Below are 456794 nucleotides of genomic sequence, written 5' to 3'. Positions count from 1 at the left end.
AGGCAAGAACCGCGAGGTCCGCCGCGTTCTCGAGCATCTGGGGCTTCAGGTCAGCCGCCTTATCCGCACCCGCTATGGCCCTTTCCTGCTCGGCGACCTGCCGATCAAGGGTATTGGCGAGGTCTTGCAGCATGATCTGGTCGCCTTCCGCAAGACCCTGAAGGGCGGCGTTCCCGAGGACGAGGAAGCGCGCGCGCCCGCGCCCGGCCGCCGCGAGGATGCGCGCCCCGCCCGGACCCGCGAAACGCCGCGACAGGATCGCCCCTCCCGTCCCACCGCCCGCCCCGCGCCTCGTGACGACGCACGTCCCCCGCGCCGCCCGGAGGCTGCACGCACCGAGCGTTCCGCACGCCCCGAACGCGGGCAGGACACCCGTCCCCCACGCCGCTCGGAAAGCCCGCGAACCGAATATGGCGCGCGTGACGGTGCCCGCCCCTCCTACCGTCCGGAGGGTCCGCGAACCGAGCGATCGGCTTGCCCCGATCGGCGTGACGAAGCTCGCCCGTCGCGCCGGCCGGAAGGTCAGCGGTCGGACCGATCTGCGCGTCCCGAACGCCGCGAGGACGCACGCCCCTTCCGCCAGCCCGGTGGAAGCCGACAGGATCGCCCGCAACGCGCACTCCGCGACGATGCGCGTTCGCCCCGTCGGGACGATGCCCGCCCGCCCCGGCGCGACGATGCCGCGGCGCGCCCCGATCGCTCCCCCCGGCGTGACGATGCGCGCGGACCCCGGGCCGGCGGATCCCGGTCCGAAGGCCCCGCACGCACCGGACGCCATCCCTCGGCCGGCGGCCGCAGCGATCGTCCGCAGCATGGGCCCGGTCGCCCGACGCGTCCCGGCGCACCGCGGGGGCGCCGCTGATGCGCGTCATCGCCGGACAATGGCGCGGCCGCCCGCTCGTCGCGCCCAAGGGCGATGCCACCCGCCCGACCGCCGACCGTACGCGTGAAGCGCTATTCTCGATGCTCACCGCACGGCTGGGTAGCTTCGAAGGACTGGCGGTCGCCGATCTGTTCGCGGGCTCGGGCGCGCTGGGGATCGAGGCGCTGTCGCGCGGCGCGGCATCCTGCCTGTTCGTTGAACAGGATCGCGCCGCGCTCGATGCACTGCGCGGCAATCTGGCGAAGCTGGAGGTCCGTGCCGATGTGCGCGCCACCTCCGTGCTGGCGCTCGGCCAGGCGCCCGCGCCGCTCGATCTGGTGCTGATGGACCCGCCTTACGGCACCGGTGCGGGCCACGTCGCGCTGGACAAGCTGGCGCGGCTCGGCTGGATCGGTCCCGCCACCTGGGTCAGCCTGGAAACCGCCAAGCAGGAGGAGGTCACCGCCGCGGGCTACACCGTCGACGCCACCCGCGTCCACGGCAAGGCCCGGCTGACGCTGTTACGCCTGAACGGGTGAGCGGCGCAGCAGCGCCAGCCCGGTCAGGCTCAGCACACCTGCCGCGACCAGATACAGCCCGACCATGTTCAGTCCGCCGCGCTCGCTCAACGCCTGCGCGGCGACGGGCGCGAGTGCGCCGCCGATGATCCCGCCCAGGTTGAACGTCATCGACACGCCGGTATAGCGCACGCCCGCCGGAAACAGCGCCGGCAACCACCCACCCAGCGGGCCATAGGCGAAGCCCATCACGAACAGCGCCGCCGCCAGCCAGACGAAGACGACCGCCAGCGACGCCGCCCCGAGCATCGGCCCCATCGCCAGCCCGACCACGATACATCCGCAAAAACCCAGCGCCAGCATCATCGGCGGCCCGCGCCGGTCCGCCATCACGCTGGACACGATCACGCCTGCCGCCAGGAACAGGATCGCGACCAGTTGCACATCCAGGAACGCTTCGCGTCCATGTCCCAGTACCGTCGTGCCGTAGCCAAGCGCAAAGGCCGTCGCGAGGTAGAAGATCGCAAAGCACGCCACCACCGCCGCGGTGCCGGCAAGGACCGGACGCAGGTGATGCGCGAACAAGGTCGCGGCCGGCACCTTGGGCAGCGCTTCCGCCGCCTTGGCCTCGGCAAAGGCCGGCGTCTCGGTCAGCCGCAAGCGCACCCACAGGCCCAGCGCCACCAGCACCGAACTTGCCAGAAACGGCAGGCGCCATCCCCAGGCGCGGAACTGCTCATCGGTCAGCAGCAGCCCAAGGATCAAAAAGAACCCGTTGGCCGCGATAAAGCCCACCGGCGCGCCGAGCGGCGGAAACATGCCCCAAGTGTTGCGCCGATGCGGCGGCGCATTCTCCACCGCCAGCAGTGCCGCCCCGCCCCACTCCCCGCCAAGCCCCAGCCCCTGCCCAAGCCGCAACAGGCAGAGCAGCAACGGCGCGACCCACCCGGCTTGCGCATAGGTCGGCAGGAACGCGATCGCGACCGTCGACCCGCCCATCAGCATCAGACTCGCCACCAGCGTCGACTTACGCCCGACCCGATCCCCGAAATGCCCGAAAGCCACCGCCCCCACCGGCCGCGCCACAAACGCCAAACCGAAGCTGGCATAGGACAGCATCAACTGCGCCGCAGGGGAAGATGCCGGGAAGAACAGCGGCCCGAACACCAGCGCCGCCGCCGTTGCATAGATATAGAAGTCGTAGAATTCGACAGCGGTCCCAGTCAGACTGGCAAGCAGGATGCGGCGGTGGGAGGCAGGACTATCCATGCCCCCGGCCTAGCCCAGTCCCGTGCCGATGCAAACGTTCACGCGGCGCCGACAACCCTCACGAAACCCAGCAACAGCCAGTAGAGCAAGCCGGAAAGCAGCATGGCCGCGGGCAGCGTCATCAACCAAGCCAACGCCATGTTGCGGATCGTCCGCCGCTGCAGCCCGGCGCCGTTCGCCACCGATGCACCCGCCACGCCGGACGACAGGATATGGGTCGTCGATACCGGGGCGCCGAAGCGTTCCGCGAGCAGGATGGTGGAAGCCGCCATCAGTTCGGCCGCCGCGCCCATGCCATAGGTTAGGTGCGTCTTCCCGATCTTCTCGCCGACCGTCACCACGATCCGCCGCCAACCAACCATCGTGCCCAGCCCCAGGGCAAGCGCGACCGTCACCTTTACCCAGAATGGAATGTAGCGCGTGCCACGCTCCAGACCCTCGTCATAGGATTTCAGCGTCGCAACTTCGGCTGCGGTGAACCGTGCCTGCGCGGCGGGATCGGCCACCACCAGCTTGGTCGCGTCGAACACCAGATACATGTCGTTGCGCAGGTTCGGGACTGCCGCCGCCGGCACCTTGCTCAATGCGCCGTAATCATCGATCCGGGCGGCGACATCGCGGGACAGCGTTGCCAGCCCGGCATAGACCGCCGGTTTCGCCACGTGTTTCAGGCGCAGGGCCTCGGTGATCGTCCCTCGTGCCGCGTCGACGGTCGGCAGCGTCGTGCCCGCCTTGTCGGCATAGGCGCGCGCTGCGGCCTCGGCCGTCGCCACAAAGGCAGAGGTGGCGCTTTCCGGCATTGTTCGGTTGAGCGCATAGGCGGTTGGCGCACAGCCGATCAGGATCAGCATGATGAGCCCCATGCCCTTCTGCCCGTCATTGCCGCCATGCGCGAAGCTGACCGCGCTGCAGGTAAAGATCAGCAGCGCACGAATGCCCTTTGGCGGCGGCGTCTGCCCCACGGGTTCACGGTACAGCACCGGGTTCTTCAGGAAGCGCTTCATCACCAGCAGCAACAACATCGCGCCGACGAAACCGACCACCGGGCTGAACAACAAGGCAGACAGCACCTTGCGCACCTGCGCGCCGTCCACGCCCGATCCGGGCGCAGCAGTCAGCCACTGATGGGCCAGCCCCACACCCAGGATCGACCCGATCAGGGCATGACTGGAGGAGTTGGGCAATCCCACGAACCATGTCGCCAGGTTCCACAGCACGGCCGCGAGTAGCAGCGCGAAGATCATGGCAAAGCCGCCGAGAGAGCCGACGTGCAGGATCAGGTCGATGGGAAGCAGGGTGATGATGGAATAGGCAACCGCCCCGCTCGAGGCCATGACGCCCAGGAAGTTGAACACCCCCGACCACACCACCGCCACGGGGGCGGGCAATGCATGCGTGTAGATCACGGTCGCCACCGCGTTGGCGGTGTCGTGGAAGCCGTTCACGAATTCGAAGCCGAGCGCGATCAGCAGCGCCAATCCGAGGAACAGGAACACGCCGCCCGCCAGGGGCGCGCCCACCTCGGCCGTGTCGGCGGCCACGCTCACCCCGGCATAGGCCAGCCCGCCGATCAGCAATGCCAGAAAAGCCCAGCGTCCCCCCGGATGCCATCCGCCATCCAGCCGGGGCCCCCTGTGAGTGGACGCAGGCGCGTCCCCACGATCCAGCGCAATGCTTGTCATGGAATGCGGCCTGCGCCCCTTGGGTGACAGAATGATGACATGGATTAGCGGTACGTCCCGATTCGATACGGGATGTCAGCGACCGGCCAGCGCAACGGGCGCCCGTGCCACCAGAGCAGCGATCTGAACCGACCCATCGCGCCGCATCTCCGCTTCGCACCGACGAATGTCCGCGATCACCTTCAACTCACGTCCCTGCTGACCGCATGCGGCGTGCGCGGCACGGCGCACACGCGCGGCCAGCATGGCATGGTGATCGGCACGGGAAAGATCAAGATCGCCGTGACGCACCTGGACGCGCACGGGCTGACGATCCTGCGCGACGGCGGCGGACGGCAGGCACGCGAACAACGCCGCCGCAAGGGCGGTCGGAATAAGGCTATTCATGATGGTGGCTCCTGTGGATGGTGCCTGTTCTGCCGGCCTTCACGCCCGGTCATCGGCACACCGCGACGCCATTAGATGCGATTCGTTGCGCGCCCGCTACGATCATGCGTCAGCGCCGTGACGTGTCGGTCGCGCTTGCTCCTTGGCGCGTCGTTCCCTACCTGTTCGCCGATGAGTCTCCCGCAGCCGACACCCGCCGATCCGCCCTATCTGCGCAACCTGAACGATCAGCAGCGCGAGGCGGTGTTGACCACCGATGGTCCGGTGCTGATGTTGGCCGGCGCGGGCACCGGCAAGACCGCGGCGCTGACCGCGCGGCTGGCGCACCTGCTCTACACGCGCAAGGCGTGGCCGTCGGAAATCCTGGCCGTTACCTTCACCAACCGTGCGGCGCGAGAGATGCGCGAGCGTGTCGGCCGTCTTGTCGGTGAAGCCGTGGAGGGAATGCCGTGGCTGGGCACCTTTCATGCCATCGGCGCGAAGATGCTGCGTCGCCACGCCGAGCTAGTCGGGCTCCAATCGAACTTCACCATCCTCGACACCGACGATCAATTGCGCTTGCTGAAACAGCTCATCATCGCGGCCGATATCGACGAGAAGCGGTTCCCCGCGCGCAGTCTCGCCGGCCTGATCGACGAATGGAAAAACAAGGGGCTTACGCCCGGCGACGTCGATGCCGGGGAGAGCGAGCGCTACGCCAATGGCCGCGGCGGCGAACTGTACGAGCAATATCAGACGCGGCTTCGCGCGGTGAATGCCTGCGACTTCGGCGATCTGCTGCTCCACATGCTGACCGTCCTGCGCACCAACCGAGAGGTGCTGGAAGCCTATCAGCAGCGCTTCCGCTATATCATGGTGGACGAATATCAGGACACCAACAGTGTCCAGTATCTGTGGCTGCGCCTGCTGGCCCAGGCCCGGCGCAACATCGCCTGCGTCGGGGACGATGACCAATCCATCTATTCGTGGCGGGGTGCCCAGGTCGAGAACATCCTGAAGTTCGAAAAGGACTTCCCGGGCGCAAAGGTCATCCGCCTCGAACAGAATTACCGCTCGACCCCCCACATACTGGGCGCCGCGTCCGGCGTGATCGCCAACAACGGTGGGCGCCTCGGCAAGACGCTGTGGACCGAACTCGATGTCGGTGAGAAGGTTCGGGTGCTGGGTGTCTGGGACGGGCCGGAGGAGGCGCGCCGGGTCGGGGAGGAGATCGAGGCGGCACGCCGGGACGGCACCTCGCTCGACAATATCGCCATCCTTGTCCGCGCGCAGCACCAGACCCGCGAGTTCGAGGACCGGTTCATCGCGATCGGCCTGCCCTATCGCATCGTGGGGGGCCTGCGATTTTACGAGCGTGCCGAAATCCGCGATGCGCTCGCTTATCTGCGCGTCGTCAACCAGCCGGCCGACGACCTGGCTTTCGAGCGCATCGTCAACGTCCCCAAGCGAGGGCTGGGCGACAAGGCGCTGGCCAAGATCCATCAGCTTGCCCGCGCCGAACGCGTGCCGCTTACCATCGCCTCTGCGCGGATCCTCGATACCGACGAACTGACGCCGCAGGCGCGTCGCTCGCTCGGCAATCTGGTCGGCGACATCGCCCGCTGGCGCGACATGGCACGCGACCTGCCCCATGCGGAACTGGCGCGCCAGCTGCTCGATGAAAGCGGCTACACCGCGATGTGGCAGGCCGAGAAGTCCGCCGAGGCCGCCGGCCGGCTGGAGAACCTGTCCGAACTCGTCCGTGCGATGGAGGATTATGAATCGCTCGGCGCGTTCCTCGACCATGTCAGTCTGGTCATGGATAACGAGGGCGCCGCGCGCGAGCCGCAGATCACGATCATGACGATGCACGCGGCCAAGGGCCTCGAATTCGACACCGTGTTCCTGGCGGGCTGGGAGGAAGGCCTGTTCCCGTCACAGCGCGCGCTGGACGAGGGTGGCACGCGCAGCCTGGAGGAGGAACGCCGTCTCGCCTATGTCGGGATCACCCGCGCGCGGCGCCGGGCGACGATCCTCCATGCGGCCAATCGCCGCATCTATGGGCAATGGACATCCAGCCTGCCCAGCCGCTTCGTCGCCGAACTGCCGCCCGAGCATATCGATGCGGAAACGACGATGTCGGGTGGCGAGAGCCTGTGGCGTGCCAACTGGACCGAACATGCCGATCCCTTTGCCGACGTTTCGCGCGGCACCGGTCGCGGACCCGGTTGGCAGCGCGCCGCCGCCACCAACTCGACCTTCTCCACCAAGCCGCAGCGAATCGTGGAGGCCCGCGCGAGCGCGGTCAGCCTGGGCAACAAGGGGCGTAGCGATGTTTCGCTCGGCCAGCGCGTCTTCCACCAGAAATTCGGCTATGGCGTGATCGCCGCGATCGAGGGCAACAAGCTGGAGATCGACTTCGAGCAGGCCGGTCGCAAGCGGGTGATGGACAGCTTCGTCACGCCTGGCTGAGCGTCGTTCAGGAACCGTATCGATGGCCGTCCGTATCGTTCTGGTCGCCCGGCCGTCGGGCGCCAGAGGACCGCACCCATGAAGACCTCGCTCCTGCTCGCCATCACCCTGGTCGCTGCCGTGACGCCAGCCGCCGCCCAAAGCCCGTCGGATGAAGCCCACTTCCGCGCCGCGCAGGAGCGTTTCGACCGCGAATATCAGCGCTACCGGCAGGAGGTGGATCTGTATCAGTCGCGCCGCACGAGTGACGATTACCGGGAGTTCCCCGGCGCGCGGGACGATGGGCGATACCAGTCGCAGGCCGGGCCCGGCGGCTACCGCGCGGCGCCGGCCATTCCGGCCGATGGCTATGACGGGGACGAACCCTTTTACGATCCGGCGCCAGACTATCGCAGCGGCGATTACCGGGAGCGCACCCTATCATCCGACGAGCGTGTCTATGCCGGCACCGACGGGCGCTATTACTGCCGCCGTTCGGACGGCACCACCGGACTGATCGTCGGTGGTGCGGCCGGCGGTATCCTGGGCAATGTGATCGATGGCGGGCGCAGTCGGGTGGTGGGGACGTTGCTGGGCGGCGCCGCGGGTGCGTTGGCGGGGCGGTCTATCGATCAGAACCGGCAGATCCGCTGCCGCTGAGCGCCGTCAGCGCGGCGACGATCACCCGGTCCGCACAGGGCCGGATGATCGTCGGTGCCGCCACCTCTCCCGGCATCTGATCGACGCGATCGGTGAGAACAAGAACGCGGACCGCCGGCCATTGCCGGGTGATCATCGCGGCCAGTTCGGCGCCACGCGCTCTGCCCGGCTGGTCCAGATCGACAAGCACGATCGCGATATCGCTCCGCTCGCCCAGCATTGCGGCGGCATCCTGCGCATCGCCAGCCGTCACCACCATGAACCCCGCCTGTTCCGCCAGATCCACCGCAGCAAGGCTCAGCAAGGGCTGATCTGCCACGACGAGGATCACAGGAGGGATGGCGGACATGGTCATGGCGGTTGGGTAGCGGTGTAGGGTCCGCCCGCTACCCGCCTCAAGCTTTACGTCTGCTGTACCTGTGCCAAAGGGGCACGGAAATGTGCCGCAAAACCCGTGGGATGGAAGTGGCGCTCGACATGCCCGGTGCCCACCAGCCCCATGCCGATCAGGCGGGAGCCGAAGCCGCCGCGCGCCGGCGCGACCACCGCCGGTCCGTCGCGCTCGATCCAGTCCAGGCACAGATCCTCGCCATCGACCCGCCAACTCAGGTCGACATGGCCGCCCGCCACGGACAATGCGCCATGCTTCACCGCATTTGTCGCCAGTTCGTGGAGCAGCAGCGACAGCGACAATACCGCGCGCGATCCCAGTTGCACCGGCGCGCCCGTAACGGCGAAGCGCTCGCTGTCGTCATGCAGCCGCAACGCCGTGTCGACCACCGTCTCGATCGGTGCCGCCGCCCAATTCTCCTGCAACAGCACGTCATGGGCATGGCCCAACGCGACGATGCGCGCCTGAAAGATTTCCACGGCTTCGCGCTCGACCACGCCCTTCAGCGATTGCGACGCGATCGCCCCGACCATCGCCATCGTGTTCTTCAGCCGGTGCCCCAGCTCGCGATTGAGCATGACCATTTCGGCCCGTGCCCGCATGGCTTCGGATGTTTCGATCAGGATGTCGATGAAGCCGGCCAGCTGCCCCTTCGCATCGCGAACCGGGCTACACGCATAGGAACAGGAGGCCACCTCGCCCGCATCGTCCCGGTGCAAATCGTCCCGTTGCAATGCGATCGGGCGATCATCGCCCTTTACCGTCTCGCCGCGCCGCACCTGTTCCACCACGGCGGTACAACCAGGCCAGTGCCCGGCCCATATGGCGTCGAAAGCCTGCCCGTTCGCATCGAGGCCGATCAGTTGCGCGAAGGCGGCATTGTGGATCGTGACCAACCCGGCGCCCCACACCAGCGCCGCCGGCACACCCAGGGTCAGCACCATGCCCGCCGCGCTCTGCAATTCGGGCGGCCAAGCAGAAAATGGCCCCAGAACGGTTTCGACGGGCCGGATATGGGCGATCGTGGCCATGTCCGGCCATGCGGTTACAGCTTGGCGTGTGTCACCACTCAACGGCCCTTGCCCCCGTGCTCCCCCGCACCGACAAGAGGCATAGGACCGAAAGCGCCTTGCGGCAATGGTTTACGTCCGAATTGAAACTATTGCCGCCGTGTGATCAGCCCGCTTCGACCGCCATCAGCAGCACGCCGGCATATTTGGGATCATGCGCCAGAAACAGCGAACTGGTCGTGAAGCGGCGCGGCGTCAGGCGCAACGCCCCCAGCCCGGCCAGCTTGAACGTACCCAGCTTCTCCTCCTTGGGCGGCCGCCCGTCGCGCTCCAGCGTGGTCGCGTCGACGTAAAGCTCGCCGTGCCGCGTGTAGATGGCGTGCGGCGCCAGCGTCACGTCCCCGCGATTATAGGTCGCAGCCACCGCGCGCAGCTTCACGATCGCCTCGAAGATGATCGCAGGAGCGCCCGCCGCCGGCTCTGCCGGACTGCGCTCGATCGTCGTCATGTCGGTCATGCCCTCGCTTCTGCCCGCATCGCTGCAATGCAGCAAGACCAATGCGTAACATTTGCCGCATCAAGGCGGCGGAACGCACGAGCGTCGTGCGGGTTCAATCCGCCATGACCGACACTGCCGAGCGCACCGATCCGGATCTGTGGGAAACCGTCAAGGCGGAGATCACCGCCGGCGCCAAGGGCGGCCGGAAAGGCGAATGGTCCGCCCGTAAGGCGCAGATGGCGGTTGCCGCGTACAAGAAGCGCGGCGGCACCTACAAGGGCAAGCCCGACGCGGACAACAGCCTGCACCAATGGACGAAGGAAGACTGGGGAACGAAGTCGGGCAAGAAGAGCGGCGACACGGGTGAGCGCTATCTGCCCAAGTCTGCACGCGACTCGCTATCGGAGGAGGAATATCGCCGCACCACCGCGCGCAAAAAGGCCGATCGCGCCAAGGGCAAGCAATTCTCCGCCCAACCCGAGGACATCGCCACAAAGACGGCGCCGTTCCGCGATCATCGCAGCAAGGCGGAACTATATCAGGAGGCCCGGCGCCGGAACGTGCCCGGCCGATCGAGGATGACCAAGGCGCAACTGGCGGCGGCACTCCACGCCTGATGCCACGGAAACGGTGGGCGAGGTCGCTCCGTCTGTCTGGCATCCACCGACATGCGCCCCGCCCCTTTATCAGGAGAACTGCACCTTGCGGCGCAGTCTCCCGATCGTCATATCCCGGCCGCACCTAGGGTCAGGACTCGTTGATCACAGCCAGAAGATGACGGTGGCTGCGAGGGTGATGGCCGAGAAGAAGGCGGTTGGGCAGCGATCGTAGCGGGTGGCGATGCGCCGCCAGTCCTTGAGACGGCCAAACATGATTTCGATGCGGCTGCGGCGCCGATAGCGGCGCTTGTCGTATTTGACCGGCTCGTTGCGCGATTTGCGGCCCGGGATGCAGGGCTGGATGCCCTTGGCCTGCAGGGCGTCCCTGAACCAGTCGGCGTCGTAGCCGCGGTCGCCAAGCAGCCACTGTGCCTTGGGCAGGTCATCCAGCAGTGCTGCCGCGCCGGTGTAGTCGCTGACCTGACCTGCGGTCATGAAGAAGCTCAGCGGGCGTCCGTTCGCATCGGCGAGGGCATGGAGCTTGGTATTCATGCCGCCTTTGGTGCGCCCGATCAGGCGGCCGAGATCCCCTTTTTTACCCGCAGGCTCGATGCCGTGCGGTGCGCCTTCAAGTAGGTCGCGTCGATCATGACCGTTCCTGGCTCGGCGCCTGCGGTTGCCAACCCCTCCATCATGCGCGTGAACACGCCTGCCGCCCCCCAGCGCTTCCACCGATTGTAGAGCGTCTTGGTTGGGCCGTAGGCGCTCGGCGCATCACGCCAGCGCAGACCGTTCTTGTTGACGAACACGATGCCGCTCAGCACCCGCCGGTCATCTACCCGAGGCTTGCCGTGGCTCTTGGGAAAGAACGGCCGCAGCCGATCCATCTGCTCGTCCGTCAGCCAAAACAGGTCGCTCATCCCGGTCTCCTTGCGGAGCCTGAATCAGATTGCGGCACTCACATCAATAGGTCCTGACCCTAAGGTGCTGAAGGCTTTCGCAAACAGGCTACCGGGCTGCGGTGGCCGCTCCGGCAGTTGACGGCCCCATCAGCTTTTGTGCGAAATAGGTGGTCTGCAGCGCCTGCAACCGGGCGCCCTGCGCAATGTCGGCATCGCCCGAATGTCCACCCGCCGTGTCCTCGTAGAACAGATAGGGAAGACCATATTCTCCCAGCCGCGCCGCAAACTTGCGGGCATGCTGCGGGCCGACGCGGTCGTCCTTGGTCGTGGTCCAGATATAGGGCTCCGGATAAGCGACCCCTTTGCGGATATTCGCATAGGGCGAGATCTTCTCCAGGAACGCCTTCTCCGCCGGATTGGCTACCGACCCATATTCATCGACCCATGATGAGCCAGCAGCAATCTGTTCGTAGCGCACCATATCGAGCAGCGGCACCTGGATCGTCACCGCCTTCCACAGATCGGGCCGCTGGGTGAACTCGACCCCCATCAGCAGGCCGCCATTGGAGCCACCATAGATGCCCAGCTTTTGCGGGCTGGTAATTTTGCGCGCGGTCAGGTCGTTCGCCACCGCGACGAAATCGTCATAGATGATCTGGCGGTTGGTCTTGCGGCCCGCGTCATGCCATTTCGGCCCGAACTCGCCGCCGCCGCGGATATTGGCGAGCACGAACGCACCGCCCCGCTCCGTCCACATCTTGCCGGTCGACCCCAGATAGGTCGGCAGACGCGCGATCTCGAAACCGCCATAGGCGGTCATCAGCGTCGGCGTCGTGCCGTCGAGCTTCACACCCTTGGGCAGAACGACGAAGTAGGGCACCTTGGTGCCGTCGCTCGACGTCGCCTGATATTGGTGAACGGCAACCCCCTGCGCGTCGAAGCGCGGCGGCAGGCTCTTGATCGTGCGCGGCGCGGCGTTGCCCGCAGCGTCGAAGGCGGACAGCGTGGTGGGCGTGGTAAAGCCGTTCACCGCCAGGAAGACATCGTCGCTGCGATCGGTCGTGGACGCCACGCCGATGCTGACATTCTCGGGCACCGCCACCGCGCGCGACGTCCAGCCGGTACCGCTGGGCGCAAAGACGCTCGCGCGGCCCTGTACGTTGTCGATATAGGTCACGATGACGCGGTTCTGCGTCGTGCTGACACCCTGCACCGCCTGCGTCGCGCTTGGCGCGAACAACACCTGCGGACGCACGGTTCCGCGCTGGACCTCGGCCAGCGGCGCCCAGGCGACGGTACCGGGCGCGATCGATCCCCAGGGGTCGCTCGTCTCGAAGATCACGCGGCCATCGATCATGCCGACGGCATGGGTCCGGGCCGGAATGTCCAGCTTCTTCGTGCCCCCTTCCGGGGTCCATACCGAGGTGTCGCCGCCGAAAAACGCCTGGCGCCGCTGCATCAGCACCAGCTTGTTGCCCTTGGCATCGGTCATCACCCCGGCATAGGTGCCCAACTGGTCACCCGGCGCGCCGCGGTACAGTTCCGTTGCCGCGGATAGCGGCTGGCCGCGCTTCACCATCTTGACGACGAACGGGTAGCTGGACTGGGTCATGCTGCCGGCGCCCCAGTCGCGGCTGACCAGCAGCGTGTCCTTGTCCAGCCATGCCGCACCTTGTTTGGAGGTCGGCAAGGCAAAGCCGTTCTCCACGAACCGTCCCGCCTCAAGATCGAACTCGCGGTAGCTGATCGCGTCCTCGCCACCCTCGGAGAGGGCGATCAGGCACAGCCGCTCCTCCGGCTGAAGGCAGCTTGCCCCCTTCCAGACCCACTTCTTGCCTTCCGCCTGGCTCAGCTTGTCCAGGTCGATCAACGTCGTCCAGCGCGGTGTGGCCGAGGCATAGTCCGCCTCGCTCGTCCAGCGCCACAGCCCCTGCGGATGATCCGCATCGCGCCAGAAGTTCAGGATCTTGCCCGCCAGTTGCTCGGGCATGGGGATACGGTCCTTGGCCGACGCGATCGCCAGCGCCTCGGCGTAGAAGGTCTGGTAACGCGGATCGTTCTGCAACCGGGGCAGCGTCTTGGCATTCTCTGCTTCCACCCAGGCCAGGGCCTTGCCGCCATCCTTGTCTTCCAGCCAGATGTACGGATCGTTTGCCGCTGCCGTCTGGGTCGCATCGGCGTTGCCCGCCACCATGCCCGTCATCAGGCTCGCCGCTGCCAGAAATCGCCCACCACGCATCAAAGTCTCCCTACCGGCACAATGGTTCAGTTGTGGCGTGGTATTTCCGTCGATGCAATGCACCCGGTTGCCCGGCAATGGGTTAAGGGCGTCATGATGCACGATGGCCTGCCCACTCCCCGCCGCTTCGTTGCGATCGCCGCGATCTCTGCCGGTACGGCACTGGTCGTGATCGACGGCGCGATCGCCACCGTGGCGCTACCCACCATCGCCCGCGACCTGGGCGTCGGCTCCAGCGCGGCGGTGTCGGTCGTCACCGTCTATCAATTGACTCTGGTCATGCTGCTCCTGCCCTTTTCGGGCCTGGGCAACCGGATCGGGCTGAAGCGGATGTACCAGACCGGGCAACTCGTCTTCACCGTCGCCACCGTGCTGTGCTTCTTTGCCAAAAGCCTGCCATTCCTGCTGGTGGTGCGCGTCGCGCAGGCGGCGGGGGCGGCGGCTGCGCTCAGCGTGTCCTCCGCGCTTGTCCGGTCTATCTATCCGGCCCGCCAGCTTGGCCGCGGGCTTGGCGTCAATTCGGTCGTGGTGTCCAGTTCCGCGGCACTGGCGCCGACGCTCGGCGGCCTGATCCTCGGCGTCGCGCCGTGGCCTTGGGTGTTCGCCAGCGCGGTGCCCTTCGCCATCCTGTCGCTGGTGCTGGGCCGCGCCTTGCCTGAGCCGCCCCGCGGGGAGGAACCGTTCGACGTTCTGGGCGGCGTGCTGTGTGCCGCGATGTTCGGGCTCATCATCGGCGGCCTGGAAACGGCCGTGCACGGCGACAGCCCGATCGTGTCCGCCGCGATCGTCGCACTCGGCATCTTCACCGGCGTCATCTTCATCCGCCGCGAGCGGGGCGAGATCGCGCCGATCCTGCCGGTCGATCTGCTCGGCCGACCGGTACTGGCGCTGTCCACGCTCGGCGCCTTCACCGCGTTCGTCGCATCGATGACGCTGCTCCTGTCACTACCCTTCCGCCTCCAGCATGCCTATGGCCTGTCGCCGTCGGAGGTGGGGACGATGATTGCGCCGTGGCCGCTGACCACCATGATCGTGGCACCGCTGGCCGGGTGGCTGTCGGACCGCTATCCCGCCGGGCTGCTCGGCGGCATCGGCATGACCATCGCCATCGGCGCGCTCTGCCTGCTCGCCTTCCTGCCCGCCCAGCCGGACTATGGTGATGTCGCATGGCGGATGGCCCTATGCGGCGCGGGGTTCGGCATGTTTCTGTCCCCCAACGCCCGGCTCATCATCGGCTCTACCCCGCGGGAGCGGGCAGCGGCAGCCGGCGGGCTCATCTCCACCACGCGCATGGTGGGGCAGACGACGGGCGCCACGCTGGTCGCGGCCCTTCTGGCGATGGGCATCGGGGGCGGCGGCGGCCCCGCGCTGATCGCCGCCGGACTGGCGCTGGTCGCCGGGCTGTGCAGCCTCGCCCGCCTGCGCCCCTCGATCCGCAACCCGCAAGGGCTGGAGGCCGACGACGTCCAGCCGGGCGCACAGGTCCGCTAAAGGACCAAGCCCGACCCGACCGGAACGGGGCATCGCTCGATCCGTTGGCGCTGCGAACTTTTGGAGCCAGGAGACGATCATGCCCTATGTCAAAACCCGCGACGGGACAGACATCTACGTCAAGGACTGGGGATCGGGCCGCCCGGTCGTCCTGCTGCATGGCTGGCCGCTGTCGTCCGATATGTGGGACCCGCAGATGATGGCGCTGGCCGATGCCGGTTTCCGCGCCATCGCCTATGACCGGCGCGGCTTCGGGCGGTCCGGCCAGCCCTGGTCCGGCTACGACTACGACACGCTGGCCGACGATCTGGCCGACGTGCTGGAAGCGACGGGCGCGACACAGGACGTGACGCTGGTCGGCTTCTCGATGGGGGGCGGCGAGGTCGCCCGCTACATGAGCCGCCATCAGGGCAAGGGTGTCGTGGCCGCCGCCCTGGTCGCCTCGGTCGTGCCCTACATGCTCAAGACGGACGACAATCCCGACGGCGTGCCAGAATCGACGCTGCAGCAGATCGCGCAGGGCATCCAGGACGACCGCCCGCACTTCTTCCGCGACACCTTCTTCAAGCAGTTCTTCGGCGTCGGATACCTGACCAGCCCGGTCAGCGACGATGCGCTGGACTGGGCCACCACGGTGGCGATGCAGGGCGGGTTGAAGCCGACCCTGGCCTGTGCCGAAGCGTTCGGTCACACCGATTTCCGCCCCGATCTGGCGTCGTTCCGCGTGCCGACCCTCATCATCCACGGCACCAGCGACCAGACGGTGCCGATCGATCCGTCGGGCCGTGCCGCGGCGGCCGGCATTCCGGGCGCGCAGCTGGTGGAATATGACGGCGCCCCGCACGGCCTGAACGTCACGCATGGCAAGCGGCTGACGCAGGACCTGCTGACCTTCCTCGGTCGCTGACGAAAAAAGGGCCGGCATCGCTGCCGGCCCTTTGTCATTTCAGCGGAACGATCACCTCGTCTGGGTGCGTGACGTTCAGCTCCTTGCGAACCATCTCATCCACCATGTCCGGATTGGCGTGATCGGGGTCGAGCAGCGCCACCCGGTTCTTCAGCACGGTGCGCTTCTGGTCCAGCGTCGCATAATAGCGTTCGCGCTTCGCCAGTTGCTGCTGATAGTCGCCATAGGCGAGCAGACCGTTGCGCCCCAGCACCGCATAGGCGCCGAAAAACGCGATCAACGTCAGCCCGAGCGCCGGCCACGCGGCCCGGCGCATCGTCTTGCGGAAAGGGGACGGCTTCTTCACGCCTGCCATTTTCGTGCGCCCGCCGCCCCGGATCAAGTGGCTTATCGCGTGAACAGGACGTCACGGCCCGCATAGCGCGCCGAGTCGCCCAGTTCCTCCTCGATACGGATCAGCTGGTTGTACTTGGCAAGCCGGTCCGAGCGCGCCAGACTGCCCGTCTTGATCTGTCCGCAATTGGTGGCGACGGCCAGATCGGCGATCGTCGCGTCCTCGGTCTCGCCCGAACGGTGCGACATGACCGCGGTGTAGCGCGCGCGGTGCGCCATCGACACCGCTTCCATCGTCTCGGTCAGCGTACCGATCTGGTTGACCTTGACGAGCAGCGAGTTGGCCAGGCCGTCCTCGATGCCCTGCTTCAGGCGCTTCGGGTTGGTGACGAAGAGATCGTCGCCGACCAGCTGCACCTTGTCGCCGATCAGGTCGGTCAGCGCCTTCCAGCCCTCGAAATCATCCTCGGCCATGCCGTCCTCGATCGACAGGATCGGATAGCGCCGGGTCAGGTCGGCCAGATATTCGGCCATCTCATGGCTCGACAGGATCTTGTTCTCGCCGGAAATGTCGTACTTGCCGTTCTTGAAGAACTCGGTTGCGGCACAGTCCAGCGCCAGCATCACGTCGTCGCCCGGCTTGTATCCGGCCTTCTCGACCGCCGACATGATGAAGTCGAGCGCGTCGGTCGTCGATGCGATATTGGGGGCGAAACCGCCCTCGTCGCCCACGCCCGTCGCCAGACCCTTGTCGTGCAGCGCCTTCTTCAGCGTGTGAAAGATTTCCGACCCGCAGCGCACCGCTTCCAGGATGTTGGAAGCGCCGACCGGCATGATCATGAATTCCTGGAAATCGATCGGATTGTCGGCATGTTCGCCGCCGTTGATGATGTTCATCATCGGCACCGGCAACAGATGGGCGGAAACGCCGCCGACATATTTGTAGAGCGGCAGGCCACGGGCCTCGGCCGCGGCCTTGGCCACCGCCAGGCTGACGCCCAGGATCGCGTTCGCGCCCAGCCGGCCCTTGTTCTCGGTGCCGTCCAGCTCGATCATCATGCGGTCCAGATCGGCCTGGTCCTCGGCGTCCAGACCGATTACCGCCTGCGCGATCTCGTCGTTCACCGCATCGATCGCCTGATCGACACCCTTGCCCATCCACCGGCTCTTGTCCCCATCCCGCTTTTCAACGGCTTCGTGCGCACCGGTCGAGGCGCCCGAGGGTACGGCGGCGCGTCCGAAGCTGCCATCTTCCAGCAACACGTCGACCTCGACGGTGGGGTTGCCGCGGCTGTCCAGGATCTGGCGCCCGTGGATGTCGATGATTGCGGTCACGTAACGAAGCTCCTAAAATGCCCGTGTGGTCGCGGGCGGCTGTATCTCGCACACGCGTTCAGGGCAATTGCGACCACGATGGAACCTCGTTTCCACTGACGGGGTTAAGCTGCGAACCGCAAAAGAAAGGGTTCCGTCATGGCCGACAACGACACCACACCGCCGGCAGCGACCGGGTTCGAACCGGCAGCGCCGCTGAAGACCGCCGGCGTGAATTTCAACCCGGAATCAAATGCTTCCGCCGAAAGCGGGACGAGCAGCGATGCCACGGATAACGCAACCTCGACCAGCCCGAAGCAGGCGATCAAGGACGGTGCCGCCAAGGTGCAGCAGCAGGCGACCGACAAGATCTATGCACTCGCCGACGACGGCAAGGCCCGCGCCGGCAATGCGCTCGATCAGTTCGCGCAGTTGCTGACCGATGCCGCCGCACAGGTCGATGAGAAGCTGGGTGAGCAATATGGCCAATATGCCCGTTCGGCCGCCGATACCGTCACCGGCTTCTCCGGCCAGATCAAGGACAAGCAGATCGATGATCTTCTGGACGATGCCCGCGCCTTCGTGCGGAACAGTCCGGCGGTCGCCATCGGTGTGGCTGCGGCGCTCGGCTTCGTCGCCGCCCGCGTCGTTCAGTCGGGTCTGGACCCGCGCGACGCGTGATGCAGGCGTCGTCGCCTATCCGGCCCCCCGCCCCCGCGGATGAGGGCGAGACGCTGACCACACTGGTCGGGCGGCTCGTCGACGACAGTCGCAACCTGGTCGGCGCGGAGATCGCGCTGTACAAGGCACGCGGCCTGGAACGGGTATCGCGGTACAAGTCTGCCGCCATATTCTTCGTCGCGGCGGGCGTTCTCGCCCTCGCGGGGCTGATCGCGCTGCTCGTCGGGTTGATATTGTCGCTCGCGACGCTGATCGGGCCTCTCGGTGCCACCGTCGTTGTGGTCGTCGTGGTGCTGGTCGTTGCCGGCATCCTGGCCATGATCGGCAAGTCGCGCATGAAGCAACCCATCCTGCCGGAGCATGGCGCATGAGCGACGAGCCCGTACGTCACCTCGCCGATGCAGAGGCGCAGGCCGCTGCCGCACGCGAACGGCTGTCGAACACCGTCGGCCAGTTGCAGGCCCGGCTCGACCCCAAGCTGCTCGCGCGCGAGGCTAAGGAGGCCGGCCTGCAGGCGGTACACACCGGGGTCGACAACGCCCGGCGCAATCCGGGCGTGGTCGCCGGGGCCACCGGCCTGCTCGGCCTGTTCCTTATCCGCAAGCCGCTTTGCCGCATGATCCGCCGCCGCCCCAAGAACAATGACATTCCAGCGAAACACCCCGCCTTGCGGGGCCGGTCCGCTGCCGAGAAGGAGTGATCCATGACCGACACCTCTAACGCCGATACGTCGCACACCGACCGCACGCAGGCGGCCAAGGACAAGGCGGCCGATGTCGCCCATCAGGCGGCGACGCGTATCGAAACCAACCCGCTCGGCATCCTGGTGGGTGGTCTTGCCGTGGGCGCGCTGGTCGGGGCGTTGATCCCGCGCTCCACCCGCGAAAAGGCGCTGCTCGCCCCGCTGGGCCGCAAGCTCACGGAAACGGTGAAGACCGCCACTCAGGCTGCCCGTGAAGCCGGCATGCAGGAACTGGATCAGCGCGGTTTGACCAAGGACGCGGCCAAGGACCGCGCAAAGTCGATCCTGTCGGACGTCGCGAAGGCGGCCGGTTCGGCCGGCACCGCCGCCGCACAATCGGCACGCCAGCACTGAGGGCGCGCACCGGGAACGTGTTCCACCACGTTCCCGGTCCAGCCTTGGCGTCCGAACGAACGATTCGCAGGATTTGCGCCGATCCACTCGCCGCCGTCACATCCGCCAGCGCGGACCCGACCTTGCGGAAAACCGATCCGCTCCACTAGGCTGTCTCCTCTTCCAGGAGACATCATCCCTTGCTTCCCAGATCCTGTTTCGCGCTTCTGCTCGCCGGCGCTGCCGCGCCCGTATTGGCGCAGGCCGTGCCGCCCCCCGCTCCGGTCGCCGGCGACAGTCGCGCCGATGTGAAGCTCAAGCGCCTCTTCCACGACAGTGACGAGGCCTCGCTGCGCCGCAACCCCTTGTCGGGCGTCTATCGCGGGGATCTGCGCCATGTCTCCGGCCTCGCCGATATCTTCTCCGACGCGTACATGGCCGCCGAGCGCAAGGCGGCGGCGGACGATCTTACCGCCCTCGGCCGGATCGATCGTTCGCGCCTCAGCCGTGTCGACCAGCTGGCCTATGACGTATTTCGCCATCAGGCGGACCTGACGCTGCGGGGCTGGGCACCCGATCTCGTCGCGATATCCAGGCTGCTGCCACTCGATCATTTTGGCGGCATCCAGGCCTATTACCCCGATGTCGCATCGGCCGAGGGTGCCTCGCCCTTCCGCACCGTGGTCGATTACGAAAACAATCTGCGCCGCAATGCGGACTATGCCCGGCTGCTCGACGCCGCGATCGTCCGCTTCCGGCAAGGCATGGCCGCAGGTATCGTCCAGCCGAAGCTGGTGGTGCAGAACATGATCGGCCAGTTCGACAATCTGATCGGACAGGGCGTCGAGGGATCGTCCTTCTATGGCCCGGTGAAGACTTTCCCGGCCGCAATTCCCGCGGCCGAACAGGCGCGCCTGCGAACCGCCTATGCCGCACAGGTCCGCGATGTGATCCTGCCGGCCGAACGACGGATGCGTGCGTTTCTGGCCGATACCTATCTGCCCGCGGCCCGGCCGACCATCGGCCTGTCGGCGCTGCCCGGTGGCGACCGGCTCTATGCCTATCTGATCGAGTCGAACACCACCCTGCCCCTCAAGGCCGAGGAGGTACACCAGCTCGGTCTTTCCGAGGTCGCGCGCATTCTGAAGGAGATGGAGGCACAGCGGCAGGCCGCGGGCTTCAAGGGCACGCTCCCGGCCTTCTTCACCTATCTTCGCAGCGACCCGCGCTTTGCGCCAAAGACACCGGACGAACTCCGCCGGGCCTATGAGGCGATTGCCGCACGGGTGAACGCCCGTATCGGCACGCAATTTTCGCTGGTGCCGAAAACCCGGTTGGAAATCCGCCCGGTGCCGGCGTTCCGCGAGAAGACCGACGCCGGTGGCTCCTACCAGGGCGGCACGCCCGATGGATCGCGGCCGGGTGTCTTCTACTACAACACCTATGATCTGCCTTCGCGTTACACCTGGGGCACCGAGACGCTGTACCTGCACGAAGCAGTGCCGGGACACCACTTCCAGATCAGCCTCGCCCAGGAAAATACCGCCCTGCCCGCCTTTATGCGGTTCGGGGGCAATACCGCCTATGTCGAGGGCTGGGCGCTATATGCCGAAACGCTGTGGCCGGAGCTTGGCCTCGAAACCGATCCCTATCAGCGCATGGGCGGGTTGAGCGACGAGATGCTGCGCGCGATGCGCCTCGTCGTCGATACCGGCATCCATGCCAAGGGTTGGACCCGGCAACAGGCGATCGACTATATGCTGGCCAACTCGCCGATGTCGCCGACCGATGCCACGGCGGAGGTCGAACGCTACATCGCCATTCCGGGTCAGGCGCTGGCCTACAAGGTGGGTCAGTTGACGATCCTGCGGACCAAGGCGAAGGCCAGGGCTGCGCTGGGTGACCGCTTCGATCCGCGTGGCTTCCATGCCGCGGTGCTCGACAGCGGATCGCTGCCGATGCCGGTTCTGGAACGCAAGATCGACGAATGGGTGGCAGGGCAGCGCCCGACAGGCTGACGTCATGCCCGCAGGCCCGGGCCTTTCCCCTCGCGGAAGCGCCCGGCGCCTTACGGCACGTGCCGCTTCTCCAGCTTGCGTGCCAGGGTACGGCGATGCATGCCCAGGCGGCGTGCGGTTTCGGATATGTTGAAGCCGGTGTCGGCGAGCGTTTCGTTGATCCGCTCCCATTCCAGCGTCTTGATCGAACTGGGCCGGTCGGTGATCGCGGTGGTGGCGTCGCCGCTCGCCTTGTGGAATGCGGCCTCGATATCGTCGGTGTTCGACGGCTTGGCGAGATAATGGCACGCCCCCAGCTTGATCGCCTCCACCGCCGTGGCGATGCTGGCAAAGCCGGTCAGCACGACGATCAGCATTTCGGGGTCGTGCGCATGGAGCGTCTTGACGCAGGTCAGCCCGGAGGCCTGCCCCAGTTTCAGGTCCACCACCGCATAGCCCGGCGTCTCGCGCGTCAGCACATCCGCCAGTTGATCCGGCGACCCGGCGACGGTGACTTGGTAACCGCGTCGCTCGAACGATCGCTGCAGCGTGCGTGCGAAGGTTTCGTCATCCTCGACGATGATCAGCGACCGGTCGTCCGCCATGTCTGTCCTCTCGCCTCGTGTTCCTGGTCTCGCTCGTTGATGCCTATGGTAGATAAGGGAAGCGTCAACGTCACCTCCGCACCGCCATCGGGGCCGTTTCTGTTGCGCGCCTCGGCCGAACCGCCAAGCTTGCGCATCACCATGGCGGCCAGAAACAAGCCGACGCCATGCCCTTCGCCCTTGGTCGACTGCGTCGGTTTTCCGAACTGTTCCAAGGTCTTCGGCGTAAAACCCGGTCCACGGTCGCTCACCACCAGCCGTACGGCATCGTCCTCCCCCCGAACCCGCAACCCAACCCACGCCGGAGACGCCTCCCCCGCATTATCCAAAACATTAACCACCGCCTGTTTTATCGCGGGGTCGGACACGATGCTGGCATCCTGCGCATCGCATTCATATTCTAGGGTTATCGCGGCATGGCTCGCGCGCCACCCTTCGACGATCGCGCCGATGAAGTCGCCGACATTCGACGCCATGGCCGCCTCTCCCCTCGGCTCCCCCGCCGACTGCAGGATGCGCGTCACGATCGCCTTGCAACGCTGCACCTCCCCCTGCATCTCTGCGATCTCCCCCATCAAAACCGGGTCGTCCCGCAACCCCGGCATCCTCCGCCAATCGCCAAGGATGACGGACAGGCTGGCCAAGGGGGTGCCAAGCTCGTGCGCGGCGCCTGATGCGAGCAGGCCCATACGAACGATATGCTCCTCCTCGGACGCCTGCTGGCGCAGATCGGCCAGCCGCCCGGCGCTGTTGCGTTGATTACGGCTGATCCGGGTAACGAACAGGATCAGCAGCGTCGCGACCAACGCGAACCCGAGCCAGTTTCCCCAGGTATGAAGCCCGGCAATATCGCCGAACAGCCAGGGCGGGTATGCCAGCGGACGGTTATGAAGCGACAACAGTCCGAAGCACAGGATGGTGAGCGCCGCCAGAGCCCATGCCGACCAGCGCTCCAGCAGAACCGCGCCCAGAACCACCTGCACGAGATAGAGGGAGATAAACGGGTTGGTGGCGCCGCCGGAGAGGAAGAGTTGCAGGGTGAGCGTTCCGACGTCGAACATCAGGGCGAAGAGGAGTTCGGTGTTCGTGACCCTGTCGAAGCGCAGTCTGATGTGATTGGCGAGGTTGACGATCGCTGCCATGGCGACGACGCCGAGCATCGGCGCGATCGGCAGGGGGACGGCCATGACCTGGCTGACGACGATGATGGTCAGCAATTGCCCCGCGACCGCAAGCCAGCGCAGATGGATAAGTTGGCGCATGTTGGCGGTGCCGGCGGCGACATCGGGGTCGCGGGGCCGTATCGTGAAGGGTAGGATGGGGCGGTCGCTCATCGACGGCCGCGGCGGATCGCGATAACCGTCCCCAAGACCGACATCAGCGCCAGCGTGTACCAGGTCAGCGCATAGCTGAGATGCGAATTGGGAAAGGTCGTCTGCGTCAGGCCGGGAATAGGACCGCCGGGCGCCGCAGGTCCCGAGGCGTCAATGAAGTAGGGCGCCACCGCCCCCAGTCCCTTTGCCGCAGCGATTGCGTCGACATCGCGCGAGTACCACCGATCGGCGACGGGATCGTTGTTGCGCAGGAAGCCCCCCTTGGGTTCGGACATGCGGATCAGACCGGTGATGCGGACGATCCCCGCGGGGCGCGAAAAGCCGGTACGGCTGGGCACGAAGCCGCGATTGACCAGCAGGATGAAGTTGGAGGTTTGCAGCGGCGTCACGACCCAGAAACCGGGTCCGTGGACGGTTACCGCCTGAGTCAGCACGGTGCGCTCGTGCAGAAAACGCCCGGTGGCGAAGACGCGGGTGTAGATGTCGTCGGCACCAGCACTTCGCGGTGCAGGAATGGGAGCTGCGCGCTGCCTGGCCTCTACCTTTGCGATCAGGTCCAGCTTCCATGCGCGGCGCTGCACCTGCCAGGTGCCGAGCGCGAGGAACAGCGCAACGAGCGCCACCCCGAGCACGGCCAGGACGAACCGGCCGGAACCCCGCGCCGGTTCGCCCTTGTCGGTCACATGGCGCCCATGGCTTCGGCAGCCATCTGCGGCATCATGTTGATGTTCATGTGATACATGACCCAAATCGATCCGCTGAGTGTGATGACGACCAGTACGACGGTGAAGGCCAGCGCCATGATCGTCCAGCCCCCTTCCGAACTGGTGTTCATGTGGAGGAAGTAGATCATGTGGACGATGATCTGCACAAAGGCGAAGGCCATGATCGTCAGGGCGGTCGCCTGTGTGTCGCCCAGGGCGCCGGTCATGACGAGCCAGAAGGGGATCGCCGTCAGGATGACCGACAGGACGAAGCCGATCATATAGCCCTTCATCGAGCCATGGCCGTGCGTGTCGCCGTGCGAGTGCAGGTCGGCGTCGTGATTGGCGTGGTTGTCGAGGCTCACCGGAGGACTCCGAGCAGATAGACGAAGGTGAAGACGCCGATCCAGACGACGTCGAGGAAGTGCCAGAACATCGACAGGCACATCAAGCGGCGCTTGTTGTCCGCGGTCAGACCGAGGCGGCCGACCTGCACCATCAGCGTCACCAGCCAGATGATGCCGAAGGTGACGTGCAGGCCGTGCGTGCCGACCAGCGTGAAGAAGGACGACAGGAAGGCCGAGCGCTGCGGCGTCGCGCCCTCATGGATGAGGTTCGCGAACTCGTAGAGCTCGATCGAAAGGAACGCCGCGCCGAACAGCCCGGTGATCGCCAGCCAGGTCTGAACCTGCCCCTTCAGCCCCTTTTCCATCGCGATCATGGCAAAGCCATAGGTGATCGACGACAGCAGCAGCATCGAGGTGTTGAGCGCGACCAGCGGAAGCTCGAAGATCTCCCGCGGGGTCGGCCCGCCCGCATAGCTCGTCCCCAGCACGCCGTACGTGGCGAACAGGATGGCGAAAATGAGGCAGTCGCTCATCAGGTACATCCAGAAACCGATGGCGGTGCTGCCGCCGGTTTCGTGATGATGGTCATCATCCTCGACCACGTAGAAGGTCGGGTTCTTGGTGGGGTCCTGGCTCAGGACGTCGGTGGACATGCTCAGGCTCCCTGGGCGAGCAGCTTGGTGCGCTCGTCCTCTTCATGGGCGACTTCGTCGACGGGGATGTAATAGTCGCGGTCGTAGTTGAAGGTATGGCCGATCGCGACGCCGAGGATGGCGACAAGGCTGAGTGCGGCGAGCCACCACATGTACCAGATCATCGCAAAGCCGAAGGCCACGCTGAGCCCGGCAATGATGACGCCGGTGCCCGTGTTCCGGGGCATGTGGATCGGGCGATAGCCCTTCACCGGACGCTCATACTTCTTGTCCTTCATGTCGTGCCAGGCATCCAGGTCGTGGATGATCGGCGTGAACGCGAAGTTGTAGTGCGGCGGCGGCGACGAGGTCGACCATTCCAGCGTGCGGCCACCCCAGGGATCGCCCGTCAGGTCGCGCAGCTTGTCACGGTTCAGGATCGACACGCCGATCTGGATCAGGAAGGCAGCAATGCCGACCGCGATGATCGCAGCGCCGACAGCGGCAATGATGAACCAGATCTGGAGCGAGGGATCCTCGAAGTGGCGCAGACGACGGGTGACGCCCATCAGGCCCAGCACATAGAGCGGTGCGAACGCGACCCAGAAGCCGATGACCCAGCACCAGAAGGACAGCTTGCCCCACTTCTCGTCCAGCTTGAAGCCGAACGCCTTGGGCCACCAGTAGTTGATGCCCGCAAACATGCCGAACAGCACGCCGCCGATGATCACGTTATGGAAGTGCGCGATCAGGAACAGCGAATTGTGCAGCACGAAGTCCGCCGGGGGTACCGCCAGCAGCACGCCCGTCATGCCGCCGATCACGAACGTCAGCATGAACGCGACGGTCCACATCATCGGCAGCTCGAACCGGATGCGCCCCTTGTACATGGTGAACAGCCAGTTGAAGATCTTGGCGCCCGTCGGGATCGAGATCACCATGGTGGTGATGCCGAAGAACGAATTGACGCTGGCGCCGGAGCCCATGGTGAAGAAGTGGTGCAGCCAGACGAGGTACGACAGGATCGTGATGACGATCGTGGCGTAGACCATCGAGGTGTAGCCGAACAGGCGCTTGCCCGAGAAGGTCGAGGTGACTTCCGAGAAGATGCCGAACGCCGGCAGGATGAGGATGTAGACCTCCGGATGGCCCCAGATCCAGATGAGGTTGAAATACATCATCGGATTGCCGCCGGCATCGTTGGTGAAGAAGTTCGTACCGACATAGCGGTCGAGCGTCAGCAGGGTCAGCGTGGCGGTGAGGACGGGGAAGCTGGCGACGATCAGCACGTTGGTGCACAGAGCAGTCCAGGTGAAGACCGGCAGCTTCATCATGGTCATGCCGGGCGCGCGCATCTTGATGATGGTCGCGACCAGGTTGATGCCGGACAGCGTCGTGCCGACACCGGCCACCTGCAAGGCCCATAGATAGTAATCGACGCCGACATCCGGGCTGTAATCGAGCCCCGACAGCGGCGGGAAGGCCAGCCAGCCAGTCCGCGCGAATTCGCCAATGAACAGCGACATCATGATGAGGACAGCGCCGCCGACCGTCATCCAGAAGCTAAGATTGTTCAGGTACGGGAACGACACGTCCCGCGCGCCGATCTGGAGCGGCAGGACGTAGTTCATCAGACCGGTCACCATCGGCATGGCGACGAAAAAGATCATGATGACGCCGTGGGCGGTGAACACCTGATCATAGTGATGAGCGTTCAGGTAGCCCTCGTTCGCGCCGAACGAGATGGCTTGCTGGCCGCGCATCATCAGTGCGTCGGCAAAGCCGCGCAGCAGCATGATGACGCCCAGCACCATGTACATGATGCCGATCTTCTTGTGGTCGACGCTGGTGAACCACTCCTTCCAGAGATAGCCCCACAGCTTGTACTTGGTCAGCAGGCCGAGCACGGCAAGGCCGCCCACCAGCACGCCGGCAAAGGTCGCCACGAGGATCGGCTCATGGATGGGGAAGGATTCGAACGATAGCCGCCCGAAGATGGTCTTGATGAGTGTTTGATCCATGATCGAATACCTCAGCCGCGATCCACACCGGCAGTGCCGGGGATGCGCGGGGTGGTGGTGAAGCTCATGCGGCGGTTCTTTGCGTTACCGGGATCGGTGTTGCCCGGCGCCGGCAGGGGTTCCTTGCTCTGGTGCGGCGCCGTCTCGATCTCGTCGGGCGACTTCTGGAGCGCGCCCTTGGTGGCGTCGCCATGCATCGGGCCGGTGTTGTTGACGGGCGGATTGCCCTCCCCGGCCTCGATCTTGTGCGGGTCGCCGCCGGCCTTGCGATCGTGCATCATGACGTCGCTCATGCACGGCTTGCCGGGCTCGACGCAGCGATTGACGACCAGATCGAACAGTCCGGGTGCCACCGCCGAGAAGCGCATCGGCGGCACCTTCTCGCTGGGCTTTTCAAGCTGCACGAAGGTCGCGCGGCTGAGGCTGCCCTGCTCGCCCTTCACACCCGCGACCCACTGGTCGAAGGCGCCGTCCTGCATGGCATAGACCTTGAAGTTCATGTCGGAGAAGCCGGCGCCGCTATAGTGCGACGAGAAGCCGTCAAACGTGCCCGGCTTGTTGATCACCGCATGCAGCGCGGTTTCCATGCCCGGCATGGTGTAGATCATGCCGGCCATGGTGGGCACGTAGAAGGCGTTCATCACGCTGGTGCCGGTCAGGCGGAAACGGACCGGGCGATCAACGGGCAGCGCAAGCTGGTTGACGGTCGCGATGCCCTGTTCCGGGTAGATGAACAGCCACTTCCAGTCCATCGAGACGACCTGCACCTCCAGCGGGCGGACGTCCTGCGCTACCTTCTTGCCCGGCGCGGTGCGCTCGATCGGGCGATAGGGATCGAGCAGATGGGTGCTGGTCCAGGTGACCGCGCCCAGGCAGATGATGATCAGCAGCGGGGCGGCCCAGATGACGAGTTCGAGCGGGGTCGAATGGTCGAAATGCGGATCATAATCCGCCTCCTTGTTCGCGGCCCGGTACTTCCACGCGAACAGGCAGGTCAGGATCATGACGGGGATGATGATGAGCAGCATCAGCCCGGTCGAGATCAGCACGAGATCGCGCTGCTGCACGGCAACATCGCCGGCCGGGTTCATCACAACCGCGTCGCATCCACCCAGCACGGCCAGGATCGGCAAGGCAAGGAGGGGCGGGGCGGCCCGGCGAAGGGAGCGCACGCGCGCAAGGCTCGAGGAATGAAGCATATCGACCGCGCCGCTACGCCTTTGCTGCACCTGCGCACATTGGACAGTTTGTCCAATCCCCCCAGGTAGCGGAAAGGCGCATAGGGCCATGCAATCAGAGGGTTTGCGCGCGTTGCACCGCGGGAACCCGGAACGTGATATGCAGTCAGGACCGGCAGCCATGAGCGCAGAACTAACCGCGTCGAGCTCGACGCCCCTCGAGCGGGACGCCCGCCTCGTCAACGCGCGCGAGCATCGCATCGCACCGGGCGAGATCGCAATCGGCGTCATCATCGGCCGTACCTCCGAATTCTTCGACTTCTTCGTTTATGCGATCGCATCGGTGCTGGTCTTCCCGTCGCTGATCTTTCCGTATGTCGATGCGCTGACGGGTACGATGTATTCCTTTGCGCTGTTCGCGCTGGCGTTCATCGCCCGGCCGATCGGCACCTTCGGCTTCATGGCGATCGATCGCCGGCATGGGCGCGGCGTGAAGCTGACCATCGCTTTGTTCCTGCTCGGCGGGTCGACGATGGCGATCGCCTTCCTGCCCGGTTACGCCCAGATCGGCACGGCCGCTGCCGTGTTGCTGGCGATCTTCCGCGCGGCGCAGGGCATCGCGCTTGGCGGCGCATGGGACGGCCTGCCCTCGCTCCTGTCGCTGAACGCGCCGGAGAACAAGCGCGGCTGGTATGCGATGGTCCCGCAGCTGGGGGCGCCGCTGGGCCTGCTGGTCGCCAGCGGCCTGTTCGCCTTCTTCATGGCGACGCTGAGCCGCGCCGACTTCCTCGACTGGGGATGGCGCTACCCCTTCTTCGTCGCCTTCGCGATCAACGTGGTGGCGCTGTTCGCACGGCTGCGCATCGTGGCGACGCCGGAATTCCAGCGGCTGTTCGAAACCCGCGACCTGCAGCCGGCACCGGTGGGCGAGACGCTGCGCGAAGAGGGCCGCACCGTGGTGCTGGGCGCGTTCGCACCGCTTGCCAGCTTTGCGCTGTTCCACCTCGTCACCGTATTTCCGCTGTCCTGGGTGGTGCTGTTCAACCGGGAGCAGCCGACCGACTTCCTGTTGATCGAGATGCTGGGTGCCGTGTTCGGCGTGCTCGCCATCCTCGCCTCGGGCATGATCGCCGATCGGGTCGGGCGGCGCACGCTGCTCGGCACTTCGGCCGCGCTGATCGCGGCCTATAGCGGCTTTGCGCCGCAGCTGCTCGACAATGGTGGCTGGGGCGAGCTGGCCTACATGATCCTGGGCTTCGTGCTGCTGGGCCTGGCGTTCGGCCAGTCGTCGGGCGCGGTGAATTCGGGCTTCTCGGCCATGCGCCGTTATACCGGTGCGGCGATCACGTCGGATCTGGCGTGGCTGATCGGCGCGGGCTTCGCGCCGCTGGCCGCGCTGTTGCTGGCGGCGCATTTCGGGTTGCTGTCGGTTGGTTTCTACCTGCTGTCGGGTGCGATCTGCACGCTGGCGGCGCTGGGCATCAACAAGGAGCTGGCCAAGCGGATCGAATGATCGATCCGGTTTTTCGCCGGCCTCTCGGAAAGCCGGGCAGTTCATGCTGCCCGGCTTTTTTCGTGCGCGTTCAGCGGGGCAGCATGGAACCCTTTGCGGCGATGTTGCGTCCCCTCCCCCACATGCCACTGGAAGGGACGAGAGTGACAATGGCCGATGACGCGCTGACCATCGTGAAGGGCACGCTGGAGGACAATGCCGGGGACCGGCAGGTCGAGTTCGTGGGCGAGATCGACGGCGAGGAATATCAGTTCGCCGTCCAATATGACCTGCTGGAAGCGCTTGGCGGCGACGCGCCGGATGGCGACGCCATCGAGATTTTCGAACGCTACAGCGACGACATCCTGGAGGCGTCCCTGACCGCGCTGGGCCGTGACATGGAGCAGCCGGTGGTGATCGTCAGCGAGAATGATCTGGAGTGATAAAGGCCGCCAACCCCTTGTATCCATTGCGCTGAGGGAGAATATGACGCTTTTGTAACAACTCGCCTGAAAATGGCCTTATTCCACGAACATGGCTGAAGATGTTCATGCCGTGTGCGGCCAGCGAAGGATGAAGTGGTCGATGCCGATCAGGATGCCGATCGACGGAAGTGATGGGTTGATCGGCCGGATCGACGGCGGGCTGGCGCGGCTCACCTCGGCGGAGTTCCGCGTCCGGCGCCCGGCCCAGACCGTGCGTCTGGATGGGCGGCGACTGGGCGGCGTGCAGCGGATCGGCGTGATCTGCAACGCCCGCGCGCACCGCAACCTGTCCCGTGAGCTCTCGCCGTTCACCAGTGCGTCGGGCATCGACTTTGCCGCACCGCGCACGCAGGAGGAATTGCACGCGGTTCTCGCCCGCTTCGCCTCGCGGGGGATCGACGCGCTGCTGATCGACGGCGGCGACGGCACGATCCGCGATGTCATTACCGCGGCGACACAGCATTTCGGCGATGCGATGCCGGATATCGCGGTCGTGCCGGCGGGCAAGACCAATGCTCTGGCCATCGACCTGGGCATACCCACCAACTGGACGATCAAGGCGGCGATCGAGGCGATCCATGGTCCGTCCCGCACGCAGCGTTCGCCCGTGGAAATCCGCCGGGTGGACGGTCGTGAGCCGATGCGGGTCGGCTTTCTGTTCGGCGCCGGCGCGTTCGTGCGTGCCACGGCGCTGGCCCAGGAAACCCACCGGATCGGCGCCTTCAACGGTCTGGCGGTCGGCCTGTCTCTGGCAGGCGGGATCGCGCAGACGCTGTTCGGCGGGCGAGACAATGTCTGGCGGCGCGGCGATCCGATCCGGGTTGAACTGGATGACGGGCGCAGCGTGGAACGGCCCTTCTACCTGCTTCTGGCATCGACGCTGGAGCGCCTGCCGCTCGGATTGAAGCCGTTCGGTCGGCCGCGGCCCGGCATGAAGCTGCTGGGGGTTGATGCGCCTCCCAAGGCGCTGTTCGTCTCCGCACCGATCCTGGTGGCGGGGTCGGAGGCGGGATGGCTGGCGCGCGCCGGCTATCATCGGCTGGATGCGAACCGCGTCGGCCTGACGCTGGACACCGGCTTCGTGCTGGATGGCGAGACCTATGCCGGTGGCGAGTTGATCGTTGCCCAGGGCCGCGCGCTCAACTTCGTGGTGCCCTGAGCCGTACGATGACGCTGGACGACTTCGTCGCGGCGGAGCTGGCGACGCCCCTGCCCCCGCCCATCGCGATGGTGGCGGAACGCCTGGCGGGCGATGTGGATGTCGCCGCCGTCCTGTTCTATGGATCGGTACTGCGGACCGGCGATCTGGACGGCGTGCTGGATTTCTACGTCCTGACCGATGCGCGTCGTGGCGGCGTGCTGCACCGGACGGCAACGCGGTGGCTGTGGCCCGATGTGAGCTTTCACGAAATGGCGATCGGTGATGCCGTGCTGCGGGCGAAGGTGGCGACGATGCCGCTGCAGACCTTTCAGGATGCCGCATCGGGGCGGATGCTGGATACGACGATCTGGACGCGCTTCGTGCAGCCGGCGGCGCTGGCCTGGGTTCGGGATGCGGACGCCGCAGCCCGGGTTCGCGCGAGTGTGGCGGCAGCGACGGTGACGGCGGCGGGATATGCCGCGGCGCTGGGCCCTGAGAACGGCACCGCCGACAGCTATTGGCGGGCACTGTTCCGTCAGACCTACCGGGCCGAACTGCGCGTGGAGAAGCCCGGTCGCGAGGACCAGATCCTGCGCTACGATCCGGCGCGGTGGCAGCGTCTGTTGCCGCTGGCCTGGAACGCAGGCGGCATCGGGTACGACACGCACGGTGAGTTGCTGACACCCTCGGGCGACCGCGCGCGCCCACTGCGGCGGTGGCAGGCTCGGCGGCGTGCGGGCAGGCCGTTGAACGTGGCGCGGCTGGTGAAGGCGGCCTTCACCTTCGACGGGGCGGCCCGATACGGGCTATGGAAGATCGAGCGGCATACCGGCATCCACATTCCCCTGACCCCGTGGCGCGAACGGCACCCGGTGCTGGCGGCACCGGCAGTGTTGTGGCGGGTGATGCGCGCGCGGTCGGCGGAGGCGCCACGATGAGCTTCCACGCGCTGATCCTGGCCGGCTCCCGCGGCGGCCCAGACCCGGTCGCGCTACACGCCGGGGTGAGCGACAAGGCGCTGGCCGTGGTCGGTGGTCGCACGATGCTGGCCAGGGTTGTGGAGGCGGTGCGCGCGGCCGGGGCGGATCGCATCATGGTGGCGGCATCCTCCCCCGCTGTGGCCCAGGCGGCGACGGCATTGGGCGCCGAAGTGCTGCAGGCAGCGGCGGGCCCGAGCGCGAGTACGGCCGCAGGATTGGAACAGCTTGGCGCGCCGTTGCTCGTGACTACTGCGGACCATGCCCTGCTGGAGGCCGGATGGATCACCCGGTTCATCGCCGACGTGCCGACGGACGCCGATGTTGCGGTGCTGCTGGCACGGCGTGACGTGATCGAGCGCGACGTGCCCGGTACGCAGCGTACCTATCTGCGCTTTGCCGATGGCGCCTGGTCGGGTTGCAACCTGTTCCTGTTGCAGACTGCCGCGGCGGCCGACGCGGTGGCGCTCTGGCAGCGGATGGAGCGGGATCGCAAGCGGCCCTGGCGGATCGTGCGTCGGCTGGGGCCGGGACTGCTGCTGCGCTACCTGGCCGGGCGGCTGACGCTGGACATGGCATTGCAACGGATCGGAGAAACTGCGCGGGTGCGCGCCGCGATGGTCGCCAGCCGGTTCGGACGCGCGGCGGTTGATGTCGACAAGCCGGAAGATCTGGCACTGGCGCGGACACTGGACGCCGGTTGATGCAGCGCATCGCAATCTACGATCTGGACCGCACGATCACACGCGCGCCGACCTGGACCCCCTTTCTGCTTCATGCCGCGCGCGGCAGTTGGCGCATCGCGATGGCGCCGGTGGCCGCGGGTGCCGCATTGCTGCACGCGCTGAAGCTGTACGACCGTGACCGGTTGAAGCCGATCATGCACCGGTTGATGCTGGGTGCGGCGCTGGATGAAGCCAGGTCGACCGCGCTGGCGGAGGCATTCGCCGCCATGACGGACGACGGCAACATCCGGCCGGGCGCAAGAGAACGGATGGCGGCGGACCGGGCGGTGGGCTATCGCATCGTGATCGCGACGGCTGCACATCGCTTCTATGCACAGGCGATTGCCAGTCGGCTGGGCGTGGAGGACCTGATCGCGACGGAGGCGATGCGGGATACCACCGGGCGGATCGTGCCGTCGCTGTCGGGCGCCAACTGTTACGGCCCGGCCAAGCTGGCGATGATCCGGGATTGGCTGGCCGCTCAGGGTGTTAAACGCGAGGAGGCGCATGTGCGCTTTTATTCGGATCATGCGTCCGATGCCCCGACCTTCGCCTGGGCTGACGAGCCGGTGGTAGTCAGCCCGGGTAAAAGGATGACCGTACTGGCGGTCGAGCGCGGGTGGCCGATCGAGCGGTGGTGAAAAGGATATGCGCGATATCGGGGCGATGCCGCAGCTTAGAACATTTCATCCAGCATGAGGTGAAATTGCAGTTTGCGATTGTCCACGTCCGCAACTCCGTAGCGCCTCAGGAAGTGTGAACGAAGCGCATCGTCGAACTCGCCCAGACAGTTCCACAGGATCGCAATGTCCTGGTAGCGGTCGGCAATACCGATCCGTCCGGCATCGATCAGCCCGACGACCTGGCCATCTTCCAGCAAGATGTTGTCGAGCGAGAAGTCGCCATGGGTCACGACGCGGTCGGGGGTGAACGGCATCAGGTCCTGCATGGCTTGCCATACCTCCTCGGCCAGCCAGCCCTCACGTTCCTCATCAAATTCATCTTCCGCGACGAGGCCCTGGTCGATGCGCGCTCTGGCTTGCATCAGGCGGTGATGATGGTCGCTGATGAAGGGGCATGTGTCGACCGGAATGGCGTGAAGCTGCCGGAGGAATGTGGCCAATGCATCTACCACGGCGAGGCGATCATGCGGGCGAGCTGTCAGATGCTGATATGCCGTCTGGCCGGGTATGGCCGTCATCAACAACCAAGCCTCGTCCCCCGTATGGACGAAACGCCGAATGGTCGGCACGGCTATATGATCGCTCAGCCAGCGCAGGCGGACCATTTCGTCGGCTATGTCATCGGCCACCATGCCCCGACCATGTTTCAGGAAGAGGTCGGGTGCATCCTGTCTGCCGTGCAAGCGATACACGCCGCCACCGGATTCGCCGATCATGTTGTGCATCCACCGGTAGCCCATCGTTACGGTTGCGAGCCCCGGCGGCATTGCTATCGCCGCACACGCTTCTTCGCGACCGTAGGTCATGGTTTTCCCCTCCCCTTGGCGTCTTTGCCGAACCGCTCCACGATCGCATGCGCGGCGCGCAGGGCGGCGGGTTCGGCGCCTTGATCGAAGGTGTGGCGGAAGGCCGCTTCCTGGGCCGCACGGTAGCCGGCGAACTCCGCCTGCGCACTTTCGATGGCGGGGCCGAGGGCGGAGATATCATCCACCACGCGCCCCAGATGCCAGTGGCCAAAATTGGGGTCGGATGTCCATTCGACCCTGGCCGGGTTGAGGAAGACGGCGGGGCGTGGGCGGGCGATCCATTCGTAGATCTGGCTGCTGACGTCGCCGAGGTAGATGTCGGCGGCGCGGGTATAGGTCATGTCGACAGAGGCGGTGCTGCCGGGGTCGAAGCGGATGTTCGGGCAAGCGCGGTAGCGATGGGCAAGGTCGCGGCGCCAGCGCAGCCGGGCGTGTTCGACGGAGGCATGGATGCGCCTGCGGAACAGCATGACGTGGGGCGCGACCATCAGGTTGAAGCGATCCTGTCCGGCGAACCAGTCCATCACCCCCTCCCCCATCCCGTACCAGGACGACAGACGGGGTTCGAAATGCGGATTGTAGAGGACGGTCGGGCGGCCATTGTCGAACAACGGCTTGGGCGGCGTAGTGAAATCGATCGTGTCGAACTTGGGATAGCCGATGATCCGTGCTTGGCCCGGCGCGATCAGGCCCATCGCCTGCATCCGGTCATGCACCTTCTGCCCGGACAGCAATACGAGGTCGAAGCCACGCATGACGCTCCGGTACCCCACCGATCGATCGCCGGCGCCGTGGGGAAGCCAGACATAGCGGAGATCCCGCAGGCCGAAACGGTCGCGCAGCAGCAGCGATGTCGTCTCGGGCACCACCAGAACATCGAGCGCTGCAAAGGCCGGCAGGTTGTCGCGTAAAACCGCAACCCGGCGGAAGGGTGCGATCCAGCGCAGCCCGGCATCGAATGCACGGGCAAGCGCGCCGATATCGAGCGAAACAAAGGTGACGCGGGCGGCCACCTCCGTGCCGATTACGGCGCGAACCCGCGCCTGCTGCTCGGGCGAGCTGGTCAGGACGTGGACTTGAACATCCGGGAAAGTCGCGATCTGCGCGATGATCGGCGCGGTATGGCCGATCTGATGAAGCGCATCGTGGTTGAAGAGGAAGCCGACCTTCACCGCGCCAGCACCGCCGCGACGGCCTGTGCCGCCCGGGCAGCGGCACCGGGCGACCGATCGCCGAGCGAGGCATCGGCCATCGCCTCCTGCCGGGCGCGGTAAAAGGCGTGACGCGCGGGCGCAGCATGGATCGCTGCCATCAGGTCGGCGGGGTCGTCGACGACGTCGCCGAGGTGCCAGTGGGCGAAGCTGGGGTCGTCGCGCCAGTCGATGCGGTGGGCGTTCAGGAAGACGCAAGGGCGCGGGCGCATCAGGAATTCGTACACCTGGCTGCTGACGTCGCCGACATAGATGTCGGAGGCGACGGCGTAGGTCATGTCGACGGAGCGGTCGGAGCCGGGGTCGATGAGGACGTTGTGGGTACTGCGCGCGCGCCAGTGTGTGCGGTGGCGTTCGGGGTGTCGGCGGAAGAGTTTGACGTGGGGGGCGACGATCAGGTTGAGGGAGGGATCGGCCGCGAAGCCGGCGAGCATCGGTTCGATGAAGCGATGCCAGGAGGTCAGGCGCGGTTCCTTGTGGGCGTTGTAGAAGACGGTGGGCGCGGCTTGCGAGAAAAGCGGCGCTGCGACCTCCCCGACGCGGAAGCCGGTTTCCAGCTTCACCGATCCGGTGAGCGTATAGGCGTCGGGGCGGATCAGCCCCTCGCGCAGCATGCGCTCGGCGGTCTTGGGCCCGGCGAGCAAGACATGGTCGAAGACCGCGATGTCGCGCACGAAGCCGCGCGCCCGGTCGCCGACGCCGTGGGGATGGTAGATCAGCCGGGGGCGCCGGACGCCGAGGCGGCGCAGCGCCGCCGCCGTATCCTCCACCGCAAAGATCGCGTCATAGCCGTCCAGTTCGGCGGCATTGTCACGCATCACCAGATCCTTGAACATGCCCAGCCGCTTCAGCCGCTGAAGCGCGACGGTGAGCGGCGACCGGTGCAGGCGGCGGGTTTCGATCGGCGGCACGCCGTAAGCGGCACGTATCCGCTCCAGGTGATGCGGCGTTTCGGGATCGTTATGGTAGTTGACCACCGTCCAGCCGGGGCGGCGCGCCAATTCGAACGCGATGGCCGCGCCATGGTAGCACTGATAGGCTTCGGCGATATAGAGGAAGGCGATGCGCATGATCCGTCACCCCCTTAGCCTCTGATCGCCCTCGGAAGAAAGCCGTTGAACGTGTCCAAGTCCGCGCCGACCCCATTCGGCCGTGCGCTGCGCAATGTCGGCTGGCTGCTGACCGGCAAAGGCGTCGGCGCGGTACTCAGCCTCGTCTATCTGGCGCTCGCCACGCGCTCGCTGGGCGTCGTGCGGTTCGGCGAGTTCACGCTGATCCTGTCGACCGGCCAGGCGGTCGCCGCGCTGGTCGGTTTCCAGACATGGCAGGTGGTGGTGCGCTACGGCATGGCGCCGCTGAAGGCGGGTGACGGGGCGATGCTGGGGCGGCTGGTGCGCTGGTGCACCGCGCTCGACCTGGGCGCGGCGCTGTTCGGGTGCCTGGTGGCGAGCGTCGCGGTCGCCGTGTTGCGCGTGCGGCTGGGATGGGATGCGACCTTCGCGACCGAGGCCCTGCTGTTCTGCTTCGTGCTGCTGCTGACCTTTCGATCGACCGCGGTCGGCATCCTGAGGCTGCACGACCGGTTCGCGGTGGGCGCGATGGCGGATGCGGTGACCCCCTTCGCGCGCTGTGCCGGCGCGGTCACCGCGGTGCTGATGCATGCGACGGTGCAGGGGTTCCTGCTCGCCTGGGCGGGGGCCGAGGTGCTGACCGCCATCGTCTACTGGACGGCGGCCCACCGGGCGGCGCCGGGCCTGCTGGGATGGTGGCGCGGGGCACAGGCCGCGCCGCGCGAAAATGCGGGGCTGTGGCATTTCGCAGTGGTGACCAACATGAACGCCTCGCTGAACGCCGCGAGCAAGCAGGTGGTGGTGGTGCTGGTCGGCTTTGCGACGGGCCCGGCGGCGGCGGGCGCGTACCGGCTGGCCTATCAGTTGAGCCAGGCTTTGACGCGCGTGTCCGACATGTTTTCGCGCGGGGTGCTACCCGAGTTCACGCGGGCGGGGGCGGAAGGGGACAAGCGGGACATGACGACCCTGTTCCGGCAATCGACGCGGCTGGCGCTGGTGGCGGGTGGGTCGATCTGTCTGCTGGTGCCCCTGCTGGGAGAGCCGGCGCTGCGGCTGATCGCGGGCAAGACCTATCTGGGGGCGTATCCGGTGCTGGTGCTGCTGGGGCTTGCGGCGGGGCTGGAGGTCATGGGCGTGGCGTTCGAGCCGGTGCTGCTGGCGATCGGGCGGGCGGCGACCGCGCTGCGCATCCGCGTCGCATCGGTCGTCGCGCTGTTCGCGGCGATGGCGGTGCTGATGCCCGCCTACGGCGCGACGGGCGCGGCGGGGGCCACGCTGGTCGGGTCGGCCGTCGCACTGATCCTGTTCGGGCGGGTGGGATACCGGCTGGCGCGGGCGGGATAGCGTATCAGAGTTCGGCCCCGCACAAGGTCGCGGCGGCCTGGATCAGGGCGAGATGGGTCAGCCCCTGCGGCATGTTGCCGAGATAGGCGCCCGTGTCGGGGTCGATCATCTCGGCATAGACGCCGACGCCACTGTCCAGCTTTTCGATGGCGGCCTCAAAGGCGGCCTCCGCTTCGGCCTTCTGGCCGAGCATCGCGCGCGCCTCGATCATCCAGAAGGTGCAGGCGAGGAAACACCCCTCCTCCCGGTCGACATCGGTGTAGCGATAATGGAACGCGCCCTTGCCGAGTTCGCGGTCGATCGCGTCCAGGGTACGACGCAGCCGGTCCTGTCCGTCGAAGCGGAAGCGGACGGCGAGCGCCAGGCTGGCATCGAGCATGTCGCTGCCCGGATAGAAGAGATAGGCGCCGCGTTCCTCCGACCAGCAATGCTCGTCGATCCAGGCGGCGATCCGGTCGCGCTCGCGCAGCCATCGGTCGCGGCAGGTGGTCGGGATCTGCCCGTCGTCGGCCAGCTCGACCGCGCGGGCCAGCGCCTGCCAGCAACTGATCTTGGACATGGTGTAATGCCGGCTTTCGGGCAGTTCCCATAGCCCGGCGTCGGGCAGGCGCCAGCGGTCCGCGCAGTCGTCGGCGAGATGCGACAGGGTTTCCGCGCTGGCGGCATCGAGGATGTTGCCACAGGCGACGAAGCGGCTCGCCGTCTCGAAGATGTCGCCGTAAATACCATGCTGATGCTGCGACCCGGCGAGGTTGCCGGTGCGGACCGGCCCCGAGCCGCGATAGCCGGGCACGTCGATGATCTTTTCCGCCGGCACCATGTCGCCCTGCAGCGTGTAGCAGACCTGCGGCTCACTCTCGCCCAACCGCTTGAGCAGCCAGGTAAAGGCCGCCTTGGCCTCGGCAAGCGCGCCGATGCGCAGGAACGCCTTGATCGTGTAGCCCGCGTCCCGGATCCAGGCGTAGCGATAATCGTAATTCTTCTCGCCACCGATCCCCTCGGGCAGCGAGGTCGTCGCGGCGGCGGCGATCGCGCCGGTGGGCGAGTAGAGGAGCAGCTTCAGCGCCAGGGCACTGCGCATGGTCAGCGCGCGAAACCGATCGTGGCAGCGCAGCCGCTCCGTCCATTGCCGCCATTCAGCGTCGGACAGGTCGATACGGGCATCGATTTCCTCGATTTCGGGGCAGACGAGCGGTTCGTCCTCCCCCGCGACGATCGCCACCACCGCACGCTCGCCCGGCCCGACCGAGACGGTGCCGGTGATCTGCCCGTCGACCAGCGGATCGAGCAGCACATTGTCGGAGTGGCGGAAGACGCCGAGGACGTGGCCGGCATGGAACACGTCATGCCCGCCGGCCTTGGAGAAATAGGGGCTGACCGTGTCGGCGCGGCGGCCGAAGCGCAGCGACACGGCAAAGCGGACATGGCCGTCCAGCCCGTCGAGCCGGCGTGCGAACTCCGCCCAGGGCAGGCGACCGGCGGTGCCGCTGTTCATCGACTCGGTCAGCTTGGCCCGGCCGGTGTCGGTGGTGAAGATCGTCTCCAGCACGTTGCTGTCGGCGCGGTAGCGCCGCTCGACGGTAAAGGGCGCATCCGGGCTGAGCGCGAAATAGCCCCCCTGCTCCGCATCGAGCAGACGGTCGAACAGGGGCGGCGAGTCCATGTTCGGGACGCACCACCAGTCGACCGCCCCGTCCGCGCCGCTGAACACCACGCTGCGCCCGTCACCGAGCGTGCCATAGCGTTCGAGCGGCAGATAGCCGTCGGCATGGCGAAGGCCCTGTTGCGACAGGGCGGTGGCGGGTTCGGCGCCGTCGCCCAGCGTCGGGCCATCCCCCTCGCCCCGCCGGAACGGGTTCAACATGCGCGCGTGCGATTAACGTATGTCATACCGCGTTAACTCGCCAACGGGGGTTACGCTCCGCGCTCGGGAGTGGGCGCAATCGAAGTGCACGCATCCGCACCGAGATGATCGGGCATTTCGGCGATCAGCGCGGCGAGCAGCTTCTGGAGCAGCGTATCGAGTTGCGCGCGGTCATCGTCGTCGAAGGCGACAAACAGCCTTTTGGTCAAGGCGACGCGCATCGGCTCGCTGGCATCGATGGCGCGCTGGCCGGCAGGCGTGATGTGCAGGCGCTTGACCCGGCGATCCTGCGGGTCGGGTTCGCGCCGGACGAGGCCGTCGCGCTCCAGCGCGTCGACCGCGTCGGTGACGCTGCGCGGCGCCATGGTGAATACCTCCGCAATGTCGGCGGCGCGCGCACGCCCGTTCCCGGCCTGGATGAGCAGGAGCAGACGCGTGCGGGCAAAGGACGCGCCTTGGGCGGTCATTGCCCGGTCGGTCAGGCGATGGGCCATCAGATAGACGCGGGCCAGGTCGCGGAGCAGAACCTCACTGGACTTCATGAGGAACCTCACTAAATGGCCTTGCCTAGTTCGGCAAGCCGGCGCAGAAGGCATGCTGCAGATGCGAGGAAGATGATGGCCGACCTGTCCGATCAGCAAAATGGTGGCACGGATACGTCCGGGGACGAGCATGACGAGACGCCCGCCAAGGCGGCGTCCCCGGCCAAGAAGCGCCGTATCCGCGCGATCCTGCTGGTGGTCGTGGTCGTGCTGCTGGTGGTCGGTGCGATCTGGTTCACGCGGTATCAGAGCTTCGGCAAGTTCCAGCAATCGACCAATGATGCCTATGTCCAGGCGGACAGCGTGATCGTGTCGCCCAAGGTCGGCGGCTATGTCGACAAGGTGTTCGTGCGCGACAACCAGTATGTCCGCGCCGGCACACCCCTCGCCCAGATCGATTCGCGCGATTATACCGCGCGCGCCGCCCAGTCGCAGGCACAGATCGGCGTCGCCGCCGCCACCGCCCAGGGTGTAGAGGCACAGATTCGCGAGCAGCAGGCGGCGATCACGCGTGCCGCCGCCGACCTTGCCTCCGCGCGGGCGGATGCGGCGTTCGCCCGGTCCGAGGTGGCACGCTATGTGCCGCTGGCGGCATCGGGGGCCGAGCCGCGCGAGCGCCTGTCGCAGTTGCGCAACCAGGCGACGCAGGCCGATGCCCGCGTCACCGCGGCACAGGCGGCGTTGACCAGTGCCCAGCGCCGCGTCGGCACGCTGCGCGCCCAGATCCGGCAGGCCGAGGCGCAGGCCGAGGGCGCACAGGCGCAGCTTGCCGCGGCGCAAAGCGATGTGGGCGCGACCCTGCTGCGCGCGGCGATCGACGGCCGGATCGGCGACAAGACGGTGCGCGTCGGCCAATATGTGCAGGCCGCGACCCGGCTGATGACCGTGGTGCCGGTCGACCAGCTTTATATCGAGGCGAATTTCAAGGAAACGCAGCTCGGCCTGATGCGCATCGGCCAGCCGGTTACGATCGAGGTCGATGCGCTGCCGGGCGTCGATATTCCCGGCCGGATCGAGAGCATCTCGCCGGGTACCGGGGCGCAATTCTCGGTGCTGCCGCCGCAGAATGCGACGGGCAACTTCACCAAGATCGTGCAGCGCGTGCCGGTGCGCATCGCGATCCATGCCGATCCGGAAACGCGCAAGCTGATGGTGCCGGGCATGTCGGTCGAGGTCAGCGTCGACACCCGGTCGGCCAAGGGCGCCAGGGACCGCATCGCCCGCGAACAGGAAAAGCATAACGAGAGCATCCGCCGGTGAGCGCGGCCACCGCGGACGGTGTTCGCGCATCCTCCGGCAAGGCATCCGCCGGTACGCCCGAGCGCGCTGATGCCGCCGCCTGGCTGGCGGTGGCGGCGGGCAGCCTAGGTGCGCTGATGGCGACGCTGGACATCTCCATCGTCAATTCGTCGCTGCCCACCATCCAGGGCGAGATCGGTGCGAGCGGCACCGAGGGGACATGGATCGCCACCGCCTATCTGGTGGCGGAGATCATCATCATCCCGCTGGCGGCGTGGCTGGAGCGGTTGTTCGGCCTGCGCACCTTTCTGCTGATCGCGACGACGCTGTTCACGCTCTTCTCGATGCTGTGCGGCATATCGACCAACCTGACGATGATGATCATCGGGCGCGTCGGCCAGGGCTTTACCGGCGGCGCGCTGATCCCCACCGCGATGACGATCATCGCGACGCGGTTGCCGCGCTCGCAACAGCCGATCGGCAATGCGCTGTTCGGCGTCACCGCGATCCTGGGGCCGCTGGTCGGGCCGCTGATCGGCGGCTGGCTGACCGAGAATATCTCCTGGCATTATGCCTTCTTCATCAACCTGCCGATCGGCATCCTGCTGATCGTGCTGCTGCTGGTCGGCCTGCCGCACCGCAAGGCGCACCCGGAGGAGCTGTTCCGCGCCGACTGGCTGGGCATTGCCGGGTTGATCCTGGGGCTGGGCGGGCTGACCGTGGTGCTGGAGGAGGGCCAGCGCGAGCAGTGGTTCGAGAGCGAGACGATCATCATCCTGTCGCTCATCGCGGCGCTCGGCTTCGTGCTGCTGCTGGCCGGGCAGTTCCTGGCGAAGCGGCCGGTGATCAAGCTGTCGCTGGTACTGGACCGGCAGTTCGGGTCGGTGGTGGTGATGGGCATATTGGTGGGTGCGGTGCTGTACGGCACCTCCTACGTCATTCCCCAGTTCCTGGCGACGATCGCCGATTACAACGCGCTGCAATCGGGCAAGGTGGTGCTGCTGTCGGGTATTCCCAGCATCATCCTGATGGGGTTCACCCCGCTGATGATCCGGCACCTCGACATCCGGTTCGCGGTCGGCGCGGGCCTGCTGATCATGGCGTCGAGCTGCTGGATCGATACCACGCTGACCGCGCAGTCGGCGGGCGGCGACTTCGTCGACTCGCAATTGCTGCGCGGCGTCGGCACGATCCTGAGCTTCCTGTTCCTGAACCAGGCGGCGATCTCGTCCGTCCCGCCGTCCGACGCGGGCGACGCGGCCGGACTGTTCAACGCGGCCCGCAACCTGGGCGGGTCGTTCGCGCTGGCGGGGATCTCGACGGTGCAGGACCAGCGCATGTGGTTCCACAGCCGCCGGATCGAGGAAACGCTGAACGCCAATTCGGTGCGCGTGCAGGATTATCTGGGCGGGCTGACCGCCCAGTTCGGGCAGGAGGGCGCGTTCCGCACGCTGGCCGGCCAGATCCAGCGCGATGCGCTGGTCATGACCTTCAACGACATTTTCTGGCTGCTGGCGATCGGGATCACGCTCGTCACGCCGCTCGTGCTGTTCCTCCGGCCGTTGCCGCAGGGGCAGGCGATCGCCATGCATTGAGGAACGCAGTTCGATGCGCACGCTGATCCTTCCCTCCCTCGTCCTCGTCTCCGCCTGCACGGTGGGGCCGAACTATCAGGGGCCCGAAAGCGCCGGCGCGGTGGCGCCGACCGCCAAATTCGTCCGTGCGCAGCCCGAAACGGTGGCGGCGCAGCCGGTGGTGGCGTCATGGTGGACCGGCTTGGGCGATCCGATGCTCGACCATCTGGAGGCGCGCGCGCTGGCGGGTAACCCCAACATCGCGGTGGCCGAGGCGCGGCTGCGTCAGGCGCGGGCCGGGCTGCGGCTGGAGCGGGCGAACCAGTTGCCGAGCGCGAACGCGCAGGCGATGGGCGTCTTTGCGCGCCTGCCCGGCATCGACCTGGGCGGTGCGGAAGCGGGGGCGCAGGGTGGCGGCGGCGACAGCGAGTCGCTGCAATTCTACAATCTCGGCTTCGATGCGAGTTGGGAGGTCGACTTGTTCGGCCTGCGTCGCCGCGGGGTGGAGGCGGCGCGCGCCTCGCTGGGCCGGGCCGAGGCCGGCGTGGCGGACGTGCAGGTGTCGCTGACCGCGGAGGTGGCGCAGGCCTATGTCGCATTGCGCGACCGGCAGCAGCGGCTGGCACTGGGACAGGCGACGGCGGAGCGCCAGCGGCGGATGCTGGCCCTGACGCAGGAACGCTACGGCGCGGGCACCACCTCTGCGCTGGAGGTGGAGCGGCTGCGCACGCAGCTGGAGCAGACCGATGCCACGCTGGTGCCGCTGACCGCGGAGCGCGATGCCTATCTGAACGCGCTGGCGATCCTGGTCGGCGAGGCGCCGGGCGCGCTGGACACGATGCTGGCGACACCGGGTCGCGTCCCCCTGCCCCCGGCCCAGGTCGCGGTGGGCGATCCCGCCGCCCTGCTCCAGCGCCGGCCCGACATCCGCGCGGCCGAGCGGCAACTGGCGCAGAGCAATGCGCGGATCGGCGTGGCGGAGGCGCAGCGCTTTCCGCAGATCAGCCTGATGGGCATGCTGGGGCTTGGCGGCACCGATCCCGGCGACGTGTTCGATACCGGCAACCTGTTCACGCTGGGCATGCCACGGTTAAGCTGGAACTTCCTGGACTTCGGTCGCAACGCGGCGCGCGTGGAACAGGCCAAAGGCGTGCGCGACGAGGCGGCGGCGCAGTACCGCGCGTCCGTGCTGACCGCGCTGCGCGATGCCGAGGATGCCTTGTCGCGCTACGGCGCGCGCAGGCGGACCGTGGCCAGTGCGGCGCGAACCAAGGCGTCGGCGGACCGCGCCGCCGCGCTCCAGCAGCAGCGCTATGCCGCAGGGACCGCGACGCTGATCGACACGCTGGATGCCGAGCGGCAGCGGCTGTCGGCGGAACAGTCGCTGGCGCAGGCGACGGCGGCGATGACCAGCGACTTCATCGCGCTGCAAAAGGCGCTGGGTCTCGGCTGGGGGCCGGCACCGGCGTCCTGAGGTTCAGGCCTCCGCCCAGCGGCGGAGCAGATTGTGGTAGACGCCGGTCAGGCGGATGGTGGTGGGATCGTCCTGCCCGTCGCGGCCGGCGATATCCTGCACGCTTTGGTCGAGTTCGAACAGGATGCGGCGGGCGCCGTCGTCGCGCACCATCGACTGGATCCAGAAAAAGGATGCGACACGCGTGCCCCGCGTCACCGGCGTCACCCGGTGCAGGCTGGAGGCGGGATAGACGACCATGTGCCCGGCAGGCAGCTTGACCCGCTGTTCGCCGAACTGTTCCTCGATAACGAGTTCGCCGCCGTCATAGCTGTCCGGATCGGACAGGAAGAGCGTGGCGGACAGGTCGGAGCGGATGCGAAAATCGCTGCCGCGCTGGATGCGGATGGCGTTGTCGACATGCAGGCCGAAGGCGTCGCCCCCTGCATAGCGGTTGAACAGCGGCGGGAAGACCTTGAGCGGCAATGCGGCGGCGATGAACAGCGGCGACCGGGCCAGCGCGTCGAGCACCATGCCCCCCGCCTCGCGCGCGGCGGGCGAGCCTTCGGGCAATTGCGCATTGCGCTTGGCCAGCGCGGATTGCGGGCCGGAGGTAGCGTTGCCGTCCACCCATTCGGCGCCATCGATCAAGCCGCGCAGCCGGGCGACGCCCTCGCCGTCCAGCACATCGGGTATCGCGATCAACATGCCCTGCCCTTCCTCAACGTTGCGGCATAGCGGCGGAAGGCGGGGATGTCGCTGGCGGTGCACCAACGGATGACGCGTGCGGCAAAGGCGGGCGTGCCCCCGGCCACCGCGCGTGCCAGCCATTCCAGTGCGCCCTCGACCTGCCCCCCGGCACCGAGCATCCGGGCGTGATTGAAGGCGGCGCGGAAATCGCCGCCCTCGGCCGCCCGGGCGTAGCAGCGCGCAGCCTTTGCCATGTCGCGCGGCCCCGCCCAGCCATCCTCGGCAAAGCTGCCGATGAAGTTCACCGCCTTCGCATAGCCAAGGTCGCCGGCCCGCTCCAGCCAGCGAAGCGCCTCCGCCCGGTCGGTCGCGACGCCGTGGCCGAGCGCCAGTTGCGTGGCATAGTTATACATCGCCTCCGCCAGCCCCTGCCCGGCGGCGATGCGGTAGCAGGCGACCGCGCGGCCGGCGTCGACCGCGCAGCCCCAGCCCAGTTCGTAGCAGCGCCCGACCATGTTGAGCGCCATCGGGTGATGCTGCGCGGCGGCGCGGGTGAACCAGTCGAGCGCCGCCCGCGGGTCACCCGGCGTTTCGGTGCCATCGAGGAGCATCTGGCCATAGACCAGTTGCGCCTCCGCCTCCCCCGCCTGCGCCGCGGCATGGACCAGTGCGGCCCGGGCCGCGCCGGGGGTCGCCAGCCGCGCGGCGAGTTCCTCGGGTGGCAATGCGGCGGGGTCGGAAATGGTCATCAGAAGCGGACGTTGACCGTGCCGAACACCGTGCGTCCGGCAGCGACATTGGCGTTGTGGGTCGTGAAGGCCTGGCTGAAATACGCCTTGTCCGTCAGGTTCTGGGCGTTGACGCTCAGTTCGATCATGTCGGTCAGCTTCAGCGCGGCGCGGGCATCGAAGCGCCAATAGCCGGGGATCTCACGCAGCAGCACCTTGGTGGCGGGATTGACGGTCACCACGCCGGCCGCCGTCTGCACCGCGCTGCGATTGTCCTGATAGCCGCCATACATGCGATCCATGTAGATGGCGGTGCCGCCGATGCTGAAGCGGCCAAACAGTTCGACATTGGTGCTGGCCGAGACACTGTTCCGCACCGTCTGCGGCATCTGTCGGCCGGTGTTGACGGAGGGCACGGAGACGATCTGCGCGGGCCGTCCGCCGATGGCCGGTGCGGTCAGCGCGGTGAAACCGCCGTCGAGGATCTTCGGGTCGAGATGGCTGTAGCCACCGAATATCGTCCAGCCGGGCAGGATCATGCCCGACACCGAAAGCTCGATGCCACGCACCCGGCTGCGTCCGATGAAATCGACCGTATTCGCATCGGTCAGCACGCGCGCGTTGCTGATGTCGGTCTGGAACGCGGCGATGCCCAGTTGCAACCGCTCGCCCATCAGGCTGGCCTTCGCGCCGACCTCGTACGACTTGGTCTTTTGCGGCTCCAGCGCGTCAAAGATCGCGCGGTTGGCCTCGGTGGTCAGGTTGGTGGGCAGCGCATTGTCCTCACGCCCCTCCCCGATCAGGCTGTTGGGCGGCGTGGCGGACGTGGCATAGCTGGCATAAACGCTCGTTTCCGGCGTCGGCTTGAAGACGAGGCCCGCCTGCCAGTTGAACAGTTCGTCGGTGCGACGGATACGGGTCTGGAGTGCGCCCGGCGGGGTCAGCACCGATTTGAACCGGTCGAACCGGGCGCCCAGGTTCAGGATCAGTTGCGGCACAAGGGTGATCGAGTCGAAGGCATATATCGCCTGCGTCGTCGCATCCTGCTGCGTTTCGGTCGTGGGCGCGCCCTTCACGATCGGGGTGGCGACCGCCGAGATGTCGCTGGCATAGTTCACCCACGGATCGCCGGGCGTCGGGGCGAACAGATCGGTACAATTGTAGCGCGCGATGGAAGTGGTGTTGCACCGCGGGCTGACCGTGCTGCCATTGGCGAGGACGAAGGTGCCCCGGCGGGCCTTCTCCCAGGCGAATTCCGCGCCCATCGCAAAGCTGTGCTCGATGCCGCCGGTATCCAGCGTGCCGTACAGATCGGTCTGGTTGACGATGCTGTCCACCACGCTGTGGCGCGTGTTGCTGCGCCGCCAGACATAGCCGCCGTTCAGCCGGTCGCCTCGCGCACCCGCCACGCCGGTGGTCGGATTGGTCGCGGCGGTGCCGAAGACATTGCCCTGGCTGTCGTCGGGCTGGGTGAAGATGAACGCCTGCGTCGTATGGGCATAGCGTGCGGTGTTGCGCAGCGTGACCGTGCCGGTCAGGTCGTGTTCGATGCGGACCATCGCCTGATCCGTGGTGGTGTCGCGAAAATCGCGGTCGACAAGGCCATAGAAATTCGCCCGGTCGACTATGCCGGTGCGCCCGCCGATCGTGGTGAAACGGCCAAGTGCGGGCGTGCTGACGATGGTGCCGGTGCCCGGCGCATTGGCCAGCGTGTAGCGATAGGGCAGCCCGCCATCGGGCAGTTCGTGGGTTTCCAGACGGTAGTAGCTGGCGGTCAGCCGCGTCGGCGTCCCCAGCCCGACTGTCAGCGAAGGCGCAAAGCCCCAGCGGCGATTGTAGATTGCGTCGCGCCCGGCAAAGTCCTGATCGTGCCACAGGCCCTGGATGCGGAAGGCGACCGTGTCGGCCAGCTTGACGTTCATGTCGCCGGTGATGCGCTTGAAATCGGCATTGCCGTAGCTGCCGGAAATGGACCCGAAGGTGCCGAGTTGCGGCAGCTTCGACACGATGTTGATCGTGCCGCCCGCGCCGCCGCGTCCGCCCAACGTCGAATCCGATCCGCGCACCAGTTGCACCCGGTCCACGGCGAAGACCTCGCGGCTCTGCGACCCGATGTCGCGCACGCCGTCGAGATAGATCGACCCTTGCGCATCGAAACCGCGGATGAACGGGCGGTCGCCCATCGGATTGCCGCCCTCGGCCGCGCCGAACGTGATGCCGGGAATGGTCCGCAGCGCCTCCTGCAGGGTCGTCGATCCGGTCTGCTGGATCACGTCCGATGTCAGCACCATGACCGACCGCGGCGTATCGACCAACGGGGCGACCTGCTTGGGATCGGCGTCCGGCTTGGCGCGGTGACCGTTGACGACGATCTCCGGCCGATCCTGGTCCGGCGCGCCGGCGGGCGGGGTCTTCGCCTCGTCCGCACCGGCCGGCGCGGTCGCGAACGCACCGATGCAGGACAAGGCCAGAAATGCGCCGGATGAACGCGTGGCAACAGCAGTCATAGGGTCCCCCTCAGATTTTGAGGGCCTGCTATTGCGAATCTATCGCAGCGTCAATGCAAGTGCGAGGCGTTCGCAGAAATAATTCAGCAATCATTCCTCGTCGGGATAGGGACCCTTGCCGCCCTCCGCGATCAGGCGGTCGACCCGCGCATCGATGACGCTGAGCGGCACCGAGCCGAGCTGCAAAATGGCATCGTGAAAGGCGCGAATGCTGAAGCGTTGACCCAGCGCCTTTTCGGCACGGGCGCGGGCCGCCTGGATCGCCAACTGCCCCATATAATAGCTGAGCGCCTGACCCGGCCACGCGATGTAGCGGTCGACCTCGGTCGTTATTTCGTGATCGGACAGCGCCGTATTGTCCCGCAGATAGGTTTGCGCCTGTTCGCGCGTCCAGCCCTTGGCATGGATGCCGGTATCGACCACCAGCCGCGCCGCGCGCCACGCCTGGTAGGACAGCATGCCGAACAGGTCGTAGGGCGTTTCGTACATGCCCATTTCCTCGCCCAGCGCCTCGGCATAGAGCGCCCAGCCCTCGCCATAGGCGGACAGGTAGGAGTCGCGGCGGAACTTGGGCAGGCCGTCATTCTCCATCGCCAGCGGCATCTGGAAGGCATGGCCGGGTGCGCTTTCGTGAAGCGTCAGCGCCACCTGCGCATAAAAGGGCCGTGCGGGCAGATTGTAGGTGTTGACCAGATAGATGCCCGGCCCGCCGCGCCCGCCGGTGTAGAAGGGGGCGAGGTCGGCCGGCACCGGCTTGATCGCGAAGCGGCTGCGCGGCAGGCGGCCGAACCACTCAGACGCCTTGCCGTCAAAGGTCTTGGCGATCCACGCCGCGCGGTAGAGCAGTTCCTCGGGCGTCTTGGGGTAGAATTTGGGATCGGTACGCAGATAGGTGAGGAAGGCGGGCAGATCCCCCTCGAACTTCACCTGTTGCATCACCTGCTGCATCCGCGCGCGAATCTTGGCCATCTCGGCAAGGCCGGTGGCGTGGACCGCGTCGGCGGTCATGTCGCGCGTCACATATTCGCGGATCTTGGAGCGGTAGTAGGCGGTGCCGTCGGGCAGGTCGGCCGCGGCGGTGGTCGGTCGCGCACCAGGGATATAGTCATTGCGCAGGAAGGTCAGCAGCCGGACATGCGCCGGCACCACGGCGGTGGTGATCGCCGCGCGTGCCTCGTCGCGCAGCGTCTTCTGGGTGGCGGCGGGGATCGAGGCGGGCATCGTCCGCATCGGCTCCCAGAAGGGTGAGTCCTCGACCGACTTAGCCTCGGCCACCTGCGCGACACCGATGTCGCGGCCGGTCAGCGTCACCCGCGGAATGGTGAAGCCGCGCTGCAACCCGGCGCGCATATTGGCAATCTGCTGGTCGAAATAGCGCGGCACGTCGCGCAGCGTCGCGATGTAGCGACGATAGTCACGCTCGGTCACGAAGCGGCCGCGCGCCGCGCTGGCGATGTCGCTCCAGAAGCTGGTGTCCGCGGTCAGCGGCATCTCGTAATCGCGGAAGCGTTGCGCGGCGAGCAGCCCGTCGATCTGCCCCTTGTAGACCGCATAATCCACCTGCGCGGCCGGCGACAGGGTGGCGGGGCGGATCGCCTGCAGCGCCTTTGCGGTCGCCTCCCAGCGGGCGAGCCGTGCCGCCTGTGCTGCCGGGCCGACATCGGGCAGGCCGCTCGCGGTGGCGTCGGGGTTGTCCTCGCCGGGGCCCTGCTGCCGCTCGCGCCAGGCATATTCCTCGGTGTAGAGCGTCTTCAGCCGGGCATCGGCGCTCCCCTGTGCCGTAGCGATGGCCGGCGCCGCGCTGGCCAACAGCAGCGCGGCCAGCGCGCCTGCCATGCGACCCGTCCGCGTGCTGATCCTGCGGGCATGATAGGGCATGGCTTCCTCCGGTGGCGATGGTGACGGCCTCAGGAAGAGGCAGGCAAGCTCCTTATATACAGTATAATATTATCGCCAAGCGGTTTAGGCGGAATCGCGCTCGATCAACAGCGGCGGCATGACGACGCCCGGTGCGTCCTCGCCCCCGATGCGCGCGAACAGCGCCTGCACCATCGCGCGCGCGCCCGCCGCAATTTCCTGGCGGACGGTGGTGATGCGCGGCACCGTCTGCATCGCCAGTGGCAGGTCGTCATAGCCGACGACGGGGATCTGGTCCGGCACCCGGATATTGCGGTCGGCAAGGACGCGCATCGCCGTCATCGCGATCACGTCGGATGCGGCGGCGATGCCGTCGATCCGGTCGCCCACCGCGGACAGATGCTGCGCGATCTCCTGCTCCATGATGTCGGAGGCGAGATGCGTGGTCAGTTGCAGCGGACCGCCCGCCAGCCCGGCCGCCGCCATCGCTGCCGCCACGCCCTCGTAACGCTGGCGGATTTCGGGGGCACGCACATCGCCCAGGAACGCGATCCGCTTCGCCCCGCGCGCGATCAGGCGTTCGCCGGCCAGTCGCCCCCCCGCGATATTGTCGCTGCCCACCGCGCAGTGAACCTGATCCGGCATGGTGCTGCCCCATGCGACGAGCGGGCGATAGCGGCGCGCGACCCGCTCGATCACCTCGAACTGGTCGGACTGGCCGATCAGCAGGACCCCGTCCATCATGCCGGAATTGACGATCTGTTCCAGCCAGTCGTCCGCGTCCGGAATGATCCGCGACAGCATGACGTCATAGCCGTTTTCGGTCAGCGCATCGGCAAGATGGCCGAGCATCGTCATGAAGAAGGGGTCCGACAGGTGCTGGCGCCGTTCATGGCCGAGCGGCACCACCACGCCGATCACGCCGGTGCGCTTGGTACGCAGGCGGCTGGCCATCTGGTTGGGGCGGAAGTCGTGCGCAGTGGCCAGCGCCTGGATGCGCAGGCGGGTTTCCTCGTTCACGAGCGACTTGCCCGCCAGCGCGCGCGATACCGTTCCCGCAGAAACGCCGGCCAGGCGCGCGAGATCGGCAATGGTACGAACGCGCGACTGCGCAGGATCGATCAGATTGTCACTCATCCCATTGTGTTTAGACGAAGATTTGCACGCGTAACAATCGGTTATGATAGCGTTCACGGCGATTTCCCCCGCCGCGTCACGGGACAGCGGCGGGGGGTGGTCTTTACAGCTTTTCGGTGAGTTCGGGGACCAGCTTGAAGAGGTCGCCGACCAGGCCGATGTCGGCGACCTGGAAGATGGGGGCATCCTCGTCCTTGTTGATCGCCACGATCACCTTGGAGTCCTTCATGCCGGCCAGATGCTGGATGGCGCCCGAGATGCCGACCGCGACATAGACCTGGGGGGCGACGATCTTGCCGGTCTGGCCGACCTGATAGTCGTTGGGGGCGTAGCCGGCATCGACCGCGGCGCGGGATGCGCCGACGGCGGCGCCCAGCTTGTCGGCGAGCGGATCGATCAGCGCGTGGAACTGCTCCTCGGAGCCCAGCGCCCGGCCGCCCGACACGATGATCTTGGCCGAGGTCAGCTCGGGACGCGCATTCTCCGCGATCTCCGCACCCGTGAAGCTGGACAGGCCCTTGTCACCGGTGGCGGCGACCGCCTCGATCGTGCCCGTGCCGCCCTGCGCCTCCGCCTTGTCGAAGGCGGTGCCGCGCACGGTGACGACCAGCTTCTTGTCGCTGGTCCTGACGGTGGCGATGGCGTTGCCGGCGTAGATCGGCCGGGTGAAGCTGTCCGGCCCCTCGACCGAGAGGATGTCGGAGACCTGCATCACGTCGAGAAGGGCCGCGACCCGCGGCGCGATGTTCTTGCCCGTCGTGGTGGCCGGCGCGACAAAGGCGTCGTGGTGCCCCATCAGTTCCACCACCAGCGGCGCGACATTCTCGGCCAGCGCATGCGCATAGGCCGCGTCATCGGCGACATGCACCTTGCCGACCCCGGCGATCGCCGCCGCCGCCCGGGCGACCGCATCCACGCCCTGCCCTGCGACCAGCAGGTGGACCTCGCCCAGCTTTGCCGCCGCGGTCACCGCGGACAGCGTGGCATCCTTGACGGTTCCGCCGTCATGTTCGACCCAGACCAGCGTCTTCACTTGGCAATCCCCATCGCTTGCAGCTTCATCACCAGTTCGTCGACATCGGCGACCTTGACGCCGGCCTGACGCTTGCCCGGTTCGGCGACATGGGTGATCGTGTGGCGGGCTGCGATGTCGACGCCGAAATCGGCCGCGGCACGCGTCGCCATCGGCTTGGACTTGGCCTTCATGATGTTGGGCAGCGAGGCATAGCGCGGCTCGTTCAGGCGCAGGTCGGTGGTGACGATCGCCGGCAGCACCAGCGTGTCGGTCTCCAGCCCGCCATCGACCTCGCGGGTGACCACCGCCTGCCCCTCGGCCAGCACGACCTTCGACGCGAACGTCCCTTGCGCCCAGCCGAGCAGCCCGGCCAGCATCTGGCCGGTCTGGTTGTTGTCGTCGTCGATCGCCTGCTTGCCCAGGATCACGAGATCGGGGCTTTCCTCCTCGACGATCCTGGCAAGCAGCTTGGCGACGCCCAGCGGCTCCACCCGGCCCTCGGCGGTGACCAGGATCGCCCGGTCGGCACCCATCGCCAGCGCGGTGCGCAGCGTGTCCGCCGCCTTGGGCTCGCCGATCGAGACCACCACCACCTCGGTGACGCCGGCCTTCTCCTTCAGCCGGATCGCCTCCTCGACCGCGATCTCATCGAACGGGTTCATGCTCATCTTGACGTTCGCCAGGTCAACGCCCGACCCGTCCGCCTTCACCCGCGGCTTCACATTGTAGTCAAGCACGCGCTTGACCGGCACCAGCACCTTCATCGCCTGTCCCCTCCTCAGAAGCTCAACCGGCCACCGAGCGTTAGCACGATCGCACGCGCGTTGCGCAATTCGCCATTGGTCTGGATGGTCGTGGCGGCGGCCGTTCCCGGATAGAAGCTGCCCGGACGATCGATCGTCGTATCCTCGAAGTCGACATAGTTGGCGCCGGCATCGATCGCGAAGCCCGGCGTCACCTGGAAAGTGCCGCCTGCGCCGTAGTTCCAGCGGTTGGCATCGGGCACACGGGCGTCACGCTGCGTATCCTGCGTCGGGGTCGTCGCATGCTGTACACCGGCGCGCAGCGTGACGCGGGGCGACAGGGCGTAATCGAAACCACCCGCCAGGCTCCAGCTGTTGCGATAATTTTCCGGGATCGCGGTGTTCAGCGGCGGCCCCAGCCGGATCGCATCGAACTGGCCCCAGGTATAGCGGATCGCCTGCGCGTTCAGCGTCAGCGCATCCGTCGCCCGGAAGCGACCGCCGACGATGATCTGCGCGGGCGTGTAGAAGCTGGCGGTGGCCCCGTCGACCACGCGGTTCTGCGCGGCGAGCGGCCCGAGCAGGCCGCTGATCTCCAGCGATCCCTTCAACTTGTGCTGGATCGCCGACTTGTAGCTGATGCCGACCGTCGCCCAGTCGTTGTGCAACTGCACGCCGGCCGTCCAGCCCAGATCCCAGCCGTCGCCGGACAGGCGCTGCAACCCGTCGGGCAGCGCCGCGGACAGGTTCGGCAACGCGTTGGACAGGGTGGCGTCGGAATATTCCACGTTCACCGCGCCGCCGACGCGCAGCCAGGGCAGCAGCGACACCGCGATCGACGGCTGGATGTCGATGGTGCGCAGGCGGGTGCGATCCGCGCTGTACCGAGCCCAGCTGTCGGCGTCATAATTGGTGGTGAAGCTGTACGGCGAGGTGACGGCGACGCCCACCGCGATCCGGTCGCTCAGCGGATAGGCCACGGCGCCCGACGGCACCACGCCCTTGCGGATCGGGTCGGACGAGGTGCTCTGCCCGCTGATGGCGGTCGGCACGCCTGCCACGGTGCGCCGGATGCGCGACCCCGTGTCGACCACATCGCCCTTGGGCAGGATGGCGGACGCGCTGATCGCGGCCTCGCCGCTGCGGATATCGGCGATCGCCGCCGGGTTCCACCACAGCGACGCGGCGCCGGTATCGGCGACCTCGCCCGAAAAGGCACGGCCCGCGGCACGCGCCGATTGTTCCTGAAGGTAGAAGGCCTGCGCGTGCGCGGCCCCGGCAAAGGCGAAGGAGGAGGCGACGACCGAAGCGAGCAGCACGCCCTTGATACGCAGAGACATAACGGAAAATTCCTGAAGCAGAAAAAGGCTCGGGGTGCGCGCGATCAGCGCACGCGCGTCCAGGTCTGGGTCTTGCACAGCGGCACGAACACGCAGCCGCGCACCTTGAGCTGGTTGGCGCCCACCGGCGTCACCTTCGCGCTATAGGTCTTGCCATCCTCGGCATTGTAGATCTTGCCGCCGGTCCAGGCATCGCCGTCCGCGGTAAAGCCGCTCAGCATCAGCATGCCCTTGATCGGGCGACCGCGCAGCGCGGCATTGCTGTTGTTCGCATCCTTCAGGTCGGGCTGCGTACGCAGATTGTCGGAGGTGACGATACGGCCGCAGATCGACGCGCCGCAACGCTGGATCTCGACGACGCCACCACGCGTCTCGGTCTTCCACCGCCCGATGGCGGCGTCGGCGGACGGCGACGCTGCGGCCAGGGCCATTCCGATCATGCTGAAGAACATGGTCATTCCTCTCCTATCGCCCCATGCGGGGCACGGGTCCGCCTGCCCTTTTACCGGCGCGGCGCCGCATGCGTACGGTCGCCGCCACCTCGTCGTCCAGACACCGGACCTAAAGGGCCGGCAACTGACGCATAGGGAAACGTCACCCCGATCGACTACGTCTTTGGGCGAAGCTGTCAACCGGTTTGTGGTACCCGCCCGCCGTCATCGATCCCGTTCGTGCGGCATCAGGCTGGTTTGGCGAGCATCTTTTCCGCACTGGTTTTGACGAACTCTGTGATCGGGCCGCCCATCATCGCCAGCATCATCGGCACCTGGACCGTACCCGCCACGCGGGCATCCTCGACCGTCATGTCGACGGCGACCTTCTGCCCCATCGCGGTGATCGCCAGCGTCAGCCGGTCACCGTCGATCCAGTCCGCATCGACCGTGCCGCCGCCCGGAATATGCTGCGCCAGCTTGGGCAGGCCCGCCTCGATCCGGCGCCGTGCCTCCGCGCGGCCAAGGCTGTGGGAAATGTCGAACGGAATGGTCGCCATGGGGGTCGGGCCCTTTGAAAATGGGGAGGTGGGGATAGGCTGGCTTGCCGCGATCGCAAGGGTAGGGAGCCCCCTCACCCACGCTGCTGCGTCACCGCCGCGATGAAATTGGCGAGTTCGCGCCGTCGTCCGTCTTCCTCAGCAAACTCGCCATCGACGCCCAGCTCCCAGCGCGCGGCCCTGTCCGCCGGATCATGCTGCAACCGGTCGAGCAGCGCGGCGCGCCGTTCCACCGCCTCGGCATCGGTCGCCAGCCCGGATTCGACCAGCGAGTCCGCCTGATGACGAATGGCGACCGCGATCTCACCGGGCGCCAATTCGGGGTGATATTGCACACCCCAGAAGACGCCGCGATCATGCCGGATCTCCGCGGCCTGCACGCGGGTCACGCCGTTGCCGGCGAGCAGCACGGCGCCGTCGGGCAGTTGCTCCACCTCGTCGGTATGGATCGCCGCCGCATCCCAGGCGCCCGGCCGGCCGGCGAGCAGTGGATGCCCGCGCCCCGCCTCGGTCGCGGTGATGCCGCGCGCCACCGCCGCCTCGATCCGACCGGTCATCGCGCGCACCTTGCCCCCGGCGCGAACACCGCCAGCTGCAATCCGGCGCATGAGCCAAAGGAGCGCACACCGCTGGCGAACACCGCGCGCATGAAGGCGACCTGCCGGCGCACCTCCTGCTTGTCGTCATAGACGTGCAGCGGCGATCCCGTGACGAACACCGCATCGAAGGCGGCGATGTCCTCCAGACCCATGTGCGGCGCGTCGGCATCGGCGGGCGCGATGCGCGTCACCTCCGCCCCCGGCACCATGCCGGTCAGCGTCGCGGCATAGGTTTCGCCCGAACTTTTGCCCGCCCGCTGCCGACGCGCCTCGCGCTCCTCCGCGGTTTCACTCTCAAGTACCAGAAACTTCACGCCTTGCTCCCGTCATCCTCTCGACAGGGGCCAAACGCATGGTGGTGCGTTCGGCCCCGTATGCGAGCGGGTGCGGCGATCAGAAGGCGTCGGCGGGCAGCGCCATGGTCGATCGCTTGCCCGACTTGATGACCAGGAAACCGGTCGTCGCCTGCGGCAGGATGCGGTCGAAGAAGAAGCCCGCAGTCGCCAGCTTCGCGCGGTAGAAGGCGGCATCGTCATGCCCCTCGTCCAGCCGCGCCTGCGCGATCACCGCCGCCTTCAGGAAGGTGTAGCCGATGCCGACCAGACCCAGCATGCGCAGGTAATCGGTTGCCGCCGCGCCCGCTTCCTCCGGGTCCTTCATGCCCTTTTGCGCGATCATGCCCGTGGTGAGCTGAAGCGCGCCGAAGCTCTGGTGCAGTGCCGCGGTCCATCCCGCGATCGCCTTGTCGCCGTGCCCCGCCGTTTCCTCGCACAAGGCCGAGACGGCGTGGAAGAAAGGCCGCAGCGCCCGGCCCATATGCGCGGGCATCTTGCGGCCGACCAGATCGAGCGCCTGGACGCCGTTGGTGCCCTCGTAGATCTGGGCGATCCGCGCATCGCGAACGAACTGCTCGACGCCGTGTTCGCGGATATAGCCGTGGCCGCCATGCACCTGCACGCCCAGGTTTGCGGCATCGAAGGCAAGGTCGGTGAACAGCGCCTTCACCACCGGCGTCATCAGCGCGACGAAATCGCCGGCACGCTGCTTCACCGCCGGATCGGTGCTGTGCTTCTCGGCATCGAGCGCGCGCGAAGTCCACTGGCCGAGCGCCCGGCACCCTTGCGCATAGACGCGCATGGTCATCAGCATGCGGCGGACGTCGGGGTGGACGATGATCGGGTCGGCGGGCAGATCCGGCCGCTGCGCCCCCGTCAGCGAGCGCCCCTGCAGGCGTTCGCGGGCATAGGCGACCGCGGACTGATACGCGATCTCGTTGATGCCGAGGCCCTGGATGCCCACCGAGACGCGCTCGGTGTTCATCATCGTGAACATCGCGGCCAGCCCCTTGTTCGCCTCGCCGACCAGCCAACCGGTGGAGCCGTCGAACGCGATCTGGCAGGTGGCGGATGCCTTCAGGCCCATCTTGTGCTCGATGCCGGCCACCGACACGCCGTTCGCCGCGCCGACCGCACCATCGGCACCCGGCAGATATTTGGGCACCAGGAACAGGCTGATCCCCTTCACCCCCGCCGGCGCATCGGGCAGGCGGGCGAGGACCAGATGGATGATGTTGTCGGTCAGGCCGTGGTCGCCCGACGAGATGAAGATCTTGCCACCGGTGATCGCAAAGCTGCCATCCTCGCGCGGTTCGGCCCTGGTACGGAGCAGGCCGAGATCGGTGCCGCAATGCGCCTCGGTCAGGCACATGGTGCCCGCCCATTCGCCACTGACCATCTTGGGCAGATAGGCCGCCTTCAGCGCCTCCGAACCATGCCCCTCGATCGCGGTGGTCGCACCGTGGGTCAGGCCGGGATACAGGCTGAACGACAGATTGGCCGCACAGATCATTTCCTCGACCAGCTTGTTCACCGTCTCCGGCAGGCCCTGTCCCCCATATTCGGGCGGCGAGGCAAGTGCTGCCCAGCCGCCGTCACGGAAGGTGGCATAGGCGCGCGCAAAGCCCTCTGGCGTGCGGACGACGCCGTTTTCCAGCCGGCATCCTTCGATGTCGCCGCTGGCGTTGAGCGGCAACAGCACCTCCTGCGCCATCCGCGCCGCCTCTTCGAGAACGGCATCGTACAGGTCGGGGGAGAACTCCTCGAAACCGGGCAGATCGCCGAAACCGTCATCGGCGAACAGTTCGTGAAGGACGAAGCGCATGTCGCGCAACGGAGCCTGATAGACTTGCATGGGTTTTCGTATCCCGATCAGTTGCGGAGCGGCTTGCCGGTTTCGAGCATGTGCTCGATCCTTGCCTGCGTCCGCGCATCCTTGACGCTTGCCATGAATTGCCGGCGCTCCAGCTTCAGGAGCTGATCCTCGGTCACGATGTCGACCAGATCGGCCTCCCCGCCCGTCAGCACCTGCGCCAGCCGACCCGCCACGACCTGGTCGTACGGCGTCGCCACGCCCTTCTTCACGAAGTCGCGCACCACACCCGCGATACCCACCCGGCCGCTTTCGCCGGCCAGGCGGAAGATCGGCTTTTCGGGCGGCGCATAGCCCTCGACAAGGGCGAGCGCCTTGTTCTTGGCATCGGCGAGCAGGCGGTCGCGGTTCATGGTGATGCCGTCGCTGCGGCGCAGGATCATCATCTCGCGCGCCTCCGCCGCCGACTTGGCGACCTTGGCGGTTGAGATCATCTCGAACGCCTTGGCGGTGGCGGGCATCGGCCCCCTGGGGAAGCCCGGCGTCTTCTGGAACCGGTCCAGCATCTCGCCATGCCCGCCCCAGCCGGGGACGAGGCCGACGCCCGCCTCGACCAGTCCCGTATAGGTTTCGGCATGTGCCTGGATCGCATCGGCATGGAGCAGGATCTCGCACCCGCCGCCCAGCGCCAGTCCGGCAGGCGCGGCCACGACCGGGAAGGGCGCGTATTTCAGCGCCTTGAACGCCGCCTGCCCGCCCGTGATCAGCTTGTCCACCTCGCTCCACGCCGCGATGTTCACCGCGAACATGGCAAGGCCGAGATTGGCACCGGCCGAGAAATTCGATCCCTCGTTATAGATCACCAGCGCCTTGTATCCGCCCTTCACCAGCGGAATCGCCTTCTGGATGAGCTGGATAACCTGCTCGTCGAACGCGTTCATCTTGGCGGTGAATTCCAGGCAGACGACGCCGTCGCCGATATCCCAGAGCGCCGCCGATCCGTTCCTGGCGAGCGGCTCGGCGCGCAGCTTTATATCCTCCAGCAGCAGCACGCCCTCGCCGCGCACGACATCGGCATAATCGCCGCCCAGCGTCAGATATCGCCGCTTGCCGCCCTCGACCCGGTAGAAGGGCCGGTCGCCTGCGGTCTCCAGGATCTGCGGCACCGCCCGCCCCTCGGCGCGCAGCCGCTCGGCCAGCTTGCCCGGCCCCAACCGGTCGATCAGCTCGAACGGCCCGAATTTCCAGTTATAGCCGAGCTTCATCGCGTCATCGATCGCGACGATGTCGTCGGCAACCTCGCCCGCCAGCCCCGCGGCATAGGCGAGAACCGGCCCCAGCACGGCCCAGGCATAGGCCCCCGCCTTGCCGGGCGCGGCGACCAGCGCGGCCAGATCCTTTTCCGCCTTGCCGGGCAGGCGTTCCGGCTTCTTCTCGGGCCGGTATTCGCCCGTCGCAAGATCGATCGCCAGCTTCTGCCGGCTGCCGTCGGAGCGCTTGTCGAGGCGGTAGAAGCCGCCCTTGCCCTTGCGGCCGGTGAAGCCGTCCGCGATCATCCGCTCGATCAGCGGCATCGGGCGCACCGTATCGAAATAGGCGTCGCCCTGCGGCAGCGTCGCGGACAGGCTTTTCGACAGCAGCGGCATCAGGTCGATGCCGACCAGGTCGACCAGCCCGAAGATGCCCGTCTTGGGCACGCCCATCGGACGGCCGCCGATCTGATCCGCCTCCTCGACGGTCAGCCCCTGATCCATCGCCGCGTTGATCGCCACCGACAGCCAATAGGTGCCGATGCGGTTCGCGATAAAGCCGGGCGTGTCCTTTGCCCGCACGATGCGCTTGCCCATCATCCGGTCGACGAAGTCGGAGACGCGCGCCGCCACGCCCGTATCGGTCGCCGGGCTCGTCACGATCTCGATCAACCGCATGTAACGCGGCGGATTGAAGAAATGGGTGATCAGGAAATCGCGCCGGAACTGGTCGGAGCGTCCCTCGGTCAGGTTCGCCAGCGGGATGGTGGAGGTGTTGGACGACACAGCGGTGCCCGGCCGCTTGGCTTGCTCCAGCCGGGCATAAAGCGCCTGCTTGATGCCCAGCCGCTCGACCACCGCCTCGACGATCCAGTCGCATTCGGCGACCCGGTCGAGATGATCCTCGATATTGCCCGTCTCGACCAGCTTGGCCGCCGCCTTCGACATGAAGGGCGCCGGATCGGTCTTCAGCATCCGCGCGACCGCCCCCTTGGCGACTGCGTCACGATCCGCCCCATCCTTGGGCACGATATCGAGCAGCAGTACGGGCACGCCGGCATTGGCGACCTGTGCGGCGATGCCGGCGCCCATCACGCCGGCCCCGATCACGCAGACTTTCTTGATCGCATCCGTCATTTATGCACGCTCCAGCACGGTTGCGATGCCCTGCCCGCCGCCGATGCACTGGGTGGCCAGCGCATAGGTGCCGCCTTCACGCTCCAGCAGGGCGGCCGCCTTGCCGACGATGCGCGCGCCGGTCGCGCCCAGCGGGTGGCCGATCGCGATGGCGCCGCCGTCCAGGTTGATCGTCTCGTCCTTCAACCCCAGGTCGCGGATGCAGGCGATCGCCTGGCTCGCGAACGCCTCGTTGATCTCGACGATGTCGAGGTCGCCGGGCGTGATGCCCGCCCGCTCCAGCGCCTTCTCCGACGCACCGATCGGCCCCAGTCCCATCGTCTCGGGCGCACACCCCGAAATCCCCACCGACTTGATCCGTGCCAGGATCTTCAGGCCATGCCGCTTGGCAAAGTCCTCGGAGGTGACCAGCACGGCCGATGCGCCATCGGTGAGCGGCGAGGCGGTGCCCGCGGTCACCGTGCCGTCCTGGCTGAAGGCGGGCTTCAGGCCGGCGAGGACCTGCTCGGTGGTGTCGGGACGGATGATGCCGTCCTCGCTCACCATGCCGCCCTTGGTCTGGATCGGCACGATCTCGTCCGCCAGACGACCGGCGTCGCGCGCGGCGGCGGCCTTCTTCTGGCTCCGTACCGCAAAGCCCTCCTGCTCGGCGCGGGTGATCTGATATTTGGTCGCGACGTTCTCGGCCGTCTCTCCCATGCCCATATAGGCGCCCGCGCTCTTGGCGGCGAGTTGCGGGTTGGGCAGCGGGTTGTAGCCGCCCATCGGCACGCGGCTCATCGATTCGATGCCGGCGCAGATGAACGCCTCGCCCGCGCCGATCTGGATCTGGCCCATCGCGATATGGATCGAACTCATCGACGACCCGCAGAAGCGGTTCACCGTCATGCCGCCGACCGACAGCGGCAGGTCCGCCAGCAGGCCGATCATGCGTGCGACGTTCAGGCCCTGCTCGCCCTCCGGAAAGGCGCAGCCCAGGATGATATCCTCGATCGCCGACGCATCGACCCCGGTCCGCTCGATCAGCCCGCGGATCGTCTGCGCGGCGAGGTCGTCCGGCCGTACCCGCGCCAGCGCGCCCTTGCCGGCCAGATGGAAGGGGGAGCGGGCGTAACCGGCGATCACGACGTTGGTCATGAGATCCTCTCGTTGAAAGGCCCTTGCGGGCTCACGTTAAGGTGCGATAGCTAACCTATACGTCAATGCTATACGAGATGGTGCAACCGGCTACAACCGGGGCCGCCGGAAAAAACGAAAAGGAGAGGCGCCAGATGGAAGTGAACGACACGCGCGAACCGGCCGCAAAAGGGGCTGCGCTGGTCTTCGAGCCGCGGTTGCTGACCGACATGTTCGATGCCACGGTGGCCGCGCATGGCGGCCGGCCGGCGATCGACTTCATGGGCGGCATCACCCGCTATGGCGAGCTGGGCGAACAGGTGGCGCGCGCCGCCGCCGGGTTGCAGGCGCTGGGCGTCACAACCGGCACCCGCGTCGCTTTGTGCCTGCCCAACATGCCGGCCTACCCCATCCTGTTCTTTGCGGTGCTGAAGGCAGGCGGCGTGGTGGTGAACGTCAACCCGCTCTATGTCGAACGTGAGATATGCCATCTGCTGCAGGACTCGGGCGCGGAGATCATCGCGACCTGCGACCTGCCGGACATTCATGCCCGCGTGACGAAGGTCGCCGCGCAACTCGGCCTGCGCCGCGTCATCACCTGTTCGATCGCTGACGGCCTGCCCGCGGTGAAGCGCATCGCCTATCGCCTGATCAAGCGCGCCGACATCGCGGCCGTGCCGGCGGGGCCCCTGCACGTCACCTTGCGCGCGCTGATGCGCGGTGGCGCGACGCCGGCCCCGGTTTCGGTCGCACCCGATGACGTGGCGGTGCTGCAATATACCGGCGGCACCACCGGCCTGCCCAAGGCGGCGATGCTCAGCCACGCCAATCTGGTGTCGAACGCCGATGCGATGGTGATGCATGTCGGCGACCAGGGTCCCGAGCAGCAGCGCGTACTGGGCGTGTTGCCGATGTTCCACGTCTTCGCGCTGACAACGGTGCTCAGCTATTCGGTGCGGGTGGGCGCGGAGATGATCCTGCTGCCGCGCTTCGATCTCGAACAGCTGCTCAAGACCATCGCGCGGACGCGCCCCACCTCCTTTCCCGCGGTGCCGACCATTTACAACGCCATCGCCAAGGTGGCGGAAAGCCGCACCGTCGACCTGTCGCAGATCAACGCCTGCATCTCGGGCGGTGCGCCGCTGCCTGCGGAGGTGCGCGTCGCCTTCGAGCGGACGACCGGCGCCACGCTGGTTGAGGGATATGGGCTGTCCGAGGCATCGCCGATCATCACCTGCAACCCGATCGGCGGGCTGAACAAGGCGGGCTCCGCCGGCCCCCCCTTCCCCGGCACGGTGATCGAGATCCGCGACCGGAGCGGCACCGACCGTGTGCTGCCCCCCGGCGAGGTCGGCGAGATCTGCGCGCGCGGGCCACAGATCATGCAGGGTTACTGGCACAAGCCCGAGGACAGCGCGGCGGTGTTCGTGGACGGCGCGCTGCGCACCGGCGATGTCGGCTATCTGGACGAGGATGGCTATCTGTTCATCGTCGACCGGATCAAGGACGTCATCATCTGCGGCGGCTACAATGTCTATCCGCGGATGATCGAGGAAGCGCTGTACGAGCATCCCGCGGTCGCCGAGGCGGTGGTGATCGGCGTGCCCGACGAGTATCGCGGCCAGGCGCCCAAGGCGTTCGTCACGCTGCGCCCCGACCAGCCGGCTACCCCGGCCGAATTGCGCGCGTTCCTGGTCGACAAGATCAGCAAGATCGAGCTTCCCCGCGAAGTGGAAATCCGCGAAACATTGCCCAAGACGCTGATCGGCAAGCTTTCCAAGAAGGAACTGGTCGAGGAGGAAATGGCCCGGCTGGCAGCGACGGCGCCGGCGGTGACGGAGCAGAGACGGTGACGGCAGACGACCCGCAGGAATTGCGCGGAATACAGGAGGTGGCCGCCAGCCTGGGGGTCACCGCCCGCACGCTGCGCTTCTACGAGGATCGCGGCCTGATCGAGCCGCGCCGGGTGGGCACCGCGCGCGTCTATACCCGGCGCGAGACCGGGCGGATGCAGCTGATCCTGCGCGGCAAGCGGCTGGGCTTCTCGCTGCGCGAGATCGAGGAGTTTCTCGACCTGTACGATGCCGATCCCCAGCATGTCGAACAGATGCGCGCGCTTGCCGAGCGCTGCCGCGAGCGGATCGAGGAGCTGAACCAGCAGAAGATCGCCATCGTCCAAACACTGGCAGAGCTGGAGACGATCGAGCGCGAGGCGATGGAACGCGTCACCGCCGCCCTGACCGAAATACCGGCAGTTCCGTAACTTCTTTATCTACATCAATAGCTTATAACGTTCTGCCGCGTTCCCGCCACGGCGTGACGACCGTTGCGCCGACGCAACAAACCTTGGTGGTCCTGTGACGTTCAGCCGGCGCCATTCACGCTGGGAGGACCATCCATGTATTATCACGACAAGCGGCTTCAGTATCCGGTCACCGTCGACAAGCCCGATCCCGCCTTTGCGCGCATGCTGCAACAGGCGATCGGCGGCGTGGAGGGCGAGATCCGCGTGTGCATGCAGTATTTCTTCCAGGCCTGGGGCAACCGGGCGCCGACGCCGAAATACCGCGACATGCTGCTCCACACCGCGACCGAGGAGATCGGCCATATCGAGATGCTGGCGACCGCGGTCGCGCTCAACCTCGACAAGGCGCCTGCCTCGCTGCAGGAAGAGGGTGCCGCCGACGGCATCGTGGGCGCGGTGATGGGCGGCGGCAACGGCCGCCACGCGATCGAGGGCATGATCCACAAGAACCTGCTGTCGACCGGTCTTGCCGCGATGCCGGTGGACTCCGACGGCGTGCCCTTCAACATGAGCCACATCTATGCCAGCGGCAACATCGCTGCCGACATGTATTGCAACGTGGCGGCGGAAAGCACCGGGCGCGTGCTGGCAGTGCGCCTGTTCAACGCCGCGCATGACGAGGGCATGAAGAAGATGCTCCACTACATGATCGCGCGCGACACCATGCACCAGCAGCAGTGGCTGGCGGTGCTGGAGGAATTGGGCGGCCCTTCGGCCAACCTGCCGGTCCCCAACTCCTTCCCGCAAGGTATGGAGGATCAGGCGAACAACTACAACTTCTACGCCACCGCCGCCGACGGGTCGGTGCCGGAGGGACGCTGGACCGACGGGCCGACCATCGATGGTCGCGGCGACTTCACCGTCTTCCAGAACAAGCCGCTGGGTGAAGAGCCCATCCTCGGCCCCGCCCGCCCCGACAGCGCGGCGCAAAGCCAGCAGATCGGGTGAAGCGCACGCCCGCCCCACCCCCTTACGCTTCGAAGGTTTCGAACATGACCAGATACATGCCCATCTCGATCGCGCTGCTGCTCGCCGGCACCTCCCTGTCCGCCGCCGCGCAGACGCCGCCCCCGCCGCCCCCGGCCGAGGCCAAGACGCAGGCCGAACCCTATGTGACCGCGGCCGGGCGCAGCGACCTGTACGAGATCAACTCCAGCCAGGTCGTGCTGGAAAAGTCGCAAAATCCCGCAATCCGGCGTTACGCCGACATGATGATCAAGCATCATCAGAAGACCACCGCGGCGACGCTGGCTGCGGCTACCAAGGCCGGCCTGACCCCGCCGCCCCCCGCGCTCGACCCGGGGGCGACCGCCTCGATCAACGAACTGCAACTGGCATCGGCCGGCGACGTCGACCGGCTGTATCTGGCACAGCAGGTGCCCGCCCACCGCGCCGCGCTGGACCTGCACCAGAGTTACGGTTCAGGCGGCGATCAGGCGCCGCTGCGCGCAACCGCCAAAAAGGCGGTGCCGATCGTCCGCCAGCATCTCGCCGAGGCCGAGCGGATGCAGCAGGGCGCCGGCGGCGGCATGTAACGGACCGGGGCCGGCCGCCACTCCCGGCGGCCGGCCCCGCCCTCAACCGATCCTGCGCACCGCAAAGGCCCGGTCACCGCACACCGCCTCCGCGGTGAAACGGAGCAACCCACCGGACGCGACATGCTCGGCGCTGGCGATCACCCGCCCCGGCTCGGTATCCCAATCCGTCACCCGGTAGCGTCCGTCCGGCATTGCGAGATCCACCCTGGCCGGCTTTCCCGGCGCCCGGTCGACCCGCCCGTCCGGCAACAAGGCCCGCCGCCGCACGATCCAGGCGACCGCCTGCGCATCATCGCCGCATGCAAAGCCGTGATGGCCCCGCACCGTGATCGCCACCGACGCCCGCCGCATGTGTCGCCAGTCGATCAGCGGCAGGAACGCCGCCATTGCCCGCTGCGCCCGGCGCATCCCCGGCGTCAGCACATGGGGATGCCGGTTGGGCCAGCGCATCCCGCCGCCCACCCCGCCGGCCGCCAGATGCGCCCAGCTCATATGCCGGAAATACTCGTCGTCGAACGCTTCGGGCAGCGTCTGGTGCTTGTCCTTGAAGCGGTGGATGGGACCGTGTTCTGTGTCCAGGAAGGGGCGGCCGTCGGCGATCTCCGCCAGGCATCGCTGCACCACCTCGCCCATCGCCAGCGCCGGCGCGACGGTGTCGCGCGGATCGTCGATCGCACCGTGGCGATAGATGTGGATCGATGCGAAATCGAGATCGGGGTGGCGAAAGATCGGCTCGGCGATCGGCAGGTCGGGCCGGGTCCACCATTCCGGCCCGAACAGCGAGACGGTTTGCGGATGCGACCGGCCATAAAGCCGCTGCTCCAGGCGGCGGACATGCTGCGACAGGTCGGCGATGAAATCCCCGAAGCCGTCCGCCCTGCCCTGCGCCTGTGCGGGATGGATCTCGTTCCACAGGTCCCAGGCGAACAGCGCGCCCGATCCGCCCCAGCGCTCGATGATGAACGACAGCCGTGCCTTGATCGCGCCGCGGGTTTCTGGGCACAGCAACAGGCGCGACGGGTGATCCAGCGGCCCGCCATGCGCCGCGTTCCACGGGTGGTGCCGCCAGTGCAGCCACATCCAGAACGTATCCACCGGGGTCAGCAGGATGCGCATCCCCACCCGCTCGCACATCGCGAACAGGTCATCCCACAGCCGCACCATCGCGGGCACCGCGGTGCCGGCCGGCCGTTCGAAATAACGATGCCGCACCTGCGCATATTCGATCATCAGCCGCAGGCAGGTGACGCCGTGTTCGACCAGCCAGCGCAGATGGGCCTCCACCGCGGGCAGGTCGCGGCGCCGGAACAGCCCTGCGAGTTCGGGCCAGCTGATCGCGTCGTTTTGCCCGATCGGGGTCCAGTCGGCCCCGTCCCCGTCGATGAAATAGGGCGCGTCCGGGGCGACGGCGATCCACGACAGGCTGTTTTTCGACATAGCCGTGCTGTGCCAGCGCCGGACCGAGGGGCCAACGGCCAAGTTGTTGATATCGGTTAGCGTCTGGCGCCGCGGGACGCGCTACGCCCGGTACGGGCGGGGGCCCGGGAGATACAGATTTGCGCGTTCCGCCTGTCGCTGACGACATGCCCATGGGTGGCCTTCCTGCCGGCGGCGTCGCGCCGCTGCTGCTGTGCTTCTGCCACTTGCGCTGGGATTTCGTGTTCCAGCGTCCTCAACATCTGATGACGCGGTTTGCCGCCACCCACCGGCTGGTGGTGTGGGAAGAGCCGATCGTCGGCGGCGACGACGCGCCGCGTCTCGCCCTGCGCGCCGCCGGGCCGCTCCATGTCGTCACGCCGCATCTGCCCCACGGCCTGTCCGGCGAGGATGCGAACACCGCACTGCGCCGCCTGCTCGACGACTTTCTGGCGCTGGAAGGTACCGTGGCGATCCGCTGGTACTACACGCCGATGATGCTCGGCTTCTCGCGCCATGTCGGCTCGGCATGCACCGTCTATGACTGCATGGACGAACTGTCCGCCTTCCGCTTTGCGCCGCCCGAATTGCTGGCGTTGGAAACCGAGCTGCTCGCCGCGGCCGATCTGGTCTTCACCGGCGGCTACAGCCTGTACGAGGCCAAGCGGGAGCGTCATCCGGACGTGCGTCCCTTCCCGTCCAGCGTCGATGTCGCCCATTTCGCCACCGCGCGCGATGTCGAACCGGGCCGGGCGCCGGCCGCGCGCTTCGGCTTCTACGGCGTGCTGGACGAGCGGATGGACCTCGACCTGCTCGCCGAGCTGGCCGATGCCCGTCCCGAGTGGACGATCGAGATGGTCGGCCCGGTGGTGAAGATCGACCCCGCCGACCTGCCGCAGCGGGCCAACATCGTCTATCCGGGCCAGCGCAGCTATGACGAGCTGCCCGCCACCATCGCCCGCTGGGACGTGGCGCTGATGCCGTTCGCGCTGAACGAGGCGACCCGCTTCATCAGCCCGACGAAAACGCCCGAATATCTCGCCGCCGGCCGCCCGGTCGTGTCCACCCCCATCGTCGATGTCGCGCGACATTATGGCACGCTTGATGCGGTCAAGATCGCCGGCCGGGGCGCGCGCTTCATCCAGGCGTGCGAAGAGGCGCTGGCACTGGTTCGCGGCAACACCCGCGACTGGCGCGATGCCGCCGATACCGTCCTCGCCGCCACCTCCTGGGACGCCACCGCCGCCGAGATGATGGCAGCGATCGACGAGGCGACCGCCGCCAGCGCGCATCTGGCTGCGCAGGGGCAGCGCCCGCATTATGACTATCTGGTGGTCGGCGCGGGTTTTGCCGGCGCGGTGATGGCCGAGCGGCTGGCGGCGGACGGCGGCAAGCGCGTGCTGGTCGTCGATCGGCGCCCGCACATCGCCGGCAATGCCTATGACGTGGCGGACGCCGCCGGCATCCTGATCCACCAATATGGCCCGCACATCTTTCACACCAATTCGGACGAGGTGTTCGCCTATCTGTCGAACTTCACCCGGTGGCGCGCCTATGAGCACCGGGTGTTGGCCGATGTCGACGGCCGGCGCGTCCCCGTGCCGATCAACCGCACGACGCTGAACGCGCTCTACGATGCCGGGCTGGAAACCGACGCGGACGCCGCCGCCTTTCTTGCCGCCCGCGCCGAGCCGGTGGCACAGGTGCGCACGTCGGAGGATGTGGTCGTCTCGGCGGTCGGGCATGAACTCTACCGCACCTTCTTTCGCGGCTATACCCGCAAGCAATGGGGGCTGGACCCGAGCGCGCTCGACAAATCGGTCACCGCGCGCGTGCCGACCCGCACCTCGACCGATGACCGCTATTTCACCGACCGGCATCAGGCGATGCCCGCCGCCGGCTTCACCGCGATGTTCGCCGCGATGCTGGATCATCCCAACATCACCGTGCTGACGGGCACCGACTTCGCCGAGGCGGCGGCGGCGGTGTCCTATGACCGGCTGGTCTATACCGGGCCGATCGACGAATATTTCGGCTATTGCCACGGCCGGCTGCCGTATCGCTCGCTTTGCTTCGAACACCGGACGCTGCCCGTCGAGCGGCATCAGGAGGTCGCCGTCGTCAACTATCCGGACGAGGCGGTGCCGCACACGCGCATCACCGAATACAAGCACCTGACCGGGCAGCGGTCACCGGTCACCAGCATCACGATCGAATATCCGGCGGCCGAGGGCGATCCCTATTATCCAATCCCCCGCCCCGAAAACCATCAGCTTTACAAGCGGTACGAGGCGCTTGCCCTGGCCGAGCCCGACGTGATCTTCGTCGGCCGCCTCGCCACCTACCGTTACTACAACATGGACCAGGTGGTCGGACAGGCGCTCGCCACCTACCGCCGCCTGAAGGCCGGGCACGCCGACATCGCCCCCGCCTCCGCCGCCCCCGCCTGACGCTTCAACCCGCCGCCACGCGTGCCAGAAACCGGTCATGCCGCTCCCCATGCGCCAGCACCCGCGCGATCGACGCGCGGATGCTGGCCAGGTGCCCCGACAGGGCCGGCATCGGATACGCGTCGGCCAGCATGCTATGGTGCGCCGGCAACTGGTTCAGCCCGGCATAGAGGCTGAGCCAGCTCGGATCCTGGAAGCTTTCCCATTCATAGCGCACGAACTCGCCGCAGGCGCGCCAGCTGTCCAGCTTCATCCGCAGGTGGTCGGGCGGTTCGATCGCGCGCATCCGGTCCCAGAAGGGTTCGCCGATACGGCGGTTGAACATGTAGTGGATCAACAGGAAATCGCGGATCCGCTCGAACTCCAGCACCGACTGCCGGTTGTAGACGGCCGCCAGACGGGGATCGATATCCCGCTGCGGCCAGAGCTGGACGAGGCGTTGCAGGCCGGACTGGACGAGCGAGATGCTGGTCGATTCCAGCGGTTCGAGGAACCCCGACGCCAGACCGACGCCGACGACATTGCGATGCCACACCTCGGCGCGGTGGCCCGGGGTGAAGCGCAGCCGATTGGCATTGCCGAGCGGCGCGCCCTCCAGCCGGTCGCGCAGCGTCTGCTCTGCCTCGTCATCCGACACATGGTCCGAACAATAGACATACCCGTTGCCGATCCGGTGCCGCAACGGGATATGCCACTGCCACCCCGCCGGCAGGGCCGTCGCGGTCGTGCGCGGATGCATCGTCGCACCCGCCGGCGCGCACGGCATCGCCACCGCGCGATCACAGGGCAACCATTCCCGCCAATCGCGATACGGAACGCCCATCGCCTCGCCCAGCAACAGGCTGCGAAATCCCGAACAGTCGATCCACAGATCGCCGTGGACGACGGCTCCCGACTCCAGCCGTACGCCGCTTACGTCACCGCTTTGCGGATCGCGTATCACCGCATCGATACGGGCGGGGACATGGCGCACGCCATTGGCGATGGCCAGGCGGCTGAGCAGATGGGCAAAGCGCACCGCATCGAAGTGCAGCGCAAAGTTGAAATGGCCCAGGTCGTTCTCGGGCCGGTCTGGCGGCGCAAGGAACAGGCCGTGGTCGGCGAGCTGCGTCGCCAGGCAATAGGCGTCGAGCGGCGTCGCATCGCCCACTGCCCGTGCACGCAACCAGTGATGATGGAAGGGCACGCCCCCGGCCGGCACCCCGTACAGGCCAAAGGGATGGAAGAAGGCATGCCCCTTCGTCTGCCAGTCGACGAAGCGGATGCCGTATTTGATCGTGCCCTCGGTTTCGCGCAGCACCTCCGGCTCGCCGAGTTCGACCGCGGCCAGAAAGTCGCGGATCGCCGGCACCGTCGCCTCGCCGACGCCGACCGTGCCGATCGCCGGGCTTTCGATCACCGTGATGTCGGGGCGCAGATGCGACAGGCGCCGCGCCAGATAGGTGGCGGCCATCCATCCCGCGGTGCCCCCGCCGACGATGACGATGGAGCGTAACGGATCGCTCATGCACTTGGCTCCTGACGCCGGCTGTGCTGCCCGTCATAGACGAACAGCGCAGCCGGCCAAGGGGCGTTTCAGAAGCGCGCGCGCACGCCCGCGATGAAGCGACGCTCGTAGATGTTCTCGTTGAACACCTGGTCCTTCCACGTCAGGTAATAGCGCTCCGTCTCGCCGGTCAGGTTCGACGCCTGGCCATAGATCGTCAGATACGGCAGGATGTCGTAGCTGACCGAGGCATCGAGATAGTTGGTCGGCTGCTGATACTGGGCCAGCCCCGAGATGCCGCCGTAATCGGAAGAAACGAGGCGCTTCGAGCGATAGTTATAGGCGACGCGCGCCTGGAAGCCATATTGCTCGTACCAGAGCGCGGCGTTCACCTGATGCTTGGAGTTGTCCTGGAAGGGCTGCTTGTTGCCCGCCAGATCGACCCGGCCCGTCTCGCCCAGCGACAGGGTATAGTTGGCATCCACGCCGAAGCCGCCGAACAGGCCGTTCACGCCGTAATCGGCCAGCGACTGCCGCGCCGAGACCTCGATGCCCTTCAGCGTACCGCCATCGCCCTGCACCGAGGTGCTGACCGGCACCTCGCGGCGGATCACGCCGTCATTGTCGGGAATGTCGTTGCGGAACACGGTGGCGTTGGCGATGAAGCTGTCCACCGCGATGTGGAACGCGCCGATCGCGACCAGGCTGGACCGGCCGGTATAATATTCCAGGCTCGCCTCGACATTGTCCGCACGCCACGGATTGAGTTGCGGATTGCCGCCGAGCGAGGCCGACTGCGCCTCGAACCGCGACGGCGTGATCGAGGTGTTGATCGCATAGTTGACGTTCAGCGCACCGCCCCACTGGTCGAAGTTCAGCAGCGTCATCGTCTTGGCATAGGAACCGCGCAGGCGCAGCTTCTCGGTCAGGTCGAATGCGATGTTGAACGCCGGCAGGAAGTCGGTGAACTCACGCCGCGTCAGGATGTCTCCGGCGTCCTGACCCGACACGCCGTAGGGCTGCGGCAGGCCGACGATGTTCTGGCGCACGGTGAAGCGCGTGTTGACGATGCGCAGGCCGCCATTGGCGCGGTAGGGCAGGCCCAGCAACTCGCCCTCGCCGCTCACCTCGGCATAGCCCGAGGCCTGGCGCAGATCGATGTCGAACGAGTTGGCCGGGTTCACATTCTCGCGCAGGCCCGGATAGAAGTTGCCGATGAACGCCGCCGGATTGTCCAGCGCCTTGGGATCGATCGTATAGACCTGCGGCGCGCCGGACGCGGGCAGGCTGACGCGCTTCAGGATTTCGGCGAAACGCGGGTCGTTGGCCTGCGCGGCGAAGCCTGCGGTGTAGGGCAGGCCGGCGGAATCGGCGACGCGGCATGCACCATCGGCCAGGTTCACGTCGATCGCCAGCCACTTGACCAGGCAGCCGCCGGCCGGGTTCGCGGGATTGTCGGTGTTGCCGGCATAAAGCGGCGCGACGCGCTCGAAATTATACTGCGACACGCTGCGCTCGCTGTAGCGGCCGCCGAACTTCACCTTGATCTGGTCGGTCGGGCTCCACTGCGCATCGGCGCGCAGCGCCCAGATGTCGCCCTGGCGCCGGAAGTTGTTTTCCGACGACATGGTCTTGAAGCCATAGCGCGACGGGTCCTCGACCTGCGACAGGAACGAGGCCGGATAGGTGAAGACCGGCTGGCCGCTGCTATAGTCGATCGTCGCCTGCTGGCTGTAGGCCTGATAGCCGCCGGGGTTGAACGCGACGTCGCCGGTCGGATAGTTGCCGATGCCGTTATAGCCCCATTGCGACCCGTTGCCGAGGACGAAGGTGGCATAGCCATTGTCGATGCGCTGCGTCGCCTTGCCATAGATGCCGCGAACGGTGGCGGAGAAGGAGTCGCTCGGCTTCCAGTCGAGTTGCAGATTGTAGTTCTGCGACTCGCCCACCGTCTTGCGGTTCTCCGAATAGGCTTCGACATTGGCGAGATCGTACAGATAGGTCTGCACGGTGTTGATGTTGTAGCCGTTGCGATCGACCGCGCCGGTGTCGCGCGACTGCGTCGGCAGATAGGGCGACGACATCCAGTCGATCGCGTTGAACGCCAGGCCGGACAGCCGGTCATACTGCGTCTGCTTGGTGTAGAAGCCGTCGGCGGTCAGGCGCAGCGCGTCGTTGACCTCGAACTGCAGCGACGCGTTGGCGCCGAAGCGCTTGCGGCTGGTGATCCGGTTCCACGCATTGTGGTTCTGCGGCGTGATGAAGGAGTCGTTGGCATCGCCATCGCCGTTCACGTCGAAACCGGTGATCGCGCCTGCCGCATTGCGCACCGGCGTACCACGGCTGACACCGTTGCGGCCGACTGCGAAGTCGCCCGGATTGGTCGCGCTGCCGCCTTCGTTGCGCAGCATCACGCCGAAATCCTGGATGCCGCGGAACGAGTTCGCCAGCGTCAGGTCACTATAGGCGGCCGAGGCGAGCAGGCCGAAGCGACCCGAATTGTACGAGATCAGGCCATTGACCGACGGATTGAACTTCTCCGTCCGGTCACCATACTGCGCCTCGGCCGCCGCCGCGACCGTCAGCCCCGGCTTCATGTCGAACGGCCGCCTGGTCAGCAGGTCGACCGTGCCCGACAACCCCGCCTGTTGCAGCGACGCCGTCGGCGTCTTGAACACGGTCGCGCCCGAGAAGAGCTGCGAGGGAATGTCGTTGAAGTTCGGTTGAACCGTGGTGACCGAATTGGCGCCGAGGAATTCCTCGCCGTTGAACAGCGTCGTCACCTGCGGCAGGCCGCGGATGTTGATCGCGCCGCCTTCACCCGCCTCGCGGCGGATCTGCACGCCGGGGATGCGCTGCAACGAGTCCGAGATGGTGACGTCGGGCAGCTTGCCGATATCCTGCGCGCTGATCGCCTCGACCACGCTGTCGGCGTTGCGCTTCACCTCGATCGAGCGTGCCTGCGACGCACGAATGCCGGTGACGACGATGTCCGGTGCACTGTCGTCGGACTGGGTCGGCGCGGCGACCGGGTCCTGCGACGTGGTCGTCGCCTCGATCGCACCACCGGCGGTCTGTGCGGATGCCGATCCCAGCAATGCCGTCATCGCAATCGGCGAGGCCGCAGCCAGCATGACGAAGCGAAGTGGTGCCACCTTACTGGACATGAAGTCATCCTCCCTTTGGAACGTGATCGGTTCGACCATTCTTATCGCGATTTGCTTTAATTAGTGGCGATCAGAACTGTCAAGCGGCAGCGATCCCGCAAAAGGATGATAGCTGCATTGTTTTCCACGCACGCGGAAACCTTCAGACCTTCCCGCATTAGGGTGCCGCCCGAACCGCCTTCACCATATAGGCAAACAGGCGCTCGGACCGAACGGGAGAACCGTTGCGGACCTTTCCCGTTACCATTCGGTTTTATGGCCTCCAGACACTGCAATCAACGCCAACCCGGCCATTGCAAGGGCCATGCGCGACACCGGCAGACTTGCGCACGTCACGCTACGGGACGGTGAGAAAGGTTGATGAACATTCCCGACCGGCCGCCCCCACCATCCGATCGCCAGCAGATGGTTGCCGATTTTGCGTTGCGGACCGTTGTGGCGATCGCCCTTGCGGCGTTGGCGTTGCTTCTGTGGTGGCTACACGACATCGTGCTGCTGGTCTTCGCGGCCATTCTGGTCGCGGTCATCCTGCACGCCGCGGCGGCCGCCCTCTGCCGCATCGTCCGTTTGCCGCGCAGTATCGCCCTGATCCTCGCAGGGCTGGTGATCATCGCGGTGCTTGCCGGGGGCACCATGCTGTTCGGTCGGGAGATCGGCAGCCAGCTCGGCAAGCTGGGTGACAGCCTGCCGGCCGCATGGCAGCGGTTCGCGCAGTGGATCGGCGAGGACCGGGTCAGGTCGGTGATGAACACCGCCATGCCCGACGGGTCCACCCTCGCCTCGATGGTGCAATCCGCGTTGGCCGTGGCATCGAGCGCGGTTTCCGGCCTGATCCTCGCCATCCTTGGCGGCATCTATCTGGCGGCCGACCCGGACAGTTACCGGCGCGGCATGCTGGCGATGCTTCCGCACAGCGCCCAAGGCCCCGTGGGTGAGGCATCCGACGCGACTGCCAGGGCGCTGCGCAACTGGTTGCTGGGTCAACTGGTGTCGATGGCGGCAACCTTCACGGCCGTCCTGATCGGCCTCAGCGTTATCGGGGTGCCGTCCGCGCTGGCACTGGCGATCGTCGCCGGGCTGCTGGAATTCATCCCGCTGGTCGGTCCCTTTCTGGGCGCCATTCCGGCCTGCCTGCTTGCCCTGACCCTCGGGGTCGAGAGCTTTGCCTGGACGGTCGGCTTCTTCGTTGTCTGGCAACAGATCGAGGGCAACGCGATGGCGCCGCTGGTCATGCGATACGCGGTGTCGATCCCGCCGGCGGTAACGCTGTTCGCCTTGTTCATCGCCGGCGGCCTGTTCGGCGTGGTCGGCATCCTGATCGGCGGTCCATTGACGGTCGCGGCCTGGGTGATGGTCAAGCATCTATGGGTGGATACGCGAAAGGCGAGCGCATGAACGATCCGACCGGCGCGAATATCGCGCAAGCCGCGCCCGACGCCCTTGCCGACAAGGCGGAACTACCATGGGCTCGGATGATGGTGCTGGCGATGCTGGCGGGAATGTTCATCGGCTTCGGCTCGATCGCCTTTCTGATTGTGCAGGCCAATGCGTATCCGATGACCGGCGGGGCCCAGCTTCTGTCCGGAGCTGCCTTTTCCGTCGGCCTGATCCTGGTGATGCTGACCGGTGCGGAATTGTTCACCGGCAACACCATGTTCACCCTGCCCGCCGCCATGCACCGGCTCACCGGCCGGCGATTGTTCACCGCCTGGGTCGTCGCCTGGACAGGCAATCTGGTCGGCAGTGTCGTGCTGGCGGCGCTCTTCACCGCAGCAGGCGGGCTGGAGGGACTGGAGGGCCATGTCGGCGAGGCGGCGGTCCGGGTGGCTCAGGACAAGCTCGATAAGGCGCCGGTCACGATCTTCGCCTCGGGCGTGCTGGCCAACATCCTCGTCTGTCTGGCGGTCTGGATGGCGATGTCCGCTGGCAGCATTCCGGCAAAGATATTGGCGATCATCGGGCCGGTGACAATCTTCGTGGCCGCCGGGTTCGAGCATTCGGTTGCCAACATGTCGCTGATCCCCATCGGCCTGATGGCCGGCATGAGCGGAGGCACTGTGGCGATTGCATCGAACCTCGTTGTCAGCACGATCGGCAACATCGCTGGCGGCAGTCTGGTGTCACTCTCACTTGGCGTCGGACATGGACAATCCTTGTCGGGTAATGATCACGAATAAAAGGATTTAATGCCATTTCTGCATCCCACATTGTTTTTTTAATGATTTGCAGGAACACTGTACGCGCTCGTCAGTTTACCGGGCGGGCGCGCACTGCGCAAAAAAGGGAGTTCCAGTATGAAGAAGCTTATCGGTTCGGCCATGGCTCTGTCGATGATCGCAACGCCGGTTGTCGCAGCGGCTGCCCCGGCAAATCCCGCTGCCAAGCTGTCGGTCGGCAAGGCACGTGCAGGCACTCCTTCGGCCAAGAGCAACAAGCTCGGCGGCGGCGGCATCCTCGCCGCGGTTCTGCTGGCTGGCATCGTTGCCATTCCGGTGATCGATATCGTCCGCAGCGACGACGATTCGGACAGCAACTAAGACCAATACGCCGGGCCGGGAGACTTCCGGCCCGGTTGCTCTAGCCCGCCCCTGTCCGATCCGCCCCCGCCGGGCGTCGATCCGGCGACGTGAGAACGTCCGCCAGACTGGCCGCCACGACCCGTCTTTCTGCCAGATGGTCCAGGATCATCTCCCACCATTCCCAAAACGCCGACAGGTCACGCGCATCACGCACATAGGGCGTGTGTCCGGGAACAAGCGACGGCGAATGGAATGAAAAGACCAGCAACTGCTCGCCCCCGGCAAGCAGGGCGTCGATCGCGGCGATAACCGCAGCCACCGGCATCCCCTCCGGGGTCAGGGCGATACGCGACATCATGCCGCTCCGTGCCATGCCCCCCAGGACGAGCGGCAGACGTGCGAGCTTCGGATAGATCCACGGACCCTGACTGCGCGCCGCGCCGATGAATGCGGTGCTCAGCGGCAGTTCCAGCATGCCGTCGCGGACAAAGGCGGCGGGGCCGATCGCAGCGAAGTCCGGCCCATGGCGGTCACTGTAATCGTGATAGGCGCGTACCGAACTGTCGATCCGGTATCCCCGCGCCGCCAGCATCCCCAGGGTGGATGGCCCCAGGCCATATCGACCCGAGCGAAAGGCAATCGGCGGCTTCCCGAACGCCTCGGCCAGCGCGTGGGTCAGATGATCGATCTTCGCTGCCTCCAGCGCGGGCGGCAGATTGCCGGCATAGCTGTTCCGCACACCGACGGCTTCCTCGAACGGCGGCGTCACCCATCCATGAAGCTGCGCCCCGATCGTCGAGCGGCCGTCACCCGCCACGTTGCGCAAAATCGCGACGGCTTGGGGATCGGCCGCCATCGGCGCATCGACCATCAAGGTCAGGGCCACGCCAGCATCGGCAAATCGCCGATGTGCCGCCGGAAGGGCGCGGATGGCGGTCGTCGTATAGTCTGACCGGGTGAACGGCGCCGCCCAGTCGAACTCCTCCTCGACATCGACGAAGACCATGAAACGCCGGCCGAAATCGGCTAACCAGCGCACCCGTTCGCCCCGCTCCACGGCCGGCATGCGAAAGGGGCCGCGCACCTGGGCCGCCTACAGCGTCGAGGCCTGCTCCATCGGGCGCTCCGCCACCGCCGCCGGCAGACGCAGCGTCAACCGGTGCGTCCCGATCATCAGCCCGCCCCCCATCTCCGCCGCCAGCTTCTGCGCCAGACGCAGCGCGAAACCGGTGCCCAGCAACGGCCCGCCCTCGCCCTCGCTCTCCTCCGGAGCCGCATCAAGCGACAGCAGCGACGCATCACCGTCGACCGGCAGCGCGATCGGCCGGTCGATCGTGATCGCCACCGCCCCGTCGCCCGCATCCGCCGCCACGATCCCGATCCGCTCCCCGATCACGCACGCCGACACCAGCGCCGCCATCAGACGCGCCACCAACCGCTCCACCGCCCGATCATCCGCCGCGACCGCTAGTCGGGCATCCGCCCCGTCCAGCACCACCTCACAATGCCGCAACCCCGCCAACGGCGCCAGATCAGCCATGATCCGGTTCAGCAAGGGATACACCGGAACGACGCTGGGCCGCAGGTCCAGCGCATGTCCCTCGATACGTGCGGCCGTGTCCAGATCCTCAACCGCCGCCAGCAGATCGCCGGCCAGTTGCCGGATCTCGGCTGCACGCGCACGGTAGACGGCCGACACCGGGCCCAGCAATTCGCTTTCGATCAACTCGGCGAAGCCGGCGACGGCGTTGGTGGGGGTGCGGAGTTCGTGGACGAGTTGGCGCAGGGAGTCTGAGGCAGTGGCCGGGGATGTGGGCGCGGTGCATTCGTCGGGGCGGGGGCGGCGGGCGGTGCCCTGGAGGCCGAGGAAGCGTCCGGTGAGGGGGTCGAAGGAGGGGACGCCCGAGACGCGCCAGGAGCCGGCGGCGTCGGAGCGGCCGCCAACCTGTAACCGCGCGTCGCGAAAGGCGGAACGCCGCCGGAACGCACCCGTGGCGACGCCGTCGAACTGCACATGGCCCTGCGCACTGGCGAGTGCGAAGCTGGCACCGACCAGTGCTGCGCGCGCGACGCCGTCGACCCAGCGGATGACGCCCTGCGCATCGGTTTCGAACCGGAAGCGATCCTGCTCGGGTTCTTCGGGAAGCGGCGGCGGCGCCACGCGCGGCTCCGCTTCGCGCTGACGGTTGAAAGCGTCGATGCGGGCAACAAGATCGGCAATTTCGAAGCGTTGCGGCGGCCCCGCCGGCTCGGGCAACGGATCGGCACCGAGCGGCGCCTGCGTATCGGCGTGGAGCCGGGCGCGGGCGATGAGCGGCAGATCGCGGGCAACATCGCCGAGCGCCACGAACGAACTGTCCGAACGGGGGGTGGCGGGATCCGGGAACGGAGCGGATATAGCCGCCGGAGCAGGAGCCGTGGCCGCAGCGGCCGCGGGCGCCTCCACCGGCTGATAGGGCAGGACGAAATCGGTCGGCCCGAAGCTTTCCAGCCCGCGGCGCACCGCCTGCGACAGGTCGCGGCGATGGCGCAGGACCGAGCGGCCCGCCGGCGTCAGCCGGGGCAGCAGGGCAAGCCAGTCCCCGTCATCCAGCGTCACGGTGCGCAACACTGGGCCGGTGATGGCGGGCAGGTCCTGTGCGAAGAAGGCGACCAGGGCAATCGGGGGCGTCGTCAGGGCCAGCGCGCGCGCGCTGGCGGCCCGCACCGCGTCGGGCACATGCGGGCGCAGCGTGCGCAGACGCTCGATCGCGGCATCGTCGGCGGGAACGCGGCCACGGCCGATCAGGTCGACCAACTGGCGCCATGACGATTGCGCGCCGAATCCGGTCGCCGTTTCGGCGGAAAGAACCGTCTTCAGGCTGTCATCGAACCGCACGTGCTAACCCCTTGGCCGGACTGCCGAGCGCAGCACCGATACTTCCGTCCTTACGCACGTCCGGTGCCGGGTGCAAAGGCTCAAAATAAGCACGTCGCAATGTGGGACAATTGCGTTTGCCCGCAATTTTCTTATGTATCGGCGTTCCTATGGATTGGGAATGACGAGTATATGTGGAGTTTCGCGTAATGGCCTTTGATCGCATCGACCGGCAAATCCTGGCTTTGCTGCAAGATGATGGGCGGATGACCAATGTCGACCTGGCCGAACGCGTCGGACTGACCGCCCCGCCCTGCCTGCGCCGGGTTCGCGCGCTGGAGGAAGCCGGGGCGATCCGCGGCTATCATGCCGATCTGGATGCGGCGCGACTGGGCTTCCCGATCACCGTCTTCGCGATGGTGTCGCTGCGCAGCCAGGCCGAGCATGATCTGGCCGCGTTCGAGAATCACGTCGCAGGCATACCCGAGGTTCGCGAATGTCACATGCTGAACGGTGAGATCGACTTCATTCTGAAGATCGTCGCGTCAGACCTGAAGAGCTTTCAGGAAATTTTGACGACGCACCTGACGCCGGCCCCCAATGTGGCGAGCGTCAAGACGTCGCTGACGATCCGTACCGCCAAGCAGGTTTCGGGGATCCCGGTCACGGTGGATTGAGGCGCGGGGGGCCTGTCTCTCGATACGATGAACAGGTCGGATCGCCCCCCGGACGATCCTGAACATGCTGGGAGCATGTTTACCTGTTCATCTCGATACGCAGCTTTGCTGCTACTCGACAGTACTCGAGACGAACGGACTTAAGGGCGCTTGTCACGCGATTGATCGACCCCTGGGTGAGCCGCGGGGGATGTGCTTCGACTTCGCTCAGCACGAACGGATCAGAGTGGATTTCGATCGCCTTTGGTCACCCTCACCCTTCCGCGGCTGCGCCGCGCCCTCCAGCATCGGGAGAGGGAAAAGACGCTGAAGGCGGCGAAGGGTGAGCGCAACCACGTCTGATCGAATTCGACCCTAGATGTGTGAGGCTTCGCCTCACCACACCCCAGAAACAAAAAGGGGCGGCCCGCGAGGACCGCCCCTTCTTCGTTGCCGGCTGCCTGATCAGGCGGCCTGCGAGTCCAGCCAGGTCGTCCAGAAGCCGGCCAGGTCGGCGCGGGGTGCGCCCTTGACGTTGGCAAAGGCGGCCTTGGCTTCGGCCTTGTTGCCCTGTGCTGCCAGCGCGATGCCGAGGCGGGTGTTGACCTCGTCGGCGTTCACGCCGCCCTTTTGCAGCGCGGCGCGGTACAGCTCGACCGCCTTGGCATAGTTGCCCTGCCCGTAATAGGCCTCACCGGTGACCGCGGCGAGCTTGCCGTCGGCCGCGGCCAGTGCCTTCTTCTCGGTCGGGGCCAGCGATCCTTCCGCCTTGGCCTTGGCCGCAGAGTCCGCCAGCATCGCCTTGGCCGCGCTGTTGCCGGCCGGGATCTTGCCCGATGCGGTGCCTTCGCGCAGCACCGCCTCCGCCTCTGCCGGCAGGCCCTTTTCCGACACGTTCTGGGCATATTCCAGATAGTCGTTCTGGTCGGCGAGCGACTTGGAGGTGCGCATCAGGCGGAACAGGTCGATCTTCTGGTTCTTGTCCAGCGTGGCGAGCGAGCCGGGCTGGAGGCCATAGATCACCAGCGCGTCACGCCAGTTCTTCGACGTCGGATAGGCAGCGATCCACTTGCGCATCCAGCCAAGCGTTTCCGGTACCATCTTGCGCTGGTTCGAACGCGCGATGGCGTAGCGGTAATAATCCTCCGGCGCCTTCTGGCCCGACGCGTTGATCTGCTGGATCGCGGCATCCAGATCGGCATTGGCGCCCGCCACGTCGCCGGTCTCCATCTTGGCCTTGACCATCAGGAGCGGCATTTGCGGATCGTTGTAGCCGAGCTGCTTGGCCTGCTGGAACATCTGCAAGGCGACCGGATACTGCTTGCCGTTATAGGCGAGCGCACCGCGACGGAACGCATAGCGCGCCTTGTCGGCCGGCGGGGTCGAGGCGTTGGCGATCAGCGTGTCGAGCGGCTTGGCCAGCACCGTTTCGTCGAGCGGCGCGTTGGGATTGGCGGCCTGCGCGCCGTAAAGCTTGCCCGATTCCAGATCGTAGCGGAGCGCGGCGGCGATATACTTGTCGTCCTCGGTCTTGGCCGCGGCCTCGACGGCGGCGACCGCCGGCTCTGCCGCGGCATAGTCCTTGGCCTGGAGCAGCGGCTGCGCGGTCTGCGCGGCCTTCAGGGCATCCGGGCTGAGCTTCAGGCCGCCGGCTTCTTCCTTCTTGTTCTTCTGGGCAGCGGCCACCGGTGCGGTGACGGCAATCGTGCTGACGCCCGTGGCAAGCACCGCCATCAGTGCCAGCTTCGAGAACATCTTCATGCGGAATCTCTCCTGTTGAGCATCTTGCGCGTGGAAAAGGGTTAGGGCGCTTCTAGGGGCAGCCGCCCACCCATTCAAGCGAACCACCCCCTTTTGCCAATCGAACGCTGAACGCGGATTGAATAGCGAAGCTCCCGCCTGTAGCGCCGCTTTCACCATGATTGCCGTTATTTCGCCCGCCAAGACGCTCGATTACGACACCCCGCTGCCCGTCGATACCCGCACCCATCCGCGCCTTGCCGGGGAAGCACAGACACTGGCCGCTGCTGCCGCAAAGCTGGGGGCCGAGGCGCTGGGCACCCTGATGCGCATCTCCCCGGCACTGGCGACGCTGAACGCGCAGCGTTTCGCCGGGTTTGCGGACGCGCCGGAGCGCCCGGCAATGTTCGCCTTTGCCGGCGACGTCTATGCGGGGCTGGACGCCTATACGCTGGACGAGGCGCAGGTGGCGTTCGCCCAGGATCATCTGCGGATGCTGTCGGGCCTGTATGGCCTGCTGCGCCCACTGGATGCGATGCGGCCGTACCGGCTGGAAATGGGAACGCGCTGGGCACCGGAGGGCACGAAGCTGACCGAATGGTGGGGGGACCGGATCGCGACCCTGCTGGACGAGGATGTGGCGGCGGAAGGATCGGGAACGGTGCTGAATCTGGCAAGCCAGGAATATTGGCATGCGGTCAAGGGCCGCCTGCCCGCCGACATCCGCGTGATCGCGGTGGATTTCCGCGAAGGCGACCGTTTCGTCAGCTTCCACGCCAAGAAGGCGCGCGGGCTGATGGCACGCTGGCTGGTCGAGCACCGGGTGACCGACACCGACGCGATGCGCGGCTTCGATGCCGATGGCTATGCCTATGACGCGGCCGCGAGCAGCGCCGACCAGTGGACCTTCCGGCGATGAGCGCGAAACAGGCCGTGGTGATCGGCGCATCCGGCGGGATCGGTGCCGCGCTGGTCGAGGCGCTTCGCGACGAGAATATCGCAACCCGCGGCTTTGCGCGGTCCTTTGCCGGTGCGGATCATATCGACCTGGAGGACGAGGCCAGCATCGCGGCAGCGGCGGCTTCGCTCTCCACCGCGCCCGATCTGGTGATCGTCGCGACCGGCCTGCTGCACGCGAGCGAACGGAGTCCCGAGAAGAGCATCGCGCACCTCGATCCCGCCTGGCTGCACCGGCAATTCGCGGTCAACGCGATCGGCCCCGCGCTGGTCGCCAAGCATTTCCTGCCGCTGATGCCGCGGACCGGGCGCACCGTGTTTGCCGCCCTCTCCGCCCGTGTCGGCTCGATCTCCGACAACCGGCTGGGCGGATGGTATGGGTACCGCGCCTCCAAGGCGGCGCTGAACCAGCTGGTGCGCACCGCCTCCGTCGAGGAGAAGCGACGCAACGACCGCTCCATCGTGGTCGCGCTGCACCCCGGCACCGTGGATACCGCATTGTCCAGGCCCTTTCAGGCCAATGTCCAGGCGGGGCGGCTGTTCGACACCGGGCGCGCGGCGGTGCAGTTGCTGGACGTGATCGACGGGTTGCGGGTGATCGACAGTGGCAAGCTGTTCGACTGGGAGGGAAAAGAGGTTTCACCCTGACGGTGGCGGGGGCCTTGCGACAGCATTTGCAACGACTTGGCCCCTGCCCCGCCCCCTCGCGCAGGCGCGCGTGCGCGGGGGTGGTCAGGCGCCTTCGGAGCGGCTAGGGATGTCGTTTCCCAACTGACACAAGCCTGAAAGTAGCTGCTTTGGCCGACGAGACGATGCTCGCGGAACCCTCCGACATTTCGACGATCTCGATCGTCGACGAAATGAAGTCGAGCTATCTCGACTATGCGATGAGCGTCATCGTGGCGCGTGCGCTGCCCGACGTGCGCGACGGCCTGAAGCCGGTGCATCGTCGCATCCTCTATTCGGCCGCGGAAAGCGGCTTCGTCGCCGGGCGCCCCTACCGCAAGTCCGCCCGCATCGTCGGCGACGTGATGGGTAAATACCATCCGCACGGCGACAGCGCGATCTATGACGCTTTGGCGCGCATGGCGCAGGACTGGTCGATGCGGGTGCCGTTGATCGACGGCCAGGGCAATTTCGGCTCGATGGACCCCGATCCGCCCGCCGCGATGCGCTACACCGAGGCGCGCCTCGCCAAGGTCGCCAACACGCTGCTGGACGATCTGGACAAGGACACGGTCGACTTCCAGCCCAATTATGACGGGTCGGAGCGCGAGCCGCAGGTGTTGCCGGCGCAGTTCCCCAACCTGCTGGTCAACGGCGCGGGCGGCATTGCGGTCGGCATGGCGACCAACATCCCGCCGCACAATCTGGGCGAGGTGGTGAACGCCTGCCTCGCCTATATCGACAATGGCGCGATCACGATCGAGGAACTGATCGACATCGTCCCCGGCCCCGACTTCCCGACGGGCGCGGTGATCCTGGGGCGGGCCGGCGCACGGTCGGCCTACAATACCGGGCGCGGCTCGGTCATCGTGCGCTCGCGCTACGAGATCGAGGAAGGGCGCGGCGACCGCCGCTCGATCGTGCTGACCGAGATTCCCTATCAGCAGGGCAAGAACGCGCTGGTCGAGAAGATCGCCGAGGCCGCCAAGGAAAAGCGGATCGAGGGCATCAGCGACATTCGCGACGAGTCGAACCGCGAAGGCGTGCGCATCGTCATCGACCTGAAGCGTGACGCGACGCCGGAGGTGGTGCTGAACCAGCTCTGGCGGCATACGCCTGCGCAATCGAGCTTCGCCGCCAACATGCTGGCGATCCGCGGGGGCCGCCCCGAGCTGCTGAACCTGCGCGACATCATCCAGGCGTTCGTGCAGTTCCGCGAGCAGGTGATCACCCGCCGCTCCAAATACGAGCTGAACAAGGCGCGCGAGCGGGCGCATATCTTGCTGGGCCTGGTCATCGCGGTGACCAATCTGGACGAGATGGTGCGGATCATCCGCGGATCGTCCTCGCCCGCCGCCGCGCGCGAGGCGCTGCTGGCGCGCGAATGGCCGATCGCCGAGATCGCACCCTATATCCGGCTGGTCGAGGCGGTCGATGTCGAGGTGACGGGTGACAGCTACCGCCTGTCGGACACGCAGGTGCGTGCGATCCTGGACCTGCGCCTCCACCGCCTGACCGCGCTGGGCCGTGACGAGATTGGCGAGGAGTTGCAGGCACTGGCCGCCTCGATCGCCGAGCTGCTGGAAATCCTGGCGAACCGCGCCAAGCTGTACGAGGTGATGCGCGGCGAGCTGGTGGCGGTGCGCGACCAGTTCGCGACGCCGCGCCGGTCCGAGATCGCGGCGGCCGCCGACGGCATCGATGACGAGGACCTGATCGAGCGCGAGGACATGGTCGTGACCGTGACCATGCAGGGCTATATCAAGCGCACCTCGCTCGACAGCTTCCGCGCGCAGAACCGCGGCGGCAAGGGCCGCTCGGGCATGGCGACCAAGGACGAGGATGTCGTCACGCAGTTGTTCGTGACCTCGACGCATACGCCGGTGCTGTTCTTCTCCACCCACGGCAAGGTCTATCGCTACAAGGTCTGGCGCCTGCCCGAGGGCGGCCCCGCGACGCGCGGGCGGCCGATGGTCAACCTCCTGCCGCTGGCCCCGGGCGAGACGATCTCGACGGTGCTCCCGCTGCCCGAGGACGAGGCGGAATGGGGTGCGCTGCACGTCATGTTCGCCACCGCCCGGGGCGCGGTGCGGCGCAATTCGATGGACGCGTTCACCAACGTGCCCTCGAACGGCAAGATCGCGATGCGTTTCGAGGAGGAAAGCGAGGACCGGCTGATCGGCGTCGCGCTGCTGGGTGCGGGCGACGACGTGCTGCTCGCCACCCGCTGCGGCAAGGCGATCCGCTTCGCCGCGGACGATGTGCGCGAATTCCAGAGCCGTACCGCGACGGGCGTGCGCGGCATCGCGCTGAAGGGCGAGGACGAGGTGATCTCGCTGTCCGTCCTCCACCGGGTCGGCACCACCTCCGAGGAGCGCGAGGCGTATCTGCGCTTCGCCCCCTGGAAGGGCGAGAAGGAAGGCGAGCCGGAACTGCCGCCCGAGCGGTACGAGGAACTGCGCGCCGCCGAGCAGTTCATCCTGACGGTGTGCACCAACGGCTATGGCAAGCTCAGCTCGGCCTATGAATATCGCCGCACCGGCCGCGGCGGCCAGGGGATCACCAACATCGACAACATCGCCCGCAACGGCGATGTCGTCGCCAGCTTCCCGGCGACCAAGGGGCACCAGCTGATGCTGGTGACCGACCAGGCCAAGCTGATCCGCATGTCGCTGGCGTCGCTGCGCGTCATCGGTCGCGGTTCGGCGGGCCTGCGCCTGTTCAACGTGGCGGCGGACGAGCATGTCGTGTCGGCGGCGCGGATCGAGGAAACCGAGGACGAGGCGGAGGCCAATCTGGCCGACGAGACCCCGGTGATCGATGCACAGGACGATGCAACGGTCGGCGACGACCTGAGCCAGGGCCCGGAGGATGGCGAATGACGCACCCGACCACCGCATACAAGGTGCTGACCGCCGAGCAGATGGCGACGCTGGAGACTGACGGCGTGTTCACCGGCGCGCCCGTCGATCGGCAGGACGGCTACATCCACCTGTCCACCGCCGCGCAACTGACGGAGACGGTCAACAAGCATTTCGCCGGGCAGAACGACCTGCACGTCGCGGCCGTCGATCTGGAGGCGATGGGCGACGCGGTGCGGTGGGAGGAAAGCCGCGGCGGACAGCTGTTCCCGCATCTTTATGCCGATCTGCCGCTGAATGCGGTCGTCGCCTACAGCCCGCTGAAGCGTGACGACGACGGCACGGTGCGCCTGCCGGTTACCGGATAAGCCGTCCCGGCAGCAGGAAACACGCGAAGCGCGCGACACCCGGCCGGTGTGGCGCGCTTCGTCGTTTCGACGATTACCAGTTCAGGCCCAGCCGTGCGTAAAGATACCGCCCGTTGAAGCCGAAGGGCGAATAATAGGGGAAGCCGAGCACGCCGCTGGGATTGTTGGCGAGCGGCGTTTCACGCGGATAGACGTCGAACAGGTTGCTGACGCCCAGGCCGATCTGCGCGCCCTTGGTCGCGGCATAGCGCAGTTCCAGGTCGGTGATCGCGCGGTTGCCGGTGAACACGTCCGCCGCCGGGGTGGTGCCCGCCTGATTGACGTTGCCGTAATAGGTGACGCGGGCGAGCGCCCCCAGCCGGTCCAGCGACCAGTCGACCGTGCCCGTCACCTTCTGCTGCGGGGTGCCGTCCTCCAGCGTCAGGATGCGACTGCGCGCGAACAGCGTCGGCGCGGGGTTCAGCGTCGCAGTGCTGGTCGGCACGCGCGTGACCTTCACGTCGTTGATGTTGCCGGCCAGCGTGAAGTCGAACGCGCCCGCCCCTGCGGTCCGCCACCGATAATGCGCGACCACGTCGATGCCCTTGGTCGTCGTCGCCAGACCGTTGATGAAGAAGCGTGCCGCCGAGACGTCAGCCGGCAGCAATGCGGCAACCTGCGGATTATAGGTAGCGGTGCCGGGCGTACCTGCGGAGATATTCTCCGACAGGCCGATCTGGTTGCGGATATGGATGCGATAGGCATCCACCGTCAGGTCGAACCCGCCGGAGCGGATCACGGTGCCGACCGACAGGTTGGTCGACTTTTCCGGCTCCAGCGGCAGGCCGCCGAGCGCGGTGCCGACCGCGCTGACCGAGGGATAGGTGCCGGTCTGGACCGGCACGCCGTTCTGCACCACCTGCGCGATCTGGGTGAAATATTGCTGCTGGAGCGACGGCGCACGGAAGCCGGTGGAGGCGGTGCCGCGCAGCGCGAACCAGTCGGCCACGTCGTAGCGCAGCGACAGCTTGCCGTTTACCGTGCTGCCGAAGTCGGAATAGTCCTCGACGCGGCCCGCAAGCCCGGCCAGGAACTTGTCGGTCACCTGTGCCTCGATATCGACATAGGCGCTGACGTTGCGGCGGCTGCGCTCGGTCTCGTTGAGCGGCGAGAAGCCGCCAAACCCTTGCGCACCGGGCGCCGCGTTGGCCGCGGCCCCCGTCACCGTCCCCGCCGGCGGATAGCCATAGGAGGCCTGCTCGCCCGCCTGGATCTTGTATCCCTCGCGGCGGCCTTCCAGGCCGAAGGCGACGTTGAGCGACTGGAACACGTCGAAGCGGCGCGTCGCGTCCAGCCCGACGATATACTGGTCGTAGATCAGCGCCCCGTCGCTGAAGTCGCGCGGCGTCGCGCTGCCATAGGCGTAGTTGGCCGAATTGAGCGTGCGGAAGCCGATCTTGTTCCGGCCATAGCTGAACGACAGGTCGACATCGAACCCACCGAGATTGCCGCGCAGACCCGCGGCCGAGTTCAGGTCCTGCACCTTGGTGTTGATGATCGGCAGGAAGCCGTTGGGATACCCCGCCAGAGCGGTCGTGGCACTGGCCAGCCGCGGGAAGGCCGCGCTGCGCGTGTCGCGGTCCTGGTAACCGCCGAACGCGTACAGGCTCCAGTCGTCGGTCAGCGAGGTGCCCGCGTTGACGAAGCCGGTATACTGCTCGACTTCCGGGTCGCCGTAACGACCGGTGATGCGGTTGGGCGTCACGCGCCGGTCGAAGTCCGCACGGTTGGTCGGGCTGCGCTTCAGATATTCGCCGGAAACGGTCAGGAAACCGTCTTCGCCGAACCCGATCCCCTGCCATAGCGAGGCGGTGACCGCGTTCTCGCCCGTCACCGAGCGCCGGCCATTCGCGGTGTCCACGTCGGTGTTGTAGAATCCGTAATTGACCTGCGCGCCGCCGCCCGACCGTGCTTCGCGCAGGCGCAGGTTGACGACCCCGGCGATCGCGTCCGAGCCATATTGCGCGGAGGCGCCGTCGCGCAGCACCTCGATCCGGTCGAGCGCCACGGTCGGGATGGTGTTGAGGTCGACCGCCGCCGATCCCCGACCCACGGTGCCGTTGGTGTTGAGCAGGGCCGAGGTATGGCCGCGAATGCCGTTGATCAGCACCAGGGTCTGGTCCGGCGACAGGCCGCGCAGCGTCGCCGGGCGGATCGCGTCGGTGCCGTCATTGGCGGCAGGCCGCGGGAAATCGATCGACGGGGCGACCGCCGACAGCGCGGTGGCCAGCTCGGTCGTGCCCTGGCGCTGCAGGCTGGCGCCGCTCAGCACATCGACCGGCGAGGCGCTGTCCAGCCGCGTGCGCCCCTCGGCACGCGTACCGGTGACGACGATGACGTCGCCCTCCTCTTCCGGCGTCGCGGCATCGGCGACGGGTGCGGCCTGCGCTTCCTGCGCAGGCGGCGCCGCCTGTGCGGCAAGGGCGAGCGCGGAACTGGTGGCGAGCAGCGATGTGCAGAAAAGCAGCACTATCAACCCCTTGTTTTTCTTGTTTGGTGGGACGGTCCCTGACCGGTGCCATAATCCATCAAAGCGGGGGATGATCCGTAGAAATTCTTGGGGGTGCCCTTTGGATAAAAATTGCCTCCGACATCAGTGACAAGGGGTTCGGCCCGGATGGAAGGGCGATGATTTGGCCATGCGCTTTTCTTCGATGGTCGGCCCGATCTGGTCCGTTGGGAATTTCAGAGGCACCGATCACCACCACGCGCGACGCCGATCGACATGCGGGTGCACGGAGCCAACGGCCACTCTCTGTCCGGAACGACCATCCCCGTCCTCGCGATGGGCGCGGGAGTTGGGAGGCGTGCGTCTCAGGATGCGGTGGGACATCGCCTTCGCGCCCCGGACGATGAACGTGCAAGTCTGCGCGGTTCACCGATCAGCACCCTGTACGCGCCTGCGCACATTCCTTTTGTCTCAGCAGGCGCGAAGGCCGGTCGATGCCGATCCCGCTTCCCCCGCTGAGTCAGGCCGTCCCGCCGGGCGAGGCGGCGACGTGTCGTTCGATACGTCGCCGCGATACGAACGAGGGTGGATCAACCCGGGGTCATCCGGATCGAGCCCCCCCTCGCCCCGATCACCGCCGCGCGCGCCGCGGCGGCGGTGCATCTGCGGCAGCCGCCGCCGGCACCACGCCCTTGGGCGCCGCGCTCAGCCGCCGGATCAGGTCCGTCTCCGCCGCCCGGTACGGCGTGCCATCGCCGCGGAAAACCTCGTGGAACCAGATGGTCGGCTCGTCCTGCGTATAGGGCTTCTTCCAACTGTCCCAGGGCAGGCGCGTCTGCGTCTTGCCGTCGACAAAGCCCCAGTTCATCATCGCGACATTGTAGCGCTTGCCGATCGGCAGGCTGTTGTCGAAGGTCGATCCGTTCCCCCGCGCCATATATTCGGTGCACAGCAGCGGCCGATTATAGGGCAGCAACTGCCGCACCCGCCGCTCGAACGTTTCCGGCCAGCTGTAATCGTGGAACGAGATGACGTCGGACTGTCCCAGTTGCAGCTTCTCCATCGGCGAGCCGCGCCCGCCCGGCGTCCAGTCGTCGCCGATCCACACGCCCGACGTCAGCGGCTGCGACGGATCGGCGGCGCGCGCCCAGTCGAACACCTGCGCCAATAGCGCGCGGACCAGCGGCTCCTTGCCCTCCTGTCCCTTATACTGGTCGGCGCCGTTGTCGGGCTCGTTCCACAGGTCCCAGCCCAGCACGCGAGGATCGTTGGCAAAGGCGCCGATCACCCCTTGCACATAGGCCTTGTAGCGCGGCCAGCCGGCGCGGTCGCGCAGGCCCGCCATGCCGGGCGACTGGACCCAGCCGGAATTGTGCACGCCCGGTATCGGCGGATGCTGCGGCCCCGCCACCGGGTTCGGGTCCCAGCAACTGTCGAACAGCACGAACAGCGGCTTGATATTGTGCCGCTGCGCGATGGTCAGGAACGCGTCGATGCGCTGGCGGAACCCCTCCGGGTCCTTGGTCCATAGCTGATCGTGCAGGAACACGCGCATCGTGTTCATGCCGATGCCCTGTGCCAGCCCCAGTTCGTAATCGATCCGCTTGGGGTCCCAGGTTTCGGCCTGCCACATCTCGAACTGGTTGATCGCATTGGCGGGTGCGAAATTGGCACCGACCAGCCAGGGCTGTTTCGCGTACCAGGCGTTCGCCTGCGCCTCCGTCCACCGGCCCCGCGCCTCGGCGGGCACGGCGACCAGCAACGCGCTGGTGGCAAGCCCCGTCATCATCGTGACGATCAGCTTCATCGATCCTCTCCTGCTTTTGCTCTCTGCCGCGGGTCTAGCCCCATCCCGAATTGTCTTACAAGCCGACGCGCTATTTTTATCATGTGGTTCGTTTGGCTTACCGTTCAAATCTCACTTGTCACCTCCAACAAATGCGGTAATTGCCTGTGATCAAAGGCGCAAAGATGCCGGACACGAAACAGGGGTTGGATATCATGAAGGACAAGGCGCTGCTCCGCGCATCGACCGCGATGCTTGTCGGACTTTTCGCTGCCATGCCGGCACAGGCTCAGGTGGCGCAGGAAACCCCCAAGCCCGACACGCCCAGCGACCTGTCCGCCAATCCCAGCGTCCCGGCCCCCTCCAGCCAGCAGGGCCCGGCCGACGATGGCGAGATCGTCGTCACCGGCCTGCGTCGCAGCCTGGAGTCGGCGCAGGCGCTCAAGCGCAATTCGGACGGCATCGTCGATGCCATCGTCGCGGAGGATATCGGCAAGCTGCCCGACACCTTCGCCTCGGCCGCCCTCGCCCGCGTCTCGGGCGTGCAGGTGACGCGCGGCGCCGGCGAGGCGGCGGGCGTGCAGATCCGCGGCCTGCCCGACATCAGCACCACCTATAACGGCCGCGAGATCTTCACCGCCGAGGGCCGCTTCGTCGCGATCCAGGACTTTCCCGCCGGCACCGTCGCCGCGCTGGAGGTGTACAAGAACGGCACCGCCAATCTGATCGAAGGCGGCATCGGCGGGCAGGTCAACGTCCGCGGTCGTCGCCCGTTCGACTTCAACGGGTTCGAGGTTTCGGGTTCGCTCAACGGCGTTCACTGGGAGCAATCGGGCAAGCCGACATGGAACGGCAATCTGCTCGTCAGCGACCGGTGGGATACCGGCATTGGTGAGATGGGCCTGCTGGTCAACGCCTCCTATGTCGGCCTCAACTATCTTGATGCGACCCGTGAACAATCGGTCGTGATCGGCACCACCACGGCCGAAAGCGCGCCCGGTGTCGGCGCCGGCATCCGCTACCCGGATGCGCAGGGACGCTTCACCAGCAACGGCAACCGCTTCCGCCCCTCGGCCAATGCCGCATTCCAGTGGCGTCCCAGCCCCGAACTGGAGGTCTATGTCGACGGGCTTTACCAGGGGTATCGCAGCCACGACGAAAACCAGTGGATGTTCGTCCCGATCTTTGGCGGCCCCGACTTCCAGTTGCAGAATCTGACGGCCCGGCCCGGCGCGGCCAATGTGGCGCAGGGCGCCACCGTTGTCGGCGGCAGCATACCCGATGGTTATTACACGTCGGCATCCGGCCGTACCAATACCTACCAGATCGGTGGCGGCATGGTATGGCAAAGGGATCGGCTGCAATGGTCGGTCGACGGCGCCTACACGCGCTCGACCTATGATTTCAAACTCTACAATATCGACTATCTCTTCGCTCGTTCGCCGACGCGCACGGTGTTGTTCGACGGGCCGGATGGCGGACCGACGTTCAACTTCGTCGATTTCGATCCCAGCGACCCGAACAATTTCAATGTCCGCGGTTTCTTCCAGGAACATCTGAAGGTCGGCGGCAAGGACATCCAGCTGCGCGGCGACACGCAATATGATTTCGACGAGGGCAGCTTCATCAAGCGGATCCAGGCGGGTCTGCGCTACAATGATCGCGATGCCAATCGGGATCGCGGTGCCCCCTATATCGATCGTTTGAACAACGATCCCGCCAACGCGCTGTATCGCGATCTGAACATCCCGATCTCCGCGCTGCCGGCGACCGTCCGGCAAACGCGGCCCGCCTTCAGCTTCAACAACAATTTCCCGGTCTATTCGTTCGCCGGGCTTTCCGAGGAAAGCATCCGCAACAATATCGATCAGCTGCGCGCCTATTTCGGCGCCCCGGAAGGATTGCCTGCATTCAATCCGACCGAAAACTTCCAGGCGAACGAGCGTGCGCTCGCCGCCTATGCGCAGGTGAAGTACGGCGCCGATCTGAACGACAGCATTTCGGTCGATGGCTTGCTCGGCATCCGGGCGATCCGGACCAAGGTCAGCATCAGCGGGTTCGTGCGGGACGAGACCTCCGGCGCGGCAACGCCGACATTCGACCCGATCACGGCCAGGAACGAATATACCGACTATCTGCCCAATGCGAGCGCCCGCTTCCGCTTTGGCGATGAGCTGCAACTGCGGCTGAACTACAACCAGACCCGCACCCGGCCCAACTTCTTTGACCTGAACCCGACGCTGACGGTAGGCCCGCCGCCCACCATCTCGCCCGAATGCCAGGCCGACCCGTCGCTGCCGCAGTGCATCAACAGCAATCTGCGTAACATCAGCGGCGGCAATCCGAACCTCAATCCGCTGACGTCGAACAACTACGACATCAGCCTGGAATGGTATTTTTCGCGTGCGGGGTCGATGACCGCGGCCTTGTTCCGGCGCGATGCACAGGGCTTTATCTCGCGCGTCAATCGCGAGGGTGTCGATGTCGGCTTCGGCCCGTCGCGGCTGAACCTGCCCGAAAATACCGGCCAGACGCGTTTCCAGGGCGCCGAGGTGCAGTTCACCAGCTTCCTCGACATAGACGGGCTACCCGACTGGGCGAAGGGCTTCGGCGTCCAGGCCAACGCGACCTATGTCGATTCGGAGGGCGACCTGGCCAGCGATCTGGGCAGCAACCCGAACGTCGCCGGGCGTGGGCTGCGCTTCACCGGCGTTTCGAAATGGTCGGGCAACCTTGTCGGGTTGTACGAACGTCCCTTCTTCTCGGCACGACTGGCGTATAACTACCGCTCGAACTTCGTGTTCGAATATGGCCAGGTCAATCTGGACGTCGATGCCAACGGCGCGCCGCGCACCGGGGCGATCGTGGAAAAGGGCCGCGGCCAGCTCGATTTCTCGACCACGGTCACGCCGATGCCCAACATCACCGTGGCGTTCGATATCGTGAACCTGCTCGGCAACCCGCTGCGCCGTTACCGCGAGTTCAACGATGCGGGCGACCAGTATGCGCGGCAGATCGTCTATCTGGAACGGACCTATTCGCTGGGCATCCGGTTCCGCTTCTGAACGGGCATTGGGGATATGCTGATGAAGAAAAGGCACTGGTTCGCCGCCGCCGCCATGGCCCTCACCCTGGCGGGCGGCGCACTGGCGGACAATCCGCAGTTCCAGGGCGCCGATCCGCACGCGATGATGATCGACGGCGAATTGTGGGTCTTCCCGACCGGCGGCCCCGGCGGAAGCTGGGCTGCGGACCGCTTCGGCGCCTTCTCGTCCAGGGACCTGAAGACCTGGCGCAACCGCGGCGAGTTGATCCGCCGCGACCAGATCCGCTGGATCGGCGATGACGGCGCGCCCGAGCATTTCCTCTGGGCCCCCGGCGTCGCCACCCGCGACGGCAAGTGGTTCCTTTATTACTCGGTCGGCCCGCAGAACCCGACCCCCAGCCGCATCGGCGTCGCGGTCGCCGACCGGCCGGAGGGTCCGTACCGCGACAGCGGCGCCCCCCTCGTCACCGGCGGACAGGGGTTCGAGGCGATCGACCCGATGGTGTTCGTCGACCCGAAGGACAACAAGGCCTATCTCTATGCCGGCGGCAGCGCGGGATCGCGGCTGCGCGTCTGGGAGATGACGCCCGACATGATCCATGTCGCGCGCGAGGTGCCGGTCGACAACCCGCCCGAGTTTACCGAAGGCGCGTTCATGCACGAGCGTGGCGGCATCTATTACCTGTCGTACAGCCATGGCCGCTTCAACGGCCCGGACTATTCGGTGCATTACGCCACCGCATCGTCGCCGACCGGCCCGTGGAAGTATCGCGGTGCGATCCTGACCAGCGACAAGCACCGCAAGGGTCCGGGCCACCACAGCATCGTGCAGGCGCCCGACGGCCGCTGGCTGATCGTCTATCACCGCTGGGAGCGGCCGGGCAGCCCACCCCCGTTCCGCGGCGAACGACAGGTCGCGGTCGACCGCTTGGACTATGCCCCGGACGGCACGATCCGCCGCGTGACGATGACCGACGCCCGCGCCCCACTGTTGCAACCCGCGCACTGACCGGGGGCACCGCGCCCTCCCCCTAAAGAAATTCGGATCGTCGCGGAGCCGAAACGGCCGATCACCGTTTCGTCTTCCGTGGCGCACCATTTCGTGTGCCCGGCAAGAGGGAGACGTCAGGGTGGCCGAACGCGAGAACAAGGTCCGCGACCGCGCATATGCTTTGTGGCAGGCCGAGGGTGAGCCGCATGGCCGCGACCGGGACCACTGGACCCAGGCCGAACTCGAACTGGGCGACGACGATGCCGCCGCCGCCGAACCCGCCGATTCCCCGGCCGCCGACACACCCCTGACCGATACGCAGGACACGGCCCCCGCGGCCGAGCCCGCCGACTCGCCCGCCGCGCCCAAGCCGCGCGCCACCCCCGCTCGCAAGCCGCGCAAGCCCCGCGCCAAGCAGGCCTGATCCAGCACGACACCGAATCCCCGCGACGCTAAACGCCGGAGACCCATTCTTTGCACGCACTCCCCGACCGGCTCGAGGCCGGATCGCCCTACCCGCTCGGCGCGACGTTCGACGGGGAGGGCGTGAACTTTGCCGTCTTCTCCGCAAACGCTGACGCGATCGAACTCTGCATCTTCGACCCCCAGGGCAAGCGTGAGCTGAAGCGTTTCGCGCTGCCCGAGTGCACGGACGAGGTGTGGCACGGCTATCTGCCGGACGTTGGCCCCGGCCTTCTCTACGGCTACCGCGCGCATGGCCGTTACGAGCCGGAGGCGGGACATCGCTTCAACCCGCACAAGCTGCTGCTCGACCCCTATGCGCGCAAGCTGCACGGCACGATCAAATGGACCGATGCGCTGCACGGTTATCAGATCCGCTCGAAAAAGGAGGATCTGAGCTTCGACAAGCGCGACAGCGCGCCCGCCATGCCGAAATGCGTCGTGGTCGACGATCATTTCGACTGGTCGCGCGACAAGCGGCCGAACACCCCCTGGTCCGAGACGGTGATCTACGAGGCGCACGTCAAGGGTCTGACCAAGCTGATGGAACTGGTTCCGCCGCGCGAACGCGGCACCTATGCCGGGCTGGGCCACCCCGCCGTCATCAAGCATCTGAAGCGCATCGGCGTGACCGCGATCGAACTGCTGCCGATCCACAGCTTCACCCAGGACCGGTTCCTTCAGGAAAAGGGCCTGCGCAACTATTGGGGCTACAACACGCTCGGCTTCTTCGCGCCGGAACAGGCCTATTTTTCCAGCGACAGCCAAGATGAACTGCGCCGCGCCGTCCACCGCCTGCACAAGGCGGGGATCGAGGTGATCCTGGACGTGGTCTACAACCACACCTGCGAGGGATCGGAAAAGGGCCCGACGCTGTCGTGGCGCGGGCTGGACAATGCCAGCTACTACCGGCTGGTGCAGGATAATCCGCGCTACACGATCAACGACACCGGCACCGGCAACACGCTGAACATGTCGAAGGCGCGGGTCATCCAGATGGTGGCGGACAGCCTGCGCTACTGGGCGACCAGCTTCGGCGTCGACGGCTTCCGCTTCGATCTCGGCCTGACGCTGGGGCGCGAGGCGGATGGTTTCGACCCCGGCTCCGCCTTTTTCGACGTGCTGCGCCAGGATCCGGTGCTGGGCCGGCTGAAGCTCATCACCGAGCCCTGGGATGTCGGCCCCGGCGGCTATCAACTGGGCAACTTTCCGCCCGGTTTCGCCGAATGGAACGACAAGTACCGCGACACGGTGCGCGAATATTGGAAGGGCGAGCCTGGCAAACGCGGCGATCTGGCCGCGCGCCTGTCCGGCTCGGGCGACCTGTTCGATCGCCGGGCGCGCCGCCCCTGGGCCAGCGTCAACCTGCTCGCCGCGCATGACGGCTTCACGCTCGCCGATACCGTAATGTACGAGGAACGGCATAACGAGGCCAATGGCGAGGATAATCGCGACGGCCATTCGCACAACGCATCGTGCAACTGGGGTGTCGAGGGGCCGACCGATGATCCATCGGTCAACGACGCGCGCGGCCGCGTCATGCGGTCGATGCTGACCACGCTGATGTCCTCGCTCGGCACGCCGATGCTGGTCGCGGGCGACGAGTTCGGGCGGACGCAGGGCGGCAACAACAACGCCTATTGCCAGGATAACGAGATAAGCTGGCTCGACTGGAAGGCGGCCGACACACCCGAGGGTCAGGCGCTGATCGACTTCACCGGCCGGCTGGCGGCGTTGCGCCGCCGCTATCCCGTGCTGCGCTCGAATACCTTCCTCTACGGACAGGATACGCCCGGCCACGGCATCAACGACATCGAATGGTGGGACGAACAGGGCAAGCAGTTGAGTTCGGAGGATTGGGACAATCCCGAGGGCCGCGCGCTGATGATGCGCCGCGCCAGCCGGACGGAGGACGGTCAGGTCGAGGCGGTGTCGCTGCTGCTCAATGCCTCGGGCGATCCGATTACCTTCCAGCTTCCGCCGCCCCATGCCCAGCGGATGGTGCTGGTCGACAGCGCGAAGCCGGATCAGGGCGAGATCGAGATCGGCGACAGCTACGAGGTCGCACCGCAGGGTGCGGTTCTGCTGACCTGGCTCAGCACTTTCGAGCAGTCGGAGCCGGACGAGCAATGAGCGCCTGGGGACCGACGCCGACGGAGGGCGGTCGCGCCGCCTTCCGCCTCTGGGCACCCGACCGGGACAGCGTGACGCTGGAAATCGATGGCGGCGATGCCACGCCGATGCAGCGGCACGACGATGGCTGGTTCACCGCCGAGGCTCAGGCCCCGGCGGGCACCCGCTACCGGTTCCGGCTGGACCCGGACCTTGCGGTCCCCGATCCCGCCTCCCGTCTTCAGGATGGCGGCGTGCACGGCTGGAGCGTGGTCGTCGACCGCGCCCATGACTGGCAGCATCCTGACTGGCGCGGCCGGCCATGGGCCGAAACCGTCGTCATGGAACTGCATGCCGGCGTCCTTGGTGGCTTTGCCGGCGTGATGGAACGCCTGCCCGAATTCGCCGCGCTTGGCATCAGCGCGATCCAGTTGATGCCGGTGAACGCGTTCGGCGGCACCCGCAACTGGGGCTATGACGGCGTGCTGCCCTATGCACCGGCGGAGGCCTATGGCACGCCCGCCGAGTTGAAGGCGCTGGTCGATGCCGCGCATGGCCACGGCCTGTCCGTGTTCCTCGACGTGGTGTATAATCACTTCGGCCCCGACGGGAATCACCTGGGCGCCTATGCCGGCGCCTTCTTCCATCAGGACGTCGATACGCCGTGGGGCGGCGCGGTCGCGGTCGATGCCGACCCCGTTCACCGCTTCTTTGTCGACAATGCGCTGATGTGGCTGGACGAATACCGGTTCGACGGTTTGCGCTTCGATGCCGTGCACGCCATCGCCAACGATGCGTTCCTCGACCGCATGGCGCGGGAAATCCGTGCCGCCCTGCCCGACCGCCATGTTCATCTGGTCTTGGAAAACGAGAATAACGATACCAACCGATTGGCGGACGGCGTGTATGACGCGCAGTGGAATGACGACTTCCACAACGTCCTCCACGTCCTGCTGACCGGCGAGACCAGCGCCTATTACAGCGACTTCGCCGACAAGCCGGCACAGCGTCTCGCCCGCTGCCTGCACCAGGGCTTCATCTATCAGGGCGAGGGGTCGCCCAATCATGACGGCAAGCCGCGCGGCAAGCCCTCCGGCCATCTGCCAGCCACCCGGTTCGTGTCCTTCCTCCAGAACCACGACCAAATCGGTAACCGCGCGATGGGCGAGCGGCTGACCCTGCTCACCAGCCCCGACAAGCTGCGCGCCGCCACCGCGCTGTTGCTGCTCTGCCCGCAAATCCCGCTGCTGTTCATGGGCGACGAGACGGGCAGCGAGGCACCCTTCCTGTTCTTCACCGATTTCCACGACGAACTGGCCGATGCGGTGCGCGAAGGCCGGCGCAAGGAATTTGCCAAGTTCGACGCCTTTGCCGATCCCGAGGCACGCAAGCGTATCCCCGATCCCAATGCGCAGGATACCTTCCGCCGCTCCGCCCCCACGCCCGGCCCGGACGCAGGCACCTGGCGCGATCTCTACACGCGGCTGCTCGCCCTGCGCCGCGACCGCATCGTCCCGCGCCTGTCCGGTGCGAAGGGCATCGCCGCGCAGGCGCTGGGCGATGCACGGGTGGAGGCAGAGTGGCGCCTCGCCGACGGTGCGACGCTCACCATCGTCATCGACCTTGCCGATACGCCCGAGCCGCTGCCCGATCATCCCGGCGAGCGCTTGCATGCCGAGGGCAACCGTTTCGGCGCGTGGCTCAACGCATGACCGACCTCACCGCCCGCGCCGAGGCCGCGGGATTGTGCGTCGAATGGGAAGACGCGGACGGCCGCCAGCAGCGTGTTTCGGACGCGATGCTGGAAGCGATCCTCGCCTGCCTTCGCACGAATGGCGATGCCGCGCCCTTCGTCACGGCGGATGTCGGTCGCCCCATCGCATTGCCCGCGCATCTGGCGGGGCTGGCGGGCGAACTCGATTTTGAAGACGGCATCCGTCGCAGCGTGGCGATCGGCGGGGACGGCGCCCTGCCCCCGATCGCCGAGCCCGGCTATCACCGGTTGCTCGCCGGGGGAGAGACCTGGACGATCGCCGTCGCCCCGCTGCGCTGCCCCGCTGTTCCGGGGGAGGCGCTATGGGCCACCGCGGTGCAACTGCCCTCGCTCCGCGGCGAGACCCCCGGCGCTTTCGGCGACTTCGGCACGCTGGCGCAGGCGATGCGCGCGGTCGGCGAGGCTGGCGCCGCTGCCGTGGCGATCAGCCCGACGCACGCGCTCTTTCCCGCCGATGCCACGCGCTACAGCCCCTATGCACCGTCCAGCCGGCTGTATCGCAACGTGCTGTTCGCCCCTGCCGGCACCGCTGCACCATCGGATGGCGACGACCTGATCGACTGGTCGGCGGCGATCCCCGATCGGTTGCGGGACCTGCGCATCGACTATGACCGGCGCTCGGAGGAGGACCGCGCGGCCGTTGCCGCCTTCCGCACGCCCGAACGCCACGCGCACGCCACCTTTGATGCGCTCCACACCTATTTCCACCAGCGCGACCGTGCCACCGGCTGGCGCGACTGGCCGGAGGCGTTTCACGATGCGGGCGGCCCCGCCGTCGCGCGCTTCGTCGCCGACCATACCGATGCGATCGACTTCTACCTCTACCTGCAATGGCGTGCCGAAACGGCGTTCGCCGCCGCGGGGGAGGCCGGTCGCGCGGCCGGCATGCCGATCGGCCTCATCGCCGATCTCGCCATCGGCGTGTCCGGCGACGGCAGCGACGGCTGGAGCCGCCGCGACGAGCTGCTGACCGGGCTCAGCATCGGCGCACCGCCCGATCCGCTGGGGCCGGACGGGCAGAATTGGGGCATCACCGCGCTTTGCCCCTTTGCGCTGCGCCGCACCGGCTTTGCTCCCTTCATCGCCACCCTGCGCAGCGCCTTCGCCCATGCCGGTGGCCTGCGCATCGACCACGCCCTGGGCCTCAAGCGCCTGTGGGTGATCCCGGAGGGCGAAAGCGCGGACAAGGGCGCCTATCTTCAGATGCCGTTTGAGGATCTGTTGCGCATCCTGAAGATCGAGGCGCACCGCGCCGGCGCGATCGTCATCGGCGAGGATCTGGGCACCGTCCCGCCCGGTTTCCGCGATACCATGGCAGAGGCCGGCCTGCTCGGCATGCGGGTGCTGCCGTTCGAGCGCGACGAGGATGGCGGCTTCGTTACTCCGGCGGAATGGGACCGCGAGGCCGTGGCGATGACCGGCACGCATGATATCGCCACCGTCGCCGGCTGGTGGCTGGGCCGAGACATTGCGTGGCGGGCAAGGATCGCCGACCGCTCGGCCGAACCCGATATGGCGCAGCGCGTGGACGATCGTACCGCTTTGTGGCGCGCCTGTGCCGGCGACGCGCCGGAGCCCACCGATCCGCAACTGGTGGTCGACGCCGCGATCGCGCGCGTCGCCGCCACCCCCTGCCCGGTCGCGCTGATCCCGGTCGAGGATCTGCTGGGGCTTGAGGAACAACCCAATCTGCCCGGCACCATCGATGAACACCCCAACTGGCGCCGCCGCCTGCCCGACACCACCCCCGCCCTGCTAGCCAGACCGGCTGTGGCCGCCCGTATCCACACCCTAAATCACCGGACCCCCGCATGACCCCCCGCGCCACCTATCGCCTCCAGTTCCACGACGGGTTCGGCTTCCAGGATGCGGAGGCGCTGGTTCCGTATCTCGACCGGCTCAGCATCAGCCATGTCTACGCCTCGCCGATAACCGTCGCGGCCAAGGGTTCGACCCACGGCTATGACGTGATCGACCCCACCCGGATCAACCCCGAACTGGGCGGCGAGGAGGCGTTCCGGTCGCTCGTCGCGGCACTGCGCGCGCGCGGCATGGGCGTCATCATCGACATCGTCCCCAACCATATGGGCGTCGCGGGCGGCGGCAATGCCTGGTGGAACGACGTGCTGGCGAAGGGACAGGGCAGCCGCTACGCCCGGTTCTTCGACATCGACTGGTCGCACCGCCTCGTCCTGCCGATCCTGGGCGCCCCGCTTGCCGAGGTATTGGCGGACGATCAGATCGCGGTGGAAAGCCATGACGGCCGCGCCTGCCTGGTCGCCTATGGCGAACACCGCCTGCCCATCCGCGACGACGACCAGGCCGCCGCACGGACGCTCCCCCTCCCCGAGCTCCTCGCCCGCCAACATTACCGCCTCGCCTCCTGGCGCACCGCAAACGACGAACTGAACTGGCGCCGCTTCTTCACGATCAGCGAGCTCGCCGGCCTGCGCATCGAAGACCCGGCCGTGTTCGAGGAAACACATGCGCTCTACTTCCGCCTGTACGAAGAGGGCATGATCGACGGCGTCCGCATCGACCATGTCGACGGCCTGACCGACCCTGCCGGCTATTGCCGTATGCTGCGCGAACGGCTCGACGCGCTGCCGCGCGCAGCGGACGCTCCGGCCGGCCCCGCCTATATCGTGGTAGAAAAGATACTCGCCGCCGACGAGCCGATGCCCACCGACTGGGGCGTCGACGGCACCAGCGGATATGACTTCATGGAGGAGGTCGCCGCGCTGCTCCATGACCCGGACGGCGCGGAGCCCCTCGGTACGCTATGGTCCGAGATCAGCGGCGGCAGCGCGGATTTCGCGCCGGAGGAACTGCGCGCGCGACAGGACATGCTCGCCTGGCAATTCTCCGGGCAACTCGACGGATGCGTCGCTGCGTTCGTAAAGCTCGCCGGCACCGCGGCCGAAACCTCCGCGCACACGCCCGCCATGTGGCGCCGCGCCATCGAACGGCTGCTCTGGGTCTTTCCGGTGTACCGCACCTATGGCCCCGATGCGCCGGCAACCGACAAAGCCATCCGGGCCGAGGCCCGTCGGCGCGTCCAGCGCTTCATCCCGCCCGGCGAAACCGCCATTCTCGAACAGGTGCTGGAGTGGCTGTCCGGCGAGGGCCCCGGCGATCCCGCATTGAAGGCGGAGGCTGTGCGTCGCTTCCAGCAACTCTCCGCCCCGATCGCTGCCAAGTCGGTCGAGGACACCGCCTTCTACCGCTATGGGCGGCTGCTCTCGCGCAACGATGTCGGCTTCGATGCCGCGCGTATGGCGCTCGATATCGCTACGTTCCACGACCGGATGCAGGGCCGCGCCGAACATTTCCCCGGCGCGATGCTGACCACTGCCACGCATGATCATAAACGCGGCGAGGATGTCCGCGCCCGCCTGTCGGTGGTGAGCGCGGTGCCGCACCTGTGGCGCGATCAGGTACAGCAATGGCGCGACCTCACCCGGCAGGATGCCGAGGGTGTCGACCCGGCCGACTGGTACATGCTCATCCAGACGCTGTTCGGTGCATGGCCCGATGACGACGACCTCGCCACCTTTGCGGAACGCGTACAGGGTTGGCAGGAGAAAGCGTTGCGCGAGGCCAAGCTGCGTTCGTCCTGGGAGGCACCGGACGAAGCCTATGAAGCACGCGCGCAAAAGCTGGTGGAGGCGCTGCTCACCGAACCGGCCGGTGCCGAGTTCCGCCGATCGATGGCCGATTTCGTCCAGCGGCTCGCCCCCGCCGCCGATGCAACGGCTCTGGCACAGGCGGCGCTGCGTTGCACGGTGCCCGGTGTCCCGGACTGCTATCAGGGCAGCGAGGACCGCGACCTGAGCCTTGTCGATCCCGACAACCGCCGCCCCGTCGATTATGTCCGGCTGCAGCGTCTGCTGGATACCCGCGGCAGCGCCAAGCAGGCGCTGATCGCCGATCTGCTCGATCTGCGTCGCCAACAGGCGTTCAAGGGGTATCAGCCGCTTTCCGTCACCGGCACCCGGCAGGACCGGGTGATCGCCTTCACCCGGACGCTCGGCGCCCGCCGCTTCGTGTGCGCCATCGCGGTTCGCCATGCCGAGGCGCTGATCGATGGCGGGCGACCCGACTGGTGGGGCGATACCGCGGTCATGCTGGACGGCGAGGCCTTGTCGGCCACGACCCTGTTCTCCGACGGCCCCGTCTGGCACCGGGTCGAAGGGTAAGGCGCCGATATGACCCGAAACCGTCCCCTGATCACCGGCGGCTTCGCCGCAGCGCTCGGCATGGCGGGACTGGCGGCCTATTCGCGCCATGTCGGTCGTGTCGCCGAAGCGCTCGTGCCACCGGATGGCGATTTCGTCGAGGTCGAGGGCGCGCGTCTCCATTATGTCGACAAGGGGCCCCGGAGCGCCCAGGCCCCTGTTATCGTGCTGATCCACGGCCTTGCCGGCCAGATGCGCAACTTCAACTACGAGGTTGCCGACCGGCTGGCCGACACCCACCGCGTCATCCTTGTCGATCGCCCCGGCTCGGGGCATTCGCTGGCCGCCCCCGGCACGCATCCCGGGCTCCGCGCGCAGGGGGCCCTGATTGCGGCGTTTCTAGGTCGGCTCACGATCGAACGCCCGTTGCTGGTCGGTCATTCGATGGGCGGTGCCGTGTCGCTGGCGGCCGCGCTGGCCGCGCCCGGCCGGATTGGCGGCCTGGCGCTGCTTGCTCCGCTCACCCAGCCACAGCCCTTCGGTTCGGCTGTGGTGCAGGAGTTCTTTCGCGGTGGTGCTCCGCTTCGCCGCCTTGTCGCGCACACCATCGCGGTTCCGATCCTCCAGTTGCGCAGCCGCCGTGCCGTGCGCCGGGCATTCATGCCCGAACACGCGCCGGACGACTTCGCCATCCGTGGCGGCGGCATATTGTCGCTGCGACCGGAGACGATCGACATCGCGGCCACCGAACTGGTCCATGCCAATCCGGACCTGAGCGAGATGGCTGCGCTCTACCCGACCCTTGATCTGTCGAGTGCGATCCTGTTCGGTGCGCAGGACGCGGTGCTGGACCCGGAAAGGGACGGCGCACCCACCGCCGCCGCGATCCCCGGCTGTCGGTACGAGGTGATCGAGGGTGGGCACATGATCCCGGCAACCCAGCCGGATCGCATTGTGCAATTCATTCTGGACACGGCCGCCCGCATCCGCTGACAAGAATTTCATGGCGTTCACCGATATCGCGACCCGCGTCTGGGACCATGGCTGGCGGCTGGACCCCATCGTCCGCAGCCTGCTCGACACCGATTTCTACAAGCTCTTGATGCTGCAGATGATCCGGCAGCGTCATCCGGACGTACGCGCCACCTTCTCGCTCATCAACCGCACCACGCGCATCCGGCTGGCCGATGATATCGACATCGCCGAACTGCGCGCGCAACTCGATCATGCGCGCACGCTGCGCTTCTCGCACAAGGAACTGATCTGGCTGGCCGGTAACAGCTTCTATGGTCAGAACCGCATGTTCGCGCCCGACTTTCTTGCATGGCTCGCCCGCTTCCGCCTGCCCGAATATGATCTGCGCGTCGTCGATGGCCAGTTCGAGCTGCATTTCGAGGGGCTGTGGTGCGAAACCACGATGTGGGAGATCCCCGCACTCGCCATCGTCAACGAACTGCGTTCCCGCGCAGCGATGGCGGACAAGGGACGTTTCGCGCTCGACGTGCTTTATGCGCGCGCCAAGGCCAAGCTGTGGGACAAGGTGGAACGGTTGCGCGCACTACCCGACCTCGCCATCTCCGATTTCGGTACGCGGCGGCGGCATGGGTTTTTGTGGCAGCGTTGGTGCGTGGAGGCGTTGAAGGAGGGGCTGGGGGACCGTCTGATCGGAACGTCGAACGTCCTGCTCGCCATGGACAATGATCTGGAGGCGATCGGCACCAACGCGCATGAATTGCCGATGGTCGCCGCGGCCCTGGCGGACAGCGACGAGGAATTGGCGCAGACCCCCTATCGCGTCCTGCGCGAATGGCAGGAGCTGTATCAGGGCAATCTGCTGATCGTCCTGCCCGACGCGTTCGGCACCGCCGCCTTTCTGCGCGATGCGCCGCCCTGGGTGGCGGACTGGACGGGATTTCGCCCCGACAGCGCGCCGCCGATCGAGGGGGGCGAGGCGATACTCGACTGGTGGCGCGCACAAGGCCGCGACGCCCGCCAGAAGCTGCTGATCTTCTCCGACGGCATGGACGTCGACAGCATCGAGCAGGTCTATCGCCATTTCCACGGCCGGGTGCGGATGAGCTTCGGCTGGGGCACCAACCTGACCAACGACTTTCGCGGCTGCGATCCGGACGGCGACGACGGCCTTTCCCCCATCTCGCTGGTCGCCAAGGTCATCAGCGCCAATGGCCGCCCGGCGGTCAAGCTGTCCGACAATCCGGCCAAGGCAACCGGCGCGCCCGAGGAAATCGCGCGCTATCTGCGCGTTTTCGGCGATGACGGGCGGCAGGCGCGCACCCCCGAGATATGACGCTGCCGGCCGATTTCTTCGCACGCGACGTGGTCACCGTCGCGCGCGCATTGATCGGCGTCACGCTGCTGGTGGACGGGGTCGGCGGCTCCATTGTCGAGACCGAGGCCTATGCCGCGCACGAACCCGCCTCGCACAGCTTCCGCGGCCCCTCCCCCCGCAATGCCGCCATGTTCGGCCCTGTGGGCCACGCCTATGTGTACCGCATCTACGGGCTGCACTGGTGCCTGAACACGGTATGCGGCACCCCCGGCAGCGCCGTGCTGATCCGCTCGATCGAACCGGTGCACGGCATCGAGCGGATGACCGACCGACGCGGCGACATGCCGCTGCGCCAGCTTTGCGCCGGGCCGGGCCGGCTGTGCCAAGCCCTGGGTATCGGCGGTGCGCTGGACGGCCACAGGCTCGACGCCGCGCCCTTCGATCTGGTCGATGCGCCATTGACGCCGGACCTGCGCATCGGCCCGCGCATCGGCATCACCAAGGCCGCCGAACTGCCCTGGCGCTTCGGCCTTGCCGGCTCCCCCTTTCTCAGCCGTCCATTCCCCCGCGAACAAGCGTCTTGATCTTTTCGAAGCGACGCGGGAAGCTGTTCGAATAATAATAAGGAAGCGAACATGGAGTGGATCAAGATTCTGGCGCTCGCCGCCATGGTCTATGGCGTGTGGGCGACGTACAAGGCGCTGGGGACGCCGGTCCGGTATCAGGGCCATCGCTACTTCCCTCAGTCTGACGGCACCTTCAAGCGCTGGTATGGCGGGCGGCGTTTCGCCCCCAGCGAAATCGGGATGGCCGATCCGGGCTGATCGCGCCCGATCCACGAACGATTTCGGCCATCGACGGTCCGTACGCTCTGCCAAGGGCTGGCATTTGCGGGGCGCATCGCCATCTGTTGATGGACGCTGCAGCCGCCGCCTTGCCGTAGGATAGCCGATCCCGTGTTCGTGATGCCCGATCTGGGTCCCTATGGCCCCTTGTACCTGCTGCTCGCGGCCGTCCTGCTGGCCGGGGTGATCGTGCGGCGGGTGCCGATCCTGCGCACGATCGTCAACCTCGCCAGTTGGGGACTGGTCGCGCTCGTGCTCTTTATCGCGATCGACCAGCGCGGCCGTTTCGACCCCTATTTCCAGCGTATCACCGAGCGGATCTTCCCCGACCAGCAACAGGTGGTCGGGGACGAGGTCCGCATCCGCATGTCGCCGGACGGGCATTTCTGGGCGCGGGCCACCGTCGACGGGGTGGAGCGCCGTATGTTGATCGACAGCGGCGCGACGCTGACCGCCCTGTCGGAGGATACCGCCGCGGCCGCCGGGCTGGAGCCGCGCGACGAACTCGTCCCCGTGCTGCTCAACACCGCCAACGGCACGATCCGCGCCAAGACGGCGACGGTCGCCCGGCTTCAGCTTGGCGCCATCCGCGCAGGGGGGCTACCCGTCGTCGTCTCCCCCGCATTCGGGCGGACCGATATCCTCGGCATGAATTTCCTGTCCCGGTTGAAATCCTGGCGCGTGGAGGATCGCACGCTGATCCTGGTGCCGCATCATCCCCGGCCCGTCGCATCATCGACCCCGGCCTGACCGGTTACATTGACACGTTTTCTCGGGTTTAGCATGCGATCCTCCATGACAGTCCGCCCTTCGCACACCATCACCCTTTCACCCGATACGGCCCGGCTGCTCGATGCCGCGGTCGCGGGCGGCCAGTATGACGGGGCGGATGCGGCCATCGCCGCGGCGCTGGCCGGGCTCGGCCGGGCCACGCCCGCGCCGCAGGACTGGCTGCCGGGCGGCGGCGAATGCGGCGACCTGATCCGCGCGCGCGACTGGAGCGCGACGTCGCTCGGCCCGCGCGAGCACTGGCACCCGGCGCTGCGCTCCACCGTGTCCAACATCATCAACTCGCCGATCGCGAAGGTGCTGATGTGGGGGCCCGACCACATCATGCTGTATAACGACAGCTACCGCGAGATCGCCGGGGCCCGTCACCCCCAGGCGCTGGGCGGCACGGTGCCCGGCATCTGGCCCGAGATCTGGGACTGGAACCGTCAGGTCCTCGCCGCCGGCTTCCAGGGCGAGGTCCTGTCCTATCGCGACCAGCGCATGGTCCTGACCCGCAACGGCATGGCGGAGGAGGTCGTGTTCGACCTGTTCTATACGCCCATCTATCAGGACGGCGCGGTCGCCGGCGTCATGTGCACCGTGCTGGACAATACGCCGCGCATCGTGGCCGAACGACGGCTGGCGGACAGCGAGGCCGAGTTGCGGATCATCACCGACTCGCTGCCGGTGCTGGTCGCCTTTGTCGACCGCGACGGCGTGTACCGCTTCGCCAACAGCTTCTATCAGGACTTTCTCGGCATCGCGCCGGAGCAGGTGGTGGGGCGCACCATCGCACAGGTGCTGGGCGAGGAAAGTCATGCCGTCCGCCAGCCGCTGATCGCCCGCGCCCTGGCCGGAGAGACGGTGGTCGCCGACGTGTCGATCCGCCACCGCGACGGCGGCATCCGCCGGGCCGAGACCCGTTACCTGCCCCGTCGCGGCGACGATGGCGAGGTTCTCGGCTTCCACGTCCTGGTCTTCGACGTCGACGAGCGCATTCGCCATGCCGCGGCGCTGGAACAGAGCAACGGCCGCTTCCGCGCGGCGATGGATGCGGTGCACGGCGTGCTGTGGACCAACAGCGCCGATGGCCAGATGCTGGGCGAGCAGCCCGGATGGGCGGCACTGACCGGACAGGCCTTTGAGGAATATCAGGGCTTCGGCTGGGCGCAGGCGGTCCATCCCGACGACATGGCCGCCACCGTCGCCGCCTGGCGGACCGCGGTCGCCGAGCGGTCGATGTTCGTCCACGAACACCGCGTCTGCCGGCATGACAAGATCTGGCGCACCTATGCCATCCGCGCGCTGCCCATCTTCGGGGCGGACGGCGCCTTGGTCGAGTGGGTCGGCGTCCACACCGATATCACCGAGCAGCGCGAGGCGGAGCAGGCGCTGCGCGATCAGGCGTCTATCCTGGCGCGGCAGGTTCGCCACCGCGAACGCGCCGAGGCCCAGTTGCGTCAGTTGAACGAGACGCTGGAGGCGCGCGTCATCGCCGAGATCGCCGAGCGCCGGCAGGCGGAGGTGGCGCTCGCCCAGGCGCAGAAGATGGAGACGATCGGCAAGCTGACCGGCGGCGTCGCCCATGACTTCAACAATCTGTTGCAGGTCGTGTCGGGCAATCTCCAGCTTCTCGCCACCGACGTGCATGGCAACGAGCGTGCCGAGCGCCGCATCACCAATGCCATGGCCGGCGTCACGCGCGGATCGAAGCTGGCGGCGCAACTGCTCGCCTTCGGTCGGCGTCAGGCGCTCGAACCCAAGGTCGTCAACGTCACCCGCTTCGTGCAGGGGATGGACGACATGCTGCGCCGCGCGATCGGCGAGGGGATCGAGATCGAGACGGTCGTCGGCGGCGGGTTGTGGAACACGTTCATCGACCCCGCCCAGGTCGAAAATGCGTTGCTCAACCTGGCGATCAACGCGCGCGATGCGATGGAGGGTACCGGCAAGCTGACCATCGAACTCGCCAACGCGCATCTCGATGACGACTATGCCCGCACGCATGACGAGGTGATCCCCGGCCAATATGTCATGCTCGCCGTGTCCGATACGGGCAGCGGGATGAGCGCCGAGGTGATGGCCAAGGTGTTCGAGCCATTCTTCTCGACCAAGAGCGAGGGCAAGGGCTCCGGGCTTGGCCTGTCGATGGTCTATGGCTTCGTCAAACAGTCCGGCGGCCATGTGAAGATCTATTCCGAGATCGGGCACGGCACCACGATCAAGCTGTACCTGCCGCGTGCGATGGAAGCCGAGGATATCGAGGTTGCGGTCGATACCGGCCCGATCGCCGGCGGCACCGAAACGGTGCTGGTGGTCGAGGACGACGATGCGGTGCGCGCCACCGTGGTCGAATTGTTGTCCGAACTCGGCTACCGCGTGCTGAAGGCGGTGGATGCGCAAAGTGCGCTGAGCGTGATCGAAAGCGGCATTCCGATCGACATGCTGTTCACCGACGTGGTGATGCCCGGCACGCTGAAAAGCCCCGAGCTGGCGCGCAAGGCGCGGGAGCGGCTGCCCGACATCGCGGTGCTGTTCACCTCCGGCTATACCGAGAATTCGATCGTCCATGGCGGCCGGCTCGACAAGGGGGTCGAGCTGTTGTCCAAGCCCTACACGCGCGAGGCGCTGGCGCGGAAGTTCCGCCACGTTCTCGCCAATCAGAGCCAGCGCCGCCTGGCCGAGCGCCCGCGCATGCCCGCCAACGCGACACCGCTGGCCGACGGCCTCACCATCCTGCTGGTCGAGGATGACGGATTGATCCGGACCAGCACCGCCGAGGCACTGCAGGCAGGCGGCTTCGTCGTGGTCGAGGCGGGCAGCGCGGAGGAAGCGCTGACCGCGCTACAGACCGCACCGATCGACGTGCTGGTCACCGACATCAACCTGCCCACCATGTCCGGGATCGAGCTGGCGCAGCGGGCGCGCGCGGTGCGGCCGCTGGCGGGGATCGTCTTTGCCACCGGCGATGCCGCCGCCGTTCGCGACGCCATGCCGCCCGAGGCGATACTGCTGACCAAACCCTATGGCGCGGACCGGATGATCGAGGCGATCCGCAGCGTCGCGGCGCGGCGCGAGCGGACCGGTGCGACCGTCTGAACATCTTCCACATCATCTTAGATCAATGACCTACGTTACTGATAAATAACGCAGCCGCGCTGCGACTTCGCTTGGCGTGGACGGTTTATCCTTCGCACGGACGTGTGAAACGTTGCGGAGGACCATTCATGTATTATCACGACAAGCGGCTTCAGTATCCGGTCACCGTCGACAAGCCCGATCCCGCCTTTGCGCGCATGCTGCAACAGGCGATCGGTGGCGTGGAGGGCGAGATCCGCGTGTGCATGCAGTATTTCTTCCAGGCCTGGGGCAACCGGGCACCGACGCCGAAATATCGCGACATGCTGCTCCACACCGCGACCGAGGAGATCGGCCATATCGAGATGCTGGCGACCGCGGTCGCGCTCAACCTCGACAAGGCGCCCGCCTCGCTGCAGGAAGAGGGTGCCGCCGACGGCATCGTGGGCGCGGTGATGGGCGGCGGCAACGGCCGCCACGCGATCGAGGGCATGATCCACAAGAACCTGCTGTCGACCGGTCTTGCCGCGATGCCGGTGGACTCCGACGGCGTGCCCTTCAACATGAGCCACATCTATGCCAGCGGCAACATCGCCGCCGACATGTATTGCAACGTGGCGGCGGAAAGCACCGGGCGCGTGCTGGCAGTGCGCCTGTTCAACGCCGCGCATGACGAGGGCATGAAGAAGATGCTCCACTACATGATCGCGCGCGACACCATGCACCAGCAGCAGTGGCTGGCGGTGCTGGAGGAACTGGGCGGCCCGTCGGCCAACCTGCCGGTCCCCAACTCCTTCCCGCAGGAGATGGAGGATCAGGCGAACAACTACAACTTCTACGCCACCGCCGCCGACGGATCGGTGCCGGAGGGACGCTGGACCAGTGGCCCGACCATCGATGGTCGCGGCGACTTCACCGTGTTCCAGAACAAGCCGCTGGGCGAGGAGCCCATCCTCGGCCCCGCCCGCCCCGACAGCGCGGCGCAAAGCCAGCAGATCGGGTGAGGTTGTGCGCGGCCCCCATCATCGGGGCCGCGCATTTCAGTTCATTCCCAAGCCATTAACCTATGTACGAGCGGCAGTTTCTGTGCCCTTCATGATCGATCGTGAAGGGACCCACCATGAATAACCCACTGATCCGGAAGCTGGAACAGTTCACGCGACTGTCCGGCTCGGACCGCACGATACTCGACGAATTGGCCAGCACCGGCATCCGCCGGCTCTCGGCCCGTCGCGACCTGGTTCGCGAAGGCGAAAAACCACGCGCGATCAACCTGATGCTCGATGGCTGGGCGTTCCGCTACAAGATGCTGGAGGATGGCCGGCGGCAGATCATCTCGTTCTTCCTGCCCGGCGACCTGTGCGACCTGAACATCTATCTGCTGCGCGAGATGGACCATTCCATCGCCGCGCTCACCCCGCTGACCTTCTGCGAAATCCCGCGCGATACCTTCGAACAGGTGACCGAGCGCCCGCGCATCGTGCAGGCGCTGTGGTGGGATTCGCTCGTCGCCGCCGCGATCCAGCGCGAATGGACGGTCAATCTCGGCCAGCGCAACGCGCTGGAGCGGATCTCGCACCTGATCTGCGAACTCTTTTTCCGCATCCGCGGCGTCGGCCTGAACGACGACACCAGCTTCTTCTGCCCGATTACCCAGAACGACCTGGCAGAAGCGACCGGCATGACCTCCGTCCACGTCAACCGCACCTTGCAGGAACTGCGCGGGCGCGGCCTCGTCCACTGGAAGGGCAAGCAGGTGGAGATACCGGACCTCGGGGCCTTGTGCCAACTGGCTCTCTTCAACCAGAACTACCTCCATCTCGACCGCGAAGGAGCGCATCTGGACGCCAATGACTGAAACGCTGCGCCTCCAGCCCGGTCCATCCCCCGAAGCCAGGACATGGCGCGTGCTGGCGCGTGCCGAGGCGGAGGGCGCGGATCTCTGGCAGGTGCTGGTCGATCAGATCGCCCGGTCGGGACTGGCGGAGTCGGTTGCGGTGGCGGCGGACAGACCTGAGCCGGGGTGGATCGCCCATGCCGGCCCATGGCGCCCGGCGGACGGCGTCACCCCGCCGCGCCTGCCCGACCGATGCGGACTACTGGCCGCCGAAGCGGCGGAACCGGCAGCTTTCCGGCCCGAGGGTTCGATCGACCGCGCCTTATTGGTGGTTTCGCCTGGGGCCACGTCGCAAACGGTCTGGCTGTTCGCGGACAGCTTCACGCCGGCCGCTACCGCGCTCATCGTCCGGCTGGTCGAGGGGGTCGCGGATGGCGACGATCCCCGCTGCGTGGTCGGTTACGGCGTCGACGGCATCCCGGTGGTGCGCGAGGTCAATGCCGCCTTCTGCCGCCGCACCGGTCTGGCCGTCTGGCCGGGAACGCCGCTGTCCGGCGTATCGCCCCGCTTCCTCCAGATGGGCATGCGCAATCCGCTGACCGTGATGGTGGAAGGCTGGCCACAACCCTTCCGCCTGTTCGCCTGTCCGGTTGCCGGCGATCCTGAGCCTTTGGTCGCACTGGTCCCCGCACCATGCTGGGGAACATCGCCGACGCACGCGACCACCATCGCGACGCCGCAACCCCGCGTCGATCATCAGCATCACGTCCGCAACATGCTGGCCGTCGTCCGCTCGATCGCGCGGCGGACGCGCAGCAGCGACGGCGAGGCCTGGGATCATCTGGACGGGCGCCTGAACGCCTTTACCCGTATCCAGGCGCTGATGACCTATGGCACCGACGACGCCATCGACCTGCACGCGATCGTCGACGACGAACTGCGCGTGCAACCCGGCGACCGGGTCAGCGTCAGCGGTCCCAGGGTCTGCCTGCCGCCGCGGATCGCGGAACGCCTCGGCCTCGCCATCCATGAACTGACCACCAATGCAGTAAAGTTCGGCGCGATGGGACAGGACGGCGGGCGGTTGTCGGTGCGCTGGACCGCCGGCGAGATGCTGACGCTGCACTGGCAGGAAAGCGTGATCGACCCCCTGCCCCCGCCCGGACCGCCGGGGTTCGGCACCGAACTGATCGAGGAGCTGCTACCCTATGAGTTGCAGGCCGAATGCACGCTGGACCTGCATGCGCGCGGCCTTTCCTGCACGATCACCATTCCCCTGCCGCAGGGCGCTCAGGCGGGAAGTTCGCGATAAAGCCGCAAGGCGGCGGGCACCTGTTCCGGCGTCTCACCCCGTGCGATGGCGTAGGCGGCCTGCACGGCCGCGCCCAGGCTGCCGGTATGGAACGGCTTGGCGACGCAGCCGATGATCAGCGGATGGCCCCCATCCGCCGGACAATTGCCGCTGAGGAATATGCACGGCACGCCCCGATCGGCCAGCGCCGTGGCCGCCGTAATCCCGCTGTCGCCATCGGCCAGCTTCACGTCGCACACCACCAGATCGGGCCGGTCCTGCTCCGCCAGGTCGAGCGCGCTGGCAACGGTATCGGCGATGCCGACCACCCGGTGCCCGTGCAGCGTCAACGCATCCTCGACCAGCATCGCGACCAGCGCCTCGTCTTCGATCACCAACAGGTCGAGCGTCCGCGTGTCGGTCATCAGATCAGCCGCGATCGGCATAGGGCATCACGACGACCAGCCGGTCGTCACCTTCGGCATGAACGTCGGCGCGCACCTGATGCCGCAAGCCGGCGAACATCCGGTCGTCCGCACCGGACAAGGTATCTAGCCCCCACATAGCGCCGTCAAACGACAGGCGCATGGCTTCGTTCCCGCTGGGGCCGACGCTTATCCGTGGTTTGTCGCCATGCCGCTTCAACAGCGCGTGGAAAAGCAGCGCCGCCGCCGCGGCCTGTTCCACCGGCGCCTCGAACCGCCCGGCCACCGAAATGCCCGCCTCCGCGCCATGCACCTGCTGGAAAACCCCGGTAAACAGCGCCGCCAGATCGACCTCGCCCAGCCCGACCGTGTCGTAGAGCGGGCGATGGGCGCTTGCCAGCACCTGCAACCGCTCGGTCGCCCGGTCGAGCGCCGCCCGCGCCGGCTGGTCGGCCTGGGCGCGTGCATCGACCGCCACCAGCCCGATCGCCACCTGAAGCGCATTGCGCACCCGGTGGTTCAACTCCTCCAGCAACCGCGCCTGCGTCTCGATACCGGCCCGCAACGCTTCCTCGATGCGCAGGCGATGCTTGGCCAAGGCGACATAGTGGCAGATCGTGTGGAGGAACCGCAGTTCGTCCTCGGTGAACCGATCCGCCCAGCGCCGGCCGAAGCCCAGCGTGCCCAGCAGGTCGCTGCCATGGATGAGCGGCGCACAGGCATAAGCGTCCAGTCCCAGGTCGCGCACGAAGTCATAGAGCGAGTCGCTCGACCGCTGCACGCCGACCGCGTGAATGGCCTTCCGCGTGCTGGCCGCACAGCCGCACACCGCCTGCCCCAAGGCCAGTTCGCGGCCGTGATCGGCCTCCTGCGCCGTCAGCCCGCCATGCGCCTCCAGGACCAGGCGATCGCCCTCCAACCGATAGTTGAAGAAGACGTCCAGTCGCAATTCGGTACGGATCAGCTCGAAAAGTTCGTCGATCATCCGGGCGGGATCGTCCGCGCCCATCAATCGGTCGGTCACCTCTGCGATCAGCGTCAGATATCGCCGCGGAAGCGAAGGGTCGATCGCTGCATCGTCAATCGGCGTAGCGGTGGTGTCGTTCCACACAGGTCCAGCCATGGATGTGCGGATAATCCCATCGGGTCATGCTGCGCAACCATTTCGACGAGAATAATTGTCGGGGTATTGCAGCAACTTGCACGCATTGCGGCGCGACAGCCGCCGTGCGGCATCACCGCCATGGGTCGTCGCGTGCCGGATCGGGTCAGGATTGGAATGGTGGAGCCGAGGGGGATCGAACCCCTGACCTTCGCAATGCCATTGCGACGCTCTCCCAGCTGAGCTACGGCCCCGGTTTCGCGCGGAACCACGCGAAGATATGGTCGGACGGTCGGGATGGTGGAGCCGAGGGGGATCGAACCCCTGACCTTCGCAATGCCATTGCGACGCTCTCCCAGCTGAGCTACGGCCCCTTATCCGTCCGGGAGGCAGCCCAGTAGCGGGGCCGCCCGATCTTGGCAAGCGCCCTTTCGGGGCGCCTGCCAAGTTATCCACAATTATCGCGGATCAACCGCGATATCGGTCGATCAATGCTCGTCGTCTTCCTTGGACGCCTCGACGCCCAGATCGTCGTCACCGCCCAGATCGACCTCGTCGTCGGCCGAGGGCTCTTCGTCCTCACCGGTGATGTCCAGATCCTCGTCGTCCCCGCCCAGATCGGAATCGGGCTTGGCATCGGGCTTGGCCTGCTCGAAGGGCAGCGGCTGCTTGGACTTCAGGATCGGTTCCGGCTCCCACTGCGTACCGCAGTTGATGCAGGTGACGGGATCGTCCTTTTCGAGGTCGTAGAAACGCGTCGCGCATTTCGGGCACGTACGCTTCGTGCCCCATTCCGGCTTGATCATGCCGTTCAACACCTTTCGGATTGGGATTTCGCGGGAGGTTCCCCCACGAACTGGTGCGCGCCTTGCCATAGCGCAAGGCGGCTGTCAAAAGCCCGCGCCCATGGCGCATTCTTCTTCGCAACCCCGCACGATCGCATCCCGCGGCCCCTTGAACGGCACCGTCGCGGTGCCCGGCGACAAGTCGATCAGCCATCGCTCGCTCATGCTCTCCGCGCTGGCGATCGGTGAAAGCCGCGTCGACGGCCTGCTGGAGGGCGAGGATGTGCTCGCCACCGCCGCCGCGATGCGGGCGATGGGGGCGGACATCGTGCGCGAGGACAGCGGCACCTGGCGTATCCACGGCGTCGGCGTCGGCGGGCTGCTCCAGCCGGCGGGCGCGCTCGACATGGGCAATTCCGGCACCTCGACCCGGCTGCTGATGGGACTGGTCGCCTCCCATCCGATCACCGCCACCTTTGTTGGCGACGCTTCGCTCTCCGCACGCCCGATGGGCCGGGTGATCGAGCCGCTGGCCGCGATGGGCGCCAGCTTCTCGGACACGCCCGGCGGGCGCCTGCCGCTGATGGTGCGCGGGATCGCACCGGCGGTGCCGATCCGCTACACGCTGCCCGTCGCCTCCGCCCAGGTGAAGTCGGCGATCCTGCTCGCCGGGCTCAACACGCCCGGCGTGACCGAAGTGATCGAGCCGATCGCGACGCGCGATCATAGCGAGCGCATGCTGCGCGGCTTCGGCGCGGACCTGACCGTGGAGGATATGCCGGAGGGCAAGCGCATCGCGATCCGCGGGCAGGCGGAACTGCGTCCGCAGGCGATCACCGTCCCGGGCGATCCCTCGTCCGCCGCATTCTGGCTCGTCGCTGGCTCGGTCGTGCCGGGATCGGACATCACCATCACCAATGTCGGCATGAACCCGACGCGCACCGGTATCATCACCGCGCTGAGGATGATGGGCGCCGACATCACCGAGATCGCGCCGCGCACCGTCGGCGGCGAGCCGGTGGCCGATCTGCGCGTCCGCCATGCGAGCCTGACCGCGATCGAGGTGCCGCCCGAACTGACGCCGAGCATGATCGACGAATATCCCGTGCTGTTCGTCGCCGCCGCCTTTGCGACCGGCACCACCGTGGCGCGCGGCGCACACGAACTGCGCGTCAAGGAGTCGGACCGCATCGCCACCATGGCCGCCGCCCTGAACGCCTGCGGGGTCACCACGCGCGAGTTCGAGGATGGCCTTGCTGTCGACGGATCGGGCGGCGATCCCCTGCCCGGCGGCGCGACCATCGCCACCAGGCTCGACCACCGCATCGCGATGAGCATGACGGTCGCGGCGCTTCATGCGCGAGCGGCAATCACGCTGGACGATGCCGCCCCGGTCGGCACCAGCTACCCGATCTTCTTCGCCACCCTCGATCGCCTGATGGGAACGGACGCATGATCATTGCCGTCGATGGACCCGCCGCCAGCGGCAAGGGAACGATCGCCAAGGCGCTCGCCCGCCATTTCGGCTTGCCACATCTGGATACCGGGCTGCTCTACCGGGCGGTCGCCGCCACCGTTCGCCGGCTCGATCTCGACCCCTCGCGCGAGGCGGATGCGGTCGCCGCCTGCGACTTCGACGAACTGACGCTGGCCGATCCGTCCCTGCGCGATGACGAAACCGGGCAACTCGCCTCGATCGTGTCGGCGCATCCGCTGGTCCGCGCGGCCCTTCTCCAGCGGCAGAAGCGGTTCGCGCATCAGCCCGGTGGCGCGATCCTCGACGGGCGCGACATCGGCACCGTCATCGCGCCCGACGCCGATGCCAAGCTGTTCGTGAAGGCCAGTCCCCAGGTGCGCGCCCGCCGCCGCCACGCCGAACTTACCGGCCGCGGCAGCGAGGCGAGCTTCGACCAGGTGCTTGCCGACATCCGGGCCCGCGACGCCCGCGACAGCGCCCGCGCCACCGCCCCCCTCACCCAGGCCGCCGACGCCGCCGCGCTCGACACCAGCAACCTGACGATCGACGCCTCCGTCGCCCGCGCCATCGCCCTGGTCGAGGCCCGCCTCGCCGCCCGCGCCGCCGACGCCTGAGCCACGCCGGGGCCGACCTTGCCCCGGGTTCCGATTTGACGTATATCAATGGCATCCTGCGGGCTCGGACTCGCGGAGGCAGGCGCGTCGGGCATGGCCCCACGCGCCATTTTCGCATTGATGACCGAATGATCGTCGGTGCGGGCCTTTGCGGGAAAACGGTCCGTATGGATGCCGCATCGGCATGGGGCCGGCGCGGCAGTTTGTGGCCAAGACCAGCGGAACCAACCGCTTGGCCGGAAACGACCAACCAGGAACGTTAAACCCTTATGGCAACCCAGGTACAGCCCACCCGCGACGATTTCGCGGCGATGCTCGATGACATGTTCGGCGGCGCCGACAGCTTCGAGGGTCGCGTCGTGCACGGCACCGTGACCGCGATCGAAAACGACCTCGCCGTCATCGACGTCGGCTTGAAGTCCGAAGGCCGCGTGCCGCTCCGCGAGTTCGCCGCCCCCGGCCAGAAGGCCGATCTGAAGGTCGGTGACGAAGTCGAAGTCTATGTCGACCGCGTCGAGAACATGCATGGCGAAGCGATGCTCAGCCGCGATCGCGCCCGCCGCGAAGCCGCATGGGACAAGCTGGAACTCGAATTCTCGAAGTCGGCCCGTGTCGAGGGCGTGATCTTCGGCCGCGTGAAGGGCGGCTTCACCGTCGACCTGAACGGCGCGGTGGCCTTCCTCCCCGGCAGCCAGGTCGACATCCGCCCCGTGCGCGACGTCACCCCGCTGATGGACATTCCGCAGCCCTTCCAGATCCTGAAGATGGACCGCAAGCGCGGCAACATCGTCGTGTCGCGTCGCGCCGTTCTCGAAGAAACCCGCGCCGAGCAGCGTTCGGGCCTCATCCAGAGCCTCGCCGAGGGTCAGATCATCGAGGGCGTCGTCAAGAACATCACCGATTACGGTGCGTTCGTTGATCTCGGCGGCATCGACGGCCTGCTGCACGTCACCGACCTCAGCTACAAGCGCGTCAATCACCCGTCCGAGATGATCAACATCGGCGACACGGTGAAGGTGCAGATCATCCGCATCAACAAGGACACGCAGCGCATCTCGTTGGGCATGAAGCAGCTCGAGAGCGATCCGTGGGACGGCGCGAGCGCGAAGTACCCGGTCGGCGCCAAGCTGTCGGGCCGCGTCACGAACATCACCGAATATGGTGCGTTCGTCGAGCTGGAGCCGGGCATCGAGGGCCTGGTCCACGTGTCGGAAATGTCCTGGACCAAGAAGAACGTCCATCCGGGCAAGATCGTGTCGACTTCGCAGGAAGTGGACGTGGTGGTGCTTGAGGTCGATCAGGACAAGCGCCGCATCTCGCTGGGCCTGAAGCAGGCACAGGCCAATCCGTGGGAGGCGTTCGCCGCCGCGCACCCGATCGGCTCGACCGTCGAGGGCGAAGTCAAGAACGCGACCGAGTTCGGCCTGTTCATCGGCCTGGACAACGATGTCGACGGCATGGTCCACATGTCCGACATCGCCTGGGGCGTCTCTGGTGAGGACGCGCTGGCGCTGCACCGCAAGGGTGAGAGCGTTCAGGCGATCGTGCTCGACATCGATCCGGAGAAGGAGCGCATCTCGCTCGGCATGAAGCAGCTCGAGCGTGGCGGCCCCGTCGTCGGCAGCCCGGCAGCCGCCGGCGACCGCCTTGGCAAGAACCAGGTCATCACCGTCACCGTTCTCGAAGTCCGCGACGCGGGCCTCGAAGTGCAGGCGGGCGACGATGGTTCGACCGGCTTCATCAAGCGTACCGATCTGGGTCGCGACCGTGACGAGCAGCGCCCCGAGCGCTTCCAGGTCGGCCAGAAGTTCGACGCGATGGTGACCGGCTTCGACCGCTCCAAGAAGCCGACCTTCTCGGTCAAGGCGATGCAGATCGCCGAAGAGAAGCAGGCTGTGGCGCAGTACGGCTCGTCCGACTCGGGCGCGTCGCTGGGCGACATTCTGGGTGAAGCACTGAAGGCCCGCGGCCAGAAGTAATTTACCTCAGGGCAGGCGCCTTGTGCTTTTATGGCACAGGGCGCCTGCTTTTTTTTGCATGCGAAGACATTTTCACAGAGCAAATTATTCATTATAACGTTTGCATAAGGGGATGATAATCGGAGGGGATGTTGTCGATGATCCGGTCGGAATTGGTGCAAAAGATCGCGGGCGAAAATCCGGAACTCACGCCGCGCGAAGTTGAGTTGATCGTGACGACGTTTTTCGACTCGATCACTCGGCGTTTGAGCGAGAATGGTCGCGTGGAACTGCGCGGCTTCGGCGCCTTCTCCACCCGCCCCCGCGATGCTCGCACCGGCCGGAACCCGCGCACCGGCGAACAGGTCGCCGTCGATGCCAAGCGCGTACCCTATTTCAAACCCGGCAAGGAAATGCGCGCACGCCTGAACGTGTGACGGATGGATGTCGATCACGGCTTGACGCGCGCGTCGCGCTCGTCTTGGTCAGACATCGTGTGCGGGCGTGGCGGAATCGGTAGACGCTGCCGACTTAAAATCGGCTTCCCATGGAGTGCGGGTTCGAGTCCCGCCGTCCGCACCAACAAGCAAGCCCCTGCAATTGCTGTACTTTAAGCTATCGTCGCCGCCAAAGCCGCCCCCCTCGGCGAAAGCGCGTGTAATTCCGGTGTAATCAGATCAGGGAAGGCGTTGTCGATCGCCGATATGGCTGTGTCGATATGCTGCCCGTGTATGTGGACGTAGCGAAGCACCATTGCCAGCGTCTTGTGCCCACTGATCCTTTGTACGGTCGGCAGGTCCACTCCCGCCTTAACGAGACGGGTTATGGCAGTATGTCGCATGACGTGCGGCGTAACCTTGTCGGGTAGCAACCCCGCCCGGATGACTGCCCGCTGGAAGGGCTTTGCCATACTGATCCTATGGGGTTGTTTCGCGAGAGAGCGTCCGCTTGGAAATAGCCAAACAGCCCCGTCACCATCGGCCTGCTGCTGTCGTTTTAGGAACGCTACTAGGGCAGGCGTAATAGGCTGCTCCCGCTCGCCAGCCTTAGCCTCCGGTATGAAAATGCGACGAGTTTCATAGTCGATATTTTCGTAGCGGACCCTGAGGATCTCACTATGCCGCATGGCTGTATTTAGGCCGAACGCTACAAACAACCATAGGTGGGGATCGTGGTCTGCTATAGCAGCCTTCATCAAGGCCTGAATGTTGGCATCGGATAGGATGACAATCGGTTTACGCGGTTCTTGGCCTTTTTCTATGTCGGGCAGGCTTTCGGGCTTGATCCATTGCCACTTCGCCATACGGCGCATCAGGTGCGATAGAGTTGCCAACTCGCGGTTCACCGTCGCTTGCTTAAAGCCGAGTGCTAGCCGCATAGACGTGTAATCTTGGACAAGCGCTGTAGTTATGCGGTCAGCCCGATATGATCCGAAAAAGGGTACTAGCAGTTGATCGACATGCTGACGTTTGGCCTTCATGTTTTTTCCGCCGGTCTCATCCAGTCTCTGGATATAGGCCGGGGCCAATTCGGCGAATGTTGGATGACTCTTCCGCCCCATAGGTAGGTCCAAGCGCCCTTCCCTCGCCTTGGTTCTAAAGGCCTCGATTGCCTGCTCCACCTGTAGCCGAGTGACGCCCTCACTCTCCTTACCAATGACCCGGTGGATACGCTGTCCATCCACCATGACGTTCACGCTATAGCGTACGTCGCCAGTCGGCGTGCGGGTAACCGTGATCCCATGCTCGCGGATAGTACCTCCCGGAAGCAAAGCTTTGATGCCGGACTTTGTCACTAGCTTAAACTTTAGAGACAATGCTCGATCCTACAAAAGGCGTACAGTAGTGACGAGAAGTCTTTAGATAAGACCTAAGCTAAGGACTTTCCCGCCGCGCCGAAATCTCGCAAAGGCGAGTCGCGGACGCAATCCAGCGTCTCGCACTATACAGGCAGAGCATCAAGATGGATTCACATGCAGTTCGTACAACACCGGACGGTCGTCTTTCGCGCCGCGACGCCGCGTTGTTTCTCGGCATATCTACAAAGACTCTCGGTAACTGAGCCTATCGTGGCCTCGGCCCTCGATACACTAAAGTATCTAACAGATGCTTCTATTATGTGCCTGACCTTGAAGTACTTATACAGAGCCATTTTACTTCTGGTAAGCCGTCATAGGTGGTGAGCTTTCGTTATACCGCAACGTTAAACGTCAAACGTTCGGCACGGCGTCGTCGAAATTGCCATTTTATGAACAGGTAAGCGCTGTCAAAGCTCTTCCTTCTTTAATGATGTTGACCATTGTTAACATAATTTCGAACACGTCTTGTATTTTCAATAATATCATAAACATTTATAAGGATAAATAAACATTGTACTGCACAATCACCAATATTGATTGCGAAAGGTCGATTATTTTAGGACATGGCAATGATCCGCATCAAATTGTTCCTACATTAAGCCAGCCTTCTATATACATGACTTTACTGTCGCGTACCGACACCGCTGCAAGCGCCATTTCTGTCAAAAGACTAGCATATATGATACATGACAACTCAAAATCACCATCTAAAGCTTACATTCTTGCCCTTGGAGCAACGATTTTTGACCTTTTGCGTGCAGCAGCTTACCAGCCGCTACGATCATGCTTTAGGCCTATGGCGTCGGGTAGTTTCTCGCACTGTCCAATAGGATACAAGATCTTTAAGCGGGTTTTAGATGACCTAATGGCCAAAGGCTTTATCGATGTTACGAAGGGATGGAAGGGGCTACGACGGGATCAGGGAGCTGTAACTCGCATTCGCATAACAACGCTAATGCTTGAACAACTTCTAAAGGATGGACTTACACCTAAGAATGTGATCCATCATTTCACATGCCCCTCTCTAATTCCCCCCGCCGCGACAGAATGTCCAATCAAGCTGAAAGGCTCCTCGTATAGAATTAAAGGGAAGAAGTTTCCGGCCGCTAATATGTACATTAACCGGGACGATCCTACCTTTCAGGCTTTGTCCTCTACTATGATCGCTATCAATAGTTTTCTTTCCGAACATCATTTATCATTGGGTAATGACGATCCCTTATCCTATTTTAACGGATTACAACGCATCTTCCATCTTGGCGACAAATCCTACTTTAAGTGGAATAAGAGTGGACGCCTCTACGGCTATGGCCATTGCTATCAATCTCTTTCGAAGGAAGACCGCAAAGGCCTATCCATCAACAAAGAAAGGGTTGCAGAAATCGACATCTCCGCCTGCTTTGCAACAATATTACATAGCATAAAGAAGCTTCCTATCCCTAACCGCAGTGATCTTTACGGCGGGGTAGATGTTCCTCGGGCTATCATGAAAGACTATGTTAATGCCGCACTGGGGGCAGGTCGGTTTCCAAGCCGTTGGACGAAGGAACACAAGGAAAAGCACGGCTTCGATCTACAAAAGCGTTTTCCTATAAATATAATAAAGGAAAAGGCGGTAAATATTCTTCCCATTTTAGATTGCTGGGGAGAAGGTGAAATTAGTTGGGCAGATTTACATTATTTAGAAAGCAGCATTATTGTTGATGCCATTTCTAGCTTGATGAAAGATCATGGCATTCCATGCTACCCGGTTCATGATTCGATCATAATCCCGGAATCTAAAACAGAACTAGCAAAACAATGCCTTTATAACTCATTTGTAAAATTTACGGGAGTAGAACCGACACTAAAGATAAAATAGCATTATTATTATTTCCTCCCCCCCACTCCACTCCATACGAGTAACCTTTTTACGATTTTGACGCCAACAAGCAGGAAGGCACAATCCGGCTAAAGTGTCTTCATATCGAAAAATCGATTTTAAGCCTTATACAGCGCCTTTCCGGATTGCAGGGGTCTGCCCAGCCTCATGCCGGCTATACGTTGCCTACGAGGCTTATAATCGAAAACAGGGGCATGTGAGCTTAGGATCGCTCGGCGGCTTGGCTGAGAAGGGTTCGGAGTTTCGGTGTCGAACTTCCTCTAAGACATACCCTGTCCTACGATCGAAGTTGTGGTTCAGATCCGAGCGGCAAGGTCATCGACGCCTATCATCCACGCCCGCGACAAAGCATTTAGCTCGGCGCGGCATATCCGGTCGCCATAGGCTATCCCCATCAACCTAGCAGCAGGTATGCCGGTTAGAGGCGACAGCGATGCAATTGGTGTAGCCTTCTGTCCCATCCATGCATCAAACCAGTAGCTGCCTGACTGGATAGCGTAGGCAACCGGATGTGATGGTGCCCACGTATCTTACCGCTTGATTACCGGCTGTTCGCCCTTCCTACGGCTCATAGAAGGTCGGGAAGGGACAGTTGGGTATATGGAGCGGCAATGACAGCTCTTGCCCTTCGAGCGGCCCCTACAGCCTGCCTATAGTGAATTGTCCCGTACCGCTCGGCTTCATCGAACGGCAGTGCTGTCCACTCGTCGCTTGGATAGCATTCGTCGTAAATGACCCTTGCGGCATCTCGAAGCTGGCAATCGTGATGCATATCCCTTCCCTTCACCGGCGGCGGCACTACACCGCCGCCGACAATGGTAGAACATAGCAAGAACATGCTGCAACTGGGTTATGCGCCAGGCAAACGATGCCCCCTCGATACGGCTTGCCCGATAGAGGAGCATCGCTTTTACAGCTCCATCGGCGGCAAATCGGATACGTTAAGGTCGTCTATCGTCAGGTTATCTAGCCGCATTCCCCCGCCGTCCGTATCTCCCGAGGGCATGTCTTCGACAGCGCCCGGAAAGCCACGTATATGGTGATCCAGTGCCCGCGCCTCGATCTGCGCACAGGTCAACGGATGGCTTAGTGCATAGCGACGGGCCATTGCGAACGTGTCGCCCAAATTTGGATTATCGTAGAGGTTTCCCGACTCAACTGTAACATTGAAGCCGCCGCCGATCGCCTGCGCTAGGAACAGGCGCTTACCGGTCATGCCTCCCATGCTGTTCCGGGCATTTACCAGACCCGCTACATAACGAAGCTTACCGTCCTCGTCGCAGCGTTCGACATCGGAGAAAATGGCGGAAGAAGGATCAACAAGGCGTTCCCTTACATCCCGCTTAGCTCGCTCCACGTCGCTGAAATGCCAAGCCGCATAGCTACCAGTACCTACAATCGAAGCGACTGCCACGGCGGCGGCGGCAAATTTGATCCCCTTTTTCACAGGCAGCCCCGGATAGCCCGGTCAACCCGATCATCGTAGGCCGCCGATGCCGTGTAGCTAACCTTCCGCGCACTACCTACCTCTTCGATGCGGATGGCGAACGGTCGTCCTACCCATAGGTCAGTAACACCCTCTCCATGAAGCAGATGCGGGCTGCCAAGCTCGCTTGTTACCGATCCGATGCAATATTCGAGGGCTAGAGAGGTCTTAGCGCTAGTGAATGTCCCCTTCACCGGGCGCTTCCACAATTCGGGCAAGCTTTCGGCGTGCGCTACACCCGTCAGCAGCCACCCTGATGATGCAGCCGCGACCGCGAGCTTCATCCAAATCGATTTATGCATATAGCGCCCCCAATTCGAACGGACACACGGCCCGACCACTAAAGGCTTATGTCCCCATCATGGGGACAGTGGCAACATCGAAATAGCTACCCGCCTTAATGGAAGGCGGTCACGACGATGCAGCGCGGTTGGGTGATTTCGCCGGATTATCGGGCGCTGGTAGATGCTCTGGCAGCACAACGTCGCCATCTAGGGGTTAGTCAACGCGAACTGGCTCGTCGCCTTGGCAAACCCCCTTCGTTCGTTAACAAAATTGAGCTTTTCGAACGCCGATTAGACGTAATTGAGTTTATCGCTGTATCGGAAGCCCTAGGGCACCGCCCTGGTACGCTGCTTGATAATCTGCGGGACAACCTACCCAGTAATGTAACGATCTAATTCCGATACCTTAACAGCTCAGTGCTCGGTAAACACTAGCCCGTCCAATCGCCAGCCGCTTTGCTATTTCGGTAGCGCCGACACCCGATGCATGTAAGCTTTTTACCTGTTGCACGTCCACGGACGGTGTGCGTCCCTTATATACCCCAGCGGCCTTCGCCTTGTTGATACCTTCCATTTGGCGTTCGCGACGGATCGCGGTTTCGAACTGCGCGAAAACGCCAAGCATCTGTAAGAAGGCCACCCCGGCAGGCGTCGACGTATCGATGGGCTGCTCTGTCGCCCGCAGGTAAGCGCCGCGATCCTTTAGCGTGGCTACGATCTTCTCCAAATCAGCTACCGACCGGGCAAGGCGATCGACGCGCGTTACCAGAAGCGTATCGCCCGAACGAATGAACGAAAGGATGGTATCGAGTTCGATGCGCCCCTCGACCGTTGTGCCGGATCGACGCTCGGAACGAATGATCCCACAACCGGCGGCCCGCAACGCATCCTCTTGGATGGCACAATCTTGGTCATCCGTGGAAACCCGAGCGTAACCGATGATGGTAGACAAGGCGAAACGTCCCAATAGCCTCTAGACCATCTCCTTAGAACGTCTCGCAGCCGCAGAGTCAACCCTAATGAGACACATACAACGTCTTACGCGGCTGTCTCGCTAGCGTATACGTTGCGAGGCAATTTACTTTCGGCCGTTAATCGCCGCGATTTGATGAATATCAAATTCACCCCGATCGCAAACAACATGAAAGCCTGCTTTATACCGGGCAGCCGCCTTTTGCTTGGCTTTGGCAACAAACGTGTCAAATCGCGGGAAACGTTTGCAGATCACCAGAAATCCGAGGTTTTTATGGCATATATTCTTAACTTCCAATCTTTCTACGGAAGCGAATAGCTGTTCGACAGCATGATCCACATTCTTGCCCTTCAATTCGACAAATACCGAACAGCTGTCTTCCTTGGTTATTAAATAGTCTGCACGCATACCGTCATTTATTAGGCAGCCATCTACCTCAGTTACCGTATATTCGTCGCGTGATTCATTCAGAAAAATGGCTTTTCTACCGTTTTCTTCGATCTTTATCTTGGAGTCATTTTTTCTTACGGAGCAAACTTTCGCTTTTTTTGCCATTATAGTTCCGCCTCAATGGCAAGCAGGTCAGAGAACTGGTCGGAAATATCCTCCGATATACAATCAAGATATCGTGCATCAATAAGACCATCTTCATCAATCAAGTTAACTATTTGGTTATCTTGAATTGAAAGAGCAGAAAGGTTCTTCTCTATTAACCAGCATTCTCTAGGAACGATGGAGTTTATGTCCTGATTACGCTTTTTTCTTTTCGATAGCTGCCCAGCTTTGAGGAAAACGTTCAGCTTACTCATTATATATGGGCTATGCGTAGTTATAACCAAGCTGCGCTGATTGCGTTCTGAAGCGACAGAACCTATAAGGAATTCCATCAACTGACTTTGTGCGGTTGGAAAAAGATGCGCTTCTGGCTCCTCGATATAGATAAGCTCCCGGACTTTACGCGGTTTTATATTTCTCGCGCTCCTTAAAGCATCCAATTCGCCAAAATAGTCTATCAACGACCACATAGGCAGTAGTTCTTGCTGGCCACTAGACAGGGCGGTAAATGGTATCTTACGCCCGTCACTTGTCTCTACAAATTCGTTTTCGTCCTGAAATACAACCTGACCCCCAAATAGCTTTTCCATAAAGCTACTTCTTCTCTCTAAAAAGTCGGTTCCCAGACGATGCGCGATGCCGCTACCATACCTCCGAGATGAGCGATCTCTCATGCCCGCAAAAAGTTTTGCGAATTTAATAGTTACCGGATCTAAGCTTCCCGCCTGTTCAAATCCTGCTACTAAACGGCCAATACTTGTAAAGAATGCACGACCAGCAGGTATAAATGTTTGCTGCGAAAGATACTCATCTCCTAAAGCTTTGTGCATCCTGTCCATTGCATACTGCCGCGCCCGCATATCCTGATCTATTACTGCCGATACAGATATATTGTCCTCATACGACAGCAGAACCTTTTCGCGGACATCCTTGAATGATTTAGAAGCAGCACTGTAATACTGAACAAACCAGTCAGAGAATGTTATAGATACTTCATCTGACAGGCGCTTATTTAGGCGTCGACGTAGCACGCGCACAGCAAAAGAACCTGCGGTATAGCTGATGTTGAATCGCCCATTTCCCCAAGCAGAAGGTGGGAACCATATAGCAAATTGCTTTGTCAGAAGGCGTTTAACGTCTTCGATACTGTCACCTCTCTCCGCATACTGCAGCGAGTTGTTAAGTATATCGGAAAAGAAGTAAAATAGTTTTGTCGTAACGCTTTTTCCGCTTCCCTGCGGACCAATAATGACATTTACCGGAGCTAAGGTGAAGTTAGCTTCGCGCAAACATGAAAACTCACTCACCGTCAGAGTAGGCATCTACCGTGTCTCCGTCAAAACTTAAGGGTGTGCCAAAATAGCGAAACAAACAAAACTACAAAGCCCGACACGAAACTTGCGCATAGTGCCAGAACCCTTTTCCTTCCTACTTCCAAAGATCTAGATGATGGAATGCCCGCGTAGCGATCAGGTGAACCTATACTGCTGGTTATTGAGTTTGTGGTTGCATGAAAGCGAGGAACGTCCGCGGTATCAAACACTAGCTTTATAGAAAGCCTTCTTCCCGGAGCAATCCTAACTACATCAACAACTAGGCAGCCGTGGGCCAGTACGGCGCTATCTACGAGCATACCGCCATCATTCTCGGTAATAATTTTGAATGAACTGATTCTATTTCGCTTCTGCTTAGGATATATATCTACTTTGAACGGTCGCATCGTAGACGATCTGTTGCGAAGTTCGATTTGCCACTCGTGCGACCCTTTGGATAGGGACGCAGTAGCGGGGTAGCAGATCGCGGTAAATCGGTGGCGCAGCCTGGTCCACAAGGCTTGGAGTCCTGCCGGCGCAAACAAGAACGCAGCCACGGCTGTGATGGTCCGAATCCAGTCGGACCAGTCCTTTAGCTCAACCCCACCCAATGAGCGCCCTCCCGATCGCGTTGTGCCTGATCCTAATCCATTGTCAAAGATGACATTTGGTAAAAACTGGCAAACGCCGTTGCCGGACATGTATGGTTAGGGAGGTGCACGGCTTCTTTGCGTCCGGCGGAATGAGGGGCATCACAGCAACGGCACCACCACTAACCGCCTATGCGGCACAAAACCGAGACACGTTGTAGGATAGTATGTTTGTTGATCCGCAGCCATGATAGCTTACTTGCAAAACCCGCTATTGGCACAGGCAATTGACGGAACGCGAGTTAGCCATACGGTTGATCGTAGGCGCCGCACGCGATTATGCGACATGTGCGAACGCCGCTGCCTTGCTCTCCGTTTGTGGAAGACGGACAGAAGGACGCGGGTCACTGCGTCATGGGGTTCGGAGAAGCGAACTCCGTGTAAATCCTGTGTAATCATTCCGGGAACAAGAGGGTAAAAGCGGGTTATCGCTACCACCCTCATCCGCCAAAAAGGGCAGCCAAGTGTATGTTTTTCAGTCGAAAAGGGAAAGATCGGGCACTTCCCAAACATCGACTTAAAATCGGCTTCCCATGGAGTGCGGGTTCGAGTCCCGCCGTCCGCACCATTGCGGTCGCGCTGGCTCTTTTGTCCTCCGGCTGCGAACGCCGCCGTGACAGCGGCCCGGTGATCGTCAGTGCCATCGGGCAGCCGCCGGCTGCCGGTCACCGCGATTGGCCGCAGCGACTGCTGGTCGACGCCACCGCCCAGGGGCTGGTGCGCTTCGATGCCGCCGGCCAGATCGAGCCGGGGCTGGCCGAGCGATGGATCGTCACCGACAATGGTGGCTCCTACATCTTCCGCCTGCGCGAGGCGAGCTGGGCGGATGGTCGCCCGGTGACCGCCGAACAGGTGGTGGATATCCTGCAGGGTCGTCTGCGCGCCGCGGCCGATCATGCGCTGCTGCCGTTCCTGACCGCGATCGACGAGGTCGTGGTGATGACGCCGCAGGTGATCGAGGTCCGCCTCGCGCGTCCCCGCCCCGATCTGCTCAAGCTGTTCGCGCAGCCCGAACTCGCCATCATCCGTTCGCGCGCCGGTGGCGGCACCGGGCCGATGCGCGTCTCCGCGCTACGCTCCGCCGCCCCCCTCCTCCGCCCCATCCCCGACCCCACCCGCGCCGAACCCGAAGACAGCCCCACACCCACGCCGGAGGAAGAGGTCAGGCTGATCGGCGAGCGGGCGTCGCTGGCGTTGGTGCGGTTCGGGCGGCGGGAGTCGGATCTGGTGAGCGGGGGCACGATCGCCGACTGGCCGCTCGTCGCGTTGAGCGGAGCGCCGCCGGCAACGGTGCGGCTCGATCCGGCGGCCGGTCTGTTCGGGCTGGCGGTGGTGCGGCGCGAAGGCTTTCTGGCCGATGCGGCGAACCGTCAGGCGCTGTCGCAGGCGTTCGACAGGGCGACGCTGGTGGCGAGCCTGGCGCGCGGGTGGGAGCCGATGGACAGGCTGCTGCCCGAGGCGCTGGACTCGGGCGCGCCGCCGCAAGTGCCTGGCTGGTCGCTGCAAACGCTGGACCAGCGCCGCGCCGATGCACGCACGCGGGTCGCCGGCTGGGGTAGTCCGGTGCGGCTGGCAATCGCCCTTCCCGACGCGCCGGGCACCCGGCTGCTTTATGCGCAGATCGCCGCGACCTTGCAGGCGATCGGCATCGTCAGCGTCCGGGTCAAACCGGCCGAGCCGGCCGATCTGCGACTGGTGGATGCGGTGGCGCCGTATGACAGCGCACGCTGGTATCTCGCCACCGCCTGCCGCCCGTGCAGCGAGGCGGCGCAAGCGGCGCTGGAACAGGCGCGGCTGGCCCCGACGCTTGGCGACAGGGCACAGGCGCTTGCCGCTGCCGATATCGCGATGAACCAGGACGCGGCCTTTATCCCGCTGGCACGCCCACTGCGCTGGTCGCTGGTGGCATCGCGACTGCGGCAATGGCAACCCAATGCGCGCGCCTGGCATCCATTGAACCGGCTGCGTGCCGACACCAATTGATCGTCATGACCGCACGCATCGATCCCCGCATCTTCGACAGCCTTCCCATGGGTCGCGACGTGGCTTCGGTCCGGCGCCGGATCGAGGCGCTGGAGGCGGTGCTAGAGCGGATGTTCGTCATTCCCGGCATCAACCGTCCGGTCGGGCTCGACGCGATCGTCGGCCTGATCCCGGTGGTCGGTGACGTCATCGCGGCGGCCATGGGTAGCTGGCTGGTTTGGGAAGCGCGCAACCTGGGGTTGTCCAGGTTCCAGATGGCGCGGATGATGGGCAATGTCGGCTTCGACGCCGTGTTGGGCCTGGTGCCGTTCGTCGGCGACGCGGCCGACATCTATTTCCGGTCGAACACCCGCAACCTGCGCATCATCAGGCGCCATCTGGACAAGCATCACCCCGCCGGCGTCGTGCTGGAGGGGTGAGCCGGTCGGTCAGCGTCCGCCGCGCCAGATTCTGAGCGACGATGAGGGGCTGACCCCGCCCTGATGCGCCGGGCAGCGCGTGTAGCGGAATGCGGTGTCGAGGCAGATCCACAATTCGTCCAGCCAGCCGTCGCGCGTGGCGGTGACCCGCATCATGTCCGCCCTCAGGCCCGGGTTGGCCCGCGCCATCGCCTGCGCAAAGCCCCCCGCGGTCAGCTCGCGCCGCGACAGCGCCTCCATGTCCGGATAGCGCAGCCGCCCGTAGAGCGCATTGGACTGGCGGAAGTAGCGCGCCGGGCTGTACCCGCTCATGCAGGTGCCATGCTTGGCCCATTCATGCTGCATCAACTGCGCCGACGGGGTCGCACAGATATGCCGGCGAACCACCGCAGCCGGGATCAGCCCGGTCGGGCGGCAATATTGCGGCCACGTCGCCCCCTTGCCGTCGGGCCAAAGCCCATGCAGCGTGAAGCCGAAGCGGTTGGCCGAGCCGCATTGAAACGACCCGCCATCGCCATGATCCCGGCAATATTGCGGGCTCCAGGTGATCGCCAGCGTATAGCTGCCGATGGGAACCACGCGGCGTGGCTGCTTGTCGGTGGGCAGGTCGGGCCGGATACGCTGCGGCGCCTGCGGCGCGGAGCAGCTATAGGCCTGCGCCTGCGCCGCGACCGGCAACAGCAGCGCGGTGGCGGCCAGCCCGCGCAGGATCACGTGCTTCATCGTCATGCCACAGCCTCCGCCCGGGCCCGGAACCAGGCGCGCGCATTGGGCCGGAACAGCAGCACCAGCCCGGCAAAGGTCAACAGCCCCTGCACCGTGTTGAGCACGCCGAGCAGGCCGATCGCCAGCACGCCGGTGGCGACCTGATACAGCAGCGACACCAGCCCCAGCACGGTGAGCGCCGCAAGCAGCCCCAGCGCCACCCGGCTGCCGCCCCGCGTCGTGCACAGGATCAGCAGGATATACAGACCGACCAGAAAGGCGGTGATGCCCGCGGTCAGCCCCGCACCGTACAGCGCCACCATCTCGCTCCACGCCATCGCCGATGTTATGATCAGCAGCAGCGTCGCGGCGAGGTACAGCCACTCCGCCGATATGATTGCCTTGGGACGCACCCGGATAGTCTCCCTTGATTGATGGCGGACGATAGCGCCGCCGGACCGGAGCGCGCAATCGTCAGAGCGCGGCGAAATCCAGTCCGATGTCGGCGGCCGGCGCGGACTGGGTCAGGCGACCGACGCTGACATAGGTGACACCCGTCGCCCCGATCGCGCCGATCGTCTCCAGCCGGACACCGCCCGAGGCCTCGGTCGGCACGCGGCCATCCACCAGTGCCACCGCCTCGCGCAGCGTCGCGGGGTCCATATTGTCGAGCAGCAGGTGGGTGGCGCCGGCGGCGATCGCCGGCTCGACCTGGTCGATCCGGTCGACCTCCACGATGATGCGGGCAATGCCCGCGGCGCGCGCGCGCTCCACCGCCGGCGCGACGCCGCCCGCGACCGCGACATGGTTGTCCTTGATCATCGCCGCATCCCACAATCCCATGCGGTGGTTCTGCGCACCGCCGGTCCGGGTGGCGTATTTTTCCAGCAGACGCAGGCCGGGGATCGTCTTGCGGGTGTCGAGCAGGATCGCACCCGTGCCAACCAGCGCATCCACATAGGTCGCGGTCATGCTGGCGATGCCCGACAGATGCTGCACCGTGTTGAGCGCGGAGCGCTCCGCGGTCAGCATCGCGCGCGCGCGCCCTTCCAGCCGGAGCAGCGGCGTGCCGGGCTCGACGCGGGCGCCGTCCTCCGCCAGCCGCGTGATGGCGACCTCCGGATCGAGATGGCGAAAGAACGCCTCGGCCAGCCAGAGCCCGGCGACCACGATCGCATCGCGGCTCGCCATCGTGCCGACGAACCGCGCACCGGCAGGAATGACCGCGGTGGAGGTGATATCCCCCGCCGGCCCCATATCCTCGGCCAGCGTGGCGGCGACGAATGCGTCCCGGTCGAATCCGGGCAGGTCGGGGGTCATGGCAGCGGGCACCTATTGCAACTCTCGGGCCGTGCCGATGCCACGCGCGGACGGCCTGCGCCAGTCAGATCATAGCGCCAGCCCGACCCGGTAGATGCGATTGGCATTGCGGCCGAACAGGTCGCGCCGTTCGCCGTCGCCGAAATCCGACAGGATGGCGTGAAGCGCGTCCATGTAGCGATCGATGGGCGCGAACAGCATGTCGGTGGGCGCGTCGCTGGCGACCATGCAACGCTGTGTCCCGAACAGGTCGATGGCATGGCGGACGAACGGGCGGACCTGTTCCTGCGTCCAGTCGCGCGCGATGAAGCCGAGGCCCGACAGCTTGATTGACACCTGCGGCAAGGTCGCAAGGGCGGCAAGGCCCGCGCGCCATGTCGCGATACCGTCCGGGTCGAACAGCACCGGCATGCCCAGATGATTGACGATGACGGGCACCCGGGGGTTGTCGGCGAACAGCGGCACCAGCCCCGCCATCTGGTCGGGATAGCATTGCAGGTCGAACGACAGGCCATGATCCGCCAGCTTGCGGAAGCCCGCGCGCCAGCCATCGTCCCGCGTCAGGTCGCGCGGCGTGTAGCTGCGCCCGGCATCGGGGTGCCAGTTGACGATGTGCCGGATGCCGCGCACGCGAGGGTGCCGCGCCTGAGCCGCCAGATGCCCGTCGATCGCGGGATCGTCCAGCGCGGCAAAGGCGACGATCGCGTCGGGCAGTCCCGACGCCCCCGCCACCTCCTCCAGCCACGCCGTCTCCGCCAGCGCATCGCCGGGGTCGGCCCCCGCATCGACATGCACCGCGCCGACGACCTGCCACCGCGCCAGCGCCGCCCGGTAGTCGGCGGCACCGAAATCCTGCGCGATCGCGGCCACGCTGCCGTTCGGGCCGTCCTCGGCAAAGGGCGGGGTCAGCCATGGGTAGCGCAGGCGTGACAGGTCCCACAGATGAATATGCGCATCGAGAAAGGGAACCGTCATGCCCCGCGCCCTCAGAAGGTGGTTCGCCCGCCCGACGTGTCAAAAGTCGACGCCGTGGTGAAGCTGCATTCCTCCGACGCCATGAAACACACCATCGCGGCGGATTCATGCACTTCGCCCAACCGGCCCATCGGGATCTTGCCGCGCATGTAATCGACCTGGCTTTGCGGCAGTTGCGCCAGGATCGGGCTTTCAAAGGTGGCCGGGGTCAGCGCATTGGCGATCACCCCCTTGCCCGCCAATTCCTTACCCAGCGACTTGGTCAGGCCGATCACCGCGGCCTTGCTGGCGGAATAGGCGGACGCGTTCGGGTTGCCCTCCTTGCCGGCCACCGAGGCGACGTTGACGATCCGGCCATAGCCATGGTCCAGCATCAGCGGCACCACCGCACGACAGCAATAGAACAGGCCGTTGACGTTGATGTCGATCACCCGTCGCCAGCTCTCCAGCGGATATTCGTGGACCGGTCCGGTCGCCCCGGTAATCGCTGCCGAGCAGACCAGGATGTCGACCCGGCCCAGCGCCTCCGCGCTCGATGCCGCTGCGGCCGCGACCGCATCCGCATCGGTCACGTCGAGGGCCACGACATGGGCGGCGCCCGTCTCGGCCTGCGCCTCCGCTAGCCTGTCGGCGTCGACATCCCACAAGGCCGCCGTTCCACCCTCTGCGATGATGCGGCGGGCGACTTCCTTGCCCAGTCCCGACGCACCGCCGGTGACGATCGCGGCGCGCCCTGTGAAGCGCCCGGAAAACAGGCTCATGCCGGCACCCCCTCGCCCAGGTCGCGCCAGGCGATCACGTCCTGCCGCTGCGTGCCGAGGCCCGCTATCCCCAGTTCCATGACGTCGCCCGCCTTCAGATACACGGCCTGCGGCTTCTTGCCCTCGCCGACGCCGGGCGGGGTGCCGGTGATCAGCAGGTCGCCGGGATACAGCGTGATGTAGCGGCTGACATAGGCGATCAGCTGGCGGATGGTGAAGATCATCGTCCGGGTGTTGCCGGTCTGCATCCGCTGGCCGTTCACGTCCAGGTGCATGTCCAGATCCTGCGGATCGCCCACCTCGTCGGGCGTCACCAGCCAGGGGCCGACGGGGCAGAAGGTGTCATGCCCCTTGCCCTTCGACCACTGCGTGCCCCGCTGCTTCTGGTTGAAGCGTTCGGAGACGTCGTTGGCGAGCACATAGCCGGCAACGCGGTCCAGCGCCTCGTCCTCGGAGACATATCGGCAGGTGCGACCGATGATGACGCCCAGTTCCACCTCCCAGTCGCCATGGGAGGCGTCCTGCGGCAGCATCACGGGATCGTTGGGCCCGTTCAGGCTCGACACCGCCTTCATGAACATCATCGGCTCGGTCGGGATCGGCAGATTGGATTCGATTGCATGATCCTCGTAGTTCAGCCCGATCGCGACGATCTTGCCGATGCCGTTCACCGGCACGCCGTAGCGCGGGGTGCCCTCCACCACGGGCAGCGTCGCCGGATCGGCGGCGCGCGCGCGGGCCAGCGTTTCCACGGTGATGTCGTCGACCACGCCGGACAGGTCGCGGATCGTGCCGTCCTCGCTGACGAGGCCGGGCTTTTCCTGGCCGGGCTGGCCAAAGCGGCAAAGCTTCATGGCAATGTCTTTCGCAATCAGTGGGTGTAGGGGCGATGCATGGCGATGTCGCGGTTCAGCTCGACGCCGAAGCCGGGCGCATCCAGTGCGGAGGCGCGCAGGCGCCCGTTCTCCGGCACCGGCTCGCCCAGCAGTTGCGGCGCGAACATCGGCACCACCTCGGTCGGGCCGGGGTGCATCATCAGGAACTCGGCAAAGGGCGAGTTGTGGCGCGTCACCACGAAATGATAGCTGTAGACCGACGATCCGTGCGGCACGACCATCTTGCCATGGGCATCGGCCAGCGCGCTGATCTTCAGCAGCTCGGTGACGCCGCCGCACCAGCCGACATCGGGCTGGATGATGTCGCACGCGTCCATCTCCAAGAGCATGCGAAAGCCCCAGCGCGTCGCCTCATGCTCGCCGGTGGTGACCAGCATGCCCTTGGGCACGTTGCGCTTGAGCTGTTGATAGCCCCAATAATCGTCGGGGCTGATCGCCTCCTCGATCCATTTCAGGCCATGTTCGTGCGCGGCGATGGCAAGCCGGGTGGCATAGTCCACGTCCAGCGCCATCCAGCAGTCCCACATCAGCCAGAAGTCGGGGCCGACACGCGCGCGCATCTCGGCCAGCTCGGCGATGTTCTTCTTCAACCCCTCGATCCCCTCGGCGGGGCCGTGGTGGAGCGGCATCTTGCCGCCGATGAAGCCCAGGTCCTTGGCGATGTCCGGCCGCGCGCCGGTGGCGTAGAATTGCAGCTCGTCGCGCACCGCACCGCCCAGCAGATGGTAGACCGGCTCCTGCCGGAGCTTGCCGAGCAGGTCCCAAAGTGCCAGATCGACGCCGGAAATGGCGTTCACCACCAAACCCTTGCGGCCATAATATTGGGTCGAGAAATACATCTGGTCCCAGATCTTCTCGTAATCGGTGGGCGCCCGCCCCTCCAGGAACCGCGCAAGATGCTTCTCGACGATATAGGCCGCCGGCTCGCCCCCCGTCGTCACCGCAAAGCCGATCGTGCCGTCCTCCGCCTCGATCTCCACCACCAGCGTGCCCAGTACGTTGATGCCGAAGCTCTGCCGGGACTGGCGGTATTCCGGATAGCGGCTCATCGGGGTGGCGATATGATCGTCGATCCAGTGTCCGGCGCCCTGGTCATGGTAATCGGCGCCGCCACCGCGCACGGTGAACGCACGAACATGCTTGATCTTGGGCAATTGCGCGATCGGCACGCTATGAACCTCCCCGTTTACGGATCGGGCCGCGAATGCGACCTCGTGGTTGGAACTGGCTATTTCTCATTTTGTGGAATAGAGATCTAATTGATGGAAACTGCTACGTCAAACCCCGACATGAGCTCGCGCGTCGAAAAACCGACGGTGGCGCTGTTCGTCACCTGCCTGGTCGATGCGATGCGCCCGCAAATCGGCTTTGCCGCGCTGCGTACGCTGGCGGCGGCGGGCTGCGAGGTGGTGGTGCCGCGCGCACAGACCTGTTGCGGGCAGCCGGCACTCAATTCCGGCGACCGCGCAACCGCGATCGACCTGGCGCGGCGGACGATCGCCGCGCTGGAGGGCTATGACCATGTCGTCATCCCGTCGGGTTCCTGCGCCGCGACGATCCGGGTGCATTACCCCGAAATCCTGCACGACGATCCCTTATGGTCGCCGCGTGCCGAGGCACTGGCCGCGCGAACCTGGGAGATCCTCGCCTATCTGGACGAGGTACGCGGCTGGCGGCCCGACGCGGTATCCCTGCCCGCCACCGCCACCTATCACGACAGCTGCTCGGGGCTTCGCGAACTGGGCGTCAAGCGCCAGCCGCGCCGCCTGCTCGGCGCGGTCGCCGGGCTTTCGCTCAAGCCGCTCGCCGGTGAGGAAAGCTGTTGCGGCTTCGGCGGCACCTTCTGCGTCAAATATCCCGCCATCTCGAACGCGATCGTCGGCGAGAAGGCGGCGGCGATCGATGCGACCGGCGCGGACCTGCTGCTGGCGGGCGACCTTGGCTGCCTGATGAACATGGCCGGCAAGCTCCACCGCGAGGGCTCGCCCGTGCGTGCCTTCCACACCGTCGAGATACTGGCGGGCATGGGCGGCGGCCCGGCCATCGGGGAAGAGGCATGACCAGCTTCAAGACGCGCACCGCCGCCGCGCTGGCCGATCCGCTGCTGAAGGTCGCGGTGGAGCGCACCGCCGGCACCGCCGAGGCCAAACGCGCGCTGGCCGTCGATGCCTTTGCCGGGTTCGAGGATGCCCGCACCCGCGCCGCGGCGATCAAGGATCATGTGATCGCCAACCTCGACACTTATCTTGAACGGTTCGAGGCGAACGCGACCGCCGCCGGCGCCACCGTCCACTGGGCGCGCACCGCGGACGAAGCCTGCGCGATCGTGGTCGACCTGTGCCGCCGCGCCGGGGCAAGAACCGTCGCCCGCTCCAAATCGATGCTGGGCGAGGAGATCGGCCTGCCCCATGCGCTGGCCGAGGCGGGTATCCGCCGGATCGAGACCGATCTGGCCGAACACATCATCCAACTGGCCGACGAGCGTCCCTCGCACATCATCTGGCCGGCGATGCACAAGACGCGCGAGCAGGTCTCCGCCCTGTTCACGCAGCACCACCGCGACCCCCATGTCGAGGAAACCGTGGCCGCGATGGCGGAAAGCGCCCGGCGCGAACTGCGCAGCGGCATGCTGGGCGCCGATGTCGGCATATCGGGCGCCAACTTCCTTGTCGCCGACACCGGCGCGATCTGCACCGTCACCAACGAGGGCAATGCCGAACTGTCGCTGGTGCCCCCGCGCATGCATATCGTGACGGCGGGGATCGAGAAGATCGTCCCCTCCATGGCGCATGCCACCCATATGCTGCGCCTGTTGTCGCGCTCCGCCACCGGTGCAGCGATGAGCCAATATACCACCTTCTATGCCGGGCCGCGGCGCGCAGGGGACCGCGACGGGCCGGAGGAAATGCACATCGTGCTGGTCGATAACGGCCGCAGCCGGATGCGGGACGAAGGGCTGGCGGAAATGCTGCGCTGCATCCGCTGCGGCGCGTGCATGAACCACTGCGTGGTCTTTCGCCAGATCGGCGGCCATGCCTATGGCAGCACCTATCCCGGCCCGATGGGCGCGGTGCTGACCCCGGCGCTGGACGGGCTGAAGGGCAATCAGGACCTCGCTAGCGCCTGCACGCTCAACGGCAAGTGTCAGGAGGTCTGCCCGGTCAAGATCCCGCTACCGACGCTGCTGCGCGGCTGGCGCGAGCGAAGCTGGCGCGAGGGGCTGGAGCCGGTGAGCGTGCGGCGGGGCATCGCCGCCTGGGCCTGGGTCGCGCGGCGCCCCGCCTTGTACCGACTGGCGGTGGGCGGCGCGCTGCGGGCGATGCGGCTGGCAGCGGGCGCAGGCGGCTGGGCCAGGCGCCTGCCGCTTGCCGGCGGCTGGACCGACCACCGCGACTTCCCCAAGCCGGCGGCAAAAAGCTTCATGGATCGCTACGGTGCGGGAGAACGCTGATGACCGCGCGTGAGGCCATTCTCGGCGCCCTGCGCGGCGCCCCCGTCGATCCCGCACGATTGGATGCGGAGGCCGCGGCGCTCGTCGCCCGGGTAGAGCGGCCCGCGGTCGATCCGGGCGCGCTGTTACCCGCCTTTCTCGATCGGCTGGCGCAGCCGGGCCTCGGCGCGACGGTGGCGCCGATCACCGGTTTCGACGCGCTTCCCGCCGCGGTTGCCGCCTATATGGCGGAACACGGCCTGCCGCGTGCGCTCTACCTGCCGCCCAATCCGCGGCTCACGGCCGCGGACTGGCGCGACTTCGACCTGCGCCCGTCCTCCGCGCCCGACGAGGCGGTGGTGGTCGCCGTCGCGCGCTGCGGCGTGGCCGAAACCGGCTCGCTGGTCATGGAAACCGCGCCCGCCGCGCCGATGCTGCCCAACTTCCTTGGCCTGCATCATCTGGTCGTCGTGCCGCGCATCGTCGCCTATCTGGAGGATGCGCTACGCTCCGACCCGCCACCGCGCGCGCATTACTGGATCACCGGCGTATCCGGCACGACCGATATCGAGGGCAGCTATGTCCGCGGCGCGCATGGCCCGCGCTTCCTCCATGTCCTGCCGCTGGATGGTGCCTGACCGATGGAAAGCGGCCACGTCACGCGGTAAGGCGCGGCGATGATCCGCGTTACCGAACTGAAACTGCCGCTCCACCACCCCGACGAGGCGCTGGCCGCCGCGATCCGCCAGCGGCTGCGCATCACCCCGCGCGACATGATCCGCTTTGCGGTCGCGCGCCGCGCCCATGACGCGCGGGACAAGACCAACATCCTGCTCGTCTACTCGGTCGACGTCACGCTGAAGAACGAGGCGGCGGTGCTGGCCCGCTTCCGCAAGGACCGCAACGTGCAGGTGACGCCGGACACGCGCTACCGCCCGGTCGGCACCGCCGCACCCGACGCACAGCGCCCGGTGGTGATCGGCGCCGGCCCCTGCGGCCTCTTCGCCGGACTGATCCTGGCACAGATGGGATACCGCCCGATCATCCTCGATCGCGGCAAGGTGGTGCGCGAACGCACGCAGGACACCTGGGGCCTTTGGCGGCGCAGCAAGCTGAACCCGGAATCGAACGTGCAGTTCGGCGAGGGCGGCGCCGGCACCTTTTCGGACGGCAAGCTCTACAGCCGGATCAAGGACAACCGCCATCTCGACCGCAAGGTGCTGACCGAGTTCGTGAAGGCCGGCGCACCGCCCGAGATTTTGACGGAGGCGCATCCGCATATCGGCACCTTCCGCCTGGTGAAGATGGTCGAGAACCTGCGCCAGACGATCGAGGATCTGGGCGGCGAATATCGCTTCTCGACGCGTGTCGACGGGCTGGACTTGGAAACCGACGGTGCCGGCCAGCGCCATGTCCGCGGGCTGCACCTGCATGACGGCGGCTATCTGGCGGCATCCCGCGTCGTTCTCGCCATCGGCCACAGCGCGCGCGACACCTTCGCCATGCTCCACGAAGCGGGTGTCTTCGTCGAGCCCAAGCCCTTCTCGATCGGCGTGCGCATCGAACATCCGCAAAGCTGGATCGACCGCTCGCGCTTCGGCGCCGACGCGGGCCACCCGATACTCGGGGCGGCGGAATATCACATCTCGCATCACTGCTCGAACGGGCGCACCGTCTACAGCTTCTGCATGTGCCCGGGCGGCACGGTGGTCGCCGCCACCTCCGAGGAGGGCCGCGTCGCCACCAACGGGATGAGCCAATATTCGCGCAACGAGCGCAACGCCAATTCCGGCTTCGTCGTCGCGATCGACCCCGCGCGCGACTATCCCGGCGATCCGCTCGCCGGCATCGCGCTGCAACGCCATTGGGAGGAGCGCGCCTTCGTCGCCGGCGGAGCGAACTACAAGGCACCGGCGCAGCGTCTCGGCGACTTTCTCGCCGGGCGTCCCTCGACCACGCTTGGCTCGGTCGTGCCCTCCTACCGCCCCGGCGTGACGCCGACCGACCTTGCCGAATGCCTGCCCGACTTCGCGGTGGCCGCGATGCGCGAGGCGCTGCCCGTGTTCGGCCGCCAGATCGAGGGGTATGACCATCCCGACGTGGTGATGACGGGCGTGGAGACGCGCACCTCCTCCCCCGTCCGCTTCACCCGCGACGAAGGCTTGCAGAGCCTCAACACCGCCGGCCTGTTCCCCGCCGGCGAGGGCGCGGGCTATGCCGGCGGCATCCTTTCCGCCGCGGTGGACGGCATCAAGGTCGCCGAGGCGGTCGCGCGCAGCATGGCGGCGGCATGAGCAGGGTCATCCTGTTCAACAAGCCCTATGACGTGCTGAGCCAGTTCACCGACCGGAACAGCCCCAGCCCGCGCGCCACGCTGTCGGACTATGTGCAGGTGCCGCACGTCTACCCCGCCGGCCGGTTGGACCGTGACAGCGAAGGGCTGTTGCTGCTCACCGACGACGGCCGCCTTCAGGCCCGCATCGCCGATCCGAAGTTCAAGGCACCCAAGACCTATCTCGTCCAGGTGGAGGGTATCCCGGATGACAATGCGTTGGCGGCTCTTCGCGGCGGCGTGTCGCTGAAGGACGGCCCGACCCGCCCCGCGGAGGTTGAGCGGATCGACGACCCCGCGCTGTGGCCGCGCGATCCGCCGATCCGCGTCCGCCTCAGCATTCCCGACAGCTGGCTGCGCCTGACGATCCGCGAGGGCCGCAACCGACAGGTCCGCCGGATGACCGCCGCGGTCGGCCACCCGACGCTGCGCCTGATCCGCTGGCGCATCGCCGACTGGACGCTGGCCGACATCGCACCGGGCCGCTGGCGGGACGCATGAAGCTGTTCTTCGACGGCGGCCTGCGCCCGCATGGCATGGAGCTGGCCGTGGTCGTCGGCGCGCACAGCATCGTCCAGCAGGGTCTCGGCCCCGGCACCAGCATGGACGCCGAATGGCTGGCCCTGATCCATGCGGTGCGCACTGCCCATCGGATGAAGCTGACCGGTGCGGTCCTGCTCGGCGACGCCGCCGCCGTGATCGCGCAGGCGAACGGGACGCAGCGTATTCCCGCATCCTGCGTCGCCCACCACCATCTGTTCCAGACGATGGAAAAGCCCGACGGCCGCCTGCGCATCCGCTACATCAAGCGTACGCAGAACCTCGCCGGCATCGCGCTTGCCCGGTTGCACGAACGCTGAATTTGCCGATTGCCGCATCTGCCGCCATGAAGCGGCCATGCATCTCGTCACCGACCGCCGCCGCCTGATCGCCACCGGGCTCCTGCTGTCCTCCTCCTCCGCCTGGGCCGGCGCGGCATCGGCGCCGTCGCTCGCCGGCCCCGGCATTTCGCTGGCGCTCGCCCGCGCCCGCGCCGCGGCGATCTCCGACATCCGCTACGACCTCGCGCTCGACGTCACCGCCGCCGACCGCGCGACGGGCACCGTCATCACCCGTTTCCAGCGCCGCGCGAACAGCGGCGACCTGGTGCTCGATTTCCGCGGGCCGCTGCTCAGCGACGTCATGGTCAACGGCCGCCCCCTTGCTGCCGACACCCGCCGCGACGGCCATCTGGTCCTGCCGCAGCGCCTGCTCCGCACCGGCCGCAACACGCTGTCCGCCCGGTTCGAAACGCCGATCGCCGCCGCGGGCGCGGCCATCATCCGCTTCCACGACGATACCGACGACCGGACCTATCTCTACACGCTGCTCGTGCCGTCCGACGCCAACCTGCTCTTTCCCTGTTTCGACCAGCCGGACCTGAAGGCCCGTTTCCGCTGGCACCTGACCACCCCGGCCGACTGGACCGCGATCGCCAACGGCGCGCTGGAGACGAAGACCACCACCGGCTCCGCAACCCGCTGGCAGTTCGCGCAAACCCAGCCCATCTCCACCTATCTCGCCGCCTTCTCCGCCGGCCCCTGGACGCACTGGACATCCGCCCCCCCGAACGAACAGCCGATCACCCTCTACGCCCGCGCCTCCCGCCGCGCCGAGGTCGATGCCGAGGCCCAGATCGCCACCAACCGCGCCGCCGTAGACTGGCTCGCCACCTGGTTCGCCGTCCCCTTCCCCTTCGCCAAGCTCGACCTCCTGCTCGCTCCCGCCTTCCCCTTCGGCGGCATGGAACATGTCGGCGCCGTCTTCTACAACGAGGACCGCTTCGTCTTTCGCGAGCCGCCGACGCTGCCCCAGCGCCTCGGCCGCGACCAGACCATCTATCACGAGATCTGCCACCAATGGTTCGGCGATCTCGTCACCATGCGCTGGTTCGACGATCTGTGGCTGAAGGAGGGCTTCTCCACCTTCATGGCCGCACGTCTTCAGGCCGAGTTGCAGCCGGACAGCGATGCCTGGACCACCTTCTTCCTGTCGGTAAAAACGCAGGCCTATCGCGCGGACCAGACCAGCGGCACCTCTCCCCTGTGGCAATCGCTGGACAATCTGGACGCTGCCAAGAGCAATTACGGCCCGATCGTCTATTTCAAGGCGCCCGGCATCATCAAGCAACTGGCGTTCCTGGTCGGCGAGGACGGCTTTCGCCGCGGCCTCCACCTCTTTCTCCAGCGTCACGCCTATGCCAACGCGACGTGGCAGGATCTGCTCAGCGCGGTGGGCGAGGCATCGGGCATGTCGCTGGAGGCGTTCGGCCGCCAATATGTGCTGCGCGCCGGCATGCCGCGCATCGACACGCACCTTGCGCTCGACGGTGCGCGCATCGCCTCGCTGCGGCTGGTGCAGCGCCCGGTCAGGGCTTTGCCGGGCGATCCCGGCGGAACATGGCCGATGAAGGTTCGCGTCCGCCTCGGCTATCACGACCGCGACGACGTGATCCTCGATGCGCAGTTCAGCGGCACCACCGCCGATGTTGCGGCCGCCGCCGGCCTGCCTGCCCCCGATTATGTCTGGGCCAATGACGGCGACCATGGCTACGGCCTGTTCCTGCCCGATGCGCGCACCACCGAGTGGATTGCGGCGCATGTCGGCACCGTCACCGACACCCTGCTGCGCGCGATGCTGTGGGCCGCGCTCTGGGACGTGGTGCGCGAGGCGGCGCTGCCCCCGGCGCGCTACCTGACGATCCTGCTAGGTGTGCTGCCGGCCGAGCATGACGAGCAATTGTCGCGCACCATCCTGCTGCGCGGGGCCGCCGCGCTCGACATCTACCTGCCCGAGGCAAAGGCCGCGCCGCTCCGCCCCCGCTGGGAGGCAGCGCTGATCGCGCGCATGGACGATCCCGCGCTCGGCTATGGCCTGCGCAAGGATGCGATGGACCGGCTGATCGCCACCGCCCGCACGCCGCTCGCCACGGACCGCCTGCGTGCGCTGCTTGCCGGCCGTGCCACCCTGATGGACAAGCCGGTCCGCCAGCCGACCCGCTGGGCGATCGTCCGCCGCCTGATCGCGATCGGCGCGACAGGTGCCGATGCGCTGTTCGCCGAGGAGCAGCGCCACGACCAGTCGTCGGAGGCGATGAAGGACGCCTTTGTCACCCGCGCCGCCACGCCGGCCCCGGCGGTGAAGGCCGAGTATTTCCGCCGCTATTTCGACGATCCCGCCCTCAACGAAGCCTGGGTCAGCGAAAGCCTGGGCGCGTTCAACATGGTCGAACAGGCGGCATCGACGCTGCCCTTCCTCCGCCCGGCGCTCGAGCGGCTGGAATGGATACGCCGGAACCGCCGCATCTTCTTCCTGCCCGGCTGGATCGACGCGTTCATCGGCGGACAGGTCAGCCGCGAGGCGCTGGCCACGGTCGACGCCTTCCTGTCCGCGCAGAAGGCGCTGCCCATCGATGTCCGCCGCAAGATCCTGCTCGCCCGCGACGAGCTGGAACGGACGGTGCGGATCCGGGAAGCGGCAGCGTAGTAAGTCGGCGCGCCGCCACCCCTACAGGGGCAGGGCCGTCGTATATTTCGTCATCGACAGCGCAAAGTGCGACGACGCGCCCGCGACCGAGGGGTGCCCCAGCAAGGTCTGCATCAGAAAGCCGTTATAATCCGCTACATCAGCCACGACGATGCGGAGCAGATAATCCCATTCGCCCGACATGGAGAAGCATTCCACCACCTCCGGCCGTGCATCGACGAAGCGTTCGAATTCCTGCCGCGCGTCCATCGAATGGCTGCGGATGCGGACGTTGCACAGCACGTTGACGCCGCGCCCCACCGCCGCCGGATCGACCAGCCGCACCGTCGCACCCAGCAGCCCGCTCGTCTCCAGCGCCCGCACCCGTCGCCAGCACGAGGCCGCGGAGGCACCGACCCGCTCCGCCAGATCGGCATTGGTCAGCGTCGCATCGGCCTGCAACAGCGCGACGATGCGCCGGTCGATCGCATCCAGCGTGCGAGCCTCGTTCACGAACGGCACCCCATCCGAAATATCCTCTCACGAAACCGGCGTAAACTTGCCAGAATGATAGGCATTCATCGCAGATTTCTGCAACGTTCTCGTCATGGCCGACGCAGAACTCATCCGCCCGGAGGGCACCGCCGCCGACTGGACCATCCCGCAAGGCTGGGACCGGTACACGCCCGAGGAACATGCCACCTGGGACACGCTGTTCGAGCGACAGGCCAGGATGCTGCCCGGACGCGTCACGCCCGAATTCATCGCCGGCCTCGACGTGCTGCGCCTGTCCCGCCCCGGCATTCCCGACTTCGAGGAACTGTCCGAACGGCTGACCAGGGCGACCGGGTGGAGCGTCGTCGCCGTGCCCGGACTGGTCCCCGACGACGTGTTCTTCGACCATCTCGCCAATCGCCGCTTCGTCGCGGGCAACTTCATCCGCCGCCCGGACCAGCTCGATTATCTTCAGGAACCGGACGTCTTTCATGACGTATTCGGCCATGTCCCCCTGCTCGCCAATCCGGTCTTTGCCGATTACATGCAGGCTTATGGCCAGGGTGGGCAGCGCGCGGGTGCGATGGGCGCGATCCAGCGCCTGTCGCGGCTCTACTGGTACACGGTCGAGTTCGGGCTGGTCCGCTCCGGCGGCGACTTGAAGCTGTACGGCGCCGGAATCGTCTCGTCGTTCACCGAATCGGTCTTCGCGCTGGAAGACCCTTCGCCCAACCGGCTGGGCTTCGATCTGAAGCGGGTGATGCGCACCAAATACCGGATCGACGATTTCCAGCAGAATTATTTCGTGATCGACAGCTTCGAGGATCTGCTCGACCAGACGCTGAACACCGACTTCGCTCCGCTTTACGCGGAGATGGCGAACGAACCGGATATCGAAATCGAGACGATCCTGCCGGAAGACACCGTCATCACCCGCGGCACGCAGGCCTATGCACGGGGGCAAGGATAAGGCGTGGCCCTCTCCCCGACAGGGAGAGGGAACACCACAAAAAAAGGGCCGCCTCGCGGCGGCCCCAATAGGCGGGGGCTGTTATTCGGGCCGGTACGGGGAGGAATCCGCCCGGCCTCCTCTCCTATCTGGCTTTCCACCCTTCCAGTGCGGCAAACGCGATGATCACGGCCAGCACCAGCAGGGCACCTTGCAATTCAAGCGATGTCAAATCGAACTCCATCGATCGCATAAGTATCTCCTGATCGTTCGAGGGTTATTCCGCGGCGTCCTGATACAGGAAGTCCGCCGCGAGACGGGGGGTAGCGGCAAGCGCGACGGGCAGCGGGCGATCCTCCCGCAGCGTCACGAAGCGACCGGTTTCGCCGTCCAGGCCCAGCACGCTGCCGGCATGGATGTCGATGAACCAACCGTGGAGCGCGATGTCGCCGCGTGCGATCCCCGCCGCCACAGAAGGGTGGGTGCGCAGATGCTGCAACTGCAACGCCACATTTTCCAGGCTGGCCGCGCGGACCGCATCCCCTTCCGACATTTCAGGATAGGATGCGTGCACCACGCTGTGCGCCGCATGGCTGTGACGCAGCCACGAGGCGACGTTGGGCACACCGGCCAGCGTTTCGGGCTTCATCAGCGCCTTCATCGCGCCGCAGTCCGAATGGCCGCACACGATGATGTCGCGCACGCCCAGCACCGCCACGGCATATTCGACCGTCGCCGTCACGCCGCCATTGGCCTGTGCGAAGGGGGGCACGATGTTGCCCGCGTTGCGGCAGACGAACAGGTCGCCCGGATCCGCCTGCATCACATGCTCGGGCACCACGCGGCTGTCCGCGCAGGAGATCATCAGCGCCTTGGGGCTCTGCCCCTGGGTCGTCAGCTTGTTGTACAGCGCGCTCTGGTTAGGAAACACCTGCTTTTCGAAGCTGAAAACCCGACCGATCACCTCGTTCATACCATACGCTCCTGTGCTCGTCGCATCAGGATATACGCACCGGACTTTGCTGCCGTGCAGCGGCTGCGTTACAAATTGTTGCTGCGCTGCGCCCTGATGACGGGCAGGCAGATTTCGGCGCACAGCCCCCCTTCCGGCCGGTTCGCCAGGGTGAGCCGCCCTCCCTCGGCCTGCACCGTTCGCGTCACGATCGACAGGCCGAGGCCGAAGCCCACTGTGTCCCGCCGCCGTGCCGTGTCCAGCCGGACGAACGGCTCCAGCACCAGCGCCAGCGATTCCTCGGGGATGCCGGGGCCGTCGTCCTCCACCCGGATAAAGGTCGCCTTGGCCGTCGGCTCCAGCGTGATCGTCACCCGTTCGCCGTAATGCAGCGCATTCTCGACCAGATTCGTCAGCGCGCGCTTCATGCCGAACCGGCGCAGCCGCATGTCGAAATGATCCGGCCCCGCATAGGATACGTCGCGCCCGCGATCGGCGGCATCGTCGGCCAGGTTGGCGCACAGGATGGCCAGATCGGCCAGCACCGGCTCCTCGGCCTCTTCCTCGCCGCCCAGGAACGCCAGCATCGACCCGACCATCGCCTCCATCTCGACGATGTCGTCGCGGATCGCGTCGCGCACCTCGGGCTCGGCCACGCCGTCGGCGCGCAGCCGCAGTCGGGCGAGCGGCGTGCGCAGGTCGTGGCCGACCGCGGCCAGCGAGCGGGTACGCTCGTCCATCAGCCGGGTGATGCGCGCCTGCATCCGGTTGAAGGCCGCGGTCACCCGCCGCACCTCGCCCGGGCCGCGTTCGGGCACCGGTTGCGGCGCGCCGGGCCCAATCTCGTCGGCGGCGCGCGCCAACAGGCGCAGCGGTTGCAGGATGCGCCCGATCAGCGCACCGCTGACCAGCATCAGCGCGATTGCCGGCACCAGCGCCAGCAGCACGCGGCCCAGTGCCAGGTCCCAGGTCTGGAGCGGCTCGCGCATCCGGAACAGCAGCCGGGTGTCGTCATCCAGGCGCAGGTCGCCCCCGATCATCGACCGCCGCCCCAGCGACCCCAGCCGCAGGTGCAGGTCGGTCGCCGCCAGGGTCGGCTCCCATTCCACGATCTGCTCGCGCATGCCGTCCAGCTCGGGCGAGATCGGGGCGCGCTCGGGGATCTCGACCGACCAGCGTACCGTGTAGCGATCGGTCGTCAGCTCGTCCGCCACCTCGTCCCGCTCGGCCGCCGGCCGCTCGTTCAGCACGCGCCTCGCCACCACCAGATGCTCCGCCAACCGCCGCGCCTCGTCATCGCGCACCGAGACCTGGCTCGCCTGCTCGTACAGGAAGGTGGACACCGCAAACTCGATCGTCACCGCCAGCAGCAGGATCGCCACGATCCGGCCCAGCACCCCCACCGACGGGCGCAGGAAGCGTGTCACTGCCGCTCGACCGGCACGTTCAGCATGTAGCCCACACCGCGCACCGTCACGATCGGCGCCGCGCCGCCCGCACCGGACAGCTTGCGCCGCAAACGGCTGACCAGCACGTCGATGCTGCGGTCCGAACTGTCGCCGATCCGTGCCCGCGACAGCTCGATCAACCGCTCGCGCGCGACGATGCGCTGCGCATTGTCGAGGAACGCGATCAGCAGGTCGAACTCGGCACCGGTCAGCTCGACCAGCGCGCCGGTGGGCGAGATCAGCTCGCGCCGAGCGATATTGGCGGTCCACCCGTCGAAGCGCAGGATACCCGCCTCGCGCGCCGTCGCCTCCTGATCCAGCGTGCCCCGGCGCAGCACCGCGCGGATGCGTGCGACCAGTTCGCGCGTGCCGAACGGCTTGGGCAGGTAATCGTCCGCGCCCAGCTCCAGCCCAACCACCCGGTCCATCTCGCTGCCCTTGGCGCTGATGAAGATGATCGGCACGTAATTGCGCTGGCGTATCTGGCGGCACAGGTCGATGCCGCTGGTGCCGGGCAGCATGATGTCGAGCAGGACCAGGTCGACCGTACCGGTATCCAGTGCCTGCCACATTTCGGGCGCGGCATTGGCCAGCCGGACGGCAAAGCCGTTCTCCTGCAAGGCGCGCGCGGTCAGGGTCCGGAGGGCGGGGTCGTCCTCGACGATCAGGATGGTGGGTGCGGTCACGCATCCACCGCTATTCACGCGGTTAACACAGGTCAACGGGCGGCGCGGCGGGATCGCCCATCCGGCCGATCGACGGCATCCTTTCGCGTCGATGGCGAGGAGGGCGGGGTACTCCATCTGCCGATCTCGTCCCCCGGCATGCGACGGACGATAACCGGTGCCGGGCCGACGGGGGTGGGCCGCGACCGGATGCGATCCGGTGAAAAGGTGCAGGGATGATGCAGACGATCGGCACGGGCACGGGGTCGCTCCGGACCTTCGGCGACTGGGCGTTGCGACAGATGGGGATCAGGGATTCGGTCGGTGCCGCGCATGTGGCGCTGCGCCGCTGGGGGCTGGCACCCTGGCGTCCGCTGGTGCCCGAGGAGAGCTTCGCCACCTGCATCGATGCCGCGCTCGACCGGCTTTTCGCTGCCGATCGGGATCATCAATTCGGCGATTACCTCGAATTCGGGGTCAGCCGGGGTACGTCGATGGCGGCCGTGTTCCACGTCCTGCGTCGCCGCGGCATCGATCAGAACCGCCTGATCGGCTTCGATTCCTTTGCCGGCATGCCGACGGGGTCGGAGGAGGAAGGCTGGGACGCCGGTGCCTTTGCCTCGCCCCTGCCCCTCACCCGCCGCCACCTGCGCGCCAAGGGGGTCGACCTGTCCGCGATCACGCTGGTCAAGGGCTGGTACTCGGACACTCTGACCGCCGCCACCCGCGCGAACCTGACCATGTCCAAGGCATCGCTGGTGATGGTCGATTGCGACACCTATTCGGCCTCTGTTCTGGCGCTCCGCTTTGCCGCGCCGCTCATTCGCGACCGCGCGGTGGTCGTGCTGGACGATTGGGGCTGGCGCGCCGCCGATGGCCAGCCGGGCCAGCGCGAGGCGTTCGTCGAGTTCCTGACCGACAACCCTACGCTGCGCGCCGCCCCCCTGCCCGCCTATTTCGAACATGCGCGCGTCTTTCTGGTCGAGCGGTACGAGCCGCACTGACGCAGTCGGTCAGCGCGTCACCTCTTCCAGTTCGGCGGCATAATGCGCGCCCCGCGCCGCATAATGCTCCGCCGACATTCGCAGGCGGGCGATCGCGCCATCGTCCAGCCTGCGGACCGCGCGGGCCGGGCTGCCGACGATCAGGCTGCCCTCGGCAAAAGCCTTGCCCTCCGTCACCAGCGCGCCGGCCCCGATCAGGCAGTTCGCGCCGATCACCGCGCCGTTCAGCACCGTTGCCCCCATGCCCACCAGCACGCCGTCGCCGATCGTGCAACCATGCAGGATGGCATGATGCCCGACGGTGCAGCCTGCCCCGATGGTCAGCGGACTGCCCGGATCGGAATGCAGCATCGCGCCTTCCTGGATGTTGGTGTTCGCGCCGATCCGGATCGGCGTGTTGTCGGCGCGGATCACCGCGCGGAACCACACGCTGGCCCCCTCCGCCAGATGCGCGTCGCCGATGATGTCGGCGCCCGGCGCGATCCACACGCTCGGGTGCAGCGTCGGGCGGCGTCCGGCAATGGCGTAAAGCGGCATATCGCGGCGATCCTCGTCCCTGGCCCCGGCCCCTTGGCCGGTACGCCGGTATAGCCCCTTGCGCACCCCGCGCCACCGTTCCCGCATTTCGCGTGCAAGCCGCGTGTTTTGGCGATAGCGCAGCGGCTCCAACTATCAGGGGATGTTGAATGGCAGGGGGTCTGGTCGCGCTGCTCGACGATGTGGCGATGATTGCAAAGCTGGCAGCGGCATCGCTGGACGATGTCGCGGGTGCCGCCGGCCGCGCGGGGGCCAAGGCGGCGGGCGTGGTGATCGACGATACCGCTGTCACGCCCACTTATGTCGTCGGCCTGTCGCCCGAACGCGAATTGCCGATCATCCGAAAGATCGCGATCGGATCGCTGCGCAACAAACTGATTTTCCTGCTGCCCGGCGCCCTGCTGCTCAGCGCGTTCGCACCCTGGGCGATCACGCCGCTCCTGATGCTGGGCGGCGCCTATCTGTGTTTCGAGGCGGCCGAGAAGATCTACGAGGCGCTGTCCGGCCAGGCCCATGCCGAGGAAGTCAGCGAGATCACCGATCCCAAGGAGCTGGAGGACCGGCAGGTTTCCGGTGCGATCCGCACCGACCTGATCCTGTCCGCCGAAATCATGGCGATTGCGCTGGGCGAACTGCCCGATCTGTCGATCCCGCTTCAGGCGATCGCGCTGGCACTGGTCGGCATCGCGATCACGGTGGGCGTGTACGGCGCGGTCGCGATCATCGTGAAGATGGACGATATCGGCCTCCATCTGGTCAAGACCGGCGGCAGCGCCGCGCAGGGCATCGGTCGTGGCCTGGTAAAGGCCATGCCCGTGCTGTTGCGCGCGCTGTCGGTGATCGGCACCGCCGCGATGGTGTGGGTCGGCGGCGGCATCATCGTTCACGGTCTGGAGACGTTCGGGCTCGGCGCGATCGCCCACACGCTGCATGACGCGGCCGAGGCGGCGGGCCATGCCCTGCCTTTCGTCCATGGCATCCTCGCCTGGGTGGTCAACGCGCTCGGCTCGGCGGTGGTCGGCCTCGTCGTCGGTGGCATCATCGTGTTCGGCCTGCACCTCATCCCGCGCAAGCATTGAGGGGCGGGATGGCGCCGGTCGGTGCCATCCTCGTAAAAGATTGCCGGAAATGGCCGCCGCCCGGATCATCCATTCGCCGGCGGCCCCGTGCTTGTGCGTCGTCCGCTTGCGGTTCGATACCTTTCCCGGCCGCGCAAGCTGCACCGCCGCACGATTGATGGTGCACCGCAACGGGCCACCATTCATTTGTTAGGGGTTTCCGGTTAAAGATCGAACCGGAACGGGTAGACGGATATCCGCAAAGGTAAAGCGTGCGACTGGCGATCTTGATGTTGATGGTTCTGCTCCTCGCACTGGGGGCAACACCGGTCGTCGCCCGTGCGCCGGTGGTGGACCTGCATCGCGGCCTTTGCACCGCGACCCTGCCCGATGGCGCATCGAACGCGGCGGTGGTGTCCGCGCCTTATGCCTGCGGGGCCGACGCGCCGCAGGACAGTCCGCAATGGCTATGGCTGCGGCTGGACGCCTCGCGCCTGCGTGACCTGCCCCCCGGTTGGCACCTGCTGGTCGATCAGACCCGCTTCGACCGTATCGCCGTGGTTGCAGGCGGCCCGAAGGGCATGGGCCGCATCGAGCATTCGGCCCGTCAGCTGGCCGGCCACGGTGCCCCCGGCGGCGTGCTGCGCTTCACCATCCCCCCGGCCGGGCGCGACATCGACCGTCTGTATCTCGGCTATCGCCGCATCGATCACCTGTCGCTGATGCGCAAGCTCAAGGGGATCCCGGCGGCGGAACAGCCGCGGGAGGATGCGCCGTGGCTGGCCCTGATGGGCCTGTTCGCCGGGGCGCTGTTGTCCGCCATCGCCTATAATTCAGTCATCAACGCCGGGCAGCGCCAGAGCTTCCAGCGCTGGTACGTGCTGTGGGTCGCCAGTTCCTTTGCCTATGGCATGGTCTGGACGAACATGGCGGCCTATGTCTTTCCCGGTCTGGTCGGGCCGATCGCGGTGCGCATCGATTACGCGCTGGTCGGCTTCATGATCGGCGCGGGCAACATGTTCTTCTTCACCGTGGTGGAGGATGGCTGCATCCCTCGCCGGTTCATCAGGGCCGGTCACGCGCTGGCCGTGGCCGGTGCCGTGTCCGGCTGCATCGCCGCGGCCGATACGATGTTTCCCGTCATGCCCACCGACCGGGCGCTGAACTATGTCATCGCCGCCACCGCCGTCGTTCTGGCGATATCCTGTGGCTTTGCAATCCGGCGCGGCAGCCGCGTCGTCTGGTTCTATCTGGTCGGGTGGGGGCCGGTGATCGGCATGTTCCTGGCCCGGCTGGCGCGCAATCTCGGCATGGTGCCGCAAAACGATCTGGTCGACTTCTCCTCCTTCGGCGCGCTCGCCTTCGAGGCGCTGGTGCTGTCGCTCGCCATCGCCGATCGCTTCCGCCATCTGCGCCAGGCCCTGGCGATGGAAACGCAGCAGCGCGAGATCCAGCTGGTCGAGACCAAGGCGCTGCGCCAGGCCGCGCAGACCGACTTCCTGACCGGCCTCGGCAACCGCGCCGCCTTCCAGGACGCCACCCGCGCGCTGATCCACGACGGCGCGCCCTTCGCGCTGTACCTGATCGATGTCGATTATCTGAAGGATGCCAACGACCGGCTGGGCCATGCCGGCGGCGATGCCATGCTGCAACGCATCGCCACCGCGCTGGTCGAGATCGCCGCCACCGTGTCCGGTGCGCATGTGTCGCGCATCGGCGGCGACGAGTTCGCGCTGCTCTTCCCCGGCTCGGCGGAGGTGGACGCAGCGATGGCGGAACGCCTGACCGATCTTCAGGGTCGGCCATGGACCTATCTCGGCCAGACCCGCCCCATCTCGCTCAGCATCGGCTCGGCCCGCGCGCCCGACGACGCCACCGCCCCCGACCTGCTCTACCAGAATGCCGATCTGGCGCTCTACCATGCCAAGCGGCGCGGGCGCGGGCATCAGTATCGCTACGATCCGCTGCTCCGCATCCTGCGCGACCTGCAGGTCGAGTTCACCCGCGATGCCGAGGCGGCGCTCACCCGCGGCGAGTTCCGCCTCGACCTGCAACCGATCGTCCTGCTCCCCTCGGGCGCATGCTGCGGTTACGAGGCGCTGCTCCGCTGGGACCATCCCGATCACGGGCTGATGCTGCCCGATCGCTTCGCCGATGTGCTGGTCGCCGAGAAGATCGGCGCGCGCATCCAGGATCATGTGCTGGACCTCGCCATGGGCTGGCTGCGCGACCGGCCGGACGAGGTCCGCATGCTCAGCGTCAACTTTACCTCCGCCCAGCTTGCCGGCCCCCGCGCCGCGCGGCAGGTGCTCGACCGGCTGGCGGCCTACGGCGTACCCCCGTCGTCCCTGTGCATCGAGGTGACCGAGCGGGTGATGCTCGACCGCGCCGCCGACACGATCCTGGAAACGCTGCGCACGCTGCACCGCGCCGGCATCCAGATCGCGCTCGACGATTTCGGCACCGGTTTTGCCAGCCTCGTCCATCTGCGCGACATGCCGGTCGACCGGATCAAGATCGACCGCTCCTTCGTCGCCGGGCTGGACGAGGCCGGCGGCGGCACGCTGGCGATCGTCCGCGCGATCATCGGTCTCGGCCGGGGCCTCGGCAAGATCGTGGTGGCCGAGGGGATCGAGACCCCGGCCCAGGCCGAGCGGCTTGTCGCACTCGGCTGCCATCTGGGTCAGGGCTTCCTCTACGGCCGCGCCGAGCCGTACCCGCTGCCCGCAAACGCGCCCACCTACCGGACGGTGCAGGCCTAACGACTCACCCGGTCAGCATCCCGCCTGCGACCCCCACTACCGCTGCGACCAGGATCAGCGACACCGCGCTCGACGCCCCGATCAGGATCGCCGCCTCGCGCTTGTTCTTGTCGATCAGCGTGGCGAAGACGGTGATGTTCGCCGCGATCGGGAACAGCGCGACCAGACCGACGATGATCCGGTCCTGCCGGTCCAGGGTCCCCACCGCCAGCGCCTCGATACCCAGCGCCAGCGCCAGCAGCACCGCCGCGCTCACCTGTCGCAGCGCCAGGATCTTGGCCAGCAATCGCGGCTCGGTCCGGCCTTCCCCCGCCTGCCCCAGTCCTAGCCCGACGACGCCCATGCCCAGCACCGACACCGCCAGCGACACGCCCGGCTGCACCGTCTCCATCACGGCGGGCAAGGGCACCTCCCACACCCGCAGCACGATGGCCGCGACCATCGCATAGACGAGCGGCACGCGCAGCGCCTGCGTCGCGGCACGCTTGCCGCCCACCTTGCTGCGCGCGATCAGATAATAGCCGATCGTGTCGCCATAAAGCGCGCTGCCCATATAGGCGCACACCACCGTCGATATCTCCGCCTCGCCGAACAGCGCCTTGACCACGGGGATGCCGAAAAACGCGACGTTGAAGAAGGAAAAGGACGCCGACAGCAGCCGAGGATCGAAATCCTCGCCGATCCGCTTCGACAGCCACCATGCCGGCAGGCTCATCGCGGCGGCGACCGCGAACATCAGCGGCGTGATGATCGCGATCTGCGCCACCTCCGCCTGTTGCACATTGCCCAGCACCAACACCGGGATCAGCGCATAGACGAGCAGCCCGGATATCCAGCGCGCCAGCCCGCCGGTATGCTTGCCGATCGCCCATCCGAACAGCAACACACCATATAGCGGCAGCACATGGCTCGCGATCGCGCCCAGGGGGTTCATCGATCGGCCCTCATCAGCGCAGGTGCAGGATGTCGTCCACCGCCCGCGCGGCGGTCTCGACGTTGAACCACACCGAATTGGTGTCGCGCAGTTCGCCGTTCAGCAACTGCCCGACGCCGTAGAGCCGGGGCGATGCCGGATCGCGCGTCATGATGCGCCCCGATCCCCGATGCGCGCGCGCCCCGCCGACCGGGTGCGGCATCAGCCATTCGCGGCGCAGCAGGTCCGGGATCAGCGGCTCGCGCATTTCCTCCAGCACCATCGCGGTGCCCGTCGCGTTGACCACCACCGGCGCGTCATGATCCTCGCCATTTTCAAAGGTGGTGCGAAACCCGCCCCCGTCGCGCGCGCTGGTATCCACCACGCCCCCGCGCACCTGCAACTGGCCGCGATCGAACGCCGCACGGATACGCTCGGCATTCACCATCGGCATCACGAAGCGCATCGTCGCGAAATGCGGCCCCACCCATTTGCCGAACCGCTTGCGATCCAGCGGGCGCAACAGGTTCCAGATCGCGGTGGCGTCGTGGCGGGCGGCGGTCAGGATGCGCTGGAACGGCTCGTCCCCGCTCAGCGCCGCGTCGATATCCTCGCGCAGCCCCGCCGCCGCATCGCCGCCGCGCCGATCCACCGCGCGCCAGTCGACCGCATGGCCGACCAGATCCTCCACCTCGCGCCGGAACAGCCGCACCAGATCGACCACTGAGAAGCAGCGCCCCCGCGTCCGCAACCGCCGGTGGATCGCCTCCAGCGTCAGGTGGCGACGCTCATACCCGTTCTCCGGCGACGGTATCTCGACGCGCGGCAGCATGCCGTCGCGCGACGCCATCAGGACGGGGCCCTCATGCCCCTCGTCCAGCAGCGTCATCAGCGTGTCGATCGCGCTCAGCGAACTGCCCAGGATCGTGACCGACGCATCCCGCGCTATGCCCTTGGCCAGTCGCTCGGACGGCCAGGGAAAGTCGAAATAGCCGGGCTTGCCGTCCAGGTCGCCGAAGCGTTCCGCCTGCGGCGTGCCGATCGCCAGCAGCACGACGTTGGTCGCCACCTGCCCACCACCCGCCAGCGCGACAGTCGCCCGCGCCGGATTGCCGTCGATCCGCACCGCCTCGTCCCGGTGCTGCGTTACCGCGATCCCGGCCTCGCGCGCATCGGCCAGCGCACGGTCCAGCACATGGTTCAGATACCGGCGGTACTCGCTGCGCCGCGCATAGACGACGCTGTCCGGCTCCAGTGGCTCGCGCGCCTCCAGCCAGCGGCGATAATCCCCGGCTTCATGGTCATATAATCCCATCAGCCGGGATTCGGTGTTCAACCGGTGCCCCGGCTGGTCGGTGCCGAACGCCAGCCCGCGCGCCGGATCGTCCCGCTCGATCAACTGGAACGACACCCGCGTGTCCCGCTCATAGCGCAGCCGGGCGACCGCTTCGGCGAATGCCGCCACGCCGCACGCGCCCATGCCGATGATCGTCACGTCCAGAGTCCGCAAATCCGCCACTCCTTCGCCGATCGCCCGAACACGAACACGGCCGCTCCCGGTGATCGAGGGCGAAGGGGTTCCGCCCACCTCGGCCCTAACTCACATTAGCGGCCAAACGATCCGGCCTGATCGACATGGCCGACTTGCCGCGGCTGCAATAAATAGATAGATGGCTATCTATATGGTTTCTTCCGCCTTCATGGAGCGCCAGTTCACGGCGCTGCTCATGCCGCTCGCGCGCACCTATCGCCGTCATGTCGATCGCGGGCTGGCCGCGATGTCGCTGTCCCACTCCACCGCGCTTGCGGTGATGCTGCTCGGCCGGCTCGGCGACGGGGTGCGTCAGGGGACACTCGCCGAGGAACTGGGCGTGGAGGCGCCTTCGGTGGTCCCCATGCTCGATGCCATGCAGCGCGACGGCCTTGTCGAGCGCCGTGTCGATCCGCAGGACAAGCGCGCCCGCACGCTGCACCTCTCCCCCGCCGGCAAGGCGCTGGCCGCCAAGGCGGAGGTGGAATCCGCCGCGATCCGGGCGCGCCTGTTCGCCGGCATTGCGGCGGAGGATGTCGCGACGGCCGTGTGTGTGCTGGAACGGCTTTCGCGTGCCATCGCGGCGACGGACCAGGGCTGATCCATGCAGCTCGGCCGTCGTGAACTGATTTTTTCGGTGAACTGCTTCGCTGCCGCGATGCTGGCCCTGTTCGCCTCCTTCGCGCTCGGGCTGGAACGCCCGTTCTGGGCGATGATGACGGTCTACATCACCAGCCAGCCGCTCAGCGGCGCCGTCCGGTCCAAGGCGGTGTTCCGGCTCGCCGGCACCATCGTCGGCGCCGCCGCCACCGTGATCCTGATGCCGCCGCTGGCGAACAGCCCGGTGCTGCTCTCGCTCGCCCTCGCCGCCTGGGTCGGCCTGTGCCAGTTCGTCTCGCTGCTCGACCGGACGCCGCGTTCCTATCTCTTCCTGCTCGCCGGCTACACCGCCGCGCTGATCGGTTTTCCCAGCGTATCGCACCCCGAAACCGTGTTCGACACCGCGGTCCTGCGCGCCGAGGAGATCGGCATCGGCGTCATCTGCGCCGCCCTGGTCCACGCCGTCGTCTTTCCGCGCAGCGTGACGCCGCTGCTCGCCGCCCGCGCAGCCACGCTGCTCACCGAGGCAGAAAGCTGGATCGCCGACGCGCTTTCGCTCCATCCCCCCGCCCGCACCGCGCGCGAACGCCGCCGCATGGCCGCCGACGTCACCGAACTGCACGTCATGGCGACGCACATCCCCTTCGACACCGCCGCGCGCCGCCCGACCCGCGCGCTCCTCGCCGCGCTGCGCCAGCGCTTCGCGCTCATGCTCCCCCTCGTCTCCGCGATCGAGGACCGAATGCGCAGCCTGGGCACCACCGACGGCATCGCCGACGAACTCGCCGCCGTCCGCACCCTCGCTGCGGGCGAGGGTGACGCTGCCGACATCCGCGCCCGCTGCCTCGCCCGCGCAGAGGCGCTCCCGCTTGCCGGCTGGGACGATCTCGTCCGCCTCAACCTGCTCCACCGCCTCGCCGAACTGGTTGACGCGCTTCAGGACGCGCGCGCGCTCACCCGTTCGCTCGACAATCCCTCCGCATACAAGATCACCGCCGCCCCCGTTACCGCCGCGCTCCACCGCGATTTCGGCCTCGCCGGCCTTTCCGCGCTCGCCACGCTCGTCGCGACGCTCGGCTGCTGCGCGCTCTGGATCGCCACCGCCTGGCCCGAGGGTGCCGTGGCCGCCATGATCGCCGCGGTCGTCTGCTGCCTCTTCTCGACGATGGACGACCCCATCCCGGCGCAGCGCAGCTTCCTGATCTGGACGATCGTGTCGCTGCCCGTCGCCGCCCTCTACCTGTTCGCCATCCTGCCGCGCGTCACCGATCCCATGCTGCTCGTCCTGGTTCTTGCCCCCGTCATGCTGCCGATCGGCGCGTTCATGGCGCTGCCCCGCTGGTACGGCCGCGCATTGCCGCTGGCGATCGGGCTGGTCGGCGGGCTGGCGCTCACCAACCGCTTCGCCGCCGACTTTGCCGGCTTCGTCAACGGCAGCATCGCGCAGCTCGTTGGGGTCGCCGCCGCCATGGCCGCGACGCGGCTGTTCCGCAGCCTGGGCGCCGGGGCGATGGTCCGCCGCCTGCGCGCCGCCGGCCGCCGCGATCTCGCCGCCTTGCGCGACCAGCATTCGGCGGCCGCACTCGCCCGCTGGATCGCCCGCATGCTCGACCGGGTGGGCCTGATCGCCGCGCGCCTCGGCGACGTCACCGACGACGGCCGTGACGAGGCGGCCGCCACCTTGCGCGAACTGCGCCTCGGCGTCACCCTCGCGCAACTGGAGGATGGCGCCACCGGCAGCTTGCGTGCCGACATCGCCGCCCATGTCGCGGGGCGCCGCGACGCCGCCCCGCTGCTCGCCCGCCTCGACGATGCGATCGACAGCGCCTGGCGCGACCATGCCCGCCCGCTGCTCGCCGCGCTAACCGGCCTGCGCCGCAACGCCTTCCCCGACGCCGCCGCCTGGGTACCGGGCCACGCCGCATGACCGGGGAAATCGCCATCGCCGGGGTGCTCGTCCACCCGCTGCTTATCGCCGCCGTTCTCGCCTTCGCTGCTGCCGAGCTTGCCGGCTGGGCGCTCGGCCGCCTCGGCCTCTACCGCTTCGTCTGGCACCGCGGCCTCTTCGACGTCGCCCTTACCGTCATCCTGTGGGCCGGCCTCGCTGCCATCCTCACCCACACCCCCCTCCCCACCGCCTTCGGCCTGTCATCATGAAAATGCTTCCCATTGTCCGTATCCTCGTCACGCTCGCCGTGGTCGCGCTCGCCGCGATCGGCGGCCAGCGGCTGTGGCGCCATTACGAGGAAGATCCCTGGACCCGTGACGGCCGCATCCGCGGCGACGTGGTGCAGGTCGCGCCCGACGTGTCCGGCCTCGTCACCGAGGTGCTGGTGCGCGACAACCAGCCGGTCGCGGCCGGCGCCCCGCTCTTCATCGTCGATCGCCCGCGCTACCGCCTGGCCGTGGCGCAGGCGCAGGCGGCGTTGACCGCGCAGCAGGTCCAGCTTGCCCAGGCCCGGCGCGAAGCGCAGCGCAACCGCATGCTCGGCGACCTCGTCGCGGGCGAGGTGCGCGAACAGGGCGACGCCCGCGTCGCGCAACTCGCCGCCGCCCTGGCGCAGGCGCGCGTCGCGCTCGACACCGCCCGGCTCAACCTCGCGCGCACCACCGTCCGCGCCAGCGTCGCGGGCACCGTGTCGAACCTCGGCATGCGTCCCGGCGACTACGCCACGGCCGGGCGGCCGATGTTTGCGATCATCGACCGCGGCTCGCTCCACATCGTCGGCTATTTCGAGGAAACGAAGCTGCCCCGCATCCATGTCGGCGATCCCGTCTCGGTTCGCCTGATGGGCGACGACCGGCCGATCCGCGGGCATGTGCAAAGCCTCGCTGCGGGGATCGAGGATCGCGACCGCAGCGCTGGCGGCACCCTGCTCCCCAACGTCAACCCGACCTTCAGCTGGGTCCGCCTCGCGCAGCGCGTGCCGGTGCGCATCGCCATCGATGCGGTGCCAGAGGGCACCTCCCTCGTCGTCGGCCGCACCGCCACCGTCGAGGTACAGCCGCAGGGTAACCGCGCATGACCGTCCGCGCCGTCCTCCCCGCACTCGCCGCCGCGCTGCTCGCCGCCTGCACCACCGCCGGCCCCGATTATCATCGCCCGGCCGACGCCATCGCCGACAGGCCCCAGGCCCGTCAGGACTTCGTCAGCGGCGACGCCGCCGCCTTCCGCCCCGCCCCCGTCCCCGACCGCTGGTGGCAACTCTACCGCGACCCCGCGCTCGACCGCCTGATCGCCGACGCCCTCGCCCACAACACCGACCTGCGCGTCGCCGCCGCCAACGTCGCCCGCGCTCAGGCCGCCCGCGATCTAGCCCGTTCCGATCGCCAGCCGCAGACCGCGCTGCAGGGTGCCGGCGCCTATGGACAGCGCTCCGCCGAGGAAGAACTGCTGCCCGGCGCCGCCCTGCCGGCCAATTTCGTCTATTCGGGCGGCGCCGCCGTCTCCTACCAGATCGACCTCGTCGGCCAGATCGCCCGCGCGGTGGAGGCCGCCGACGCCGACCTCGCCACGACCCAGGCCGCCCGCGACGGGGTTCGCGTGGTCGTCGCCGCGGATACGACGCGCGCCTATCTCGCCGCCTGCTCCGCCGCGCGCGAGATCGCGGTGGCGGAGCGCGCGCTCGCCCTGCAACGCCGCACCACCGACCTTACCCGCCGCCTCGTGCGCGCCGGCCGCGGCATCTCGCTCGACACCACCCGCTCCGCTGCGCAGGAGGCACAGGTCCGCGCCACTCTCCCCGGCCTGCTCGCCGCCCGTCAGCTCGCCCTGTTCCGCCTCGCCACCCTCACCGGCCACCCGCCCGCACAGATCGACGCCGCGGCCGCCGCCTGCACCGCCGAGCCGACGCTCGACCGCCCGATCCCCATCGGCGACGGCGCCGCCCTCATCGCCCGCCGCCCCGATATCCGTCAGGCGGAATGGCGCCTCCACGCGTCCACCGCCCGGCTGGGCGTCGCCACCGCCAACCTCTACCCGCGCGTCTCGCTCGGCGCCTCGCTCGGCTCGGTCGGCCTCGCCCGGAACCTCTTCGCCGGCGACACCTTCAAATTCTCCCTCGGCCCCCTCATCAACTGGGAGTTTCCCAACCGCACCCGCGTGCGCGCCCGCATCGCCGCGACACAGGCGGAGATCGACGCGGATTATGCCCGCTTCGACGGCACGGTGCTGGAGGCGCTCCGCGAAACCGAAAGCGCGCTCACCATCTACGCCCGCGACCTCGACCGTGCCGCGGCCCTGCGCGACGCCCGCGCGCAGGCGGACCGCGCCGCGCGCGACGCCGAAACACTGTTTCGTGCCGGGCGTAGCGGCTTCCTCTCCGTGCTCGATGCGCAGCGCACCGCGATCACCGCCGAACAGACGCTGGCCGCCGCCGAAAGCCGCCTCGCCGCCGATCAGGTCCAGCTCTTCCTGGCACTGGGCGGCGGCTGGCAGCAGGGTTAGCGCGCGTTCCGGTTCGGCGTCTGCTCGCCCAGCAGCGTACGGCGGAAGAAGTCATATTGCCGCCGCTGCGCATAGCGGACCGGCCCGGTCGTCCGCCCCGCCGCATGCTCGCCATTGGGCACCACCAGCAGCTCGAAATCCTTGTCCGCCCGGATCAGCGCATCGACCACCTGCATCGTCGAGGCGGGGTCGACGTTCGAATCCTGCTCCCCCACCACCATCAGCAAGCGTCCCTGCAGCTTTGCCGCATGCACCACCCCCGAGGCGTCCAGATAGCTCTGGTCCACCGGCCAGCCCAGCCACTGTTCGTTCCACTCGATCTTGTCCATCCGGTTGTCGAAACACCCGGCATAGGCGACACCCGCCGTGTAGAAGTCGGGATGAAACAGCAGCGCGTTCAGCGTGCTCTGCCCACCCGCCGATCCGCCATAGATGCCGACGCGCGTGATATCGACCGCCCGGTCCTTCGCCGCCAGTGCCTTGATCCACGCGATCCGGTCGGGAAAACCGGAATCGTCCAGGTTCTTCCACGCCACGTCGTGAAACGCCTTGGAGCGGTTCGCCGTCCCCATGCCGTCGATCATCACCACGACGAAACCCAGATCGGCGATCTGCTGCATCCCCATCGCCTTGTCGCCGCCGGAAAAGCCACCGAACGGCCAGAAGCCCTTGGGCACAAAGCTGTCATGCGGGCCGGCATAGATGTTCTCGATCACCGGATAGCGCTTGGCGGGATCGTAATCGCGCGGGCGCACCACCAGTCCCCAGATATCGGTGCGGCCGTCGCGCCCCTTGGCGACGAACGTCTCGGGCGGACGAAAACCCGCCGCGGTCAGCGCGCTGGCATCGCCGCGCTCCAGCACCGCAATCACCCGGCCGGTATCCCCGTCGCGAAGCTCGGCCACCTCCGGCCGGTCGGTACGCGAGTGCACATCCACGAAGCGCGTTGCGTCGGGTGAGAAGCTGGCTTCGTGCATCTCGTTGCCGTCCGTCAGGCGGACCAGGTTGCGCCCGTCGAAATCCACCCGGAACCAGTGCTTGTGATACGGGTCTTCGCCCGGCGTCACCCCACTTGCCGAAAACCAGATGCGGCGCTTCGCATCATCGACATGCGCGATATCGCGCACCACCCAGTCGCCTTTGGTGATCTGCCGCTTCACCCGCCCGGTCGTGCCGTCGATCAGGTACAGGTGCCGCCACCCGTCGCGCTCGGACGCCCAGATCAGCTCGCGCCCGGCATCGTTCACATCATGCAGGAAGCGCCGCTCGGCATGGATGAAGGTCTTCGTATCCTCGGTCACCGCGGCATGCGCCACGCCGCTATCCGCATCGACCGCGATTACCTTGGCCTGATCGAAGCCGCGCCGGAGATAGTCGAAGGCCACGCTGCGCCCGTCCTTGCGCCAGCGCAGATTGGAGAGGGTATAGGCATTGGGGAACAGGGTATCGGCCACCACCGTCCGCCGCCCGCTCGCCGTGTCGAAGATCACCGGCCGCTCCCGGTCCACCGCATCGCCGGGTTTGGGATAAAGCTGCTCGGCCAGCACCGGCTGCACCCGGCCCGGCGGCGCGGCGACGACGCGCGTCACGATCCGGCGATAGCCCGGCTGTACCCGGTACGCCGCGACATGGCGGCCATCCGGCGCCCAAGCGATGCTTTCGGGGTCGTAGAAGTCGCCCGCGCTGCCATCGGCGCTGCGCCAATGCTCACGCCCGCCGCCCGCGTCGCGCACCACCAGATTATCGTCGATGACCAGCGCCTCCAGCCGTCCGTCGGGCGAGGCTTGCGGGTCGTTCAGCGCCGGCACGCTCAGGTCGCGCACCACGCCGAAGCCGCGCGGCCGGTGTCGATCCACCAGCTTTTCGCACTGCGGCGCCACCAGCGTACAGCGATAGGGTTGGTAGTCGATCATCGCAACGATCGCGCCCCGCCCGTCCTGATACGCGAAATGCTCGAATGGCAGGCGTAGCGGATCGACCGGCCGCTCCAGCACGCGGGCGAGCGCCGGCGCCAGTGCGGCGGCGTCGAATGCCGGCCGCTTGGCTTGCGTCGCTGCATCGACATCGACGAAGGCGAAGCCGCCCGCCACCGTCTTGCGATAATGGAAATGTCGCCCGTCGCTGTCCCATTCCGCCGGAAAGGCGATGTCGCGGGTCAGCCACTGCCACCTGTCGCGCAGGCCGATCGAACGCTCGGTCGCGTCCTGTGCCCCATCCGACACCGGCGCCGCCGCCTGTATCAGCGACAGCGCGATCAGCATCGCCTTCATCGTGCCGCCCCCAGCGTGAACGACCAGTGCATCGGCTTCAGCGGCACCCGGTATTGCATGTGCGCCCGCCCATCCAGGCTCCACCCGGTATCGCCGCCGACACCCGCTTGCGCGGCATCGACCAGCAGCGTGCCGTCGCCATGCGGGCGGATGTCCGAGCTATGCGCCTTGCCGGCCGGCTGCATGGCCAGGTCGGCATAGGGAAACGCCAGCGCATTCACCGCCAGCGGCTGCCCGCCGGTCAGCTTCAGCCCCCGGCCGCCCTCGTCCTCCAGCACGATCCAGCGCACATCCTGCTTCGTCCCGCTCTCCTGCGGCCGGGCATAGCCGTGATATTGCTCGGCCAGCGTGCCGCCCCACCGGGCGATCAGCCCGCTCGTCCGGCGGTCGACATAGGTTTCATGCGGCCCCCGGCCATACCAGCGCACCCGGACGAGCGCGGGTGGTGTCCGGAACTGCAACCCCACGCGCAGCGGATCGGGCAGGTCGTCGCGGATCGGCGTGAACGTCACGTCCCCGCGCGCGGTGCCGTCCGCCGCCATCGTCCACCGCGTCTCCATCTTCACCGATCCCACGCCCATGTCGTGCATCACAACGATGGCATCGCCCTCGGTCCGCGCCGCATCGACCCGCCGGTGCTCGCTGAACTGCTTCCACATCGCATGGCTGGTCGGCACGTTCGCGCCGATGTCGTTGTCGGTCGGCGCCCGCCAGAAATCGGGCGCGCCACCGGTCAGCAGCATCCGCCCGCCGCGCGCATAGCCGCGCAGCAGCCCGCTGGCCTTGTCCACCTCCAGCACCGCGCCGCCCGCCGCCAGTCGCAGCACCCCGCCCTCGTCGACCGGCGCCACGCCCTGCGCGACCGCCGGCAGTTCCCGCGGCCCGGTCAGCGCGAACTGTTCCCAGCCGACCACATGTCCCGCATCGACCAGCGGGATCGCCCCCGCCTTCGCCCGCGCGCGCAGCACCAGTCGCCGTTCCGCAGACGGATCGCGCGCCGGGGGCGGGGTCAGTTGCAGCGGGGCACGTCCCCCCGGTGCCACCACGGGCACCGGGATATTCCCCCGCGCCACCTCGACCCCGTCCTCCAGCATCGCCCAATCGAGCGTGTAGCCGGACAGGTCGACATGATCGTGCCGGTTCACCACGACATAGCCCGGCGCCATCCGCTCGAACCCGATCGGCGCATAGACCTTGGCCATTTCATGATATTCCGGGTCGGGCGTGCGGTCGGACCGGATCACCCCGTCGCCCACCGGACTGTCGTCGCCGCCCTTGTTTTCGAAGTCCGGCCCTTGCGCCCAATAGTCGCGGCCCGCCGCGTCCTTGCGGATCAGCGTCTGGTCCACCCAGTCCCAGATGAAGCCGCCCTGAAGCTTGCGGTGGGCGCGGATCGTGTCCCAATAATCCTGGAAATTGCCCAGGCTGTTGCCCATCGCATGGGCATATTCGCACAGGATCAGCGGCTGGATGAATTCCGGCCGGATCGCATAATCAGCAATCTTTTCGATATCGTCGTACATGGGCGCGAAGATGTCGACATAGTCGTTCACCGGATGCCGCCAGCCGCTCATGCTGTGCCCCAGAAAGCTGACGAGCCGCGACGGGTCGCGCGCCTTCACCCACTTTGCCGCCGCCTCGAAATTCGGGCCCGTCCCCGTCTCGTTGCCCAGCGACCAGAAGATGATCGAGGGGTGGTTCTTGTCCCGCTCCACCATGCGCTGCACCCGGTCGAGATGCGCGGCCTTCCATTCCGGCCTGTGGCCCAGCAGCACGCTTTCGTCCCCCGTCTGCTGGAACAGGCTGAGATAGCCGTGGCTCTCGATATCGGCCTCGTCCATCAGGTACAGGCCGACCTCGTCCGCCAGCGCATAGATGCGCTCGTCATTGGGATAATGCGACAATCGCAAGGCGTTGACGTTGCCCGCCTTCATCAGTTCCAGATCGCGGCGCAGCGTGGCATCGGACACGATCCGGATCGTGTGGGGGTCATGTTCGTGCCGGTTGACCCCGCGGATCATGATCCGCCGGCCGTTCACCCGCACCTCGCCGCCCGCGATCTCGACCGTGCGGAACCCGATGCGCCGGCTCGTCGCCTCGATCACCCGCCCCCGCGCATCGAGCAGCTCGACCAGCAGCGTGTAGAGCGACGGCGCCTCCGCGCTCCATGCCCGCACCCCTGCGATGTCGCCCGCCAGCGTCACCATGCGCTGCGCATCCGGCGCCCCTTCGCGCACCAGCACCGCCCGCTTGCCGTCCAGCACCGTGGCGCGCACCCGCACGCCCCCCGCCGCTCCGCCGACCGCGACCCCCAGTTTCAGCCGCCCGTCGCGATAGCCGGCGTCCAGCCCCGCCGACACGTCCAGGTCCCGGATATGCGTGGCCGGCGCCGCATAGAGCGACACGCTCCGCTCGATCCCGTTCACCCGCCAGAAATCCTGATCCTCCAGATAGCTGCCATCGGCATAGCGATAGAGTTCGATCGCCACCGTATTGCGCCCGGCATGCATCTGGCGGGTGACGTCGAACTCCGCCGGCAGCTTGGAGTCCTCCGAATAGCCGACCCGCTGCCCGTTCACCCACAGATAATAGGCCGCACCTGCCGCCCCGATGGTCAACAGCATGCGGCGCCCGGCGAAATGCGCCGGCACCACAACGTCGCGCCGATAGGACGCGACCTCGTTCACGGAATGATCGATCAGCGGCTGGTTGCGCGGGAAAGGATAGCCGCTGCCGACGAACACCGGTCCGCCATGGCCCTCGGCCTGCAAGATCCCTGGCACGCGCATCGTGCCCCAGCCGGACACGTCATATCCCGGCTGCTCGAACCCCTTGGGGCGCGCCTCCGGATTGGGGGCCAGCTTCATCCGCCAATCGCCGTCCAGCGACAGGTGATAGCGCGAGCGGCGGACATCGCCCCGGAGCGCGGCCTGCTTCGTCTCGAACCCGGCAAAGGTCGCGTGCATCGGCTCCGCGCCTTCGCGGATCACCTCGGGCCGCTCCCATTCGGCCTGCTGCGCGGCCACCGGCGTCGCGATCAAGCCGACCAGCAAAGATAAGCGTACCGACATCATCACCCCCCATTCGGACGCATGCCCCCGTCGGCCGCCCGGTATTTCGTATACCGTACCAACGATCCGCTATCGATCAATCCCTGATCCGCTGGCAAGGGCGTTACGCACACCATTGCAATGGCGGTTCGCGCATTGCACGATCGCGCCGAAAACGGCGTTGGGGAGGTGGAATGCGGATGAACAGGAATGGAACGTCGCGGCGCACGCTGATCGCCGCCGGCATGACCGGCCTTCTTCCGCTGACCGCCGCCGCCGCCGCCGCACCTGCGCTGCGGGTCGAGCGCCTGCCGCTGTGGCCGGGCCGCCCGCCCGGTGGCGAGGGTATTTCCGTGACCGACCAGAGCGTGTTCCGCTCACCCGAAAACAAGCCCGACGACATTGCCTGGCCGCATGTCGCCACGCCCATGCTCACCGTCGTCCATCCCGAACGGCCCAATGGTGCGGCGGTGCTGATCTGCCCCGGCGGCGGCTATGCCCGCGTGGCGACCGGCCGTACCGGTGGCGACGTCGCGCGCCGGCTGGCCGCCATCGGCATCACCGCCTTTGAGCTGCTCTACCGCCTGCCGCATGACGGCTGGGCCGCGGGTCCGGACACGCCGCTCCAGGATGCGCAGCGCGCGATGCGGCTCATCCGCGGCCAGGCCGGTAAGCGCTGGACGGTGGACCCCGCCCGCGTCGCCGTCACCGGCTTTTCCGCCGGCGGCCACCTCGCCGCCCGCCTCGCCACCCAGGCCGGCACGCAGACCTATGCGCCGGTCGACGCCAACGACGCGCTGTCCGCCAGACCCCTGGTCGCCGGCCTGTTCTACCCGGTCGTCACCATGGGCGACGACGGCGTCCACGCCGCGTCCCGCGAACGCCTGCTCGGCTCCCACGCCGCCGATCCCGCGTGGCAGCAACGCTACTCCACCGAACGCAACCTCTCCGCCGACACGCCCCCGACCTTCATCACCGGCAACGCCGACGATCCCGTTGTCCCGATCCGCAACAGCCTCCTGCTATGGGAAGCGCTACGCTCCGCACGCATCCCCGCCGAACTGCTGATCTTCGAACATGGCGGCCATGGTCCGCCGGCCAATCGGCGGAACGGCGCGGCCGTGCCCTGGCTGGACCTGTTCCTTGGCTGGGCCAGCGATCACGGCTGGCCCGCCTGACGTCATTCCGTCCTGCCCGCCGGCCTCGGGAAATAGCCGAGATGCGGTGGCTGGTTGTACGCGACGTTCTGCCACGCCACCCCCATCCGGTATACCGGGTCATGCATCAGCGTGACCAGCCGGTGGTCCGTCGGATAGGGCGTGACATAGATGCGCAGCGACCGGTTGTCCGCCGCGCGCCAGATCACCTCTTCGCGCCAGTCGCCCAATATGTCGGCCTGCAGCGTGGGATTGGCCTTGGTCCCGTTATTCGACGCGACATCGGCGGGATGCAGCAGCGGGGTCTCGGTCGCCGTGGTCCAGTTCCACTTGCTGATCGTCGTTCCATCCAGCAACTCGCGCAGCAGGTCGCCGTCCCACCAGATCGCGAAATTGGCGACCCTCGGCGCCGGACCGATCCGGCGTCCCGCGACATCGAACAGGTCGCGGCTGTTCGATCCCCAGAATTCGGCGCCCGGATGGCGCGGATCGATATCGGCGGCCAGCCCACGCCCGGTATCCTCCTGCGCCGGCTTGCTCCACAGGATCTCGCCGGTACGCGCATCGAGCAGCGCCGATCCGATGCCGCCATTGCTCTTCACCTGTTCATGCACCCCCCATTTCTCCAGTCCGGGGCGGGCGGGGTCGAGATCGCCGACATGCATGGCATCGCCGTGATAGAGCGGCACCGTCCACAATCCGCGGCCGGTATCGTCGATCGCCATTGATCCATAGATCACCTCGTCGCGGCCATCGGCATCGACATCGGCGATGCTCAACTGGTGGTTGCCGCGGTCGGCATAATCCTGCTGCCTTGGCGCCGCACTGTCGAATAGCCAGCGTTTGGCAAGCTTGCCGTCGCGAAAGTCCCATGCCGCCATCGCGGTGCGCGCATAATAGCCGCGGCCGAAGATCATGCTGGGCCGCTTGCCGTCCAGATAGGCGACGCCCGCCAGGAAACGGTCGGCACGATTGGCATAGCCGTCGCCCCAGGTCGCGGTCATCGTCGCCACGTCGGAGGGTCCGCGCGGTGGATCATAGGGGGCGGTGTCCAGCGCCCGCCCGGTCCGCCCGTCGAACACGGTCAGATATTCCGGCCCGTTCAGGATACGCCCGGCCAGCACCGCCACCTTGCGCCCGTCGGGCAGGGTTTTCGCGCCGGTGCGGTCCGCCTGCGGCACCTCGCCGGCATGGGACCGCCAGTCCGCCGCCGTATCGCCGATCACCACGCCGGTGCCATCAACGGTGCCGTCCGCCGTCTTGCACGCCAGTTCGGCGCGGCCGTCCCCGTCGAAATCATAGACCAGGAACTGCGTATAATGCGCCCCGGCGCGAATGTTGCGCCCCAGGTCGATCCGCCACAGGCGCCGTCCCTCCAGCGTATAGGCGTCCAGGATGACATTGCCGGTATAGCCCGCCTGGCTGTTGTCGTGGCTGTTCGTCGGGTCCCATTTCAGCACGATCTCGTAGCGCCCGTCACCGTCTAGATCGCCGACGCTGGCGTCGTTGGCGGTATAGTCATAGCGTTGCCCGTCGGGCGTCGTTCCCCCCGGCGGCGGCGACAGAGCGATGGACAGATAGCCCTGGGGCAGCATCAGCGCCGGCTCGCTCATCGCACCCGACACTGGCTTGACCGTATAGCGCGCCTGCGGCGAACCCGCCGGATCGACGAACGCGGTCGCCTTGGCGAGCGGCTGTTTCGTGATCCGCCGTCCGTCACGAAAGACATGAAAGCGTATGTCCGCCGGGTCGCTGCCGAGCAGCCGCCAGCTGACCAGCCATCCGCCGCCCGCTATGCCCGCCACCACCGGCGTCGCGACCACGCCGCGATCCAGCCGCTCCGCCACGCGCGAGGGCTGTGCCCAAGCCGCCGTCGCCATGCTGCCGATCATCAGCACCAGTCCGTACCACCGCGTCATCGTCGATCAGCCTCGTCGTCTGCCATCCCGAAAGGGATGATGACCGCATTTTTCGGAACTGTCATTCACTATATGAGATTGACCGCATGCCATGAACGTTGCCAGTATTCAGGAACCCGTTCTATAGAGTGGGCGAGAGGACGACATGGCGACAATGGACAAGACGGACGGCGGATCGATCGGTGCGGGCAGCCAGACGCTGATGCGCGGCCTCGACCTGATCGAGGCGGTCAGCCACGAGGTGCTGACGCTCAGCGAGCTGGCGCAGCGGCTGGACCTGACCAAGAGCACGACGCACCGGCTGCTGTCCGCGCTGGTCGATCGCGGCTACCTCGCCTTCACCCCCCGCTCCGGCTACCGCCTCGGCCCAAAGCTCCTCCTGCTCGGCACCCTCGCCCAAACCCAGGCCGATCTCGTCCAGGTCGCCCGCCCCTATCTGGAAACGCTCGCCGCCTCGACCGAGGATACCGTGCATCTCGGCATCCTCGACGGCGATTCCGCGCTGTATCTGGACAAGGTGCCCGGACGCCGCCGCATCAACATTTCCAGCCGGGTCGGCGATCGCCATCCGCTGAGTTCGACCGGTCTCGGCAAGGCGCTGATGCTCGATCATTCGCCCACCTACTGGATGGAGCGTTTCGCAGCCGAGCAGGCGGCGGGTGCCCCCCGGGCGGAGCCGGAGCAGTGGCGCTCGCGGATGCAGGGCTATGCGCAGTGCGGCAACGCGTTCGACCTCGAGGAGAACGAAGACCAGATACGCTGCGTCTCCGCCCCCATCCGCAACGCGTCGCGCCAGATCATCGGCGCGATCAGCGTGTCGAGCGCGGCGCAATATATGAGCGACGAGCGCATGGCCGAACTGGCGGAGGAAGTGCGCGGCACCGCAGGCGCGATCAGCGCCGAACTGGGTTACGAAGCCGCCGCGGACTGAGCGGACGGCGACAAGGGAGACGGATAATGCTGCTCGAAGGCAAGGTCGTGCTGGTCACCGGCGCGTCCGCAGGGATCGGCCGTGCGGTCGCGATCGGGTGCGCCGAACACGGTGCCGACGTCGCGCTTAACTTTTCGCGTGATCAGGCGGGCGCCGATGGCGCGGTGGCGGCGATCGAGGCACTGGGCCGCCGCGCGGTCGCCATCCAGGGCGATGTCGCCGATCCGCAGACCGCACGAGACTTCATCGACCGCGCGGTCGACGCGCTCGGCCGGATCGACGCCTTCGTCAACAATGCGGGCATCTGCCCGTTCCACGCCTTTCTCGACATGCCGGTCGAGACGTTCGAGCGCACCATGCGCGTAAATCTGCACGGCGCCTATTTCATGGTGCAGGCGGCCGCAAACCGCATGGTCGAACAAGGGGATGGCGGATCGATCATCGCCATGTCGTCCATCTCCGCGCTTGTCGGCGGCGAATATCAGACGCATTACACCCCCACCAAGGCGGGGCTTCATTCGCTGATGCAGTCGGCTGCCATTGCACTTGGCCGGCACAATATCCGCTGCAACTCGCTGTTCCCCGGCACCATCCTGACCGACATCAACAAGGACGACCTCGCCGACGAGAACAAGCGCCGGTCGATGGAGGGGCGCGTGCCGCTCGGCCGCCTCGGCCAGCCCGAGGATCTGATCGGCCCTACCGTGTTCCTTGCCTCCGACCTCGCCCGCTACGTCACCGGCGCCTCGCTGCTGGTCGATGGCGGCCTGTACGTGAACCTCCAATAGCACCGCTGCCCTTCCCTGCGCACGCCGTGCGAATCGCCGACGTTCGCGCGCACGGCGCCCGCGGCGACGGGGTGGCGATCGACAGTCCCGCCATTGCCGCGGCCATCGCCGCGATGGCGGGCGGGGGCACCGTGCTGATCCCGCCGGGTCGGTATCTGTGCTTTTCGATGCGGCTGCACGGCGGGGTGACGATCCTTTTGCAGGCGGGCGCGGTGATCGTCGCCGCCGACCCGGCGCGCCATCCGGGCCGCTATGACGATCCGGAGGATCGCGGGGCGCAGCTCTATCAGGATTTCGGCCACAGCCATTGGCGCAACAGCCTGTTCTGGGGCGAGGATGTCCGACACGTCGCGATCACCGGCCCCGGCCTGATCGATGGCGAGGGGCTGACCCGCGACGGCCCCGGCGCGCGCTGGTCCGCGCAGGTCGGCGAACGGCCGGTGTCGATGGACGGCATGACCGCCGCGCAGATCGCCGCCCTGGAGCCGGAAGCCGCCGCGATGCGCGGGCAGGGCAACAAGGCGATCGCGCTGCGCGGCGGGCGCGACATTCGCCTGTCGGGTTTTTCCATGGCCCGCTGCGGCCATTTCGCGATCCTCGCCACCGGCACGCACGGTCTGCACATCGATCATCTGACGATCGACACGGACCGCGACGGCATCGATCTGGACGGGGTGTCCGACACGCTGGTCGAACATTGCCGCGTCAACACGCCCAATGACGACGCGATCGTGGTGAAGACCAGCCTCGCGCTGGGCAGCGTCCGCCCCGCGCAGGACATCACCATCCGCCATTGCACCGTCTCGGGCTACGACCCCGGCACCCTGCTCGACGGCACCTGCTACACCACCCTGCAACTGGCGCCCGACCGGGACCGGCCGACCGGCCGCATCAAGCTGGGCACCGAGAGCAACGGCGCGTTTCGCCGCATCCGCATCCAGCATTGCCGCTTCCATCACTGCCGCGGCCTCGCGCTGGAGGTGGTGGACGGCGGCAGCATCGAGGATGTGGTGGCCGAAGACCTGTGGATGGACGACGTGACCACCGCCCCCCTCTTCCTCCGCCTCGGCGACCGGCGCCGCGGCCCGCCCGGCACCGGCATCGGCACCTTGCGCGGCGTCACCATCCGCCGCGTCGTCGCCACCGGCATCGACCCACGCTTCGCCGCCACCATCGCCGGGCTGGCCGGCCACCCCGTCGACGACATCCGCCTCCACGACATCAGCCTGACCTACGCCGGTGGCGGCACCCCTGCCGATGCCGCGCGCCGGCCACCGGAGATGGCGCGCGCCTATCCGGAGCCCAGCATGTTCGGCATCCTGCCGGCCTGGGGCCTGTGGGTGCGCCATGCGCGCGGCCTGAGCATCGACGGCCTGCACCTGGCGGTCGCCACCCCCGATGCCCGATGCCCGATCGTCACCGAGCATGTCCGCGACGTCGCCATCCGGCGAACGCCCCTCTGGCACGGTTAGGGTTTGACGGCACCGCCAAAGCTATATACCATTTGGTGCATAATAGTTCCAGATAATGGTTCATCGGGAGGTGGCATGACGATCCACGCGTTCAGGATGCGGCTGAAGCCGGGCGTGGTCGACGAGTATCGCCGCCGTCATGACGCCATCTGGCCCGAGCTTTCCGCGCTGCTGACCGAAAGCGGCATCCACGATTATTCGATCTTTCTGAACGAAGAGACGCTGTCGCTGTTCGCCGTGCTGAAGCTGACCGACGACAACAGGCGGGACACGCTGCCCGATCATCCGGTGATGCAGCGCTGGTGGGCGTACATGGCGCCGTTGATGGAGGTGGAGCCCGACAACCGGCCAAAGGAATGGCCCCTGCCGCTGATCTTCCACCATGCATAAGGCGGCCATCGCCGCGCTGCTCGCCGCGCCGATGGCGACGGGAGCGATGCCCGCCCCGGCACAGGTCGCGCAAGCCACCGCCAACCCGCAGGCGCCGGTGCAACGCTTCGGCCGGGTATCGTTCGACGCCCGCTCGCTGATGATCGACAACACGCGCCGGATCATCTGGTCCAGCGAGTTCCACCCGTTCCGCCTGCCCAGCCCCGATCTCTGGCGCGACGTGCTGCAAAAGATGAAGGCCAGCGGCTTCAACACCGTCGCCCTGTATTTCGACTGGGGTTATCACAGCCCCAAACAGGGCGTGTACGACTTCACCGGCATCCGCGATGTCGAACGCGTGCTGACCATGGCTGAGGAGGAGGGCCTGTGGGTCATCACCCGCGCCGGCCCCTATGTGAATGCCGAACTGTCGCGCGGCGGCTTCCCCGGCTGGCTGGTCAACCAGCGCGGCCGCGCCCGCACCGACGATCCCGCCTATCTCGCCGCCGCCGACGAATGGCTGACGCAGGTCAACGCGATCATCGCCCGGCATCAGGTGAACCCGGACGCGCAGGGACGGCGCGGCAGCGTCATCCTGCACCAGATCGAAAACGAACTGGCGCTGACCACCCCGGCGCAGGCGCGCTACATGGACCATCTGTTCGCCAAGGCGCGGGCCGACGGCATTACCGTACCGATCTTTCACAACGATCAGGGCCGCAACGGCTACTGGACGCCCGCGACCTCACCGGTTGACAAGGTGGTGAAGGGCCCGGTCGATCTCTACGCCTTCGACGGCTATCCGGGCGGCACCTGTACCGTGCAGGGCCGGCCGACGCGCAGCGTCGCGGCACCAGACTGGGGCTATTACGGCCCCGGCGGCGCGAAGGGCGGCGCCTCTGCCTCGCCGAACACGCCCGGCTTCCTCGCCGAATTCGGTGGTGGCTGGTTCGACTATTGGGGTTCCAACGGCGGCTATGAGTGCAACGCCGTCCAGCGCGGCAAGCGGTTCCAGCGCGTCTTCTACGGCACCAATCTCGCCAACGGCATCGGCATCCAGAGCTTCTACATGGGCTATGGCGGCACCAGTTGGGGCTGGCTGCCCGCACCCGTCGTCTTCACCAGCTATGATTACGGCGCGGCCATTTCCGAAGCGCGCGAGCTTCGCCCGAAGGCGGAGGAGCTTAAGCAGCTCGGCGGTCTGATCGCCACCGTGCCCGATCTGGCCGGCATGGTGCCCGCGGGTGCCGTGACCGTGTCGTCGCCGAACGTGCAGGCCTATCACAACCGCAATCCCGAAACCGACGCACGCTTCCTGATGGTCACGCACAAGCCGTCGAACGGCCAGACCGACGACCGTTTCACGATCACCGCCGACTTGCCCGATGGTCGCTACACCTTTCCCGCCGGCGCCCCGATGCGGCTGAACGGCTTCGACGCCAAATGGCTGGTAGCGGGGGTGAATGTCGGCAGGCAGCGGCTGGTCTATTCCACCTCCGAGCTACAGGCCGCACTGACCATGGACGGCGCCGACCTGATGCTGCTCTACGGCCGCGCGGGCGAACAGGGCGAGACGGTGCTGCGCTACTCCACCGCGCCGCAGGTCCGCGTGCTGGAGGGCACCGTGTCGAGCCGCTTCGACGCGACCAGGGGCGACCTGCTGCTCAACTATCCGCATGACGGCCGGGCGATCGTCCGCATCGACGGGGGCGGCCGCCCGCCCCTGACGTTGATCCTCACCGATGAGGCGGAGGCGGTACGCTATTGGCGGCAGGGCCCCGCCCTTGTCCGTGGCCCCGCGCTCGTGCGCAGCGCGGAGGTCAGGGGCAACCGGCTGGTCCTCACCGGTGATACCCGCGAGGCGACCCCGCTGGAAATCTGGGCGCCCGCCGCAATCCGCTCGGCCAGCTGGAACGGCAGCGGCGTGGCGCTGCGCGCGACGCCGAACGGCAGCCGCGTTGCCACCCGCCCGCTGCCCGCCCCCGCGCCCGTCTCGCTGCCGACGCTCGCATGGCGCAGCGCGGATGGCACGCCGGAGGCGCAACCCGGCTTCGACGACGGGGCATGGCAGGTCGCCGGCGACAAGCCCTATGCCAGCATCACCGCACGACCCGATGGCCAGCCGAACCTGTTGATGGACGCCTACGGCTTTCACGACGGCGATGTCTGGTATCGCGGCCGCTTCACCGGCACGCCAGATGCGCGTCAACTGGCGCTGTTCTACGGCGCGGGCGGATCGGGCATGGTACAGGTCTGGATGGACGGCCGGTTCGTTGGCCAGCACGAATTGCCCGCCGGCCTTCCCCGCCCGATCACCACCGGGGTCGCGCAATTCGGCCTGCCCGCCGCCGCACAGGAGGCACGCGAGCATGTCATCAGCATCATGGTCCGCAACAACGGCCACAACTGGGATCTGGACAGCGACGACTTCCACAAGGAAGCGCGCGGCCTGATCTCCGCCTCGCTTCAGGCACCCGGCGGGCGCAGCTTCGGCGTGCCGATCGCATGGAAGATCCAGGGCAAGGCCGGTGGCGAGGATCTGCCCGACCCCGCGCGCGGCTCCGCCAACAATGGCGGCCAATATGGCGAGCGACGCGGCTGGCACCTGCCGGGCTTCGACGATGCGGGCTGGCGCGCGGATGCGGCGCAGGCCCCCGGCACCACCTGGCATCGTGCGCGGTTCGACCTCACCGTACCCAAAGGGCAGGACGCCACCATCGGCATCGCGTTCGGCGACACCGCCAGCCCCCGTTCCGTCGCGCGCTACCGTGCCCTGATCTTCGTCAACGGCTGGAACATGGGCCAGTTCATCGCGCATGTCGGGCCGCAGCGCGTTTTTCCGATCCCGGAAGGCATCCTCAACCACCATGGCGCGAACACCATCGCGCTTGCCGTTACCAGCGACGGCGCCCCCGGCAACGCGCTGGAGCCGGTGAAGCTCGTCACCATGCGCAACGTGCGCGGCGGCATCGCCGTGCGCCCCGTCGCCGCCCCCATGCGCCCCGCCGACATCCTGCAGGAGAAATAGATTGGCCGCCCTTACCCACGACATTCCCCGGCAGACGATCACCGAGGCGATCGGCAAGCTGATGAACAATCTCGTCAACATCAAGGACGAGACCGGTGCCTTCCTGCTCCATCTGGAGGATGGCCGCATCATCGACACCAAGGGCTGGGCCGGCTGGGAATGGACCCACGGCGTCGGCCTGTTCGGCATGTGGCGCTATTACGAGCAGACCGGCGACAAGGCCGCGCTCGCCATCATCAAGCAGTGGTTCGAGGATCGCTTCGCCGAGGGCACGCCCACCAAGAACATCAACACGGTGGCCCCGTTCATCACGCTCGCCTACCTCTACGAACACGAACCCGATCCGCGCTACGTCCCCTATCTGGATACCTGGGCGGAATGGCTGATGGCCGCCGACGGCCTGCCCAAGACCGAGGATGGCGGGTTTCAGCACATCGTCTACAACGACGAAAATCCCGGCGAGTTGTGGGACGACACGCTGATGATGTCGGTGCTCCCGCTCGCCAAGATCGGGCTGTTGCTCAACCGGCCGCACTATATCGAGGAAGCCAAGCGACAGTTCCTCGTTCACATCAAATACCTGTTCGACAAGAAGACCGGCCTGTGGTTCCACGGCTGGGATTTCGGCGGCCGGCATAACTTTGCCGAGGCCTTGTGGGCGCGCGGCAATTGCTGGGTGACGATCGCCATTCCGGAAATCATCGAGATCCTCGATCTGCCGCAGGGCGATGCGCTGCGCCTGTTCCTGATCGACACGCTGGCCGCACAGGTTAAGACGCTGGCCGAGACGCAGGACGACAGTGGTCTGTGGCACACGCTGGTGATGGACCCGACCAGCTATCTGGAGGCATCGGCCACCGCCGGCTTCGCCTATGGTATCCTGAAGTCGGTGCGAAAGGGCTATCTGCCGCGCCATCACGAGGCGGTGGGCATCCGGGCGATCCACGGCGTGCTGGCCAACATCGATGATGCCGGCGAGCTGAAACAGGTCAGCTTCGGCACCGCGATGGGCGACACGCAGCAATTCTACAAGGACATCGCCCTCACCTCGATGCCCTATGGCCAGAGCCTCGCGATGGTCGCCCTCGCCGAGTTCCTGCGCACCTATATCTGACGACCCCGCCCTCATCCTGCCCGACCGGCCACGCCACTCGGCTCCCCTCCGCATCACCAGGCAGGGAGGCGCCAAGGCGCCGCAAGGGTGAGGGCGACGGCAAAAGCGAGTAATCGAGATGGCCACCGATCCCATCGCCGCCCGGCCGATCCTGCCCACCGCCCCCACCCGCCCGGTACGCTGGTACACGCTGCTCACCTACGGCGCGAACGACGTCATGGGCGCCGGCTCGATGGCGGTCATCTCCACCTGGATCCTGATCTTCTATACCAGCTTCTGCGGCCTGTCCGCGGCGCAGGCGACGATCATCTTCGGCGTCGCGCGCGTGCTGGATGCGTTCACCAGCCCGCTGATCGGCCATGTCTCGGACAATATCGGTCGCACCTGGCTCGGCCGGCGCTTCGGCCGCCGTCGCTTCTTCATTCTGGCCGCCATCCCGCTCCTGCCATCCTTCGCGATCATGTGGGTCGCGGGGCAAAGCTTCTGGTATTATCTCGTCACCTACGTCCTGTTCGAGATGGTCTATGCGATGGAGATCATCCCCTACGAGACGCTCGCCAGCGAGATGGCGACCGATTACCGAACCAAGGCGAAGTTCGCCGGCGCGCGTATCCTGTGCGGGCAATGCTCCGCCATCGCCGCCGCCTTCCTGCCGGCCTGGCTGATCGGCTGGCTGGGGCCGGATTCGCCCGACACCTATCTCTACATGGGCATCATCTTTTCGGTGCTGTTCATGCTCGCCGCCGGCCTTCTCTACACCTTCAGCTGGGAACGGCAGCGCCCGCCCGAACTCGCCGCCGCCGAGGAGCGCGACCGGCCGACGCTCGGTGCGGCCTTTGCCGCGCTCTACCGCAACCTGTTCTCCACGCTGCGCATCCGCGCCTTCCGGCTGCATCTCGGCATGTATCTGGGCGGCTATATCAGCCAAGATATCTACAACGCGGCCTTCACCTATTTCGTGATCTTCGCGCTTGCGGGCTCGACCGCGATCGTCGGGCAACTGGTCGGTGTCACCTATATCGTCCAGCTCGTCGCCGTCGTCATCGCGATCAATTTCGCGCTGCGCCTGTCGCCCGCCGCCGCCTACCGCTTCGCCACGCTCAGCTTTGCGATCGGCGTGCTGATCTTCCTCGGCATGTATATGGCAGGCTATACCGCGACCTCGGCGCTGTTCTGGCTGCCGGTCGTCTTCGCCGGTCTCGGCCGCGGCGCCCTCAACTACATCCCGTGGGCGACGTACAACTACATGGCCGATGTCGACGAGATCGTCACCGGCCGCCGGCGCGAGGGCGCCTTTGCCGGCGTCATGACCTTTGTGCGCAAGATGAGCCAGGCCGCCGCCGTCATTCTCGTCGGCCAGGTCATGCAGGCATCCGGCTTCGTGTCGAAGGCCAGTGTGCAGAGCCCCACCGCGATCGCCGCCATCGTCGGCGTCTTGGGCCTCGGCACCATCGCAATGCTCGTCTTCGGTGCGCTCGTCTCCACCCGGTTCCGCCTGACGCCAGCCACCCATGCCGTTCTGCTTGACGAGATCGAACGCCTGCGCGCCGGCGGCACGCGCCCCGCGACCCCCGATACCGGCCGCATCGTCGAGGATCTGTCCGGCTGGCGCTATGACCAGCTTTGGGGCCGCAACCCGGTCGCCGCCAGATGATCGCACTCGCCCTCGCCCTTCTCGGCAGTGCGCCCGTCGCCCCCAGGCCCCTCTACCGCGATCCCGTCCACGACGGCGCCGCCGACGCCTCCACGACATACGACCCCAGGACCAAAGAATGGGTGATGTTCTACACCAACCGCCGCGCGACCCTGCCGCTGGCGGACGAGCAGGATGTGCGCTGGGTCCACGGCACCGCGATCGGCATCGCGCGGTCGAGGGATGGCGCGCATTGGCGCTACGCCGGCACCACGGCGATCCCCCGCGCGTGCACGGGCGAGACGCTGTGGGCTCCCGAAGTGCAGCGGATCGACGGACACTGGCACATGTGGGTCACGGTCGTCCCCGGCATCTTTCGCGACTGGAACCATCCCCGCTTCATCCAGCATCTGACCAGCGACGATCTGGCACGCTGGACCTGTGCCGACCGGCTCGACCTCGGCTCGGACCGGGTGATCGATGCCAGCGTCCTGCCGCTTCCCACCGGCGGATATCGCCTGTGGTTCAACGACGAGCGCCGCAACAAGGCGATCCGCTACGCCGACAGTGCGGACCTGACCCACTGGACGGTCCGCGACACGGTCGTCGACACGCCCGGCGAGGGCCCCAAGGCGTTCCGCTGGAAGAATCGCTGGTGGCTGATCTCGGACGCGTGGCAGGGCCTGCTCGTCCTGCGCTCCGACGACGGCGTGCACTGGACCCGGCAGCCCGGCCATATTCTCGGCGATCCCGGCACCGCCCCCACCGACCGCGCCAAGGGGCAGCATCCGGACGTCATCGTGTCCGGCGACCGCGCCTATCTGATCTACTTCGTCCACCAGTCCGGCGAGGCGGAGGCGCGGGGCAACCCCGACTGGGGCCGCCGCACCGTGTTGCAGATCGCCGAGATCAACGAACGGGACGGGCAGCTGTCGGTGAATCGCGACGCGCCCACCCACGTGCGGCTCGCCCGCCCCTGACGCGTCAGTCGCCGGTCACCTTGGCCGGGCCCAGATCGCCCAGCCCCACCGTCCCGCTCGCCAAGCTCAGCATCGCGTCCAGGCTCTTCTTGGCGTTCAGCCGCAGCCCTTCCTCGATCTCGATCCGCGGCTCCAGGTCGCGCAGCGCGATGTAGAGCTTCTCCATCGTGTTCAGCGCCATATACGGGCAGATGTTGCAGTTGCAGTTGCCGTCCGCCCCCGGCGCGCCGATGAAGCGCTTGCCGGGCATCGCCTTTTCCATCTGATGGATGATGTGCGGCTCGGTCGCGACGATCAGCGTGTCGCCAGTCACGGTGGCGGCATATTCCAGGATGCCGCGCGTCGACCCGACATAATCGGCATGGTCGAGGATCACCGCCGGGCATTCGGGATGCGCGGCGATCGGCGCGGTCGGGTACTGCGCCTTCAGCTTCAGCAACTCGGTTTCGCTGAACGCCTCGTGCACGATGCACACCCCCGGCCACAGCAGCAGATCGCGCCCCGTCTTGCGCGCCAGATAGCCGCCCAGATTGCGGTCCGGCCCGAAGATGATCTTCTGCGCCGGATCGATCTTCGCCAGGATCGTCTCCGCCGACGACGACGTGACGATCACGTCGGACAGGGCCTTCACCGCCGCGGAACAGTTGATGTAGGTCAGCGCGATATGGTCGGGATGCCGGGCCCGGAACTCGGCGAACTGCTCGGGCGGGCAGCTATCCTCCAGGCTGCATCCGGCATCCATGTCGGGCAGGATCACCACCTTGTCGGGGCTGAGGATCTTGGCCGTCTCCGCCATGAAGCGCACCCCGCAGAATGCGATCACGTCCGCATCCGTCGCCTGCGCCTTGCGGCTGAGATCGAGGCTGTCGCCGACGAAATCGGCAATGTCCTGGATTTCGGGCTTTTGATAATAATGCGCCAGGATCACGGCGTTACGCTCGCGACGGAGGCGGTCGATCTCGGCGCGGAGGTCCAGGCCGGTCAGATTCGTCTGAATGGTCATGATGCGTTCCCTAGCACCTCTTCCACGGAACGCGAGGTGTCCCAGCGTTCGGTCGACGGCGTCGGCTCGTCGGCGAAGCGTACCTTCACCTGCGCATCGACGCCCGCCGCGCGCAGCGGCATCGCAAAGCTGCGCTCCACCGCCCGCCGCGTCGAGTCCCGCGCCAGCCGCATCGGCGTCGCGTCGCGTGCCTGCCGCACCAGTTCGGCCAGCCCCGCCTTGCGGTTCGCCGCATCCAGCCGCTTCTCGGCGTCGGTAAAGGTGGTGAGCAGGCCCCCCGATCCATATTCCTTGATCGCGCCCAGCTCGACCTGCGGCCCGTCGATCTCGACCGGCGGCAGCGTCACCGACAGGGTGCGCGTATTCGCGTCCCACGCCACATCGCGCTGCTGCAACTTGCCCAGATCGACCTCATAGCGGACGGTGCCCGGCATGATCAGCGTCTTTTCCGTCGAAAAGCCGTATTGCGCCTGCTGCGACGTCACCACCGCGACATAGCGCGCGGCAAAGGCGGATAGCCGGTTCTGCTCGCGCATTCCCTCCAGGCTGGCCCGCGCGATCGTCACCGGGTCGGGGGTCAGGCGCTCGGTCACGTAACGCTGAATGCCCCACATCGCGATCAGCACCGCCAGCACCAAAATGACGACCACGCCCGCCGCCTTGGCCAGAAACGCGGCAATGCCCCCGCCCCGCGCCGGGGTCGCACTCACGCTGCGATCGTCCACGTCTCGCCTTCCTCCCTTACCAGTCCGCGGCCTCGCAGATCATACAGATGCGCCAGCACCGAACGCGCCGCCGCCGGCCACAGCTTGCGGTCCAGCCCTGCATACATCCGCGCGACCATCGCGGGCACCTCGTGCCCCCCGGCGCGCAGCAGCCGCAATATCTGCCCCTCGCGCGCCCGGCGATGGCCCAGCATGCCGCGGACCAGCCGCCGCGGATTTTCCACCGCTTCGCCGTGCCCCGGATAATAGATGCGGTCGCCCCGCTCCATCAGCTTTTCCAGGCTGGCCATATAGGCGGTCATGTCGCCATCGGGCGGCGAGACGATGGTGGTCGACCATCCCATGACGTGATCGCCCGAAAACAAGGCGCCCGTCTCGATCAGGGCGAATGCCAGATGGTTGGAGGTGTGCCCCGGCGTCGCCACCGCCTCCAGCGTCCATCCGGTGCCCCCGACCCGCTCGCCCTCGCCCAACACCCGGTCGGGCACATAGTCCGCATCGAACGCCGCATCCGATCGTGCGCCGGCATCGCTCGGCCCGAAGGGGGCCGCCCCGACGATCGGGGCGCCGGTGATCGCCGCCAGCGGCCGGCTCGCCGGACTATGGTCGCGGTGGTGATGGGTGATGACGATCGCCACCACCCGCCGCCCGCCGATCGCCGCCACCAGCGCGTCCAGATGTTCGGGATCGTCCGGTCCGGGATCGATCACCGCCAGATCCTCGCTGCCGACGAGATGCACCTGCGTGCCCGTATGCGTGAAGGCGGACGGATTGGGCGCCAATATGCGCGTGACCAGCGGCTCGAGCTGGATCGGGAGGCCGGTCGGATGCTCTGCCATGCCCGGCGATGTGGCAAGCGGAGGCGCCGGACGCAAGTCCGCCGCCTCCGGTGCCGCGCTCACTCGTCGTTGGACGCCATCTCGCTGCGCATCTCGACCATCGCCTCGTCGATCCCGGCGAGTGCCGCGCGCCGCTGCTCGCTGCTCATGTCGCGCTGGGCACGGATGCTGGCGCGCGCGGTGTCCAGGCTGGCGAGCGCACTGGCCATCGCCTGGGCACGGATCGCCTTGCTCTTGGCGGCAACCCGCGCCCCCTCGGCGGCGGCCGCCTCGATGCGGTTGGTGCAGACCACCATCGTGCGCTTGCCGCCCTTGGACGACTGGATCACCATCTCGCGGCGCGATCCGCCCATGCCTGGGCCGCAGTTCCGCTCGACCACCTGGGGAACGTTCGGCATCGGCGGCATCGCGGGCATTGGCGGCATCGGCGGGTTCGCCAGATGGGCCATGGATGGCGTGGTCGGCACGGCCGGCACCGCTGGCATGACGGCAATGGCCGGCGGCACGGGCGGGACCGGGGCCGGATGCTTTGCCAGATAGTCTTCGGCCGCCTTGCCCTCATATTCCGTGCGCTTGCCGTTCTTGACGATCACGACATGCGTCCGGCCCTGCCTGACCGAGGGAACCGGCGGCGGGGTCGGCACCGTTGCCGGCGCCGCGATCGCGGGTGCACGGTCGATCGTCGTCAGCGTGACGCCGGTCGCCGCCTCGATCCGGCGGGTCACGGCGGCGGCGGCCTGCGTTCCCGATGCGGTCACCAACAACCCGGTGGTGACGACGCCCACCACCGCCGCGGCCCCCGTCATCAACCGCGTGCGCGACAGGCGCGTGTTCGACAGCATCTTCAGCCGCCCCTTCAGGTCGCTGATCGTATGCAGGTGGCATGCCGCCGAGATCGCACCGCCATGCGCCGCCTTCACAATGGCACAGGCATAGATGTGACGATCCGCGCGGCTGCGCCCGGCCAGCACGAGTGCGTCGTTGGCCAGTTCCTGATCGCAGCGAAAGGCGCGAAACGCCCGCCACGCCAGCGGATTGAACCAGTGCATCGCCAGCACGCCCAGCGCGACCCAGTTCGCCGCCAGATCGCCGCGCTGATGATGGCCCAGTTCGTGCGCCAGCGCCAGTTCGCGCTCATCGGCGTCGTACCGCTCGGCAAAATCGCGCGGGAACGCCACAAAGCGGCGTCCGACCCCGAACGCCAGCGGCCCGGAGGCCCCCGCGCTCTCGATCACGCGCACGCCGTCCACCTCGTCCACCATCCGCGCATCGCCCAGCAGGCGGCGGCAGAAGCGGCGATGCCGCATCAGGTGCACCAGGAAGAATGCCGCCGCGCCCAGCGCCCAGCCACCCCACAGGATCAGCGTCCACGGCACGGCCGCCGCCTCGGGCGCACTGATCGCCGCCGTCGCGACCGGCGTCGCCTCGCTGACCGGCAGCACCAGTCCGCTCACCGCCTCGCTCGCGCGGCTGATCGGCATGGCGACATGACTGCGCCATTCGGCGGGCAATGGCGGGAGCATCAGCCGCAGCGCGGGCAGCGCCCACAGCGCATAGGCGATCTGCGGCCCGAATACGCGGCGCACCGGCCGACGCACCATCAACACCATCGCCATCAACAGGGTGGAGGCGATCAGGGCTTCGACGATCCAGGCGATCATGACTTCAGCTCCTTCAACAGGGCTTCGATCTCGGCGATGTCGTCCGCGCTGAGTGCATCGCGCTCGGCCAGATGCGCGACCAGTGGGGTTAGGCGGCCGCCGAACAGCCGGTCGATCAGCCGCCGCGACTCGCCCTCGACATAGTCGCCACGCGCCACCGCTGGCCGATACAGGTAACGGCGACCATCCTCCTCATGGACGATCGCCTTCTTGGCGAGCAGCCGGCCGAGCAGCGTCTTGACGGTGTTGGCGCTCCAGCCACGGTCGGGGTCCACCCGTTCGGCCACGTCCTGCGCGGTGAGCGGCGCGTCGTCCCACAGCACCTCCATCACCGCATGTTCGGCATCGCTGATGCGCTCGACCACGACTCGCTCCTCTCATCGACTACGCATGTAATCACACCGATTACGAGCGTAGTCAATGCCGGGCGGCGGCCACAGCCCGGATGCTCCGGTCGCTATCCTATCGTAGGATACGGCACTCCTTGCCGCGGTTCCGCCAGGCGTCCAGCGCCTTGCGATCGTCACGCACCGCGCGCAGTGCCGCCAGCAGCGCTTCGCGTGCGCGGCGGTCGTCCTCGCAGGCCGGCCGGGGTGGAAGCTCGGTCATCCTTTGCCCCCGAAAGCAAAGGGCGGATGCCATCGGCACCCGCCCCGTTCATCGTCAGTTCGCGGCGTCGGAGCCTTCGAACAACTGCGCCAGCTCGCCGCTCTCGTACATCTCCATCATGATGTCCGATCCGCCGACGAACTCGCCGTTGACGTAAAGCTGCGGGATGGTCGGCCAGTCCGAATAGGTCTTGATCCCCTGCCGGATGCCCTGGTCCTGCAACACGTCGACGCTTTCGAATTCGACGTTCAGGTGGTTGAGGATCGCGATTGCGCGGCTGGAAAATCCGCACTGCGGAAACAGCGGGCTGCCCTTCATGAACAGCACCACGGGGTTCTGCTTGACCAGCGCGTCGATGCGGGCCTGGGTGTCGTCGGTCATGTCGATCATCCTTGGGGGAGTGCAGTGGTAAGTTGGAGCGCGTGGAGTTCGCCGCCCATGCGGTCGCCCAGCGCGGCATAGACCGCGCGGGTACGCTGGACGCGGTTCATGCCTGCAAAGCTGGCCGCGGTCACTCGCGCAGCATAATGATCGCCGTCACCGGCCAGGTCGGTGATCTCCACCTCGGCATCGGGAATGCCGGCGCGGATCAGCGTGGCGATATCGTCTGCGGCCATCGGCATGGTTCAGCGGCTTTCCATCAATTGGCGGCGGGCTTCCACCGCCTGTTCCTCAAGGGCCCGGCGCACGGTGGGCTCGTCGGCTTCCACCCCCGCCGCGGTCAGGTCGCCGACCAGCTTGCGGATCACGTCCTCGTCGCCGGCTTCCTCGAAATCGGCCTGCACGACCGCCTTGGCATAGGCGTCGGTTTCCGCCGGGGTCAGTTGCATCTGCTTCGCCGCCCATTGCGCGACCAAGCGATTGCGGCGGGCGGTAATGCGGAACAGCATTTCCTGATCCCGCGCGAACTTCGCCTCCTCGGCGCGCTCACGGTCGTCGAACATGGTCATGCGGCGGTCCCCTTTTCACTCTACCGGCGAGATAGGGGGCACAGGGGCCGGACGCAACGCCTGCCATGCGCGGGCGCGGGCGATGCGACGAAGGGTGGAACCAAGGTCCATTTCACCGGTATGTTAGATACGGGATGTCCATAACGACACCAAAGGAGAGAGACCATGACCCGCCATTTCGGCCCCGCGCCCGCGCTCAACCACTCGCCGCCGGTCATGGTGGGCTTTGCCTTCGGGGCGCTGATCTCGCTGGCATTATGGGCCGCGATCGTCGCCCTGGTGCTTGCCGTCGCCTGAGCCACTTGCGGCCGCGTCAGGCCAGTTCGACGACCAGCTTTCCCGTCGCGCCACGCGCCGCCAACCGGGCGATCGCCCGCCCGCCATCCTCCAGCGCGAACCGCTCGGTCACCCGCGGCGCGATTCTACCTTCCGCCCATAAAGCCATCAACGTCGCCACATGCGACCGGTTGGCCTCCGGATCGCGCGCCGCGAACGCGCCCCAGAACACGCCGCACACGTCACAGCTTTTCAGCAGCGTCAGGTTCAGCGGCAGGCGCGGAATACCCGCCGGGAAGCCGACCACCAGATAGCGCCCTTCCCAGGCGATGGCACGCAACGCCGGCTCGGCATAATCGCCGCCGACCGGGTCCAGGATCACATCCGCGCCGTGTCCGCCCGTCGCCGCCTTGAACGCATCGGCGAGTGCGCGTGACTGGTCCTTGTCAAACGGCGCCCGGCCATAGACCAGCGTGTCGTCCGCGCCCGCCGACCGGGCCACCCGGGCCTTTTCCTCCGAAGATACCGCGGCGATCACCCGCGCCCCAAGTGCCTTGCCCAGTTCGATCGCCGCCAGCCCGACGCCACCGGCCGCACCCAGCACCAGCAGCGTCTGCCCCTCGCGCAGTCGTCCGCGATCGACCAGCGCATGGATGACGGTGGCATAGGTCAGCAGCAACGCCGCGCCCTCGGCGAAATCGCGCTCCGCCGGCAGCGCGAACAGCCGCGGCGCATCCACCACCACCCGCTCCGCCAGGCCGCCGAACCCGGTCACCGCCAGCACCCGGTCGCCGACCGTCCAGCCCTCGACGCCCTCGCCGACCGACTCGATCACACCGGAAATCTCGCCGCCCGGCGCGAAGGGGCGCGGCGGCTTGATCTGGTACCTGTCCTCGATGATCAGGACATCCGGATAGTTGATCGCGCAGGCATGGATACGCACCACCACCTGGCCGCGCCCGGCCACCGGGTCGGGCAGGTCCGCCAGCTCCAGCGTGTCAGGTCCGCCGATACTCCGCGACAGCAACGCCAGCATAGCCACTCCTCCCGGCGATCCATGGGCGATGGTCGTCCATCGTCCCTTCGAACCGGCCAATGGCTTCATCCTGTGCCAGCGTCAGCCCGATCTCGTCCAGTCCTTCCATCAGGCACCGGCGCCGGAACGCATCCAGTTCGAAGGGAAAGCGATCCTGGAACGGCGTGGTCACCGTCATCGATTCCAGGTCGACGGTGATCGGCTGCTCGCGTGCCACCTCGACCAGCCGGTCGATCGCCGCCTGCGGCAGGACGACGGGCACGATGCCGTTCTTGAACGCGTTGCCCGAGAAGATGTCCGAGAAGGACGGTGCGATCACCGCCCGCACGCCCATGTCCGCCAATGCCCAGGCGGCATGTTCGCGGCTCGACCCGCACCCGAAATTGTCGCCGGCGATCAGGATCGGCGCACCGGCATAGCGCGGATCGTCGAAGATGTTGCCCGGCTGCGCGCGCACCGTCTCGAACGCGCCGCGGCCCAGGCCCGCGCGGGTGATCGTCTTCAGCCAGTGTGCCGGGATGATGACGTCGGTGTCGATGTTCTTGGCACCCCAGGGATAGGCGGTGCCCGACACGGCAGTGACCGGTTCCATGGCTCAGCGCTTCGCGGCGACGCTCGCCGAGGGTCGTGCCACGCCGGCGGTATAGGCGGCCACGCCGCTGGCCACGGCACCGGCGACCAGCAGAACAAGAACGCGCTTCATCACACTTCTCCCATCAATTCACGGACGTCGGCAAGGCGTCCGGTGACGGCCGCGGCGGCGGCCATCGCGGGCGATACCAGATGCGTGCGCGCACCGGGACCCTGCCGACCGACAAAATTGCGGTTGGAGGTGGAGGCACAGCGCTCGCCCGGCGGCACCTTGTCCGGATTCATCGCCAGGCACATCGAACAGCCCGGCTCGCGCCATTCGAACCCGGCCTGCACGAAGATGCGGTCCAGCCCCTCGGCCTCCGCCTGTCGCTTGACCAGCCCCGAGCCGGGCACCACCAGCGCCCGCACCCCGTCCGCCACGTGCCGCCCGTTCGCCACCGAGGCGGCGGCGCGCAGATCCTCGATCCGGCTGTTGGTGCAACTGCCGATAAAGACATGCTGCACGCCGATATCCTGCATCGCCGTGCCGGGTGTCAGCCCCATATATTCCAGCGACTTGCGCGCCGCCGCCTGTTTGGACGGATCGGCAAAGCTGTCGGGATCGGGCACGACCCCGGTGATCGGCACCACATCCTCCGGGCTCGTCCCCCAGGTCAGCGCCGGGGCGATATCGGTCGCGTCCAGCACCACGCTGCGGTCATAGCGCGCGCCCGCATCGCTCGGCAGCGTGCGCCACCAGTCGACCGCACGGTCCCAGTCCGCGCCCTTGGGCGCCATCGGCCGCCCCTTGAGATAGGCAAAGGTCGTCTCGTCCGGCGCGATCAGGCCGGCGCGCGCGCCCCCCTCGATCGACATGTTGGCGATCGTCAGCCGCCCCTCGACCGACAGGCTGCGGATCACGCTGCCGGTGAATTCGATGACATGGCCGGTGCCGCCCGCCGCCCCGATCCGCCCGATGATCGCCAGGATCACGTCCTTGGCCGACACGCCGAAGCCCAGCGTGCCCTCGACGCGCACTTCCATGGTCTTCGACGGGGACAGCAGCAGCGTCTGCGTGGCGAGCACATGCTCCACCTCCGACGTGCCGATCCCGAAGGCGAGCGCGCCCAGCGCCCCATGCGCGGAGGTATGGCTGTCCCCGCACACCAGTGTCGTACCCGGCAGGGTGAAGCCCAGTTCGGGCCCGACGACATGGACGATGCCCTGCTCGGCGGCGGTCGCATCGATATAGTCGATGCCGAATTCGGCGGTGTTCCGGCGCAGCGCATCCAGTTGCTGCGCACTTTCCGGGTCCGCGATCGGCAGCAGGCGCCCGGCGGCATCGGTGCGCGGCGTCGTCGGCAGGTTGTGGTCCGGCACCGCCAGCGTCAGTTCGGGCCGCCGCACCCGGCGCCCGGCGGCACGCAGCCCCTCGAACGCCTGCGGGCTCGTCACCTCATGGACGAGGTGACGGTCGATATAGAGCAGGCAGGTGCCGTCGTCGCGCCGTTCCACGACATGCGACGCCCAGATCTTTTCGTACAGGGTCTGCGGATAGGTGGCCATGATGGCCGCCCGTTAACGCAAATCGCGCGCCGAACCAAGGGGCGGCGCAAGTATGTTGCGGAAATCACCGCCCATGTTGCGCGTCCCCTGATTCCGCTCAGGCCGCGATCGCCACCTCATAGGCCGCGGTGGTCTTCGCCGCGACTTCCTCCTGCGTCACGCCCGGCGCCAGCTCGATCAGGCGGAACGCGCTGTCGTGATCGGGGCGCTGGAATACCGCCAGATCGGTGACGATCATGTCCACCACGTTGCGCCCGGTCAGCGGCAGGGTGCAGGCGGGGATGAACTTCGCGCTGCCGTCCTTGGCGTTATGCTCCATCACCACGATGATCTTCTTGACGCCCGCCACCAGGTCCATGGCGCCGCCCATCCCCTTGATCATCTTGCCCGGGATCATCCAGTTGGCGATGTCGCCATTTTCCGCGACCTCCATCGCGCCCAGCACGGTCAGGTCGATATGCCCGCCGCGGATCATCGCAAAGCTCTGCTCGGACCCGAAATAGGCGCTTTGCGGCAGCTCGCTGATCGTCTGCTTGCCGGCGTTGATCAGGTCGGGGTCGACCGCGTCGTCATAGGGAAACGGGCCGATGCCCAGCATGCCGTTTTCGGACTGCAACGTCACCTCGACCCCGTCGGGGATATGGTTGGCGACCAGGGTCGGAATGCCGATGCCCAGATTGACGTAGAAGCCGTCGCGGAGTTCCCTGGCCGCGCGCGCGGCCATCTGGTTGCGATCCCATGCCATGTCATTGCTCCCCTGCGGGTGTCCAGCGAACCGCTGGCGGAAAGATGTCGTCGACGCCGCCCTTCAGCGCCGATCCGTAGACGGGGTTGGGCAGCACGAACCACCCCGCGCCCCAGCGACCGGCGATCGGCGCGGCCATCACGGCGGCCCGGCGCTGCCCCGGGGTCAGCCCGGCGTTGAACAGGTCGGAAAAGTCGGTCAACTGGTCGCCACCCATGGCGATTACGCAGTAGCGCCGGGCAATGGTTGCGCGCCGTCCGTCCTTCTTCGACCCGCCGGCATCGTCGCCCGCCAGGAACAGCGTTTCGCCGTGTCGCGCCGGGCCCAGCCCCACGCCCTCGATCGCCGCTTTGGTCTGTGCGGCATTGCCCACCGCGCGGTTGGTGTTGAACACCACCGTCACGCCCATTGCGCGCAGTGCGTCCAGCCCCATCTTCGCGCCCGGCACCGCCGCCACCTGGGTCACCCCCGTCCGCTCCCACGCATCCCAGCGCTTCTGGTCGAAGGCACGCCCGCCGACCGCGTCATATTCGAAGCCCAGGTTCAGCAGCACCGTCTCGTCCACGTCGAACACGGCGGCATAGGGCTTGGCCCCGCAGGCCACATAGCGCGGATCGGATAGCGTCGCGCCCGGCGCCAGCACCACGCTGTCCGCCGGCCGTGCCTTCACCGTATCGCGCGCATAGCGGACCAGATCGTTCCACGCCTGCACGCTGATCGCGGCACCCTCGCCGGACCCGTAGAGATACTGGAACTGTGCCGGCGCGCCCGCCGGCGCCACCGGAGCCGCCACTGCAGCACCGCCCGGCGAGGGCAGCGCGGTCATCCCGGTGATCGTCAGCGTCTGCCCGTCGACCTGATAGGTCTGTCCCGGCTTGGGCAGCGCCACCACCGGCTCGGCGCGCCGCGACGCACAGCCGGCGAGCAGCACTGCCGCAGCGGCGCCGATCGCGATCCGCGCCTTGCCTGTCACGCCGCCGGCCGCTCGCGCACGGTGCGGAACTCGATCTTCTTGTCGTACGGGCTGCCGACGATCATCCGCTTTACATAGATGCCCGGCAGGTGCACCTGATCGGGGTCCAGCGTGCCCACCGGCACCACTTCCTCCACCTCGGCGACGCAGACCTTGCCCGCGGTCGCCATCGGCTGGTTGAAGTTGCGCGCGGTCTTGCGAAAGATCAGGTTGCCCGCCTCGTCCGCCTTCCATCCCTTGATGATCGACAGGTCGGCGCGGATGCCGCGCTCCAGGATGTAATCCTCCCCGTCGAAGCTCTTCACCTCCTTGCCCTCGGCCACCAGCGTGCCGACGCCCGTCTTGGTGTAGAAGCCCGGAATGCCCGCGCCCCCCGCCCGGCACCGCTCGGCAAGCGTGCCTTGCGGACAGAATTCCACCTCCAGCTCGCCGCTCAGATATTGCCGCTCGAACTCCTTGTTCTCACCGACATAGCTGGAGATCATCTTCTTGACCTGACGGGTACGGAGCAGCTTGCCCAGCCCCTCGCCATCGATGCCGGCATTGTTGCTGGCGATGGTCAACCCGGTGGTGCCCGCCGCCTGGATCGCGTCGATCAGCCGTTCCGGAATACCGCACAGGCCGAACCCGCCCGCGCAGATCGTCATGCCGTCGAACAGCAATCCGTCTAGCGCTGCGGCCGCATCGGGATAGAGTTTGCGCATGCTGGTCCCTCTCGTTTGTGCCCGCGTTAGGCGGCGGGCCTGATCCCGGTCAACCCATCGCTTGGCAGCGGCCCGGCTGCCGCGCTAGGCTATCGGTCATGACCAAGCGTACCGGTGGCCGCATCCTCGTCGACTCGCTTCTGGCGCAAGGATGCGACCGCATCTTTACGGTGCCGGGCGAAAGCTTCCTCGCGGTGCTGGACGCGCTGCACGATACGCCCGCAATCGATCTCGTCACCTGCCGGCAGGAGGGTGGCGTGACCTTCATGGCCTGTGCGGACGGCACGCTCACCGGCCGCCCCGGCATCGCCTTCGTCACGCGTGGTCCCGGCGCCACCAACGCGTCGATCGGCGTCCATGTCGCGCGGCAGGATTCGCAGCCGATGATCCTGTTCATCGGCGATGTCGATCGCGGCACCCGCGACCGCGAGGCGTTTCAGGAAATCGACTTCCAGGCGATGTTCGCGCCCATCGCCAAATGGGCGGCACGGATCGACGATGCCCGCCGCATTCCCGAATATGTCGCCAGAGCCTATGCCACCGCGATGAACGGGCGCCCCGGCCCGGTGGTTCTCGCCCTGCCCGAGGATATGCTGTGCGATATGGTCGACGCGACGGATCGGCCCCGCGTCGAACGCTGCGACCAGTTTCCCCCATCCGTCGCACCGGTGCTGGAGCAGCTGCGCGCCGCCCGCAACCCGCTCGCGATCGTCGGCGGCGCCGGTTGGAACAGTGCGGCCAGTGCCGCCTTTGCCGGGTTCGCCCGCAACTGGGGCCTGCCCGTCGCTGCCGCCTTTCGCCGTCAGGACGCGATCGACAACGCGGCACCGGTCTGGGCCGGCAATCTCGGCTACGGGCCCAATCCCCGGCTGGTGGAGCGTGTCCGCGCCGCCGATCTGCTACTGGTCGTCGGCCCCCGGCTGGGGGAGGCGACCACCGATGGCTATACCCTCGTCAACCCCGACCATCCCGGCCAGACGCTGATCCACGTCCATCCCGATCCCGCCGAACTGAACAGCGCCTACCGCGCCGACATCGCGGTCTGTGCGGGCATGTGGGAGTTTGCCGACGCACTCGCCGCGGCCGAACCCCCGATCGAACCCTCCCCTGCCGCCGCACAGGCTCATGCCGAATGGCAACGCTGGTCCACCCCGGCCCCGCGTGAGGGCGTCGCCATGGACCTCGGCCCCTGCGTTGCCGCGATGCGCGAGGCGCTTCCCGCCGACACGATCATCTGCAACGGCGCCGGCAATTATTCGGGCTGGTGGCATCGCTACTGGCCCTATGCCGGCCCCGGATCGCAGCTTGCGCCGACCGCCGGCGCGATGGGCTATGGCGTCCCCGCCGCGGTCGCCGCCGCGCTGCGCCGCCCGAATCGCATGGTGGTCGCACTCGCCGGCGATGGCTGCTTCCTGATGAACGGACAGGAACTCGCCACCGCGGTCCAGCATGATGCGCAGATGCTGGTCATCATCGTCGACAACGGCGCCTATGGCACGATCCGCATGCATCAGGAGCGGGAATATCCCGGCCGCGTCGCCGCCACCCGCCTCGCCAATCCCGATTTCGCCGCCCTCGCGCGCGCCTATGGCTGCTGGGCGGAAACCGTGGAGCGGACGGAGGATTTCGCCCCCGCGCTGGCGCGTGCACAGGGGCAACGCGGCGTCCGCCTCCTCCATTTCCGGACGGATGTGGAGGCGATCACCCCCGCCGCCACGCTGGCCGCGATCAGGCGGCGACCGGCAGGGTGACGCCCGGCAGCGCCTCGAACGCGGGCCTTGCCAGCAGATAACCCTGCACCAGGTCGATCCCCAGCGAGCGGACCGCATCCAGTTCGCCGCGCGTCTCGATCCCCTCGGCGATCATCGTCACGCCCAGTCTCGTGCACAGCCCCACCATCGCCTCCACGATCATCCGGCGCGGCGCGCTGCTGTCGATGCCGCGCAGCAACTCCATGTCCAGCTTGATGAAATCGGGCCGAAAGCGAGCGAGCAGGCCGAGTCCGGCATGGCCGGCACCGAAATCGTCGAGCGCGGTCACGAAGCCCATCGCCTGATAGGTGTCGATGATGTTTTGCACATGCGCGGCATCGGCCATGCGCTCGGTTTCGGTGAATTCGAACATCAACCGGTCGATCGGCAGGTGGTTCGCCGCGGCCGTCTTCAGGGTCAGCTGGATGCACGCCTTGGGCGAATAGACCGCATTGGGCAGGAAGTTGATCGACAGCTTTGCGCCATCCGCCAGCAGGCCCGCCGCCACGGCGCATTCGATCGCGGCCACCCGGCATTGCTGGTCGAAAGCATAGCGGTTCGCGTCGGTAACGCGCCCCAGCACCTCGGCCGCCCCCGCGCCGTCACGCCCCCGAACCAGCGCCTCATAGGCCCAGGTCCGCTCCGTGCGCATGTCCACGATTGGTTGAAAGGCCATCGACAGCGCGAAATCGGGCGCGTCGCCGGATCGACAGGCGACACAGGCGCCGACCCGGTCGAAGGTGTGCGACATTTCCATCGCGCCACCGTTAGCGGCGAAATGCTTAACATCATCCTGACCAACCGATCGCATCGTCGCCGCCCCCCGCCATCCCCGCACGTAAGAACCCCGCGCACGACAAAACGGCCGCCCCGGCATATCCGGGACGGCCGCTCCGTCAACTGTTCCACAGTCGGGGCTTAGATGTCGTCGCCCAGCGCACCCTTAACCTTGCCCTTGAACTGCTCGCCCTTGCCTTCGACCTGCTGGCCCTGGCCCTCGGCCTTCAGTTCCGGGTTGTTCTGGTGGTCGCCGATCGCTTCCTTCACCTTGCCGACGGCTTCGTTGATGTTGCCCTTGATCTTGTCGGTCAGCTCGCCCATTCCTGCCTCCATTATGCGGCGACACCGACATGGTGCCGCAAAATTCGTGACAGGAAAACGGATCGACCCCGATACGGTTCCGTGGTGGCCTGATTCAGATCAGGCCGGCCAGCGGGCTCGACGGGTCGGCATAGCGGCGCTGGCCCATCCGTCCCGCGCGGTACGACAGGCGCCCCGCCTCCACCGCCGCCCGCATCGCGGATGCCATCATGATCGGGTCCTTCGCCTCGGCGATCGCCGTGTTCATCAGCACGCCGTCACACCCCAGCTCCATCGCCACCGCCGCATCCGACGCGGTCCCCACGCCCGCATCGACCAGCACCGGAACGTTCGCCCCTTCCACGATCAGCCGGATCGTCACCCGGTTCTGTATCCCCAGCCCCGACCCGATCGGCGCCCCCAGCGGCATGATCGCCACCGCCCCCGCATCCTCCAGCCGCTTCGCCGCGATCGGATCGTCGACGCAGTAGACCATCGGCTGGAATCCCTCCTTGGCCAGGATCTCGGTCGCGCGGATCGTCTCCACCATATCCGGATACAGCGTCTTGGCCTCGCCCAGCACCTCCAGCTTGACGAGGTCCCAGCCCCCCGCCTCGCGTGCCAGCCGCAGCGTGCGGATCGCGTCCTCGGCGGTGAAGCAGCCCGCGGTGTTGGGCAGATAGGTGATCCGCCTGGGATCGATATAGTCGGTCAGCATCGGCGCATTGCGGTCGGACACGTTCACCCGGCGCACCGCCACCGTCACGATCTCCGCCCCGCTCGCCTCGACGGCCGCGGCGTTCTGCGCGAAATCCTTGTACTTGCCGGTGCCGACGATCAGCCGCGAGCGGAAGGTGCGTCCCGCCACGCTCCAGCTGTCCTCGGTCACGGGTGCCACGTGATCGCCACCGCCGACGAAATGCACGATCTCGATATCGTCGCCATCCTCGACGCAGACGTCCTTCAGCGTCGAGCGCGGCACCACCTCCATGTTCCGCTCCACCGCCACCTTTTCCGGCACCAGCCCCAGCTCGCTCGCCAGATCGGCGAGGCTGAGCCCCGCCGCCACACGCTTGTGCTCGCCATTCACGCTGATGGTCACGGTTCCGTCGGTATGGGGCATCATGGTTCCAATCTTGGGGCCGGCCTTGGCGGCGCGTTCATCCCCATATAGGTAGCGGATCAGCAATCAGGCAACGTGAAGGACCCGCCCTTGGCCGACATCGTCTATGTCCTCAACGGCCCCAACCTCAACCTGCTCGGCCTGCGCGAGCCCGAAATCTATGGCCGCGACACGCTGGACGACATTGCCGGCATGCTGGAGGACCGCGCCCGCGAACTGGGGCTGGAGATCGACCTGCGCCAGTCGAACCATGAGGGGCATCTGGTCGACTGGCTGCACGAGGCGCAGGCACACCAGGCGCGCGCCGTGCTTTTGAACGCCGGCGGCTTCACTCACACCTCGGTCGCGATCCACGATGCGATCAAGTCGGTCACGACTCCGGTGATCGAGGTCCACCTCTCCAACCCGCATGCGCGGGAGGAATTTCGTCACCACAGCTTTGTCGGGCGTGCCGCAAAAGGCACAATCGCCGGTTTCGGCGCGCTTTCCTACCTGCTGGCGCTTGAAGCCGCCGCCCGCTTCTGACAGGAGCCGCCGCCATGACCGAACAGACTGAACAGGCCATGAAGGTCGATGTCGACCTTGTCCGCCAGCTCGCCGAACTTCTCGATGCCACCGCCCTGACCGAGATCGAGGTCGAGCATGGCGATCGCAAGATCCGCGTCGCGCGCAAGGCCGCTCCCATCGCCGCCGCCCATGCGCATTACGCGCCGGCGCCCGCGCCGCTCGCGGTGCAACCGGCACCGGCCGCGCCCGTCGCCGCCGAGATCGGCGCCTCGGCGCCTGCGACCAGCGCGAACGCGGTCCGCTCGCCGATGGTCGGCACCTGCTACCTTTCGGCCGAACCGGGCGCCAAGCCGTTCGCCAGCATCGGGCAGAAGGTCGCCGCCGGCGACACGCTGCTGATCGTGGAAGCGATGAAGGTGATGAACCCGATCACCGCGCCCCAGGCCGGCACCGTCACCGCCGTGCTGGTCGAGAACGGCCAGCCGGTCGAATTCGACCAGCCGCTGATCGTCGTCGAGTAAGCCTCGTGCGCTCGATCAAGAAGCTCCTGATCGCCAATCGCGGCGAGATCGCGCTGCGCATCCACCGCGCCTGCCATGAAATGGGCATCAAGACGGTGGCGGTGCATTCCACCGCGGATGCCGATGCGATGCACGTGCGCCTGGCGGACGAGGCGATCTGCATCGGCCCGCCGGCCGCCGGCGACAGCTACCTCAACATCCCCAACATCATCTCCGCGGCTGAAATCTCCGGCGCGGACGCAATCCACCCCGGCTATGGCTTCCTGTCGGAAAACGCCAAGTTCGCCGAAATCGTGGAGGCGCATAACCTCATCTTCGTCGGCCCCAAGCCCGAACATATCCGCATCATGGGCGACAAGGTGGAGGCCAAGCGCACCGCCGGCGCGCTCGGCCTTCCGCTCGTCCCCGGTTCCGACGGCGCGATCACCGATGTCGAGGAGGCCAAGGCGCTCGCTGCCGAGATCGGCTATCCCGTGCTCATCAAGGCGGCATCGGGCGGCGGCGGTCGCGGCATGAAGGTCGTGCCGTCCGAGGACCAGCTCGAAACGCTGATGCAGCAGGCCGGCTCGGAGGCGAAGGCCGCGTTCGGCGACGCCACCGTCTACATGGAAAAATATCTGGGCAACCCCCGGCATATCGAATTCCAGGTCTTCGGCGACGGCAACGGCAAGGCGATCCACCTGGGCGAGCGCGACTGCTCGCTCCAGCGCCGGCACCAGAAGGTGCTGGAGGAAGCGCCCTCGCCGATCATCACCGCCGAGGAGCGCGAGCGGATGGGCGGCGTCGTCGCCAGGGCGATGGCAGATATGGGCTATCGCGGCGCCGGCACGATCGAATTCCTGTGGGAAGACGGCGAGTTCTATTTCATCGAGATGAACACCCGGCTTCAGGTCGAACATCCCGTTACCGAGATGATCACCGGCCTCGATCTGGTGCGCGAGCAGATCCAGATCGCCGAGGGCCGCCCGCTGACCTTCGAGCAGCAGGACGTGGAATTCCGCGGTCACGCGATCGAATGCCGCATCAATGCCGAGGATCCGCGCACCTTCGCGCCGTCGCCCGGCACGGTGAAGGTCTATCACGCACCGGGCGGCATGCACGTCCGCGTCGATAGCGGCCTCTACCAGGGCTACAGGGTGCCGCCTTATTACGACAGCATGGTCGCCAAGCTGATCGTCTACGGCGCCACCCGCAACGGCGCGCTCCGCCGCCTGCGCCGCGCGCTGGAAGAGTTCGTGATCGAGGGGATGAAGACCACCATCCCGCTCCACCAGGCGCTGCTCGACGATCCCGAGTTCCAGGACGGCCAGTACACGATCAAGTGGCTGGAGGAATGGCTGGCAAAACAAGACGCCTGACCCAAATTCCCTCTCCCCTCCGGGGAGAGGGAAGGGTGAGGGGTAGACCAACAGTGCTGCGCTGCTTGGCTACCCCTCACCCGCCCACCCACCAAAACAAATCCCTCCACAAAGCGCCCCGATCCTGCCAAAAGGCCGATCGATGAAGGCAACGATCTACCACAATCCGCGCTGCTCCAAATCGCGCGAGGCGCTTGCCCTGCTGCGCGAAGCCGGCGCCGAGGTGGAGATCGTCGAATATCTGAAATCGCCGCCCACCGTGGAGACGCTGCACCGCCTCTACGCGCGCGCCGGTCTTTCCCCGCGCGAAGGTCTGCGCCGTGCCGAGCTGGAGGCCAAGGCACTCGCCGAGGCGGACGAGTTCGCGATCCTGGAAGCGATGGCGATCAATCCGATCCTGATCGAGCGGCCGCTGGTCGAAACCGCGCGCGGCGTCGTGCTCGCCCGCCCGCCCGAGCGCGTGCGGGACATTCTCTGAGCATTGCCGCTCTTTCGGGCACATGCTGCCTGCCTGCCCGTTTAATGGGCAGCGATCGGCGGCATTCGATTGCCTCGCCCAAGGGGCGAGCATCTGGCACATCCTGTGCAAGGCGCCCTGACGGGCGAGGGTTCAAACGCGTTTGGGGGCATCCGGTCTCGTGAAAAAGATTGAGGCGATCATCAAGCCGTTCAAGCTGGATGAGGTAAAGGAAGCGCTGCACGAAATCGGCGTGTCGGGCATCACGGTGACCGAGGCGAAGGGTTTCGGCCGACAAAAGGGGCATACCGAACTTTATCGGGGTGCCGAATATGTCGTCGACTTCCTGCCCAAGGTGAAGCTGGAGGTTGTCGTCGAGGACGCACTGGCCGAACGCGTGGTGGAGGCGATCGCCGCCGCTGCGCAGACCGGTCGGATCGGCGACGGCAAGATCTTCGTGATCCCGGTCGAAACCGCTTTGCGCATCCGTACCGGAGAGCGCGACGACGCGGCGATCTGATCCCGCTTTTCCCCTTCCCGACCCATCCCGGACACCTCCGGCCTCACCGGCCGGGGTATAACGACGACAAGAGGAACGACGTATCATGGCGATGACGGCCACCGACATCCTGAACAAGATCAAGGAAGAAGAGATCGAGTGGGTCGATCTGCGCTTCACCGACCCCAAGGGTAAGTGGCAGCACCTGACCATGGTCGCCTCGATCATGGGCGAGGACGAGTTCACCGACGGCCTGATGTTCGACGGCTCCTCGATCGAGGGCTGGAAGGTCATCAACGAGTCGGACATGGTGCTGAAGCCCGATCTCGACGCCGTTTATACCGATCCCTTCTCGGCGACGCCGATGCTGATCGTGTTCTGCGACGTGGTCGAGCCCTCGACCGGCGAGCTTTATGCGCGTGACCCGCGCTCGACCGCCAAGCGCGCCGAGGCATATCTGACCACCACCGGCATCGGCGACACCGTCTATGTCGGCCCGGAAGCCGAATTCTTCATGTTCGACGACGTGAAGTTCGACACCAACTATGCCGGTTCCTACTTCAAGATCGACGATATCGAGCTGCCGACCAACACCGGCCGCGATTACGAGACCGGCAATCTCGGTCACCGTCCGCGCGCCAAGGGCGGCTATTTCCCCGTGGCCCCGGTCGACTCCGCGGTCGACATCCGCGGCGAGATGGTCACCACCATGCTTGAAATGGGCCTGCCCTGCGACAAGCACCATCACGAGGTCGCGGCCGCGCAGCACGAGCTGGGCATGACCTTCGGCACGCTGACCCAGACCGCCGATCGCATGCAGATCTACAAGTATGTCGTGCATCAGGTCGCCCATGCCTATGGCAAGACCGCGACCTTCATGCCCAAGCCGATCAAGGAAGATAACGGCTCGGGCATGCACACCCACTTCTCGATCTGGAACGGCAAGGATCCGCTGTTCGCGGGCAACGGCTATGCCGGCCTGTCCGACATGTGCCTTTATTTCATCGGCGGCATCATCAAGCATGCCAAGGCGGTGAACGCCTTCACCAACCCGACGACCAACTCGTACAAGCGTCTGGTTCCGGGCTATGAGGCGCCCGTGCTGCTCGCCTATTCGGCGCGCAACCGCTCGGCATCGTGCCGCATCCCCTACGGCACCGGCCCCAAGGCGAAGCGCGTCGAAGTGCGCTTCCCCGACGCGCTCGCCAACCCCTATCTCGCCTATGCGGCGCTGATGATGGCGGGCCTGGACGGCATCCAGAACAAGATCCATCCGGGCGAGGCGATGGACAAGAACCTGTACGACCTGCCGCCGGCAGAGCTCGCCCAGGTCCCGACCGTCTGCGCCTCGTTGCGCGAGGCGCTGGAAAGCCTGGCGGCGGACCACGACTTCCTGCTCAAGGGCGACGTCTTCTCCAAGGAGCAGATCGAGTCCTATATCGAGCTGAAGTATCACGAGGTCGCGCGCTGGGAGATGACCCCGTCGCCGGTCGAATACGACATGTATTATTCGGGCTGATCCCCACCGATCGCCATGGGAAGGGGAGCCGGCAACGGCTCCCCTTTTTCATGTCAGGGCACCAGCACCGTGCTCCCGAACGTCTCCCCCGCCTCGATCGCCCGGTGCGCCTGCGCCGCATCCTCCAGCGCGTACCGCTGTCCGATCTCCGGCACGATCGCCCCCCGCGCCAGCATCGCAAACACCCGCGCCATCAACGCCCGCTTCTCCGCCGCGGTCACCGCATAGTCGAACAGCGTCGGCCGCGTCACGAACAGCGACCCCTTCGACGCCAGCACGCCCAGGTTGACGCCCTCCACCGCCCCCGACGCATTGCCGAAGCTGGCGATCAGCCCGCGCCTCGCCGCACTGTCGAGCGAGGCATTCCACGTCGCCTTGCCCACTCCGTCCAGCACCACCGGCACACCGGCCCCGTCCGTGATCGCGCGCACCCGCGCCGCCACGTCCTCCTGCCGGTTCAGGATCACATGATCCGCCCCCGCCGCCCGCGCCCGCGCGGCCTTCTCCTCGCTTCCCACCGTCCCGATCACCACCGCGCCGATCGCCTTGAGCCATGCGACCAGCAGATGCCCGACGCCGCCCGCCGCGGCATGGACCAGCACCGTCTGCCCCGCCTGCACGCGCGCGCAGTCTTCAACAAGGAACGCCGCCGTCCCGCCCTTCAGCATGATCGCCGCCGCGGTGTCGTCGTCGACCGCGTCCGGCAACGGGACCAGCAGGTCGGCGGCAACGTTGCGCGCGGTGGCATAGGCGCCGCGCACCGGCCCGAACACGCCCACCCGGTCGCCGACCGCGAAGTCCGTCACGCCCTCGCCCACCGCCTCCACGACGCCCGCCGCTTCCGATCCCAGCCCGCCCGGCAGGTCGATCGGGTACAGCCCGCTGCGATGATAGGTGTCGATATAGTTGAGCCCGACCGCGCGGTGGCGCATCCGCACCTCGCCCGCCGCGGGCGCGGCCAGCGCGACATCGTGCCAGCCGATCACCTCGGGTCCGCCCGTCCGCTCGATCCGCGCGATCCGTTCCATCATTTCGGCCCTTCGCTGTTCAAAAATCCCGGGAAACCCGCACGTTCGCGCTCTGCCGCCCCAGTGTCGAGATGCTGGACAGCAGCGACAGCCAGCGTGTCACCTGAAACTCCACCCGCGTCGCGGAATATCCCTGACCATCGGTCACGATCTCCGCATAGAAGCGGCGGGTGATGAACTTGCCCGCGGCCACCGAGGTGCCCTGCCCCGTCTGCGGATCGGCGGGCAGGACGCGCAACCGGTCCAGCCCGGCTGCGCGGCGCACGGCGTTGATCGGGTTCAGCCCGTTGCCGCCATCCTGCAACGCCGCCACCGCCGCTGCCAGTTGCAACGCCTCGGGCGCGGACAGTTGGGTGATCGACGTCCCGAACAACAGCCGCGACAGCAACTCGTCCTCGGGCAAAGCCGGCGTGCTGGAAAAGCCGATTTCCGGCTTCAACCCCGTTCCCGTCACGCGGATCGATGCGGTCAGCCCGGTGACATTGGCGTTGGCGACGATATCCAGCGCCGGATTGGCGGGCACCTCGCCGTTGAAGCGGATCACGCCGCGATCCAGATTGAACTCGCGCCCTGCAAATTCATAATCGCCGCGGATCAGCGTCGCCTGTCCCGTGATCGCCGGATTGGTCGGCTCGCCGCCGATCTGCAAATCCGCCGACCATTCGCTGCTGAGGCCCAGCCCGGAGACCATGAGCTGGCCCGGCGCCCGCGCCTTCACCGCCAGCGTCCACGGTTTGGCCGGCACCTCGTCCTCCGCGCCGCCGCCCGGCACGTTGATCTCGCGCACCGCCAGCTTGGGCACCGCCGTCGCGGCACTTGCCTGTCCCAGCCGGTATCGGCTGCGGTTCAGCACCACGTCGCCGGTAATCTGCCCGCCCGACCCGTTCGACACGAAGGAAAGCGGCCCGCTCACCGTCGCGCCGATATCGTCGCGCGCGATCATCACCGCACGGTCCGCCTGCAGCGACAGGTTCATGCCGATGCCGCCGCGCGCCGCGAAATCGAACGCGCCGCTGCCCGTCACCCGGCCGCCGCGCCCGGCATCGGCGCCGAAGCGGTCGATCACCAGCCGCGATCCGTCGAAGCGGCCGTTCGCCTGGACGTTGGTCAGCACCGTGCCGGTCGTGCCGCTCTCGATCCGCGCGCCATTGGCCTGCAGCGCGCCGCGAATCACCGGCACCGCCAGTTGCCCGCTCACATCCGCACCGATCGCGACCGGGCCCGACAGGTCGAACATCTCGATCCCGGTCAGCCGCCACAGCGTGTCCGCCGGCCCGGCATAGCGCAACTGCCCGAACAGCTTCGCGCGCAGCAACCGTTCGCTCAAGGATCCGCTGCCCAGCGGTTGCAGCAGGGCCTGCCCCCGCCCGATCGTCCGCCCGCCCGACGCCATGACCGCGCGCAGCCCCAGCCGGTCGGCCGAAAGAACACCCGCCAGCCCCATGTCGATCGGCCGCGACGACAGCACCAGCCCCGATCGCGTCAGGCCGCGTACCGTCAGGTCCACGCGTCCCGTCGGCGCCGCGCCCGCATGCGTCGCCACCCGTATCGTGCCGGACGCGTTGCCGCCCAGGCCCAGCCCCGGATAGCCGATGTCCAGCACCGTCAGCGGCATGCGAGTCAGGCTCGCCTCCAGCGCGCCCTCGCTGCCGCCGAACCGGCCGGACATCTCCACCGTGCCGCCCGAAAAGCTCAATTGCGTCTGCGCCAGCCGCCAGCTCTCGCCATCGCGCGTGATCGTCGCCGGGGTCAGCAGGCGCAGCGGCCGCCGGTCGAGCGTCCCTTGCGCCGACACGACATAGCGGTCGGGCGATACGCCGATCACCGTCTGGATATCGAAGGCGCGGCCCCGCGATCCCGCGATCGATGCGCGAACTTCGCCCGCCCCGTCCGTCAGCTTCGCCGTCGCGGCGAACCGCCCCAGGCTCAACCGTCCCCGGCGCAGCCCCTGTCCGCTGGCGCTTCCCTCGATCGTCACGCCCGCCGGATCGAGCATCATCGCAAAGTCCGCGCGCCCCTGGCGAAGCACGGCACCGCCACCCAGTTGCACGCCGCTCGCACGCAACTGCCCCTCGATCCGCTGGATATCGCCCACCGGCCGGAAGGTCAGCGCACCGCTCCAGCCGCCGCCGGTCACGTCCAGACGGCCGTCAAAGCCGCCATCGACGATGTTCAGCCGTCCCGTCCCGCGCGCCCCGCTGACGTCCAGGGCATCGACCATGATCGCGGCCTGCCCCCCGCGCGGCAACAGGATCGCGCCCGATGCCCGGAACGGCCCGCCGCGCGACCCGCCCTCGGCGGTATAGCCAAAGCCCTGCGGCGTCGGCTCCAGATGCGCGCGCACATCGCGCAGGCCCAGCGCCGCATTGGGGCTCGCCAGCAACAGGTCCACGCGCGGCCGGGCGATGTCGCCGTCCAGCACCAGTTGCACCGGGCCATAGGTCGATTGCTGTCCCCCGCCCTCGAAATGGAAGCTGCCGTCGCGCCGGCGATAGCCTTGCCCGCGCAGGCGCAGCGACGGCGCGATCAGCACCAGGTCGGCAAAGTGCAGCACCCCGTCCGGCGTCCGCTCCAGCCGCGCGGTCAGCCGCGGCAGGCCACCGGCAAGGCTGCGGAAAAAGGCGTTGTCCAGCCGCAGCACGCGTGCCGCGCCCTGCCCCACCACCCGCGTGCCGTGCCCGCCCGGCCCCGGCACCACGTTCAGTCGGGACGTCACCTCCACCAGCCCCAGACCGGGGATCAGATACCGCCCCAGCCGCCCGTTCAACCCCACCTCGTACCGGCCGGTCGCCAGATCCACCGACAGCGCCATCGTTCCCGACAGCTTGTCGGACCGCAGCCGCAGCGCGTCGGCGCTCAGCGTACCGGGCGTCAGGCGCAGCGCCCCGTCGATCGACAGGTTGCGCAATATGCCCCCCGCGACATTGCCGACCCCGCCCACCGCCGCGGCGGTGAACCGCACCGGCACCATCACCGGCCAGTGCGACCACCGCCCCCGCCCCGCCGCCCGTGGCCGCACGATCACCGTCCGGTCGAACGCCAGCGCCTTGGCGAACAGGCGATATTCATAGGCGGCACTGGCGAACGGTCCGTCGAGCAACAGGCGCAGTTCCACGTCCTCGCCCCGCATCGTGCGCAGCACGGCGGAGGGACGAAGCAGACGCACCCTGGTCTTCAGGTTACGGAACGCATTCTGGCTCAGATCGACCATGCCCTGCGTCTCGATCGCCAGCGCGCCGCTGCGCAGCGCCAGCGTCCCGTCCAGCCGCCGCTCGGCAAAGCGACCGCGGCCGCGCACCCGCACCCCCGGCAGGGTCAGTTGCTGCAACCGCCCTTTCAGCAGCGGCGCCGGCGCCACGCTCCCGTCCAGCGCATAGCGGCCCGCATCCGCCGACAGGCGCAACGCCATCGCCTGCGCCGACCCGATCTGTCCCGTCGCGCGGCCGCGCCACCGCGCCCAGCGCCCGTCGCCCGTCACGTCCAGCGCCACGCTCTGCCGCGCGCCCACCATCCGCGCCAGCACGCCGCGCGCCGCACCGCGCGCGACCACGTCGATATCGAACCGGTCGCGATCGGGCTCGGCATCGATGTTGAGCCGCAACCGGTCGCTGCCCTCCACCACCGCATCCAGCGCGACCAGCGCACGGCCCCGCCGGATGTCGGCACGCCCCTGCAACCGCCCGGTACGGCGCTGGCCCAGCACGGCGGGCGCCAGCACCAGCCGGTCGACCGACAGCGCGCCGATCGCGATATCGAATTCGGGGAGGATCGGTCCGCGCCGACCGGTCGGGCGGGTACGCGGCACGTGCAGCAACTGCGCCTCCGGCACCGCCAGCCGCCTTATGTCCAGCCGGTTGCCGATCCACCGCCATGGCCGCCAGTCCAGCGTGACGCGCGGCGCGTGGAACACCAGCCCGTCCAGATCATAGACGCGCACATCCGCCAGCCGCGCCTCTCGATAGATCGACCCGTCGATCCGCCCGACCGCGAAGCGCAGGCCGTTTGCCGTGCGCACTTTTCCGATCTGGTCCGCGACCCAGCGATGCCCGGCCTGCGTATCGACCGCGGCCAGCGCCGCGAGCAGGATGGCGACGATCCCCAACACGATGCCCGCCAGCCACCGCCACCAGTGCCGCCGCTGCCGCGGCGACGCGGGCGCGGTTTCAGGGCTGTCGTCCGTCTCGCTCAAAACGCCTGCCCCAGCGAGACATAGACCGCGATCCGGCTGTCGCCCGGCTGCGGATTGATCGGCGTGCCGACATCGACGCGGATCGGGCCGAAGTTCGAATAATAGCGCACGCCGAGGCCAGTGCCGAACCGCATGCCGGTCAGGCGCGGCAGCGGCGAGGTGTAGATGTTGCCCGCATCCAGGAACGGCACGACGCCGAAATTGCCGAACGCCTTCACGCGCGCCTCGATCGAGAATTCGGCAAGACTGCGCCCGCCGATCGGGTCGTTGTTCGCATCGCGCGGCCCGATCGACTGAAAGCCATAACCGCGGACCGAGGCACCGCCGCCCGCATAGAAGCGCCGCGACGGCGCGATCTGGTCGCGCGGCGCCCCCAGGATCGTTCCCAGCCGAGTACGCGCGGCCAGCACCACGCCGTCCCGTACCGGGCGGTAGATGCTGGCATCCACCTGCGTACGGGTATAGCCGAACACGGCGCCCTGCAGCGACAGTTCGGGGCTCGCCCGCCCGCCCAGCCGGAAGCCGCGCGTCGGATTCAACAGGTCGTCCGACCCGTCATAATTCAGGCTGGTCGGCAGCGCGCCGATAAAGAAGGTACGCCGCCGGTCGACCCCGGTCGATGCGATCACGTCGCGCTCGTCCGACGCCAGCAATTCGGCCCCCAGCGACCATGTCCAGGTCTTCTGAAAAAAGATGTTGGTCTGCCGCTCCAGGCTGCCCGACAGGGACAATGTCTGTGCCTCGAATGCGTCGCGGTTGATGTGCGTGGCGGCGAACTGCGCGGTCAGTACCCGGTCGCGCCCGTTGAAGTTGTTGCGACGATAGACGACCGCGCCCAATTGCTCGCGCGTGCCCAGCACCGACCGCAGCGTCAGCGCCCCTTCGGGCGGGAACAGGTTGCGGTGCGTCCAGCTCAGTTCGGCGCGTGCGCCCTCGCCAGTGCCATAGCCCAGCTCGCCCGCCACCGTCCGCGGCGGCGCCGGTGCGGTCGCCACGCGGATGTCGACGGTGTCCGGGGTCGCGCCCGGCACCGGCTCCACCTTCACCGACGACACCAGGCTGGTCTGCACCAGCGCCCGGCGCAGGTCGTCGAGCGATCCGGAGTCATACGGCTCGCCGGGCCGGAAGCGGGCAATGTCGGCGATATGGTCCGCCTCGAACACCGATTTGCGTGCACCCTGTTCCGCAACCGCCACGATCCGTCCGAACCGCCGGGCGGTGCCGGGCTCCACCGACAGGTCGAGCGTCGCGGTGCGGGCGGCGCGGTCGACCACGATCTGCGGCTCGCCCACCTTGGCAAAGGGAAAGCCCTCGCGCCCGATCGCGGTTTCGAGCCGCGCCTGCCCGGCGACGATCGCGTCGGCATCCACCGGGTCCTGCGTCTTCACGCCGAACGCGGTGCGCAGGTCGCCCGCCTTGTCGCCCGCCAGCGCCAGTCCGTCGATCGTCACGCCGGCAAAGCGGTACAGGGCACCCGGCACCGCCTCCAGCACGACGTTCGGCGTCGCGCCCGGTTCGATCCGGGTGGCGACGCTGGCGTCATAATATCCCTCACCGCGCAGCAGCGTGGTCAACAGATCGGCATCCTCGCGCGCGCGCCGGTCCAGCTGCGCGGCATTGGCGGGCTCGTTATCATGCGCATTCAGCGTCGATACCTGGTCGAACCGCTCGCGCAGCAGCGCGCCTGCCCCATCCACGCCCTCGACCGCCCAGCGATACCGCCGCTCGGCCGCAGCATCAGTCGTCGTCAACGCCTCCACCAGATCCCCCCCCGGCGCCGCCGCCAGATCCGGCCAGTCGACCCCTATCCCAGGCAATGCCGCCAACGGCGCATTGGGATCCAGCGGCACGGGTTCGGCGGCGGGTGGCACCGCCTGTGCCCCCGCACTCGCGCTGACCAGCAGGATGGACGCCGCGGCCGCGCATCGGCCGGACCGTCGAACGCGGAACACCATGACCGCTCCCTAACCGCACCGCCGCGCATTCCATAGCCCCACCCACAGGAAAAACGACGGCGCGACGCCGGATCGCTGGCGTAGCGCGGCCGGTCATGGCAGGCAGCGGCGATGACGACGTCTTCCTCACGCCCGCCCGCCGCCGGCGGCGTGCTGATCGCGCTGGGTGCCATCATCGGCACCGCGATCGGCCTGCCTTTTGGCGAAACCACGCTGGGCTTTCTCGCCGGCCTTGCCCTGGGCATCGCGGCGGCGCTCGTCATCTGGCGGCGCGACCGCCGCCGTTAGGACGGCGCACGCATCTGCCACACCACCCGGCCGATCACCGTCGGTCGGCCGCCGGGCACCGGCGGCGCAGCGGGATTGTCGCTGGTCACGACCAGCGCCTCCGCCTCGGCGCGCACCCGCTTCACCAGCACGGCGTCGCCGATCCGCAAGACATAGATGCCGCCGCGCGAGCCGGGCACCCGGTCATCCTCGTTAACCAGCAGATAGTCGCCATCGGCAAGTCCCGGCGCCATCGAGTCGCCCCGCACCCGCACCATCGACGACGCCCCCTCCCGCAGGCCTAGCTGCCGCGCCAGCCGCGCGTCGATCGTCGCGATCCCCAACGCCGGATCATCCTCCACCACCGCGCCCGGTCCCGCGGACACCGCAACGTCACGCCGCACCACCGTTACCCGCGACGTCCCCACGGACGCCGCCCCGCCCAGCCGCTCCTCCCCCACCCCAAAAAACTCGGCCAATCGTCGCCGATCCTCCTCATGCAACCGACGGGGGCTGCCACGACCAACAAATTGCTGAAGATAGGCGGCGTTACGGCCCAGCATCCGCGACAGCGCCGCCAGACTGACACCTGCCGCCTCCGCCAGCTCGTTCAGTGCCTGTCTGGGATCATCCTGCATGCCCCAATCTAGTCACAGGAAATTTCCTAGACAAGTTGGAAATAGAACAGAACAAGAACGAAGAAGGAGATTCGCGATGGGAGATGTTCATGGGGCTGATGATCAGGATCGACCGGTTCTTGCGGAGTACGGCCATGCCGGAGACGCGGTTCGGGAGACTGGCGGTCAACGATCCGCGGCTGATCGGCGACCTTCGCCGTGGGCGGCAATTGCGGCGGCGGACGATCCAGCGGATCGAAGCGTTCCTGGCCGCACGCGATGGCTGAACCGCCAGCGTGCCGGCCGTTCGGAGGGGCCGGGCGCAGCGCTGTGCCGGGCGCTCGTCACCGACGCCGCGCGACTTGGCCTGACCCTGTCGGCCCATGTCCGGCACGAGCAGGACTGGTGTTCGGCCACCTTCACCGGAACCCGCCTTACGGTTGAGGTCGACGCGCAACCGCATCCTGCCTGGACCGGCATCCTCGCCACCTGGCTTGCCGCCCTGCCCGACCGCGACCTGACCATGGCCCGGCACCTGGTGGCAGACCTGGTCGCAGCGCCGCCCACCGTCATCGACGCCGACATCACGATCCAGCTTGAGGCGCTGCTGCTCGATCGCCCACCGATCGGAACATGACGAGCATTTAACTTGATATGCTGTATCATCACGATACGAGAGCGGCGTTTCGCCTTTTCTGTTGGAGCCCGTCTTGGCAAAAGCCTTGTTCCTGTCCGGTCTGTCCGCCCTCGCCCTGGCCACCCCCGTTCTGGCGCAAACGGCTCCCCCGACCGATCCCGCGCCGGCACGCGATCGCGGCCGGGACATCGTCATCACCGCACCAATCCGCCAGTCGGAGGCGGACGTGCTGTCGGGCACCTCGATCCTCGCCGGCGAGGAACTCAGCCGCGCGATCCGGCCGACGATCGGCGAGACGCTTGCCCGCCTGCCCGGCGTCTCGGCCACCTCGTTCGGCCCCAATGCATCGCGCCCGGTGCTGCGCGGCTTCCAGGGCGAGCGCATCCGCGTCCTGTCCGACGGCATCGGTTCGATCGATGCATCCAACACCAGCGTTGACCATGCGGTCGCGATCAACCCGCTGCTCGCCGACCGGGTCGAGGTGCTGCGCGGCCCCTCTGCGCTGCTGTTCGGATCGTCGGCGGTGGGCGGCGTCGTCAACGTCGTCGACACGCGTATCCCGCGCACCGTCCCGGAAAACGGCTACCGGTTGTCCGGTATCGCCACCTACGGCTCGGCAGCCAACGAACGCTCCATCTCGTCTGCGGCCGACGTCGCGGTCGGCGGCGGCCTGGTGCTGCATGCCGACGGGTCCTATCTGCGCACCGGTAACCTGCGCATTCCGGGTTACGCCCTGTCCCCGGTCCAGCGTGCGCGCGCTCTTGCCTCTGCCGGCCTGCCGGTCGAGGACGATCATGACCACGGCGATGACGATCATGGCCATGATCACGGCGACGAGGTCGATTTTGCCGCCAATGCCGGCATCCGCAAGCGGCTGCCCAACACGGCGTCGGAAACGTGGAACGCCGGCGTCGGCGCTTCGCTGATCCGCGATGGTGGCAGCCTGGGCATCTCGTACAGCCATTATGACAGCCTTTACGGCCTGCCCGTCCGCTATGCGGTCGCCCCCGGCCAGGAGCAGGAAAGCCCGCGTATCTCGCTGAAGCAGGACCGTTTCGACCTGCGCGGCGAGATCGAGGCGGGGGGATCGTTCATTGATCGCATCCGCATCCGCGCCGCGACGGCCGATTACACTCATGCCGAACTCGGGCCCGATGGCGACATCCACACTCGCTTCGACACGCAAGGGATCGAGGGCCGGGCCGAACTGGTGCAGGCGAACCGCGGTGGCTGGCTGGGCGCATCGGGCGTGCAATATTTCCACCGCCGCTTCGACGTCGCGGGCGAGGAAGCCTTTCTGCCGCGCAACGACACGTCGCAGGTCGGCTTGTTCACCCTGCAACAGTTCAACATGGGCCCCTTCCGCGCCGAGGCCGGCGCACGGTACGAGAATACGTCGGTGGAGGCACGGCCCGGCCTTGCCAACACGCGCTTCTTCAACGGCCAGCGGACGTTCGATGCGGTGTCCGGCTCGCTCGGCGCCTCCTATGAGGTTGCGCCCGACATCCGCATCGGCCTGAACGGCTCGCGTACCGAGCGCGCACCGGCCGCCGAGGAGCTTTATGCCAATGGCCCGCATGCCGGCACCCAGGCCTATGAGCTCGGCAACCCCAACTTCCGGCTGGAGAAAAGCTGGGGGCTGGAGGCGACGCTGCACGCCCACCGCGACGCCTGGAGCTTTGACGCGTCCGCCTATTACAACTGGTTCTCCAACTATATCTACGAGAACCAGGTTGCGCCCGCCGCCTGCGCTGCCGCCGCACCGGGCGAGGATATCGACCTGCCCTGCTTCCAGTTCGCACAGGCCGATGCGCGCTATTATGGGCTGGAGGCGCAAGGATCGCTGCGCCTGGCGACGATCGGTGGCTACCGGATCAATGCAGACCTGCTCGGCGACTGGGTGCATGCCCGCGTCGTGAACCAGGGCCCGGTGCCGCGCATTCCGCCGCTGCGCCTGCTCGGCGGGCTTGAGGCGCAGGGCGACACGGCCAGCGCGCGCGTCGAGGTGGAGCACAGCTTCGAACAGGACCGGGTGACCACCTTCGAAACGCCGACCGACGGCTTCACGCTGGTCAACGCTTCGGTCTCGCTTCACCCGTTCGGTGCCGCCAATCCGACGACGCTGATCCTGAGCGGCAACAATCTGTTCGACGTGACAGCCCGACGCCACGCCAGCGTCCTGAAGGATTTCGCGCCGCTGGCCGGACGTGATCTTCGCGCGACGCTCAGCTTCCGGCTGTGATAGCCCGGCATCTGGTGCGTGGGGACGGCTTTTGTCCCTACGCACTGGACAAGCCATACTGTTTCTTCGAAACCGGCCCCGTGAAAAGGAGAGACGCGATGGCCGGCATGGGCAGTTTCGACTGGGCGGACCCGTTCCTGCTCGACGAGCAGTTGAGCGATGACGAACGGATGATCCGCGACACCGCGCACGCCTATGCGCAGGATCGCCTTGCCCCGCGTATCATCGAGGCTTTCGCCAACGAGCATACCGATCCCGACATCTTTCGCGAGATGGGCGAACTGGGCCTGCTCGGTCCCACCATCCCGGAGGAATATGGCGGCGTCGGTGCCAGCTATGTCGCCTATGGGCTGGTCGCGCGCGAGGTGGAGCGCATCGACTCCGGCTATCGCTCGATGATGAGCGTGCAGTCCAGCCTCGTCATGTATCCCATCCACGCCTATGGGTCGGAGGATCAGAAGCGCCAGTATCTGCCCAAACTGGCGCGCGGCGAGTGGATCGGCTGTTTCGGCCTGACCGAACCCGATGCCGGCTCCGACCCCGGCGGCATGCGCACCACCGCGCGCAAGGTGGACGGCGGCTATCTGCTGTCGGGTGCCAAGACTTGGATCTCCAACAGCCCGATTGCCGACGTCTTCGTCATCTGGGCCAAGTCGGACGCACATGGCGGCGCCATCCGCGGCTTCGTGCTGGAAAAGGGCATGAAGGGGCTCAGCGCGCCCAAGATCGACAACAAGCTGTCGCTCCGCGCGTCGATCACCGGCATGGTGATGATGGACGATGTCGAGGTCGGCGAGGATGCACTCCTGCCCGATGTGCAGGGGCTGAAGGGCCCGTTCGGCTGCCTCAACCGTGCCCGCTACGGCATCAGCTGGGGGGCGCTGGGCGCCGCCGAGTTCTGCCTCCACGCCGCGCGCCAATATGGCCTGGATCGCCAGCAATTCGGCACCCCGCTTGCCGGGCGGCAGCTTTACCAGAAGAAGCTGGCCGATATGCAGACCGAGATCGCACTGGGTCTGCAGGCTTCGCTGCGCGTCGGCCGCCTGATGGACGAAGGCCGGTTCGCGCCCGAGATGGTCTCGATCGTCAAGCGCAACAATGTCGGCAAGGCGCTGGATATCGCCCGCATGGCGCGCGACATGCACGGCGGCAACGGCATTTCCGGCGAGTATCAGGTGATGCGCCACATGATGAACCTGGAAACGGTGAATACCTATGAAGGCGCGCACGACGTCCATGCGCTGATCCTGGGGCGGGCGATCACCGGCATTGCCGCCTTCTGAACACCGCCGCGATGACCGCAACTCCGCTCGCCGGCCTGAAGGTGGTCGAGCTTGCCCGCATCCTCGCCGGCCCCTGGGCGGGGCAGGTCCTCGCCGATCTGGGCGCGGAGGTGGTCAAGGTCGAAAGCCCGGCGGGCGACGACACCCGCCGCTGGGGCCCACCCTTCGTCGCCAATCCGGACGGCACCGAGGATGCCGCCTATTTCCATGCCGCCAACCGCAACAAGCGTTCGGTCGTCGCCGATTTCACCACGCCGCAGGGCCAGGCGATCGTCCGCGATCTGGTCGCCGATGCCGACATCCTGATCGAGAATTTCAAGGTCGGCGGCCTGACGCGCTACGGCCTCGATTATGCCAGCCTGTCCGCGCTCAACCCGCGGCTGGTCTATTGCTCGATCACCGGCTTCGGTCAGGACGGCCCCTATGCCCACCGCGCCGGCTACGACTTCATCGTGCAGGGGATGAGCGGCATCATGGACCTGACCGGCGAGCCGGACGGGGCGCCGCAAAAGATCGGCGTGGCCTTTGCCGACATCATGACCGGCTTGTACGCGGTGATCGCGATCCAGGCGGCACTGCACATGCGCGCGCGCACCGGGCACGGCCAGCATATCGACATGGCGCTATTCGACACGATGACCGGCGTTCTCGCCAATCAGGCGATGAACTGGTTCGCCGGCGGCGTCTCCCCGACCCGGCTCGGCAATGCCCATCCCAATATCGTGCCCTATGCGGTGTTTCCGGTGCGCGACGGCTGGTTCATCCTGGCCGTTGGCAACGACGCGCAATATCGCCGCTTCTGCACGATCGTCGGTCTCGATCCCGATGACCCGCGCCACGCCACCAACGCGCTGCGCCTTGCCCGCCGCGACACGCTGATCCCGCTGATCGAGGCGGCGACCCGCCGCTTCGACCGCGACGACCTTCTGGCGCGTCTGGAGGCGGCGGGCGTCCCGGCCGGCCCGATCAACAGCGTCGCACAGGCGTTCGCCGATCCCCAGATCCTCGCCCGCGGCCTTGCGATCGATGCGGCGCGGGCAGATGGCGGCACCGTGCCCGGCATACGCACCCCGATCCGTTTCTCGGATGCGTCCCTTGCCGATCCGCTGGCCGCACCGATGCTGGGCAAGGGCGACTGACCCGATTGCATCCGCCCGCATCCGTGGCATACCCTTCTTCTGAAAAGAAAACGGAGGAGAGGTTGTCATGGCCCCCAGCGCTGCCGAATGGGAGGCGCGCCAGCAGCTCGCCGCCTGCTACCGCGTGTTCGACATGCTCGGCTGGTCCGAGATGATCTACAACCACATCACCCTGAAGGTGCCGGACGAGGACGGCGCGTTCCTCATCAACCCCTTCGGCCTGCATTTTTCCGAGGTCACCGCCTCCAGCCTCGTGAAGATCGATATCGACGGCAACACGCTGGCGGACAGCCCCTATCCCGTGAACCTTGCCGGTTTTACCCAGCACGCCGTCTTCCACCGCCACCTGCCCGACGCGCATTGCATCATGCACACCCACACCACCGCCGGCGCCGCGGTCAGTTCGGTCGAGGGCGGGCTGCGCCCCACCAACTTCTACGCTTGCGGCTTTGCCGGCCAGATCGCCTATCATGAGTTCGAAGGCGTCACCGTCCGCTCCGAGGAAGGCGAGCGCCTGATCGCCAATCTCGGCGACAGGCGCGTGATGTTCCTGCGCAACCACGGCATCCTCGTCATGGGCCGCACCCTGCCCGAGGCGTTTCTGAAACACTGGTCGCTCCAGCGCGCCTGCGAGATCCAGATCGCCACCGCCACCATGGGCCGCGCGCTGGAGGTGCCGCCGGAGGTCATTGCCGTCCACCAGCGCGACCTGTCCAAGGTCCAGATCCCCGGCGGCCCCGGCAGGGCGGATTTCGCCGCCATGGTCCGCCTCGTCGATCGCATCGACCGGACATGGCGGGATTAGGTGCGATCCGCTAGGACGGCGCCGCCATGAGCCGCCTGACCGTCAACAACCAGCCCGTCCAGTATCGCCTCGACCCTGAAACGCCGCTGCTCTGGGCGCTGCGCGACGCGTCGAACCTGACAGGCACCAAATATGGTTGCGGCACCGGGCATTGCGGCGCCTGCACCGTGGATGTCGACGGCCGGGCGGTGCGCAGTTGCCAGACGACGATCGGCGCGCTCGAAGGCAGCTTCGTCACCACGATCGAGGGTCTGTCGCGCGATCGCTCGCATCCGCTGCAACTGGCGCTTCTGACCGACAATGTCGTGCAATGCGGCTTCTGCATCCCCGGCATCGTCATGGCGGCATCGGTCCTGCTGAAAAAGGACGCCGACCCGTCCGAGGCGACGATCCGCGCCGCGATCGACAATCTGTGCCGCTGCGGCATCTATCCCCGTCTGGTGGAAAGCATCCAGCGCGCCGCCCGCAATGCGCGGGGCGAGGAGGTCGTCGCCGCCGCCCCGCGCCCCGGTACCGACCCCGCCGATGCCGCGCGCACTGTGCCCGCCCTTGTCGCGCCATCCGCGAAGCTGTCGGATCGCTGACCAGGCGATTAAGCTTGCCCTCACCCGGCCTGCCTTATCACCATCCCATGATCGGGCCGGCGCACCCTTGCGCCGGCGATGAAGGATGGCTTGCATGACCAACAGGTGGATCGCCGCGCTGCTCGCCGCCGGAGCGCTGATACCCGGCGCAGCGCAGGCGCAGCAGGAGATGCAGAACCGCGGCACGGATCGCGGCTGGCAACGTCGCGGCGATGGCGGCGAGCGGGTGGGTGTCGTCCCCCGCCCGGAAAACCGCCCGCTCTACAATCGGCGCGAGGACTTCCCCGAGAACCGCCCCCAGGTCACCCGCCCCGACCGTCCGGAGGCCCGCCACACCCTCGACTGGGAAAATCGCGACCGCCCCGACCGTGACCGTGGCGACCGCGAGCGCCACCGCCGCGACCGCCAGCGGAATTGGGACCGCGAGCGCGGCTGGGACCGCAGCGACGCCGACTGGCGCGATTTCGGCGGCGACCAGTGGCGCTCGGCCGAGCGGCGCGACTGGGGCAGCCGCTGGAACCGTGGCTGGCGCGAGGATGGCCGCTACGACTGGTCGCACTGGCGCTCGGCCAATCGCAACCTGTACCGCCTGCCGCGCTATTACTCGCCCTATGGTGGCGCCGGCTATCGCCGCTTCGGACCGGGTGCGGCGCTCGACCCCATCTTCTTCGGCCAGAACTATTGGCTGTCGGACCCCTTCGTCTATCGCCTGCCGCCGACCTACGCCCCCTATCGCTGGGTGCGCTATTACAACGACGCGCTGCTCGTCGACATCCGCCAGGGTCTGGTGGTCGACATGGTGTACGACATCTTCTGGTAACCGGGGGCCTGACCGCCCCCTTGCCTTTGTGCCCACGCCGGAGCAATTCCCATCCCATGTCGATCTTCGCCCGGAAGCCCAAGACCACCTCCAAGCTGCGCGAGGCCGCCGGTACCCACACCGCGCGCGCGCTCGACGCCAATCCCGCGGTCACCCGTGTCGGGGTGGAAACCGCGCAGATCTATTACCACGCGGGCTTCCTCTCGCCGGAACAGTGCGACGGGCTGATCGCGCTGATCGATGCCAACAACCGCCCCTCGACACTGTTGTCGGATCGCCCGGACGTCGGCTTTCGCACCTCGCACAGTTGCGACATGAACCGCTACGATCCCGCGGTGCAGCCGATCGACGAGGCGATCGCCCGCCTGCTCGACATCGCGCCCGAGCGCGGCGAGACGATGCAGGGCCAGCGCTACGCCCCGGGCCAGCAATTCCGCGCCCATCACGATTATTTCCACGAAAGCGAAAGCTATTGGGAAAAGGTGAAGGTGCATGGCGGCCAGCGCACCTGGACCGCAATGATCTACCTCAACGACGTGGAGGATGGCGGCGCCACCTGGTTCCCGCATGCCGGCATCAAGGTCGCTCCCCGGCGCGGCATGCTGCTCGCCTGGAACAACATGAAGCTCGATGGCAGCCCCAACGAAATGACCCTCCACGAAGGGATGCCCGTCGTGGAGGGTGTGAAGTACATCATCACCAAATGGTTCCGCGAGGGCAACTGGGTCAACTGACCCCGCCCGGCGGCGAACGGGGCTCCCGGTCGAACCGGGACGCCCCCGCCCCTCACGCGATCTGCCGCGTCCTGGGCGCCGCCTGACGCACCTCTTCATCGACATGGTCGGCGAACTTCGCGAAATTGTCGACGAACAGGTCGACCAGCTTCGCCGCCGTCGCGTCATAGGCGGCCTTGTCCGCCCAGGTCTCGCGCGGGTCCAGCATCGCCGGGTCGACACCCGCCACCGCCACCGGCACCCGGAAGCCGAAATAGGGATCGGTGCGGAAGGTCGCGTCGTTCAGGCTGCCGTCCAGCGCCGCGTTCAACAGCGCGCGCGTCACCTTGATCGGCATGCGCAGCCCGACGCCATACTTGCCCCCGGTCCAGCCGGTGTTGACCAGCCAGCAATCGACCTGCCCCTTGGCGATCCGCTCCTTCAGCAGATTGCCGTAGACCGACGGATGGCGCGGCATGAACGGCGCCCCGAAACAGGTGGAGAAGGTCGCGTCGGGCTCGGTCACGCCGATCTCGGTACCCGCGACGCGCGCGGTATAGCCCGACAGGAAATGATACATCGCCTGTTCGGGCGTCAGCTTGGCGATCGGCGGCAGCACGCCGTAGGCGTCCGCGGTCAGCATGACGATGTTGCGCGGCACGCCGCCCATATTGTCGGCCGAGGCATTGGGGATGAAGTCGATCGGATAGGCGCCGCGGCTGTTCTCGGCCAGGCTGTTGTCGTCCAGGTCGAGCTGGCGCGTCATCGGGTCCATCACCACATTTTCCAGAACGGTGCCGAACCGCTTGGTGGTGGCGAAGATTTCCGGTTCCGCATCGCGCGACAGGCGGATCATCTTGGCGTAGCATCCGCCCTCAAAATTGAACACTGCGGTGTCCGACCAGCCATGCTCGTCATCGCCGATCAGGGTGCGCGCCGGGTCCGCCGACAGCGTCGTCTTGCCCGTGCCCGACAGGCCGAAGAACACCGCGGTCGACCCGTCCGCGCCCATGTTCGCCGAACAGTGCATCGGCATCACGCCCGTCGGCGGCAACAGATAGTTGAGGATGCCGAACACCGACTTCTTCATTTCGCCGGCATATTTGGTGCCGCCGATCAGGACCAGCTTCTCGGTCATGTTGACCGCGATCACCGTTTCCGAACGGCAGCCATGGCGCGCCGGGTCGGCCCGGAAGCTCGGCAGGTCGATGATCGTGTATTCGGCGGCGAAATCGCGCAATTCGCTTTGCGCGGGGCGCACCAGCATCGTGCGGATGAACAGGTTGTGCCACGCCAGCTCGGTCACCACCCGCACGCTGACGCGGTGTTCGGGCTGCGATCCGCCGTACAGGTCCTGGACGAACAGCTCGTCCTTGTCCTCCAGTGCGCTGAAGAAGTCCGCCTTCAGCGCGGCGAAGTGCGCCGGCTCCATCGCCGCGTTCGACTTGCCCCACCATACCGTGTCGCGCGTCTCGTCATCCTTGACGATGAACTTGTCCTGCGCGGAGCGGCCGGTATGCCGCCCGGTTTCCACCACCAGCGGACCGTCGGCGGACAATTTGCCCTCGCCGCGCGCCACCGCCATCTCGGTCAGCTGCGCCGTCACCCGGTTCCAGTGCAGCGTCGCGCGGGTTTCGATCCCCTGGGCTTCCAGACCGATGTTCGGAATGCGCTCACTCATCACGTTCTCCATAGCCCGGCGCCGATGGACGCCAGCACCTGATTGCCCCGTCGATCAGCGTCATAGCGCGGCTACGTTTAACACGTCAAACATTCTGTTGAACATGTCAAACAACCGCGCCCAGAATAGCGAGGCGGTTGAGCGGCGGATCGGTTTGGCCTAATCCCGGGGCCAGCCATGCGGATCGAAAGGCACCCTGCACGATGACGGCCACGATCGCGCTCGTCGACGACGACCGGAACATCCTCACCTCGGTGTCGATCGCGCTGCAGGCGGAAGGATTTCTGACGCGCATCTATGCCGATGGCGAAACCGCGCTGAAGGCGTTGATCGACAATCCCGCCGACCTCGGCATCTTTGACGTGAAGATGCCGCGCATGGACGGCCTGGAACTGCTCCGCCGCCTGCGCGAGAAAAGCCAGATCCCGGTCATCTTCCTCACCAGCAAGGACGACGAGCTGGACGAGGCGCTGGGGCTGGCGATGGGTGCGGACGACTATATCGCCAAGCCCTTTTCGCAGCGCCTGCTCATTGCCCGCGTCCGCGCCATCCTGCGCCGCGCCGAAATCACCCAGCCGGGCGCCGCCGCCACCGCCGGCGGCGCGGCGGAGGCGCCCACCGGCCCCCTGGTCCGCGGCCGCCTGACCATGGACCCGGCGCGTCACCGCACCACCTGGAACGGCGAGGCGGTGACGCTTACCGTCACCGAATTCCTGATCCTCGAAACGCTGGCGCAGCGGCCGGGCATCGTGCGGACCCGCAACCAGTTGATGGATGCCGCCTATCAGGACGACATCTATGTCGACGATCGCACGATCGACAGCCATATCAAGCGACTGCGCCGCAAGTTCCGGCAGGTCGATCCCGAATTCGACTCCATCGAAACGCTGTATGGCGCCGGCTACCGATTCTCCGAGGAGTGAGACCTCCGACCTTGCGCTGCGCTGGTCGGGGCAGATCTCGCTCACCCGGCGCATCCTGGCGGTCAACATCTTCGCGCTGCTGCTGCTCGCGGGTGGCTTCTTCTATCTCGATTCCTATCGCAGCCGGATCATGGACAGCCGCGTCGCGCAGGCCGGGCGCGAGGCGCGGCTGGTGGCGGAGGCGATCGGCACCGTCGTGCAGGACCAGCGCGACCGGCTGATCCTGCGCCTCGCCGCCGATACCGATACCCGCATCCGCCTCTACGATCCCGCAGGCGGGCTGGTCGCCGACAGCCGGGTGCTGGGCCTGCGCAACGTCGTACTGCGCGATCCCGACAAGCAGGGCTGGCGCGCCGCCAGCGCACGCCTGCTCGATGCCGTGATCGATACCGTTGCCGGCGCCACCCGCGCGCCGCTCTACCGCGAGCAACGCGACGGACGCGGCTGGCCCGACGTGGTCGCGGCGCAGGCGCGCGGCGTCATCGCCACCAGCGTCTGGCGCGCCCCCGATCGCACGCCCGTCATCACCGCCGCGGCGCCGGTTCGCGGCGGCGGCACCGTCATGACCACGATCAACGCGCGCGGCATTACGAAGACGGTGCGCAGCGAACGCTTCCGCCTCAGCGTCGTGCTCGGCGTCGTCACGCTCATCTCGGTGCTGTTGTCGCTGTTCCTCGCCCGCACCATTGTCCGTCCCTTGCGCCGCCTCGCCCGCGCCGCCGTCCGCGTCCGCCTCGGCCGCGCGCGCGAGGTCGTCGTGCCGCGCCTGCCCGATCGCCGGGACGAACTCGGCATGCTGGCCCGCGCGCTATCCGACATGAGCTTGGCGCTCCGCGACCGCATCGACGCGACCGAGGCCTTTGCCGCCGACGTCACCCACGAACTCAAGAACCCCCTCGCCTCGCTCCGCTCCGCCGTCGAAAGCCTCGACCGGATCAAGGACCCGGCGCTTCAGCAACAGCTTCTCGCCATCGTGCGCGACGACGTTCACCGGCTCGACCGCCTCATCACCGACATTTCCGACGCCTCCCGCCTCGATGCGCAGCTCAGCCGCGCCAAGTTCGAGCCCGTCGACATCGTCGCCCTCATCCGCGCTCTGCTCGACCAGCGTGTTGCCCGCGGGGTGGAACGCGACATCCGCCTGCGCCTCGATGCGGTCGGCCCCGCCGACTGGATGGTCCAGGGCGAGGGCGCGCGGCTGGAGCGTGTGTTCGAGAACCTGAACGAAAACGCCATCTCCTTTTCGCCGAACGGCGGCACCGTCGCGATCGGCGTTGCGCCTGACGCCGGCACGCTGGTCGTCCGGGTCGAGGATGAAGGCCCCGGCGTGCCGGAGGAGGCGCGCGACGCGATTTTCCGCCGCTTTCATTCGGATCGCCCGGAAGGCGAGGAATTCGGCCGGCATTCCGGCCTCGGCCTCGCCATTGCGCGAACGATCGTGGAGGCGCATCAGGGCAGCATAATCGTCGAATCGCGAGAGGACCGGATCAGGGGTGCGCGTTTCGTCGTGCGCATGCCGCTGGCCCCGTCTCGCTGACACGGAGCGCGAACACCCTGGCGATACCATCTTCTGAAACGCTGCACGCCAGTTGCGTCGCGATCGGCGACCATGCGGTGCTGATCGAGGGGCGCTCGGGTGCGGGCAAGTCCGACCTGGCGCTGCGCCTGATCGATCGCGGCGCGCGGCTGGTCAGCGACGATTACACGCTGCTGGTCCGCGACCGCGACCGGCTGCTCGCCCGCGCGCCCGCCACCATCGCCGGGCGGATCGAGGTGCGCGGCCTCGGCATCGTGGCCATGCCCCATGTCGAACATGTGCCGGTCGCGCTGATCGTGCGGCTCGACGAGGCGCCCGCCCGCCTGCCGGAGCGTCGCACCCGCCGCGTCGCGGGGGTCGCGATCCGCGAACTCGCACTCGATCCCATTCCCGTATCCGCGCCGATCAAGGTCGAACTGGCCCTGGCGCATCCCGAGGCGACACCCGAATGATCCCCAAACGTATCCTGCTCGTGACCGGCATGTCCGGGGCGGGCACCTCCACCGTTCTCAAGACGCTGGAGGATCTGGGCTGGGAAGTCGTCGACAACCTCCCCCTGGACCTGCTCGACGCGCTGCTCGACTCGCCGCCCCCGGCCGGCGCCTCGCCTGAGCTTCGCCCGCTCGCCATCGGCCTCGGCGTCCGCACCCGCGGTTTCGCGCCGGCCGCCTTCATGGAGCGCAGCGAGCAACTGCACGAACGGTCCGATCTCGCGGTCGAAACGCTTTTCCTGACCTGCGGCTCGGCCGAGCTGAAGCGCCGCTATTCGGAAACGCGCCGCCGTCATCCGCTCGCACTCGACCGTCCCGCCCAGGACGGGATCAGCGACGAAGCCGCGCTGCTCGCGCCGCTTCGCGAGCGCGCCGACCGTTTGGTCGAAACGACCAATATGAACGCGCACGATCTCGGCCAATGGGCCCGTGCCGCCTATCCTGTGGCGGGTCTCAGCGCGCCCGTCCTGTCGGTCATGTCCTTCGGCTTTTCCCGTGGGTTGCCCCGCAACGCCGACCTCGTCTTCGACATGCGCTTCCTCCGCAACCCGCACTGGGTCCCCACCCTGCGCCCCGGCACCGGCCTCGACTCCGACGTCGCCACCTACGTCCAATCCGACCCCGCCTACGAACCCGTCCTCGCCCAGATCGAAGCCCTGCTCATCACCCTCCTCCCCCGCTACCAAGCGGAAGGAAAATCCTACGTCACCATCGCCATCGGCTGTACCGGAGGGAGACACCGCTCCGTCCATGTCGCCGAACGGATCGGCGCACGGTTGCGCGAAGCCGGATTTTCGCCCACGGTGGCTCACCGCGATCTCGGGGCGGTGCCCAAGGACTCGCTGGAAGGGCGCCGCCCGGCGGCCCCTGCTGAAATGCCGTGATGCCCAAGAACAATGCTGGCAAAGATTTGTGATGGATGTACGTGTCTGACATGATCGGTCTGGTTCTTGTGACGCATGGTCGGCTCGCCGATGAGTTCGTGACCGCGATGGTGCACGTCGTCGGCCCGCAGGAACGCGTGGCGACGATCGCCATCGGGCCGGAGGATGACATGGAAACGCGCCGCGCCGACATCGCCGCCGCCATCGGTCAGGTCGATGCCGGCCGCGGCGTCATTGTCCTGACCGACCTGTTTGGCGGCACCCCCTCCAATCTCGCCATCTCGCTGATGGAACGCGGCCGGGTGGAAGTCATTGCGGGGATGAACCTCCCGATGCTGATCCGCCTGGGTTCGGCGCGCAAGTCGATGAAGGTGGTCGATGCGGTCGCCGCCGCGCGGGAAGCGGGGCGCAAATATATCTCCGTCGCCTCCGAAGTGCTGGGCGAGGCCGCGGCATGAGCGGCCTGTCGCGCACGGTGCAGATCACCAACCGGCGTGGCCTTCACGCCCGCGCCAGCGCCAAGTTCGTGACGCTCGCCTCGTCCCAGCCCTGCGAGGTGCAGGTTGCCAAGGACGGCAGCGGCGCGGTCACCGGCACGTCGATCATGGGCCTGATGATGCTGGGCGCAGCGATGGGTGACGAGATCACGATCAGCGCGAACGGACTGGGCGCGGAGGATGCGATCGCGACCCTTGCGGCCCTTGTCGAAGGCAAGTTCGGCGAAGACTGATGCCGCGCGAGATTACCGCTTATTCCAACCCACTGGTGAAGCGCGTCCGCGATCTGCGGGACAAGCGCCACCGTCGTGAGGCACGCCAGTTCCTGGCCGAGGGCCTGCGCATCCTGACCGAAGCCCGCGAGACGGGGCGCCTGCCGCGCCTGCTCTTCTTTGCCCGGCCGAGCGCGCAGCACCCACTCGTCCGCGACCTCGTCGCCGCCGTCGAGCAGAATGGCGGCGAGGCGATCGAGACCACGCCGGACATATTGTCCAAGCTTTCCGGCAAGGATAATCCCCAGGCGGTGGTCGGTGTGTTCGACGAGTTCGGCACCACCCTGGACGCGCTGGACCGGACCTCCGCCGGCATCTGGCTGGTCGCGGAACGGCTACGCGATCCCGGCAATCTCGGGACGATCCTGCGCACCGGCGACGCGGTCGGCGCCGGCGGGCTGATCCTGATCGGCGAATGCGTCGATCCATTCTCGGTCGAGGCGGTCCGCGCCAGCATGGGCGCGCTCTTCACCATGCCCGTCGTCCAGACCGGCTGGGGCGATTTCCTAAACTGGCTGCGGCAGGGGCCTGGGCAATTGGTCGGGCTCAGCCTGGATACGGACCATGATTATCGAGGCGTGCGCTATGCCGCGCCGACCTTCCTGCTGACCGGCAACGAAGCGCAGGGAATGCCCGCGGAGTACGCCGCCGCATGCGATACGCTGGTGAAGATCCCGATGCTCGGCAAGGCGGACAGTCTGAACGCCGCAGTGGCGACGGCGGTCATGGCGTATGAGGTACTCGCTCAACAGCGTGGGTAGGACAAGCCGATATCGCATCGGCATCTAGGGTCGAATGCGATCACACGTGGCCGCCCTCACCCTTCGCCGCCTTCGGCGTCTTTTCCCTCTCCCGCTGGGAACATCGGGTGAACAGTGCCCCGCGCTGTTCACCCGATGCTGGAGGAAGCGGCGCAGCCGCGGAAGGGTGAGGGCGACCGAAAGGCGATCGAATTCCACTCAAGTCTTCGTCATCGAAACGCCACCCAATTTCAGTCGGCCAGCATCGCTTCCATGGTCCCGGCCGGATCGAGCATAAATTCGCGGTACAGGCGGAAATGTGCCGTCTCCCCTAGCGCGCCGGGATCGAAACCGCCGCGCGTCATGGCCAACAAACGGGCATCGGGTAGCGCCACGAGGATGGGCGAATGCGTCGCGGTGATCACCTGAGCCTGCCGCCGCTTCTGGATCATGCCCAGCACTTTCAGGAACTCGAACTGACGGCGAGGTGACAGCGCCGACTCGGGCTCGTCGAAGAAGAAGAAGAAGATGCCGGGCCGGCCGCAGCGCTCCGCGATAAAGCGCAGGAAGCCCTCACCATGCGAATGCAACAGAAAGTCCGGTGGGGCCGTCCATGACTCGCGCGCAGCCTGGTCAAAATAGCAAGCGACCGAAAAGAAGCTCTCAGCCCGGAAGAACCAGCCCTGCCCGACCTTCGGCAACCAACTCGCCCGCAGCACGCTGGCAAGGACGTCGCCGTCTAGCTCCACCGCCTGGCTGTGATCCATCGGTCGATAACCGGGCCCGCCCCCGGCGGGATCGAACCCCGCAAGCGCCGCGATACCCCAGATCAGCGTGGATTTGCCGACGCCATTCTCGCCGACGATGATCGTCACCGCCCGGTCGAAATGCAACTCGAATTCGCCGCCACGGAACATCGGCAGGTTGAAGGGATAGCTATATTCGTCGCTCACCCGGTCGGGGTCGAACCAGACGCGCTTCAGATAGGGCGGCGGCAGCGTCGTGGACCGGCGCCGCGCCACGCTTATTCTGCCGCGTCGGGCAGGACGGCCAGTTTGGTCAGGGGGCGCACGGTCTGTTCGCCGACAGGTAGCGTGTCGATCGCCTTGCCCCCGGTGTCGATATTCAACGCCTCGAACCGCCGCGCGCTGGTCAGCACATTGCTCTCCAGGCTGCCAACGAACGCATTATATGCGCCCATCGCGGTATCCAGGTTCTTGCCCAGCTTGGCGACATGGCCGCCCATTACCGCAAGCCGCTGGTACAGCTCCTTGCCCAGCGTACCGATCTCCTGCGCCTGCTTGGCCAGCTTCTCCTGCCGCCACACCGCATCGATCGTGCGCGCGATCGCGATCAGGTTGGTCGGCGTCGCCAGCAGCACCCGCTTCTCGAACGCGAAGTCCCACAGGCCCGGATCATGCTCCAGCGCGGCCGACAGGAAATGCTCGCCCGGCACGAACATGACGACATATTCGGGCGCATCGTCGAACTGCGCCCAATAGGCCTTGTTGCCCAGCCCGTTGATGTGGGTGCGCATAGACTGCGCGTGCGCCGCCAGACCGATATGCCGTTCGGCCTCGTCCACCGCTCCGAACGCGTCCTGATAGGCGTTGAGCGACACCTTGGCGTCGATGATCAGCGACTTGCCACCCGGCACGCGCACGATCGCATCGGGGCGCAGGCGTCCGCCCTCCCCGTCCGCCACGCTGACTTCCATCTGGAAATCGGTATGTTCGGACAGTCCACAGCTTTCCAGCACGTTGCGCAACTGCTGCTCGCCCCAGCGTCCGCGCGCCTTGGGCGCATTGCGCAGCGCGTTGACCAGCTTGGCCGCCTCGCCCGACACACGCTCCTGGCCGATCCGCATCGCGTCGATCTGCCCGCGCAACTCGCTAAAGGCGTCGCGGCGTTCCAGCTCGACCTTGGCGACGCCTTCCTCATAGCGTTGCAGCCGTTCGGTCACCGGTTGCAGCAGTGCCTTCAGCGACTGCCCCGACGCTTCCTCCGACTGCCGAAACCGCGCCTCGGCCCGCTCCAGGAACTGCCGCTGCGCCGTCTCCAGCGCCTTCGCCGCCGTATCCCCGAACTGCACCCCGATCTGCTCGCGCGCCGCCTTCAACTGCTCCAACGCCACCGCATGCGCCGCCTCACGCTCATCCGCCCGCGCACGAAGCTCGGCCAGCATCGCATTCGCCTCATTGCGCTCGGTATGGGCGGCGGCGAGCGCCGTGCGCAGCGGCTCCAGTTCGGCAGCACGGCCTCGCAACTCGGCCAAATTCTGCATCGCTTCGTTCCGCTCGCGCTCCACCGCATCCCGCGCGGTACGCACAAGGTCGAAATCGGCGGCACGCGCCTGCGCGGTTGCCAGATCCGCCGCCAGGCGTTGTCCAGCGCGGCTGGCGACGAGCCAGCCGATGAGCAGGCCGAGCCCCAGGGCGAGGCAGGCGACGATGATCAGTTCGGGCATCGGCACGCCCCCGGCTCGATGATGAACGGCAACATGCGCGGGAACATAGATCGAACGGGGAGGATCCGACAACGGTTAAATGCGCACGCGCCCCGCAGTCTTCGGCGAAAGGCTCAGCCGCGCCGAAGCTTTGCCAGCTTCTTCATCAGCATGTCGCGCTTCAGGCGGCTGACATGATCGGTGAACAGCACACCGTTCAGATGATCGATCTCATGCTGCATGCAGGTCGACAGCAATCCGTCCAGCTCCTGCTCGTGCGAGGCGCCATTTTCATCCTGCCAGCGGACGCGGCAGCGAACGGGGCGCTTCACCTCGGCATATTGCTCCGGGATCGACAGACAGCCTTCGTTGTAGCTCGAAACCTCGTCGGACACCGACAGGATCTCAGGGTTGATATAGGCGGCCGGCTTGCGGACCGGCTTGCCTTCCTCATCCTCTTCGTCCTGCAGGTCGATGACCAGGATGCGCTTGTCGACACCGACCTGGATCGCCGCCAGCCCGATGCCGCGCGCGTCATACATCGTGTCGTACAAGTCTGCGACGAAGGCGCGCACATCGTCGTCTATCGTCTCAACAGGCTTGGAGACGAGGCGCAGGCGCGGATCGGGAACTTCGACGATGGGAAGAATAGCCATGGCTGTCAGCTAGGCAACGTCCCCCACGCCGTCAAGCGACCGGCCGCCGCGCGCGCAGGGCCTGCGCCAGGGTGCCCTCGTCCAGATAGTCGAGCTCGCCGCCGACGGGCAGGCCATGGGCCAACTGGGTGATACGGACGGGAAAACGCTCGATCCGCTCGGCGATATAATGCGCCGTGGTCTGCCCCTCCAGCGTGGCATTCATCGCCAGCACGACCTCGTCGACGCCCCCCGCCTCGACCCGGCGGACGAGATGGTCGATCGACAGATCCTCCGGCCGCACACCCTCCAGTGCGGACAGGCGCCCGCCCAGCACATGAAACCGTCCCGGAAACAGCCGCGAACGCTCCAGCGCCCAAAGATCGGCGACTTCCTCGACCACGCACAATGCCCGGTCGTCCCGCCGGCCATCGGCGCAGATCGCGCACGGATTGGCGGTATCGATGTTGCCACAGGTGGCGCACGTCACCAGCCGATCCTCTACGGCCGCAAGCGCGCTCAACAGCGGCTCAAGCGCGGATTCCCGCTTTTTCAGCAGGTGGAGGACGGCGCGGCGGGCGGAGCGGGGGCCGAGGCCGGGGAGGCGGGCGAGCGCCTGGGTCAGCGCCTCGATCTCTGGGGATGCCATGGAGAACAGATAGGGGGTTGCGCGCCGCGCCGCCAGCGGAGAGACGGGCAGACATGCGGATCGTCTTCATGGGAACGCCGGGCTTTGCGGTGCCGGTCTTGGATGCGGTGGTGGCGGCAGGCCACGATGTGGTGGCGAGCTACAGCCAGCCGGCGCGTCCAGGCGGACGACGCGGGCGGCAGCTGGTGCCCTCCCCGGTTCAGGCGCGGGCCGAGGAACTGGGCATTCCCGTACGCACACCCGTTTCACTGAAGGGTGCGGACGAACAGGCCGCGTTCGCCGATCTGCGCGCCGATGTCGCGGTGGTCGCGGCCTATGGGTTGATCCTGCCGCGGGCCATACTCGATGCCCCGGTGCATGGCTGCCTGAACGTGCACGGATCGCTGCTGCCACGATGGCGCGGCGCAGCGCCGATTCAGCGCGCCATCCTGGCGGGCGATACGGAAACCGGCGTCGGCATCATGCAGATGGAGGCCGGCCTGGACACGGGCCCGGTCCGGCTGGAAGGACGGACACCGGTCGACGGCAAGACGACGGGCATGTTGACGCAGGAACTGGCAGCCCTGGGTGCCGCCCTCATGACGCAGGTGCTGGGCGATCTCGACGGCCACCCGCCGGTGCCACAGCAGCAAGACGGCGTGACCTACGCCGCCAAGATCGACAAGGCGGAGACGCGCATCGACTTCGAGCGCCCCGCAATCGAGGTCGAGCGGCTGGTGCGCGCGATGAACCCGGCGCCGGGCGCATGGTGCGAGATTGCCGGCGAGCGGGTGAAGATCCTGGCGGCGGACCTGTTGCCCTTCAGCTTCTACGGGGCGGGCGAGACGGTGGACGACCAGTTGACGATCGCGTGCGGCGACGGGGCGATCCGCCCGACGCTGGTGCAGCGCGCCGGCAAGAGCGTGACCAGTGCCGCAGAGATGCTGCGCGGCTTCCCCGTCCCCTCGGGAACCCGGCTTTGACGCGTTTCGCGCTGCTGGTGGAATATGACGGCCGCCCCTTCATGGGATGGCAACGGCAGGCACATGGGCCAAGCGTGCAGCAGGCGCTGGAAGAGGCCGTGTTCGCGATCACCGGCGAAAAGGCGGCAGTGCACGCATCGGGCCGCACCGACGCGGGCGTGCACGCGCTGGGCATGCGCGCCCATGTCGACATCGCCAAGCCGATCACGCCGTTCCGCCTGATGGAAGCCCTGAACGCGCGCGTGCGGCCGGCGCCGGTCGCGGTTCTGGCGTGCGAGGTGGTGGCGGACGACTGGCATGCGCGCTTTTCGTGCATCGGCCGCTCGTACGAATATCGCATCGTCAATCGCCGCGCGACGCTGACCCATGAAAAGGGACTGGCGTGGCAGGTCGCCCATCCGCTGGACACGGATGCGATGGCGGCGGGTGCGGCGCAGCTGCTGGGCCGGCACGACTTCACCACCTTTCGATCGGCGCACTGTCAGGCGGACAGCCCGGTGCGGACGCTGGACCGACTGGAGGTGGCGCGCATCGGCGACCGGGTAACGGTGCGGGCGGCGGCGCGGTCTTTCCTGCATCATCAGGTCCGGTCGATGGTCGGATGCCTGGTGCATGTCGGCATGGGACGGTGGACGCCCGACGATGTCGGCGCCGCCCTCGCCGCGCAGGATCGCCAGCGATTGGCGCTCAACGCGCCGCCGGACGGGCTGTTCTTCGTCTCGGCGGCGTATCCGTAACCACCTCTGCTACCGGACGAACCGCGCCGCCAGCTCGACATGGGTCGACCAGCGGAACTGACCGACCGGCTGCACCCAGTCGATCCGCCAGCCATGATCCGCCAGCATCTTGGCATCGCGCGCAAAGCTGGCCGGATTGCAGGACACATAGGCGATCGCCGACACGTTGGCCTGCGCCAGTGCCTCCGCCTGATCGCGTGCGCCCGCGCGGGGCGGATCGAGGACGATGGCGTCAAACCGGTCGAGCTCGGGCTTGGTGAGCGGCCGGCGGTACAGGTCGCGATGCTCGGCGAACACCTGCCTGCCCGCGCCATTGGCGGCCGCCTTCAGCGACAGGAGGGCATCGCGCGCGCCCTCCGCCGCATAGACGCGCGCCGGCAGCGCGAGGGCAAAGGTGCCGAGGCCGGTGAACAGGTCCGCCACCGTTCCCGCCTTGCCGACCGCATCGCCGACGGCGGCGACAAGGGTCGCCTCGCCGTCCTCGGTCGCCTGGAGAAACGCACCGGGGGGCAGCGGCACGGGGATGCCGCCCAGCGTGATGGTGACGGGCTCGGGCTCCCACCGCGTCTCCGGCCCCATGCCGTCATCGACGCTGAGCCGGGCGACCTTGTGCCGCTCGCAAAAGGCGATGATCGCCTCCGCCGCGTCGAGCCCTTCCGGCGCAAAGCCGGTGATGGTGATGTCCGGCCCCTGATCCGCCATGGCGAGGTGGATGTCGCAGCGCCGCTTGAACCCCAGCCGCTGGAGAAAGCCGCGCAAGGGCGTGACCAGCGCGAACAGTTCGGGCCGCAGGATGTGGCATTCGGCGATGTCGACGATCGCGTGGCTTTTCTCCTCCGAAAAGCCCAGCCGGATGCGACCGCCCTTCGCCTCGGCATGCAGCGTCGCGCGGCGGCGGGTATTGGGCGGCGAGACATGGGGAACACGCATCGGCGCGGACAGCCCCTGCCCGTCGAGGGCGGAGGCGACCCGGTCGGTGACAAAGGCGGCATAGCTGTCATCGTCGAGATGCTGGAGCTGGCACCCGCCGCAGGTGGGAAAGTGACGGCAAGGCGGCACCTGATGATGGGGCCCGTGGCTCAGCGTGCCATCGGCGTTCAGGATATCGCCGGGCGCGGCGAACGCGGCGTGACGGCCATCGGCGGTGACGCCGTCGCCGCGAGCCGCGACACGGATAATGGTATCGGTCATGGCGATCAGCCTCTGACGGCGGAGAGCGCGTCTGCCAAGTCGTCGGCGATGAAGGCCGGTCCCAATCGCCGCGCCGCGGCACCATGGAGCCACACCCCGGCCCCCGCTGCGGCAAAGGGATCGAGCCCGGCGGCGCGCATTGCTCCGATCGCCCCGGCCAGCACGTCGCCCGTGCCGGCGGTGGAAAGCCAGGGACTTCCCTCGCCCGCAACTGTGACCCGCCCATCGGGTGCGGCGATCACCGTGTCCGGCCCCTTGTGGACGATGACGGCACCGGTCTGTGCCGCGGCGCGGCGGGTGCGGGTGATCTTGTCGCCCTCCTGCCCGAACAGATGGGAAAATTCCCCGCCATGCGGGGTCAGGATGCTGCCGGCCGGGATCGTCGTGGGATCGATCAGGCGCAATGCGTCGCCGTCGATGACAAGCGGGCGATGCGCGGCAAGGCTGGCGTCCAGCATGCGGCGCGTGGCATCGTCGCGGCCAAGACCGGGACCGACGACGATCGCGCCGATACGCGCGTCCTGCAGGGCATCGGCGGAGAAGATTTTGCGGACCAGCGCGTGCGGGGGCCCCTGCCCTTCGCCCAGATGGAGGACGTAGCCGGCACCGGCGCGCATCGCGGCGATACTCGCCAGCTCGGACGCGCCCGCCATGCCGCCGGCGACGATGGCGACCATGCCGCGGGTGTATTTGTGCGAATTGGGGCCGGGGGTGGGAAGGGTAATGGAAGGCGCTACGCAAGCCATGTCCCTCTCCCCCTCGGGGAGAGGGCTTGAGAGGACGTGGGTGTGGCTGACGACCGGCACGCCGATCGGGATCAGCCGCACCGTGCCGCAGGCCTGCGCCGCGGGTTGCAGCAGATGCGCAGGCTTGGCCGCCTCTAACGCCAGCGTGATGTCGCAGGTCGCCGCGCCCAGCACCGCGCCGTCATCGCTGCCGACCCCGCTCGGCACGTCCACCGCGATCCGCAACCGTGCGGCACGGGCGAGGCGGTGGAGCGGTGCGGCGACCTCGTCGGCCAGCGGCCGCGACAGGCCCGTGCCGAACAACGCATCGACCAGGATGGTGGCGGGTTCCGCCTGTGCCAGCGCCTCGACCGGGCCGTGCCACCGGGCGGCCGCACGGACTGCGGCGGGGCTTGCCGGCGCGCCGGACGCGGCGACGCGCACCGCCGCGCCCATGCGGTGCAGCGCGGCGGCGGCGACATAGCCGTCACCGCCATTATTGCCAGGGCCGCACAGGATCACGATGTCCGCCCCCGCCGCCAGACGGTGCACGGCGACCGCGACACCCTCGCCCGCCCGCTCCATCAGCGTATCGACGCTGGTCCCGGCCACCATCGTCGCCTCCTCGGCAGCGCGCATCTCCCCCGCGGTCAGGATCGGCTGGCCGTCCAGCGGGATCATGCGCCCTTGATCGTCGCGGGCAGGCGGTAGCGGTCCTGACCGATCGACACGTCGATCCCGTCGGCGCCCACCACGGTGACGCGCGCGGGCTCGGCGCCATCGGCGGCGACCACGCCGCGACCGTCGTTCGTCACGCGCAGGCGATGGAAGCCGCCATCGCCGTGACGCACGGTCAGCACCAGCCCCTCGCCGTCCACCATCCGCTCGACGGTACAATTCGGCTCCAGCGGCGCGTTGCCGCGGGTGCAGGGGATGCGGTCCGCATCCGCCGCCGGGATCGCCCCGCCCGACGGCGTCTCGCCGGAGGAACATCCGGCGAGCGCGAGCAGAAGCAGGGCAGACGCCCGGTCAGATATCCGCATAGACATGGGTTTCGGCGCTCGCTCCCGGATGGGTGACCGCCCCCTTATAGGCCGGCCCCACGGTGCGCGCATAGCGCCACAGCACGCCCGACTGATAATCATTCTGCCGCATGGTCCAGCGGGCGCGACGATCGGCCAGCACGGCATCGTCGACCAGCAAATCGATCGTGCCGGCCTCTGCGTCGATACGGATGGCATCGCCATTCTCGACCAGCGCGATCGGGCCGCCGTCCGCCGCCTCCGGCCCGACATGGCCGATGCAGAAGCCGCGGGTCGCACCCGAAAAGCGGCCATCGGTGATGAGCGCGACCTTCTCGCCCATGCCCAGGCCATAGAGCGCGGCGGTGGTGGACAGCATCTCGCGCATGCCGGGGCCGCCCTTGGGCCCCTCATAGCGGATCACCACGACTTCGCCGTCCTCGATCATCCGCGCCTCGACCGCGGCAAAGGCGTCCTCCTCGCAGTCGAAGACGCGCGCCGGCCCTTCGAATTGCAGGCGCTTCATGCCCGCGACCTTCACGATCGCGCCCTCGGGTGCCAGCGATCCGCGCAGGCCGACGACGCCGCCCGTCGGGGTGATCGGCGCCTTGACGTCGTAGATGACCTTCTGGTCGGGGTTCCAGGTGACCTCGTCGATATTCTCGGCCAGCGTCTTGCCGGTCACGGTCATGCAGTCGCCATGCAGATAACCACCGGCCAGCAGCGTCTTCATCAGCATGTAGACGCCGCCCGCCTCGTACATATCCTTGGCGACATATTTGCCGCCGGGCTTCAGGTCGGCGATGTAGGGCGTGGTTTTGAACGTCTCGGCCACGTCGTGCAGGTCGAAGTCGATCCCCGCCTCGTTCGCCATCGCCGGCAGGTGCAGCGCGGCATTGGTCGATCCGCCGGTGGCCGCGACGACGCGGGCGGCATTCTCGAACGCTTCGCGGGTGCAGATGTCGCGCGGGCGGATGTTCTTCGCGACCAGGGCCATCACCTGCTCGCCCGCGGCCTCGGCGATGCCGTGGCGATCGAGAAAGGGTGCGGGCATCATGTTCGAATTGGGCAGCGACAGGCCGATCGCCTCGCCCACGCAGGCCATGGTGTTGGCGGTGAACTGTCCGCCGCACGCGCCGTGGCCGGGGCAGGCGACCTTTTCCAGCTCGATCAACTGCTGGAGCGGGCAATTGCCCGCGGCGTGCTGGCCCACCGCCTCGAACACGTCAACCACGGTCACGTCCTTGTCGTGGAAGCGGCCGGGCAGGATCGATCCGCCATAGACGAAGATCGACGGGATGTTCAGGCGCAGCATCGCCATCATCATGCCGGGCAGCGACTTGTCGCACCCCGCAAAGCCGACCAGCGCATCATAGCAGTGGCCACGCACCGACAGCTCGACCGAATCGGCGATGACCTCGCGACTGACCAGCGAGGCCTTCATGCCCTGATGACCCATGGCGATGCCGTCGGTCACGGTGATCGTGTTGAAGCGACGCGGCATGCCGCCGCCGCGGATCACGCCGCCCTGCGCGGCATCGGCCTGCGCATCCAGCGTCGTATTGCACGGCGCGGAGTTATTGCCCGCCGACGCCAGCGCCACGAACGGCTTGGCGATATCCTCCTCGGTGATGCCCATCGCATAATAATAGCTGCGATGCGGGGCGCGCTCGGGACCGACGGAGACATGGCGCGACGGCAGGCGGGATTTGTCGAACTGGTGGGTCATGGCGTAGCCCTATGTCGCGCAAGGACCCCCAAACGCAAGCTTGTTTCACACAAGCCGGCGGGAACAGCCCTCCTACAAAGCCACGCAGCCCCGAAGATGATGTTTTCGCGCAGATATCTCGATCGCAGCGCGCAACGAGGCACCGACCCCTCCTTGGGGGAGAGACGCCATCTAGATACAGAACGCCGGAAATTCGGCGATGGCGGCTTACAGCTCGCCAAGCGCCTTTGCGACGCCGTCCATCGTGAACGGCTTTTGCAAACGGGGGCGGTCGCGGAAACGTTCGTCCACCGAATCGTCGCTGCCGCCGGTGGCGAAGACGAAGGGGACGCCGCGCTCAGCCAGCAGTTCGGCGACCGGGGTGCTCTTTTCACCGCCGCGCAGGTTGACGTCCAGGATCGCAGCGTCGATGCCGCCCGCCTCCACCCGCGCGATCGCGTCCTCGACGCTGTCGGCGGTGCCCGCGACCTGCTTGTCGAGGATGTCGAGGAAATCCTCGAGCATCATGGCGATCAGGGGCTCGTCCTCGACGATGAGGATCTGGACAGGGTCGTTCATCGTGCCTGCCCTTATCACGAATTTGCAGAACCGCCAGTGCCTTGTTGCAACAGCACGGCGCGCGTCGCCTCGGCAAGTTGCTGGACGGAGAAGGGCTTGGGCAGGAATGCGACATTGTCGATGTCGATCGAACGCCGCAGTTGCTCCTCGGCATAGCCCGACATGAACAGCACCGGCAGGTCGGGATAACGCAGGCGCACCTGGCGGACCATGGTGGGGCCGTCCATCGTCGGCATCACCACGTCGGAGATCAGTAGATCGGGCTTGTCCATCGCCGCCAGCATCTCCAGCGCGGCCTCGCCATGCTCGGCGGCCTTTACCGTATAGCCCTGCCGGGTCAGGGCGCGCTCGGCGACTGCGCGGACCATTTCCTCGTCCTCGACGAGAAGCACGGTGCCGGTTCCCCACAGGTCGGCCGGCCGGGTGGGCGCGCGCGAACTCAGCGGCTTGGGTTGCGGTGCTGCGGGCGCGGCATGGATCGGCAGGTAGATGGAGAAGGTCGCCCCCTGCCCCGGCCGGGAGTCCGCAAAGATCCAGCCGCCCGATTGCTTAACGATGCCATAGACGGTCGACAGGCCGAGCCCGGTCCCCTTGCCCAGTTCCTTGGTGGTGAAGAACGGCTCGAAGATTTTGGGCAGCACATCGGCGGGGATACCGGCGCCCGTGTCGCTGACGATCAGCGCAGTATAGTCGCCGACCGGCAGGATGTCGGAGGCCATCGCGCGGACATCGTCGGCGGATATGCTGCGCGTCTGGATGGTCAGGGTGCCGCCCGAAGGCCCGTTCGCCTGCACGATCGCGTCGCGTGCATTGACCGCCAGATTGACGATCACCTGCTCCAATTGCCCCGGATCGGCACGTACCGGCCCCAGGTTGCGGCCATGGCTGACGTCCAACCGCACCGTCTCGCCCATCAGGCGCTTCAGGAGGTTCGACACCTCCGACACCACGTCGGGCAGTTGCAGCACCTGCGGCCTGAGCGTCTGCTGGCGGGAAAAGGCGAGCAACTGGCGGGTCAGCGCGGCGGCTCGGTTGGAGTTGGAGCGGATCTGCTGGATGTCGTCATAATCGCTGTCGCCGGGCGAATGGCGCATCATCATCAGGTCGCAGTGGCCGATGATCGCTGTCAGGATGTTGTTGAAGTCGTGCGCGACACCACCGGCAAGCTGGCCCACCGCCTGCATCTTCGTCGCCTGCGCCACCTCGCGCTTCAGGCGGCTTTCCTCCGAATTGTCCTTCAGGCTGAGCAGCACGGACGCGTCGCCCAGCCCTCGTGCACCGGCAATGGTCAGCGCCACGGGCTCGTCGGGATGGTCCTTCAGGCGCACCGCCATGTCGGCGGAATGCGTCGCGCCGCCGGCAAAGCGGCGGATCGCATCGGCAACCGCGCCCTTGTCCTCGCGCACCACCAGATCGCCCGGATAGAGCGGCGGCGCCGCGGCATTCACCCCGGCTGCCCGCATGAAGGCGTCGTTCATCTGTAGAAAGCGGCCGTCGCGATCGACCAGCGCCATGCCGAACGGCATCAGCGCGACCAGCGTGCGGACATGCTGCGTCGCGCTTGCGCCGATGGCGGGGGCGGCATCCTCCTCCTCGTCGATCAGCGCGACGAGCATCGGCGCACCGTCCCCTTCCACAAAAGGAACCTGGATCAGCCGCAGCGGCGAGCCGTCCAGCCCCTCGCGCTCGAAGCGCAGAAGGCCGCGGCTGTCGGTGATCAGGAAGCGCGCGAAGTCGCGACCGGCGATGCTGTCCTCGGCCCGCCCCAGGGCGCGCGCGGCCAGCACGCGGTTGGCGGCGCGCACCCGCCCATCGGGGCCGACCACCGCCGCCATGATCCCCGCCGCGCCGAACCGGTCGCCGTCCTTGCCCGCGATCAGCGCCTCGACCATCTGCGCCAGATCCTGCTCGACCGCGACCACGAAGCGCCAGACGAGCATGTCCGCCTCGTCCCCCGCCCGTGTCACCAGTGCCGATACCCGCACCCCGTTCGCCAGCAGGCGATCGGCGCGCCCCAGCCCGTCGCGCCACGCCACCCGGCCGGCCTGGGTCAGCGCGGCGACGCCCTCGCCATCGAGGGGCAGGCCCGGTGGTGTCGGCGAGCCGGGAAACAGCGCCTCATAGGCATCGTTGGCGCAGACCAGTCGACCGGCACGGTCGGTGACCGCGATCGCATCATCACTGGTATCGGCGACCACGCGGGTAAAATCCCAGTCGAGCGCGCGGCGCTCCGTGGCTTGCGCGGGCGACAACAGCCGCCACGCCACCACGCCGCCGCCGACCACCAGCCCGATTCCCAGAAAACCGGCGGCGAACGGCCAGCTGCCGACCACCGCGAAGACGAGGATCGCCGCCAGCAGCCCCGTCCCGATCGTGACGAGCAAGGCGGTCTGGATGGGGGAAAGCGTTCGGGTGGGGGCCAGCGTCGCCATGGATTATGTCTTCCGATGGCGAAGGATGCCGGTCAAGCGCGAACGGCGTAGAGCCGTAGGGCCGGAAGAGGCCGGGGCTGCCCCGCCGCGCCTGGCGCCGCCGGGCAGCCCCGCCAGTCACCCCCCTCCCCAAAGGGAGAGGGGTGCGGGCATTACCAGATGCGGACGCGCTGTTCGGGCGTCAGGAACAGCGCCGTGCCCGGCTTCACGTCGAACGAAGCATACCACGGGTCTAGGTTGCGCACGGTCAGCACGCGCTGATGGCCCGGTGCATGCGGGTCGGAGAGCAGCGCCTGGCGCAGCGCGGGCTCGCGGAACTTGGTGCGCCACACCTGCGCCCAGCCATAATAGAAGCGCTGGTCGCCCGTCGTGCCGTCGATCACCGGCGCCGGCTTGCCGCCCAGCGACTTGTGATACGCATCCAGCGCCACGGTCAGGCCGGCGAGATCGGCGATGTTCTCGCCCAGCGTCAGTCCGCCCTGCACATGCTGGCCGGGGATCGGCTCATAGGCGTCATATTGCGCGACCAGCTTGTCCGTGAAGCTCTTGAAGCGCTCCACATCCTGCGGCGTCCACCAGTCGGTCAGCTTGCCGGTCGCGTCGTACTTGCGGCCCTGATCGTCGAAATGATGGCTGATCTCGTGACCGATCACCGCGCCGATGCCGCCGTAATTCACCGCCGGATCCGCCTTCGGATCGAAGAAGGGCGGCTGGAGGATCGCGGCCGGGAAGACGATCTCGTTCATCGTCGGGTTGGCATAGGCGTTGATGGTCATCGGCGTCATGAACCATTCGGCACGGTCGATCGGCTTGCCGAGCTTGTTCAGGTCGCGCTGATATTCGAACGCGTTGGAGCGCGCGACATTGCCGACCAGATCGTCGCGGCGGATCTGCAGCGCCGAATAATCGCGCCACTGGTCGGGATAGCCGATCTTGGGCGTGAAGGCGGCGAGCTTGGCCAGCGCCTTCGTCTTGGTCTCGGGGGCCATCCATTCCAGATTGCGCAGCCGCTCACCCATCGCGGCGATGACGTTCTTCACCAGATCGTCGGCCGCCGCCTTCGATTCCGGCGGGAAATACTTCGCCACATATTGCTGGCCGATCGCCTCGCCCATGCCGCCCGACACCAGGCTGACGCCGCGCTTCCAGCGGACCTGCTGCTCGGGCGTGCCCGACAGAGTGGTGCCGTAGAAAGCGAAGTTCGCCTTGTCGAAATTGGTCGACAGATAGGGCGCATAGGCGCGCAGCACCTTCAGCGTCGCAAAGTCCTTGAGGACCGGCAGCGGCGCATCGGCAAAGGCCTTCGCCTCGCCGGTGACCGCGCTGGGTTGCGCCACCAGATAGGCCGGGCGGTTGGCGGTGCCGAGCGCGGTCATATACTGCGCCCAGGGGAAGCCCGGCGCCTTGGCGGCGAAATCGGCCGCGGTCCACTTGTTGTAGGTCTTGTCCGCGTCGCGGCTCTCGATGCGCGTCCAGTGCGCGGTCGCGATCGCCTTTTCCAGGTTGAACACGGCGGCGGCGCGTGCCTGCGCGTTCGGCTCGCCCGCCAGCGTCAGCATCTGCGCCAGATAGGCCTGGTATGCGGTGCGGATCGCCGCCAGCTTGGCATCGTCCTTCAGATAATAGTCGCGATCGGGCAGGCCGAGGCCCGACTGGCCGAAGCTGACGATATAGGTGTCGGGCGCCTTGTCGTCCTGGCCGACATAGGTACCGAACAGACCGCCGACGCCCTGCCGCTGGAGTGCGGCCATCGCCTGCACCAGCGCGGTCTTGTCCTTGGCGCCGGCCAGCGTGGCGATCATCGGCTTGACGGGGGCGACGCCCTTTGCGTTCACCGCCGCCTCGTCCATGAAGCTGGTGTAGAAATCACCGACCTTGTCGCCCGGACGCTTGGCCGCTTCGTCGAGGATGGTCCGCGTCCGCTCCAGCGACAGGTCCTGGAGAACGTGGAACATGCCATAGGACGAGCGATCCGCGGGGATCTCGGTCGCCTTGTACCAGGTGCCGCTGGAATGATCGAAGAAGTCGGTGCCCGGCTTCACGCTCAGGTCACGGCCGGCCATGTCGAAGCCAAAGTCGCCGATCTGCGGCTTGTTCGCGCTGGCAGGGGCGACCGGGCCGGTCGCTGCCTTGCCCACGGTGCGGGTCTGGTTGGTCTGGCTTTGTGCGAATGCGGCAGTAGAGGCGAGCAGGCAGGCGACGAGAATCGACGTACGCATCAACGGTCCTTTTACATGAAGGCGCTTCGATGCTGCGTGTTCTAACCGGGTAGCACGGCCGCTCCAATAGATTTACGGCAAGGCTTGCGACCTTATTTTCCGCAGCGATGGCCCAAACGGTGGCGCACCCGCCATTTGTGCGCGATCCACAGACGCCAGCCGAGCGCGGTGCCGGCATAGCCCAGTATCGCGCACGCCGCGGTCAGCACGCACAGCCCCAGGCCAAAGGCCGGCCCCTGCTCCCACAGCCAGTGGAACGCGCCGGTCGCCCATTGCAGCCAGCCGGTCGCGGTTTCCGCCACCGGCTGCGCGATCAGCGGCGTGTCCGTGCGAAGCAGCCAATGCCCGATCTGATAGGCGATGTACCACAGGATCGGGGTGGTCAGCGGATTGGTGATAAAGGTGGTCAGCGCCGCGACCGGCACATTTGCACGGGCCGGCAGCGCGAACAGGGCGGCGATGGCGATCTGTGCGACCGGGAACAGGAACCCCGCCACCATGCCCAGCGCCACGCCGCGCGGCACCGACCGGCGGGTGAAGCGCCACAGTTCGGGCGCCAGCACGCGGTGAGCGACGGGGCGGAGCAGGCGGCTCTGCTCCATGCTGTCGCGCGTCGGCATGTTGCGCCGCATCCACGCGACGGTGCGGGACCACATGGTGGGCGCCGCGCTGGCCATCAGCCCCGGTCGCGCAGGATACGGCCCTGCTCGCGCTTCCAGTCGCGCTCCTTGATCGTTTCGCGCTTGTCGTGCGCCTTCTTGCCCTTGGCCAGTGCCAGTTCCACCTTGGCGCGTCCTTGCGAATTGAAATATACGGTCAGCGGCACCAGGGTCATCCCCTCGCGCGCGACCGCCCCGTGGAGCTTGTTGATCTCCCGCTCGTGAAGGAGGAGTTTACGCGGGCGCTTCGCTTCATGATTGAAGCGGTTGCCATGGCTGAATTCGGGCACGTTGCTGTTGATCAGCCACACCTCGCTGCCCTTCACCTCGGCATAGGACTCCGCGATCGAGCCTTCGCCGAAACGGAGCGACTTCACCTCCGTACCGGTCAGGGCGATGCCTGCCTCGTACGTCGTGTCGATGGCATAATCGAAGCGGGCGCGCCGGTTCTCGGCAACGATCTTCTTCTTGTCGAAGGTACGGGGTTTGGGACGCATGGGACCGGGGATGTAGGCGGTCGCAGGCCTCGTGAAAAGCGGGCGCGCGACACGGGGCGGGATCAGAACGGGATTTTCAGCCGCATCATCGCCCGGTTGCTGGGAAAACCGCCAACGCCGGCCTGTTCGGTTTCGGCGGACAGCTTGGCATTGCCGAACACGCGGACCTCCGCCTTGGGGAGGGTCGGCTCGGTGTAGCGCTCGGGCACCGGTTTCAGGCGATCGGGCTGATCGGTGCGGGCGCACACGACGACCTCGTCCCCGTCCGCCGATCGGTCGCAGCCCGGCGCGGCGCGCAGGACCTTCGGCACGGGCAGCACCGGGCCGGACACCGCTTGCAGGCCGAACAGCAGCGTGGGCAACATCGCATGGGTCTCCCGTCCCTGTGATGTTGCGCAGGCTGCGCTATGATTTGGGCGGGATGATGGCGCGTTCGTAGAAGTTTTGTTCACGCGAAGGCGCGAAGACGCGAAGAAGATGTATTCACGCGGAGGCGCGGAATATCTCGAGCCGAAGGCTCCCGATCCTCGTCGACGTCCGCGATCGTCTCCCGATCGAGAGGACACGCCGCAGGGGCCGCTAGTGCCACTCTCCGCGTCTCCGCGTCTCCGCGTGAACACATAACTTCTTCTTCGCGGCTTCGCGTCTTCGCGTGAACCAACAATCCTGCCTTACACCAACCCCGCATGCGCCAACGCGGCGTCAACCGCTGCACGGGCAGCGTCCGACGGCCAGGTCATCGGCAAACGCAGGCCCATCGGCATGTCAGGCCACACGCGCGACAATGCGTACTTCACCGGCCCCGGCGAGGCATCGGTGAACATCGCGTCGTGCAGCGGGAACAGCTTGTCATGCAGCGCCAAGGCCCGCGCCCCGTCTCCGGCTGCACAGGCCGCCTGGAAATCCGCGCACAGGCGCGGCGCGACATTGGCGGTGACCGAGATGCACCCCACCCCGCCCATGGCGTTGAACGCCAGCGCCAGATCGTCGTTGCCCGACAACTGGCAGAAGCCCTCGCCCAGACCGGCGCGGTGTTGCGACACGCGGGCGAGCGCGCCGCTGGCGTCCTTCACGCCGACAAAGACCTCCGGCGCGGCAGATACGATGCGGACAAGCGTCGCCGGCTGGATATCGGTCACGGTGCGGCCGGGCACATTGTAGAGCACGATCGGCAGCGGCGACCGCTCGGCGAGCACCGCGAAGTGGCGTGCGATCCCCTCCTGACTCGGCCGGTTGTAATAGGGCGGCACCATCAGCGCGGCGTCCGCTCCTGCGTCCTTGGCCGCCTGAAGATTGGCCGCCGCCACGCCCGTGTCGTTCGAACCGGCGCCCGCGATCACCGGCACCCGCCCCGCCGCCTGCTCGACACAGGCCCGCACCACCCGGAAATGCTCGTCCTTGGGCATGGTCGCCGCCTCGCCCGTCGTCCCGCACGCGACCAGCGCGGTCGACCCCTGCTCGATCTGCCACTCGACAAAGGCCCGAAACACCCCCTCGTCAAACGCGCCACCAACATGGTCGCCCGTGTCCGCGAACGGCGTCACCAGTGCGGGAATCGATCCTGAGAACATGGAAGAAAATGTGCTCCTGCTGCACTGATGGGCCAATTTGTTCAGGACATGTACGGGTCGGGGCCTTATTCTGTCCAGCATGGTGACTGCTTTGAAACCCGTGATGATGCTGGCGGCCTTTGCCGGCGTGGCCCTTCCTCCCCAACAGAACAGCCAGTCGCAGGATCAGCTCGACCGCTACCGCACGCAGATGGCGAACATGCCGCCCAGTGCCCAGACCGCCAGCGCAATGCCCGCCGATGGCACGATCGCCGCGGCACTCGCGCAATGGCGCGCGCTGCAACAGACCGATTCGCTGCCCTTCGACAGCTATGCCGGCTTCCTGATGGCGCATCCCGGCTGGCCGGGCGAGACGAGCAACCGGCGCGCAGCGGAGCGGCAGGCGGCGAACTTCACCGCGGCGCCTGCCAATATCGTCGCCTATTTCCGGCGCTTCCCGCCACAAAGTGCCGCCGGTGGCGTCGCCTTCGCCCGTGCATTGCAAGCGACGGGCGCTAGTGCGGAGGCAGCGCAGGCCGCACGCACCGCATGGCGCCGTGGTCCGCTTTCCCCGACCGACGAGGCCCTGGTCCTGTCCAGCTTCGGCAGCGCGCTGACACCCGACGATCACGACCAGCGGATGGATGCGCTGCTGTGGCAAGGCGCGACCAGCGTTGCCGCCCGCCAGATCGGCTTCACCAGCACGGCCAAGCGCCCGATCTTCGAGGCGCGGCTGGCCTTTCGCACCAATGCCGCCAACGCGTCCAACCTGTCGGCCTCGACACAGGCGCTCTACGCCAATGATCCCGGCTACATCGCGGACCGCGCGACATGGTTGCGCAACAGCGGCGCCAGCCCCACTGCCCGCGGCTGGCTTGCCCGCCCGCGCACGCTCGCCAGCCGGCCGGGCAATGTCGAGAAATGGTATGAGGCACTGCTCGTCAACGCACGCGCGGCCGCTGCGGACAACCAGTTGCAGATCGCCTATGACATCGCGCGGCAGGTGGACGACGCCTATCCCGCCGGCACCGACGTCTCGACCAAGCCCTATGGCGAGCGCGACGATTATACCAGCCTGGTATGGCTGGGTGGGCAGACGGCGATGAAGCTGAACCGTCCCGCCGACGCGATGGTGCTGTTCGAACGCTATGGCCGGGGCAGCCAGTCGCCGCAGACCCGCGCCAAGGGCTTTTACTGGGCGGGTCGCGCGGCCGAGGCCGCCGGTCGCACCAGCGAAGCCGCGGCGTTCTACGCTCAGGCAGCCGGTTATCGCGATCAGTTCTACGGCCAGTTGTCGCTGGAGCGCACCGGTCAGCCCTTGACGGCGCCGCCGGCCATCGCCGCGCCGGCGATTGCCCCCGCGGTCCAACAAGCCTTCGCCAATCGCGAGGTGGTGCGCGCAGCCCGCTTCCTGGGCCAGATCGGCCAATATCAGGATCAAAGCGCATTCGTCCGCCAGATCGCAGCCGATGCGACGACGGAAACCGATCACTGGCTCGCCGCCGACCTGTCGCGGCAGATCGGAAGGCCGGACCTGGCCGTCATGGTCGGACGCAGCGCGATGCAGAACGGCCTGACCGATTATTCTGCCGCCGGCTTCCCCACCGTACCGGTGCCGCAGGGCTATGAAGGCAACTGGACGCTGATTCACGCCATCGCGCGCCAGGAAAGCCAGTTCGATCGTGCCGCGGTCAGCCATGCCGGCGCGCGCGGGCTGATGCAGTTGATGCCCGCCACCGCCGCCGAACAGTCGGGCAAGATCGGCCTGTCCTACTCCCCCGCGGCGCTGACCACCGACCCCAACCTGTCGATCCAGCTCGGCTCCAGCTATTTCGAGCGGATTTTCGGCAATTACGGCAGCTATCCGCTGGCGATCGCGGCCTATAATGCCGGCGGCGGCAACGTGAACAAGTGGCTGCGCCAGAACGGTGACCCGCGTACCGGAGCAATCGACATCGTCGACTGGATCGAGCAGATTCCGTACATGGAAACGCGCAATTACGTGCAGCGTGTGCTGGAAAACGCGGTGGTGTACGATCTGATGAACCCGGCGCGCGCCAAGAGCCGGGGCACGAAGACCCCGCTGAGCTGGTATCTGGGCAAGTCCGGGCGGCCGGGCTGATCGCGCGATCCGTGACGGACAGACCCCACTACATCACGCCGGCCGGGTACGCCGCGCTGCGTGCCGAATATGAGCAACTGTTCGGCACCGAGCGGCCGCGGCTGGTCGATACCATCGCTTGGGCGGCGGGCAATGGCGATCGATCGGAGAATGGCGACTATATCTATGGTCGCAAAAGGCTGCGCGAGATCGATCGGCGGCTCGGCTGGCTGTCGAAGCGGATGAAGGCTGCCAAGGTGGTGGACCCGGTCCGTCAGGAGGACCGGACGCGCATCTGGTTCGGCGCTACCGCCACCATCGTCGACGAGGACGATCAGGAACGCATCCTCACGCTGGTCGGCGACGACGAGGCGGAAGCGGGCCGGGGCCGCATCGGATGGAACGCGCCGATCGCCCGTGCACTGCGAGGTGCCGCGATCGGCGATCTGCGCCGGGTCCATCTGCCCGCGGGCGAGCGGGAATATGAGGTCATCGCCATCACCTACCCGGCGGCCTGAGGAACGGGGCCGTCCCACCGCCGGTTATCTCCTTGCAACGACAGGAGAGAGACGATGGAAAATCCCCGCACGACCAGCGCGCGTGATCATGACGACAGCGCGATCATCGACGCAGCCGATCGCTCGCCGGATGCAGTCGGCCATGCAGGCGGCCGGCTTGCGACGGACGTCGGGACGCAGAACGACCTGACCCGCGAGGTCGAAGATCCCGAAGCACCTGACCGCGTTACAAAGGAAAGCGCGATTGCTAACAACACGGCCTATCCCTCCGATCGGCGGGGCGGCAACGAATAAGGACGGCCATGGCGGACGACGTACCGGCGCGTAACATCGCGCTTCTGATCGATGCGGACAACGCCACGCCGTCCGCGCTTGATCCGGTACTGACGGTGCTGGCCGAACTGGGCACCGTCAACGTCCGCCGGGCCTATGGCAACTGGTCCAAGCCCGGCCTGAAGGGCTGGCGCGACATGTCGGTCAAGCATGGCATCGAGCCGCAACAGCAGTTCGACCTGACCAAGGGCAAGAACGCCACCGACATGAAGATGACGATCGACGCGATGGACCTGCTGTTCCGCGGCCGGGTTCAGGGGTTCGGCATCATGTCTTCGGACAGCGACTTCATGCCGCTGGCGATGCGCATCCGCCAGGATGGCATCCCCGTCTACGGCTTCGGTAGTTCGCGCACGCCGGAGGCATTCCGACAGGCCTGCACCCGCTTCATCGACGTGACCGCACTGACCGAGCGGCCCAAGCCCTCCCCCGCCGATGTGCCGTTGTCCGAGTCGCTGCCGCCCCCGATCGAGGCACGAACAACCGAGAGCGCGGTCCGCCCGGTGGACGAGGATTTGCTGAAGCTGTTGATCGATGCCTATACCTCGGTCAAGCGCGACGATCGGGGCTTTGTCAGCCTCTCTGCAATGGGCCAGCTGGCCGGGAACCGCTCCAGCTTCGACGCGCGCAACTACGGATTTCGCCAGCTTTCCGATCTCATCAAGGCCGTACCCAATTTCCAGACCGAGCGTCGCCCGGACGGCCGCCTGTTCGTGAAACGGGTGCGCTGACCGATCCGCCCGCAAACAAAAATGGCCCGGCTTCCTCGTGGAAGCCGGGCCATTCCCGAAGCGTACGACCTTGGCGCTTACTTGCGCAGCGTCAGGCCACCACCGAAACGCTTGTTGAAGCGTGCGACCTGGCCGCCCGCGTCCAGCATCTGGCCACGGCCACCGGTCCAGGCGGGGTGCGCCAGCGGGTCGATGTCGAGCTGCATCGTGTCGCCTTCCTTGCCCCAGGTGGAGCGGGTTTCGAACACAGTGCCGTCGGTCATCTGGACCTTGATCATGTGGTAGTCGGGATGGGTATCGGTCTTCATGGTGGTAGCTCCTGCGTGGCTGGTTCCGACCAGCCGGGAATGCGAAGCGGCGCCCATAGCGAACGGGCGCCGCACGGTCAAACGCCGTATCGAATGAGGATCAGGTGGCCTTCGGCGGATCGGCGATCATCGCGGTGAAGTTCGCCTCGGCCACGACCTTTCCGTCGACCTTGGCGACACCGGCGAACTTGCAGACGGTGGCCCGCTTCTGGACGAACGTCGCCTCCAGTTGCAGCAGCACGCCGGGTTCGACCGGCTTGCGGAACTTGGCACCGTCGATCGCCATGAAATAGACGAGCTTGCCCGATCCGGCGAGGCCCAGGCTTTCCACCGCCAGAACACCAGCAGCCTGTGCCAGCGCCTCGACGATCAGCACGCCCGGCATGATCGGCCGGCCGGGGAAGTGCCCCTGGAAAAAGCCCTCGTTGATCGTCACCGCCTTGATCGCCGTGATCGACGTGTCGGGCACGAGGCTTTCGACACGGTCGATCAACAGCATGGGATAGCGGTGCGGAAGCGCCGCCATGACCCGCCCGATATCGAACGGGCCCATGGCGGATTTCACCTCGTCAGTCACCGCGTCGCTCACCGGCCGCTGTTGCGGCGGTTACCGGTGGCGGCCGGAGCCGGCGTCGCGGCGGGCGCCGCACCGGCCGGCGCAGCACCGGCGGCCTGACCGCCCTGGCCCGGCTGCCAATTGGCCGGCGGCGTGGTGTTGACGGTCGGGACCAGACGATCGAGCTCGGCCGTCACGGCCGCAGTGATGTCGGCGGTCGGCTGCATGAACAACACCGCCTGCGGCGAGACGAGCAGGCTGACATTCTTGGCGCGGACGGCGCTCTGCACCGCTTCGCCCAGACGGTTCTGGATCTGCTCGATGGCATAGGCCTGCGCACGCTGTGCCGGCTGGGTCAGGCGCTGAAGCTCCTGGTTCGCAGCGGTTTCGCGCGTCTGGATCTGCTGCGCCTGAGTCTGCAGCGCCTGCTGGTTGGCGTTGGGCGCCGAACGGGCGGTGTTGAACTGCTGGATCAGCGGCTGCAACTCGGTCGACAGGGCCTGACGGCGTGCTTCGGCCTGGTCGAGCTGCGCCTTGTAGGTCGTCTCGATCTGGGTGCGGGCAGCGGTCCAGGCGCGCGAGTTGGCGATCGCACCCTGCGGATCGGCAACGGCGACACCACCGACCTGCGCGGCGGCCGGAGCCGCAGCAAGGACGCCAGCGGCGAGGAGGAGAGTCGTGAACGTCTTCATCAGAACTGTGTTCCTACGTTGAAGGTGATGAGCTTGGGATCATCGCCGGCTTGGGTAATCAGCGCCTTGGCGAGGTCGATACGCAGCGGGCCAAATGGTGAGTTCCAGTTCACGCCAATGCCAATCGACAGACGCGGTTTCCAGCTGCCGCCGTAGTAAGTCTCCACGAACGGCGAAGTGCGTAGCAGGGTGTTCACCGTAGTGCCGGTGCAGACGCCATTCTCCAGCGTGCCGGTGGCGCATGTCGTGGTCAGTCCGGTGCTTGCAATGGAATACAGTGCATTGCCGTTCGCATCACGCTGGATGTTGCCGATCAGAGTCGGCGATCCATCGCTGTTGAAGAGCAGATTGCCACTGGCATCGCGCAACTGCTCGAAGGGCGGGTCAGCGGTCGGACGCGGACGGGTCAGGTCGAACAGCGAACCGGCCTGCACGTAGATCGACGGCCGCAACCCCATCTCACGCGCACCGGAACCGAGCGGCAGTTCCAATTCGAGACGCGTCAGGTAGTAGGCCTTGCCGCCCAGTGCGTCATCGACGAGCTGATTGCGATCGGTGACAAGCGTCTGCGTACCGTCGGCTGCACTGCCAGTAAAGAAACGACGCTGAACGCGCGGACCGATGCCACGAATATCGAACCCGCGGAACTGCGGCTCGCCCAGATAGAAGCGGTCGGTGATGCGCACGGGATCGATGCCGACGCCACGGCTGCTCTCCAACGAGTGGATGTAACCGCCTTCGCCCAGCCACGACAGGACGAAGCCGCTGCCCAGCCCCTTGAACTTCGAGCCCTCGGCGCGGGTACGGATATATTTCACGTCACCGCCGAGACCGGCAAAGTCCTGGCTGAACGAGAAGCGATGGCCCGCCGTCGGGCGCAGGCGGCTGTTCAAGCTGTCATAGATCAGCGAGTAACCGACCGACGAGGTCCAGCGATTACCGAGCTGCTCGCACAGATACCGGCCGGCGATGGTGACGTCGCACTCGCCCGCCGCGTTGAAGAAGGAATCGGCGAGACCGACCTCGTCATAGGTCAGGCCATAGCGACCGGACAGCGACCAATATTCGGTCAACGGCACGCCCGCGCGCACCTGGAAGCCGGTTGACACCTGGCTGTAGGTGGTCTGGCGATTGGTGCCAATAAAGTTGAACGCGTTGAAGTCGCGGCGGAAGATATCCACGCCCATCGCGATGTTCTTGTCGAACACGTACGGCTCGGTGAAGCCCAGTTCGACCGATTTGGAATAGGCCGAATAGTTCACGCCGGCGCGGAGTTCCTGGCCCTTGCCGCGGAAATTGCGCTGCGTGATGTTCGCCTGGATGATGAAGCGTTCGAGCGACGAATAGCCGGCGGACAGCTGCAACTCGCCGGTCGAGCGCTCCTCGACATTCGTCTCCAGCACCAGTCGATCGGGGGCGGAACCGGGGTTCTGCTTGATCTCCAGCTTGTCCTGGAAATAGCCGAGCGAGTTGATGCGGTCCTGCGAACGGCGCACCTGGAAGCTGTTGAACGCGTCGCCCTCGGCCAGACGGATTTCACGCCGCACGACCTTGTCCTGCGTCTGCGTGTTGCCGTTGATCTCGATGCGCTCGACATAGGTGCGCTTGGCTTCGGCGATGTTGAACGTGACCGACATGGTCAGCGCCTCGCGATCCCGCTGGAACTCCGGATTCACATCGGTGAAGGCATAGCCGAACAGGCCGGCGGTCTGGCTCAGGCTTTCGACCGAGTCCTCGACCAGCTTGGCATTGTACCAGTCGTCCTTCTTCATCGGCAGCGACGCGGCAAGCTTCGTATTGTCGAAATCGCGGATCTGGCTGTCGACCGCCACGTCGCCGAACTTATAGCGCGGCCCTTCCTCCACCACATAGGTGATGATGAAGTCCTGCTTGTCCGGGGTCAGCTCGGCCACCGCGCTGGTCACGCGAAAATCGGCATAGCCCTCGGTCAGGTAGAACTGGCGCAGCTTCTGCTGGTCATAGGCCAGCCGGTCCTGGTCGTAGGAGGTGTTGGACGACAGCAGGCGGAACCAGCGCGACTGCTTGGTCGCCATCTCGCCGCGCAACTGATCGTCGGAGAATTTTTCGTTGCCCAGAATGTTGATCTGGCGGACCTTGGACTTCGGACCCTCGCTGATCTCGAACACTACGTCGACGCGGTTCTGGTCGAGGCTGACCATCTTCGGTTCGACCACCGCGCCGAACCGGCCCTGACGGCGATACAGCTCGACAATGCGCGCCACGTCCTGACGGACCGCGGTACGCGTGAAGATCTGGCGCGGGGCCAGCCGGATTTCCTTGGTGATCTTGTCGTTCTTGAGGCGCTTGTTGCCCTCAAGGATCACGCGGTTGATGATCGGGTTCTCGCGCACGCGCAGCACAATGTCGCCCGTCTCGACGCCGGCAATCGAGAAATCGGCGAACAACTCGCTGGCCTGCAGGTCCTTGAGCGCCTGATCCAGCGTTTCCGGTGTGTAGGGAATGCCGACGCGCAGCTTGGTATAGGACAGCACCGTCTCGGGCTCGATGCGCTGCGCACCCTCGACTCGCAACGTCTTGATGGTGCGAACCGGTGCCGGTGCCACGCTCGGCACCGCGGCGGGCGCCTGCGCGGAGGCAGCGGCGGCGCCCGGCCTTGCCGGCGCGGTCTGCGCAAGGGCAGGAACGCCCGACAGCGCCGTACCCGCCAGCAGCACAGCGCCCGCGCGCACGATCTTCATACCAGTCATCGCTGTCACCAAACCCACCCCAGAAAAGTCGAACCGACCCCTGCGTTCGCCGCCCTGCCCCAGCTTGCTCACCCGATCAAGCCGGCGAGATTCTGCCACAGGCCCAGATTACCCAGATCGTTGAACGTCACGAACAGCATCAGCGCCAGGATCGCCAGCATTCCGCCACGAAATGCCCATTCCTGCGCATCGGGGCCGAGCGGTCGCCGCCGCACCGCCTCGATCGCGTAGAACAGCAGATGACCGCCATCGAGCATCGGCACTGGCAGCAAATTGATGAACCCCAGATTGATGGACACCAGCGCGATCAGGAACACGAAGGCGTCGAGCCCGAGCGCCATTTGCTCGCCGGAAACCTTGGCGATCGACAACGGCCCGCCCAACTCCTTGACCGAGCGGCGGCCGGTAATGACCTGGCCCAGCGTTTCCACCATCATCGATACGATCTGCCCGGTGCGCTGCACCGCCACGACGGGCGCGCGCAACAAACCGACCGGCTGTATCTCCGGCTTCGGGCCGAGCAAGCCGAGGCGACCGATGCGATACTCGTTGCCGAAGCGATCGCGTTGCAGATCGGTGGCGATCACCGCCTCCACCGAGGTCGGCTGGCCGTCGCGGACGAGATCGACGCGCACCCGCTCACCGGCCCGAATCTGGATGAAGCGCACCATGTCGGCAAAATCGTCGATCGGCCGACCATCGAGTGCGGTGACCCGGTCGCCTGTGCGAAGCCCCGCCGCGGCCGCGGCGCTGTTCGGGGCGACGGCCCCTGCCACCGGCGGCATCACCGCCTCGCCATAAGCCAGCGCGAAACCCGCCAGGATCAGGATCGCCGCGGCAAAGTTGATCGCCGGGCCTGCCGCGACGATGATCGCGCGCTGCCATACGGGCTTGGCTTGAAAGGTGCGCTGCCGCTCCTCGGCCGGCATCGACAGCCATTCGGCACTGGGCTGGCTGGCCGGGTTCATGTCGCCCGAAAACTTGACGTAACCACCCAGCGGCAGCCAGCCGATCTTCCAGCGGGTGCCGCGCTTGTCGGTGAAACCCGCCACCTCGCGACCGAAGCCGATGGAGAAGGCGTCCGCCTTCACCCCGAACCAGCGGCCGGCAAGGTAATGACCCATTTCGTGAACGAACACGAGCGGGCCGATGACGAGCACGAAGGCGAGAATGGTCAACAGGAAACCGGGAGTCTCGATCAAACGACGCAATCCTCTACGCGTTCGCCCGCCAATACCCTCGCATGCGCATCGATTGCGAGTACCGCATCAAGCGTATCCGGCGGGGCCGGGTCGTAACGCTCCAGTATATCCTCGACGATTGCGGCAATTTCGAGGAAGCCGATGCGACGGGCCAGGAAGGCCGCGACCGCAATTTCGTTCGCGGCGTTCAGGATTGCCGGCCGGGCACCACCCGCGATCAGCGCCTCGCGCGCCAGCCGCAACGCAGGGAAGCGCACCGGATCGGGCGCCGCGAAATCGAGCCGGCCGAGGGCGACCAGATCGAGCGGGGCCATCGGCGTCGCCATCCGGTCCGGCCAGGCCAGACAATGCGCGATCGGCACCCGCATGTCCGACGGACCCAACTGCGCCAGCATCGATCCATCGATATAATCGACCGCAGAGTGGATGACCGATTGCGGATGGACGACGATCTCGATCCGCTCCTCGGGCACGGGGAACAGGCGCGCCGCCTCGATCAGCTCCAGCCCCTTGTTCATCATCGTCGCCGAATCGATCGAGATCTTGGCGCCCATCGACCAGTTGGGGTGTGCGACCGCCTGTTCGGGCGTCATGCGCGCCATCTCTTCACGCGTCTTGTCGCGGAACGGGCCGCCGCTCGCCGTCAATATGATCCGCCGGACGCGCTCGGGCCGCGCGAAATCGAAGCATTGATAGATGGCATTATGCTCGCTGTCCGCCGGCAGCAGCGTCGCACCGCTGCGCGCCGCCGCGGCCAGGATCAGCTCGCCCGCGGATACCAGCGGCTCCTTGTTGGCCAGCACCACCGTGCCGCCCCGCTCGATCGCTGCCATTGCGGGCTTCATCCCCGCACAGCCGACGATAGCGCCCATCGTCCAGTCCGCGCCCAGAGCCGCTGCCTCGCACACCGCCTGCGCCCCCCCAGCCACCTGCGTCGCGGTACCAGCCAATGCGTCGCGCAGTGCCAGCACGCAGCTTTCGTCCGCGACCACCGCCAGTTCCGCGTTGGTGCGCCGCGCGGCGGCCGCGAGCTTCACGACATCGCAATTGGCGGTCAGCGCCCGCACGCGAAACTTGTCCGGCTCTCGTTCGATCAGGTCGAGCGTCGAGGTACCGACCGACCCGGTCGCGCCAAGGATGGTGACGGTGCGCATCAGATCAGCCGCGGTGCGATCACGAGAAGCGCCGCGATCGGCGCCACCGGTACGACGCCGTCCAGCCGGTCCAGCACCCCGCCATGACCGGGCAGGACATTGCCTGAATCCTTCACGCCGGCGCGCCGCTTGAGCGCGCTTTCAAACAGGTCGCCACCTTGTGCCAGCACCGCCAGGAACGGCGTGGCGATGGTCAGGCGCAGCGGCAGGTCGAAGAAGGCCTCCATCACGGCCGCCAGCAGGGTCGCAAGAACAACGCCGCCGAGAAGACCGGACCAGGTCTTTGCAGGGCTGATCGACGGGGCGAGCTTGGGACCGCCAAAGGTGCGGCCGGTAAAGAAGGCGCCGCTATCGCATGCCCAGACCAGCGCCATCGCCCATAGCGCCAGCACAAGCCCATTGGGCTGTTCGCGGATCAGTAGCAGCGAAAAGACTGGCAGGCCGACATAAAGAACGCCCGCGCCCAGCGCCGGGCGCCGCGAGACGATGGTGACGAAGAAGAACGCGCCGGCAATCAGGCCGAGCGCAAAGAAGCCCGGACCAGCCGCAAGTTCCGGCGCCATGATCGCCAGCGGCACGGACAGCGCAAACTGCGCCATGCGCTTTGCCTTGGCATCGGCCTGATGCAGGTCCGACCATTCCGCCATCATGAACAAGGCGACGACAACGGCGAGCAGCCAGAAGAGCAGCCCACCCGCAACCAGGCACAGGCTGGCGACCGCGATCATGACGAGGCTCGCCAGGATGCGCTTGGTCATGTTCGACATGCCGGACGGCATCGGCGCGGGGTCGGTCACAAGCCTCCGAAACGTCGCTGGCGGCGGCCAAACGCTGCCACCGCCTCACCAAGCGCCGCCTCGTCGAAATCGGGCCACAGCGTGTCGACGAACAGCAATTCGGCATAGGCCGCCTGCCACAGCAGGAAGTTGGACAGCCGCTGCTCGCCCGAGGTGCGGATCACCAGATCGAGGGGCGGGAGACCGTGGGTGTCCAGTTCGGCCTCGATCGCCTCCGCCGTGATCGCCTCCGGCGCGATCTCGCCGGCCGCGGCGCGCGCCGCCAGCCGCTGTGCGGCCGCCACCAGTTCAGCCTGCGCGCCGTAGTTGAGCGCGATCACCAGGGTCGGACCGGTATTGGATGCGGTGCGCGCGACCGCATCGTCGATCAGCGCGACGAGATCCGCGGAGAAACGGCGATAGTCGCCGATGATGCGCAGCCGCACATTGTCCGCCACCAGTTCGGCCAGATCGTTGCGAATGAACAGGCGGAGCAGACCCATCAGGTCGCTCACCTCCGCCTCCGGCCGCCGCCAGTTCTCCGACGAGAAGGCATAAAGCGTCAGCGCCTCGATCCCCAGCGCGCGCGCGGCCCGGGTGATGCGGCGTACCGTGTCCACCCCGGCCTTGTGCCCGGCGAAGCGCGGCAACAGCCGACGCTTCGCCCAGCGGCCGTTGCCGTCCATGATGATGGCGACGTGCCGCGGCACCGCGCCCGTATCAGGCACGGCGGCAAGCGATCCCAGGGCGACCTGCGCCGAGGCGGCCGGCGGGCTCACTTGCCCAGGATTTCCTTTTCCTTGGCAGCCGCCGCCGCATCGACATCGGCGATCGTCGCGTCGGTCAGCTTCTGCACCTCGGTTTCGTGGCGCTTGCGATCATCCTCGCCAAACACCCCCTTCTTTTCGTCGGTCTTCAGGCTGTCCATACCGTCGCGACGCACGTTGCGGACCGCGATGCGCGCCTTTTCGGCATATTGCCCGGCGAGCTTTGCGAGCTCCTTGCGGCGCTCCTCGGTCAGGTCGGGAATCGGCAGGCGCAGGGTCTGGCCGTCGTTGATCGGGTTGAGGCCGAGGCCGGCCGAGCGGATCGCCTTTTCGACGGGACCGACATTGGACTTGTCCCATACCTGTACCGACAGCATGCGCGGCTCCGGCGCGGAGACGGTCGCCACCTGGTTCAACGGCATGTGGCTGCCATAGACCTCGACGGTAACCGGATCGAGCAGCGCGGTGGAGGCGCGGCCCGTACGCAGGCCACCCAGATCATGCTTCAACGACTCGACCGCACCGGCCATGCGGCGTTCGAGATCGGATTTAACGTAGGCGGGCATCGATTACTCCTGGTTCTGCACGATCGTCGAGACGCCGTCACCGGCGAGCACGGCACCAAAGTTGCCATGTTCACGAATGTTGAAGACGACGATCGGGATATTGTTGTCGCGGCACAGCGCGATGGCAGAGGCATCCATGACCTTCAGGTCGTCGGACAATACCCGCGAATAGCTGACGGTTTCATAGCGCGTGGCCGTCGGCACCTTTTTGGGATCGGCATCGTACACACCGTCGACGCTGGTGCCCTTGAACAGCGCGTCACACTTCATCTCGGCCGCGCGCAGCGCCGCACCGGAATCGGTGGTGAAGAAGGGCGAGCCGACACCGGCGGCAAAGATCACCACCCGGCCCTTTTCCAGGTGTCGCTCGGCACGGCGACGGATAAAGGGTTCGCACACGCTGGACATCGGGATCGCCGACTGGACGCGGGTGTCGACGCCGATCTGTTCCAAGGCGTTCTGCACGGCCAGCGCGTTCATCACCGTGGCCAGCATGCCCATATAATCGGCCGTTGCCCGCTCGATCCCCTTGGCCGCAGCCGAGAGGCCACGGAAGATGTTGCCGCCGCCGACCACCACGCACAGTTCATAGCCCTGGTTGCGCACATCGGCGATCTCACCGGCGACGCGCGCGGTGATGACGGGGTCGATGGCAAGACCGCCCTCGCCCATCAGGACCTCACCCGAGAGTTTCAACAGGATGCGTTTGAAGCGTGGCGCGGTCATCAGATCTCGGAAGCTGGTTGGGGGGAGCGGCGCGGACCTTAGGCGCGGCGGCGCGCCGGGGCAACCTCGGCGACGTGCAGGATCGATGGTGATTTCATGCAGGTCGCGACGGCATGAGAGAGCAACGCCGACAAAGATTATCCATCGATATCAAACACGTCGCAAAGCTGTACCATTTTGGACGACGTTTCACAGATAAGCTATTTTTTACATTCTATTGCTAACGATTGCGGCCATGATCATGCGCTGCGCCAGCATTGTTCCAGAGCCGTTATCGACATCCCGGCCGCTTTGGCGGTCGACGCGGGGTGTCGTGCTGGTCGAGTTCGCGATGATCGCGCTTCCGTTTTTCGCCGTTCTGCTCGCCGCTTTGATGACCAGCCTCGTCTTCTTTGCCCAGCAGACGCTGGAAAGCGTCACCGCCCGCTCGGGCCGGCTGTTGCTGACCGGGAGCGACAAGGCGGCGGTTGCCAGCAAGGCCGCGTTCAAGACGCGTATCTGCAACGATCTTCCCTCCTATCTGCGCTGCGAGAATCTGTTGCTGACGGCGGCGAAGCCGGACACCTTTACCGCTGCGGATTTCACGCAACCCACGATCCGGTTCGACGCAAGGGGGAAGCCGATCGACGATCTGCCCTTCACCATCGGTGAGCCCGGCAAGATCACGGTCCTGCGGGTCCTTTACGTGTGGGATCTGCCGACGGTATCGCTGGGCTACGACATTTCCAATCTGCCGGGCGGGCGTCGGTTGCTGGTCGGCACGGCGATCGCACGCGCGGAATTGTATAAGTGAGGCGGCTGATGACGCTGGGTCGGGATCGCCGCGGCGTTGCCCTGATCGAGTTCGCCTTTACCTTCCCCATCCTGCTGCTGCTGTTCCTGGGCGGCTATCAACTGGCCGATGCGGTGGCGTGCCAGCGCAAGGTCGGGCTGGCGGATCGCACCATCGTCGATCTGGCGAGCACACCCAAGACGCTGACCAAGGCCGATCTGCAAACCATCCTGGAATCCTCGACCGCGATGCTGGCACCCTATTCGCGCGGCGGTGCCACGGTTCGGGTGCTGCAGATCGTCTTCGATGCCGCAGGTACGCCGTCCATCGACTGGAGCCGCGCGATCAATACCACGCCGCGCACCGCTATTTCCACGGATGATATACCGGCCCGCCTGCGGGTGGCGAATACCGCGCTGATCATGGGCGAGGTCACCTACGCCTATGATCCGGGCGTGGCCTATCGTTCGGTCGGCAAGCTGAACTTCTCCGACCGCTTTTTCATGAATCCCCGCAACTCCAACATGGTCGTTTGCAATGACTGTCGCTGACCTGATCGCCGCCGCATCCCGGGGGGTTCGCCGGCTGCACGAGGATCGCCGGGGCAATGTGTTGATGCTGACCGCGTTCGCGCTGCTGCCCATCACCTTCGCCACCGGGATGGGCATCGATTACAGTCGCGCCAAGCGAACCGAAAGCAAGCTGGACGCGGTCGCCGATGCCGCCAGCCTCGCCGCGGTGACCCAGGTGACGATGGAGAAGCCCGTCGGTGCGGCCTGCGCCGCAGCGCGCAGCACGTTCGTTTCCCAGACGGGAGGGCTGGACGGTCTGTCACTTGACGTCAGCCAGCCCAGCGGCCTGACGATCGTCATTACCGACACCTATGCCTCCGGCACGGCGGCACCCTACATCTGCCCGACGAACCCCAACGCGAACGCTACCGGCGAGCGGCCGCTGACCCGCAAGGCGGTCGTCACCTATGGCGGCACATCGGCCAACAGCTTTGCCGGCGTGCTGGGCGTCGCGACACTTGCCGTGGCCGGCACCAGCACGTCGCAGACGATCAAGGCGCCGTATATGGACGTCTATCTGGCGCTCGACACCTCACAGTCGATGGGGCTGGCGGCATCCGACGAGGATGCCAAGAAGCTGTGGACGCTCACCTACGATCTGAACAGCGAAGACAAGAAGTACAAACGCGGGTGTCAATTCGGCTGCCACGTACAAGGCAAACTGGCGAATGGTTCATGGGAGAAATACTCCAATGAAGCGATCGCCAACAAATACGGCATCAAGCTGCGGGTGGATATCGAACGCATTGCCGCGCTGGACATGATCAATACGGCACTGAATAGTCAGAACAAGAACCGTTTCTACCGGTTCGGGGTGTATGAGTTCGGTACCGAGATGCGGAAGGTACAGTCGCTGACCGACGATCTGAGCAGCGTGGAGAACACCGTGTCCAAACTGACGCTTGGCCCCAATGACGGAAATATCGGCTATGGCGACACCAATCTGGCCGCGGTGATGAACGGCATGGCCGCCCAAATTCCGGCGAGCGGCGATGGCACCACGCAAGCCGATGCCCGCAAATTCCTGTTCATCGTCACCGACGGCGTGCAAGACCTCTGCGGCAGCAGCCATTGCATGGCGTTGATGGACCCGGCCAAATGCGAAACGCTGAAGCGGGACAAGAAAGTCACGATCGGAATCGTCTATACGACCTACCTGCCGGTCAAGAAATTCCCAGCCGACGAGAAAAGCACCGAACTTGCTTTTGAATATAATTGGTTGATCGCCCCCCTGCCGCCATCGAAGATCCGCCCGAGGCTGGAGGAATGCGCGTCGCCGGGGTGGCTGCTGGAGGCAGCGGACGGCGACGGCATCCATGCCGCGATGTTGAAGCTGTTTACACAGGCGACGCAGGCGCCGACGATCATTCACTAATAGACCAAGCCCTCGTGCCACCCAGGGTCGGGCGGCACGAGGTGCGGAGGTTACTTGCCCAGCCAGCGGGTGACGGCAGGTTGCAACTGCGTGGCCGTGCCCTTGCGGACGCCGATCTGCGAGATGGCGCGGGTGGCGCCGCCACGCGAGCCGGCGGGCAGATACTGGTCGGCGAAGGCCGTGATCTTGCCCGGCATGGCGGGATCGCTGGAGCCTGCGCCCAGCCCGACGATGAAGCCCGAACGCGTGCTTTCCTCCAGGAAGCTGTCGACCAGCGTACGATTGGCCACCGCCCAGTCGAAGGCGAGATCGGGGTGGGTGCCGGCGATCGAGCGGAGCAGTGCGGCGCGCTGCGGGGGCGTGAAGGTGTCGGTCTTCAACAACTCCAGCGCGCGCGCCGCGATGGCCGGATCGTCGGCATAGCCGAGCAGCGTGACGTAGCGGTTCTTGGCGACCGGGCTGCGCTCCGCCTTGGTCAAGGCCAGCAACTGGTCCCACTCCGCCGCGGTGGCATTGCTGGCATAGGTGGCCAAGATCGGCGCGCGGATGGCGGCGGGGATCGCGCCCGGATCGGTGCGGAGCGCGGCGACATAGGTGCGGGCGCGGGCCGCGACATCGGCATCGCCGTCACCACCCAGCTGGCCGATCAACTGTTCGCGCAGGTTGCTGATCAGCGCCGACTCGCCCGGCTTCGCATCAAGCCCGATCCGGGCGAGTACCGGCTTCAGCACGGCGGCGCTGCGCTGGCGGAGCGACGCCTCAAGCGGCGTGCCGCGATACAGCCGCTCCAGCGTGCCGAGCTTGCCCGCCACGGTGCCCCATTCCAGCGGATCGGCATTCGCCCCGACCTGCGCCATCACCGCGAACCAGCGCGACAGATCCTGATAGCCGCCCGCCGCCAGCGCGAAGTCGTCGCCCAGCGTGCCGAGCCGGTCGTCCAGCGCCATCTTGTTGAAATCACGCACGATCGCGGCATGACCCGCCTCGTCGTACATGACACGGGTGTAGCTGCCCTTGCCATGGTTCAGCACCAAGGTGCCGCATCCGGGCACCTTGACCGGGGTCGCGGTGGCACCGAAGACGGTGGCGCGCGCCTCGCCGCCGTCGATCGTGGCCAAGCGGATCGGCACATGCCAGGTCTGCGGCGTCTTCGATGCGGCATCCAGGCCGAAGCGCCCTTGCGTCAGCGTCGCAACGGTCGCCCCGCCCTCGCAGCGCGTGCCGGTCAGCGTGACCAGCGGCACGCCGCCCTGCAACGTGAAGTCCTTGGCGATGGTCGCGATCGGCTGGCCCGAGGCGGCCGACAGCTCAGCCCAGAGCTGGTCGGTGACGGTGTTGCCGTACTTGTACTTGGCCATGTAGCGGCGGATGCCTTCACGGAACGGCGCTTCGCCCAGCGTCGCCTCCAGCATGCCGATGACCGACTGGCCCTTCAGATAGGTGATGCTGTCGAATGCCTCGCCGATCTGGTCCACCGTCTCCACCTTGCGGATGATCGGATGGGTGGCGGAGGTCGCATCGATCGCCATCGCGCTTTCGCGGGCGCCGACCACCTCGGCCTCGCGCGCCTTCCATGCGGGGTTCAGATCGGCGGACGCCTTGTTCTCCATCCAGGAGGCAAAGCCCTCGTTCAGCCACAGATCGTCCCACCACGCCATGGTGACGAGGTCGCCGAACCACTGGTGCGCCATCTCATGCGCGACAACGGTGTGGATGCGCTGGCGATTGCTTTCCGTCGCGATCTTGGGATCGAACAGCAGTTCGGATTCGAAATAGAAGATCGCGCCCCAGTTTTCCATCGCGCCGAAGAACTGGCTGGAGCCGGGGCCGGCGATCATGTCCATCTTGGGCAGCGGGTAGCGCTGGCCGAAATAGTTGTTGAAGTATGGCAGCAGCTTCGACGCCGCGCCAAGCGCATAATCGCCCTGATCGACCACGCCCTTGCGGCTGATGATGCCGATTTCCACGCCGTCCGCGCGCGCCGTCTTGCGTTCGACATCGCCCATGCCGAGGAAGAGCAGATAGCTCGACATCACCGGCGTTTCGCCGAACTTGTAGAGCTTGCTGCCGTCCGCTGCCTGCGTGATCGTCGCGGGCATGTTGGAATAGGCGGTCTGGCCGGCCGGCGCAGTGGAGGACAGGCGGAACTTCGCCTTGAACGCGGGCTCGTCCCACATCGGCGCGAAGCGGCGGGCATCGGGTGCCTCGAACTGGGTTGCCAGCATCCGGGCCTGGCTGCCATCGGTGTTGGTATAGTCGATCGCGAACAGGCCGGAGGCGGCGCGATTGATCGTGCCGGTCCAGGCGAAACCGACCGTATGGCGCCCGGCCTTTACCGCCTGCGGCAGGGTCAGCGTGAGCGTCTGCGCTTCGTTGTCGAGCGCGTAGCGGATCGGCCTTCCGTCCAGCGTCGCGCGGGTGATCGCCAGATCGGCGGCGTTGAGGACGATGGTGCGCGTCGGGGTCTTCACGTCGACCGTTACCGTCTCCTCGCCGGAGAAGGTCAGCTTCTGCGCGTCGGGGCGCACCGTGATGTCGTACAGCACCGGCACGACGGTGCGCGGCAACTGCCCGGCGGCAAGCGCGGGCGCAGAGACGGTAAAGGACAGAAGCGCGGCAACGGCGAGTTTCATGAACGGGACCCTGTGATATGCTGTTACATCGGCGGTGTACGCTGTTGCGCGAACAAGACAACATGAGGGTTGCGCGCGATGGGGCGATTCGCGGGTAACGCGGCGTCCCGCGACGCAATTTGTGCCCGTCGGGCTGGAAGTGGACACTACACCCCCCTGTCCGTGTCCACTTACCTTTTCTGCAATCGTCCCGCCGCGCAAAGGACCGGTAGGACGAGGACGACAGCATGGCGGCAGGCCTAGCGGAAAGCGACGCTGTAGGACAGCGGCGCCCTCCTGCCGCATACTGGACATGCTTGCCGTTTACGTTATCGTAAAGCGATGACCCTGCCCGCCCTGTTTGACCGCCTGCGCCTGCCCGTGATCGGGTCGCCGCTGTTCATCATCTCCGGTCCCGAACTGGTGATCGCACAGTGCAAGGCGGGGATCGTCGGATCGTTTCCCGCGCTCAACGCACGACCGGCGGCGATGCTCGACGAATGGCTGCACCGGATCACCGAGGAACTGGCCGCGCATAATCGCGACCATCCGGACCGGCCGGCCGCACCCTTTGCCGTCAACCAGATCGTCCACCGGTCGAACGACCGGCTGGAGGCGGATCTGGCGACCTGTGCCAAATGGCAGGTCCCGATCGTCATCACCTCGCTCGGCGCGCGCGAGGACCTGAACCAGGCGGTGCATGGCTGGGGCGGGATCACGCTGCACGACGTGATCGACGACCGCTTCGCCCGCAAGGCGGTGGAAAAGGGTGCGGACGGCCTGATCGCGGTCGCGGCGGGCGCGGGCGGCCATGCCGGGCGGCTGTCCCCCTTCGCGCTGGTGCAGGAAATCCGGCAATGGTTCGATGGGCCGCTGGCGCTGTCCGGATCGATCGCGACCGGCGGCGCGATCCTGGCGGCGCAGGCGATGGGGGCCGACGTCGCCTATATCGGCTCGCCCTTCATCGCCACGACCGAGGCCAATGCGGTCGACGGCTACAAGCAGGCGATCGTCGAGGGGCGCGCGTCGGACATCGTCTATTCCAACCTGTTCACCGGGGTGCACGGCAATTACCTGCGCGGGTCGATCGCCGCCGCCGGCCTCGACCCCGACGCGCTGCCCGAAGGCGACCTGAAGACGATGGACTTCGGCACCGGCAACGGCGCCAAGGCCAAGGCATGGCGCGACATCTGGGGATCGGGCCAGGGCATCGGCGCGGTGGATGCAGTAGAGCCGGTCGCGGACCGGGTGGCGCGGCTAGAGCGCGAATATCGTGCGGCGCGGGTGCGGATCGGGGGGTAGGGTCCGCCCCCGATCCAGCCTGCATCAGATCTCCAGCGCGACAAAGATCGCCCTGGTCTTCTCCTTGTCCAGCGCGACCTCGAACGCGTCGTTGATCGCATCCAGCGGAAAGCGGTGGGTGATGAGTTCCTGGGTGCGCAGCTTGCCGCGCGCGACCAGATCGAGCACCTCGGCCTGTTCGGGGTAGATGTCGTGGACGGCGAAGCTGGCACTGGGGATCAGTGCGATTTCCGACATCTGGATGCGCTGCCATTCCAGCGCGATCTCGGTCTCGCCCCCGTCGAAGCCGCCGACCAGGACGATCCGGCCGCCGCGTCGCGCCAATTTGGTCGCCAGCGGCAGCGTGGTCGGCATCGACGTGCCGCCGGCGCATTCGAACACCACGTCCGCACCGCGACCTTGCGTAAACGCCATCACCTGTTCGACCGGGTCCTGCTGCTCCGGATCGACCGTCACGTCGGCGCCCAGTTGCCGCGCCACCTCCAGCGAATGCGCCACCGTGTCGATGATCAGCACATCGGCGCCGCTCGCCTTGGCCAGCATTGCCTGCCCCAGCCCGATTGGGCCGGCGCCGATGATGGCGACGCGCGCGTTGATGGTCAGCCCCGACAGATGCTGCGCGTGCAGGCATACCGCATAGGTATCGAGCAGTGCTGCATCGTCGAAGCCGACATGATCGGGCAGTTTGTAGAATTTGTGCTGTGGCCCGACGACGAACTCGGCATAGGCACGCGACACGCTGGCGCGGCGGGTGGGATAAAGGTCGGGGCAACGATTATACTGGCGCACCCGGCACCATTCGCAATGTCCGCAACCCAGCACCGATTCGACCAGCACGCGGTCGCCGATCGCGACATGGGTGACATCCGCCCCGATCTCCACCACCTCGCCCGCCATTTCATGGCCCATGATGCAGCAGCGCAGTTCGGGGTCGGGCTTCTTCCAGTGGCGCAGGTCGGTGCCGCAGATGCCGGCGACGCGCACCCGCGCCTTTACCCAGTCCGCGGCGGGCAGTGCGGGCTCCTCCACCTCCGCGATGCGGAAGCGGCCATCCTCGGTTTTCAGCGCGGCTCTCATGGTGCGGCCGGTGCTGGCCGGGTCCCTGGTCTCTGCCGTCATCGATCGCCCTGTCCCCTGTGGTGGACAGCGGGAGGTGACGCAACTTTCAAGTGATTGAAATAACGTGATTTAACCTCGGGCGGCGGCGGTCGTGCACCGCGAACCGTCTGCCGCAGCCCTTAGAAAGCGGCGACCAGCCGATCGTGCAGCAAGTGCGCCGGATTGGGCATGTCGTCGGCCACGGTCCGGTCCAGCCGGGCGACGCGCCGGTGCAGGTCGATGCTCGTCGCCACCAGTCCGCGCGCGCGCGGCGGCATGGTTGCCAGCATGTCGCCATCGGTGACCGGCGCATCGCCCAGCCGCCGGGTCGGTGCGCAGGCATCGGCGGCGCTCAGCTCGCCCGCGTCCACCGCGCGCTGGGTGAGCAGCCAGGCGATGACATGCATGAGGCGGGTGGTCAGCTTCAGCGCCTCGCAGGAAAAGGCGACCCGCTGGACCGGCGCCAGACCGTCGCGATCGCCGCGCCCGCCCAGATCGAAATAGCTGCGTGCCTCATCGGCCAGCAGCATCGCCTCACTATACAGCCCCTCGGTCAGGCGCCGGCGCAAATCGGGATCGGTCCGTCCATCCATGATGCATGCGGCTCGCACAATCCCGGCACGTCGCACAGAGGCTGCGACGATGCCGTCGTCCCGAAACGGAGCAGGCGGCCCTGCCCCCGTGCTTCCAGAAAGGCGTCAGGCGATGATGTCGGGTATCAGGCGATCCTCGACGGCGGCGATCTCATCGCGCAGGCGCAACTTGCGCTTCTTCAGCCGGGCCATCTGCAACTGGTCGGGCACGGGCACGGCCGCCAGGGCGCCGATCGCGGCGTCCAGATCGCGATGCTCGACCCGCAACACGTCCAGCCGCCCCCGCCATTCCGCATCGTCCATCGCATATCCCCCGGCCATCGCTGCCGCTCCCTTACGATGGGACGGGCGGCGGCGCGAGCGGGCAGATGCGGGTCGTCGCGCCTTTCACCACCATTTGTCGATTTCCGACCAAGGGGTCGGGACATTGCGGTCGATCGGTGCTTTAATCCCTTTCCCCCAACGCGAATGCTCAGGAGGTTTACCGCCATGCAGTCAACGCATCATCAGGCCCTGGAGACGAAGCATGCGACGCTGGATCGTCGCATCCATGCAGAAACGCAGCGCCCGTTACCCGATGCGACCATCCTGGCCGACCTCAAGAAACAGAAGCTGCGACTGAAAGAGGAAATGAGCAGCCTTTAACGGCAGATCGTGGGTCTCGGACGCATCGGCGTCCGGGGCCCTTTTGCTACCCCGCGGTCGCGAGCCATGCCGCTACCCGCCGCCGCCACCCGTCAGGGTTTCGAGGATTTCACCCGGACATTGGGAATCGACCGCGCATAGGTCGGCGTCGTCGTGCCACCGGTCACCGGCTTGCGCGCCAATTGCGGGTCGATGCTGTTGTCGAAGGCGACGCCCACTCGCCCCTGCGTGCACCAGGCGATCTTGCCATGCACCTCGCCGATGCCGCGCAGCACCAGCATGACCGGGGTGCCCGGTTCCAGGATGCGGGGGAATTCGGCCATCAACCCGCCCTCGGACAGATTGCGCACGCGCACTTCATGGCGCTGCCCAGCGACCTCGAACTGCGCCATCAGGAACAGACTGTCGCGTGGCGCACGCCGTTCCGCGTCTGCCACTGCCTGGTTCGTGCTGCGATCGTCGCCGTTCATATATCCATTCCGCGCGGGCCCCTGACTTGAACCGGGGACACTATCGGTTGCCCGCCCCCATCCCAAGGGGATATGACGCAATGGGTAAACGAAACAATAACCCATTGCATCATTCGCGGTCGATCAGTCGTCGCGCGACACCTTCTCGTTACGCTCGTGGCGCTCCTGCGCCTCCACCGTCATCGTGGCGATCGGCCGCGCCTCCAGCCGGCCCAGGCTGATCGGTTCGCCCGACACCTCGCAATAGCCATATTCGCCGTCGTCGATACGGCGCAGCGCCGCATCGATCTTGGCGATCAGCTTGCGCTGCCGGTCGCGGGTGCGCAGCTCGATCGACCAGTCGGTCTCGCTGGAGGCGCGGTCGGTCAGATCCGATTCGCGCAACGAGTCGAGCTGCAGCTGCGACAGCGTGCCCAGCGAATCACGCTGGATCGCTTCCTTCCACTGATTGAGTTTACGGCGGAAATAGTCCTGCTGACGCAGGCTCATGAACGGTTCGTCCGCCGAAGGGCGATAGCCGTCGTCCAGGTCGTTCGCAGCCGCCGGGCTGCTGGAGTCGTCCACGCGATTAAACACCGTCGCCATACCACTCTCCCTCGGGCCCGTCGGCGCTTTTCGCTCCGCGTCCTCAGGGCCGCCCCCCATGGTGTCAGCGCCTATAATCGGAGAAACCGGGCGCGGCAAGCGACTGACGTTTCAGATGCTTACCTATTTGCGCAGCTTTGTTGCGAACATCTGCGCCCTGGTGCAGCGCAGCATTGTCCCATTCGACCTCCGTTGCAGCATTGCTGCACCGGCAAGCGGTAAATTTCCGCACGATCCTGAGCGAAAATCATGGTTTCGCAAGCGCACGCTCCCGCGAGTCCCGTTCTTGCACGACCGCACGCACGGGAGAGGCCTTGCACTTAAGTGTTTCTTGGTTTCTGTCGAAGTATCGGGCGCAGAGCGTCAACAGGGTTGATCCCCGGCCGGCATGGGCGGGCGATGTGAGAGGTAAGCGATGTCGGTCCGGATGGCCTTGGCGAAACTTAGCGCATGTGCGGCGGGCGGTGCCGTGATCGGCGGCGGTGCCGTGCATATCGCGGAAAGCCCGAAGCGGCCGGCGATCACCCAGCAGACCAAGATCAAGAAGGCGCCGCGCCGCCATTATGCCAAGGTCGGCAAGGTCCGCCGCGTGGTGACCAAGACCACGACCACCGCCTGCGCCCCGGCGGTGGTGACCGTATCGACACAGGCGCCGCCGGTGCCGCTGCCGCTGCCCGCCGATCCGGTACTGGCCGGCGGTGGTGGCGGCTTTGCGCCCGCGGTGATCGGCGGCGGCTGGGGCTCGCCCGGTTTCGGCGGCGGCTTTGGCGGCGGCTTCGGTTTCGGGGGTGGCGCCGGCTCCAGCGGCAGCATCGTCATCTCGTCCACCTCTTCGGGCGGATCGACCTCGACCGGCGGATCGTCGACCTCGACGGGCGGGTCGTCCACGGGCGGGTCATCGACCTCCACCGGTGGCTCCTCGACCTCGACGGGCGGGTCTTCGACGTCGACTGGCGGGTCCTCCACCTCGACGGGCGGCTCGTCCACCTCGACCGGAGGATCTTCGACCTCGACGGGTGGGTCCTCGACGTCCACCGGCGGCTCCTCCACCTCCAGCGCGTCGTCGGCGTCCAGCGCCTCCAGCGCGTCGTCCGCCTCTTCGGCGAGCGGGAGCAGCAGCTATGGATCGAGCAGCAAGGGCTGGTCGTCCAATGGCGGATGGTCCTCGAACGGTGGCTGGTCGTCGAACGGATCGAGCGCAAGCGGCTCCAGCGCCAGCGGGTCGTCGGCCAGCGGCGCCTCGGGCAGCACCGGGTCGAGCGCGAGCAGCGCGTCCTCGGCATCGTCGGCCAGTTCGGCCTCGTCCTCGGGCAGCAGCGGATCGAATGGCGGACCGCCGACACCGGTGCCCGCACCGCCGATGATGCTGTTGTTCGGGGCCGCCGCCGCCGCACTGGTCGCCCGCCACCGGTTCGCGAAGCGCACCGCCCAGGCCTGATCCACCAGCTTTGCCAAGGAAAAAGGGGCCCGCCGATCCCCTCGGCGGGCCCCTTCCTGCGTGTGCGGGAGGGGTGTCCCCTCGCGCGTCAGGCGTTCTTCAACGCCGTCTCGATATCGGGCACCGGCATGTTGGTCAGGTCCTTGGCCAGTTCGCCCGTCAGCCGGTTGCTCACCTCCTTGTGGTAATGCTTGCGGAGTTCGCCCAGCGTCTGCGGCGGCGCGACGATGATGAGCGACTCGAACTCATTGGCCAGCGCACGGCGCTTCAGCATGTCGGCGATCTCGACCGCAAAGCGGTCCTCCTCCTGCTGGTGATAGTCGGTCTCGCCGAGCGTCCCGCGCGAGGGGGCGAATTGCGCGCCCTGCCCGCCGCCACCGGCCTGGTTCGATCCGCCCTGCGCAATCGGCGGGGCGCCCTGGCCGCTCTGCGTCGAGCGGGCCGCACCGGCTGCATCGGTCTTCTGGTCGCGGTCGCGCGGGTTGGGATGCTCCTCGGCATGTTCGACCTTGAGGTTCGGGAACTCGGCATCGCCATCGTTGCGGAAGAACAGGCTCTTGCGCCCGTCGGCCACCAGCACGAATGCATTGTGCGGCACCAGCATCGCGTATCTCCTTGCAGTGTCGGTTCTATTCGGGACAACGCGCGTGCCGCCGCCGTGGTTGCGCCGGCGGCCGGCTTGCAAGCCCGCGTTCACCCCGCCATAGCCACGGCCCATGCACGACATCCGCCTGATCCGCGACGATCCCGCCGCCTTCGATGCCGCCCTGACCAAGCGTGGCGGCGAACCGCAGTCGGCCGCCCTGCTCGCGCTGGACGAGCGTCGCCGTACCACGATCGCGGCCGCACAGGATGCACAGACCCGCCGCAACGACTTGTCCAAGCAGATCGGGCAGGCCAAGGCGGCAAAGGACGAAGCCCGCGCACAAAGCCTGATGACCGAGGTCGCCGACCTGAAGGCAAAGCTGCCCGAGCTGGAAGAACAGGAACGCGCGATCGGCGCGGAGCTGGACGCGGCGCTTGCCGCCATTCCCAACCTGCCCGCCGCCGATGTTCCGCCGGGCGCGGATGAAGCCGACAACGCCCTGATCCACACACGCGGCCAGCGCCCCGAATTCGCCTTCCCGCCCGCCGAGCATGACGCGATCGGCCCGGCGCTGGGACTGGATTTCGAAACCGGCGTCGCGCTGTCGGGCGCACGCTTCACGCTGCTCCGCGGGGACGCGGCGCGGCTGTCGCGGGCGCTGGGGCAGTTCATGCTCGACCGGCTGACGCAGGAGCATGGCTTCGAGCTCGTCCAGCCGCCCCTCATGGTGCGTGACGAGGCGGCGTTCGGCACCGGGCAATTGCCCAAATTCGCCGAGGACCTGTTCCGCACCACCGATGGTCGCTGGCTGATCCCCACGGCCGAAGTTTCGCTGACCAACATCGTGCGCGAAGCGATCCTGGCGGAGGAGGAACTGCCGCTGCGCTTCACCGCGCTCACCCCCTGTTTCCGGTCGGAAGCGGGCGCGGCGGGCCGTGACACGCGCGGACTGATCCGCCAGCACCAGTTCGACAAGGTCGAGATGGTGTCGATCGTCCATCCCGACCGGTCGGACGAAGAACATGAGCGGATGACGGCCTGTGCCGAGGGGGTGCTCGACGCGCTCGGCCTCGCCTATCGCCGGATGCTGCTGTGCACGGGCGACATGGGCTTCTCCGCCGCGCGCACCTATGACCTAGAGGTGTGGTTGCCCGGACAGGACCGGTATCGCGAGATTTCCAGCTGCTCGACCTGCACCGATTTCCAGGCGCGCCGGATGAACGCGCGCTTCCGCCCCGCCGAGGGCAAGGGCAACCGGTTCGTCCACACGCTGAACGGCTCTGGGCTGGCCGTCGGCCGCACGCTCGTCGCGGTGATCGAGAATTATCAGCAACAGGACGGATCGGTGGCGGTGCCGGCGGTGCTGCAACCCTATCTGGGCGGCGCCACGGTGCTGGGCGCACGCTGAGCCATGCGCATCCTCCTCACCAATGACGATGGCTATCATGCCCCCGGCCTGAAGGTTCTGGAGGAGATCGCCGCGCGGTTTTCCGACGATGTCTGGGTGGTGGCACCGGCGGAGGAACAGTCGGGGACGAGCCGGTCGCTGACCCTGACCCGGCCGCTGCGCGTCCGCCGCTTCGGCGAGCGGCGTTTCGCGGTGGCGGGCACGCCCACCGATGCGGTGATGATGGCGCTTGGCGAGATCATGGCGGACGGCAAGCCCGACCTGATCCTGTCCGGCGTCAACCGCGGCGCCAATCTGGGCGAGGACGTGTTCTATTCGGGCACGGTGTCCGCCGCGATGGAGGGCGCACTCGCGGGCATCCGCTCGGTCGCGCTCAGCCAGCGTTACGCACAGCACGGGATGGGCGACGCGGTCAGCTTCGATACCGCGCGCGCCTGGGGCGAGCGGGCGTTGCGCCCGCTGCTGGGTCTCGACTTTGCGCCGCGCACGCTGATGAACGTCAACTTCCCGCCGGTGGCGCCGGATGCGGTGCAAGGCATCCGCGTCGCGCGGCAGGGCATTCGCGATTATGGCCGGGTGCGGATGGACAAGCGCACCGATCCGCGCGGCTATGACTATTATTGGCTGGCGCTCGGTCGCATGCCGCACGCACCGGCGCACGATACCGATCTGGATGCGGTACATGACGGCCATATCGCGGTCACCCCGCTGCATCTGGACCTGACGCACGGCGCCTCGCTCGCCATGCTGAACGCGGCCTATAGCTGAAGCGGAGGGTGGCGGCATGCGGAAGCTGGCGATGATGCTGGGCGCGACGATGCTGGCGGGGTGCATCCCCAGCCTGGACGATGCCACCCCCACTGCGCCGCCGCCGCCACCCCCGCGCGCAGAGGAACGACCCGCCCCGCCGGCGATGCAGGGCGACCTGTCGCCGCCGGCCAGCGACGCGGTATCCACGCTGCCGGCACCGCGCCCGTCCTGGGAAACACGGCCCGTCACGCCCGACGCACGCGAAATCCCCGCCTCCACCTATGTCGTGCAGCTAGGCGACAGCCTGCGCCGGGTGGCGGATCGCACCGGTTCGGGGTCGGAGGCGATCGCGCGGGCCAACGGCCTTCAGCCCCCCTTCGTCATCCGGGTGGGGCAGCGGCTCTCGATCCCTGCCGGGCGCTATCACCTGGTCCGATCCGGCGAGACGGGGATCGCGATCGCGCGCGCCTACGGCGTCGAATGGTCGCGGATCGTCGACGCCAATGCGCTGGAGGAGCCCTATGTGCTGCGCGCCGGCCAGCGCGTCATCATTCCCGGCCCGGCGAGCGGCGAGCACACGCCCTCGCTGGCCGATCGCGCCGCGGCGTTCAGCCTGGACGTGGACGACATCCTGACCGGCGGCGAGCCCGCGCTGGCTAGCAACCAGGCCCCCGCCAGGCCCGCCGCGACGCCGAAGCGCGTGCTGCCCCCGACCGCAGTCGTCGCCGCGCCGGCACGCCTGCGCTCCGGCTTCGTCTGGCCGGTCGACGGCCGCGTCGTGCGCCGCTTCGGTCCCGGTGCCAGCGGCGAGCGCAACGACGGCATCAAGATCGCGGTGCCGCTGGCCACGCCGGTCAAGGCCGCGGCAGACGGCGTGGTCGCCTATGTCGGCGACGGTATCGCCGCGCTGGGCGGGCTGGTGATCGTCAAGCATGGCGACAACTGGACCAGCGTCTATGGCCATGCCTCCAAGCTGCTCGTCCAGCGCGGGCAGAGCGTGAAGCGCGGGCAGACGATCGCGCTGTCGGGCGATACCGGCTTTGCCGACCGGCCGGAGGTGCATTTCGAATTGCGTCGCGGCCGTACCCCGGTCGATCCGCAAAGCCAGTTGCCGCGAAAGTAAGGCCACCCAACTGAAGGGTGACGGCGGCTGCGCGCATGTGTAACGACACACCCGCTATGACCTACCAGTCCGACCTGCTTCGCACGCTGTCTGCCCGCGGCTATATCCACCAGATGACCGATGCCGCGGCATTGGACACGCTGGCCGCCCGGGAGATCGTGCCCGGCTATATCGGCTTCGACCCGACCGCGCCGTCGCTGCACGTCGGCAGCCTGGTGCAGATCATGCTGCTGCGCCGCCTGCAACAGACGGGGCACAAGCCGATCGTGCTGATGGGCGGCGGCACCGGCAAGATCGGCGATCCCAGCTTCAAGGACGAGGCCCGCAAGCTGCTGGCCGAGGATGGCATCCAGGCCAATGTCGCCTCGATCAAGCGCATCTTCGAACGTTTCCTGACCTTTGGCGACGGGCCGACCGATGCGGTGATGGTCGACAATGCCGAATGGCTCGACCGGCTGGAATATATCCCCTTCCTGCGCGAGGTGGGGCAGCATTTCTCGGTCAACCGGATGCTCAGCTTCGACTCGGTGAAGCTGCGGCTGGACCGCGAACAGTCGCTCAGCTTCCTCGAATTCAACTACATGATCCTGCAGGCTTATGACTTCCGCGAACTGGCGCTGCGCCGCGGCTGCCGGCTCCAGATGGGCGGCAGCGACCAGTGGGGCAACATCGTCAACGGCATCGAACTGGCGCGCCGGATGGACGGCACCGACGTGTTCGGCGTGACCACTCCGCTCATCACCACCGCAGACGGCGGCAAGATGGGCAAGACGATGGCCGGTGCGGTCTGGCTGCACGAGGACCAGTTGCCGCATTTCGATTACTGGCAGTTCTGGCGCAACACCGACGACCGCGATGTCGGCCGCTTCCTGCGCCTGTTCACCGACGTGACCGAGGACGAGATCGCCCGGCTGGAAGCGCTGGAAGGCGCGGAAATCAACGAGGCCAAGAAGATCCTCGCCAACGCCGCGACCGCGATGTGCCGCGGCGCTGCGGCGGCGGAAGAGGCGGCCGAAACCGCGCGCCGGACCTTCGAGGAGGGGTCGGCCGGCGGCGCGCTGCCGACGCTGGCGGTCGCAGGCGGCAGTATCGGCATCGTCGATGCGCTGGTCGGCCTGGGGTTCGCCAAGTCGAAGGGCGAGGCCCGTCGTCTGATCGCGGGCGGCGGCGCGCGCGTCGAGGGCGAGAAGATCGACAGCGACACCGCGATCATCGCGGTCGATGCAGAAACCGTGCGGATTTCCGCCGGCAAGAAGCACCATGGGTTGCTGGCAAGGGAATGACCTTGCTGCGATGCAGCATAATATCTTGATCTACATCATACTGATTTGCCAAATAAAATTCTGATCTGGATCCTTTTTCAACCATTGTGGGTTTAACCGTATTGGTGTGAAGCGGGGGTACGGGGATGAATTGGGCAGCAACGGCACATAACCATGAAGATCGCGGCGAGCCGCGGCACGAGGTGTTTTACCGCACCAGTGCCGTCGCTGCCAATGGCAGCAGGATCGCGATCGTCATCGTCAACGTCTCCGGCGGCGGCCTGATGGCGCGGTGCATCGACACGCTGAACGTCGGGGACCGGATCGACGTCCAGCTGCCGGTTCTGGGCAGCGCCACGGCCGAGATACGCTGGGCGCTCGGCGGCCGGATCGGCTGCCAGTTCGACCGGCCGGTGCCCACCCATTCCTATTTCCCGTTCCTGTCCGCGCTGCGCGGTAACTGATCGCGCTCAGCCCGAGCGCAGCAGCGCCACGCCCGTCTCGCGTTCGAACAGGTACAATGCCGTCCGCGCCGCCTGCCCGCGCGGCCCCTGCAACCCGCCGTCGCGGTCGATCAACAACCGGGCATCGTCCTGCGCGCACTGGATCAGGTCGTTCAGCATCTCCGGTGCGACCAGCCTGAACGCCAACTCACCCGACTGACGTTTGCCGAGCAGGTCGCCGGCCCCGCGCAGCCGCAGATCCTCCTCCGCGATCCGGAAACCGTCATTGGTCTCGCGCATCAACGCGAGGCGCGCGCGCGACGTCTCCGACAGCGCATTGCCCCGCAGCAACAGGCAGCGCGACAGCCCCCCGCCCCGCCCGACGCGCCCCCGCAACTGATGGAGCTGCGCCAGTCCGAACCGGTCGGCATGCTCGATCACGATCAGCCGTGCATTGGGTACGTCGACGCCGACCTCGATCACGGTGGTGGCGACCAGCACGCCCAGCCGGTTGTCCGCGAACGCCTCCATCACCGCGTCCTTTTCCGCCGGCTTCATCTTGCCGTGGATCAGGCCGACCCGGTCGCCGAACAGCGCGCGCAGCGATTCCGCCCGCATCTCGGCGGCGGCGAGGTCGGACTTCTCGCTTTCCTCGACCAGCGGGCACACCCAGTAAGCCTGCCCGCCATCGGCCAGATGGCGGCCGAGTCCGGCGGCGACTTCGTCCAGCCGCTCCTCGGATACGACCCGCGTCTCGATCGGCTCGCGCCCGGGCGGCATCTCGTCCAGCCGGCTGACGTCCATCTCGCCGTAATTGGCGAGCGTCAGGGTGCGCGGGATGGGCGTCGCGGTCATCGCCAGGACGTGCGGACTGCGCCCCTTTTCCTGCAGCATCATGCGCTGCTGCACGCCGAAACGATGCTGTTCGTCCACCACCACCAGGCTGAGGTCGCGGTAGGTGACGCCTTCCTGAAAGATGGCGTGCGTGCCGACCAATATGTCGATCTCGCCGGCCGCCAGCGCCATCAGCGTCGCCTCGCGCGCCCGCCCCTTGTCGCGGCCGGTCAGCACCCCGATCTGCACCGGAAGGCCCGCCAGCGTCCGGCGCAGCGTTTCGTAATGCTGGCGCGCCAGGATCTCGGTCGGCGCCAGCATCGCACCCTGCGTCCCCGCCTCCACCGCGATCAGCAGCGCCATCGCGGCGACCAGCGTCTTGCCCGCGCCCACATCACCCTGCAACAGACGCAGCATCGGCGCCTCCTGCGCCAGATCGCCCTCGATCTCGCGCACCGTGCGGTCCTGCGCCCCCGTCAACCGATACGGCAACCGCAGCATGTCGCGCAGGCGCCCGTCCCCCTTCAGCGCCCGGCCCCGCCGCCGCCGCGAATCGGCGCGCACCAGCGTCATCGCCAGTTGGTTGGCGAACACCTCGTCATAGCCCAGCCGCTCGCGCGCCTTGGCGTCGGTGGGGTCGGCATGGATCCGCGCCAGCGCATCGCGCCAGTCGGGCCAGCCGCGCGCGGCCTTCAGCCCCGGCTCGATCCATTCGGGCAAGACCGGCGCCCGCTCGATCGCCTGCGCGGCGAACCCCGCGATCCGGCGCGAGGTCAGCCCCTCCGACAGCGGATAGATCGCCTCGCGCATCGCAAAGGCCTCGTCATCCTCGCCAACCTCGGGGTGGACGATCTGGAGCGTGTCGCCATAAAGGTCGAGCCGCCCGGACACGCGGCGCGGCTCGCCCACCGGCAACTGCCGCTTCGCCCAGCCGGCCGATCCGCCGAAATAGACCAGCGCGACGGTATTGCCGCGTGCATCCTCGGCAATCACCCGCGCCGGCCCGCGCCCGGCCGGGCTGCGATGCTCGCGCGGGGTCAGCGTGATCGCAATCACGCGGCCGGCGTCGGAGGTCATCAGTTCGTCGCGGGGCAGCCGGTCGATATGGCCGGTCGGCAGATGGAAGGCGACGTCGACCACGCGACGAAGGTCCAGCCGGTCCAGCGGCTTGGCAAGGCCGGGGCCCACGCCTTTCAGCGCGGTCACCTCGGCGAACAGCGGATTGAGGATATCGGGACGCATGACTACATGCCGCCTATACCGCACCCGACGGCCGCCGCCAGCGTCCGCCGGGCACCATTTGTTGGGAGCCCCATGGACCACGCCATCCGTCTGAAACGCCTGCGCTTTCGCAGCTGGCACCGCGGCACCAAGGAGGCCGACCTGATGATCGGCGGCTTTTTCGACCGGCATCACCAGGACTGGACGCCCGAGCAGACCGACTGGTTCGAGGCGCTGCTGGAGGAACAGGACGTGGATATCATGGCCTGGGCGATCGGCACCCAACCCTGTCCCCCGCGTTGGGAGGGCCCGATGATGCAGACGATGCGCGACCTGGACTTCGTGCCGATCGCGAAGTGACCTTTGCCCCCTCTCCCCCCGGGGAGAGGGTCGGGGTGAGGGGGTGCCACAGGCGGAAACGCTGACTGGCACCCCCTCACCCTCCCCACGGCTGCGCCGCGGGTCTCCTCCCTCTCCCCGTCGGGGCGAGGGCCTAGTGGAAATATCATGCCCGACCTGAAGACGATCCTGTCCGCCACCACCCCGCTCACCCTGTCCGGCGTGCCCGCGGGGTTCCAGCCGTCGCTGCTCGCCGATCTGGCGCGTGCGGCGGGACGCGTCGTCTTTATCGCTAGCGACGATGCGCAGATGCGCGCGATCGCCGGCACCGCACCCTATTTCGCGCCCGAGCTGGAGGTCATCCAGATCCCGGCCTGGGACTGCCTGCCCTATGACCGCGCCTCGCCGACGCTGCGCATCATGGCGGAGCGGATCGCCGGCCTGCACCGGTTGCAGGCCAGGGCGAAGGCACCGCAACTCGTGCTGACCACCGCCAATGCCGCGACGCAGCGGGTGCTGACCCCGTTCCGCATCCGCCAGCTCGTCGCCAAGCTGGCGCCCGGCGAGCGGATCGACCTCGACCGGCTGGCGGCGCTGTTGCAGGCGAACGGCTATGTCCGGACCGAGACGGTGCACGACCAGGGCGAATATGCGGTGCGCGGCGGTCTGGTCGACCTGTTCCCCAGCGGGGCGGAACAGGCGCTGCGCCTCGACTTCTTTGGCGACGAGATCGAAAGCGTCCGCACCTTCGATCCCGGCGACCAGCGGACCACCGGCCGGATCGAAGGCTTCACCCTGCTGCCTGCGTCCGAGGCGCTGCTCGACGAAGAATCGATCAAGCGGTTCCGCACCCGCTATCGCGAGACGTTCGGCGCGACCGCGACCGGCGACCCGCTCTATCAGGCGATCTCCGACGGGCGGCGGCTGGCCGGCATGGAACATTGGCTCCCCTTGTTCGAGGACAAGCTGGCGACGCTCTTCGACCATCTGGGCGATGCGGTCGTGGTCCGCGACGCCGGCGTCGCCCAGGCGGCGGAAGGCCGGTTCGAGGCGGTCGCCGACTATTATGAGAACCGCAAGCGGGCCGAGGGCGCACAGCCGGGCAGCTATCGTCCCCTGCCCGCCAAGGCACTGTATCTGGCGCCCAAGGAATGGGCCCCCGCGCTGGAGGCGGCGACCGCACATTTGACCACGCCGTTCCACGAGCCGGAAAGCCGGACCGTGCTCGACTTCGGCGTCGACAATGCCCGCGACTTCGCGCCCGAACGCGCCAACCAGGCGAATGTCTACGAGGCGGTGGTCGCGCATATCGCGGCCTTGCGCAAACAGGGGCGCAAGCCCGTCCTCGCCAGCTATTCGGTCGGTGCGCGCGAACGGCTGACCAGCCTGCTCAAGGATCATGGGCTGAAGGGCGCCAAGGCGGCGGATGGCTGGCAGGAGGCGCTGGGCATCGCCGATACGGGCAAGAGCTTCGGCGTCGCGATGATCGTCCTGCCGCTCGACCATGGCTTCACCGCGCCCGACGTGTCGGTGCTGACCGAACAGGACATGCTGGGCGACCGGCTCGTGCGCCGTGCGAAGCGCCGCAAGTCGGCGGACGCCTTCCTTGCCGAACTCGCTACGCTGTCGCCCGGCGATCTCGTGGTCCATGCCGATCACGGCATCGCGCGCTACGAGGGGCTGACCTCGGTGCCGGTCGGCAAGAGCCCGCACGACTGCGTTGCCCTGTCCTATGCCGGCGGCGACAAGCTGTACGTGCCGGTCGAGAATCTGGAAGTTCTGACCCGCTACGGATCGGGCGAGGACGGCGCCACCCTCGACCGGCTGGGTGGCGAGGCGTGGCAGCGGCGCAAGTCGAAGATGAAGGAGCGCATCCGCGAGATTGCGGGTGAACTGATCGCCACCGCTGCCGAGCGCGCGCTACGCCCCGGCGAGCTGGCGGAGCCGGATACCGCCGGCTATCCCAGCTTCGTCGATCGCTTCCCCTACGAGGAAACCGACGATCAGGACCGCGCGATCCAGGATGTGCTGGGTGACCTTGCCGCGGGCAAGCCGATGGACCGGCTGATCGTCGGCGATGTCGGCTTCGGCAAGACCGAGGTGGCGCTGCGCGCCGCCTTTGTCGCGGCGATGGCGGGGATGCAGGTCGCGGTGGTCTGTCCCACGACCCTGCTCGCGCGCCAGCATTACAACAACTTCGTCCAGCGGTTCGAGGGCTTTCCGATCAAGATCGGGCGGCTGTCGCGCCTCGTCACCGCCGCGGAGTCGAAGAAGGTGAAGGAGGGCGCCGCATCGGGCGACCTCGACATCGTCGTCGGCACGCACGCGCTGCTGGCCAAGAATGTCGAGTTCAAGCGCCTCGGCCTCGTCGTGGTCGACGAGGAACAGCGCTTCGGCGTGACGCACAAGGAACGGCTGAAGGCGCTGAAGGCCGACGTCCACATGCTGACGCTGACCGCCACGCCGATCCCGCGCACGCTGCAGATGGCGATGTCGGGTCTGCGCGAGCTGTCCGTCATCCAGACCCCGCCGGTCGATCGCCTGGCGGTGCGCACCTATGTCATGCCGTGGGACCCGGTGGTGCTGCGCGAGGCCCTGCTGCGCGAGCATTATCGCGGCGGCCAGAGCTTCCTTGTCACCCCGCGCGTCGCCGACCTGCCCGATCTGGAGGAGTTCCTGCGCAACGAGGTGCCCGAGGTCCGTTACGTCGTCGCGCACGGCCAGATGTCCGCCACCGAGGTGGAGGAGCGCATGTCGGCCTTTTACGACAAGAAGTTCGAGGTGCTGGTCTCCACCACCATCATCGAAAGCGGCATCGACATCGCGTCCGCCAACACGATGATCGTCAACCGCGCCGACCGCTTCGGCCTGGCGCAACTCTACCAGCTTCGCGGGCGCGTCGGTCGCGCCAAGACGCGCGCCTATGCCTACCTCGTCACCCCGCCCGAGCGGCAGATGACCGATGCCGCGGAAAAGCGGTTGAAGGTGCTGTCCGACCTCGACTCGCTGGGCGCCGGCTTCCAGCTTGCCAGCCACGATCTCGACATTCGCGGTGCCGGCAATCTGCTGGGCGACGAACAATCCGGGCATATCAAGGAAGTCGGCTACGAACTCTACCAGTCCATGCTGGAGGAGGCGATCCTGGAGGCCAAGTCCGGCGGCGCGTTCGAGCGTCCGCGCGACTTCAGCCCCCAGATCACGGTCGATGCGCCGATCCTGATCCCGGACGATTACGTCCCCGACCTCGACCTGCGCATGGGACTGTACCGCCGCCTGAACGACCTCGAAAAGCATGCCGAGATCGAATCCTTCGCGGCCGAGATGATCGATCGCTTCGGCCCGCTGCCCGATGCGACCGACAACCTCATCCAGGTCATCAAGATCAAGCTGAATGCCAAGAAGGCCTGTGTGTCGAAGATGGATGTGGGGCCGAAGGGCGTGCTGGTGTCGTTCCACGACAACAAGCCCGCCGATGTCGACGGCCTGTTCGCCTATGTCGACCGGCTGAAGGATGTCGCCAAGCTGCGTCCCGATGGCAAGCTGGTCGTCAACCGCGCCTGGCCCGACGCCAAGGCCCGCCTCCACGGCGCGCTGCAACTGTCCAAGGGGTTGGCCAAGGCGGCGGGGTGAATGCCGGCGCCTGGCGTGTCGGCTTTGAACATAGTTCGTTCGTGCTGAGCGTAGTCGAAGCACAGCCACCAGCGCGTGGCCTTCGACTTCGCTCAGGCCGAACGGATGAAGGATATAGCGTACCCTTAGCTGCTATGATCCGCCACGATCTTCCAGCCACCCGCCCGGCGCTCGAACACCAGCGTGGTCATCCCGCTTTCCTCGCCATTGCCCCCGCGCAGGTGCCAGCGGGCGAAGACCATTCGCCGCTCGCCGATCGGCCGGATCAGCAGATATTCGAACGACAGCCGTCCGCGGCTGTTCGCGCCCCCGGCAAAGCTGGTGCGGTAGCTGTCGGCGATCGCCGCCTTGCCGCGCACCAGTCCGCGCGCACCGACATACACCGCATCGGGCGCATAGATGCCCATGAACCGGTCGAGATTGCCTGCGTCCCACCCGGCCGCACTCGCCGTCATCGCCGCGCGGATGCCCGCCTCGGCCGGATCGCCCGCCTGTGCCGCGACCAGCGCGATCCCGATCGCCATCATGCCCATCATTCGCTCTCCATGATCGCCACCAGTTGCGCCTCGCCCAGCGCCCCTGCCCGCAGGAAGCCCTGGTAGTAATTGCACCCCTCCGCCGCGAGCAGTGCCAGTTGCGCGGAGGTTTCCACCCCTTCGGCGATCACCGCCAGCCCCAGCGACTGCGCCATGGCGATCACCCCGCGCACCACCACCCGGTCGCGCGGCGAGCCCTCGATATCCTGCGTGATCGCCCGGTCGATCTTGAGATAGTCGAGCGGCAGTGCTTTCAGATAGGCGAGGCTGGAATAACCGGTGCCAAAATCGTCGATCGCCACGCGGCACCCCGCCCCGCGCAAGTGGGCGAGCAGCGCCGCGGCGGCGTCGAGATTCTCGATCATCCCCGTCTCGGTGATCTCCACGGTCAGGCGTCCACGCGGGAAGCCGCTGGCGTCGACCCGCTTCAGGAACATCTCGGCAAAGCCGGCGCGCGCAATGTCCGCCGCGGTCAGGTTGATCGACAGCCTCACCCCGTCCAGCGCCTGCGGCCAGCGGGTGGCGCGCGCCAGCGAGATGCGCTGGATGTGATCGGACAGCGCGATGCCCAGATCGGCGCGCTCCGCCGCAGCGAACAGCGGCTCGGCCCCCAGCGGCCCCAGCGTCGGGTGGTACCAGCGCGCCAGCGCCTCGACGCCAACGATCCGCCCCGTCGCGATCTCCACCTGCGGCTGGAACAGCACGTCGATCTCGCCGCGCTCGATCGCATGGTGCAGGTCCACGCCCAGCACGTCCAGCGGCGCCACGCCTTGCGGGTGCGCGACGCGCAGCACTGCGCCATCGCTCGCCTTGGCCTCGGCCAGCGCCTCGCTGGCGCGGCGCAGCAATGCGGCGGCATCGTCGCCCATTTCGCTGCGCGCCAGTCCCAGCCGCGTGCCCAGCAGCACCGGCGATCCCGCCGCCAGCACCGGCCGCGCCAGCGCCCCTTCCAGCGCGGCGGCGATCGCGGCGGCCTCCCCGGCCCCGCCCATGCCCGCCACCACGAAGTTCGACCCGCTCAGCCGCGCGGTGATCGTCGCCTCCCCGAACACTTCCGCCGCCGCCGCCCGGATCCGCGAATCAATCGCGCGCAGCAGCATCGTCCCCGCCGGCCGCCCATGCGCCGCATTCACCAGGTCCAGCCGCGACAGCGACACCATGACGACCACACATGGTCGCCCATGCCCGATCGCCCGTTCGATCCATCCCCCGACGCCCCCCGCCATCTCCGCGTCCCGCGCCCCCCGCCGGTCGCCCGCCATGCGCTCCACATGCCGCGCCGCCAGTGCCAGACCGGCGGACAGCGCCGCGATGTCCGAACAGTGATGCGTCGCCCCGGCGTCGCTTGCGCGCATCGCCAGTGCCGGCGCGCTCAGCACCAGCAGGGCGCCGCCGACCGCCTCCACGCCGGGCGCAAGCCGCTCCGCCGCCGCCAGCATGATGTCGGGGGCATCGCGCGCATCGATCAGCGCGATGCGCGCCGCACCCGCCGCAAAGCGATTCGCGCTCGCATCCTCGGGCTGGACGACCACCGGCTGCCGCCCCGTCTGGACCACCGCGTCGACCAGGGCGCTGTCGGGCACGGGGCCGGGCCGGAACGAAATCAGGACGATGCCCGTTGCCACTACATCCTCGCGCGAATGGATCGTCCCCTGCTTCATCCAACCAGCCTAGCCGCCGTCTCTTTTCCCGCCAATGCGAAACGGACTTGCCGCTCAGGTGCCAAGGTCCTAGCCAAGTGAGCATGGCTCCGGACGTATTTGTGGGTCAGCCCCTGGCCGACCAGCATGGTCGCGTGATCCGCTATCTGCGGATCTCGGTGACCGATCGCTGCGACCTGCGATGCCGCTACTGCATGGCGGAAAACATGACGTTCCTGCCGCGCGCCAAGCTTTTGAGCTTGGAAGAGATCGCCGTCATCGCGGAGCGCTTCATCGCGCGCGGCGTGACCAAGATCCGCCTGTCGGGTGGCGAACCGCTCGTCAGGCGGGATGTCGGCGACCTCGTCCGGCGCCTCGGCCGCCATGTCGGCACCGGGCTGGACGAGCTGACCATGACCACAAATGGGACACGTCTGGCACGATATGCGCCCGAAATGGTCGAAGCCGGTATGGCACGCGTCAATGTCAGCCTCGACAGCCGCGATCCCGACCGCTTCCGCTTCATCACCCGTCATGGCGACGTGGACGGCGTGCTGCGCGGCATCCTCGCCGCGCGCGATGCCGGTCTGGCCGTCAAGATCAACATGGTCGCACTGAAAGGGCTGAACGAGGACGAGATCGCCCCGATGCTGCAATGGTGCATCGACGAGGGGCTGGACCTGTCGCTGATCGAAACCATGCCGCTCGGCGCCATCGACGAGGACCGGGTCGACCGCTTCCTGCCGCTGACCGCCGTGTTCGACGATCTGTCCGCCCGCTTCCCGCTGGCCCGCGCGGCGCATCGCACCGGTGGCCCGGCGCGCTATTGGCGGGTCGAGGGCACGCAGACGCGCCTCGGCCTGATCTCGCCCCTGACCGCGAATTTCTGCGATGGCTGCAACCGGGTCCGGCTGACCACGGAGGGCAAGCTGTTCATGTGCCTGGGTCATGAGGATCAGGTGGATCTGAAAGCCGCATTACGGGCCGGCGGGCTGCCCGCGCTCGATGCCGCGATCGATGCCGGGCTGGCGATCAAGCCGGCGCGCCATGATTTCCGAATCGAAAGCGGTGCCGCCCCCGCCGTGTCGCGACACATGAGCGTCACCGGCGGATGAGCGAGTATGAACGGCGGGCGCTGGTCGCCTCGCCGACACCGCCTGCGCAGCAAGCGGCGGCCGAGCTTCGCGACATGGCCGACTGGGTCGATGCCGAGGACGCCGATGTCGTCATCGCGCTCGGCGGCGACGGGTTCATGCTCCAGACGCTGCACGGCATGCTGGAGCGCCGCAAGCCGCCGGTGCCCGTGTTCGGGATGAACCTGGGCACGGTCGGCTTCCTGATGAACGAATGGCGCAGCTACGGCCTGGAGGAGCGGCTGATGCGGGTACGCCCGTTCAAGGTCACGCCGCTGCAGGCGACGGTGACCGCCGTCGATGGTCGCGTGCACACGCTGCCCGCGATCAACGAGGTCTCGTTGCTGCGCGAGACCCGCCAGACCGCCAATCTGGAAATCAGCGTCAACGACCGCATCGTTATGCCCGAACTCGCCTGCGACGGGATCCTGGTGGCCACGCCCGCCGGGTCCACCGCCTACAACCTGTCGGCGCAGGGGCCGATCCTGCCGCTCGGATCGGGCATGCTGGCGCTCACCCCGATCAGCCCGTTTCGCCCGCGGCGCTGGCGCGGCGCGATCCTGACCGACCGGGCCCGCTTCTCGATCCGCATCCTCGATTCCTCCAAGCGCCCCGTCTCGGCGGTGGCCGACCAGCGCGAGGTGCGCGATGTCGCCCGCGTCGACATCTGCATGGATCGTTCGCGCGAACTGACGCTGCTGTTTGACCCCGAACATGCGCTCGACGACCGGATCACCATGGAGCAATTCGCCTCCTGACGCGCATCCGCAAAAAAGAGGCTTGCAAGCTTTTTCGAGCCGTTTATAGAGCCCCCCACAGCGCCGGACATTCCCTGATAGCTCAGCGGTAGAGCTCTCGACTGTTAATCGAGCGGCCGTAGGTTCGAATCCTACTCAGGGAGCCACCGGCGCTGTAGATCTTCCGCCAACATCTGCTTGAGTCGACAACTCGCACCTGGCGATTTCCTTACCTCCGTTATCACAACCATTATGACAGCCTCTATCGCGCGTGCGTGTCGCGGCGATCAAGGCTGGCCAACGACCGCTCCGTCATGACGGACGAGGGTGGTCGCGCATTTCCCCCGTGCTCGTCCCCTGGCGGCCACCCTCACCCAAAAAGAACGCCGGCGGGTTTCCCCACCGGCGCCCTCATGCCTCGCTGCGAACCGATCAGCGGCAGCGGACCTTGCCGCGATCGACCTCGCGGCCGAGCAGGGCACCGCCGCCTGCGCCGAGCAGGGTGCCGAGCGTGCCGCCGCCGACCAGATTGCCCAGCACACCGCCGCCGACCGCGCCGACCACCAGACCGGTCGTGCCATCGTTGCGACGGCAATAGGTACGGCCATCCTGCCCGCGATAGATCTGGTCGTTCCGGCTCAGGCGCCGCTCACGGTAATTGCCGCGGCGATAGTCGCGGGACGGCTCCCAGTTGCGGTCGTCGCCATGCCAGCGATAGTCACGGTCGCGGCGCTGCGCCTCGACGGGGGCGACGGTCACCGGCACGGCAAGCGTGGCCACCGCCAGGGCTGCAAGCAGGTTCGACTTCATCATGCGTCTCCTCGAGAAGTGCCGGGCTAACGCATGTGCGGGCATGTAGGTCCATTTGAGGCCGTTTGCGCCGCCGAAGCATTGAGACGCCATGCGCCAGGCCACCACGCTTCTTTCCATCGACACGCCCGGACAGGGCCTGTTCGATATCACCCGCCGCGTCACCAGCTGGGTCGACCAGCACGATATGGCGGAGGGGTTGCTGACCTTGTTCTGCCGGCACACCTCTGCCTCGCTGCTGATCCAGGAAAACGCATCGCCCGAGGTGCAGGTCGATCTGCTCGCCTATTTCGCCCGCATCGCGCCCGAGGATGCACGGGCCTATACGCATGATGATGAGGGGGCGGACGATATGCCCGCACATCTGCGCACCGCCCTCACCGGCGTCAACCTGGCGATACCCGTCATCGACCACCGGCTGGCACTCGGCACGTGGCAGTCGCTCTACCTGTTCGAACATCGCCGTCGACGCCACCGGCGATCGATTGCATTGCATTTGATCGGGGCATGACTCCCAACAATTCGTCGCGGGAGCAAACCCGTTCATCGAACGTTCTGAGTTGAACGGGTACGAGCGAACAGGTTCGCCGTCGATGCGGTGGACGGAGAAGGAAAGAGTCCATGCAAATTGGTCGCAAGGCACTGATAGCCGCCCTGACGGCGGGTACTCTGCTCGTCGCGGGCTGCGCGACGGAAACTACGTATCGCCCTGCCACGGGTTCGGGCTTCTATGCCACGGGATATTCAGATCGCCAGATCGAGCCCAACCGCTTCCTGGTGAGCTTCGCCGGTAACACCGTTACCGCGCGCGACACGGTCGAGCGGTATCTGCTGTTCCGCGCGGCGGAACTGACGCTTGCCAACGGTTATGATTATTTCGTGATGGCCGACCGCGATACGCAGTTGCGGTCGCGCACCTATTCGAACCCGACCGCCTTTGGCGGTGGTTTTGGCGGGTTCGGCGGCGGCCTGTGGGGTCCGATGTGGCGCTTCCACGGCGCCGGGTTCGGCTGGCGGTCGTGGGATCCCTTCTGGGGTGGTCCATGGGGTGGCGGCGTCGATATCCGCACCGTCGACCGGTACGAGGCGACGGCCGAGGTGGTGATGCGCAAGGGTCCGATCCCGCGCGACAATCTGCGTGCGTTCGATGCCCGCGCGGTGGTCAATTCGATCGGCCCGACGGTGGTGTTGCCCAAGCCGAAGCGCTGATCGTCGCACGATCCGGCAATCGGTCGTGAAAAAGGGCCGGCGGGGTTTCCCTCGCCGGCCCTTTTCGTATCAGGCGGTCACCGCACCGTGGCAGTGCTTGTATTTGCGCCCCGATCCGCACGGGCATGGCGCGTTGCGGTTGACGCGGCCTTCCCATTCCGCCGGATCGTCGCCGAACGTCTGCGGCTCGGGCTGCGGCGACTGGAGCGGCGGTAACTGCGTCTGGATCAGGCCCAGCGTGCCGGCGTCGATATCGCGCGTATCGTCCTCGCCGGTGAACGGGTCGAAATGCGACGTGATGAAGTCGGGCAGTTCGGGCAATTCCGGCGGCGCCTGGAACTGGAACTGCGCGTGCGCGATGGTGCGCGTCACGTCCTCGCGGATCACGTCCAGCATGCGCTGGAACAGCGAGAACGCCTCCTGCTTATACTCGTTGATCGGCGTCTTCTGCGCATAGGCGCGCAGGTGCACCACCTGGCGCAGCGCATCGAGCGTCGCCAGGTGCTCCTTCCAGTGATGGTCCAGGTTCTGGAGCAGGATCGACTTTTCGACCTGCACCCAGGTGTCGGGCTCCAGCTCCTTGGACTTTGCCTCCACCATCGCATCGGCCTCTGCCGTCACCCGCTCCAGCACGATCTCCGGATCGATCGCCTCTTTGGTCAGCCAGTCGTCGATCGGCGGCTCGATGTTGAGCAGTTCCTTCAACTGCGTCTTCATCCCCGCCACATCCCATTGCTCGGGATAGGAATTGGGCGGGCAGGCACCGCCGACGATCGTGTTCACCGTTTCGGTGCGCATGTCGGCGACCATCTCGCCCACCGTCTCGGCATCCATGATGTCGGCGCGCTGTTCGTAGATGACCTTGCGCTGGTCGTTCATCACGTCGTCATATTCGACGACCTGCTTGCGCACGTCGTAGTTGCGCGCCTCCACCTTTTTCTGCGCGGTCTCGATCGCCTTGGTCAGCCACTTGCTGCCGATCGCCTCGCCATCCTCGATGTTGGAGCGCATCATCTTGGCGAACAGCGTATCGGGTCCGAAGATGCGGAGCAGATCGTCGTCCAGGCTGAGATAGAATCGCGACAGGCCGGGGTCGCCCTGACGACCGGAACGGCCGCGCAACTGGTTGTCGATGCGGCGGCTTTCGTGGCGTTCGGTGCCCAGCACGAACAGGCCGCCGGCCGCCAGCACCGCCTTCTTCTCCGCTGCGATCTCGGCGCGAACGCGCTCGGCGATCGCCTCATATTCGGGCGTGCCCTCGATGAAGTCGGCATGCTCGTCCGACATGCGGAATTCCAGGTTGCCGCCGAGCTGGATGTCGGTGCCGCGGCCCGCCATGTTGGTCGCGATCGTCACCGCGCCCAGCCGGCCGGCCTGCGCCACGATATGCGCCTCCATCTCGTGATAGCGCGCGTTCAGCACCTTGTGCTGCACCCCCTCCTGCATCAGGAATTCCGACAGCAGCTCCGACTTCTCGATCGACACGGTGCCGACCAGCACCGGCTGCCCCTTGGCCGCATGCTCCCCGATCTTGCGCGCGATCGCCCGGAACTTGTCCTGCGTGTTCTTGTAGAACTCGTCTTCCTCGTCGACGCGGGAAATCGGCAGGTTGGTCGGGATGGTGACGACGTTCAGTTTGTAGATGTCGTAGAATTCGGCCGCCTCGGTGGCCGCGGTGCCGGTCATGCCGCCGATCTTGGGATACATGCGGAAATAATTCTGGAAGGTGATCGAGGCCATGGTCTGGTTCTCGGGCTCGATATTGACGCCCTCCTTGGCCTCCACCGCCTGGTGCAGGCCTTCCGACCAGCGGCGTCCGTCCATCATGCGGCCGGTGAACTCGTCGATGATGACGACCTTGCCGTCCTTGACGATGTAGTCGGTGTCGCGCTTGAACATCATGTTCGCACGCAGCGCCTGGTTCAGGTGGTGGACCACCTGCGTGTTCTCGAAATCGTACAGGTTCGCGCCCTGCAGCAGCCCGGCATTCTCCAGCAGCCGCTCGGCCCGCTCGGTGCCCTCCTCGGTCAGGATGATCGAGCGCTGCTTCTCGTCCTTCTCGTAATCGGCTGGCTCCAGCTGCCTCACGATCGCGTCGACACTGATGTACAGCTCGGACTTGTCGTCGGTCGGACCCGAGATGATCAGCGGGGTACGCGCCTCGTCGATCAGAATGGAGTCGACCTCGTCCACAATCGCGAAGTTGAACGCGCGCTGCACCATGCCGGTGCGCTCATACTTCATGTTGTCGCGCAGATAGTCGAACCCGAACTCGTTGTTCGTGCCGTAGGTGATGTCCGCGGCATAGGCGTCGCGCCGCTGCTCGTCGGTCAGGTTCGGGATGATCACGCCGGTGGTGAGCCCCAGGAAGCCATAGACGCGCGCCATCCAGCGGCCGTCGCGATTCGCCAGATAGTCGTTGACGGTGACGACATGCACGCCCTTGCCGGGCAGGGCATTGAGGTAGGTGGCGAGGGTCGCGACCAGCGTCTTGCCCTCACCGGTGCGCATTTCGGCGATCTCGCCGCGGTGAAGCACGATGCCACCGATCATCTGCACATCGTAATGCCGTTGGCCGAGCACGCGCTTGGCCGCCTCGCGCACCGTCGCGAACGCCTCGGGCAGCAGGCTGTCGAGCGTGGCGCCGTTCGCCAGCTGCTCGCGGAACTTCACCGTCTGGCCGGCAAGCTCGGCGTCCGACATCGCCTGCAGCGCGGGTTCGAAGCCGGCAATCTTGGCCAGGATCGGGTTGAGCGACTTGACATATCGGTCGTTGGACGAACCGAAGAAGGACTTGGCGAGGCCGCCGAACATGGGCATTTCCTGTTATCTGAAGGATGCGGGCGCAGCCGCATAGGGGCGCGCCACGCGAGAGTCGTGATGGAGAGATGGGTCCGGCCGCGGCCGGCGCCAAGACGTTATTCGCGCCGGCGGCCTGCATAGGGTGGGACGATCGCGCGCGGCATGGGCGCAACGAAGATCGCCAGGTGCCGAACATCGAACAGGCGGGGCAGAAATTGCGCGGGTCGACTGCTCACTGCCGGCGCGCGTGCAGCCTGCACCTGCGCCACAGCAGCCTGCCCGGCGACGACCTGCTGCACCCCCGTCCCGCGCGTCACCCCGACCGCGCCGGTAAGCGCAGACAGCAGGGCCGACAGGAGCAGAAGCAGGTTCATCGGCCACGGTCTTAAGACAGTGGAGGAACGCCGTCCACCTACTCTGACGGCAAACGCCACCGTACGGCACTTAGATCGACCCTGGCAGGAATAGCAGCGCCACTCCTGTCCCGAGCGGGTGCGTAGCGCGCATGGCGCACCGCGGCTCGGCACGTCGCGCGGTCGAGAAGCCGGTGATGGCTGCTCTCCATCACCTCGCACGCAGATGGCCGGCCGTCTGCATTGATGAGCAGCGCGACGCGCACGCGCCCCTCCTCGTTCCTGCGGATCGCCTGCGCAGGATAATCGTCCGGCCCGAACCAGGTCGCGACATCATTCAACGGTCGGGGCGGCTGCGCAGGCACAGGCAGGTCGCGCGGCAGGCGGGTAGGAACCGGCGCCCGCAGATATCGGAATGCGGTGCCGGCCGTGACGATGCCGATCGCCAGCAACAGCAGCGCCAACACCGCGATCAGCGCCAGCACGCCGATCATCAGTCCACGTCCCGAGCCGGTAAGTCGCGAACCGGCCGCGCCAGGTAACTCGCTCGACCTCATCTACGTGTCCCCCGCTCCAATGCACTTCATCCTGCGAGACACGTCAAGTATCCCCCCGTCTTGCCCGCTGCGCGGCACGGCGTATGTAGGCGCCATGAACGCGTCCCCCCTCGCCCGCCCCTTCCCCGCCATGCCCGCCATTGCGGGGGTCGGCCTGCGCGTCGCGCGGGCGCGGTACAAGGCGTGGGATCGGTGCGACCTGACGTTCGTGACCCTGGCGGAGGGAACGAGCGTCGCGGGGGTGCTGACCAACAGCCGGTGCCCGTCGCCGGAGGTGGAATGGTGCCGGCAGGCGCTGGTGCTGGGGCAGGCGCGCGCGCTGGTGGTGAATGCGGGGAACTCCAACGCGTTCACCGGGCATCGTGGACGGGCGGCAGTGGAGGCGATCGCGGCGCGTACGGCGTCGGCGATCGGGTGCGTGCCGTCCGACGTGTTCGTCGCATCGACCGGGGTGATCGGCGTGCCGTTGCCAATCGACAAGGCCGAGGCCGGGCTCGACGCCGCTTTCGCCGCCGAGCCGTGCGGGTGGGAGGATGCCGCCGCGACGATCATGACCACCGATACCTTCGCCAAGGGCGCGGTGACGACGGCGGTAGTGGACGGGCGCACCGTGACGCTGGCCGGGATCATCAAGGGTTCGGGGATGATCGCGCCCGACATGGCGACGATGCTGGGCTTCATCTTCACCGACGCGGCGGTCGATCCGGCGTTCCTGCAACGCGCGATGACGGGCGCCAATGCGCAAAGCTTCTCGTGCATCACGGTGGACGGCGATACCTCGACCAGCGACACGGTGCTGGCCTTTGCCACCGGCGCGGCGGGCAATGCGCCCCTGGTCGACGACGACAGCGACGGGGCGGACGCGTTCCGCGCTGCGCTGGCCGATCTGTGCCACCAGCTGGCGGTGCTGGTGGTGCGCGACGGCGAGGGCGCGACCAAGCTGATCGAGGTTCAGGTGACGGGCGCCGATAGCGACCGGTCCGCGCACCGTATCGCGATGTCGATCGCCAATTCGCCGCTGGTGAAGACCGCGGTGGCGGGCGAGGATGCGAATTGGGGACGGGTCGTGATGGCGGTCGGCAAGGCGGGCGAGCCGGCGGAGCGCGACCGACTGTCGATCCGCTTCGGCAACACGCTGGTCGCGCGCGACGGCCTGGCGGTCGAGGGCTATGACGAAGCGCCCGTGACGGCGCATCTGAAGGGCCAGGAGGTCGAGATCGGCGTCGATCTGGGGATCGGCGAGGGCGAGGCCACGGTTTGGACGTGCGACCTGACCCATGGTTACATCAGCATCAACGCCGACTATCGAAGCTGACGAAACGGCCCTCTCCCGCCGGGGGAGAGGGCGTGGCCGATCAGAGCGCGCCTTCCAGCCAGGCCTTGATCCGGCCCTTGGGCTCGGCGCCGACCTTGGTCGCGGCGGGGGTGCCGGCCTTGAACAGGATCATCGTCGGAATGCCGCGCACGCCGTAGCGGCCGGGCGCGTCGGGATTGTCGTCAATGTTCAGCTTGGCGATCGTCACCTGCTCGCCCAGCTCTTCGGACAGTTCCTCCAGCGACGGGCCGATCATCTTGCACGGACCGCACCATTCCGCCCAGAAATCCACCAGCACCGGCTTGTCGGAATTCAGCACGTCCGCGTCGAAGCTGGCGTCGGTGATCTGCTTGGTTGCCATGTCGTAATCTCCTTGGATGTGGCCGATCTAGGGTCAGGCCCTCAACCGCTCAACCGCTAGCTTTGCTCCGCCGCCACAAAGCGCGGCTTGTTCGCCTCCAGCACGGCCGGTGGGATCACGATCATTCGCGGCCCTGCGGTATAGAGCAAGGCGACCTCGATCGCGCGTCCCGGAAAGATGACGCGCAACGCCGCGGCATAGGCGCCCATCTGTTGCAGATGGTAATCCGGCACCTCCTCCAGCATCGCCGGGGCACGGCGGCCGGTCTTGTAATCGACCAGCGACACACGGTCCGCCTCCACCAGCAAGCGGTCGACCTGCCCGGAGATGACATGCCCGCTCGGCAGGGTCGCGGCGATCGGCGCCTCGGCCAGCGAATTGGGGCCGAACAGCGCCGCGTGTGCCGGATCATCCAGGATCGCGCGCACCGTGGCGGACAGCGCCGCCCGCTGCGCGGCATCCTCGACATGACCGGCCGTGGCGAGCCAGCGGTCGGCGGCGCCCGCGCGCTGTACCGGGGCAACCGCCGGCAGGCGCTCCAGCAGGCAGTGGATCAGCCGCCCACGCTCCGCCGCGGCGCGCATCGCGGGCGTCGGTGGCGGATCGGCGACGCGGTCCTCGCCCAGCGCGGACGGCGCCAGCGGGCGCGGCGGGCGCGACTCGACGGGTGCCGGCGCATGCGCCCAATCGGGCAGTGCGACCCGCGCCATCGGCGCCGTCACCCCGCCCCGTGCGCGCGGCGGCACCGGCGGCTGCGGTTCGCGGCCGGTGAAGACGCGCTCGCCCTCCCCTTCCGGCACACCCAGCGCGGTCAGCGCGCGCGCACAGGCGGCGTACCAGCTGTCGCGCGGCGGCTCGCCCGCAGCGCGCTTGCCGAGCGCACCGGCAATGACGAGCTGTTCCTCCGCCCGCGTCGCCGCGACGTAGAAAAGCCGCCAATGCTCGGCCAGTTCGCGTGCCGCCAGTTCGTCGGCCACCACGTCCAGCGGGCCGCCCCGCTCGTCCCCGCGCGGCGAAAATACGGGAATGGGCTGCTCGCCGGGCTCGGGCGCCCAGCGCAGGATCGATCGTGGAGAAGCGGTCGGGTCGATCGCGGCATCGGCAAGGATGACGAGCGGCGCCTGCAACCCCTTGGACCCATGCGCCGTCATCACCCGCACCGCGTCGAGCGGGGCGGAAGGGTCGCGCACGATCTCAACATCGCCCCGGTCGAACCAGTCGAGGAAGCGTTGCAGCGACGGCGTGGTCGTACTCTCGAAGGTCAGCGCGGCGTTCAGCAGTTCCTCGATCGGATCGCGTGCCTCGGTGCCCAGCCGCCGGATCAGCTTGCGCCGCCCGTCCAGCGGCCCGGACAGCAATTCTTCGAGGAACTGATAGGGCGTGGCGATGTCGGCGCGGGCCAGCATGCCGCGAAGGGGCCCCAGCGCATTCGGGGTCTGGGTGCGCACGAGATGCGCCCACAGGCTGCCATGATCGCGCGGTGCGGCCGCCATCAACTGGTCCTGCGTCCAGCCGACCAGCGGCGAGACGAGCAGCGACGCCAGCGACAGGTCGTCATCGGGTTGCAGCACGAAGCGGATCGCGGCGAGCAGGTCCTGCACCGCCAGCGGCGCATTCAGGCGAAGGCGATCGACGCCGGCGACCGGCACCCCTTCCGCATAAAGCCGCGCGACGATCAGCGAGGCGAGGTCGCCGCGCCGCTTCACCAGGATCATCACGTCCTGCGGCTCCAGCGGACGGCCCTTGCTTTCCAGCATCACGCCGGCGTCCAGCCAGCGGCGGACGGCACGCGCGACATCGGTGGCGACCTTGCGCACCGCATCGTCGATCCAGCCTTCCTCGTCCTCCTCGCTGCCGCCCGCATTGACCGGCGGCCACAGCGTGACGCGGCCGGGGCCGGGCACCTCGCTGGCATGTTCCTCGATCGCGGCCATGACGCCCAGCCCGGCATCGCCGACCGCATCGATCGCGGCATCGACGAATTCCAGCACGGGGCGCGTGGTGCGGAAGCTGTGGGTCAGCGACAATTGGTTGAACGGCAGGCCGCGCTCGTCGTCGGGCAGGCTCTCGTCCCCTGCGACCAGCGATGCCTTGCCGCTGAAATGCCGCTCGGCCGCGGCAAAGTTGATCGGGTCGGTTCCCTGAAAGCCGAAGATCGCCTGCTTGTAGTCGCCCACCGTGAACAGGGTGCGCACCGACGGCGCATAAACGCCGCGGCCGACGAAGAACTCGTCGGACAGCGCCCGGACGATGCGCCACTGGTTCAGGTTCGTGTCCTGCGCCTCGTCGATCAGGACATGCTCGGTCACCTGATCCAGCTTGTAGCGCACCCAGTCGCCGATGCCCGGCTGTTCCAGCAGGCCGACGGTGGTACGGATCAGATCGTCGAAATCGACCGCCCCCACCTGCCGCTTCGCCTCGACATAGGCGCGGGCATAATCGCGCCCGACGGTCAGCGCATCGGCGAGCAGGTCGGCATAGCGCGCGCGGGCCGCAAGGCCGAGCAACCGACGGCATTCGCTGCCCAGTTCCAGTGCGATCTCTTCGTAATCGGGCTCGGCATCGGTCAGCTTCCTGGATGCCTTGCGCGGCTCGCCCTTGGCGGTGAAGACGGTGCCCATCAACTCGGCGAGCGTCGCTGCCTGGTTCGCCGGGGACGCGTCCATCCACGCCTCGATCGTCGCGACCACCTTCTGGCCGGTCGCAGTGCCCCAGGCGCGGTTCGCCCCCGCAATCCGCGCGATCGCGTCACGGTCCAGACAGTCGCAGCCTTCCGCGATCGCCTCGCCGATATCGCCCCCGGGCAGGTCCAGCGCGCGGCGCAGCCATGGCTGGATACCGGTCGGCAGGGCCTCCAGCGCCCCCGGCGCGCGGGCACAGGCGGCGAGGAACGCCTCCGCCCCGCCCTCGCCCAGCCGCAGCGACAATCGGCCGACCGTCGCGATCGGCCCCTCGCGCCCCTCCGTCTCGGCGCGCTCCAGCATCATCGCCAGCGCCTCGCGCGCCAGCCCCGCCTCCTCGCGCGCCTCCAGCGGACGGAAACCGGGGGTCAGCCCCGCCTCGACCGGGAAGGCGGCGAGCAGGCCCTGGCAGAAGCCATGGATGGTCTGGATGCGCAGCCCTCCGCCCGGCGCATCCAGCACGCGGGCGAACAGCGTGCGGGCATGCGCGCGCAGCTCGGGCGTCACCCGCTCGCCCAGCGCGATCAGGTCGGCGCCCAGTTCGGTATCGGGCATGCGCACCCAGGCGGCGAGGCGGCCGTTGATCCGCTGCGCCATTTCCGCGGCGCCCGCCTTTGTAAAGGTCAGGCACAGGATCGCATCGGGCGAAACGCCGCGCAGCAACAGGCGAAACACGCGCGCGGCCAGCACCTGCGTCTTGCCGGTCCCCGCCGACGCCGACAGCCAGACATGCGCCTCCGGATTGCTGGCGTCGGCCTGTGCGCCCTTCAACCGGGGCAGCTGCGCCATCACGTTACCGGTCCCGGCCATACCATTCGTCCCGGCGCATCAGTTGGTCATATTCGGCATAAGGGGCATATTCGGGCACCAGCTTGGCCGTGAACGGCGCGGTGCCGGTCAGCCATGCCGCGGCGGCATCGGCGAAGTTGCTGGCGGCGATACCGACGAAATCGTTGGTGGGAATACGCTCGCGCTTGCCGTCCGGGTCGACCGGCGTGGCGATATAGCCCAGGCCCTCGCGACCCCGGCCCATCGACCAATATTCGAACGCCCCCGCCTTGCCCCGCACGCCATCGAACCCGCCGCGCTCGGCGATCAGGCCGAGCAGCCCCAGTTGCAGGCTGTACCCGTCGCGCACCGCCGCGGTGGAGGGGGGCTTGCCCGTCTTGTAATCGATGATCGCCACCCCGCCATCGGCCAGCCGGTCGATCCGGTCGTAGCGGCCTGACAGGGTGACGCCGGCATGGACGACCTGCCCCTGCCCCTCGGCACTCAGCACCGATCGCCCGGCGGCGGCCTGTTCGGCGACGGTGCGCGCGATCCAGTCGATCGCCTCCTCCAGCCGCGGCCACCACAGCGCGCGCATCATCGGGTGGACGCGCTGGTCCTTCATCATCGCGGCGGCGCGCCCGCGCAGCGCATCGGGCGCACAGCGGTCCTCCTTCCACCACGCCTCCAGGATGTCGTGCACCGCGGTCCCCCGCCACGCAGCACTGGGGTCCGCATCCACCGGCTCCAGCGGCATCAGCCGCAGCACGCGGCGCGCGTAGAAGGCGAACGGGTCCGCCTTCAACCGGTCGACCTCGGTGACCGAAATGGCACGCGGGCGCAACGCGGCGGGCGGCATTGGCGCCGGGCGCTCGGCGGGCACATGGTCCGCCGGCTGATCCAGCACGCGCGTCCAGTCCTCCAGCGCCAGATCGCGCTCGAACCGCTCGCCCGCCATCGCCTGAAGCCGCAGCCAGAAGCGCGAGGCGAGCGTCGGCGAGCTGGCGTCGCGGCGGCTGCGCGTCAGCAGCGCGGCGGGCGCCCCCATCGCCTCGGCCAGGTCATGCGCGGCAATGCCGATGCGCCGCTCCAGCCCCTGCAGGCCCAGCTCGGCGCGGATGCGCGGCGCCAGCCACGGATCGGGCGCGGGGCGGCCGGGCCAGACGCCCTCGTTCAACCCGCCGGCGATCATCAGGTCGGCGGTCTGCAACCGCGCTTCGATCAGGCCGTAGATGGCGAGCCGCGGGTGATTGCTCCCCCGCTGCGGGCGCACCGCGACCTCGTCGAGCAGGGTGCGGAGCAGCGCGGGCACATCCTGCGGGCTGACGCGCGGCGGCCCTGCATGCGCCTCGGCCTCCAGCGCGCTCAGGAACTCGGCGGCGGCACGCCCGGCCGGTCCTTCCCACAACACGTCGCCGCACAGCGACTGCGCACATTCGCGCAAACAGGCGACCAGCCCGTGCAGGCTCTGCGGACCATCGCCAAAGGTCCGCCCCACCGGTTCCAGCGCGGGGCAGGCTTGGGCCCAGAATTCGGCGGCGGTGCCCTTCTTCAGATGCGCAGCGATGCCGTCCAGCCCCGGTGCGGGGCGCGGTCCACGCAGCGCCCGGTCGAGCGCGCGCACCCCGTCCAGCCAGGCGATGCGCTCGCTCTGCCGGACCAGCGGGTGCTTGAGCAGGGCAAGCAGCGCCAGCGGGTTGAAATGCTGCGATGCCGCCTCGACCAGCGCGAGCAGAAAGGTGCCCGGCGGCAGGATGGAAAGCGGGCGGCCGGCCGAATCGTCGATCTCGATCCCCCAGCGGCGGCAATGCACCGCGACGCGGCGGGCCAGCGCGCGATCGGGGGTGACGAGCGCTGCGGTACTGCCCGGCGTTTCCAGCACGCCGCGCAGGGCGAGCGCAATCGCCTGCGCTTCCTCGGCCGGAGTGGCGAGGTCGATCGAGGACACGCCGCGCAGGCGCCGGTCCTCGGCGGGCAGGTCGGTCCATTTGCCCGTGAAGTCGGCAGGCGCCAGCGCGTTGGCGATGGCGCGTCCGCGCGCGGCGCCGGCATCATATTCGGTGCCGCCGCGCCACGTCTTCACCTCGCCCCGGCCGACGCCCATGCGGTCCAGCATCAGCTTGGGAACGAATTGCGGATGCGTCTCGATCGATCGGCGACGGCGCCCGGTGACGGGATCGGCCTGGTGCGGGCCCAGCGCGTCCCATTCCTCGATCGGCATCGCCAGATCGAGCCCGGCGAACACCACCGACCCGCGCGGCATCTCCGACACGCAGCGGAGCAGACGCGCGACGGCGGGCGCGGTATCGGTGATGCCGGCCGCACAGACGAAGCCCGTGGGCGGCGTGGCGGTCCAGCGTTCGGTCAGCCGGTCGAGCAGCCGGGTGCGGCGGTCGGCCGCATCGATCATGCCGGCACGCGCCAGCTCGGCGGGCCAGCGATCCAGCACCACGTTGAACGTCGCCAGTGCGCGCTGCCAATGGGCGTTCAGGTCGCCCAGATCGATGTCGCGCAGCGCCGTCGGCGGCACCTGTTCGACCAGCAACTGGTCCAGCGTGCGGGCGAGATCGCCGGCAAGGCGCACCGCCTCCGCCGCGTTGATCGGCTGGCCGGCGTGCGCGCGTTCCTCCGCGACCAGTCGGGCCAGGATCATGCGGCGGGCATAGGGTGCGATGGCGGGCGGCGGCGGTGCGGCGGCATCCGCCGGGTCGAGCGCGGCGCCGGCGGTCTCGCCCGCCTCCGGGTCACCCAGCGCGACCATGCGCGGCAGGATCAGACCCGCGCCGCTCGCCCGCACGAACGCATCCGTCACCGCGCGCACCGCCCGGTTGTTCGGCAGCAGGATCGCCCCTTGCGCCAGCGCCAGCGGATCATCCCCCGCCCGCCGCTTCAGCCCGGCGACGAGCGCATCGGCAAAACCGCGATGCGCCGGAATGGTGTAAAGTCGCGGCCCCCGAAGCTCAGCCATCGGCGAGCAGCATTTCCGTACGGCGGATCGCGCCGGGCGTGCCGACATCGAACCACAGGCCTTGGTGCACCTGACCGTAAGCGCGGCCGGCCGCCATGGCGCGGTCCCAGAACAGGTTGGTGGAGAACGGCCCTTCCGGCCAGTCGGCGATCAGCCGCGGATGCAGCATCTGGATACCGGTATAACAGAAGGGGGCGACCGTGCCCGCCCGCCGCCGCCGGGTGATGCGGCCATCGGCGGCAAGGTGGAAATCCCCCTGCCCGCCATGGTTATGCGCCCGCGCCAGCGGCACCATCAGCAGCAGCGCATCCATCGCCGCATCGTCCCAGCGCGAGGCAAGCAGCCGGATCGCATCGATCGGCCCGTCGAGCCACAGATTGTCGCTGTTGACGACCAGCACGGGTCCGTCACCGAGCAGGCCGCGCGCCTGTACCAGCCCGCCGCCGGTTTCCATCAAGCGCCCACGCTCGTCGGAGATGACGATCTCCATGTCCGGATAGCGATCCGCCAGATGCGCCTCCAGCGTGTCCGCCAGATAATGGACGTTGACCACCGCGCGGCCGATGCCGGCGGCACGCAGCCTGTCGAAGACGTGATCGATCAGCGGCTTGCCCGCGACCTCGATCAGCGGTTTGGGACGGGTGGCGGTCAGCGGGCGCATCCGCTTGCCCAGCCCCGCCGCCATCACCATCGCGGTCGTGGGAACGGTGCCGCCGGGCAGCGGGCGCAAGGCACGCGGCCGGCTCATGCCGCCAGCACTCCGGGATCGCCGCGCAATTCGGGCGGGATATTGTCCGCGAACCATGCGGCAACGGGCGCCAGTACCGGCTGCGACAGGTCGCGCTCCAGATAGGCCCAGACGCGCGGGCACAAGGCGGTGTAGCGCGCCTTGCCGTCGCGCTGCCAAAGGCGGGTGAAGATGCCGAGGATCTTCGCGTTCCGCTGCGCGCCCAGCACATGATAGGCGTTCAGAAAGCCATCCCCCTCGCCCGTCGCGGCCAGATAGCGGGCCAGCATCGCCTCCTCGATCGACGGCTCCACGTCGCGGCGTGCATCCTGCAACAGCGAGACGAGGTCGTAGGCGGCGTGCCCGGCCAGCGCGTCCTGAAAGTCGAGCAGCCCCAGCGACCGCTGAGGGTCGACCAGCATCAGGTTCTCGACATGATAGTCGCGCAGCACGGCGACCGGCTTGTCGGTCAGGACGTGCGCAAACACGGCATCCCATGCCGCGCGGTAGCCGGCGGTATCGACTTGCCGCCCGACGGCGGGCGCATACCACTGGGTGAACAGGTCCACCTCGCGGTGCAGGACCGCCGCGTCGTACGGCGCCAATCCTTCCGGTGCATGCGCGCGCAGGGCGACCAGCAGGTCGACCGCCGCCGCATAGAGCGGCGTGGTCGCATCCGGATCCGCCTCGATCGCTTCGCGCATCCGGGCATCGCCGAAATCTTCGAGCAAGACCAGCCCGCGCGCCTCGTCCAGCCCCAGGATCGCCGGCGCGGCAAAGCCCTTGGCGGTCAACCAGCGTGCGACCGACAGGAACGGCCGCGGGTCCTCATGCGGTGGCGGCGCATCCATCAGCACCGCGCTGCGCGTGCCGTCGGTCACCCGGAAATAGCGGCGGAACGATGCGTCGCCGGCGAGCGGCGCGATTGCCGCACCCTCCCAGCCACAGGTCGCGAGAAAGGCGGGCGCATCGGCGGGCGGGGTCATATCGGCCATCGCTGCTCCCATGCCTCCGGCACCTTCGCTGTCAAGCGGCGACCGCCATCCGGCGTCATCTCCAGCGATAAAGCGAGAGCATCGGGCCATGCGTCGGGCCCCGCCCGATCGGGCCATTCCACGACCAACAGCGAATCCCAGCGCGCTTCCTCCAGCCCCAGTTCCTCCAACTGGTCCGCGGCGTCGAGCCGATACAGATCGACATGCAGAACGGGGAAATCGACCTCGGGCGGGGCATAGGGCTGCACGATCGCGAAGCTGGGCGACGGCGCCTCGCCCGCCAGCCCGAGTGCGGCGAGCAGGCCGCGCGCGATGCTCGTCTTGCCGGCGCCAAGCGGCCCTTCCAGCGTGATCATGTCGCCGGGGCGTACACGGGTGGCCAGCGCACGGCCGAACGCCTCGGTGGCGGCTGCGTCGGGAAGGATCAGCATCACGCCGGGATAGAGCGACGACGCTGCCAAGTCATCCCTGACGGCGCGGCAGCTCCACCGTCGCCAGCGTGCCCGCGCCCAGTTCGGATACCAGCGACACGGTGCCGCCATGCGTCTCGACGAATTGCTTGGCGAGCGGCAGGCCCAGCCCCAGCGCGCGCCCGCCGGTCGCCTTGATCGCAGGCTCGGCGAACCGGTCAAACGCATGGGCGACCGCCTCGGCCTCCATGCCGGGTCCGTCGTCGGACACGATGATCCGCGCCCGCGCCGCATCGCCGTCCGCGTGCAGCAGCACGCGACCGCCCTCCGGCGTATGCTCGATCGCATGCCGCAACAGGTGCTCCACCGCTTCCTTCAGCCGTCTGCGATCGCCACTGATCCGCCCCACCGAGCGCGCCACCTCCACCGCGAAGTCGAGCCGGCGCCGGTTCGCGGCCGACCGCAGCGTATCCGCCGCCGCGCGCACCACCTGCCCCAGATCGACATCCTCGAACCGCGCAGCGCCATCCGCCGCCACCGTCAGGTCGAGCACGTCGTCGACCAGCAGGCCCAACCGCTCGGTCGACTCCAGGATCGCCTCCACATAACCCTTGGCCTGATCGGGCAGTGCGCCGGCATAGCCGCCGTGGAGCATTTCCGCGAAGCCGCTGATCGAGGTCAGGGGCGTGCGCAACTCGTAGCTCATGTTCGCGACAAAGGCGGTCTTCACCTTGTCCGCCGCTTCCAGCGCATCCGCCCGGTCGCGCAGCGCCTGTTCGGCGCGGCGGCTGTCGGTGATGTCCAGCATGGTGAACAATGCGTTGCCATCGGGCAGCGGCACGCCGGCGAACTCGAAATGCCGGCCATCGGCGAAGGCGACGCGCCCACCGCGCTGCTGCCGGTCCTGGGTGGCGGAGCGGACCAGTTCCGGCATGAGTTCGGCGCGGTTCGGCGTCATCAGCTTGTTCGCGATCTTGGCGGCCAGCGCGTCGACCCGCGGATGCGCCGCCAGAAACTCTTCCTCGACATCCCACAGGCTGCGGAAGCGGTTGTTCCACAACTGCAACCGGCCATCGGCGGCGAACACGCCCAGCGCCTCGAACAGATTGTCGAAGGTGGCGGAGCGTACGCGCAGCAACGTGTCGCGGGCGGAGGCGAGCTGCACCTGCTCGGTGCGATCCTCGAAGATCAGCAACAGGCCGCCATCGGGCAGCGCCTGCGCCACGACGCGCAGGTGGATGCCGCCCGACAGGTGCCAATGTTCCTCGATCGCGCCCTCGGTCTGACGGAACCATTCGTGACGCTCGGTGCGCCAGCCGGGAAAGTCGCGCACTTCGGGCAGGCGCTTGGCCTCGCGCATCCGCTCCAGCACCCGGTCGAATTCGGGCCGGTCGGCCAGCCATTCGCTGCGCATCGCGAACATGCGCCGAAACGGCTGGTTACAGAAGACGAGACCGCGGTCTGGTCCGAACTGCGCCACGGCGGCCGACAGGCGATCCAGCATGGCGCGCTGCGCCTCGGCAAAGCGCTTGGCGCCGGCGCGCGACTGTTCAAGATCCTCGATATCGATCGCAAAGCCCGCGATCCCGCCGGTGGGCAGCGGCACGTCGTAGATGCGCAGCGAGCGGCGGGCGCCGTCGATCGTGGCGGGCAGGATCTGCTCGTGCGGCCGCCCCTTGTCGCGCGCGGCCGCAGCCCCGGCAAGCGGGCCGCCCCGCCCCGATCCTTCCACCAGCTCCAGGCCGCGCGACACGACATCGGCGGCATCGCGCCCTTCGACCGCATCGACATAAGCACTGTTGACCATGGTCAGGCGCAGATCCGCCTCGCGGTACCACATCGGCAGCGGCGCCGCCTCGATCAGCCCGGTCAGCGCCTCGAACGCGCCCCCCAGCCGCGCCGCCTCTCCGCCCAGCCGCGCGATCTCCGCCTCGCTCTCCGTGCCATCAAACGCCCAGACAACGACGCTGCCGTTCGCGCCCAGTTCCAGCGGTGCACGGGCACCCTTCAGCACCAGCGACCGGCCCGAGCCCTGCGGACGCAGCGCGCGGGTGAAGCTGCGTCCCCCACGCTGTGCCGCGCCGACATCGGCGGTGAGCAACGCACCGTCCTGCGCCGATAGTCCGACCCCCTCGCCGACCAGCTCGGCCAGGAAACGCGGCACCTCCGAAAAGCCCAGCCAGTCGGCGAGCCGTGCGCTCATCTCCACCCGGCCGTCGGCACGCACCAGCATGGGCAGCGCGGGCGCGGAACGGAGCAGCGCCGCGGCATGCGCCATCTCGCCCGCCCGCCGCCGTGCGGTCGTCCGGGCGGCGGTGCCGAAATAGATCATCGCCGCCGATCCCAGCAGCAGGAGGCAGATGACCGCCCCCAATGCCAACGCCTGGACCGTGTCGAGAACGATCATGCGCGGCGTGAAGGGCGGAGGCGAGTCATGGCGGCCGGCATGTAAACCGATAAACGCCGCCAGCGAAAGCCGATGCGCAGTGCGACCCGAAAAGAAGAGCCGGCCGGACGCATGGTCCGACCGGCTCTCTCGTCCGCCCATCGAAGGAGGTGCGGAGTTACATCTTCACCGACACGCCGACGTACATGAAGCGGCCGATATTGTCGAAGATGGCGTCGTTACCGTTGCCGAGCAGCCCGTAGGGGGGCTTCTTGTCGGTGAGGTTGTCGACGCCGCCGTAGAAGCGAAAGCGGTCGTTGACGTCCACGGAGGCGCGGATGGCGTGGTAGAAGACGCGCGGATAGTAGACGACATCGGCATAATAGGGGTCGAGGGCCGGCACGCCGTTGGTGTCGTGCTGGGCCTCCCAGTCAGTGATCGACTGGCGTCCGATGTAGCGGACCTGGTAGCCGAGCGTCCAGTTCTTGTGGGTATAGTCGGCCGAGACGTTCACGTTCCAGATCGGATCGCCCAACTCGCCCTTGATCCGCTCGGGTTGCTGCGGATTGTCGAGGTAGGGATAATCCGTCCGGTTGCGCACCCAGGTGCCCACCGCACGCAGCGCCAGGCGATCGTCGGCACCGAAGCGGTGGTTATACGCGACATCGAGGTCCAGCCCCTTGGCGCGCAGCTGGGCGAAGTTGACCGTGCTCTGCAACAAGGCCGGCTGCGCGAATTCGCCATTGGCCTGGCGCGGGTTGATCAGGCCGCAGAACTGGTTGTCCAGCGAGGCCGCGTCATAGCACGCATCCAGGATCGTCTGCGCCTCCACCGAGGCGATGACGTTGCCGATCTTGATGTCGTAATAGTCCGCGGTGATCGCCAGACCCGGCAGGAAGGACGGCTGCACGATTACGCCATAGGTCCAGCTCCGCGAGGTTTCCGCACCCAGGTTCGGGTTGCCGCCCGACAGGATTTCGGTGCTGCCCGCGCGCGCGCCGCTGTTGATGAAGCCGGCCGGCAGGCCCGCCGCCGCACAATTCGCCGCGCGATTGGCGCGACCCTGGCCGATGAAGTTGGCATCGCAAGGGTCGTCGACCTGCGCGAAATTCTGCGTCGCGGAGGAATAAAGGTCGCCCAGCGTCGGCGCACGCACCGCCTTCGAATAGTTCACGCGGAACTTGATGTCGCGGATCGGCGCATAGAGGCCGCCCAGATTATAGGCCCATACCGTGCCCGTCGCGCCCTTGTAGTCCGCCACGCGCACCGCGCCGGTCGCGGTCAGCTCCTCGGCAAAGGGCAGATTGCGCAGCAGCGGCAGCTCCAGCTCGCCATATGCTTCCTTCACCTCGAATGAGGGGGGATTGAAGGCGGGGATGGCGTTCAGGAAGGTCGCGCCGCTGCTGACCAGCTCGTCATAGGCATAGCTGGCCGTCTCGCGACGATATTCGCCGCCGAGCGCAAAGCGCACCGGGCCGCCGGGCAGCTCGAACAATTGCGAGCTGTCGCCGACCACGTTGGCGTTGATGTCGAACTGCGTCGCCTTGCCGCGCCGCTCGGACGTGGTGTTGATGTAGTTCAGCGCTTCCTGCGTCGGCGAACCGTTGCCCAGCACGTTGATCGGCACGCAGTTGAGGTCGGTGACGCTCGTCTGGTTGATCCGGCAGACGATCTGCCCCGCCGCGTTGCGGACCGCATCGACCGCATTGTAGAAATTCTGGTTGAGGCGGTTGTTGTAGAAGGTCGAGCGGCTGCGGAACTCGCCGTAATTGACCGCGAAGTCGTACTTCCAGTCGCCGTTGAACGTACCCTCGGCGCCGACCACGATGCGGTAGGTGTCACGGCGATCGAACTCGTCGCGCGTGCCGAAGTCGTTGTTGTTGCGGTTCAGGCGGAAGAAGTCCGCGCCTGCGGGCAGCAGCGAGCGGATCGTCGCGGCGGCGGCCGGTTGCAGATAGGGATTGTCCAGCGAGATCGGGATGCCGATCGACTGGCGGGTAAAGGCGTTGCTGGCGGGGCGGCGGATCGGATTGCCAGCGGCATCGACATCGGCGACCGTGCCCTGCTCGCCACCCTGCGCAAAGGTCGGCGTGCCCTGGTTGAAGCTTTCGACGCGGACGAACTTCGCCTCGAAGAACGGCTTGAACGCATCCGACACGTCGTAGTGACCGATCAGATTGGCGACATAGCGGGTCAGCGCCGGGTTCAGCGTGCCGCGATCGTTCAGCACGGCGCCGTCGCCGCCGTTGTTGTTGCCCGAGCCGATCGGGCGGAAATCGGTGCCGTAATTATATTCGCGCAGCGATCCGTCGGTGTTGAAGCCGAAGACGCGCGGCACGCCGGTGGGCAGGCAGCCCGCGGTCACGCCCGATCCGCAGGACAGGATGTTGCTGCCGTTATAGGCGATGAAGTTGCCGCCATTGTCGTAGCCGAAGCTGCGGACATCCGTCAGGAAGGTGCGGTTCGGCGTGGTGTTGTCCGCCGCCGGGCTGTCGACCAGCTGGAACTGGCGACGACCGCTGAACGCGCCGGTCAGGTCGGGGCGGTCGGTATAGGTCAGCAGGTCCTGCTTGTTATATTCCAGCGCCAGCGCGATGTTGCCGCGCCCTTCCGCGAAATTCTTGCCGAAGGTGCCGGACAGGCGATAGGTGCCGCGGTCGCCCTTGTCGCTGGTGCCGCCCTGGGCATTGAGCGAGACGCCGTCGAAATCGCGCTTCAGCACGAAGTTGACGACGCCGGCCATCGCGTCGGAGCCATAGACGGCCGAGCTGCCGCCGGTGACCACGTCGACGCGGTCGAGCAGGTCGGTCGGAATGGTGTTGGTGTCGACCAGGAAGTCACCCTCGGACGAGGTCACGTGACGGCGGCCGTTGACCAGCACCAGCGTGCGGGTGACGCCCAGGCCGCGAAGGTCGAGCAGGTTGAGGCCCGAGGTGCCGATGAACTGCGTGGAGTTCGCCTGGCTGTAGGTGGAGCGCAACGACGGCAGGTCGTTCAGCACGTCGCCGACCGAGACCGCACCGGTGCGCGTCAGGTCCGCGACCGACAGGCTGGTCACCGGGATCGGCGAGTTCAGCGTCGGGCGCGAAATGCGCGAGCCCGTCACGACGATCTCGCTGCCGGTGTCCTCCAGCGCCGGCGGCGCGACTTCGGTCTGCGGCGCGCCGATCTGGTTCTGGTCCGCCGATGGCGACTGCTCACCGACCGGCGTTGCGGTCTGCGCCGCCGCGGCGCCGGCTGTGCCCCCAAGGACGAGTGCAATGGTGGAAGCGGTGAGCGCCAGGCGCAACCTCCGAACGGATACGCAGTTCATGTCATAACCCTTTGACTACTCGGCATTACCGAGGTCGGGCGTCAGACACCTGCCAGAAACAAAGGGCAATGATCCTGCACTAGTTGACTGTAAATTTCTCCAAGTGTTGCCTCGGTGCAACATCACACCGCAATTTTTGCAGCGCCGCGGTCGACGGGCCGGACATGATCATGCGTCGACACGAAAAAGCCGCGCCCGCCGATGTGGCGAGCGCGGCTTCCGTTCCGCCGAGGCGGAACCGATCAGTAGCGGTAATGGTCCGGCTTGAACGGGCCCTCGACCGGCACGCCGATATAGCTGGCCTGCTTCTCGGTCAGCTTGGACAGCTGCACGCCGAGCTTCTCCAGGTGCAGTGCCGCGACCTTTTCGTCGAGGTGCTTGGGCAGGACGTACACTTCGTTCTTGTAGTTCTCGGACTTGGTCCAGAGCTCGATTTGGGCGAGCGTCTGGTTGGTGAACGAGGCCGACATCACGAACGACGGATGGCCCGTCGCGCAGCCCAGGTTCACCAGGCGGCCCTTGGCCAGCACGATGATCTGCTTGCCATCCGAGAATTCGACCAGGTCGGTGCCCGGCTTCACCTCGGTCCACTTGTAGTTGGACAGGGCGGCGATCTGGATCTCCGAGTCAAAGTGGCCGATGTTGCAGACGATCGACATCGGCTTCATCGCCTTCATGTGATCGGCGGTGATCACGTCGGCATTGCCGGTCGCGGTCACGAAGATGTCGGCACGCTTCACCGCCTCGTCCATCGTGACGACCTCGAAGCCTTCCATCGCCGCCTGCAGGGCGCAGATCGGATCGATCTCGGTAACGAGCACGCGCGCGCCGCCGTTGCGGAGCGACTGGGCCGAGCCCTTGCCCACGTCACCGAAGCCGGCGACCGCGGCGACCTTGCCGGCCAACATCACGTCGGTGGCGCGGCGGATCGCGTCGACCAGCGATTCCTTGCAACCGTACAGATTGTCGAACTTCGACTTGGTCACCGAGTCATTGACGTTGATCGCCGGGAAGGGCAGCTCGCCCTTCTTGGCGATCTCGTACAGGCGGTGGACGCCCGTGGTCGTCTCTTCCGACACGCCCTTCAGGTTCTTCACCGTCTCGGTCAGATAGCCCGGATATTTGGCGATGAACGCCTTGACCGAACGCTGGAACTCGACTTCCTCTTCATTCTCCGGCTCGCCGAAGGTCGCACCGGCCTCCAGCTTGGCGCCCCACAGCGCGAACATGGTCGCGTCGCCGCCATCGTCCAGGATGATGTTGGCGGTGGTGCCGTCGGTACCGGCGCCCCAGTTGAAGATGTCGCCGACATAGTCCCAATATTCGGCCAGCGTTTCGCCCTTCACGGCGAACACGGGGATGCCGGCGGCCGCGATGGCGGCGGCGGCATGGTCCTGCGTCGAATAGATGTTGCAGGTCGCCCAGCGCACGTCCGCGCCCAGCGCCACCAGCGTTTCGATCAGCACCGCGGTCTGGATCGTCATGTGCAGCGACCCGGTGATGCGCGCGCCCTTCAGCGGCTGCGACGCACCGAACTCGTCGCGCAGCGCCATCAGGCCGGGCATTTCGGTTTCAGCGATCTTGATCTCGGCGCGGCCGAAATCGGCAAGGCCGATATCCTTGATGACGTAATCGGTGGTCTCGGCAGCGAGCGCAGTGGCCACGAGCAAATCTCCTGGGTGTGTGAATGCCCCCGCCTCTACGCGCTATGCCCCCATCGATCAAACATAAAGATATCTTTATATGTCGATCCGCACTTCCGTCAGGCGGTCCCGCCGCCGATCACCAGCAGGCGCGGATCGACGCCGGCAGCGGCAAAGGCGTGCGTCCACCGCTCCTCGGCCGGGGTATCGAACAACAGCGTGGTGTCGCCCGCGACGTTGAACCAGCCCGGCCGGGCCAGCTCGCCATCCAGTTGCCCGCCCTCCCAGCCGGCATAGCCCAGCGCCACCACCCAGCGTTCCGGCCCCGTGCCTTCCGCGATCGCCCGCAGCACGTCGACGGTGCCCGACAGCGCCCAGCGATCGGCCACGTTGATCGTGTCCTGGCCGCGCCATTCCAGCGAATGGACGACAAAGCCGCGGCGCGGCTCCACCGGCCCTCCGAAATGGACGGGAGCATCGGGTGCGGCGCCATGCGCGATCTGGAACTGATCAAGCAGGTCGTGGAGGGTCAGCCCCTCGATCGTCGCGCCCAGGCCGATGCCCAGCGCACCATGTTCGTCATGGCCGCACATCGCGATCACCGCGCGCTCGAACCGGGGGTCGCCCATGCCGGGCATGGCCAGAAGGAACTGGCCGGACAGAAAGGTCGCATCGTTCACGACGGCCAACATAGGCAGCCTGTCGCGCGCTCGCCACGCTTGAAATCAAGGTCGGATCGAACGCATGACCGCGCAAGGGCCGCACGCACCTCCGCGTCGCGGCCGGGAGACCATGATGACGATCACCATCGGCGAACGCCTGCCCTCCGCCACGCTCGTCAAGGTGACGAGCGACGGGCCCGACCAGGTGGATGCCGCCAGCTATTTCGCCGGCCGCCGCGTGGCGCTGTTCGCGGTGCCGGGTGCATTTACCCCCACCTGTTCGGCGCAGCATCTGCCCGGCTTCGTCGCGCAAGCAGAGGCGCTGAAGGCGCGCGGCGTGGACGAGGTCGCCTGCACCGCGGTGAACGACGCCTTCGTGCTGCGCGCCTGGAGCAAGGCGAGCGGCGCGGACGGGGTGACGATGCTGGCCGACGGCAATGGCGATTTCGCCCGCGCGATCGGCCTGACGATGGATGGATCGAAGTTCGGCATGGGCACGCGCAGCCGGCGCTACACCATGCTGGTGAACGACGGCGTGGTCGAGCATCTGTTCGTCGAGCAGCCCGGCGAGTTCAAGGTGAGCTCGGCCGAGCATCTGCTGTCGGTCCTCTGATCCATACGGCACCCTGGGCGAGCGGGTCGGACCGCACGCGGAACGGTCTGCCCCGCCGGAGCGTTTTCGTTGCCGGACCGTATCGAGGGAGTCAGAACCATGACCACCAGGACTGAGACCGACGCCGAGCAGAAGAAGTCGCTGACCGAAAAGGCGCAGGACGCCGCCAAGACGGCCGGTGAGAAGGTATCCTCGGCATCCAGCGCCACCGTGCAGGCGGCCAAGGACCACCCCTATGCCGCGGCCGGGATCGCCGCGGGTGTCGCCGCCGCCGTGGCGGGTGCCGCGATCGGCGCGACCAAGCTGCGCGAAGGCGACAGCGAGGACGAGAAGACGTACAAGTCCGCCCAGTAAGGCGCTGATACCGTACCGATCCGGGGAGGGCCTGCTGTGCCCTCCCCTTCTCATCCGGGCGTTCGGCCCGCCCCGCCTTGCCTCGTGGCCGCATTGGTCCTAGCTCGTCGGGCATGACCCAAGCTGAAACCGTTGTCGCCGAACTGGACCGCCTCTACACCGCCTCCGTCGACCGGCTGAAGGCGGCGTTGACCGCCTATCTGGACGGCGGCACGGTTCCCGACGCCGCAGCCCGCGCCGAGGGCTGCTTCGCCTATCCGGAAATCCGCCTGTCGTTTCGCGGCGACGATGTCCGCCCGACGCCGATGCGCTCGTTCGGCCGCCTTGTCTCGCCGGGCGACTACCGGATCAGCGTCACCAAGCCCGGCCTGTTCGCCGATTACCTTGTTGAACAACTGACGCTGCTGATCGAGGATTATGACGTAACGGTGGAGGCGGTGCCGGGCCGGCAGGAAATTCCCTTCCCTTACGTCCTCGACCCCGGCCACGCGCTCAGCCTCGACCAGGTATCCGCGGCCGAGCTTGCCCGTTATTTCCCGGCCACCGAACTGGCCTTTATCGGCGACGAGATCGCCGACGGTTTGTGGCTGAGCATCGACGGCACCCGCCCGCTCGCGCTGTTCGACGCGCTGCGCACCGATTTCAGCCTCGCGCGGTTGCGGCACTATATGGGCACGCCGGCCGAGCACACGCAGCGCTTCGTGCTGTTCACCAACTATCACCGCTATGTCGATGAGTTCGTCCGCTGGGGCGCATCGCAACTCGGCGAGGGCAGCCGCTTCACCGCGCTGTCGGGCGCGGGCGGCATCGTCATCGAGAGCCCGGAGGATGTTGACAAGCTGGTGACCGACAGCGCGTGGCGCCGTCACCAGATGCCCGCCTATCACCTGATGGCAGAGGACGGCACCGGTATCACCCTGGTCAATATCGGCGTAGGGCCGTCGAACGCCAAGACGATCTGCGACCATTTGGCGGTGATGCGGCCCGAGGCGTGGCTGATGATCGGCCACTGCGGCGGACTGCGCCCCAGCCAGCGCATCGGCGACTATGTCCTTGCCCACGCCTATCTGCGCGACGATCACGTTCTCGACGACGTCCTCCCCCCGGAAATCCCCGTGCCGGCGATCGCGGAGGTGCAGGTGGCGATGGCGAAGGCGGCGGAGATTGTGTCGGGGCAGTCGGGGGACGAGTTGAAGCGGCGGCTGAGGACCGGGACGATCGTCACCACCGACGACCGCAACTGGGAACTGCGTTACTCCAAGTCGGCGCTGCGTTTCTCGCTGTCGCGCGCGGTCGGCATCGACATGGAGTCGGCGACGATCGCGGCGCAAGGCTATCGCTTCCGCGTTCCCTACGGCACGCTGCTGTGCGTCTCCGACAAGCCGCTGCACGGCGAGTTGAAGCTGCCCGGCCAGGCCAACCGCTTCTACGAGCGCGCGATCAACGAGCATATGCGCATCGGCATCGAGGCGTGCGAGCAGTTGCGGCTGGAGGGGGCCAAGCTGCACAGCCGCAAGCTGCGCGCGTTCAACGAGCCGCCCTTCCGCTAAGCAACCGGCGGGGGCGTCGGGCGTTACGGCACCGAATCAAATCGTTCGGAGCTTGCCATGGCCGACACCCCCGATACGCCGAAACCCCCGGCACCCAAATCGCCGCCGCGTCGCCGCTCGCCCTCCAAGTCGAGCGCGACCGCGCCCAAGCGTTCGCGCACCGCCAAGGCGGACAAGCTCGACAAGCCGGACAAGGCGGAGAAAAAGACCAAGGTCCCGCCCAAGCCGCGCTCGTCCAAGCGCAGCACGCCGCGCCCCGCGGCCGCGCCGGCCAAGAAGCCTGCCCAGACCAAGCGCACCGGCATCGACAAGGTCGGCGGGAAATGGGGGATCGCCACCATCGTCGGCGGGATCGCGACGGCCGGTGCCGCCGCGGCGGCGCTGCTGTCGCTGCGCGGCAGCACCCCGGCGAAGCACGCGCATCAGGCGGACGGCACCGACTCGTCGGACTCGTTCGAAGCCGGCATCGCCGACGAGGGCACCATCCCCGAATAAGCGGGCAGCGCCCCCTCCCGCCGCGCGGCGGGAGGGGGCAGCGTCTTACCAGCCCTGCGGCTTGCCCTTGTTCTGCTTGTCCAGCCACGCCTTGAGCGGCGCGAAATACTGGACCAGCGCCTTGCCCGACATCTGCCGGCTGCCGGTGAACACCTCCAGCGCGTCGGGCCACGGTTTGGACTGGCCCATCGCCAGCATCGCGTTCAGCTTCTCGCCCACCGCCTTGTTGCCGTAGAAGGAGCAGCGGTGCAGCGGCCCCTTCCAGCCCGACTGCTTGCACGCCGCCTCGTAGAACTGGAATTGCAGCACACGCGCCAGGAAGTAGCGGGTATAGGGCACCGCCGCCGGGATGTGGTATTTGGCGCCCGGATCGAACTTGGTCTCGTCACGCGCGACGGGTGGCTTCACGCCCTGATATTGCAGGCGCAGCGCATCCCACCCCGCTTGATACTGGTCCGGCTTGATCGCGCCCGAAAACACGCCCCAGCGCCATTTGTCGATCAGCAGGCCGAAGGGCAGGAACGCGACCTTGTCCATCGCCTGACGCAGGAGCAGGCCGATATCCTTGTCCGCGCTCGGCACCCGGGCGGCATCCAGCAGGCCGATCTTCACCAGATAATCCGGCGTGATCGACAGCGCGACGGTATCGCCGATCGCCTCGTGAAAGCCGTCATTGGCGCCGTTCTTGTAGAAGAAGGGCTGCTGGTTATAGGCGCGCTGGTAGTAGTTGTGGCCCAGTTCGTGGTGGATGGTGATGAAGTCATCCGCATTCACCTTGGTGCACATCTTGATGCGGATATCGTCTACATTGTCGACGTCCCAAGCCGAGGCGTGACAGATCACCTCGCGGTCCGCCGGCTTCACGATCTGCGAACGCTGCCAGAAGGTCTCGGGCAGCGGCTTGAAGCCGAGCGAGGAATAGAATGCCTCGCCCTGCTTCACCATGCGCGTGGGATCGTAATTCTTCGCCTTCAGCAGGTCGCCGATGTCGTAGCCGACATCGCCCGCGCCGGCGGGCGCGACGATGTCATAGATGTTGCCCCATTCCTGCGCCCACATGTTGCCAAGCAGGTCGGCACGGATCGCGCCGGTTTTGGGCTGGACCGCATTGCCATATTTCTCGTTCAGCTTCCAGCGGACATAGGTGTGCAGCGCCTTGTACAGCGGCTCCACCTCGGCCCAGATCTGGTCGGTCAGCCTGGCGAACTGTTCGGGCGGCATGTCGTAGCCGGAGCGCCACAGCGCGCCGACATCGGCATAGCCCAGTTCCTTGGCGCCCTCGTTCGAGATCGCGCTCATCCTGGCATAGTCGGCCCGCATCGGCGCGCCGACATTGTCGTGCCAGCTGACCCACATTTCCTGCAACTTGGCGGGATCGCGCGACGTGCCCATCGCTTCCTCGATATCCGAGCCGTTGATCGGCTTGCCGTCGAGCAGCCCCTTGCCCTTGCCGTAGGAGGACGACATCCGCGTGGTCAGCGTCGCCAGTTCGGCGGATTGCCCGGCCGTGGTCGGCGCCGGCAGCGTAATGCCGCCGCGCATCAGGTCCAGCTTGCGCTTGGTGTCGTAGGACAGGCCGGGCAGCGCCTGGTAGCGCGCCGCGCCCAAGCCGTACTGGACCGCCAGGTCGGTCATCTCCGCACCCGACTTGGCAGCCAGCGCATCGGTATCGTCGGTGATGTAGGTGGCGTTCACCCAGGCGACGCGCTGCGCATCGACCGATCGGTCGGCGCTGGTCTTCTCCGCCTCGGCGACGAAGGCGTCGGCGGTAGCAGGCGTGGCGGGGGCAGGCGCGGCGGGGGCGTTCTGGGCAACGGCAGGAGACGCAAGCGCGCAGGCAAGCGCGGCCGTCGAGATTACGGTGCGGATCATCGGGGTTCCCATTGGTATTTTCTGTAACGATCGTGGCGCGGCGGGCGGGGCGGCGTCAAGTGTATCGTCTTCATACCCTCTTCCCGGAGGGGAGAGGGTATGAAGTTACAGAAACGCTGCGATTGCCTGCCCCAGTTCCGGCTTGGCGACGCAGCTCATGTGGCCGCCGGGTATCTCCGTGTACGTCGCGTTGGGCAGCGTGTCCGCGAGGTCCTTCGCCGAGCCATTGTCGAAATCATCGACGCCCGCCACCACCAGCGTCGGCTGCGCGAACCCGCGGATCGTCTCCAGCGGGGTATCGGCAAAGGTCCTGAGGATGCCGAGCAGCGCCACCGGATCGCCGCCGGTGGTCTTCAGGAAAGCCTCGGCCAGCCATTCGGGGCTGCCGCGCTTGTGCTGGCCCAGATTGGTCAGGATGTGGGTGAAATGATCCACCCGGCGGTTGGTGTCGGTCAGGCCGTCGAGCCCCATGCCCGCGAAGATGATCCGCCCCGGCTCCGCACCGGTCGCCACCATGCGCGAGGTCGTTCGCGCGCCCAGCGAATAGCCGCCCAGGTCATAGTCGCCGAGGTCGAGATGCTCGATCAGTGCATGGCCGTCGCGGGTCAGCACGTCGGGGAAATAGGCGGCATCGTCATGCGGCCGAGCGCTTTGCCCGTGCGCGCGCAGATCCGGCATGATGACGCGGTAGCCCTTGGCCGCGATCGCCGCGGCATGGCCGTAGCGGATCCAGTTGGTGTTGGCGTCGGAGAAATATCCGTGGATCAGGACGATCGGACGCCCCGCCCCCATTTCATGCCACGCCAGGCGCGTGCCGTCGAAGCTGTCGAAATAGTGCGTTTCAATCGGGAAGTCGGCCAAGGCTATCCATCCATCGCTGGGTCACGCCCGCATTCTCGTCGGAGCGCATGCCCGGCAGGTGAGAGGTGTCCTGCCAGGCGGGGAGGATGCTTTCGCTAGCATAGTTGCGCACCGGCTTGAACCGGGTCGGATCGTCGAAGGACCCCAGGGTCAGGTCGATATTCCCCTCCCCATCGGCAAAGGCGAAGCCGAGCGGCGTCCCGCACGTCGCGCAAAAGGGGCGCAGCGCGATCGGCGAGGATCGATACCAGTCGGGCTCGACCAGCCAGTGCAGCCGGTCGCGCGCGAGATTGACGAAGGCGGTGGCGGCAGCGCCCGTCGCCCGCCTGCACATCTTGCAATGGCACAGATAGGCCTCGTCGCCATCCTCGATCGTCGCTGCGTAGCGGATGCGCCCGCACTGGCAGCCACCGGTCATCGCCTCGCGCATGCGCGCCTGTCTCCTGCCGGGGGCGCAGCCATCGACGGAGGCGCCCGCATCGGTTAGCATGCCCGATCCGCCAGCGGCCGCAAAGAGCCCGCAGCACCATGGAGAGGGTCCCTCCACCACAAAGCCGGACCCTTGATGCAAGCCGATACCGACCTTCCCCCCAGCCCGATCGGCCGCCCCCACAGCCTGCTCGAAGACGCCTATGCCCTTGCGATCGGGTGCATCCTCATCATCGTCGGCCTGTTGTTCCTGCATGCCGCCGGTCTGGTGACGGGCGGCATCGCCGGCGTCGCGCTGCTGCTGTCCTATCTGTTGCCGCTGCCGGCCGGCGTGCTGTTCACGCTCATCAACATCCCGTTCTTCATCTTCGCGCACAAGGTGATGGGCGCGCGCTTTGCGGTGAAGACGGTGCTGGTCAATGTCGGCATCGCCGCCTTTTCCGCGGCGACGCGCGTCTCGGTGCACGTCATCGACGTCCACCCCGCCTTTGCCAGCGTGGTCGGCGGCACGGTGATCGGCATGGGCATCCTGGCGCTCGCCCGGCACCAGGCCGGCGTCGGGGGCACCGGCGTCGTCACCCTATGGCTGCAACGCCGCCGCGGCTGGAACGCCGGTCACACCCAGATCGCGCTCGACGTGCTGATCCTGGGGCTCGCGGTGCCGGTGGTGACGGGCCCGCAACTCGCCTGGTCCGCGCTCAGTGCCGCCTCGATCAGCCTGATCCTGATCGCCTGGCACCGGCCGGGGCGGTATATCGGGCATTAGTTGCGTAGCCCTCTCCCCTCCGGGGAGAGGGAGGGGCCCGCCGCGTCAGCGGTGGGAGGGTGAGGGGTTGCCAAGCAGTGCTGCGCCCGTGGCAGCCCCTCACCCTTCCCACTGCCTCGCGGCAGCGGGCCCCTTCCCTCTCCCCATAGGGGAGAGGGAAACCTCAAGATCAATCCGCCTTCTTCAGATGCCGCCGGCCGAGCAGTTCGGCGATCTGCACCGCGTTGAGCGCCGCGCCTTTGCGCAGATTGTCCGACACGCACCACAGCGACAGTCCGTTGTCGACGGTCGAATCCTCGCGCACGCGGCTGATGAAGGTCGCATAATCGCCGACGCATTCCACCGGCGTGACGTAGCCGCCATCCTCGCGCTTATCGACCAGCATCACGCCGGGCGCCTCGCGCAGGATGCTCTGTGCCTCCTCGGCCGAAATCTCGTTCTCGAACTCGATGTTCAGCGCCTCGGAATGGCCGACGAACACGGGCACGCGCACGCAGGTCGCGGTCACCTTCACCTTGGGGTCGAGGATCTTCTTGGTCTCGGCCACCATCTTCCACTCTTCCTTGGTGGTGCCGTCCTCCAGGAAGCTGTCGATGTGCGGGATCACGTTGAACGCGATCTGCTTGGTGAACTTCACCGGGGTGGCGGGGTCGCCGACGAAGATGTTGCGGCTCTGCTCGAACAGCTCGTCCATGCCCTGCTTGCCCGCGCCCGACACCGACTGGTAGGTCGCGACGACGACGCGCTTGACCGTCGCCTTGTCGTGCAGCGGCTTCAGCGCGACCACCATCTGCGCGGTCGAGCAATTGGGGTTGGCGATGATGTTGCGTGCCTTGTACCCGTCGATCGCATCCGGGTTCACCTCGGGCACGATCAGCGGCACGTCCGGGTCCATGCGGTAGAGCGACGAATTGTCGATCACCACGCAGCCCGCCGCCGCGAACTTGGGCGCATAGACCTTGGTCGCCTCCGACCCGATCGCGAACAGCGCGATGTCCCAGCCGGCCGGATCGAAATGCTCGATATTCTTGACGGTCAGCTGCTTGCCCGTCTCGCCATATTCGATCTGATCGCCCTGACTGCGCGACGAGGCGAGCACCGCGATCTCGTCGATCGGAAACTCGCGCTCGGCGAGGATGTTGATCATCTCGCGCCCGACATTGCCCGTGGCCCCTGCAACCACCACCCGGTAACCCATCACATACTCCTAGACCAATGTCGCAAGCCGGTAGCCTTTACGCCCGCGACACGAAACCCCAAACATCCTTGTCCTACCCGCAATTTTATTTCGCCGGTTTCTGTTTGACCTCGCGGTCGAGGAAATTCAGGATCGTGGTCCACAGATGCTCCGACACGCCCGGCCCGCCGACGCGGTGCGTCTGGCCGGGGTAGAACATCATCTCGAACGGCGTGTCCGTCTTCTGCATCTCGGTGGCGAACACCGTGGCATTGTCGAGAAAGACATTGTCGTCGGCCATGCCGTGGATCAGCAGCAGCGGGTCCTTGATCTTCGCCGCCTCGCTCACCGCCTGCGAGACCGCATAGCTTTGCGGATCGGTGCGCGGATCGCCCAGATAGCGCTCGGTATAATGGGTGTCGTAGAGTTGCCAGTCGGTCACCGGCGCGCCCGACACCGCCGCGGCATAGACGCCCGGCGTCTTTTCCAGCATCTTGATCGACATATAGCCGCCATAGGACCAGCCATAGGTGGCGATCTTGTTCGCATCGACGAAGGGCAGCGTCTTCAGATACTCGGCCCCGGTCAACTGGTCCTCGACCTCCACCGTGCCCATGGCGTGGTAGATCTGGTCCTCGAACGCCTTGCCGCGATTGTACGAGCCGCGATTGTCGATCTGGAAGAAGATATAGCCCTGGTCGACCAGGAACTGCGGCAGCGCCCCTTGCCATCCGCGCGTCACCTGCTGGCCGGTGCCGGGGCCGCCATAATGCTGGAAGAAGACCGGGTATTTCTTCCCCGGCTCCAGCGGCGGCGTGATCATCTCCCAATGGAGCACCGACCCGTCCTTCGCCTTCAGCGTGCCGAACGTCGTGTCCTGATGGCTTGCCAGATAGGGCGCATAGGGGTGCGCGCCCGCTACCGCATTCTCGTTGATCCATTCCAGCCGCTTGCCGGTCGTATCCGCCAGATAGACCTGGGTCGGCTGGCGGGGCCCTGAGCGCGAGATGATGAAGCGGCTGGCGCCGTCGTCCATCGACGCCGCATTGGTATAGCCGCGCTCGGTCAGCCGGGTGGCGCTGCCCGGCTTGTTCAGGTCGAGCGCGTAGAGATGCTGTTCCAGCACATCGTCCTTCGTGCCGGTGAAGTAGAGCCGCCCCCGGCCCTCATCGACGCCGACCAGGTTCGTGACCACCCAGTCGCCCTTGGTGAGCGCGGTCCACTTGCCCCCCTTGTAGCGATACAGATGCCCGAACCCGCTGCGTTCCGACCGCCAGACCAGGCTGCCGTCCTTCATCACGTGATAGGCGTCGGACAGGTTCAGCCAGCTCCGCTCCCCCGATTTCTCGGTGAACAGCACGGTGGATTTGCCGGTGGCGGGATCGACGCGCAGCATGTCGAGCGTCTTCTGGTCGCGGCTCTGGCGCTGGACCAGGAGCGCCGAGCCATCGGGCAGCCAGTCGACGCGCGCCAGATAGATGTCCGGGTCGCTGCCCAGGTCGACCTTCACCTTGCCCGACCCGTCGGGGCGCATCACGTAGAGGTCGACCAGCGCGTTGGGCGTGCCGGCACCGGGATAGCGCTGCTCGTACACCTTGGTCCCCGTTGCGCCGATCGCCGCCCGCACCGCCACCTGTACCGGCGCCTCGTCAAACCGCTCGACCGCCACGAACCGCTCGTCCGGGCTCCACCAATAGCCGGTAAAGCGGTGCATTTCCTCTTGCGCGACGAATTCCGCCTCGCCGAAATGCACCGTGCCCCGGCCTTCGGTGGTCAGCGGACGCGCCTCGCCGCCGCCCAGCGGCACCGCCCATAAATTCTGGTCGCGCACGAAGCTGACGAAGCCGCCCCTGGGGCTGACCACCGGGTTCAGCTCGCCGCCGGCCGTGTTGGTCAGCCGGCGGACCTGCCCGTCCAGCGTGGCGAGGTACAGGTCGCCGTCCAGCGGCACCAGGATGGTCTTGCCGTCGGGGGCCCAGTCATAGGTGACGATGCCCTTCGACCCGCCGATGCGGGCCCGCTCGCGCTGCATCTTTTCCGCCTCGGACAGTTCGGCACCGGTGCCGACCGCCTTGGAATCGACCAGCATCCGCTCCGCGCCGGTGCGCGTGTCGCGCGCCCACAGGTCCAGCCGCTCGCGCTCGTCGGCGCGCGCGCGCAGAAAGGTCAGCAGCGTGCCGTCGGGCGACAGGCGCAGGCCCCTTGGCTGCGATCCGGACAGGTCCGGGTTGCCGAACACGCGGCCCAGCGTCAGTTCGCCCTGCTTGGCCGGCACGATCGCGCTGCGATCCGCGGCCTGGACCTGCTCACTCATCATCGCCGCCGTTCCCACCGAAGCCAAAGCCAGTCCCAGCACCCATGCGCGCATCCCGTGATCTCTCCGAACGGATCGTAGCTGCCGACACCCGTCGGCCAATGGGGGCGGGTTATCGCGGGCGTCGCCGTCTGCGTAAAGCCGTAACATCCGCCACCACTGGGCCGGCCCGCAAAACCATATCGCTAACAGTCTGTTAACGTTCCTGATCTACGGGTCTTGCTTTGCACCCCGGCGCTGCGCCGGCTTCCTGAAGGGCCGCGGCATGGCACTTTCCTCGGCACCGGGGCACGGCAACCCCGGCGATTTCGACGCGATGGCGGCCGTCGACGGCATCGCCGCGCATGCGCACTGGCACCGGCTGCTCGCCCCGCATACGCCGCTGCGCGACCTGGCCGATGCGATACACGCCGTCACCGCCATCCATGGCAATCATCCGGGCATGATCGAATGCGCGCTCGCCCGCGCGGCGGAGGTTGATACCCTGCCCTGGCTGGTCGATGCCGCCGCCGGCTTCGCGGTGGAGCGCGCCTATCTGGCGCAGCTCGCCGCCGCGGCCGGTCCGCTTCCCTCCACCCCCGGCCAGGCGGAAACCGCCGCCGCACTGGCGCAACAGCGCCACACGCTGGAGGCGCTGGCCAATTCCGACCGGATCGGCTCCGCCACCGGCGCGGTCGCCGCCCTGCTTGCCGACTGGCGGGCGCTGCGCCACGTTCTCGATGCCGCCGCCGCCCGTTTCGGGGTCGAGGTGGTAGTGCCGATCCTGCCTCCCGCCAACCCGCCCGTTCCGGCAGCGGCGCTTGCCCTGCGCGCGCGCAGCTTCGGCGCCAGCCAGTTGTTCGCGCAGCATCGCGGCCTGTGGGGCATGCTGGAGGCACGCGCCAGCGCCCGGCGCGGCTGATCCATAGGCCGGATCGCGCCGGGACGTTCTGGTAACCGGACCGGTAACCAGAATGGGCAACATCCGGTTGATGGGGATGGCGCTATCGTGCTGCCTATGAAGGGACTTCCCGGATTCGGCCTGATCGTATCGATCCTGTTCGCGGCACCTGCGGCAGGGCGGTCGCTGCTCGACTATGTCGGGCAATGCGTTCCCTTTGCGCGCGAAGCCTCCGGCATCCGCATCTATGGCGACGCCTGGACCTGGTGGAAGCAGGCGGACGGCGTCTACAAGCGCGGCCATGCGCCCAAGGTCGGCGCGGTCATCGTTTTCGAAAAGACATCGCGCCTGCCGCTGGGCCATGTCGCGGTGGTCAGCCGCATCGTCGAGGACCGGGTGGTGATGCTGACCCACGCCAACTGGTCCCGCCAGAATGGCGAGCGTGGCCATGCCGAACAGGATGTCACCCTGTTCGACGTATCGCGCGGCAACGACTGGTCGGACGTAAAGGTCTGGTATCGCGATTCCGAAGGGCTGGGCGGCACCACCTATCCGGTCTACGGCTTCATCTACGGCAAGGGCGAGACCGCGTCCGAACTCACCGGCAAGCACCCCGATGACGTCGGCGCACTGATCGACGCCTACGTGGCGCGCTGACCCCGGCTTCCGCGTCGATCACCGCCATGATAGGCTCCCGTCGTCGTCATCATGGGAGAGTTGATCGATGCGTGCTTCCGCCTTGCTCGCCTTCATGCTTGTCGCACCTGCCGCATTTGCGCAGGAACCGCCCGCTTCGCCCCCGAAAGGGTGCACCCCGCACGCCGAAAAGACCGCCGGTGCAGTTACGCCGCGGCAGAGCAACTTGAGCGAGTTGCCCGATGCGGTGGAGATCCGCACCGTATGGCGCATGGTGGACGGCTGCCCCAAGCCGGTCGTGCTGCGCGACGGCGTTGGCAACAACCCCGATGCGCCGCGTCCTCCGGTCGATGGCGAGGTTGCCCCCCACCCCAGCCAATGACACCGGCCGCGCCGACGGTTTACCGCTCCGGCTCGCTCACCACCCCGCCGGGCATCGGCAGCGCTGCGCCGGTCGTGCCCGGAAAGCTGATCGGCAGGCCCTTGAGCGTGCGCACCGCCATATAGGCAAAGCCCTCCGCCTCCATCGCGTCGCCGTTCCAGCCCAGCGCATCGCTCGGTTCGGGCACGGTCCCCGTCGCCTCGGCGATCATCCGCAGCATCGTCGGATTGTGCCGCCCGCCGCCCGCCACCAGCAGCCGCGTCGGCCGGCTGGGCAGATGTTCCAGCGCCCGCGCCACCGTCGCCGCGGTAAAGGCGGTCAGCGTCGCGGCCCCGTCCGCCGCCGACAGCCCGCGGACCGCCTGAATAGTGAAGTCGTTCCGATCCAGCGACTTTGGCGGCGCTGCATCGAACCATGGATTGTCGAGCAGGGTGTCCAGCACGGTCGCCTCCACCCGCCCGCTCGCCGCCAGCGCGCCGTCCGCGTCGAAGCGGGCGCCGGTTTCCGCCTCCATCCAGCTATCGATCAGGCCGTTGGCGGGGCCGGTGTCGAACGCGACCAGCCCGCCGTCCGGTCCCACCCAGGTGATGTTCGCCACCCCGCCCAGGTTCAGCACCGCCACCGGCAGGGTCAGCCCGGCGGTGAGTGCCGCGTGATAGACGGGCAGCAGCGGCGCGCCCTGCCCGCCCGCCGCGACATCGGCCGAACGAAAGTCCCAAACCGTGGTGATGCCCGTCGCATTCGCCAGCGCGGCGCCGTCGCCGATCTGCCATGTCCAGCCGCGATCCGGCCGGTGGGCCACTGTCTGCCCGTGAAAGCCGATCACGCCCACGTCGTCGGCCGCCACCCCGGCATCGCGCAGCAGCTTCTGCACCGCCAGCACATGGGTGCGCACGATCAGGTCGCCGGCCGCCACCACCGGCGGGCTGGGCCGCGGCTTGTCGAAGGACAGCGCCAGCACCGTCGCCTCGGCCAGTTGCGCGCGCGCCGCGTCGGAATAGGGCTCGCCCCGAAATGCGACCGGCCGCACCTGCCCTTCGCCATCGGTTTCGATCAGCGCGGCATCGACCCCGTCGAGCGAGGTCCCGGACATCAAACCGATCGCGAGCATGGTCAGGCATTCCCTTTCCCGCCCGTCATGACCGGGGGCGCCGGCAAAGTCGATAAACCTCGATCAAGATCGCTGCATCTGGAAAAGTCCGCCGGGATCGCTTATGTGCGCGCGATCCCATGGCAACCAAACTCCCCTCCCCGCCGCGTGTCGGCATGGTGTCGCTCGGCTGTCCCAAGAACCTGGTCGACAGCGAACGCATCCTGACGCAGCTCCGCTCCGACGGCTATCAGATGTCGCCCGACTATGCCGGCGCCGACGTCGTGCTGGTCAACACATGCGGCTTTCTCGATTCCGCCAAGGAGGAATCGCTGGAGGCGATCGGCGAGGCGATCAAGGAAAACGGCCGCGTCATCGTGACCGGCTGCATGGGCAAGGAAGCGGAGGCGATCCGCACCCGCTTCCCCGACGTGCTGGCCGTCACCGGCGCGCACCAATATGAGCAGGTGGTGGAGGCGGTGCACGCCGCCGCGCCCGCCAACCTGTCGCCCTATCTCGACCTGATCCCCGATGCCGGGCTGAAGCTGACGCCGCGGCACTACAGCTATCTGAAGATTTCGGAGGGCTGCAACCACCGGTGCAGCTTCTGCATCATCCCGTCCCTGCGCGGCGATCTGGTCAGCCGCCGCCCCGACGCGATCCTGCGCGAGGCGGAGAAGCTGGTGGAGGCCGGCACGCGCGAGTTGCTGGTGATCAGCCAGGACACCTCGGCCTACGGCATCGACATCCGCCGCGAGCCGCGCATGTGGAAGGGGCAGGAGGTCGTGCCGCACATGACCGACCTCGCCCGCGAACTGGGCCGGATCGCGCCCTGGGTGCGCCTGCATTATGTTTATCCCTATCCGCATGTCGATCAGGTCATCCCGCTGATGGCCGAGGGGCTGGTGCTCCCCTATCTCGACATCCCGTTCCAGCACGCTGCGCCCTCGGTTCTGCGCCGCATGAAGCGGCCCGGCAACGACGCCAAGGTGCTCAGCCGCATCCACCGGTGGCGCGAGATCTGCCCGGACATCGCGATCCGCTCCACCTTCGTCGTCGGCTTCCCCGGCGAGACGGAGGAGGATTTCCAGTATCTGCTCGACTGGCTGGACGAGGCGCAGCTCGACCGCGTCGGCGCCTTCCGCTTCGAACCCGTCGAGGGGGCCGCGGCGAACGACCTGCCCGATCCGGTGCCGGAGGCCGTGAAGGAAGAGCGCTACGCGCGCATCATGGAGAAGACCGCGGCGATCTCGGCCGCCAAGCTCGCCGCAAAAGTCGGTCGCACCCTGCCCGTCATCATCGACGCGGTGGACGAGGAGGGCGGCGCCAATGGCCGCAGCCGGGCCGACGCACCCGAAATCGATGGCGAGGTCTTCCTGCGCGACGCCGGCCACCTGTCGGTCGGCGATATCGTGCCGGTGGTGATCGAGGATGCCGACGACCACGACCTGTACGGCGTACCCGCCTGACCTGCCGGGGGGCTGGCTGTGGTACGCGCCGTGGTCAGCCCTGATCCTTGTAGGCGCATAACAATGCCCCCCAATGCCGACCCTTCACCCATATCGGTGTGATGACCATCTTCAACAGGATCACTCCGCCATCGGCCATGCGTCGGCGATACGCCTTCAGGCGGAAGGCATCGGTGGTCCGCACCTGCTCCATCGACTCGGGTGCACGGAAGAACATGCCGGTGCGGGCAAATTCCTCGTTCCACTTCGGATCGCCCGGCCGCTGCGGCAGTGCACGCTCGGGCATCGGTACCGCGTTGAAGCAGTTGCGATCGGTAAAGCTGACTCCGAACAGGCCGGGTAACGACCGTGCCGTTTCCTGGTGCGGGCGCATGATGCGGGTCAGCACGGGCTGGGCGACATGCGTCGCGATCGGCGGATCGGAACCCGGCACCTCGACATATTCGTCGCTCATCAATGCATCGAGCGTCAGCACGCCGGCATCGATGTCCGCCTCCAGCGCCACGTTGATCGCCGTCGCCGCCTGCATCGCGTAATCGATATAAGGCGTGTCGGCGGTTTCCCCGCTTTCCGCCAGCATCTGCAACAAGGCGTTGGTCTCGTCGCTCACCGTGGTGACGCGCTCGGACAGCCGCTCCAGCCCGGCCGCATTCGCCGACGACGTATCGGACAGCGCGACCAGCCCGACCCCGACATGATCGACCACGCGTACCATTGAATCGATCCGCCCCGCCACCGTGTCGCTGCTATCCGAAAGGCCGCGCATCAGCACGCTCAGCCGATCGACCAGCCCTTCGATATCCTTGGCGCCGCGGTGCGCAGACCGCGCCTTGCCGACGCCCTGTTCGATCCGGCCCAGCATCGCCCGTGCCTCGCCGGTCAGCGCGCCCACCGCCGCCTCGATCCGCTTCGTGGCATCGGCGGTTTCGCCGGCCAGCTTCTTTACCTCGCTTGCCACCACCGCAAAGCCGCGCCCGGCATCCCCCGCGCGGGCCGCTTCGATCGTGGCGTTGAGCGCCAGCAAGTTGGTCTGCTTGGCGATGGCATTGATGGCCGCCGTGATCCGCGCCACGTCGTCCAGCGCGCTGTTGAAGTCGCCCAGTCCCTCATGAATGCGCGTCACCTGCGCGATGAGGTCGACCACATCGCCCGTCGCCGCGTTCAACTGCGCGGCCGAATCCTCGATCACGCCATGCACCGCCGCACTGTTGTCGCGCATGTCGACCACGGCCGTCGCGATGTTCTCGACATCGGCGACCAGTGTCTGCGCTTCGGAGCCGATGGAGCCGATCGTCAATGCCTGTTCGGTCACCCGTGCCGACAGCGCCGCGATATCGGCCTGAAGATCCAGTGTCTTCAGCCCCAGATCCCCGGATCGCCGTGCCGCTTGCCTCACGATCGTGTCTATGGTCATCGCAACCCCATGCCCCCAATCTGGGGACTATCATCAACCAGTTAATAGGGCGTTCGTGCCTCCGCTCCGACATGACCCGGCACAGCCACCCCGTTGCGGGGGATGGCCGGCTATGCTTGGATGGCGTCATGATCCGCACCCTGCTGGCTGCCGCCTTATCGATTGCCGCGCCCATCCCGCTCCAGGCCCAGTCACTCAGCGCCCGGGAACAGGTGCAGATCGACGCGCTCGTCGCCAAGACGCTGGCCGATACCGGCGTCCCCTCCGCCTCGATCGCGGTGGTGCGGGGCGGCCGCATCGTCCTTGCCAAGGCCTATGGCAAGCAGTCGGAGGCGGCAAAGCCCGCCGACGCGGCCGCGCCCTACCAGATCGCCTCCATCTCCAAGCAGTTCACCGCCGCCGCGCTCCTCCTGCTGGAGGATGACGGCAAGCTCAGCCTGGACGACACTGTCGCCCGGTATCTGCCCGGCATCACCGGCGGCGACCGCATCACGCTGCGCCAGTTGCTGTCGCACACCTCGGGTCTTCGCGACTATTGGCCGCAGGATTTCAGCTTCAAGGCGATGGCGACGCCCGTCACGCCGCAGGGCATCGTCGACCGCTGGGCCAAGGCGCCGCTCGATTTTCAGCCCGGCCAACAATGGCAATATTCCAACACCGGCTATGTCGTCGCCGGCATGATCGCGGAAAAGGTGTCGGGCCAGCCGCTGATGCAGCTTCTGCAGACCCGCATCTTCGCGCCGCTCGGCATCCGCGCGCTGGATCAGGACGAGGCGGTGGGACCCGGTTTCCCGCAAGGCTATGGCCGCTTCGCGCTCGGCCCCGTCCATGCCGAGACGCCGGCCGCATCGGGCTGGCTCTATGCGGCGGGCCAGTTGTCGATGTCGGCGCAGGATCTCGCCAGATGGGACATCGCCCGCCTGAACCGCACGCTGCTTGCCCCCGACGACTGGAGTGCGCAGGAAACGCCCGTCCGCCTCGCCGACGGGTCGACCAACGGCTATGGCCTGGGGGTCAGCACCGGCACGCAGAACGGCCGCCGCTTTGTCGAGCATTCCGGCGAGGCGGTCGGTTTCCTGTCCGAAAACATCGTCTTCCCCGATGACAAGGCGGCGATCGTCGTTCTGACCAACAGCTGGTTTTCCGACGCCACCAGCCGCATCGCCGGCGGATTGCAGGCGATCGTCCTGCCCCCGCCCACCGCCTCCGCCGAGGATCAGGCCGCCCTCCCCCGCGCCCGCCGCCTGTACGATCAGTTACGAAGCGGTACGCTCGACCGCACGCTGCTGACCGAGGACGCCAACTTCTACTTCACCCCGCGCGCCCAGGCCGACTACCGCACCAGCCTGGCCGCGCTCGGCGAGCCCACCGCCTTTGTCCAGACCGGCCGCACCCGCCTGCGCGGCGGCTTCGTCAATCGCACCTTCCGCGTAACCTACCCGAACCGCACGCTTTCGGTCAGCACCTATGCCGAGCCCGACGGCGCGCAGCGGTTCGAGCAATTCCTGGTGGCACCCGTTCAATGACGACCGACTTCACGCTTCTGCTGCAACCCGATCGCGGCCAATATGCGCGCACCATCACCGCGATCGCGCCGGATGACTTTGGGGCATGGTTGCACGACCAGCCCCAGGCGGTCCGCACCCAGGCCGCCGCCGCGCGCTTCACGGGCAAGGCGGGCACGCACCTGATCGTCACCGGGGAAAGCGACTGGCAGGTCGTCGCCGCCATCGCCGATCCGCACTCGCCCTGGGCACTCGCCCGACTTGCGGAGATATTGCCGGAGGGCGTCTACCGACCGGAGGGGATCGATGCCGGTCCCGCCGCGCTCGGCTGGCTGCTCGGCCAGTACCGCTTCACCCGCTACAAGGCCGGCGAGCCGACCGGGCAGCGCGTCCTCCTGACCCGCGACGCCGCGCATATCGAGGAAACCGTGCGCATCGCGGCGGCCACCGCGCAGGTCCGCGATCTGGTCAACACCGCCGCCGGCGATCTCGGCCCCGCCGAACTGGAACATGAAATCGCCGAACTCGCCCGCCGCTTCGGCGCGGAGATCGCGGTGACGCAAGGGGAGGCGCTGGCCCGCGACTATCCGATGATCCACGCGGTCGGCATCGCCGCCACGCCGGAGCGTGCACCCCGCCTGATCGAACTCGCCTGGGGCGACCCCGCGCATCCCGGCCTCGCCATCGTCGGCAAGGGCGTGTGCTTCGACACCGGCGGCCTCGATATCAAGCCGTCCGCCGCGATGCGCCTGATGAAGAAGGACATGGGCGGCGCTGCCCACGCGATCGCGCTCGCCGGCCTGGTCATGGCCGCGCGCCTGCCCGTCCGCCTCCACCTCCTCGTCCCCGCGGTCGAGAATGCGGTGTCCGCCGCCTCCTTCCGCCCCGGCGACGTGCTGCGCACCCGCAAGGGCCTGACCGTCGAGAACACGAACACCGATGCCGAAGGCAGGCTGATCCTGGGCGACGCGCTGACCCGCGCCGGCGAACATGCCCCCGACCTGATCCTCGATTTCGCGACGCTGACCGGCGCCGCCCGCGTGGCGCTCGGCCCGGACCTGCCGCCGCTCTTCACCGATGACGAGGCGCTGGCCGGCGCCCTGCTCGCCGCGGGCACGGCCGAGGACGATCCCCTCTGGCGCCTGCCCCTGTGGGACGGGTACGACGACATGCTGAAATCGGACGTGGCCGACATGGTCAACGCCCCCGAAGGCGGCTTTGCCGGCGCGATCACCGCCGCCCTCTTCCTCCGCCGCTTCGTGCGCGAAGGCACCGCCTGGGCCCATCTCGACGTCTTCGCCTGGCGCCCCACGGCCAAACCCGGCCGCCCCAAGGGCGCCGACGCCTATGCCCTCCGTGCGGCGTATGCGATGCTGAAGAAGCGGTACGGGTGATTATTCTCTCTCCCCCACGGGGAGCATCAGGTAAACAGCGCCCCGCGCTGTTTAGTTCATGCCGGGGGCATGAACGACCTGATGCTGGAGGGGCCCGCTGCCGTCAGGCAGTGGGAGGGTGAGGGGCCGACACGAAGCGCAGCACTGCTGGGCACCCCCTCACCCTCCCCACGGCGAAAGCCGCGGGTCCCCTCCCTCTCCCCGCTGGGGAGAGGGCGACCTACCGCCAGGCAGCGCCGCCAAAAAATCAAACCCCCGCCGCCGCCTCGATGATCGGCACGAACTTCGCCGCCGTCAAACTCGCACCCCCGACCAGCGCGCCGTCCACATCGTCCACCGCCAGGATCGTCGCGGCATTCTCCCCCGTCACCGATCCGCCGTACAGGATGCGCACCCCGTCCGCCGCATCGCCGATCAGCATGCGCAGCTTGGCGCGCGCGATCGCGTGGATCGATCCGATCTCCTCCAGCGTCGGGGTGCGGCCCGTCCCGATCGCCCAACGCGGCTCATAGGCGAGGGTGAACCAGCTGCCGTCCGCATTGTCGGGCACCGACTTCTCGATCTGCGCCTGCACCACGCGTTCGGCGCGACCCGCGTTGCGCTCGGCCTCCGTCTCGCCGCAGCACAGGATGACGCTCAGGCCCTGCCGGTGCGCCGCCGCCGCCTTGGCCCACGCATCCTGGCTCGTCTCGCCCTGATCGGCCCGCCGCTCGGAATGGCCGACGATGGTGAAGCTGGCGCCCACCTCCGCCACCATCGCCGCCGAGATGCAGCCGGTATGCGCGCCCGCATCGCGCTCGTGCACGTCCTCGGCGCCGATCGCCAGACCCGGTACGCGCGCCGCCGCCGGCCCGATCAGCGTGGCCGGCACCGCCACCGCGACATCGACCCCCGGCGCCGCATCCGCTGCCGCCGCGATCGCGTCCAGCTCGCCGAGCGCGGCCAGCGATCCGTTCATCTTCCAGTTGCCCGCCACCAGTTTGCGCCGCGTCATCCCCGGATTCCCACTTCATCGTTATACATGTTCAACACCGATAGCGCGTCTGCGTTGCGGCACAAGCTTGATGCTTGCGCGCCCGCCTCTTAAAGCATCACCCGATTTTCTCCTGCCGATCGGTCGTCCATGCTCAGTTTCTTCCGCCGGATCATCAATTCCAAGGCCGGTGTCATCGTCACCTTCATCGTCCTGGGGGTGATCGCGATCGCCTTTGCGGCGGGTGACGTGTCGAACGTCACCAGCATGGGGGGCGGCATCGGTGGAGCGCAGGTCGCCAAGGTCGGCGATGCCAAGGTCGGCAATGCCGAGCTGCGCCAGGCGGTCAACGCCGAGGTGGAGGCGTATCGCCGCGAACAGCCGACGCTCGATGTCGCGACCTTTATCGCTCAGGGCGGGCTCGACGGCACGCTGCAGCGGATCGTCAACGGCATGGCGCTGGAGGAATTCGGCCATGACCAGGGCATGGTCGTCTCGCGCCGCGCGGTCGACGGCCAGATCGCCTCGATCCCGGCGCTGCGCGGGCCCAATGGCCAGTTCGATCCCACGCTTTACCAGCGCATCCTGGCCGACCGGAAGATGACCGATCAGCAGGTGCGCACCGACATCGCCCGCGAACTGATCGGCCAGCAGCTTATCGCCCCCACCCAGGGCGCGACGCAGATGCCGCAGCAACTGGCGCTCCCTTATGCCTCGCTGTTGCTCGAAAAGCGCGCCGGCCAGATCGGCTTCATCCCGCTGACCGCGGTCGGCACCGGTGCCGCGCCCACGCCCGCGGAGATCCAGAGCTTCTACGGCCGCAACCTGTCGCGCTACACCCTGCCGGAGCGTCGCACGGTGCGCTACGCCGTGGTTTCGCCGCAGGCGGTCGCCGCGCGCGTCACCCCGACCGATGCCGAGATCGCCGCCTATTTCCGGTCCAACCAGTCCAGCTACGCCGCCAGCGAGAAGCGCACCGTCACCCAGGTCATCGTCGCCGACCAGGCCGGTGCGAATGCGCTTGCCGCCAAGGTGAAGGGCGGCACCGCGCTTGCCGCCGCCGCACAGGCCGCCGGGCTGGAGCCCTCCACGCAGGAAGGCGTCGACAAGGCCGCCTATGCCGCGACCACCTCCGCCGCGGTCGCCGATGCGGTCTTTGCTGCGTCGCAGGGCGCGGTCGTCGGCCCCTTGCGCGGTACGCTCGGCTTCGTCGTCGCGCGCGTCGATGCCGTCACCCAGGTGCCGGCGCGCACGCTGCAACAGGTTCGCGCCGACATCGTCGACACGCTGACCAAGCAGAAGTCCGCCGCCGCGCTCGCCGACCTGCGCAACAAGGTCGAGGATGCGCTGGCCGACAATGCCACCTTTGACGAGGTCGTCGGCGACCAGAAGCTGCAGGCACAGGCGCTCCCCGCCGTCACCGCGCAGGGGCAGGCGCCCGACGCCCCCGCCTTCCAGCCCTCGGCCGAACAGCGCACCATGATCACCGCCGCCTTCACCGCCGAGGATGGCGATGCGCCGCAGGTGGTGCCGCTCGGCCAGGATGGCGGCTTCGCCGTCGTCGCCGTCGGTCAGGTCGTGCCCTCCGCCCCCCGCCCGCTGATGCAGGTGCAGAACGCCGTCATCGCCGACCTCAAGGCCGATCGCGCCCGCGCCGCGGCCCGCAAGGTGGCGAACGACGTGCTGGCCCGCGTCAACAAGGGTGCAGCGCTTGGTGCCGCACTCGGCCAGACCGGGCTGTCGCTTCCCGCCATCCGCCCGATCGCCGCCGCGCGTGCGCAGCTGGCCGCGGCGCAGCAGACGCCGGCCGCCGCGCCCCTCGCGCTGTTGTTCAGCATGAAGCAGGGCACCACTAAGACGCTGCAATCGCCCGGCGGCGACGGCTGGTACGTCATCAAGCTGGACCGGATCGACCGTGGCGACGCCTCGAACACCCCGGACGCCGTCCGCGCCGCCCGCGCCGACATCGGCCGTCTTCAGGGCCGCGAATATGTTGAACAGTTTGTCCGCGCGGTCAGCAGGAATGTCGGCGTGAAGATCGATACCGGCAACGTCGCGGCGGTGCGCAACGAGCTGGTGAACGGGAGCAGCTCCAATAACTGATCCCGTCTCCGCGCTCGCCTCCGGCCGGCCGGCGCTGATCTGGCGCCGGCAGGTCGCGGATACCGAGACGCCGGTCGCCGCCGCCCTGAAGCTGATCGAGCCCGGCCGCGGCGATTTCCTGCTCGAATCGGTGGAGGGCGGCGCGACCCGCGGCCGCCACAGCCTGATCGGCCTTGCCCCCGATCTCGTCTTCCGCGCGCATGGGAAGGCCGCCGCGATCAACCGCCACTGGGCGACCGACCGCGACGCGTTCGCGGATTGCGCGCAGGATACGCTGGCGGCGCTCCGCACGCTGGTCGCCGAATGCCGCGCCGACGTGCCGGAGGGGCTGCCCCGCGCGCTGGCCTGCCTTGTCGGCTATTTCGGCTATGAAACCGTGGGGTTGGTGGAGGATCTGCCTCAGCCGGCGAGCGACCCGCTCGGCCTGCCGGACATGATCTTCGTCCGCCCCACCGTCATCCTCGTCTTCGACCGTCTCGCCGACGCGCTGTTCCTCGTCGCCCCGGCCTGGCCCGACGCCACCCGCGACGCCGCCGCCATCGTCGCCGATGCGGAGAGCCGCCTCGATGCGGTCGCCGCGCGCCTTGCCGCCACGCCGCTGCCGGCGCCCGTTCGCGCCGATCTCGACGAGCCCGCCTACACCCCCGCGCTCGCCCCCGGCCGCTACGGGGAAATGGTCGCCCGCGCGAAGGACTATATCGTCGCCGGCGACATCTTTCAGGTCGTGCTGGCCCAGCGGTTCGAGACGCCGTTTGCGCTCCCCCCCTTCGAACTCTACCGCAGCCTGCGCCGCATCAACCCCTCCCCCTTCCTCTATCATCTTGATCTACCCGGTTTTTCGCTGATCGGCTCCAGCCCCGAGATCCTCGTGCGCGTCCGCGACGGCGACGTCACCATCCGCCCCATCGCCGGCACCCGCCCGCGCGGCAGGACCGCCGCGGAGGACGAGGCGAACCGCACCAGCCTGCTCGCCGATCCGAAGGAACGGGCCGAACATCTGATGCTGCTCGATCTCGGCCGCAACGATACCGGCCGCGCCTCCGCACCGGGCAGCGTGCGCGTGACGGACAGCTACACGGTCGAACTCTACAGCCATGTGATGCACATCGTGTCGAACGTGGTCGGCACGCTGGCACCCGAAAAGGATGCGCTCGACGCGCTGTTCGCCGGCTTCCCCGCCGGCACGGTCAGCGGTGCGCCAAAGGTCCGCGCCTGCCAGATCATTGCCGAGCTCGAACCCGAACGCCGCGGTGCCTATGCCGGCGGCGTCGGCTATTTTTCGCCCGACGGATCGATGGACAGCTGCATCGTGCTGCGCACCGCGGTGGTGAAGGACGGCATGATCCACGTCCAGGCCGGCGCGGGCATCGTCGCCGACTCCGACCCCGCCTATGAACAGCGCGAGTGCGAGGCCAAGGCCGGCGCCATCCTTGCCGCCGCCCGCGAGGCGGTCGCCCGCGCGGCGGAAAGCGGTTTCGGGCAGTAGGGGCGGCTTACTCCTCGCCGCCCGGCACCGCCCGCTCGGCTGCCGCATCGGCCCGGCGCTGTGCGGCGAATTCGCGGTTCCAGGTCAGCGAGCAACCCGTCTGCCCGCCCGACCCCACCGGCGAGCAGGTGTCGGGCAGGCCCGCCGCCGTCCGCCCGATCCGGTCCGCGACCGCGGCACGGTTCACCCAACTCTGGTTCTGCGCCGCGATCGGGCGATCGTCGCGCAAACCCTTCGGAATACGGAACGGCTCGTCGTCGCGCCCGCACACCACCACCTCGTCGGCGGTGCTTTGCGGGCATTTCTGGTCGCCGGTCAGGGTCACGCTGCGCACGCGCTTGGGCGGCTGGCCGGTCTCGGCCTGCTGATCGGCCGCTGCGGCCTGGGTCTGTGCGAAAGCCGGCAGGGGCGACGCGACCAGCGCGGCGATCAACAGGGGGCGGAACATGAGCGAAGTCTCCTTTGTCCGGAACAACGTCGGGCACGGCGCATGGCTCCATGCTGAACCGCGCCGATCCGCCGGCGCTACAGCCGCGGCATTGCTACGATGTGTCGGCACCGGCGACGCTTTGCAACATCGTGACACGCGTCTATGGCGGCCTCCATGATCCTCGTCGTCGACAATTACGACAGCTTCACCTGGAACCTCGTCCACTATCTCCAGGAACTGGGGACCGAGGTGGAGGTGGTGCGCAACGACGCCATCTCGGCGGGCCAGGCGCTGTCATCGGGCGCCAGCGCCTTTCTGATCTCGCCCGGCCCCTGCACACCGACGGAGGCGGGCGTCAGCCTCGACCTCGTCGCCGCCTGTGCCGATGCCGGCCGGCCGCTGCTCGGCGTGTGCCTGGGGCATCAGGCGATCGGCCAGCATTTCGGCGGCAAGGTGGAGCGCGGCGGGCTGATGCACGGCAAGACCTCGCCCGTGCTGCATGACGGCTCGGGCATGTTCGCAGGGCTCCCCTCGCCCTTCACCGCGACGCGCTACCATTCGCTGATCGTCAACGACGTGCCCGACAGCCTGATCGTCAATGCGCGTGCGCAGGACGGCGCGGTGATGGGCTTCCGCCACGCGCATCTGCCGATCCACAGCGTGCAGTTCCATCCCGAAAGCATCGCCACCGAACATGGCCACGCCATGCTCGCCAACTTCCTCCGCGAAGCGGGAATTGCCTACCGCATGCCCGCGCATCTCGCGGCATGACCACGGTTTCCCTGCTCCCCGATACCGCCTCGCCGCTGTCGCGCGAGTCGGCCCGCGTCGCCTTTGCCGACATCCTCGACGGTCGGGCCACCGAGGCGGCGATCATCGCCTTCCTGACCGGCCTGACCGAACGCGGCGAGACCGCGATCGAGATCGCCGAGGCCGCGCGCGCCCTGCGCGAGCGGGTCGTCCCGATCCAGGCGCCACCCGGCACCGTCGATGTCTGCGGCACCGGTGGCGATGGTCATCATACGCTGAACGTCTCGACCGCGGTGGCGCTCGTCGTCGCCGCGCTCGGCGTGCCCGTCGCCAAGCATGGCAATCGCGCCGCCTCGTCCAAGGCGGGCGCCGCCGACACGCTGGAGGCGCTCGGCCTCGACATGGATCGCGCCGGCGCGGTGGCGGAGGCCAGCCTTGCCGATCTGGGCATCGCCTTCCTGTTCGCGGCCAATCATCACCCCGCGATGAAGCGGATCACGCCGATCCGCCGCGCGATCGGCCGCCGCACCATCTTCAACCTGATGGGCCCGCTCGCCAATCCCGCGCACGTCACCCGCCAGCTCATCGGCATCGCCCGCCCCGACTATGCCCCGCTCTATGCGGAGGCGCTGAACCAGCTCGGCACCCAGGCCGCACTGGTCGTCTCGGGCGAGGAGGGGCTGGACGAACTCTCCGGCGCCGGCCCCAGCATCGCCGTCTCCGTCGGCACGCTCGTAGCACCCGCCACGATCACGCCCGAGGATGCCGGCCTGCCCCGCCATCCCGTCTCCGCGATCCGCGGCGGCGACGCCGCCCACAACGCCGCCGCGCTTCAGCGCCTGCTCGCCGGTGAGGAAGGCGCCTACCGCGACGCGGTGCTGCTCAACGCCGCCGCCGCGCTCCTTGTCGCGGGGCACAGCACGACGCTTGGCCGTGGCGCGGTCGCCGCTGCCCGCGTGCTGGACGACGGCGCCGCCGCCCGTCTGCTCGATCAATGGATTGCCTACCGATGACGACGATGCTCGACCGCATCCTGGAAACCAAGCGCGCCGATGTCGCCGCGCGCAAGGCGACGATCTCGCACGCCGATCTCGACCAGCGGATCGCCGGGCAAAGCGCCCCGCGCGGCTTTCGCGCCGCGCTCGATGCAAGGACCGGCCACGCGCTTATCGCCGAGGTGAAGAAGGCAAGCCCGTCCAAGGGCCTGATCCGCGAGGATTTCGATCCCGTTGCCCATGCCCGCGCCTATGAAGCCGGCGGGGCCGCCTGTTTGTCGATCCTGACCGACGAACGCTGGTTCCAGGGATCGGACGCCTATCTGGAGGCGGGCCGAAACGCCGTGTCGATCCCCGTGCTGCGCAAGGATTTCATGATCGACCCGTGGCAGGTGCACGAGGCACGCGCCCTGGGGGCCGATGCCATCCTCATCATCGTCGCCGCGCTGGACGACGCGCAGATGCAGGAGATCGAGGCGGCGGCCCTCGAATGCGGGATGGACGCGCTGGTCGAGGTGCACGACCTGTCCGAGATGGAGCGCGCCGCGCGCCTCCGCTCGCGCCTGATCGGCGTCAACAACCGCAACCTGAAGACGTTCGAGGTGAACTTCCAGAACACCTATGATCTGGTCGGCCACGCGCCGCAGGGCTGCACCTTCGTCGCCGAAAGCGGCCTCACCAGCCGTGCCGACCTCGATGCGATGGCGCAGCACGGCATCCACTGCTTCCTGATCGGCGAAGCGCTGATGCGGCAGGCCGATGTCGAGGCCGCGACCCGCGCGCTGGTCGGCTGATGCCGGGGCTGACGCATATCGATGCCGACGGCGCGGCCCGCATGGTCGATGTCGGCGACAAGGCGGTGACGCAGCGCCAGGCGGTCGCGTCGGGCCGCATCACCATGTCAGGGCAAGCGGCCGCCGCCATTGCCGAGGGTCGCACGAAGAAGGGCGACGTGCTGGCGGTCGCCCGCGTCGCCGGCATCATGGCGGCCAAGCGGACCAGCGACCTGATCCCGCTCTGCCACCCGCTGCCGCTGACGAAGATCGAGATCGATCTGGCGCTGGACGAAGGCGGCGTCACCGCCACCGCGACCGCCGCCACGGCGGGGCAGACGGGGGTGGAGATGGAGGCGCTGACCGCGGTTTCCGTCACGCTGCTGACGCTCTACGACATGGCCAAGGCGCTCGACAAGGCGATGGTCCTGTCCGACATCCGCCTCCTCGCCAAGCAGGGGGGCAAGTCGGGCGACTGGGTCGCCCCTGTGGTCGCGGCTGCTCAGATTTCGTAGCAGAACCCGTCGCGCGCGGCCGCCGCCTGTCCGGCCCGACCGCTCATCCGCGCATGCAGCCGCCGGATCGTGTCGCTGCCGGTGGTGGTGAACAGCGCCGGCACCGCGGCATGCACCATGCAGGCCAGCCCGCCGCCCAGCATCGCCAGCCCGAACCGGCTCGCGGTGCGCGCATGGTCGAGATAGCTTTCACCCACCGCACGCGGGTGCCGGGCGAAAACGGTATCGAGAACGGAAAGGGCTCGCATCGGCTTCTCCTTGGGCGGATAGGATATCGCATCCGTCCATCAGGGATCAACCACGGACCCTTGCCGCCCCGACGCCGTTCTCCCCCGGCCGCTTTGCGAAGGATATCGCCATTTCCGCCGCCACCCCGCTCGTCCCCGTCACGCAGGCACAGGCACGCCTGCTCGCGCTCGCCGTGCCCGTGTCCACCGAAACGCTGCCGCTGCGCGACGCGGCGGGTCGCTGGGCCGCGGCCGACATTGTCGCCGCCCGCACGCAACCCGCCGCCGACCTGTCGGCGATGGACGGCTATGCGATCCGCTTCGACGACATGCCCGGCCCGTGGCAGGTGATCGGCGAAAGCGCCGCCGGCCGCCCTTTCGAGGCATCGGTCGGCGCACGCCAGGCGACCCGTATCTTCACCGGCGCCGCCCTGCCCCCCGGCACCGATACCGTGCTGATCCAGGAAGAGGCCGGGCGCGACGGCGCCAGCCTGACCCTCACCGGCGAAGGCCCGGCGCACGCCGGACGCAACGTCCGTCCCCGCGGGCTCGACTTCCACACCGGCCAGCGTCTGGTCACCGCGGGCGAGCGTCTCACCCCCGCCCGCATCGCCGTCGCCGCGACGGGCGGGGTCGCCGCCCTCCCCGTCCGCCGCCGCGTGCGTGTGGCGATCGCCGCCACCGGGGACGAGCTGGTCGCGCCGGGCAGCGATGCCAGCGGCCTCGCCCTCCCTGAATCGAACGGCGTCATGCTCGCCGCGATGCTGGGCGACCTGCCGGTGGAGATCATCGACCTCGGCATCCTGCCCGACGACCTGGACGCGCTGACCCGCGCCTTTGCCGGCGTACGCGCCGACCTGCTCGTCACCACCGGCGGCGCGTCGGTCGGCGATCACGACCTCGTCCGCCCCGCGCTCGCCGCGGCCGGTGGCACCATCGACTTCTGGCGCATCGCGCTGCGCCCCGGCAAGCCGATGATGGCCGGCCGGCTTGGCGACGCGCTCGTGCTCGGCCTGCCCGGCAATCCCGTCTCCGCCTTTGTCACCGCCATGCTGTTCGTGAAGCCCCTCGTCGCCGCCCTAGCCGGCGCCGCCGACCCGCTCCCCCGCCCGGCCCTCGCCCTGCTCGGCGAAACCCTCCCCGCCAACGGCCCGCGCACCGACTATCTGCGCGCCGAACTCCGCGACGGCCGCGCCTACGCCTCCACCATCCAGGACAGTTCCATGCTCCTGACCCTCGCCCGTTCCACCTGCCTGATCGTGCGCGAGCCGCACGCCCCCCCGGCACAGGCGGGCGACTCGGCGGAAATCCTGCCCCTCGCTTGACGCAAGCCAAAACGTTCCTTATAAGTTCCACGTCTGTTCTGGACGGAGGTTCCGCGATGCTCACGCGCAAGCAGCACGAGCTGATCTGCTTCATCAATGACCGGTTGACGGAGACGGGCGTGTCCCCGTCGTTCGAGGAGATGAAGGACGCGCTCGACCTCAAGTCGAAGTCGGGGGTCCACCGCCTGATCTCCGCGCTGGAGGAACGCGACTTCATCCGCCGCCTGCCCAACCGCGCCCGCGCGCTGGAGGTGCTGCGCATGCCGGAGCGCCCGGCCGAGCCGAAGGCAGCTGCGACACCGGCACCACCCGTCGGCACCACCGCGCCCGCCGCCGCCGCCGCCAGCCCGATCCCGGCCAACGACGTGCTGGAAATCCCGCTGCACGGTCGCATCGCCGCCGGCCTGCCGATCGAGGCGTTCGAGGGGTCCTCGACGCTGGCCGTCCCTGCGGCGCTGCTCGGCTCGGGTGAGCATTATGCGCTGGAGGTATCGGGCGACTCGATGGTCGAGGCGGGTATCCTCGATGGCGACTACGCCCTGATCCGCCGCACCGAAACCGCGCGCGACGGGGAGATCGTCGTGGCGCTGATCGACGACAGCGAGGCGACGCTGAAATATTTCCGCCGTGAGGGCGCGATGGTGCGGCTCGATCCCGCCAACCGCTCCTACGATCCGCAGCGTTATGCGCCCGCGCAGGTGCGGGTGCAGGGCAAGCTGTCCGGCCTTCTCCGCCGCTACGACTGATCGCGGCGGAACATGACCGCCCCGGTCCCGCCGATGTCGCACGCATCTCGGGACCGGGGCCGGTCATGCGATTATCGCACGCGCCTTCCCCGCGTCACCGTTCGGCCGCGCAATTGTAGTGATCCGGTAACCAAATCACGTCACCAGCCCCGCCAAAGGGGCGCAATGTCGCCCCATAGGGGGACGACGATCATGACCGCACATATCTGGCGCGCCGGTGCCGCATCCATCGCGCTTCTCGCCGCGCAGCACGCCACCGCCCAGGTCGCCGACACGGCAACGCTGGTCGCCGACGATCCCGCTCCCGGCGGCGACGGACAGGACATCGTCGTCCTCGGCTTCGGCCAGACCCGTCAGGTGCAGACGATCACCGCCGCCGATCTGGAACGCCTGCCGCCGGGCACCTCGCCGCTGAAGGCGGCCGCCAAGCTGCCCGGCGTCAATTTCCAGTCCGCCGACGCGTTCGGCGCCTATGAATGGTCGACGCGCATCTCGCTGCGCGGCTTCAACCAGAACCAGCTCGGCTTCACGCTCGACGGCGTGCCGCTTGGCGACATGAGCTATGGCAACGTCAACGGCCTGCACATCAGCCGCGCGATCATCTCCGAAAATATCGGCAGCACCACCGTTGCGCAGGGTGCGGGCGCGCTCGGCACCGCCTCGACCAGCAATCTGGGCGGCACGCTGCAGTTCGAAAGCCGCGCCCCTGCCGACACCGCCGATCTGGTCGCCTCCGGCACCTATGGCAGCAACGACACCGTTCGTGCCTTCGTCCGCGCCGATAGCGGCGACCTGGGTGGCGGGCTCAAGGGCTATCTCTCCTATGGCTACCTGACCACCGACAAGTGGAAGGGTTTTGGCAGCCAGCGCCAGCATCAGGCGAATGCCAAGCTGGTCAAGGAGATGGACGGGCTCGGCAGCATCACCGGCTTTGTCAACTTTTCCGACCGGCGCGAGATCGACTATCAGGATCTCAGCCTCGGCATCATCGCACGCCGCGGCCTGCGGAACGACAATATCGGCAACGACTATCCGCTGGCGATCCGCATCGCGCAGGTGTTCAACAACCAGAACGCCCGCGCTGCCAACCCCGCCGCCGCGCTGCCCTTCCCCGGTGCCGGTCTCGCCTTCCCCACCGGCATCGGCACCGTCGACGACGTCTATTTCAACGCCGCGGGTCTTCGCCGCGACTGGCTGGGCGGCCTCACCTTCGACATGCGCCTCGCCCCCACCCTCACCCTCACCACCACCAGCTACTACCACCACAACAAGGGCCAGGGCTCCTGGATCACCCCCTATTTCGCCACCCCTGCCGGCGCACCCGACGACGCCGGCCAACCCATCACCGCCCCCGCCCCGCTGTCCTACCGGACGACCGAATATGGCATCGACCGCGCCGGCAACGTCACGCGCCTGGCCTATGACCTGGGCCCCAATCGCTTCGAAGTCGGCGGCTGGTACGAAAGCAACACCTTCCGCCAGGCGCGGCGCTTCTACGGGCTAGCTGGCGGCACCGTGCCGAACCGCGACGTGCTTCGCTTCCAGGACAATCCCTTCGCCACCCAGTGGAACGGCAAATACGATACCGAGACGCTGCAATATTTCATCGCGGACTCGCTCGATATCGGCAGGCTGACGATCAACGCCGGGTGGAAGGGCACGCGCGTGCGCAACCAGGCAAACCTCCTGACCGGCACGCTCGTCGCCGGCCGGATCGAGTCCCGGGACTGGTTCCTGCCGCAAGCCGGCCTCGTCTTCCGCCTGGGCGCCGGCGCCGAACTGTTCGGCAGCTATTCGGAAAACATGCGCGCCTTCGTGTCGTCCGCTACCTCCGGCCCGTTCGCGATCACCCAGACCGGCTTCGACGCGATCCGCAGCACGCTGCGTCCCGAAACCTCGAAAACGGCGGAGGGCGGCGTACGCCTGCGCCGCGGCGGGCTGCAACTGTCGGCGGTCGGCTATTATATCGACTTCTCGAACCGCCTGCTCGTCTTCGCCAACGGGTCGAGCATCCAGGGCAATCCGCCGACGCTCAACAATGCGGGCGACGTGGAAAGCTATGGCGGGGAGGCATCCGCCTTCTACCGTATCCCCGCCACCCCCTTGTCGCTGTTTGCCAGCTATTCCTACAACCGCGCCACCTATCAGGACGATGTCCTGAGCGCCGCCGGCACCGTGCTGTCCCCGACCGCCGGGCACACCGTGGTCGACACGCCCGAACATATGGCCAAGGGCGAGATCGTCTATGACGACGACCGCTTCTTCGCCCGCGCCGGCGTCGACTACATGACCAGGCGCTATTTCACCTATCTGAACGACCAGTCGGTCGGCGCCCGGGCACTGGTCGATGCCAGCATCGGCTACCGCTTCGCCGACGCGCCCGGCCTCCTGCGCGGCTTCACGATCGAGGCAAGCGTCACCAACCTGACTGACAAGGACTATATCTCCACCATCGGCACCAACGGCTATACCGCCAGCGGCGACAACCAGACGCTGCTCGCCGGCGCACCGCGTCAGTGGTTCGTCACGCTCCGTCGCGGCTTCTGATCGCGGCCGGGGGAGATGCGGGAACGATCCGCCTCCCCCGGCGCTGTTGGCCGGAACGCCATCAGGAGAGAAGGCCATGGAAGACAATCGCGTGTGGAGCTTCGAGGAAAGCCTCTGGACCGCCGACCATGAACATTATGCCGAGTCGATCGACGACGAATGCCTGATGGTGATCCCGCAGCCGCCCTATGTGGTCACCGGCGCGCAGGCGGTGGAGGCGGTGTCAAACACCCCGCGCTGGAACAAGGTCGCCTTTTCCAACCAGCAGATTGCCCGCCCGCAGGAAGGGCTGATCGTCATCGCCTATCACGTCCGTGCCGAGCGCGAGGGTGAGCAGCCCTACGAGGCGCATTGCACCAGCACCTATCGCCGTCTGGCGCATGAGGACTGGAGCGTCATCCAGCATCAGCAGACGCCGCCCCTCGCCGCCAGCGTCGAGCAATAGGCCGTCACCGCCGGGGGGTGTCAGATCCCCCCGGCGATCACCACCCGTCCCTCGGCCTCCAGCGCGGTGGTCAGGTCCGCCAGGCACCGGTCGACCAGCGCCGCATCCGGGCTGCGCACGACGAAATTCGCCCCCGTCCGCCCTTCGCGGAAGAAGGGATAGCTGCCGATCGATACGCCCTCATGAGCCTTCTCGGCGCTGCGCAGCATGTCGGCGACCTCGCTTTCCGCCACCCAGCAGCCGATCGTCCCCGACACCACCGGCCGCCCGCCCTCCAGCGTACCCGTCAGCCGGTCGAGCATGCCCGCGGTGATGTGCGGCACCCCGGCCATGATGAAGATGTTCTCGACATGGATGCCCGGCGCGCCCGACACCCGGTTCTCGATCAGCGTCGCGCCGTCCGGCACCCGCGCCATCCGTGCCCGCGCCTCGGTCAGCCCGCCGCGCGTCGCGTAATAGGCCTCCAGCACCACCATCGCCTCCGGGTGATGGACGACGCCCACCCCCAGCGCTTCGGCGATCGCATCCACCGTGATGTCGTCATGCGTCGGCCCGATCCCGCCGGTGGTGAACAGATAATCGTTGCGCGCACGCAACGTATTCACCGCCTCCACGATCGCCTCCGTCCGGTCGCTCACCACCCGCACCTCGGCCAGCCGGATGCCCTGCACGTTCAGCCAGGTCGCGATCTGCGCGACATTGCGGTCCTGCGTGCGGCCCGACAGGATTTCGTCGCCGATGACGACCAGTGCCGCCGTCCAGATGCGTTCTTGGGTCATGGCCCCTGCCATAGCCTCGCAAAAGCGTCGCCGCCACGCTATATCGCGCGCCATGACCGACTATGTGACCGTCTCCCCCGATGCGCCGGAAGGGCGCACCGGCGCGATCAAGCTCCATGGCCCCGCCGCTTTCGCCGGCATGCACAAGGCCGGGCGCCTTGCCGCCGAAACGCTCGACATGCTGGTGCCGCACATGGTCCCCGGCGTCACCACGGGCGAGATCGACCGCCTGATCTACGACTTCGTCACCGCCAATGGCGGCTACCCGGCGACGCTCGGCTACCGGGGCTATACGCACTCCACCTGCATCTCGATCAACCATGTCGTCTGCCACGGCATCCCCTCGGAAAAGCCGTTGAAGTCGGGCGACATCGTCAATGTCGACGTCACGCCGATCGTCGATGGCTGGCACGGCGACACCAGCCGCATGTACCTGATCGGCGACGTGCCGCTGAAGGCGCGCCGGCTGGTCGAGATCACCTATGAGTGCCTGATGCTCGGTATCGAGCAGGCGCGGCCCGGCAACCATATGGGCGACGTCGCCCATGCCATCCAGCGCCATGCCGAGCGGCACCGCTACGGCGTCGTCCGCGATTTCTGCGGTCATGGCCTCGGCCAGCTCTTCCACGACGCGCCCGAGGTCGTCCATGTCGGCCGCCCCGGCACCGGCCCCGAACTGCGTCCCGGCATGATCTTCACCATCGAACCGATGATCAACATCGGCCGCCCCGACGTGAAGCTGCTCGACGACGGCTGGACCGCGGTAACCCGCGACCGTTCGCTGTCCGCGCAGTTCGAACACTCGATCGGCATCACCGAGGAGGGTTGCGAGATCTTCACCCTCTCCCCCGCCGGCCACACCATGCCGCCTTACGCCTGAAGCCCCCCTCTCCCCCTTGGGGAGAGGGACTTACCCCCTAATCAAACCCCCGCCCGAACACCGACCACCCCGTCCGCCGCGCGATCATCTCCAGCGCGCGCACGCCCAAAATGCTGTTGCCATGCTGGTCCAGGTTGGACGACCACACCGCGATCGCCGCGGTATCGGGCACGATCGCCAGGATGCCGCCCCCGACCCCGCTCTTGGCCGGCAATCCGACGCGCAGGGCGAAGTCGCCCGATCCGTCATAATGGCCGCACGTCATCATCAGCGCGAGCACCTTGCGCATCCGCTGCGCCTCCGCATCCGCCGCATCGTCGCCCCGCACCCGCGCGTCATGCGCCAGGAACAGCCCGGCCCGCGCCAGCGCGCCGCAATCCAGCGAGATGGCGCATTGCCGGACATAGGCCTCCATGACGTCGTCCGGTTCCGACTTCAGGTTGCCGTGATGCCGCATGAAGCTCATCATCGCCCGGTTCAGGTCGCCGCCCTCCTCCTCGCTGGCCATGACCTCGTCGTCCAGCGGTACGGCATCCACGCCCAGCTGCCGCGCGACCAGCGTTTCGGCCCGCTCGACATCGCAGTCCACCAGCATGTCGACCACCACCAGCGCGCCGGCATTGACGAAGGGGTTGCGCGGCAGGCCCTTGGTCCGCTCCAGATCGATGATGGAGTTGAACGGATCACCCGAAGGCTCGCGCCCCACCCGCTCGAACACCCGGTCCCCGATCGCACACAGCGCGCGCTCCAGTGCGAACACCTTGGCGATGCTCTGGATCGGAAAGCGCGTATCCGCCGCACCGGCGGTCAGCACCGTGCCGTCCAGCGTCGCGATCGCCGCCCCGAACGGGCCGGGCTCGGCACCGTCGTCCTTGGCGTCCGCGGACGCCTCGATCTCGGCGGCATCCCGCGCGATCTCCTCGGCGACTTCGCGCAGCATCTCGTTCAACCCGTCGTGCAATCATCATCTCCTGCCTGACCATGGTTCTCAACCAGCGACGCCACCTGCCGGGTCCAACAATCATCCCTTGCCGCTGTCCTACAGGGCCGGCCTCGGCTATCCTCCCGCCATGTCCCGAACCGCCCATCTGCCTCCTGTTGCGATTGCAACAATAGTAAGTGGACACGCGCTCTGGGGCGCTAGTGTCCACTTCCGCAAAATCTGCCCCTCGCGCCGGGGTGACGAACGCCCACGGCCCCGCTAAAGGCGCGCTCCATGACTGAGATCACTGCAGAGATCGTCGCCGAACACGGCCTGTCCCCCGAGGAATATGAGCGCGTCCTCCACGCGCTCGGCCGCGAGCCCAATCTCGTCGAACTCGGCATCTTCTCGGTCATGTGGTCCGAGCATTGCAGCTACAAGTCGAGCCGCATCCACCTGAAGAAGCTGCCGACCGAGGGCCCGCAGGTCATTTGCGGCCCCGGCGAGAATGCCGGCGTGATCGACATCGGCCCGGGCCCGGACGGGAAACCGCAGGCGGCGATCTTCAAGATGGAGAGCCACAACCACCCCTCCTATATCGAACCCTATCAGGGCGCGGCGACCGGGGTCGGCGGCATCCTGCGCGACGTGTTCACCATGGGCGCGCGGCCGGTCGCGAACCTGAATGCGCTGCGCTTCGGCCGCCCCGACCACCCGAAGATGCGCCACCTGATCGCCGGCGTCGTCCACGGTATCGGCGGCTATGGCAATTGCGTCGGCGTGCCGACGGTGGGTGGAGAGGTGAACTTCCACCCTGCCTATGACGGCAACATCCTGGTCAATGCGATGACCGTCGGCGTCGCCGATACGGACAAGATCTTCTATTCGGCCGCCAGCGGCATCGGCAATCCGATCGTCTATGTCGGGTCGAAAACGGGTCGCGACGGCATTCACGGCGCCACCATGGCCTCGGCCGATTTCGGCGAGGATGCCGATGCCAAGCGCCCGACCGTGCAGGTCGGCGATCCTTTTACCGAGAAGCTGCTGATCGAGGCCTGCCTCGAACTCATGGCATCGGACGCGATCGTCGCTATCCAGGACATGGGCGCCGCCGGCCTCACCTCCTCCTCGGTCGAGATGGCGTCCAAGGGCGGCGTCGGCATCGAACTCATCATGGACGACGTGCCGCAACGCGAAACCGGCATGACCGCCTATGAGATGATGCTGTCGGAAAGCCAGGAGCGCATGCTCATGGTGCTGAAGCCCGGCCGCGAGGATTTTGCCGAAGCCATTTTCCGCAAATGGGAACTCGACTTCGCCGTCATCGGCCGTGTCACCGATACCGGCCACATGGTGCTGCGCCACAAGGGCGAGGTGGTGTGCGACATCCCGCTCGCTCCGCTCGCCGACGATGCACCGCTCTACGATCGCCCGCACGTCCCCACCCCCAAGCTGCCCGAACTGACGGGCGTACCGAGCTGCAAGGACCCGGCGGCCGACCTGCTGACCCTGATGGGCTCGCCCGACATCGGCTCGCGCCGCTGGATCTGGGAACAATATGACCACATGGTCGGCGCCAACACCGTGCAGCGCCCCGGCGGCGACGCGGCGGTGGTGCGCGTGCACGAGACCAGCAAGGCGCTGGCGATGACCACCGATTGCACGCCCCGCTATTGCTTTGCCGACCCGGTCGAGGGCGGCAAGCAGGCGGTGGCGGAGGCGTGGCGCAACCTGACCGCGGTCGGTGCGACGCCGCTGGCGATCACCAACTGCCTCAACTTCGCCAATCCGCAGCGGCCCGAGATCATGGGCCAGATCGTCGGTTGCCTCGACGGCATGGCGCAGGCGTGCCGCGCGCTCGACTTCCCGATCGTGTCGGGCAACGTCTCGCTTTACAACGAGTCCAAGGCGACCGGCGGCGGCTCGGCGATCCTGCCCACCCCCGCGATCGGCGGCGTCGGCCTGCTCCAGAATTGGGAACAGTCCGCCACGATCGCGTTCAAGGGCACCGGCGACGTCATCGTCCTGATCGGCACCCCCAAGGGCCATCTCGGCCAGTCGCTCTGGGTGCGCGAGATCCACGGCCTTGATGGCAAGGATGCCGGTCCGCCGCCTCCGGTCGATCTCGCCGAGGAACGCCGGGTGGGCGACGTGGTCCGCGCCGGCATTCTCGCCGGCCATCTGACCGCCGTTCATGACGTGTCCGATGGTGGCCTAGCCGTCACGCTCGCCGAAATGGCGCTTGCCGCAAACATCGGCGCACTGATCCAGCTGCCCGAGCGGGGCGAGGCCTGCCGCCAGCTCTTCGCCGAGGATCAGGGCCTCTACGTCGCGACCATCGACGACGCCGCCTTGCTCGACTTTCTCACCGCCGCGCACGCCGCCGGCGTCGAGGTCGAACGCATCGGCCGTACCGCCGGCAGCCGCCTGATCTTCGAGCGCGAGGACGGCGACTTCGTCGTCAAGCTGGACGACCTGCGCACCGCCCATGAAGGCTTCTTTCCCAAGCTGATGGGTGCCGACGCCGCCTTGGCCTGAACGCTGAACCACCCTCTCCCCTCTGGGGAGAGGGTCCGCTGCCGAAGGCGGTGGGAAGGGCGAGCGGCAGCCAGGCAGAGCCACCAATGGGCAGCCCTCAAGCCGTCCCGGTCTCCGCCACCTTGTTCGCATCCCGCCTGAGCACGGCATAGCCCACCGCTGCCGACACCAGCGACGCGATCAGCACGCCCAGCGATGCCGTCTCGCGCATCTCGCTATCCCCGAACGCCAGCCCGGCGATGAACAGCGAGATGGTGAAGCCGATCCCCGCCAGCGCGCCGATCGCCGCCACCATCGGCCACGTCACCTTGTCCGGCCGCTCGGCAAAGCCCAGCAGCGACGCGATCCAGGTAAAGCTCATGAAGCCCAGCGGCTTGCCAACCGCCAGCCCCGCCACGATGCCCAGCACCAGCGGCGACGTCACCGCGCCCAGCAACTCGGCGGAGAAATGGATGCGGACGTTGGACAGCGCGAACAGCGGCAGCACCACATAGGTCACCCACGGGGTCAGCGTCTCGATCACCCGGCCGCTCGTCACGTTAGTCGCGCTGGTCATCTCCTGCAGATAGCCCAGCCGGTCTTCGGCCTTTTGCTGCGCCTCCATCGCCTCGTCCTGATCGTCGCTTTCCTCGGCGGTGCGATGCGCCTTCTGGAACTCGTCGATGCGGCGCTGCACACGCTCGGCGAACTTGCCCTGGTCCAGACGCGGCGTCACCGGCACGGTCAGGCCGATCAGCACGCCCGCGATCGTCGCATGCACGCCCGATTCGAACACCCCGCCCCACAGCACCATCGCCAGCACCACATAGGGCACCGACGATACCCAGCCGAGCCGCCGCAATCCGATGATCCCGCCGAGCGCGCCCGCCGCCACCACCAGCCCGCGCCAGTCGATCGACTCGGTATAGGCAAAGGCGATCACCAGCAGTCCGCCGACATCGTCCACCGCGGCAAAGGCCAGCATCAGCGCGCGGACGCCGGCCGGCAACCGGTCGGAAAACAGCGCGATCAGCGCCAGCCCGAACGCGGTGTCCATCGTCACCACCGTGCCCCAGCCCACCGCCTCCGGCCGACCATGGGTGATGGCCAGGAACAGCAGCACCGGCACGACCATGCCGCCGATCGCGCCCGCCAGCGGAAACGCTGCGGTCCGCCACCGCGACAGCGCACCGCCGACGATCTCTCGCTTCACATCCGCACCGATGATGACGAAGAACAGCGGCAACAGCGCATGGTCGATCCACTCGGCCAGCGAATGCGACACGCCGCTCCCGCCAAAGGCCAGCGTGAAATCGGTGTCCCAGAAATTCTCGAACGTGCCGGCAAAGGCGGTGTTGGTACAGATCAGCGCGACCAGCGTTGCCACCGCCAGCGGCCCGCCCGTCACCTCGTGCCCGGCAAAAAACGGCCCGACCTTGTGCAGGAACGCCGCCGCCGCCGGTGAATGATGCGCGCGGGCGGTGGTGCGCCCGGTCATGCGAGGAGACAATCCCATGGCAACCGAATGCCTTGGACGGCCATAGAGTTGCATGCGCCACTCTGCCATGGTCGCCCGATGCCCGAAGCTGCCACCGCCAATCGATTACTGTCGCTGGATGTGATCCGCGGCGTCGCGGTCATGGGCATTCTGGTCGCCAATCTGCCCGCCTTCGGCCTGCCGGAGGCCGCGTATTTTTCCCCGCTCGCCTGGGGCGGCACTGCGCCCGCCGACCTCTTCGCTTGGTTCGTCACCTTCGTCCTTATCGAAGGCAAGCTGCGCGGCCTGTTCTCCTTCCTGTTCGGCGCCTCGATCCTGCTCGTCACCGACGCGGCTCAGCGCCACGGGAACAGTGCGGCCGCCACCCATTACCGGCGCATGACGACGCTCTTCCTGATCGGCTGCGCGCACCTCTACCTGGTCTGGCTGGGCGACATCCTCGCCCATTATGCGCTCGTCGGCGCCATCGCCTTCCTGTTTGCCGGCCTGTCGGTCCGCTGGCTGATCGCCACCGCGCTACTGCTTCTGACCTATGCCACCATCTCCAGCGCGCTCGGTGCCGTCATCCTGTCCGACAGCGCGGCGCAGGACAGCCCGCACGCTGTCGCCATCTGGAACAGCTTCGCCATCGGCTTCGGCGTCCCGCCGCGTGCCGACATGCTCGCCCAGATCTCCGCGATGCGCGGATCATGGGCGGATGCGGTGGCCTGGCGCTGGCACCACGCGGCCGACCCGCTCACCGTGCTGCCGGTCCTCGCCCCCGAAACGCTCAGCGCCATGCTGCTTGGCATGGCCGGTTATCGCAGCAGCTTTCTGACCGGTGCGTGGCCCCGCGCCCGCTATCGCCGCTGGGCCACGCTTTGCCTCGGGGTGGCGCTTCCCGCCTATGCATTGCTGGGCATGGTCACCATGCGCCACGGCTTTGCGATGCCCTGGGTCTATCTGAACGCCATGGTTCTGGCGGAGCCGCTGCGTACACTGGGCTTTGTCGGCTATGCCGCCTTGCTGATGCTGGCCCTGCGCCCCGGCGGATCGCTTACCACCCGCATCGCCGCGATCGGCCGCACCGCCTTTTCCAATTACCTCGGCACCAGCCTGTTGATGGTCGTCGTCTTCAACGGCTGTGCGCTGTTCGGCGCATTGTCACGCGCCCAGCTTTATCTGCTCGCCCCGCCCGTCTGGGGGCTGATGCTGCTCTGGTCGGAACCCTGGTGCGACCGCTTCCATCATGGCCCGCTCGAATGGCTGTGGCGCAGCGCTGCGCGAGGGGAATGGCAGTCGATGCGCCGGATCAGCGGCTGACGCGTCGCCCGAACCCGCCACCCGCGACCGGCCGGCGCGGCACGACCGGGCTCGCCTCGCGCTCCAGCAGGGTCAACGTATCCTCGAACAGCCGGCGCAGCCGTGCGACATGCTCCAGCGCCTCGTCCGGCGTGTCCTGCTGCTCGACGCTGTAGCGCGCGATCCCCTCGATCGTCTCCGCCAGCGTCGCCAGCGGCTCCGCCCCGAACTGGCGAGCCTCACCCTTCAGCGTGTGGGCCGGGATGACCATCGCGGCCGCACTGGCGCCGCGCATCGCACCCTCGATCGCGGCTACCGACTTGTACCCGTCCTCCCGGAAATAGCCCAGGATGCGGACAAAGCCTTCACCCAGCTCCCCGCGCGCCTGTTGATAGGCGTGCCAGTCCACCAACGTGCTACCCTCGAACGACACAACAGCCCCTTTCGCGCGCCCCCAGCGCCCAGATCGGGCACCCTGATCGCATCATCGGGTAAACAGTCGGTAACGGCGAGCCGGGAAATTCCCTGTGCCGCGAAGTATTTCGGCGTCAGCGGTCCTTGTCGTAAGGATTTTTCGGCGCGCGCAGCGTCAGGCGGATCGGCACCGCGCCGAAATCCAGGTCGCGCCGCATCGAATTCACCAGATACCGCTCATAACTGGCGGGCAATTGATCGACACGCGTACCGAAAATGACAAAGCTCGGCGGCCGGGTCTTCACCTGGGTGACGTAGCGCATCTTGATCCGCTTGCCGCCGGGGGCAGGCGGCGGGTTCGCCTCGATCGCGCGTTCGAACCAGCGGTTCAGCTCGCCCGTGCCCACGCGCCGCGACCAGGCCGCCCGCGTCTCAAACGCCACCTGGAGCAGCGTGTCCAGCCCCTTGCCGGTCGCCGCCGACACGGTCAGCAGCGGCACCCCCTTCACCTGGCTGAGCCCGTCCTCCAGCGCCTTTTTCACGCCGTTGAACAGCGAAGACGGCCCCTCGGCCACGTCCCATTTGTTCAGCGCGATGACCAGCGCTCGGCCCTCTTCCAGCACCCGGTCGGCGATGCGCAGGTCCTGCGCCTCCAGCCCCAGCGTCGCATCGAGCAGCAGCACCACCACCTCGGCAAAATCCACCGCCCGCAGCGCGTCGGCGACCGACAGCTTTTCCAGCTTGTCCTGCACCTTGGCGCGCTTGCGCATGCCCGCCGTATCGATCAGCCGCACCTGCCGCTCGGCGCCCTTGCCATCGGTCCAGGTCCAGTCGATCGCGATCGAATCGCGGGTGATGCCGGCTTCCGGCCCGGTGATCAGCCGATCCTGCCCCAGGAAGCGGTTGACCAGCGTCGACTTGCCCGCATTCGGCCGCCCGACGATCGCCAGCTTCAGGATCGCGTCGGGGCTTTCGTCATCCTCCTCGGGTTCGTCCACCTCCTCGCGGTCGATATAGGGCAGCAACGCTTCGAACAGGTCGCCGATGCCCTCGCCATGCTCGGCGGACAACTGCACCGGATCGCCGAAACCCAGCGCCAGTGCCTCCAGCACGCCCTGCTCCGCCGCGCGTCCCTCGGCCTTGTTGACCGTCAGCACGATGGGCGTGTTCGATCCGCGTAGCCAACGGGCGATCTCCTCGTCCAGCGGCACCACGCCGGCGCGCCCATCGACGACGAACAGCGCGACATCGGCATCCGCCACCGCCGCCTCGGTCTGGCGCCGCATCCGGCCGGGCAGCGTATTGGGATCCTCGTCTTCGTAACCGGCGGTATCGATGATGCGGAAATCGAGGCCGAGCAGATGCGCGTCGCCTTCGCGCCGGTCGCGGGTCACGCCGGGGCGGTCATCGACCAGCGCCAGCTTCTTGCCGACCAGGCGGTTGAACAGCGTCGACTTGCCGACATTGGGGCGGCCGACGATCGCGACCACGGGGAGTTTAGCCATGCCAGCGCGTTAGCGAAGCGCGAGCGTTTCGTCACGCCCGCGCTTCGCCTTCGTCACACAATGGATCGGCCGGCGTCACCGATAGGCGACGATATGCCCCTTCACGTCCAGCGTATAGACCGTCGAATTGGCGACAATCGGCGGCAGGGTGAACTGCGTCTTGGCCTCGATCGTCGTCTGCACCGCACCGTCGCCGGGATTGGCGTAGACGATCTCGCCCTGGCTGTTGGTCAGGATCAGGCGGTTGCCCGCCAGCACCGGGCCGAACCAGGTGATCGCGCCCGACTTCTTCTTCTCGTTGCGGAAGCGCGGCAGTTGCGAGATCCAGCGCACCTTGCCGCTGGCGCGCGACAGGGCCACCAGACGGGCATCGTCGGTCACCAGGAACAGCCACTCGCCCGCGATCCACGGCGTCTCGATGCCGGCGAAGTTCTGCTCCCACAGCCGCTGGCCGGTGGACAGCTCCAGCGCCACCATGCGCCCGCCCTGCCCGACCGCATAGACGCGGCCTTCATCGATCACCGGCGCTGCGTCGATGTCCGACAGGCTGGACACCGAGGTCGAGATGGTGGTGCGCGAAAGCGCATCCTGCCACAGCACGCGGCCATTCTCGTAGCGATAGGCGTTCAGCTCGCCGCTGGAGAAGCCGACCACCACCGAGCCCTGGCTGGCCGCCGGCGCCGCGACGCCGAACACGCCCTGCGTTTCCAGCGTGCCCTGCTGCGCCCATTGCACCTTGCCGTCGGCCTGGCTGATCGCGAACAGCTGATTGTCCTGCGACAGCACATAGACGACGCCGTTGGCGACCGTCGGCGCCCCGCGCAGCGGCCCGCCCGGCTTGGCCCGCCACTGGATGCTGCCGTCCGCGGCATTCACCGCCACCACGTCGCCCAGCCCGTCCGTCGCATAGACCCGGCCGTCGTCGAAACTGGCGCCGCCGCCGAACCGGGCCGGACGATTGGCATCGCCCTCGGTTAGCTTGGCGGACCAAAGGGGCGCACCCGTATCCGCGGCAAAGGCGTGCAGCACCGCGGCCACGTCCACCACGAACAGCTTGCCGTCCGCCACCACCGGCGCCGCGGCCAGCGGCTCGCGCACCGATCCGCCGTTGATCGTCGCTTCCCACAACCGGGCCGGCTGCTCGCCCAACGCCAGCTGGCCCATCGACTTGGCCGCGTTGCCACCCGGCTGCGCCCACGCGTCGTTTGGCGCAGGCGCCGGCAGCGTCACCTGCACGTCGGCGATCGTTTGATCGGCCTCGGCCCCGGATTCGGACGCCAGGATCGGCACGCGGTTGCCCACGGTCGGCGTCTTCTTCGGCGCACCCTTGAAGATGCCGCACGCGCTCAAGGCCATGAGCGCCGCCAGCATCACGGGCGTCCGGAACTGCTTCGTCATTGCGTCTTGGTGTCCTCGTTACGGGTAACGGCGTCCACGCCCAATACACCGGCCATCTGAACCGCACGTTGCCGCAGCGTGTCGGGTACGTCCTTGTCCTGCGCGATCTGGCCGAACAGGCGGCCCGCCTGGTCGCGGCGGTTCATGCGCAGTTGTGCCACCGCAACCATCTCGCCCGCGCTTCCGAAATAGGGGTTGCCGGGCACCGCGACGGCGCGCAGCCGCTCGACCACCACCTGCGGCTTCAGCGTGTCATATTCCGCCGCGGTCTGGCGGATCAGGGCCAGGTCGCGGAACGGCTGAGCCAGCGAGGTATCGGCCGCTACCGCGGCGAATTTGGCCGCCGCCCCCTTCAGATTGTCCTTCTGCAACAGGATGTCGGCCTGGGTGAATTGCGCCAGAACGCGATAGCCGTCGCGGTCGGAGGTAGCGAGCGGTGCCAGTTTGACACTGGCGCCCTTCACATCGGCCGCGGCCAGCGCATCATAGGCCGCCTGCAACTGCTCGCCCTCGGCACCGGCCGCCTCGCGCTGACGATGCTGCCAGAACAGATAGGCGCCGAACAGCGCCAGCCCGATCACGATCGCGCCGATCACCCACAGGCCCCAGCGCGTCCAGAAGCTGGTCATCTGGTCGCGACGCAGCTCGTCGTCCACCTCGCGCATGAAGGCTTCTTGGGATTGGGGCGTGAGGGCCAAGACGGGCTCCAGAGAAGAAACGGATCGATGAAGCCGCGACCTTTAGCCGCGACCGCGCCCAAACGGAAGCGCGTCGATCTTCCGGGCGTTATGCGCGGTGGTGCCGCGTTCAGTCCCTGGCGGGATAGAGCTGTTCCGAACCGGGAAAGGCCCGCGCCTTCACCTCGCCGGCATAGGCCTCTGCCGCCGCCGCGATGCGCCCGCCCAGATCGTCGTAACGCTTCACGAAGCGCGCGGTGCGCTCGAACATGCCCAGCATGTCGTCCACCACCAGCACCTGCCCGTCGCACTGCGCCGACGCACCGATGCCGATCGTCGGGCACGCCACCGCTTGCGTGATCGTCACCGCGATCGGCTCCACCACGCCCTCGATCACGATCGCAAAGGCACCGGCCTCCGCCACCGCCCGCGCATCCGCGACGATCTTGGCGGCTTCCTCCGGCGTCCGCCCGCGTGCGCCATATCCCCCCAGTACGTTCACCGCCTGCGGCGTCAGGCCGACATGCCCCATCACCGGGATCCCGCGCTCGACGAGGAAGCGGACGGTCGGCGCCATCGCCTCGCCCCCTTCCAGCTTCACCGCCGCCGCGCCGGTTTCCTTCAACAGCCGCGCTGCACTGGCAAAGGCCTGTTCCGGGCTCGCCTCATAACTGCCGAACGGCATGTCGATGACGACCAGCGCGTGATAGCTGCCGCGCACCACCGCGGCCCCGTGCGCCGCCATCATCTCCAGCGTGACCGGCACCGTCGACGGCAGGCCGTAGATCACCTGCGCCAGGCTGTCGCCGACCAGCAGCATGTCGCAGTGCGGGTCCAGCAACTGTGCGGTGCGCGCGGTATAGGCGGTCAGCATCACCAGCGGCTCGCCCCCCTTGCGCCGCACGATCGCGGGCACCGTCATCCGCTTCATCGGCACGGGCGTCGGGGTGGCGCGACTCGTCGCGGTGTCGAGGGTATAGGTCGTGGACATGGCCACCGCTTAGCGCGCCGCGTCCGCGACCTCCACCCGGTCAGCCGAAGATCGCCGCGTAACGCTCCGGCTTGAACCCGGCCTCCAGCACCTCGCCATGTACCAGCATCGGCCGCTTGATCATCGATGGCTGCGCCACCATCAGCGCCACCGTCTTGTCCGCATCCAGATCCTGCCGCGCTTCCTCGGGCAGCTTGCGGAACGTCGTACCCGCGCGGTTCAGCACCTTGTCCCATCCCAGCCGCTCGACCCACTCCCGCAGCAGCGCCGCGTCGATCCCGGCCGCCTTGTAGTCGTGAAAGTCGTAGGCGACCCCTGCCTCCTCCAGCCAGGCCCGCGCCTTCTTCATCGTGTCACAGGCCTTGATCCCGTACAGCCGCGTCATCGTCGCTCCCCATGTTGCATCGGTAATGCCCCCTGTAGGGCGAGATCGTGCCTGTTCGGGAACAAAGAAATTGGCCGACGATTATCTCCCCCTGACTCTTTCAGTCGTGAAACAAATGGGGTGAACCATAATGAAGAAAATGATCGTTCTCGGCGTAGCCGCTGGCCTCGTCTCGCTTGCCGCGTGCAACTCCACCCCGCGCGAGCAGGCCGCCGAAAATATCGAGGCGAATGCCGAGGCGCTGGCCGACAACCTCGAAGAGGCGGCGGACAACGCCACCACCGAGGCTGGTGAGGATCGCCTTGAGAACCGTGCTGATGCGGTGCGCGAGATGGGCGAGAACCGCGCCGAGGACATGCGCACCAACGATCCCGACACCAACCTGTCGAACGGCATCTGATTTCGACGGACAGACCGAGTTGCTCCCAAGCGCAAATCGGACTGGAGGGGCGTTCAAGGCGACTTGGACGCCCTTTTCCGTTGCAAAGGCTATTGCTGGCGCCCGGTGCGCATCTACCATAACGCCCGGCGACCCGCGCTCTGTTTTGCGTGCCATTCGTGGATGATACGACCATGACCGCCCATCCCTTCTACGCGATCCACCGGCACGGCATGGTCCGCGTCGCCGCCGCCACGCCGGTCGCCACCGCCGGCGATCCGCTCGCCAATGCGGAAGCCGCGCTGCTGCTCGCCCGCCAGGCCGATGCGCAAGGGGTCGATCTGGTCGTCTATCCCGAACTCAACCTCACCTCCTACGCGATCGACGACCTCCACCTGCAAAGCGCGCAGCACCGCGCGACCCTCGCCGCCCTCGCGCATGTGGCGGCAGGCAGCGCCGATCTGGCGCCGCTGCTCCTGATGGGCGCCGCGCTGCCCCGCAACGGCCGCCTCTACAACTGCGCCGTCGCGATCAGCCGCGGGCGCATCCTCGGCGTCGTGCCCAAGACCTTCCTGCCCAACTACCGCGAATATTACGAGAAGCGCTGGTTCGCCAGCGGCGCCGGGCTGACCGGCCTCACCATCGATCTGGGCGATATCGGCGCGGACATACCCTTTGGCACCGATCTGCTGTTCGCCGCGACCGACCTGCCCGGCTTCGTCGTCCATGCCGAGATCTGCGAGGATTACTGGGCGCCGAACCCGCCCTCCACCGCCGGTGCGCTCGCCGGCGCGCTTATCTGCGCCAATCTGTCCGCCTCCAACATCGTCATCGGCAAGGCGCGCGAGCGCGCACTCCTGTCCGCGGCGCAATCGGCTCGTGCGGTGTGCGCCTATATCTATTCGGCCGCCGGCATCGGGGAGAGCACTACCGATCTCGCCTGGGACGGTCAGGGCATGATCTACGAACTGGGCGAAATGCTCGCCTCGTCGCAGCGTTTCGTCCACGCCCCCACCCTCACCACCGCCGACATCGACGTCGAGCGTATCGCGCAGGAACGGCGGCGCTTCGGCACCTTCAACGATGCCGCGCGCGAGGCGGGGCACCCGGAAACCCGTTTCCGCCGCATCGCCTTCGACCATCGGCCACACTGCGCCGACATGGGTCTGGCGCGCGACATCCGCCGCTTCCCCTTCGTCCCCAACGATCCCGACAAGCGCGACGCGGACTGTTACGAGGCGTTCAACATCCAGGTCGAGGCGCTGGTCAAGCGCCTGTCCGCCGCCCGCGCCGAAACGCTGGTGATCGGCGTGTCCGGCGGGCTCGACTCGACGCACGCGCTGATCGTCGCGGCCAAGGCGATGGACCGGCTCGAAAAGCCGCGCTCCGCGATCCTCGGCTTCACCATGCCGGGTTTCGCCACTGGCGAAGGTACCAAGGCCAAGGCGTGGAGCCTGATGCGCGCGCTCGGCATCACGGCGGACGAGATCGACATCCGCCCCGCCGCGCGCCAGATGCTCGCCGATATGGGCCATCCCTTCGCCGAAGGGCAGCCGGTCTATGACGTGACGTTCGAAAACGTGCAGGCGGGCCTGCGTACCGATTATCTCTTCCGCCTCGCCAACCAGCGCGGCGGCCTCGTGCTCGGCACCGGCGACCTGTCCGAACTGGCGCTCGGCTGGTGCACCTACGGCGTGGGCGACCAGATGAGCCATTATGCGGTCAATGCCGGCGTGCCCAAGACGCTGATCCAGTTCCTCATCCGCTGGTGCATCCGCACCGGCCAGTATGATGCGGAAACCGATCAGGTGCTGACCGAGATACTGGCGCAGGAAATCTCGCCCGAACTGGTCCCGGCCGACGAGAGCGGCGCGCTGCAATCCACCGAGTCGATGATCGGCCCCTACGCGCTCAACGACTTCTTTGCGCACTACATCATCCGGCACGGTCTGGCGCCGTCCAAGATCGCGTTTCTGGCCTGGCACGCCTGGCGCGATGTGGATGCGGGACGCTGGCCGGCCGACTTCCCCGCCGACGCCCGCGTGGCTTACGACCTTGCCACCATCCGCCACTGGCTGGAACGCTTCCTCGTCCGCTTCTTCCGCACCAGCCAGTTCAAACGCTCCGCCCTCCCCAACGGCCCCAAGGTTTCCGCCGGCGGCGCACTCTCCCCCCGCGGCGACTGGCGCGCCCCCTCCGACGGCGTCGCCGAACCGTGGCTACAGGAACTCGTCGCAAACATGCCCTGACGCGCCTGCATTATATTGCCAAATCAGCCTCACAGGCGCATTATGACCGGCCTATGACAGTGCCTCCACCGGATGGATCGCGCGATCGCCGGATCGAGGACCCATCGAATCTTTGGATAATCCACCCCGCGGGGCGGCGGCTGCTGCCGTTCGCGCTGCGGGCGGGCGTGTCGGCGAACAGCGTATCGGTCGCCGGCCTATGCCTGGGCACCGCCGCGGCGCTGGCCTATGCGCAATATGAACGGCCGGCCTTTGCCGTGCTTGGCATGTTGCTGTCGGTCGGCTGGCTGATCGCGGACGGGCTGGACGGCATGGTCGCCCGCGCCACGCGGACCTCCAGCGCCTTTGGCCGCTTTCTGGACGGGCTGTGCGACCACGGCGTCTTCACCCTTCTCTATGTCGCGCTCGCCGCGTCGATGGGCACGGCGGAGGCTTGGGCCCTCGCCATCGCCGCCGGGGTGGCGCATGCGGTGCAGTCCAGCCTTTATGAGGGTGAGCGCGCCCGCTTTCATCGTCGTGCGCGCGGGGTCGGCCTTGCCGCGCCGCCCCGGCCCACCGGCGGGGCGCTTGTGCGCCTCTACGATCATGTCGCGGGCAGCCTCGACCGCATCGCGATGCCGTTCGAACGAACGCTGGCCGCCACCGCCGATCCTGCCGCGCTCGGCCGGACCTACGGTGCACGCGCGGTGCCGCCGATGCGGCTGTTATCCCTTCTCACCGCCAATGTCCGCGTCGCCGCGATCTTCGTCGCGACGCTGGCCGCCGATCCGCGGCTCTTCTGGTGGTTCGAAATCGTGCCCCTCACGGTCGTCGCCGTGATCGGTATCGCCTGGCATCGCCGGGTCGAGCATGCGCTGGCCGCCCAGGGCGCCACCGCCGGCCGACCGGCCTCTTCGTTTATCGTAAAGGAACAGAAACAGTCATGAACAGCATCCGGATCGCCGTCGTCGGCATCGGCAACTGCGCGAGCTCGCTGGTGCAGGGGCTGGAGCATTATCGCGAAGGCGCCAACGACATGATCGGCCTCATGCATTATGAGGTCGGCGGCTATCGTCCCAGCGACATCAAGGTCGTCGCGGCGTGGGACGTCGATGCGCGCAAGGTCGGCAAGGACGTGGCCGAGGCGATCTTCGCCAAGCCCAACTGCACCGCCGTGTTCGCCGCCAATGTGCCCGCCACCGGTACGATCGTGAAGATGGGCGCGGTGCTGGACGGCGTCGCCGACCACATGGCCGATTACAAGGAAGAGCGTACCTTCGTCGTCGCCAACGACACGCAGCCCAGCAAGGAAGACGTGATCGCCGACCTGAAGGCATCCGGCGCCGACGTGCTGATGAACTATCTGCCGGTGGGCAGCCAGCAGGCGACCGAATTCTACGCCGAATGCGCGCTTGAGGCCGGCGTCGCCTTTGTCAACAACATCCCCGTCTTCATCGCGTCCAACCCGGTCTGGGCCAAGCGTTTCGAGGATGCCGGCGTGCCGATCATCGGCGACGACATCAAGGCGCAGCTCGGCGCCACCATCGTCCACCGCGTGCTGACCGACCTGTTCGCCAAGCGCGGCGTGAAGCTGGACCGCACCTACCAGCTCAACACCGGCGGCAACACCGACTTCCTCAACATGTCGAACCACCGTCGTCTGGAATCCAAGAAGATTTCCAAGACCGAGGCGGTACAGTCGGTCGCCGCCGAGCGGCTGGACGACGACAACGTCCATATCGGCCCGTCCGATTACGTGCCGTGGCAGAACGACAACAAGGTCTGCTTCCTGCGTATGGAAGGCCAGCTCTTCGGCGGCGTGCCGATGAACCTGGAACTGCGCCTCTCGGTCGAGGACTCGCCCAACTCGGCGGGCGTCGCGATCGACATGATCCGCTGTGCCAAGATCGCCAAGGATCGCGGCCTTGCCGGCGTGGTCGACCCCGCATCGGCCTATTTCTGCAAGCATCCCCGCAAGCAGATCACCGACGACCTGGCCAAGCAGGAAGTCGAAGCGTTCATCGCAGCCGCCTGAACGCGATGATCCGCACCGCGATCATCCTGGCGGCCGGCGAAGGCAGCCGGCTTCGGCCGGCCGCCCCGTTCAAGCCGCTCTGTCCCGTCGCCGGCCTGCCGCTGATCGACCATGCCCTGTCCGGGCTGGCGGCGGCGGGGCTGACGCGGGCGATCGTGGTGCTGGGCTATGGTGGTGACACGATCGAGCGGCACCTCGCCGCCCGGTCGCAACCGCTTTGCGTGGAAACGGTGCATAGCGACCATCGCGAGCCCAACGGCGTCTCCGCGCTTGCCGCCGCCCCGCTGCTGCGCGGCGAGGAGGCGCTGCTCGCCATGTGCGACCATCTCGTCGATCCCGCGCTCTACCGCCGCCTTGCCGCCATCGGCGCGCAAGGGGGGCTGACGCTGGGCATCGACCGCCGCCTGGGCCATGACTGGGTCGACCCGCTCGACGTCACCGCGGTGGCGACGCAAGGGGACCGCATCGTCGCGATCGGCAAGGGGCTGGAACCGCACGATGCCTATGACACCGGCGTCTTCGCGATCGGTCCTGCCCTGTTCGCCGCACTCGGCAGCCTGGGCCATCCCTCGCTGACCGACGGGGTTCGCCTGCTCGCCGGTGAAGACCGCGCATTCGTCGCTGATTGCAGCGACTTGGCCTGGATCGACGTCGACGACGCACCGGCCCTTGCCAAGGCGGAACAGTGGCGCGCGCTGGCTGCGTGATCGCGATTGTAATCCCGCCGCTTTTCTGAATAGTATACCGTAGATGGCCGATCGTTCGGACCATTGCCCCTTTCACGCGCGTGCAGGAGCCGCATGAGCCTCATCGTCCGCACCTTGTCCGAACAGATTTTCGCGATCGTCCGTGAACGGATCATCAGCGGCGTTCTGCCCCGGGATACGCCGATCCGTCAGGACGCCCTCGCCACCGAACTGGGCGTCAGCAAGATACCCTTGCGCGAGGCGCTCGCGCGGCTCGAACAGGAAGGGCTGCTGACCAGCCAGGCCAATCGCGGCTTCTTCGTCCGCCCGATGAGCGCGACCGAGGCCGAGGAAATCTACGAACTGCGCCTCGCGCTGGAGCCGGAGGCCGCCGCGCGCGCCTGCCTGCTCGCCACGGAGGATGACCAGCAGGCCGCGCGTGAGGCCTTTGCCGATCTCGACATCGCCGCACACGAGGCACTGCACGACGTCGCCGTCTGCAACCGCGCCTTCCACATCGCGCTCGTTGCCCCGCTCGGGCGACCCCTTACGATGCAGCTGGTCGAGCGCCTTCAGGTGCTGGCCGAACGCTACGTCATCACCCATCTCGAACCCGCCGGCCGCGACGATCGTGCCCACCGCGAACATCACGACATCCTGGAGGCCTGGCTGGCGCGTGACGCGGATCGCACCGCGCACCTTCTGACCGGTCACCTGAACGGCACGCTCACCGATCTGCGGGCGCAACTCGCCACCGACTGACAATGACATAAAAACAAAGGGGATATCATGGGGGTGTTTGGACCGCGCAAGGCCATGGAGGGGGGCGCCGGCATGGCCGGCCACCAACTGGCCAAGACGCTTAGCTGGCCGCATCTGATCGCGCTCGGGGTGGGGGCGATCGTCGGCACCGGCATCTACACGCTGACCGGTGTCGGGGCGGAGCGCGCCGGGCCCGCCGTCATCCTCGCCTTCGCGATCGCCGGTGCGGTCTGCGCCTGCGCCGCGCTCGCCTATGCCGAAATGGCGACGCTGATCCCCGCCGCCGGCAGTGCCTATACCTTCAGCTACACCGCGATGGGCGAGGTCGTCGCCTGGGTCGTCGGGTGGAGCCTGATCCTCGAATATTCGCTCGCCTGCTCGACGGTCGCCGTCGGCTGGTCGGGCTATCTGGTCGGCTGGATACAGTCGGCGGGCATCCATCTGCCGCCTGCCCTTCTCTCCGGGCCTCATGCCGGCGGCGTCGTCAACCTGCCGGCGGTGCTCGTCGCGCTCGGCGTCATGGGCATGCTGATCGCCGGCACCCGCGAAAGCGCCACGCTGAACATCATCCTGGTGGTCATCAAGCTCATCGCGCTGACCATCTTCATCGCCATGGCGCTGCCCGCCTTCAACGGCAACAATCTCGAACCCTTCATGCCTTATGGCTTCGCCGCGACCGAAATCGACGGGCAGAAGCGCGGCGTGATGGCCGCCGCCGCGATCGTCTTCTTTGCCTTTTACGGCTTCGATGCGGTCGCGACCTCGGCAGAGGAGGCCAAGAACCCCGGACGCGACCTGACGATCGGCATCGTCGGATCGATGGCGGTGTGCACGCTGATCTACATGGCGGTCGCGGTTGCCGCGATCGGTGCTACACCCTTCACCACGCTCGCCAATTCGCCCGAGCCGCTCGCCCTCGTCCTCCGCCAGCTCGGCCAGCCCACCGCTGCCTACCTGATCGCCCTGGCCGCCATCGTCGCGCTCCCCTCGGTCATCCTCGTCATGATGTACGGCCAAAGCCGCGTCTTCTTCGTCATGGCGCGCGACGGCCTGCTCCCGCGCTCGCTCTCGCGCGTCAGCAAGCGGACCGGCGCGCCGACCACCATCACGCTGCTCACCGGCATCGCCATCGCCGCCGTCGCCGGCTTCTTCCGGCTGGACGAGATTGCCGAACTGGCCAATGCCGGGACGCTGATCGCCTTTATCGCGGTCGGCGCCTGCCTCATGATCATGCGCCGCCGCGCGCCCGATATGCCGCGCCTGTTCCGCTGCCCGGCGCCCTATCTGGTCGGCACGCTGGCGATCCTGGGTTGCCTGTATCTGTTCTTCAGCCTCCCCGCCTCCACCATCGCCCGCTTCGTCCTGTGGAACGCGCTGGGCCTCGTCTTCTACTTCGCCTACGGCCGCCGCCACAGCTTGGCCCGAATTTCGAAGGAATAAGGGGCCGGCGGCATGATAAGGGGGTATGTCGCCGGAACCGGAAGGACGTGCCGCCCTGATGAAGTGTCTGATTGCCGCCCTCTTCGCGCTGGTCTGCGCCATCACCGCTCCGGCGTCGGCGCAGACCGCGCCGTTCGACCTCACCGGCCCGTCGCTGCGTATTCAGGTTACCCATGCCGGGCAGACGCTGCCCATCTCGCGGGTGCCGAACCTCTCGGCGGGCGATCGCCTGTCGATCAAGGCGGAACTCCCCGCCGACCAGTCCGCGCATTATCTGCTCGTCGCCGCCTTTTTGCGCGGCGCCACCAATCCGCCGCCAAAGGACTGGTTCTTTCAGGCAGAAACCTGGACGAAGAAGGGGCGGGACGGGCTCAGCATCACCGTGCCGTCCGGTGCACGCCAGATCATCCTGTTTCTGGCGCCCCAGACCGGTGGCGATTTCAAGACGCTGGTCGATGCCGTGCGCGGCCGCCCCGGTGCATTCGTCCGCGCGGCGCAGGATCTCAATCAGGCCGCGCTCGACCGCGCCCGTCTCGATAGCTTCCTTGGCGCCATCCACCGCCTCGATCCCGGCGACCCCGCCCGGTTCGAGGCCGTTCCGCCGCTTCTCGCCCGCAGCCTCGCGATCAAGCTCAACACCGACTGCCTGCAACGTCAGGTCGATCTTCAGGCCGCCTGCCTGACTCAGAACCGCGACTCGCTGGTCCTGTCCGACGGCCACAGTGCGACGATAACCGAGGCGCTGGCCGGCACCCCGGCCGATCTCGCCATGCAGATCGCTGCAACCCCGCAGGGCGGTCTTGGCTATTACAGCCCCTATATCGCGGTGGTCCGCGATGTCGTGCGCATCCTTGGCGCCTTTCAGACCGCGCAGTATCAATATATCCCCGCGCTCGGCCTGCTCCGCGATGACCTGATCGGCCTGCTGCTCAATGCCGCGCCCTCCTTCCATTCGCCTTATTCGGTTCTCGTCACCGCACTGCCCATGGTCGACGCGCCGCAAATCCCGCCCCTGCGCGCCGCGCGTCCCGACCCGCTATGTATCGCCGCTCCCAGGCTGACGCTGCCGGTGGAGGGCGCGCCGCTCGTCTATGCCACCCCGTTCGCGCACAACATGGCGCTGCGGTTGAAACGGCGCGACGGCACGACCATCGACCTGCCGGCCCGCGCCGATGCGGAGGCCGGCGGCTACCGTATCGACACCGCCGGTCTCGATCTCGCCACCCTGCCACCCACGGCACAGGGCGTCCTGCACGGCCGCTGGGGGTTTACCGCCTTTGACGGTCCCGCCTTCCGGCTCCAGACACCCACTGGCTGGAACTGGTTTCCCGGTGGCGGCTCCGCCGTAGTGGGCCGTGTGGACGCCGTAACGCTGGCCGGGGGTGCCGCCACCTGTGTGGAGGGTGTCTCGCTTCGCCATCCCTCGGGCCGCATCGAACCCGTCACCTGGTCCGCGAACGCTGCGGGCGACCTGACGATCAAGCTGCCGCTCGAAAAGGCCCGCCCCGGTGCCGCGACGCTGCTGATCGCCACCACCGGGCAGGCGACACCCGCCACCCTGCCGCTGACCCTGTTCAACGAGGCGAGTGCGATCGATGCGCTCACGCTGCGTCCCGGCGACATGGAGGGCGAGCTTGCCGGCGCCCGCCTGGACGCGGTTGCGCGTGTCATGGTCGGCGATCTCGCCTTCACCCCCGGCGCGCTCACCCGCCGCGACGGTCGCGATCATCTTATCCTCGCCACGCCGGCACCTGTCTTCCTCACACAAGGCCAGACCGCACCTGCCAAGGTGACGTTGAAGGATGGCCGGGTTCTCACCACCACCGCCACCATCGCCGCACCGCGTCTCCGGCCCGAGGTAATTGCGCGCACCGTGGCGCGTCCGCCCTCGCTGCTGACCCTGGCGGATGAAACCGCTCTTCCCCACGACGCCACGCTCACCTTCTCGTTGCGGGCCGACCATTTCGATGGGCGTGAAACGATCGTGGTCGCCAACGCCGATGGCACCGCAGTGACCACGCTGGTACCGGGTACGGATATCATGCTGCAAAATGCGCGCACGCTGGTCGCGACCCTGGCACCGGCGCGCGTATTCGGACCCTCCATCTACGGCCCGCTGCGCTACCGTGTGATACAGGACGGGACACCCAGCCCGTGGCAACCCCTCGCCACTCTGGTGCGCCTGCCCGACATCACCCGCGCCGCCTGCTCGCCGGATGGCTGCGCGATCACTGGGGCCCGCCTGTTCCTGATCCACTCGGCCGGCGCCCTGACCGTACCGGAGGGTTTTACCGGTACCAGCCTGAGCGTCCCCACCCCCCTGCTACACCTGTCCGACGCTCCCGCGATCACCGCGACGCTACAGCAAACACCCGCTCAATAGGCTGGCGGGTCGCTCGCGGGAAAGCTTTCGTCGGACCCTTGATCGACGCGGTCCCAATCCCCTTGTGCATCCCGTATCCGGTCCTGTCCGGCGCCCCGTACCTGAACCACGCTCTCGGCCGGCCCCTCCTCCATCACGAACGCCACCGGCACACCCCGCCGCACCACCCGCCCCCGCCCGAGCAGGAACCCGGCCAGAAAAGAAAGACCAATTAGGACAGGAGCTTGCCACCCTGAGGATGCAGTGCCGCGCGGTTTTTCAACTGGCGTCGCCACCATCCCGTTAGTTTCGGCAAAGACAACGCCGGAGGCTTCTTCCACCTCGACGACCCGGCCATTTTCCACTGCGATCTGATGCCGCAGGCCGTTCTCGACATCGCCGGAACCTTCGCCGCGCATACCGCCGTCGGGCGTGCCCTGCTTGTCCCCTGCCTCGGCCCCTCCATAAACCCGAACACCCATAAATCCTCCATCTCTTTGCCCCGCGAAACGCGTCGATGCAGAACTTGTGTCCGGTTTATCTTCATCAATAATCACGCAATATTCTGATCAACTACCTCTGAGCAGAACCGTCGGTATGCGTAAAACCGTACGCAGGTCGGTCGCGTCGTCCGTCGCGCCGACCTCGACCGACCAGTTGAGGCTGGCGCGATCGGTTACGCGGTAGGTTACGCCGAAGAGCAGGCGTCCGATCTGCAGGTCGCGGGAGCGTGTCATGCGCTGTCCGGGCCAGGCGGCGGTCGGCTCGATCAGGCTGGTGAGCGTCTTGGTGCCGAAGGCCCAGCTGTGGGCGTAGCCGAAGTTCATGGTTGTGCGCTGGTTGAAGGCGATGCCGATGCCGGCGTTGGCGGAGAGGGCGTCGCCGGGGTCGACATAGTCGATGATGACGGGGGGGATGCGGGTGTCGACGTTCTTGCCGAGGTTGAAGGTGTAGGCGAGGGTGGTGAAGAGGACGAGGGGGTCGGTGGGGAGGATGGCGGTGAGGCCGGGGGTGAGGCCCCAGAAGCCGGCGCCGGTGCTGGCTCGGGTGGGGCGGCCGAGTTCGTCGCGGGGGATGGCGAAGGGGTCGGAGCCGGTGGGGATAACGCCCTGCAAGTTCGCGATAACGAAGGGTAATCCCGCCCGCCCGTCGATCAACTGATAGCGCGCGGAAAGTTCGATATCACCGATGCCGCGACCCGAAACGGAGCTGTCCAGCGTCGCAGCGGAGTCGTTGGGCGTACTGCCCGCAATGGGCGCGACGACCGACGCATCGGAGCGGTAGACGAACGGGACCCGCATGCCGAGTTCCAGCCGATCGGTCAGGCCGTAGCGAAGCGCGGCGGAGGCGGTCAGCACATCCTGTCGGCTTTCGTTGATGTCGAAGACGCCGACCAGCACCGCCTCCACCAGTTCGATGCCGCGAAAGATCGCACGGTTGCGATCGGCGCGGGCATAGTCGAACTGCAATTCACCGGTAAGCTGACCCTTTCGCGTGACGACGCTGCCCTGCGCATCGAGCACGGCCAGCTCGATCGGCCGATCCTCGTCCTCCGGCGCCTGGCCGACGCGCTCGAGCGGCGCGAGCGGCGGTTGCAGCACGCCGGCGGGATCGCCGGGCGCACCGGGCGCGGCCGCCTGCGCGGCGACCACCGCGGGCGGGCGCACCGGGCCGATCGGGGGAAGCGGTGCGGTGGCCGCCGCCTCACCGGCATCCACCCGCTCGCGCAATCGGGCGATCTCCGCCGATTGGGTCTGCAACTGCTGGCGCTGCGCCTCGATCAGCGTCATCGCCCGGTCGAGTTGCGCCTGGAGCGACGGGCGGCGCTGACGCTGGGCGGCATCGGCGGGCGCGGCGAGCAGCAGCGGCAAACCCGCCCCGGCGAGCAGCAGCGCGCGTACCCCCCGCATCAATTGGCGGCCCGCATCATGGCGGCCTCGATCCCCACATTGGCCGCACGGAACATCGCGGAGCCCAACACGTCCGGCCCGGCATTGGCCAGCGCGATGCTGACGCTGGTCTGCGTATCGATCGCGCGGTCGTCGCCGGTATTGAGGATGAGCGAGCCGAACCCGGCCCCGGCGAAATGGGTGATGCTGAGATCCTGCCCCTCCAGCGTCGCGGTGCGCGTGGCACCGGCGGTGGCCTGACGCAGCCAGCCGGCATCGGTGGCGGCGCTTGCATCGCCCACGCGCTGGAGCCCGGCCGCAAGCGACTGGGCCGAGGCGGCACCGCCGGTGATGGTGACGCCGGGCATCGCCGCGCCGCGCGTGACATGGATGCCGGTGGCGCGATCATAGCTGATGACCGGCGTGGTGGCGGGCGCACCCCCCTGCCCGCCATCGCCGCGCGCCGCCACGGTTTCGCCGGGACGCGGCGTGTAGACAGCAAAGGACGGGCCGGCATCCTCGGTCCGGAAGACGGTGCGCAGCACGACCGCGCCGTTGATCGCCGTCTGCGTCTGCACGGTCAGCGCGACATCGATGCCGCTGGGCAGGCGGAAGCCGCCGCGTTGCTCGGCCAGTTCCGTATCGGCCACCGGCGCCGCCGCGAACGGCGCCCCTTGCGCGATCAGCATCATCACGACTGCCCCCATCATGATATGTCTCCGTAAAATGGCGCGGTGATCGACAGCGCCTGCTGGCTGACCGGTTCGGCAAAGCGCGCGCCCAGCGGCGCCCGCGCATAGGCCGACCATTGCGACGCCCGGTTGAAGCGGTTGCGTGCCAGTTGCTGGTCGGCGGCGAGCACAAAATAGATGCCATTCCACGCCGCCTGGAACGCGGCCCGTGGCATGACGGTGATCCCCGATGACGGATCGCCGAGCAGCACCTCGTCCCCCCGGACGCCCTTCACCACCACGAAATGGCGGTAGTTGCGGACCGCGATCAGCGCGATGCCGGGTATGCCGGTATCCGCCACCCGGTCGAGCGGCACCTTGTAGCCATCCGCCGCCAGCCCGCGACTGGCGAGCCATCGCTTCATGTCGAGCAGCGAAAAGCCGAGGCGCCGGATCTGCGCACGGTCGCCGCGTGCCCACATGCCGCGAAATGCCACCTCCTCGCGCACGTCGAGGTCGTAATGGTAGCGAAGCAGCGTCGCGAGCGCCGCCGACCCGCAACTGAAATCGAATTTCTGGCGGACGATGCCGGCGAAACGCTGATCGGCCACCGAGCGGACGGGCACCGAAAAATCGCCGACGGGCGCCCCGGACGTAACAAAGCGCGCGCGGTCGGACACCGTCCCCCCGCACGCGCCCAGCAGTAGCGGCAGCGCCATTCCCGTCGCGACCGCCATGCCCCCGATGCCCCCCCGCCCGGTCATGGAGCCGGTGCGATGGCGATATTGACGTTCATCGCCGCATTGATCGCGACGTTGTTGCCGGTGTTGATGTTCACGATCGACAGGCCGGACAGGTTCTGAAACGCGTTGTCCGCAACGCTGGCGTCGCCGGTGCGAACGTGATCGCCGACACTGTTGTTCGCAACCCCCGCCGCCTGATCGGCCAGCGCCGCCTGGCGCGTATCCTGTCGCCCCGCGATCGCCGCCAGCACATCCTCGTCCAGCGCGGATGTGCCGAACAGCATGTCGCTTGCCGGCAGCGTCACCGGTTGCGCCTCACCCCGATCCAGTACCTGAGCGGCAAGCGGCGCCGGAGCAGCGATGCACAGGATCAGGGCGGCGGTGGTCATGGGCAGGATGGTCATCGAAATCTCCCCAGGCGAGAAAGGAAGAAGCGGCGGCAGGGGAACTGCCGCCGCTTCGTGACGCCCCCGCCTTAGAAGGCGACGTCGCCGGTGGAGACCGCCACGCTGACATTGGCGTTCTGCGATGCCGCGACCCCGGTATTCTGGTTCAGCGCCTGCATGCCGGCGAAGTTCTGGAAGGCACTGCCGTCATTGCTGATGCTGTTGTCCACCGCGGGCGTATCGCCGTCATAGCCACCGAAGGTGACGCTGACGCCGGTGACGTAGCTGGACAGCGTGGAGCTGGCGACCAGCGCGCCGTCGCCGAACACGTTCGAGGACGAGGCCGTCCCCGTACGGGTCGAATAGTCCAGCGAATTGGTCGAGTTGTCGTTGCCGCTGTCGGCGATCATCACCGAATTGTCGTTGGTGGAGTTGTCCGAATTGTCCGTCTGCGAGTTGTCGTTGCCGCTATCGGCGATGTCGACGGAATTGTCGGTGGTCGAGTTGTCGGAGTTGTCGGAGTTGTTCGAATTGTCATTGCCGCTGTCGGCAATGGCGACCGAATTGTCGGTGGTCGAATTGTCGTTGCCGCTGTCGGCGACGTTGGTCGAGTTGTCGGTCTGCGAATTGTCGTTGCCGGAGTCGGCGATGTTGGTCGAATTATCCGAGCTGTCGTTGCCCGAATCCGCGATATTGGTCGAGTTGTCCGAGCTGTCGTTGCCGGAGTCAGCGATGGCGACCGAATTGTCGCTGTTGTCGCTGTTGTCGGTCACCGTGCTGCCATTGTTGGCCGCGAAACGACCGCCCGACACCGAGCTGTTGTCCGAGCTGTCGCTGTTGCCGCTATCGGCGATGGCGACCGAATTGTCGGTGGTCGAGTTGTCGTTGCCCGAGTCGGCAATGTTGGTGGAGTTGTCCGAACTGTCGTTGCCGCTGTCGGCGACGTTGGTCGACGCATCGGTGGTCGAATTGTCGTTGCCGCTGTCGGCGATCGACACCGAATTGTCGGTGTTGCCGCTGTCGGCGACGTTGGTGGACGCATCCGTGGTCGAATTGTCGTTGCCGCTGTCCGCGATCGAAACCGAGTTGTCGGTGGTGGAACTGTCGTTGCCACTGTCCGCGACGTTGGTCGATGCATCCGTCGTCGAATTGTCGTTGCCGCTATCGGCAATCGACACGGAATTGTCGGTCGTGGAACTGTCGTTGCCACTGTCCGCGACGTTCGTCGAATTATCGGCGTTGCCGCTATCGGCGATCGAAACCGAGTTGTCGGTGGTGGAGCTGTCGTTGCCGCTGTCCGCGACGTTCGTCGAATTGTCGGCATTGCCGCTGTCGGCGATCGAGACCGAATTATCGGCATTGCCGCTGTCGGCGACGTTGGTCGAGGCATCGGTGGTCGAGTTGTCGTTGCCCGAGTCCGCGACGTTGCCCGAGTCCGCGACATTGGTCGAGTTGTCGGTTTGCGAGCTGTTGTTGCCGCTGTCGGCCACGTTCGTGGAATTGTCGGTCTGCGAGTTATCGTTGCCCGAGTCCGCGACGCTGGTCGAATTGTCGGAACTGTCGTTGCCGGAATCCGAGATCGTCTGCGTGGCTTCCGCCGTCGATTGATCGTTGAGGTTGTAATCGTAGGACGAGGAAGAAGAACCGTCCTGCGCCACGTTGCGACCGGCCTGTGCGTCGTTCTGGGTCGTAGGTTCGGTGGTCTGTGCATCGGCGACTGCCGCCGCGCCGACGAGCAGCGCCACCGCGGAGCACGAACGGAAGAGATGGATCTTCATGATCTGCATTCCTCTCTGACGAGATTCACATCGCATCCGTCCCCCCTGTTTCGCGGCGGATCACATGCGAAGTGGCGCCGACATTCGGCGCTGACCCAGATATTCACCTGTTGTTCATGTTATTCGCCCCCGGCTTGCGGTGTTTCCCCACCCCCGACCGGGGGGCGTGACAGCCCCCATTCGGGGGGAGCGATCGGCAGGTCACACATAATGGGTGCGGCACCCGGGCGCGGTGCGCACCGCGCTTTTGAGCATCAGCCAGACCAGTTCGGCCTGCCGGTTGGTATCCGTCTTCAGAAAGATCTGTTTCAGATAGGAGCGTGCGGTCTGTTCGCGGACATGCATCGCCGCAGCCGCCGCGTTCAGGCTGAGGCCGTCGGCCAGCAGACAGGTCAGCCGCGCCTCCACCGGCGACAGGCCGTACAGCTTGCAGGCGGGCTCGACGACGCGGCGCAGATCCTGTTCGGGATCGAAGACGTAGATCACCGCGCTTTCGCCGCCCTGCCCGGCCGGACCGGTCTCGCCAGACATGATCGCGGCGAGCAGCGGGCGGCGGCCTTCGCGGGTGAGCGCGACGACCGGGGCATCGCCGGGCCCCGCGGGTTCGCCGGCCCCCAGCACATGCTCGATCGCGGCCTGCAGGCGCAGGGTGTCCGCCAACCGCCGTCCGGCAACCAGGCCGCCGTTGCGACGCAGGCCGTCTCCGGCGGCGATCATCGCCTCTGCGGTGGCGTTGGCAAAGACGCATTGGCCATCGCGATCGACCAGCAGGATGCCGACATCGCTGGTGTTGACCGCCGCCGTCAGGCCGCGCAACCGGGTGAGCGCCCGCAGCCGCCCGGCCCATAGGCGCGAGACCGCCTGGACGATGGGCAGCCAGCGGGTGGCGGCGTCGCGCGCCGGGCTGCGCGCGGCGATGCCGATGCGGCGGAACAGCGAGGTGATGGTGACGGTGCCGCCATGCGCGGCGATGCTGGTGGTGAGCAGACCGCCGGTGGAGGCGTCCTCCAGCGCGCGCCACTGGCCGGGCATGGCGGGATCGATCCCGGTGGCGGCGCGCAGGGCACGGTCGGTTATCTCGTCACGGGTGTGACGCTCCTCGGCACAGGCGCCGCCTGCGAACAGCAGCACCGGCGCACGGTCGCGATCATGCCATGCGACCAGCACCCCGTCCGCGGCGATGGCCGTGGCCATCTCGCGCATGACCGCGGCGACCGGGGCCAGGCCGTCTTCGTCCTGCGCGGGCCCGATGGCCGCGCCGTCGGCGGCGAGGGGCAGAAGGGCGTGTCCCGGCACATGCCGGTCCCGCGCACGCCCGGCCGGCTGCACAATCGTCGCCATCGCCACCACCTCCTCCGCAGGCGACGTCCCTCCTCTCTCCCGCGCGCCCGAGCGGGCGCTGCCGGGGGGCGGATCGTCGCCCGAACCCGTCGCGGCGCAGCGCGGCGGGTCGATGGCTTATGGTGTGCCCGGTGGCAGGGGTCGGGGCAATTCGGCCGGAATGGCTACGCCCATGCTATCCGCAAGGGTGCGGGAACCTTCCGCCGGCGCGCGCAGCAGCGACCAGCCGGGGGGCAGATAGTCGAGCGCCATGTAATAATAGAGGATGCAGGTGCCGTCACCGCGGTAGCTGCCGCCCTTGACAATGCCGAAGGCGGTGGTGCCGAGGAAGACCGGGCCACCGCTGTCGCCGCTGCGGCAGGTGGGGCCGCGCACGGCGACCCAGGTGGGGGTGCAGCCGCCGCCGCACAGGTCGCCGGCAGGGGCGAAGTCGACGAGTTCGACCGTGGCGCAGCTATAGCCGGTGCGTTCGCCGCGGTGGCAGACGGTGTCGCCGGCGCGGGTGGCGTCCCGGGGGCGGGACGCGGTCACGGTTCGGGTCAGCGTCTTGGCGGTGTCCGAGAAGAAGCGGGCGGCGAGCGGCTGGGCGCTGACATGGACCTGTACGTCCTGATAGCCCCAGCCCCACTGGCCGGCAAATTCCAGCGGCGTTTCGCTGCGGTCCGGCTCGACATAGGACAGCACGTCGGGGCAGTGGGCGGCGGTGACCACCCCGCTGCGCGCGCCGTCGGTGACCACGAAACCGGTGGTGCAGGCGTAGCGGCGGCCATCGGCGGGATCGACGCCGACGAGGCGGGCGCCGCCCTCCGCCGACAGGTTCGCGGCGACATCGTCGAGGCGGGCGATGCGGACGGGCACGCCGGTCAACGCCGCCAGGCGCGCGCGCAGCTCGCCGGGGGCGTAGAAACCGGCATCCCCCTCGCCCACCATCACCACCAGCTCGCCGGTGCGCGGGTCGACGCCCATGGCCGGGGGGCGGGACAGCATGTTGCGGATCTGCGTCTGGTAAAGGGCGATCGCGGTGACCAGTTGCGCGCGGGTCGCGGCGGCGCCGGTCCGGTAATGAATGGGAATGGACAGGCCGCCGGCGCGCACGGTTTCGTCGGCGACCGGATCGGTGCCGGTCAGGAGGACGACGATGCGCCAGACGGGTTCATGCTCGATCGCGATGCCGGCCAGCCGGTCGGCGAAGCGGGCGCGGATCGCATCGGTGGCGGCGACGCTCTCCTCCTGCGCGGCGAGGCGCCGGACCGCGATGTCGAGGGATACGCCGTGCGCGGTGGCGTATTCGGCGGCGTCCTGCGCCAGCGCAGCCTCCGGCGCCTGTTGCGCGACCGCACCCGCCCCGATCATCATCAGCAGCAACGCTGCCACCCAGCTTCGTCTTCTCACACGGGCGATCTAGACGGACGCGGTGATATGCCGCCTGAACGGATCAGCGCTCCGGCGGCGCAAAGGCGTGGATGACGCGCATGTCATATTCGACGATGCCCGCCGCGACCCGCTCGATCATGCGCTGCGCGTGGCGCCACATGGTGGGCTGGCGCGGCTCGGCCGCATGGGGCACGGCGAGCAGGCGGCTGCCGCAGGAGCGCGCGAAGGAGGCCATCGCGTCCTCCCCCTCCCGCTCGGTCACCACCACCGAGGGGAAGGGCAAGGGCGCGGCGGGCGAGGCGAACAGCGTGTCGCGACCGTCCGCGCCGTCGGGCATGAACAGGAAGGCCCCCGCCACCCGGTCGACATATTGGCTGGGCGAAAGCCGGGCCCACCAGGCGGCGGCGGCACAGCTTGCCCCTTGCGCGACGAGCAGGACCGCGCGATCCGCCTGCGCCACCGCCTCGTCCAGCCGCGCCGCCCACAGATTGCGCTGCGCCGCGCTGGTGGCGGTGAAGGGCAGTTCGGCATCGCCCCGGACCGGCCAGGCGAGCAGCCGGTCCCAGGCGGGCGCACCCGCCTCACCGCCGCCGGGCAATGTGATGATCGAGAACGGATCCCTGGTGGTCAACGCCAATGCCATGTCGCGACTCCGCCTGCCTGGCCCCTCAAGGTAAGCGAATGCCCGGCCGCCGCAAGCGGCTTCAGCGCGCCATGGCGGCGGACTGGTCCACGGGCACGACCGGCAACCACACCCGGCTGGGTTTGGCCCCGCCCTGTTCGATCGTCACCGTCGCCGCCCGGTAATCCTCCTTCTTTGCCAGGAAGATATTGGGCACGAAGGTTTGCGGATTGCGATCATAGAGCGGGAATTGCGACGATTGCACCTGCACCATGATGCGGTGGCCGGGCCGGAAGACATGGTTCACCGTCGGCAGGCGGAAGCGATATTCCTGCACCTTGTTGGCCGGGATTGCGGAGGGCCGCGCGAAGCTGTCGCGGTAGCGGCCGCGGAAAATGTCCTGCGAGACGGCGAGCTGGTAACCGCCCATCGACGGTTGCGACGCATTCTCCTCGGGCAGCACGTCGATCACCTTGACCACGAAATCGCCGTCGGTGCCGGTGGTGCGCGCGAACAGATCGGCGATCGGGGCGCCGGACACGCGCACCGCCTGCGTCAGCACCGGCGTGGTATAGGTCAGCACATCGGGCCGCCCGTCCACGCCGCGCTGGTCGCTGACCAGCCAGTCGCCCCAGCGACCGTCATCGAAATTCACCGGTCGCGGCAGATGCGGCACCGGCTTCATCGGATCGGAGACATAGGAGGTGGACGACGCCGCCGGTTTCTCGAAACCGAGGCTACCCTCCCCGCCCAGATAGAGCGGGGTGAGCGGCGCCGCGCACCCCTTCTCGCATGCCAGCGGCCAGGTGGCGAACCGGTCCCAATGATTGTCGCCGGTATTGTAGATCGCGGCCTGCGGCAGATTGGCGGCAGGCCCGTCCTTCAGATACTGGTTGAACAGCGGCAGCACCATCTGTTCGCGGAATTGCGCCGCGGTATCGCCATTCCATTGGAACGGCCCCAGCGAGCGCCCCTCGCGGTTGATCTGGCTGTGCCGCCACGGTCCCATGACGAGGAAGTTGTTGCCCGTCTTGCCGGCCGCCTTCAGCGCCTCCCACGACATGATCGCGCCGTACATATCCTCCTGGTCCCACAGGCCCTGTTCCCAGATGGTGGGGACGTTGGACGGATTGGCGGCGATCAGCTTGTCGAGCGCCTGACCCTGCCAATAGGCGTCGTAGGACGGGTGGCTGACGAAGCGTTTCCAGAAGGGAAGCTGGTCATAGCCGGACTTTCTGGCCCAGTCGCCCGCCGAGCCGGCGAGGAAATTCTGGTAATCGTCATAGCCGCCGCTGGGCGGTGCCTTGCCCGCGCCCTTGTAGCCGGTCTGCGAGCCGATCCAGCCGATATTGGCGAGCCGGAACGCGCCGTGGTGGAACCAGTCATCGCCCATCCAGCCATCGATCATCGGGCTTTCGGGTGCGGCGACTTTCAGTGCAGGATGCGGGTTCAGCAGCGCCATGACGACGGTGAACCCTTCATAGGACGAGCCGATCATGCCGACGCGGCCGTTCGATTCCGGCAGGTTCGCCTTGTTCACCAGCCAGTCGATCGTGTCATAGGCGTCGGTGGTGTGATCGACCTTGGTCGGGTTGAGCGGGCCGATCGGCGGACGGGTGACGACATAGTCGCCCTCCGACCCGTATTTGCCGCGAATGTCCTGATAGACGCGGATATAGCCGTCCTTGACGAAGATCTCGTCGGCCAGGGGCAGCGCGTTCAGCATGCGCGGGCTGTCCATGCGGCTGGCGCGGCCGGCGGCGTTATAGGGCGTGCGGGTAAGCACGATCGGCGCGTTCGTCGCGCCCTTGGGGACGACGATGACGGTGTAGAGGCGCGTGCCGTCCCGCATCGGCACCATCACCTCGCGCTTGTCGTAATCATAGCCGATGCGCGGCGGGCTGAACTTCTGCGGGATGTCGCCCGTCGCCCCCTGCGCTACCGCCTGCCCGTCCTTCGGCGCGGGCGTCGCCTCCTGCTGGGCAAGGGTGGGCGACAGGGCGAAGAGTGCGGTGGCGGCGAACAGCAACGGCTTTATCATCGATGGCCTCGAAATAGGTGTCGGCGGCATCGTGGCGATACGCGCCGCCATGCGCAATGGGATAGTGTATCACGGGACGGTGGACAGCGTGGGTACAGCTAGCCCCGTCTAGCGTTTTCGCCCGGAACAAGGAGGATGTGCGATGCGAAGCCTGATCGGCATGACGGCGATGATGGCGGTGGGCGGGATCACGGGCGCCGCGGCCCCTGCCGCCGAGAAGACCGCCGATTACAGCTTCGACTATCGCTATCCTCAGGAGGCGGCGCGCATTCCGGCGCTGCGCGCCTGGCTGGAAGCGGACAAGGCGCGGTTGCGCACGCAGACCGCACACGACGCGGCGCAGGAGCGGGTCGAGGCGCGCGACGGCGGCTATCCGTTTCGGCCCTATGATACGCAAAAGACGTGGAAGCTGGTGACGGATACGCCGCGCTTCCTGAGCCTGTCGGGCGACGTGTACAGCTATACCGGCGGCGCGCACGGCACGCCGGGGTCGATGGGACTGTTGTGGGACAAGGCGGCGGGCAAGAGGATCGCGCCCAAGCTGGTCTTTTCCTCGTTGCCCGCGGCGCAAGGTGTGATCGGCCCGGCCTTTTGCGCGAAGCTGAAGGCGGAGCGGCGGCGACGGATCGGGGACGCGGCGGCGAGCGACGGCATGTTCGCCACCTGCCCGACGCTGAAGGATTTGACGGTGCTGCTGGGATCGTCCGGCGGCGGGCGGTTCAACCGGATCGGGCTGATCGCCGACCCTTATGTCGCGGGGGCCTATGCCGAGGGGGCCTATGAAGTGACGCTGCCGGTGACGCCGGCGCTGATCGGCGCGGTGAAGCCGGAATATCGCGGGGCGTTTGCGGTGGGGCAGTAGGTAGCAGGGAGTAGACGTCGTGGCTGGAAATTGCCTGTTCCTTCTCGGCTCCCGTTCCAATATCTTACCCCGGCACGTAAAGGATCTTGCGATGATCACGACGGCTTGGAAGCAGGGCAGCGGCAGCATCTGGCGCGCCGGCATGTGGAGCTTGTTTGGAGCGCTTCTGCTCGCGCCGTTGATCGCGATGCAGCTCACCCAGGAAGTTCGCTGGACCGGCTTCGACTTTGCAGCAGCGGCCGTTCTGATGGGCGCGCTAGGCGTCTTCGTGGAGGTGGCCTGCCGCGTAGTGACCCGGCCGCTCGCTCGTGCGGCAGTCTTGGCCGTGCTTCTGACAGCCTCGCTGCTGGTCTGGATCGACGGCGCAGTTGGGATTTTCCGATAGCGGACCGTGTGGGAAGCGCCGGCTTCGGCCGTTAGCGATTGGCATTGCCGCTCAGCAAAGCGGACGTTCCGCGTATCGCCCATGGGTGGACGTTCTTACACATGCTAAGCTCCCGCCTATGCTTGCTTGATCCGCGAATGACTACGCCCACGTTCCAGTATCAGCCACGATGCGGCCCGAAGAAGATCACCGCCGCACCAATCAGGCACAACGCCGCGCCCGCCAGGTCCCAGCCGTCAGGACGGACACCCTCGGCAAGCCATAGCCAGAGCAGCGCGGACGTAATGTAGATGCCGCCATAGGCCGCATAGGCCCGCCCCGCCTGTGCGGTATCGACCAGCGTCAGCAGCCACGCGAAGATCAGCAGCGATGCGGTGCCCGGGATCAGCCAGAGCGGCGACCGGCCCATGCGGGCCCAGGCCCAGAAGGCGAAGCAGCCGGCAATCTCCGCCAGCGCCGCGCCGATATAAAGGATCGCCGATTGCACCGGGCGATCCTAGCGCGGCATGGGCATGGTGCCGACGAAAAAAATCGGGCCGGTCCAAGGGGGAAGGACCGGCCCGAGGCTCGGGGAACCTAAGTAGAAAGGGTCGGCGTCAGAAGCGCGCGCGCAGACCCACCAGCACCTGACGGCCCGGATAATAGACGCTGTAGGCGGCATTATCGTAGCCGAAGGTGGTGCGGATCGGCTCGTTGGTAATGTTGAGCACGTCGAGCGTCAGGCGCACGCCATTGTCGAGGAAGGGCAATTGATAGCCAGCCGACAGGTCGAGTTGGCCGCGCGAGTCCGCGCGCAGCGGCAGCGGCAGGTTGTTCTGCGGCGCATTGGCCGCGATCACTCCGCCCTGCCAGACATAGTTCAGGCTGAGCGACAGGCCGTGATCCTCGTAATAGCCCTGCACGTTATATTGCCAGCGCGGCACGCCGGAGGCGACCAGCGTCTGCGGGCTGCCATTGACCAGCACCGGATCGGAATCCTGGGTGATGTGCGTTCCGTTCGCCTGGAAGCCGAGGCCCTTGATCGCGAAGTCGAGCGGCTGGTTCCAGGTGACTTCCACGCCCTTGATGATCAGGCTTTGCAGGTTGATCGGGCGGTTGACGGTGATCGGCACCGCCGCGATCGCCGCTGCGGTGGCACCCGCGCCGCCGGCCCGGTCGACCAAGGCCTGACGCTGCGTCGCCTGCAGCGAATCGAGCGGGATGTTGAGGTCGCCGAAGGCGGTCGGCTGCTGCACGGTGACGGTGAAGCCCTGGATGTTCTTTCGGAAGAGGGCGACGCCGATATAGCCGGCGCCGCCGGTGTAGAACTCGCCGCCGAGGTCGAGATTGTCCGAGGTGTAGGGCTGGAGTTGCGGATTGCCGGCGGTGGCGATCTGGGCGGAGGGGTCGGAGAAGGTGATGCCCGGCAGGATCGAGCCGGCGTCGGGGCGGGTCAGCGCCTTGGAGGCGGCGAAGCGCAGCTTCAGGTTGCGCGCGACGTCATAGGTGAGGTTCAGCGAGGGCAGCACCTCCTGATAGGAGGAATTGGCCGTGATATCGACGATGGTGCTGCCGATCTGGCTCGGGCCGACGACGCGCTGGTCGGTCCAGACATAGCGGAAGCCCGCATTGGCGCGCAGCTCGCGGCCGAAGATCTCCGACACGCCGTTCAGCTCGAAATAGCCGCCATAGACCTTCTCGAACACGTCGCCGGTGGCGCCGCCGGTCACCGACCCGCGCGCCTCGGGCGCGGTGTCGCGGAACTGGGCGTAGTTGGTCGCCTGCGCCAGGCGGGCGATGTCGGGGACGATGAAGCTGGTGACGCCGAAGCGGCCGCGCGACAGGTGGCCGAAATTGTCGACGCCGGTGCGGTTCAGATATTGCGGGATCGCGCTGGTCGGCACGGTGCCGGTGTTGCCGGTGCACGGATTGCCGCAGACCGACAGCTGATAGGCGTTGGTGTTGTCGAAGGCGCGGACGCTGCGCGCCGCCTCGTCATAGGCGGCGCCGATCTTCACGTTGAGCGTGTCGTCGCCATAATAGATGTCGAGATGCGCGCCCTTGGTCTCGGTCTCGCGGCGGACGTTCTGGACGTTCACGCGGTACCATTGCCAGCCGAGATTGGGATCGCCCAGGTCGCGGTTCGCCGAGATGATCGGCTGCGGGCTGTTTGTCGTGTTGTCATAGGTGACCTCGACCCCCGAATTGGGCGCGGTCTGGAAGGCGAAGGTCGGCTGTTCGCGGAAGAAGTTGCTCTTGCCCCAGTTGCCCGACAGATCGATCTTCAGCCGCTCGTTCGGGCGCCAGCTGATGCTGGGGTTCACGTTCCAGAATTCGGTATCCTGGTTGAAGATGCTGTTTTCGGAGAAGAAGGACGAGTTGGCGAAGGTGCCCGAGGTGACGACGTTGTTCTGGTCGACCTGGATGTCGAACGGGACCATGCCGCCGGTCGATTGCGGCGAGGTGCCGGGGCCGGAGTTGCGGACCTGCCAGTTCATGTTGGAGCGCAGATAGTCGCGGCGCGACTTGGCGTAGATGCCGTCGACCACCAGGTGCAGCGCGTCCGACGGGCGCCATTCGGCCGAGCCGACCGCCGAGATGCGCTCGCGCGTGCCGGTGGTCAGTACCGGGCGGCCGAGGCGGGGAATGATCGCCTTGGACAGCTGCGAAAGGGACAGGCCCGAGGTGGCGGCGAGATCGAGCGGCTGGCCGGTGGTGAAGCCGCGACCCAGGTTCGCAGGGGCAGTGCTGGCGAAGACGAAGCCGTTACTTTCCGGCGGCGAGGCGTTGCAGCCGGTGCCGCAGGGCAGGTTCGCGTCGGTGAAGCCCACCGTGTCGTAGCCGTCGATGCGCAGCTTCTGATGCACGCCGGCAACGCCGAGCAGGATGCCGAAGGTGTCGCCAAATGTGTGGCTGGCGACAAGCGCGCCGCGCGGGCCGATGCGGTCGTTGCTGTCGGTATAGGCGCCCTGGGCGACGACGGTGACGTGCGTGCCCGGATTGTCGAAGGCGCGGGCGTTGCGCAGATTGACGGTGCCGGCGATGCCGCCTTCCAGCATGGAGGCGACCGGGCTCTTGTTTACGTCGAGCCGGGTAAAGAGTTCGGACGGGAAGAAGTCGAGATCGACCTCGCGATTGCCGCCGCCGGTGCCGTTGGTGCCGCCATCGGACGCGACCGCGAATTGCGCGCCGTTGAGCAGCACCTTCGAGAAGCTGGGGCCGAGGCCGCGGATCGACACCTGCGTCCCCTCGCCGCTGATGTCGCGGTTCAGGCGGACGCCGGGGATGCGGTTCAGCGTTTCGGCGAGGTTGGTCGCCGGCAGCTTGCCGATATCCTCGGCAAAGATCGAGTCGCCGAAGGCGACGGCGTTGCGCTTGGCATTGGTCGCGCTCTGTAGCGAGCCGCGGATGCCGGTGATGACGATCTCCTCGGTCTCGCCCTGCCCGACCGACGGATCGGTGACCGAGTCGGTCTGCGCGGGTGCGGGATCCTGCGGCCCCTGCGTGGGAGCAGGCTGCGCCGTGATGCCGAGCGACGGATCGGGCGCGGTTTGCGCGGCGAGCGGCGCGGCGATGGCGAGGACGTTGAAGGCGGCGGCGCCGAGCAGCGCGACGCGGATGGCGGGACGACGGGCGATGGTCATCATTCTTCCCCTCCTTGATCAAAGGACCGGCCCCGCTTCATCTGGCTGGGTGCCGCGAACGCTTCTAATCTGATAGCGCTATCATCATCTGACCACGTTACATCGGATTGGTCAAGCCTATCTATGTGGTCATAAGGCCACTATCCGACACCAAATCGCCTATCGGTAGCGATAGAGGCGCACCCGCTGGATACCCCATGTCCCGGCGGGCAGGCGGATATGCCGCCCCTGGTGCGTCTGGTCGCCATTCAGCAGCCGGCCCGGCTTCCAGTTGCCGGCAGCATCGAACACGCCTTCATGCGCACGATCGATCCCGGCGAGCCCCGGTCCGTCGCCGATCGGCTTGAAGGTGACGGTGATCCCCTGCCCGGCGACCAGATATTCGTCCTCGCCGGTCTGGATGATGAGACCGCCATAGCCGGCGGTGTCCGGCGTCATCGTCGGCCGCTGGATATCGGCATAGGCGATGGTGAAGCGGTAGCCGCCGATGTCGCGCACCTGCGGCTCGTAATCCACCGTCTCGTCGTAGCGCTGGCGGGGCTTGAACCCGGCCATGCGGCCCGTCCCCTGCGCATCGAGGATCATCGGGCGAAGCTGGTCGAGCACCGCATAGGCATCCTTCAGCGCGCCGGGTGCTTCATCGATCGAGTCGATGGAAAACGGCCCGAAGCCGAGCGCATCATGTTCGCCGATCGCATAAAAGGCGTTGGCGGGAACGATCGGATTGTCGGCGTTGTGCGCCTCGGGGATGAACAGGGGATTGTCCGGCCGCTTGTAGCGATCGACGATCTGGGTGAAGTTCGGGAAGTAGATGTCGGGCGCCAGGAAATCGAGGCTGGGGGCGCCGGCCTTCCACACGTCGATCAGGTGGGGGAGCGGCCCGCCGCTGGGATATTCGCCGGGAATACGCCCCGGACGATTGAGCGCGACGTTGACGTACATCGGCATCGGATAGGCCGCCTTGCCGGCCGCGGCGAGACCATCGGCGAAGCGCGCATAATGCCAGGCGGCGAACACCTCCGCCGCGGCATCGCCGGGGCCGAACAGCTCCTCCCAGCTGCCAGCGGTTCTGGCGCCCCGCTCCGTCCACATCGCCTTCATCTCGGGGACCAGCGTGTCGCGGTGCGCGACGAGATAGTTGACCAGTTCGGGCGGCACCGGTTGCCGGAAGGCGGCGTTGGCGGCCGCGCTGTAATCGCGCGCGACGGGCAGCATGCCGATCTCGTTTTCGACCTGGAGCATCACCACCGTGTTGTCGCGGTCGTCCACCGCCTTCAGATGCGCCATCAGTGCGGCCAGCGCACGCTGGTCCGCGCGCAGCGTATCGGCGCCGAAGGTGGACAGGATTTCCACCCCCTGCCCGTTCGGCAGCTCCGCACGCGGGAAGCGGGCATGATCGCGCTTCACCCAGGACGGCACATAGGTGGACATGGAGTTCTTCCACGCCCCGAACCACAGGATGACGAGCTTCAGGTCGTTGGCGCGCGCCGCCTTCAGCATCGTATCGACCGAGGACCAGTCATAGCGCCCCTCGACCGGCTCGATCAGTTCCCACGAGACGGGCGCAAGAACGGTGTTGAGATGCATCGCGCGCAGCCGTGCCCAATGCGGCGCCATGTAATCGGCGCTGGAGGCGGCGGAGTTGGACAGCTCGCCCGCGATCATCAGCATCGGCTTGCCATTCACGACGAGCTGGGTCGCGTCCCCCTTCTTCACCAGCCGCGGCGGATCGGCGAGCGCAGGCGTGGCGAGGCCAAGCGCGGCGGTGGCGAGCAAGAGGGTGCGGATCATTGCGAAGCCTTCAGCAATGTTCGGATGGCGCCGTGCGCACCCGATCGTTCGAGGTTGGTCAGGTGTGCCGCGATCAGATCGTGAACCGCCGGCTCGACGCGTGTGCCGAGCAGCGCCAGCGTCGCGGTGACGGGATCGTCGCTGCGTGCCGCCACGGCCAGGCGGTCGGCGAGCGGATCATCGACGGTGAACGTCTCACCGGCATCGGTCCGCCCCGATTGCCAGCGTATCCAGGCGGCGACGCCGAGCGCCAGCGCATCCCCCTGTCCGGCCACCAGCGGCGCAAGCAGGCGCTGCGGCAGTTTCTGCGACCCGTCCATCGCGATCTGGCGGGTGCGATGCTGCAGCGCCGGGTTGGCGAAGCGTGCCACCAGCGCGGCGCGGTAGGCGGCAATGTCGAGGCCGGGCGGCGGGTTCAGCGTGGCGGCGGCCTGATCCCAGAGCCGCTCGACAAAGGCCCGGCCCTCTTCGCGCGCGACGAATTCGTGAACAAAGGCGTCGCCGATCAGCCCGCCGAGATAGGCGATGCTGGAATGGGCGCCGTTGAGCAGGCGCAGCTTGGCATCCTCCCAGGGCGCGACATCGGCGGTCAGCTGCACCCCGGTGAAGTCGGGGCGCGGACCGCAAAAGCAATCCTCAACCACCCATTGCAGAAAGGGCTCGGTCTTCACCATCGCCTGATCCTCGACGCCGAGGCGGGTGGCGAGCGCGGCGATGTCGTCGGGGGTGGTGGCGGGCACGATGCGATCGACCATCGATGCGGGGAAGGCGCCCTCCGCCGCGATCCAGTCGGCAAGACCGCCATCATGCGCGCGGGCCATTTCGAGCACGGCGGCGCGCAGCAGGGCACCGTTATGCGGCAGATTGTCGCAGGACAGCACAGTGAAAGGCGGCAGGCCGGCGGCGCGGCGAGCGGCAAGGCCGGCGACGAGGAAACCGGGGGCGGTGCGCGGCGCGGCGAGATCGGCCAGATCGTGCGCGATATCGGCGTCGTCGGCAAGCAGCGTGCCCTTCGCCCGGTCCAGCTTATAGCCCTTTTCGGTCACGGTGAGCGTGACCAGATGCGTGTCGGGACGGGCCAGCGCCGCGACGACGGCGGCGGGGTCCTCCGGCGCGACCAACACCTCCAGCACCGCGCCCATGACCTGCGCGCGCTCCCCCGCCCCGTCGCGGACGAGAAGCGTGTAGAGCCCGTCCTGGGGCGCCATCTGGTCGCGGACGGCGGCCGAGCGGAGCGATACGCCGGTGATGCCCCAACGCAGATCGCCCGATGCCAGTGCGGCCTCGAAGATCGCGGCCTGATGCGCGCGGTGAAAGGCGCCGATCCCCAGATGCACGACGCCGCGGCGGACGGCGGCACGGTCATAGGCGGGACGGGCAATGTCGGCGGGCAGATGCGCCAGCGCGGCGTCGGAAAGTCTCAAGCCTTGGCCTCCGTGATGATGCGGACATTCTGATAGCGCGGATTGAGCAGGTGGAAGACCAGCAATGCGAGCAGATAGGCCAGGCCGCAGGCGATAAAGAAGGGTTGGTAGCTGCCCACCCGGTCGAGCAGCAGGCCGAGCGACTTGGACGCGATGAAGCCGCCCACCGCGCCGGCAAAGCCGCCAAGGCCGATCAGCGTCCCTTGCGCGAAGCGCGGGAACTGGTCGCCGGGCAGCGCGAACAGGTTGGTGGAGAAGCCCTGATGCGCGGCGCACGCCAGCCCGATCAGCGTTACCGCGATCCAGATGTTCGACGCCTGCGCCGCGAACATGACCGGTACCGCGAACAGCGCGCAGGCGAACATCGCCCGCTTGCGTGCGGTGCCGGCAAAGACGCCCCGCTTCAACAGGTGCGACGAATACCAGCCCCCCGCGATCGCGCCGAAATCGGCCAGGATGTAGATGGCGACGAGCGGCGGGCCGAAGCTCTTCAGGTCATAGCCGTAGCGGGTGTTGAAGAAGTCCGGCAGCCAGAACAGGAAGGTCCACCAGACCGGATCGATCAGGAAGCGCCCGGCCATATAGGCCCATGCCGCGCGGTGGCGCAGCACCGTCAGGAAGCCGGCACGGCCGCTGGTGTCGGCCGGCTCCGCCTCGATCCAGCGGCGCTCCTCGGGCGTGATCGCCGCATGCTCGTGCGGCGCGCGGTAGAAGCGCCACCAGACGAACAGCCAGACGAGGTTGAAGCTGCCGGTGATCAGGAACGCCCAGCGCCAGTCGAACAGCAACCCGGCGACGATGAACGACACGAGCAGCGGGGTGATGATCGCCCCGACATTGGCGCCGGCATTGAAGATGCCGATGGCGAGCGCGCGTTCCTTTTGCGGAAACCACTGCGACGCGGCGGCGAGCGCGGATGGATAAGTGCCCGCCTCGCCGAATGCGAGCGGGATGCGCGCGATGACGAAGCCGGTGGTGGAGGTGACCAGGATCTGCGCGAAATGGCCGAGCGTCCAGCTTCCCATCGCCAGCAGATAGCCCAGGCGCGGACCGATGCGGTCGATCGCCCAGCCGAACAGCAGAAAGCCGATGCCGTAGAAGACCTGGAAATAACCGGTGATGTCGCCGTAGCCGGTGTTGGTCCAGCCGTAGAGCGCGGTCAGTTGCGGCTTCAGCACGCCCAGCACGAGCCGGTCGATATAGCTCAGGACCACGGCGGCGAAGAGCAGCGCGCAGATCGCCCAGCGGATGCGGCCGCGCGGACGGGGAACGGCGTGCGCGGCGGTTTCCGGTGCTTCGGCGGCGGTTTCGGTGAAGTTGCTCATACGTCGGCCCTCTCCCCTCCGGGGAGAGGGAGGGGCCCCGCGGCATAGCCGTGGGGAGGGTGAGGGGTTGCCAAGCAGTGCCCCGCCCGCGGCAGCCCCTCACCCTTCCCACTGCCTGACGGCAGCGCGCCCCTTCCAGCATCAGGTCGCCCATGCCGCCGACGCTGGCTGAACAGCGCGGAGCGCTGTTCACCGGATGCTCCAAGAGTGGGAGAGGGCGTGACGTGGCTCACCAGCTCCATAGCGTGCCGTCCTCCAGTCGGTTTACGGGCAGGAAGGCGCGCTTGTATTCGTACGTCGCCGCCAGATCCTCGTCGATGTCCACGCCCAGCCCCGGCGCGTCGCCCGGATGCATCATGCCGTCTGCGAAGCGGTAGCCATGGGGAAAGACCGCATCGGTCTCGGCGGTGTGGGGCATGTGTTCCTGAATACCGAAATTGGGCACCGACAGGCCGAAATGCAGCGCGGCGGCCATCGTCACCGGCGACAGGTCGGTGGCGCCGTGGCAGCCGGTGCGGACCTGATACAGCTCGGCCAACGCGGCGATGCGGCGCAAGTGCGTGATCCCGCCGGCATGGACGATGGTGGCACGGATATAATCGATCGACTGCGTCTCGATCAGCGTCTTGCAGTCCCAGATCGAATTGAAGACCTCGCCCACCGCGAGCGGCGCGGTGGTGTGCTGGCGGATCAGGCGGAACGCGTCCTGGTTCTCCGCCGGCGTCGCATCCTCCAGCCAGAAGGGGCGATAGGGCTCCAGATCGCGGCCCAGCCGCCCCGCCTCGATCGGGGTAAGGCGGTGATGGATGTCGTGCAGCAGATGGATGTCCCAGCCCAGCGCCTCGCGGGCGGCGGCGAACAGTTGCGGCACGATGCGCATATATTTCTCGGTCGACCACACCGCCTCGGTCGGCAGGTCGCCATCGGCCGGCTCGTAGCGCTGGCCCGCCTTGGCGACGCCGTAGGTGGAGGCAAGGCCCGGCACGCCGCATTGCAGGCGGATCGCCCGGTATCCCCGGTCGCGGTGGCGGATCGCCTCGGCGATGGTGTCCTCGATGCTGGTGCCGTTGGCATGGGCATAGACCATGCAGCCGTCGCGCACCGCGCCCCCGAGAAGCTGGTAGACGGGCAGGCCCGCAACCTTGCCCTTGATGTCCCACAGCGCCATGTCGACCGCGGCGATCGCGGTCATCGTCACCGGGCCGCGGCGCCAATAGGCGCCCTTGTAGAGATATTGCCAGATATCCTCGATCCGGTGGGCGTCGCGGCCGATCAGGCAGGGGATGACATGGTCGGTCAGGTAGCTGGCGACGGACAGTTCGCGGCCGTTCAGCGTCGCGTCGCCGAGGCCGGTGGTGCCGTCGTCGCATTCGATGCGGAGCGTGACGAAATTGCGGCCCGGACAGGTGACGATGACGCGGGCGGAGACGATCTTCGGCATCGTGGTCCTTCAGGCGATGTCTAGGGTAACGGACTGGAGATCGCGGCTGTTGGCGCCGGTCATGATGTGGAACTGGCCGGGTTCGACCACCTCCTCCATGTCGAGGTTCCACAGCGCGAAGGCGTCGGGGCCGAGGGTGAAGCGCACGGTGCGCCGCTCGCCGGGCTTGAGCGAGACGCGCTGGAAACCCTTCAGCGCCTTGATCGGCTGGGTGACGCTGGCGACCAGATCATGGACGTAGAGCTGGACGACCTCGTCCCCCGCCCGCGTGCCGGTGTTGGTCACGTCCACCTCGACCTCGACGCTGGCCGCGACACCGATGCGGGTGGCGGACAGGCGCGGCGGGGAAAGCCGAAAGGTCGTGTAGCTGAGGCCGAAGCCGAACGGGAACAGCGGATCGGTGGTGTCGAACAGATAGCCGCGCCGCGCCGATGGCTTTGCGTCGTAGAAGACCGGCAACTGCCCGACATGGCGCGCGACGGTGACGGGCAGCTTGGCGCCCGGATTGACGTCGCCGAACAGCGCGGCGGCCATCGCATGGCCCCCCTCCTGCCCCATATACCAGCATTCCAGCACGGCATTGGCGCCCCCCGTCACGGTCGGCCACGACGGCGGACGACCGTTGATCGCGAGCACCACGACGGGCTTTCCGGTCGCCTTGAGCGCGAGAAACAGCGCGTTCTGTTCGCCGAGCAGGTCGAGGTCGGTGCGGTCGCCGAGATGGTTCTTCGCATAGCCCTCGCGGCTGGTCTGTTCGGTGTCGCCGATGGCGAGCAGGACGATATCGGCGGTGTTCGCCACCGCCACCGCCTCGGCGATAAGCTGGCGGTTCTTCGCGGGATCGGCGAGCAGCACCTCGTTGGCGGAGCGATCCTCGCTCTGCGTGATGAAGACGCCCTGCGCATGGACGACCTCGGCACGGCCGGCGAGACGCTGGCGGACGCCGTCGAGCAGCGAAACCGGCGATTTCGGGATGGACGAATAGCCGCCCAGCCGTGCGACCGCGGCATTGGGGCCGATCACCGCCACGCGCCTGTGCCCGCCCGGCGTCAGCGGCAGGGTGCCGTCGTTGACGAGCAGCGCGATCGACTTTTCCGCGGCCTCGCGGGCAAGCGCCCTCGCCTCGTCATTCGCGGTCAGGCGGGCGGCGGCGCGGGGATCGACGGTGGCACCCTCGAACAGCCCGGCGCGGAACTTCAGCGTCAGCATGCGGCGGCATGCGGCATCGACCGCGGCGAGCGAAACCTTGCCGGCGCGCACCTGATCGGCAAGCGAGCGGAAGGCCTGCCCGTCGGGCAGGTCGCTATCGACGCCGGCGGCGAGCGCCAGGCGGGCGGCACCGTCCATGTCGGCGGCGACGTGGTGGAAGCTGGCGAGTTCGGGGATGGCGGCATAATCGCTGACGATCGCGCCGTCGAAGCCCCATTCGCCGCGCAACACCTGCGTCAGCAGCCAGCGGTTCGCGTGGCTGGGGACGCCGTCGATCTCGTTATAGGAGGGCATGACCGCGCCGATGCCGGTCCGCTTCACCACCTTGCGGAAAGGCGGAAAGAAGCGTTCGCGAAGCTCCCGCTCGGCGATCGGGGCGGGCGCGACATTCTCGCCGCTTTCCGGCTGGCCGTGGCCGGTCATGTGCTTGAGCGTAGCGAAGACCTTGCCCGGTGCCAGCGTCCTGCCCGGCCCCTGCAGGCCCATAACCGCGGCCACGCCCATCTCGCCACACAGATAGGCGTCCTCGCCGAACGTCTCCTCGATCCGGCCCCAGCGCGGGTCGCGGGCGATATCGACGACGGGCGACAGGGCCAGCACGGTGCCGTGCGCCCGCACCTCGCGCGCGATCACCGCATTGACGCGCTCGACCAGATCACGGTCAAAGCTGCCAGCGAGTGCGATCGCCTGCGGAAAGCTAGTCGCCTCGGGCGCCATGTAGCCGTGCAGCGCTTCCTCATGGAACAGGATCGGGATGCCGAGGCGGCTGCGCTCCACTGCCCAGCCTTGCGCCGCGTTGACGAAGGCGATCGTGTCGGCCGGTGCGCGCCAGCGGCCGGTGACGTCGGTGCCGGTGTTGTTGGCGGTCGCCGCACCGCCCCGGTCGGACGGCCGCGCGATCTGGCCGATGCCGTGGGGATAGGCGGCGTCCGCCCTGCCCGGATCGAAGGCGCGCGCCTCGTTCATCACGTCACGCTTCGAGGTGGAAAGGGTGATGAGTTGCGCCACCTTCTCGTCCAGTGTCATCCGGCCCATCAGGTCGCGGACGCGCAGGTCCACGGGCGCGCGTGCATCCTTGTAGAGCGGCGTGGCCGGGCGGGCGGCGGCAGGCAGGAAGGCGAGCGCGGAGGCCGACACCGACCAGCGCAGCAGATCGCGGCGGCTTGCCATCATTGCACGGCCCCGACAGGGTGGAACGACGTGGCAGATTGCATCCTGACCTCTCCTGAAATTGGTCAGACGCCACATTCTTCTTGATGCGGTCGCTGATAGCGTTACCAATGACCTAGCCGACGGGGACTTGTCAATTACCCGCGGGATCGCCCGGTAAAATGGGGAAAGGTGAGGATGGCCATGATGCGATGGAAAGCCCTGATTTCTGCGGCTCTGGCGAGCGCGTCCCTGCCTGCGGTCGCCATGGCCGAGGATGGATATGCGCTCTGGATGCGCTATCAGCCGCAAGCGGCCATACCGGGCGAAGTGGTCAGGCAACCGGTATCGATCGTCGTCCCGAACGCTACGCCCACCCTGACCCGCGCGGCGGAGGAATTACGACGCGGGCTGTCCGGCTATGCCGCCGGGCCGGTGGCGACGGCGCCGGCCGTGCGCGCCGGATCGGTGATGCTGGCGGTCGCCGGCGACCCGGCGGTGGCGAGCCTGCACCTCCCGACACGGTCGCTGACGGACGAAGGCTATCTGGTGCGATCGGTCACGATCGGCGGGGCGCCGGTGACGCTGGTGACGGGCAATAGCGACCGGGGCGTACTCTACGGCGCCTTTGCGCTGCTCCGCCATCTGGGCACCGGCGGCACGCTGGCCAAGGTCGACCTGACCTCCACCCCCAAGGTGAAGCTGCGCGTGCTGAACCATTGGGACAATCTGGATGGCTCGGTGGAGCGTGGCTATGCCGGCCAGTCCATCTGGGACTGGTGGAACCTGCCCGACCTGAAGGACCCGCGCTACACCGACTATGCCCGCGCCAACGCGTCGATCGGGATCAACGGCACCGTCCTGAACAACGTCAACGCCAAGGCGGACAGCCTGACCGCGCCCTATATCGCCAAGGCGGCGGCGCTGGCGGACATATTCCGTCCCTGGGGGATCAAGGTCTACCTTTCGGCCCGCTTCTCCGCCCCGATCGAGATCGGCGGGCTGAAGACCGCCGACCCGCTCGACCCGCAGGTCGCGGCATGGTGGAAGGCGAAGGCGGACGAGATCTACCGCGCCATTCCCGATTTCGGCGGCTTTCTGGTCAAGGCCAATAGCGAGGGCCAGCCGGGCCCGCGCGATTACCATCGCAGCCATGCCGACGGCGCGAACATGCTGGCCGCCGCGGTCGCCCCGCACAAGGGCATCGTGATGTGGCGCGCCTTCGTCTATGCCGACACCGATCCCGACGACCGGGCGAAACAGGCCTATACCGAGTTCAAGCCGCTGGACGGCACGTTCGCGGACAATGTGCTGGTGCAGGTGAAGAACGGCGCGATCGACTTCCAGCCGCGCGAACCCTTCCACCCGCTGTTCGGCGCGATGCCGAAGACGCCGCTGGTGATGGAATTCCAGATCACCAAGGAATATCTCGGCTTCGCCTCCCACCTCGCCTATCTCGGGCCGTTGTTCCAGGAGGTGCTGGACGCGCCCACCGGTGTGAAGCGCGGTCAGACGGTGGCCGATGTCGTCGACGGATCGGCGGAAGGGCACCGGCTGACGGGCATGGCGGGGGTCGCCAATATCGGGCGCGACCGCGACTGGACGGGATCGCCGTTCAACCAGGCCAACTGGTATGTCTTCGGCCGCATGGCGTGGGACCCGGAGGCGGATGCCGACACGATCGCGCGCGAATGGGCGGCGCAGACCTTCACGCCCGATCCGGCGGTGGTCGATCCCGTGGTCGCGATGATGATGGGATCGCGCGAGGCGGTGGTGGATTACATGACGCCGCTGGGCCTGGCCCATCTGATGGCGACGGGGCACCATTACGGGCCGGGGCCGTGGGTGTCGGACCTTGCCCGGCCGGAATGGAACCCGGCTTACTATCACCGGGCGGACAAGCAGGGCATCGGCTTCGACCGGACCAGAAGCGGCAGCAACGCGGTCGCGCAATATGCGCCGCCGGTGGCCAAGCGCTTCGCCGATGTCGGCACCGTGCCGGAGCGCGACCTGTTGTGGTTCCACCATGTCGGCTGGGACCGGCGCATGGCATCGGGCCGGACCTTGTGGGAGGAGATGGTGCGGCATTACGATGCCGGCGTCGGCTATGTCGCGGGGATGCGGCAACAATGGGATGCGCTGCGCCCGCGGATCGATGCCGAGCGGTGGGAGAAGACTGCAACGCTGCTGGCGATACAGGAGCGGGAAGCCCGATGGTGGCGCGATGCCAGCCTTGCCTATTGGATGTCGGTGAACGGCCGCGCGTTGCCGGCCGGCGTCAGGGCGCCCGAGCATGATCTGGCCTGGTACAAGGCACAGAACTTTCCGCGGGCGCCGGGGCATACGGGGTAGTTTTTGATCACGCGAAGACGCGAAGCCGCGAAGAGGAAGAAAGAACGGGTTCACGCGGAGGCGCGGAGGCGCGGAGATTGCGTTGGTAGCCCCGTCTTGCGTCAGCGAGACCTTCCACATGCCTGCTCGCCATTGCATGAGCCGCCGCTGGCAGCTCGGGGCATGAACCGCGGGCGGAACATCCTCCGCGTCTCCGCGCCTCCGCGCGAACCACCTTCTTCCTTCTTCGCGGCTTCGCGTCTTCGCGTGAAAACCTAAGGCCCCTCGCCCCCACCCACTGCGCATGGGACAGCCGCCGCGCGAAGTCCCAAACCTGCTGGCGCCGGGGCATACGGCGTGATTTGATCACGCGAAGCCGCGAAGAGGAAAGAAGAACGGGTTCACGCGGAGACGCGGAGACGCGGAGATTGCGCCGGCGGCCCCCGTTTCGCGTCAGCGAGACCTTCCATAACCCTGCTCGCCATCGCATGAGCCGCCGCTGGCGGCTCGGGGCATGAACCGCGGGCGGAACATCCTCCGCGTCTCCGCGCCTCCGCGCGAACCACCTTCTTCCTTCTTCGCGTCTTCGCGTCTTCGCGTCTTCGCGTCTTCGCGTGAAAACCTAAAGCCCCTCGCCCCCCACCCACTGCGCATGGGACAGCCGCCGTGCGAGGTCCCAGACCTGTTGGCGCAGATCGGGAACCGCAACCGCCTCCCACAACCCACCCCGCGTCATCGGGCCGATGCAGTAAAGCCGGTCCTGCGCCTCACCGCCGGCATCGATCGCGCGCGACTGGCGATCGACCTCCAGACCCAGGCGCAAGGGGTCGGGACGAATCGCGCCCTCAACCAGCAGATGACGGATCAGCGGCTCGTCCGAGCGCAGCAGGTCGCCCTGCGGCCCGGTACAGTTGACGAGGCGCGCGGCGGGCGTGCGCTCCACCCAGTCCGTCCCGCGCGGGCGCCAGTGCAGCGTCAGGCCGGACGGCGCGGCCTCGGTCGCGACCGACTTGCCCGCAACGAACCGCAAGCGCCCACTGTCCACGAGCGCGTCGATCCGGTCGGCCACCTGCGGCGCGAGGCGGTGGCGATGGACGTCCCAATAAGGGCGCAGGTGGCGGAGGAAGCGGCGACGATCGGCATCGTCGGTCGCGCCCCACAGCATCTGCGTCACCGGGCGCAGCTCGTCCACCGCACCGCGCCAGCCGATCTCGCCCGCGCGCGCGCGGACGGTGGCGACCAGCGCGGAGGGACGCCCCTGCGGCCGGTCGCGCAGGCCGGGGACATGGGCGCCCTCGGCATGGCGGCGCGGGGCAAGGCCGCGGCGGGACAGCGCTAGGATCTCGCCGCGAAACCCCCGCGCATCGAGCAGAAGCGCGGCATCGATCGCGGTCAGGCCGGTGCCGACCAGAATGACGCGGTCGTCGTCCGCCAGCCCTTGCGCGATGTCCGCGCTCCACGGATCGGGGCAATAGCCGGGGACCGCCGGGTCGATGCCGGGCGGGGTGTGCGGCGGCAGGTTGCCCAGCGCCAGCACCGCGACGTCGGCGGCGATCCTCGTACCATCGGCCATGGCCAGCGTGACGCCGGAGCCGGGGCGGTCGATCGCGCAGACCTCGCCCGTCACCAGTCGCAGCCGCCCGCCCGCCTGTGCGGTGGCGGCATCCAGCATGGCGCGCAGATAGGCGCCGTAGATGCGCCTGGGCACGAAGCTGTGGCGATCCCCCTTGCCTTCGCGCGCCAGCCATTCGACGAAATGGCCGGATTCGTCGGGCAAGGCGCTCATCCGCTCGGCGCGGACGTTGAGCAGGTGATCGGGATGCGCCGCGCTATAGGCGACGCCGCGCGCCAGTTGCTCGGGCCGCCGTTCGACCAGGGTCACGCGCGGCCCCTGATGCCGGAGCAGGTTGATCGCGAGCAGGGTGCCCGAAAAACCGGCGCCGACGATCACGACATGATCGGCATCGGCGGCGAGAAGCAGGTCGGATTGGGCCATCGTCGCACAGACTAGGCGATGGCCCCCGCCATGGCTACCGCTGGCTCACAGGTCGATCGAGGCGGACAGCTTGAAGGTGCGCGGGGCGCCCTGCAACAGCGCCTGCGACGACGTATCGAAGGCGGACGCCCAATAACGGCGGTTGGCCACGTTATCGACGGCGAAGCGGAAGGTCAGCGGCATCTCGCCGATCACCGCGACATAGCGCGCGCCCAGGTCGAGCCGGGTCCAGTCCCCGATCGAAAGCGTGTTGGCCGCATTCACCTGCTGCTCGCCGGTGTGCACGACACGGCCGGTCAGCGTCAGGCCGGGGACGAAGGACAGGTCCCATTCGACATTGGCGTTGGCCAGCCATTCGGGCACGCCGGGGGCGGTATTACCCTCGTTGGCGACCAGCGCCTGGTCGCGCAGTTCGGTATCCAGCACCGAGACGCCCGAGATCAGCCGCAGCCCGCGGGTCAGCTCTCCGCCCAGCGTGAATTCCAGCCCGCGATTGCGCTGCTTGCCGAACACGCCGAAGCGGTTGAACCCGGTCCCTTGCGGATCGGGGATCGCATAGGCGCTGGGCAGATCGGTGGTGAAGGCGGCAAGGCTGGCGTTGATCGCACCGATCGCGAACTTGGCGCCGACCTCATACTGCACCGACTTGAACGGCGTGAAGATCTCGCCGGGGTTGATCAGCGTCGTATCGGTGGTCGACGCGATCGGCCCCTGCTGCAACCCCTCGATCCGGTTGGCGTAGACCGACAGGGTCGGCGTCGGCTTGAAGACGATGCCGACCACGGGGGTGATCGCATCCTCGTCATAGCGGGTGGCAAGTGCGCCGTTCGTGATCGCATAGCTCTTCACCGCGATCGTCTGGAGGCGCAAGCCCGCGGTCACCAGCAGCCGATCCTCGAAGAAGCCCAGCGTGTCGGAGGCGAAGACGCTGCCCAGCCGGGTGCGGCTGACCGGGAAGGGATCGTCGAGATTGCCGCCGACCAGTGTCGAGCTCGGGATGGTGGCGACCGGCGTGTCGTACAGGTTGGTGGCAAATCCGACATAGCCGGGGCCGTAGAGGAAGTCGTAGGCGTTGCGATTGACCTGCCAGATATGGCTGCCGCCGACATTGATCTCGTGGCTGATCCCGGCGCCGGCCAGCTTGACACGCAGTCCGCCCTGCGCCGCCTCGTTGTTCGCGGTCAGCGGCACGAACAGCGCGGTGCCGGTGGCCGCGCCGGTCGCGGCGTCGTTGATGGTCAGACCGCTATACAGCCCCCGCTCCGACCCGTCGCGCGCGCCCGCCTGTGCGTAGAGCATCGCATTTTCCGCGACATCCCATTCGACCCGCGCCGTGCCGAACACGTCGCGCAGCGTCGAATAGGTCCAGGGTTGCGCGTAATTGGCATCGGCGTCGGGCACCGCCGGGATCGCCGCACCGGCACCGATCGTGACCTTCGGACGCAGGCCGCGGATCCTGACCCGCTGATAGCCGAGGTCGGCGGACAGGCGCACCGCCGCGCCCCGGTAGTCGATCGCGCCGCCGATGACGTAGCTGCTGCGGAACTCGTCCTCGATCGCGACGTCGCCGCTGCGCCCCGCACCGTTGATCCGCACCCCCCAGGCGCCGTCATCGCCGAAGCGGCGCGACACGTCGAAGCTGCCGCCGAAATGGCTGTCGGAGGTGTAGTTGCCCGTGATGCGGGTCAGCGGCGCATCCCCGGCGCGCTTGGCGATCAGGTTGACGCTGCCGCCGATGCCGGTGCCGCCGGGCGCCGCCCCGTTCAAGAAAGCGGTGGCGCCGTTCAGCACCTGCACCTCCTGATAGAGTTCGGGCGCGATCAGCTGGCGCGGCGTGATGCCGTACAGCCCGTTCAGCCCGACATCGTCGCCATAGAGCGTGAAGCCGCGGATGACGAACTGTTCGGCGGCATTGCCAAAGCCATAGGTGGTGCGGATCGTCGGGTCATTTTCCAGCACCTGTCCCAGCGTCTGGGGCTGCTGGTTGAGGATCAGGGCCTCGTTATAGCTGCGGATGCTGAACGGCACGTCCTCGCCGCGCTTGTCGCCCAGCACGCCGACCGAGCCGGCGGACACGACCTGCGTCGCATTCTGCCCCTGCGCGGTCACCAGGATTTCATCGTCACCGGCGCGGTCCTGCGCTGTGGCGGGGATGGCGTGGAGAACAGCGGCGCCGGCCAGCAGCACGGCCAGGCGGCGGGTGGAAACGTTCATCGATCTTCCTTTGGTACGGATCAGGTGCGGCGGAGCATCGCCCAGCCGACCGCAACGATCGGCAGCGCGAGCGCGGCGCAGGAAAGGACATCGCGCGCGCCGTCACCGGTCAGCGCGACGACGAGCCCCAGAATGCTGGCGAGCGCGAGCAGGACGGGCACGGCAAAGGTCGAGCGGATCATGCCACCACCACGGGCGCCGCGACGATGCCGCCCGTCTCGACCTCGCGTACCCGCGCCTCCAGCGGCGCGCGGCGGCGGCCGAGCCAGAGATATACGCCAGAGCCGAGCACGACGACCGTGAAGCCGGTCAGCACCGCCCACAGAATCTTGAGCGGCAGGCCACCATAATCGCCGAAATGGAGCGGCTGCGACAGCAGCAGCATCTTCACATACCAGGGCAGCGGGCGACTGTCGGTCAGGCGGCCCGTCTCCGCATCGACCAGCGCCGGGATCAGCAGCCGCTCGGTCAGCGGCGTGGTGCCCTGCAGGAACACCGCATAATGGTGCCGGCTGCTATAGGGGGTGCCGGGAAAGGCGATGAACTGCGGTGCGCTGCCGGGCGCCGCAAGCCGCGCCGCCGCCATCGCGCGGTCGAGCGAGCCGTAGCGCGACGGCGGCAGCGCGGCACGCCCCGCATAGGCCTGCGTCATCTCCGCCAGCGCGCCGACCCGCCACAGGTCGATGATCGGGCTGGCCAGCGCGTTGATGACGCCGGTCGCGCCGACCACGGTCATCCAGGCGAGTGCGACGATGCCGAGCAGGTTGTGATAGTCGAGCCACTTGATCCGCCGGCTGCGGCTGGTGCGCAGCGTGCCGAAGTCGAGCTTGCGCATGAACGGCGCATAAAGAACCACGCCCGATACGATCGCGACGACGAACAACAGCCCCATCGCGCCCAGGAAGAACATGCCCGGCAACCCTAGGAACATGTCGCGGTGCAGTTGCAGCAGAAAGTCCATCACGCCGCCGCCGGCCTCCTGGCCGACCTCGCGACCCGTCATGCGATCGAAGAACCGCAGCGTCATCTGTTCCACCGCCGCGCCGGGCCGCGGCCCGGTGGTGACGGTGACCATCGGCGAGGCATTGTCGAATGCCATGTAGAGCGGCACCGCACCGGGACGGGTGGCGAGCGCGCGCGCCATGACGGTATCCAGCCGCAACAGTCCGCCCCCCTCCCCGGACGAGGCCGGACCGACCAGCGGCGGGGCATGACCGGTCCAGCGATCGATTTCCTCATGAAAGATCAGCGGTAGGCCGGTCAGGCACAGCATCAACAGGAACAGCGTGCAGATCAGGCTGGTCCATTTATGGGCCAGATACCATGCACGCACCGTCCGCCGGGTCATCGCCGGACGGCCCGCCGGGAATAATTGCGACGCATTATCATGGTTTGCCGCTATGCGCGATTGCCCGGCCCGTTGCAAGGCGATCGCATTTTCGCAGGAACTGGCCCCTGACCGCCGCCGGCTGATCCCCGCCGCGGCACGGGTCGGTTGCACGTCAGCCATACCGAATGGGGTGCGCCGTGGCGCATCGCTCCACGCTTTTCACGCCATCTGCCTAAAAAATCAGCATTCGGGGTGGAGCATTGCGTCCCGCTGCGCCATGTATTGGCCGACCCCGTTCGAAAAGGAGATGCCCGGTTTGGAAATCGTGACCCTGTGCCTTGTGCTGTTGCTCGCCGTCGTGGTGAGCGGCATGATCTCCCGCCTGCTGCCATCGGCTTTGCCACGGCCGCTCGTCCAGATCGGCTTGGGCATCGCCATCGGTTCCATCGCGCATGTCCGGGTCACGCTCGATCCTGAACTCTTCTTCCTGCTGTTCGTGCCGCCGCTGCTGTTCCTGGATGGATGGCGTATCCCCAAGGACGAATTGTTCAAGGATCGCGGTGCCGTGCTGGGACTGGCGCTGGGCCTCGTCTTTCTGACGGTCCTTGGCATGGGGTGGTTCATCCACTGGATGATCCCGGCCATGCCCTACGCCGTCGCCTTCGCACTGGCCGCCGTGGTGTCGCCGACCGATCCGATCGCGGTGTCGGCCATCGCCGCCAAGGTCCCGATCCCGCGCCGGATGATGCACATCCTGGAGGGGGAATCGCTGCTGAACGACGCATCGGGTCTCGTCTGCCTGCGCTTCGCCATTGCGGCGGCACTGACCGGCACCTTCTCGCTCGGTGAGGCGGCGCTGACCTTTGCGTGGATGGCGCTGGCGGGCGTTGCGATCGGCGTCGGCTGCACATGGGGCATCACCGCGGCCAAGGGCTGGTTCGCGCGCCGCTTCGGCGACGATTCCGGATCGAACATCCTCGTCAGCCTGCTCATCCCGTTCGCGGCCTATCTCGCGGCGGAGCATGTCCATGCCTCGGGCGTGCTGGCCGCCGCCGCTGCCGGCCTGTCGATGACCTTTACCACCGCCTGGGCCAGCGTGATGGCGGCGACGCGCATCCGCCGGCGGGCCGTTTGGGACATGCTGCAATTCACGCTAAACGGCGTGATCTTCGTGCTGCTGGGCGAACAGATGCCCGAGGTGTTCGCCGCCGCGCGCGACACGGTGGTGTCTACCGGGCATGACAGCCCGTGGTGGCTGGGCGTCTATGTCGCCGCGATCGTCGGCGGGCTGGCGCTGCTGCGCTTCGCCTGGGTGTGGGTGTCGCTGCGCTTCACGCTGTTCCGCACACGGCGCCGCGACGGCACGCATGTCAGCCCGCCGCGCCGCATCGTGGCCGCGATGTCGGTGGCGGGCGCGCGCGGCGCGATCACGCTGGCCGGTGTGCTGACGCTGCCGCTGGCGATGAACGACGGCAGCCCCTTTCCGGCGCGCGACCTGGCGATCTTCCTCGCCTCGGGCGTGATCCTCGCCTCGCTGGTGATCGCCAGCGTCGCGCTGCCGCTGCTGCTGCGCGGGCTCGACCTGCCGCCGGAGCATGGCACGGAGGCGGAACGCGACCGGGCGCGGCGCATCGGTGCGCAGGCAGCGATCGCCGCGCTGGAAAAGGAACAGCACCGGATGAGCGAGAACAGCGAGGATGCCGACCATTATGTCGAGATCGCCGCGCGCCTGATGGATGGCTATCGCGATCGGATCGACAGCCTGTCGGACGACACCAAGACGAAGCGGCAGGACGAATGGGAAGGCACGGAGCGCATCATGCGCCTCGCCGCGATCCGGGCCGAGCGCAAGGCGATCTTCGATCTGGCGCAGACGCGCGAGATCAACATGGACACCGCAAGCCGGCTGGGGCGCGAACTGGATCTGCTCGACGCCCGGCTTTCCACCGCGCGCTGATCCTTGCCCCCGGTCGCGCGAGACGCTTAGGTAGCGCGATCGACATGCAGGAGGGGTGATGCGGCAGGGTTTGGCTTTGGCGGCGGGCGTGCTGGCCGTGCTTGCGGCACCGGCAGCGGCGGCTGATCGCTGGCAGGGAAGCTGGGGTGCCGCACAGGTGGCGACGGGGGGTTACACGGCGTGGCCGGCCACCCGGTCCCGCGACGTCACGCTGCGCCAGATCGTGCGCGTCTCGGCCGGCGGCAGGCGGATGCGCGTGCTGCTGTCCAATGTCCATGGCACCGAACCGCTGACCATCGATGCCGCGGCGGTGGCACTGGCCCCTGCCCCCGGCACGCCGCGCGCGAACACGGCGCAGCCGCTGCGCTTCTCCGGCAGGGCCTCCGTCACCATTGCGGCCGGCCAGGAACGTTGGTCCGACGCCGTTGGCATGACCCTGCCGCCCGCGGCCGATGTTGCGGTCAGCCTGTATCTGCCCCGCGTGCCGGCGCCGCAGACCGGTCACCCCGGTGCGCGCGCCACCAGCTTCCTGAGCATTGGCAACCATGTGACGGACGTCGACCTGCCGGGGGCCGAGGCGGTGACGCGCTGGTACTGGCTGGCCGGCATCGACGTGGAAGCGGCCCGTCTCGCCGCGATCGTCGCGGTGGGGGATTCGATCACCGACGGCTACGGCGTGAAGCCGGAGCGCAACAGCCGCTGGACCGATGTGCTGGCCGCACGCTTGCGCGGCAACGCCTCGACCCGGACGATCGGGCTGGTGAATGCCGGGATCGGCGGCAACCGCGTGTTGAACGACGGCAGCGGACCGCGATTGATCGACCGTTTCCAGCGCGACGTGCTGGATCGCAGCGGTGCGCGCTGGGCGATCCTGCTGGAGGGGGTGAACGACCTCGGCACGTTGACGCGCGACGCCCCGGCGACGCCCGCCGCGCATGCGGAACTCGTCCGGCGGATCACCGCCGCTTTCACCGACATGGTCGCCAAGGCGCATGCCCGCGGCATCCGCGTGATCGGGGGGACGATCATGCCGATGGGCGGCAACGACTATTACCATCCCGGACCGGAACTGGAGGCCGACCGGCAGGCGATCAACCGCTTCATCCGCGAAAGCGGCACCTTCGATGCGGTGGTCGATTTCGACGCGGTGATGCGCGATCCCGCCGCGCCCGACCGTCTGGCTTCGCAATATGACTCCGGCGATCACCTCCACCCGTCCGAGGCGGGTTATCGTGCGATGGGCGAGGCGGTGCCGCTGGGGCTGTTCGCACCTGCTGCGGCAACGCCGATGGCGCTGACCTTTGACGACCTGCCGGCGCATGGCCCCCTGCCGCAGGGCGCCTCGCGGACAAAGGTGGTGGAGCAGATCGCCGCGGCGCTGGCGGCGGAAAAGGCACCGGCATTCGGCTTCCTCAACGGCGGCTTCGGCACGGATACGCCGAAAGACAGCGCCGCTGCGATCGCCGCCTGGACCGGTGCGGGACTGGCGCTGGGCAGTCACGGCTATGCGCACGCCGCGCTCGACACGCTGGGCGCGGCGGGGTTTGCGGCCGACCTCGCGCAGAACGAGGCGGTGCTGAGGCGCGTTGCGAAGGGCGACTGGCACTGGTTCCGCTATCCCTTTCTGAACGAAGGGCGTGATCCGGACGTGCGCGAAGCGGCGCGCCGATCGCTCGCCAAGGGCGGCTACCGGATCGCGGCGGTCACGACGAGCTTTGCCGATTATGACTGGAATGCGCCTTACGCCGCATGCACGGCGAAGGGTGATGCCGGCGCGGTGGCTCGGCTGGAAGCGGCATATCTGGCCGACGCGCGCGCCTCGGCGGCGGCGGCAAGGGCTGCCGGGGGTGAAACGCCGCAGGTGGTGCTGATGCATGCCGGCGCGTTCACCGCCCGCATGCTGCCCCGACTGCTGGCGATGTACCGCGGCATGGGCTTCCGCTTCGCACCGCTGGCCGAGGTGGAGCGTGCCCCCTTCTACGCCGCGGCGGTCGATCCCTCTCGGCCCGGACCTACCGCCTCATTGCCGATGCCGAAGCCGGCGGGGCCACCTGCGGGCATCTGCCAATAGCTCCCGCAGAGGCGCGAAGAACGCGCCTCTGCGCGAACCATCCTACCCCGCCGGCGTCAGGCGCACGGCCGCGCCCCCCGAAGGCGCCAGCAGCAGCGACAGGCTGTCCTCCGCGGAAACGGTCCGGTTGCTGCGCACCGCCTGGTCGGCGGCGGCGCCGTCCTGCCAGATCTCCGCCTTGAACCGCCCCTTGCCGAGGAAATTGAGCGGCAGGGTGACGGGGCGGCCCTGTTCGGTCGTCATCGCGCCGATATACCAGTCCCGTCCCTTGCGCCGGGCGATGACGACATGGCTGTCGATGTCGCCGTCGAGGAATCGGGTTTCGTCCCACACCGTGGGCACCGCCTGGATGAAGCCGAATTCCGGCTGGCCGGCATAGGCGTCCGGGCTGTCGGAGACCATTTGCAGCGGGCTTTCCCAGACCACATACATGGCAAGTGCCGCGCCGCGCGTCGTCTGTACCTGGGGCGGGCTGTTGACGATCTGGAAGTCGGCCGGCGTGCGATTGCGAAAGCCCCCCGGCGTATAGTCGAGCGGGCCCAGCACCATGCGCGTAAAGGCGAGATTGACGTTGTGCCGCGCGGTGATGAGGCGTGACCATTTGTTGTATTCCGCCCCCATCACGCCTTCCTGCGTGACGAAGTTGGGCCAGGTCCGCGCCAGACCGGTCGGCGGATAGGCACCGTGCAGGTCGACCATCAGGTGCCGCTTGGCCGCCGCCGCCAGCACGCGGTGATAATAATTCACCATCGGCTGGTCGTTGCGATCCATGAAGTCGACCTTGATGCCCTTGATCCCCCAGCGGGCATATTGATCGAGCGCTTCCTCCAGCCGCTGATCGAGCTGGCTCCATTGCAGCCAGAGCAACAGGTCGACGCGCCGCGCCTTCGCATAGGCGACCAGCTCGGGCATGTTCAGGCCGCTTTGCGTCTTCGTGATGTCGGTATCGGGCGGTGCGGAGCCGCCGACGCCCGAGTTCAGTGCCCACCCCTCGTCGACCAGCAGATAGGGCAGCCCCGCCTGACCGGCAAAGTCGATCAGCTTCTTCAGGCCGGTCATGGTCATCGGCTCGGGCGCCTGACCGGGGAAATATGGCCCGGACCACCAGTCCCAGGCGGACTTGCCCGGCTTCAGCCACGACCAGTCGCCGCTCGGCTGCGGATTGAGGTTGCCGATCGTGTTCGACGCGATCAGGTCCCCTGCCTTGTCCGCCATCAGCACCACGCGCCACGGCGTTACCACCGCCTGCCCCGCCGCCTTGCGCACCGCCGTCCGCAACTCGCCCGGCAGCATCGCCTGCACCACCTCGACCCCCAGGCCGCCATCTCCGCGCCCGGCAAAGTAACTGCCCGGATAATCGGTCAGGTCCGCCTCGGTCAGCATGAAGTTGGTCGCGCCGCTGGGCGTGCGGCACAGCAGCGGATTGTCGTACAGGTCGGTCGGTCGAAGCTGGCTGATCGTCAGAGGGTCATAATAACCCTCATGGCTGGAGGTGAAGCGGCCGACGTTCAGGCCCCAGCATTTGTCGTCGGTCGGGAAGGAGAAACCGGTCCGCTCGACGCGGATCTCGGTGGGCTTGGCGCCGCCCGGCATGGTGTAGCGAAAGGCGATGCCGTCGTCATAGGCACGCACCGTCAGTTCGATGGCCGCGCGGGCACCGGCCGGATCGGCAAGCGCCACGACCATCTCGTTATAATGGTCGCGCGCCTTGGCCGTCTTGGTCGCGACCAGCGGCAGCATCCGGTCCGCGACCGAGCGACGCAGTTCGCGTGCGCTGAGCGCGTCGGTGCGGGAGCCGTCGGTGAAGTTGAAGCCTAGGGGGGACGGGGCGATGACCGGTTCGCCGCGGCGGGCGACCTGGAATTGCGGGGGGCCGCCGGTGCTGCCGTTCAGGGAGAAGACGATGGTCCCGTCGGGCGAGGCGAGCGTCAGCGCCTGTTGCGCGGCGGCGGGCGATGCGCCGGCCAGACACGTGGCGGCAAGCAACAGCCCATGGCGGATGTTCGTCATGCTAATCCCCTTTTGATAACGATGGCGGCGTGCGTCAGCCGAGCCGCGCGGGCGGACGCCGCCTGGGTGCCGCGTCCGACTGGCGCCGGATCAGGCTGAAATCGAGCAACCGGTGCGGTTCGGCCGCCCCCGTCTGCCGGCGGATCGCCGAGACGAGCAGTTCGACGGCGGCGCGGGCCATGTCGGCGATGGGCTGGTGGATGGTAGTCAGCTCGGGCCAGATGGCGGTCGCCAGCGTGGTATCGTCGAAGCCGACCACGGTCAGGTCGCCGGGCACGTCCAGCCCGCGGCGATGCGCCACCGCGACGGTCGCGGCGGCCATGTCGTCGTTGGAGGCGAAGATCGCCGATGGCGGATCGTCGCGCTCCAGCAGCCGTTCGGCCGCGTCCAGCCCGGAGCGATAGGTATAGAGCCCTTGCGTCACCAGCCCCTCGTCAAAGGCGATCCCCGCCTCGTCCAGCGCCGCCCGGTACCCCTCGAACCGCCGGTCGCTGGCCGTGAGGTTGGGATTGCCGCGGATGAAGCCGATACGCTGGTGACCCAGCGCCATGATGTGGCGCGTCATGTCCAGTGCGGCGGTACGGTCATCGATGCGCACCGCCAGCATCGCCTCGCACGGCTCGCCGCTGGCGACCAGCACGGTGGGAATGCGTGCCTGGTTGAGCGCGGCGAGTACCGCATCGGCCTCGCACAAAGGAGGCGGCAGCACGATGCCGTCGATGCCACCCTCGATCAGGTGGCGGGCGACCTCCACCTCATGCTCGCCGATCTCGCATTTTTCGACAATGATCTGCACGTCGGAACGCGATGCCTGGTCGAGGCTGCCGAGCAGGAATTCGCTGAGAAAGCCGGCACTCGGATTGCTGTAGAGCATGCCGATGCGGATCTGCGCCGCGCCGGCCAGGCTGCGTGCCGCCGGGTTGGGCGCGTAGTTCAGCGCCGCGATCGCCGCGTTCACCGCCTCGCGGGTGGCGGGTCGGACATTGTTCTCGCCATTGATGACACGCGACACGGTCATCAGGGAAACGCCGGCAGCCTTGGCAACGTCGCTGATGGTGGGAGCGCTACGGGTACGGCGCGTCGGTTTCTGGCTCATGCTCCCCTAGCTTCCACGATCGCGCGGCGAGCGCAATCAGCCGCGCAAGTTTTGCTGCCGATGATCCGGTCATATTGTGCTTGCACGACATGTAAGGCCAATTCTATGATAGCGCTATCGCAAATGGTTCCGGCAAGAGGACCGTCATTAGGAAGGACGTCGAATGCGCCGCATCCGATCGCTGTCTGTCGTGCCCGCGCTGGCACTCGCCATCGCCATCGCCGCCTGTTCCCCCTCCGGTCTGGACGGCAATGCCGCCGCCACGAACGAGAGCGCCGCCAATGCGCAGGGTCAGGGCAAGCGTTACCTGTCGCAGCCGCTGGTCACCGAAATCTACACCGCCGACCCGTCTGCGCATGTCTTCGGCGGCAAGATCTACGTCTATAACAGCCACGATATTGACGGACCGACGCCCGAGGACGATCTGGGCGCGCATTTCGAGATGCGCGATTACCGCGTGCTCAGCATGGACAAGATCGGCGGCCCGGTGACGATCGGCCCGGTCGCGCTGGACGTGTCCCAGGTGCCTTGGGCCGAAAAGCAGATGTGGGCGCCCGACGCGGCATACAAGAACGGCACCTATTATCTCTATTTTCCCGCCAAGGACCGGCAGGGCGCGTTCCGCATCGGCGTCGCCACCTCGAAGAACCCCATGGGCCCATTCAAGCCCAATCCGCAGCCGATCAAGGGCAGTTTCTCGATCGACCCGGCCGTCTTCACCGATGACGACGGCAAGTCGTACATGTATTTCGGCGGCATCTGGGGCGGGCAGCTTCAGCGCAATACCAGCGGCACCTATGATCCGAACGGATCGAAGACCGACCTGCAGGCGGATGACAAGCCGGCGTTGACCCCCAAGGTCGCGGCGATGGACCCCGGTATGACCGAATTCGCGGAAAAGCCGCGCGACGTCGTCATCCTGGATGAGCGCGGCCAGCCGCTCAAAGGTGGCGACCATGACCGTCGCTTCTTCGAAGCGTCGTGGATGCACAAATATAACGGCAAATATTACTTCAGCTACTCGACCGGCGACACGCACTACCTGGTCTATGCGATCGGCGACTCACCCTATGGTCCCTTTACCTACAAGGGCCGGATCATGGAGCCGGTCGAGGGGTGGACGACGCATCATTCGATCGTCGAATGGGACGGCCGCTGGTGGCTGTTCTACGCCGACACGCAACTGTCCGGCCAGACCCGGCTGCGCAACGTGAAGGTGACGGAGATGTTCTACAATCCCGACGGCACCATCAAGACGATCAATCCGGTCCTGAAATAACCCCTGCCCCCCGAGCGGGGATAAGGAAGCGCGCATGTTCCTGGGTATCGATATCGGCACGTCCGGCGTGAAGGCGGTGGTGCTGGACGCGGGTGGTACGGTGGTGGCGCAGGGTACCGCCCCGCTCGGCGTGCAGCGGCCACAGGCGCTGTGGTCCGAACAGGCGGCGGACACCTGGTGGGACGCGACCTGCGCGGCGGTTGAGGCGATCGATGCCGATGTGCGGCGCGGCGTGCGGGGCATCGGGCTGGCCGGGCAGATGCACGGCGCCACGCTGCTCGGCGCCGACGACCGGCCGCTCCGCCCCGCCATCCTGTGGAATGACGGGCGCTCCTACGCCGAATGCGAGGAACTGGAACGTGCCGCGCCCGACCTCCACACGGTGGCGGGCAATCTGGCGATGCCCGGCTTCACCGCGCCCAAATTGCTGTGGGTGCGCCGTCACGAACCGGACGTGTTCGCCGCGACACGCACCGTGCTGCTGCCCAAGGACGACGTTCGACTGCGCATGACCGGTGAGAAGGTGTCGGACATGTCCGACGCCGCCGGTACGCTGTGGCTGGATGTCGGCGCACGCCGGTGGAGCAACGATCTGCTCGCGGCCACCGGCCTTGGGGTCGGGCACATGCCGCGGCTGGTGGAAGGATCGGCGATCTCGGGTGTGTTGCGTGCCGAGGTCGCGGCGCGCTGGGGCATGGCCCCGGTGCCCGTCGCCGGCGGCGGTGGCGACAATGCCGCCGGTGCGGTCGGCGTCGGTGTGGTCCGCGACGGCGATGCGCTGTTGTCGCTGGGCACCTCGGGCGTGATCTTCGTCGCGAACGACCGCTTCAAACCCTATCCGCAAGGGGCGGTTCACGCCTTTTGTCACTGCCTGCCCGGTATGTGGCATCAGATGAGCGTGCATCTGTCGGCGGCGGCCTGCATCGACTGGGTGGCGCGGCTGACCGGTGCGCCGGGGGCGGCGGCGGTGTTCGAGCAGGCCGAGCGCGCCGGCCCGGCATCCGGCCCGGAGCTTTTCCTGCCCTATCTGTCGGGCGAGCGGACGCCGCATAACGACGCGCAGGTGCGCGGCGGCTTCCTGCGCCTCGACCATGACACCGGCCCCGAACGGCTGTCGCAAGCGGTGCTGGAGGGGGTCGCCTTTGCACTGGCGGACGGCATCGGCGTGCTGCGCGCCGCGGGTACGACGATCGACCGGCTGGCGGTGATCGGCGGCGGTGCGCGGTCGCGCTACTGGGGCCGAACGCTGGCCGCCGCGATGCAGGTGCCGCTGGTCTATCTGCAGGGTGGCGAGGTCGGGCCGGCGCTGGGCGCGGCACGCCTGGCGCAACTGGCGGTCGACGGCGGCGATCCGGCGGACGTCTGCATAGCTCCGCCCGTGTCCCACATCGTCGAGCCGGAACGCGACCTGATCGACCGGCTCGCCCCGAAATACGCCGCCTTCCGCGACGCCTATCCCCGTATCAAGCCCTGAACAGGAGCAGCCAATGGCCACCGACTTCTTCGCCGACGTGCCGACGATTCGCTATGAAGGTCCCGATACGGACAATGAACTCGCCTATCGCTGGTACGACAAGGACCGGATGGTGCTGGGCAAGCGGATGGAGGACCATCTGCGCTTTGCCGCCTGTTTCTGGCACAGCTTCTGCTGGCCGGGGTCGGACGTGTTCGGCGGCGGCACCTTCGACCGGCCCTGGCACCGCGGCGCGAACGACAGCGCGGCGGCGGCGAGCAAGCGCGAGGTGGCGTTCGACTTCTTCTCCAAGCTCGACATACCCTATTACTGCTTCCACGATGTCGACGTGATGGCCGATGCGCACGGCGTCGCCGAGCATCGCCGCCTGTTTGCCGAAGCGGTCGATCATCTGGAGCAGCTGCAAGGATCGTCCGGCCGCAAGCTGCTGTGGGGCACGGCGAACCTGTTCGGCCATCCGCGCTTCGCGGCGGGCGGCGCGACCAATCCGGACCCGGAGGTCTTCGCGTTCGGCGCGATGCAGGTGCGCGACGCGTTGGAGGCGACGCATCGCCTGGGCGGCGCGAACTATGTGCTGTGGGGCGGTCGCGAAGGCTATGAAACGCTGCACAACACCGATCTCGGTCGCGAGCTGGACAATCTCGGCCGCTTCCTGACGCTGGTGGTGGAGCACAAGCACAAGATCGGCTTCAAGGGCACGATCCTGATCGAGCCCAAGCCGCACGAGCCGACCAAGCATCAGTACGACTTCGACACCGCCACCGTGTACGGCTTCCTGAAGCGCTACGGACTGGAGGACGAGGTTCGCGTCAATATCGAGGCGAACCATGCGACGCTTGCCGGCCATACCTTCGAACACGAAATCGCGACCGCGGGTGCGCTGGGCATCTTCGGGTCGATCGACGCCAATCGCGGCGATCACCAGAATGGCTGGGACACCGACCAGTTTCCCAATTCGGTCGAGGAGATGACGCTGGCGATGCTGGAGATCCTGCGCGCGGGCGGCTTCACCACCGGCGGCTTCAACTTCGACGCCAAGGTGCGGCGCCAGTCGATGGAGCCGGTCGACCTGTTCTACGGTCATGTCGGCGGGATCGACACGGTCGCCAAGGGCCTGCTGAACGCCGCCGCGCTGATCGAGGACGGCCGCTTGGATGCGATCAAGGCGGAGCGCTATGCCGGCTGGGACGGCGAATTCGGCCAGGCGATCGCCGCACTCGACCTGGCCGGGATCGCCGACCTGGCGGAAGCGCGCGCGATCGACCCCCGCCCCCGCTCCGGCCGGCAGGAGCGGATCGAAAACCTGCTCAACCGCTTCCAATAGGCCGCGTTGGCGGCGCCCGTGACGGGGCGCCGCCGCCTTCCTCATTCGCCGAACAGGTCCTTGAACCGGCGGGGCTGCGAGCGGAGATATTGCGGCGCGGCCTTGACCTGCGCGCCCAGCTCGGCCGCGGCATGCCACGGCCAGCGGGGATCGTAGAGGATGGTGCGGGCCAGCGCGATCATGTCCGCGTCGTCGGTCGCCACGATCGCCTCGGCCTGTTCGTAGCCGGTTATCAGGCCGACCGCGACGACGGGCATGGTCGTCGCCTGCTTCACCGCGCGGGCCAGCGGCACCTGGTAATTGGGGCCGACCGGGATCTTCTGGTCCGGGTGCAGGCCCCCGCTCGATACATGGATCGCGGCACAGCCGCGCGCTTCCAGCGCCTGTGAAAAGGCGATGGTCTGTTCGACATCCCAGCCGCCTTCCACCCAGTCGGTGCCGGACACGCGCATCGTCACCGGCTTGTCCGCCGGGAAGGCCGCGCGTACCGCATCGAACACCTCCAGCGGAAAACGCATCCGGTTCTCCAGCGAGCCGCCATAATCGTCGTCGCGCCGATTCGACAGCGGCGACAGGAACTGGTGGAGCAGATAGCCATGCGCACCGTGCAACTGCACCGCATCCAGCCCAAGCCGCGCCGACCGCTTCGCCGCCTCCGCAAAGGCGTCACGCACCCGCGCCAGTCCGTCGCGATCCAGCGCGACCGGCGACACTTCATGGGCCTCGAACGGCACCGCCGAGGGGGCGACCGTCTGCCAGCCATGCGCATGATCCGGGGCCAGTTGCGCGCCGCCGTCCCAGGGCCGCTCGGTCGACGCCTTGCGCCCGGCATGCGCCAACTGGATCGCGATCGGCATGTCCGACCAGCGGCGGACACTCTCGATCACGCGCGCCATCGCCGCCTCGGTCGCATCGTCCCACAGGCCGACATCGGCCCAGGTGATACGACCTTCGGGGACGACCGCGGTCGCCTCGATCGTCAGCAGGCCGGCACCCGACAGGGCAAGCTGGCCGAGATGGATCAGGTGCCAGTCGGTCATGCAGCCGTCTTGCGCCGAATATTGGCACATCGGGGCGATGACGATGCGGTTGGGCAGCGCCATGCCGCCGAGCGACAGGGGCTGGAACAGGGCGGGATTGGCCATGCGGGTCTCCGATGATTGCACTGCGCCGGATGGTTCGGCCGGTCGCTTCCGCGCCACAACCGTTCAGGGCCGGCGGACGTTGCGATAGGCCCGACACGGCCGGGCGCGCCTTAACCTCGTTCTAACCGGCTGGAGAATAAGGCGGGCGGGTGAGGCACCGCCATCTTCCGTCCCTTGCGCGCGCCGGGGTCCTGCTCGCGGCCGCCACCTCGTGCGTGCCGCAGCCACGGGCGGCGCGCGACGCGGCGGCGGCGCCGTCCGCACCGCTCGCCGCGCAGCCGCTGCTGCGCGAACTGGCGCTGGACGTACCCGCCGATGCCGTCGCACCCGAAGCCGCCGCGCTGCCCGCAGCGGCGCTCGCCCCCGCCCCGCCCTTCTCGGGCCAGGCGGCAAGCGCGGACGATGCGGCGCGCGCCGCCGACTGCCTGACTGCCGCGGTCTATTACGAGGCACGCTCCGAACCCGTCGACGGCCAGCGCGCGGTGGCGCAGGTGGTGTTAAACCGGGTACGCGACCGGGCTTTCCCGCGCAGCGTCTGCGGCGTCGTCTATCAGCGCTCGTCGCGCGGATGCCAGTTCAGCTTCGTGTGCGACGGATCGATGGACCGGCGACGCGAGCCGGGTGCATGGGCCAGAGCCGAGGCCGTCGCCCGCGGGGCGCTGGCGGGTCTGGTCTATGACCCGGTCGGCTCGGCCACCTTTTATCACACCAGCGCGATCCTGCCCTGGTGGGCTCCCAGCCTGTCGCGGATCGGCACGGTGGGTGCGCATATCTTCTATCGCTGGCGCGGCGGCATGGAGCGCGCGCTGGCCTTTCGGCAAAGCTATGCCGGTGTGGAGCCGGGCAGCACGCCGCCCCTCCTGACGCCAGCGGCCGAGCCGCAGATCGCCACCGTGCTGGCCGAGGAGGTCGAGCGCACCGGCGGCGTCACCATCCATCGTGGCGGGCAGACGCTGGTCGCCCAGGGCAAGGCCCCCGTCCAGCAGAGCGGCGGCGTGCGCATCCATCGCGGCGTCCCGGCGCCGGCCGCGATGCAGGATGCCGGGGCCGTGATCGGTGAGGAGGAAAGTCCGACCTGAGGCCGGACGCCTCGCCGCGAACCACGGTCACCCGCGCATTTGCGACCGACTCTAGGCCCTTCAATCCGCCGCCCCTTGCCGCTAGGGAAGCCGCAATCATCAGGAGATACATGTGAGCAAGCTGCATCTCGTCTTCGGCGGCCGCGTCAGCGACCCTCAGACGCTCGATTTCGTTGACCCCTCCAAGCTGGAAGTGGTCGGCATCTTCCCCGATTATGCCAGCGCCGAAAAGGCATGGCGCGCCGCGGCCCAGCGGACCGTCGACGATGCCGAGATGCGTTTCGTGGTCGTCCACCTCCACCGCCTGCTGGAGCCGCAGCTTCCGCTGGCGTAAGGCTTCGCGCTTGAACGTGAAGCGTTCCTGCTGAGCGAAGTCGAAGCACGGCCACCAGCGCTTGGCCCTTCGACTTCGCTCAGGCCGAACGGATCTATGCGTCAGATATCACGCATGATCCGTCAGGCCCCGCGATAGCGCCAGAGCAGCAGCGGCCGGGCCAGCGCCAGTCCGGCGATGAAGCCCCCGATATGCGCGCCGATCGCGATCGTCGTGCCGCCGAACCCGGCCAGCCCGACGAGCAACTGGATGCCGATCCACGCCGCGGCCAGCCACAGCACATGCACCACATCCGCCGACACGCCCGCCACTGCCTGCGCACGACGCTGGCCATAGAGCAGCGCATAGGCGCCGACGACCGCGGAGATCGCGCCGCTCGCCCCTATCATCGGCACATGCGACACCGGGTCCATCAGATATTGGCCGAGTGCCGCGGCAAACGCGCCGGCAACGTACAGCAGGACGATCCCGCGCGCGCCCACCGCCCGCTCCGCCTGCCCACCGCAATAGACCAGCATCAGCAGGTTCAGCGCGACATGCGCGAACCCGCCATGGATCAGGGTGGCCGTCAGCGGCGTCAGGATCGCCGGCACCGGAAAGCCCGCATCGGGCGGCACGGCGGCGTCGAAGCGCAGCGGAATGAAGCCGCCGCCCACCGCCGCCTCCGGCAGCAGGTTCATCGCCAGGATGAGCAGCGACGCGACCAGCGTGACGATGGTGATCGTCGCGGTGGCGCGTGCCTGGCTCCAGTCCACCGCGTTCAGATGAAGTCGATCTTGGATACGAGGTAGTAGCGCTCGCCCGCGGGCACCGACACTTCCACCTCGTCATCCACCTTGCGGCCGATCAGCGCGCGACCCAGCGGCGAGTTGTAGCTGATCCGCCCGGTCTTGGCGTCCGCCTCGGTCTGGCCGACGATCTGGTACGTCACCGGCTTGTCGTCCTCGTCCAGCAGCGTCACGGTCGCGCCGAACACGACCTTGTCGCCCGAAAGCTCCTTGGGATCGATGATCTGCGCCCGCGCCAGCTTGTCCTCGATATCGCTGATCGTGGCTTCGTTCTGGCCCTGCTGTTCCTTGGCGGCGTGATATTCGGCATTTTCCGACAGATCGCCGTGCGCACGTGCTTCCTCGATCGCATCGACGATCAGGGGGCGTTCGGCTTTCAGACGCTTCAGGTCCGCGGTGAGCTTTTCATAGCCCTCCTGGAGCATCGGCATCTTTTCGACGGTCGCCATAATACTAGTCCCCAATTCCTATATCCCCGAGCGGCCCCCCGCGGGGCCCGCTCGCACATCATCGTCTCATGTCGGGATCAGTTGTGCGAAGGAGGATAGTAGGATTGCAGGGGGCGCACTTCAAGGCCACCCGAATCGCCCGCGCGAATCGCGCGCGCGGCCTGCACGCTGGCCGGTGCGGTGGTGAAGTACGGGATGCGCTGGCCCAGTGCCGCCTCGCGGATCGGCTTGGAATCCTTCAGCGATTGCCAGCCCTCGGTGGTGTTGAAGATCAGGTCGATGCCGCCGTCCTTGATCCGGTCGACGATATGCGGCCGCCCTTGCGCCACCTTGTTCACCCGCTCGACCGGCAGGCCGGCGCGCTCCAGATAGTCCGCGGTGCCACCGGTCGCGACGATCGCGAAGCCCGCCTCGACCAGATCGCGGACCGCGCCGACGATGTGCGGCTTGTCCGTGTCCTTGACGCTGACGAACACCGCGCCACCCTTGGGCAGCACCGTACCCGCGCCGAGCTGCGACTTGGCGAAGGCGGTGGTGAAATCGGGGTCGATCCCCATCACCTCGCCCGTCGACTTCATTTCCGGCGACAGCACCGGATCGACGCCGGGGAAGCGGGCAAAGGGGAAGACCGCCTCCTTTACCGCATAATAGTCGATATGCCGGTCGATCTTCGGCAGGTCGGCCAGCTTCTCGCCCGCCATCACGCGCGCGGCGATCTTGGCGATGGGCGTGCCGATCGCCTTGGCGACGAAGGGCACGGTGCGGCTGGCGCGCGGGTTCACCTCGATCAGGTAGACCTTGTCGTCCTTGACCGCGAACTGGATGTTCATCAGGCCGCGCACGTTCAGGCCACGGGCCAATGCTTCGGTCTGCCGCTCGATCTCGGCGATGATCTCGGCCGGCAGGCTGTAGGGTGGCAGCGAGCAGGCGCTGTCGCCCGAATGGACGCCCGCCTCCTCGATATGCTGCAACACGCCCGCCACGACGACATCGTCGCCGTCGCACAGCGCATCGACATCGACCTCGATCGCGTCGCGCAGATACTGGTCGATCAGCACCGGCGCCTCGCCGGACACCTGCACCGCCGTCTGGATATAATCCTCAAGCTGTGCCGGGCCGTCGACGATCTCCATCGCCCGGCCGCCCAGTACGAAGCTGGGGCGCATCAGCACCGGATAGCCGACGCGATCGGCGACGATCAGCGCCTCCTCGCGGCTGCGGGCGATGCCGTTGGCCGGCTGCAACAGGCGCAGCCGGTCGACCAGCGCGGCAAACTGTTCGCGGTCCTCGGCCAGGTCGATCGCGGCCGGGCTGGTGCCCAGGATCGGGATGCCGGCCGCTTCCAGCCCGCGCGCCAAGTTGAGCGGCGTCTGCCCACCGAACTGCACGATCACGCCGACCAGCTCGCCACGGCTCTTCTCGACGTCCAGGATCGCCAGCACGTCCTCGGTGGTCAGCGGCTCGAAATACAGCCGGTCGGACGTGTCATAGTCGGTCGACACCGTTTCCGGATTGCAGTTGACCATGATCGTCTCATAGCCCGCATCCGCCAGCGCGAAGCAGGCGTGGCAGCAGCAATAGTCGAACTCGATCCCCTGCCCGATCCGGTTCGGGCCGCCGCCCAGGATCACCACCTTGCGCCGGTCGGAGGGCTGCGCCTCGTCCTCGGGCTCGCCAAAGGTCGGCGCCTCATAGGTCGAATACATGTACGGCGTCTTGGCATCGAACTCGGCGGCGCAGGTGTCGATCCGCTTGAAGACGGGTCGCACGCCCAGCTTCTGGCGATGCTCGCGCACTTCCTCTTCGGTGACGCCGCCGGTCATCGCCTTGACGACCTCGTGGATCAGCCCCGATCCGCGCGCGATGCCGCGCGTCATGCCCCGCAGATTGGCCGATTGCAGCGCCAGCCACGCCAGCCGCTTGTCCGAAAAGCCCATCGCCTTCAGGCGGCGCATGCCGGGTGCGTCGATCGGCAGGCCATGCTCCATCACCTCGGCCTCCGCCGCGACGATCTCGGCGATCCGCTCCAGGAACCACGGATCATATTTGGCGATCGCGTGCACCTCGGCGACGGTGAAGCCTTCGCGCAGCGCCTGCGCCGCGACCAGCAACCGGTCGGGCGTCGCGCGGGCCAGCGCCGCCTCGATCTCGGCGCGCGGCGCGCCGACCAGATGCTCGACATGGTTGAAGCCGGACAGGCCGGTTTCCAGCCCGCGCAGCGCCTTTTGCATGGATTCATGGATGTTGCGGCCGATCGCCATCACCTCGCCCACCGACTTCATCGCGGTGGACAGGACCGGCTCGGCGCCCTTGAACTTTTCAAAGGCGAAGCGCGGGATCTTGGTGACCACATAGTCGATCGTCGGCTCGAACGATGCGGGCGTCGCCCCCGTGATATCGTTCTCGATCTCGTCCAGCGTATAGCCGACCGCCAGCTTGGCCGCCACCTTGGCGATCGGAAATCCCGTCGCCTTGGACGCCAGCGCCGAAGACCGCGAAACCCGCGGATTCATCTCGATGACGACCAGACGGCCGTCCTTCGGATTGACCGCGAACTGGACGTTCGATCCGCCCGTCTCCACCCCGATCTCGCGCAGCACCGCGATGCTGGCGTTGCGCATGATCTGATATTCCTTGTCGGTCAGCGTCAGCGCGGGCGCGACCGTGATGGAATCGCCGGTATGGACGCCCATCGGATCGATATTCTCGATCGAACAGATGATGATGCAGTTGTCCGCCCGGTCGCGGACCACCTCCATCTCATATTCCTTCCACCCGAGCAGCGACTCCTCGATCAACACCTCGGTCGTCGGCGAAGCATCCAGCCCCGCCCGCGCGATCGCCAGGAATTCCTCCCGGTTATAGGCGACGCCGCCACCGGTGCCGCCCAGCGTGAAGCTGGGGCGGATGATCGCGGGCAGGCCGACCTTTTCCAGCGCTTCCAGCGCCTCGGCCTCGCTGTGCGCGATGGCGGAGCGGGCGCTTTCCAGCCCGATCTTGGTCATCGCGTCCTTGAACTTCAGCCGGTCCTCGGCCTTGTCGATCGCCTCGGCATCGGCACCGATCATCGTCACGCCGAACTTTTCCAGCGTGCCGTCATGGAATAGTGCCAGCGCGGTATTCAACGCGGTCTGGCCGCCCATCGTCGGCAGAACGGCGTCGGGCCGTTCCTTCTCGATGATCTTGGCGACGATGGCGGGCGTGATCGGCTCGACATAGGTCGCATCGGCCAGATCCGGATCGGTCATGATCGTCGCCGGGTTCGAATTGACCAGGACGATGCGATAGCCCTCTTCCTTCAGCGCCTTGATCGCCTGCGTGCCCGAATAATCGAACTCGCACGCCTGGCCGATGACGATCGGCCCCGCGCCGATTACGAGGATGGAGGAGATGTCCGTGCGTTTTGGCATGATTGCCCCTTCAACGGCGGTGGGCCGCCGATTATTCCGATGATAGTCGACCGTTCAGGCCGGAAAGCTGCGCAACCGGATCAGCCCCGATCGCTCCGCAACGCCCCCACGAACCGCTCGAACAGATAGAAGCTGTCCTGCGGCCCCGGGCTCGCCTCGGGGTGATATTGCACCGAGAACGCCGGCCGGTCGGTCAGCTCCAGTCCCGCGTTCGACCCGTCGAACAGCGACACATGCGTCTCGCGTGCATTGGCAGGCAGCGTCTCGCGCTCGACCGCGAAGCCGTGGTTCATGCTGGTGATCTCGACCGCGCCGTCGGACAGGCGCTTGACCGGATGGTTGGCGCCGCGGTGGCCCTGGAACATCTTGGTGGTCTTCGCGCCTACCGCGAGCCCCAGCAACTGGTGGCCCAGGCAGATGCCGAACAGCGGCTTGCTCGTTTCCAGCAACTGCCGGATCACGGGCACGGTATAGTCGCGGGTCGCCGCCGGATCGCCGGGACCGTTCGACAGGAAGATGCCGTCCGGCTCCAGCGCCATGATCTCGTCATAGCTGGCGGTCGCCGGCACCACCGACACCTTGGCGCCGGCCTGAACCAGATTGCGGAAGATGTTGTGCTTGGAGCCGTAATCGATCGCGACCACATGGGGGCGATCGGCGTTCTCGATCCCGCCATAGCCGAAGCCAAGCCGCCACACGCCACCCTCGCGCGTCTCGCCCCAGCCATAATGCAGCTGGGTCGACACGCCCTTGGCAAGGTCCATGCCCTCCAGCCCCGGCCAGCCCCGCGCCATCGCCAGCAGCGCGTCGAGGTCGAACACGCCGGCCGCCGAATGGGCGATCACGCCGGTGGGGGCGCCGCCGCCGCGAATGCGCCGGGTCAGCGCGCGCGTGTCGATGCCGGCCAGGCCGATGCGGGTATGCCGCGCCATCCAGCCGGACAGGTTCTCCATCGCGCGGAAGTTGGACGGCGCGGTCGGGTCCTCGCGCACGATCATGCCGAGCGCATGCGGCGCATCCGCCTCGATATCGTCGGGGTTGGCACCGACATTGCCGATATGCGGAAAGGTGAAGGTGATGATCTGCCCGGCAAAGGACGGATCGGTCATGATCTCCTGATAGCCGGTCATCGCGGTGTGGAAGCAGACTTCGCCCACCGCTTCCCCTTCGGCGCCGAAGCCGCGGCCCCACAACACCTCACCGGATGCCAGAACGAGGACCCCGGTCGCGCCCTCGGGCTTGTCGGGCATGGCAAAGGGCTTGGCGTCGGCCATGATCGGCGGGCACTCCATGTTGGTTGGTCGGCGATGTCGCTAAGTGCCGCCCGCTAGACCCCATCGGCCCCCACGTCAACCGGTTCACGGGGCGGGCCCGCCCAGCTATCGTCCGCGTTTTGGCGAAAGACGAGACGATGATTCGCGACGACATCAAGGCCGCGCAGGTGGCCGCCATGAAGGCCGGCGACAAGGAAAGCCGCGCGGCGATCAGCCTGATCCAGGCCGCGATCAAGAACCGCGACATCGAAGTCCGCACCGGCGGCGCGCCCGCCGACGACGATACGCTGGTGATCGAGGTGCTGCAAAAGATGGTCAAGCAGCGTCGCGAATCGATCGCGATGTACGAAAGCGGCAACCGCCAGGAACTCGCCGACGCCGAGCGCGCCGAGGTTGCGGTGATCGAACGCTTCCTGCCGCAAACGCTGAGCGAGGACGAGACGCGCGCCGCGATCGAGGCGATCAAGGCGGAGATCGGCGCGACCGGCATGAAGGACATGGGCCGCGTCATGGCCGAGCTGAAGGCGCGCCACGCCGCCGTCCTCGACATGGCGAAGGCCAGCGGGCTGGTAAAGGCGGCACTGGCGTAAGGCCGCGCAAAAGCGCACTGATCGAGGGGGCATCGCCGCTTGCCCCCTCCCGCCAAAAGGGGCATGATATAATCAGCGGGTTGCCATGAGCCTGACCCCGCAATTCCTCGACGAGCTCCGCGCCCGGACGACGCTGTCCGCGCTCGTGGGCAAGAGCGTCAAGCTTCACAAGGCGGGGCGGGAGCATAAGGGCTGCTGCCCGTTCCACAATGAGAAGACGCCCAGCTTCTACGTCAACGACGAGAAGGGCTTCTATCACTGCTTCGGCTGCTCCGCGCATGGCGACGCCATCCGCTGGATGACCGACCAGCGCGGCCTGCCCTTTATCGATGCGGTCAAGGAACTGGCACAGGCGGCCGGGCTGGAGATGCCGGCGCAGGATCGCCGCGCCGCCGAAAAGGCGGAACGCGCGCGCGGGCTGCACGATGCGATGGGCGACGCTGCGACCTGGTTTACCGAGCAACTGGGCGGCCTGTCCGGATCGGAAGCGCGCGGCGTGCTGGACAAGCGCGGCATCCGCCCCGACACCGCCCGCGCCTTCGGCCTGGGCTTCGCGCCGGACAGCCGTGGGCAGCTCAAGGCCGCGCTCAAGGATTATGGCGCGCCCGCGCTGATCGAATGCGGCCTGCTGATCAGCGTCGAGAACAAGGAGCCTTACGACCGTTTCCGCGGCCGGCTGATGATCCCGATCCGGGACCAGCGCGGCCGGGTGATCGCGTTCGGCGGCCGGATCATCGGCGATGGCGAGCCGAAATATCTCAATTCCCCCGACACGCCGCTCTTCGACAAGGGGCGCACGCTCTACAATCTCGATCGCGCCGCGCCTGCGGTGCGCAAGTCCGGCCGCGTGCTGGTGGTCGAGGGGTATATGGACGTGATCGCGCTGGCGCAGGTCGGCATCCATGAGGCGGTGGCCCCGCTCGGCACCGCGCTGACCGAACACCAGCTGGAAAAGCTGTGGCGCATGGTCGAGGTGCCGGTGCTGTGCTTCGATGGCGACGCCGCGGGTCAGAAGGCCGCGATCCGCGCCGCGCACCGCGCGCTGCCGCTGCTCCAGCCGGGGCGCAGCCTGTCCTTCGTCACCCTGCCGCAAGGGCAGGACCCCGACGATCTGGTCCGTGCCAGGGGTGCGGGCGCGATGGAGGAACTGCTGGCCAGTGCCCAGCCGCTGGTCGACCGGCTTTGGCAGAGCGAGATGGCGGCCGAACCGCTCGACACACCCGAACAGCGCGCCGGGTTGAAGCAGCGACTGTCCGAACTGGCCGGCACGATCGCCGACCAGGGTGTGAAGTTCGAATATCTCTCCGAATTCCGCCGCCGCGCCGACGAACATTTCCGCCCGGCCAAGAAACCATTCGTGCCGTTCCAGAAGCGCACCGGCCCGTGGAAGCCCCCGCCCCTGCCCGTGACCGAGGATGCCAAGGCGTTCCGGGCAGCGGGGATCGACCGGGTACTGGCCAAGGCGGTGCTGGCCGGACTGATCCGCCACCCGGCCGAAATCGCCCGGCACATGGAGGTGCTGGGATCGCTGCGGCTGGTCGACGGTGCGCTGGGCCGATTGTTCGAAGCGGTGGTCGATGTCGCGCTGGAGGATCAGCGCGGACAGGACCCGCTTGATAGCGGGCGGCTCGTCACCATATTGGCGCGGTCCGGTTTCGAGACAGTCGCAAGCGAACTGCTGAGGGCCGATACGATGCCATATTCGTTTACGCAGCGATCCGCCGACCACGGCCGTGCCCGTGCCGACCTGGACGAAGCCATTGCGATCCTGATCGCACGGCCCGAGGTCGACACGATGCTGGCGGAGGCGACGCAGGCGATGCAGTCCGAATTCACCGCGGACGCATTCGAACGGCAGGTGGCATTGGTGAGGGAAAAACAGGCGTTGGAGGATCGACTTGCAAATCTGGTGCAGTCGAACGAAGACGCCCGTGCGATGGGATCCGAGGGCAATTGATGGCGAAGGCGAATATGGCGGCGGACACGACCGACACCACGGAAACGGGCGATGCGCCGCTGATCGACCTGAACGATGCGTCGGTCAAGAAGCTGATCGCGCGCGCGAAGAAGCGCGGCTACATCACCTATGACCAGTTGAACGAGGCGCTGCCGCAGGACCAGATGTCCTCCGACCAGCTTGAGGACATCATGTCCGCCTTGAACGAGATGGGCGTCAACATCGTCGAGAACGAGGAAGCCGGCGAAGACGGCGAGGCCGAGGAGGATTCCGCCGACGAGGCGGAGGCCGTCGACGGCGAGTCCGATGGCGCCGCGCCCGCGCTCGAAACCAAGAAGAAGGAAACCGTTGATCGCACCGACGATCCGGTCCGCATGTACCTGCGGGAGATGGGAGCCGTCGAGCTGCTGTCGCGCGAGGGCGAGATCGCGATCGCCAAGCGGATCGAGGCGGGCCGGGACACGATGATCCTGGGCCTGTGCGAATCGCCGATCACCTTCAACGCGATCATCGACTGGTCGACCGCGCTCAACGAAGGCACGATGCAGCTTCGCGAGATCCTCGATCTCGACGCGATGCTGTCCAAGGATGCCGGCCCCGGCGACCTGTCCGACGACGAGGACGACGATTCGGGCGAGATCAGCGCCAAGAACGCCGGCCCGCAATTCAAGGAAGAGGAAGAACCCGAAGAGGTCTCCTCCGACGATGACGACGACATGACCGAACGGCGCGCGCCGCGTCCCTCGGACGACGAGGAGGAGGACAACACCCTCAGCCTCGCGCAGATGGAGGAAACGCTCAAGCCGCAGGCGCTGGAAAAGTTCGCCAACATCACCGCGCTCTACAAAAAATTCTCCAAGGTCCAGCAGAGCCGCCTCGACGCCATGGCGGGCGGCGACGACCTGTCCGCGGCCGACGAGAAGAAGTATCACAAGCTGCGCGAGGAGCTGACCGCCGAGGTCGAGAGCGTGCAGTTCCACAACCAGAAGATCGAATATCTGGTTGACCAGCTTTATGCCTATAATCGCCGCCTGACCGCGCTGGCCGGGCAGATGCTGCGTCTGGCCGAGCGTCACAAGGTCAACCGCAAGGACTTCCTGGACCGCTATCTCGGCCATGAGCTCGACGAGAGCTGGCTGGATGCGGTGCGCGGGCTGGACAAGAAGTGGGGCAATTTCGCTGCCAACGAGGCCACGACGGTGGACCGCATCCGCTCGGAAATGGGCGAGATCGCGCAGCAGACCGGCATGGCCCTCACCGAGTTCCGCCGCATCGTCAACATGGTGCAGAAGGCGGAACGCGAGGCGCGTATCGCCAAGAAGGAAATGGTCGAGGCGAACCTGCGCCTCGTCATCTCCATTGCCAAGAAGTACACGAACCGTGGCCTTCAGTTCCTGGACCTGATCCAGGAGGGCAATATCGGCCTGATGAAGGCGGTGGATAAGTTCGAATATCGCCGCGGCTACAAGTTCTCCACCTATGCGACGTGGTGGATCCGGCAGGCGATCACCCGCTCGATCGCGGATCAGGCGCGGACCATCCGCATCCCGGTCCACATGATCGAGACGATCAACAAGCTGGTCCGCACCAGCCGCCAGTTCCTCCATGAGCAGGGTCGCGAGCCCACGCCGGAAGAAATGGCGGAGCGCCTCTCCATGCCCTTGGAGAAGGTGCGCAAGGTGATGAAGATCGCCAAGGAGCCGATCAGCCTCGAAACGCCGATCGGCGACGAGGAGGATTCGCATCTCGGCGATTTCATCGAGGACAAGAACGCCGTCATCCCGGTGGACGCCGCGATCCAGGCGAACCTGAAGGAAACGGTCACCCGCGTCCTGGCCTCGCTCACCCCGCGTGAAGAGCGCGTGCTGCGCATGCGCTTCGGCATCGGCATGAACACCGATCACACGCTGGAAGAGGTCGGCCAGCAATTCTCGGTGACCCGCGAGCGCATCCGCCAGATCGAGGCCAAGGCGCTCAGGAAGCTGAAGCACCCCAGCCGCAGCCGCAAAATGCGGTCGTTCCTGGACCAGTAAGCTGCACTACTCCCTCTCCCCTCCGGGGAGAGACCGGGGTGAGGGACCGCCAAGCCGTGCCACGCTGCTGGAATTCCCTAACTCTCCCGTCGCTGCACTACAGGCCCCGCCCCCTCCCCAAAGGGGCGAGGAACTTTTTCTTCTCCCTCTCCCCTCCGGGGAGAGGGTCGGGGTGAGGGGCCGCCAAGCAGTGCCACGCTGCTGGAAACCCCCTCACCCCCTATCGCTTCGCGACGGGCCCCGCCATTTCCCCGGAGGGGAGAGGGGTTTTTCTCCCACCCTCACCCCGCTACGGCGCTCCTCATGAAGCGCATCCTCCTCGCACTCCCCCTGCTGCTGGCATCCGCCGCCACCCCCACCAACACCCCCAAGCCCGGCTTCGTCCGCGTCCAGATCAACACCACCGAGGGGCCCATCGTCGTCGCCCTCGACATGCGCCGCGCCCCTGCGACCAGCGCCAATTTCCTCGCCTATGTCGATGACGGCCGCTTCGACGGCACCACCTTCTACCGCGCCGCACGCGGCAAGGCCGATCCGAAAAAGGGCTTCGTCCAGGGCGGCATCCGCACCGATGCCCGCCGCATCCTGCCCCCCTTCCCGCTAGAGACGACCGCCAAGACCGGCATCCGCCACACAGACGGCGTGATCTCCATGGCGCGTGGGCAGACCCCGGCCTCGGCCGGCGGCAATTTCTTCATCACCGTCGGGCCGGCGCCCGCGATGGACGCCCGCCCCGGCTATGCGGGCTATGCCGCGTTCGGCCATGTGGTGGCGGGCATGGAGACGGTGAAGCGCATCCTCGCCAAGCCATCGGGCGGCGGCATGGATGCCTTCAAGGGGCAGATGATCCTGAAGCCCGTCGGCCTCGTCTCCGCCAAACGGCTCGACGGGCGGCCGAAACCGACCGGCCAGCCCAAGCCCTGGCTCATCAACATCGGCGGCCGATGATAATATGCTGAGTTCAACCCAACACTCGTTCGTGCTGAGCGCAGTCGAAGCACAGCCACCCGCGCTTCGCCTTCGACTATGCTTGATCCGCCTGGACGGGGGTAAACCAGTCTCAGCATAGTCCGCCCTGAACGCGCCCACGAAAAAAGGGCGCGGAAGCCAAAACTTCCACGCCCTTTTCCATTCAGGCCAAGGCCTGTGCCGGGATCACTCCGCGGCGGCAGTGCCCTTGGCAGGACGCGTGTCGCGGCGCTCGGCGATACGCGCCGACTTGCCGGTGCGGCCACGCAGATAATAGAGCTTCGCACGACGAACCGCGCCCTTGCGGACGACGTCGATCGAATCGATATTCGGCGAGTAGAGCGGGAAGACGCGCTCGACGCCCTCGCCGAAGCTGATCTTGCGCACGGTGAACGACGAGCCCATGCCCTTGTTCGAACGCGCGATGCACACGCCCTCGTAGTTCTGGACGCGGGTGCGCTCGCCCTCGACCACCTTCACGCCGACCTTCAGCGTATCGCCGGGGCGGAATTCGGGGATCTTCTTCGTCTCGTTGAACTTGGCGATCTGCTCGGCTTCGAGCTGCTGGATCAGGTTCATAAACAAACGTCCTCAATCATCGCCGCGCGCCAGAGGGCGACCGACCCGAGCGCCCTCATGACGCTCCCAAAGGTCCGGCCGCCGTGACCGTGTATCGTCGCACGCCCTGGCATGGCGCCAGGCGGCGATCTTCGCATGATCCCCCGATCGCAGCACTTCGGGGATCGTGCGCCCTTCCCACATGGCGGGCCGGGTGTACTGCGGATATTCGAGGAGGCCGCTTTCGAAGCTTTCCTCGTCTCCGCTCGAAGCCGCGCCCATTACCCCTGGAAGCAGGCGAACGCAAGCGTCGAGCAGCACCAGCGCGCCCATCTCGCCGCCCGACAGGACATAGTCGCCGATCGACACCTGCTCGATGTCGCGCGCCTCGAACAGACGCTCGTCGAACCCCTCGAACCGCCCGCACAGGATCGTCACTCCCGGCCCCGCCGCCAGATTGCGCACGCGCTCCTGGTTCAACGGCCGCCCCCGCGGCGTCATCGCCAGCACCGGCCGCCCCTCGTCCGCCACCGCATCCACCGCCGCGGCCATCACATCGGCCCTCAGCACCATCCCCGCCCCGCCCCCCGCCGGCGTATCATCCACCGACCGATGCCTGTCCGTCGCAAAATCCCGGAGTTGCACGGCATCGCAGGCCCAACGCTCTTCGCGCAGCGCACGTCCAGCCAGGCTGTGCCCGAGTGGTCCGGGAAACATCTCGGGATATAGTGTCAGGATGGTGGCGTGGAAAATCGGGGTCACGGCGTTCGTTTCAGGCAGGAAAGGTCAGCATGCAGATCATGCGTGCCATACATGGACGCCGTATAACAAGGAACGATGATCCCGCTCCGGCGCTTTGGCCCGCCATGGACGATTGCATCATCATCGGCGCCGGGCCGGCCGGCCTGACCGCGGCGATCTATCTGGCCCGGTTCCATTTATCGATCCGCCTGTTCGACAGCGGGTCGAGTCGTGCGGCGATGATCCCGTGCACGCACAACCATGCCGGCTATCCCGACGGGATCAGCGGCAAGGACCTGTTGGCCGCGATGTTGGCACAGGCGGAGCGTTACGGCGCCCGGCGGGAAGCGGCGCGGGTAACGGCCATCGAACGGGACGGCCCGGGGTTCCGCGTGGTGACCGATCAGGGGGCCTATGGGGCGCGTACCGTTCTTCTGGCCACGGGGGTAGTGAACCATCGTCCGAAGAGCCTGCTGCCCGAGGTGCACGATCCGGCGCTGGAGCGTGGGTTGCTGCGCTATTGCCCCGTGTGTGACGGGTATGAGGTGACGGACATGCGTGTCGCGGTGATCGGGACGAGCGATCATGGCATGCGCGAGGCGCTGTTCCTGCGAGGGTTCACCCGGGACGTTACGCTGATTGCGCCGGAGGCGGAGCATATGCTGGACGAGGCATGTGCGCGGGCGCTGGACGAGGCGGGGGTCGTGCGGGTGGACGGGCCATGCGGCGGCTGGGCGATCGAGGGGGAGCAGCTGGCGCTGGATACCGCGGCCGGGCGGATGCGCTTCGACAGCATCTACCCCGCGCTCGGCAGCCGCATCCGGTCGCATCTGGCCGTCGCGGCCGGCGCGCGCGCCACCGACGAAGGATGCCTGGAGGTGGACGATCATCAGCGCACCAGCATCCCCGGCCTGTTCGCGGCGGGCGATGTGGTCAAGGGGCTGGATCAGATCAGCCACGCCATGGGCGAGGCCGGGGTCGCGGCAACGACGATCCGCAACCTGTTGAGCGAGCAGCGCCCGATCAGGCGATAAAGGCGCGCGTGACGATCAGGCGGTTCGCGTCCCATTCGGGCACCGCCTCGACCTTCATCGGCACCATGAAACGGCGGCCATCGGGCCATTCGATCTCGATCACGTCGCCCGCGCCGAAATCCTCGATCGCGACAACGTGACCCACCGCCTCGCCATCGTCGGCGACGACGGGCAGGCCGAGCAGATCGGCGTGGTAATATTCACCCTCCTCCAGCGGAGGCAGGGCGTCACGCGGCACCGTCAGTTCGGTACCGCGCAAGGCCTCGGCGGCATTGCGATCGCTCACCTGCGCGAAGCGGGCGATCGCGCCGTTCGAACCATGCCGCAACGACTTCAGCGTCAGCGTGCCATCGTTGAAGGTGGTGAAAGCGGACATGTCGTCCGCAAACACCTTCAGCCGGACCTCGCCACCGATGCCATGGGCGCCGATGACGACGGCCAGCACGACGGCACCGTCAGGCCTGGGGCGAGCCGGTGTCGCCGTCGGGGGCGTCGTCGCCGCCTTCGGCTGGGTCCGTCGTGGAGACGCCTTGGTTGGTGGCATCTTCGTCGTCATCGCGGTCGGTCCGGGGATCAGGGTCGATCATGGTCATGCGCTTTTCCTCTCACACGAAGGGAAGAGGCAAACGCATGACCATGGCAAACCGATGCTTATGCTTCGGCGGTGGCTTCTTCAGCAGCCTTGGCCTTCTCGGCACGCTCCTCGGCGCGCTCCTTGGCCTTCTCGCCCGGCTCACCCTTCTTGGGGTTGCTGCGCGCGGCGCGCTCCTTCACGCCGGCCACGTCCAGGAAGCGGGCGACGCGGTCGGTCGGCTGCGCGCCATTGGCCAGCCAGTGCTTCGCACGCTCGGCGTCGAGCACGATGCGCTTCTCGTCGTCCTTGGCGAGCAGCGGGTTGTAGTTGCCGATCTTCTCGATGAACTTGCCGTCACGGGGGCTACGCGCATCGGCCACGACGATGCGGTAATAGGGGCGCTTCTTGGAGCCGCCGCGCGACAGGCGAATGGAAAGTGCCATGATGTTCGTCCTTCGTTTCTAACTGGATGATGATGGTGATCCGGCCGAGGCCGGGGTTACTTCTTCTTCAAGAGGTTCTCGAAACCGGCGGGGAGCTTGGGCATGCCATCCGGGCCGCTGCCCATGCCGCCCGGGCCACCCAGACCCGGCAGGCCACCGCCCGCCTTGGTCATCATGTCGCCCATCTGCGGGCCGCCCAGCGCATTGCCGAGCCCGCCAAGGCCGCCCTTGCCGAGCATCGACATCATGCCCTTCAGGCCGCCCATCTTCTTGATCTTCTTCATGGCGGTGGACATTTCCTGGTGCATCTTCAGGAGCTTGTTCACCTCCTGCACCGTGGTGCCCGACCCCTTGGCGATGCGGATCTTGCGCTTGGCGTTGATCACCTCGGGCTTGGCGCGCTCCTTCACCGTCATCGAGGTGATGATCGCGTCCATGCGCACCAGGATCTTGTCGCCACCGGCATCGTTCAGCGCGTTCTGCGCCTTCTTCATGCCCGGCATCATGCCGGCCAGCGCCCCCAGCCCGCCCATGCGGCGCATCTGGGCCAGCTGACCGCGCAGGTCGTCCATGTCGAACTGACCCTTGGCCATCTTCTTGGCCATGCGCTCGGCATCTTCGGCCTGGATCGATTCGGCCGCCCGCTCGACCAGGCTGACCACGTCGCCCATGCCCAGGATGCGACCGGCGACGCGCTCGGGATGGAAGCCCTCCAGGGCGTCCAGCTTTTCGCCGGTGCCCGCGAACTTGATCGGCTTGCCGGTGACCGAGCGCATCGACAGCGCCGCGCCGCCGCGCGCATCGCCGTCCATCCGGGTCAGCACGATGCCGGTCAGCGGCACCTGTTCGGAGAAGCTGGTCGCGACGTTCACCGCGTCCTGACCGGTCAGCGAGTCGACCACCAGCAGGATTTCCTGCGGACGGGCGATCTCGGCGACCGACTTCATCTCGTCCATCAGCGCCTGATCGACGTGCAGGCGGCCCGCGGTGTCGAGCATCAGCACGTCGAAGCCCTGCAGCTTGGCCGCCTGGATCGCGCGCCGCGCGATGTCGACGGGCTGCTGGCCCTGGATGATCGGCAGCGTCGCCACCTCGACCTGGGTGCCCAGCGTCGCCAGCTGCTCCTGCGCGGCCGGGCGATTGACGTCGAGCGACGCCATCAGCACCTTTTTGCGCTCGCGACCCGACAGGCGCTTGGCGATCTTGGCGGTGGTGGTCGTCTTGCCCGAGCCCTGCAGGCCGACCATCATCACGATGGCGGGCGGCGTGACGTCCAGCGCCAGCGAGGATTCGTCCGCGCCCAGCATCGCGACCAGCGCGTCATGGACGATCTTGACGACCTGCTGCCCCGGCGTGACCGAGCGCAGCACGTTCTGGCCGATCGCCTGTTCGGTGACCTTGTCGACGAATTCGCGCGCGACGGGCAGCGCGACATCGGCTTCCAGCAAGGCCACGCGCACTTCGCGCATCGCGGTGCGGACATCCGCCTCCGTCAGCGCGCCACGGCCACGCAGACGGTCGAAAACGCCGCCAAGCCGGTCGCTCAAGCTCTCGAACATCGCCTACTCCAATCCAAATATCACCAAACGCAAAAGCGCCGGCGGGCGAAACCTCGCCGGCCAGCGTGCACCCTCGGGCGCGCAAATTCGCATTCCGTGACGGAACGTGGCCGGCCATCTACGCCAAAACACGGGTCGGCGCAAGCGAGGCGGGGAACACCACCCGGTTAACCTCTTCTACATCGCTGACGTGCAAGGAAAACCGGCGTGGGAGACGAACCGATCATCGTGGCCGATACGGCGCATGGCCCAGCGCGGATCTTCGCCGCCGGGCTGGCGACGGGCACGGCGCTGCTGGCGATTGCGGTGTTTTGCGCGGTGAACGGCTATGGTGGCCTGGCGCTGATGGTGCTGATCGCCGCTGCCATCGGCCTGGGCCTCGTCTATCGATCGATGCCGGCGAGCGTGCCGCGCCTCCCCTCGTTCCACCGGACGAGCCCGACCCCGGATCGCGATGCGTTCCGCACCGGTGCCGCCGCCCTGATCGATGCCGCGCGCCGCCGCCGCAAGGTCCCGACGCTGCTTCGCCTGGATATCGACCGGGTGCGGGCCATTTCCGGGCCGCAGGGGCGCGAGGCGCATGATCTGGCGCTGCGCCATGTTGCAGCCCTTCTGGACGACGAACTGCCGCGGTCCGCGCTCGTCGCGCGGCTGGAGGGGGATCGCTTCGCCGCGGTGATGGCGTTCGCCCCCGGCGACGCGGCACGGGTCGAGCGCATCGTCGATCGCCTGGCGGTACGGCTGGTGCAGCCGATCCGCCGCGACGGCATGGAGGTGCAGGCCAGCGTCACCTTCGGTCTGGCGCGCGACACCGGCCAGGAATCGCTCGACACGCTGCTCCGCCAGGCGGACATGGCGTTGACTGCATCGGCACAGGGAACGCGTGGCCAGCCCTGGTTCACGCCCGAGATCGAGCGGGCGCTGGGTGACCGCGCCGCCTTTGTCGCCGCACTGCGTGCCGGGATCGAGCGCGGCGAGATCGTGCCGCATTTCGATCCGCAGGTCGATCTGGGCAATGGGCGTCTCGTCGGTTTCGAGGTGCTGGCGCGCTGGCACCATCCCGAGCGCGGCATCCTGCCGGCCCGCGAGTTCCTCGGCATCGCCGAGGAGACGGGGCTGATCTGCGACCTGTCGCTCGCCGTGATGCGTCAGGCCTTTGCCGCCGCACGCGACTGGGACCCTTCGCTCAAGCTGGCGATCAACCTGTCCGCCACGCAGTTCCAGGATGCCTGGCTGGCGCAAAAGATCATCAAGATCCTGACCGAAACCGGCTTTCCGGCCCACCGGGTCGAGGTGGAGATTACCGAGCGCGCGCTGCTCGCCGACCTGCCGCTGGCCCAGTCGATCGTCGCCAGCCTGAAGAACCAGGGCATCGGCCTGGCGCTGGACGATTTCGGCACCGGCTATTCCAGCCTGGCGCATCTGCGCGCCCTGCCCTTCGACCGGATCAAGATCGACCGCACCTATGTGCAGGCGATGGGCGCGGATGCGGAGCGCGCCGCCATCGTGCAGGCGATCGTGCAACTGGGCGACAGCCTGAACCTGCCGACCACGGCCGAGGGGGTCACCGACGCCGATCTGGCCGAGCGGCTGCGCATGCTGGGCTGCGTCCAGGCGCAGGGTACGCTGTACGGCGAGCCGATGGCGTTGCCCGATATCCGCCGGCTGCTGGCCGAACGGCATCTGCTGTCCCGCGCGGTGGTGACGCCGGGGCCGGGGCTTACCAGCCCGCGCCTGGCTGGCTGAGATAGGCCTGTTCCTCGGGCGTCGATTCGCGGCCCAGCGCCGCATTGCGGCTGGGATAGCGGCCGAACCGGGCGATCACGTCGCGATGCTCGACCGCGAAGCGCAGATTTTCCTCCACGCCCAGCGCCTCGAACTTGCGGACGCTCAGATGCTGCACGGCCAGCGATTCGGCATGCATCAACGGCATGTAGAGGAACACGCGCCTTTCCGGTGGCAGGCGCATGTCCCAGCCCTTGTCGATCGCCTCCATGGTCAGCGCCAGCGCCAGCGTGTCGCCGTCATAGGCGCGCGCATCGCCCCGGTACATGTTGCGCGACACCTGATCGAGCAGGATGATCGCCGCCAGCAAGGTTTCCGGGTCGTCCCGCCACTCCGCCGCGCTGTCCGCCAGCACCGCATCGCGCAGCGCGCCGAACCGCTCGGTCAACGCCGCGTCCAGCTCCGCATCCTTGCCGAAATGCTGTTCCGGCGTCAGCGCGAACCAGAATGCCAACACGCTTTGCGCGTCTTCATGGACTATTGCGCCGCGCGCTCCTAGATCGCCATCCATGTCCGCTTCTCCTGCGCCCGAGGTCGTCAGCCTGGGTTGCCGACTCAACATCGCCGAGAGCGAAACGATCCGTGCGCTGCTCGGCGCGACGGAGGACACCGTCGTGGTAAATAGTTGTGCCGTCACGAATGAAGCCGTCAAGCAGACACGTGCCGCGATCCGCCGCGCCGCCCGCGCGCGGCCGGGGGCGCGCATCGTGGTCACGGGCTGCGCGGCCGAGATCGACCCGCACAGCTTCACCGCCATGCCCGAGGTGTCGCGCGTGGTGCGCAACCCGGACAAGCTGCGCCCGGAAAGCTGGGGCGCCCTGCCCTCCGCGACCCGGCCGGTGGCCTTCGGCCAACACGCCCGCGCCTTTGTCGAGGTGCAGAATGGCTGCGACCATGCCTGCACCTTCTGCATCATCCCCGCCGGGCGGGGCCCCAGCCGCTCGCTGCCCGCGGGCGGCGTGGTGGACCAGATCGCACGTGCGGTGGATGCCGGCCATAACGAGGTCGTGCTGACCGGCGTCGACCTGACCAGCTATGGCCACGACCTGCCCGGCCGGCCGACCCTGGGGTCGCTGGTCGAACGTATCCTGACCTTCGTGCCGGCCCTGCGCCGCCTGCGGCTGTCGTCGCTCGATTCGGTGGAGATCGACGCGCGGTTGTTCGATCTGGTGACGGGCGAGGCGCGGGTGATGCCGCACCTGCACCTGTCGCTGCAGGCCGGCAACGACCTGATCCTCAAGCGGATGAAGCGCCGCCACAGCCGGGCGCAGTCGGTGGAGATCGTCCAGCGGCTGCTCGCCCGCCGGCCGGAGATCGCGATCGGCGCCGACCTGATCGCCGGCTTCCCGACCGAGGATGACGCGATGGCGGCGGATACGCTGGCACTGGTCGAGGATTGTCGCATCGTCCATGCCCATATCTTTCCCTATTCCGCGCGCACCGGCACGCCCGCCGCGCGCATGCCGCAGGTGCCGCACGACCTGCGCCGCGCGCGTGCCGCCGCCTTGCGCGACGCCGCGGGCCGCGCGCGCGCGGCATGGCTGGCGGCTCAGGTCGGCAGCCGGCAGGAGGTGCTGGTCGAACGCCCCGGCACCACCGGTCACACCCCCGGCTTTGCCACCGTGCACCTCGATTCCCCGGCCCCGCCCGGCACCATCGCCCCGGTCCGCGTGACCGGCGCCACCGACACCCATCTCATCGGAACGCGTCTATGAGCACATCCCCCTCCTGGCACGAAAAGCTGCTGGGCGGCTTTCGCCGTACCTCCGACCGGCTGGTCGGCAATCTCGCCGGGCTTGGCGGCGCGCGCCTGGACGAGCCGACGCTGGACGATATCGAGGAGGCGCTGATCGCTTCCGACCTGGGGCCGGAGACCGCCGGCCATATCCGCCAGCGGCTGGCCGAGGGCACGTTCGAGCGCAACATGGAGGATCTGGGCATCCGCCTCGTCGTCGCCGAGGAGGTGGAAAAGGCGCTGGCGAAGGTCGCCACCCCGCTGGAGATCGACGCGTTTCCGCGCCCGCAGGTGATCCTCGTCATCGGCGTCAACGGATCGGGCAAGACCACCACCATCGCCAAGCTGGCGCATCTGTTCATGGAGCAGGATTACGGCGTGATGCTGGCCGCGGGCGACACGTTCCGCGCCGCCGCGATCGGCCAGCTTGCCACCTGGGCGGCGCGCGTGGGCGTGCCGATCGTCTCGGGCAAGGAAGGCGGCGACGCGGCCGGCATCGTCTATGAGGCGGTCAAGCAGGCCACCGCGACGGGCATCGACGTGCTGATCGTCGACACCGCCGGGCGCCTGCAGAACAAGCGCGAGCTGATGGACGAACTCGCCAAGATCCGCCGCGTGCTCGGCCGCCTGAACCCGGAGGCGCCGCACGACATCGTGCTCGTGCTCGACGCGACGACGGGCCAGAATGCGCTCAATCAGATCGAGGTGTTCAAGGACGTGGCGGGCGTCACCGGGCTGGTCATGACGAAGCTGGACGGCACCGCGCGCGGCGGCGTGCTGGTGGCGGCGGCCGAGCGTTACGGCCTGCCCATCCATGCGATCGGCGTCGGTGAAGGGATGACCGACCTGCGCCCGTTCGACGCCAGCGAGGTCAGCCGGATCATTGCCGGCATCGAAGGAGGCCGCAAGTGACCGCGGCGCGGGACGGTGCGCCTGACCGGGCCGGGCTGAAGCTGGGGCTGGAGTATGGGCCGCTGCTGCTGTTCTTCGCGGTCAACTTCCTTGCCCCCGCCGGTCCGCTGACCCGCGTGCTGATCGCCACCGGCGTGTTCATGGCCGCGACCGTGGTCGCGATGATCGTCAGCCGGATCAAGCTGGGCCGCGTGTCGACCATGCTGTGGCTGTCGGGCGCGCTGGTGCTGCTGTTCGGCGCGCTGACCCTGTATTTCCGCGACGAGCGCTTCATCAAGATGAAGCCGACCATCGTCTACACCGCCTTTTCGGCGATCCTGACCTATGGCCTGATCACCGGCCGACCGCTGCTCGAAGCATTGCTCGGTTCGGTCTATGCCGGGCTGACCCAGACCGGCTGGCGCAAGGTGACGCGCAACTGGGCGATCTTCTTCGCCTTCATGGCGGTTTTGAACGAGGTGGTGTGGCGCTCCAGCACCTGGGACTTCTGGGTGGGCTTCAAGCTGTGGGGCGCGATCCCGCTGACGCTGGGCTTCGCGCTCGCCAACATCCCGATGCTGATGCGCAACGGCCTGAGCGCAGGCGAGAAGCCCGTCGGCGACATTCCGCCCGAATAAGGAAAAGGGGGCGCACAGGTGATCCTGTACGCCCCCTTCCCATCCCTCCCGCCGGAGCGGGAGGGATGTCGACGTCAGGCGCCGGCCGCCTCGAAGCGCTTCGACACCTCGTTCCAGTTCACCACGTCCCACCACGCCTTCAGATAGGCGGCGCGGTCGTTCTTGTAGGTGAGGTAATAGGCGTGTTCCCACACGTCGTTGCCCAGGATCGGCGTGCCCTTGTCGGCCACGTCGTCCATCAGCGGATTGTCCTGGTTCGGGGTCGAGGTCACCTTGAGCGCGCCCGAGCCGTCGACGATCACCCACGCCCAGCCCGAGCCGAACTGCCCGGCGCCCTTGGTGTTGAAGTCTTCCTTCAGCTTGTCGAGGCCGCCATAGGCGTCGATCGCCGCCTGCAGCTTCTCCGACGGCTGGCCACCGGTGCCCGGCTTGGAAAGGATCTTCCAGAAGAAGTCGTGGTTCCAGTATCCACCGCCATTGTTGCGCACCAGCGGCGGCTGCGACGAGATCTGGCCGAGAATGTCCTCGATCGACTTGCCCTGCAGCGATGCGTCCTTTTCGACGCCTTCGTTCAGCTTGTCGGTATAGGCCTTGTGATGCTTGTCGTGGTGGAAGGTCATCGTCTCCTTGGAGATCACCGGCTCCAGCGCGTCATAGTCATACGGCAGCGGGGGCAGTTCGAACGCCATTTCTTTGTCTCCTTGGGGATTTGCCGTGGCAAACGCGAGGCGCCCCAAATGGCTCCCCCGGCCTGATTACGCAACCGTACCGATCAGGTCATGACGACGAAGCGCATGACGAAGCTGATCATAGGACAGGCCGAGCGCATCCGCCGTAGTCCGCTGGTTGAACCGGTTGTCCGCCAGCGACTTGGCCAGCAACTCCCGCTCGAACCGCGCCACCCGGCTCTTGAAGTCGGACGGCCCCACTTCACAGGCGGCGACCTCGTCGCCCGAGGACGGCTCCTCCCTCGCCGGCGTCGACGGCGCCGCGGCGACGGCGGCGGATGCCGCGGGCGACTGTCCCTTGGGCCGGAACGGCGACTGGAACGGATCGATCTCGATCGCATCCACCGGCCCCTCCCGCTCCCACCGGTACACGGCGCGCTCCACCACGTTGCGCAATTCCCGCACATTCCCCGGCCAGCGATGCTGCATCAACGCATCGACCGCCGCCGGCCCGAAGCCCGGCCAGCGGTCCCAGCCGATCTCCGCCGCCATCCGCCGCCCGAAATGATCGGCCAGCACCATGATATCGGCCTGCCGCGCCCTGAGCGGCGGCAGCGTCACGACCTCGAACGACAGCCGGTCGAGCAGGTCGGCGCGAAACTCGTGCGCCTCCACCTTGTCGGGCAGATGTTCGTTGGTGGCGGCGACGATGCGGACATCGACGCGCATCGGCCGCGACGCACCGATCCGGGTTACCTCGCCATATTCGACCGCGCGCAGCAATCGGTCCTGCGCCGCCATCGACAATGTGCCGAGCTCGTCCAGGAACAGCGTGCCGCCATCGGCTTCCTCGAACCGCCCGGCGCGCGTCTTGGCGGCGCCGGTGAACGCACCCGCCTCATGCCCGAACAATTCCGCCTCGATCAGCGTTTCGGGAAGTGCCGCGCAGTTCATGACGACCAGCGGCTGGTCCCAGCGCGGCGACAGGCGGTGGAGCCGTTCGGCCACCAATTCCTTGCCCGTTCCCCGCTCGCCGATGACGAGCACGGGCCGGTCCAGCGCCGCCGCCCGGCTAGCGCGTTCCAATGCGTCGAGGAACGCCCCCGACTGACCGATTACCTGGCTCGTCCGCTCCATGGCCAATTGGTGGCGGATTTCACCAAGGCTTGGCAAGCGGGAATATGGGTTAGGCGTGCAACGATCGGCAAACCGCACGAAAAACCGCCATTTTTGAAACTGGCACGGGTCCTGCAAAGCTGTTGGCATCCCGCCGATCGGCGGATCACCAAGGTTCAGAAAAAAGGGATTTCCACCATGTTCACCACCGAGATCAGCCGCAAGTTCGCCACCGTCGCCTGCACCATCCTGATGAGCGCCACCTGCCTGTTCGGCGCGCTGGCCCCGGCGACGGCGTCCCACACCGAAACCCCCGTTGCGGCGGCGACCGGTCCGGTCGCATAATCGCCGCAACCTGTTTCCCCAAGGAGTACCCGATGGGCATTTTCTCCCGCACCCGCGATATCGTTGCCGCCAACTTCGCCGACCTGCTCGACAAGGCGGAGGACCCCGCGAAGATGATCCGCATGATCATCCTCGAAATGGAGGAAACGCTGGTCGAGGTGCGCGCCTCCGCGGCCCGCACGATCGCGGACCAGAAGGAGATGCGCCGCCACATCAGCAAGCTGGAGCAGCTTCAGGCAAGCTGGACCGAAAAGGCCGAGCTGGCGCTGTCCAAGGACCGCGAGGACCTGGCCAAGGCGGCTCTGGTCGAGCGGCAGAAGGCGGCCGACATGGCCGACCAGTTGTCGGTCGAGGTGCAGGTGCTCGACGATGCGCTGCGCGCGTCGGAAGAGGACATCACCAAGCTGCAGAACAAGCTGCGCGAGGCCCGCACCAAGCAGAATGCGGTGCAGACCCGGCTGGAAAGCGCCAACACCCGCGTCCGCCTGCGCGAGATGTGGAACGGCCCCAAGACGCACGACGCCTTCAGCCGCTTCGACGTGCTGGAACGCCGGGTGGACGAGGCCGAGGGCCGCGCCGACGCACTGGGCCTGGGTGTCGCCAAGACGCTGGAGGAGGAGATTGCCGAGCTGCGCACCTCCGACAAGGTCGATGCCGATCTCGCCGCCCTGAAGGCGCGCATGAAGAAGGAGGGCTGAGATGGAAGACATCGTCGTCCCCATCGTCGCGTTTCCGATCATCTTTCTCGGCCTGCCGTGGCTCATCTTCCACTATGTCACCAAGTGGAAGCAGGCGCCCAAGATCACGCATGAGGACGAGCAACTGCTCGACGAGCTGCACATGCTCGCCCGCCGCCTGGAAGACCGGGTGAACACGGTCGAACGCATCGTCGCCGCCGACAATCCCAACTGGAAATCGGGCATCGCCGCCCCCGAATGGCAACCCGAACCCCGCCTGACCAAGGGCGACTACGCACCCGATCGGAGGAACTGACATGTCCGCCAGCCGCACGCAATTCTACCTCGACAAGCAGAACGCCAAGTTCAAGGGCGTGTGCGCCGGGATCGCCGACTATACGGGGATCGACGCGCTGTGGGTCCGGGTCGCCGCCGTCCTGCTCACCGTATCGGGCGTCGGCATCCCCTGGGTTCCCCTTGCCTATGTCCTCGTCGCCTGGATGGCGACGGCCAAGCCGATCGGCCTGTATCAGACCGATGACGACGCCAAGTTCTGGCAGGGTGTCCGCTCGAACCCGAAGCGTTCGACCGCCGAGGTCCGCTCCAAGTTCCGCGACATCGACCGCCGGCTCGCCGACATCGAGCTGCACTATACCAGCCGCAACAGCCGCCTGGCCGACGAGATCGACAGCCTGCGCTGACCCGGAGGATAAGACCATGTCCCCTGATAAATTCGCGACGATACAGGCCCTGTTCCCCTTTATCGCGATCATGGCGTCGCTGGGGATCGGCGGCTGGGTGCTGACCACCTGGATGCGCATCAAGAACGGCTACCCGCTGGACGGTGCCTGGGGTCAGGCGATCTATCCCAAGACCGATCAGGAGGCCGCCGAGCGCATCCGCCTGCTCAGCCAGGAAAACGCGCAGCTCCGCGCCGAAATGGGCGCGGTCAAGGACCGGCTTGCGGTGGTGGAACGCATCGTCACCGATGGCAGCCACCGGCTGGATCACGAGATCGAGCAGCTTCGGCACAAGGCGAACTGAAGGACCGAGCCATGAACGGATATGTCATCGCCTTCTTCTTCATCCTTGTCGGCTTGCCGGTGATGGTCGGCGTCGCTGGCGACATGTTCAAGCGCCACCTGCGCTTCAAGGAGCGGCAGTTGGAGATCATGGGCTCGCAAACCGCGGAAAAGGCTGCACAATATGCAGCGCAGACCGAGCGTCTGGAACAGCGGGTGCGCGTGCTGGAACGCATCGTCACCGACAGGGGGATGGACCTGTCGGACGAGATCGAGCGGCTGCGCGACGAGCGTCCGCTCAACTGAAAACCAAAAGATACAAGGGAGATGAAAGATGAGCGGCGGACAGGTGATGGTCGTCCTGATCGTGATGATCGTGATGATCGCCAGCGTCGTCAGGGGTAAGCATCGGCGATCGCCCGGGCTCGACCTGATGGACCGGAGCCATGGCGAGCAGGACGGCGAAACCCGCGCGATGCGCCAGGAAATGCAGCAGTTGAAGGAGCGCATCCAGGTGCTGGAGCGCGTGATCACCGACAACCACAAGACCGTCGACCTCGACCGTGAGATCGACCGGCTTCGCGACCGCTAAGGGAGGCGGACATGACGGACCCCGATTTCTACATCACCATGGCCGCCGCCGGGCTCGTCGGGCTGGGCATGACCACCGCCGCCGCGCTGGCCGGATGGCGCGGCTGGCTCCAGCTCAAGAACCGCGAATATGACCGGGCGCACGACCTGCCCTTCACGTCCCCGGCCAATGCGGGCGCCCGCATCGAAATGGCGGACCTGAAGGAGCGCATCCGCAAGCTGGAGGCGATCGCCGCGGGGGTCGACCTCTGAACCGGGCAAGGGGCGTTTTGCCCCCGGCGGTTGCCCCCGGGGGCCCGAGGCGGTAGCGCAGGGCCCATGCCGAACCTAGCCGACCTTCGCGACGAATATGATTTTCTCGACGCCGACGATCGCTACCGGTTGCTGATCGATCTGGGCCGCGAGCTGGAGCCGATGCCCGAGCCGTTGAAGACCGATGCGACGCTGGTACGCGGCTGCTCCGCATCGGTCTGGGTCTATCCGACCCGCCAAGAGGACGGCACGCTCCATTTCCTCGCCGATTCGAATGCGGCGATCACCAAGGGGATCATCGCGCTGGTCCTGCTCACCGTGCAGGACCGTGAGCCCGCCGCGATCTCCGCCACCGATATCGAGGGAGAACTGGCCCCCTTCGACCTGAAGAACCAGCTGAGCTCGAACCGGACGCAGGGGATTCCGAACATGATCGCGCTGATCCGGGATACAGCCGCGCGCTACGCCTGAGGGGTACCCCGCCCCAGACGCATGGCGATTTCCGCCACCGGATCGCCGGGCGACACCACCAGCCATTCGCCTGGCCGCGCGGTATCGACCAGGGTGACGGCGTTCCTGGGGCACAGCTTCAGGCACCTGGTCTCGACTACGCCCAGCGGTGCCTTGCGCCCCTTGCCCCCGATCAGCTTGCGCAGCACCTTGGCGAGCGGCGTCCTGCCCTTCGGGCCGAACCCGCCACCGACCTTCTTGGAACATTTGCCGCAGACCAGCACGGCGCCGGTCCACTCCGCCTTTGCACGCCGGATCATGCGCGCTGCGTGCTCCGCATCTCCTCGGCGGCACGCAGCACCTCATAGGCGGCCTGCACCTGCTGGAACCGCGTCGCCGCATCCGGATCGTTCGGGCGGACATCGGGGTGATTCGCCTTGGCCAGTCCGCGCCACGTCGCGCGGATCAGGTCGAAGGTGGCGTCCGGCTCCAGCCCCAGCACGTCCAGCGCGCGCATCTCGTCACGCGACCGGCTGCCGTCGCCCGACCCCGCCCAGCCATGATGGCGCGATTGCGCATAGCCGGCATTGGTCCGCCGCTCGCCCGCTTCGCGCGCCGCCGCTTCCTCGGCGTCCAGCCCCTGAAAATAGTCCCAGCCGCGATTATACTCGGCGGCATGGTTGGTGCAGAAGTACCAACGATCGGGATTGTTGGGAGATTTGGGGGCCGGACAATTGCCCGGCTCGTCACAGCCGTGCCGGTCGCAGATCCGCACGGGCTTGGCCTCGCGGCCCGAGCCATAGCCTCGCCAGCGGGGAAAGCCCCAATCGTTCGATCGTGTAGTCGGTCGCGCCACAGGAGCGGACATAAGGCGATGCGCCGCCGGTGCAAGACGTGGCGCGCGCGCGAAAGGTGCCATGCCGGCCGTAACCCCTTGACCGTCGCGCCTGCCCTGCCATCATGAACATGTCATGAAAGCTCTCATGTCCGAAGAAAACGGACAGTGGTGCCGATGCTTTAGCGAGTAGGATCAATGGTGCCGACTTCCCGTTCCTTTATGGCCAATCTTCGGGCGGATGTCCCGGCCTCGATCGTGGTGGCGCTGGTCGCCCTGCCCTTGTGCCTGGGCATCGCACTGGCATCCGGGGCACCGCTCTTCTCGGGCCTGATCGCGGGGATCGTCGGCGGGCTGGTCGTCGGCTTCGTGTCGAAATCGCCCCTGTCGGTCAGCGGGCCGGCGGCCGGGCTCACCGTGATCGTGCTGGAAGCGATCGAGCGGATGCCCAGCTACCAGATCTTTCTGGTCGCGGTGATGCTGGCCGGCGTGCTGCAACTGGGTTTCTCCTTCACCCGCGCCGGCATTCTGGCGGAATTCGTCCCCTCCTCCGTCATCACCGGCATGCTGGCCGCGATCGGCCTGATCCTGATCCTGAAGCAGGTGCCCCATCTCGTCGGCTATGACGGCGATTTCGAGGGCAGCTTCGAATTCGCCACCGCATCGGGCGGCAACACCTTTACCGACCTGTGGACCAGCGTGACCAGCGACGTCACGCCCGGCGCGATCGTCATCGGCGTCGTCTGCCTGCTCTTCCTGTTCACCTGGGACGCGTACCGCCCCAAGCAGGGTCCGCTGCGCTTCGTGCCCGGCCCGCTGCTCGTGGTGGTGATCGGCGTCGTCGGCAATGCGCTGCTCGGCGCGACCGTGCCGGGCTGGCAACTGGGCGCAAAGCATCTGGTGCAGGTGCCCGTCGCCGGCAGCCCGGCGGAGTTTGTCGGCCTGTTCCGCATGCCCGATTTCAGCGGCCTGACCATGGGCGTGGTGTGGACCAGCGCGGTGACGCTGGCGATCGTCGCCAGCCTGGAATCGCTCCTGAGCGTCAAGGCGGTGGACGAGATCGACCCGCGCCGCCGCACCACCGACAAGAACTGGGAGCTGATGGCGCAGGGCAGCGGCAACATCGTGTCCGGCCTGCTCGGCGGCCTGCCCGTCACCTCGGTGATCGTCCGCTCCTCGGCCAATGTCGATGCCGGCGCCGAAAGCAAGCTGTCCGCGATGCTGCACGCGCTGTGGCTGCTCCTGTCGGTCGCGCTGATCCCGGTGATGCTGAACCTGATCCCGCTCTCGGCGCTCGCCGCGGTGCTGATCGCCACCGGCTACAAGCTGACCAAGCCCAAGCTGTTTACCGAGCGGTTCAAGCAGGGCTGGACGCAGTTCGTGCCCTTTGTCGCCACCGTGCTGGCGATCCTGTTCACCGACCTCCTGATCGGCATCCTGATCGGCCTGGCCGTCGGCTTCGTGTTCGTCGTCGCCCGCAACTTCCGCACCGCCATCACCTTCGCCTGCGAAGGCGAGGATTGCCTGATCCGCGCTCGGCGCAACCTGTACTTCATCCACAAATACGAACTGCAACAGCAGCTTGCCCGCGTACCCGACGGCGCGAACCTGCTGATCGACCTGTCCTCCACGTCTTATGTCGACCTCGACAATGTCGACATCATCAACGCCTTCATCAAGGGCGCCGCCTACCGCGACATCGACGTGATCGTCCGCGGCGACATCGCCGAGCGCAGCGCGCCGCTCATCAACGCCCCCATCGCCGGAGTGCGCTTCGCATGAGAGAATACAAGCAGCTCCTGCTCGCCAACAAGGCGTGGGCGACCGAACTGATCGAGGAAAAGGCGGACTTTTTCGAACGCCAGACGGCGGGGCAGAAGCCCGATTTCCTGTGGATCGGCTGTTCGGACAGCCGCGTCACGCCCGAGCGGATGACGATGACCCCGCCGGGCGGCATGTTCCTGCACAGGAACATCGCCAACCTCGTCCATGACGACGATCTGAACCTGTTGTCGGTGGTGCAATATGCCGTCGACGTGCTGAAGGTCCGCCACGTCATCCTGTGCGGCCATCATGGGTGCGGCGGGGTGCAGGCGGCCCTGTTGGGCGGGACCAGCGGCCCGGTCGATACCTGGCTGGGCAATGCCCGCGACGTGCTGCACCGCCACCGTGCCGAGATCGATGCCGAACCGACCGAGGACGGCAAGGTCAACCGGCTGGTCGAGCTGAACGTGCGCGACCAGTTGATGCATCTCGCGCGCATCGACATCATCCAGAACGCCTTCCGCGAAGGCCGCGAACTTTGGCTGCACGGCTGGGTCTACGACATGCGCGACGGCCATATCAAAACGCTGATGGAAATCGACGCCAGCACCGAATTGAGCGCGGTCGGCAACCCCGACAAGGTCCTGGTGTAATCCGGTCAGCCACCGTCAGGCGGTCACGCCCGACGGTGGCGTCCCACTTCACCCCGGCAAGCGGAAGTTCACGCGCTGCGTCGTCGCGCCGCAGCCCAGGCTGCCATCGGGCCGATAGGTCTTGGCATAGCGTGCCGCGCTGAACATCTTCGTGCCCGCCTTTGAAAAGACGAAGGGCGGATAGCTGAGCAGCGTGCGAGCATTGGCCACACTGCCGTCCGCCTTCACGTCATATTGCAGCTGCGTCCACCCCTCGAACCCCCAGCGCAGTGCGTCCGTCGGAAAATCATTGGCGCCGAAGCTGGAGAGTTGCTTGGGTGGTGCATCCATGATGCTGCACTGGTTCGCCGACAGCCCGGTGCGATCGAACGCCGCCCTTGCCGCCGTCCCGTCGCCACGCGCCTGCGCCAGCGAGGCGAGACGAACCAGCGCCCCCACCTTCAGCGGGTCATTGGCCGCAAGCGCGCCATCGTCGGCCACCTGCCGCAACAGCGGCTCGCTCTCCGCGCCCCTCTTGCGATCGCGATCGGCGATCATCAGCCGCAGCGCGGCGCGCGCCTGTGGATCGCGGGCATAGACAGGGTCGGTCAGCATCGGCTCGACCGCACGCCGGAAGCGGCCGGGCTTCCACAGATCGGGTGCGTCGGCGGTCAACATCGTCATCGCATAGTTGAGCCTGACCGGGGCGGGCGCGCCCGCCGCCGTCGCGATCGCCAGCGCACGGGTGGCCAGCGGCTTCTTCTCCGCGTCCGGCACCATGGCGTTGGTGAGCAGCGCCTGGATCGCGCCCAGCGCCGCCAGCGACTCCGCCCCCTTGCCTGCGTCTGCCTGGCGCAGGGCCTCGCGCTGCGCGGCCAGCGTGGCGGGCCCCGGCCGCTCCGTATCGGGGGCCACCGTCACGCCCTTGCCTTCCAGCCACGCCACCGCTTCGCTATCCAGCTCTCCCCCGATCGAGGGCCGCGAAAAGGCGGTCGAACACCGCATCTCGACGCGCATATTGTAGCGGTAAAAGGCCGGCAGCGTTTTGATCTGCTCCGGATTCCACCACCAGTCCTGGACGATCCGGGCAAAGGCCAGTGCCTTTTCCCCGCCGCCCGAGGCGTAGATGGGCGTGGCCTGGATCACCGTGCCGTCGTCGCCGATGCTGAATTCCACGACGCCGACATCCTCGGGGCGCAGATCCGCCTCGCCGCCGCAGTCCGGGGCCTTCATCTGGGCACCGGGCGAAAACTCGCCCTTGGTGGAGCGCCCGGCGCCGGTATAGGCGAGATATTCGCGCGCTTCCTCCTCATGCCCGCCAAGCAGCGCGGCGATCGCCGTATCGGACCGGGCGGACACGTCCAGCAGGTCGGTGCGATTGGTGATCCCGCCCAGCAGTTGCACCGCGGCCTTGCCGTCGCGGCGTGCCACCTCAAAATCACCCTGATTCATGTGCAGCATCGCCCGGCGCCGCATGAACAGGGCACGCGAAGCATTGTCGACCGAAGCGGTCTTCAAAACCGCATCGGCCCGGTCCAGCGTCGCCCCGGCGGCGGCCGGATCGGTGAAAATCTGCGCCTGGGACAGCCCGAGCAACGCGATCAGCATATCGGCGGGGACGACCGCATTCTTCTCCGCCTGCGCATATTCGGCGGCGGCGCCCGCATAATCGAACGCATCGGCGGCGATCCGGCCCAGCATCGCATGCGCCTTGGACCGGTCCTCCGCCAGCGAAGCGTCATCGGTGGGCAAGCCCGCCAGCCCGGTGCGGATCATCGCCAGCGCCTCGTCCCGGCGCCCGAGGCGGAACAGCGCGCCGCCCCGGCGCACCTGCACGATCGCCCGGCTGCGGCTGCCCTGCTTGGTGCGCGGCTCCAGCTTTTCCCAGGCCGCCAGCGCCGAGGCATTGTCCTTGCCCGCGTCGAGCGCGGTGGCCGCGTCGTAATCCTGCTGGACACTGCCGGTCGCAGGCTGCTGTTGTGCGGACGCGCTGCCCGTGAGCAGTGCTGCCGCGATCAGCGCGCGCGCGGTGGTGAAATCGTGCATCCCCCATGGCCCTCCCAAACCTCGTCGCCCGAGGTCTGAACCATTCGAAAGGATAACGCCAGAGGGTCTGTAAGCCGGGTTCTGTCCACCGGCCACAAGGCCGGATGGGCGACCATTCGTCTAGGACGACGCTTGCGCGCCGCCTCAAGCAACCAACCCGGACGGCGGGCGGGAACACGCCCCGGACCATGAAGGCCCATGCCATCCCTATTCGGTCTTGCTCCCGGTGGGGTTTGCCGTGCCGTCCCTGTTACCAGGGCCGCGGTGCGCTCTTGCCGCACCCTTTCACCTTGACCTGCCCGAAGGCTTCGTCCCGAAGGATTGGGTCGTCTGCTCTCTGTTGCACTGTCCCTGGGGTCGCCCCCGCCGGGCGTTACCCGGCACCGTTGTTCCGCGGAGCCCGGACTTTCCTCGCCTCCATCGCTGGAGCCGCGGCCGCCCGACCCTCTGGCGGTGCGGGCTGTAGCGGCATGAGGGCGCGCTGACCAGACCTATCCGACCAGCGCCGCGATCCAGCCCCGTGCCGGGTTGGCGGGATCGGCGAGCAGCTTGATCGTCAGCGCGATCGACATGACGACCAGCAGCGGCCGCACCCCCCGCCCGCCGAAGCGCATCGCCAGCCGCGCGCCGATCTGGTTGCCCGCGACATTGGCCGCCGCCATGCCCAGCCCCAGCATCCACAACATCTGCCCGCCCGCGATCATCGCCAGCACCCCGGCAAGGTTGGTCGCCAGGTTCAGGAACTTGGTATTGGCGATCGCGCGCACCAGCCCCAGCCCGCCCAGCGCGACCAGCGCGGTGGTGATGAACGATCCCGTGCCCGGCCCGAAAAAGCCGTCGTAAAAGCCGATGACGCTCACCACCCCGGTCAGCCCGATCCGCCCCAGCCGCGCATGGCGATCCACATCGCTCATCGGCGGCGACAGCAGGAAGTAGAGCGCCATCACGATCAACAGCACCGGCACCAGCCCGGCAAGGAAGCCGGGATCAATATGCTGCACGGCGGTGGCCCCGGCGACCGACCCGGCAAAGGCGCCGATCGCCGGCACGGTGAAGCGGTGCAGATCGACATGCCCGCCGCGCCGGTAGGCGAGAAACGCCGAGCCCGTCCCGATCGCGCTTTGCAGCTTGTTGGTCGCCAGCGCGGAAACCGGCGGCACGCCCGCCGCCAGCAGCGCCGGAATGGTCAGCAGCCCCCCGCCCCCGGCCATCGCGTCGATCGTGCCGGCGAACAGCGCCACCGTCATCAGGAACAGGACGGCGTCCAGCGTCAGGTGCATGGGGGTTCGCTGGTCCGTTCCAGCTCGGCGATCTCGAAGTCGTAGCGGGTCCAGCCACGCTGGCGGGCGGCGTCGGCGGCGGCCGCCTGCTTGCCACGCGCTTCGGCCAGCGTCTTGGCGTGGCCCCAGAACACCTCGGTCTTGCCGTTCTGCAACACCGCCACGATGCGCCAATAATGGCTGAACGCGGTCCCGGTCGGCCCGATCGTCTTCACATAGCCGTCGGGCATCGTGGCCGTCAGGTAGAATTTGCGGGCCATAAGCGCGTCAGTCGTCACCCTGCGGCCGGGGCAGCAGCAGCGCGAGCAGGATCATCCGGCACTCGGCATCGATCTCGCCGTCCATCAATTCGGGGCGGAAACGGCGCTGAAACGCCATGATCGCCGCCATCCGGTCCGTCACGTCATAGCCGAAGCGTTCCAGCGCCAGGCAGAAGCCCGCCTCCGTCCACATCGGGTCCATCAGGTTCCTGGTCGGCCGCGGGAGGGCCAGGCGCAACCGCGCGAGTTGCCCCCAGGGAAACAGTTCGCCCGGATCGCGCTTGCGGGCGGGCGCGATGTCGGAATGGCCGACGATATTGCCGCGGGTGATCGCGTACCGGTCCTTCAGGTCATGGACCAGGGCGATGACCGCGGCGATCTGCTCGTCGGGGAAGGGGCGATATCCCCAATCATGGCCGGGATTGACGATCTCGATGCCGATGCTCGCCGAATTGACGTCGTCGACGCTGCGCCAGTGCGAGCGACCGGCGTGCCAGGCGCGCTTGTCGTCGTCCACCATGCGCAGGACCGTGCCGTCCTCGGCCACCAGATAATGGCACGACACCTTGGCCTCCGGATCGCGCAGCCGCTCGATCGCGGACTGCGCATCCTGCATGCCGGTATAATGCAGCACGATCATCGTGATGGGCAGCGAGCGCTCGTCGAAATTGGGCGACGGCGTGTCGATGATCGTCATCAGGCTTTCCCCGGCCACGCGCCTTGACCACGCGAGGCCCCGCGCATCGCGGGAATGGTGCGCGGCGTCAAGCGGCCTTGGCGGCGCTCCGTCCCCCGCCGGAGCAACCCTCGGCCGGTTGATAGAATCCGCGAAAGCGGCCGCTCGGCTCGAACCGGTGGGTCTGGCCGATCACCGTCTCGCCCGCGCCCAGCACCAGCAGCCCGCCCGGCGCCAGCGCATGGGCCAGCCGGTCGAACGCGCCGGCCTTGGGAACCGGGTTCAGGTACAGCATGACGTTGCGGCACAGGATCAGGTCGAATGCGCCGCCCGGCGGGCGATCGGCGACCAGGTTGATCTGGCGAAACGCGATGTGGCGCAGGAGTTCGGGGCGCGCGATCCATTCGCTGCCGTCGCCCTCGAACCAGCGCATCATCCGCCGGATGGGCAGGCCGCGCTGGATCTCGAACTGCGAAAACCGCCCCGATCGGGCGCGGGCCAGCGCGGCGGTGGAAATGTCGCTGGCGACGATCTCGGGCATGGGCGCGCCGGTCGCCTCCTGCCGCTCGGCGAACAGCATTGCCAGCGACAGCGGCTCCTGCCCCGTCGAGCATCCGGCGCTCCAGATGCGCACCCGGCGCCCCTGTTCTTCGGCGGCGGCGACCGCCTCCACCATCATGTCGAACACCGCGGTGTCGCGAAAGAACGAGGTTTCCTGGTTCACCAGCGCATCGACGATATGCCCGGCCAGCGCCGGATCGCGCCCGTCGAGCAGGCGCGCGACCAGATCGTCCAGCGTGTCGAGCCCGCGCGCGCGCATCAGCGGCGTCAGTGCGGCATCCATCCGGGTCGAACGATGGCTGGCGGTATGCTGGCCGGTGCGCACCTCCAGCAGCGCGGCCAGCACGTTGATCGCAGAGGCCGACATCACGGCCTCCGCCGGCTGGCGATCAGCGCACCGATCGCCTCGGGCGGCAGCACGGCGTCGGCGCCGCCATGATTGGCGACCGCGCCCGGCATGCCCCACACGACGGAGCTGGCGCGGTCCTGCACCACCACCGCCCCGCCCGCCCCGCGCACCGCGCCCGCGCCCTCGGCCCCGTCCCGCCCCATGCCGCTCAGCACGACCGCCATCGCGCGCTCGCCATAGACCGCGGCAAGCGAGTGGAGCATCGGATCGACCGAGGGCATGCAGCCGCTGGCGACCGGCTCGTCGCTCAGGCGGATGGCCATGCCCCCCTCGCCGAGGCTGACGCAGTTGATATGGGCATCGCCCGGTGCGACGATCAGGCGGCCGGGCCGGATGCGCATCCGGTCGACCGCGACATCGCACGGGCGTCCCGCCAGGACCGAAAGCTGCGCGGCAAAATAGGGAATGAACGACGCCGGCAGATGCTGCGTGACCAGCACCGGCAGGTGAAAGGATGCGGGCAGCGCACGCAGCACATGGCTGAGCGCATGGATGCCCCCGGTCGATGCGCCGATCGCGACGATGTCATAGGCATCCGCCCGCCCGGCCCGCGGTGTGACCGGGGCGGCGGCCGCGATTCGCGGCATCGGCTGCACGGTGCGCTGGCGCAGGCCGATCAGCCGCTCGATCAGCATCTCCGCGAAACGCCCGGAGAGCGCATGGCTGTGCGGCTTGACCAGCGTATCCGCCGCCCCCAGCGCCAGCGCCTGCACCGTCGCCACCGCCCCCTCGGTCGCCGCCGACGACACGATCAGCACCCGCGCCCCCTGCCCCGCCACCAACAAGTCCGGCAACGCGGTCAGCCCGTCCACGCCGGGCATCTCCAGGTCGAGCAGGATGACGTCGACGCGATTGGTCGCCAGAAACGCGCGCGCGGCGGCGGCGTGCGGCACCGATCCGGCCACCTGGAACGCGGGGTGCGCCTCCAGCAGCCGGCCGATCACCGCCCGCGCGACGGCGGAATCGTCCACCACCAGCACGCGGGTGGGCGGCTCGGCGCTTGAGAGTATCGGATCGGACGCCATGGCGGATCGCTCAAGGAAAAGAGGAAGCCCTACAGCCCGGTTCAGGCCATGCCGACGATCTGCAGCTTGCTTTCCAGCGTATCGCGGTCGAACGGCTTCATGATATATTCGTCGGCACCCGCCTCGATCGCGGCACGGATATGGGCCATGCCGTTCTCGGTCGTGCAGAACACGACGCGCGGACGCGGCCGGACATCGGCCTCGCGCAACGCACGCAGGAAATCCATCCCGCTCATCACCGGCATGTTCCAGTCGAGCAGCACGACATCGGGCGCCGCGGCCATGCAGGCGTCCAGCGCCTCGCGCCCGTCCGCCGCCTCGCGCACGGTGAAATCCAGCGTCTCCAGGATGTGGCGGGCGACCTTGCGGATCACCTTGGAGTCATCGACGACGAGACAGGTCTTCATGGAAACGCCCTATAGGAGAAGGAGTACGCGTAGCCGCACGATAGAGCGGCAAGGGTAAGGACCGGGTTAACCCCGTTCAGGCCGCCTGCGCCGCGGGCGCCATGCTCGCCGGGATCAGCCGCGCCAGATCGAGGATCAGCAACGGCTCGCCGTCACGCACCACCAGGCCCGATCCCGCGCGCGCCCAGCCCTGGCGCAGCGCCAGGCCAGTGGACAGCGGCTGGCGCTCGAACAAGGCGATATCGTCCAGCGCATCGACCAGGATGGCGTAGAAATGCCCGTCCTGCTGCGTGATGACGGCGCGGCGCGCGGTGGCCGGCGTCGGCTCCAGCCCCAGGGCGATGCCGGTATCGATCACGGTGACCACACGGCTGCGCAGGGCGGCAAGGCCGCGCACCGCCGCCTCCACCCGCGGCACCGCGACGACATCGCCGATATCGACAACCGAATCGACCTGGTCGGCATCGATGGCGATGCCCTTGCCGGCGACATAGGCGATCAGGAAAAGCTGCATCAGCGGGCTCCCGCACGGGCGCTGTGATCCGCCAGCGCCGCGATCAGCGCGGGGCGGTCATAGCGATAGATGCTGTCGGCGCAGGCGCCCACCGCCTCGCGCTCGCGACGCAGGCGCAGGACAGGGGTGTCGCTGGCAGCGGCCGGCGCCTCGCCATCCTCCATCACCAGCGCGACCACCGGCCGCTCGCCCGGTGCCAGCCGGCTGGTGCAGCGATAGCCTTGCGCCTCCAGCGCGGGGCGCAGGAACGTGTCCATCCACGGCGATCCGTCGCCCTGCAACAGGCACAGGGGCGCGGCGCCCGTGCCCACATCGATATCGGCGAACAGCGCCAGCGGGTCGATCACCTCCACCTGCTCGCCCGCGATCACGGTGACGCCGAGCACGGGACCGGCCACGCCGCGCGCCGGCGCGATCTCGGCCTGCAACTGCACGATCTCGATCGCCTCGGCGATGGCATAGGCGGTCTCGGCATGACCATCGGTCAGGCGCAGCACCGCGACCTCGCCCAGCCCGTCCAGCGGCGCGATATGGTGCAGCGGGATCAGCGTGTCGCCCAGCGCCAGCCGCATCCGCCCGGCCGTGCGCCGGATCGCGGAGGTCGGCACGGTATCGACCCGGTCGATGGCGCCCAGCGGGATGGCGCGGCGTGCCCCGTCCAGATCGTCGAACAGCAGGGCGCTCACCCCTTGCGCGGCAGCATCGGCATTCTCGGTCTCGACAGCCACCGCCCGGTGGAAGCGCAGGCCCGCCACGGTCGCCAGCCCGGCGCTGTCCAGCAACAGCATCGGCAGGCCGCTGTCGGGCAGCGTCTGCCCGGCATATAGCCCGGTCGCCATCACCACCGGCGCGGCAGGCTTCACCACCACTTCCTCGGCATCCAGCACTGAATCGATGCCCAGCGCATACTCGCCGTCGCGCGTCGCGACGATCGCCAGCGAGGCGAGCTGCCCGCCCTCGATCCCCAGGAAATCCGCCAGCGGCAGCAGCGGCAGGCGCCGGCCGCGCACGGTGGCGACCGCGGCATCGCCCACCATGTCGATCCTGACCTGGTCGCCCCGGATCGCCACGATCTCCTCGATCGCCTGACGCGCCACCGCAAAGCGCTGGCCGCCGGCGCCCAGCACGATGGTGGAGATGATCGACAGGGTCAGCGGCACATGGATCACCAGTCCCAGCCCGCGCCCCGGCTGGTTGTTGATCGAGATGCGCCCGCCGATATGTTCGATATTGGCGCGCACCACGTCCATGCCGACGCCGCGACCCGATACGGCGGAGGCCACGTCCCGGCTCGAAAGCCCCGCCTCGAAGATCAGCTCAAGCCGCTGCGCCTCGGTCATGGCGGTGATCTCGGCCTCGCTGCGGATGCCGCATGCCACCGCCTTGGCGACGATGCGGTTCAGGTCGATGCCCGCGCCGTCATCGGTGATCTCGACCAGGATCTGGTTTCCCGACTGGCGCGCGGCGATGACGAGTTGCCCGGTTTCCGACTTGCCCGCGGCGCGGCGTCTGGCCGGCGCCTCGATGCCGTGGTCGATCGCGTTGCGCACGATGTGCGCCAGCGGATCGCGCATCAGCTCGATCATCTCGCGGTCCAGCTCGACATCGGCGCCGTCGATGCGCAGCGCCACCGCCTTGCCCAGGTCCGCCGCGGTATCGCGCACCATGCGCGGCAGGGCGGAGAACAGCGCCTCGATCTTTTGCATGCGCGTGCGCGTCACCGTGTCGCGCATGTCGGCGACGGTCAGCGACAGCCGGTCCAGCGCCGCCTCCAGCCGCGGGTCCAGCGTCTCGTCGCGCAGCCGCCGCGCCAGCTCATTGCGCGCCAGCACCATCTCGGACATGCCGCTCATCATCCGGTCGAGCAGATCGACGTTCAGGCGCACGCTGCGACTGGCGGTTCGCTGGCCGCTCGGCTGGCCGGCCGCCGCCACCGGCGCCACCTCCCCGCTGAGCGCCGCGATCAACAGGTCTTCCGACGAATCGTCCAGCCCGGCACCTGCGTCGATCGCCTCGACGATCTCGCCGATCCGGTCGACGATCGCCAGCACCGCGTTCACCAGATGCGTGTCGGGCACGCGCGTGCCGTCGCGCACCGCGGCCAGCACATCCTCGGCCGCATGGCTCAGCCGGGCGAGCCGCGGCAGGTCCAGAAAGCCGCAACTGCCCTTTACCGTATGGACGAAGCGGAAGATCGCATCGAGGCGCGCCCGGTCCGTGGGCGCCGCTTCCCAGGCGACGATCTCGCCCGACAACGCCTCCAGGGTTTCGCGCGTCTCGGCGATGAATTCCTGCAACAGGTCGTCCATGGGTCCTCGGTCAGCGCCTTGATCGCCAACGCTGTGGACCGCGACCCGTTAAGAGGCGGTTTAGGCGCGAAACCTGTCAGGATCTGTGCGGAAACGTGCCGAGGTACGGCTTTCAGTGCCCTGAAACGCGCTATTCTGCGCGTTTTCAACCAAACCCATCACACCGCGCGCATCGCCGCACCGAGGATCATCACTCCCTCGGCGGGCTCGGACACCAGCACCTGCCCGCTCGCCTCGGTCGCCAGCGTATGGACCAGGAACGCCGCCGCCCCGCGCGACGTCACCTCGCCGCTACCCTCGCCCTGCATCAGCGTCCGGCGCAGATCCGGGTCCAGCACGATCCGTGCGCCCTCGATCTTCACCACGATCTCGATCGCGGTATCGTGCACCTCGGCCCCCACATCGATGCGCCCGCCGCGCACCAGCGCCTCGACCCCGATCAGCGCCAGGTTCAGCAGGATCTTGACCGCGGGCTTGGGCAGTTGCGGCTCCTCCACCACCCAGCCCAGCGTCGTGCGACGATTGTCCGCCAGCAGCCCCTCGATCGCGGCCCGCGCCTCGCGCATGTCGACCATGTCGCCAAAGCCGCCTGCCGCCCCGAACGCCAGGCGGAAGAACTTCAGCTTGTTGGCCGATGCCCGCGCGCTTTCGGCAAGCAGGTCCATGCACCGTGCGCGCATCGCCGGATCGGTTTCATCCGCCAGCAATTCCAGACCGTTGTTAAGCGCACCCACCGGGGACAGGAGATCGTGGCACAGCCGCGAACACAGCAGGCTCGCGAAATCCACCGGACTGACGGTCATGAATAATCCTTCCAACAGGATTGCCTATCTGACGGAGCCGCGGGGTCTTCGCAAGCGAGTGTGACGCGTGTGAACCGCCCATGCCGCTCACCTGCCGCCACCGCGCGCCAGGCGGTGACGGTCTCGCCCGCCACCAGCAGCCACAGCCGCCCGTCGGGCAGCGCATCCTCGGCATCGCGCGGCGACGGCTCGGCGTGCCCGCTCGGGTGCGAGTGATAATGGCCGAGCACCGCCGGCCCCCCGCCGCGCGCGCCGCGATAGGCGGCGAGCAGCGCGGCCGGATCGATCTCGAACCGGGTCGCCGGCGTCGCGCTCACATTGTTGCACGCGCGTGCCTCCCGGATATGCGCACCCTCGCCCAGCAACAGGCCGCACACTTCCGCATCGGGGGATGCCGCCGCGGCCATCCGGATTCTTTTCAGCGCGTCGCTTGAAATCGTTACGGTCATGCGCACATCGGTACGGTATGGACCGGGGGGTTTCCATCCTTGAAGCGACGATCGCGCCTGCGGCTGACGGCTGGCGGCTGGATCGTGCGCTGGCGGACGCGGTGCCGACCTTGTCGAGAGAGCGCCTGAAGGTGCTGATCGCGAGCGGGGCGGTATCGCGTGACGGCGTGCTCGCCCGCGATCCCGCCAAGCGCGCCAGCAGCGGCGACCTGTTCCACGTCACGATCCCCAATCCCACCCTGCCGCATAACGAGGCGCAGAATATTCCTCTCGTCGTCGCCTATGAGGACGAGCATCTGATCGTCATCGACAAGCCGGCCGGGCTGGTCGTCCATCCCGCGGCCGGCAATCTCGACGGGACCTTGGTCAACGCGCTGCTTCATCATTGCGGTGGATCGCTGTCTGGCATCGGCGGCGTCGCGCGGCCCGGCATCGTCCACCGCATCGACAAGGACACCTCCGGCCTGATGGTCGCGGCCAAGACCGACCGCGCGCATGAGGGGCTGGCCAAGCAGTTCGCCGCCCATTCGATCGACCGCCGCTACCGCGCGATCACCGGCGGCGTGCCGCGACCGGCCGAGGGTTCGGTCGACGCGCCGCTGGCGCGCAGTCCGCAGAACCGCAAGAAGATGGCGATCGTCCCCGGCGGCAAGCGCGCGGTGACGCATTACCGGATGATGGAGAGGCTGCGCGACGCCGCCCTGGTCGAATGCCGGCTGGAGACGGGGCGCACGCATCAGGTGCGCGTGCACATGGCCTCGATCGGCCACGCCTTGCTGGGCGACCCGGTTTATGGTAGAACAAAAGGTACACAGAAAGGGCTGCTCGAAACGCTCGGTCTCCGCCGACAGGCCTTGCATGCGGCGCATCTGGGGTTCATCCACCCCGTGAAATCTGTCGCTTTGGCGTTCGAAAGCCCGATGCCTGCCGATATGCAGGAACTGTTCAGTCAGCTTCACGTATAGCACGGAGCATACCGCACCGCCGAAAACGGCATCGCGGCATGGGCTCCAAGGAAGGGAGATCAAGGATCATGGCAAAAAGCAGCAACGTCCCGGCGACGATTCCTGCGCTCGGCGGGGAGCAGTCGCTCAACCGCTATCTCGCCGAGATCAAGAAATTCCCGATCCTGGCGCCCGAGCAGGAATATATGCTCGCCAAGCGGTTCCAGGAACATGGCGACCCCGACGCGGCTGCGCAGCTGGTGACCAGCCACCTGCGTCTCGTCGCCAAGATCGCGATGGGCTATCGCGGCTATGGCCTGCCCACGTCCGAGCTGATCTCGGAGGGCAATATCGGCCTGATGCAGGGCGTGAAGAAGTTCGAGCCCGACCGCGGCTTCCGCCTCGCCACCTATGCGATGTGGTGGATCCGCGCCTCGATCCAGGAATATATCCTGCGTTCATGGAGCCTGGTGAAGATGGGCACCACCGCGGCACAGAAGAAGCTGTTCTTCAACCTGCGCCGCATGAAGTCGAAGCTCGACGCGTTCGAGGATGGCGACCTGAAGCCCGAGGACGTGGCCAAGATCGCCACCGATCTCGGCGTCAGCGAGGGCGACGTGGTGTCGATGAACCGTCGCATGGCGATGGGCGGCGACACCAGCCTCAACGTGCCGATGCGCGAGGATGGCGAGGGTCAGTGGCAGGACTGGCTGGCCGACGACACGCCGCTGCAGGACACCGTCGTTGCCGAAGCGCAGGAGGCTGATGTCCGCCACGGCATGCTCGTGTCGGCGATGGACGACCTGAACGACCGTGAGAAGCACATCCTGACCGAGCGCCGCTTGACCGACGACCCAAAGACGCTGGAGGAACTCAGCCAGGTCTACGGGGTCAGCCGCGAACGCGTCCGCCAGATCGAGGTGCGCGCCTTCGAGAAGCTGCAAAAGGCGATGATGCGGATCGCGGGCGAAAAGCGGCTCCTCGCCGCCGCCTGACATGGGCCGCACCGTCGTCATCGGCGGCGGCGCGGCCGGCATCGCGGCCGCGCGCACCCTGCACGATGCGGGGTGCGACGTCTTGCTGGTCGAGGCGGGCAACCGTCTCGGCGGCCGCGCGCACAGCGTCCCGCTGACGCTTCCCAACGCCCATGTCACCGTCGATTTCGGCTGCGGCTGGCTGCACTCCGCCCGGCGCAACCCATGGGTCGCCATTGCGGAGGCGGCACGCTTCACCATCGACCGCGCCTCTCCCAACTGGGAAGTGCAATGGCGCGACCTGGGCTTTTCGCCCACCGAACAGCGCAGCTTCGGCGCGGCCTGGGACCGTTGGGAACAGGCCGCCCGCGCCGCGCTCGACGGACCGGACCAGCCACTTTCCGCCTTTATCGCACCCGACGACCCCTGGCGCCCGATGATCGACGCCATATCTGGCTATGTCAATGGCGCGCCGCTCGGTGCCGTCTCGCTGCACGACTGGATCGCCTATGAGGACGCGGCTGGCGAGGATAACTGGGTCGTGGTGGAGGGTTATGGCACGCTCGTCGCGGACCATGCCCGATCGCTTCCGATCCGCCTGAACACGCCGGTCACGCGGATCGACCACCGCGGCCGCACCATCCGGCTGGATACACCCGCCGGAACGCTGACCGCCGACCGGGTCGTCGTCGCCGTCCCCACCCCCATCCTCGCCGAGGGCGGCATCGTCTTCGACCCGCCCCTGCCCGCCAAGCAGGACGCCGCGGCGAACCTGCCGCTCGGCTTGGCGGACAAGGTGTTCCTCGCCGTCGATCGCCCGCCATGGCCCGCGCATCAGCATCTGACCGGCAACCCGCACGCCGCCTGCACCGCCAGCCACCGCCTGTCCCCCTTCGGCTGGCCGATCGTGGAAAGCTTCTTCGGCGGCGCCTGTGCGGAGGCGATGGAAAGCGAGGCCGCCGCCATCCAGTTCGCGCTCGACGAGCTCGTCGCGCTGCTTGGCAGCGACTGGCGCACCCGCCTCCACCCACTCGCAGCCACCGACTGGGCCCATGCGCCCCATATCCGCAGCAGCTACAGCCATGCGCGTGTCGGCCATGCCGGCGCCCGCCGCATCCTGGCCGACCCCGTCAACGACCGCCTGTTCTTCGCCGGCGAGGCCTTTTCGGCGCGTGATTTCTCCACCGCGCACGGCGCCTATGCGACCGGCGTCGCCGCTGCACATGCGATCATGACAGCGGGGCCGCCCCTCGCCTAGAAGGGCGGCCATGTTCCGTGCGCTCCGTTGGCTGCTCAAGGCCGCCCTTGTCTTCGTCGCCGTCACCGTCCTCTGGGTCGGGCTGTACCGGTTCGTGCCCCCGCCCTTCACCTTCACCATGCTGGGCGATGTCGTCGGCGGGCGCGGCGTCACCAAGGACTGGATGTCGCTGTCGCAGATGGACCCCGACATGGCCCGCGCCGCCATCGCCGGCGAGGACGCCCGCTTCTGCGAGCATCACGGCTTCGACTTCAACGCGATCGCCAGCGCCGCCTATCGCAATGCGAAAGGAGGCCGCATCCGCGGCGGATCGACGATCAGCCAGCAGACCGCCAAGAACGCCTTCCTGTTCCAGGGCGGCGGCTATGTCCGCAAGGCGGCGGAGGCGTATTTCACCGTTCTGATCGAGGCGCTGTGGGGCAAGCGGCGCATCATGGAAGTCTATCTCAACATCGCGGAAACCGGGATCGGCACCTATGGCGCCAATGCCGGGGCGATGCGCTATTTCCACCACGACGCGTCGCGCCTGTCGCCGACCGAGGCGGCGCGCATCGCCGCCGTCCTGCCCCTGCCCAAGAAGCGCGAAGCGGTCTCCCCCGACGGTTTCGTCCGCCGCCACGGCAACCGCATCGCCCGCTATGTCGGCGCCGTCCGCCGGCAAGGGCTGGACGCCTGCGTGCGATAGACAATCCCCTCTCCCTTCCGGGGAGAGGGAGGGAGCGGCAAAGCCGCGGAAGGGTGAGGGGGCGCCGCGAACGGCATTCTTGGTTGAATGCGGGATCCGGCACCGCTTGGCAGCCCCTCACCCTCCCATCGCCAACGCGGCGGGGCCCTCCCTCTCCCCGGTGGGGAAAGGGATGCGTTTCTACTTCGCCTCGCCCGAAATCGCGTCGCCGGCCTTGTCCGCCGCGGCGCCCACGCTCCGCGCGGCCGACGCCACCGCATCGTCCTTGCGGCTTTCGGCGCTGTTCTGGTTGAACAGGAAGAACGCGCCGATCACCACCGCGACCAGCAGCACCAGCGCGATCGCGATCCCGCTGCCGCCGCTGCGCCTCTCGATGATCGTCGTCGTGTGCCCCGCCGGCGCCGCCGTCGTGGTGGTCGTATCGGAATAACGTTCATCGGCCATGTCGTTGATCCTCCTCCTTGTTTTCGAGGAAGCAAACGCCATAGCCGGCAAACCCGTTCCCGGGCCGGAACGGAATCAGATCGGCAGCTTGAAGCCCGGCGGCAGCGGCAGGCCGCTGGTCATCTTGCTCATCTCGGCGTTGGACGCGGTATCCGCCTTGCCGCGCGCATCGTTGATCGCGGCGGCCAGCAGGTCCTCCAGCATCTGCTTCTCGGACACCTGCATCAGCGAATCGTCGATGGAGATGCCGATGATCCGGCCCTTGGCGGACGCCTTCACCTTGACCAGCCCGCCGCCCGACGCGCCCTCAACCTCGATCGTGTCGAGATTGGCCTGCGCCTTTTGCAGTTCGTTCTGGACGTTCTGGGCCATCGCCAGGATGTCGTCGAGATTCTTCACATCATGCTCCGTTTTCCGGGCCATTCCACGAGTTCGGTCTCGGGAAAAGCCTCTCGTGCGGCGCGCACCATGGGCGAATCCCAGGTTGCGGCCTTGATCGCCTCGTCCCGGACCTGCTGCGCCTCGTTCAGCGTCGGCTGGCCCGGAACATCGTCCAACGTAATGCGCCATGCGCTTTTCGTCATCGTCTTCAGGACGGCCGCCAGATCGGTCAGCGTGTCCGCCGCCATCGGCCGGCTGCCGCTGAAGACGATCTCGGGCGGCTGATACCGCACCAGCCGCGCTCCCTGACGAAGCCGCGCGACGAGCAGAAGTTCCCCGTCCGCGTCCAGCCGCTCGACCAGCGCCTCGAAACTCTCCGGCATCTGCGGCTCCGCCGGCGGCGGCGGAGGGGCCGCCACCGCGACGGGTGCCGCAACCGGCGCGGGTGCCGGGGCGGACACCGCCCCCGCCCCCTGCCCCGGCGACTGCGTCAATTGCCGCGCCAGTTCGCCCGGATCGGGCAGCGTCGAGGCATGAACCACGCGCAGCAGCGCCATTTCCGCCGCCTCGATCGGCAGGGCGGCGCGCGCCACCTCGTCATGGCCCTTGAGCAGCAGTTGCCAGAGCCGGTGCAGCATCGGAAAGCCGAGCGCCGCCGCCCATTCCCCGCGCGCCTCGCGCTCCTCCAGCGGTTGCGCCGCATCGGGGGGCGTGCCGACCTTCACCAGCGTGATGCCGTGCACCGTCTCCAGCAGCGCGCGCAGCACCGATTGCGGATCGACCCCGTAATCATATTGCCGCCGCAGCAGCGCCAGCGCATCGGCCGCCTCGCCGCGCAGCATCAGGCCGAGCAGGTCGCGCACCGCGCCCCGGTCCGACAGGCCGAGCATCTGGCGCACCGCCTCCGCACTCACCCCGCCGCCATCCAGGTCGGCATGCGCGATCGCCTGGTCCAGAATCGACAGGCCATCGCGCGCCGATCCTTCCGCCGCCCGCGCGATCAGCGCCAGCGCCTCGGGCTCGGCGGTCAGGCCCTCGGCCTCGCAGACATGCGCGAAATGCGCCGCCAGCATCTCCGCCGAAATGCGCCGCAGGTCGAAACGCTGGCACCGCGACAGCACGGTGATCGGCACCTTGTTCACCTCGGTGGTGGCGAACAGGAACTTCACATGCGCCGGCGGCTCTTCCAGCGTCTTCAGAAGCGCGTTGAACGCGTTCTTGGACAGCATGTGGACCTCGTCCACGATGTAGATCTTGAAGCGCGCCGACACCGCGGCATAGCGCGATGCCTCGATGATCTCGCGCACGTCGTCGACGCCGGTATGGCTGGCGGCGTCCATCTCGATCACGTCGATATGGCGCCCCTCGGCGATGGCGCGGCACGGCTCGCAAACCCCGCACGGGTCGATCGTCGGCCCGCCCTGCTCATCCGGCCCGATGCAGTTCAGCGCCTTGGCGATCAACCGCGCGGTGGAGGTCTTGCCCACCCCGCGCACGCCGGTCATCAGGAACGCATGCGCCAGCCGGTCGCGCTTGATCGCGTTGCCCAGCGTCTGCACCATCGCATCCTGACCGATCAGCTGCGCGAAGGTCTGCGGACGATATTTGCGGGCAAGCACGCGGTAGGCGTCGGGCTTGGCCGGCTGTGGCGGTTCGCCGAGGTCGAAGGAGTCGGACATTGCGGGTCTATGTAGGCCCACGATGCGGCGATTGATAGCGGATTGGGAGGGGTGTCGGGGGGCGACAGGGCGGAGCCATGTCGTCGGACGGTGCTGATGCACCGCCGGGCCGCGCCGTGGCAAAGCCACGTCGTCGGACGGTGCTGGCGCACCGCCGGCCGCGCTCACCTGCACGGCAGGTTCGCGGTGGGAGCCGGGACGACCCGCAGCGAAATCGTTACGGCTGCTTCCGTCAGGACCTGACCGGGTTGGCGACGACTACGTCCGCCCGACTCCCGCCGCGCATATGGCGGAGCCGGGCGGATCGATCAAGCCGCCTTGTTGCTGATCAGCGACGAACGTTGAAGCAGCGGCGGACCGGCCCGTAATAGCCATCGACCCAGCGACATACCGTGCGCCCGCGATAGCCGTTGCGGTACCCCCGGTCGCGATAGCCTGCCCGGTATCCGCGGTCCCAGCGATCGCCGCGCCATTGGCGTCCACGGTCCCAGCGCGGCCCGTCCCGCCAGCCCGGCCCACGGTCCCAGCCGCGCCCGCGCGGTCCGTCATGCCACCCTTGCGGATGCGCGGCGGCCGGTGTCGCCGCGGCAAGGCCGGTGACCGCAAGAAGACCGGAGGCCATCAGGGCAAAGACTTTCATGACGCATACTCCCGTTTACGCGCCCGCCGGAACCGGTGGGCATGACGGGGAGATTGCGGCCGAGTCGATGATCGCGTGCTGAATTAACCGTTTAGCGGGTGTTCAGGCGGCACGCCGCGTGGCCGCGTGATGCTCGGCCCGGCGCACCAGCCGCTCCACGTCGTCGCGGTCGATGTCCAGCGTATCGCCGAATTCCGCCAGCGCCCGGTCGATATCCTCCGCCGCCAGATCGGCAGCGCGCGGGGCCGCCAGCGTCAGCGCGCGGTGCGGGTAGCTGTGCCTG

At 67.3% G+C, this 456794-nt stretch carries 414 protein-coding genes, 4 tRNA genes, 2 other RNA genes and 1 pseudogene (2 of these 421 cut by a window edge); 199 read left to right on the top strand and 222 right to left on the bottom strand.

All coding sequences use genetic code 11. The features are described 5' to 3' along the window. Window positions 1–862: the 3' portion of a pseudouridine synthase gene (locus tag GQR91_RS13055; RefSeq protein ID WP_149682950.1), read on the top strand. Its footprint begins 560 nt before the window's first position; only the last 862 of its 1422 coding nucleotides appear in the window; the start codon falls outside the window, past its left edge; the stop codon is at window positions 860–862. Continuing rightward, on the top strand, window positions 862–1401 hold the full coding sequence (rsmD, locus tag GQR91_RS13050; RefSeq protein ID WP_149682951.1) for a 16S rRNA (guanine(966)-N(2))-methyltransferase RsmD: 540 nt from the start codon (window positions 862–864) through the stop codon (window positions 1399–1401). Before GQR91_RS13055 ends, rsmD begins: the two co-directional genes overlap by 1 nt. Here the strand turns inward: rsmD and GQR91_RS13045 are convergent. From GQR91_RS13045 to GQR91_RS13035, 3 genes are all read right to left on the bottom strand, one after another. Further along, window positions 1384–2649: an MFS transporter gene (locus GQR91_RS13045; RefSeq protein ID WP_149682952.1), complete on the bottom strand. Its 1266-nt coding sequence runs from the start codon at window positions 2647–2649 to the stop codon at window positions 1384–1386. The genes rsmD and GQR91_RS13045 overlap by 18 nt on opposite strands. A gap of 38 nt (window positions 2650–2687) precedes the next feature. After that, window positions 2688–4331: an inorganic phosphate transporter gene (locus GQR91_RS13040; RefSeq protein ID WP_149682953.1), complete on the bottom strand. Its 1644-nt coding sequence runs from the start codon at window positions 4329–4331 to the stop codon at window positions 2688–2690. Between the two features lie 75 nt (window positions 4332–4406). Beyond that, window positions 4407–4718, bottom strand: coding sequence for a UrcA family protein (locus tag GQR91_RS13035; RefSeq protein WP_149682954.1), 312 nt, complete (start codon window positions 4716–4718; stop codon window positions 4407–4409). Window positions 4719–4889: 171 nt separating this feature from the next. On the opposite strand from GQR91_RS13035, the gene GQR91_RS13030 reads away from it, so the two are divergent. Further along, window positions 4890–7169, top strand: a complete 2280-nt coding sequence (locus GQR91_RS13030; RefSeq protein ID WP_149682955.1) for an ATP-dependent helicase — start codon at window positions 4890–4892, stop codon at window positions 7167–7169. Between the two features lie 78 nt (window positions 7170–7247). Next, complete coding sequence (locus tag GQR91_RS13025; protein ID WP_149682956.1) at window positions 7248–7808, top strand: glycine zipper 2TM domain-containing protein; 561 nt, start codon at window positions 7248–7250, stop codon at window positions 7806–7808. On the opposite strand, the gene GQR91_RS13020 is transcribed toward GQR91_RS13025, so the two are convergent. The 3 genes from GQR91_RS13020 to GQR91_RS13010 form a co-directional block, all read right to left on the bottom strand. Beyond that, window positions 7774–8127, bottom strand: coding sequence for a response regulator (locus tag GQR91_RS13020; protein WP_160146816.1), 354 nt, complete (start codon window positions 8125–8127; stop codon window positions 7774–7776). The genes GQR91_RS13025 and GQR91_RS13020 overlap by 35 nt on opposite strands. A gap of 83 nt (window positions 8128–8210) precedes the next feature. Beyond that, entirely contained in the window at window positions 8211–9230 is a 1020-nt protein-coding gene (locus GQR91_RS13015) for a sensor histidine kinase (RefSeq protein ID WP_149682959.1), read from the bottom strand. A 145-nt stretch (window positions 9231–9375) separates the two neighbouring features. Continuing rightward, window positions 9376–9717: a hypothetical protein gene (locus GQR91_RS13010; protein ID WP_112383366.1), complete on the bottom strand. Its 342-nt coding sequence runs from the start codon at window positions 9715–9717 to the stop codon at window positions 9376–9378. Window positions 9718–9767: 50 nt separating this feature from the next. On the opposite strand from GQR91_RS13010, the gene GQR91_RS13005 reads away from it, so the two are divergent. Then, window positions 9768–10325 carry a DUF5872 domain-containing protein gene (locus tag GQR91_RS13005; protein ID WP_211368608.1) on the top strand — a complete coding sequence of 186 codons (558 nt, stop codon included), beginning with the start codon at window positions 9768–9770 and terminating at the stop codon, window positions 10323–10325. A 144-nt stretch (window positions 10326–10469) separates the two neighbouring features. On the opposite strand, the gene GQR91_RS13000 is transcribed toward GQR91_RS13005, so the two are convergent. After that, window positions 10470–11227, bottom strand: a protein-coding gene (locus GQR91_RS13000) for an IS5 family transposase (RefSeq protein ID WP_149682960.1) whose coding sequence is annotated in 2 segments (ribosomal slippage) — window positions 10470–10894 and window positions 10894–11227 — 759 coding nt in all. Because the reading frame shifts where the segments join, the coding sequence is not laid out codon by codon here. A gap of 88 nt (window positions 11228–11315) precedes the next feature. After that, the gene (locus tag GQR91_RS12995; protein ID WP_149682961.1) at window positions 11316–13448 is read right to left on the bottom strand and encodes a prolyl oligopeptidase family serine peptidase; all 2133 of its coding nucleotides are present in this window, start codon (window positions 13446–13448) and stop codon (window positions 11316–11318) included. Window positions 13449–13544: 96 nt separating this feature from the next. Between GQR91_RS12995 and GQR91_RS12990 the strand changes: the two genes are divergently transcribed. Next, complete coding sequence (locus GQR91_RS12990; RefSeq protein ID WP_149683007.1) at window positions 13545–14939, top strand: MFS transporter; 1395 nt, start codon at window positions 13545–13547, stop codon at window positions 14937–14939. A 79-nt stretch (window positions 14940–15018) separates the two neighbouring features. Beyond that, window positions 15019–15846 carry an alpha/beta fold hydrolase gene (locus GQR91_RS12985; RefSeq protein ID WP_149682962.1) on the top strand — a complete coding sequence of 276 codons (828 nt, stop codon included), beginning with the start codon at window positions 15019–15021 and terminating at the stop codon, window positions 15844–15846. A gap of 34 nt (window positions 15847–15880) precedes the next feature. Here GQR91_RS12985 and GQR91_RS12980 read toward each other — a convergent pair whose 3' ends face one another. Both GQR91_RS12980 and eno read right to left on the bottom strand, forming a co-directional pair. After that, the gene (locus GQR91_RS12980; protein ID WP_235904105.1) at window positions 15881–16162 is read right to left on the bottom strand and encodes an FtsB family cell division protein; all 282 of its coding nucleotides are present in this window, start codon (window positions 16160–16162) and stop codon (window positions 15881–15883) included. A gap of 71 nt (window positions 16163–16233) precedes the next feature. After that, window positions 16234–17514: a phosphopyruvate hydratase gene (gene eno, locus GQR91_RS12975; RefSeq protein ID WP_149682963.1), complete on the bottom strand. Its 1281-nt coding sequence runs from the start codon at window positions 17512–17514 to the stop codon at window positions 16234–16236. 138 nt (window positions 17515–17652) lie between these two features. On the opposite strand from eno, the gene GQR91_RS12970 reads away from it, so the two are divergent. The 5 genes from GQR91_RS12970 (at window position 17653) to GQR91_RS12950 (ending at window position 21267) form a co-directional block, all read left to right on the top strand. Further along, window positions 17653–18174, top strand: a complete 522-nt coding sequence (locus GQR91_RS12970; RefSeq protein ID WP_175580849.1) for a hypothetical protein — start codon at window positions 17653–17655, stop codon at window positions 18172–18174. After that, the gene (locus tag GQR91_RS12965) at window positions 18174–18545 is read left to right on the top strand and encodes a phage holin family protein (protein WP_149683008.1); all 372 of its coding nucleotides are present in this window, start codon (window positions 18174–18176) and stop codon (window positions 18543–18545) included. The genes GQR91_RS12970 and GQR91_RS12965 overlap by 1 nt, the downstream gene beginning before the upstream one ends. After that, entirely contained in the window at window positions 18542–18874 is a 333-nt protein-coding gene (locus GQR91_RS12960; RefSeq protein WP_112383207.1) for a DUF3618 domain-containing protein, read from the top strand. Before GQR91_RS12965 ends, GQR91_RS12960 begins: the two co-directional genes overlap by 4 nt. A gap of 3 nt (window positions 18875–18877) precedes the next feature. Next, window positions 18878–19270, top strand: coding sequence for a hypothetical protein (locus GQR91_RS12955; protein ID WP_175580850.1), 393 nt, complete (start codon window positions 18878–18880; stop codon window positions 19268–19270). Between the two features lie 179 nt (window positions 19271–19449). Next, window positions 19450–21267 carry a DUF885 domain-containing protein gene (locus GQR91_RS12950; RefSeq protein ID WP_149682964.1) on the top strand — a complete coding sequence of 606 codons (1818 nt, stop codon included), beginning with the start codon at window positions 19450–19452 and terminating at the stop codon, window positions 21265–21267. Window positions 21268–21317: 50 nt separating this feature from the next. On the opposite strand, the gene GQR91_RS12945 is transcribed toward GQR91_RS12950, so the two are convergent. The 7 genes from GQR91_RS12945 to cyoA form a co-directional block, all read right to left on the bottom strand. Beyond that, window positions 21318–21851 carry a response regulator transcription factor gene (locus GQR91_RS12945; protein WP_149682965.1) on the bottom strand — a complete coding sequence of 178 codons (534 nt, stop codon included), beginning with the start codon at window positions 21849–21851 and terminating at the stop codon, window positions 21318–21320. Further along, the gene (locus GQR91_RS12940; RefSeq protein ID WP_149682966.1) at window positions 21830–23185 is read right to left on the bottom strand and encodes an ATP-binding protein; all 1356 of its coding nucleotides are present in this window, start codon (window positions 23183–23185) and stop codon (window positions 21830–21832) included. The genes GQR91_RS12945 and GQR91_RS12940 overlap by 22 nt, the downstream gene beginning before the upstream one ends. Beyond that, window positions 23182–23868, bottom strand: coding sequence for an SURF1 family protein (locus tag GQR91_RS12935; RefSeq protein ID WP_174236655.1), 687 nt, complete (start codon window positions 23866–23868; stop codon window positions 23182–23184). Before GQR91_RS12935 ends, GQR91_RS12940 begins: the two co-directional genes overlap by 4 nt. Then, on the bottom strand, window positions 23865–24182 hold the full coding sequence (cyoD, locus tag GQR91_RS12930) for a cytochrome o ubiquinol oxidase subunit IV (protein ID WP_149683010.1): 318 nt from the start codon (window positions 24180–24182) through the stop codon (window positions 23865–23867). Before cyoD ends, GQR91_RS12935 begins: the two co-directional genes overlap by 4 nt. Before the next feature lie 68 nt (window positions 24183–24250). After that, window positions 24251–24889, bottom strand: a complete 639-nt coding sequence (gene cyoC / locus GQR91_RS12925) for a cytochrome o ubiquinol oxidase subunit III (RefSeq protein ID WP_112383202.1) — start codon at window positions 24887–24889, stop codon at window positions 24251–24253. Window positions 24890–24891: 2 nt separating this feature from the next. After that, window positions 24892–26889, bottom strand: coding sequence for a cytochrome o ubiquinol oxidase subunit I (cyoB, locus tag GQR91_RS12920; protein ID WP_174236656.1), 1998 nt, complete (start codon window positions 26887–26889; stop codon window positions 24892–24894). Window positions 26890–26900: 11 nt separating this feature from the next. Beyond that, a complete protein-coding gene (gene cyoA / locus GQR91_RS12915; RefSeq protein WP_149682968.1) occupies window positions 26901–28088 on the bottom strand; it encodes a ubiquinol oxidase subunit II in 1188 nt (395 codons plus the stop codon). Between the two features lie 160 nt (window positions 28089–28248). Here cyoA and GQR91_RS12910 point away from each other — a divergent pair, with 160 nt between their 5' ends. The 6 genes from GQR91_RS12910 (at window position 28249) to GQR91_RS12885 (ending at window position 33528) form a co-directional block, all read left to right on the top strand. Further along, window positions 28249–29580 (top strand): MFS transporter, encoded by a 1332-nt coding sequence (locus tag GQR91_RS12910; RefSeq protein ID WP_112383200.1) that lies wholly within the window; start codon window positions 28249–28251, stop codon window positions 29578–29580. A 149-nt stretch (window positions 29581–29729) separates the two neighbouring features. Next, window positions 29730–30002 (top strand): DUF1488 family protein, encoded by a 273-nt coding sequence (locus GQR91_RS12905; RefSeq protein WP_112383199.1) that lies wholly within the window; start codon window positions 29730–29732, stop codon window positions 30000–30002. Between the two features lie 142 nt (window positions 30003–30144). Then, window positions 30145–31203, top strand: coding sequence for a diacylglycerol/lipid kinase family protein (locus tag GQR91_RS12900; RefSeq protein ID WP_160146817.1), 1059 nt, complete (start codon window positions 30145–30147; stop codon window positions 31201–31203). A gap of 8 nt (window positions 31204–31211) precedes the next feature. Then, entirely contained in the window at window positions 31212–32123 is a 912-nt protein-coding gene (locus GQR91_RS12895) for a hypothetical protein (protein ID WP_149682970.1), read from the top strand. Next, a complete protein-coding gene (locus GQR91_RS12890) occupies window positions 32120–32866 on the top strand; it encodes a nucleotidyltransferase family protein (protein WP_149682971.1) in 747 nt (248 codons plus the stop codon). The genes GQR91_RS12895 and GQR91_RS12890 overlap by 4 nt, the downstream gene beginning before the upstream one ends. Continuing rightward, window positions 32866–33528 carry an HAD family hydrolase gene (locus GQR91_RS12885; protein ID WP_149682972.1) on the top strand — a complete coding sequence of 221 codons (663 nt, stop codon included), beginning with the start codon at window positions 32866–32868 and terminating at the stop codon, window positions 33526–33528. The genes GQR91_RS12890 and GQR91_RS12885 overlap by 1 nt, the downstream gene beginning before the upstream one ends. A 35-nt stretch (window positions 33529–33563) precedes the next feature. Here the strand turns inward: GQR91_RS12885 and GQR91_RS12880 are convergent, their stop codons facing one another. Genes GQR91_RS12880 through GQR91_RS12870 form a run of 3 tightly spaced genes read right to left on the bottom strand, consistent with a single transcriptional unit; the run spans window position 33564 to window position 36657 of the window. After that, on the bottom strand, window positions 33564–34376 hold the full coding sequence (locus GQR91_RS12880) for an APH(3')-I family aminoglycoside O-phosphotransferase (protein ID WP_149682973.1): 813 nt from the start codon (window positions 34374–34376) through the stop codon (window positions 33564–33566). Next, complete coding sequence (locus tag GQR91_RS12875; RefSeq protein ID WP_149682974.1) at window positions 34373–35548, bottom strand: hypothetical protein; 1176 nt, start codon at window positions 35546–35548, stop codon at window positions 34373–34375. Before GQR91_RS12875 ends, GQR91_RS12880 begins: the two co-directional genes overlap by 4 nt. Then, window positions 35545–36657 carry a CDP-glycerol glycerophosphotransferase family protein gene (locus tag GQR91_RS12870; protein ID WP_211368607.1) on the bottom strand — a complete coding sequence of 371 codons (1113 nt, stop codon included), beginning with the start codon at window positions 36655–36657 and terminating at the stop codon, window positions 35545–35547. Before GQR91_RS12870 ends, GQR91_RS12875 begins: the two co-directional genes overlap by 4 nt. 51 nt (window positions 36658–36708) lie before the next feature. Here GQR91_RS12870 and GQR91_RS12865 point away from each other — a divergent pair, with 51 nt between their 5' ends. Further along, on the top strand, window positions 36709–38001 hold the full coding sequence (locus tag GQR91_RS12865) for a lipopolysaccharide biosynthesis protein (protein ID WP_149682976.1): 1293 nt from the start codon (window positions 36709–36711) through the stop codon (window positions 37999–38001). Window positions 38002–38005: 4 nt separating this feature from the next. Here GQR91_RS12865 and GQR91_RS12860 read toward each other — a convergent pair whose 3' ends face one another. Continuing rightward, window positions 38006–39865: a glycoside hydrolase family 15 protein gene (locus GQR91_RS12860; protein ID WP_149682977.1), complete on the bottom strand. Its 1860-nt coding sequence runs from the start codon at window positions 39863–39865 to the stop codon at window positions 38006–38008. A 50-nt stretch (window positions 39866–39915) separates the two neighbouring features. Continuing rightward, window positions 39916–40407, bottom strand: a complete 492-nt coding sequence (locus tag GQR91_RS12855) for a MarR family winged helix-turn-helix transcriptional regulator (protein WP_162853776.1) — start codon at window positions 40405–40407, stop codon at window positions 39916–39918. A gap of 75 nt (window positions 40408–40482) precedes the next feature. Between GQR91_RS12855 and GQR91_RS12850 the strand changes: the two genes are divergently transcribed. Genes GQR91_RS12850 through GQR91_RS12840 form a run of 3 tightly spaced genes read left to right on the top strand, consistent with a single transcriptional unit; the run spans window position 40483 to window position 44694 of the window. After that, the gene (locus GQR91_RS12850) at window positions 40483–41667 is read left to right on the top strand and encodes an HlyD family secretion protein (protein ID WP_149683011.1); all 1185 of its coding nucleotides are present in this window, start codon (window positions 40483–40485) and stop codon (window positions 41665–41667) included. Next, complete coding sequence (locus tag GQR91_RS12845; RefSeq protein ID WP_149682979.1) at window positions 41664–43241, top strand: MDR family MFS transporter; 1578 nt, start codon at window positions 41664–41666, stop codon at window positions 43239–43241. Before GQR91_RS12850 ends, GQR91_RS12845 begins: the two co-directional genes overlap by 4 nt. A 13-nt stretch (window positions 43242–43254) precedes the next feature. After that, on the top strand, window positions 43255–44694 hold the full coding sequence (locus tag GQR91_RS12840) for an efflux transporter outer membrane subunit (protein ID WP_149682980.1): 1440 nt from the start codon (window positions 43255–43257) through the stop codon (window positions 44692–44694). Window positions 44695–44697: 3 nt separating this feature from the next. On the opposite strand, the gene GQR91_RS12835 is transcribed toward GQR91_RS12840, so the two are convergent. From GQR91_RS12835 to GQR91_RS12770, 15 genes are all read right to left on the bottom strand, one after another. Continuing rightward, on the bottom strand, window positions 44698–45381 hold the full coding sequence (locus tag GQR91_RS12835; protein ID WP_149682981.1) for a Fe2+-dependent dioxygenase: 684 nt from the start codon (window positions 45379–45381) through the stop codon (window positions 44698–44700). Beyond that, complete coding sequence (locus tag GQR91_RS12830; protein WP_149682982.1) at window positions 45375–46112, bottom strand: tetratricopeptide repeat protein; 738 nt, start codon at window positions 46110–46112, stop codon at window positions 45375–45377. Before GQR91_RS12830 ends, GQR91_RS12835 begins: the two co-directional genes overlap by 7 nt. Further along, entirely contained in the window at window positions 46112–48598 is a 2487-nt protein-coding gene (locus tag GQR91_RS12825; RefSeq protein ID WP_149682983.1) for a TonB-dependent receptor, read from the bottom strand. Before GQR91_RS12825 ends, GQR91_RS12830 begins: the two co-directional genes overlap by 1 nt. Before the next feature lie 90 nt (window positions 48599–48688). Further along, window positions 48689–50476: a DUF885 domain-containing protein gene (locus GQR91_RS12820; RefSeq protein ID WP_235904101.1), complete on the bottom strand. Its 1788-nt coding sequence runs from the start codon at window positions 50474–50476 to the stop codon at window positions 48689–48691. 84 nt (window positions 50477–50560) lie between these two features. Continuing rightward, window positions 50561–51592, bottom strand: a complete 1032-nt coding sequence (locus GQR91_RS12815) for a LacI family DNA-binding transcriptional regulator (RefSeq protein ID WP_149682984.1) — start codon at window positions 51590–51592, stop codon at window positions 50561–50563. Window positions 51593–51695: 103 nt separating this feature from the next. Then, the gene (locus tag GQR91_RS12810) at window positions 51696–52625 is read right to left on the bottom strand and encodes an FAD-binding protein (RefSeq protein WP_164727736.1); all 930 of its coding nucleotides are present in this window, start codon (window positions 52623–52625) and stop codon (window positions 51696–51698) included. Then, the gene (locus tag GQR91_RS12805; protein ID WP_149682655.1) at window positions 52622–53371 is read right to left on the bottom strand and encodes an electron transfer flavoprotein subunit beta/FixA family protein; all 750 of its coding nucleotides are present in this window, start codon (window positions 53369–53371) and stop codon (window positions 52622–52624) included. Before GQR91_RS12805 ends, GQR91_RS12810 begins: the two co-directional genes overlap by 4 nt. 14 nt (window positions 53372–53385) lie before the next feature. Then, a complete protein-coding gene (locus tag GQR91_RS12800; RefSeq protein ID WP_149683643.1) occupies window positions 53386–54690 on the bottom strand; it encodes an OmpP1/FadL family transporter in 1305 nt (434 codons plus the stop codon). Between the two features lie 44 nt (window positions 54691–54734). Then, complete coding sequence (locus GQR91_RS12795) at window positions 54735–55142, bottom strand: DUF2147 domain-containing protein (RefSeq protein WP_149683648.1); 408 nt, start codon at window positions 55140–55142, stop codon at window positions 54735–54737. 227 nt (window positions 55143–55369) lie between these two features. Next, window positions 55370–55681, bottom strand: a complete 312-nt coding sequence (locus GQR91_RS12790) for a polyhydroxyalkanoic acid system family protein (protein ID WP_149683644.1) — start codon at window positions 55679–55681, stop codon at window positions 55370–55372. A gap of 74 nt (window positions 55682–55755) precedes the next feature. Next, entirely contained in the window at window positions 55756–56238 is a 483-nt protein-coding gene (locus GQR91_RS19590; protein ID WP_235904231.1) for a glutamine amidotransferase-related protein, read from the bottom strand. Next, window positions 56235–56594, bottom strand: a complete 360-nt coding sequence (locus GQR91_RS19585; RefSeq protein WP_235904233.1) for a type 1 glutamine amidotransferase family protein — start codon at window positions 56592–56594, stop codon at window positions 56235–56237. Before GQR91_RS19585 ends, GQR91_RS19590 begins: the two co-directional genes overlap by 4 nt. 79 nt (window positions 56595–56673) lie before the next feature. After that, window positions 56674–58470, bottom strand: coding sequence for an acyl-CoA dehydrogenase C-terminal domain-containing protein (locus GQR91_RS12780; RefSeq protein ID WP_149683645.1), 1797 nt, complete (start codon window positions 58468–58470; stop codon window positions 56674–56676). A 17-nt stretch (window positions 58471–58487) separates the two neighbouring features. After that, window positions 58488–60815: a 3-hydroxyacyl-CoA dehydrogenase/enoyl-CoA hydratase family protein gene (locus GQR91_RS12775; protein ID WP_149683646.1), complete on the bottom strand. Its 2328-nt coding sequence runs from the start codon at window positions 60813–60815 to the stop codon at window positions 58488–58490. After that, a complete protein-coding gene (locus GQR91_RS12770; RefSeq protein WP_149683647.1) occupies window positions 60816–61952 on the bottom strand; it encodes a thiolase family protein in 1137 nt (378 codons plus the stop codon). Between the two features lie 134 nt (window positions 61953–62086). Here GQR91_RS12770 and GQR91_RS12765 point away from each other — a divergent pair, with 134 nt between their 5' ends. From GQR91_RS12765 to GQR91_RS12750, 4 genes are all read left to right on the top strand, one after another. After that, window positions 62087–63784, top strand: coding sequence for a long-chain-fatty-acid--CoA ligase (locus GQR91_RS12765; protein ID WP_235904235.1), 1698 nt, complete (start codon window positions 62087–62089; stop codon window positions 63782–63784). Beyond that, window positions 63781–64194 (top strand): MerR family transcriptional regulator, encoded by a 414-nt coding sequence (locus tag GQR91_RS12760; protein ID WP_162853783.1) that lies wholly within the window; start codon window positions 63781–63783, stop codon window positions 64192–64194. Before GQR91_RS12765 ends, GQR91_RS12760 begins: the two co-directional genes overlap by 4 nt. Window positions 64195–64329: 135 nt before the next feature. Next, the gene (locus GQR91_RS12755) at window positions 64330–65184 is read left to right on the top strand and encodes a manganese catalase family protein (RefSeq protein WP_164727753.1); all 855 of its coding nucleotides are present in this window, start codon (window positions 64330–64332) and stop codon (window positions 65182–65184) included. Between the two features lie 44 nt (window positions 65185–65228). Continuing rightward, window positions 65229–65771, top strand: coding sequence for a DUF4142 domain-containing protein (locus GQR91_RS12750; protein WP_112383947.1), 543 nt, complete (start codon window positions 65229–65231; stop codon window positions 65769–65771). A gap of 42 nt (window positions 65772–65813) precedes the next feature. Here GQR91_RS12750 and GQR91_RS12745 read toward each other — a convergent pair whose 3' ends face one another. Next, window positions 65814–67211, bottom strand: coding sequence for a glycoside hydrolase 5 family protein (locus GQR91_RS12745; protein WP_149683524.1), 1398 nt, complete (start codon window positions 67209–67211; stop codon window positions 65814–65816). Between the two features lie 152 nt (window positions 67212–67363). On the opposite strand from GQR91_RS12745, the gene glf reads away from it, so the two are divergent. Then, a complete protein-coding gene (glf, locus tag GQR91_RS12740) occupies window positions 67364–69640 on the top strand; it encodes a UDP-galactopyranose mutase (protein WP_235904198.1) in 2277 nt (758 codons plus the stop codon). Between the two features lie 4 nt (window positions 69641–69644). Here glf and GQR91_RS12735 read toward each other — a convergent pair whose 3' ends face one another. Next, window positions 69645–71147 (bottom strand): tryptophan halogenase family protein, encoded by a 1503-nt coding sequence (locus GQR91_RS12735; RefSeq protein ID WP_149683523.1) that lies wholly within the window; start codon window positions 71145–71147, stop codon window positions 69645–69647. A 68-nt stretch (window positions 71148–71215) separates the two neighbouring features. Continuing rightward, window positions 71216–74293, bottom strand: coding sequence for a TonB-dependent receptor (locus GQR91_RS12730; RefSeq protein ID WP_149683522.1), 3078 nt, complete (start codon window positions 74291–74293; stop codon window positions 71216–71218). 360 nt (window positions 74294–74653) lie between these two features. Between GQR91_RS12730 and GQR91_RS12725 the strand changes: the two genes are divergently transcribed. The 3 genes from GQR91_RS12725 (at window position 74654) to GQR91_RS12715 (ending at window position 76830) form a co-directional block, all read left to right on the top strand. Then, window positions 74654–75688, top strand: coding sequence for an AI-2E family transporter (locus GQR91_RS12725; protein WP_149683521.1), 1035 nt, complete (start codon window positions 74654–74656; stop codon window positions 75686–75688). Further along, window positions 75685–76470 carry a formate/nitrite transporter family protein gene (locus tag GQR91_RS12720; RefSeq protein WP_235904195.1) on the top strand — a complete coding sequence of 262 codons (786 nt, stop codon included), beginning with the start codon at window positions 75685–75687 and terminating at the stop codon, window positions 76468–76470. Before GQR91_RS12725 ends, GQR91_RS12720 begins: the two co-directional genes overlap by 4 nt. A 117-nt stretch (window positions 76471–76587) precedes the next feature. Further along, complete coding sequence (locus GQR91_RS12715; protein ID WP_112383952.1) at window positions 76588–76830, top strand: hypothetical protein; 243 nt, start codon at window positions 76588–76590, stop codon at window positions 76828–76830. Between the two features lie 40 nt (window positions 76831–76870). Here GQR91_RS12715 and GQR91_RS12710 read toward each other — a convergent pair whose 3' ends face one another. Both GQR91_RS12710 and GQR91_RS12705 read right to left on the bottom strand, forming a co-directional pair. Then, a complete protein-coding gene (locus GQR91_RS12710; protein ID WP_235904193.1) occupies window positions 76871–77896 on the bottom strand; it encodes a polysaccharide deacetylase family protein in 1026 nt (341 codons plus the stop codon). Window positions 77897–77905: 9 nt separating this feature from the next. Continuing rightward, window positions 77906–79690 carry a sensor histidine kinase gene (locus GQR91_RS12705; protein WP_149683519.1) on the bottom strand — a complete coding sequence of 595 codons (1785 nt, stop codon included), beginning with the start codon at window positions 79688–79690 and terminating at the stop codon, window positions 77906–77908. A 188-nt stretch (window positions 79691–79878) separates the two neighbouring features. Between GQR91_RS12705 and GQR91_RS12700 the strand changes: the two genes are divergently transcribed. Further along, window positions 79879–80346, top strand: coding sequence for an Lrp/AsnC family transcriptional regulator (locus tag GQR91_RS12700; RefSeq protein WP_112383955.1), 468 nt, complete (start codon window positions 79879–79881; stop codon window positions 80344–80346). A 444-nt stretch (window positions 80347–80790) separates the two neighbouring features. Here the strand turns inward: GQR91_RS12700 and GQR91_RS12695 are convergent, their stop codons facing one another. Further along, window positions 80791–82086: a hypothetical protein gene (locus GQR91_RS12695; RefSeq protein WP_112383956.1), complete on the bottom strand. Its 1296-nt coding sequence runs from the start codon at window positions 82084–82086 to the stop codon at window positions 80791–80793. Between the two features lie 157 nt (window positions 82087–82243). On the opposite strand from GQR91_RS12695, the gene yaaA reads away from it, so the two are divergent. The 4 genes from yaaA (at window position 82244) to GQR91_RS12675 (ending at window position 86917) form a co-directional block, all read left to right on the top strand. Then, window positions 82244–82984, top strand: a complete 741-nt coding sequence (yaaA, locus tag GQR91_RS12690) for a peroxide stress protein YaaA (RefSeq protein WP_149683518.1) — start codon at window positions 82244–82246, stop codon at window positions 82982–82984. Then, a complete protein-coding gene (locus tag GQR91_RS12685; protein ID WP_149683517.1) occupies window positions 82981–83670 on the top strand; it encodes an SDR family NAD(P)-dependent oxidoreductase in 690 nt (229 codons plus the stop codon). Before yaaA ends, GQR91_RS12685 begins: the two co-directional genes overlap by 4 nt. 149 nt (window positions 83671–83819) lie before the next feature. Further along, on the top strand, window positions 83820–86570 hold the full coding sequence (gene gyrA / locus GQR91_RS12680; RefSeq protein WP_112383959.1) for a DNA gyrase subunit A: 2751 nt from the start codon (window positions 83820–83822) through the stop codon (window positions 86568–86570). After that, window positions 86567–86917, top strand: coding sequence for a DUF952 domain-containing protein (locus GQR91_RS12675; RefSeq protein WP_149683516.1), 351 nt, complete (start codon window positions 86567–86569; stop codon window positions 86915–86917). Before gyrA ends, GQR91_RS12675 begins: the two co-directional genes overlap by 4 nt. Window positions 86918–86990: 73 nt before the next feature. Here GQR91_RS12675 and GQR91_RS12670 read toward each other — a convergent pair whose 3' ends face one another. Both GQR91_RS12670 and GQR91_RS12665 read right to left on the bottom strand, forming a co-directional pair. Continuing rightward, a complete protein-coding gene (locus GQR91_RS12670) occupies window positions 86991–89426 on the bottom strand; it encodes a TonB-dependent receptor plug domain-containing protein (protein WP_375781565.1) in 2436 nt (811 codons plus the stop codon). 610 nt (window positions 89427–90036) lie between these two features. Further along, window positions 90037–91212, bottom strand: a complete 1176-nt coding sequence (locus GQR91_RS12665; RefSeq protein ID WP_149683515.1) for a glycoside hydrolase 5 family protein — start codon at window positions 91210–91212, stop codon at window positions 90037–90039. A gap of 164 nt (window positions 91213–91376) precedes the next feature. Here GQR91_RS12665 and GQR91_RS12660 point away from each other — a divergent pair, with 164 nt between their 5' ends. The 16 genes from GQR91_RS12660 (at window position 91377) to GQR91_RS12585 (ending at window position 113887) form a co-directional block, all read left to right on the top strand. After that, a complete protein-coding gene (locus tag GQR91_RS12660) occupies window positions 91377–94256 on the top strand; it encodes a TonB-dependent receptor (RefSeq protein WP_149683514.1) in 2880 nt (959 codons plus the stop codon). Window positions 94257–94277: 21 nt separating this feature from the next. After that, on the top strand, window positions 94278–95246 hold the full coding sequence (locus GQR91_RS12655; protein ID WP_149683513.1) for a family 43 glycosylhydrolase: 969 nt from the start codon (window positions 94278–94280) through the stop codon (window positions 95244–95246). 121 nt (window positions 95247–95367) lie between these two features. After that, window positions 95368–95652 (top strand): DUF2934 domain-containing protein, encoded by a 285-nt coding sequence (locus GQR91_RS19320; protein WP_211368606.1) that lies wholly within the window; start codon window positions 95368–95370, stop codon window positions 95650–95652. 50 nt (window positions 95653–95702) lie between these two features. Next, entirely contained in the window at window positions 95703–97823 is a 2121-nt protein-coding gene (gene glgX, locus GQR91_RS12645) for a glycogen debranching protein GlgX (protein ID WP_149683512.1), read from the top strand. Beyond that, a complete protein-coding gene (gene treZ, locus GQR91_RS12640) occupies window positions 97820–99514 on the top strand; it encodes a malto-oligosyltrehalose trehalohydrolase (RefSeq protein WP_149683511.1) in 1695 nt (564 codons plus the stop codon). The genes glgX and treZ overlap by 4 nt, the downstream gene beginning before the upstream one ends. Continuing rightward, window positions 99511–101391 (top strand): 4-alpha-glucanotransferase, encoded by a 1881-nt coding sequence (malQ, locus tag GQR91_RS12635; protein WP_149683510.1) that lies wholly within the window; start codon window positions 99511–99513, stop codon window positions 101389–101391. Before treZ ends, malQ begins: the two co-directional genes overlap by 4 nt. Beyond that, a complete protein-coding gene (gene treY / locus GQR91_RS12630) occupies window positions 101388–103775 on the top strand; it encodes a malto-oligosyltrehalose synthase (protein WP_149683509.1) in 2388 nt (795 codons plus the stop codon). The genes malQ and treY overlap by 4 nt, the downstream gene beginning before the upstream one ends. 9 nt (window positions 103776–103784) lie before the next feature. Next, window positions 103785–104747 (top strand): alpha/beta fold hydrolase, encoded by a 963-nt coding sequence (locus GQR91_RS12625; protein WP_149683508.1) that lies wholly within the window; start codon window positions 103785–103787, stop codon window positions 104745–104747. Window positions 104748–104757: 10 nt separating this feature from the next. Then, on the top strand, window positions 104758–106062 hold the full coding sequence (gene pncB / locus GQR91_RS12620) for a nicotinate phosphoribosyltransferase (RefSeq protein WP_149683507.1): 1305 nt from the start codon (window positions 104758–104760) through the stop codon (window positions 106060–106062). Next, window positions 106059–106628 (top strand): DNA-3-methyladenine glycosylase, encoded by a 570-nt coding sequence (locus tag GQR91_RS12615; protein WP_149683506.1) that lies wholly within the window; start codon window positions 106059–106061, stop codon window positions 106626–106628. Before pncB ends, GQR91_RS12615 begins: the two co-directional genes overlap by 4 nt. A gap of 51 nt (window positions 106629–106679) precedes the next feature. Further along, entirely contained in the window at window positions 106680–106868 is a 189-nt protein-coding gene (locus GQR91_RS12610) for a hypothetical protein (protein WP_112383971.1), read from the top strand. 141 nt (window positions 106869–107009) lie between these two features. Beyond that, complete coding sequence (locus GQR91_RS12605; protein WP_112383977.1) at window positions 107010–107639, top strand: retropepsin-like aspartic protease family protein; 630 nt, start codon at window positions 107010–107012, stop codon at window positions 107637–107639. A 45-nt stretch (window positions 107640–107684) separates the two neighbouring features. Continuing rightward, window positions 107685–110759: a hybrid sensor histidine kinase/response regulator gene (locus tag GQR91_RS12600; RefSeq protein ID WP_149683505.1), complete on the top strand. Its 3075-nt coding sequence runs from the start codon at window positions 107685–107687 to the stop codon at window positions 110757–110759. Between the two features lie 128 nt (window positions 110760–110887). Further along, window positions 110888–111742 (top strand): manganese catalase family protein, encoded by an 855-nt coding sequence (locus GQR91_RS12595; RefSeq protein ID WP_164727752.1) that lies wholly within the window; start codon window positions 110888–110890, stop codon window positions 111740–111742. A 116-nt stretch (window positions 111743–111858) separates the two neighbouring features. After that, window positions 111859–112596 (top strand): Crp/Fnr family transcriptional regulator, encoded by a 738-nt coding sequence (locus tag GQR91_RS12590; RefSeq protein WP_112382307.1) that lies wholly within the window; start codon window positions 111859–111861, stop codon window positions 112594–112596. After that, the gene (locus GQR91_RS12585; RefSeq protein WP_149681510.1) at window positions 112589–113887 is read left to right on the top strand and encodes a sensor histidine kinase; all 1299 of its coding nucleotides are present in this window, start codon (window positions 112589–112591) and stop codon (window positions 113885–113887) included. Before GQR91_RS12590 ends, GQR91_RS12585 begins: the two co-directional genes overlap by 8 nt. On the opposite strand, the gene GQR91_RS12580 is transcribed toward GQR91_RS12585, so the two are convergent. The 5 genes from GQR91_RS12580 to GQR91_RS12560 form a co-directional block, all read right to left on the bottom strand. Next, window positions 113866–114291, bottom strand: coding sequence for a response regulator (locus GQR91_RS12580; RefSeq protein ID WP_160146739.1), 426 nt, complete (start codon window positions 114289–114291; stop codon window positions 113866–113868). The two genes, GQR91_RS12585 and GQR91_RS12580, sit on opposite strands and share 22 nt — an antisense overlap. 4 nt (window positions 114292–114295) lie before the next feature. Beyond that, on the bottom strand, window positions 114296–115414 hold the full coding sequence (locus tag GQR91_RS19795; protein WP_149681511.1) for a histidine kinase dimerization/phosphoacceptor domain -containing protein: 1119 nt from the start codon (window positions 115412–115414) through the stop codon (window positions 114296–114298). A 157-nt stretch (window positions 115415–115571) separates the two neighbouring features. Further along, window positions 115572–115647: transfer RNA gene (locus GQR91_RS12570), tRNA-Ala, on the bottom strand. A 44-nt stretch (window positions 115648–115691) separates the two neighbouring features. Next, a tRNA-Ala gene (locus tag GQR91_RS12565) sits at window positions 115692–115767 on the bottom strand. Between the two features lie 114 nt (window positions 115768–115881). After that, the gene (locus tag GQR91_RS12560) at window positions 115882–116199 is read right to left on the bottom strand and encodes a TIGR02300 family protein (protein WP_112382623.1); all 318 of its coding nucleotides are present in this window, start codon (window positions 116197–116199) and stop codon (window positions 115882–115884) included. A 100-nt stretch (window positions 116200–116299) separates the two neighbouring features. Between GQR91_RS12560 and aroA the strand changes: the two genes are divergently transcribed. From aroA to GQR91_RS12535, 5 genes are all read left to right on the top strand, one after another. Further along, the gene (gene aroA / locus GQR91_RS12555) at window positions 116300–117634 is read left to right on the top strand and encodes a 3-phosphoshikimate 1-carboxyvinyltransferase (protein WP_149681512.1); all 1335 of its coding nucleotides are present in this window, start codon (window positions 116300–116302) and stop codon (window positions 117632–117634) included. After that, window positions 117631–118269: a (d)CMP kinase gene (locus tag GQR91_RS12550; RefSeq protein ID WP_149681513.1), complete on the top strand. Its 639-nt coding sequence runs from the start codon at window positions 117631–117633 to the stop codon at window positions 118267–118269. The genes aroA and GQR91_RS12550 overlap by 4 nt, the downstream gene beginning before the upstream one ends. Before the next feature lie 269 nt (window positions 118270–118538). Continuing rightward, window positions 118539–120248 carry a 30S ribosomal protein S1 gene (gene rpsA, locus GQR91_RS12545; RefSeq protein ID WP_112382313.1) on the top strand — a complete coding sequence of 570 codons (1710 nt, stop codon included), beginning with the start codon at window positions 118539–118541 and terminating at the stop codon, window positions 120246–120248. A gap of 137 nt (window positions 120249–120385) precedes the next feature. Next, window positions 120386–120664 (top strand): integration host factor subunit beta, encoded by a 279-nt coding sequence (locus GQR91_RS12540; protein WP_149681514.1) that lies wholly within the window; start codon window positions 120386–120388, stop codon window positions 120662–120664. Window positions 120665–120725: 61 nt separating this feature from the next. Then, window positions 120726–120809 (top strand) — tRNA-Leu (locus GQR91_RS12535). A 28-nt stretch (window positions 120810–120837) separates the two neighbouring features. Here the strand turns inward: GQR91_RS12535 and GQR91_RS12530 are convergent. Then, window positions 120838–122022 carry a tyrosine-type recombinase/integrase gene (locus GQR91_RS12530; RefSeq protein ID WP_235903897.1) on the bottom strand — a complete coding sequence of 395 codons (1185 nt, stop codon included), beginning with the start codon at window positions 122020–122022 and terminating at the stop codon, window positions 120838–120840. A 574-nt stretch (window positions 122023–122596) separates the two neighbouring features. Here GQR91_RS12530 and GQR91_RS12525 point away from each other — a divergent pair. Next, window positions 122597–123946 carry a hypothetical protein gene (locus GQR91_RS12525; RefSeq protein WP_149681516.1) on the top strand — a complete coding sequence of 450 codons (1350 nt, stop codon included), beginning with the start codon at window positions 122597–122599 and terminating at the stop codon, window positions 123944–123946. Window positions 123947–124877: 931 nt separating this feature from the next. On the opposite strand, the gene GQR91_RS12520 is transcribed toward GQR91_RS12525, so the two are convergent. Continuing rightward, window positions 124878–125414: a hypothetical protein gene (locus GQR91_RS12520; RefSeq protein WP_149681518.1), complete on the bottom strand. Its 537-nt coding sequence runs from the start codon at window positions 125412–125414 to the stop codon at window positions 124878–124880. Window positions 125415–125872: 458 nt separating this feature from the next. On the opposite strand from GQR91_RS12520, the gene GQR91_RS19935 reads away from it, so the two are divergent. Then, window positions 125873–126133 (top strand): helix-turn-helix domain-containing protein, encoded by a 261-nt coding sequence (locus GQR91_RS19935; RefSeq protein WP_149681519.1) that lies wholly within the window; start codon window positions 125873–125875, stop codon window positions 126131–126133. Window positions 126134–126143: 10 nt separating this feature from the next. Here GQR91_RS19935 and GQR91_RS12510 read toward each other — a convergent pair whose 3' ends face one another. The 3 genes from GQR91_RS12510 to GQR91_RS12500 form a co-directional block, all read right to left on the bottom strand. Next, entirely contained in the window at window positions 126144–126689 is a 546-nt protein-coding gene (locus GQR91_RS12510; RefSeq protein ID WP_149681520.1) for a recombinase family protein, read from the bottom strand. Window positions 126690–126815: 126 nt separating this feature from the next. Continuing rightward, window positions 126816–127265: a hypothetical protein gene (locus GQR91_RS12505; protein WP_149681521.1), complete on the bottom strand. Its 450-nt coding sequence runs from the start codon at window positions 127263–127265 to the stop codon at window positions 126816–126818. Next, a complete protein-coding gene (locus GQR91_RS12500; protein ID WP_149681522.1) occupies window positions 127265–128587 on the bottom strand; it encodes an AAA family ATPase in 1323 nt (440 codons plus the stop codon). Before GQR91_RS12500 ends, GQR91_RS12505 begins: the two co-directional genes overlap by 1 nt. 1268 nt (window positions 128588–129855) lie before the next feature. Between GQR91_RS12500 and GQR91_RS12495 the strand changes: the two genes are divergently transcribed. After that, the gene (locus GQR91_RS12495; RefSeq protein WP_235903898.1) at window positions 129856–131211 is read left to right on the top strand and encodes an ABC transporter substrate-binding protein; all 1356 of its coding nucleotides are present in this window, start codon (window positions 129856–129858) and stop codon (window positions 131209–131211) included. Window positions 131212–131216: 5 nt separating this feature from the next. Continuing rightward, window positions 131217–131630, top strand: coding sequence for a DUF4112 domain-containing protein (locus tag GQR91_RS12490; protein WP_149681524.1), 414 nt, complete (start codon window positions 131217–131219; stop codon window positions 131628–131630). Between the two features lie 9 nt (window positions 131631–131639). Here the strand turns inward: GQR91_RS12490 and GQR91_RS12485 are convergent, their stop codons facing one another. The 7 genes from GQR91_RS12485 to rhmD all read right to left on the bottom strand — a co-directional run bounded on the left by GQR91_RS12485 (window position 131640) and on the right by rhmD (window position 137456). Then, window positions 131640–132353 carry a ribonuclease T2 family protein gene (locus GQR91_RS12485; protein ID WP_149681958.1) on the bottom strand — a complete coding sequence of 238 codons (714 nt, stop codon included), beginning with the start codon at window positions 132351–132353 and terminating at the stop codon, window positions 131640–131642. A 2-nt stretch (window positions 132354–132355) separates the two neighbouring features. Next, window positions 132356–132748, bottom strand: a complete 393-nt coding sequence (locus GQR91_RS12480) for a hypothetical protein (protein WP_112382316.1) — start codon at window positions 132746–132748, stop codon at window positions 132356–132358. Window positions 132749–132809: 61 nt separating this feature from the next. Continuing rightward, window positions 132810–133655, bottom strand: a complete 846-nt coding sequence (nadC, locus tag GQR91_RS12475) for a carboxylating nicotinate-nucleotide diphosphorylase (protein WP_149681525.1) — start codon at window positions 133653–133655, stop codon at window positions 132810–132812. A 69-nt stretch (window positions 133656–133724) separates the two neighbouring features. Further along, a complete protein-coding gene (locus tag GQR91_RS12470; RefSeq protein ID WP_149681526.1) occupies window positions 133725–134630 on the bottom strand; it encodes an amidohydrolase family protein in 906 nt (301 codons plus the stop codon). A gap of 11 nt (window positions 134631–134641) precedes the next feature. After that, window positions 134642–135391 (bottom strand): SDR family NAD(P)-dependent oxidoreductase, encoded by a 750-nt coding sequence (locus tag GQR91_RS12465; RefSeq protein WP_149681527.1) that lies wholly within the window; start codon window positions 135389–135391, stop codon window positions 134642–134644. Continuing rightward, window positions 135388–136245 carry a 2,4-didehydro-3-deoxy-L-rhamnonate hydrolase gene (locus tag GQR91_RS12460; protein ID WP_149681528.1) on the bottom strand — a complete coding sequence of 286 codons (858 nt, stop codon included), beginning with the start codon at window positions 136243–136245 and terminating at the stop codon, window positions 135388–135390. Before GQR91_RS12460 ends, GQR91_RS12465 begins: the two co-directional genes overlap by 4 nt. A gap of 17 nt (window positions 136246–136262) precedes the next feature. Beyond that, entirely contained in the window at window positions 136263–137456 is a 1194-nt protein-coding gene (rhmD, locus tag GQR91_RS12455; protein ID WP_149681529.1) for an L-rhamnonate dehydratase, read from the bottom strand. Window positions 137457–137549: 93 nt separating this feature from the next. On the opposite strand from rhmD, the gene GQR91_RS12450 reads away from it, so the two are divergent. Genes GQR91_RS12450 through GQR91_RS12420 form a run of 7 tightly spaced genes read left to right on the top strand, consistent with a single transcriptional unit; the run spans window position 137550 to window position 145574 of the window. Beyond that, entirely contained in the window at window positions 137550–138347 is a 798-nt protein-coding gene (locus GQR91_RS12450) for a (Fe-S)-binding protein (protein WP_249042538.1), read from the top strand. After that, window positions 138344–139738: a lactate utilization protein B gene (locus tag GQR91_RS12445; protein WP_149681530.1), complete on the top strand. Its 1395-nt coding sequence runs from the start codon at window positions 138344–138346 to the stop codon at window positions 139736–139738. The genes GQR91_RS12450 and GQR91_RS12445 overlap by 4 nt, the downstream gene beginning before the upstream one ends. Beyond that, a complete protein-coding gene (locus GQR91_RS12440; RefSeq protein ID WP_149681531.1) occupies window positions 139738–140355 on the top strand; it encodes a LutC/YkgG family protein in 618 nt (205 codons plus the stop codon). Before GQR91_RS12445 ends, GQR91_RS12440 begins: the two co-directional genes overlap by 1 nt. Window positions 140356–140394: 39 nt before the next feature. Continuing rightward, window positions 140395–142011 (top strand): NAD(P)/FAD-dependent oxidoreductase, encoded by a 1617-nt coding sequence (locus GQR91_RS12435; RefSeq protein ID WP_149681532.1) that lies wholly within the window; start codon window positions 140395–140397, stop codon window positions 142009–142011. Beyond that, on the top strand, window positions 142008–142550 hold the full coding sequence (locus GQR91_RS12430) for a pseudouridine synthase (protein WP_149681533.1): 543 nt from the start codon (window positions 142008–142010) through the stop codon (window positions 142548–142550). The genes GQR91_RS12435 and GQR91_RS12430 overlap by 4 nt, the downstream gene beginning before the upstream one ends. Beyond that, the gene (locus GQR91_RS12425; protein WP_235903899.1) at window positions 142547–142909 is read left to right on the top strand and encodes a reverse transcriptase-like protein; all 363 of its coding nucleotides are present in this window, start codon (window positions 142547–142549) and stop codon (window positions 142907–142909) included. Before GQR91_RS12430 ends, GQR91_RS12425 begins: the two co-directional genes overlap by 4 nt. Window positions 142910–142946: 37 nt before the next feature. Next, window positions 142947–145574: a M1 family metallopeptidase gene (locus GQR91_RS12420; RefSeq protein WP_211368605.1), complete on the top strand. Its 2628-nt coding sequence runs from the start codon at window positions 142947–142949 to the stop codon at window positions 145572–145574. 21 nt (window positions 145575–145595) lie between these two features. Here GQR91_RS12420 and GQR91_RS12410 read toward each other — a convergent pair whose 3' ends face one another. Further along, window positions 145596–146066: an Lrp/AsnC family transcriptional regulator gene (locus tag GQR91_RS12410; RefSeq protein ID WP_162527073.1), complete on the bottom strand. Its 471-nt coding sequence runs from the start codon at window positions 146064–146066 to the stop codon at window positions 145596–145598. A 94-nt stretch (window positions 146067–146160) separates the two neighbouring features. On the opposite strand from GQR91_RS12410, the gene phhA reads away from it, so the two are divergent. Then, a complete protein-coding gene (gene phhA, locus GQR91_RS12405; RefSeq protein ID WP_149681535.1) occupies window positions 146161–147018 on the top strand; it encodes a phenylalanine 4-monooxygenase in 858 nt (285 codons plus the stop codon). 256 nt (window positions 147019–147274) lie between these two features. On the opposite strand, the gene GQR91_RS12400 is transcribed toward phhA, so the two are convergent. The 3 genes from GQR91_RS12400 to GQR91_RS12390 form a co-directional block, all read right to left on the bottom strand. After that, window positions 147275–147970 carry a carbonic anhydrase gene (locus tag GQR91_RS12400; protein ID WP_112382329.1) on the bottom strand — a complete coding sequence of 232 codons (696 nt, stop codon included), beginning with the start codon at window positions 147968–147970 and terminating at the stop codon, window positions 147275–147277. A 68-nt stretch (window positions 147971–148038) separates the two neighbouring features. Continuing rightward, window positions 148039–149376: an ATP-binding protein gene (locus GQR91_RS12395; protein ID WP_149681536.1), complete on the bottom strand. Its 1338-nt coding sequence runs from the start codon at window positions 149374–149376 to the stop codon at window positions 148039–148041. Next, window positions 149373–150083 carry a response regulator gene (locus tag GQR91_RS12390; protein WP_149681537.1) on the bottom strand — a complete coding sequence of 237 codons (711 nt, stop codon included), beginning with the start codon at window positions 150081–150083 and terminating at the stop codon, window positions 149373–149375. Before GQR91_RS12390 ends, GQR91_RS12395 begins: the two co-directional genes overlap by 4 nt. A gap of 215 nt (window positions 150084–150298) precedes the next feature. Between GQR91_RS12390 and GQR91_RS12385 the strand changes: the two genes are divergently transcribed. Further along, a complete protein-coding gene (locus tag GQR91_RS12385) occupies window positions 150299–151066 on the top strand; it encodes a TylF/MycF/NovP-related O-methyltransferase (protein ID WP_149681538.1) in 768 nt (255 codons plus the stop codon). 9 nt (window positions 151067–151075) lie between these two features. Here GQR91_RS12385 and GQR91_RS12380 read toward each other — a convergent pair whose 3' ends face one another. After that, entirely contained in the window at window positions 151076–151603 is a 528-nt protein-coding gene (locus tag GQR91_RS12380; RefSeq protein ID WP_149681539.1) for a gamma carbonic anhydrase family protein, read from the bottom strand. 149 nt (window positions 151604–151752) lie between these two features. Between GQR91_RS12380 and GQR91_RS12375 the strand changes: the two genes are divergently transcribed. Together GQR91_RS12375 and GQR91_RS12370 are read left to right on the top strand one after the other, a co-directional pair. Then, on the top strand, window positions 151753–152682 hold the full coding sequence (locus GQR91_RS12375) for a DUF808 domain-containing protein (RefSeq protein WP_149681540.1): 930 nt from the start codon (window positions 151753–151755) through the stop codon (window positions 152680–152682). Window positions 152683–152951: 269 nt separating this feature from the next. Continuing rightward, window positions 152952–155423 (top strand): putative bifunctional diguanylate cyclase/phosphodiesterase, encoded by a 2472-nt coding sequence (locus tag GQR91_RS12370; RefSeq protein WP_162853748.1) that lies wholly within the window; start codon window positions 152952–152954, stop codon window positions 155421–155423. A 4-nt stretch (window positions 155424–155427) separates the two neighbouring features. Here the strand turns inward: GQR91_RS12370 and GQR91_RS12365 are convergent, their stop codons facing one another. Both GQR91_RS12365 and GQR91_RS12360 read right to left on the bottom strand, forming a co-directional pair. Beyond that, window positions 155428–156357, bottom strand: coding sequence for an AEC family transporter (locus tag GQR91_RS12365; RefSeq protein ID WP_149681541.1), 930 nt, complete (start codon window positions 156355–156357; stop codon window positions 155428–155430). 13 nt (window positions 156358–156370) lie between these two features. Beyond that, window positions 156371–157846: an FAD/NAD(P)-binding protein gene (locus GQR91_RS12360; protein WP_149681542.1), complete on the bottom strand. Its 1476-nt coding sequence runs from the start codon at window positions 157844–157846 to the stop codon at window positions 156371–156373. A 160-nt stretch (window positions 157847–158006) separates the two neighbouring features. Here GQR91_RS12360 and GQR91_RS12355 point away from each other — a divergent pair, with 160 nt between their 5' ends. From GQR91_RS12355 to GQR91_RS12335, 5 genes are read left to right on the top strand one after another with little or no spacing between them, the layout of a single operon-like run. Beyond that, entirely contained in the window at window positions 158007–158468 is a 462-nt protein-coding gene (locus GQR91_RS12355) for a MarR family winged helix-turn-helix transcriptional regulator (RefSeq protein ID WP_205411590.1), read from the top strand. A 3-nt stretch (window positions 158469–158471) separates the two neighbouring features. Next, a complete protein-coding gene (locus tag GQR91_RS12350; protein ID WP_149681543.1) occupies window positions 158472–160394 on the top strand; it encodes an FUSC family protein in 1923 nt (640 codons plus the stop codon). Next, window positions 160391–160624, top strand: a complete 234-nt coding sequence (locus tag GQR91_RS12345) for a DUF1656 domain-containing protein (RefSeq protein ID WP_112382337.1) — start codon at window positions 160391–160393, stop codon at window positions 160622–160624. Before GQR91_RS12350 ends, GQR91_RS12345 begins: the two co-directional genes overlap by 4 nt. Further along, window positions 160621–161493: an efflux RND transporter periplasmic adaptor subunit gene (locus GQR91_RS12340; protein ID WP_149681544.1), complete on the top strand. Its 873-nt coding sequence runs from the start codon at window positions 160621–160623 to the stop codon at window positions 161491–161493. The genes GQR91_RS12345 and GQR91_RS12340 overlap by 4 nt, the downstream gene beginning before the upstream one ends. Further along, window positions 161490–162914, top strand: coding sequence for an efflux transporter outer membrane subunit (locus GQR91_RS12335; RefSeq protein ID WP_149681545.1), 1425 nt, complete (start codon window positions 161490–161492; stop codon window positions 162912–162914). The genes GQR91_RS12340 and GQR91_RS12335 overlap by 4 nt, the downstream gene beginning before the upstream one ends. Here GQR91_RS12335 and GQR91_RS12330 read toward each other — a convergent pair. Together GQR91_RS12330 and GQR91_RS12325 are read right to left on the bottom strand one after the other, a co-directional pair. Continuing rightward, window positions 162911–165184: a DPP IV N-terminal domain-containing protein gene (locus GQR91_RS12330; protein ID WP_149681546.1), complete on the bottom strand. Its 2274-nt coding sequence runs from the start codon at window positions 165182–165184 to the stop codon at window positions 162911–162913. The genes GQR91_RS12335 and GQR91_RS12330 overlap by 4 nt on opposite strands. Beyond that, window positions 165181–168258, bottom strand: coding sequence for a glycoside hydrolase family 2 TIM barrel-domain containing protein (locus GQR91_RS12325; protein ID WP_149681547.1), 3078 nt, complete (start codon window positions 168256–168258; stop codon window positions 165181–165183). Before GQR91_RS12325 ends, GQR91_RS12330 begins: the two co-directional genes overlap by 4 nt. 176 nt (window positions 168259–168434) lie before the next feature. On the opposite strand from GQR91_RS12325, the gene GQR91_RS12320 reads away from it, so the two are divergent. Continuing rightward, a complete protein-coding gene (locus tag GQR91_RS12320) occupies window positions 168435–169412 on the top strand; it encodes an alpha/beta hydrolase (RefSeq protein WP_235903900.1) in 978 nt (325 codons plus the stop codon). Between the two features lie 2 nt (window positions 169413–169414). On the opposite strand, the gene GQR91_RS12315 is transcribed toward GQR91_RS12320, so the two are convergent. Continuing rightward, complete coding sequence (locus tag GQR91_RS12315) at window positions 169415–171310, bottom strand: rhamnogalacturonan lyase (protein ID WP_162853749.1); 1896 nt, start codon at window positions 171308–171310, stop codon at window positions 169415–169417. A gap of 145 nt (window positions 171311–171455) precedes the next feature. Here GQR91_RS12315 and GQR91_RS12310 point away from each other — a divergent pair, with 145 nt between their 5' ends. From GQR91_RS12310 to GQR91_RS12275, 8 genes are all read left to right on the top strand, one after another. Beyond that, on the top strand, window positions 171456–172241 hold the full coding sequence (locus tag GQR91_RS12310) for an IclR family transcriptional regulator (RefSeq protein WP_149681548.1): 786 nt from the start codon (window positions 171456–171458) through the stop codon (window positions 172239–172241). 23 nt (window positions 172242–172264) lie between these two features. Next, the gene (gene lra1, locus GQR91_RS12305) at window positions 172265–173029 is read left to right on the top strand and encodes an L-rhamnose 1-dehydrogenase Lra1 (protein WP_149681965.1); all 765 of its coding nucleotides are present in this window, start codon (window positions 172265–172267) and stop codon (window positions 173027–173029) included. 26 nt (window positions 173030–173055) lie between these two features. After that, a complete protein-coding gene (locus GQR91_RS12300) occupies window positions 173056–174501 on the top strand; it encodes a rhamnogalacturonidase (RefSeq protein ID WP_235903901.1) in 1446 nt (481 codons plus the stop codon). Between the two features lie 75 nt (window positions 174502–174576). Beyond that, window positions 174577–174891 (top strand): L-rhamnose mutarotase, encoded by a 315-nt coding sequence (locus GQR91_RS12295; RefSeq protein WP_149681549.1) that lies wholly within the window; start codon window positions 174577–174579, stop codon window positions 174889–174891. Next, on the top strand, window positions 174884–177898 hold the full coding sequence (locus GQR91_RS12290; RefSeq protein ID WP_149681550.1) for a beta-galactosidase: 3015 nt from the start codon (window positions 174884–174886) through the stop codon (window positions 177896–177898). The genes GQR91_RS12295 and GQR91_RS12290 overlap by 8 nt, the downstream gene beginning before the upstream one ends. A gap of 1 nt (window position 177899) precedes the next feature. Beyond that, complete coding sequence (gene bglB / locus GQR91_RS12285; RefSeq protein WP_149681551.1) at window positions 177900–179012, top strand: beta-galactosidase BglB; 1113 nt, start codon at window positions 177900–177902, stop codon at window positions 179010–179012. Window positions 179013–179130: 118 nt separating this feature from the next. Continuing rightward, complete coding sequence (locus GQR91_RS12280; RefSeq protein ID WP_235903902.1) at window positions 179131–180666, top strand: MFS transporter; 1536 nt, start codon at window positions 179131–179133, stop codon at window positions 180664–180666. Continuing rightward, on the top strand, window positions 180663–181625 hold the full coding sequence (locus GQR91_RS12275; RefSeq protein WP_149681552.1) for a glycoside hydrolase family protein: 963 nt from the start codon (window positions 180663–180665) through the stop codon (window positions 181623–181625). The genes GQR91_RS12280 and GQR91_RS12275 overlap by 4 nt, the downstream gene beginning before the upstream one ends. 4 nt (window positions 181626–181629) lie before the next feature. Here GQR91_RS12275 and nadA read toward each other — a convergent pair whose 3' ends face one another. The 9 genes from nadA to GQR91_RS12230 form a co-directional block, all read right to left on the bottom strand. Continuing rightward, window positions 181630–182628, bottom strand: coding sequence for a quinolinate synthase NadA (gene nadA / locus GQR91_RS12270; protein WP_149681553.1), 999 nt, complete (start codon window positions 182626–182628; stop codon window positions 181630–181632). Then, window positions 182625–183353, bottom strand: coding sequence for a DUF4230 domain-containing protein (locus GQR91_RS12265; protein WP_375781563.1), 729 nt, complete (start codon window positions 183351–183353; stop codon window positions 182625–182627). Before GQR91_RS12265 ends, nadA begins: the two co-directional genes overlap by 4 nt. Next, window positions 183335–184192 (bottom strand): MBL fold metallo-hydrolase, encoded by an 858-nt coding sequence (locus GQR91_RS12260; RefSeq protein WP_149681554.1) that lies wholly within the window; start codon window positions 184190–184192, stop codon window positions 183335–183337. The genes GQR91_RS12265 and GQR91_RS12260 overlap by 19 nt, the downstream gene beginning before the upstream one ends. A 59-nt stretch (window positions 184193–184251) precedes the next feature. Further along, entirely contained in the window at window positions 184252–185853 is a 1602-nt protein-coding gene (locus tag GQR91_RS12255) for a M56 family metallopeptidase (protein WP_149681555.1), read from the bottom strand. After that, window positions 185850–186218, bottom strand: a complete 369-nt coding sequence (locus GQR91_RS12250; protein WP_149681556.1) for a BlaI/MecI/CopY family transcriptional regulator — start codon at window positions 186216–186218, stop codon at window positions 185850–185852. Before GQR91_RS12250 ends, GQR91_RS12255 begins: the two co-directional genes overlap by 4 nt. A 97-nt stretch (window positions 186219–186315) precedes the next feature. Continuing rightward, window positions 186316–186462, bottom strand: coding sequence for a hypothetical protein (locus tag GQR91_RS12245; RefSeq protein ID WP_160146740.1), 147 nt, complete (start codon window positions 186460–186462; stop codon window positions 186316–186318). A 54-nt stretch (window positions 186463–186516) separates the two neighbouring features. Next, a complete protein-coding gene (gene grxD, locus GQR91_RS12240; RefSeq protein ID WP_112382636.1) occupies window positions 186517–186843 on the bottom strand; it encodes a Grx4 family monothiol glutaredoxin in 327 nt (108 codons plus the stop codon). Window positions 186844–186848: 5 nt separating this feature from the next. Continuing rightward, window positions 186849–187085: a BolA family protein gene (locus GQR91_RS12235; RefSeq protein WP_149681557.1), complete on the bottom strand. Its 237-nt coding sequence runs from the start codon at window positions 187083–187085 to the stop codon at window positions 186849–186851. Between the two features lie 3 nt (window positions 187086–187088). Then, window positions 187089–187412, bottom strand: a complete 324-nt coding sequence (locus GQR91_RS12230; protein ID WP_112382353.1) for a DUF1476 domain-containing protein — start codon at window positions 187410–187412, stop codon at window positions 187089–187091. Window positions 187413–187577: 165 nt separating this feature from the next. Here GQR91_RS12230 and GQR91_RS19790 point away from each other — a divergent pair, with 165 nt between their 5' ends. Beyond that, window positions 187578–187709 (top strand): hypothetical protein, encoded by a 132-nt coding sequence (locus GQR91_RS19790; protein ID WP_260173122.1) that lies wholly within the window; start codon window positions 187578–187580, stop codon window positions 187707–187709. 16 nt (window positions 187710–187725) lie between these two features. Here GQR91_RS19790 and GQR91_RS12225 read toward each other — a convergent pair whose 3' ends face one another. From GQR91_RS12225 to GQR91_RS12200, 6 genes are all read right to left on the bottom strand, one after another. Continuing rightward, window positions 187726–188724, bottom strand: a complete 999-nt coding sequence (locus tag GQR91_RS12225) for an NADPH:quinone oxidoreductase family protein (RefSeq protein ID WP_174236596.1) — start codon at window positions 188722–188724, stop codon at window positions 187726–187728. Then, the gene (gene leuD, locus GQR91_RS12220) at window positions 188687–189316 is read right to left on the bottom strand and encodes a 3-isopropylmalate dehydratase small subunit (RefSeq protein WP_112382354.1); all 630 of its coding nucleotides are present in this window, start codon (window positions 189314–189316) and stop codon (window positions 188687–188689) included. The genes GQR91_RS12225 and leuD overlap by 38 nt, the downstream gene beginning before the upstream one ends. A gap of 110 nt (window positions 189317–189426) precedes the next feature. Beyond that, window positions 189427–190863, bottom strand: a complete 1437-nt coding sequence (gene leuC / locus GQR91_RS12215) for a 3-isopropylmalate dehydratase large subunit (protein WP_149681558.1) — start codon at window positions 190861–190863, stop codon at window positions 189427–189429. Window positions 190864–190960: 97 nt separating this feature from the next. Further along, a complete protein-coding gene (locus GQR91_RS12210) occupies window positions 190961–191608 on the bottom strand; it encodes a 3-oxoacid CoA-transferase subunit B (protein ID WP_149681559.1) in 648 nt (215 codons plus the stop codon). 1 nt (window position 191609) lies between these two features. Then, window positions 191610–192434, bottom strand: coding sequence for an HAD family acid phosphatase (locus GQR91_RS12205; protein ID WP_149681969.1), 825 nt, complete (start codon window positions 192432–192434; stop codon window positions 191610–191612). A 143-nt stretch (window positions 192435–192577) separates the two neighbouring features. Next, on the bottom strand, window positions 192578–193285 hold the full coding sequence (locus tag GQR91_RS12200; protein ID WP_149681560.1) for a CoA transferase subunit A: 708 nt from the start codon (window positions 193283–193285) through the stop codon (window positions 192578–192580). Between the two features lie 98 nt (window positions 193286–193383). On the opposite strand from GQR91_RS12200, the gene GQR91_RS12195 reads away from it, so the two are divergent. Then, complete coding sequence (locus GQR91_RS12195) at window positions 193384–195036, top strand: thiamine pyrophosphate-binding protein (protein ID WP_149681561.1); 1653 nt, start codon at window positions 193384–193386, stop codon at window positions 195034–195036. On the opposite strand, the gene GQR91_RS12190 is transcribed toward GQR91_RS12195, so the two are convergent. From GQR91_RS12190 to thiS, 3 genes are all read right to left on the bottom strand, one after another. Then, on the bottom strand, window positions 195014–195793 hold the full coding sequence (locus tag GQR91_RS12190; protein WP_446444258.1) for an EAL domain-containing protein: 780 nt from the start codon (window positions 195791–195793) through the stop codon (window positions 195014–195016). The two genes, GQR91_RS12195 and GQR91_RS12190, sit on opposite strands and share 23 nt — an antisense overlap. A 161-nt stretch (window positions 195794–195954) precedes the next feature. After that, on the bottom strand, window positions 195955–196137 hold the full coding sequence (locus GQR91_RS12185; RefSeq protein WP_112382359.1) for a CsbD family protein: 183 nt from the start codon (window positions 196135–196137) through the stop codon (window positions 195955–195957). Between the two features lie 94 nt (window positions 196138–196231). Next, window positions 196232–197239, bottom strand: coding sequence for a sulfur carrier protein ThiS (gene thiS, locus GQR91_RS12180; protein WP_170295647.1), 1008 nt, complete (start codon window positions 197237–197239; stop codon window positions 196232–196234). Between the two features lie 90 nt (window positions 197240–197329). On the opposite strand from thiS, the gene aroQ reads away from it, so the two are divergent. From aroQ to glnA, 6 genes are all read left to right on the top strand, one after another. After that, the gene (gene aroQ, locus GQR91_RS12175) at window positions 197330–197764 is read left to right on the top strand and encodes a type II 3-dehydroquinate dehydratase (protein WP_149681563.1); all 435 of its coding nucleotides are present in this window, start codon (window positions 197330–197332) and stop codon (window positions 197762–197764) included. Window positions 197765–197778: 14 nt separating this feature from the next. Continuing rightward, window positions 197779–198267, top strand: coding sequence for an acetyl-CoA carboxylase biotin carboxyl carrier protein (gene accB, locus GQR91_RS12170; protein ID WP_112382360.1), 489 nt, complete (start codon window positions 197779–197781; stop codon window positions 198265–198267). 5 nt (window positions 198268–198272) lie between these two features. Next, entirely contained in the window at window positions 198273–199625 is a 1353-nt protein-coding gene (gene accC, locus GQR91_RS12165) for an acetyl-CoA carboxylase biotin carboxylase subunit (protein ID WP_149681564.1), read from the top strand. Window positions 199626–199767: 142 nt separating this feature from the next. Then, complete coding sequence (gene arsC / locus GQR91_RS12160; RefSeq protein ID WP_149681565.1) at window positions 199768–200103, top strand: arsenate reductase (glutaredoxin); 336 nt, start codon at window positions 199768–199770, stop codon at window positions 200101–200103. 160 nt (window positions 200104–200263) lie between these two features. Continuing rightward, entirely contained in the window at window positions 200264–200602 is a 339-nt protein-coding gene (locus GQR91_RS12155; protein WP_112382363.1) for a P-II family nitrogen regulator, read from the top strand. 85 nt (window positions 200603–200687) lie between these two features. Next, window positions 200688–202100, top strand: a complete 1413-nt coding sequence (gene glnA, locus GQR91_RS12150; protein ID WP_112382364.1) for a type I glutamate--ammonia ligase — start codon at window positions 200688–200690, stop codon at window positions 202098–202100. A 53-nt stretch (window positions 202101–202153) separates the two neighbouring features. Here glnA and GQR91_RS12145 read toward each other — a convergent pair whose 3' ends face one another. From GQR91_RS12145 to GQR91_RS12135, 3 genes are read right to left on the bottom strand one after another with little or no spacing between them, the layout of a single operon-like run. After that, a complete protein-coding gene (locus tag GQR91_RS12145; RefSeq protein WP_174236612.1) occupies window positions 202154–203128 on the bottom strand; it encodes a quinone oxidoreductase family protein in 975 nt (324 codons plus the stop codon). A gap of 19 nt (window positions 203129–203147) precedes the next feature. Beyond that, window positions 203148–207317, bottom strand: a complete 4170-nt coding sequence (locus GQR91_RS12140; protein WP_149681567.1) for a translocation/assembly module TamB domain-containing protein — start codon at window positions 207315–207317, stop codon at window positions 203148–203150. Further along, window positions 207314–209272, bottom strand: a complete 1959-nt coding sequence (locus tag GQR91_RS12135) for an autotransporter assembly complex protein TamA (RefSeq protein ID WP_149681568.1) — start codon at window positions 209270–209272, stop codon at window positions 207314–207316. Before GQR91_RS12135 ends, GQR91_RS12140 begins: the two co-directional genes overlap by 4 nt. Before the next feature lie 111 nt (window positions 209273–209383). On the opposite strand from GQR91_RS12135, the gene GQR91_RS19145 reads away from it, so the two are divergent. Then, complete coding sequence (locus GQR91_RS19145) at window positions 209384–209560, top strand: hypothetical protein (RefSeq protein ID WP_162843993.1); 177 nt, start codon at window positions 209384–209386, stop codon at window positions 209558–209560. On the opposite strand, the gene GQR91_RS12130 is transcribed toward GQR91_RS19145, so the two are convergent. Beyond that, complete coding sequence (locus GQR91_RS12130) at window positions 209557–210177, bottom strand: S24 family peptidase (protein ID WP_149681569.1); 621 nt, start codon at window positions 210175–210177, stop codon at window positions 209557–209559. The genes GQR91_RS19145 and GQR91_RS12130 overlap by 4 nt on opposite strands. 76 nt (window positions 210178–210253) lie before the next feature. Between GQR91_RS12130 and GQR91_RS12125 the strand changes: the two genes are divergently transcribed. The 8 genes from GQR91_RS12125 to GQR91_RS12090 all read left to right on the top strand — a co-directional run bounded on the left by GQR91_RS12125 (window position 210254) and on the right by GQR91_RS12090 (window position 218400). Continuing rightward, the gene (locus tag GQR91_RS12125) at window positions 210254–210793 is read left to right on the top strand and encodes a hypothetical protein (RefSeq protein ID WP_160146741.1); all 540 of its coding nucleotides are present in this window, start codon (window positions 210254–210256) and stop codon (window positions 210791–210793) included. A gap of 73 nt (window positions 210794–210866) precedes the next feature. Continuing rightward, window positions 210867–213035: a TonB-dependent receptor gene (locus GQR91_RS12120; RefSeq protein ID WP_235903903.1), complete on the top strand. Its 2169-nt coding sequence runs from the start codon at window positions 210867–210869 to the stop codon at window positions 213033–213035. Window positions 213036–213133: 98 nt separating this feature from the next. Beyond that, the gene (locus tag GQR91_RS12115) at window positions 213134–214318 is read left to right on the top strand and encodes an acyl-CoA dehydrogenase (RefSeq protein WP_149681571.1); all 1185 of its coding nucleotides are present in this window, start codon (window positions 213134–213136) and stop codon (window positions 214316–214318) included. Between the two features lie 11 nt (window positions 214319–214329). Continuing rightward, window positions 214330–215457 (top strand): CaiB/BaiF CoA transferase family protein, encoded by a 1128-nt coding sequence (locus GQR91_RS12110; protein WP_149681572.1) that lies wholly within the window; start codon window positions 214330–214332, stop codon window positions 215455–215457. 67 nt (window positions 215458–215524) lie between these two features. After that, the gene (locus GQR91_RS12105) at window positions 215525–216262 is read left to right on the top strand and encodes a class II aldolase/adducin family protein (RefSeq protein WP_149681573.1); all 738 of its coding nucleotides are present in this window, start codon (window positions 215525–215527) and stop codon (window positions 216260–216262) included. A 26-nt stretch (window positions 216263–216288) separates the two neighbouring features. Further along, window positions 216289–216846: a (2Fe-2S)-binding protein gene (locus GQR91_RS12100; protein ID WP_149681574.1), complete on the top strand. Its 558-nt coding sequence runs from the start codon at window positions 216289–216291 to the stop codon at window positions 216844–216846. A gap of 94 nt (window positions 216847–216940) precedes the next feature. After that, entirely contained in the window at window positions 216941–217666 is a 726-nt protein-coding gene (locus tag GQR91_RS12095; protein ID WP_149681575.1) for an RcnB family protein, read from the top strand. A gap of 56 nt (window positions 217667–217722) precedes the next feature. Further along, the gene (locus tag GQR91_RS12090; protein ID WP_149681576.1) at window positions 217723–218400 is read left to right on the top strand and encodes a prolyl hydroxylase family protein; all 678 of its coding nucleotides are present in this window, start codon (window positions 217723–217725) and stop codon (window positions 218398–218400) included. 52 nt (window positions 218401–218452) lie between these two features. Here the strand turns inward: GQR91_RS12090 and GQR91_RS12085 are convergent, their stop codons facing one another. Next, on the bottom strand, window positions 218453–220060 hold the full coding sequence (locus GQR91_RS12085; RefSeq protein WP_149681577.1) for a phosphoenolpyruvate carboxykinase: 1608 nt from the start codon (window positions 220058–220060) through the stop codon (window positions 218453–218455). A 203-nt stretch (window positions 220061–220263) separates the two neighbouring features. Here GQR91_RS12085 and GQR91_RS12080 point away from each other — a divergent pair, with 203 nt between their 5' ends. The 7 genes from GQR91_RS12080 to GQR91_RS12050 are packed head-to-tail and all read left to right on the top strand — an operon-like array spanning window position 220264 to window position 225425. Then, window positions 220264–220983 carry a response regulator transcription factor gene (locus tag GQR91_RS12080; RefSeq protein WP_149681578.1) on the top strand — a complete coding sequence of 240 codons (720 nt, stop codon included), beginning with the start codon at window positions 220264–220266 and terminating at the stop codon, window positions 220981–220983. Then, on the top strand, window positions 220952–222520 hold the full coding sequence (locus GQR91_RS12075) for a sensor histidine kinase (RefSeq protein ID WP_149681579.1): 1569 nt from the start codon (window positions 220952–220954) through the stop codon (window positions 222518–222520). The genes GQR91_RS12080 and GQR91_RS12075 overlap by 32 nt, the downstream gene beginning before the upstream one ends. A 17-nt stretch (window positions 222521–222537) precedes the next feature. Beyond that, window positions 222538–222972, top strand: coding sequence for an HPr kinase/phosphorylase (locus tag GQR91_RS12070; protein ID WP_149681580.1), 435 nt, complete (start codon window positions 222538–222540; stop codon window positions 222970–222972). Further along, window positions 222969–223895, top strand: a complete 927-nt coding sequence (rapZ, locus tag GQR91_RS12065) for an RNase adapter RapZ (RefSeq protein WP_149681581.1) — start codon at window positions 222969–222971, stop codon at window positions 223893–223895. The genes GQR91_RS12070 and rapZ overlap by 4 nt, the downstream gene beginning before the upstream one ends. Window positions 223896–223945: 50 nt before the next feature. Then, window positions 223946–224353 (top strand): PTS sugar transporter subunit IIA, encoded by a 408-nt coding sequence (locus GQR91_RS12060; RefSeq protein WP_112382380.1) that lies wholly within the window; start codon window positions 223946–223948, stop codon window positions 224351–224353. Further along, a complete protein-coding gene (locus GQR91_RS12055) occupies window positions 224350–224625 on the top strand; it encodes an HPr family phosphocarrier protein (protein WP_149681582.1) in 276 nt (91 codons plus the stop codon). The genes GQR91_RS12060 and GQR91_RS12055 overlap by 4 nt, the downstream gene beginning before the upstream one ends. Then, on the top strand, window positions 224625–225425 hold the full coding sequence (locus GQR91_RS12050; protein WP_149681583.1) for a TrmH family RNA methyltransferase: 801 nt from the start codon (window positions 224625–224627) through the stop codon (window positions 225423–225425). The genes GQR91_RS12055 and GQR91_RS12050 overlap by 1 nt, the downstream gene beginning before the upstream one ends. A gap of 230 nt (window positions 225426–225655) precedes the next feature. On the opposite strand, the gene GQR91_RS12045 is transcribed toward GQR91_RS12050, so the two are convergent. The 4 genes from GQR91_RS12045 to recR form a co-directional block, all read right to left on the bottom strand. Then, window positions 225656–226426 carry an AAA family ATPase gene (locus tag GQR91_RS12045; protein ID WP_149681584.1) on the bottom strand — a complete coding sequence of 257 codons (771 nt, stop codon included), beginning with the start codon at window positions 226424–226426 and terminating at the stop codon, window positions 225656–225658. A gap of 2 nt (window positions 226427–226428) precedes the next feature. Beyond that, window positions 226429–227871, bottom strand: coding sequence for a DNA recombination protein RmuC (locus tag GQR91_RS12040; protein ID WP_149681585.1), 1443 nt, complete (start codon window positions 227869–227871; stop codon window positions 226429–226431). Window positions 227872–227984: 113 nt separating this feature from the next. Beyond that, window positions 227985–228506: a peptide deformylase gene (gene def, locus GQR91_RS12035; RefSeq protein WP_149681586.1), complete on the bottom strand. Its 522-nt coding sequence runs from the start codon at window positions 228504–228506 to the stop codon at window positions 227985–227987. A gap of 31 nt (window positions 228507–228537) precedes the next feature. Beyond that, complete coding sequence (recR, locus tag GQR91_RS12030) at window positions 228538–229134, bottom strand: recombination mediator RecR (protein WP_149681587.1); 597 nt, start codon at window positions 229132–229134, stop codon at window positions 228538–228540. Between the two features lie 53 nt (window positions 229135–229187). Here recR and fmt point away from each other — a divergent pair, with 53 nt between their 5' ends. Together fmt and truA are read left to right on the top strand one after the other, a co-directional pair. Continuing rightward, on the top strand, window positions 229188–230096 hold the full coding sequence (gene fmt, locus GQR91_RS12025; RefSeq protein ID WP_149681588.1) for a methionyl-tRNA formyltransferase: 909 nt from the start codon (window positions 229188–229190) through the stop codon (window positions 230094–230096). Beyond that, a complete protein-coding gene (truA, locus tag GQR91_RS12020; protein WP_149681589.1) occupies window positions 230093–230833 on the top strand; it encodes a tRNA pseudouridine(38-40) synthase TruA in 741 nt (246 codons plus the stop codon). The genes fmt and truA overlap by 4 nt, the downstream gene beginning before the upstream one ends. Before the next feature lie 9 nt (window positions 230834–230842). On the opposite strand, the gene GQR91_RS12015 is transcribed toward truA, so the two are convergent. From GQR91_RS12015 to dapA, 11 genes are all read right to left on the bottom strand, one after another. Beyond that, entirely contained in the window at window positions 230843–232024 is a 1182-nt protein-coding gene (locus tag GQR91_RS12015; protein WP_149681590.1) for a class I SAM-dependent RNA methyltransferase, read from the bottom strand. A 5-nt stretch (window positions 232025–232029) separates the two neighbouring features. Beyond that, the gene (locus tag GQR91_RS12010; protein ID WP_149681591.1) at window positions 232030–233430 is read right to left on the bottom strand and encodes an NAD(P)H-hydrate dehydratase; all 1401 of its coding nucleotides are present in this window, start codon (window positions 233428–233430) and stop codon (window positions 232030–232032) included. Next, complete coding sequence (locus GQR91_RS12005) at window positions 233427–233792, bottom strand: hypothetical protein (RefSeq protein ID WP_375781562.1); 366 nt, start codon at window positions 233790–233792, stop codon at window positions 233427–233429. The genes GQR91_RS12010 and GQR91_RS12005 overlap by 4 nt, the downstream gene beginning before the upstream one ends. Then, window positions 233779–235500, bottom strand: a complete 1722-nt coding sequence (gene ilvD, locus GQR91_RS12000; protein ID WP_149681593.1) for a dihydroxy-acid dehydratase — start codon at window positions 235498–235500, stop codon at window positions 233779–233781. Before ilvD ends, GQR91_RS12005 begins: the two co-directional genes overlap by 14 nt. Before the next feature lie 207 nt (window positions 235501–235707). After that, on the bottom strand, window positions 235708–236058 hold the full coding sequence (locus GQR91_RS11995) for a response regulator (protein WP_112382393.1): 351 nt from the start codon (window positions 236056–236058) through the stop codon (window positions 235708–235710). Window positions 236059–236072: 14 nt separating this feature from the next. Further along, on the bottom strand, window positions 236073–238490 hold the full coding sequence (locus GQR91_RS11990; protein WP_149681594.1) for a hybrid sensor histidine kinase/response regulator: 2418 nt from the start codon (window positions 238488–238490) through the stop codon (window positions 236073–236075). 152 nt (window positions 238491–238642) lie between these two features. Next, window positions 238643–240709: a M13 family metallopeptidase gene (locus GQR91_RS11985; protein WP_149681595.1), complete on the bottom strand. Its 2067-nt coding sequence runs from the start codon at window positions 240707–240709 to the stop codon at window positions 238643–238645. 92 nt (window positions 240710–240801) lie between these two features. Beyond that, complete coding sequence (locus tag GQR91_RS11980) at window positions 240802–241386, bottom strand: DUF2062 domain-containing protein (RefSeq protein WP_174236597.1); 585 nt, start codon at window positions 241384–241386, stop codon at window positions 240802–240804. Next, entirely contained in the window at window positions 241386–241865 is a 480-nt protein-coding gene (gene smpB, locus GQR91_RS11975) for an SsrA-binding protein SmpB (protein WP_112382396.1), read from the bottom strand. Before smpB ends, GQR91_RS11980 begins: the two co-directional genes overlap by 1 nt. Before the next feature lie 62 nt (window positions 241866–241927). After that, window positions 241928–242230 (bottom strand): hypothetical protein, encoded by a 303-nt coding sequence (locus tag GQR91_RS11970; protein WP_149681596.1) that lies wholly within the window; start codon window positions 242228–242230, stop codon window positions 241928–241930. Window positions 242231–242536: 306 nt separating this feature from the next. Continuing rightward, window positions 242537–243436: a 4-hydroxy-tetrahydrodipicolinate synthase gene (gene dapA / locus GQR91_RS11965; RefSeq protein WP_149681597.1), complete on the bottom strand. Its 900-nt coding sequence runs from the start codon at window positions 243434–243436 to the stop codon at window positions 242537–242539. A 79-nt stretch (window positions 243437–243515) separates the two neighbouring features. On the opposite strand from dapA, the gene GQR91_RS11960 reads away from it, so the two are divergent. The 4 genes from GQR91_RS11960 to GQR91_RS11945 are packed head-to-tail and all read left to right on the top strand — an operon-like array spanning window position 243516 to window position 247098. Next, window positions 243516–245537: a lytic transglycosylase domain-containing protein gene (locus tag GQR91_RS11960; protein ID WP_149681598.1), complete on the top strand. Its 2022-nt coding sequence runs from the start codon at window positions 243516–243518 to the stop codon at window positions 245535–245537. A gap of 11 nt (window positions 245538–245548) precedes the next feature. Continuing rightward, on the top strand, window positions 245549–246034 hold the full coding sequence (locus GQR91_RS11955) for a GreA/GreB family elongation factor (RefSeq protein ID WP_149681599.1): 486 nt from the start codon (window positions 245549–245551) through the stop codon (window positions 246032–246034). Window positions 246035–246088: 54 nt separating this feature from the next. Continuing rightward, window positions 246089–246328 (top strand): hypothetical protein, encoded by a 240-nt coding sequence (locus GQR91_RS11950; protein WP_149681600.1) that lies wholly within the window; start codon window positions 246089–246091, stop codon window positions 246326–246328. Between the two features lie 8 nt (window positions 246329–246336). Beyond that, a complete protein-coding gene (locus tag GQR91_RS11945; protein WP_112382402.1) occupies window positions 246337–247098 on the top strand; it encodes an NYN domain-containing protein in 762 nt (253 codons plus the stop codon). 77 nt (window positions 247099–247175) lie between these two features. On the opposite strand, the gene rpmE is transcribed toward GQR91_RS11945, so the two are convergent. The 10 genes from rpmE to pyrH form a co-directional block, all read right to left on the bottom strand. Continuing rightward, window positions 247176–247406 (bottom strand): 50S ribosomal protein L31, encoded by a 231-nt coding sequence (rpmE, locus tag GQR91_RS11940; protein WP_112382645.1) that lies wholly within the window; start codon window positions 247404–247406, stop codon window positions 247176–247178. Between the two features lie 100 nt (window positions 247407–247506). Beyond that, window positions 247507–247959 carry a 3-hydroxyacyl-ACP dehydratase FabZ gene (fabZ, locus tag GQR91_RS11935; RefSeq protein ID WP_149681972.1) on the bottom strand — a complete coding sequence of 151 codons (453 nt, stop codon included), beginning with the start codon at window positions 247957–247959 and terminating at the stop codon, window positions 247507–247509. Between the two features lie 32 nt (window positions 247960–247991). Next, window positions 247992–248654 (bottom strand): OmpH family outer membrane protein, encoded by a 663-nt coding sequence (locus GQR91_RS11930; RefSeq protein ID WP_149681601.1) that lies wholly within the window; start codon window positions 248652–248654, stop codon window positions 247992–247994. Beyond that, entirely contained in the window at window positions 248654–251383 is a 2730-nt protein-coding gene (bamA, locus tag GQR91_RS11925; RefSeq protein WP_249042537.1) for an outer membrane protein assembly factor BamA, read from the bottom strand. Before bamA ends, GQR91_RS11930 begins: the two co-directional genes overlap by 1 nt. A 68-nt stretch (window positions 251384–251451) precedes the next feature. Beyond that, on the bottom strand, window positions 251452–252585 hold the full coding sequence (gene rseP, locus GQR91_RS11920; protein WP_149681602.1) for an RIP metalloprotease RseP: 1134 nt from the start codon (window positions 252583–252585) through the stop codon (window positions 251452–251454). Further along, window positions 252582–253739 carry a 1-deoxy-D-xylulose-5-phosphate reductoisomerase gene (locus GQR91_RS11915; RefSeq protein ID WP_149681603.1) on the bottom strand — a complete coding sequence of 386 codons (1158 nt, stop codon included), beginning with the start codon at window positions 253737–253739 and terminating at the stop codon, window positions 252582–252584. Before GQR91_RS11915 ends, rseP begins: the two co-directional genes overlap by 4 nt. Further along, window positions 253739–254506: a phosphatidate cytidylyltransferase gene (locus tag GQR91_RS11910; protein ID WP_149681974.1), complete on the bottom strand. Its 768-nt coding sequence runs from the start codon at window positions 254504–254506 to the stop codon at window positions 253739–253741. Before GQR91_RS11910 ends, GQR91_RS11915 begins: the two co-directional genes overlap by 1 nt. A gap of 26 nt (window positions 254507–254532) precedes the next feature. Continuing rightward, window positions 254533–255261: an isoprenyl transferase gene (locus GQR91_RS11905; protein ID WP_260173133.1), complete on the bottom strand. Its 729-nt coding sequence runs from the start codon at window positions 255259–255261 to the stop codon at window positions 254533–254535. Between the two features lie 29 nt (window positions 255262–255290). Then, window positions 255291–255848 carry a ribosome recycling factor gene (frr, locus tag GQR91_RS11900; RefSeq protein WP_112382407.1) on the bottom strand — a complete coding sequence of 186 codons (558 nt, stop codon included), beginning with the start codon at window positions 255846–255848 and terminating at the stop codon, window positions 255291–255293. 3 nt (window positions 255849–255851) lie between these two features. Further along, window positions 255852–256574: a UMP kinase gene (pyrH, locus tag GQR91_RS11895; protein WP_174236598.1), complete on the bottom strand. Its 723-nt coding sequence runs from the start codon at window positions 256572–256574 to the stop codon at window positions 255852–255854. A gap of 235 nt (window positions 256575–256809) precedes the next feature. Here pyrH and GQR91_RS11890 point away from each other — a divergent pair, with 235 nt between their 5' ends. The 3 genes from GQR91_RS11890 to GQR91_RS11880 all read left to right on the top strand — a co-directional run bounded on the left by GQR91_RS11890 (window position 256810) and on the right by GQR91_RS11880 (window position 259293). Next, window positions 256810–257367, top strand: a complete 558-nt coding sequence (locus GQR91_RS11890; protein ID WP_149681605.1) for a TadE/TadG family type IV pilus assembly protein — start codon at window positions 256810–256812, stop codon at window positions 257365–257367. A gap of 8 nt (window positions 257368–257375) precedes the next feature. Continuing rightward, a complete protein-coding gene (locus GQR91_RS11885) occupies window positions 257376–257897 on the top strand; it encodes a TadE/TadG family type IV pilus assembly protein (RefSeq protein ID WP_149681606.1) in 522 nt (173 codons plus the stop codon). 64 nt (window positions 257898–257961) lie between these two features. Next, the gene (locus GQR91_RS11880) at window positions 257962–259293 is read left to right on the top strand and encodes a vWA domain-containing protein (RefSeq protein WP_160146743.1); all 1332 of its coding nucleotides are present in this window, start codon (window positions 257962–257964) and stop codon (window positions 259291–259293) included. 50 nt (window positions 259294–259343) lie between these two features. Here GQR91_RS11880 and GQR91_RS11875 read toward each other — a convergent pair whose 3' ends face one another. Beyond that, window positions 259344–261926: a M1 family metallopeptidase gene (locus GQR91_RS11875; RefSeq protein WP_149681608.1), complete on the bottom strand. Its 2583-nt coding sequence runs from the start codon at window positions 261924–261926 to the stop codon at window positions 259344–259346. 321 nt (window positions 261927–262247) lie between these two features. Here GQR91_RS11875 and GQR91_RS11870 point away from each other — a divergent pair, with 321 nt between their 5' ends. Then, a complete protein-coding gene (locus tag GQR91_RS11870) occupies window positions 262248–263207 on the top strand; it encodes an NAD(P)H-dependent flavin oxidoreductase (RefSeq protein WP_112382413.1) in 960 nt (319 codons plus the stop codon). Window positions 263208–263231: 24 nt separating this feature from the next. Here GQR91_RS11870 and GQR91_RS11865 read toward each other — a convergent pair whose 3' ends face one another. From GQR91_RS11865 to GQR91_RS11855, 3 genes are all read right to left on the bottom strand, one after another. Further along, the gene (locus tag GQR91_RS11865) at window positions 263232–264326 is read right to left on the bottom strand and encodes a zinc-dependent alcohol dehydrogenase (RefSeq protein ID WP_235903905.1); all 1095 of its coding nucleotides are present in this window, start codon (window positions 264324–264326) and stop codon (window positions 263232–263234) included. Between the two features lie 119 nt (window positions 264327–264445). After that, on the bottom strand, window positions 264446–264898 hold the full coding sequence (locus GQR91_RS11860) for a DUF1465 family protein (RefSeq protein WP_149681609.1): 453 nt from the start codon (window positions 264896–264898) through the stop codon (window positions 264446–264448). A 105-nt stretch (window positions 264899–265003) separates the two neighbouring features. Continuing rightward, the gene (locus tag GQR91_RS11855) at window positions 265004–265201 is read right to left on the bottom strand and encodes a YdcH family protein (RefSeq protein ID WP_112382650.1); all 198 of its coding nucleotides are present in this window, start codon (window positions 265199–265201) and stop codon (window positions 265004–265006) included. A 186-nt stretch (window positions 265202–265387) separates the two neighbouring features. On the opposite strand from GQR91_RS11855, the gene GQR91_RS11850 reads away from it, so the two are divergent. Further along, window positions 265388–265543 carry a YdcH family protein gene (locus GQR91_RS11850; RefSeq protein ID WP_112382651.1) on the top strand — a complete coding sequence of 52 codons (156 nt, stop codon included), beginning with the start codon at window positions 265388–265390 and terminating at the stop codon, window positions 265541–265543. A gap of 92 nt (window positions 265544–265635) precedes the next feature. On the opposite strand, the gene GQR91_RS11845 is transcribed toward GQR91_RS11850, so the two are convergent. From GQR91_RS11845 to GQR91_RS11830, 5 genes are all read right to left on the bottom strand, one after another. Then, window positions 265636–266013 (bottom strand): PilZ domain-containing protein, encoded by a 378-nt coding sequence (locus GQR91_RS11845; protein ID WP_112382415.1) that lies wholly within the window; start codon window positions 266011–266013, stop codon window positions 265636–265638. Window positions 266014–266136: 123 nt separating this feature from the next. Continuing rightward, complete coding sequence (dksA, locus tag GQR91_RS11840; RefSeq protein ID WP_112382416.1) at window positions 266137–266598, bottom strand: RNA polymerase-binding protein DksA; 462 nt, start codon at window positions 266596–266598, stop codon at window positions 266137–266139. 561 nt (window positions 266599–267159) lie between these two features. After that, on the bottom strand, window positions 267160–267633 hold the full coding sequence (locus GQR91_RS11835; RefSeq protein WP_175580844.1) for a hypothetical protein: 474 nt from the start codon (window positions 267631–267633) through the stop codon (window positions 267160–267162). A gap of 84 nt (window positions 267634–267717) precedes the next feature. Then, window positions 267718–268053 (bottom strand): hypothetical protein, encoded by a 336-nt coding sequence (locus tag GQR91_RS19140; RefSeq protein WP_170295643.1) that lies wholly within the window; start codon window positions 268051–268053, stop codon window positions 267718–267720. Between the two features lie 71 nt (window positions 268054–268124). Next, window positions 268125–268640: a host attachment family protein gene (locus GQR91_RS11830; RefSeq protein WP_112382417.1), complete on the bottom strand. Its 516-nt coding sequence runs from the start codon at window positions 268638–268640 to the stop codon at window positions 268125–268127. A 112-nt stretch (window positions 268641–268752) separates the two neighbouring features. On the opposite strand from GQR91_RS11830, the gene serS reads away from it, so the two are divergent. From serS to GQR91_RS11805, 5 genes are all read left to right on the top strand, one after another. Continuing rightward, complete coding sequence (gene serS / locus GQR91_RS11825) at window positions 268753–270030, top strand: serine--tRNA ligase (protein WP_149681610.1); 1278 nt, start codon at window positions 268753–268755, stop codon at window positions 270028–270030. 3 nt (window positions 270031–270033) lie between these two features. Beyond that, window positions 270034–270798: a 5'/3'-nucleotidase SurE gene (surE, locus tag GQR91_RS11820; RefSeq protein ID WP_149681611.1), complete on the top strand. Its 765-nt coding sequence runs from the start codon at window positions 270034–270036 to the stop codon at window positions 270796–270798. A 16-nt stretch (window positions 270799–270814) separates the two neighbouring features. Then, on the top strand, window positions 270815–271903 hold the full coding sequence (locus GQR91_RS11815) for a M23 family metallopeptidase (RefSeq protein ID WP_235903906.1): 1089 nt from the start codon (window positions 270815–270817) through the stop codon (window positions 271901–271903). Between the two features lie 56 nt (window positions 271904–271959). Next, window positions 271960–273186 (top strand): tyrosine--tRNA ligase, encoded by a 1227-nt coding sequence (tyrS, locus tag GQR91_RS11810; RefSeq protein WP_149681612.1) that lies wholly within the window; start codon window positions 271960–271962, stop codon window positions 273184–273186. Window positions 273187–273311: 125 nt separating this feature from the next. Then, window positions 273312–273629, top strand: a complete 318-nt coding sequence (locus tag GQR91_RS11805; RefSeq protein ID WP_149681613.1) for a PilZ domain-containing protein — start codon at window positions 273312–273314, stop codon at window positions 273627–273629. 6 nt (window positions 273630–273635) lie between these two features. Here GQR91_RS11805 and recG read toward each other — a convergent pair whose 3' ends face one another. Further along, the gene (gene recG, locus GQR91_RS11800) at window positions 273636–275684 is read right to left on the bottom strand and encodes an ATP-dependent DNA helicase RecG (protein WP_149681614.1); all 2049 of its coding nucleotides are present in this window, start codon (window positions 275682–275684) and stop codon (window positions 273636–273638) included. A gap of 72 nt (window positions 275685–275756) precedes the next feature. On the opposite strand from recG, the gene GQR91_RS11795 reads away from it, so the two are divergent. Together GQR91_RS11795 and mfd are read left to right on the top strand one after the other, a co-directional pair. After that, window positions 275757–276023, top strand: coding sequence for an FAD assembly factor SdhE (locus GQR91_RS11795; protein WP_149681615.1), 267 nt, complete (start codon window positions 275757–275759; stop codon window positions 276021–276023). Between the two features lie 147 nt (window positions 276024–276170). Next, the gene (gene mfd / locus GQR91_RS11790; RefSeq protein ID WP_149681616.1) at window positions 276171–279632 is read left to right on the top strand and encodes a transcription-repair coupling factor; all 3462 of its coding nucleotides are present in this window, start codon (window positions 276171–276173) and stop codon (window positions 279630–279632) included. Window positions 279633–279757: 125 nt separating this feature from the next. Here mfd and GQR91_RS11785 read toward each other — a convergent pair whose 3' ends face one another. Together GQR91_RS11785 and GQR91_RS11780 are read right to left on the bottom strand one after the other, a co-directional pair. Beyond that, entirely contained in the window at window positions 279758–280168 is a 411-nt protein-coding gene (locus tag GQR91_RS11785) for a YybH family protein (protein ID WP_235903907.1), read from the bottom strand. After that, on the bottom strand, window positions 280165–281829 hold the full coding sequence (locus tag GQR91_RS11780) for a GGDEF domain-containing phosphodiesterase (RefSeq protein ID WP_149681617.1): 1665 nt from the start codon (window positions 281827–281829) through the stop codon (window positions 280165–280167). The genes GQR91_RS11785 and GQR91_RS11780 overlap by 4 nt, the downstream gene beginning before the upstream one ends. An 83-nt stretch (window positions 281830–281912) precedes the next feature. Between GQR91_RS11780 and moaA the strand changes: the two genes are divergently transcribed. The 3 genes from moaA (at window position 281913) to GQR91_RS11765 (ending at window position 283845) form a co-directional block, all read left to right on the top strand. Further along, window positions 281913–282923, top strand: a complete 1011-nt coding sequence (moaA, locus tag GQR91_RS11775) for a GTP 3',8-cyclase MoaA (protein ID WP_149681979.1) — start codon at window positions 281913–281915, stop codon at window positions 282921–282923. After that, window positions 282920–283699 carry an NAD kinase gene (locus tag GQR91_RS11770; RefSeq protein WP_149681618.1) on the top strand — a complete coding sequence of 260 codons (780 nt, stop codon included), beginning with the start codon at window positions 282920–282922 and terminating at the stop codon, window positions 283697–283699. The genes moaA and GQR91_RS11770 overlap by 4 nt, the downstream gene beginning before the upstream one ends. Before the next feature lie 71 nt (window positions 283700–283770). Beyond that, window positions 283771–283845 (top strand) — tRNA-Asn (locus GQR91_RS11765). A 265-nt stretch (window positions 283846–284110) separates the two neighbouring features. Here the strand turns inward: GQR91_RS11765 and GQR91_RS11760 are convergent. Further along, entirely contained in the window at window positions 284111–284488 is a 378-nt protein-coding gene (locus GQR91_RS11760; protein WP_149681980.1) for a glycine zipper 2TM domain-containing protein, read from the bottom strand. A gap of 91 nt (window positions 284489–284579) precedes the next feature. Between GQR91_RS11760 and GQR91_RS11755 the strand changes: the two genes are divergently transcribed. Both GQR91_RS11755 and GQR91_RS11750 read left to right on the top strand, forming a co-directional pair. Next, window positions 284580–284999 carry a secondary thiamine-phosphate synthase enzyme YjbQ gene (locus tag GQR91_RS11755; protein WP_149681619.1) on the top strand — a complete coding sequence of 140 codons (420 nt, stop codon included), beginning with the start codon at window positions 284580–284582 and terminating at the stop codon, window positions 284997–284999. A 110-nt stretch (window positions 285000–285109) separates the two neighbouring features. After that, window positions 285110–285697: a CC0125/CC1285 family lipoprotein gene (locus tag GQR91_RS11750; protein WP_112382428.1), complete on the top strand. Its 588-nt coding sequence runs from the start codon at window positions 285110–285112 to the stop codon at window positions 285695–285697. 69 nt (window positions 285698–285766) lie between these two features. Here GQR91_RS11750 and secA read toward each other — a convergent pair whose 3' ends face one another. The 3 genes from secA to GQR91_RS11735 form a co-directional block, all read right to left on the bottom strand. Further along, the gene (secA, locus tag GQR91_RS11745; protein ID WP_149681620.1) at window positions 285767–288511 is read right to left on the bottom strand and encodes a preprotein translocase subunit SecA; all 2745 of its coding nucleotides are present in this window, start codon (window positions 288509–288511) and stop codon (window positions 285767–285769) included. A 104-nt stretch (window positions 288512–288615) separates the two neighbouring features. Then, on the bottom strand, window positions 288616–288873 hold the full coding sequence (locus GQR91_RS11740; RefSeq protein WP_149681621.1) for a hypothetical protein: 258 nt from the start codon (window positions 288871–288873) through the stop codon (window positions 288616–288618). A 38-nt stretch (window positions 288874–288911) separates the two neighbouring features. Continuing rightward, window positions 288912–289346, bottom strand: coding sequence for an energy transducer TonB (locus GQR91_RS11735; protein ID WP_160146744.1), 435 nt, complete (start codon window positions 289344–289346; stop codon window positions 288912–288914). 157 nt (window positions 289347–289503) lie between these two features. Between GQR91_RS11735 and argJ the strand changes: the two genes are divergently transcribed. After that, window positions 289504–290724, top strand: coding sequence for a bifunctional glutamate N-acetyltransferase/amino-acid acetyltransferase ArgJ (gene argJ / locus GQR91_RS11730; protein WP_149681623.1), 1221 nt, complete (start codon window positions 289504–289506; stop codon window positions 290722–290724). A gap of 40 nt (window positions 290725–290764) precedes the next feature. Here argJ and trxA read toward each other — a convergent pair whose 3' ends face one another. The 10 genes from trxA to GQR91_RS11680 form a co-directional block, all read right to left on the bottom strand. Further along, complete coding sequence (trxA, locus tag GQR91_RS11725; protein ID WP_112382432.1) at window positions 290765–291085, bottom strand: thioredoxin; 321 nt, start codon at window positions 291083–291085, stop codon at window positions 290765–290767. Between the two features lie 56 nt (window positions 291086–291141). Then, complete coding sequence (gene addA / locus GQR91_RS11720; protein ID WP_149681624.1) at window positions 291142–294576, bottom strand: double-strand break repair helicase AddA; 3435 nt, start codon at window positions 294574–294576, stop codon at window positions 291142–291144. Then, window positions 294560–297502, bottom strand: coding sequence for a PD-(D/E)XK nuclease family protein (locus GQR91_RS11715; protein WP_149681625.1), 2943 nt, complete (start codon window positions 297500–297502; stop codon window positions 294560–294562). The genes addA and GQR91_RS11715 overlap by 17 nt, the downstream gene beginning before the upstream one ends. Further along, the gene (locus tag GQR91_RS11710) at window positions 297495–298250 is read right to left on the bottom strand and encodes a nucleotidyltransferase family protein (protein ID WP_149681626.1); all 756 of its coding nucleotides are present in this window, start codon (window positions 298248–298250) and stop codon (window positions 297495–297497) included. The genes GQR91_RS11715 and GQR91_RS11710 overlap by 8 nt, the downstream gene beginning before the upstream one ends. Beyond that, window positions 298247–299215 (bottom strand): aminoglycoside phosphotransferase family protein, encoded by a 969-nt coding sequence (locus tag GQR91_RS11705; protein ID WP_174236613.1) that lies wholly within the window; start codon window positions 299213–299215, stop codon window positions 298247–298249. Before GQR91_RS11705 ends, GQR91_RS11710 begins: the two co-directional genes overlap by 4 nt. Continuing rightward, a complete protein-coding gene (gene tsaE / locus GQR91_RS11700) occupies window positions 299212–299655 on the bottom strand; it encodes a tRNA (adenosine(37)-N6)-threonylcarbamoyltransferase complex ATPase subunit type 1 TsaE (RefSeq protein WP_149681981.1) in 444 nt (147 codons plus the stop codon). The genes GQR91_RS11705 and tsaE overlap by 4 nt, the downstream gene beginning before the upstream one ends. A 31-nt stretch (window positions 299656–299686) precedes the next feature. Then, window positions 299687–302041 carry a sensor histidine kinase gene (locus GQR91_RS11695; protein WP_149681628.1) on the bottom strand — a complete coding sequence of 785 codons (2355 nt, stop codon included), beginning with the start codon at window positions 302039–302041 and terminating at the stop codon, window positions 299687–299689. Between the two features lie 157 nt (window positions 302042–302198). Continuing rightward, window positions 302199–305333: a TonB-dependent receptor domain-containing protein gene (locus GQR91_RS11690; RefSeq protein WP_149681629.1), complete on the bottom strand. Its 3135-nt coding sequence runs from the start codon at window positions 305331–305333 to the stop codon at window positions 302199–302201. A 242-nt stretch (window positions 305334–305575) separates the two neighbouring features. Then, the gene (gene ahcY / locus GQR91_RS11685; protein ID WP_149681630.1) at window positions 305576–306997 is read right to left on the bottom strand and encodes an adenosylhomocysteinase; all 1422 of its coding nucleotides are present in this window, start codon (window positions 306995–306997) and stop codon (window positions 305576–305578) included. 98 nt (window positions 306998–307095) lie between these two features. Continuing rightward, on the bottom strand, window positions 307096–307668 hold the full coding sequence (locus tag GQR91_RS11680; protein WP_112382438.1) for a YqgE/AlgH family protein: 573 nt from the start codon (window positions 307666–307668) through the stop codon (window positions 307096–307098). Window positions 307669–307771: 103 nt separating this feature from the next. Here GQR91_RS11680 and GQR91_RS11675 point away from each other — a divergent pair, with 103 nt between their 5' ends. From GQR91_RS11675 to GQR91_RS11660, 4 genes are all read left to right on the top strand, one after another. Continuing rightward, the gene (locus GQR91_RS11675) at window positions 307772–308251 is read left to right on the top strand and encodes a peroxiredoxin (RefSeq protein WP_149681982.1); all 480 of its coding nucleotides are present in this window, start codon (window positions 307772–307774) and stop codon (window positions 308249–308251) included. A gap of 99 nt (window positions 308252–308350) precedes the next feature. Then, complete coding sequence (locus tag GQR91_RS11670) at window positions 308351–308605, top strand: hypothetical protein (RefSeq protein ID WP_149681631.1); 255 nt, start codon at window positions 308351–308353, stop codon at window positions 308603–308605. A 113-nt stretch (window positions 308606–308718) separates the two neighbouring features. Next, window positions 308719–310155 carry an AMP nucleosidase gene (locus GQR91_RS11665; protein ID WP_112382440.1) on the top strand — a complete coding sequence of 479 codons (1437 nt, stop codon included), beginning with the start codon at window positions 308719–308721 and terminating at the stop codon, window positions 310153–310155. Window positions 310156–310212: 57 nt separating this feature from the next. After that, the gene (locus GQR91_RS11660) at window positions 310213–310650 is read left to right on the top strand and encodes a hypothetical protein (RefSeq protein ID WP_112382441.1); all 438 of its coding nucleotides are present in this window, start codon (window positions 310213–310215) and stop codon (window positions 310648–310650) included. Between the two features lie 45 nt (window positions 310651–310695). Here the strand turns inward: GQR91_RS11660 and GQR91_RS11655 are convergent, their stop codons facing one another. From GQR91_RS11655 to GQR91_RS11645, 3 genes are all read right to left on the bottom strand, one after another. Continuing rightward, window positions 310696–312522, bottom strand: a complete 1827-nt coding sequence (locus tag GQR91_RS11655; RefSeq protein WP_149681632.1) for a M2 family metallopeptidase — start codon at window positions 312520–312522, stop codon at window positions 310696–310698. A 105-nt stretch (window positions 312523–312627) separates the two neighbouring features. After that, window positions 312628–313383 (bottom strand): alpha/beta fold hydrolase, encoded by a 756-nt coding sequence (locus GQR91_RS11650; protein WP_149681633.1) that lies wholly within the window; start codon window positions 313381–313383, stop codon window positions 312628–312630. Further along, window positions 313364–313813: a GFA family protein gene (locus GQR91_RS11645; protein ID WP_149681983.1), complete on the bottom strand. Its 450-nt coding sequence runs from the start codon at window positions 313811–313813 to the stop codon at window positions 313364–313366. The genes GQR91_RS11650 and GQR91_RS11645 overlap by 20 nt, the downstream gene beginning before the upstream one ends. A 135-nt stretch (window positions 313814–313948) precedes the next feature. Here GQR91_RS11645 and GQR91_RS11640 point away from each other — a divergent pair, with 135 nt between their 5' ends. Then, entirely contained in the window at window positions 313949–314578 is a 630-nt protein-coding gene (locus tag GQR91_RS11640; RefSeq protein WP_149681634.1) for a YitT family protein, read from the top strand. A gap of 169 nt (window positions 314579–314747) precedes the next feature. Here the strand turns inward: GQR91_RS11640 and GQR91_RS11635 are convergent, their stop codons facing one another. Both GQR91_RS11635 and GQR91_RS11630 read right to left on the bottom strand, forming a co-directional pair. Continuing rightward, complete coding sequence (locus tag GQR91_RS11635) at window positions 314748–315776, bottom strand: aspartate-semialdehyde dehydrogenase (protein WP_112382446.1); 1029 nt, start codon at window positions 315774–315776, stop codon at window positions 314748–314750. An 85-nt stretch (window positions 315777–315861) separates the two neighbouring features. Next, window positions 315862–318072, bottom strand: coding sequence for a S9 family peptidase (locus tag GQR91_RS11630; RefSeq protein WP_375781568.1), 2211 nt, complete (start codon window positions 318070–318072; stop codon window positions 315862–315864). 262 nt (window positions 318073–318334) lie between these two features. Between GQR91_RS11630 and GQR91_RS11625 the strand changes: the two genes are divergently transcribed. The 3 genes from GQR91_RS11625 to GQR91_RS11615 all read left to right on the top strand — a co-directional run bounded on the left by GQR91_RS11625 (window position 318335) and on the right by GQR91_RS11615 (window position 319967). Then, window positions 318335–318970 carry a DUF6975 family protein gene (locus GQR91_RS11625; RefSeq protein ID WP_149681636.1) on the top strand — a complete coding sequence of 212 codons (636 nt, stop codon included), beginning with the start codon at window positions 318335–318337 and terminating at the stop codon, window positions 318968–318970. Window positions 318971–319066: 96 nt separating this feature from the next. Further along, a complete protein-coding gene (locus tag GQR91_RS11620; protein WP_112382449.1) occupies window positions 319067–319606 on the top strand; it encodes a CHAP domain-containing protein in 540 nt (179 codons plus the stop codon). 205 nt (window positions 319607–319811) lie between these two features. Next, window positions 319812–319967, top strand: a complete 156-nt coding sequence (locus tag GQR91_RS11615) for a hypothetical protein (protein WP_164727750.1) — start codon at window positions 319812–319814, stop codon at window positions 319965–319967. 19 nt (window positions 319968–319986) lie between these two features. Here the strand turns inward: GQR91_RS11615 and GQR91_RS11610 are convergent, their stop codons facing one another. Further along, window positions 319987–321078 (bottom strand): anhydro-N-acetylmuramic acid kinase, encoded by a 1092-nt coding sequence (locus GQR91_RS11610; protein WP_149681637.1) that lies wholly within the window; start codon window positions 321076–321078, stop codon window positions 319987–319989. Between the two features lie 119 nt (window positions 321079–321197). Between GQR91_RS11610 and rimO the strand changes: the two genes are divergently transcribed. Beyond that, window positions 321198–322526 carry a 30S ribosomal protein S12 methylthiotransferase RimO gene (gene rimO, locus GQR91_RS11605; protein ID WP_149681638.1) on the top strand — a complete coding sequence of 443 codons (1329 nt, stop codon included), beginning with the start codon at window positions 321198–321200 and terminating at the stop codon, window positions 322524–322526. A 34-nt stretch (window positions 322527–322560) separates the two neighbouring features. Here rimO and GQR91_RS11600 read toward each other — a convergent pair whose 3' ends face one another. Further along, window positions 322561–323940: a methyl-accepting chemotaxis protein gene (locus GQR91_RS11600; protein ID WP_149681639.1), complete on the bottom strand. Its 1380-nt coding sequence runs from the start codon at window positions 323938–323940 to the stop codon at window positions 322561–322563. Between the two features lie 128 nt (window positions 323941–324068). Between GQR91_RS11600 and GQR91_RS11595 the strand changes: the two genes are divergently transcribed. Next, complete coding sequence (locus tag GQR91_RS11595) at window positions 324069–325466, top strand: serine hydrolase domain-containing protein (RefSeq protein ID WP_149681640.1); 1398 nt, start codon at window positions 324069–324071, stop codon at window positions 325464–325466. Beyond that, window positions 325463–326839, top strand: coding sequence for a leucyl aminopeptidase family protein (locus tag GQR91_RS11590; protein WP_149681641.1), 1377 nt, complete (start codon window positions 325463–325465; stop codon window positions 326837–326839). The genes GQR91_RS11595 and GQR91_RS11590 overlap by 4 nt, the downstream gene beginning before the upstream one ends. A 247-nt stretch (window positions 326840–327086) precedes the next feature. Here GQR91_RS11590 and tpiA read toward each other — a convergent pair whose 3' ends face one another. Beyond that, window positions 327087–327833, bottom strand: coding sequence for a triose-phosphate isomerase (tpiA, locus tag GQR91_RS11585; RefSeq protein ID WP_149681642.1), 747 nt, complete (start codon window positions 327831–327833; stop codon window positions 327087–327089). A 129-nt stretch (window positions 327834–327962) separates the two neighbouring features. Between tpiA and GQR91_RS11580 the strand changes: the two genes are divergently transcribed. Next, entirely contained in the window at window positions 327963–329915 is a 1953-nt protein-coding gene (locus tag GQR91_RS11580) for a peptidylprolyl isomerase (RefSeq protein WP_149681643.1), read from the top strand. Continuing rightward, window positions 329908–331401, top strand: a complete 1494-nt coding sequence (trpE, locus tag GQR91_RS11575; protein WP_149681644.1) for an anthranilate synthase component I — start codon at window positions 329908–329910, stop codon at window positions 331399–331401. The genes GQR91_RS11580 and trpE overlap by 8 nt, the downstream gene beginning before the upstream one ends. A gap of 7 nt (window positions 331402–331408) precedes the next feature. Here the strand turns inward: trpE and GQR91_RS11570 are convergent, their stop codons facing one another. Beyond that, a complete protein-coding gene (locus tag GQR91_RS11570) occupies window positions 331409–331849 on the bottom strand; it encodes a hypothetical protein (protein WP_149681645.1) in 441 nt (146 codons plus the stop codon). Between the two features lie 156 nt (window positions 331850–332005). Between GQR91_RS11570 and GQR91_RS11565 the strand changes: the two genes are divergently transcribed. The 4 genes from GQR91_RS11565 to moaC are packed head-to-tail and all read left to right on the top strand — an operon-like array spanning window position 332006 to window position 334864. Then, the gene (locus GQR91_RS11565) at window positions 332006–332602 is read left to right on the top strand and encodes an anthranilate synthase component II (protein WP_112382662.1); all 597 of its coding nucleotides are present in this window, start codon (window positions 332006–332008) and stop codon (window positions 332600–332602) included. After that, a complete protein-coding gene (gene trpD / locus GQR91_RS11560; protein ID WP_149681646.1) occupies window positions 332599–333594 on the top strand; it encodes an anthranilate phosphoribosyltransferase in 996 nt (331 codons plus the stop codon). Before GQR91_RS11565 ends, trpD begins: the two co-directional genes overlap by 4 nt. After that, a complete protein-coding gene (gene trpC / locus GQR91_RS11555; protein ID WP_112382459.1) occupies window positions 333591–334370 on the top strand; it encodes an indole-3-glycerol phosphate synthase TrpC in 780 nt (259 codons plus the stop codon). The genes trpD and trpC overlap by 4 nt, the downstream gene beginning before the upstream one ends. Then, a complete protein-coding gene (gene moaC, locus GQR91_RS11550) occupies window positions 334370–334864 on the top strand; it encodes a cyclic pyranopterin monophosphate synthase MoaC (protein ID WP_149681647.1) in 495 nt (164 codons plus the stop codon). The genes trpC and moaC overlap by 1 nt, the downstream gene beginning before the upstream one ends. Here the strand turns inward: moaC and GQR91_RS11545 are convergent. Further along, window positions 334852–335112, bottom strand: a complete 261-nt coding sequence (locus tag GQR91_RS11545) for a DUF6356 family protein (protein WP_149681648.1) — start codon at window positions 335110–335112, stop codon at window positions 334852–334854. The genes moaC and GQR91_RS11545 overlap by 13 nt on opposite strands. Window positions 335113–335222: 110 nt before the next feature. On the opposite strand from GQR91_RS11545, the gene GQR91_RS11540 reads away from it, so the two are divergent. The 4 genes from GQR91_RS11540 to GQR91_RS11525 all read left to right on the top strand — a co-directional run bounded on the left by GQR91_RS11540 (window position 335223) and on the right by GQR91_RS11525 (window position 340154). Then, complete coding sequence (locus GQR91_RS11540; protein ID WP_149681649.1) at window positions 335223–336416, top strand: molybdopterin molybdotransferase MoeA; 1194 nt, start codon at window positions 335223–335225, stop codon at window positions 336414–336416. Window positions 336417–336472: 56 nt separating this feature from the next. Beyond that, the gene (gene lexA / locus GQR91_RS11535) at window positions 336473–337162 is read left to right on the top strand and encodes a transcriptional repressor LexA (protein WP_149681650.1); all 690 of its coding nucleotides are present in this window, start codon (window positions 336473–336475) and stop codon (window positions 337160–337162) included. 192 nt (window positions 337163–337354) lie between these two features. Further along, window positions 337355–339709, top strand: a complete 2355-nt coding sequence (locus GQR91_RS11530; protein WP_149681651.1) for a TonB-dependent receptor — start codon at window positions 337355–337357, stop codon at window positions 339707–339709. A gap of 76 nt (window positions 339710–339785) precedes the next feature. Then, window positions 339786–340154 carry a DUF4440 domain-containing protein gene (locus GQR91_RS11525; RefSeq protein ID WP_149681652.1) on the top strand — a complete coding sequence of 123 codons (369 nt, stop codon included), beginning with the start codon at window positions 339786–339788 and terminating at the stop codon, window positions 340152–340154. 20 nt (window positions 340155–340174) lie between these two features. On the opposite strand, the gene GQR91_RS11520 is transcribed toward GQR91_RS11525, so the two are convergent. After that, a complete protein-coding gene (locus GQR91_RS11520) occupies window positions 340175–340933 on the bottom strand; it encodes a competence/damage-inducible protein A (protein ID WP_149681653.1) in 759 nt (252 codons plus the stop codon). Window positions 340934–340985: 52 nt separating this feature from the next. Between GQR91_RS11520 and map the strand changes: the two genes are divergently transcribed. Then, the gene (gene map, locus GQR91_RS11515; RefSeq protein ID WP_149681654.1) at window positions 340986–341813 is read left to right on the top strand and encodes a type I methionyl aminopeptidase; all 828 of its coding nucleotides are present in this window, start codon (window positions 340986–340988) and stop codon (window positions 341811–341813) included. A 37-nt stretch (window positions 341814–341850) separates the two neighbouring features. Here map and glsA read toward each other — a convergent pair whose 3' ends face one another. Further along, entirely contained in the window at window positions 341851–342774 is a 924-nt protein-coding gene (gene glsA / locus GQR91_RS11510; RefSeq protein ID WP_235903908.1) for a glutaminase A, read from the bottom strand. A gap of 255 nt (window positions 342775–343029) precedes the next feature. Here glsA and purL point away from each other — a divergent pair, with 255 nt between their 5' ends. Then, the gene (purL, locus tag GQR91_RS11505) at window positions 343030–345273 is read left to right on the top strand and encodes a phosphoribosylformylglycinamidine synthase subunit PurL (RefSeq protein WP_149681655.1); all 2244 of its coding nucleotides are present in this window, start codon (window positions 343030–343032) and stop codon (window positions 345271–345273) included. A gap of 97 nt (window positions 345274–345370) precedes the next feature. Here purL and nhaA read toward each other — a convergent pair whose 3' ends face one another. Then, a complete protein-coding gene (gene nhaA / locus GQR91_RS11500) occupies window positions 345371–346750 on the bottom strand; it encodes a Na+/H+ antiporter NhaA (RefSeq protein ID WP_235903909.1) in 1380 nt (459 codons plus the stop codon). 78 nt (window positions 346751–346828) lie between these two features. Here nhaA and GQR91_RS11495 point away from each other — a divergent pair, with 78 nt between their 5' ends. Continuing rightward, a complete protein-coding gene (locus tag GQR91_RS11495; protein ID WP_149681657.1) occupies window positions 346829–348052 on the top strand; it encodes a DUF418 domain-containing protein in 1224 nt (407 codons plus the stop codon). On the opposite strand, the gene GQR91_RS11490 is transcribed toward GQR91_RS11495, so the two are convergent. From GQR91_RS11490 to GQR91_RS11465, 6 genes are all read right to left on the bottom strand, one after another. Continuing rightward, complete coding sequence (locus GQR91_RS11490) at window positions 348042–348464, bottom strand: Hpt domain-containing protein (protein WP_149681658.1); 423 nt, start codon at window positions 348462–348464, stop codon at window positions 348042–348044. The genes GQR91_RS11495 and GQR91_RS11490 overlap by 11 nt on opposite strands. Window positions 348465–348579: 115 nt before the next feature. After that, entirely contained in the window at window positions 348580–349950 is a 1371-nt protein-coding gene (gene der, locus GQR91_RS11485; RefSeq protein ID WP_149681659.1) for a ribosome biogenesis GTPase Der, read from the bottom strand. A gap of 75 nt (window positions 349951–350025) precedes the next feature. Continuing rightward, window positions 350026–351348, bottom strand: a complete 1323-nt coding sequence (locus GQR91_RS11480) for a PQQ-like beta-propeller repeat protein (protein ID WP_149681660.1) — start codon at window positions 351346–351348, stop codon at window positions 350026–350028. Continuing rightward, window positions 351345–352046 carry a tetratricopeptide repeat protein gene (locus GQR91_RS11475; RefSeq protein WP_149681661.1) on the bottom strand — a complete coding sequence of 234 codons (702 nt, stop codon included), beginning with the start codon at window positions 352044–352046 and terminating at the stop codon, window positions 351345–351347. The genes GQR91_RS11480 and GQR91_RS11475 overlap by 4 nt, the downstream gene beginning before the upstream one ends. 109 nt (window positions 352047–352155) lie before the next feature. Then, a complete protein-coding gene (gene panB / locus GQR91_RS11470) occupies window positions 352156–353016 on the bottom strand; it encodes a 3-methyl-2-oxobutanoate hydroxymethyltransferase (RefSeq protein ID WP_149681662.1) in 861 nt (286 codons plus the stop codon). A 40-nt stretch (window positions 353017–353056) separates the two neighbouring features. After that, the gene (locus GQR91_RS11465) at window positions 353057–353401 is read right to left on the bottom strand and encodes an ArsC family reductase (RefSeq protein WP_149681663.1); all 345 of its coding nucleotides are present in this window, start codon (window positions 353399–353401) and stop codon (window positions 353057–353059) included. Window positions 353402–353531: 130 nt separating this feature from the next. Here GQR91_RS11465 and GQR91_RS11460 point away from each other — a divergent pair, with 130 nt between their 5' ends. The 8 genes from GQR91_RS11460 to GQR91_RS11425 all read left to right on the top strand — a co-directional run bounded on the left by GQR91_RS11460 (window position 353532) and on the right by GQR91_RS11425 (window position 363314). Further along, window positions 353532–353801 (top strand): hypothetical protein, encoded by a 270-nt coding sequence (locus tag GQR91_RS11460; protein WP_112382477.1) that lies wholly within the window; start codon window positions 353532–353534, stop codon window positions 353799–353801. Window positions 353802–353974: 173 nt separating this feature from the next. Further along, window positions 353975–356029 carry an NAD(+) synthase gene (locus tag GQR91_RS11455; RefSeq protein WP_149681664.1) on the top strand — a complete coding sequence of 685 codons (2055 nt, stop codon included), beginning with the start codon at window positions 353975–353977 and terminating at the stop codon, window positions 356027–356029. A 53-nt stretch (window positions 356030–356082) separates the two neighbouring features. After that, complete coding sequence (locus GQR91_RS11450) at window positions 356083–356955, top strand: CDP-alcohol phosphatidyltransferase family protein (RefSeq protein WP_149681665.1); 873 nt, start codon at window positions 356083–356085, stop codon at window positions 356953–356955. Then, window positions 356952–358043, top strand: a complete 1092-nt coding sequence (locus GQR91_RS11445; RefSeq protein ID WP_112382480.1) for an inositol-3-phosphate synthase — start codon at window positions 356952–356954, stop codon at window positions 358041–358043. Before GQR91_RS11450 ends, GQR91_RS11445 begins: the two co-directional genes overlap by 4 nt. Before the next feature lie 5 nt (window positions 358044–358048). After that, window positions 358049–358750: a phosphocholine cytidylyltransferase family protein gene (locus GQR91_RS11440; protein WP_149681666.1), complete on the top strand. Its 702-nt coding sequence runs from the start codon at window positions 358049–358051 to the stop codon at window positions 358748–358750. A gap of 93 nt (window positions 358751–358843) precedes the next feature. Beyond that, entirely contained in the window at window positions 358844–359491 is a 648-nt protein-coding gene (locus tag GQR91_RS11435) for a GntR family transcriptional regulator (RefSeq protein ID WP_149681667.1), read from the top strand. Window positions 359492–359518: 27 nt separating this feature from the next. Next, window positions 359519–360931, top strand: a complete 1413-nt coding sequence (locus GQR91_RS11430; protein WP_149681668.1) for an amino acid permease — start codon at window positions 359519–359521, stop codon at window positions 360929–360931. A 58-nt stretch (window positions 360932–360989) separates the two neighbouring features. Continuing rightward, complete coding sequence (locus GQR91_RS11425) at window positions 360990–363314, top strand: hypothetical protein (protein WP_149681669.1); 2325 nt, start codon at window positions 360990–360992, stop codon at window positions 363312–363314. On the opposite strand, the gene GQR91_RS19560 is transcribed toward GQR91_RS11425, so the two are convergent. The 10 genes from GQR91_RS19560 to GQR91_RS11375 all read right to left on the bottom strand — a co-directional run bounded on the left by GQR91_RS19560 (window position 363308) and on the right by GQR91_RS11375 (window position 374138). Then, window positions 363308–363850: a hypothetical protein gene (locus GQR91_RS19560; protein WP_235903910.1), complete on the bottom strand. Its 543-nt coding sequence runs from the start codon at window positions 363848–363850 to the stop codon at window positions 363308–363310. The genes GQR91_RS11425 and GQR91_RS19560 overlap by 7 nt on opposite strands. 12 nt (window positions 363851–363862) lie before the next feature. Next, window positions 363863–365203: a transporter gene (locus GQR91_RS11415; protein ID WP_149681670.1), complete on the bottom strand. Its 1341-nt coding sequence runs from the start codon at window positions 365201–365203 to the stop codon at window positions 363863–363865. Next, complete coding sequence (locus GQR91_RS11410) at window positions 365203–365892, bottom strand: hypothetical protein (protein ID WP_149681671.1); 690 nt, start codon at window positions 365890–365892, stop codon at window positions 365203–365205. Before GQR91_RS11410 ends, GQR91_RS11415 begins: the two co-directional genes overlap by 1 nt. Beyond that, window positions 365889–366617: a C39 family peptidase gene (locus GQR91_RS11405; RefSeq protein WP_112382487.1), complete on the bottom strand. Its 729-nt coding sequence runs from the start codon at window positions 366615–366617 to the stop codon at window positions 365889–365891. The genes GQR91_RS11410 and GQR91_RS11405 overlap by 4 nt, the downstream gene beginning before the upstream one ends. After that, on the bottom strand, window positions 366614–367000 hold the full coding sequence (locus tag GQR91_RS11400; RefSeq protein WP_112382488.1) for a hypothetical protein: 387 nt from the start codon (window positions 366998–367000) through the stop codon (window positions 366614–366616). Before GQR91_RS11400 ends, GQR91_RS11405 begins: the two co-directional genes overlap by 4 nt. Window positions 367001–367071: 71 nt before the next feature. After that, a complete protein-coding gene (locus tag GQR91_RS11395) occupies window positions 367072–368760 on the bottom strand; it encodes a YadA family autotransporter adhesin (protein ID WP_149681672.1) in 1689 nt (562 codons plus the stop codon). Between the two features lie 201 nt (window positions 368761–368961). Beyond that, a complete protein-coding gene (locus GQR91_RS11390) occupies window positions 368962–370101 on the bottom strand; it encodes a helix-turn-helix transcriptional regulator (protein WP_149681673.1) in 1140 nt (379 codons plus the stop codon). 117 nt (window positions 370102–370218) lie between these two features. Continuing rightward, complete coding sequence (locus GQR91_RS11385; RefSeq protein ID WP_175580845.1) at window positions 370219–371475, bottom strand: chymotrypsin family serine protease; 1257 nt, start codon at window positions 371473–371475, stop codon at window positions 370219–370221. A gap of 61 nt (window positions 371476–371536) precedes the next feature. Then, the gene (locus GQR91_RS11380; protein ID WP_164727749.1) at window positions 371537–372106 is read right to left on the bottom strand and encodes an alpha/beta hydrolase; all 570 of its coding nucleotides are present in this window, start codon (window positions 372104–372106) and stop codon (window positions 371537–371539) included. A 73-nt stretch (window positions 372107–372179) separates the two neighbouring features. Continuing rightward, window positions 372180–374138: a CocE/NonD family hydrolase gene (locus GQR91_RS11375; RefSeq protein ID WP_149681674.1), complete on the bottom strand. Its 1959-nt coding sequence runs from the start codon at window positions 374136–374138 to the stop codon at window positions 372180–372182. A gap of 142 nt (window positions 374139–374280) precedes the next feature. Between GQR91_RS11375 and GQR91_RS11370 the strand changes: the two genes are divergently transcribed. Next, window positions 374281–375000, top strand: a complete 720-nt coding sequence (locus tag GQR91_RS11370; protein ID WP_149681675.1) for a DUF4163 domain-containing protein — start codon at window positions 374281–374283, stop codon at window positions 374998–375000. Between the two features lie 91 nt (window positions 375001–375091). Then, on the top strand, window positions 375092–375385 hold the full coding sequence (locus tag GQR91_RS11365; protein ID WP_235903911.1) for a hypothetical protein: 294 nt from the start codon (window positions 375092–375094) through the stop codon (window positions 375383–375385). A 160-nt stretch (window positions 375386–375545) separates the two neighbouring features. Here GQR91_RS11365 and GQR91_RS11360 read toward each other — a convergent pair whose 3' ends face one another. The 7 genes from GQR91_RS11360 to GQR91_RS11330 form a co-directional block, all read right to left on the bottom strand. Further along, complete coding sequence (locus tag GQR91_RS11360) at window positions 375546–375872, bottom strand: YnfA family protein (protein ID WP_149681676.1); 327 nt, start codon at window positions 375870–375872, stop codon at window positions 375546–375548. Window positions 375873–375981: 109 nt separating this feature from the next. Continuing rightward, window positions 375982–379008, bottom strand: a complete 3027-nt coding sequence (locus GQR91_RS11355; RefSeq protein WP_149681986.1) for a TonB-dependent receptor — start codon at window positions 379006–379008, stop codon at window positions 375982–375984. Between the two features lie 159 nt (window positions 379009–379167). After that, entirely contained in the window at window positions 379168–380799 is a 1632-nt protein-coding gene (locus GQR91_RS11350; protein ID WP_149681677.1) for a GH35 family beta-galactosidase, read from the bottom strand. Further along, entirely contained in the window at window positions 380796–382223 is a 1428-nt protein-coding gene (locus GQR91_RS11345; protein ID WP_149681678.1) for a mannitol dehydrogenase family protein, read from the bottom strand. Before GQR91_RS11345 ends, GQR91_RS11350 begins: the two co-directional genes overlap by 4 nt. Continuing rightward, window positions 382220–383548: an MFS transporter gene (locus GQR91_RS11340; RefSeq protein WP_112382499.1), complete on the bottom strand. Its 1329-nt coding sequence runs from the start codon at window positions 383546–383548 to the stop codon at window positions 382220–382222. Before GQR91_RS11340 ends, GQR91_RS11345 begins: the two co-directional genes overlap by 4 nt. A 229-nt stretch (window positions 383549–383777) precedes the next feature. Next, window positions 383778–384989, bottom strand: coding sequence for a D-mannonate dehydratase ManD (manD, locus tag GQR91_RS11335; protein ID WP_149681679.1), 1212 nt, complete (start codon window positions 384987–384989; stop codon window positions 383778–383780). Between the two features lie 9 nt (window positions 384990–384998). Beyond that, the gene (locus GQR91_RS11330) at window positions 384999–387368 is read right to left on the bottom strand and encodes a glycoside hydrolase family 3 N-terminal domain-containing protein (RefSeq protein ID WP_149681987.1); all 2370 of its coding nucleotides are present in this window, start codon (window positions 387366–387368) and stop codon (window positions 384999–385001) included. Between the two features lie 183 nt (window positions 387369–387551). Between GQR91_RS11330 and GQR91_RS11325 the strand changes: the two genes are divergently transcribed. After that, a complete protein-coding gene (locus tag GQR91_RS11325; protein ID WP_149681680.1) occupies window positions 387552–389699 on the top strand; it encodes an alpha-glucuronidase family glycosyl hydrolase in 2148 nt (715 codons plus the stop codon). 601 nt (window positions 389700–390300) lie between these two features. On the opposite strand, the gene GQR91_RS11320 is transcribed toward GQR91_RS11325, so the two are convergent. The 4 genes from GQR91_RS11320 to GQR91_RS11310 are packed head-to-tail and all read right to left on the bottom strand — an operon-like array spanning window position 390301 to window position 395236. After that, window positions 390301–391674, bottom strand: coding sequence for an FAD/NAD(P)-binding protein (locus GQR91_RS11320; protein WP_149681681.1), 1374 nt, complete (start codon window positions 391672–391674; stop codon window positions 390301–390303). Between the two features lie 45 nt (window positions 391675–391719). Beyond that, window positions 391720–393888, bottom strand: a complete 2169-nt coding sequence (locus GQR91_RS11315; protein WP_149681682.1) for a TonB-dependent receptor — start codon at window positions 393886–393888, stop codon at window positions 391720–391722. A gap of 20 nt (window positions 393889–393908) precedes the next feature. Then, window positions 393909–394070, bottom strand: coding sequence for a hypothetical protein (locus tag GQR91_RS19135; RefSeq protein WP_162853751.1), 162 nt, complete (start codon window positions 394068–394070; stop codon window positions 393909–393911). Then, the gene (locus GQR91_RS11310) at window positions 394067–395236 is read right to left on the bottom strand and encodes a PepSY-associated TM helix domain-containing protein (protein WP_149681683.1); all 1170 of its coding nucleotides are present in this window, start codon (window positions 395234–395236) and stop codon (window positions 394067–394069) included. Before GQR91_RS11310 ends, GQR91_RS19135 begins: the two co-directional genes overlap by 4 nt. A 298-nt stretch (window positions 395237–395534) precedes the next feature. On the opposite strand from GQR91_RS11310, the gene GQR91_RS11305 reads away from it, so the two are divergent. Both GQR91_RS11305 and GQR91_RS19895 read left to right on the top strand, forming a co-directional pair. Beyond that, entirely contained in the window at window positions 395535–397175 is a 1641-nt protein-coding gene (locus tag GQR91_RS11305) for a Na+/H+ antiporter (RefSeq protein ID WP_149681684.1), read from the top strand. A 58-nt stretch (window positions 397176–397233) separates the two neighbouring features. Next, the gene (locus GQR91_RS19895; RefSeq protein ID WP_160146746.1) at window positions 397234–399246 is read left to right on the top strand and encodes a GDSL-type esterase/lipase family protein; all 2013 of its coding nucleotides are present in this window, start codon (window positions 397234–397236) and stop codon (window positions 399244–399246) included. Between the two features lie 42 nt (window positions 399247–399288). Here the strand turns inward: GQR91_RS19895 and GQR91_RS11295 are convergent, their stop codons facing one another. Both GQR91_RS11295 and GQR91_RS11290 read right to left on the bottom strand, forming a co-directional pair. Beyond that, a complete protein-coding gene (locus GQR91_RS11295) occupies window positions 399289–401256 on the bottom strand; it encodes a glycoside hydrolase family 97 protein (protein WP_149681685.1) in 1968 nt (655 codons plus the stop codon). Window positions 401257–401290: 34 nt separating this feature from the next. Next, entirely contained in the window at window positions 401291–402352 is a 1062-nt protein-coding gene (locus GQR91_RS11290) for a LacI family DNA-binding transcriptional regulator (RefSeq protein WP_112382505.1), read from the bottom strand. 163 nt (window positions 402353–402515) lie between these two features. Here GQR91_RS11290 and GQR91_RS11285 point away from each other — a divergent pair, with 163 nt between their 5' ends. From GQR91_RS11285 to xylA, 3 genes are read left to right on the top strand one after another with little or no spacing between them, the layout of a single operon-like run. Further along, window positions 402516–403631 carry a glycoside hydrolase family 43 protein gene (locus tag GQR91_RS11285; protein WP_149681686.1) on the top strand — a complete coding sequence of 372 codons (1116 nt, stop codon included), beginning with the start codon at window positions 402516–402518 and terminating at the stop codon, window positions 403629–403631. 34 nt (window positions 403632–403665) lie between these two features. Continuing rightward, entirely contained in the window at window positions 403666–405105 is a 1440-nt protein-coding gene (gene xylB, locus GQR91_RS11280; protein ID WP_149681687.1) for a xylulokinase, read from the top strand. 13 nt (window positions 405106–405118) lie between these two features. Next, window positions 405119–406429, top strand: a complete 1311-nt coding sequence (gene xylA, locus GQR91_RS11275) for a xylose isomerase (protein ID WP_149681688.1) — start codon at window positions 405119–405121, stop codon at window positions 406427–406429. A gap of 41 nt (window positions 406430–406470) precedes the next feature. Here the strand turns inward: xylA and GQR91_RS11270 are convergent, their stop codons facing one another. Continuing rightward, window positions 406471–407574, bottom strand: coding sequence for an NADH:flavin oxidoreductase/NADH oxidase (locus tag GQR91_RS11270; protein WP_149681689.1), 1104 nt, complete (start codon window positions 407572–407574; stop codon window positions 406471–406473). Window positions 407575–407723: 149 nt separating this feature from the next. On the opposite strand from GQR91_RS11270, the gene GQR91_RS11265 reads away from it, so the two are divergent. Beyond that, window positions 407724–408653 (top strand): cell wall hydrolase, encoded by a 930-nt coding sequence (locus GQR91_RS11265; RefSeq protein WP_174236599.1) that lies wholly within the window; start codon window positions 407724–407726, stop codon window positions 408651–408653. 112 nt (window positions 408654–408765) lie between these two features. Beyond that, the gene (locus tag GQR91_RS11260) at window positions 408766–408987 is read left to right on the top strand and encodes a DUF4170 domain-containing protein (protein WP_112382510.1); all 222 of its coding nucleotides are present in this window, start codon (window positions 408766–408768) and stop codon (window positions 408985–408987) included. A 122-nt stretch (window positions 408988–409109) separates the two neighbouring features. On the opposite strand, the gene GQR91_RS11255 is transcribed toward GQR91_RS11260, so the two are convergent. The 4 genes from GQR91_RS11255 to carA form a co-directional block, all read right to left on the bottom strand. Next, the gene (locus GQR91_RS11255) at window positions 409110–409742 is read right to left on the bottom strand and encodes a rhomboid family intramembrane serine protease (protein WP_235903912.1); all 633 of its coding nucleotides are present in this window, start codon (window positions 409740–409742) and stop codon (window positions 409110–409112) included. A 5-nt stretch (window positions 409743–409747) separates the two neighbouring features. Continuing rightward, window positions 409748–410224: a transcription elongation factor GreA gene (gene greA / locus GQR91_RS11250; protein WP_112382511.1), complete on the bottom strand. Its 477-nt coding sequence runs from the start codon at window positions 410222–410224 to the stop codon at window positions 409748–409750. Between the two features lie 77 nt (window positions 410225–410301). Beyond that, window positions 410302–413634 carry a carbamoyl-phosphate synthase large subunit gene (gene carB, locus GQR91_RS11245; protein WP_149681690.1) on the bottom strand — a complete coding sequence of 1111 codons (3333 nt, stop codon included), beginning with the start codon at window positions 413632–413634 and terminating at the stop codon, window positions 410302–410304. 80 nt (window positions 413635–413714) lie between these two features. Next, a complete protein-coding gene (carA, locus tag GQR91_RS11240; protein ID WP_149681691.1) occupies window positions 413715–414908 on the bottom strand; it encodes a glutamine-hydrolyzing carbamoyl-phosphate synthase small subunit in 1194 nt (397 codons plus the stop codon). A gap of 137 nt (window positions 414909–415045) precedes the next feature. On the opposite strand from carA, the gene GQR91_RS11235 reads away from it, so the two are divergent. The 4 genes from GQR91_RS11235 to GQR91_RS11220 all read left to right on the top strand — a co-directional run bounded on the left by GQR91_RS11235 (window position 415046) and on the right by GQR91_RS11220 (window position 420436). Beyond that, window positions 415046–415498 (top strand): GatB/YqeY domain-containing protein, encoded by a 453-nt coding sequence (locus GQR91_RS11235; RefSeq protein ID WP_149681692.1) that lies wholly within the window; start codon window positions 415046–415048, stop codon window positions 415496–415498. An 85-nt stretch (window positions 415499–415583) separates the two neighbouring features. Continuing rightward, on the top strand, window positions 415584–417455 hold the full coding sequence (gene dnaG, locus GQR91_RS11230; RefSeq protein ID WP_149681693.1) for a DNA primase: 1872 nt from the start codon (window positions 415584–415586) through the stop codon (window positions 417453–417455). Beyond that, window positions 417455–419488 (top strand): RNA polymerase sigma factor RpoD, encoded by a 2034-nt coding sequence (gene rpoD, locus GQR91_RS11225; protein ID WP_149681694.1) that lies wholly within the window; start codon window positions 417455–417457, stop codon window positions 419486–419488. Before dnaG ends, rpoD begins: the two co-directional genes overlap by 1 nt. Before the next feature lie 303 nt (window positions 419489–419791). Next, window positions 419792–420436: a peptidylprolyl isomerase gene (locus GQR91_RS11220; RefSeq protein WP_149681695.1), complete on the top strand. Its 645-nt coding sequence runs from the start codon at window positions 419792–419794 to the stop codon at window positions 420434–420436. A gap of 207 nt (window positions 420437–420643) precedes the next feature. Here the strand turns inward: GQR91_RS11220 and rplS are convergent, their stop codons facing one another. After that, entirely contained in the window at window positions 420644–421036 is a 393-nt protein-coding gene (rplS, locus tag GQR91_RS11215; RefSeq protein WP_112382516.1) for a 50S ribosomal protein L19, read from the bottom strand. 16 nt (window positions 421037–421052) lie between these two features. Next, a pseudogene (gene trmD / locus GQR91_RS11210) lies at window positions 421053–421732 on the bottom strand (tRNA (guanosine(37)-N1)-methyltransferase TrmD). Window positions 421733–421881: 149 nt separating this feature from the next. On the opposite strand from trmD, the gene GQR91_RS11205 reads away from it, so the two are divergent. Continuing rightward, on the top strand, window positions 421882–422790 hold the full coding sequence (locus tag GQR91_RS11205; RefSeq protein ID WP_149681696.1) for an NAD(P)/FAD-dependent oxidoreductase: 909 nt from the start codon (window positions 421882–421884) through the stop codon (window positions 422788–422790). On the opposite strand, the gene rimM is transcribed toward GQR91_RS11205, so the two are convergent. Genes rimM through ffh form a run of 4 tightly spaced genes read right to left on the bottom strand, consistent with a single transcriptional unit; the run spans window position 422780 to window position 425366 of the window. Further along, window positions 422780–423235 carry a ribosome maturation factor RimM gene (rimM, locus tag GQR91_RS11200; protein WP_235903913.1) on the bottom strand — a complete coding sequence of 152 codons (456 nt, stop codon included), beginning with the start codon at window positions 423233–423235 and terminating at the stop codon, window positions 422780–422782. The two genes, GQR91_RS11205 and rimM, sit on opposite strands and share 11 nt — an antisense overlap. Before the next feature lie 10 nt (window positions 423236–423245). Then, window positions 423246–423383 carry a hypothetical protein gene (locus GQR91_RS19545; RefSeq protein WP_235903914.1) on the bottom strand — a complete coding sequence of 46 codons (138 nt, stop codon included), beginning with the start codon at window positions 423381–423383 and terminating at the stop codon, window positions 423246–423248. A gap of 58 nt (window positions 423384–423441) precedes the next feature. Further along, window positions 423442–423807 carry a 30S ribosomal protein S16 gene (gene rpsP / locus GQR91_RS11195; protein ID WP_112382519.1) on the bottom strand — a complete coding sequence of 122 codons (366 nt, stop codon included), beginning with the start codon at window positions 423805–423807 and terminating at the stop codon, window positions 423442–423444. A gap of 56 nt (window positions 423808–423863) precedes the next feature. Beyond that, a complete protein-coding gene (ffh, locus tag GQR91_RS11190) occupies window positions 423864–425366 on the bottom strand; it encodes a signal recognition particle protein (RefSeq protein WP_112382520.1) in 1503 nt (500 codons plus the stop codon). Window positions 425367–425573: 207 nt separating this feature from the next. Between ffh and GQR91_RS11185 the strand changes: the two genes are divergently transcribed. After that, window positions 425574–427112 carry a putative bifunctional diguanylate cyclase/phosphodiesterase gene (locus GQR91_RS11185; RefSeq protein ID WP_149681697.1) on the top strand — a complete coding sequence of 513 codons (1539 nt, stop codon included), beginning with the start codon at window positions 425574–425576 and terminating at the stop codon, window positions 427110–427112. Here the strand turns inward: GQR91_RS11185 and GQR91_RS11180 are convergent. After that, window positions 427087–427662, bottom strand: coding sequence for a DUF924 family protein (locus GQR91_RS11180; protein WP_149681698.1), 576 nt, complete (start codon window positions 427660–427662; stop codon window positions 427087–427089). The two genes, GQR91_RS11185 and GQR91_RS11180, sit on opposite strands and share 26 nt — an antisense overlap. On the opposite strand from GQR91_RS11180, the gene mtaB reads away from it, so the two are divergent. Genes mtaB through GQR91_RS11165 form a run of 3 tightly spaced genes read left to right on the top strand, consistent with a single transcriptional unit; the run spans window position 427661 to window position 430415 of the window. Continuing rightward, window positions 427661–428866, top strand: coding sequence for a tRNA (N(6)-L-threonylcarbamoyladenosine(37)-C(2))-methylthiotransferase MtaB (mtaB, locus tag GQR91_RS11175; protein WP_149681699.1), 1206 nt, complete (start codon window positions 427661–427663; stop codon window positions 428864–428866). The two genes, GQR91_RS11180 and mtaB, sit on opposite strands and share 2 nt — an antisense overlap. Beyond that, window positions 428863–429798 carry a signal recognition particle-docking protein FtsY gene (gene ftsY / locus GQR91_RS11170; RefSeq protein ID WP_112382524.1) on the top strand — a complete coding sequence of 312 codons (936 nt, stop codon included), beginning with the start codon at window positions 428863–428865 and terminating at the stop codon, window positions 429796–429798. The genes mtaB and ftsY overlap by 4 nt, the downstream gene beginning before the upstream one ends. Then, a complete protein-coding gene (locus GQR91_RS11165; RefSeq protein ID WP_235903915.1) occupies window positions 429795–430415 on the top strand; it encodes a septation protein A in 621 nt (206 codons plus the stop codon). The genes ftsY and GQR91_RS11165 overlap by 4 nt, the downstream gene beginning before the upstream one ends. Before the next feature lie 74 nt (window positions 430416–430489). Here the strand turns inward: GQR91_RS11165 and GQR91_RS11160 are convergent, their stop codons facing one another. Both GQR91_RS11160 and pspF read right to left on the bottom strand, forming a co-directional pair. Next, a complete protein-coding gene (locus GQR91_RS11160; protein WP_149681700.1) occupies window positions 430490–431104 on the bottom strand; it encodes a superoxide dismutase in 615 nt (204 codons plus the stop codon). A 66-nt stretch (window positions 431105–431170) separates the two neighbouring features. After that, on the bottom strand, window positions 431171–432220 hold the full coding sequence (gene pspF, locus GQR91_RS11155; protein ID WP_149681701.1) for a phage shock protein operon transcriptional activator: 1050 nt from the start codon (window positions 432218–432220) through the stop codon (window positions 431171–431173). 9 nt (window positions 432221–432229) lie between these two features. Here pspF and GQR91_RS19130 point away from each other — a divergent pair, with 9 nt between their 5' ends. From GQR91_RS19130 to GQR91_RS11115, 9 genes are all read left to right on the top strand, one after another. Then, entirely contained in the window at window positions 432230–432544 is a 315-nt protein-coding gene (locus GQR91_RS19130; protein ID WP_149681702.1) for a hypothetical protein, read from the top strand. Window positions 432545–432576: 32 nt separating this feature from the next. Beyond that, on the top strand, window positions 432577–433242 hold the full coding sequence (gene pspA, locus GQR91_RS11150) for a phage shock protein PspA (protein ID WP_149681703.1): 666 nt from the start codon (window positions 432577–432579) through the stop codon (window positions 433240–433242). Window position 433243: 1 nt separating this feature from the next. Further along, window positions 433244–433537, top strand: a complete 294-nt coding sequence (pspB, locus tag GQR91_RS11145) for an envelope stress response membrane protein PspB (RefSeq protein WP_149681704.1) — start codon at window positions 433244–433246, stop codon at window positions 433535–433537. A 1-nt stretch (window position 433538) separates the two neighbouring features. Then, on the top strand, window positions 433539–433922 hold the full coding sequence (pspC, locus tag GQR91_RS11140) for an envelope stress response membrane protein PspC (protein WP_112382529.1): 384 nt from the start codon (window positions 433539–433541) through the stop codon (window positions 433920–433922). A gap of 70 nt (window positions 433923–433992) precedes the next feature. Continuing rightward, complete coding sequence (locus GQR91_RS11135) at window positions 433993–434265, top strand: hypothetical protein (RefSeq protein WP_375781567.1); 273 nt, start codon at window positions 433993–433995, stop codon at window positions 434263–434265. An 11-nt stretch (window positions 434266–434276) separates the two neighbouring features. Further along, complete coding sequence (locus GQR91_RS11130) at window positions 434277–434549, top strand: hypothetical protein (RefSeq protein WP_112382531.1); 273 nt, start codon at window positions 434277–434279, stop codon at window positions 434547–434549. A 28-nt stretch (window positions 434550–434577) separates the two neighbouring features. Beyond that, window positions 434578–434835, top strand: coding sequence for a hypothetical protein (locus tag GQR91_RS11125; RefSeq protein WP_235903916.1), 258 nt, complete (start codon window positions 434578–434580; stop codon window positions 434833–434835). Window positions 434836–434846: 11 nt separating this feature from the next. Further along, entirely contained in the window at window positions 434847–435086 is a 240-nt protein-coding gene (locus GQR91_RS11120) for a hypothetical protein (protein WP_112382532.1), read from the top strand. A gap of 66 nt (window positions 435087–435152) precedes the next feature. After that, a complete protein-coding gene (locus tag GQR91_RS11115) occupies window positions 435153–435557 on the top strand; it encodes a SufE family protein (RefSeq protein ID WP_149681706.1) in 405 nt (134 codons plus the stop codon). On the opposite strand, the gene GQR91_RS11110 is transcribed toward GQR91_RS11115, so the two are convergent. Together GQR91_RS11110 and GQR91_RS11105 are read right to left on the bottom strand one after the other, a co-directional pair. Further along, window positions 435548–435856 (bottom strand): (2Fe-2S) ferredoxin domain-containing protein, encoded by a 309-nt coding sequence (locus GQR91_RS11110; RefSeq protein WP_149681707.1) that lies wholly within the window; start codon window positions 435854–435856, stop codon window positions 435548–435550. The genes GQR91_RS11115 and GQR91_RS11110 overlap by 10 nt on opposite strands. Further along, window positions 435853–436404 carry a J domain-containing protein gene (locus GQR91_RS11105; RefSeq protein WP_211368601.1) on the bottom strand — a complete coding sequence of 184 codons (552 nt, stop codon included), beginning with the start codon at window positions 436402–436404 and terminating at the stop codon, window positions 435853–435855. The genes GQR91_RS11110 and GQR91_RS11105 overlap by 4 nt, the downstream gene beginning before the upstream one ends. A gap of 189 nt (window positions 436405–436593) precedes the next feature. Between GQR91_RS11105 and GQR91_RS11100 the strand changes: the two genes are divergently transcribed. Both GQR91_RS11100 and GQR91_RS11095 read left to right on the top strand, forming a co-directional pair. Further along, on the top strand, window positions 436594–438153 hold the full coding sequence (locus GQR91_RS11100; RefSeq protein ID WP_235903917.1) for a SulP family inorganic anion transporter: 1560 nt from the start codon (window positions 436594–436596) through the stop codon (window positions 438151–438153). Further along, window positions 438150–438788, top strand: coding sequence for a carbonic anhydrase (locus GQR91_RS11095; protein ID WP_149681708.1), 639 nt, complete (start codon window positions 438150–438152; stop codon window positions 438786–438788). Before GQR91_RS11100 ends, GQR91_RS11095 begins: the two co-directional genes overlap by 4 nt. Before the next feature lie 48 nt (window positions 438789–438836). Here GQR91_RS11095 and GQR91_RS11090 read toward each other — a convergent pair whose 3' ends face one another. The 12 genes from GQR91_RS11090 to GQR91_RS11035 form a co-directional block, all read right to left on the bottom strand. Beyond that, window positions 438837–440813: an energy transducer TonB gene (locus GQR91_RS11090; RefSeq protein WP_149681709.1), complete on the bottom strand. Its 1977-nt coding sequence runs from the start codon at window positions 440811–440813 to the stop codon at window positions 438837–438839. Between the two features lie 54 nt (window positions 440814–440867). Beyond that, an RNA gene (rnpB, locus tag GQR91_RS11085) (RNase P RNA component class A) lies at window positions 440868–441264 on the bottom strand. Window positions 441265–441304: 40 nt separating this feature from the next. Continuing rightward, entirely contained in the window at window positions 441305–442093 is a 789-nt protein-coding gene (locus GQR91_RS11080) for a TSUP family transporter (protein ID WP_149681710.1), read from the bottom strand. Continuing rightward, the gene (locus GQR91_RS11075) at window positions 442084–442353 is read right to left on the bottom strand and encodes a hypothetical protein (protein ID WP_149681711.1); all 270 of its coding nucleotides are present in this window, start codon (window positions 442351–442353) and stop codon (window positions 442084–442086) included. The genes GQR91_RS11080 and GQR91_RS11075 overlap by 10 nt, the downstream gene beginning before the upstream one ends. A 7-nt stretch (window positions 442354–442360) precedes the next feature. After that, window positions 442361–443050 carry an N-acetylmuramoyl-L-alanine amidase gene (locus tag GQR91_RS11070; RefSeq protein WP_149681712.1) on the bottom strand — a complete coding sequence of 230 codons (690 nt, stop codon included), beginning with the start codon at window positions 443048–443050 and terminating at the stop codon, window positions 442361–442363. A gap of 67 nt (window positions 443051–443117) precedes the next feature. Next, window positions 443118–443957 carry a CheR family methyltransferase gene (locus tag GQR91_RS11065; protein ID WP_149681713.1) on the bottom strand — a complete coding sequence of 280 codons (840 nt, stop codon included), beginning with the start codon at window positions 443955–443957 and terminating at the stop codon, window positions 443118–443120. Continuing rightward, a complete protein-coding gene (cheB, locus tag GQR91_RS11060; protein WP_149681714.1) occupies window positions 443957–445024 on the bottom strand; it encodes a chemotaxis-specific protein-glutamate methyltransferase CheB in 1068 nt (355 codons plus the stop codon). Before cheB ends, GQR91_RS11065 begins: the two co-directional genes overlap by 1 nt. Window positions 445025–445065: 41 nt before the next feature. Then, window positions 445066–445431 (bottom strand): response regulator, encoded by a 366-nt coding sequence (locus GQR91_RS11055; RefSeq protein ID WP_112382542.1) that lies wholly within the window; start codon window positions 445429–445431, stop codon window positions 445066–445068. Window positions 445432–445507: 76 nt separating this feature from the next. Continuing rightward, on the bottom strand, window positions 445508–445945 hold the full coding sequence (locus tag GQR91_RS11050) for a chemotaxis protein CheW (RefSeq protein WP_112382543.1): 438 nt from the start codon (window positions 445943–445945) through the stop codon (window positions 445508–445510). Continuing rightward, window positions 445945–448254, bottom strand: a complete 2310-nt coding sequence (locus tag GQR91_RS11045) for a chemotaxis protein CheA (protein ID WP_149681715.1) — start codon at window positions 448252–448254, stop codon at window positions 445945–445947. The genes GQR91_RS11050 and GQR91_RS11045 overlap by 1 nt, the downstream gene beginning before the upstream one ends. Before the next feature lie 158 nt (window positions 448255–448412). Beyond that, the gene (locus GQR91_RS11040; protein ID WP_149681716.1) at window positions 448413–449057 is read right to left on the bottom strand and encodes a histidine phosphotransferase family protein; all 645 of its coding nucleotides are present in this window, start codon (window positions 449055–449057) and stop codon (window positions 448413–448415) included. Continuing rightward, window positions 449054–449506 (bottom strand): M67 family metallopeptidase, encoded by a 453-nt coding sequence (locus tag GQR91_RS11035; RefSeq protein WP_149681717.1) that lies wholly within the window; start codon window positions 449504–449506, stop codon window positions 449054–449056. The genes GQR91_RS11040 and GQR91_RS11035 overlap by 4 nt, the downstream gene beginning before the upstream one ends. Before the next feature lie 17 nt (window positions 449507–449523). Here GQR91_RS11035 and GQR91_RS11030 point away from each other — a divergent pair, with 17 nt between their 5' ends. The 4 genes from GQR91_RS11030 to mtgA all read left to right on the top strand — a co-directional run bounded on the left by GQR91_RS11030 (window position 449524) and on the right by mtgA (window position 453367). Further along, window positions 449524–450471: an RluA family pseudouridine synthase gene (locus tag GQR91_RS11030; RefSeq protein WP_149681718.1), complete on the top strand. Its 948-nt coding sequence runs from the start codon at window positions 449524–449526 to the stop codon at window positions 450469–450471. A gap of 68 nt (window positions 450472–450539) precedes the next feature. Beyond that, the gene (gene rpoH, locus GQR91_RS11025) at window positions 450540–451445 is read left to right on the top strand and encodes an RNA polymerase sigma factor RpoH (protein ID WP_112382548.1); all 906 of its coding nucleotides are present in this window, start codon (window positions 450540–450542) and stop codon (window positions 451443–451445) included. Window position 451446: 1 nt separating this feature from the next. Next, complete coding sequence (locus GQR91_RS11020; RefSeq protein WP_149681719.1) at window positions 451447–452682, top strand: flavin monoamine oxidase family protein; 1236 nt, start codon at window positions 451447–451449, stop codon at window positions 452680–452682. 10 nt (window positions 452683–452692) lie between these two features. After that, window positions 452693–453367: a monofunctional biosynthetic peptidoglycan transglycosylase gene (gene mtgA / locus GQR91_RS11015; RefSeq protein WP_149681720.1), complete on the top strand. Its 675-nt coding sequence runs from the start codon at window positions 452693–452695 to the stop codon at window positions 453365–453367. 180 nt (window positions 453368–453547) lie between these two features. Here the strand turns inward: mtgA and GQR91_RS11010 are convergent, their stop codons facing one another. The 6 genes from GQR91_RS11010 to GQR91_RS10985 form a co-directional block, all read right to left on the bottom strand. After that, window positions 453548–453811: a hypothetical protein gene (locus GQR91_RS11010; protein ID WP_149681721.1), complete on the bottom strand. Its 264-nt coding sequence runs from the start codon at window positions 453809–453811 to the stop codon at window positions 453548–453550. A gap of 75 nt (window positions 453812–453886) precedes the next feature. Next, window positions 453887–454210, bottom strand: a complete 324-nt coding sequence (locus GQR91_RS11005; protein WP_112382552.1) for a YbaB/EbfC family nucleoid-associated protein — start codon at window positions 454208–454210, stop codon at window positions 453887–453889. Beyond that, the gene (locus tag GQR91_RS11000) at window positions 454207–455871 is read right to left on the bottom strand and encodes a DNA polymerase III subunit gamma/tau (protein ID WP_149681722.1); all 1665 of its coding nucleotides are present in this window, start codon (window positions 455869–455871) and stop codon (window positions 454207–454209) included. The genes GQR91_RS11005 and GQR91_RS11000 overlap by 4 nt, the downstream gene beginning before the upstream one ends. Before the next feature lie 184 nt (window positions 455872–456055). Continuing rightward, window positions 456056–456149, bottom strand: an RNA gene (ffs, locus tag GQR91_RS10995) — signal recognition particle sRNA small type. Between the two features lie 50 nt (window positions 456150–456199). Further along, window positions 456200–456511: a hypothetical protein gene (locus GQR91_RS10990; protein WP_149681723.1), complete on the bottom strand. Its 312-nt coding sequence runs from the start codon at window positions 456509–456511 to the stop codon at window positions 456200–456202. Between the two features lie 102 nt (window positions 456512–456613). Continuing rightward, window positions 456614–456794: the final stretch of an HPP family protein gene (locus GQR91_RS10985; protein ID WP_149681724.1), read on the bottom strand. The gene runs 488 nt beyond the window's last position; only the last 181 of its 669 coding nucleotides appear in the window; its start codon lies off the right edge, out of view; its stop codon occupies window positions 456614–456616.

Origin of the sequence: Sphingomonas carotinifaciens (assembly GCF_009789535.1) — a bacterium.
Classification (GTDB): Bacteria; Pseudomonadota; Alphaproteobacteria; order Sphingomonadales; family Sphingomonadaceae; genus Sphingomonas; species Sphingomonas carotinifaciens.
Note: the sequence above shows the minus strand (reverse complement) of the source record. Positions and strands in the feature narration are given on the sequence as shown.

What these genes read in the sequence shown, in the direction of transcription:
- GQR91_RS11095 (WP_149681708.1), top strand. Translation starts at nt 438,150, where the DNA reads ATGAGAGAATACAAGCAGCTCCTGCTCGCCAACAAGGCGTGGGCGACC.
- GQR91_RS11915 (WP_149681603.1), bottom strand. Translation starts at nt 253,739, where the DNA reads ATGCGCACCGTCACCATCCTTGGCGCGACCGGGTCGGTCGGTACCTCG.
- GQR91_RS12365 (WP_149681541.1), bottom strand. Translation starts at nt 156,357, where the DNA reads ATGAACCCCCTGGGCGCGATCGCGAGCCATGTGCTGCCGCTATATGGT.
- GQR91_RS12485 (WP_149681958.1), bottom strand. Translation starts at nt 132,353, where the DNA reads ATGAAGCACGTGATCCTGCGCGGGCTGGCCGCCACCGCGCTGCTGTTG.
- GQR91_RS12550 (WP_149681513.1), top strand. Translation starts at nt 117,631, where the DNA reads ATGATCATTGCCGTCGATGGACCCGCCGCCAGCGGCAAGGGAACGATC.
- GQR91_RS11630 (WP_375781568.1), bottom strand. Translation starts at nt 318,072, where the DNA reads ATGATGAGTGAGCAGGTCCAGGCCGCGGATCGCAGCGCGATCGTGCCG.
- GQR91_RS11980 (WP_174236597.1), bottom strand. Translation starts at nt 241,386, where the DNA reads ATGGCCAGCGCGGCGCCCACCATGTGGTCCCGCACCGTCGCGTGGATG.
- GQR91_RS11755 (WP_149681619.1), top strand. Translation starts at nt 284,580, where the DNA reads ATGCGCCAGGCCACCACGCTTCTTTCCATCGACACGCCCGGACAGGGC.
- GQR91_RS11695 (WP_149681628.1), bottom strand. Translation starts at nt 302,041, where the DNA reads ATGATCGTTCTCGACACGGTCCAGGCGTTGGCATTGGGGGCGGTCATC.
- GQR91_RS12230 (WP_112382353.1), bottom strand. Translation starts at nt 187,412, where the DNA reads ATGACCATGTTCGACGACCGTGAGCGCGCCGAGGAGGCGAAGTTCGCG.
- GQR91_RS11680 (WP_112382438.1), bottom strand. Translation starts at nt 307,668, where the DNA reads ATGTTGGCCGTCGTGAACGATGCGACCTTTCTGTCCGGCCAGTTCCTT.
- GQR91_RS11105 (WP_211368601.1), bottom strand. Translation starts at nt 436,404, where the DNA reads ATGTCCGCTCCTGTGGCGCGACCGACTACACGATCGAACGATTGGGGC.
- GQR91_RS11640 (WP_149681634.1), top strand. Translation starts at nt 313,949, where the DNA reads ATGCAAGCCGATACCGACCTTCCCCCCAGCCCGATCGGCCGCCCCCAC.
- GQR91_RS12145 (WP_174236612.1), bottom strand. Translation starts at nt 203,128, where the DNA reads ATGGAACGGATCGCGCGGATCGAGCGGACGGGCGGACCCGAGGTGATC.
- GQR91_RS11325 (WP_149681680.1), top strand. Translation starts at nt 387,552, where the DNA reads ATGATGCGATGGAAAGCCCTGATTTCTGCGGCTCTGGCGAGCGCGTCC.
- GQR91_RS12715 (WP_112383952.1), top strand. Translation starts at nt 76,588, where the DNA reads ATGAAGAAGCTTATCGGTTCGGCCATGGCTCTGTCGATGATCGCAACG.
- frr (WP_112382407.1), bottom strand. Translation starts at nt 255,848, where the DNA reads ATGCCCGCCTACGTTAAATCCGATCTCGAACGCCGCATGGCCGGTGCG.
- GQR91_RS11655 (WP_149681632.1), bottom strand. Translation starts at nt 312,522, where the DNA reads ATGATCCGCACCGTAATCTCGACGGCCGCGCTTGCCTGCGCGCTTGCG.
- carB (WP_149681690.1), bottom strand. Translation starts at nt 413,634, where the DNA reads ATGCCAAAACGCACGGACATCTCCTCCATCCTCGTAATCGGCGCGGGG.
- cyoC (WP_112383202.1), bottom strand. Translation starts at nt 24,889, where the DNA reads ATGTCCACCGACGTCCTGAGCCAGGACCCCACCAAGAACCCGACCTTC.
- GQR91_RS11465 (WP_149681663.1), bottom strand. Translation starts at nt 353,401, where the DNA reads ATGACGCGGCTGTACGGGATCAAGGCCTGTGACACGATGAAGAAGGCG.
- GQR91_RS12830 (WP_149682982.1), bottom strand. Translation starts at nt 46,112, where the DNA reads ATGACCATTTCCGACCCCGCCGCATTGCCACCCGAGGAACTCGCCGCG.
- GQR91_RS13010 (WP_112383366.1), bottom strand. Translation starts at nt 9,717, where the DNA reads ATGACGACGATCGAGCGCAGTCCGGCAGAGCCGGCGGCGGGCGCTCCT.
- GQR91_RS12730 (WP_149683522.1), bottom strand. Translation starts at nt 74,293, where the DNA reads ATGTCCAGTAAGGTGGCACCACTTCGCTTCGTCATGCTGGCTGCGGCC.
- GQR91_RS12080 (WP_149681578.1), top strand. Translation starts at nt 220,264, where the DNA reads ATGACGGCCACGATCGCGCTCGTCGACGACGACCGGAACATCCTCACC.
- GQR91_RS11670 (WP_149681631.1), top strand. Translation starts at nt 308,351, where the DNA reads ATGACCACCAGGACTGAGACCGACGCCGAGCAGAAGAAGTCGCTGACC.
- GQR91_RS11625 (WP_149681636.1), top strand. Translation starts at nt 318,335, where the DNA reads ATGGCACTTTCCTCGGCACCGGGGCACGGCAACCCCGGCGATTTCGAC.
- GQR91_RS12945 (WP_149682965.1), bottom strand. Translation starts at nt 21,851, where the DNA reads ATGGCGGACGACCGGTCGCTGATCATCGTCGAGGATGACGAAACCTTC.
- GQR91_RS11180 (WP_149681698.1), bottom strand. Translation starts at nt 427,662, where the DNA reads ATGGATGGCGATCTAGGAGCGCGCGGCGCAATAGTCCATGAAGACGCG.
- GQR91_RS11565 (WP_112382662.1), top strand. Translation starts at nt 332,006, where the DNA reads ATGATCCTCGTCGTCGACAATTACGACAGCTTCACCTGGAACCTCGTC.
- GQR91_RS12770 (WP_149683647.1), bottom strand. Translation starts at nt 61,952, where the DNA reads ATGACCAACGTCGTGATCGCCGGTTACGCCCGCTCCCCCTTCCATCTG.
- addA (WP_149681624.1), bottom strand. Translation starts at nt 294,576, where the DNA reads ATGGCCGGGACCGGTAACGTGATGGCGCAGCTGCCCCGGTTGAAGGGC.
- trpD (WP_149681646.1), top strand. Translation starts at nt 332,599, where the DNA reads ATGACCACGGTTTCCCTGCTCCCCGATACCGCCTCGCCGCTGTCGCGC.
- der (WP_149681659.1), bottom strand. Translation starts at nt 349,950, where the DNA reads ATGGCTAAACTCCCCGTGGTCGCGATCGTCGGCCGCCCCAATGTCGGC.
- lexA (WP_149681650.1), top strand. Translation starts at nt 336,473, where the DNA reads ATGCTCACGCGCAAGCAGCACGAGCTGATCTGCTTCATCAATGACCGG.
- GQR91_RS11120 (WP_112382532.1), top strand. Translation starts at nt 434,847, where the DNA reads ATGACGGACCCCGATTTCTACATCACCATGGCCGCCGCCGGGCTCGTC.
- GQR91_RS11580 (WP_149681643.1), top strand. Translation starts at nt 327,963, where the DNA reads ATGCTCAGTTTCTTCCGCCGGATCATCAATTCCAAGGCCGGTGTCATC.
- def (WP_149681586.1), bottom strand. Translation starts at nt 228,506, where the DNA reads ATGGCTATTCTTCCCATCGTCGAAGTTCCCGATCCGCGCCTGCGCCTC.
- GQR91_RS13005 (WP_211368608.1), top strand. Translation starts at nt 9,768, where the DNA reads ATGCGTAACATTTGCCGCATCAAGGCGGCGGAACGCACGAGCGTCGTG.
- secA (WP_149681620.1), bottom strand. Translation starts at nt 288,511, where the DNA reads ATGTTCGGCGGCCTCGCCAAGTCCTTCTTCGGTTCGTCCAACGACCGA.
- GQR91_RS12060 (WP_112382380.1), top strand. Translation starts at nt 223,946, where the DNA reads ATGATCGGTCTGGTTCTTGTGACGCATGGTCGGCTCGCCGATGAGTTC.
- ffh (WP_112382520.1), bottom strand. Translation starts at nt 425,366, where the DNA reads ATGTTCGAGAGCTTGAGCGACCGGCTTGGCGGCGTTTTCGACCGTCTG.
- GQR91_RS11805 (WP_149681613.1), top strand. Translation starts at nt 273,312, where the DNA reads ATGAATTGGGCAGCAACGGCACATAACCATGAAGATCGCGGCGAGCCG.
- GQR91_RS11970 (WP_149681596.1), bottom strand. Translation starts at nt 242,230, where the DNA reads ATGTTGCCCACGCTGCTGTTCGGCCTGCAAGCGGTGTCCGGCCCGGTG.
- manD (WP_149681679.1), bottom strand. Translation starts at nt 384,989, where the DNA reads ATGCCGAAGATCGTCTCCGCCCGCGTCATCGTCACCTGTCCGGGCCGC.
- GQR91_RS11770 (WP_149681618.1), top strand. Translation starts at nt 282,920, where the DNA reads ATGAGCGAGTATGAACGGCGGGCGCTGGTCGCCTCGCCGACACCGCCT.
- GQR91_RS11960 (WP_149681598.1), top strand. Translation starts at nt 243,516, where the DNA reads ATGGTGACTGCTTTGAAACCCGTGATGATGCTGGCGGCCTTTGCCGGC.
- GQR91_RS11740 (WP_149681621.1), bottom strand. Translation starts at nt 288,873, where the DNA reads ATGAACCTGCTTCTGCTCCTGTCGGCCCTGCTGTCTGCGCTTACCGGC.
- glnA (WP_112382364.1), top strand. Translation starts at nt 200,688, where the DNA reads ATGGCGATGACGGCCACCGACATCCTGAACAAGATCAAGGAAGAAGAG.
- GQR91_RS12435 (WP_149681532.1), top strand. Translation starts at nt 140,395, where the DNA reads ATGATCCGCGTTACCGAACTGAAACTGCCGCTCCACCACCCCGACGAG.
- GQR91_RS11460 (WP_112382477.1), top strand. Translation starts at nt 353,532, where the DNA reads ATGAAGAAAATGATCGTTCTCGGCGTAGCCGCTGGCCTCGTCTCGCTT.
- GQR91_RS11570 (WP_149681645.1), bottom strand. Translation starts at nt 331,849, where the DNA reads ATGTTCCGCCCCCTGTTGATCGCCGCGCTGGTCGCGTCGCCCCTGCCG.
- GQR91_RS12135 (WP_149681568.1), bottom strand. Translation starts at nt 209,272, where the DNA reads ATGGTGTTCCGCGTTCGACGGTCCGGCCGATGCGCGGCCGCGGCGTCC.
- GQR91_RS12245 (WP_160146740.1), bottom strand. Translation starts at nt 186,462, where the DNA reads ATGACCGAGCTTCCACCCCGGCCGGCCTGCGAGGACGACCGCCGCGCA.
- GQR91_RS19790 (WP_260173122.1), top strand. Translation starts at nt 187,578, where the DNA reads ATGACCCGCCATTTCGGCCCCGCGCCCGCGCTCAACCACTCGCCGCCG.
- GQR91_RS12420 (WP_211368605.1), top strand. Translation starts at nt 142,947, where the DNA reads ATGCATCTCGTCACCGACCGCCGCCGCCTGATCGCCACCGGGCTCCTG.
- rpsA (WP_112382313.1), top strand. Translation starts at nt 118,539, where the DNA reads ATGGCAACCCAGGTACAGCCCACCCGCGACGATTTCGCGGCGATGCTC.
- GQR91_RS12890 (WP_149682971.1), top strand. Translation starts at nt 32,120, where the DNA reads ATGAGCTTCCACGCGCTGATCCTGGCCGGCTCCCGCGGCGGCCCAGAC.
- GQR91_RS12900 (WP_160146817.1), top strand. Translation starts at nt 30,145, where the DNA reads ATGCCGATCAGGATGCCGATCGACGGAAGTGATGGGTTGATCGGCCGG.
- GQR91_RS11990 (WP_149681594.1), bottom strand. Translation starts at nt 238,490, where the DNA reads ATGGCGACGCTGGCCCCCACCCGAACGCTTTCCCCCATCCAGACCGCC.
- rpoH (WP_112382548.1), top strand. Translation starts at nt 450,540, where the DNA reads ATGGCAAAAAGCAGCAACGTCCCGGCGACGATTCCTGCGCTCGGCGGG.
- ilvD (WP_149681593.1), bottom strand. Translation starts at nt 235,500, where the DNA reads ATGACCCACCAGTTCGACAAATCCCGCCTGCCGTCGCGCCATGTCTCC.
- GQR91_RS12195 (WP_149681561.1), top strand. Translation starts at nt 193,384, where the DNA reads ATGACCAAGCGTACCGGTGGCCGCATCCTCGTCGACTCGCTTCTGGCG.
- GQR91_RS11330 (WP_149681987.1), bottom strand. Translation starts at nt 387,368, where the DNA reads ATGGCAAGCCGCCGCGATCTGCTGCGCTGGTCGGTGTCGGCCTCCGCG.
- GQR91_RS11910 (WP_149681974.1), bottom strand. Translation starts at nt 254,506, where the DNA reads ATGTCGAACATGACCAAGCGCATCCTGGCGAGCCTCGTCATGATCGCG.
- GQR91_RS12280 (WP_235903902.1), top strand. Translation starts at nt 179,131, where the DNA reads ATGGCCACCGATCCCATCGCCGCCCGGCCGATCCTGCCCACCGCCCCC.
- GQR91_RS12275 (WP_149681552.1), top strand. Translation starts at nt 180,663, where the DNA reads ATGATCGCACTCGCCCTCGCCCTTCTCGGCAGTGCGCCCGTCGCCCCC.
- phhA (WP_149681535.1), top strand. Translation starts at nt 146,161, where the DNA reads ATGGCCGACGCAGAACTCATCCGCCCGGAGGGCACCGCCGCCGACTGG.
- GQR91_RS11865 (WP_235903905.1), bottom strand. Translation starts at nt 264,326, where the DNA reads ATGACGGCAGAGACCAGGGACCCGGCCAGCACCGGCCGCACCATGAGA.
- GQR91_RS12855 (WP_162853776.1), bottom strand. Translation starts at nt 40,407, where the DNA reads ATGAAGTCCAGTGAGGTTCTGCTCCGCGACCTGGCCCGCGTCTATCTG.
- moaC (WP_149681647.1), top strand. Translation starts at nt 334,370, where the DNA reads ATGCCGGGGCTGACGCATATCGATGCCGACGGCGCGGCCCGCATGGTC.
- GQR91_RS12685 (WP_149683517.1), top strand. Translation starts at nt 82,981, where the DNA reads ATGAGCGCGAAACAGGCCGTGGTGATCGGCGCATCCGGCGGGATCGGT.
- GQR91_RS12985 (WP_149682962.1), top strand. Translation starts at nt 15,019, where the DNA reads ATGCCCTATGTCAAAACCCGCGACGGGACAGACATCTACGTCAAGGAC.
- tyrS (WP_149681612.1), top strand. Translation starts at nt 271,960, where the DNA reads ATGACCTACCAGTCCGACCTGCTTCGCACGCTGTCTGCCCGCGGCTAT.
- GQR91_RS11890 (WP_149681605.1), top strand. Translation starts at nt 256,810, where the DNA reads ATGATCATGCGCTGCGCCAGCATTGTTCCAGAGCCGTTATCGACATCC.
- GQR91_RS12700 (WP_112383955.1), top strand. Translation starts at nt 79,879, where the DNA reads ATGGCCTTTGATCGCATCGACCGGCAAATCCTGGCTTTGCTGCAAGAT.
- GQR91_RS11295 (WP_149681685.1), bottom strand. Translation starts at nt 401,256, where the DNA reads ATGACGAACATCCGCCATGGGCTGTTGCTTGCCGCCACGTGTCTGGCC.
- GQR91_RS12200 (WP_149681560.1), bottom strand. Translation starts at nt 193,285, where the DNA reads ATGCGCAAACTCTATCCCGATGCGGCCGCAGCGCTAGACGGATTGCTG.
- accB (WP_112382360.1), top strand. Translation starts at nt 197,779, where the DNA reads ATGACCGAACAGACTGAACAGGCCATGAAGGTCGATGTCGACCTTGTC.
- GQR91_RS12735 (WP_149683523.1), bottom strand. Translation starts at nt 71,147, where the DNA reads ATGAGCGATCCGTTACGCTCCATCGTCATCGTCGGCGGGGGCACCGCG.
- GQR91_RS11520 (WP_149681653.1), bottom strand. Translation starts at nt 340,933, where the DNA reads ATGACCCAAGAACGCATCTGGACGGCGGCACTGGTCGTCATCGGCGAC.
- GQR91_RS12580 (WP_160146739.1), bottom strand. Translation starts at nt 114,291, where the DNA reads ATGACCGACACGCGGACGCTCGACCTGTTGGTGATCGAAGACGAGGCG.
- GQR91_RS11075 (WP_149681711.1), bottom strand. Translation starts at nt 442,353, where the DNA reads ATGGCCCGCAAATTCTACCTGACGGCCACGATGCCCGACGGCTATGTG.
- trxA (WP_112382432.1), bottom strand. Translation starts at nt 291,085, where the DNA reads ATGGCAACCAAGCAGATCACCGACGCCAGCTTCGACGCGGACGTGCTG.
- GQR91_RS11035 (WP_149681717.1), bottom strand. Translation starts at nt 449,506, where the DNA reads ATGACCGTAACGATTTCAAGCGACGCGCTGAAAAGAATCCGGATGGCC.
- GQR91_RS11100 (WP_235903917.1), top strand. Translation starts at nt 436,594, where the DNA reads ATGGCCAATCTTCGGGCGGATGTCCCGGCCTCGATCGTGGTGGCGCTG.
- GQR91_RS11355 (WP_149681986.1), bottom strand. Translation starts at nt 379,008, where the DNA reads ATGACCATCGCCCGTCGTCCCGCCATCCGCGTCGCGCTGCTCGGCGCC.
- GQR91_RS12755 (WP_164727753.1), top strand. Translation starts at nt 64,330, where the DNA reads ATGTATTATCACGACAAGCGGCTTCAGTATCCGGTCACCGTCGACAAG.
- GQR91_RS11350 (WP_149681677.1), bottom strand. Translation starts at nt 380,799, where the DNA reads ATGATCCGCACCCTCTTGCTCGCCACCGCCGCGCTTGGCCTCGCCACG.
- GQR91_RS12850 (WP_149683011.1), top strand. Translation starts at nt 40,483, where the DNA reads ATGGCCGACCTGTCCGATCAGCAAAATGGTGGCACGGATACGTCCGGG.
- mtgA (WP_149681720.1), top strand. Translation starts at nt 452,693, where the DNA reads ATGTTCCGTGCGCTCCGTTGGCTGCTCAAGGCCGCCCTTGTCTTCGTC.
- GQR91_RS11635 (WP_112382446.1), bottom strand. Translation starts at nt 315,776, where the DNA reads ATGGGTTACCGGGTGGTGGTTGCAGGGGCCACGGGCAATGTCGGGCGC.
- tsaE (WP_149681981.1), bottom strand. Translation starts at nt 299,655, where the DNA reads ATGCTGATCCTTCCCGACGCAGCCGCCACCGAGGCGTTCGGCCGTGCG.
- GQR91_RS11860 (WP_149681609.1), bottom strand. Translation starts at nt 264,898, where the DNA reads ATGGATGGACGGACCGATCCCGATTTGCGCCGGCGCCTGACCGAGGGG.
- GQR91_RS12335 (WP_149681545.1), top strand. Translation starts at nt 161,490, where the DNA reads ATGACCGTCCGCGCCGTCCTCCCCGCACTCGCCGCCGCGCTGCTCGCC.
- treY (WP_149683509.1), top strand. Translation starts at nt 101,388, where the DNA reads ATGACCCCCCGCGCCACCTATCGCCTCCAGTTCCACGACGGGTTCGGC.
- GQR91_RS12980 (WP_235904105.1), bottom strand. Translation starts at nt 16,162, where the DNA reads ATGCGCCGGGCCGCGTGGCCGGCGCTCGGGCTGACGTTGATCGCGTTT.
- GQR91_RS11795 (WP_149681615.1), top strand. Translation starts at nt 275,757, where the DNA reads ATGGACCACGCCATCCGTCTGAAACGCCTGCGCTTTCGCAGCTGGCAC.
- GQR91_RS12995 (WP_149682961.1), bottom strand. Translation starts at nt 13,448, where the DNA reads ATGCGTGGTGGGCGATTTCTGGCAGCGGCGAGCCTGATGACGGGCATG.
- GQR91_RS11080 (WP_149681710.1), bottom strand. Translation starts at nt 442,093, where the DNA reads ATGCACCTGACGCTGGACGCCGTCCTGTTCCTGATGACGGTGGCGCTG.
- GQR91_RS12695 (WP_112383956.1), bottom strand. Translation starts at nt 82,086, where the DNA reads ATGAAGATGTTCTCGAAGCTGGCACTGATGGCGGTGCTTGCCACGGGC.
- mtaB (WP_149681699.1), top strand. Translation starts at nt 427,661, where the DNA reads ATGTCCGCTTCTCCTGCGCCCGAGGTCGTCAGCCTGGGTTGCCGACTC.
- GQR91_RS12885 (WP_149682972.1), top strand. Translation starts at nt 32,866, where the DNA reads ATGCAGCGCATCGCAATCTACGATCTGGACCGCACGATCACACGCGCG.
- GQR91_RS11715 (WP_149681625.1), bottom strand. Translation starts at nt 297,502, where the DNA reads ATGGCTGAGCTTCGGGGGCCGCGACTTTACACCATTCCGGCGCATCGC.
- GQR91_RS12590 (WP_112382307.1), top strand. Translation starts at nt 111,859, where the DNA reads ATGAATAACCCACTGATCCGGAAGCTGGAACAGTTCACGCGACTGTCC.
- pspA (WP_149681703.1), top strand. Translation starts at nt 432,577, where the DNA reads ATGGGCATTTTCTCCCGCACCCGCGATATCGTTGCCGCCAACTTCGCC.
- GQR91_RS12105 (WP_149681573.1), top strand. Translation starts at nt 215,525, where the DNA reads ATGGCCCCCAGCGCTGCCGAATGGGAGGCGCGCCAGCAGCTCGCCGCC.
- thiS (WP_170295647.1), bottom strand. Translation starts at nt 197,239, where the DNA reads ATGCCCCATACCGACGGAACCGTGACCATCAGCGTGAATGGCGAGCAC.
- GQR91_RS12015 (WP_149681590.1), bottom strand. Translation starts at nt 232,024, where the DNA reads ATGACCGATACCATTATCCGTGTCGCGGCTCGCGGCGACGGCGTCACC.
- mfd (WP_149681616.1), top strand. Translation starts at nt 276,171, where the DNA reads ATGCCCGACCTGAAGACGATCCTGTCCGCCACCACCCCGCTCACCCTG.
- GQR91_RS12490 (WP_149681524.1), top strand. Translation starts at nt 131,217, where the DNA reads ATGACCGCACGCATCGATCCCCGCATCTTCGACAGCCTTCCCATGGGT.
- GQR91_RS11885 (WP_149681606.1), top strand. Translation starts at nt 257,376, where the DNA reads ATGACGCTGGGTCGGGATCGCCGCGGCGTTGCCCTGATCGAGTTCGCC.
- bamA (WP_249042537.1), bottom strand. Translation starts at nt 251,383, where the DNA reads ATGACTGGTATGAAGATCGTGCGCGCGGGCGCTGTGCTGCTGGCGGGT.
- GQR91_RS11340 (WP_112382499.1), bottom strand. Translation starts at nt 383,548, where the DNA reads ATGAGCAACTTCACCGAAACCGCCGCCGAAGCACCGGAAACCGCCGCG.
- GQR91_RS12625 (WP_149683508.1), top strand. Translation starts at nt 103,785, where the DNA reads ATGACCCGAAACCGTCCCCTGATCACCGGCGGCTTCGCCGCAGCGCTC.
- GQR91_RS11495 (WP_149681657.1), top strand. Translation starts at nt 346,829, where the DNA reads ATGCCCGAAGCTGCCACCGCCAATCGATTACTGTCGCTGGATGTGATC.
- GQR91_RS12125 (WP_160146741.1), top strand. Translation starts at nt 210,254, where the DNA reads ATGGGAGATGTTCATGGGGCTGATGATCAGGATCGACCGGTTCTTGCG.
- GQR91_RS12615 (WP_149683506.1), top strand. Translation starts at nt 106,059, where the DNA reads ATGACGCTGCCGGCCGATTTCTTCGCACGCGACGTGGTCACCGTCGCG.
- GQR91_RS11645 (WP_149681983.1), bottom strand. Translation starts at nt 313,813, where the DNA reads ATGCGCGAGGCGATGACCGGTGGCTGCCAGTGCGGGCGCATCCGCTAC.
- GQR91_RS11320 (WP_149681681.1), bottom strand. Translation starts at nt 391,674, where the DNA reads ATGGCCCAATCCGACCTGCTTCTCGCCGCCGATGCCGATCATGTCGTG.
- nadC (WP_149681525.1), bottom strand. Translation starts at nt 133,655, where the DNA reads ATGACCCCCGACCTGCCCGGATTCGACCGGGACGCATTCGTCGCCGCC.
- GQR91_RS11545 (WP_149681648.1), bottom strand. Translation starts at nt 335,112, where the DNA reads ATGCGAGCCCTTTCCGTTCTCGATACCGTTTTCGCCCGGCACCCGCGT.
- GQR91_RS11065 (WP_149681713.1), bottom strand. Translation starts at nt 443,957, where the DNA reads ATGTCGGCCTCTGCGATCAACGTGCTGGCCGCGCTGCTGGAGGTGCGC.
- GQR91_RS11370 (WP_149681675.1), top strand. Translation starts at nt 374,281, where the DNA reads ATGCGAAGCCTGATCGGCATGACGGCGATGATGGCGGTGGGCGGGATC.
- GQR91_RS11130 (WP_112382531.1), top strand. Translation starts at nt 434,277, where the DNA reads ATGAACGGATATGTCATCGCCTTCTTCTTCATCCTTGTCGGCTTGCCG.
- GQR91_RS11135 (WP_375781567.1), top strand. Translation starts at nt 433,993, where the DNA reads ATGGCGTCGCTGGGGATCGGCGGCTGGGTGCTGACCACCTGGATGCGC.
- GQR91_RS11125 (WP_235903916.1), top strand. Translation starts at nt 434,578, where the DNA reads ATGAGCGGCGGACAGGTGATGGTCGTCCTGATCGTGATGATCGTGATG.
- GQR91_RS11690 (WP_149681629.1), bottom strand. Translation starts at nt 305,333, where the DNA reads ATGAACTGCGTATCCGTTCGGAGGTTGCGCCTGGCGCTCACCGCTTCC.
- GQR91_RS11530 (WP_149681651.1), top strand. Translation starts at nt 337,355, where the DNA reads ATGACCGCACATATCTGGCGCGCCGGTGCCGCATCCATCGCGCTTCTC.
- GQR91_RS19145 (WP_162843993.1), top strand. Translation starts at nt 209,384, where the DNA reads ATGACGACGTCTTCCTCACGCCCGCCCGCCGCCGGCGGCGTGCTGATC.
- trpC (WP_112382459.1), top strand. Translation starts at nt 333,591, where the DNA reads ATGACGACGATGCTCGACCGCATCCTGGAAACCAAGCGCGCCGATGTC.
- GQR91_RS11050 (WP_112382543.1), bottom strand. Translation starts at nt 445,945, where the DNA reads ATGCAGCTTTTCCTGATCGCCTATGTCGCCGGCAAGGGCATCGCCATC.
- GQR91_RS12560 (WP_112382623.1), bottom strand. Translation starts at nt 116,199, where the DNA reads ATGATCAAGCCGGAATGGGGCACGAAGCGTACGTGCCCGAAATGCGCG.
- GQR91_RS11070 (WP_149681712.1), bottom strand. Translation starts at nt 443,050, where the DNA reads ATGACGATCATCGACACGCCGTCGCCCAATTTCGACGAGCGCTCGCTG.
- GQR91_RS12660 (WP_149683514.1), top strand. Translation starts at nt 91,377, where the DNA reads ATGCCGGACACGAAACAGGGGTTGGATATCATGAAGGACAAGGCGCTG.
- GQR91_RS11045 (WP_149681715.1), bottom strand. Translation starts at nt 448,254, where the DNA reads ATGGACGACCTGTTGCAGGAATTCATCGCCGAGACGCGCGAAACCCTG.
- GQR91_RS11710 (WP_149681626.1), bottom strand. Translation starts at nt 298,250, where the DNA reads ATGAGCCGGCCGCGTGCCTTGCGCCCGCTGCCCGGCGGCACCGTTCCC.
- GQR91_RS12350 (WP_149681543.1), top strand. Translation starts at nt 158,472, where the DNA reads ATGCAGCTCGGCCGTCGTGAACTGATTTTTTCGGTGAACTGCTTCGCT.
- rpsP (WP_112382519.1), bottom strand. Translation starts at nt 423,807, where the DNA reads ATGGCACTTTCCATTCGCCTGTCGCGCGGCGGCTCCAAGAAGCGCCCC.
- GQR91_RS12540 (WP_149681514.1), top strand. Translation starts at nt 120,386, where the DNA reads ATGATCCGGTCGGAATTGGTGCAAAAGATCGCGGGCGAAAATCCGGAA.
- GQR91_RS11000 (WP_149681722.1), bottom strand. Translation starts at nt 455,871, where the DNA reads ATGTCCGACTCCTTCGACCTCGGCGAACCGCCACAGCCGGCCAAGCCC.
- GQR91_RS12205 (WP_149681969.1), bottom strand. Translation starts at nt 192,434, where the DNA reads ATGACCGCGCTGCCCTCGCCGGGCGGTGCTGCAGTGGCGGCTCCGGTG.
- GQR91_RS11235 (WP_149681692.1), top strand. Translation starts at nt 415,046, where the DNA reads ATGATTCGCGACGACATCAAGGCCGCGCAGGTGGCCGCCATGAAGGCC.
- GQR91_RS13030 (WP_149682955.1), top strand. Translation starts at nt 4,890, where the DNA reads ATGAGTCTCCCGCAGCCGACACCCGCCGATCCGCCCTATCTGCGCAAC.
- GQR91_RS11735 (WP_160146744.1), bottom strand. Translation starts at nt 289,346, where the DNA reads ATGATCGGCGTGCTGGCGCTGATCGCGGTGTTGGCGCTGCTGTTGCTG.
- GQR91_RS12655 (WP_149683513.1), top strand. Translation starts at nt 94,278, where the DNA reads ATGAAGAAAAGGCACTGGTTCGCCGCCGCCGCCATGGCCCTCACCCTG.
- GQR91_RS11400 (WP_112382488.1), bottom strand. Translation starts at nt 367,000, where the DNA reads ATGACCATCCTGCCCATGACCACCGCCGCCCTGATCCTGTGCATCGCT.
- GQR91_RS11160 (WP_149681700.1), bottom strand. Translation starts at nt 431,104, where the DNA reads ATGGCGTTCGAACTGCCCCCGCTGCCGTATGACTATGACGCGCTGGAG.
- GQR91_RS12340 (WP_149681544.1), top strand. Translation starts at nt 160,621, where the DNA reads ATGAAAATGCTTCCCATTGTCCGTATCCTCGTCACGCTCGCCGTGGTC.
- GQR91_RS11595 (WP_149681640.1), top strand. Translation starts at nt 324,069, where the DNA reads ATGATCCGCACCCTGCTGGCTGCCGCCTTATCGATTGCCGCGCCCATC.
- leuD (WP_112382354.1), bottom strand. Translation starts at nt 189,316, where the DNA reads ATGGAACCGGTCACTGCCGTGTCGGGCACCGCCTATCCCTGGGGTGCC.
- GQR91_RS12870 (WP_211368607.1), bottom strand. Translation starts at nt 36,657, where the DNA reads ATGCGCATCGCCTTCCTCTATATCGCCGAAGCCTATCAGTGCTACCAT.
- GQR91_RS12610 (WP_112383971.1), top strand. Translation starts at nt 106,680, where the DNA reads ATGGAGTGGATCAAGATTCTGGCGCTCGCCGCCATGGTCTATGGCGTG.
- GQR91_RS11030 (WP_149681718.1), top strand. Translation starts at nt 449,524, where the DNA reads ATGGACCGGGGGGTTTCCATCCTTGAAGCGACGATCGCGCCTGCGGCT.
- nadA (WP_149681553.1), bottom strand. Translation starts at nt 182,628, where the DNA reads ATGACCATTCAGACGAATCTGACCGGCCTGGACCTCCGCGCCGAGATC.
- GQR91_RS12355 (WP_205411590.1), top strand. Translation starts at nt 158,007, where the DNA reads ATGGCTATCTATATGGTTTCTTCCGCCTTCATGGAGCGCCAGTTCACG.
- GQR91_RS12725 (WP_149683521.1), top strand. Translation starts at nt 74,654, where the DNA reads ATGAACATTCCCGACCGGCCGCCCCCACCATCCGATCGCCAGCAGATG.
- GQR91_RS12325 (WP_149681547.1), bottom strand. Translation starts at nt 168,258, where the DNA reads ATGATGTCGGTACGCTTATCTTTGCTGGTCGGCTTGATCGCGACGCCG.
- rplS (WP_112382516.1), bottom strand. Translation starts at nt 421,036, where the DNA reads ATGAACCTGATCCAGCAGCTCGAAGCCGAGCAGATCGCCAAGTTCAAC.
- GQR91_RS11020 (WP_149681719.1), top strand. Translation starts at nt 451,447, where the DNA reads ATGGGCCGCACCGTCGTCATCGGCGGCGGCGCGGCCGGCATCGCGGCC.
- GQR91_RS11750 (WP_112382428.1), top strand. Translation starts at nt 285,110, where the DNA reads ATGCAAATTGGTCGCAAGGCACTGATAGCCGCCCTGACGGCGGGTACT.
- GQR91_RS12820 (WP_235904101.1), bottom strand. Translation starts at nt 50,476, where the DNA reads ATGCCCTATCATGCCCGCAGGATCAGCACGCGGACGGGTCGCATGGCA.
- GQR91_RS12470 (WP_149681526.1), bottom strand. Translation starts at nt 134,630, where the DNA reads ATGACGGTTCCCTTTCTCGATGCGCATATTCATCTGTGGGACCTGTCA.
- GQR91_RS11390 (WP_149681673.1), bottom strand. Translation starts at nt 370,101, where the DNA reads ATGGCGACGATTGTGCAGCCGGCCGGGCGTGCGCGGGACCGGCATGTG.
- GQR91_RS12375 (WP_149681540.1), top strand. Translation starts at nt 151,753, where the DNA reads ATGGCAGGGGGTCTGGTCGCGCTGCTCGACGATGTGGCGATGATTGCA.
- GQR91_RS11995 (WP_112382393.1), bottom strand. Translation starts at nt 236,058, where the DNA reads ATGAACGACCCTGTCCAGATCCTCATCGTCGAGGACGAGCCCCTGATC.
- cyoB (WP_174236656.1), bottom strand. Translation starts at nt 26,889, where the DNA reads ATGGATCAAACACTCATCAAGACCATCTTCGGGCGGCTATCGTTCGAA.
- GQR91_RS12310 (WP_149681548.1), top strand. Translation starts at nt 171,456, where the DNA reads ATGGCGACAATGGACAAGACGGACGGCGGATCGATCGGTGCGGGCAGC.
- GQR91_RS11815 (WP_235903906.1), top strand. Translation starts at nt 270,815, where the DNA reads ATGCGGAAGCTGGCGATGATGCTGGGCGCGACGATGCTGGCGGGGTGC.
- fmt (WP_149681588.1), top strand. Translation starts at nt 229,188, where the DNA reads ATGCGGATCGTCTTCATGGGAACGCCGGGCTTTGCGGTGCCGGTCTTG.
- GQR91_RS12605 (WP_112383977.1), top strand. Translation starts at nt 107,010, where the DNA reads ATGCCCGATCTGGGTCCCTATGGCCCCTTGTACCTGCTGCTCGCGGCC.
- GQR91_RS11395 (WP_149681672.1), bottom strand. Translation starts at nt 368,760, where the DNA reads ATGAAGATCCATCTCTTCCGTTCGTGCTCCGCGGTGGCGCTGCTCGTC.
- moaA (WP_149681979.1), top strand. Translation starts at nt 281,913, where the DNA reads ATGGCTCCGGACGTATTTGTGGGTCAGCCCCTGGCCGACCAGCATGGT.
- GQR91_RS12940 (WP_149682966.1), bottom strand. Translation starts at nt 23,185, where the DNA reads ATGAGCGACCGCCCCATCCTACCCTTCACGATACGGCCCCGCGACCCC.
- panB (WP_149681662.1), bottom strand. Translation starts at nt 353,016, where the DNA reads ATGTCCACGACCTATACCCTCGACACCGCGACGAGTCGCGCCACCCCG.
- GQR91_RS11290 (WP_112382505.1), bottom strand. Translation starts at nt 402,352, where the DNA reads ATGAGCCAGAAACCGACGCGCCGTACCCGTAGCGCTCCCACCATCAGC.
- GQR91_RS13035 (WP_149682954.1), bottom strand. Translation starts at nt 4,718, where the DNA reads ATGAATAGCCTTATTCCGACCGCCCTTGCGGCGGCGTTGTTCGCGTGC.
- GQR91_RS11845 (WP_112382415.1), bottom strand. Translation starts at nt 266,013, where the DNA reads ATGAACGGCGACGATCGCAGCACGAACCAGGCAGTGGCAGACGCGGAA.
- GQR91_RS19135 (WP_162853751.1), bottom strand. Translation starts at nt 394,070, where the DNA reads ATGATCCGCTCGACCTTTGCCGTGCCCGTCCTGCTCGCGCTCGCCAGC.
- GQR91_RS12990 (WP_149683007.1), top strand. Translation starts at nt 13,545, where the DNA reads ATGCACGATGGCCTGCCCACTCCCCGCCGCTTCGTTGCGATCGCCGCG.
- GQR91_RS12050 (WP_149681583.1), top strand. Translation starts at nt 224,625, where the DNA reads ATGCCGCGCGAGATTACCGCTTATTCCAACCCACTGGTGAAGCGCGTC.
- leuC (WP_149681558.1), bottom strand. Translation starts at nt 190,863, where the DNA reads ATGGCCACCTATCCGCAGACCCTGTACGAAAAGATCTGGGCGTCGCAT.
- GQR91_RS11445 (WP_112382480.1), top strand. Translation starts at nt 356,952, where the DNA reads ATGAACAGCATCCGGATCGCCGTCGTCGGCATCGGCAACTGCGCGAGC.
- GQR91_RS12750 (WP_112383947.1), top strand. Translation starts at nt 65,229, where the DNA reads ATGACCAGATACATGCCCATCTCGATCGCGCTGCTGCTCGCCGGCACC.
- GQR91_RS11760 (WP_149681980.1), bottom strand. Translation starts at nt 284,488, where the DNA reads ATGAAGTCGAACCTGCTTGCAGCCCTGGCGGTGGCCACGCTTGCCGTG.
- GQR91_RS12235 (WP_149681557.1), bottom strand. Translation starts at nt 187,085, where the DNA reads ATGCCGATGGCCGCAGACGATATCGCCACGCTGATCCGCGCCGGCATT.
- GQR91_RS12295 (WP_149681549.1), top strand. Translation starts at nt 174,577, where the DNA reads ATGACGATCCACGCGTTCAGGATGCGGCTGAAGCCGGGCGTGGTCGAC.
- GQR91_RS11450 (WP_149681665.1), top strand. Translation starts at nt 356,083, where the DNA reads ATGACAGTGCCTCCACCGGATGGATCGCGCGATCGCCGGATCGAGGAC.
- GQR91_RS12825 (WP_149682983.1), bottom strand. Translation starts at nt 48,598, where the DNA reads ATGACTGCTGTTGCCACGCGTTCATCCGGCGCATTTCTGGCCTTGTCC.
- cyoD (WP_149683010.1), bottom strand. Translation starts at nt 24,182, where the DNA reads ATGAAGGGCTATATGATCGGCTTCGTCCTGTCGGTCATCCTGACGGCG.
- GQR91_RS10990 (WP_149681723.1), bottom strand. Translation starts at nt 456,511, where the DNA reads ATGAAAGTCTTTGCCCTGATGGCCTCCGGTCTTCTTGCGGTCACCGGC.
- GQR91_RS12085 (WP_149681577.1), bottom strand. Translation starts at nt 220,060, where the DNA reads ATGAGTGAGCGCATTCCGAACATCGGTCTGGAAGCCCAGGGGATCGAA.
- GQR91_RS12320 (WP_235903900.1), top strand. Translation starts at nt 168,435, where the DNA reads ATGAACAGGAATGGAACGTCGCGGCGCACGCTGATCGCCGCCGGCATG.
- pncB (WP_149683507.1), top strand. Translation starts at nt 104,758, where the DNA reads ATGGCGTTCACCGATATCGCGACCCGCGTCTGGGACCATGGCTGGCGG.
- GQR91_RS12780 (WP_149683645.1), bottom strand. Translation starts at nt 58,470, where the DNA reads ATGCAAGTCTATCAGGCTCCGTTGCGCGACATGCGCTTCGTCCTTCAC.
- GQR91_RS11425 (WP_149681669.1), top strand. Translation starts at nt 360,990, where the DNA reads ATGAAGTGTCTGATTGCCGCCCTCTTCGCGCTGGTCTGCGCCATCACC.
- ftsY (WP_112382524.1), top strand. Translation starts at nt 428,863, where the DNA reads ATGAGCACATCCCCCTCCTGGCACGAAAAGCTGCTGGGCGGCTTTCGC.
- GQR91_RS11285 (WP_149681686.1), top strand. Translation starts at nt 402,516, where the DNA reads ATGCGCCGCATCCGATCGCTGTCTGTCGTGCCCGCGCTGGCACTCGCC.
- GQR91_RS11675 (WP_149681982.1), top strand. Translation starts at nt 307,772, where the DNA reads ATGACGATCACCATCGGCGAACGCCTGCCCTCCGCCACGCTCGTCAAG.
- GQR91_RS11665 (WP_112382440.1), top strand. Translation starts at nt 308,719, where the DNA reads ATGACCCAAGCTGAAACCGTTGTCGCCGAACTGGACCGCCTCTACACC.
- GQR91_RS12665 (WP_149683515.1), bottom strand. Translation starts at nt 91,212, where the DNA reads ATGAAGCTGATCGTCACGATGATGACGGGGCTTGCCACCAGCGCGTTG.
- GQR91_RS11610 (WP_149681637.1), bottom strand. Translation starts at nt 321,078, where the DNA reads ATGCTCGCGATCGGTTTGATGTCCGGGACCTCGCTCGACGGGGTCGAT.
- GQR91_RS11110 (WP_149681707.1), bottom strand. Translation starts at nt 435,856, where the DNA reads ATGATCCGGCGTGCAAAGGCGGAGTGGACCGGCGCCGTGCTGGTCTGC.
- GQR91_RS12910 (WP_112383200.1), top strand. Translation starts at nt 28,249, where the DNA reads ATGAGCGCAGAACTAACCGCGTCGAGCTCGACGCCCCTCGAGCGGGAC.
- GQR91_RS19795 (WP_149681511.1), bottom strand. Translation starts at nt 115,414, where the DNA reads ATGGCTGGACCTGTGTGGAACGACACCACCGCTACGCCGATTGACGAT.
- GQR91_RS12315 (WP_162853749.1), bottom strand. Translation starts at nt 171,310, where the DNA reads ATGACGCGGTGGTACGGACTGGTGCTGATGATCGGCAGCATGGCGACG.
- GQR91_RS11600 (WP_149681639.1), bottom strand. Translation starts at nt 323,940, where the DNA reads ATGACCATAGACACGATCGTGAGGCAAGCGGCACGGCGATCCGGGGAT.
- GQR91_RS11620 (WP_112382449.1), top strand. Translation starts at nt 319,067, where the DNA reads ATGAAGGGACTTCCCGGATTCGGCCTGATCGTATCGATCCTGTTCGCG.
- GQR91_RS11870 (WP_112382413.1), top strand. Translation starts at nt 262,248, where the DNA reads ATGACCCTGCCCGCCCTGTTTGACCGCCTGCGCCTGCCCGTGATCGGG.
- GQR91_RS12380 (WP_149681539.1), bottom strand. Translation starts at nt 151,603, where the DNA reads ATGCCGCTTTACGCCATTGCCGGACGCCGCCCGACGCTGCACCCGAGC.
- GQR91_RS12460 (WP_149681528.1), bottom strand. Translation starts at nt 136,245, where the DNA reads ATGAAGCTTTGCCGCTTTGGCCAGCCCGGCCAGGAAAAGCCCGGCCTC.
- GQR91_RS11315 (WP_149681682.1), bottom strand. Translation starts at nt 393,888, where the DNA reads ATGAACGTTTCCACCCGCCGCCTGGCCGTGCTGCTGGCCGGCGCCGCT.
- GQR91_RS11375 (WP_149681674.1), bottom strand. Translation starts at nt 374,138, where the DNA reads ATGATAAAGCCGTTGCTGTTCGCCGCCACCGCACTCTTCGCCCTGTCG.
- GQR91_RS12040 (WP_149681585.1), bottom strand. Translation starts at nt 227,871, where the DNA reads ATGCCCGAACTGATCATCGTCGCCTGCCTCGCCCTGGGGCTCGGCCTG.
- GQR91_RS11590 (WP_149681641.1), top strand. Translation starts at nt 325,463, where the DNA reads ATGACGACCGACTTCACGCTTCTGCTGCAACCCGATCGCGGCCAATAT.
- GQR91_RS11310 (WP_149681683.1), bottom strand. Translation starts at nt 395,236, where the DNA reads ATGACCCGGCGGACGGTGCGTGCATGGTATCTGGCCCATAAATGGACC.
- GQR91_RS12010 (WP_149681591.1), bottom strand. Translation starts at nt 233,430, where the DNA reads ATGATCCCGCTGGACGGCCAGCCGATCCTGACCGCGGGGGAGATGCGC.
- GQR91_RS12095 (WP_149681575.1), top strand. Translation starts at nt 216,941, where the DNA reads ATGACCAACAGGTGGATCGCCGCGCTGCTCGCCGCCGGAGCGCTGATA.
- GQR91_RS19895 (WP_160146746.1), top strand. Translation starts at nt 397,234, where the DNA reads ATGCGGCAGGGTTTGGCTTTGGCGGCGGGCGTGCTGGCCGTGCTTGCG.
- GQR91_RS12210 (WP_149681559.1), bottom strand. Translation starts at nt 191,608, where the DNA reads ATGGCATGGGATCGCAACCAGATGGCCGCGCGCGCGGCCAGGGAACTC.
- GQR91_RS11525 (WP_149681652.1), top strand. Translation starts at nt 339,786, where the DNA reads ATGGAAGACAATCGCGTGTGGAGCTTCGAGGAAAGCCTCTGGACCGCC.
- GQR91_RS11205 (WP_149681696.1), top strand. Translation starts at nt 421,882, where the DNA reads ATGGACGATTGCATCATCATCGGCGCCGGGCCGGCCGGCCTGACCGCG.
- GQR91_RS12075 (WP_149681579.1), top strand. Translation starts at nt 220,952, where the DNA reads ATGGCGCCGGCTACCGATTCTCCGAGGAGTGAGACCTCCGACCTTGCG.
- GQR91_RS11985 (WP_149681595.1), bottom strand. Translation starts at nt 240,709, where the DNA reads ATGCGTACGTCGATTCTCGTCGCCTGCCTGCTCGCCTCTACTGCCGCA.
- GQR91_RS11415 (WP_149681670.1), bottom strand. Translation starts at nt 365,203, where the DNA reads ATGCGGGGGGTACGCGCGCTGCTGCTCGCCGGGGCGGGTTTGCCGCTG.
- pspB (WP_149681704.1), top strand. Translation starts at nt 433,244, where the DNA reads ATGGAAGACATCGTCGTCCCCATCGTCGCGTTTCCGATCATCTTTCTC.
- dapA (WP_149681597.1), bottom strand. Translation starts at nt 243,436, where the DNA reads ATGTTCTCAGGATCGATTCCCGCACTGGTGACGCCGTTCGCGGACACG.
- GQR91_RS12835 (WP_149682981.1), bottom strand. Translation starts at nt 45,381, where the DNA reads ATGTTGATCGCGATACCCGATGTGCTGGACGGCGAGGGCGTCGCCCGG.
- treZ (WP_149683511.1), top strand. Translation starts at nt 97,820, where the DNA reads ATGAGCGCCTGGGGACCGACGCCGACGGAGGGCGGTCGCGCCGCCTTC.
- GQR91_RS12370 (WP_162853748.1), top strand. Translation starts at nt 152,952, where the DNA reads ATGTTGATGGTTCTGCTCCTCGCACTGGGGGCAACACCGGTCGTCGCC.
- GQR91_RS11880 (WP_160146743.1), top strand. Translation starts at nt 257,962, where the DNA reads ATGCTGACCGCGTTCGCGCTGCTGCCCATCACCTTCGCCACCGGGATG.
- GQR91_RS11660 (WP_112382441.1), top strand. Translation starts at nt 310,213, where the DNA reads ATGGCCGACACCCCCGATACGCCGAAACCCCCGGCACCCAAATCGCCG.
- GQR91_RS12115 (WP_149681571.1), top strand. Translation starts at nt 213,134, where the DNA reads ATGGCCGGCATGGGCAGTTTCGACTGGGCGGACCCGTTCCTGCTCGAC.
- greA (WP_112382511.1), bottom strand. Translation starts at nt 410,224, where the DNA reads ATGGCGACCGTCGAAAAGATGCCGATGCTCCAGGAGGGCTATGAAAAG.
- GQR91_RS12960 (WP_112383207.1), top strand. Translation starts at nt 18,542, where the DNA reads ATGAGCGACGAGCCCGTACGTCACCTCGCCGATGCAGAGGCGCAGGCC.
- cyoA (WP_149682968.1), bottom strand. Translation starts at nt 28,088, where the DNA reads ATGCTTCATTCCTCGAGCCTTGCGCGCGTGCGCTCCCTTCGCCGGGCC.
- GQR91_RS12955 (WP_175580850.1), top strand. Translation starts at nt 18,878, where the DNA reads ATGACCGACACCTCTAACGCCGATACGTCGCACACCGACCGCACGCAG.
- GQR91_RS11115 (WP_149681706.1), top strand. Translation starts at nt 435,153, where the DNA reads ATGCCGAACCTAGCCGACCTTCGCGACGAATATGATTTTCTCGACGCC.
- fabZ (WP_149681972.1), bottom strand. Translation starts at nt 247,959, where the DNA reads ATGGGCCCGTTCGATATCGGGCGGGTCATGGCGGCGCTTCCGCACCGC.
- GQR91_RS11705 (WP_174236613.1), bottom strand. Translation starts at nt 299,215, where the DNA reads ATGACCCCGCCCGCCGATGCGCCCGCCTTTCTCGCGACCTGTGGCTGG.
- GQR91_RS12775 (WP_149683646.1), bottom strand. Translation starts at nt 60,815, where the DNA reads ATGACGGATGCGATCAAGAAAGTCTGCGTGATCGGGGCCGGCGTGATG.
- GQR91_RS11850 (WP_112382651.1), top strand. Translation starts at nt 265,388, where the DNA reads ATGCAGTCAACGCATCATCAGGCCCTGGAGACGAAGCATGCGACGCTG.
- GQR91_RS12815 (WP_149682984.1), bottom strand. Translation starts at nt 51,592, where the DNA reads ATGAGTGACAATCTGATCGATCCTGCGCAGTCGCGCGTTCGTACCATT.
- malQ (WP_149683510.1), top strand. Translation starts at nt 99,511, where the DNA reads ATGACCGACCTCACCGCCCGCGCCGAGGCCGCGGGATTGTGCGTCGAA.
- GQR91_RS13025 (WP_149682956.1), top strand. Translation starts at nt 7,248, where the DNA reads ATGAAGACCTCGCTCCTGCTCGCCATCACCCTGGTCGCTGCCGTGACG.
- GQR91_RS19935 (WP_149681519.1), top strand. Translation starts at nt 125,873, where the DNA reads ATGCAGCGCGGTTGGGTGATTTCGCCGGATTATCGGGCGCTGGTAGAT.
- GQR91_RS12430 (WP_149681533.1), top strand. Translation starts at nt 142,008, where the DNA reads ATGAGCAGGGTCATCCTGTTCAACAAGCCCTATGACGTGCTGAGCCAG.
- GQR91_RS12505 (WP_149681521.1), bottom strand. Translation starts at nt 127,265, where the DNA reads ATGGCAAAAAAAGCGAAAGTTTGCTCCGTAAGAAAAAATGACTCCAAG.
- GQR91_RS12765 (WP_235904235.1), top strand. Translation starts at nt 62,087, where the DNA reads ATGGAAGTGAACGACACGCGCGAACCGGCCGCAAAAGGGGCTGCGCTG.
- GQR91_RS11440 (WP_149681666.1), top strand. Translation starts at nt 358,049, where the DNA reads ATGATCCGCACCGCGATCATCCTGGCGGCCGGCGAAGGCAGCCGGCTT.
- cheB (WP_149681714.1), bottom strand. Translation starts at nt 445,024, where the DNA reads ATGGCGTCCGATCCGATACTCTCAAGCGCCGAGCCGCCCACCCGCGTG.
- arsC (WP_149681565.1), top strand. Translation starts at nt 199,768, where the DNA reads ATGAAGGCAACGATCTACCACAATCCGCGCTGCTCCAAATCGCGCGAG.
- grxD (WP_112382636.1), bottom strand. Translation starts at nt 186,843, where the DNA reads ATGACCGACGACACCCAGGCCCGCATCGACGCGCTGGTCAAGCAGAAC.
- GQR91_RS13040 (WP_149682953.1), bottom strand. Translation starts at nt 4,331, where the DNA reads ATGACAAGCATTGCGCTGGATCGTGGGGACGCGCCTGCGTCCACTCAC.
- GQR91_RS11855 (WP_112382650.1), bottom strand. Translation starts at nt 265,201, where the DNA reads ATGGACGATGCGGAATGGCGGGGGCGGCTGGACGTGTTGCGGGTCGAG.
- glf (WP_235904198.1), top strand. Translation starts at nt 67,364, where the DNA reads ATGGGTGGCCTTCCTGCCGGCGGCGTCGCGCCGCTGCTGCTGTGCTTC.
- pspF (WP_149681701.1), bottom strand. Translation starts at nt 432,220, where the DNA reads ATGGAGCGGACGAGCCAGGTAATCGGTCAGTCGGGGGCGTTCCTCGAC.
- GQR91_RS12055 (WP_149681582.1), top strand. Translation starts at nt 224,350, where the DNA reads ATGAGCGGCCTGTCGCGCACGGTGCAGATCACCAACCGGCGTGGCCTT.
- GQR91_RS12440 (WP_149681531.1), top strand. Translation starts at nt 139,738, where the DNA reads ATGACCGCGCGTGAGGCCATTCTCGGCGCCCTGCGCGGCGCCCCCGTC.
- GQR91_RS11950 (WP_149681600.1), top strand. Translation starts at nt 246,089, where the DNA reads ATGGAAAATCCCCGCACGACCAGCGCGCGTGATCATGACGACAGCGCG.
- GQR91_RS12465 (WP_149681527.1), bottom strand. Translation starts at nt 135,391, where the DNA reads ATGAGCCTGTTTTCCGGGCGCTTCACAGGGCGCGCCGCGATCGTCACC.
- serS (WP_149681610.1), top strand. Translation starts at nt 268,753, where the DNA reads ATGCACGACATCCGCCTGATCCGCGACGATCCCGCCGCCTTCGATGCC.
- GQR91_RS11930 (WP_149681601.1), bottom strand. Translation starts at nt 248,654, where the DNA reads ATGAAGACGTTCACGACTCTCCTCCTCGCCGCTGGCGTCCTTGCTGCG.
- GQR91_RS11830 (WP_112382417.1), bottom strand. Translation starts at nt 268,640, where the DNA reads ATGCTGGTGCCGCACAATGCATTCGTGCTGGTGGCCGACGGGCGCAAG.
- GQR91_RS11785 (WP_235903907.1), bottom strand. Translation starts at nt 280,168, where the DNA reads ATGATGGGCATGATGGCGATCGGGATCGCGCTGGTCGCGGCACAGGCG.
- argJ (WP_149681623.1), top strand. Translation starts at nt 289,504, where the DNA reads ATGAACGCGTCCCCCCTCGCCCGCCCCTTCCCCGCCATGCCCGCCATT.
- GQR91_RS12400 (WP_112382329.1), bottom strand. Translation starts at nt 147,970, where the DNA reads ATGAACGAGGTGATCGGTCGGGTTTTCAGCTTCGAAAAGCAGGTGTTT.
- GQR91_RS12675 (WP_149683516.1), top strand. Translation starts at nt 86,567, where the DNA reads ATGACGCACCCGACCACCGCATACAAGGTGCTGACCGCCGAGCAGATG.
- GQR91_RS12255 (WP_149681555.1), bottom strand. Translation starts at nt 185,853, where the DNA reads ATGATCGCCTGGATCGTCGAAGCCCTGATCGCCTCCACCCTGTTGATG.
- GQR91_RS11410 (WP_149681671.1), bottom strand. Translation starts at nt 365,892, where the DNA reads ATGATGGGGGCAGTCGTGATGATGCTGATCGCGCAAGGGGCGCCGTTC.
- GQR91_RS12130 (WP_149681569.1), bottom strand. Translation starts at nt 210,177, where the DNA reads ATGCAGGATGATCCCAGACAGGCACTGAACGAGCTGGCGGAGGCGGCA.
- GQR91_RS11945 (WP_112382402.1), top strand. Translation starts at nt 246,337, where the DNA reads ATGGCGGACGACGTACCGGCGCGTAACATCGCGCTTCTGATCGATGCG.
- xylA (WP_149681688.1), top strand. Translation starts at nt 405,119, where the DNA reads ATGGCCACCGACTTCTTCGCCGACGTGCCGACGATTCGCTATGAAGGT.
- GQR91_RS11480 (WP_149681660.1), bottom strand. Translation starts at nt 351,348, where the DNA reads ATGACGAAGCAGTTCCGGACGCCCGTGATGCTGGCGGCGCTCATGGCC.
- GQR91_RS11010 (WP_149681721.1), bottom strand. Translation starts at nt 453,811, where the DNA reads ATGGCCGATGAACGTTATTCCGATACGACCACCACGACGGCGGCGCCG.
- rsmD (WP_149682951.1), top strand. Translation starts at nt 862, where the DNA reads ATGCGCGTCATCGCCGGACAATGGCGCGGCCGCCCGCTCGTCGCGCCC.
- GQR91_RS12450 (WP_249042538.1), top strand. Translation starts at nt 137,550, where the DNA reads ATGGAAACTGCTACGTCAAACCCCGACATGAGCTCGCGCGTCGAAAAA.
- GQR91_RS12595 (WP_164727752.1), top strand. Translation starts at nt 110,888, where the DNA reads ATGTATTATCACGACAAGCGGCTTCAGTATCCGGTCACCGTCGACAAG.
- rpmE (WP_112382645.1), bottom strand. Translation starts at nt 247,406, where the DNA reads ATGAAGACCGATACCCATCCCGACTACCACATGATCAAGGTCCAGATG.
- GQR91_RS12720 (WP_235904195.1), top strand. Translation starts at nt 75,685, where the DNA reads ATGAACGATCCGACCGGCGCGAATATCGCGCAAGCCGCGCCCGACGCC.
- GQR91_RS12840 (WP_149682980.1), top strand. Translation starts at nt 43,255, where the DNA reads ATGCGCACGCTGATCCTTCCCTCCCTCGTCCTCGTCTCCGCCTGCACG.
- GQR91_RS13045 (WP_149682952.1), bottom strand. Translation starts at nt 2,649, where the DNA reads ATGGATAGTCCTGCCTCCCACCGCCGCATCCTGCTTGCCAGTCTGACT.
- dnaG (WP_149681693.1), top strand. Translation starts at nt 415,584, where the DNA reads ATGAGCCTGACCCCGCAATTCCTCGACGAGCTCCGCGCCCGGACGACG.
- GQR91_RS12585 (WP_149681510.1), top strand. Translation starts at nt 112,589, where the DNA reads ATGACTGAAACGCTGCGCCTCCAGCCCGGTCCATCCCCCGAAGCCAGG.
- GQR91_RS11435 (WP_149681667.1), top strand. Translation starts at nt 358,844, where the DNA reads ATGAGCCTCATCGTCCGCACCTTGTCCGAACAGATTTTCGCGATCGTC.
- rimO (WP_149681638.1), top strand. Translation starts at nt 321,198, where the DNA reads ATGGCAACCAAACTCCCCTCCCCGCCGCGTGTCGGCATGGTGTCGCTC.
- GQR91_RS12905 (WP_112383199.1), top strand. Translation starts at nt 29,730, where the DNA reads ATGGCCGATGACGCGCTGACCATCGTGAAGGGCACGCTGGAGGACAAT.
- GQR91_RS12330 (WP_149681546.1), bottom strand. Translation starts at nt 165,184, where the DNA reads ATGAAGGCGATGCTGATCGCGCTGTCGCTGATACAGGCGGCGGCGCCG.
- GQR91_RS11430 (WP_149681668.1), top strand. Translation starts at nt 359,519, where the DNA reads ATGGGGGTGTTTGGACCGCGCAAGGCCATGGAGGGGGGCGCCGGCATG.
- tpiA (WP_149681642.1), bottom strand. Translation starts at nt 327,833, where the DNA reads ATGACGCGGCGCAAACTGGTGGCGGGCAACTGGAAGATGAACGGATCG.
- purL (WP_149681655.1), top strand. Translation starts at nt 343,030, where the DNA reads ATGACTGAGATCACTGCAGAGATCGTCGCCGAACACGGCCTGTCCCCC.
- GQR91_RS12190 (WP_446444258.1), bottom strand. Translation starts at nt 195,793, where the DNA reads ATGGAAATGTCGCACACCTTCGACCGGGTCGGCGCCTGTGTCGCCTGT.
- GQR91_RS12965 (WP_149683008.1), top strand. Translation starts at nt 18,174, where the DNA reads ATGCAGGCGTCGTCGCCTATCCGGCCCCCCGCCCCCGCGGATGAGGGC.
- map (WP_149681654.1), top strand. Translation starts at nt 340,986, where the DNA reads ATGACCGACTATGTGACCGTCTCCCCCGATGCGCCGGAAGGGCGCACC.
- GQR91_RS12790 (WP_149683644.1), bottom strand. Translation starts at nt 55,681, where the DNA reads ATGGCGACCATTCCGTTCGACATTTCCCACAGCCTTGGCCGCGCGGAG.
- GQR91_RS11055 (WP_112382542.1), bottom strand. Translation starts at nt 445,431, where the DNA reads ATGAAGACCTGTCTCGTCGTCGATGACTCCAAGGTGATCCGCAAGGTC.
- GQR91_RS12290 (WP_149681550.1), top strand. Translation starts at nt 174,884, where the DNA reads ATGCATAAGGCGGCCATCGCCGCGCTGCTCGCCGCGCCGATGGCGACG.
- recG (WP_149681614.1), bottom strand. Translation starts at nt 275,684, where the DNA reads ATGCGTCCCGATATCCTCAATCCGCTGTTCGCCGAGGTGACCGCGCTG.
- GQR91_RS11270 (WP_149681689.1), bottom strand. Translation starts at nt 407,574, where the DNA reads ATGGCCAATCCCGCCCTGTTCCAGCCCCTGTCGCTCGGCGGCATGGCG.
- rpoD (WP_149681694.1), top strand. Translation starts at nt 417,455, where the DNA reads ATGGCGAAGGCGAATATGGCGGCGGACACGACCGACACCACGGAAACG.
- yaaA (WP_149683518.1), top strand. Translation starts at nt 82,244, where the DNA reads ATGATTGCCGTTATTTCGCCCGCCAAGACGCTCGATTACGACACCCCG.
- GQR91_RS12385 (WP_149681538.1), top strand. Translation starts at nt 150,299, where the DNA reads ATGATGCAGACGATCGGCACGGGCACGGGGTCGCTCCGGACCTTCGGC.
- GQR91_RS19590 (WP_235904231.1), bottom strand. Translation starts at nt 56,238, where the DNA reads ATGACCGGTCGGATCGAGGCGGCGGTGGCGCGCGGCATCACCGCGACC.
- GQR91_RS12445 (WP_149681530.1), top strand. Translation starts at nt 138,344, where the DNA reads ATGACCAGCTTCAAGACGCGCACCGCCGCCGCGCTGGCCGATCCGCTG.
- GQR91_RS12260 (WP_149681554.1), bottom strand. Translation starts at nt 184,192, where the DNA reads ATGGCAGAGCATCCGACCGGCCTCCCGATCCAGCTCGAGCCGCTGGTC.
- GQR91_RS12860 (WP_149682977.1), bottom strand. Translation starts at nt 39,865, where the DNA reads ATGTTGAACCCGTTCCGGCGGGGCGAGGGGGATGGCCCGACGCTGGGC.
- GQR91_RS11365 (WP_235903911.1), top strand. Translation starts at nt 375,092, where the DNA reads ATGATCACGACGGCTTGGAAGCAGGGCAGCGGCAGCATCTGGCGCGCC.
- GQR91_RS12895 (WP_149682970.1), top strand. Translation starts at nt 31,212, where the DNA reads ATGACGCTGGACGACTTCGTCGCGGCGGAGCTGGCGACGCCCCTGCCC.
- rapZ (WP_149681581.1), top strand. Translation starts at nt 222,969, where the DNA reads ATGATCCCCAAACGTATCCTGCTCGTGACCGGCATGTCCGGGGCGGGC.
- GQR91_RS12185 (WP_112382359.1), bottom strand. Translation starts at nt 196,137, where the DNA reads ATGGGCGAGCTGACCGACAAGATCAAGGGCAACATCAACGAAGCCGTC.
- carA (WP_149681691.1), bottom strand. Translation starts at nt 414,908, where the DNA reads ATGGCCGACGCCAAGCCCTTTGCCATGCCCGACAAGCCCGAGGGCGCG.
- GQR91_RS12225 (WP_174236596.1), bottom strand. Translation starts at nt 188,724, where the DNA reads ATGCTGGCGTTGCTGTCGCGGAGTATCGGCGGACCTGACACGCTGGAG.
- pyrH (WP_174236598.1), bottom strand. Translation starts at nt 256,574, where the DNA reads ATGACCGCGCCACGCTTCAAACGCATCCTGTTGAAACTCTCGGGTGAG.
- GQR91_RS12090 (WP_149681576.1), top strand. Translation starts at nt 217,723, where the DNA reads ATGTCGATCTTCGCCCGGAAGCCCAAGACCACCTCCAAGCTGCGCGAG.
- recR (WP_149681587.1), bottom strand. Translation starts at nt 229,134, where the DNA reads ATGGCATCCCCAGAGATCGAGGCGCTGACCCAGGCGCTCGCCCGCCTC.
- GQR91_RS12800 (WP_149683643.1), bottom strand. Translation starts at nt 54,690, where the DNA reads ATGTCTCTGCGTATCAAGGGCGTGCTGCTCGCTTCGGTCGTCGCCTCC.
- GQR91_RS12500 (WP_149681522.1), bottom strand. Translation starts at nt 128,587, where the DNA reads ATGCCTACTCTGACGGTGAGTGAGTTTTCATGTTTGCGCGAAGCTAAC.
- GQR91_RS11220 (WP_149681695.1), top strand. Translation starts at nt 419,792, where the DNA reads ATGAAGCGCATCCTCCTCGCACTCCCCCTGCTGCTGGCATCCGCCGCC.
- GQR91_RS12745 (WP_149683524.1), bottom strand. Translation starts at nt 67,211, where the DNA reads ATGTCGAAAAACAGCCTGTCGTGGATCGCCGTCGCCCCGGACGCGCCC.
- GQR91_RS12110 (WP_149681572.1), top strand. Translation starts at nt 214,330, where the DNA reads ATGACCGCAACTCCGCTCGCCGGCCTGAAGGTGGTCGAGCTTGCCCGC.
- GQR91_RS12795 (WP_149683648.1), bottom strand. Translation starts at nt 55,142, where the DNA reads ATGTTCTTCAGCATGATCGGAATGGCCCTGGCCGCAGCGTCGCCGTCC.
- GQR91_RS12970 (WP_175580849.1), top strand. Translation starts at nt 17,653, where the DNA reads ATGGCCGACAACGACACCACACCGCCGGCAGCGACCGGGTTCGAACCG.
- GQR91_RS11405 (WP_112382487.1), bottom strand. Translation starts at nt 366,617, where the DNA reads ATGACCGGGCGGGGGGGCATCGGGGGCATGGCGGTCGCGACGGGAATG.
- xylB (WP_149681687.1), top strand. Translation starts at nt 403,666, where the DNA reads ATGTTCCTGGGTATCGATATCGGCACGTCCGGCGTGAAGGCGGTGGTG.
- GQR91_RS13015 (WP_149682959.1), bottom strand. Translation starts at nt 9,230, where the DNA reads ATGGCCACGATCGCCCATATCCGGCCCGTCGAAACCGTTCTGGGGCCA.
- GQR91_RS11040 (WP_149681716.1), bottom strand. Translation starts at nt 449,057, where the DNA reads ATGACCGTCAGTCCGGTGGATTTCGCGAGCCTGCTGTGTTCGCGGCTG.
- aroA (WP_149681512.1), top strand. Translation starts at nt 116,300, where the DNA reads ATGGCGCATTCTTCTTCGCAACCCCGCACGATCGCATCCCGCGGCCCC.
- GQR91_RS12425 (WP_235903899.1), top strand. Translation starts at nt 142,547, where the DNA reads ATGAAGCTGTTCTTCGACGGCGGCCTGCGCCCGCATGGCATGGAGCTG.
- GQR91_RS12805 (WP_149682655.1), bottom strand. Translation starts at nt 53,371, where the DNA reads ATGAAGGTGCTGGTGCCGGTCAAGCGCGTGCTTGACTACAATGTGAAG.
- GQR91_RS11780 (WP_149681617.1), bottom strand. Translation starts at nt 281,829, where the DNA reads ATGAAGCAGGGGACGATCCATTCGCGCGAGGATGTAGTGGCAACGGGC.
- smpB (WP_112382396.1), bottom strand. Translation starts at nt 241,865, where the DNA reads ATGCGTCCCAAACCCCGTACCTTCGACAAGAAGAAGATCGTTGCCGAG.
- GQR91_RS11090 (WP_149681709.1), bottom strand. Translation starts at nt 440,813, where the DNA reads ATGCACGATTTCACCACCGCGCGCGCGCTGATCGCGGCAGCACTGCTC.
- surE (WP_149681611.1), top strand. Translation starts at nt 270,034, where the DNA reads ATGCGCATCCTCCTCACCAATGACGATGGCTATCATGCCCCCGGCCTG.
- nhaA (WP_235903909.1), bottom strand. Translation starts at nt 346,750, where the DNA reads ATGACCGGGCGCACCACCGCCCGCGCGCATCATTCACCGGCGGCGGCG.
- pspC (WP_112382529.1), top strand. Translation starts at nt 433,539, where the DNA reads ATGTCCGCCAGCCGCACGCAATTCTACCTCGACAAGCAGAACGCCAAG.
- GQR91_RS11875 (WP_149681608.1), bottom strand. Translation starts at nt 261,926, where the DNA reads ATGAAACTCGCCGTTGCCGCGCTTCTGTCCTTTACCGTCTCTGCGCCC.
- GQR91_RS11455 (WP_149681664.1), top strand. Translation starts at nt 353,975, where the DNA reads ATGACCGCCCATCCCTTCTACGCGATCCACCGGCACGGCATGGTCCGC.
- dksA (WP_112382416.1), bottom strand. Translation starts at nt 266,598, where the DNA reads ATGGCGACGGTGTTTAATCGCGTGGACGACTCCAGCAGCCCGGCGGCT.
- GQR91_RS19545 (WP_235903914.1), bottom strand. Translation starts at nt 423,383, where the DNA reads ATGACCATGATCGACCCTGATCCCCGGACCGACCGCGATGACGACGAA.
- GQR91_RS12100 (WP_149681574.1), top strand. Translation starts at nt 216,289, where the DNA reads ATGAGCCGCCTGACCGTCAACAACCAGCCCGTCCAGTATCGCCTCGAC.
- GQR91_RS12880 (WP_149682973.1), bottom strand. Translation starts at nt 34,376, where the DNA reads ATGACCTACGGTCGCGAAGAAGCGTGTGCGGCGATAGCAATGCCGCCG.
- GQR91_RS12005 (WP_375781562.1), bottom strand. Translation starts at nt 233,792, where the DNA reads ATGCGGATATCTGACCGGGCGTCTGCCCTGCTTCTGCTCGCGCTCGCC.
- GQR91_RS12345 (WP_112382337.1), top strand. Translation starts at nt 160,391, where the DNA reads ATGACCGGGGAAATCGCCATCGCCGGGGTGCTCGTCCACCCGCTGCTT.
- GQR91_RS12600 (WP_149683505.1), top strand. Translation starts at nt 107,685, where the DNA reads ATGACAGTCCGCCCTTCGCACACCATCACCCTTTCACCCGATACGGCC.